The organism is Agromyces larvae, from assembly GCF_022811705.1.
GTDB classification, from domain to species: Bacteria; Actinomycetota; Actinomycetes; order Actinomycetales; family Microbacteriaceae; genus Agromyces; species Agromyces larvae.
This window is the reverse complement of record NZ_CP094528.1, coordinates 3,510,461-3,968,921: the sequence shown is the minus strand read 5'-3', so window position 1 is coordinate 3,968,921 and position 458,461 is coordinate 3,510,461. Positions and strand designations below refer to the sequence as shown.

Sequence of the window (458,461 nt, the reverse complement as noted above, 5' to 3'; positions counted from 1 at the left end):
CTTCACTTCTTCGTGCGGTGCGTGGTGCATGGGTGGGTGGTGCGCGTCACTGCTTGACGCTTCCGGCGCTGAGCCCCGACTGCCAGAACCGCTGCAGGCCGAGGAACGCGACGACGATGGGGATGATGGTGAGGAGCGACCCGGTGATCACCAGGTTGTAGATGGGCTGGGCGCTCACCCCGGTGGCCTGGGCGCTCCACTGGTTGAGGCCGACGGTCAGCGGGTACCAGTTCGGGTCGCTCAGCATGATGAGCGGCAGGAAGTAGTTGTTCCAGGTGGCGACGACGGTGAACAGCAGCACGGTCACGATGCCGGGCGCGAGCAGGCGGATCGAGATCGTGAAGAAGGTGCGGAACTCGCCGGCGCCGTCCATGCGGGCGGCCTCGAGCAGTTCGGTCGGCACCGAGTCGACGGCGTAGACCCAGATCAGGTAGAGCCCGAACGGGCTGATCAGCGACGGGATGATGATCGCCCACGGGGTGTTCGTGAGCCCGAGCTGGCTGAACATGAGGAAGGTCGGCACGGCGAGCGCGGTGCCGGGGACGGCGATCGCCCCGAGCACGACGGCGAAGATCGCGCGCCGCCCGGCGAACCGGAACTTCGCGAGCCCGTACCCGGCGAGGGTCGCGAGCAGCGTCGCGCCGCCGGCGCCGACGACCACGTAGAGCAGCGTGTTCCCGAGCCAGCGCAGGAAGATGCCGTCGCGGTAGGTGAGGGTCTCCCAGATGTTCTGGAACAGCACGAAGTCGTCGTCGAACCAGAGGCCGAAGCTGGAGAACAGCCCGGCCTGGGTCTTCGTGGAGTTGATCAGGAGCCACAGGATCGGCACCAGCGCGTAGAGGGCCAGCAGCGCCATCAGGATCGTGAACGCGACCGATTTGCGGGGCTTCAGCGGTGAGACCAGCGGGCGGGTCATCGCACCTCCTTGCGGGAGCCGCGGAGCTGCACGACGTAGGCGATCACCGCGGTGATCACGCCCATCACGATCGCGACCGTGGCCGAGTAGTTGTACTGCTGGCCCGCGAACGACAGGTTGTAGGCGTACATGTTCGGGGTGAAGAACGTGGTGATGATGTTCGGCGCGAGCGTGCGCAGGATGTTCGGCTCGTTGAACAGCTGGAAGCTGCCGATGATGGAGAAGATCGTGGCGATGACGATGGCTCCGCGCAGTGCCGGGATCTTGATGGCGGTGACGACCCGGGTCGGCCCGGCGCCGTCGATCGCGGCGGCCTCGTAGAGCTCGGTCGGGATCACCTTCAGCGCGGAGTAGAAGATCAGCATGTTGTAGCCGACGAACTCCCAGGTCACGATGTTGCCGATCGAGAGCAGGATCCAGTCGCGTGCGAAGGGCGCGAAGACGGATGCTCCGAGCCAGTCGTTCACGTTGCCGACGAGCCCGAACTTGTCGCCGTAGATGAAGCCCCACATGAGCACGGCCACCACGGCGGGCACGGCGTACGGCAGGAAGACGGCGATGCGGAAGAAGCCCGAGGCGTGCAGGCGCGCGCTGTCGATGGCGAGCGCGGCGACGAGTGCGATCGCGAGCATGATCGGCACCTGGACGACGAGGAACAGAAGGACCCGCAGGAACCCGTCCCAGAACTGCGGGTCGGCCATGAGCTGCGCGTAGTTCTCGAGGCCGACGAAGGCGTTGCCGCCGACGAGCTGCTCGCGGAAGAGGCTGAGCCAGATCGAGTACGCGACGGGCGCGATGAACACAAGCAGGAACACCACGAGGAACGGCGCGGTGAAGGCCAGGCCCTTCCACTCGCTGCGGTTGCCGCGGCGTCGGAGTATCGGCGGGGACGTCGTCGTCATCTGAGTCCAATCGGGCATGTTCACGTCAACATGCTTCGCCGAGACCGTAGCATGTTCACGTCAACATCCGCCAGTCTCGAAATGTGACCGCCGACGAAGGAGCCCGATGACCGCCACCGCCCGCCGCCGCGGCCCGTCGATGGCCGATGTCGCCCGACAGGCCGGCGTCTCCGGCCAGACCGTGTCGCGCGTGGCGAACGGCCGCGCGAACGTCGATGCCGAGACCCGTGAACGCGTGCTCGACGCGATGCGCACGCTCGGCTACCGCCCGAACAGCGCGGCGCGGGCGCTGCGCAGCGGCCGGTTCCACTCGATCGGCGTCATCATGTTCACCCTCTCGAGCTTCGGCAACATGCGCACCCTCGACGCGATCGCCGCGGCGGCAGCCGACGCGGGGTACTCGATCACGCTCATCCCCGTCCCCCACCCCACGAGAGGCGAGGTCTCGGTCGCGGTCGACCGACTCGCCGAGGAGGCGGTCGACGGCGTGATCATCATCGTCGAGGCGCACCTGCTCGACGAGAGCGACATCGAACTGCCGCCCGAGCTGCCCGTCGTGGTCGTCGACTCGACCGCCGGCGACCGGTACACGGTGGTCGACACCGACCAGGCCCACGGCGCTCGTCTCGCGACCGAGCACCTGCTCGGCCTCGGGCATCGCACCGTGCACCACCTCGCCGGCCCCGACCGTTCGTACTCCGCGACCCACCGGCGCGAGGCGTGGGAGGCCACGCTGCGCGCCCACGGCGCCGAGGTGCCCCAGGTGCTGGTCGGCGATTGGTCGAGCGAGTCGGGCCACGCGCACGGACTCGCCCTGGCATCCGACCCCGAGGTCACCGCGATCTTCGCCGCGAACGACCAGATGGCCCTCGGCGTGCTGCGCGCCCTGCACCAGTCGGGTCGGCGCGTGCCCGACGACGTCAGCGTGGTCGGCTTCGACGACATGGAGGAGGCGCGCAGCTACTGGCCGCCGCTCACGACGGTGCGCCAGTTCTTCGGCGAGGTCGGCCGGCGCTCGGTCGAAGCGCTGCTGCACGAGGTCGAGACGGGCGAGCGGCGCGCCAGTGCTCTCGTGCCCACCGAACTCGTCGTTCGCGAAAGCTCGGGGCCGCGGCACGCGGCATCGACCGGTGCGGGCTCGGCTGCCGCGTCGTAGGCTCGACGCAGCGCACGACGACCGGGGGGACGCGATGGGCGAACAGCGCGAGACCGACCACCACCTCGTCTCGCACGATCGCTACGAGGAACTCAAGGAGGCGTACAACCGCCGGGCGCGCCGACGGGCCGCCGCGATGGTCGACTACGCGCCCGACGGGCGGCCCATCCCGCGCAGCACGCGCATCCACGGGGACGACGACAGCGACTGAGCGCGCTCGGCCCGCTGCGCGGCCTCACGGGTACAGCGGCAGCAGCCACGGCACCATCGTGATCGCGACGATGAGCACCACGACCGTGAACGGTGCGCCGATCTTCAGGAAGTCGGCGAACCGGTAGCGCCCCGGACCGAGCACGAGCGTGTTCACGGGCGACGAAACCGGCGTCATGAACGCCGCCGATGCGGCGAGCACGACGACCATCGCGAACGGATACGGCGAGGCGCCCAGGTGGTCGGCGGTCGCGATCGCGACCGGGCCCATCAGCACCGCCGTCGCGGTGTTCGAGACGAACAGCCCGATGACCGCGGTCGTGATGAACAGGCCGGCCAGCAGCAGCGTCGGGCTGCCCTGCCCGAGCGTCGAGGTCAGCGCCGTGACCGCGATGTCGATGCCCCCGGTGCGCTCGAGCGCGAGCGCGAACGGCAGCATGCCGACGATGAGCAGCAGCGTCGGCCAGTGGATCGACCGGTACGCGCTCGGCATGTCGATGCAGCCGAACAGCCCCATCAGCAGGCACGCGATGAGCGCGGCGATGACGTTCGGCACGATGCCGGTGACCATCAGCACGACCATCACCACCACGCTGAGAAGCGCGAACGGCGCCCGATTCGCGGCGGGCGACTGCTCGCGCACCTCGGCGGGCAGGGCGAGCGAGAGGAAGTCGGCGCTGCGGGAGGTCAGCCGCTGCACGTCCTCCCAGGCGCCCACGACGAGCAGCGTGTCGCCGAGCTGCAGCCGCTCGGCGTTCAGCGCACCCGGGATCGCCTCGGTGCCGCGCCGCAGGCCGATCACGTCGACCCGGTAGGTGTCGCGGGTGCGCAGCTCGCCGACGGTGCGGCCGAGCGCGGCCGAGTTCGGCGGCAGGATCATCTCGCCGAGCCCGACCTCGCGGGAGCGTTCGGTGAGGAACCCCGGCGCCGTCCGCAGCGGGCGCAGCCGGAGTCGTTGCAGCGTCGGCACCAGGTCGTCGCGACGTTCGAAGAGGTCGACGAGCAGCACGTCGCCGCGCGCGATCCGGGTGGCCGGGGCCGACGCGGTCACCTCGAGGGTGCGTCGCAGCCACCGCCGCCGCTCGACGCCGATGACGTGCATCCCGTGCGCACGCAGGCCGAGCTCGCCGAGCTCGCGCCCGATCAGCGGCGACCCGCGGTCGACGCGCACCCGCCGTTCGCGGTCGGCGAGCCGGTAGTCGCCGATGAGCTGGTCGTACGTGCGCGCCCGGCGGCTCGACTCGTCGGCCGGGTCGGAGCCGAGGAACCGACGGGCGACCAGCAGATAGCCGATGCCGAGCGCGAGGATCACGAGACCGAACGGGGTGACCGAGAAGAACCCGAACCCGTCGGCGCCCGCACGCCGGAGTTCGGCGTCGATCACCAGGTTCGGTGCGGTCGCGATGAGGGTGAGCATGCCGCTGATCAGCGCGGCGAAGCTGAGCGGCATCATGAGCTGCCGCGGCGAGACGCCGAGCCGTGCGGCGATGCTGAGCACCACCGGGATGAAGATCGCGACCACCCCGGTCGAGCTCATGAACGCGCCGAGCAGCGCGACGCTGAGCATGAGCAGCACGATGAGCCGGGTGCTGCTGGTGCCGGCCGTCGCCGACAGCCAGTCGCCCAACCGGTAGGTCAGGCCGGTGCGCGAGAGCCCCTCGCCGATGACGAAGAGCGCGGCGATGAGCACGACGTTCGGGTCGGCGAAGCCCGAGAGCGTCTCGGGCACGGTCAGCACCCCGGTGAGCGGCAGCGCGACGAGCAGGATGACCGCGACGACGTCCATGCGCGGCCGGTTGATCGCGAACATGGCGATCGCCGCGATCAGCATCGCGAGGACGACCAGCAGCTGCCAGTTCACATGGCCACGGTATCGCTCAGCCGCGCAGCAGCGCGCGAAGGGTCTGGATGGTGTCGGCCTCCTCGGGCCGTTTGTCGTCGCGGTACTGCTTCACCCGCGCGAACCGCAGCGCGACCCCGCCGGGGTAGCGGGTCGAACGCTGCACGCCGTCGATCGCGATCTCGACGACGGTGACCGGTGCGACCCAGACCGTGCCGGCGGTGCGCCGCACCTCGATCTCGGGGAACCGCTCGGTCTGCCAGCGCAGCAGGTCGTCGGTGAGGCCCTTGAACGTCTTGCCGACCATGACGAACCCGCCGGGCTCGCCGAACTCGCCGTCGGGGTCGAGCGCCCCGAGGTGCAGGTTCGACAGCCAGCCGGTGCGCCGGCCCGACCCCCACTCGCAGGCGAGCACGACGAGGTCGTACGTGTGCACGGGTTTGACCTTGACCCAGCTCGACCCGCGGCGACCGGCCGCGTACGGCGACTCGATCGCCTTCACGACCACGCCCTCGTGCCCGGCGCCGAGCGCGTCGCGGGACACCTGCTCGGCGATCGCCGCGTCGGCGGTCACCACCCCGGGGATGCGGTGGTCGGGGGCGATCCGCTCGAGCTCGGCCAGGCGTGCGGCGAGCGGTTCGTCGATCAGGTCGCGCCCGTCGACGTGCAGTACGTCGAAGAACCACGGATGCAGCACCGCTTCGCGGCTCGCGTCGGCGCCGAACCTCGCCATCGTGTCCTGGAACGGCCGGGGCGCGCCGTGCTCGTCGAGCGAGAGGGTCTCGCCGTCGAGGATCGCCGACTCGACCGGCAGCCCGCGCACGACCTCGACCACCTCGGGCAGGCGGTGGGTGATGTCGGCGAGGTTGCGGGTGAACACCCGCACCTCGTCGCCGCGGCGGTGCGCCTGGATGCGCGCGCCGTCGAGCTTGAATTCGACGGATGCCTCGCCGGTCTGCCCGACCGCGTCGGCCACGGTCGGCGCGGTCGCCGCGAGCATCGGCAGCACGGGGCGCCCGACGACGAGGCCGACCGCGTCGAGGTCGGCCGCCGTGCCGGTGAGCGCGAGCCGGGCGGTGTCGCCGAGGTCGCCCGAGAGCATCGCGGCGCGACGCACCGACGCGACGGGGCGGTCGGCGGCACGGGCGATCGCGTCGAGCAGCACGCCCTCGAGCGCGCCCGTGCGCAGCTCGCCCAGGATGATGCGGGCGAGCAGATCCTGCTCGGCGGCGGTGGCTCGGGCGGTGAGCGCGCGCAGCGCCCCCGCGCGCTCGGCGGACGACCCGGTGCCGGCCTCGACCGAGGCCAGCCGGTCGAGCGCGGCGTCGACGTCGAGGACGTCGAGGGTGGGGGCATCCGCCGCATCGCCCATGGCCGCGCCGATGCCGCGCCAGCCGACGCCGATGCGCCCCTGCCGCGGCTTGCCGGTGAGGAACCCGACGGCCGGCGCGATCTCGTCGGGTTCGAGGCGGGCGAGCAGCCCGGCGAGCGCGTCGACCTTCGCGAGGCGCGACCGGGTCGAGGCGACCGTCTCGGCTGTCTGCACCACCTCGTCGAATCGCACGCGGCCAGTCTGGCACCGACCGCCGACACGCGGCCGGGTCGAGCCGGGGTCAGCCGATCGCGCGCGCCACCTCGCCGACCCGGGCCGAGAACCTCTCGAGATCGGGCTCGTTCGAGGTCGGCTGCAGGATGACCGAGGTCGCGCCGGCCGCCGCGTACCGCTGCACCGCGGCCACGACGTCGTCGACGTCGCCGGCGGCGACGAGCGAGTCGTCGGCGTTCGGATGCCACGGGCGCAGATCGGCGATCGCGCGCTCGCGCGCGTCGGCGCCGCCGAACGCCGCCATGACGAACACCACCACGTCGGGCGCCCCGGCGCGGCCGGTCGCCTCCCGCCCCGCTGCGACCGTCGCGACGGATGCGGCGATGCGCTCGGTCGACGCCCCGGCGGGGATGATCGTGCCGTCGGCGACCTCGCCGGTGAGCTGCAGGGTCTTCGGGCCCTCGCCCGCGGCGAGCACCGCGGGCGCCGCGGCGGGCGGCCAGTCGAGCCGCACCCGGTCGAGCCGCACGTACCGCCCGTTCGTCGTGACCTCCTCGCCGGCGAGCAGCGCCCGCAGCGCGGGCACGTACTCGCGCATGAGCGTCAGCGGCGACGCGACCCGGGCCCCGACCTGCCCCATCCAGTCGAGGACGCCGTGCCCGACGCCCGGGATGAGCCGACCCGGGAAGAGCCGCTCGATCGTGGCGATCTCCATCGCGGTGAGCGCGACGTTGCGCAACGGCATGGGCGCGATGCCGATGCCGACCCGCAGCCGGTCGGTCCAGGCGAGTGCGGCGGCCGCCGCGGCGAACGCCGACTCGCGGAAGCAGTCCTCCCACAGCCACAGCTCGGGCACGCCGGCCCGCTCGGCCGATTCGACGACGGCGCGGAAGCGCTCGGGCGGGAACGCCGGCTGGAAGATGACGCCGATGCGCGGAGCCCGCGTCATCGTGCGAACGACCGCCCGTGCACCTCGCTGACGCGGATGCGCACCCAGCGGTCCTTGCGCTCGGGCGCCCACGGCTCGATGCCGAGCAGTTGCGCCGCCTCGACCTCGGGCTCGCTCGAGAACTCCTCCGCCTCGCCCTTCACGACGACGCTCCACGCCTCGGAGTCGCTGTAGCCGTCGACCTCGAACGCGACCCGCGAGTGCACCATGATCTCGAGCAGCTTCGACCCCGGCGCGGTGCGGAACACGATCGTCTCGCCGTCGACCGCGAAGTTCACCGGGTAGATGTCGACCTCGCCCGCCGCGGTCGTCGCGATGCGCCCGAACGGCGACGCCACGATGCGCTGCCAGCACTCCTCTTTGTCGAGGCGTCGGGTGGGTTCGCGGTCTTCGATCTCGTCGTCGGCTGCAGCGGTCATGGCCCAAGTCTGCCGCTCCGGGACATCGCGCGGAAGGGCGGACGCCCAGCGTGGCCGCGTACCCTCGTGGGGTGAACGAGACGGAGTGGCGCGCCCGCGAGGCCGCGCACGCGACGCGAGCCGATGCGCTCACCGCGGCGCGCCGCGAACGGACGTCGCGCGGAGCGACGCATCCGGTCGAGGACTTCCTGTTCACCTACTACGCGTACTCGCCGAGCCTGCTGCGCCGCTGGCATCCGGGCGCGGGCGTCGAACTGGCCGACGCGGCCGGCGAGCCGCGCGCCGGGTGGCGCTGGTACGCACCGGGCGCTGCGCCCGGCTCGCTCACCGTCGACGCCGCGGCGATGCGCGCCGAGAAGGCGCCGCTGCTGCGCTCGATCGAGAAGCTGCTGCGGCTCACGGCCGCACGCCCGGCATCGTTCGGATGCTTCGGGCTGCACGAGTGGGCGATGGTGTACCGCCAGGCCGAGCACCGGCACGCCGTGCCGCTGCGGCTCGGGCAGGCGGGCACCGACGAGGTCGTCGAGGCGCACGACCTGCGCTGCACCCACATCGACGCGTACCGCTTCTTCACCCCCGACGCGGTGCCGCGCAACCGGTTCGCGCCGACCCGCGACACCCAGCCGGAGCTCGAGCAGCCCGGCTGCCTGCACGCCGGCATGGACGTGTACAAGTGGGCGGTGAAGCTCGGGCCGCTCGTGCCGGGCGAGCTGCTGCTCGACGCGTTCGAGCTCGCCCGTGACATCCGCACCCTCGACATGGAGGCCTCGCCCTACGACGCGGCCGCCTGGGGCGGGGTACCGGTGCGCATCGAGACGCCGGAGGGCAAAGCCGAGTACGTGCGCCGGCAGCGCCGGTTCGCCGAGCGGGGCAACGCGCTGCGCGAACGACTGCTCAGCGCGGCGTTCCCGGCTGCCCGGCGAGCCACTCGTCGAACGACTGCGTCGTGAGCTGCGCGCCGGGGCCCGCCAGCACGTCGCCGCGCCGCATCGCCGCCATCTGCTTGCCGGGCACGGTGAGCGGCACGACCGGACCGCGCAGGCCGCGCGCGGCGGCCACCTTGCGCACCATGTCGACGAGCTGCTCCTCGCGGGGCCCCGCGAGGTCGGCGACCCGACCGGCCGGCTCGCCCTCGGCGAGATCGACGAGCCGCGCCGCGACGTCGTCGGCCGCGACCGGCTGGGTGCGCGCCGTGGGCGCGAGGTGCAGGCCGGCGAACGAGAACCGGTCGAGCATCTGCTGCGCGAACTCGTGGAACTGCGTCGCCCGCAGCAGGGTCCAGGGCACCTGGCCCGCCTCGACCTCGCGCTCCTGCGCGAGCTTGCCGGCGTAGTACGCGTACGGCGCCCGATCGACGCCGACGATGGAGAGCGCGACGTGGTGACCGACGCCGGCGGCCTGCTCGGCGGCGAGCAGCGACCGGGTCGCGGCGGTGAAGAAGTCGATCGCGTCGCCGGCCTTCAGGGTGTTGCGGTTGCTCACGTCGATGACGGCATCGACCCCGTCGAGCGCGTCGGCCAGCCCGTCGCCGCTGACGAGATCGACGCCCGCCGAGCGCGACAGCACGACGACCTCGTGCCCGCGCTCGCGCGCGACGGCGACGACCTTCGAGCCCAGGAGGCCGGTGCCTCCGGCGACGGCGATCTTCATGGCTGGTCCTTCCATTCGACGGTCACCAGCTTCGACCGGATGCCACGCCCGGCTGTGACACGGATCCTCAGAGCCGCCAATACCCGCAGAAGTCGATGTTCGGCTTGGCGACGCCGACGGTGTTGACGAGGTGGCGGCGCACGCCCGTCGCGAGCTTCGACTCGCCCGCGGCGAACGCGTCGAGCGAGGCATCCAGTTCGAGCTCGTGCACCCGTGCGAGCGCCGCGGCCCCCGCGTGCGCGGCGTCGCCGCGGTCGACCCAGTGCACCTCGACGCCGTCGGGCGCATCGACCGGCCGACGGTCGTCGAGGTCGGGCACCTCGATCACCGCGTGCCCGCGAGCATCGCGGGGCAGATCGCGCAGGATGCCGGCGATCGCGGGCAGCGCGCTCTCGTCGCCGACGAGCAGCACGCGATCGGCGTCGGCGACCGGGCGGTAGCCGCAGCCCTGGTCGATGAGGGCGACGGTCGCGCCGATCGGCAGGGTCTCGGCCCACGGCCCGGCCACGCCGGTGTCGCCGTGCACGACGAAGTCGATGTCGAGCTCGCGCGTCTCGCGGCGGAACTCGCGCACCGTGTAGTTGCGGATGACCGGCCGGGTCGCCTTCGGCAGCATCAGGTACTTGAGGTACGCCGCGGTGGTGTACGTCTCGGAGAGGTTGTCGAACCGGGTGTGGTCGCTCGTCGGCACCGCGAGCCGGAACCACTGGTCGAATCCGACGTGGCGCCAGTCGGCGAGCGCGTCGCCGCCGATGGTGAGCCGCACGAAGTGGGGTGAGATGCGCTCGGCGCGCACGACGTCGGCGGTGACGAGGCCGGTCTCGGCGTGCGTGATGGCGATGTTGCTCGAGGCCACGGGTTCCTCCGGGTGACAGGGCAGGTGAGGCTTACCTTACCCGGTCGACGCCGCCCGTGCGTAGACCCCCGCCAGTCGCCCGAGATGCGCGCGCAGTTCGACGGGCGACTCGACCGTGAACGGCATGCCCAGCATGCCGATGTACGCCGCGACCGTCTCGAGCGTGTCGGCGCCGGTCACCAGCACGGATGCCTCGTCGGACACCGCTTCGACCACGCCGACCGCGGGGTGGATGCGCGCGAGCACGGCCTCGGCCGGGGCATCCACCCGCAGCCTCGCGTGCACGTTCCAGCCGCTCGCCGCGACCTCCCGCATCGTGAACGCCGTGTAGTCGCCGCCGGGCACGAGCCGCGGGGTGAACCGCCGGCGGGTCGGCATGCGGGGGGCGATCCAGTCGGCGCGGTAGACGTGCCACTCCCCCGACTCGGGCACGCGCCCGACCAGGTACCAGCGGCGCTGCCACGCGAGGAGGCGGTACGGCTCGACCAGGGCGGGGTCGCCGCGGTAGTCGAAGCGGAACCACTCGGCGGCGCGGATGGCGGTCGCGATCGCCTGCAGCACCGCGGGGTCGACCTCGGGGTCGGGGGCATCCGTGCCGGTGTTCTCGGGCGCATGGTCGACGACCTGGGTGACCGCCTCGACGAGCGGGCGAAGGCGCGCGGGCAGCACCTGCTCGAGTTTGGCGAGCGCCCGCGCGCCCGATTCGGCGACGCCCGCGACGCCCTTCACCGCGCGCAACCCGATCGCGACCGCGACCGCCTCCTCGTCGTCGAGGAGCAGGGGCGGCATGCGGCCGCCCGCCCCGAGCCGGTAGCCGCCGGCGGCGCCGCGCACCGCATCGACCGGGTACCCGAGCCCGCGCAGCCGCTCGACGTCGTTGCGGACGGTGCGGGTCGACACGTCGAGGCGCCCCGCGAGTTCGGGCCCGGTCCACGACGGCCGCGATTGCAGCAGCGCGAGCAGTGCGAGCAGGCGGGTGGCGGCTTCGGCCATGGGCGGCTCCTTCCGAGTCCGGCGGAACGGATCTCGCGAATCAGGAATCATCCGTTCCTGTTTGGATCGTACCTTCGGAGACATGAACATCGCAGCCATCCGCCCCTTCACCGTCGCCGTCCCGCAGGCCGACCTCGACGACCTCGCCGACCGCCTCGCCCGCACCCGGCTCCCCCAGCCGGCGCCCGGCGACACCTGGGAGACCGGCACCCCGAACCACTACCTCGCCGACGCCGTCGCCCGCTGGCGCGAGTTCGACTGGCGCGCGGTCGAGGCCCGCATCAACGCGGTGCCGAACTTCATCGCCGAGGTCGACGGGCAGCCGATCCACTTCCTGCACGTGCGCTCGAAGCACGAGCAGGCGACGCCCCTGCTGCTCGCGCACACCTACCCGGGCTCGGCGATCGACTACCTCGACGTCATCGACGCGCTCGTCGACCCGGTCGCCCACGGCGGGCGGGCCGAGGACGCCTTCCACGTCGTCATCCCGGATGCCCCGGGCTTCGGCTTCTCGAACCCGGTGCGCGAGCCGGGGTGGACGACCGCCCGCGTCGCCCGCGCCTACGACGCGCTCATGCGCGCCCTCGGCTACGAGAGCTACGGCGTGCACGGCTCCGACAACGGCGCGATGGTCGCGCGCGAGCTGGGCCTGGCCGAACCCGAGGGATTCCTCGGCCTGCACGTGCTGCAGCTCTTCTCGTTCCCGTCGGGCGACCCGAGCGAGTTCGAGCATCTGACGCCCGCCGACTACGCCGGCCTCGAGCACATGCAGTGGTTCCAGCGCGTCGGCGGGTACAACACGATGAACGCGTCCCGCCCGCAGACGATCGCGGCCGCGCTCAGCGACTCCCCCGTCGGGCTGCTCGCCTACAGCGAGCTGTTCGAGTCGTTCGGCAACGGCACCTCGAAGGTGCCGCTCGACGCGATCCTCGCCGCGGTGAGCGTCGCCTGGTTCACGAACTCCGCGGCCGGCATGGCGCGCGCCTACTACGAGAACGCGCAGGATGCTCCGGAGCCCGCCGTGAACCACTCGCCTACGGGGGTCGCGGTGTTCGCCGACGACTTCCAGACGATCCGGGTGTTCGCCGAGCGCGACAACGACCGCATCGTGCACTGGAGCCGGTTCGACGGCGGCGGGCACTTCGCCGCCCTCGAGGCGCCCGAGGCCGTGGCATCTGACCTTCGCGCCTTCTTCGCCGGGCTGCGCTCGGCCTGACCGGGCTGCGCTCGGCCTAGCCGGCCGCGTCGCGCCACTCCTCCAGTACCCGCCCCACCGCGTCGGCATCGCGCCCGACCGGTGCGGGCGGGTGCGGCGCGTCCGCCGCGGTGCGCGAGAACCGCGGCGCGGGCGCGGCCTGCACGACGCCGCCGACGGGGGCGAGCGTGCCGCGTGCGGCGAGGTGCGGGTCGGCGGCGGCCTCGGCCAGCGTGAGCACGGGTGTGACGCACGCGTCGGTGCCGCCGAACACCTCGGCCCATGCGTCGCGTGGCCGGGTGGCGAACGCCCGGGTGAGCACGTCGCGCAGCGCCGGCCAGTCGTGCGGGTCGTTCCGGTCGGGCAGGTCGGCGAGGTCGGCGACGCCCGCGGCCGCGAGCGCCCCCGTCTCCGCGAGCCCCGCGACGACCTGCGCCCAGAACCGCTCCTCGATCGCGCCGACCGCGACGAATCGGCCGTCGGCGCAGGCGTACGTGTCGTAGAACGGCGCGGCGCCGTCGAGCAGGTTCGCCTCACGGGCATCCGACCACTGCCCGACCGACCGCATCGACCAGGTGAGCTGCATGAGCAGCGACACGCCGTCGACCATCGCCGCGTCGACGACCTGCCCGCGGCCCGATACCGACCGTTCGACGAGGGCGGCCAGCACCCCCGTGACGACGAGCATCGACCCGCCGCCGAAATCGGCCACCAGGTTGAGCGGCGGCACGGGTCGCTCCCCGCGACGCCCGATCGCATGCAGGGCGCCGGTGAGCGCGAGATAGTTCAGGTCGTGCCCCGCGTGGGTCGCGCGCGGGCCGTCCTGCCCCCACCCGGTGACCCGCCCGTAGACGAGGCGCGGGTTGCGGCCCAGACACGTGTCGGGGCCGAGGCCGAGCCGCTCGGCCACTCCCGGCCGGTACCCCTCGATCACGACGTCGGCGCGGTCGACGAGCTCGAGCGCGGCGGCCGCCCCGTCGGCGGTGCCGAGGTCGAGTGCGATCCGCCGCCGGCCGCGCAGGGTGAGGTCGGGTCGTTCGTCGTCGCCCACGCCGAGGGCGCCGTCGCGTTCGATGCGCACCACGTCGGCGCCGAGATCGGCGAGCACCATCGCCGCGTGCGGCGCCGGGCCGATGCCGCCGAGCTCGACCACGCGGATGCCCGCGAGCGGACCGGTCACGCGGCGCACGTCCGCCCGCGGGGCAACCGTTCGCTCACCCGCGGTACCTGGCGGCCTGGGCGCGGCCGATGATCTCCTTCATGATCTCGGTGGTGCCGCCGTAGATGGTCTGGATGCGGGCGTCGCGGTACGCCTTGCCGATCGGGTACTCGAGCATGAATCCGTACCCGCCGAAGAGCTGCTGGCAGCGGTAGACGACCCGCTGCTGCAGCTCCGAGACGTACCACTTGGCCTTCGACGCCTCGACCGTCGACAGCACGCCGGCGTTGTACTTCAGCACCGCCTGCTCGACGAACGCACGCGCGACCTCCACCTCGGTCTCGATCTCGGCGAGCTCGAACCGGGTGTTCTGGAAGTCGCCGATCCGCTGCCCGAACGCGCGCCGTTCGTACACGTAGTCGAGCGTCCACGCGAGCGCGGCCTCGGCGCCGGCCTGCGAGGCGATCGCGATGCCGAGCCGCTCGAGCGGCAGGTTCTGCATCAGGTAGGCCATGCCGCCGCCGACCTCGCCGACGAGGTTCGCGGCGGGCACGCGCACGTCGCGGAAGAACAGTTCGGCGGTGTCCTGCCCGACGATGCCGACCTTGTCGAGCTTGCGTCCGCGCTCGAACCCGGGCATGCCGGTCTCGACGATGAACAGGCTGAAGCCCTTCGACCCGGCGTCGGGATCGGTGCGGGCCACCGCGATCACGAAGTCGGCCTGGATGCCGCTGGAGATGAACGTCTTCTGCCCGTTCAGGATCCAGTCGTCGCCATCGCGCACCGCGGTGGTGCGGATGCCCTGCAGGTCGCTGCCGGTGCCGGGCTCGGTCATGCCGATCGCGCCGATCAGCTCGCCCGACGCGAGCCCGGGCAGGAACCGCTGCCGCTGCTCGTCGTTGCCGACGTGCAGGAAGTAGGGGGTGATGATGTCGTCCTGCAGGCCGATGCCGACGCCGAAGGACGTCGTGTTCGTGCGCGCGACCTCTTCGCAGACGACCATGCGGAACCGGTAGTCGGGCTCGCCGGGCCCGCCGTACTCCTCGGGGATGGCGAGCGAGTAGAGCCCGGCCTCGGCGGCGGCCTTCCACACCGAGCGCGGGATGAGTCGTTCCTCCTCCCAGCGGTCGAAGTTCGGCACCACTTCGCGACGGAGGAACTCGCGAACGGTCTCGCGGTACGCCTCGTGGTCTTCGCCGTAGAACGGCGCAGGCGGCGCGGGCCGGGCGGATGCCTCGGTGCGTGAGTCGGCGAGGGTCATGGTGTTCGTCCTTCCTGTGGGGCGCGTCCCGGTTCGGGATGCACTCGGCAGGTGCGCGGCCGGTCGGGCCGGCACCGGGTGGCGGCGGCGCGGTGGCGCCGCCGGGATCGGGAGCAGCGGGAGGCCGCGCGGCGCAGCACGGTGACGCTTCCGTCGAAACCGGATCGGATCACCACGACATCGGAGTCGCTGCGCATGGCGCTGAGCCTAGTCTCGTGTTGACAGCCTGCCAATAGCCGGAACAGACTGACCGCGTGTCCGAAGCCGTCAGCACGCGCCGGGTGCGACTGCCGCCCGCTGAGCGTCGCGAGCGCATCATCGCGGCCGCCCGCGACCTCTACCGCGAGCGCGACTACGCGTCGGTCTCGATGGAGGAGCTCGCCCAGGCCGCCGGCGTGACCCGCGGCCTGCTGAACCACTACTTCGGCTCGAAGCGCGACCTGTTCCTCGCCGTGCTCGCGATCACGGTGCGCCTGCCGGTCGGCGGCCTGCCCGACCTCGACGGCCGGCCGCGGCGCGAGCGCGCGGCCCGAGTCATCGGCTGGATCCTCGACGGCGCCATCGCCTACGGGCAGGAGTGGGTGACGACCTCGGGCGCCGAGGGCCTGCACGACGGCTCCGACGTGCAGGCCATCGTCGACGCCGCCGACGACCGCGCCGCCCAGCTCGTCATCGACGCGGTCGGCGCCGACGACACGCCCCCCACCCGGGCACGGGTGCGCGCGCTCGCACCGCTCATCAAGGCGCTCTGCCGCGAGTGGCTGCAGCGCGGCACGATCGGGCGCGACGACATCCTCGAGATCGCCGTGCCGGCGCTGCTGGCGGCGGTCGGCGACGCCGCCGACCGATCGGGATGAGCCCGGTTCGAGGGTTCGCCGGTCAGGCCGGCGGCGCGCCCAGCTCGACGTCCTCGATCAGCGGATGCTCGCCGCGGAAGTCGCCGGAGCGCGCCCAGTCGAGCAGCACCCGCAGGACCACGACCGCACCCGCGTCGAACGACGACGCGAACTCGGGGAACGCGGCGAGGTAGGCCGCGGTGCACCGCTCGAGCTCGGCCCCGGTCGGCAGATCGGCGACGCCTTCGCACTGGAGGGTCACGCCGCGGTCGCCGCCCACCACGACCGCGATCCGCGGGTCGCGCCGCAGGTTCGCGACCTTGCGCGAATCGGGCTTGGCGTCGAACACCAGCTCGCCGCGATCGGTGGCCGCGATCGAGAGGTACGCCGCTTGGGGCGCGCCGTCGGCGGCGAGCGTGGCCACGACGCCGGCGCGCTCGAGGCGCACCAGATCGATGAGCTGCTGCACGTCCATCGCGCCAGCGTAGGGGAAACGTCCGGGTCGGCGTTCTAGGCTGAAGCGATGCTGGTGATCAGCTACAACCTCCGCAAGCACCGCGCGATCTCCGAGCTCGCGGCGCTCGATGAGCGCTACCGTCCCGACGTCATCTGCCTGCAGGAGTGCGACACGAGCGCCCTGGCCGAGCAGGTCGGGCGCCTGCGCCTCGCGCACTCGACGAGCGGCAACCGGCTGGGGCTGGCGATGTACTACGACCCCGAGCGGCTCGAGCCCCGCGCGCTGCGCGCGTTCGCGCTGAAGAAGTCGCTGCACGACCGGGTGCTGCGGCCCGCGCACGAGCGGTTGCTCGGCGCCCGCCTGGTCGACCTCGCGCACGCCCGGCGCGAGGTCATCGTCGCGTCGTTCCATGCGGCGCCGCTGACCGCGCTGAACTCGCTGCGCCGCCACCAGATCCGCTCGGCGCTCGGCGAACTGCAGTTCCTCGGGCCCGGCCTGCCGACGCTCATGGTCGGCGACTACAACTACCCGGTCTTCAAGGAGAACCTCGCCGACAAGGTGCAGCAGGTCGGCTACGAGCTGACGCTCAGCGACAGCCGCACCTACACGCGGTACAAGTTCTTCCGCGGGCACTACGACTTCGCGACGTCCGCCGGGCTCGAGATCCGGCGGGTGCAGACGCTGCCGCGCGGGTCATCCGATCACCTGCCCATCCTCGTCGACGCCGAGTACGCCGGGCTGCCGCTGGCCGACGACATCGACGTCGTCATCTGAGTCGCGAGCGCGCGTCAGCCGAGCGCAGCGATCGCGGCCTCGACGAGGGCGACGACCGACGGGTCCTCGTCGTACGCCGGGGTGAAGCCCATGCGCACGACGACGAGGTCCTCCGACGGCACCACGAGCACCTTCTGGCCGTCGTGACCGGCAGCGTAGTAGGTGTCCTCGGGCAGCTCGGGCCAGCGCAGCGTGCCGTCGGGCAGCACGTTGGTGCGCCACGACATGCCGAAGCCGGGGTCGTCGGTCGCGTCGACGGGCAGCACCTCGAGCGAGCGCGCCATCCAGTCCTCGGGTAGCAGCTGCTCGCCGTTCCACTCGCCGTTCTGCAGCGCGAATCGGCCGATCGCGGCCCAGTCGCGCGGGGTCATCCAGAGGTACGACGAGCAGACCGGCGTGCCGGCCGCGTCGGGCTCGAACACCGCCGACGAGAGGCCGAGCGGGCCGAGCAGGGTGTCGCGCGGCAGGTTCGCGCCGAGCCCGGTGCGCTCGACGAGCACCGAGCAGAGCAGCGTCGTCGATCCGCTGGAGTACTCCTGCACCGTGCCGGGCTCGTGCTCGAGCGGCAGGCTCGCGACGAACCCGCCCATGTCGGGCTCGAGGTAGAGCATGCGCGTGATGGGCGTGCCGACGTCGTAGGTCTCGTCCCATTCGAGGCCGCTGGTCATGCGCAGCAGCTGCTCGACGGTGATGTCGGCGCGGCCGTCGGTCCACTCGGGACGCAGGCGGTCGTCGTCGAGCGACACGTCGCCCTGCTTCGCGAGCACGCCGACCATGAGGTCGGTGACGCTCTTGGACATCGACCAGCCGAGCTGCGGGGTGTCGGCGTCGAATCCGTCGGCGTAGCGCTCGGCGACGAGTTCGCCGCCCTTCGCGACGACCACCGCGCGGGTGCCGAGCGCGGCCGCGTCGGCCGCCGACAGGCCGGCGCCGAAGGCGGCGTCGAGGGCCGCTTCGAGGTCGGGGTTCGCCTCGGGTGCGGATGCCTCGGCGAACGGGTTGCCGTCCGCATCGATCGGGGTCGCCTCGCCGAGGTCGGGGCGGTCGCCGGCGAGCGTGCAGCCGAAGCCCTCGGTGAACCACGCCTGCTGCCGGGCGAGCACCCCGAGCAGCGTGCCGTTCGTCGGGTCGCCTGCGCCGTCGACCCGCAGGTAGGGCACGAGCGGGTTCGGCGGCAAGTCGGAGGCGGGGTCGTCACGGCCCGCGACCTCGTTCACCGCGCAGGCGTTGTGGGCCGCGTACCCGGTGCCGGTGAGGAGCATGGGGCGCTGCCACCAGTAGACGCCGACGGCTCCGGCGATGACGACGAGGAGGGTGACGGCGACGACGGCGAGCACCCGACGGAGGATCTTCACCGGTGGATGCTAACAATCGCAGGGCCTTCGACCGAATCGGCCGTGGTCACCGCCCGAGCAGCGCGTTCAGCCAGTTGGGCCCGGCGGCGATCGCGGTGTCGGGCAGGCGCGCTCGCAGGCCCCGGTCGGCGGTGACGACGAGCACGCGGATGCCACGACTCGCGCGCTCGGCGGCCAGTTCGGCGATCGCGGAGTCGCCGTCGGCGGGCGCGCGCAGCACGTCGGCGTCGTCGGGCAGGTCGGCGGCCTTCGCGGCGCCCTCGATGACGGCGGTCGCCCGGGCGATGCGGACGGGGCCGGGAGAGGCATCCGGCCCGTCGACGACCCGACCGACCAGCGCGGGCAGACCCGCGACCACTCGCGACGCCGCGGCCGCCCGGTCGCGCCACCAGCCGTCGGGCCGCGACCCCATCACGTTCGCCGCATCGACGATGACCTCGACGTCGATCGCTCCCCCGTCGCCCACCGGGCGATCATCGCACAGCGCGCGTGAGGCTGGCCGATCGACCGGCGCACTCGGGCCGATCGGCCGATGCGCCGGGGCGCGCCCGGCCGCGAGCATCGAGGCATGTCCGATGCATCCCGCCCGCGACGCATCCCGGAGTGGCTCGTCCCGGCCGGGCTCATCCTCCTCAGCCTGGTGCCGATCGTCGCGGGCGTGTTCCGGGTGGGCTCGCTCGCGACCGGCGCCGCGGTCACCGCCGACAATGCCCGCTTCTTCGACTCGCCCGTGCCGGTGATCGTGCACGTCGTCGGGTCGAGCGTGTACCTGGTGCTCGGCGCCCTGCAGTTCGCCCCGTCGCTGCGGCGTCGGCGCTGGCACCGCCGGGCGGGCCGCATCCTCGTGCCCGCCGGGCTCGCCTCGGCGGGGTCGGCGCTCTGGATGACGCTCATGTACTCCATCCCCGCCCCGGTGGGCTGGGCGCTCTGGACCATGCGGATGGTGCTCGGCACCGCGATGTCCGCCGGGCTCATCGTCGCGTTCGTCGCGATCCGCCGCGGCGACGTGCCCACCCACCGGGCCTGGATGATGCGCGCCTACGCGATCGGGCTGGGCGCGGGCACGCAGGCGTTCACCTTCCTGCCGTGGACGATCGCGGTCGGCACGCCGCCCGACGAGACGATGCACGCCGTGCTCATGGGCGCGGGCTGGGCGATCAACCTGGTCGTCGCCGAGATCGCGATCCGGCGCGGTCGGCCGAGCCGGGCGAACCGCAGGCCGACCGGCACGGGCGGCACGGCCGCGAGCGCTCCTATCATGAGGGCATGAGCGCCGTGCGGTCGCTGTGGAACGCGCCGGCCGCCGTGCCGTCGCCGCCACGGCGGGTCTGGCGCGACTGGGTGCTGGTCGCGGTCGTGCCCGTGCTGGCGCTCGTGGAGGCATCCGCCCGACCCGAGCTGCCGTCGCGCTGGGTGTGGGCCGTCGTGCTCGCCGGGCTCGCGGCGACCCTGCTCTGGCGGCGGCAGCGCCCGTTCACGATGCTCGCGATCGCCTTCGGCACGACCACGGTCGTCGGGCTCGTGCTCGGCGGCGAGCCCGAGTCGTTCGCGGCGGTGTACTTCCTCGTGCTGCTGTACGCGCTGCTGCGGTGGGGGTCGGGGCGCGCGATGCTCGGCGGCGGCGCGCTCGTGATCGCCGGCACCGCGCTGTCGTTCCTGCGCGAACCGACCGAGCTCGGCGACCTGATCGGGGCGATCGCGGTGATCGTCGCGACCAGCTCCATCGCGCTCGCGGTGCGCTGGCGGGCGGCGGCGCGGATGCGCGAGCTCGACCGCGCACGCCTGCTCGAGCGCGAACGCCTCGCCCGCGACCTGCACGACACGGTCGCGCATCACGTGTCGGCGATCGCGATCCAGGCGCAGGCGGGCGGCGCGGTCGCCGCCGCCGATCCGGCACGCGCCGCCGAGGTGCTCGAGGTCATCGAGGGCGAGGCGTCGCGCACGCTCGACGAGATGCGCTCGATGGTGCGGATGCTCCGGCGCGACGACGGGCGGCCGGATGCCCCGGAGCTGACGCCGACCCCTGGCCTCGACGACGTGCGGGCCCTCGACGACCCGACCGGGCAGCCCCCGGTGCGGGTGCGCGTCGACGCGGAGGACGCCGCCGCGCCCCTGCCGCCGGCGGTCGCCGCGACCGCCTTCCGCATCGCGCAGGAGGCCGTGACCAATGCGCGGCGGCATGCCACGGGGGCGACCGCTATCGACGTGCACCTCCGCGTCGACGCCGACGGCGTGCGCCTCGACGTGCGCGACGACGGGCGGGGCGGGCACGGCGACCCGCACCGCCCGGCCGGCTCGCCCGGGTACGGCATCCCCGGCATGCTCGAGCGCGCCGCACTCGTCGGCGGCACCTGCAGCGTCGGCCCCGCCCCGACCGGCGGCTGGGCCGTCACCGCGGTGCTGCCCCGCTCGGGCCGGTCACGAGACGAACGGGAGCGCGGATGAGCGTGCGGGTGCTGATCGCCGACGACCAGGAACTGGTGCGCACCGGCCTGCGCGTCATCCTCGACGCGCAGCCCGACATCGAGGTCGTCGCCGAGGCCGCCGACGGGGCCGAAGCCGTCGCGCTCGCGCGGAGCATCCGGCCCGATGTCTGCCTGCTCGACATCCGCATGCCGGTGCTCGACGGCCTCGCCGCGACCCGCGAACTCGCCGGGCCCGGCGTCGCCGACCCGCCGGCGGTCGTCGTCATCACCACGTTCGACCTCGACGAGTACGTGTACGACGCCCTGCGATCCGGCGCCCGGGGGTTCCTGCTGAAGGGCGTCGGCGCGGCGATGCTGGCCGAGGCCGTGCACGCCGCCGCACGCGGCGACGCGCTCATCGACCCCAACGTGACGGTGCGGCTCATCGAGACGTTCGCGGCCTCGGGAGGCAGCACCCGCTCGGAACCTCCCATCCCTCTCACCGCTCGGGAGGAAGAGGTGCTCGCCGCCGTCGCACGCGGGCTCGGCAACGCCGAGATCGGGCGGGAGCTGCACCTCTCGCTCAGCACCGTGAAGACGCACGTCGCGAGCCTGCTCGCCAAACTCGGCCTGCGCAACCGCGTCGAACTCGCGATCTGGGCGGTCGAGCGCGGCCGCTGAACGGCGTCGGGTCGCGCGAGAACACGAACCATCGTTGTGTCCGGCGCCGCGGCGGAGGATCCTGAACCCATGAGCGACCGTGAAGAATTCCTGGCCTGGGTCGACGGCGACCTCGCGCAAGCCGAACGGGCGATGATGAACGGCGACGACGGTCCGCGTCGCGCCATCTGGTCGACGGGTGAGCGGGTGAGCGCGCTCGGCGCGTGGCGCAACGCCGTCGGCCGGGCCGCACTCGTCGACGCGTTCGAGGTGCTCGCCGCGAGTTTCTCGGACTGCACCGAGTGGAGCTTCGACCTGATCTCGTACGACGTCGCCGGCGACATGGCGTACACCGTCGGGTACGAGCGGATGACGGCGTCCATCGACGGTTCGCCGCGGACCTTCACGCTGCGCGCGACGCAGGTCTATCGTCGCGAAGGCGACGGCTGGAAGGTCGTGCACCGCCACGCCGACGCGGCGTGACGGCGGTCACGCCGCCCGGCTCCTCGCCGCGGGTCGCCGAGAGGGATCTCGCGGTCGGTGCGCACCGGGCGGATGCTACGCGCGACCGCCGGCCCACGGAGCGAGCGCCCGCCCGTCCGCCCGCCGCCGACCCCGGTCGCGGCGCCCGTGCTCGGGCGTCCGCCCGTCGGCCCGGAGGATCTGCACCGGCGCGGTGTCGGAGTTCAGTCGCGGGTGATCAGCCTGACGCGGGCACGCACACGGCAGGATCGACGTCTCGCCGAGCGGCCCGTGCACGATCTCGAAATGCGTCCCCATACCCGAGAGACGCGCGACGGCCCCGATCATGACGCGAGCGGAGACCACGCCTGCGCGTTCGGACCCGGGTCGGCTGGTCACCACGGAACGCCCGGCCCCTGACGGAGCCGGGCGTTCGCCGGTGGGTGGTGCGCTACGCCGCGATCGGCTGGTCGAGCACGGCGCGCGGCACGGATGCCACGGTGAGCGCGCCGTCCGAGGCATCCACCTTCACCGCCTCGCCGTCGCCCAGGTCGCCCGAGACGAACAGGTCGGCGATGCGGTCGTCGACCTCGCGCTGGATCAGGCGGCGCAGCGGCCGGGCACCGAACTCGGGCTCGTAGCCGTGGGCGCCGAGCCACTCGACCGCGGCATCCGTGACCTCGATCGCGACCTCGCGGGCTGCGAGGCGCCGCTCGGTGTCGCCGAGCATGAGGCGCACGATCTGCGCGATCTCGTGCTGCGTGAGCTTCTGGAACAGCACGATCTCGTCGATGCGGTTCAGGAACTCGGGGCGCATCGCCTCGCGCACCTTGCCCATGACGCGAGCCCTGACCTCGTCGGCCGAGGAGAAGCCCGAGGCATCCGTACCGGCGACGAAGCCGAGCGCGCCCGACCGGCTGGCCAGGAACTCGGACCCGAGGTTGCTGGTCATGACCACGACCGTGTTGCGGAAGTCGACCGTGCGGCCCTGGCCGTCGGTGAGGCGTCCGTCGTCGAGCACCTGCAGCAGCAGGTTGAAGACGTCGGGGTGGGCCTTCTCGATCTCGTCGAACAGCACGATCGAGTACGGGTTGCGCCGCACGCGCTCGGTGAGCTGGCCGGCCTCGTCGTACCCGACGTACCCGGGAGGGGCGCCGACCAGGCGCGACACCGTGTGGCGCTCGCCGAACTCGCTCATGTCGAAGCGGATGATGTGGTCGGTCCCTGAGCCGGTCGAAGGGAACAGTCGGTCGGCGAGCGCCCTCGCGAGCTCGGTCTTGCCGACCCCGGTCGGGCCGAGGAACAGGAACGAGCCCACTGGGCGCTTGGCGTCGCCCATGCCGGTGCGGTTGCGGCGCACGGCCTTGGCGACCGCGGTCACCGCGTCGTCCTGCCCGATCACGCGGGCGTGGAGCTCCTGTTCGAGCGAACCCAGGCGCTCGCGCTCGGTCTCGGTGAGGCGGTTCACCGGGATGCCGGTGGCGCGCGAGATCACCGCGGCGATCTCGGGCTCGTCGATGACGGCCTCCTGGGCCGCCGCGGTCGCGCGACCGGTGGCGGATGCCTCGTCGAGCCGATCCTGCACCTTCGAGATCTCATCGCGAATCCGCGACGCCTCCTCGTAGTGCTCGGCCGTGACGGCGGCGTTCTTGTCGGCCTCGAGCGTCGCGAGCCGCTCGATGAGCTCACTCACGTCGACCTTCACGCCCAGCTTGAGGCGCAGTCGCGCGCCGGCCTGGTCGATCAGGTCGATCGCCTTGTCGGGCAGCACGCGGTCGCTGAGGTAGCGGTCGCTGAGCTCGACCGCGGCGCGGATCGCGGCATCCGTGTACTCGACGCCGTGGTGCTGCTCGTAGGCGGGCTTGAGCCCCTGCAGGATCAGCACCGCGTCCTCGATGCTGGGCTCGCCGACGCGCACCGGCTGGAAGCGGCGCTCGAGGGCCGGGTCCTTCTCGATCTTGCGGTACTCGTTGAGGGTCGTCGCGCCGACGAGGTGCAGGTCGCCGCGCGCGAGGCGCGGCTTCAGGATGTTGCCCGCGTCGGTGCCGCCGTCGCCCGAGCCGCCCGCACCGACGACCGTGTGGATCTCGTCGATGAAGACGATGAACTCGCCCTTGTTCGCGGCGATCTCCTCCATGGTCTTCGTGAGCCGCTCTTCGAAGTCGCCGCGGTACCGGGTTCCGGCGAGCATGCCGGGCAGGTCGAGCGAGATGACCCGCTTGCCCAGCAGCGCTTCGGGCACGGATGCCTCGACGATCGCGCGCGCCAAACCCTCGACGATCGCCGTCTTGCCGACGCCCGCCTCGCCGACCAGCACCGGGTTGTTCTTGGTGCGGCGGGAAAGGATCTCGATGGTCTGCTCGATCTCGTCGACGCGGCCGATCACCGGGTCGAGTTCGCCGTTCTCGGCGAGTTCGGTCAGGTCGGTGCCGAACTTATCGAGCATCGGAGTGCTCGATTCGGCTCCCTGAGCCGGGCGAAGGGCCTCGTCACCGTACTCGTCGCCGTTCGCTCCCTGAGCCTGTCGAAGGGAGTCGCCCGCGAGTCCCTGCGTCAGCGCCTCGGCCGTCACGCCCGCGCGTGCGAGCACCTGGCCGGCCGGGGCATCCTGACCGAGCACGAGCGCGAAGAACAGGTGCTCGGGATCGATGTAGGTCGAGCCGGATGAGCGCGCGACCTGGTAGCTGTGGAACAGCGCGCGGGATGCGCTCGGCGTGATGGTCGCCGCTCGCTGCGCCTGTCGAAGCGAGTCCTCCTCGAGATCGAGGGCAGCGGGCAACCGCTGCTCGGTCGCCGTGATGATGCGCTCGGGGCTCGCCCCGATGCGCTGGATCGCCTGCTTGACCGCGTCGTCCTCGACGATCACGCGCAGGATGTGCAGTGCGTCGAGGTCGGTCTGGCCGCGTTCGAGTGCGAAGCGTCCGGCACGCTGCAGGATGCTCTGCGTGCGCGCAGTCAGGAACCGGCTGAGGTCGATCGACCGCGCCTGCCTGGCCTGCTCACCCGCAAGGTACCGGGCAAGAAACTCGTCGAACGAGCTCGAGCCGGCCTCGTTGAAGTCTTCGGGCACCTGGTTCTCCTTGGGAACTTGAGTTGGGTACGCTCAAGTTCAACGCGGAGGGGGTGCGGGTATTCCCGTTGCGTCGAACCATGATCGACTCGCTCGGCGCCCCCAGAACAGGTCACTCCGCCCCCTTCGACTCGGTCGATGTCGGCGCCCAGAGATAGCGTCGGTCGCGCTGTCAGGAATGCCAACCCCCGGAAGACCGATCGCACACGGAGAAGAAATGACTCGACGTCTCACCCCCGGAATCGCCCAGATCGCGCTGATCGCCCTGCTCGGCACAGGACTCGCGGGGTGCGCGGCGACCGCCGCCGGCACCGATGGGCCGAGCACGGGAGCCACCGAGAACGAGGCTCCCGCACAGCCCGCCGACCTGGTCGGCGAGTGGGTGCAGTCGAACAAGAAATCCGAGGAGAGCTTCCAATCGGCGACGATCACCGCCGACACGATCGAGGTCTTCTGGGTGAGCGACGGCGGGAACACGAAGGCGCTCTACTGGTCGGGCACGTTCGAGACTCCGACCGTATCCGGACCGTTCTCGTGGGACTCGCAGAACGACACCGAGAAGACCTCGGGCGCGCTGCTCGCCTCGGGCGACCCGACGAAGACCTTTTCGTTCGACAACGACACCATCAGCTACGAGGTGACCGCGCTCGGAGTCACGACAACGGTCGAGCTCAAGCGTCAGTAGCACCGCGGCCAGCGGCCCGGCTCCCGTCGAGAACCGGGCCGCACTACGCTGCTTCAAGCACCCCTCCGAAAGGCACCACATCTTGGTCACCGGCGAACTCCGCAGCAAAGTCGATCGCGTCTGGGACGCCTTCTGGTCGGGCGGCATCGCCAACCCGGTCGAGGTCATCGAGCAGATCACGTATCTGCTCTTCATCCGCCGGCTCGATGAGTTGCACACGCGCGAAGAGCGCCGCGCGAACCGCACGGGCGAGCCGATGCAGCGCCGCATCTTCCCCGAGGGCATCGACGACACGGGCCGGGTCGCCCGCCCGTTCGACGACCTGCGCTGGTCAGACTTCACCAACCGCTCGCCGCAAGAGATGTTCGAGATCGTCGACGAGCACGTCTTCCCGTTCCTCCGCCGCCTCGGCGGCGACGGGTCGAGCTACGCGCGCAACATGAAGGACGCGCGCTTCACGATCCCCACGCCCGCGCTGCTCGCGAAGGTCGTCGACCTGCTCCGAGACATCCCGATGGACGACCGCGACACCAAAGGCGACATCTACGAGTACATGCTCGCGAAGCTCTCGCAGAGCGGGCAGAACGGCCAGTTCCGCACGAGCCGGCACATCATCAAACTCATGGTCGACATGGCGGCGCCGACGCCCGAAGACCGCATCATCGACCCGGCGGTGGGCACCGCGGGTTTCTTGATCTCGGCCGTCGAGTACTTGCGCGAGCATCACCCCGAGGTCGAGACGGATGCCTCGGTGCGCGCGTTCTTCAACACCAAGGCGTTCACGGGCTTCGATTCGGATGCCTCGATGGCCCGCATCGCGAGCATGAACATGCTGCTCCACGGCGTCGAAGAGCCCGTGATCGAGCGCGGCGACTCGCTCGCCGAGGGGCATCCGGCGAGCGCCGACTACTCGCTCGTGCTCGCGAATCCGCCGTTCGCCGGAAGCCTCGACTACGAGACCGTCGCGAAAGATCTGCTGCAGGTCGTGAAGACGAAGAAGACCGAACTGCTCTTCCTCGCGCTCATGATCAAGTTGCTGAAGAACGGTGGGCGCGCCGCAGTCATCGCGCCCGACGGCGTGCTCTTCGGATCGTCGAACGCGCACAAGTCGCTGCGCAAGATGCTCGTCGAGGACCACAAGCTCGATGCCGTCGTGAAGCTCCCCAGCGGAACGTTCAAGCCCTACACCGGTGTCTCGACGGCGATCCTCTTCTTCACGAAGACCTCGTCGGGCGGAACCGACCAGGTCTGGTTCTACGACGTGCGCGCCGACGGCTTCACCCTCGACGACAAGCGCACCCCGATCGAGGCGAACGATCTCCCCGACGTGCTGAATCGCTGGCGTTCGCTCGCTGAGCCCGCCAAGCTCGCTGAGCCTGTCGAAGCGGGCCCCTCCCCCGAGCACGCCCGCCCCCGCACCGCCCAATCCTTCCTCGTGCCGAAAGACGAGATCGTCGCGAACGGCTACGACCTCTCGATCAACCGCTACAAAGAGATCGAGCACGAAGAGGTCGAGCACCGCTCCCCCGAAGAGATCCTCGATGAGTTGGACGCGCTCGAGGTCGAGATCGCGGAGGGGCTCCGGAATCTGCGAGCGATACTTACGACGCCGACAACCGAAGAGCGCGCGTCATGAACGTCGCTCTATCCGAGGTCGCAGCGATCAACCCACGGCTCAGAGCGACGCTGCGCGACGAGGACACTGTCCACTTCCTCGGAATGGCCGACGTCTCGGAGTTCGGCAGCACTTCGGAAGGCGATGCGCGCCCTTACGGAAAGGTCCGTAAGGGCTACACGCCCTTTGAGGATGGCGACCTACTAGTAGCCAAGATCACTCCATGCTTCGAGAACGGCAAGATCGCGCAAGCTCGGCTCGGGTCGCATATCGGATTCGGATCCACAGAGTTCCATGTCGTGCGGGTGGACGATCGGGTCGCCGACGCCCGCTATATTCTCCACCTGTTGCGGTCGCCGGAGGTCCGTCTTGCCGGAGAATCGCAGATGACGGGAAGCGCTGGCCAGAAGCGCGTGCCGAAGACGTTCCTCGAGCAACTGAAGATCCCCCTCCCACCCCTCCCCGAACAACGCCGCATCGCCGCCATCCTCGACCAGGCCGATACCCTGCGCGTCCTGCGCAGAGCTGCCCTGGGCGAGCTCGAGACGCTCGCAACTTCCGCCTACCGCGCAACATTCGCAACCGCGTCGACTGTGACCAAACCGCTCTCAGAGATCGCTGACGTCACCTCCGGGATCACTAAGGGCCGACGGCTCAACGGAAGTCCGGTTCGCGATGTCCCTTATATGGCGGTCGTGAATGTCCAGGATCGCCGCCTCGATCTGGGAACCGTCAAGACGATCCAAGCGACTGATGCCGAGATCGCGAAGTACGCACTCAATATGGATGATCTGCTGCTGACCGAAGGTGGCGACCCCGACAAGCTCGGCCGCGGAGTTCTGTGGAAGGCCGAACTGGCGGAGTCCATTCACCAGAATCACGTCTTCCGCGTTCGCCTCAACACCGATGAAGTTCTCCCTCTCTATCTGAACTGGCACATCGGCAGCGAATACGGCAAGTCCTACTTTCTCCGAATGGCGAAACAAACCACGGGGATCGCATCGATCAATTCGACTCAGTTGAAAGCGTTTCCTGTGCAGATCCCGGCGAAGTCGTTGCAGACGGAATTCCGCGAACGTATGGAAGAACTCGATGCATCGACGGCGGCGATGCGGCGCGGGCTGACCGAGCTCGACACCCTCTTCGCCTCCCTCCAGCACCGAGCCTTCCGAGGGGAGCTCTGATGTTCGGCTTCGGCAAGTCCTCGGGCAACTCCGACGCGGCGATCATCCGCGCGATCAACACGGGCTCGGTCAGCTCCGAAGACCTCGTAAGCCGCGAGGCGTGGCAGCACATCTGCCGCGTGCGGGGTCGCAACTCCAACCGCGTGAACGAGAAGGCTTGGGTCGACCTCTGCGCTCGCCGCGGCTACCTCCTGCAACGCCGCAACCCGAGAGGATTCTGATGATCGAAGCTGAGCGCGAGCGCGGCCTGCCCGGTTTCGCCGATTTCGTCCCCTTCGCCGACCTCCCCGAGGTCGCTGTGCCCACCGGCCCGGGCGTCTACGTCGTCGTCCGAGAGAGCACCGCTTCCCCGACCTTCTTGCCCACAAACCCCGCCGGTCATTTCAAGGGCAAAGACCCGTCTCTCCCGATCGACGTGCTCGCGGCGCAGTGGGTGGCTGACGCATCCGTCGTCTACATCGGCAAGGCCGCGGGAGGAGCATCCGGCCGTCGTGGTCTGCGAAAGCGCCTCGACGAGTACCGCCGCCACGGCGCTGGCCAGCCGGTCGGACACTGGGGCGGCCGAATGATCTGGCAACTTTGCCGACAGCGGTCGCCTGCTCGTGGCCTGGCGTGAGACACCCGACCAAGACCCCGAAATGGTCGAGTCGCACCTCATCGATGCCTTCGTGGGGCGCCACGGCACGTTGCCGTTCGCGAACCGCAAGCGCGGGATCGTGCGCGCGACCCACATAAGCGAAGACATCTCGGTCGAGGCGTCCCGGGTGAGTCTCGGGCTACGAGATCCCGAACTCTAGATCACCGCCCGATCGGCTGCACGAGACGCAGCCCGAGGCGCTGATACGTCTCGAACGGCGAGGCCCACTTCACCCCGTGCGCGTCGCACACGTCTGGAATCAGAATTCGGTTCTTCGACGCCGGCGAGGGCTGCTCGCGCGTGACGACCGTGTGTCCTCCAGCCAACGCGGCCGCGATCAGTCGAAAGTCCGCCACGTTGAGGAACTCGCTCCGCGCCGCAGGGAGATACTGCCGCGACGTGCTCATCGCCCAAGTCGCGACCTGGCGTAGCGCATCGAGGGTTTCGGTCGATTCCTCGATCCAGAAGCTGTTCGGGAGGTCTTTCGCCCACTCCGAGAGTTCGTCGTCTTGACGGAGCAGTTCCTCGCGGACCGCAGAGATCGAAGCGATATGTCCGGCTTCGTGCTCGCTTCTGAGCCATTCCCAGTAGCCGGGCGCGACGGCAAACGGATAGTAGGTGTTCTTCGCTTCGATGAACGGGTTCGTGTCGAAGAGATGCATCAACTCATCCCGAGAGACTTGGCGTACTTCTCGAGCTGAGTCGCGGAACGCATGCCGAGCAGCCGGAAAGCCTCGACGTAGCTCACCGCTCCACGCCGAGTCTCTCGAATCACCGCGCGAGAGAAGTTCTCGCCAAGGCGAAACGGCTGATTGAGGTAGTGATTGCCACCGCTCGCCTCAGCACGCTTCGCCAATGTGTCGGCGACATGCCGCTGCTCCGCCTGGAACACCCGATCGAAGCCTTCTCGCTGGATGAGCCCGACATCTCGGAGCTTGATCAGAACGGTGAGCGTGCTGGCGTGATAACGGGCTGCCAGCCGATCGAGCTCCCCGCGAAGCGGTGCCGCCGGTCTGAACTCGGCGCGCAAATCGGCGGCCGGGACCAGCACTTCGGCAGCGACCGCGTTACACCATTGTTCGATCCCATCAGCCGGCACAGTTCCTCTGTCGAGCTGGTCTTCGTCGCTTACGCCGGACTGGCCGCGCGCTGCGTGTGCGTACTCGTGCAAGAAGGTGAAGAGCTGACCGGAGAGTGTGTCATCGGACGTGTTGACGAAGACCAGGGGCGCGACGTCGTCGGCGAGCGTGAATCCCCGGAACTCTTCCCGCTTCAACGGCCGGGAATTGTCGTTTCCGACCATGCTCGTAAAGACTGCAATGCCGCCAAGATCCTCGAATGCGTGCCGCAGGTGATTGCGAGCCTCAGTCCGAGTGATTCGTTTTCGAGCGTCGACCCCGAACTGCAGGTCATCTGCGATCGCGAGGGCGGCTTCTGTGACATCGAGCTCGGGGCCGAGACGGGTCACGCGCGCTGGCCCGAACTCGTTGGCGAGCGCGAAGTCGCGGTACCAAGCCTGCCGGAGCTGGCAGGCCTCGATGACATCGAGCAGTTCTTGGCTCGGGAGAGCGGCCTTCCCGTGAATGCCGAGACGGAAGTCGGGGATGGGCAACTCAACGGTGGGCGGCTCAGTGAGGAAGAACACGCCGAATGGCACATGAGAGTAGCGCGCAACCTGTTCTACCTGTTTGATCGTCGGGGCTTTCTCGCCGACGAGCCATTGGTGCCAGGCCGGAAACTTGCGTTCGAACTCAGAATCGTCGCGGCCCGACCGTCGGGCGGCCCAATGGAGGACATCAGGAGCGACCGGCACGCCGACGGACATACCAACGCACCTCCTCAACGTTCCTGACAACTGGTACGAGCGTAGCGATCGGGACCGACGTCGACCCCGAAGGCGCCACAAGTTGCGAGCGAGCCGTCACTGAATACCGTGATTGATTGCTGTATTCAGCAAGCTGAGCGCGGTCGAGCAGGGCAGACGCCGCAGTCAGCGACCATGTCTTGATTCAACCGTCCCGTACTCTGCAAATCCGACACATCACTCGGGAGAGGAAGTTCCCCGGATTCATGCCGATCGTGACCTGCTTGCCCTAAAGTACGGAGCACGATGGAATCAAATACCGATGCGACTTCCAGCAACGAAGAGTTCGTCTTTCCGCGGTTCGACTTCGACTCCGAACTCGCCTCGTCGGTCGTGGAGCTCGAGCGCCTCCGAGGCGAGATCGGGGTCGGCACGACTCCGCCTCACGTGTTCTCCGAGCTGCACGGCCTGTTCCAGTTCCTCTCGAGCATGATCTCCGCACGCATCGAGGGCAACCGCACGACCATCCTCGACGCGATCGCCGGCGCGCAAGCCGCAGAGTCCCAACCCGATCGGGTAGACGAGACCGTCCGCGAAATTCTGAACCTCAACGAAGTCATGGAGTTCATCGACGAAAGTGACCCAACGCGGCCGATCACCCATTCACTGATCCGCGAGTTTCACCGGCGTGCGGTCGACGGACTCGTCCGCGAAGGAGATTCGAGGCCCGGCGCCTACCGCGTTCGCGACGTCGCCATTCAGGGCGCCACCCACCAGCCTCCCCTGTTCGCTTCCGTTCAGGCCGAGATGGATCGTCTGCTCGAGTTCGTCAACCGACAGGTGCCGACTCACCAACAGCTCTTGCACGTCGCGATCGCCCACCACCGGTTCCTCTGGGTCCACCCGTTCCAGAACGGCAACGGCCGCGTCTCCCGTCTGCTCAGCTACGCCATGCTCGGCCGCCACGGGTTCGTGAGCCCGGTCGGCCTTCGAGCAGTCAACCCGACCTCCGTGTTCGGGGTGTCCCGATCCGAGTACTACGACGCCCTCGCCAAGGCCGACGATCTGAGTGACGCAGGCACCATCGCGTGGTGCGAGTTCTTCATCAGCGGCCTGCTCGCCGACTTGCGACGCCTCCACCGTCTGCAAGACGCCGCGTTCGTACGCGATGAGCTCGTCGCACCCGCCCTCGAGAGGTTCACCCGCGCGGCCGGGATCACGGCCCGGGAGCGCGACATCCTCTTGCTTGCCTTCGACACCGGATTCCTCAAGGCCGGACAGATCGAGCACCTCGTGCCCGGCAGCCCCTCACTCAGGAGCCACGCACTCCGCCCGCTCCTCGACCGCGGACTCCTGAAACCCGAACATGTCGGTGGTCGCTCGTACCTTGTTTCGTTCGGCCCCAACGAGCTGAGCCCCTTCCTGATCCGCGAACTCGACCGGGCAGGGTTCCTGCCGCCGCTTCTCAAGGACCCCGCATGACCAACTTCGCCTTCATCCGGCACGAATGGCCCGAGATCGCCGCCGAGGCCTCCCGCGCTGAGTTCTACGTCAACGGCGACCCGCGCTCCTCGCTCTTCTACGCGCGACGCGCGGTCGAACTCACGGCGCTCTGGCTGTATCGGGCGGATGCTTCGCTGAAGCCGCCGTACAAAGACGAGCTCGCCGCCCTCATCCACGAGCCGACGTTCAAGCGACTCGTCGGGCAGGCGGTGTTCGCGAAGATGAACCTCATCCGTATGCGCGGCAACGACGCCGTGCACAAGACGTTCAAGATCACGCCGGCCGACAGCCTGCCGATCGTGCGCGAACTCTTCCACGTCATGATCTGGCTCGCGTCGCACTACGCGACCGACCCCGCGAACCGACCTGCACCGGGGCAGTCGTTCGACGTGGCATCCCTGCCGAAACCGCAGCCCGGGCTCATCCAGAAGACGAAGGCCGAACTGGCCGCCGCCCTCGCAGCCAACGAGCAGAAGGATGCCGCGCTCGCGGCCAAGGTCGCCGAGAGCGACGAGCTCAGGGCAGAGCTCGAAGCGCTTCGGGCCGAGATCGCCGAGGCCAAGGCGCAGAACGCAGTCGTCCCCGACACGCACGACTACGACGAGGCATCCACTCGCGATCGCTTCATCGACCTGCTGCTGCGCGAAGCCGGCTGGGACCCGACCGCTCCGCACGTCGTCGAGGTGCCCGTGACCGGGCTCGACGGCAGTCCGAGCGGCACGGGCCGCGTCGACTACGTGCTGTGGGGCGATGACGGCAAGCCGCTCGGACTCGTCGAGGCGAAGCGCACCCGGCGCGACGCGCGCGTCGGGCAGCAGCAGGCGAAGCTCTACGCCGACGCGCTCGAGGCGCAGTACGGGCAGCGCCCGGTGATCTTCACGTCCAACGGCTATGAGCACTGGATGTGGGATGACTCGCCCGCCGGATATCCTCCGCGCGCCGTGCAGGGCTTCTACACGAAAGACGAACTCGCCTTGCTCGTGCAGCGGCGCGGCTCTCGCAAGCCGCTCGACTCGCTCGCCATCAACGAGGAGGTTGCGAGTCGCGCCTATCAGCACCAGGCGATCCGGGCGGTGGCCGAGGCGTTCGAACGTGATCGCGAACGACGGGCGCTGCTCGTCATGGCGACCGGCAGCGGCAAGACGCGTACGGTCATCGCGCTCGTCGACCTGCTCTCGCGCGCGAACTGGGTGAAGCGCGTGCTCTTCCTCGCCGACCGCCGTGCACTCGTCGGGCAGGCCGTGAGCGCGTTCAAGGCGCACGCGCCCGATACGCCCCCGGTGAACCTGCTCGACGAGCGCGACCTCGAAGGCCGGGTCTACGTGTCGACCTACCCGACGATGATGGGCCTCATCGACCAGGGCGGCGGAGACGACGGTGGCGCACGCCGGTTCGGCCCCGGCTACTTCGACCTCATCGTGATCGACGAGGCCCACCGGTCGGTGTACCAGAAGTACGGCGCGATCTTCGAGTACTTCGACGCGCACGTCGTCGGTCTCACCGCGACCCCGAAAGACGAAGTCGACCACAACACCTATCGCCTCTTCCACCTCGAAGACGGGATCCCGACCTTCGAGTACGAGCTCTCGCGAGCGATCGAAGACGGCTACCTCGTGCCGCCTGTTGCCCGTTCGATCACGTCGAAGTTCCTCCGGCGAGGCATCCGCTACGACGAACTCACCGACGATCAGAAGGAGCAGTGGGACCTGCTCGACTGGGAAGACGGCGAGATCCCCGACCAGGTCGACGCCGACGCGATCAACGCGTGGCTCTTCAACGAAGACACCGTCGACAAGGTGCTCGAAGTGCTCATGACCGAGGGCCGTCGCGTCGCAGGCGGCGACCGACTCGGCAAGACGATCGTGTTCGCGAAGAACAACGCCCACGCGCAGTTCATCGCCGACCGGTTCGACGCGAACTACCCCGAGTACGCGGGGAAGTTCGCGCGCGTCATCACCTACCGGGTCGAGCGTGCCGAGACGCTCATCGACGACTTCGCGCAGGCCGACAAGTCGCCGCACATCGCGATCTCGGTCGACATGCTCGATACGGGCATCGACGTGCCCGAGGTCGTGAACCTCGTGTTCTTCAAACCCGTGTTCTCGAAGTCGAAGTATTGGCAGATGCTCGGGCGCGGCACGCGACTGCGTCCGGGGCTGTACGGCGACGCCGACGACGGCAGCGACGACAAGCGTGACTTCATCGTCTTCGATGTCGGCGGCAACATCGAGTTCTTCAATCAGCAACTGCCCGAGCTCCAGTCCTCGGGCGCTCGTTCGCTGCACTCGCGCCTGTTCTCGGCCCGCCTCGAACTGCTCCAGGCACTCGATCGAGCGGATGTCTCGGGCGCCGCGTCCGACGACGATCGCGACCTCCGCACGGGGCTCGCCGAGGGACTGCAAGCGATCGTCGCGGGGATGAACGAGCAGAACTTCCTCGTGCGTCCGCATCGCCGGCTCGTCGAACGGTTCGCGTCAGGCGACGCGTGGGCGGCGGAGGTCTCGGACGCCGTTGCGCTCGCCGACCTTCCGTCGGCCGCACTCGCGACCGACACCGACGAGCGTGCGAAGCGGTTCGATCTGCTCGTGCTTCGGGCCCAGCTCGGCGTGCTCGCCGCCGACCCCGGGTTCGCGACCGCACGCGACCGGATCCGGGCGATCGCCACGGCGCTCGGCGAGCAGCGCGGCATCCCCGTGATCGCCGCGCAGCTCGAGCTCATCGACGCCGTCGCCGGCACGGACTGGTGGCAGGACGTCACCGCGCCGATGCTCGAGGCGATGCGCGTGCGACTCCGCCCGCTCGTGCGGCTCATCGAAGCGAAGTCGCGATCGATCATGTTCACCGACTTCGAAGACACCCTCGACCTCGACGAAGGTCCGACCGAGATCGTCATCGACAGCCCCGGCGTGAACCGGGTTCGATTCCGGCAGAAGCTGTTTGCCTATCTGCGCACACACGAGAACCACGTCGTGCTGCGCAAGCTCCGCACGGGGAAACAACTCACCGAGACCGACCTCGACGAGCTGCAGCGCATGCTCGTCGAGAGCGGCGAGTTCGAAGCATCCGATCTCGATGCCCTCGCGACCGCCGCTGCCGAGGCCGACGGGCTGGGGCTCTTCGTCCGCTCGCTGCTCGGGCTCGAACGTTCGGCCGCACAAGAGGCGCTCTCCCAGTTCGTCGCCGATCGGAACCTCAGCGCACGCCAGATCTCGTTCGTCGACCTCATCGTCGATCAGCTCAGTCGCACGGGGCAGGTGCCGATCAAAGTGCTCTACGACCCGCCGTTCGACGCGATCGCGCCGCGCGGGCCTGAGGACGTGTTCAGCGAGTCAGAGATCGACGCCCTCGAGCACGTGCTCGACCAGGTCGCCGCGACTGCTCGGCCGACTCGGATCGCCTGACGATGCGCGACTTCGAGCTCTGGGTCGTGCTCGCGATCACGCTCGCGATCCTGTTCCCCATCCTCGTTGCGTTCGGAGGCGGGGCTGCACTGCTGCGTCATCCCGAATGGGACTACGCGTTCCGTTCGCTCGCCGAAACCGTGATCCAGGACCGCGCACCCGATGCCGGAGATCTGACGTCCGCGGACATCTCCATCGCCGACGACATCCTCGGTTCCCGGGTGAAACCGGCAACACTGAGCGCTGAGGCATCGGTACGCAGCATCCTCCGGCTCGTCGGTTCGAACGACGTCCAGCTCATACAGGCGTTCGCCGCGGATTCGGAAGCCCGCCTCGCGAACGCCCTCAACCAGCAACGGTCGGCGGTGGCCGACCAGCCACTCAGCTCCCAACTCAGACGGACTTGGCGGCGATCGCAACGTCGACTCGAACGCTCAGTCACCCTCGCCGGTCTTCGATGGTTCACCCCTCGATGGCTCAGGAGAACGATCGTCGTCGGAGGTCTCTGGGTCGGCGGCGGCGCGCTCATCGGCCTCGTCGGCGGGCTCATCGTTGGGAGCCTCCTTGGACTCGTCGGAGGCGAGCACCCGTTCGATTCCACAACGACGATCGCGTCCAATGCCGGCTTGATCGTTTCCGCGGTCGCGCTGCTGTCGTATTTCGCGACTGAGCTCTTCGCGACGATCCGCCTGCAGGCGCCTGCAGGCGACCGAACCGAACTGGTCCACATCCTCAAAGTCGCAGCATTGCTGACCACGCTCGTGGCACTCATCGCGACCACGCTCGTCATGTATGCCAACGGGACCTTTCGCGCCTGGCAGGAATCGATCAATGGGGCGATGACCTCCGAGGTCACCCCTGGTGAGTTCACGACGACGACACGAATCGTCGGAGTCGTCTTCGCACTCGGAATGCTCGTCGGTGCATACTTTTCGAGTCGATCCGGATTCGATCGGCGCTTCAGGAGGAGCGAACGTCTGTTCAACCTGGGAAGCGCTCTGGCACTCGTCTCCTTCGCAGTCCTCTCCGGCGGTGCTTCCCTCTCCTTCGGTCTCACTTCGACCGCGTTCGCAGTGGTGATCGGCGGCTTCGCCATGTTCACCCTCGCGTGCCTGCTCCTTCTCGTGGGTGGAGTCTTCACGGTGGTCGAACACATCCGCCGCTACCTCACTTTGAAGCGGGCCGGTATCAGTGTGCCGCGACGCGGCTTCTCGATCTGGGCACTCTACGGATGGGGCCTGGGTGCTGCCATTCAGCTGGCCCTCTACTTCACGCTGGGCCTCCTGCCGATTCGAGCGTTCGACAATGTCGTGCTCGGCCCGCTTGCACTGTGGGCCTTCGGATGGCTGCCTTTCGTGCTCTTCTCGAGCGCTCTGCCCGGTGCGATCGTGACGTTCCTCTTCATCCGGCGGACCGACCGGTCGTTCCGTCGGTGGAGCTACGAGCAGGCGGTCACACCTTGGGAGAGCTGAGATTCAATGCTCACGGCCTCTCGCCCCGCCATGACCGTCGCCCCATTCCGAATCTGACCCGGGCCACACACTGACCGCATATATCATTCGGCACAGCCGTCCAGACCGGCCTCTGGGGCATCGCGGTCCTGCTTCCGAGCCTCGCGGTGCTCGTCCGCTGGCTGCGCGACGCGCGAGCTCGAGGTGATTCTCGAACTCCGTCGACTCGTGCACGATGCGCGGCGCGTTGGCGCGCTCACCCCTCCACGAGCGGCGCCCCGATCGCCGCGGCGAGCGCGTTCGCGACGTACACGGCCGGGTCTTCGCACGGACCGGTGGTGCGCCCGCCGGACGTGGTCGCGCATCCGCCGGGCACTCCCCCGACTTGATGTCGCTGTTCACCATGACGATGAGGGTGGTGCCGGTTTCGGGGTGGTGCTGCACGACGGTGTTGTAGCCGGGCAGCTCGCCGGTGTGGCCGTACCAGCCGAGCGCGAGGCCGAGTCCCAGCCCGTACGCCCGCGCCTCCGACTGCGGGGCATCCTGGCCCTCGCCCACGTACACGGGGATGGAGAAGTCGAACGAGTCGAGCCGCGTCTGCTGCCACTCGGGCGAGAGCAGGCCCTCGCCCGTGACCAGCGCCTCGCCCCAGACGAGCAGGTCGTCGAGGTCGGAGATCATGGCGCCGGCCGTCCAGCCCCACGACGGGTTCCAGTCGGTCGCGTCGACGGGCAGCCCGTCGTCCGTGCCCTGCGTCGTGTAGCCGTTCGCGTGCGGCTCGGGGAACGAGGCATCCGTCGGGAAGACCGTGCCCGACAGGCCGAGCGGGCCGATGATCTGCTCCTGCATGACGTCCTGGATCGGCCGACCCGCGACCTGCTCGATCACCATGCCGAGCAGCACCGTGTTCGTGTTCGAGTAGAAGGTTCTCGTACCGGGCGCGAACATCGGCGCGTCGCCCTTCACGAGGTCGACGAGCTCCTGCGGCGCCCAGGCGTGGTTCGGGTCGGCGAACACCGTCTGCTGGAACTCCTCGTCGAACGTGTACGACGGGATGCCGCTGCGCATCGCCGCGAGGTCGTACAGGGTCGCGTCGCCGTTCGGCATGCCGGGCACGTACCGGTCGATCGGGTCGTCGAGCGAGAGGTCGCCGCGCTCGGCGAGTTGCAGCAACGCCGTGACAGTGAAGGTCTTGGTGACGCTGCCGACCCGCTGGTGCACGTCGGCGGTGATCGGCGTCGTCTCGTCCCAGTCGAGGAAGCCGATCGTCGCCGCCCAGGTGCCCTCGGGCGTGCGGATCGCCATCACCGCGCCGGGCGCGCTGACGCCGGCGAACGATTCGGTCGCCGCTGCGTTCAGCGACGCGGTGCTGCCGGCGTCGAGCCCGTCTTCGACGAGGGTGAGGCTGCCATCGGATGCCACGGGGTCACCGGGCGTCGGAGACGCGGATGCCTCGTCGGCGCTGCTGCTGCACCCGCCGAGCCCCGCCACCGCCGCGACCGCGGCGAGCGGGAGTGCGAACCACCTGAAGTGAAGCGCTTTCGTCGGCATGCGAACCCCCATCGATCGACCTGCGCTCTCGCCAGCCTAGGAGACCGAGGGGCCGTGCCGCGGGATGGAGGGTGAGTCTGGAAGATCGGGGGTCGTTCGCAGACCCCGCGGGAGGGCGGGTGTAGCGTCATGGCGTGCCGAAACGCATCCGAGTGAAGCCGGGTATGGCGATCTACTACGCGGCAGAACTCTTGTTGTTCGCGTTCGTCTTCTACGGCGTCACGGTATGGATCTACTACGTCGTCGCCGATCGCGACCCACTGCAGGACGTATCTGTGGAACATCGGCGTGATCGCCTTGGTCCTTCTGCTCGAACAGATCTTGACCGCAAGGGCCTACACCCGAACGTCGATCGAACGTTCCGGCCGGAGCCGGTGGGGAAAGATCCGCCTCGGATTCCTGATCGTCTTCGGGCTGATGTCGACGAAGCCGGCCCTGTACCTGTTCTACCTCGTTGCACTGGTGCTCTCGCGCATCTCGGCGTTGGAGCCTACTGCGTTCAGCTTCAACCCCTCGACGTACCTCGGCTCCATCGAGGGCAGCCTCCTCCTCCTCGTCGTCTTCGACAAGCTCGTCCAGGTCGTGAGGAAGGACTACGCCATCACCGCACGGCTGACATCCCTTGCCACGCGCGCATTTCGCAGCCGACCCGATTCACCGCCCACGCCCCACGAAACAACCGACCGGCCGAGTTGACTCGAGCGTGTTTCCCAGGTGGCGCAGCCAGGTGAGTATCGCGCTGATCGCGACGGCCGCGCGGTAGGTGATCGCGGCGCGCCCGAGTCCGCGCCCGTGCCTCAACCCACGGCGCGACCCACCGCCACGGCACGAATCGCATCCAGCACCGCCTGCAATGCCGGCGCCCCTGCTTGACTCCGTCGGTGCACTGCCGACACATCCCGCGTCGACACGGGCCGCACCGTCGGGATGGCCACGAGGTCGTCATGCAGCGGTGGCCGCCCCATCCGCGGCACCAGCGCCACCCCGAGGCCGGCCCGCACGAGCTCGAGGTGGTTCTCGAACTCCATCGACTCGTGCACGATGCGCGGGGCGTTCGAGACGCCGTCGAAGAGTCGACGCAGCCACTGCCGGCAGATCGTCGAGTCGAAGGTCGCGATCCACTCCTCGTCGGCGAGGTCGGCCGGCGACAGCTCGGTTCGGCCGGCCAGGGCGTGGTCGCGGCGCAGCACGACGTCCGCGACATCCGTGAACAGGGGCGTCTCGACGAGGTGGTCGGGCATGGCGAGCGCAACGCCTCCCCAGCGATGCACGATGCCGAGGTCGCGCTGCCCCGATGCGACGAGCGCGATCGTCTCCCACGGCTCGCTCTCGCGCAGCGGCACCCGCAGCTCGGGATGCTCCGCGCGCAGGCGCGGCAGCACATCGATCAGGATGCCTCGCACCGCCGTCGAGAACGCGCCGATGCGCACCTCGCCGGTGATCCGACGGCCGGTGTCAGCGGCGCCGGCGCTGCCGGTCAGGTGCAGGTCGGCCTCGATGCGTTCCAGGTCGGCGAGCACCGTCGCCGATGACGTCACCAGGTGCCGCCCGGCATCCGTCAGCACCACTCCGCGACCGGCGCGCTCGAGCAGCGCGACGCGGGTGCCGCGCTCGAGCCGCTTGATCTGCTGCGAGACCGCCGACGGGGTGAAGCCGAGCGCGTCGGCCGCGGCCGCGACGCTTCCGTTCGTGGCCACCGCCCGCAGCGCGACCACGGCTTCGAGATCGATCATGTAGTGATGCTACCGATTCAGATACAGAAATGGTCGCTGGTATTTCCGGATGCTTCGCGGTGAAGTGAGACCATGACGAGACGCGACATGCTGCTGGCCGCCCTGGTGGCGACGATGTGGGGCTTCAACTTCGTCGTCATCGACTGGGGGATGACCGGCATCCCGCCGCTGTTCTTCGTGGCCGTGCGTTTCGCCGTCGTCGCCCTCGCCGCCCTGGTCGTGCCGCGCCCCCTCGCGAGCTGGAAGACCGTCGTGGGCGTCGGCCTGTTCATGTGCCTCGGCCAGTTCGGCCTGCTCTACACCTCGATCGCGCTGGGGTTGCAGCCCGGCATCGCGGCGCTGCTGCTGCAGGCGCAGGTCGTGCTGACGATCCTGGTCGCCGCACTCGCGCTGCGCGAGCGGCCGAGCCGGCTGCAGACCATCGGCGTGCTGGTCGGCACCGTCGGGCTCGGCGTCGTCGCCCTCGGTCGCGGCGGCGACGCGCCGGCCCTCGCGGTCGTGCTGAGCCTGCTCGCCGCGCTGTCGTGGGCGATCGGCAACGTGATCTCGCGGAACGCCGGCCCGGTCGCACCCGCGAAGCGCCTCGGCGCGCTCTCGCTGACGGTCTGGTCGTCGCTCGTCGTGCCGCTGCCGGCGCTCGGCCTCTCGGCGATCATCGAGGGCCCCGACGCCATCGCCGCCGGCATCGCGGCGTTCGGCTGGCGGCCGATCGTCTCGACGCTGTACACCGCGGGCCTGTGCACCCTCGTCGGCTACGCGATCTTCAACGGGCTGCTCGCCCGCAACCGCTCGGCATCGGTGGTGCCGTGGGTGCTGCTCGCGCCGGTCGTGGCGATGGCGTCGGCGGCGCTGCTGCTCGGCCAGATCCCGAACCTGTGGGAGACCGTCGGCGGGCTCGTGCTCGTCGCGGGTGTGTTCATCGCGAACGCGCAGGTGCGTCGGCGCGCGCGCCCCGCAGCATCCGTCATGGTCGCCGAACCTCCGACAGCGGGCCGTGCCGTTCTCAACCGATCAGAAAGATGAGGCCCTCGACACGATCAGCGAGCGACCTCGTGAAGTCCCTCGTCGGCGGAGCTAGGCCCAACCGAGTTCTCGCAGCCGCGTGTCATCCAGCCCGAAGTAGTGCCCGATCTCGTGCACGAGCGTGACCCGCACCCGTGAGCGCAGGTCGTCGAGGTCGGCGCTGTGGGCCTGCAGGTTGTTCTTGAACAGCGTGATGCGGTCGGGGAGTTCGCCGTAGCCGTAGACGCCGCGGGTCTTCAGCGGGCGCCCGCTGTACAGGCCGAAGAGGCGCGGCCGCTCCCCCAGCGGCTGGTTCGCGATGAGGATGGCGACGTTCTCGAGTCCGCGCACCATGTCGGGCGGCAGCGCGTCGTACTCCTCGCCGACCATGCGATCGAAGTCGTCGTCCGAGATCTCGACCATGCCACCATCCTCGTGGCTGCGCAGGAGGTCGCGACCGGTGTCCGCCAGCAGCGAAGCGCGCGGCCCACGAACCCGGTCAGGCCGCGACGGCCTGTTCGTCGGCGCGCACCGGCATGAACGGACGCTGCGGGTGGGTGCGGAGGACATGGCCGGCCGGTGAGGTCCAACGGATGACGCCGCCTGGCTCCTGCGTCATCCGCCACCGGGATCGGTGCTTCAGTCGGTGGTGCTTGCGGCACAGGCAGGCGAGGTTCGCGTGCGAGGTCTCGCCGCCGTGCGCCCAGTCGCGGGTGTGGTCGATGTCGCTCTCGCGGGCCCGCCGCCCGCACCCCGGGAACCGGCACCCGCCGTCACGCACCTGCACGTAGCCCGCGAGGTCGACGGGCACCCGGTACGTCGTGCGCCCGTAGGAGAGGAACGCCCCGGTTTCGGGGTGGGTGAGGATGCGCTGGAAGCTCGGCGCGTGCGCCGCGAGCCGCCGCGCCGTCTCGGCGTCGATGGGGCCGTACCCGTCGAGCTCGGCCGGCTCGTCGCCGATGCCGAGCAGCGACAGCACCGGCACGGTGACGAGGATGCGCGGCGTCACCGCGCCGGTCGCGGTGAGCGCGGCGGACTCGCCGCCCGACAGGGTGCCGGCCAGCAGCAGGTCGGCCGCGAGATCGGCGCGCCGCTGGTCGCGGGTGCGCGGATCGGGCGCGGATGCCTCGGATGCTTCGCTCTCGGCCCGCGCGATGACCGCGTCGAGCCGCGCTTTCACCGCGAACGCCCGCTCGGCGGTGAGCAGCACGCTGAACCACGCCATGCCGTCGGGCGCGGGGTCGACGCACACCCGGCGCTCGCGCTCGGCGGCCGCGCGTCGCTCGGCGAGCGGAACGGGTTCGAGCCGCTCGCGCAGGCGGCGGAGGCTTCGCCGCAGGGCGGCGTTCGTCTGCCGTGGCGCCCGCTCGACCGCCGCGCGCTCGAGCCGCCGGACGATCTCGGGCGACGCGCCCGCGGTCACCTCCATGATCGTGTGCACCTGCGCGAGCCCGAGGCCGCCCGCGGCGAACGCCGCGGCCGCGACCGGCAGTTCGGCCAACCGGGCGGCGTCGCCGACCATCTCGGACGCACGTACCTCGTGCACGACGAGCGTCGTCGCGAGCTCGGCGATGAACGCGCGGGTCGCGAGCTCGCGGTCGCTCGACGTGCTGCCGTCGTGCACGCCCTCGAGCAGCTCGGCCCGCTCGCGAGCGCTGGCCACGAACCGCAACTGCTCGGCCTGGGCGATGCGGATGTCGCGCTCGAGTGCCGCGATCGCGTCGAGGTCGGCCGCCAGTTCGGCCTCGAGCGACGCCCCGACCGATGACGGCCGCAGCGAGGTCGCATCCGCGACCTCGATCGCACGTCCATCCCGGGTCATGCTTCGATCCAACCAGCACCCACCGACATCGATCGCGGCCGTCTTTCACTGGCTGATCAGCGACTTTCCCTGTGGAAACCTGGCTCACCCACCCCACCTGGGGAGGAGGAGTCGGCGACGCTCACTCCTCGAGCAGCGAGAGGTCCCGTGCGCGATCGAAGCCGATGACGTCGTCGAGGTGCCGCTCGACCCAGACGCGAAGGCCGCGCAGCGGCTCCGCCACGCTACGGCCGAGGTCGGTGAGCTCGTACTCGACGTGGGCGGGCACCGCCGGGTACACGGTTCGGGTCACGAGGTCGGAGTCCTCGAGCCGCCGCAGGGTCTGCGCGAGCATCTTCGGACTCACGCCGGAGAGCAGGTTCTTGAGGGCGCCGAACCGCATCGGGCCCGCCTCGAGGGCGCCGATGGCGAGCGCCGTCCACTTGTTCGCGAGGAGTTCGAGCAGCGATCGACACGGGCACTCCGCCTCGTAGACGTTGTGCGAGTGGTGCTGACCGGTCGGGCACGCTTCCAACGGTTCTCCTGACTCTGCTCGGCGACCGGCCACGTGATCGACGACCGGTCGGTATCTTTCGGTAACTGAGCGCCCTTGCGGGTAACCACTTCCCGAAGCATACGGTCCTCGTGTCGGACGGAGACGCCGTCCGGAAGGAGAACCGATGACCGATCACACGACCATGCGAGCGATTCGACAGGAGCGGTTCGGGGACTCCTCGGTGCTGCGGCTTACCGAGGTGCCCGTGCCCGAGTCGCTCCCGACCGAGATCCGCGTTCGCGTGCACGCCGCCGGGGTGAATCCCGTCGACTGGAAGACCCGAGAGGGCCGCGGCATGGCCGCCGTCCTCGGCGCACCGCCCTTCGGCCTCGGCTGGGACGTGTCGGGCGTGGTCGACGCGGTGGGCTTCGGCGTCACGACCGTCGTGCCGGGCGACGAGGTCTACGGCATGCCGTGGTTTCCCCGCGCGGCCGACGCGTACGCCGAGTACGTGACGGCGCCGTCGCGCCATTTCGCCCGCAAGCCGACGACGATCGGACACGTCGAGGCCGCAGCCGTGCCGCTGGCCGCCCTCACCGCGTGGCAGGCGCTCGTCGACACCGCCGATGTGCAGCCCGGCCAGCGCGTCCTCATCCACGCCGCCGCCGGCGGAGTCGGCCACCTCGCCGTGCAGATCGCGGTGGCCCGCGGCGCCTACGTGATCGGCACCGGCAGCGCCGGCCGTGCGGAGTTCCTCCACTCGCTCGGCGCCGACGAGTTCGTCGACTACCGAGCCGTGCGGTTCGAGGAGGCGGTGGACGAGGTCGACGTCGTCCTCGACCTCGTCGGCGAGCAGGACCTCACGGATCTGCGGTCCATCCAGGTCCTGAAGCCGGGCGGCATCCACATCGGCGTGCCGTCGGGTGTTCGGCCGGAGGTCGCGGCCGCCGCCGCTGCGCGCGGTGTCCGCACGACCGGCATCCTCGTCGAGCCCGACCGCGCCGCCCTCGCCTCGATCGCCGATCTGATCGACGCGGGCGGGCTCCGCGTGGTCGTGCAGCAGACCTTCCCCCTCGAGCAGGCTGCAGCCGCGCACGACGCGGGGGCGACCGCACGCACGCAGGGCAAGATCGTGCTCGAGGTCGCGGCATGACCGGCACGATCGTCGAGATCCGCCGCTACATCGCGAACCCCGGCAAGCGGGCCGAACTCGCCGCGTACATGGACCGGGTCGTGATCCCGTTCGTCCGCGCCCGCGGCATGGAGGTCACCGCGTCTCTCCTGGACCGGAACGACCCGGACGCGTACATCTGGATCCGCTCGTTCCGGGACGAGCCCCATCGCGAGCGCACGTACGATGCGGTCTACCAGGACCCCGAGTGGATCGAGACCGTCAAACCGGTCGTCGCCGACCTGATGGCCCTCGACCGCGCGGTCATCACGACCGCGACGCCGACACTCGAAGCCGGCTGACGAACCCCGCCCCGCGGGCGCACGGACCATGCGTGCGCCCGCGGGCGCGCTCAGAGCGGATCGACCGGGTCGACTCGGTCGACCCGCCTAGACTCGCCGGATGACCCGCCCGACCACGCGTCGCATCGAACTCCGGATGCGCAAACCCTGGTTCGCCCTCTACTGGGGGGTGAAGCCGACGGTCGTGATCGACGGGCGAGGCCAGCCGACCCAATGGGGTGTCGGCACGTGGCAGGTTCCGGCCGACGAGACCGTGACGATCGGCGCCTACCTCTTCAACCGGGTCTGGCGATTCGGTGCCGCCGAGTTCGCGCTCGCAGCGGAGCATCCGGCATCGCTCGAATACGCAGCCCCCGCCCTGCCCTTCCTGCCCGGCCGCATCGAACCGGCCCGCGCGGTGGACTCCCCGTCGACCGGGTCGTCGAGGCGTCCCCGGCCCGCACCGCGGAGCTGAACTCCGCATCGTCGCCGACCACGGTTCGACCGGTCTCGGCGGGCGCGGCTGAGACGCGGGGCTCGAGGTTCCGCGCGCTGGCGCCCGAAACGCTCCCGTCGATAGGCTGCCGCCATGGCGCAGGCATCGGTTCCTGACATCCGTCGCATCCGTCGCGTCGCCGACCGAGCCGCGAGGCTCGACCGATGACCGGCCCGGCGGCCCGGCCGCGCGCGACCGGTTGGGCGGCGTTCTGGAACCGCGGCGGCTGGTGGAAGGCGATCGTACTCGCCATCGTCTACCTCGCCCTGTACGAACTGCTGCAGCTCGCGTTCGCCCCGTTCACCGAGGCCCTCGTCGACGAGCAGAACCTGTTCGCGACACCCGGCAGCGTGTTCGCCGGCCTCGTGCTGCGGGTGCTGACCGGTTCGATCCTGCTGGTCGCGTTCGCCTGGTCGATCGGATGGCTCCCCCGCCCGCTCTTCGCCCGGCAGCCCGTGCGCGGGAGCTGGTGGATGTGGTTCGCGCCGGTGCTCGTGGCCATCCCGATCGTGCTCCGCGTGCTGGGCACCGACTACAGCGCCTACTCGGGCGGCGTCATCGTGCTGACCTTCGTCGCCGGGGCGCTCATCGGCTTCTCCGAGGAACTGCTGACCCGCGGGTTCGTGGTGGGCCTGCTGCGCCGCCGCGGCTACCGGGAATGGCCGGTGGCGCTGCTCTCATCGCTCGTGTTCGCGCTGCTGCACAGCGTCAACCTGTTCAGCGGCCAGCCGATCGCCACCGTCGGACTCACGATCGCCTACACCTTCTGCTTCGGCATCCTGATGTACCTCACGATGCGCGTGACCGGCAGCCTGATCTGGCCGATGGTGCTGCACGGTCTGACCGACCCGATCACGATGCTCGCCAGCGGAGGCATCGACCAGGCGCCCGAGCGCGTGCTCGACAACCCGATGCTCGCGCTCGCGGCGCCCGCGACGCTGCTGCTCGCCGTGGGCGCCGTGGTGCTGCTCGTGTTCATCCGCGGCGACGCGCGGGGGCGGGCCGCCGACGGCGAACCGCCGCGAACCGACGGCGGCGTCGACGTCACACCATCCGGCGTACGAACCGATCCCGATCGACGACCTGGTGCTTGAGGACGAATCCCACGTGCAGCGCGATCGCGACGAGCAGCAGGATCTGCGACGTCACATGCACGCCGACGAGCAGATCGTCGTCGACGACGTCGAGCGGTGACCTCCATTCGACGTCGTCGCCGACCTCCCAGTCCTCGCCCGAGAGCAGCACGAGCGCGAGCCCGCTCGCGGGCGTGACGACGAGCAGCGCGTACAGGGCGCGCTCGGTGATCGACGCGAATCGCCGACCGGCCCGCGAGACCGTCGCCGGCCACGGCGGCAGCGTCACGATGCGCCGCCACGCGAATCGCACGACGGTGAGCGCGAGGATGCTGCATCCGATCGCGACGTGCACGGGCAGGAGCAGGTCTTCGTCGCCGTCGTAGGCGGCCTCGATCCACGGTTCGAGCACGCCTTCGGCGCCGGTCATCGCGTAGCCGACCAGGTACTGCGCGAGCAGGGCGGCGACGGTCAGCCAGTGCAGCACGCGCGCGACCGCGCCGTGCCGGGGCGGCAGGTCGCGAGCCATGCGGCCAGCGTAGCGATGGGACTCAGGTCACGGCATCGGATGCCACGCCGGCGACACGCTCACAACCAGCCCTGCTCGCGCGCGGTGACGAGCGCCTCGATGCGGTTGCGGGCGCCGAGCTTGCCGATCGCGCTCGACAGGTAGTTGCGCACCGTGCTCGACGAGAGCGAGAGCGCCGCGGCGATGTCGAGCACCGTCGCCCCGTCGGTCGACGCGCGCAGCACGTCGGCCTCGCGATCGGTGAGCGGGCTGTCGCTCGCGCCGAGCGCCTCGGCCGCGAGCGTCGGGTCGACGACCCGTTCGCCCGCGCGCACCCGGCGGATGGCGGCGGCGAGCCGGTCGACCGGGTCGTCCTTCACGAGGAACGCCCGCGCGCCCGCGGCGAGCGCCCGCGCGAGGTATCCGGGCCTGCCGAACGTCGTCACCACCACCACGTCGCACGCCGGCACCGCCTCGCGGAGCGGGCCGATGAGGTCGAGCCCGCTGCGCCCCGGCAGCTCGATGTCGAGCAGCACCACGTCGGGTCGCAGCGCCTCGGCCGCGGCGACGACCTCGTCGCCGCGCTCCACCCCGCCGACGACGGTGAGGTCGGGTTCGAGATCGAGCAAGGTCGTGAGGGCCGAGCGCATCATGCGCTGGTCCTCGGCGATGAGGATGGTGGTCGGCGCGCTCATCGGCCGGCCTCGCTCGGCAGCGGAAGCACGGCCGTCACCCGGAATCCCGACGGCGACGACCCGACCGTGAACTCGCCGCCTGCGGCCTCGACGCGTTCGCGCAGCCCCGCGAGCCCGCTGCCCGGCGCGCCCGCGCCGACCCCTGACGAGCCCGCTGCCGCCGCGGTGGCCCGCCCGTCGTCGCTCACCTCGACGCGCGCCTCGTCGTCGTTCGCCGCGACGGCGATCGTGCAGTGCCGGGCCGATGAGTGACGCACCACGTTCGTCGCGGCCTCGCGCACCACCCAGCCCAGCGTGGCATCCACCGTGATCGGAAGTGGCCGATCGGTCGTGGTGACCGCGGTCGCGATGCCCGCGTCCCCCAGCACCCGGCGCGCGTTCGCGAGCTGGTCGGCGAGCCGCATCGACCGCGACCCGGCGACGACCGACCGCACCTCGCCCAGCGCGTCGCGGGCGATCTCCTCGACCTCGGCGACGTGCGTCGACGCGGCCGCCACGTCGGACGGCATGAGTCGGCGCGCCACCTCGGACTTCACCGCGATGATCGAGAGCGAATGCCCGAGCAGGTCGTGCAGGTCGCGCGAGAACCGGAGCCGCTCGTCGGCGACCGCCGCGACCGCCAGGCGCTCGCGCGTGCGGTCGAGCTCGCGGGTCAGCGCGACGTAGTACTGCACCAGGTAGTTGCCCGCGCCGCCCGCGAACGCGGCGAAGCCGACCAGCACCGCCGCCGCGAGCGAACCGGCCTCGAACCCGACGGCGAATGCGGCCGTGACCGCGATGGACCCGACCACGCCCATCGCCCACCGCCGCCGGATCGCGAGCGACGCGGCGACGGCGAGCAGCGGGAACAGCAGCGCCTGATCGGTGCGCCAGATCGCGAAGTAGCCCGCGCAGAGCAGCAGCAGTGCGACGAACGCCAGTTCGGTCGCCGGGCCGGGTCGGCGACGTGCGCCGAACGGCCACGCCACCGCCGCAGCGAAGGCGGCACCCACAAGCACCACGTAGCCCGCCCGCGCCCACTCCGCCGCGACGAACGCGCCCAGCAGCGGCGCGACGAGCAGCAGCGGCGCCGCGATCAGCGCGAGCCACGACCCGGGGCGGTACGCGAGCCACGCGAGGCTCGGGGGTGCGTCGGTGAAGGTCAGCGGACTGCTCATCGTCATCGTCTCTCTCATCCCCGGTCGGCGCCCCGCGCGGGGCGCACGACGCTCGTCAATCTACTCGCGCCCCGCCGAGGCGCCGCGTGCGCGCCGAGCCGCGAACGGCAGCCCGATCACCAGCGTCGCGCCCGTCACGACGTGCATCGCGAGCAGCGCGACGAGCACGGCCCCGCCGGCTCCGGTCAGCACCGGACCCGCCAGCGATACGGCAAGCACCGCCCAGCCGACGATCGCGAACACGCGGTGCGGGTGTCGGGCGAACCGCTCGAGCAGCGCCAGCACGACCCATGCGGCGAAGCCGGGCACGAGCACCGCGAACACCACCGCCGCCGGGCCCACGGTCTGCGCGGTCGCACCCGCCCCGACGGTCAGCGCGATGCCGGCGACCGGCACCGCGATCGCCCACACGACGAGCGCGAGCGCCGCGGCGATGCCGATCGTCGCCAGCCGGCCGAGCCGGCGGCGGCGTGGGCTCGAGGCATCCGTCTCGGTCCGAAGGGCCTGGGAAATCGTCGTCTCATCCATGCCTTCGACGCTATGCAGGGCGCGGAGCGCCCGGCAGAGCCGGATGTCACCGATCGAGCAGTACGGATGTCCCGATCGGATGCCCCCTGTCGGATGCCCCTGCCAGACTGGCCCGATGGAGAACGCCCCCGTCGACCGGGCCGCCGCCGACGAGCTGTGGCAGGTGTATCGCGCCGCGCACCCCGACCGCGCGGTCGACACCGAGCCGCCCTCGGTCGAACGCTTCGGCGACCACCCCGCCCTCACCGATGAACTGCTCGGGCTCGTACTCGACGGCCGCAAGACCGCAACGGCGACGCTCGTCGCCGAGTTCGCCGCCGAGGGCCAGCCGCTGCCCCGCATCGGCAGCCACTGGATCGCGTGCGACTCGACCGGCCGGCCGCGGGTGATCCTGCGCAGCATCGAGTTCCGCATCGCCACGTTCGACGAGGTCGACGCCGTCTTCGCCCGCGAGGAGGGCGAGGGCGATCTGAGCCTCGCGTACTGGCGCGACGGGCACCGCGGCTACTGGATTCGGGTCTGCGCCGGCCTCGGATTCGACTGGACCCCTGAGCACGAGATCGTGCTCGAACGATTCGAGGTCGCCTGGACGGCCGGGGCCTGAACGCACAGACCGAGCATCCATGCAGCGCCGCACCCTCGCCGTCGTCGCCTCCATCGGCGGTCTCGCCGGCGTCGCCGTCTGGTGGCGGTGGCTCGCACGCCGCCAACGGCGCTGGACGACCGCGCTCGCCGAGACCATCCCGGTGAACTCCGCGTATTGGCGCGAGCAGCGCGCCGAAACCGACGCAACACCGGGCGCCCTGCTGTACGTCGCGATCGGCGACTCGGCCGCGCAGGGCATCGGCGCGAGCCGCCCGGGTCACAGCTACGTCGGCTTCATCGCGCGCGGGATCGCCGAGGCATCCGGCCGCCCCGTCCGCGCCGTCAACCTCGGCATCTCGGGTGCGACCGTGCGGATGGCGATCGAGAAGGAACTGCCCCTCCTCGACCCGCTCGAGCCCGACGTGCTCACCGTCTCGATCGGGGCGAACGACATCGCGGAGTTCGATCCGCAGCGATTCGACCGCGACATCCGAGAGCTCATCAGCCGCCTACCCGCCCATGCGATCGTGGCCGATCTGCCGAGCTTCTACTTCCTCGCCGCTCAGCGGAAGGTGCGCCTGGCGAACCGGATGCTCCGTGCCGCCGCGGCCGAGCGCGGCCTCGAGGTCGTGCCGTTGCACGCGCGAACCGACCGGCAGGGCCTCTGGGGCGTGACCACGCAGTTCGCCGGCGACCTGTTCCATCCGAACGATCGCGGCTACCGGGTGTGGGCGGCGGCCTTCCTGCCCGCGGTCGAGCGGCGGCTGGGCGTGGTGGCGGAACAGGTCGGGTGAGGGCACTTCCACTATCGCGGCGCGTACCGCGCCTGGATGATGCCCGTTTCGCTCGGCGTCGCGTCGAGCAGCCGCAGCCCGACCGGATGCGGCGAACGCAACCGGATCTCGGCGTCGCCGACGATGAACGGGTGGATGCCGACGTGCACCTCGTCGACGAGCCCGGCATCCATGAGAGTGGCGGCCAACTCGCCGTAGCCGTGCGAGATGAGCGCGCCGTACCGGTCGCGCAGATCGCGCACCGCGTCAGCGACATCACCCTCGATGAGGGTCGCGTTCCAGTCGAGCGGCCCGGTGAGGGTGCGGGATGCCACGTACTTCGGCAGCGCGTTGTAGTGCGCCGCGAAGCCGCGATCATCGCTCTGCTTCGGCCAGTACTCACGGAAGAACTCGTAGCTCTCACGGCCGAGCAGCACCGCGTCGGCCCCGAACACGAGCGCGTCGGAGGAGCGCTCGAGCGCCGGGTCGTGCTCGTCGAACCACACGTCCATCTGGTCGAACACGCCGTCGAGGGTCATCTCGAAGGAGATCGTCACGGTTCCCATGCGTTCCAGCGTGCGCTGTTCGGCGCCGGATGTCACGGGGTCGCCGGTGGCATCAGTCCACCCCGTCGCCGTCGAGCTCCTGGAAGAGCGTGACCTGCAACCCGGCGGGCGCGGATAGCCGCGAGTTCACCGACCGCCACGGCGTCTCGCGCGGCTCGGCGATGAGTTCAGCGCCGCCGGCGACCGCGTCCGAGGTGGCAGCGGACGAGTCATCCACCTCGAGCGCCAACCGCAGCGTCGCGCTCGGCCGACCCTCCGCCTCGACGCGATCGATGAAGCGCACCTGCGCCGCGTTCGAGAGCTCGAGCGTCGCACGCCCGGCATCGAGGATGACCACGCGCGCACCCTCGTCACCGTCGTACGCCTCCTGCTGCGGCATCCCGAGCACGTCGCGATAGAAGGCGAGCGCGGCCTCGTAGTCCTCGCCCTCGGGCACGGAGACGACGAGTCGGAGCTGGCGGATACGGCGGGCGGATGCTTCGGTCATGCGCCCATTCTGGCCCGGCCACCGCGGCTCACCGCGAGAGCACCGCCTCCTCGTCGAGCCGGCCGAGCTTGTCGGGGTTCGCGATCGAGTAGATCCGGGTGATCTTCCCGCCCTCGACGTCGACGCTGACCACGCCCACCAGCTCGCCCTCGACCTCCATCCGTAGGCCCGGCGCGCCGTTGACCCATTCGACCGAGGCCAGGTACGGCCGGCCGAGCTTCGCGAGCCCGCCCACGAGGTACCGCGCGATGCGGTCGGCGCCCACGATCGGGTGGCGGGCAGCGCCCCGCACCTTGCCGCCGCCGTCGGCGACCGAGACGACATCGGGCGCGAGCACGTCCATCAGCCCCTGCAGGTCGCCGGTGTTGACGGCACGCACCAGCCGGTCGACGGCCTGCGCGTGCTCGGACCGTGAGACCGAAACGCCCGGTCGCGGGCGCCGGGCCGCGACATGCGACTTCGCGCGGTGTGCGATCTGCCGAACGGCCGCGGGCGACTTGCCGACCGCCTCGGCGATCTCGTCGTACGGCACGTCGAACACCTCGCGCAGCACGAAGACCGCGCGTTCGGCCGGCCCGAGCGTCTCGAGCACGGTGAGCATCGCGATCGACAGACTGTCGGCGAGCTCGACGTCGTCGGCCACATCGGGGCTCGTGAGCACCGGCTCGGGCAGCCACTCGCCCACGTAGTCCTCGCGACGGCGGGAAACGGTGCGCAGATAGTTGAGCGCCTGCCGGGTGACGACTCGAACCAGGTAAGCCCGTGGTTCGCGCACCTCCGACTGATCGACCGCCGCCCACCGCAGCCAGGACTCCTGCAGCACGTCCTCGGCGTCGGCCGCCGAGCCGAGCAGCTCGTACGCGACGGTGAAGAGCAGGCCGCGGTGGGTGACGAACGGGTCCGGCGTCATGCGCGTGAGCCTACGGCCAGCGGCGCGAGCCCGCAGGCATCCGCGAACTCCTCCGAGCGGATGCCGAGCGCCACGTTCATGCGGGCGCTCATGTTCATGAACGCGACGCGGGCGGCGAGCTCGACGAGCGCGGCCGGGCCGAGCGCGTCGAGCAGTTCGGCCGACAGTTCGTCGGTGACGGCGGGCGGGGTCTGGCTCGCGGCCTCGGCATACGCCATCACGCGGCGCTCCAGCGGGGAGAAGACGGATGCCTCGCGCCACCGCGGCACCTCGCGCACCTTCGCCTCGTCGAGCCCGTGGTTGTGCGCCATGAAGTGGTTGAAGTCGAGGCAGAAACTGCACCCGATCGTCGCCGCCGACGCCATGGCCGCGTACGACGCGAGCGTGGGGTCGAGCTCGCCCCAGGCCTCGACCTTGCGACCGATGCCCATCGAGTCCTTCATCACGGCCGGATGGTTCCACAGCACCCCGACCGAGTCGGGCACCTTGCCCATCATCCTGCGGGCGAACGTCTTCACCATCGCCCCGTACAGGCCGGTGACCTCGGCGGGCGGGATGCGGGTGTCGGTGGTCATGTCTCCTCCTCGTTCGGTCAATGTGCTCGGTCGACGGATGCTCCGTCGGCATGGAGACACCGGCCGGCGCGAGGCTGTGACATCCACACCCCTTACCGCGGTGGGTCGGCCAGCTCCACCTGCGCCTCCAGCCCGAGGAACGCCCCGTAGCGCGCGGCCGCCCGCTCGATCGCGCGCCGCTCGGCCGCGCGGAGCGCACGGTGGGGCAGGATCTGGAAGACCACCGCCTTCGACTTCAGCGTGCGCTTCATGCCGGCGACGAGCTGCGCGTCGACGATCGCCATACCGACGGATGCCTCGCGGCCGCGCGGTACGACGCCGTCGGCGTCGAGCACCCAGCGCGAGTCCTGGTAGCCGCGGTACATCTCGTCGAGCATCTGGAGCAGATGGCCGGCCGGCTCGGCCGCGGGCGGCGGGTCGCCCGGCACGTGCCAGAAGGTGCGCCCGTCGTGCTCGAACGAGGCGAGCCGCCCGGCGACGGCCGCGAGCCCGCGGCGGACGTCGGTCAGGGTGAGGGTCGCCCAGTACGCGAGGTCGCGCTCGGTCGCCGGCCCGTGCGAGGTGAAGTAGCGCAGGGCCAGTTGCGCGAGCGCCTCGTCGCGATCGAACGGATGCCCCGCCGGCACACGCTCGTCCATGAGGGCGTAGGTGTGCTCGCCATCGCGCGGCGGCCCGCTGCACACGAGCCGGGTGAGTTCGAGCCGGGCGAGCAGGGTCATCAGGTCGTGCCCGGTGAGCTCGAAGCCCCGCGCTGCGAGCGCATCCGCGAGTTCGGCGCGGGTGAGGTGCGCGGGGCCGGATGCTCCGCCGAGGAGCCGCTCGACCGCATCGGTCAGCCGGGTCAGGTCGTCGGCGTGGTGGGTGAGCTGCTGATCGGCGACGGGAAGCACGCGCGGCGCGGTGAGCTCGAGCAGCCACCGGGCGTCGTCGGCGTGCACGTAGTGCCAGGTCGGGCGCAGCACGTGGGTACGTAGCACCCGGCCGCTCGCGAGCGCCGTCTCGAGGTCGGCCCGGTCGGGCGAGACCGTGCGCGTCGCGACCGCCCACGCCGATTGCGACGCGTTCTCGGCCTGCACGGCGCCGAGCGTGCGCACCACCTGCTCGGCCTCGTCGGCGGGGGCGGCGAGCAGTTGCGAGTGCAGGCGCCAGCGGGCGAGATCGCGATCGGTCGTCACCTCTGCAGGCTAGGAGACACCGGCGACATCACGGGAAGACCCGCGCCCGGACGGGCGTTGGCCCCGGCATGAGAGCGATCGCATACACGCAGACCGGTCCGTCGTCGGTGCTCGGACTCGAAGAGCGCGACCTGCCCGAGCCGGGCCCCGGCGAGGTGCGGGTGCGCGTCGTCGTGTCGGGCGTGAACCCGACCGACTGGAAGGCGCGCGCGGGCGGGCCCCCCGGCGCGCCGACGCCGTTCCCCGAAGTGGTGCCGAACCAGGACGGCGCCGGGGTGGTCGACGCGGTTGGCGACGGGGTGACGACGGCGTCGGCCGGCGACCGGGTGTGGGTGTTCCTCGCCGTGCACGAGCGGCCGACCGGCACGGCGCAGGAGTACACGGTGCTGCCGGCCGAGCGGGTCGTGCGGCTTCCCGATGCTGCGAGCTTCGAGGTCGGGGCATCCCTCGGGGTTCCGGCAATGACCGCGCACCGCGCGCTGACCGTGCACGAGGGCGGGCCGTCGCGACTGGCGCCCGGCGCGCTCGACGGTCGCACCGTGCTCGTCGCCGGCGGCGCGGGTGCGGTCGGACACGCCGCGATCCAGCTCGCCCGCTGGGCCGGCGCCACCGTTGTCACGACGGTGAGCTCACCCGAGAAGGCGGCACTCGCGACCGCCGCGGGGGCGCACCATGTCGTGGACTACCGGCAGGATGACGCGGCTCGCGCGATCCGCGCCGTCGCGCCCGACGGGGTCGACCTCGTGGTCGAGGTCTCCCCCGCCCGCAACGCCGAACTGAACTCCCGGGTCGTCGCCAACCACGCCTCGATCGCGGTGTACGCCACCGACGGGGGCGGCGAGATGACGCTCGACGTGCGCCACCACTTCAGCCTCAACGTGCGGTACCAGTTCCTGCTGCTCTACACGGTCGGCGCCGAGGCGCTCGCGGCCGCCGCCGAGGACGTCTCGCGCGCGGTCGCCGACGGTGCGCTCGAGGTGGGTGAGGCGGCGGGCCTGCCGCTGACCCGGTTCCCGCTCGATCGCACCGCCGACGCGCACGACGCGGTCGAGGCGGGCACGGTCGGCAAGGTGCTGATCGACGTCGCGCCGGCTTGAGCCGGGCGGCGCAGAGCGCGGATCACTCCGCGAGCAGGTCGGTGTACTGCAGGTTCGAGCGCATGAACGCAGCCACCACCGGGCACCGCACGATGATGCGCTGGCCGCGTTCGCGCAGGTCGTCGAGGGCGGTCGCGATCATGGCGATCGCAATGCCGCGGCCGCGGAACTCGGGCTCGACGACCGTCGTGACCACCACCAGCCGGTCGCCCTCGTCGAGGTACTCGAGGTGCGCGAGCTCACGCCCCTCGAGCGTGGCGACGTACGCCGATCGATCGACATCTCGTCGCACCGCGATCTCGCCGTCGGACTCCGCCGAGGGGGTGTCGACCTCGCGCACCCCGTCGACCGCGACCTCGGCGACGAGCGCCGCCGTGCCCTCGTCGAGCAGTCCGGTGCCGTCGGGATACCCTGAGGCATCCGGGTACTCCATCGTGAATCCGTCCGCAGCGCCCATCGTGTCCTCCCTCGTTCGTCGGCGGCTGAGGCCGCCGACTCCGTCGTCAGCTTCGACCGGGCAGGGGCCGGCGGTGTGACGTCACACGACCGGTCGCGACCCGGTCGGAGCTGCCGAGGACACCGCTGAGGAGGGCCGCCATGCGCATCGTCGTCGTCGGAGCCACGGGCACCATCGGGCGGGGTATCGTGCCGGCACTCGTCGATGCCGGGCACGAGGTCGTCGCAGCGTCCCGCGCGACGGGGGTCGACGCGTTCACCGGCGCCGGGCTGGCCGAGGCGGTCGCCGGTGCGGACGCGGTCGTCGACGTGCTGCGACCGGCGTCCGATCAGGCATCGGGCGATGAGGTGCGCGCGTTCTTCGAGACCACGACCGCGAACCTCCTGGCCGCCGAGCGAGCGGCCGGGGTCGCGCACCACGTCGCCCTCTCGGTCGTCGGCTGCGACCGGGTGCCCGAGAGCGGGTTCCTGCACGCGAAGGCCGTGCAGGAGCAGGTGATCCGCACGGCGGGCAGTCCGTTCACGATCGTGCGTGCGACGCAGTTCTTCGAGTTCGTGGCGCACATCGCCGACACGCTCGCGGTCGACGGCGTGGTGCGGGTGCCGCCCGGCAGGCAGCAGCCGATGGCCGCGTCGGATGTCTCGACCGCCCTCGCCCGCATCGCCGTCGCCGATCCACAGAACGGCATCCTCGAGATCGCGGGCCCCGAACCGTTCGCGATGGTCGACCTGGTGCGCCGTGTGCAGGCGTGGCGGGGAGACATCCGACCCGTCGTCGTCGACCCCGACGCGCGCTACTTCGGCACCCGACTCACCGGAGACGAACTGCTTCCCGGACCCGACGCGGAGCTCGCGACCACGACCTTCGAGGAGTGGCTCAGCGGTCGGCGTCGGTGAGGTGGCGAGCGCCGTGGCTCAGCACCTTCACCACGATGCCGCGCGCGCGGAGCGCGGTGAGGGTGCGGGTCTCCTCCTCGGTGGTGCGGCCGAGCGCGTGCCGGTTCGCGACGACGAGCACGTCGCCCGACTTCAGCGTGGCCACGAGTCGCTCCAGCCGCTGCCCCCACGTCTCGAGGGCCTCGGGCGCCGGGTGCCGGAAGTCGAGGATCGCCACGCCGAACCGTGCCAGATCGTCGCGCTGCTCGACCACCGACGGCATGTCGTCGCGGGCGACCACGAGCCCCACGAACCGCGAACCCACCGGGCGTGCCTTCCACCACTCGCCGTCGCGCTGCAGTTCGACGAAGCACTCGGGGCAGTCGCCTGCCGCGTGCGGCGCGTGCTGCGAGGCATCCATCGTCTCTGTCACATCGCTATTCTCGCCGATTCCGCCGCATCCGTCACACCTCGCACTCACGCAGAGCAACTAGGGTCGGATGCACCGCCACCGTCGCCTCTCGAGAGGAGTCCGTCTGCCATGAGCAGCGAAACCGCCGCCGCCACCGCGAGCGCCACCAGCCTCGACGTCTTCAACCGTCGCGAGTCCGAGGTGCGCGGGTACGTCCGCGCCTTCCCGACCGTGTTCGACCGCGCCACCGGGTCGACCCTCGTCGACGCCGACGGGCGCGAGTACCTCGACTTCTTCGCCGGGGCGGGCGTGCTCAACTACGGACACAACAACCCGGCGTTCACGGCCGCGCTCGTCGAGTACCTCGAGCGGGGCGGCATCATCCACGGGCTCGACATGGCCACCTCGGCCAAGAAGGCGTTCATCGAGGCCTTCGAGCGGTTCATCCTCGAACCCCGCGGCCTCGATCACAAGCTGCAGTTCACCGGCCCGACCGGCGCGAACGCGGTCGAGGCGGCGCTGAAGATCGCGCGCACCGCGACCGGCCGTGCGACCGTCGTCGCGTTCACCAACGCGTTCCACGGCCTCAGCCTCGGCTCGCTCGCCGCGACCGGCAACAGCCACTACCGGGGCGCGGCCGGCGTCGGCCTCGACGACGTCGCCCGGCTGCCGTACGACGGCTACCTCGGCCCCGACGTCGACACCCTCGACCTGTTCGAGAAGATGCTCGACGACGCCGGCTCGGGCCTCGACCTGCCCGCGGCCGTCATCGTCGAGGCGGTGCAGGGCGAGGGCGGCATCAACGTCGCGAGCGCGTCGTGGCTGCAGCGCCTGCGTCGCATCACCGAGGAGCGGGGCATCCTGCTCATCCTCGACGAGATCCAGGCCGGCGTCGGCCGCACGGGCGCGTTCTTCGCGTTCGAGGAGTCGGGCATCGTGCCCGACCTCGTCACCGTCTCGAAGTCGATCTCGGGTTCGGGCCTGCCGATGTCGCTGCTGCTGCTGCGCCCCGAGGTCGACGTGTGGAAGCCGGGCCAGCACACCGGCACCTTCCGCGGCAACAACCTCGCGTTCGTGTCGGCGCGCGTCGCACTCGAGACCTACTGGGCCGACGACGCGTTCATGCGGCAGGTGGCCGCGAAGTCGGCGCTGCTGCGCGGCGAGCTCGAGCAGATCGCCGCCGAGCACCCCGAGCAGGGCTTCACGGTGCGCGGCCGCGGGCTGTTCCAGGGGCTCGTCTGCGACGGCGACCGCACGCTCGCGGGCCGCGTCTCGAAGGAGGCGTTCACGCGCGGGCTCGTCATCGAGACCTCGGGCGCGTTCGACGAGGTGCTGAAGTTCCTGCCGGCCCTCACCATCACCGACGACGAGCTGCGCCGGGGCCTCGCGATCGTGCGCGAGAGCCTCGCGGCGGTGCTCGCCGGGTAGAACGGTCGAGCGGATGCCCCGTGCCGACGTGTTCGACGCCGACGTCGCCGTGATCGGGCTCGGCGCGGTCGGGTCGAGCGCCGCGTGGCGGCTCGCCGCGCGCGGGCTCGACGTGATCGGGTTCGAGCAGTTCGAGCCGGGGCACCCGTGGGGCGGGTCGACCGGGCAGACCCGGTTGTTCCGCGTCGCGTGCCTCGAGCACCCGGGCCTCACCCCGATCGCGCGGCGGGCGCGCGACCTGTGGCGCGAGCTCGAGGCATCCGCTCGGGTTCCGCTGTTCCTCGAGACCGGCGGCATCATGATCGGCCCGCCCGACTCGCACCTGATCACCGGCACCCTCGCCGCCGCCGCGGCGCACGACCTGCCCGTCGAGCGGCTCGACGCCGAGGGCATCGCGCGCCGGTCGCCCGCGAACGCGCGGATCGACGACGGCGACGTCGGCGTGTGGGATCCCGAGGCCGGCATCCTGCGCCCCGAGGCGGCGATCGTCGCCGCCGTCGATGCCGCCCGCGCGGCGGGCGCGCGCATCCGCACGGGCACGCGGGTGGTCGCGATCGAGCCCGACGACGAGGGCGTGACGGTCACGGTCGACGATCCGGATGCCGCGCCCGTGCGCGTGCGGCAGGTCGCCGTCACGGCGGGGCCGTGGATCGGCCGGTTCGTGCCCGACGTGCCGCTGACGCCGCACCGGGTCGTCATGACGTGGTTCCGCGCTCGAGAAGGGCACCGCGCGGATCTCGGAGTGCTGCCGGTGTTCATCCGCAGCGTGCCCGGGCGCGACACGTGGATCTGGGGGCACGGGGCATCCGACGCATCCGGCTCGTCGGAGTTCGCGAGCTTCGACGCGAAAGCAGGCCCCGAGTTCGACGGGCCGTTCCCGAGCGACGACCCCGACGCGATCGACCGGGTCGTGCACCCGGGCGAGACCGATGAGATCGCTGCGCTCGTCGCCGCGACCTTCCCCGACCTCCAGCCCGAGCCGTCGGGCGTGACGACCTGCATCATGACGCACACGCCCGACGGGCAGTTCGTCGTCGGGCCGACCGCGCATCCGCGCGTGTTCGTCGGCGGAGGGTGCTCGGGGCACTCGTTCAAGCACGCGTCGGCGCTCGGCGAGCTCGTGGCGCAAGCGGTGGCCGGCGAGGAGCCGTTCACCGAGGCGGGGTTCCTCGACCCGCGGCGCTTCGCGGGCTGAACCGCGCTTCGCGGGCTGAACCGCGCTTCGCGGCCTACTCGACCAGTGGGGCGGGCTGCACCCGCAGCGCGCGCAGTGCGAACTGCCGCACCCGCACGAGCCGGGTCGCGGCGCACGTCGACAGCAGCGGGGGCGACGGCTCGTCGACGAGGTCGACCACGACGGCACCCCCGTTGCCGAGCCCGAGCCGCACCCGCCAGCCGTCGTCGGTGACCGCCTCGTCGAGCGGCGGGTACGCCGCGATGCGGTCGTCGCCGAACTCCCGGCGTGCGTAGTGCTGCGCGGCCTGCACGGCATGGGTCAGCGAGCTGCGTCCGCGCAGGTGCTCGGGCACGACCCGACCTTCCTCGAACGCGTCGGCGATGCGCAGCGGCGTCGGCTCGCCGTCGTCGGGCGAGTCGTCGGCGTACCCGTAGTACAGCCCGTGCGGGAACACGACCATGGTGCCGGCGAACCGATCGCCGCCGAGGTGCGAGCACTCCCAGGTCTGCTCGGGTCGGGCGGCGGCGAGTGCGGTCGCGACCCTGCGGCCCCGCACCGCGCAGCAGCGGTCGTGCCGGCCGTGCGCGCAGACCGCGTAGATCGGCTCATCAGAGGGTGTGCCCGTCGACCCGTCGAGCGGCACGTCGAGCAGCCCCGAGGCATCCGCCGTCTCGCCCCAGACGATCGACTCGAGTCCGGGGCGGGAGTCGACGATCGCCCATCGCTGCACGGGCGGCGGCGCGCGCCGCCCGGTGCGGCGGATCGCGAGGATCCGCATCCCGGCCGCCTCGACGCGGCGCACCAGGGCGCGCCCGATCGCACGGTCGAACGGCGCGTCGAGCAGCGCGTTCGGGCCCCAGCTCGTCGCTACCTCGAGCAGGAACCACCGGATGCCCCGCGGCGCGGTGCCCGCGAGCGGGTCGCCGCGCTCACGGGCCCGGTCGCTGCAGGGCGCCCAGTGCTCGGCGTCGAGGGTCACGGCCTACTCGGACGTCTCGATCACCGCGATGCGCTCGCGCACGAGACGACGGGCCACGACCACCGCGCTCTCGGCGTCGAGGCCGGGCAGCTCGCCGACCCGCACCGGCTCGCCCGCGACGATGCGACGCACCGCAGGCTCGGCCTCGATGGGCAGCGAGAGCGTCGTCCCGCGCGTGACCACTCGCACGCGATCGTCGTCGAGATCGACCCGCACGCGCAGGGCCTCGCGGCGCCGCACCACGCTCGATCCGTCGATCGCCGCGAGCGCGGCGAGCGTCGCGAGCGGGGCGACGGGCTCGGGGCGGATGTCGCGGTCGAACCGCTGCGCGAGTGCCGACGCCGTGGCCGAGGCATCCGGTCGCTGCACGAGTTCGACGAGCGCGTCGACGGTGTCGCGCACGATGCCGGCCATCTGCTCGGCGTCGTCGAAGTCGACGCCGAGCGGCAGCGACGCGCGCAACCGCTCGCTGTCGCCGACCCGCGCCACGAGCGCCTGCACCACGTCGGCGTGCGTGTACGCCGACACCCCGATCGTGAGGTGCACGCTCGTCTCGTCGCCGCCGGCGACCGCCGAGTGGATCCAGCCGCGCGGCAGGTACAGCGCGTCGCCCGGCCGGAACACGGCGTCGATCGCCGGCTCCTCGAGCGCCGCACGGGCGACCGCCTCGCGATGCCCGCTCCACGGCTGCGAGGCGAGCGGGTCGACGTGCACCGGCCGGTGGATCCGCCAGTGCTTCTCGCCCGCGATCTGCAGCACGAACACGTCATGGGTGTCGTAGTGCGGGTCGAACCCCTGCGAACCCGGCGGCGTGACGTACGCGTTCACCTGCACCGGATGCCCCAGATCGTCGACGAGCTGCCGGGTGAACTCGATGAGCGGAGGCCAGAGCCGGTGCAGGCCCTGCAGCACGATCGTCGCACCATCCGCGAACCGCGCGAACACCCGGTCGCTCGCGACCTGGTCGCCCACCTCGGCCCCGAACCCGCCCGACGCCGTGTACGCCGAGGCCGGCAGCACCTCGCCGTCCTTCGCCATGCGCATGAACGGGGTGCGCACCCCGCGGCGGGAGACGAGTTCGTCGACCGCGTCGGCCGAGAACAGGTCGGCGAATCCGTCGGGCCCGGCGAGTTCGTCGGCCCGTGAGTGCAGCGCGTCGCGCGACCAGAACTCGGTCGCGAACCGGTCGGATGCCACGCTGATGCAGCGCGAGAGCGCGGGCCGGTCGCCCGACCCGCGCAGCTCATCCGCCATCAGGCCGAGCCGTCGGCGCCGCCGTCGTGACCGCCGGGGTTCGCTCCCCCGTCGGCGGTTCCCTCACCGGCTCCTGCGGAGCCGTCGGCGCCGCCGTCGTGACCACCCGGGTTCGCACCGCCGTCGGCCGTGCCCTCACCCGCTGCCGCCGAGCCGTCGGCACCGCCGTCGTGGCCCTGCGGGTTCGCCCCGCCGTCGGCCACGCCCTCGCCGCCGTCGCCCGGCTCGTTCGTGATGTCGTCATCGCTGATCGACATGGCACCCCCTCCATCCCGGCCGCGACCCCCGCGGCACGTCGTCGTTGTCAGCGTAACGACGGCGCACCGCGTGCGGAACGGGTTGACAGGGTTCGGCCGCGCGGCGCCGCTCAGCTTCCGAGCTGCGTCGCGAGCCAGCGCTGCGCGCCCGCCACATAGCTGCGGGCGACCGCGGTGTCGCCGGCCATCGACTCGAACCCGTGCGGGGCGCCCGGCACGACCGCCCACTCGACCTCGACCCCGGCCGCCGCGAGCCGCTCCGCGTAGTCGCGATCCTCGGCGAAGAACAGCTCGATGTCGCCCGCGCCGATCCACGCCGGGGGCAGGCCGGTCAGGTCGATGCGCCGCGCCGGTGCGGCCTCGGCGGGGACGTCCGCCCCGCCCATCGCGGAGCCGAGGTACGCGCCCCAGCCGGCCCGGTTCGACCGGTTGTTCCAGATGACGTGCCCGACCGCATCGAGCGAGCGGTCGGCGGCGGTGCGGTCGTCGAGCATCGGGCAGAACAGCCACTGCGCCACGGGCTGCACGCCGCCGCGGTCGTGGATGCGCTGCACGAGTGCGGCCGCGAGCCCGCCGCCTGCGCTCTGCCCGCCGATCGCGACGCGCGCCGGGTCGATGCGCCGCGCTGCGGCGACCGACTGCAGCCACGCCCACGCCGCATCGCAGTCGTCGAGCGGAGCCGGGTAGGGATGCTCGGGTGCGAGCCGGTACTCCACCGACACCACGACGATGCCGAGTTCGGCGGCGACGTCGAGGCAGCGCGCGTCGTCCTGCGCCATCGAGCCGATCACGAGCCCGCCGCCGTGGATCCAGAGCAGCGCCGGCCCCGGAGCATCCGCACCGAAGCCCGACGGGGTGAAGACATTGGCGACCTGCCCGCCGGGGACCGACACCCGCTCGACCGTCACGCCGCGCGCGGGTTTCGCGCCGGGCATCAGGCGCATGCCGCTGCGCAGCAGCGCACGCTGCCAGGCGTGCACGACGGGCGGGTTGTTCGACCGCGCGAACTTCGTGCGCAGTTCGGGATGCAGCAGCGAGCTGTCGAATCGGGCCGCCATGTCAGCCGAGCATGCCCGAGGCGCGCACGCCCGCGACGGCGCCGCCGTCGACGAGGAGGTCGGTGCCGGTGATGAAGCTCGCCTGCTGCGGGTCGAGCAGGAACGCGGCGGCCGCCGCGATGTCGTCGGGGGTGCCGAGTCGCTTCGTCGCCGACGCCTGGATCATGCCGCGCATCTGCGCGCCCGACTCGCCCGCGAGCTCCTCCTGGCCCATCGGCGTCGAGATCACGCCGGGGCTGATCGAGTTGACGCGGGCCCCCGCTGCGGCCCATGCGCCTGCGGCGGCTGCACGCACCCGCAGATGGTTGGCGCGTTTGGCGATGCTGTACGCGGCGCCGGGGTTCGGCAGCTGGGCGAGGAACGGCAGGCCGAGCAGTTCGTCGGTCGGCGTCGCGGCGAGCGCCTGCTCGGCCTCGGCCGGCAGGGTGCCGATCGCGAAGTGGCCGGCCATGCTGGCGATCACCACGCCGGCACCGCCCGGCGCGATGACCCGGGCGAACTCGTCGAGCGCGTGCGCGACCCCGAGCAGGTCGACGTGCAGGATCGCGTCGGTCGGCGCCTGCACGGGCGACAGCCCGGCCGTGTGCGCGACGTGCGTGACCCGCCCGGCGGCTGCGGCGGCGTCGGCGAGCGCGGCGACCGACGCGCGGTCGCTCACGTCGACGCGCTGGGTGAGCACGTCGTGGCCCTCGCCGCGGAGCTGGCTCGCTGCCGCCTCGAGCGTGGCCTCGTTGAAGTCGGCGAGCACCACGCGGCGCCCGCTTCCCGTGCGGCGGGCGATCGCGAGCCCATGCCGCCCACGCCGATGATGACGACCACGTCCTGTGCCATGTTCCGACCTCCAGGTCATTTGCGAGACACTCTGTATCGTAATTCATCGCGACCGCGCCTACAATCGACGCGTGGAGCAGGAGCACCCGAAACGCGGCCGGCCGCGCAGCGCCCAGGCCGACCGGGCCATCCTCGAAGCGGCCCGCGACCTGCTCATCGCCGACGGGTACGAACAGCTCACGATGCAGGCGATCGCCGAACGCGCGGGCGTCGGCCGGCAGACCGTCTACCGACGCTGGCCCTCGAAGGCGACGATCATCGCCGAGGCGGTCATGGCCGGGTTGCTCTCCCCCGTTCCGGCCGGCATGACCGGCGGGCCGGATGCCCCGGAGCCCGCCGACCTGCGCGCCTGGCTGCACGCCGCCGCGGTCGGGCTCTCGGATGCCACGAACCTCACGATCGTGCGCGCCCTCGCCGCCGCGGCCGCCGAGACCGAGGCCGGGGCGATCCGCCTCTACCGGGCGTTCACCGAGCAGGGACGCACCGACCTCATCGACCTGTTGCGACGGGCGGTCGCGCACGGCGAGGTGCGCGCCGACGCCGACCTCGAGGCCGCGGCCGACGCGATCCAGGGTGCGGTGCTCTACACCGCGCTCGCCGAGCGACCGCCCCGGGTCGAGCACCTCGACTCGCTCGCCGACCTGCTGCTGACCGGCCTCGCGCCGCGCTGAGCGCCGGCCGCGCCGCGCCGGCGAGTCGCGCTGAGCCGCCGGCCGCGCAGCGCAGCGCCGCGGGGCTACGCCTTCTCGTCGGGCTGGCCGCCCTCGGGCTCGACCGCCCACTCGGGCGGCTCGTCCCGACCGGACTCCTCGTCGTGCTCGGCCTCGTCGGCGGTCTGCTGCACCTGGCCGGCCGCGTGATGCACGGGCGCGTACACGACGTAGAGGCGCAGCGGCTCGTCGCCCGTGTTCACGACGTCGTGCCACGTGCCGGCGGGCACCTGCACGCTCCAGCCGTCCGAGACATCCTGCTGCAGCGTCAGCTCGTCCTTCGACGGACCCAGCTTCGCCCGCCCCTGCCCCTGCTCGATGCGCACGAACTGGTCGGTCTCGGGGTGGGCCTCGAGCCCGATCGACTCGCCCACCGGAATCGACATCAGCGTGACCTGCAGGTACTTGCCGCTCCACGCGACGGTGCGGTACGTGTCGTTCTGCTCGGTCGCCGTCTCGATGTCGAAGACGTTCGGCTCGGGTCCGTTGTCGGTGATCTGCATGTGCTCGCCCCTCCCGCGTCGCGCGGCCGACGGGATCCGCGCCGTTCGCGCCGTCGGTCGTCGCGGTCAGGCTAGCGCTGCGCGCCGACCCGCCGACAGGGCTTGCGCGGAGTCACCGCACGGGCTCACTCGGCCAGTCATGCCCGAGGATCCTGCCCAGCACCAGCTCGGCGACCTGGGCATCCGTCGACATCACGGCGCCCGCGCGCCCGGCCGAGCCGTCGTCCTCGAGCTCGATCACCCGCCCGTGCTCGGGGCCGTCGTCGCGCACGACGTCGAACACGCCGCGACGCACCTCGGCCGTGCCGATATCGCCCGAGGCCACCGCCGCGGCGAGCGGATCGTGCAGCGCGCAGCGACGATCGCCGTACACCTCGACGTAGAAGCCGAGGTAGGTGTCGAGCATCCCGCCGAGCAGTCGCGGCACGGTGCCGTCGTGGTGCAGCAGCGCCTGCCGCCCGGCCTCGTCCAACGTGTGCGACATCGTGACGTCCAGCGGCACGAGCGTCACCGGCCAGTCGGCGACGAGCGCCTCCGCCGCAGCAGCCGGATCGTTGCGGAAGTTCGCCTCGGCGACGAGCGACACGTTGCCCGGGGCATCCACCGCACCGCCCATCACCGTGACCGAGTGCACCCGGCCCGGCAGCCCCGCGTCCGCGCGCAGCGCGAGCACGAGGTTCGTGAGCGGGCCGACCGCGAGCACCCGCAGCTCGCCGGCGTACTCGCGGCTGAGCCGCAGCAGCAGGTCGACGGCGCCGCCCGGCTCGACCTCGCGCCGCGGCGCCGGCAGCGAATCGGCGACCCCGCCGACCCCGTCGCCGCCGTGCACGTCGGCCGCGACGCTGCCGAACGGCCGCTGCAGGAAGTCGTGCGCGCCCACCGCGACCGGCACGTCGTCGACACCCGCGGCCGCCAGCAGGCCGAGCGTGTTGCGCGCCGCCTGCTCAGCCGTCGTATTGCCCGAGACCGTGCCGATGCCCACCAGCCGCACGCCCGGGTGCGCGATCAGGTAGGCGAGCGCGACGGCATCGTCGATGCCCGTATCGCAGTCGAGGTAGACGGGGATCGGAGCGGTCGCGTGAGGCACGCACGGCAGCCTAACGGCACGATCGGATGTCACATCCCGGCCGTGCGCACGGTCGAAGCTGACGACACCGCCTCCGAGCGACCGCCCGGGGGGGAACGTCCGGGAAGGGAATCCGACATGTCGAATCAGCAACCCCACGTCGTGCTCGTGCACGGCGCGTTCGCCGAGTCCGCCAGCTGGAACGGCGTCATCGAACGCCTCTACGCCGAGGGCATCACCTCGACCGCGGCGGCGAACCCGCTGCGCACCCTCGCCGGCGACGCGCAGTACGTGCGCGACGTCATCGCCTCGGTCGAGGGGCCCGTCGTGCTCGTCGGCCACTCCTACGGCGGACTCGTGATCAGCGAGGCGTCGGCCGGCAACGAGCAGGTCGCCGCCCTCGTCTACGTCGGCGCGTTCACCCCGCAGACCGGCGACACCGCGTTCAGCCTGAGCGCGAGCGAGCCCGGCTCCACCCTCGGCGACGCGATCGAGCCGCACCCGCTCGCCGACGGCGGTGTCGAACTCACCATCGCGCGCGCGAAGTTCCACGAGCAGTTCGCCGCCGACGTCGACCCGAAGACCGCGGGCCTCATGGGCGCCACCCAGCGCCCCGTGACGCAGGCCGCCCTCACCGACCCGGTGCAGGCGACCTCGCCCGGGTGGACGACCATCCCGTCGTGGCACATCTGGGGCGGCGAGGACCGCAACATCCCGCCGGCCGCGATGCGCAAGGGCGCCGAGCGGGCGAACGCGCGCACCGCGCAGGAGGTCGAGGGCGCCTCGCACGCCGTCGGGGTGTCCCGCCCCGACCTGGTCGCGGCGGTCATCGCGGAGGCCGTGCGGGCCGTCGCGGCGGAGCGCGCGGCGGCGTAGCCCGCCCCGCACCCGCCGTCCCGCCCCGCGGTTCGCGGGACCACAGCCGGAATGCAGGACGTGAGCGCGCGCTCACGTCCTGCATCGGCGGGAATGTCCTGCAAACGAATCGCGGGGCGACGTCACATTCGGGCGGAGCATCCGGTCACAGCAGGTATGGATGCGAATCTCGACGACGCGCTCGCCGTCTTCACCGCCGTCCGCCGGCGCCTGTTCGGCATCGCGTACCGCATGCTCGGCACCGCGACCGAGGCCGAGGACCTGGTGCAGGAGACCTGGCTGCGCTGGCAGGGCACCGACCGCACGGTCGTCGACGATCCGCCCGCGTTCCTCGCGACGACGACGACCCGGCTCGCGATCAACCAGCTGCAGTCGGCGAGAGTGCGCCGCGAGACGTACATCGGCCCCTGGCTGCCCGAACCCGTCGACACGAGCGCGGACCCGACGCTCGGCGCCGAGCGCACCGAGGCGCTCGGGTTCGCGGTGCTCGTGATGCTCGAGAAGCTCACCCCCACCGAGCGCGCGGCGTACGTGCTGCGCGAAGCGTTCGCCTACGAGTACCCGCAGATCTGCGACATCATCCAGGTGTCCGAGGCGTCGGCCCGGCAGCTCGTGAGCCGCGCACGCAAGCACCTCGCGGGCGAGCGGCGCCGCGAGGCATCCAAGGACGAGCAGCGACGTCTGCTGACCGCGTTCGTCGCCGCCGCGAAGACCGGCGACCTCGCCGCGCTCGAGCGCCTGTTCGCCGAGGACGTCGTGTCGTATTCCGACGGCGGCGGCGTGGTGCGCGCGTCGAAGTTCCCGGTGCGCGGGCGCGTCACCGTTGCGAAGTTCGTGCGCGCGTTCCACACCCACTTCTGGAACGGCGTCGACGTGATCCAGGCCGAGTCGAACGGGCAGCCGTCGGTGCTGCTCGCGAAGGAGGGGGCGGTGTTCGCGGTGCTCACCGTCGTCGCCTCGACCGACGAGGGGGGTGGGCCGGGCATCGACCAGGTGCTCTGGATGATGAACCCCGGCAAGCTCGGCGCCGCGTACGCGCATGTCTCCTGACGGCGTGGCAGGGCGTCTGCTGCGTGCCCTGACCGGCCGCGATCAGTTCGTGGTCGCGTCGATGTTCGACCCCGATGCGCACCTGGTGATCGACTCCGGCGACGAGACCGCCGGTCGATGGGAGGGTCGTGCGCGCATCGCCGGCATCCTGCTCGGTCGGCTCGCGAAGCAACCGGATGCCTCGCTGATGGTGGTGCACGTCAACGGCGGGCCGGGGCTGGCGCTGCGCCGACCCGACGGCGCGGTGCTCGGCGTGCTGGTGATCGGCGGGCGGCCGCGGCACGGCGAGGGCTCCGAGACATCCGTGCCGATCAGGGAGCTCTACCTGACGACCGCACCGCACAAGCTGCTGTCGTGGAACCGCGAACCGCTGGGCTGAGCCGTCACTCGCCGACAGCGTCCACGACCGCGCCGATCTTCTCGGCGTTCACCATCCAGAACACCCGGTCGATGCCGTCGGACGTCACGTTCACCGCGATCACCGCGAAGGGCGCACCGAACGCCGAGAGCAGCATCGCGGGCTGGCCGTTGGCCTGCACGGGTGTGAGGTCGACGTCGTTCCAGAACCACTCCGAGACGGCGTGCACGAACTTGGCGACGCGCTCGCGCCCGACGAGCGGGAACCGCGCGGCCTGGGCGTGCCCGCCCCCGTCGGAGAGCGACACGACGTCCTCGGTGAGCAGCGACTCGAGCGCGGCGAGGTCGCCCGAGCGAGCCGCGTCGAGGAATGCGTCGAGCAAGAGGCGCTGCCGGCCGGCCGGCACGGGGGCGTGCCGTTCATCGTCGAGGTGCGCGGTCGCCCGGCTGACCAGCTTGCGCACGCTCGTCTCGTTCGAGTCGAGGATCTCGGCGATGCGCGCGTACGGATAGTCGAACGCGATGCGCAGGACGTACGCGGCGCGCTCGCGCGGCGAGAGCCGTTCGAGCAGCAGCAGGAACGCGAAGCCCAGGTCGTCGCCGCGCTCGCTCAGCACCTCGGGGTTGGCGTCGGTGTCGATCGGCTCGGGCAGCCACGGGCCGACGTACGCCTCGCGGCGGGCGCGGGCCGACTGCAGCGCGTTGATCGCGAGCCGGGTCGCGGTGGTCGCGAGGAACGCGGCGGGCTCGCGCACGGCGTCGCGGTCGGTGCGCTGCCAGCGGATCCAGACCTCCTGTACGAGGTCTTCGGCGTCGATGACGCTGCCGAGCATGCGGTACGCGATGCCGAAGATGCGCGGCCGGTGCTCGGCGAACACGGCGATCGCCTCGTCGAGCCCGGGCGGCCTCGTCGTCGGCCGCCACGCGCGCTGGGGCATCCGGATCTCAGGTCTCGCGGTCTTCAACTGCTCGTGCGTGCGCATGGCGCTTCCCCTCGTTCCCCTGGCGCGGTGTTCCCGACGCGACACACCGTACTCTTCCTCGTGTACAAGTCAATAGCACACGAGACAATTTGCTACGATGCGGTCATGGATGATCGCGAAGCATCGGTGCCGCTCGACGACATGGTGTGCTGGAATCTCTACTCGGCCGCGCGCGCGGTGACCGCCGCGTACCGGCCGCTGCTCGAGCCGCTCGGCGTGACCTACCCGCAGTACCTGGTGCTGGCGAACCTGTGGACGCACGGCGACCAGACCGTCGGTTCGCTCGTCGAGCGCATCCAATCCGACTACGGCACGATGACCCCGCTGCTGCAGCGGCTGGAGAAGCGCGGGCTGGTGCGCCGCACGCGCAGCGCGACCGACGAGCGCACGGTGCACGTCTCGCTCACGGAGGAGGGCGAGGCGCTGAAGCAGCGCGCGGCCGGCATCTACCCGGCGATCAGTGAGCTGTTCGGCTTCGGCACGGAGCAGGGCGCCGTCGCACTCGAGGCGCTGCGCGGCATCATCCGCGCGGCCGAGGAGCGCGCCGCCGGCGCCTGACGGTCGCAGGCAGGTCACACCTGCGGATGCCTCCCGGTCATGTCTGGTGAACCCGAACCGCTCACCACACCGATCGGAAGGAACCATCATGACCGAGCACGTGCTCGAACCCGCCGCCCAGGCGATCGCGGACGCCACCGCGACCCCGCCGTTCTTCGCCCAGCTGACCCCCGCCGAGGCCCGCAAGGTGCTCGACGACGTGCAGGCCGCGCCCGTCGCGAAAGCCGACGTCGACGAGCGCTGGGTCACCGTGCCCGCCGAGGTGGGCGACGTGCGGGTGCGCATCGTCACCCCGCCCGGAGCATCCGCTCGTACCGAGCCGCTCCCGACGATCCTGTACATCCACGGCGGCGGCTGGGTGCTCGGCAACGCCGGCACCCACGATCGGCTCGTGCGCGACCTCGCGACCGGGGTCGGCGCCGCCGTCGTGTTCGTCGAGTACGACCGCTCGCCCGAGGCGCGCTACCCCGTCGCGATCGAGCAGGCGTACGCCACGGCGCGCTGGATCCTCGCCCACGGCGAGGAGTACGGGCTGGATGCCTCGCGGCTCGCGGTCGCCGGCGACTCCGTCGGCGGCAACATGTCGGCCGCGGTCGCGATCCTCGCGAAGCAGCGCGGGGATGTCACGTTCGTGCACCAGTCGCTGTACTACCCGGTGACGGATGCCGCGCAGGACACGGCCAGCTACCGCGAGTTCGCCGAGGGGCCGTTCCTGCGCGCCGACAGCATGGCGTGGTTCTGGGACAACTACCTGCCGGATGTCGCGACCCGCGCCGAGATCACCGCGTCGCCGCTGCGCGCAACCCTCGAAGAGCTGTCGGGCCTGCCCGAGACGCTCGTGATCGTCGATGAGAACGACGTGCTGCGCGACGAGGGCGAGGCGTACGCGCGCAAGCTCACCGAGGCGGGTGTGCGCACCACGGCCGTGCGCGTGAACGGCACCGTGCACGACTTCATGATGCTGAACCCGCTGCGTGAGACGGCGGCCTCGACCGCCGCGATCGAGCTGGCGGTGCACGTGCTGCGGAAGGCGTTCGCTCCGTCACAGATCCCGGCTCTCTCCGGTCGGAGTCAGTGAGGCCGAACTCGCGGCCCACCGTTGGGAGGAGCACCACTCATGAAGGTCATCGTCATCGGAGGCACCGGCCTCATCGGGTCCAAGGTCGTCGAACTGCTCGCCGAGCACGGCCACGAGGCCGTGGCCGCTTCGCCCAACACGGGCGTGAACACGGTCACGGGCGAGGGCGTCGCCGAGGCGCTGCAGGGCGCCGACGTCGTCGTGGATGTCTCGAACTCGCCGTCGTTCGCCGACGACGACGTGCTGGCGTTCTTCACCGCGTCGACCCGCAACCTCATCGAGGCCGAGCGGGCGAACGGTGTGGCGCACCACGTCGCGCTGTCGATCGTGGGCGCCGACCTGCTGCCCGACAGCGGCTACCTGCGGGCGAAGGTCGCGCAGGAGCGGCTCATCACCGAGTCGGGGGTGCCGTTCACGATCGTGCGCGCGACGCAGTTCTACGAGTTCGTGCGCCGCATCGCCGACTCGACGACCGGCCCCGACGGGGTCGCCCGGGTCTCGACCGGCATCATGCAGCCGATCGCGGCCGCGGATGTCTCGACCGCCGTCGCGCGCGCCGCCGCCCATGAGCCGGTGAACGGCGTCATCGAGATCGGCGGACCCGAGCGGATCGCGATGGACGAGCTGATCCGACGAGGACTCGCCGCCGCCGGCGACACCCGCGAGGTCGTCTCCGACCCCGAGGCGCCGTACTTCGGCACGGTGCTGCGCGGTGCCGAGCTGGCCCCGGCGAGCGCCGACGCGCAGCTGTCGACCCTCACGTACGACGAGTGGCTGGCCGCGCAGGCGGCCGCTTCGACCGCGGCTCCGACTGCGGCTCGGACCGCGAAGTAGCCGGGGGCCGATCGTCATGCGCATCGCGGTCATCGGCGGCACCGGCCTGATCGGCACCCGGATCGTCGACCGGCTCCGGTCGACGAGCCATGACGTCGTCGTCGCGTCGCGCGCGACCGGCGTCGACTCGTACACCGGCGAGGGTCTCGCAGAGGCCCTCGCCGGTGCGGAGGCGCTCATCGACGTCACGAACTCGGGGTACCTCGACGAGGCGGGCGCGAACGAGTTCTTCTACGCCTCGACCCTCAACCTGCTCACCTTCGGCGAGGCGGCCGGCGTGTCGCATCACGTCGCGCTGTCGGTGGTCGGCACCGACCGGCTGGCGCGCAACGAGGGCGGGTACTTCGCGGCGAAGCTCACGCAGGAGCGGCTGATCCGGCAGTCGGGTCGACCGTTCACGATCGTGCACGCGACCCAGTTCTTCGAGTTCATCCAGTCCATCGCGGACGCGGCGGCGGTGCAGCACATCGTGCGGCTGTCGAGCGCGTTGATCCAGCCGATGGCCGCCGACGACGTCGCCGCAGCGGTCGCGGGCGCCGTGCTGCGAGCGCCGGCGCGCGACGTCGTGGAGTTCGGGGGACCCGAGCGGTTCCGTCTGCACGAGATCGTGCAGCAGGGGCTGCGGATCCGTCAGGACCCTCGCCAGGTCGTGGCCGATCCGCTGGCGCAGTACTTCGGCACGGCGCTCGACGAGCGCGATCTGCTGCCGGGGCCCGACGCCACCCTCGCCGAGACCCGCTTCGCCGACTGGATCGCCGCGGGCGGCGACCTGGCCGCGGCCGGCGAGGCGGGTCGCACGTACGCGCCCGAGGGGGTGTCGTGATGTCCGCGACTCTCCCCCGGCTCGGGCCGCTGCGCCGCATCGAAGCGGGTGTGCTCGACGTCGCGTACGTCGACCTCGGCCCCGCCGACGGCACGCCCGTGGTGCTGCTGCACGGGTTCCCGTACGACCGGCACAGTTATGCGGATGTCGCACCGCTGCTGGCCGAGTCGGGGTTCCGGGTGATCGTGCCCGAGCTGCGCGGGCACGGCGGCACCCGGTTCCGCGATCGCACCGCGCCACGCACGGGCGAGCAGGCCGCGCTCGGGCAGGACGTGATCGACCTGCTCGACGCGCTCGGCATCGAGCGGGCGGTGCTCGCCGGATACGACTGGGGCGGGCGCGCCGCGTGCGTGGCCGCCGCGCTGCATCCCGAACGGGTCGCGGCTCTCGTGAGCGTGAACGGCTACCTGATCCAGGACATCCGCTCTTCGATGCATCCGCTGGACCCTGCGCTCGAGGCGGGCTTCTGGTACCTCTTCTACTTCCTGACCGAGCGCGGTCGCGCCGGGCTGACCGCGAACCGGCGCGGCATCGCCGAGGTGATCTGGCGTCGCAACTCGCCCGAGTGGGCGTTCGACGACGCGACCCTCGACCGCGCGGCGGAGGCGTTCGAGAACCCCGACTGGGTCGACGTGGTGCTGCACTCGTACCGGCACCGGCTCAACCACGTCCCGGGCGCGCACGAGTACCTGCGCGACGAGGGCGCGCTCGCGAAGCTGCCCGCGATCACGGTTCCGGCGGTCACGCTCGACGGCGAGGCGGACGGCAACTTCCCGGTGACGGATGCCTCGGCCCAGGCCGCGCACTTCACCGGGCCGCGCGTGCACCGGCACGTGCCCCACGCCGGCCACAACCTGCCGCAGGAGCAGCCCGGGGCCTTCGCCGACGCGGTGCGGGAGGCGGCGTCGCTCGCCGAGGAGGCGTCGGCGGCTGCCTAGACTCGCTCGCATGGCGACCTCCGACGACCTCGTGCTGTGCTGTCTGCTCTGGGCTCATCCCGGCGAAGAGGCGGCCCTGGTCTCCTACGAGGACGCGGTGCTCGCCCTCGTGCCCGACCACGGCGGTGAAGTGGTGGAGCGGGTGCGGGGCGACGGATCGTCGGGGCATCCGCTCGAGGTGCAGGTCTTCCGCTTCCCGAACCAGGCCGCGGTCGACGCCTACCTCGCCGACCCGCGCCGCACCGCGCTCTCAGCCGAGCGCGATCGCACCGTGGCCCGCACCGAACTCTTCCCGGTGGTGCGCGCGTAGCCTCGAGCGCCCCGATCCGTCCGCCCGCGCCCGTCGGCCCGCGCCCGTCGGCCCGCGCCCGTCGGCCCGCGCCCGTCGGCCCCGCCGACTCCGGCACTGATGCGCCTGTGGCATCACCCCACCCGTCTCCCGCGTCTCCCGCGTCTCCCGCGCTCCCGCGCCCACTGGTGCCGCCGACTCCGGCACTGATGCGCCTGTGGCATCGCCGCCACCCGTCTCCCGCCCCGCGGCTCCGGCACTGATGCGCCTGTGGCATAGCGCCCTCCCCCGATCGCCCCACACCTCCGGCACTGATGCGCCTGTGGCATCACCCGCCACCCCGATATGCCACACACGCATCAGTGCCGGAGGCGACCGAAGATGGCCCCTCCCCGGTATGCCACCGGCGCATCAGTGCCGGAGGCGACCGAAGATGGCCCCCTCCCCGGTATGCCACCGGCGCATCAGTGCCGGAGGCGGCGCGCGCGTCACCCATCCCGATATGCCACCGGCGCATCAGTGCCGGAGGCGGCGAGGCGGAAGGGTGTCGGGGGCGGGTGGCAGGGTGGGGTGCATGGGGATCGAGGTGCGGGCGGCGACGGACTTCGCCGACGTGGCGACGATGGTGGGGCCGAAGAAGCCCGAATCGAACGTGTGCTGGTGCCTGAGCTACCGGTTGCCGTCGAAAGAGAACCTGGCGCTGCGCGGCCCCGAACGCGGCGAGCGCGTGCGGCAGCTCATGGCCGAGCCGATCCCGCCCGGGGTCCTCGCGTACGACGGAGACGAGGTCGTCGGCTGGGCGGGCGTGCACCCCCGCGCCGAGACCGCGTTCGCGACGAGCCGCAAGATCCCGCACGTCGACGACCTCGACGTCTGGAGCGTGTGGTGCCTGCGCGTGCGCCCCGGCCACCGCGGGCAGGGCATCGCGCACCACCTGCTCGACGGTGCGATCGCGTTCGCACGCGAGCACGGCGCGCCCGCGATCGAGGGGTACCCGGTCGACAATCGCGGCGCGAAGGTCGACCTCACGATGGCGTACGTCGGCACCCGGTCGCTGTTCGAGCGCGCCGGGTTCACCGAGGCCGCAGTGAGCGGTTCGGTGATCAACGGGTTCCCGCGGTTGGTGATGCGGCTGATGCTCGGCTGAGCCGCATGACGAACCGGCTCAGGCCTCCGCCGGCCGTCACGCGTGCCGTTGAGGGCGCCGGCCGCCGATTCCGGCCGATCGCGACGAGCGCGACGAGCGCGACGAGTGCGACGCGACGCGGATCAGTCGATGAACGCGACGGCCCGAACCGGCGCGCCGTCGGCGTCGATCGGCAGCGGGAAGAACCCCGCGCGCACCCGCTCGGGCAGGCCGTCGAGACCCGTCAGGTTCTCGACGATGAGCGCGTCGCCGCCGAGCACGACCTCGTGCACCGGGAACGACGTGCCGCCGGCGACCGTCGGATCAGGGCTCAGCGTGTCGACGGCGAGCAGGCGAAGGCCTCGGCGCATCAGTTCGGCCGCAGCATCCGCGTCGAGGGCGGGGTGGTCCAGCGCGGCCGGTGAGCCGAACCGCGCCGCCCAGCCCGTGTCGACGATCACGATCGGAGGCACCCGCTCGGGCAGCCCGCCGGCGAGCGCGGACTCGAACGCATCGAGCCCGTACGTCGACCGCGGCGCGAGCCCGGCGAGATGCACGACCAGCGCATCGCCGACGAGTTCGTCGAGCGCGATGCGCCCGGTCGTGCGTCCGCCGGCCACGCTGTGCGAGGGCGCGTCGAGGTGGGTGCCCGTGTGCGAGCCGAGGTGCAGGCGGGCCACATCGACGCCGTCGCGCGCGAGCTCGAGGGCGGGCTCGAGACGCACATCGGGATCGCCCGGGTAGACCTGCATCCCGGTCGAGATCGGATGACTCAGCTCGCGCATCACGTCAGCTCACGCCGTGGCATCCGTCGCGACATCCGTCTCGCTCGTGGCATCCGTCTGACCCGACCCGCCCGATCCGGCGAGGTGCACGCTCTGCTCGCGCGCATGCCGCGCGCGATCGGGCAGCATCGCCACGAGGTAGAGCACGAACGTCAACGCGAACGCCGGGATCGTCGCGCCGACCGGCAGCGGCCACACGTACGTCCACAGGTACGACACGACCGCGCCCACGACCCACACGCCGACCGCGATCCAGTTCACGCCCGCGGTGTACCAGTAGCGGCCACCGCGGCGCTGCAGGATGTCACGGCTGTACGCCGACCGCTTGATCAGGTAGTAATCGACGATCATGATCGCGAACACCGGCACGAAGAACGCGCCGATCATCACCAGGAAGTCGGTGAACTGGTTCAGCAGGCCGAGCCAGGTCGACCCGATGATCGAGATCAGGCCGAGCACGAGCGCGGTCGGCAGGAACCGCAGGCGGCTGCCGATGCGCGCGTTCACGACCGAGGTGACCATGCCGTAGACGACCATCGTGTTCGTCGCCATCACCGACAGGAAGATGACGATCGCGAGCGGCGCACCGAACGCGCCGACGATCGTGCCCGGGTCGAACGCCACCGCGTCGCCGCCCGAGAGGATGACGTAGCCGAGCGCGACCGCGCCGAGCGTCATCGAGATGACCGTCGACAGCGTGTAGCCGATGCCCGACCCGATGATGCCGGCACGGCTCGACGCGGCCAGCCGGTTGAAGTCGGCCGACAGCACCGTCCACGAGATCGCCGTCGCGATCACGATGTCGAGCACCACGACCGGCGTGAGGCCGAGCGACTCGTCGGCCGGGATGGCCTGGAACTCGGCGGGGCTGAACGTCGTGAACGCGGTGATGAAGATCCACGCGATGATCGCGAGCATCGCCACCGCGAGCCACGGCTCCACGCGCGCGATGCCCTCGTGCCCGAAGATGGCGAGCACGACGACCAGGGTCTGCGCGAGCACCGAGAACAGGATCGGATTCGAGAACCCGGTCAGGCTGTGCACCAGGTAGTCGACGGTGACGCCGGCGAGCATCGCCTGCACCCAGCTCCAGCCCATCAGGATGACGACGTTCGCGGTCACCGGCAGCAGGCTGCCGTTCGTGCCGAACGCGCCACGGGTGAGCGCCATCGTGGGCAGACCCGTGCGGGTGCCGATGTTGCCGACGAGGGTCAGCACGATCGCCCCGCCCACCGTGCCGAGCACGATCATCGCGAACGCGATGCCGAAGTCGACGGCCGGGATGAAGAGGGTGCCGGTGAGCAGCGTGGTGACCACGAGGTTCGCAGCGAGCCAGATCATGCCGATGCGGCGCAGCGAGAGCGTGCCGCGGATGGGGCCGGCGTTGTCGGCCTGCTGTTCGAGGTGGCGGTCGAGGCGGGTGTAGAGCGACATTGCTCCTCCTGGGGTGGGGTTCTCGGGGGAAGGGTCAGGCGGGGGCCGGGGACAGGTGCTCGTGCACGGCGGTGAGGGCGTGGCCGGCCGCCGCGTCGTCGGGGTCGGTATCGGTGTCGGTGTCGGCATCGGCGACACGGAAGACGATGGTCTCGCGCTCGCGATACGACTCGACGGCGCCGTCGCCCGTGTCGACGCTCGTGGCGACGTCATGCGTGAACACAGCGCCGCCGGGGAAGGTCTGCACGCGCGAGCCCGACGACTCGCACGACCGCACGCGCCACCCGCTCTCCACCCACTCGCGCCACAGGCGTTCGTACGCGGCCCGGTCGTCGAGGCGGGTCGGCTCGGTGTGGAACAGGAACGTCGCGTCGGGCGAGAACGCCGCGAAATAGCGGTCGCCGTCGGTCGCGGCGAACGCGTCGACGATCTCGGCCGCGGCGCGGCGCACCTCGGCGGCGTGGGGTTCTCGAGCGGTCATGCGGGGACTCCTTCAGGGGCGGGGCGCCATCGCGCTGATCAGTTCGTAGGCGACGTGGGATGCCGCGACCGCCGTGAGCTGGGCGTGGTCGTAGGCCGGGGCGACCTCGACGACATCGGCGCCCACGATGCGCCGGTCGGCCAGCGCGCGCACCATGCGCAGCAGTTCACGGCTCGTGAGGCCGCCGGCCTCGGGGGTGCCGGTGCCGGGTGCGTGGGCCGGGTCGAGCACGTCGATGTCGATCGAGATGTACAGCGGCGCGTCGCCGATGCGGGCGCGGATGCGCTCGATCGCCGCCGGCACGCCGTGCTCCTCGACGTCTTCGCTCGTCACGATCGCGAATCCGAGCCGCTCGTCGTCGGCGAGGTCGTCGACCCCGTAGAGCGGGCCGCGGGTGCCGACGTGCATGCTCGCGGTGAGGTCGATGAGCCCCTCCTCCGACGCGCGCCGGAACGGCGTGCCGTGCGTGATCGGCGCACCGAAGTACGTGTCCCAGGTGTCCAGGTGCGCGTCGAAGTGCAACACCGCGACGGGTCCGTGCTTCGCGTGCACGGCCCGCAGCAGCGGCAGGGCGATGGTGTGGTCGCCGCCGATGACGACCAGGCGGTCGGCGCGATCGGCGAGCGCGAGGGCGCCCTGCTCGATCTCGGCGACGGCCTCGTCGATCGAGAACGGATTGACGGCGAGGTCGCCCGCGTCGGCGACCTGCTGCGTCTCGAACGGCGACACCCGCTGCGCCGGGTTGAAGGGACGAAGCAGCCGGGATGCTTCGCGCACATGCGCGGGGCCGAACCGGGCGCCGGGGCGGTAGCTGACCCCGCTGTCGAACGGCACGCCCACGATCGCGATGTCGGCGTGCTCGACCTCGTCGAGCCGAGGAAGCCGCGCGAAGGTGGCGATGCCCGCGAACCGGGGGACGCGGCTGGCGTCGACCGGGCCGACCGGCGTGCCCGGTGTGCCGTCATCGGAAGCAGGTTGCATAGCAGTAAACTTTCGATATTCTGAGGTAAACCTTGCGGTCACGGTACGCCCGCGCGCCGACGCTGTCAATGAGGAGTCCGCCGTGCGTCCAGTCCATCCCGGCCCGAGCAGCGCACCCGTCGCGATCGGGGCGCGCATCCGCAACGCCCGCAAGGCCCAGGGCCTCACCCTGGCCCAGGTCGCCGATGCGAGCGGACTCACCAAGGGGTTCCTCTCGCGACTCGAGCGCGACGACACCTCGCCGAGCGTCGCGACGCTCGTGCAGCTCTGCCAGGTGCTCTCGCTCCCGGTCGGCGCACTGTTCGCCGAGCCCGAGATCCAACGGGTCGCCCTCGACGAGGCGCCGCTCATCAACCTCGGCGGAACGGGGGTGGTCGAACGGCTCGTCTCCCCTCGCAGCGAGTCGCGCGTGCAGATCATCCGGTCGAGCATGCAGCCCGGAGCATCCGGTGGCACCGAGCTCTACACGATCTCGAGCGAGGTCGAGGTGCTGCACGTGATCTCGGGCTCGCTCGTGGTGCACTTCGTCGACCGCACCGAGCGCCTCGCAGCGGGCGACTCGCTCACCTTCCCGGGGCGCGAACCGCACAACTGGGCGGCCGACCCCGACGAGGGAGCCGAGGTCGCGTGGGTGCTCGTGCCCGCGGCGTGGAGCGGCACCTCCTGACCTGATGCGGATGTCGGCGCTGCGCGCTAGCGTGCCCCCGTGGACGGAAGGACGACCATGACCGCGCTCGACGAGCTCCGCACCTCCATCACCGGCACCGTGGTCCTCCCCGGCGACGCCGACTACGACACCGCCAGGCAGCCGTGGAACCTCGCGGTCGACCAACGGCCGGCCGCGATCGCGACCCCCGCCGACGTACGCGAACTGCAGACCGTCGTGCGCACCGCGGCCGCCGCAGGCCTCAAGGTCACCGCCCAGCCGAACGGCCACGGCGCCGACGGCTCGCTCGACGGGGTCGTGCTCGTGCGCACGAGCCGGTTCGACCGGCTGGTCGTCGACGAGCCGGCGCGGGTGCTGCGCGCCGGCGCCGGAGTCAACTGGGGGCGGGCGCTGCAGGAGCTCGACGGCACCGGGCTGGTCGCCCTCGCCGGCTCCAACCCCGAGGTGAACATCGTGGGGCTCGCGCTGAACGGCGGGCACTCGATGTTCAGCCGCCGCTACGGCCTCACGGCCCGTTCGATCATCACCGCGCGACTCGTCGACGCGGCCGGCGACGAGCTCGAGCTCTCCGACGCCGACGACCCCGATCTGATCTGGGCGCTGCGCGGCGGCGGCGGCCACTTCGGCATCGTCACCGAGATCGAGCTCGCCCTGCACGCGGGCGACGCACTGTTCGGCGGCAGCCTGATGTTCGCACCCGAGCACGCGGTCGCGGCGATCACGGCGGCGTTCGACCTGTCGCGCGAAGCGCTCGACCTCGGCCTCGAGGTGGGCATGATGCGGTTCCCCGACGTGCCGCTCGTGCCCGAGCCGATGCGCGGCCAGACGGTCGCCACCGTGGCGATGGTGCACGTCGGCGACGAGGCCGAGGGGCGGGCGTTCGCCGATCGGCTGCTCGCCGTCGCCGAACCGGTGGCGAACACCCTCACCGCGTTCACGATCGGCTCGCTCGCGGCCGTCGCCGCCGAACCGGTCGACCCCATGCCGACCGCCGACCTCGGCGGTGTGCTCAGCGGATTCGACGAGACGTTCGCCCGCGACTTCGTGGCGGCGTTCCTCGCGGGTGCCGACCTCGGGCTCACCCGGTGCGGGCTCCGCGTGCTCGGCGGCGCGATCGCCGACGAACTCGGCGCCGAGCGATCGGCGATCGGTGCGTTGCACGCACCGCTGCTCATGAACGCGGGGGTGGTGCTGATGGGCCCCGGCATCGACCCCGCCCGGGCGCTGCAGCCGCTGCGCGAGCTCGCGGCGAGGTATCCCGCGACGGGCGGGGTGCCGAGCTTCCTCGGCACGGGCACCACGCTCGCCGACGCCTATCCCGCCGAGGTGGTCGAGCGGCTCGCCGAGATCAAGCGCCGGTTCGACCCGACCGGGCTGTTCGTCGGCAACCGGCCGATCGCCCGGGCCTGACGCGTCAAGGGGTTCCGCGATGTCCGAGGCATCCGCCAGCATGGCCCGCATGGATGCAATCGACTGGCTGCTCGACGCCGACCCCGCGATCCGCTGGCAGGTCGCGCGCGACCTGCTCGACGCACCCGACGACGAGGTGGCCGCCGAACGCGCGCGTGCGGCGACCGAGGGCTGGGGGGCCGAACTGCTCGCCCGACAGGCCGACGACGGCTACTGGGGCGGGCACGAGTACGGCGAAGAGGGCGCGCGCAACAGCGTGATGTGGACGTTGCAGATCCTGCGCAACTTCGGCATCGATCCCGCCGACCCGCGGGTCGCGGGGGCGATCGATCGCGTGCGCGACGGCGTGACGTGGCGCGAGTTCGACGACCGGCCCTACTTCTCCGGCGAGGAGGAGGCCTGCGTGAACGGCGGTGTGCTCGCGAACGCGGCGTACTTCGGCCAGCTCGGTGCCGGCAGCAGCGAGATCGTGCGGCGGCTGTTCGACGAGCAGCGCGCCGACGGCGGGTGGAACTGCGAGCCCGACTCCGACCGTTCGTCGATCGACACCACGATGTGCGTGCTCGAGGGGCTGCTCGCGTACGAACGTGCGATCGAGGCCGGTGACGACGGTGCCGATCCCGCACTGCTCGACACGGTGCGCGACGCCCGACGACGCGGCGAGGAGTACCTGCTCGCGCGGCAGCTCTACCGTCGCCGCTCCACCGGAGAAGTCGTGAAGCAGCGCTATCTCGAGCTCTCGTTCCCCACCTACTGGTGGTACGACGTGCTGCGGGCGCTCGACTACTTCCGCGCCACGGGCGCGTCGGCCGACCCCCGCCTCGCCGACCCGCTCGACCTGCTGCGCTCGCAGCGTCTCGACGACGGGCGGTGGCCCGCGGGCCGTCCAAAGCGCGGGCACGACGCCTACGAGATCGACGTCCCCGAGGGCGAACCGAGCCCGTGGAACACCCTGCGCGCCCTGCGTGTGCTGCGGTGGGCCGAGACCGAGCACCCCGAGTGAGGAGCATGCCATGACCGATTTCGTCGATCCGTTGGAGGAGCCGCTGGGCTTCGACCGCGACCCGCGCGGCGCGCTCGATCCGAACGCCGAAGAGGCGTACGCCGCCGAGCTCGAGGCCGAGCGCCGCGAAGCCGAGGACACTGAGGACGCCGCGGCCGAGGGCACCGGCGCCGAGGACGGCTCCGTGGTCACAAGTGCCAGCGAGGGCGACCCGCTCGACCCCGAGACTCCGGTCGACAACCTCGAGTAGGTCGCAGGTCCGCCGGGGGCGCATCGCCGGGGGCGGGAGGGGGTCGGCCGGCCCCGGTCGGCCGGCCCCGGTCGGCCGGCCCCGGTCGGCCGGCCCCGGTCGGCCGGCCCCGTTCGGCCGGCGCCGTTCAGCCGGCCCCGTTCAGCCGGCGCCGCCGATCAGCGCCTCGCCGAGCGGCGTGCGCTCGTGCAGCACTCGGGCTCCGTCGCGCGTGGCGGCGATCAGGCCGCTGTCGCGGAGGATGGCGAGGTGGTGCGACGCGGTCGAGATCGCGAGCCCGGCATCGGCGGCGACCTGCGAGGTGGTGCGTGCGGCGTGCGCCGTGACCAGGATGCGCGCCCTGGTCTCGCCGACGAGCGCCCCGAGCGCGTCGGCGACGGCGACGGGGTCGCGCGCCCACCGTTCCGTGACTCCCTGTGCCGGGTAGAACAGCGTCGGCTGCACGCCCTGCTCGGTGAGCACCGTGCACCCCTGCCCGCCGAACACCGAGGGCACGAGCACGAGGCCGCTGCCGCGGCAGTCGATGGTGTCCGAGAACCGGCGCAGCTGCACGCGCACGGCATCGCCGCTCCAGCTCACCGACGTGTGCAGCGCGCCCACCATGCCGGCGATGCCCTCGGCCGCGATCCTGCGCGCCCGCACCGCGATGTCGGCGCGGAGGATGCGCTCGAGCTGCGGCCACACGGGTTCGAGCGCCGCCCGCCAGAGCAACTGCCCGGCGTCGGCGATGCGTTCGCGGGTGCGTTCGGGCTCGTCGATCAGGTCGCGGATGCGCCGCTGCCTGGCGCCGCTCGACCGCAGCACCATCTTGTGCAGGTCGAACCGGATCTGTTCGAGCGGCACCTCGCGCAGCCGGGCCGCCTCGCGGTCGGGCGTGGTGTCCCATGCGGGGGTCGAGGTGAGGAAGTCGGGGAAGTACCCGTCGATGCCGATGACGTCGGCGAACAGGTCGAACGCGTCGCGCGGCAGACGTCCGCGCACACCGCGCAGCCAGCCCCACTGCATCGGATGCCCGTCCGGCCGCTGGAGCACGCGCATCGCGTGGCAGAGTTCGTGGCCCGGCGAGATGCCGAACCGGATGGCTCGCAGGTCGTCGGGGGCGAGCCGGAAGTCGACGAAGTTTCGATCCATATCGAAACACTAACGGTGCCGGATGCCACGGCGAGAGCCTGTCCGCATGAACGCCGCAGAGATCACCATGACCCCGACCATGACCCCGCCCTCCCCCGCCGAACTCGTGCCCGGCGACTCGCTCGTCATCGGCACGGGGCGGACCCGCCGGTTCGTCGGCCAGGAGCACGGCGCGGGCGTGTCGTACTTCTTCGTCGACAACGAGCCGGGCGAGGGCCCCGGGCTGCACTGGCATCCCTACGCCGAGACGTGGGTCGTGCTCGACGGCACCGCGCGCATCCGCATCGGCGAGCAGACGCTCGTCGCCCAGGCCGGCGACACCGCGACCGTCCCGGCCGGGGTCTGGCACGGCTTCACCAACGTCGGCGAGGGTCGCCTGCGGGTGCTCTGCATCCACGCGTCCGCCGTCATCGTCCAGACCTGGGCGGAGTGAGCGGGATGTCGTTCCAGGCGTACCTCGACACCATCGAGCGCAAGACCGGCCTCACCCCGCGTCAGCTCATCGAGCTCGCACACGAGCAGGGGTTCGACGAGACCACCAAGGCGACGCCGATCGTGGATTGGCTGAAGGCCGACTACGACCTCGGCCGGGGGCACGCGATGGCCCTCGTGCACGTCATCACGAAGGGCCCGAAGATCTCGTCGAAGCACGTGGGATCGAACGGCGCGCACGCCGATGCATCCGACACCCTCTGGCTCGACGGCGCCGCCACCAACCCCGACCGCTGACCGCCCGCCCGCCGCGGCCCAGGCCCGCGGCGGGCCGCCGCGCGGGCGCCGTGCGGCGGCGTGCGGGCGGCGTGCGGGCGCCGTGCGGGCGCCGCGCGGGCGGCGTGTGGCGCCGTGTTGCAGTCTCTTACCCCACGCGTCGGTGCCGCTCGCGGCGAGCGCGGAGGGCTCCTACGGTCGGTGCCATGGCTGGAACCGTTTCGATCGTGGCCGTGTCAGGCAGCCTGCACGCGCCTTCGAAGACCACTGTGCTCGCTCGCGAGATCCTGGAGGCATTCGCCGATGCGCTGCGCGACGGCGGCATCGACGTCGAGACCCGACTGATCGAGCTGAGCGAGATCGGCCGCGAGTTCTCGGGGGCGCTGAACCGCTCCGAGTTGAGCCCGACCGCCGAGGAGACGATCCGCGACATCGAGGCAGCGACCCTGCTCATCGTCGCGAGCCCGGTGTACCGGGCCAGCTTCACCGGGCTCTTCAAGCACGTCTTCGATTTCGTGGGGCAGTACTCGCTCATCGACAAGCCGGTGCTGCTCGCCGCGACGGGCGGCAGCGACCGGCACGCCCTCATCATCGAGCACCAGTTCCGGCCGCTGTTCTCGTTCTTCCAGGCGCTGACGCTGCCGATCGGCGTGTACGCGAGCGACCCCGACTTCGTCGACTACCGCATCGAGTCCGAGTCGCTGCGCGAGCGCATCGAGCAGGCGGTGCAGCGCGGCATCCCGGTCGTGCGCGGCACGCTGGCCGACTCGGTGTCGGAGTACGTCTCGACCTGGTGAGCCCAGGGCCGGATGCTCCGCCTCGCGCCGGCGCGCGAGGCGGAGCATCCGCACGGAGCATCCGCACGGGGCATCCGATCAGAATTCGTGCAGATTGCCTTGGATGCCGCCGCCGCCGAACTCGCGGCGCAGGATGCCGCGCCGGCGCAGCACCGGAACGAGTTCGTCGAGGTACCGGTGCACGGTCACGGGGTGCAGGTCGCCCGAGAAGATGAAGCCGTCGTTGTCGGCCTCCTCGCCGAACTCCTCGATGAAGTCGGCGACCTGCTCGGCGGTGCCGACGAACCCGGCATGCTCGTCGATGCGGCCTTTGCGTGCCTTCGCGACGATGAGCTCCCGCAGCGTCGCCGAGGAGAAGTCGTCGAAGGTGCCGAGGAGCCCCTTGATGCTGCCCTGGGACACGTGCTCGCCGAAGATCGACGGGTCGACGGGTCGGTCGAGCGGCAGGCTCGTGAGGTCGGTTTCGAGGTCGCTCGACTGCCCGGCGAGGATCGCGGCGACGACGTCGTCGGTCGGATCGAACGATGCACGCACCACGCGCTCGACCTCCTCGTCGCTCGCGACGATCTCGGGCTTGAACACGAACAGCGTCTTCACCGCGCCCGCAGGCCGGCCGGCGGCGACCGCCGCGTCGATGACGCGCTGACGGTACGTCCGCACCCGTTCGAGCTGCAGGGGCGCGAGCGCGAGCTGCACATCGGAGTGGGCGCCGGCGAACGCGATGCCCTTCGGCGACCCGCCGGGCGACACGACGGCGGGGTCTCCGTCGGTGAACGGGATGGCGTTCAACGGCCCCTCGACGTCGAAGTACTCCCCCTCGAACCGAGTGCGACGCAGCTTCGAGCCGTCGGCGTAGTGCCAGGTCGACGGATCCGCGACGAGCGCACCGTCGTCCCAGCTGTGCCAGAGTTCGCGCACCGCTCGCAGCCATTCGTCGGCCCGATCGTAGGCCTGGTCGTGGGTGACCCGCGGCACGCCGTAGTGGCGGGTGCTCGGCACATCGGTCACGACGTTCACGCCGACCCGGTGCCCGCTCAGGTGGTGCAGCGAGGCGAAGTGGCGGGCCGCGAGATACGGACCCCAGGCGCCTGCGTTCACCGTCGGCGCGACGCCGAGGTGGGACGTCGCGGCGAGCAGGAACGACGTCAGCGCGACGGGATCGTGCTTGGGTCCGCCGTACGCCTCGCGGACGCGCAGGTCGAGGGTCTCGGGCGAGCCGAGCGACGGGCCGTCCTCGATGATGACGAGGTCGAGTCCGGCCTGCTCGAGTTCGCGGGCCGACTGCTGGTAGAGCGCGGGCTCGGTCCACCGGTAGCCCCAGTCGAAGTACGGATGCCCCCACCCCTGCGGCCCGAACCCGCGGGAGAAGAACCATCCGAAATGCTGCAGTCGGCTCATCGGGTGCTCCCCTCGGTGACGCGCACATCGGTGTCGATCGCGTCGACGTCATGCGCGACCCGCACGGCCGCGAAGCCGCGCTCGAGGTCTCGGATCAGGTCGTCGGGCTCCTCGAGCCCGATCGCCAGGCGCAGCAGCCCGCCCGTGATGCGGCCCCGTTCCCGGGTCGCGCGGTCGAGGTGGGCGTGCGTCGTGGTCGCGGGGTGGAGGATCAGCGACCGCACGTCGCCGATGTGGCTCATGCGGCTGAACAGGGCGACGGCGTCGTGGAAGACCGCGGCGGATGCCTCGCCGCCCTCGATCTCGAACGCGAGCACTGCGCCGGCCCCGCGCGGAAGGTAGCGCGCGACGAGGTCGTGCGACGGGTGCGAGGGCAGGCCCGCGTAGTCGACCCGACGCACCTCGGGCTGCCGTTCGAGCCACGCGGCGATCTCGAGCGCCGTCGCGGACTGCCGCTGCACGCGCAGCGACAGGGTCTCGATGCCCTGCTGGATGAGGAACGCGTTCACCGGCGAGAGCACCGGCCCGAACAGGGCGCCGGTGACTTCGCGCACATACGCGGTGAGGGCGTGGCCGCCGTGCGCCTCGACGTAGCTGCGCCCGCGCAGCGCCTCGTCGGACGCGGTGAGGTGCGGGTACGCATCGGGCCGTGCGGCCCAGTCGAAGACGCCCGCGTCCACGATCACGCCGCCGAGCGCCGCACCGTGCCCCGAGAGGAACTTGCTCGCCGAGTGCACGACGAGGTCGGCGCCGTGCTCGATCGGCCGCACCAGGTAGGGCGTCGCGAGCGTGTTGTCGACGATGAGCGGCACCCCCGCTTCGTGGGCGACCGCGGCGATGCCCGCGAGGTCGGCGACCTCGTTCGTCGGGTTCGCGATCGACTCGGTGTAGAACGCGCGCGTGGTCGGCCTCAGCCGGCGGCGCCACTCGCCGACGTCGCGGGGGTCGTCGATGAACTCGACCTCGATGCCGAGCCGGCCGAACGCCTGCGCGAAGAGGCTGCGGGTGCCCGAGTAGATGCTCTGGGCCGAGAGCACGTGGTCGCCGGCGCCCACGACCGACAGCACCGACACCGTGAGCGCGGCCTGACCGCTCGCGACCACGACCGCGTCGCGACCGCCCTCGAGCCCCGCGATGCGGCGTTCGAGCGCCGCGTTCGTCGGGTTGCCCGATCGCGTGTACAGGTAGCCTTCGGCCCGGCCGGCGAACCGGTCGCGCGCCTCGGCGAAGTCGTCGAACCGGAACCCCGCGCTCAGGTAGATCGGTGTGATGCGCGCACCGAATGCCGGATCGTCGGATTCGCCGGCGTGCACCTGTCGGGTGGCGAACGCGGCGTCGTCGTGGGCTGATGGGTATCCCATCAGCCCATGCTGGGCGGTGCGGCGCTCGCCCGCGACTCCGACGCGTCTCCCGAGGTCACCGGCCGTCACGGTCGGTAATGCAGCCCGTCGCCGACCGGCGCACGGACGCCCTGTCGTCCACCCCTTCCCACCGCGACCCTGCCGGGATAGCGTCGAGCACAGGCACGCTTCAGGAGGGGAACCCACATGGCACGCATGCCCGTCGGCATCGAGAACTCCACCGAGGTCTCACTGCACTACATCGATCAGGGGGCGGGGCGGCCGGTGGTGCTGATCCACGGGTTCCCGTTGAGCGCGGCCTCGTGGACGAAGCAGCAGTACGCCCTGCTCGACGCCGGGTACCGGGTGATCGCCTACGATCGCCGCGGGTTCGGGGCATCCTCGAAAACCGGGTCGGGGTTCGACTATGACACGTTCGCGGCCGACCTCGACGTGATGATCGAAGAGCTCGAACTCCATGACGCGGTGCTCGTCGGGTTCTCGATGGGCACTGGCGAGGTGGCCCGCTACCTCGCGAACTACGGCAGCGCCCGGGTGAGCAAGGCGGTGTTCATCGGCTCGCTCGAACCGTTCCTGCTGCTCACCGACGACAATCCCGGCGGCGCCGGCCCGCAGGAGTTCTTCGACGGCATCGCCGCGTCGGTGCGGGCCGACCGGCACGCGTTCCTCACGGGGTTCTTCGACGATTTCTACAACACCGACACGTTCCTCGGCGACCGGCTGTCGCCCGAGGCGCTGGCGGCGAGCGTGGAGATCGCCAACCACGCCGGCAACGTGGCGATCGCGGCCGCACCGCTCACCTGGCCGACCGACTTCCGCGACGACATCCCGAAGATCGACGTGCCGTCGCTCATCGTGCACGGCACGGCCGACCGCATCCTGCCGATCGACGTCACCGCGCGCCGGTTCCGCGAACTCCTGCCCGACGCGACCTACGTCGAGATCGAGGGGGCCCCGCACGGCCTGCTGTGGACCCACGGCGACGAGGTCAACGAGGCGCTGCTCGCATTCCTCGAGGAGTGACGCCGAGCGGAGGGAGCCGACACCATGGGCATCATCGCGGCGAGCATGTTCCTCACCCTCGACGGGGTGTACCAGGCTCCCGGCGGCCGTGAGGAGGACCCGAGCGGCGCGTTCCCGTACGGCGGCTGGCAGGCCGAGTTCCTCGACGACGAGTCGGGTGCCGACATCGGCGCCGACATCGACCGCATGGACGCGCTGCTGCTCGGTCGGCGCACGTACGACATCTTCGCGGGCTATTGGCCGCGAGTGCCGGCCGACAACCCGATCGCGGCCAAGTTCGCGCAGGTGCCCAAGTTCGTCGTGTCGCGCACCCTCGCCGATCCCGACTGGCAGGGCACGACCGTGCTGCCCGACGCGGCGACCGCCGCGCGTCTGCGCGATCGGTTCGACGAGGTGCAGGTGATCGGTTCGGGCAGCCTGCTGCAGTCGCTGTTCACCGCGGACGCGGTCGATCGGCTGCAGCTCTGGACGTATCCGGTGACGCTCGGCGAGGGCAAGCGACTGTTCGGGCCGGGCACGATCCCGGCGGCGTTCCGCCTGGTGCGCGCGCGGGCATATCCCGGTGGCGCGGTCGGCGCAGTGTACGAACGCTCGGGCGACCTCGTGCTGCGCGACATGGACGACGGGATCGAACCCGCCGGCTGATCCGCGCCGGCGCCCCCTCGACGGGCGGTGGCGCTCAGCCCTGGAAGTCCTCGGGGTCGACCTCGTCGAGGAACCGCTTGAACTCGTCGAGCTTGGCTTCGTCGGCCGCCTCGTCGTGTCCCTCGGCGGTGGCGGCGGGGATGCCGGCGTCCTCGAAGACCGCTTCGGCGACGAAGATCGGCGCGCCCGCTCGCACCCCGAGCGCGATCGCGTCCGAGGGGCGGGCGTCGACGGTGCGCCTTCCGGCGGCGGTGTCGAGCGAGATCTCGGCGTAGAACGTCCCCTCGTCGATGCGGGTGACGTCGACCCGGTCCACCTCGGCGCCCACGGTGTCGAGCAGGGTCTTCATGAGGTCGTGCGACAGCGGTCGCGGCGCATGCTCGTCGGAGATGGCGATGAGGATCGAGGTCGCCTCCTGCACGCCGATCCAGATCGGCAGCACGAGCCCCTCGCCCGGCTCTTCGAGCACCGGCTTCAGGAGCACGATGTGCTGGCGCGCCGGGTCGAGCGCGATGCCGAGCACGCGCACCTGGATCATGGCGCCTCCCGTCACTCGATCGGACGCGACCCTCCCAGGGTAGATCCGATCGCCTGCCGGCGGGCGGGCGCGGCGGACGACCCGGTCAGGAGGGGCGGTGCCGCGGCTTGCGTGCAGGGCGGTCGGCGCCGCCCCGGTCGTCGCGGTCGAAACCGCCGCGGCGGTCATCGCGACCGTATCCGCCGCCGCGCCGGGCGGGGGCGCCCGTGTCGGGCCGCAGTTCGATGAGCCGGCCGCTCACGCGGGTGCGCTCCAACCGGTCGAACACGTCGCGCGGCAGGTCGGCGGGAAGCTCGACGAGCGAGAAGTCGGGTCGGATGTCGATGTGCCCGAAGTCCTCGCGGCGCAGGCCGCCCTCGTTCGCGAGGGCGCCGACGATCTGCCGCGGCTCGACGCGGTGGCGACGGCCGACGGCGATGCGGTAGGTGGCCATCGGGCCGGATGCCTCGCGCCGCCGGCGTTCGGGGCGGTCGCCTCGGTCGCCGCGGTCGTCGCGCCGAGGGCGGTCGTCGTCGAAGCGCGAGCCGCGACCGCGGTCGCCTCGGTCGTCGCGGCCGCGGTCGTCGCGGGTGCGCCCGCGCCGGTCGTCCAGCGCACGGATCTCCTCTTCGGGGCTGAGCAGCAGCGGGGTGTCGCCCTGCGCCAGCACGGCGAGCGCCGCCGCGACATCGGTCTCGGGCACGTCGTGGTGCTCGACGTAGTGCGCGATGATGTCGCGGAACCCGGCGATGCGCTCGGCCTGTTCGAGGGCGGCGGTGATGCCGTCGTCGAACCGCGAGAGGCGCGTGGCGTTGACCTCGTCGACGTTCGGCAGCTGCATGCGGGTGAGCGGCTGCCGGGTCGCGCGTTCGATCGAGGTGAGCAGTCGCTGCTCGCGCGGCGTGACGAAGCTGATCGCGTCGCCCGTGCGGCCGGCCCGGCCGGTGCGCCCGATGCGGTGCACGTACGACTCGGTGTCGGTCGGGATGTCGAAGTTGACGACGTGGCTGATGCGGTCGACGTCGAGGCCTCTGGCCGCGACATCCGTGGCGACCAGGATGTCGAGCTTGCCCGACTTCAGCTGCTCGACCGTGCGCTCGCGCTGCTGCTGGCTGAGGTCGCCGTTGATCGCGGCGGCCGAGAACCCGCGGGCGCGCAGCTTCTCGGCGAGGGTCTCGGTCTCGGTCTTGGTGCGCACGAACACGATCGCGCCCTCGAACGCCTCGACCTCGAGGATGCGGGTGAGCGCGTCGACCTTCTGCGCGTACGAGACGACGAGGTAGCGCTGGGTGATGTTCGCGGCGGTCGTGGTCTTCGTCTTGACGTTGATCTCGACGGGGTCGCTCAGGTACTGCCCCGAGATGCGGCGGATGGGCGCCGGCATCGTCGCGGAGAACAGTGCGACCTGCTTGTCGTCGGGGGTGTCGGAGAGGATCGATTCGACGTCCTCGGCGAAGCCCATCTTCAGCATCTCGTCGGCCTCGTCGAGCACGAGGTACTTGAGCTCCGAGAGGTCGAGGGTGCCCTTGTCGAGGTGGTCCATGATGCGGCCCGGGGTGCCGACGACGATGTGCACGCCGCGGCGCAGCGCCGACAGCTGCACGCCGTACCCCTGCCCGCCGTAGACGGGCAGCACGTGCACGCCGCGCAGGTGCGCGGCGTACCGCTCGAACGCCTCGCAGACCTGCAGTGCGAGCTCGCGCGTGGGGGCGAGCACGAGCGCCTGCGGCGTCTTCTGCGAGACATCCAGTCGCGAGAGGATCGGCAGCGCGAACGCGGCGGTCTTGCCGGTGCCGGTCTGCGCGGTGCCGAGCACGTCGTGCCCCTCGAGCAGCGGCGGGATCGTCGCCGCCTGGATCGCCGAGGGGGTCTCGTAGCCGACGTCTTTCAATGCTTTCAGCACCCGGTCGTCGAGGCCGAGGTCGGCGAAGGTCGGGGTCGCCGGCGCTTCCGTCTCGGCGGTGGGCGCGGCATCCGATTCGCTCATGACACCAACGGTATCCCTCAGGGCTGGGAGGAACCCGCCCGAAGGTACGCGACGCCCGCCTGGCGGAAGACCCGCGAGCCGGGCGCGTTGAAGTGGTGGCGGCCCGGGATCTCGGCGAACTCCCCCGCGGGGGTGAGGTCGGCGAGCGCGCGCGACTGCTCGATGATGGCGTCGTCGGCGCCCGTGGCGAACAGCACGGGCTGGCGCGGCGGGTTCAGGGGGTCGGGGTCGGCATCGCCGCCGAGCCGCATGCCCTCGGCGAGCGCGACGAGCGCGCGCAGGTCGTTGCCCGGCACGCGTTCGGCAAGGGCGACGTAGGTGCGGGTGACGGGGTCGGTCACGGGCGTGCCCTCGGTGGCGTACGCGCGCGCCTGCTCGATCTGGAGTCGGGCGAGCGGGCGCCCGTCGGGGATGCCGCCGAGCACGGCCCGCTCGACCCGGTCGGGTGCCGCGACCGCGAGCTGCCAGCCGACGCGCGCGCCGAGCGAGTAGCCGAGGTAGCCGACGGCGTCGATGAGGTAGGTGTCGAGCACCGCGACGAGGTCGGCGACGAGCGCGTCCATCGCGTACGCGACCGGGTCGGTCGCCCGGTCGCTCGCGCCGTGGCCGAGTTGGTCGACGCCGAGCACGCGGAACCCGGCGCGGGTGAGGTCGCGCACCCAGCCCGTGGTCACCCAGTTGTCGCGGCAGCTCGAGGCGAATCCGTGCACCGCGAGCACGGTCGGCGCGTCCTCGTCGCCCCAGGTGTACGTCGCGATGCGGCGTGCGTCGCCCGAGATCACGAACTGGGGGTCCGGCATCTCGGTGAGCGGGGGCAGCGAGGGCATGCGGCCATTCTGCCTCGATCGGATGCACGGCTCCGCCCCGATCGAATGCACGGCGCGCCGTCAGCCAAGGCTGGCCTAACCCGACGATCGCTCGGTATCGTCCGAGATATGACGCCCTCGATCGGAGTGGATGGTCCGGCGTCCGACGCGTTGCTCGCGGTCGGGCGTTTCTTCACGCGATGGGACGAGACGTCCGACCATCGCGCGGTGTTCCGCGAGGGGGGTCGCCAGGGCGACGCGTTCTACCGTGAGCGATGGAGCCACGACAAGGTGGTGCGCTCGACGCACGGCGTGAACTGCACGGGGTCGTGCTCGTGGAAGGTGTACGTCAAGGACGGCATCATCACGTGGGAGGCGCAGCAGACCGACTACCCGAGCGTCGGCCCCGATCGCCCCGAATACGAGCCCCGCGGTTGCCCCCGCGGGGCTGCGTTCTCGTGGTACACCTATTCGCCGACCCGGGTGCGGTACCCGTACGTGCGGGGCGTGCTGCTCGAGGCGTACCGGGAGGCGAAGGCGCGGCACGGCGGCGACCCGGTGCTCGCGATCCACGATGTCACGACGAACCCCGAGACGCGCCGCCGCTACCAGCAGGCGCGCGGCAAGGGCGGGCTGGTGCGGGCGAGCTGGGCCGAGGCGGTCGAGCTGGTCGCCGCGGGCTACGTGCACACGATCAAGGAGTACGGCCCCGACCGGGTCGCGGGCTTCAGCCCGATCCCGGCGATGTCGATGGTGTCGCACTGCATCGGCACGCGCTTCACCCAGTTGGTCGGCGGCGTGATGACGAGCTTCTACGACTGGTACGCCGACCTGCCGGTCGCGAGCCCGCAGGTCTTCGGCGATCAGACGGATGTCCCCGAGTCGGGCGACTGGTGGGATGCCACGTACCTGGTGATGTGGGGATCCAACGTGCCCGTCACCCGCACGCCGGATGCGCACTGGATGGCCGAGGTGCGCTACCGCGGCACAAAGGTGGTGACCGTCAGCCCCGACTACGCCGACAACACGAAGTTCGCCGACGAGTGGCTGCCGTGCCAGGCCGGCACGGACGCGGCGCTGGCGATGGCGATGGGGCACGTGCTGCTGAAGGAGCACTACGTCGACCGCCGCGAGCCGTTCTTCGTCGACTATTCGCGCAAGTACACCGACCTGCCGCACCTCATCACGCTGGTGGAGCACGCCGACGGCGGGCTGATCCCGGGGCGGTTCCTGACAAGCGCAGACCTCGGCGGCGAGGCATCCGCCCCCGAGGACGCGTGGAAGACCGTCGTGCTGGAGGCGGCGACCGGCGAGCCGGTCGTGCCGAACGGCTCGATGGGCTTCCGCTATGCGGAGTCGGGCGAGGGCCGCTGGAACCTCGACCTGGGCGAGGTGCAGCCGGCGCTCTCGATCCGCGACGCGAAGGTCGAAGCCTCGGCGACCGAGGTGCTGCTCCCCCGGTTCGACGCACCCGACGGATCGGGCGCGGTGCTGCGTCGCGGGGTGCCCGCGACCCGCATCGCCAAACCCGACGGCACGACCGCCCTCGTGACGACCGTGTTCGACCTGCTGCTCGCCCAGTACGGCGTCGGCCGCGAGGGCCTGCCGGGCGAGTGGCCGACCGGGTACGACGACCGCGAGACCCCGTACACGCCGGCCTGGCAGGAGGACATCACCGGGGTGCCGGCCGAGGCGTGCATCCGCGTCTCCCGCGAACTGTCGCAGAACTCCCTCGACTCGGGCGGCCGGTCGATGATCATCATGGGCGCGGGCATCTGCCAGTGGTTCCACGGGGATGCCACGTACCGCTCGATCCTCGCGCTGCTGATCCTCACCGGGGCGATGGGCCGCAACGGCGGCGGCTGGGCGCACTACGTCGGGCAGGAGAAGTGCCGCCCGATCACCGGCTGGCTGTCGCTGGCGAACGCCCTCGACTGGTCGCGCCCGCCGCGCACCATGACCGGCACGTCGTACTGGTACATGCACACCGACCAGTGGCGGTTCGACGGCTATTCGGCGGACGCGCTCGCGTCGCCGCTCGCCGAGGGCAACCTGACGGGCATGCACACGGCCGACACGATCGCGCAGTCGGCGCGGCTCGGCTGGATGCCGTTCTACCCGCAGTTCGACCGGAACCCGCTCGACGTCGCCGATGCGGCCGCGGCGGCGGTCGAGGCGGGTACGGCGGTGGATGCCGCGTCCTACGTCGCCGGGTCGCTGGCCGACGGCTCGCTGAAGTCGGCGATCAGCGACGTCGACGCCCCCGAGAACTGGCCGCGGCTGCTCACGCTGTGGCGGTCCAACCTGATGGGGTCGAGCGCCAAGGGCAACGAGTACTTCCTGAAGTACCTGCTCGGCACGCACTCGAACGTGATGGCCACCGACGAGGCATCCGTGCGTCCCAACGACGTGCGCTGGCGCGACGAGATCCCCGAGGGCAAGCTCGATCTGCTCGTCTCGGCCGACTTCCGCATGACGTCGACGACGCTGCTGAGCGACGTCGTGTTCCCGGCGGCGACCTGGTACGAGAAGCACGACCTGTCGTCGACCGACATGCACCCGTTCGTGCACGCGTTCACGCCCGCGATCGACCCGCCGTGGGAGGCGAAGAGCGACTTCGACCTGTTCCACGCGATCGCGCGCGATCTGTCGCGGATGGCGGCGACGCACCTCGGCACCCGCAAGGATCTGGTCGCCGTGCCGATGCAGCACGACACCCCCGGCGAGACGACGCAGCCGGGCGGCGTGGTGCGCGACTGGGCGCGCGGCGACGTGGCGCCCATCCCCGGCAAGACGATGCCGGTGTTCGCGGTCGTCGAGCGCGACTACACCGCGATCGCCGACAAGCTCGCGACCGTCGGGCCGCTCGCCGACAAGCTGGGCTTCACGATCAAGAACGTCACCTACGACGTCGCGCACGAGGTCGACCGGCTGGCGCAGAAGAACGGCGTCATGCTCGGCGGCGCCGCCGAGGGGCGGCCCGCGATCGACACCGACGTGAAGCTCGCCGAGGCGATCCTGTCGTTCTCGGGCACGACGAACGGCGAGCTCGCGGTGCAGGGCTTCCGCAGCCTCGAGAAGCGGGTCGGCAAGCCGCTCGCCGACCTCGCCGAGGGCAGCGAGGAGAAGCGCATCACGTTCGCAATGACGCAGGCCGCGCCCGTGCCGGTGATCACGAGCCCCGAATGGTCGGGATCCGAGACGGGCGGCCGGCGCTACGCGCCGTTCACGGTGAACATCGAGCGGCTGAAGCCGTTCCACACCCTCACCGGGCGGATGCACTTCTACCTCGACCACGACTGGATGCGCGACCTCGGCGAGGCGATGCCGACGTACCGGCCGCCGCTGGACATGCACCGTCTGTTCGGTGAGCCGCGCCTCGGGCCCGACGGCGGGCAGCAGGTGGTCGTGCGCTACCTCACGCCGCACTCGAAGTGGTCGATCCACTCGGAGTACCAGGACAACCTGTTCATGCTCTCGCTCTCGCGCGGCGGGCCGACGGTGTGGATGAGCCCGGCGGATGCCTCGGCGATCGGCGCGGCCGACAACGACTGGGTCGAGTGTGTGAACTCGAACGGCGTGCTGGTGGGCCGGGCGATCGTGTCGCACCGGATGCCCGAGGGCGTCGTCTACGTGCACCACGCGCAGGAGCGCACGATCGACGTGCCGAAGTCGGAGGCGACCGGCAAGCGCGGCGGCATCCACAACTCGGTGACCCGGCTGCTGGTGAAGCCGACGCACCTCATCGGCGGGTACGCGCAACTGTCGTACACGTTCAACTACCTCGGCCCGACGGGCAACCAGCGCGACCTGGTGGCGACCATCCGCCGGCGATCGCAAGACGTGCAGTACTGAGACCGGAACTGAGAAGGGGGGCGAGCGAATCGTGCGAGTCATGGCCCAGATGGGCATGGTGATGAACCTCGACAAGTGCATCGGATGCCACACCTGCTCGGTCACGTGCAAGCAGGCGTGGACGAACCGGGCGGGCACCGAGTACGTGTGGTTCAACAACGTCGAGACCCGGCCCGGGCAGGGCTACCCGCGTCGCTACGAAGACCAGGAGCAGTGGCGCGGCGGCTGGGAGCTGAACTCGCGCGGCCGCCTGAAGCTGCGCACCGGCAGCCGGCTGAAGCGTCTGCTCACGATCTTCTCGTCGCCCGTGCAGCCCAAGCTCGAGGACTACTACGAGCCGTGGACGTACGACTACCAGACCCTCATCGACGCGCCGCTGGGCGACGACTTCCCGGTGGCGCGGCCCAAGTCGCTCATCACGGGGGAGGACACCAAGATCACCTGGTCGGCGAACTGGGACGACGACCTCGGCGGCGCGACCGAGCACGGCCACCTCGACCCGATCGTGCAGAAGGTGCGCCGCGAGAGCGAAGAGGCGATCAAGTTCCAGTTCGAGCAGACGTTCATGTTCTACCTGCCGCGGATCTGCGAGCACTGCCTCAACCCGTCATGCATGGCCTCGTGCCCGTCGGGCGCGATCTACAAGCGGGAGGAGGACGGCATCGTCCTCGTCGACCAGGACCGGTGCCGGGGCTGGCGGCAGTGCATCACCGGATGCCCCTACAAGAAGATCTACTTCAACCACAAGACCGGCAAGGCCGAGAAGTGCACGCTCTGCTACCCGCGGCTCGAGGTCGGCATCCCGACGGTGTGCAGCGAGACCTGTGTGGGGCGCCTGCGCTACCTCGGGCTGTTCCTGTACGACGCGGACCGGGTGACCGAGGCGGCGTCGACGCCGAACGAGCAGGACCTCTACGAGGCTCAGCTCGACCTGATGCTCGACCCCGACGACCCCGAGGTGATCCGCGCGGCGCGCGAGCAGGGCATCCCCGACGACTGGATGGACGCGGCCCGCCGCTCGCCGGTGTACGCGCTCGCGAAGAAGTACCGGGTCGCGCTGCCGCTGCACCCCGAGTACCGCACGATGCCGATGGTCTGGTACATCCCGCCGCTGTCGCCGATCGTCGACCTGCTGCGCGACCAGGGCCACGACGCCGAGGCGGCCGGCACCCTGTTCGGCGCGATCGAGGCGCTGCGCATCCCCGTCGAGTACCTCGCCGAGCTGTTCACCGCGGGCGACACCGATCTGGTCACGGGCGTGCTGCGCAAGCTGGCCGCGATGCGCGCGTTCATGCGGGATGTCACGCTCGACCGCGCGCGCGACGACTCGATCCCGGCGTCGGTCGGGATGACCGAGTCGACCGTGATGGAGATGTACCGGCTGCTCGCGATCGCGAAGTACGAGGAGCGGTACGTCATCCCGACCGCGCACTACGAGCAGGCGCACGAGCTCGAGGAGCTCGGCTGCTCGCTCGACTTCGACGGCGGGCCGTACGAGATGGGCGGCGAGTCGGGTCCGTTCGGCGAGGCGAGCGGGCGCCCGGCACCCGTCGCGGTCGAGACGTTCCAGGCGCTGCGCGACCGGCAGACCTCCGACGGCGCCGCGAGCGGCGCCTCGCTGCGCGGCCGGGTGAACCTGCTCAACTGGGACGGCAACGGCGCCCCGCCCGGACTCTTCCCCAAGCGCGGCGAGGGCGAGGACTCCTGATGGCCACGGCGCGGATTTCTCGCCCGGTCGTGTACCAGGCGGCGTCGGTGTGCCTCGGCTATCCCGACGAGGACGTGCTCGGCCTCGCCGGCGTCATCCGCCGCGCTCTGGCCGAGTCGGCGCCGGCGGCCGAGGCGTCCTTCGCCCCGCTGCTCGACTGGTGGGCGACCACCCCGGCCGCCGAGGTGCAGCGCGCGTACGTCGACGTCTTCGATCTGTCGAAGCGGCACGCGCTGTACCTCTCGTACTGGACCGACGGCGACACCCGCCGGCGCGGCATGGTGCTCGCCGAGTTCAAGCAGCGCTACCGCGAGGCCGGGCTCGTGCTCGGCGACACCGGGGAACTGCCCGATCACCTGCCGCTCGTGCTCGAGTACGCCAGGCACCGGCCCGACGACGGCGCCGACCTGCTGCAGTCGTACCGGGCGAGCCTCGAACTCATCCGCATCGCCCTCGCCGAACGCGGCTCGCCGTACGCCGGCGTCGTCGCCGCGGTCTGCGCCACGCTGCCCGGCCGCTCGCCCGAGGACCGCCAGCAGGCGATGGCGATGGCGGCCGCCGGGCCGCCGAGCGAAACCGTCGGGCTGGATGCGACCGACCCCAGGCTCATTCCGCTCGAGCCGACGGCGCCCGTGCCGACGGGTGTGATGGCGACAGGAGGCCGGCGATGACCGTGTGGGACCTGCTGCTCTGGGGCATCCTGCCCTATGTCATGGTCGCCGTGCTCGTGGGCGGGCTGATCTGGCGCTACCGGTACGACCAGTTCGGGTGGACCACCCGGTCGTCGCAGCTCTACGAGTCGCGGCTGCTGCGCATCGGGTCGCCGCTGTTCCACTTCGGCATCCTGGTCGTGATCGTCGGCCACGTCGTCGGACTGTTCATCCCGAAGGAGTGGACCGAGGCGGTCGGCGTCACCGAGGACGTGTACCACGTGATGGCGCTCGGGCTCGGATCGGTCGCCGGCTTCGCGACCATCGCCGGCGTCGCCATCCTGATCTGGCGGCGCCGCACCACCGGGCCGGTGTTCATGGCGACGACGAAGAACGACAAGACCATGTACGTGGTGCTCGTCGCGGCCATCGTCGCCGGTCTCGCGACCACCGTGATCAGCGTCTTCGGGCCGCACGAGGACACCACCTACCGCGAGACGGTGTCGCCGTGGTTCCGGTCGCTGTTCGTCTTCCAGCCCGACATCGCCGCGATGTCCGAGGCGTCGTTCGCGTTCCAGCTGCACACCGTCATCGGCATGCTGCTGTTCATGATCTGGCCGTTCACCCGGCTGGTGCACGCCTTCACCGCGCCGGTGCACTACCTGTTCCGGCCGTACATCGTGTACCGGTCGCGTGACGGCCGGCCGAGCGCCTCGGGCGGCATCCGCCGCGGCTGGGCGCCCGTGGGCACCCTCGATCGCGACCGCGATCGGGTCCGCAGCGGAAGGGGACCGCGTTGACCGAGGCATCCGCCACCGTCGTACCGAAAGCCGAGGCGCTGCCCGGCCGCGGGCTCAACCTCGGGCTCGCCCTGCTGTCGTTCGCGATCACGTTCTGGGCCTGGAACATGATCGCTCCGCTCGCGGTGCACTACGCCGAGGAACTCGGTCTCGACCCGACGCAGCAGGCGATGCTCATCGCGACCCCCGTGATCGTCGGATCGCTGGGGCGGATCCTCACCGGCGCGCTCACCGACCGCTTCGGCGGCCGGGTCATGTTCACGACGCTCACCGCCGTGTCGGCCGTGCCCGTGCTGCTCGTGATGTGGGCCGGCGATCTCGGGTCGTACTGGCTGCTCATCGTGTTCGGGTTCCTCCTCGGCATCGCGGGCACCACGTTCGCCGTCGGCATCCCGTTCGTGAACGCCTGGTACGAACCCTCGCGGCGCGGCTTCGCGACCGGGCTGTTCGGCGCCGGCATGGGCGGCACCGCACTGTCGTCGTTCTTCACACCGCGCTTCGTGCAGTGGTTCGGCTACGAGGCGACCCACGTGATCATCGCGGTCGTGCTGCTGGTGGTCGCCGCACTGGTGTGGTTCATGATGCGCGACTCCCCCGCATGGAAGCCGAACCGCGACAAGGTCTGGCCGAAGCTCGCCGCCGCCGGCAAGCTCGCCGTCACCTGGCAGATGGCGTTCCTCTACGCAGTGACCTTCGGCGGGTTCGTGGCGTTCTCGACCTACCTGCCCACCTACCTCAAGGCGATCTACGAGTACGACCTCGCCGACGCCGGCGCGCGCACCGCGGGGTTCGCGATCGCGGCGGTCGTCGCGCGGCCGATCGGCGGCTGGCTGAGCGACAAGATCGGGCCCGCCAAGGTGCTCGGCGTCTCGCTCGCGGGCGCCGCGGTGATGGCGATCGTGATCGCGCTGCAGCCGCCGCCCGAGTTCCTCGCCGGCCTGTCGTTCGTGCTCATGGCGCTGTTCCTCGGGCTCGGCACGGGCGCGGTGTTCACCTGGGTCGCCCAGCGGGCGCCCGCCGAACGCGTGGGCACGGTGACCGGCATCGTGGGCGCGGCCGGCGGCCTCGGCGGGTACTTCCCGCCGCTGGTCATGGGGGCGACGTACAACGCCGAGGCGAACAGCTACACGATCGGGCTCGTGCTGCTGTGCGCGACCGCGATCGTGGCGCTGGCGTTCACGTGGTTCCTGGCGCGGCGCAAGCAGGCGGAGGCGTAGCTTCTCCCCCAGCGGACGGTTGCGTGGCGTTCTATAATCGAACGCATGACCACGGATGCTCCGCTGCCCGCCGCACCGCCGCTGCAGACGCTGTCACGCGGCATCCGAATGCTCGAACTGCTCGCCGACACGGGCGAACCGATGCCGATCCCCGCGATCGCGACCGGCCTGGGCCTGCACCGCTCGATCACGTACCGGATCCTGCGCACCCTCGAGGAGCACGGACTGGTGGTGCGCGATGCGTCCGGCTCGGTGCAGCTCGGCCCCCGCATGGCGACCCTCGCCCGTTCGGTCTCGCGCGACCTCCAGTCGGCGGCACTCCCCCAGCTCACCGCGGTCGCGAACGAGCTCGGCATGACCGCGTTCCTCGTCGTGCTCGACCGCCACGACGTCGTCACCCTCGTCACGGTCGAGCCGACGCACGCGCACGGCACGGTCGCGCAACGACCCGGCACGAGGCATCCGCTCGCGACCGGTGCGCCGGGCATCGCGATCCAGTCCGTGCTGACCGAGGCGCAGTGGCGCGCGCTGCCCGACGAGCACCCGCGCGACGAGGCCGCCGAGGCGCTCGCACGCGGGTACGCGACCAGTCACGACGAGGTGATCCCCGGGCTCGCCGCGGTCGCGTCGCCGGTGTCCGCGCCCGGGCACCCGGTCGCGGCCATCGCGGTGGTCTACGTCGCCAGCGACCGCGACCCCGCCCCGATCGGAGCGCGACTCCGGCAGGCCGCCGCCGAGATCACCGCCGACCTGCGCTGACGGCGGCCGGCTCCGTCCGCACGATCGGCGCGAAGAACGCACCGAGCTCGTCGGTGGCGGTGAGCGGCAGCACGTGCGCCACGTACTGGTCGGGCCGCACGACGACGACGGCGCCGCCGCGATCGATGCCCCGCGCCGCGAAGACGTCGTCGGCGGGATCGACGGCGTAGACGTGCTCGTAGTCGGTGAGCCCGAACGGCCCGGTCGCCGGCAGGAACACCCGCGGCACCGCGCCCAGGTCGACCTCGCCGTGCGGCTGCCGGTACACGACCTTGACGTCGAACCAGTCGTTCGGCGCGACGCCGTCGGGCACCGCGGCGAGCGGCGAGTCGGGCGAGGCCGTCAGCCACTCGGCGAAGGCCGGGAGCGCCGGGCCGGAGGTCTCACCGGCGCCGGCCGCGTCGGCGAACGCGTAGATGCGCCAGCGACCGTCGGCGCGGGCGTGGTGCCCGAGCTGCACGGGGTTGCCGTCGCAGACCCGCGCGACCGGGGCCGACTTGAACCGCTTGCCGATCGGGTACCCGGTCGCGAGCGACTGATGATCGGCGGGCCCGACGATGAGCGACGGCGCGTACTCGGTCATGAATCCGGCGGGGAACTCGGCGGTGCGCACGTAGAAGTCCTCGAGCTCGGTGGGGCTGTCGAATTCCTCGGGCTTGCGCGCCATCATGCTCGACCAGGTGCGGTCGAAGTCGATCAGGTTCGCAGCGACCACCTGCCGCTCGGCCGAGTAGGTCTCGAGCAGCGCGGCGGGCGCCCGGCCCTCGAGCACGTGGCCGAGCTTCCAGGCGATGTTCCAGCCGTCCTGCATCGAGACGTTCATGCCCTGCCCTGCCTTCGCGCTGTGCGTGTGGCAGGCGTCGCCGGTGATGAACACGCGCGGGTGGCGCCGGCCGACCGCGTCGGCGGGCACGTCGTCGAACCGGTCGGTGAGCCGGTGCCCGACCTCGTACACGCTGTGCCAGGCGACGTGCCGCACGTCGAGCGTGTACGGGTGCATGATCGCGTTCGCCTTCGCGATGATCTGCTCGATCGTGGTCGCGCGCACCGCGCCGGCGTCGTCGGGCGCGACCTCGCCGAGGTCGACGTACATGCGGAAGAGGTGCCCGCCCTCGCGCGGGATGAGCAGGATGTTGCCTGCCTCCGACTGGATCGAGCACTTCGTGCGGATGTCGGGGAAGTCGGTGACGACGAGCACGTCCATCACGCCCCACGCGTGGTTGGACCGGTCGCCGGCCATGCGGCATCCGATCGCGTCCCGCACCCGGCTGCGCGCGCCGTCGGCGCCGATGACGTACTTGGCGCGGATGGTGCGCTCCTGCCCGGCGTCGTCGCCGGCCGTGCGCCGCACGCGCACGGCGACGGGGTGGACGGATGCCTCGCCGGCGACGGTCTCGGCGGCGGTCTGGTCGGCGGTCTCGGCGGTCTGGTCGACCTCGAGCCCGAGGAACTCCCAGCCGTAGTCGGGCGTGATGCGGCCCGGCGAGTTGGCGGCGAACTCGGCGAAGTGGTCGAGCACGCGCGCCTGGTTCACGATGAGGTGCGGGAACTCGCTGATGCCGGCGGGGTCGTCGGGCGCGACCGCGGTGCGCACGATGCGCGACGGGTCGGCGGGGTCGGGCTTCCAGAAGGCCATCTCGGTGATGCGATAGGCCTCGGCGATGATGCGCTCGGCGAAGCCGAACGCCTGGAACGTCTCGACGCTGCGCGCCTGGATGCCGTCGGCCTGGCCGATGACCAGCCGGCCGTCGCGGCGCTCGATGAGCCGGGTCGACACGTCGGGGAACTGCGCGAGCTGCGCCGCCGCGATCATGCCCGCGGGGCCCGACCCGACGATCAGCACGTCGACCTCGTCGGGGAGCTCGGTCGGCCGGTCGAGCCCGATGCCCGCGGCGGGTTCGACCCGCGGGTCGCCCGACACGTAGCCGTGGTGGTGGAACTGCACGGAATCTCCTCACTCCATCGTGATCTCGTTCGATAATCGAACGCAGCATTCGCATATCGCGCATTCGGATCATAGGCGGTGCCGTTCTCGACGGCAACCGAGCGGGAGCGGATGCCGCGGGCTACCGTGGGGCACATGGCCGCGACCATGTCCCGCGACCAGCGACTCGTGCTCGCGATCGCCGTGCTCGCGTCGTTCGTCGCGTTCCTCGACGGCACCGTCGTGACCGTCGCGCTGCCCGCCATCACCCGCGAGCTCGGCGGCGGGCTCACCACCCAGCAGTGGACCGTCGACGCGTACCTCATCACGCTCGGCTCGCTGATCCTGGTCGCCGGGTCGGCGAGCGACGTGTACGGGCGCTGGCTGATCATGCGCGTCGGCCTCATCGGCTTCGGCCTCACCTCGATCGCGGTGGCGGCCGCGCCCTCGCCCGAGTTCCTCATCGTCGCGCGGGCCCTGCAGGGCATCGCGGGTGCGCTGCTCGTGCCGAGCTCGCTCGCGATCATCACGGCGAACTTCCGCGACGAGGCGCAGGCGCGCGCCATCGGCATCTGGACCGCGCTCACCACCGCCGCGATGGTGGCGGGGCCCCTCATCGGTGGGCTGTTCGTGGACTTCGCCACGTGGCGGCTGGTGTTCCTCATCAACGTCCTGCCGATCGCGGTGACGCTCTGGTTGCTCGTGCGGCTCGGGCACCGCGACGAGCGGCGCGCCGGCGCCCGCATCGACTGGCTCGGCGCCGCGCTCTGCACGGTGGGGCTCGGCGGCATCGTGTTCGCCCTCATCGAGCAGCCGAACCTCGGCTGGGGCTCGCCCGCGATCTTCCTACCGCTCGCGATCGGGGTCGCCGCGTTCGCGGGGTTCATCGTGCGCCAGCGCTTCGCGCCGCAGCCGCTGATGCCGCTGGCGCTGTTCAAGATCCGCAACTTCTGGAGCGGCAACATCGCGACGCTGTTCGTCTACGCCGCGCTCTCGCTGAACGGATTCGTGCTCGGGGTCTACCTGCAGCAGGGCGCCGGGCTCACGGCGACCCTCGCCGGGCTCGCGACGCTGCCGTCGACGCTCATCATGATCGGCTTCAGCTCGCGGGTCGGCAGCTGGTCGGGCAAGCTCGGGCCGCGGCGGTTCATGACGATCGGGCCGATCATCATGGCGGTCGGCGCCCTGCTGCTGCTCACCGTGTCCGAGGACTTCTCGTACTGGTGGCAGGTGCTGCCGAGCGTCGTCGTGTTCGGCAGCGGCCTGACCCTCACCGTCACGCCGCTGACCAGCGCCATCCTCGGCGCGATCGACCCTGCCCGGTCGGGCATCGCGTCGGCCGTGAACAACGCCGTCGCCCGCGTCGCCGGCCTCATCGTGATCGCGATGCTCGCCGCGATCGTCGGCGGGCAGCTCGACCTGAACGGGTTCCACCGCGCCGCGATCGTGACGGCGGCGCTGATGGCCGCCGGCGGCATCGTCTCGTGGATCTGGATCCGCCGCCCCGAGGAGCAGGCCGGCAGCGCCGCCGCCCTCGAGGCGCAGAACGCCGACCGCCCCTCCTGAGCTGCTCGAACAGCCCGAGTGCGTGGCGTACGAGCCCGCGTTCGTCGTCGACCGACCCCGCCGCACGCGAGCGGCGCCGTCGGCAGGTGGTCGCGCGCGCCGAGCCCGCGCCCGCGGGCCGCTCGCTGCGCCAGTTCGGCGTCCGGCGCGCCAGTCCGGGTGGCGCGGAAGCCGCCGAAGTGGCGCGGCGGCGGCAGTCAGGGCGCGGCGGCGGCCGCAGTCAGGGCGCGGCGATCCACTCGGTCGCCGTCGTCAGCTCGTCGAGCAGTTCGGGAATCGGCTCGACCCCGAGGCCCGGACCCGTCGGCACGTCGATGCGGCCGTCGACCATCACGAACGGCGGCGTCAGGTCGGTGCGGTAGAACCGGTCGCTGGCCGAGATGTCGCCCGGCAGCGTGAACCCCGGCAGCGACGCCAGCGCGACGTTCGCCGCCCGGCCGATGCCCGACTCGATCATGCCGCCGCACCAGACCGGCACGCCGTTGGCCGCGGCGAGGTCGTGGATGCGCCGCGCCTCGAGGTACCCGCCGACGCGGCCGGGCTTGACGTTGATCACGCTCGTGGCACCGAGCCGGATCGCCGCGGCCGCCGACTGCGCCGAGGTGATCGACTCGTCGAGGCAGATCGGCGTCTGCACGAGTTTCGCCAGTTCGGCGTGGCCGAGCACGTCCTCCTCCTCGAGCGGCTGCTCGATGAGCAGCAGGTCGAACGCGTCGAGCCGGGCCAGATGCCGGGCATCCCGCAGGGTGTACGCGGTGTTCGCGTCGACCTGCAGCGGCACATCGTCGCCGAACCGCTCGCGCACGGCGCGCACCGGCTCGAGGTCCCACCCGGGTTCGATCTTCAGCTTGATGCGCACATACCCGGCGTCGAGGTATCCGCCGACCGTGTCGAGCAGCTGCGGAATCGAGTCCATGATGCCGACCGACACCCCAGCCGGCACCGACGCGTGCACGCCGCCCAGCTCGCGCGCGAACGAGCGGCCCTCGGCGCGCAACTCGGCGTCCAGCACCGCCATCTCGAGCGCGGCCTTGGCCATGCGATGGCCCTTGAACGGATGCAGCGCCTCACCGACGGCGTACGCGTCGGCGATGCCCGCCGCGAAGAGGGTCGGAATCAGGAACCGCCGCATCACGTCCTGCGCGCCGTCGATGTACTCGGGCGAGTAGGCGGGGTCGGGCAGCGCGACGCACTCGCCCCAGCCCGAGCCCTCGTCGGTGACCGCGCGCACCAGCAGGATGTCACGTTCGGTCTGCGTGCCGAACGAGGTGCGGAACGGGCCCACCAGCGGCATGCCCACCCGTCGCAGTTCGAAGCCCTCAAGCCTCATCGGCGTGCTCCTCCGTCGTCGGCGCCGTCGGCGCGATCTGCACGATCGGCGCGCACGACGCAGTCGCGCTCCCGATCGAAGCCGACGATACGGCACCGCGCCGGTTCAGGCGGGATCGGGTGCACCGCCCGAGGCGGTGTCGGCCTCGACGGTCTCGCCGTCGACCTGCTGCTCCTCGGGCAGTTCGATGTCCTCGCCGCGCGGCCGCTCGCCGTCGTCGTGGTCTCGTCTGTCGTTCATGCGGATGACGGTACGACGAGCACCGCCGCTCCGGCAGGGGCTTGCGGCATCCGGCGCCGTCTGCACGACCGCGGGGCCGAGCGCCATCGGACGCTCGACCCCGCGGGACGTGGCCGCTCAGTCGGCGTCGGCGGGCGACCCGAGCAGTTCGCGCACCCGGCTCGAGACCCGGTGGAACTCGTCGGTCTCGAGCACCTCGGCGTAGCCGCGCTCGGCGGGCAGGTCGACGCGGTGCTCCTCGAGGATGCGGCCGGGGCGCGGGCTCATCACGACCACCCGGCTCGCGAGGTACACCGCCTCGGCCACCGAGTGCGTGACCAGCAGCACAGTCGTGCCGGTGTGCGCCCAGATGCGGTTGAGCTCGACGTTCATCCGTTCGCGGGTCAGCGCGTCGAGGGCGCCGAACGGCTCGTCCATGAGCAGCACGCGCGGTTCGTGCAGCAGCGCGCGGCACAGCGCGACGCGCTGCTGCATGCCGCCCGAGAGCTCGTGCGGCAGCGCCTTCTCGAACCCGGTGAGCCCCGTCATCTCGATGAGCTCATCGGCCCGGATGCGGGCCGCCTTCATGTCCATACCGCGCATCTCGGCCTGCAGCAGGATGTTGCCCCGCACGTTGCGCCACTCCAGCAGCGCCGCGCGCTGGAACACGAAGCCGATGTCCTGGCGCGGCCCGCGCACCTCCTCGCCGTGCAGGCGGATCGACCCGCCGCTCGGCGTGGTGAGCCCGGCGACCGCCTTCAGGAGCGTCGACTTGCCGCAGCCCGACGGGCCGGCGATGGTGATGAACTCGCCGCGCTCGACCTCGAGGTCGGCGCCCTCGAGCGCCGTGACGCGACCGCGCTTCGACTCGAACGTGATCGACACGTCGCGGATCGACAGGATGGTGTCGGCGTCGGCCCGAGGCATCCGCTCGGCCGTCGTCTGCGTGTCCTGCTGCATGTCGGTGCTCCTACTCGGTCGGGGCGAACGAGGCGTCGAAGTACGTGTCGACGGTGCCGTCGCCCGAGATCAGACCGGCCTCGGCGAGCACCTCGAGGGTCGCCTCCCAGTCCTCGGTGGCGTTGACGCCGGGCGCGGAACCCTCGGTGGCGTCGGTGCTCAGCAGCTTGATGGTCTCCTGCCACTGGTCGAGCAGCACGGCGGACTCGGGCATCTGCGGGTCCTTGCCGTCCATCGCCTTCACGGCGTCCTCGGGATGCTCGGCTGCCGCGGCGAACGCCTCGGAGGTCGCGGCGACCAGCGCCTTCACGAGCTCGGGGTCGTCCGCGATCGTCGAGTCGGAGGCCACGAGCCCGTTGCTGAAGAAGCTGAGGCCGGCGTCGGAGTAGCGCAGGTAGCGCACCTCCTTGCCGCTCTTGGCCGCGATGGTCGGCCCCTGGTCGTGCGCGAAGCCGATCAGACCGTCGACCTGCCCCGAGAGCATCGCGGCGATCTTGCCGGCGGCGTCGAGGTTCTGCTGGGTGACGTCGTCGGGGCTCAGCCCGACCGCGTCGAGGAACATCGGGAACGTCGTGGTGGGCGCGTCGCCCGCCGAGACGGCGATCGTCTTGCCCTTCAGGTCGGCCGGCTCCTCGATGCCCGAGTCGGCGAAGACCTGCACCGCCGACGGGGTGGTCTGCAGGAACACGCCGACGCTCTTGATCGCGACGCCCTTGTCGATGTTGGCGAGCACCGCGGGCGTGTCGGCCCAGCCGAAGTCGACCTGGCCCTGACCCACGGCCTGAGCGGTCTTCGTCGACCCCTGGCCGGCCTGGATGGTCAGGTCGATGCCGTGGTCGGCGAAGATGCCCTCCTCGACGCCGTAGTAGAACGGGGCGTGCTCGCCGTACGGGTACCAGTTGAGCATCAGCGTCACGGGCGTGAGGCCGCCCTCATCTCCGGAGCCGCCGGAGGCGTCGGATCCGGTCGCGCCGGCGCACCCGGTGAGGGCGAGCGCTGCGACGCCGACGGCCGCGATCGAACCGAGGAGTGCACGAGACTTCTTCATCGAATGTCTTCTTTCTCTGCTGTGGTTTCGGAAGGTCAGGCCTGCACCGTCACGGCGCGCACATCGCGCCGCGACGCATGCCACGGGATGAGGAACCGCTCGGCGATCTGGATGATCGCGAACAGCACGACGCCGAGCAGCGACATGATGATCAGCGCCGCGAACAGCATCGCGGTGTCGAGGTTGCCGTTCGCCTGGAGGATCACGTAGCCGAGGCCCTCGTTCGCCCCGACGAACTCGCCGACGACCGCACCGGTGACGGCGAGCGTCGCGGCGACCTTCAGCCCGGAGAGCAGTTCGGGCAGGGCGGCGGGCAGCCGCACCTTGAGGAACGTCTTGAGCTTGCCGGCGCCCATCGTCGAGGTGAGCTGGAGGATCTCGGGATCGACCGACCGCAGACCCGAGAGCCCGGCGATCGCGACGGGGAAGAACGCCATCAGCACGGCGACCAGGATCTTCGGCGCCATGCCGAAACCGAGCCACACCACGAACAACGGCGCGATCGCGATCTTCGGGATGACCTGCGCGAACAGGATGACCGGATAGAGCGTCTGCTCGACGCCCTTCGAGTAGACCATGACGACGGCCACCGCGATGCCGATCACGATCGCGATCAGGAAGCCGATGACCGTCTCGTACGTGGTCACCCAGGTCTGCTGCGCGAGGTACGCGGCGTTGTCGGTGAACGCGGCCCAGGTCGCCGCGGGCGACGGGATGATGTACGGCGCGACCCAGTTGAGCGCCGTGGCCACCCACCAGACCAGCAGGACGGCGAGCGCGAACACGATCGGATGCCAATTGCGCACCCACCACGCCCGCAGGCGGCGCGGCTCCGGACCGCGTGCCTCGTGGACCGCCACCGAAACCGTGGCCGACTCTTGCACTGACATGATGGTCACCTCGACGTCGTTGTGAAGGTGGGAAAGCGTATTCCCGCAGGCTGCGAGTATAGGCACGTCGAGGGACGAGAGTCAAAACACTGCGGCCCCGGGCCCGTGTCGAGCCCGGGACCGCGGCAGCGGACCGAGGTCAGCCCACCGCCTTGCGCACCAGGTCGGTGACGGTCTGCTCGACCGCGGGCGTCCAGGCGCGGATCGCGAACCCGATCGGCCACAGGTCGCCGTCGTCGAGGGCCGCGCGGTCTTCGAACCCGATCGTCGCGTAGCGGGCCTTGAACTTGCTCGCGGGCTGGATGAAGACGACGATCTTGCCCGCATCGTTCGCGTAGCCCGGCATGCCGTAGTAGGTCTTCGGCACGAGGTCGGGAGCCACCTCGGCGACGACCCGGTGGAGCCCCTCGGCGAGCTCGCGATCGCCGGGCTCGAGCGCGGCGATCGCCTCGAGCACGGCCTTCTCGCCGGCGGCCCGGTTCTTGCCCGCCTTCTCCTGTTCGCGCAGTTCCTTCGCGCGCTGCTTGACCGCGTCGCGCTCTTCCTTGGTGAGTCCGGATGCTTCGGTGCCGGCCATCGTCGTGCTCCCTCTGTCGCTCGTGTCCCCCACATCGGGGCCGTCGACTTCAGCGTACGGAGCCCGCCCGCGGCGGACTTCTCGAATCCTGATCGATGCGTGCTCGGTGTTCCCGCCGCTGCGCCACCTCGACGTCGTCTGCGCCGGCCCGTCTGGCGCGCCGGCCGCCGAACCGGCGCAGCGCGCGGAGGCCCGTGCACGGCGGCGCGCGTATGCTCCACCACGATCCGGAACCGGCGCAGCGCGCGGGGCCCGTGGCAGACTGCCGGGATGCCCGACCTCGAGATGGCGCACCTGCCCGCGGGCGCGGTGACGCTGCACGACGCCCGCCGCGAGGAGCGGCGCACGGTCGAGCTCGAACCGTTCGAGATCGGGGTGTTCGCCGTCACCGAGGAACAGCTCGCCGAAGCGATCGGCGTGCCGGCGAGGCATCCGCTGCGCCCTGCGACCGACGTGACCTGGCTGCGCGCCGTGCGGTGCTGCAATGCGATGTCGGAGTGGGAGGGCCTCGACCCCGCCTACACGTTCGACGGCCTCGACGTGCGGTGGGACGTGTCGGCCGACGGGTACCGGCTGCCCACCGAGGCCGAGTGGGAGTACGCCTGCCGAGCGGGCTCGACCGGGCCGCACTACGGCCTGCTCGCCGAGGTCGCGTGGACCGCGGCCGACGGCGTGACCGCGCCGCAGCGGGTCGGCCTCAAGCTGCCCAACCTGAACGGCCTGTTCGACACCCTCGGCAACGTGTGGGAGTGGTGCTGGGACCTGCTCGACCCGGCCCGCTACGACGACTACCGGGTGTTCCGGGGCGGCGGATTCGCCGACAACGCCTGGAGCGTGCGCGCGTCGACCCGCCGCGGCGGCGCGCCCGGCATGCACCACGAGGACGTCGGCTTCCGCGTCGCCCGCGGCGGCTTCGACGGCGAGGATGCTGCGCAGGGCTGGTCGCTCGCCGCCGACCGCGAGCGCGCGACCCTCGACGGGCCGCTGCCGCCCGGCTGGACGCCGAGGCGGTAGCGGCGCCGCCGCCCGCCCTCGCCCCGCCCCTGCCCCCGCTCCTGCCCCCGTCCCCGTTCCGCCCCCGCTCCTGCCCCCGCCCCGTCCCCGTTCGGCCCCTGGTCCCGCTCCTGGCCCGCCCCCGTTCCCCGCTGCGCCACCTCGGCACCCGCTGCGCCAGCTCGTCGGGCGCAGAGGCCGTCGAAGTGGCGCAACGGCGATCGGCGAGTGCGCTTTCGGCCTGATGGGGGTATCTTTGCCGACACGCGTTATATCGCGTTTGACGCGCCGGCGGGGGCATGGCGCAGACGGGGGTGGGGCTCGTGACCGGCATCGAAGTCGTGCTGACCGCGCTCGGCGTCATCGTGCTGCTCGGCATCGCGTCGATCGTCACGGTCGTGCTGCTGCTGCGCGCGCTGTTCCGCCGCATCCGCCGGAGCGCGCGGGTCGAGCGCACTGCGCTGCGCGCCCGGGCGCGCGTGAGCCGCGGGCCGCAGCGCTCCGTGCTCGCACTGCGGGTGCGCCTCGACGACACGCTGCGCAGCGGCGCCTCGGCGATCGCGCTGACGGTGCGGCCCGAGACCCCCGGCCCGCGCGGCGAGCTGCCGCGGCTCTTCGATCGCATCCGCGACGAAGGCCGCGTGCTCGACCTGCAACTGCGCCTCATGGAGTCGGAGACGGATGCCTCGCGGCTCGCGTCCGAACTGCCGACGGCCCGCCGACGCGTCGAGCAGGTCGAACGGCTCGTGCGCCACGTGCGTTCGGCCGTGGCATCCGGCCTGTCGGGCGCGACCGACGACACCCTCGCCGCGCTCGACTCCGATGTCGAGCGCGAAGTCGCGGCCCTGCACGTCGGCATCGACGAGCTGAGAGTCCTCAACCGCCGCGACACCGCCTCCCGACCGACCGCCACCGACAAGGGGTACCGACCATGAGCAGCAACAGCCAGCGGGTGCGCACGATGTTCCGCGCGAAGACCTCGAAGGCGCTCGACCAGTTCGAAGACCCGCGCGACACCCTCGATGACAGTTACGACCAGCAGGTGAAACTGCTTCAGCAGGTTCGCCGGGCCGTGGCCGAGGTCGCGACCGCGAAGAAGCGCATCGAACTGCAGGGGCAGGAGATGGGCGCCCGCTACGCGCGGCTCGACGCGCAGGCCTCCGAGGCGCTGGCGCAGGGGCGCGAAGACCTGGCCCGCGCCGCGATCGAACGCCGCATGATGCTCGAAGGCCAGGTCGGCGCGCTGCAGCGCCAGCGCGCGTCGCTCGTGCAGCAGACCGCGCATCTGCAGGAACGCGAGCGCCGCCTCACCGATCAGGTCGCCGCCTTCCGCATCGAGAAGGAGACGATCAAGGCGACCTACACGGCGTCCGAGGCGCAGGTCCGCGCGAACGAGGCGGTCTCGGGGCTGAGTTCGTCGATCCAGGACGTCGGGTCGAGCCTCGACCGGGCCCGCGACCGCGTCAAGCAGATGCAGGCCCGCGCCGCCGCGACCGACGAGCTGCTCGCGAACGGCGCCCTCACTGACCTCACGGCCGCGCCCGATGCCGATATCGAGCGGCAGCTCGCGGCGGTCGTCGCCGACGCCGAGATCGACCGGCGGATGCGGGCGCTGCGGTCGGGCACGACCACGACGGATGCCTCGCCGGCTCGCCGCGGCGACGAGCCCGAGGCGTGGCTCGGCATCGGCCGGCCCGAGGCGTAGCGCCCCGCGCGGGTCGCCCGGGCGTTCCATTCCTCCGCGCGCAACCTCCGCGCGCCACTTCGGCGCGGTCTGCGCCACCTGGAGTGGCGCAGACCGCGTCGAACTGGCGCAGCCGTGCGGTGAGCGGCCCCACAGGGCGCCGCCCCGCACGGCCGCACCGCGCGCCGCGCCGCCCCGCGCGTCAGGCGAGCAGGTCGCCCATCTGCTTGGCGATCATCTCGGTGGCACGTTTGGGGCTGAGGCGCGAGATCTTGTCGATCATCGAGGCATCCGACCCGATCGTGGCGCGGAACCTGCCCTTCTCGATCGCCTCGACGATCACCCGGCCCGCATCGGGTGCGCTCGTCATCTTCCGCGTGCTCGACGCGGCCGCCTCCTCCGCGGTCTGCCCGCCGCCGATGGCGACGCCCGAGTTCGAGGCGATGTCGGTCGCGATGGCGCCCGGGTAGATCGCGGTGACCTGCACGTTCGAGCCGAGCAGTTCGGCGTACAGCGCTTCGGTGAGCAGCATCACCGCGGCCTTGGATGCCCCGTACACCGCCTGCCCGGGCACGGGCGCGAGGGCGCCCATGCTCGACACGTTCACGATCGCGGCCGAGGGTCGTTCGACCAGCCCCGGCAGGAACGCCTTCACCATGTGCACGACGCCCCAGAAGTTCACGTTCATGACCTTCTCGATCTCGTCGTACGGCAGGTCGATCACCTTCACGAACTTCTGGATGACCCCGGCGACGTTCACGATGCCGTCGGGCGCGCCGTGTTCGGCCGTGACGGCGGCCGGCAGCGCTTCGATCGCGGCCCGGTCGGTGATGTTCGCGGTGTGCGTCGTGAAGCGCGGGCCGGCCCCGGCCCGGCGACTCGTCTCGGCGAGCCCGGCCTCGCTCAGGTCGACGCCGGCGACGGATGCTCCGCCGGCGAGGAGTTGCAGCGCGACCTCGCGCCCGATGCCGTTGCCGGCCCCCGTGACCACGAAGACCTTGCCCCTGATGTCCATGCGAACCCCCGCTTCCGCTCACGACCGACTCTGCCTGTCACGGTAGCGAGCAGGGCGCCCCGCCGTCGAGGGGCGCAGTGGGGCGCGTGCCTGCCGGCCTAGGGGCGGCAGGATGGCCTGGTGCCCGACTTCACCTGGACCGGCTGGCTGCTGCTCGCCCTCGCCGCGTTCGCCGTCGGCGCGTCGAAGAGCGGCATGCCCGCCTTCGGCACCATTCCCGCTGCGCTCTTCGCGACCGTGCTGCCTGCGAAGGCCTCGACCGGGGCGGTGCTCGGCCTGCTGCTGGTCGGAGACCTCATCGCGGTGCGGATGTATCACGCGAGTGCCGACTGGGCGATCCTCAGGCGGCTCTTCCCACCGGTCGTTGTCGGGGTGCTGGTCGGGGTCGTCGCGCTGCGGTTCGCCGACGACTCGGCGGTGCGGCGCGGCATCGGGGCGATCCTCGTCGCGCTCGTGGCGGTGCGTCTGCTGCTCATGCTGCGGGGGCGGGCCTCCGGCGGCGCGGTCGCTGCCGCGCCGCCGGGTCGCCGGCGGCTGGCGTGGCTGTTCGGGCCGCTCGGCGGGTTCACCACGATGGTCGCCAATGCCGCCGGCCCGGTGATGACGCTCTACTTCACGGCGTCGCGGCTGCCGGTGTCGGCGATCCTCGGGACCGCGGCGTGGTACTTCCTGCTCGTGAACGCCTTCAAGGTGCCGTTCTCGGTCGGGCTCGGCCTGATGACGCCGCAGTCGCTGCTGCTCGACCTGGTGCTGGTTCCGGCGTTGCTCGTCGGCGCGTTCGCCGGCCGGGCGCTGGCCCGCCGGCTCTCTCCGGTGCGGTTCGAGCGGATCGTGCTCGTGCTCACGCTCGCGGCGGGGCTGTACCTGCTCATTCGGGGCTGACGCCCGCCCCGGCACCCACGATCGCCTCCGTCGTGGTCACGCGGCCGATGCGGGGGAAGATGACCGACAGCGCACGCTCGTGGGCGGACGCCACGAGGTCGCTCATCGCGTCGCGCACGAAGACCTGCGCGTAGCCGAGTTCGCGACCGTGGCGCGCCGTGGACTCGACGCCGACCGAGGTGGAGATGCCCGCGTAGACGATCGTGTCGATGCCGCGGCGCCGCAGTTGCAGGTCGAGCTCGGTGCCGTGGAAGGCGTCCCAGCCGTGCTTGGTGATGTGCAGGTCGGTCGGGCCGTCGCCGATCTCGTCGCAGAGGGTGGCGAAGTCGGGGCCGGGGGCGACCGCGGGCGGCGGCGCGTCGACCGGGGCGGTGAGGGCGTCGCCGCCGTCGGGCGAGAACGCGACGCGGACGCGGACGACGGGGGCCGCCGCATCGCGGAACACCCGCGCCAGGCGGGCGGACGCGGCGAGCACGTCCGCGGCCGGGTGGGCGAGCGGGAGTGCGGCGATGCCGCGCTGGAGGTCGATCAGGACGAGCGCGGGGCGAGTGCCCGGGAGGTGTGCAGACATGCTGAGAAATGTACACCCTAGGTGTAGGATTTCCGGCATGGAGCCTGATGCGGGGCGGACCGCGGCCGACCTCCGATTGGCCGTCGGCCGCCTGGTGCGCCGCGCGCGACGCGAGACCGCGACCCTGCCCCCGTCGCAGATGGCCGTGCTCGGCCGCCTCGACCGCGACGGTCCGCAGACGGTCGCCGCACTCGCCGCCGCCGAACGCGTGAGCCATCAGTCGATGACACGCCTCGTGGGCGGGCTGATCGACGACGGTCTCGCCACGCCGCTCAGCCCGCCCCCCGGCGCCGATCGTCGGCGCAAGCCGCTCGGCCTCACCGAGGCGGGGTCGGCCGCGCTGCGCGAGCAGCGCAGCGTACGATCCAGCCACCTCGCCCGGGCCATCGAGGCCCGCCTCTCCCCCGCCGAGCACCGTGCGCTCGCCGCCGCGATCCCCCTGCTGGAGCGGCTCGCGGAGGAGTGACGCCGGCGCCGCGGCGCGGTCGGTCGTCTGCCGCGGCGCGGTCGGTCGTCTGCCGCGGCGCGGTCGGTCGTCTGCCGCGGCTCAGGCGGCCGGCAGCGTGGCGACCTCGAGCGGCCCGCCCGCGTGACCGATCTTCCAGACCGTCTCCGCGAGTTCGTCGGGGTCGATGCTCGGCAGCCGCCCCGCCTCGACGTCGTCGAAGCGGCCAGCGGCGAACAGCTCGGCCGCGGCGCTGCGCTCGATCAGCTGACCGATCTGCAGGCTCGCGATGTGCACGCCTCGTTCGCCGGCCTCGACGGCGATCGCCGCCAGGTAGTTGAGCAGCGCCGCCTGCGGCACGCTCGAGCTCGCGAGCGCGGGCGCCGGCGTCCGCACCGCGGAACCCTGGGCGACGACGATGGTTCCCGAACCCCGCTGGGTCATGCCCGGCAGCACGGCGTGCACGAGTTCGACGGGCGACAGCAGGTTCAGCGGCAGCCAGCTGCGCAGCGTCGCCGCCGTCAGGTCGGGGGCTGCCACCGGCAGTCGGCTCACGTCCCCCGGGCTGTAGAGCACGAGGTCGGGAACCGCCCCGCGGCGGCGGACGAGGCGGTCGACGACGTCGGCGACCTGCCCGGGCTCGGCGAGGTCGGCGACCTCGAGGCTCGCATCCAGCCCGTCGGCGCGCAGCGCGTCGCGAAGACGCTCCAGGGTCGCGTCGGTGCGGCCCACGAGATCGAGGTCGTACCCGGCGCGGCCGAACCTGCGGGCGGTCGAGAGGCCGAGCGCGCGCCCGGCTCCGAAGATGGCGATCGATGGCATGGATGCTCCGTCCGAACTTGAGTGTTGCCTCAAGATAGATCACATCGAGGCATCCCTCAAGTTCTTCCGCGCTCATGGGCTCGTCGCGTCGGCGCCCAGCCCGTCGAGCCCGACCGCGAGGTGCCCATGCCCCTCGCACGTCTCGCCGCGGCGAGCTGCTCGGTCACCCCGCCGGCTGCGCCGCCGCCCGTTCGCGCGCTCCGCGCCGCGCCCGCGCGACACCCCAGGCGACGAGCGCACCGGCGAGCGCGGTGAGCGCGAGGCCGGCCACGGTGACGCCGGTGCGGAACTGCGCGGTCTGCGCGGCGCTCCATCCCGTCTCCGTGAGCGATCCCGAGAACAGCGCGGCGAGGATGCTGCCGCTGATCGCGATGCCGACCGCGGTCGCGACCTCGCTCGCCGTGTCCACCATGGCCGCGCCGATCGTCGTCCGCGACGCCGGCAGGCCGCGCATCACGTTGGTGCCCGCGACCACGCCGACCACGCGCATCCCGGCCGCGACCAGCATGAGCGCGACCGCGACCCAGGCGTACCCGAACCGGCCGAGCACGCTGTAGACGGCGAGCCCGCACACGACCGCCGCGGCGCTCAGCCAGGCGGCCCGCTCAAGCCCGACGCGGGCCATGAGCGGCCTGATCAGGGCGCCTCCCGCAAGCAGCACGATCACTTGGGGCAGCATCCCGAGGGCGGCCTGCGCGGGGGTCCACCCCCAGTCGAGTTGCAGCTGCAGCGTCACGAGGAAGCTCAGCCCGGCGGTCGCCAGGCCCGCGGCGCTCTTGAACGCGAGCCCGCTCGCCACCAGCGGGCGGGCGATCAGCCGCAGGTCGAGCAGCGGATGCCTCGCCCGACGCTCGCGCGCGACGAACCCGGCGGCCGCCGCCACGGCGAGCGCGACCGTCGCCCACGGCAGCCACCCCGTGGCATCCGGTTCGATGCCGATCGTCGGCGCGACGAGCGCGGCCGTGATCGCGACGGTGCCGAGCAGCGCGCCCGGCCAGTCGATCGGGTCGCGGTGCAGCTCCTCGGGACGATCGGCGCGGATGCCGCGGCGGATGCCGAGGAACGCCAGCGCCGCGATCGGCACGTTGACGAGCAGCAGCACCTGCCACGGGGCGACCGCGAGCACGAACCCGCCGACGGTGGGGCCGATCGCGAGCCCGACCAGGCCGACGGTGGAGATCACCGTGGTGGCGCGGACCCGCAGCGTGTCGTCGTCGAACAGCCGGAACGCGAGCGCCAGCGATCCGGGCGTCGTCATGGCGGCGGCGACGCCCATCGCCGCCCGCACCGCGATGAGCTGCCCGGCGGTGGCGACGAAGGCGGTCCCGAGGCTCGCGAGCCCGAGCAGGACGAGCCCGATCAGCATGATCCTGCGCCGGCCGACCCGGTCGGCGAGCGCGCCGAACGCGAGCATCAGACCGCCGAAGACCACGGCGTACGCACCGGTCGCCCACTGCAGCGCCGTCGTCGAGGCGTGCAGGTCGCGGCCGATCGTCGGCAGCGCGACGTTCAGGATCGAGTTGTCGAGCATCTCGACGAGGAAGACCGCCGACAGGCCGGTCAGGGCGATCCAGGCTTCGCGGAGGCCGGCGGGCGGCGCGTCGGCGTGCGCGGCGGCGTGCGTGCGGGATGGTTCGGTCATCGGTCACTCCTTCATGGGAAGAAGTGGCGGATCGGTCGAACCGCGTGTGCTCGCGCGTCGCGACTCCGGAACGGGGTCGGAGCGATCGCGCGTTTCTACTTCGGTGGCTCCATGGTACGCGCGCCTCGCTGACTCCGCGCTGAGCGTCACCGGCCGGGACGCAGCGGGAGTCGCGTCAGGTCGCGAGCCCCGCGATCGCGCCCGAGAGCCAGCGGTGCTCGCTCTGCCAGATGTCGCGTGCCATCGCGTTCATGCCCCGACGGAACGGCGAGGCCTGCGCACCCGGGGTGCCCTCGGCGAAGAATCCGCGCGACGGCTCCTCCAGGAACGCGAGGCGTCGCTCGAGCACCGCTCGCTGCTCGGCCGGATCGCCGAGGTGGTGCAGGAACGCGAGCACGGTGAACCAGCGGTTGCGGTCGGACACGTCCGACCCGTCGGCGTCGCGAAGCCGGTGCAGCAGTTCGTCGTCGCCGGCGGCCGTGAGGCCGAAGACGATCCTCGGCGGGCCGCCGGATTCGGTGGACTCGGATCGTTCGAGCAGTCCGCGTCGTTCGAGCCGGCGCAGCGCGGGTGTGAGCGCCCCGTCGCTGACGGGTCGGACGTGTCCGGTGAGCGCGGAGATGCGACGCCGCAGTTCGTAGGCGTGCATGGGCGACTCGGCGAGGAAGCCGAGGATCGAGAGTTCGAGCACGATGCGATCCTTCCGGAGCGGCTCCGCCCGGCGGCGGGCGGGTGAGACGAAGAGCGCGATGGATGCCACGAGCAGCGCCGTCCCGGCTGCGACCCGTGCGGTGAGCGGCTCGGCGAGCACGACGACGCCGAGTGCGATCGACACGACGACCGACGTGTACGAGGTGACCGAGGCGGCGGCGGCCCCCACCCGCTGCATGAGTGCGGTGTTCGCGAGCCAGCCCGCGCCCGTGCATCCGATGCCGGCGACCGCGACGGCCGCCCAGGCGGCGGCATCCCAGCGCACCTGACCGCCCGCGACCACGGCGACCGGCATGAGCACGACGGCCGCGACGAGCATCTCGGCCGCCACCACGGGCAATGCCGACTCGCGGTGCAGCCACCGCCGCAGCACGAGCGCGGAGGCCGCGTAGCTGAACGACGCGGCGAGCGCGAGCGCGCACCACGGCCAGGACTCGGGCGGCGCGGCGGCGCCGGCGGCGAGCGCGACGCCGAGGATCGCGAACGGCAGGGCGACCCACTGACGAGCACGGAGGCGGTCGGCGCCGAGCGCGCCGGAGCCGAGCTTCGATGCGCCGACGGCGGTCGCGCCGAGTGCGATCCACATCGGCGTCGTCGCGAGGATGACGGCGATCGTCCCGGTCGGCACGTGCCGCTCGGCCGCGCCGATGAGCAGGTTCGGTGCGACCGCGGAGCCGATCGCGACCACGGTGACGGCGAGCGGGTGCCGGCGCAGCAGACCGCCGAGCTCGCGGGCCGCCGCCGCGGGCGATCGCGCGACCGCGAGCACGGCGACGAGCATCGCGGCGGCGAGCACGACGCGCGCCGCGGCCATCGTCGCCGTGGGCATGGCCTGCTGGGCGATCGAGATGAGCACGAACGGCGCGCCGAGGCCGAGCGTCGCGACGGCGCCGAGGCCGAGATCGGTCGCGCGGTTTCGCATGCTCACGACACTAGCTCTATTCGAGGTAGCGCGCCAGGAGGTCACTCCGCGCCCGCGGGTCGATAGGGTCGATGCCGACGATGTCTACCGCCCGGTTCTCAGCAGTACGTCGCCACTGGGACGTCGCGCTCGCAGTGGCGCTGGTCGCGTTGGCCTTCGTGCCCGGCGTCGAGCATCAGGGGGTCGACCTGGCCGAACTCCCCGACCGGCCGATGGACGCCCTGGGATGGACGCTGCTGGTGGCGCAGGGCGCGGCCGTCGCGTTCGTGCGGCGCCGGCCTGTGGCATCCCTGGCCGTCGTGGGCACGGCATTCGGCGCGTACCAGCTGCTGGGCTACCCGACGACGTTCGCCGCGCTGGGGCTGCTCGTCGCGGTGGTCGCGGCCGGGGCGCTGGCGCGCCGCCCGTGGGTCGCGGCCGCATCCGCCGCGGTCGGATACGTGCTGCTGGCGGTGGCGCTGACGTGGGCCGCGTCGCCGACCACGCCCCGCGACCACATCGTCTTCGGCATGCTGCTCGCCGCGCTCTGGGCGGCGGGGGCGTGGCTGCGCGCACGGTCGCAGGCCCAGGAGCTTCGCCGCCACGAGTCGGAGCGCCGGGCCGTCGACCTCGAACGCAGCCGCATCGCGCGAGAGCTGCACGATGTCATCACGCATCACGTCACCGCCATGGTGATCCAAGCCGATGCCGCGCAGGTCCGCGCCGACGATCGCGAGCACACCACGGCGGTGCTCTCGGCGATCGGCGAGGCGGGGCGTGCCGCGCTCACCGACCTCCGCGGTCTGCTCGGTGCGCTGGACGAGGCGGAGGATGCGCCGACCACGGCTCCGGCGGTGGCCGACCTCGGCGACGTGATCGCGCGGGCTCGCGCCGCCGGCCAACCGGTCGAGTATCTTCGGGAGGGGCCGCTCCGGCCGCTCGCGACCGCCCCTGCACTCGCGGTGACGCGGGTGGTGCAGGAGGCTCTGACGAACGCGATGAAGCACGCCCGCGGCGCTGCGACCGTGGTGCGCGTGCGCTACGAGGAGGACGGGGTCGATGTGACGGTGACCACGCGATCGGCGACCGAGCCCGGGCCGGGCCGGGGCGGCGGACGCGGACTGATCGGCCTGCGGGAGCGGGTCGCGCTCGTCGGCGGCCGGCTGGAGGCGGCGCCCGTCGATGGCGGGTTCGTCGTGCACGCCCGGGTTCCGGCGTGAGCGCACCGGCCGCCGCGGCGCCGATCCGCGTGCTGGTGTGCGACGACCAGGACCTCGTGCGCACCGGACTGGTCACGATCATCGACGCCCAGCCCGACCTCCGGGTCGTCGGCGAGGCCGCCGACGGCCAGGCTGCGATCCGGCTCGTCGCGCAGGAGCATCCCGACGTGGTGGTCATGGACATCCGGATGCCCCGCCTCGACGGCATCGAAGCGACCCGTCGGATCGCGGGTCCCGCGGTGAGCGATCCGGCGAAGGTCCTGATCCTGACGACCTTCAACCTCGACGCGCTCGTCTTCGACGCGCTGCGCGCCGGCGCCGGCGGGTTCCTGCTGAAGGATGCGCGGCCCGCGGAACTGGTCGAGGCGATCCGCACGATCGCCGCCGGGGAGTCGCTGCTGTCCCCCTCGGTCACGCGCCGGCTGATCGGTCGATTCGCCGAACGGGTGCGCCCGACCGCGGCCGAGCACAGCGCGCTCGACGTGCTCACCGCCCGGGAACGGGAGGTGCTCGTGCTCATCTCCGACGGCCTGTCGAACGCCGAGATCGCCCACGCGCTCGTGATCAGCCACGAGACGGTGAAGACGTACGTGTCCCGCATCCTCGCCAAGCTCGGCCTCCGCGACCGGGTCCAGGCGGTCGTGCTCGCCCACCGACTCGGCGTGGCGAACCCCGCCTGATCCGGTGCCGGCCGCCCCGCGGCATCCCTCTCGAGAGCTACCGCGATCGCCCTCGGTCGCGCGATGCCGCACCCCGGCCGCCGCCCATAGCGTGCTCGTGAATCCCCGAGAAACGGAGCATCGACCATGAGCACGAACCCCGAAACCACTCGCACGGCATCCACGCCCGGCCCTGCCCGGCGCGACCGCGACCCGGCCGTCGTCGGCGTTCCGAACCCGGCCGCATCCCGCTCGCGGACCTGGCCGCGGGTCGCGGCGATGGTCGCCGGATTCGCCGTGGTGATGATCGTGTCCAACTCGATCGCCTCCGCGCTCGCCCATCCGGTCGCGGCGCTCGCGGTCGGTCCCGTCCTGGCCGCCCTCATGCTGTGGCTCTATCGATTCGCCGTGCAGCGCATCGAACGCCGCCCCGCCGTCGAGCTCGCCCCGACGAACGCGAGCCGTCGCGTGCTGGCCGGCTTCGCCGGCGGCTTCCTCCTGGCCGCGGCGACGATCGGCGTGCTCGCGGCGGTCGGCAGCTACCGGATCGTCGGGTGGGGCTCGGTCCCCGGCGCGCTCACCGTCGTCGGCATGATGGCGGCGGTCGCGGTCGCCGAAGAGGTGCTGTTCCGCGGCGTGATCTTCCGGCTGGTTCAGGGGCGATGGGGGACGTGGATCGCCCTCGGGGTCTCGGGCGTGCTCTTCGGGGCGGTGCACCTGCTCAACCCGGGCGCGACGCTCTGGGGCGCCGCGGCGATCGCGACGGAAGCCGGCCTGCTGCTCGGCGCCGCGTACGTGGCCACCGGATCGCTGTGGCTGCCGATCGGCCTGCACCTGGGGTGGAACATCACGATCGCGGCGATCTTCGGAACCGTCACCTCCGGCAGCGGTGCGCGCGACGCCCTCGTCACCGCGATTACGCCCGGCCCCGCGTGGCTGACCGGCGGGGACTTCGGCCCCGAGGCCGGCATCGTCGCCATCGCGGTGTGCGCGGCCGCCGCCGCGGTGCTGCTCGTCATCGCGCACCGCCGGGGACGTCTCGTGGGTCGCCGGGGACGTCTCGTGGGTCGCCGTCCCTCGGCGACCCAGCCGTCCGAGGGCTGAACCCGCCCCGTGCTAGTGCACGCGGAACTGCGCGACCATCGGGCAGTCGAACGGGTCGCGGGCCGACAAGCCGACCTGGTTGAGGTAGCGCACGACGATGGCGTACGAGTCCACCAGGGAGGTCTCGGTGTACACGATGCCGTGGTTCTGGCAGTACTCGCGCACGATCTCGGCGGCCTTGCGCAGGTTGGGTCGGGGCATGTTCGGGAACAGGTGGTGCTCGGCCTGGTAGTTCAGGCCGCCCATGAAGACGAGCATGCCCCACCCGCCCCGGATGTTGCGCGACGTGAGCACCTGGCGGCGCAGGAAGTCGACCTTGCTGTCGTGCGGGAGCTGCGGCATCCCCTTGTGGTTGGGAGCGAAGGATGCGCCCATGTAGAGCCCGAAGACGGCCAGCTGCACCCCGACGAACGCGAACGCCATCCCGAGCGGCAGGAACGCGAAGACCGCACCGAGGTAGAGCGCGAGGCGCAGCACGATCATCGTGAGCTCCTGCCAGCGGCGGTCGACCTTGCGGGGGCCCATCACGGTGCGCAGCCCGTGCACGTGCAGGTTGAGGCCCTCGAGCAGCAGCAGCGGGAAGAACCACCAGCCCTGCTTGCGCACGATCAGCGCGTGCAGCCACGGCACCTTCGCCGCTTCGGCCTCCTGGAAGACGATGACGTCGTTGGCGATGTCGGGGTCCTTGCCGATCACGTTCGGGTTCGCGTGGTGGCGCGAGTGCTTGTGCATCCACCACGAGTAGCTGATGCCGACCACGCCGTTGGCGAGGATGCGCCCGGCGCGGTCGTTCGCGGGGCCCGACTGGAAGACCTGCCGATGCGAGGCCTCGTGCGCGAGGAACGCGAACTGGGTGAACAGGATGCCGAGCGCGCCGGCGATGAGCAGCTGGAACCAGCTGTCGCCGAGCAGCACGAATCCCGCGATCGCGCCGCCGAGGCAGGCGACGAGCACGCCGAAGACCGCCCAGTAGAACCCGGTGCGCCGGCGCAGCAGGCCGAGGTTCTTCACCGTCTGCAACAGGGCCGAGTACTCGGAGGTCGCGCTGCCGCCCCGGCTGCGAGGAGTGGTCTTGACCACGCGAACGGTCGAAACGGTGGGGGAATCGGTCACGGGCTCGCCTTCGATCGCGGTGACTTCCCAGCCGGAGAAGGGCGGATGCCCACACCATGCGGCGGACCGCGCGATCGGATGTCTCGAACCCTAGCGCCTGAGGCTGGGAAACGGCCCGCAATCAGCGAGAACGTATGCCGTGGCGGGCATAGATCGCGTGCGAGCGCGGTCCTGCGGATCGGCGCGGCCGGCGGCCTCGACCGCATCGACCTCGCCGGCCGCCGGGCGGCTCGCGCTCGCGAGCCGGTGATCGGTTCCTAGACTGAGCGGGTGCTCGCCGTTTCCGTCATCTGCCTGCTGATCGGCCTCGTCGTCGTCGCGTTCGCGATCGGCTCGCGCGTGCGCGCCGGGCACCTTCCCCGATCGCTCGTCGTCGAGTACGCCCCGCGCCGCGGCGCGCACCTGCTCGGCGACGCGGTGCTCGCCGAGCGCGACCGCCGGGCCGCCGCCGCCGGCCTCGTCGATCTGGCCGTGCGGCGCAAGGTGCGCCTGCTCGCCGACACCTCCGGCGGCAAGCGGGCGACCGTCGCGGTCGAACTGGTCGACGGGGCATCCTTCGGTGCGCGCGAACTCGCCCTGCTCGAGGCGCTGTTCGGCCGGGAGCATCCCGGTCATCGCGTCCGCCGCTTCTCGAAGGACCGCCGCGCGGTCGGCCGCACCCTGCGCACGCTCGTCGATCTCGAGGTCGACGAGCTCACCCGGGCGGGCCTCGTCGCGGGCGCGAGTTCGGGCCGCGGCGCGCTGCGCGTGCTCGGCGTGCTCGGACTCTTCGCAACGGTTCCGGGCACGGTCATCGCCCTCGCGGGCACCTCGGACCCGATCACGACCGGGTGCATGATCGCCGCGCTGGCGGCGGCGATCGCGACCCTCGTCGTGACGCCGAACGGTCGTGCCCGCAGGTTCACGCCCGCGGCCGCGCCCTGGCGCGAGCACCTCGACGGGCTGCGCCGGTACCTGACCGTCGCCGAGGCCGACCGCGTCCGCACGCTGCAGTCGCCGCGCAGCGCCGAACTGCTCGATCTGCCCGACGACCTGCGCGCCGAGCTCGGCACCGAGGTGGGCCGGTTCCGGCTGCACGAGCGGCTGCTCCCCTACGCGATCCTCTTCGGCATCGAGCGCGAATGGATGTCGCACCTGAGGCTCGCGTACGACGAACTCGGCGCGACCTCGCCCGCTGCGCTCGGCGACGCGCTCGAGGTGACCGCCGACCTGCTCACGCTCGTCGACGCGGTCGGCAGCCTCGTCGAACTCGGCTTCGCGGTCGGCGACCTGATCGACGCCGGCGGCGGCGTGGTCGACGCGGCCGGCGGGGTGCTCGAGTTCATCGGCGATCTGACGCCCTGATCATGCACCGACGCCGCCGGCGGGTGGCTTCCCGGATGTCCGGAGGCCGCTGGTCGACCGCCTCGGCCGCACCCGCCACGACGCCGACGACGACGGCACCCGCGTCGAGTTCATGCTCAACCCGCCGCGGGGAGACCGCGGCGGGTTGAGTCGCACGAGGAGCGCGCTCCGGGGCATCCGTCTCATCCGGCGACCGGCGCCGCCTCCTCCGCGAGCGCCGCTCCTGCGGCCGCCTCATCCGCCAGTGCCGCCGCTGCGGCGGCGACCGCGTCGGCCGACGGCTCCGCGCTGAGGGCGCGCCGCGAACCCAGGAACAGCACGAGCCCGAGTGCGAACACGAGCAGCTCGGTCGCCGTCATCGCCCAGATCACGCCGTCGAGCCCGAGCACCGCGTTGAAGACGAAGATGACGGGGATGAACAGGACGCCCTGGGCGATCGACATGATCGTCGCGTTCCGCATCTGCTCGGTGGCCTGGAAGACGGCGATCATGAGGCCCGTGAACCCGTTGAACGCGGTCGCGACGAGCATCGCGGTGAGGATCCGCGTGCCGTCGTCCAGCACCGTCGGGTCGGCGGAGAACAGCGCGAACACCTGGTCGCGGAAGAGGAACACGATCGTCGAGAACACCGCGACGAAGCCCGCGATCGCGATCACGGCACCGCGGATGCCCGCCGTGAGCCGGTCCCGGTTCCGCGCGCCGAACGCGTACGCGAACAGCGGGATCGCCCCCATCGACACGCCCATCACGATCATCTCGGGCAGCTGCGAGATGCGCAGCGCCACGCCCATCGCGGCGATCAGTTCCTCGCCGTAGCCGATCGCGATCCAGTTCATGACGAGCGTCGTGACGATGAGGAACGACGACTGCAGCAGCTCGGAGACGCCGACGCCGAACACCGTGGTGACGATCTCGCGATCGGCTCGGAACCAGCGCGGCGCGATCGACACCGCCGACGAGCGCTTCGTGAGCCACCACGCGTAGTACCCGATCGTGACCAGGTTGGAGAGGCCGAGCGCGAGGCCCGCGCCGAGCACGCCCCACCCGAGCACGAGGATGAACAGCACGTCGAGCACGAGGTTGGCGATCGTCGACGCGATGAGTCCCGTCATCGACGCGACGGCCGCACCCTCGGCGCGCACGAGCTGCTCGAGCGCGAACACGGCGACGTAGACCGGCGCGAACGCGAACATCGCCCCGATGTACAGCGCGGTCGGCGCCAGCGAGGCGCCGCTCGCACCGACCGCGGCGGCGATCGGCGTCGCGAACGCGACGCCGAGGATGCCGACGACCACGCCCGCGGCGATCGAGCCCCACATCGTGAACGAGGAGACCTGGCGGATGCGCCGGCCCGCCGCCGTGGCATCCGTCGCGGGGTCCTCGAGCGAGCCGAGCAGCCGCGTGACGAACGTGCCGCCGCCGACCCCGAAGACGCCGCCGAGCGCCATGACGAGTGCGAAGACCGGCATCGAGAAGGTGAGCGCCGCCAGCAGCGGCGTCTCGTGGAGGGAGCCGACGAAGGCCCCGTTGATGATGTTGTAGACCGCGCCGACCGAGAAGCCGGCGATCATCGGGATGCAGAGATGCACGAGCGAGCGCCAGATGGGCGCCTGGGCGAGGAAGTGTCGGTTGGACGTGGACATGGCTGAGCCTCCGTTGCGGTGAACGGCTCGGGCGCGCGGGCCCGGGTCTGGGTGGGGTGGATCGCGGGATGTCGCGGGATGTCGCGGGCGCGACGGAATCGCGGCTGATCGCGGGCGCGACGGAATCGCGGGATGTCGCGGGCCCGCTGGTCGAGGAGCGCGCCGACCTCGAGCCGGCGAGGACGCTTAGAAGGGCGAGCGCCCGTCGGGCGGGCCGCCGCGCTCCACCGGTTCGACCGGGGCCGCGACGCGCTCGAGCAGGGCGATGAGGGCGAGCTGCTCGTCGTCGTCGAGCACCGAGAACAGTCGTTCGCGGGCGGCGGCCACCGCCTCGTCGAAGCCGGCGATGAGGGCGGCGCCCTGGTCGGTGACGCTCACGAGCTTGACGCGCGAGTCGTCGGGCGACGGGGTGCGGACGATGAGTCCGCGCGTCTCGAGCCCCTGCAGCAGGCTCGTGACGCTTGCGGGCGTGGTACGGGAGACCTCGGCGAGCTCGCGGGCGATGACGCCGCGCGCCTGGTGCTCCTGGATGTAGCCGAGCGCCATGGATTGCTGGAGCGTGAGGCCGCTGCCCTGCACCCACTCCATGGCCGCCGCGCGATCTGCGAAGGCGACCGTGAAGATGAGGGAGGTCAACCGCTCCACGTTCGAGGTCATGATTAGAACTCTAACTGTTAGAACTCTAACTGTCAACCGAGGTGCGCCGGACGCGCCGCCCGCTCGATGAGCGCGCGCACCTCCGGCACCAGCTCGTCGACCGGTCCGTCGACCGCGAGCCCGGGCGCGACGGCTGTGATCGGCAGCACCGCGACCGCCCCCGGCGCGGCGCCGACCTCGCGCCGCCAGCCGGCGATCTGCTCCGACGACGCGACGTACACGATGCGCCCCAGACCGACCCAGGCATGCGCCGCCGAGCACATCGCGCAGTGCTCCCCCGACGTGTAGACCGTCGCCGCCGCACGCTCGACGGCAGTCAGGTTCGTCGCCGCCCAGCGTGCGATCTCGAACTCGGGATGCTTCGTCGCATCCCCCGTGCTCTCTTCGCGGTTGCGATCGGCGAACCGCTCCCGCCCGCCGCCGTCGACCAGCACCGACCCGAACGGGCCGTCGCCGGCCGCGGAGGCTTCGCGTGCGAGCTCGACCGCGCGCCGCAGGTGGATGAGGTCATCGTCGGAGATCGCCATGCGACCAGCATGGCGTGGATTCGGGTGATCGCGGCCCGGCGCGCCTCACGCGTCGCGGGCTCAGTCGCCGAAGCGGGCGACGAGACGGCCGGTGACCTGGTTGCGCTTGAGTCGCTCGAGGCCCTCGCCGATGCCCTCGAAGGGGATCTCCTCGTAGACGGGGGTGATCTCCCCCTGCGCCATCAGCGCGAAGACCTCTTCGATGTCTTCGACGGTGCCGCCGAGCGAGCCCTTGAGGTTCTTGCCGAGGATCGTCGGGGTGATGACGGTGAAGGTGGGCTTGCCGAGGCCGACCTGCACGACGGTGCCACCGCGCTTGATCGCGTTGATGGCCTTCTGCGTGGTGTCGAACCCGGCGTAGTCGACGATGAGGTCGAAGCCTTCGTCGCTGTGCAGGTTGCCGGTCAGGCCCTTCGTGGCCCATTCGTCGGCATCCTTCACGCAGGAGACCACGCCGGCCTCCTTCGCGACGGGCCAGACCTCTTCCTTCAGCTCGGCGACGTGCACCTCGGCACCGACGAGCACCGCGGCACGCGCGCCGATCTGGCCGAGGCCGCCGAATCCGATGACGCCGACCTTCATGCCGGCCTTCGCCCCGCCGGTCTTGATCATCGCGTGGTACGACGTCATGCCGGCGTCGGTCGCGAGGGCGGCGAGCGAGAGATCGAGCCCTGCGGGCACGCGGGCCAGGTCGCGGTAGTCGGCGGCGAGCTGGTCGGCGAAGCCGCCGGGTGTGAACATGCCGAGGGGCGGTTGCACGCCGGCCGAGTTGACGCCGACGACGTCGCCGATCTCGAAGCCGACGACGTCGGACCCGATCGCCGAGATGACTCCCGCGTTCTCGTGTCCCTGGGTCATCGGCAGGAACGGCATCGTCCCGTCGCCGACCTCCATGTACATGATGTCGGAGTGGCAGAGCCCCGCCGCCTTGACGTCGATGACGACCTGGGTCGGCCCGGGGGTCGGCGGCTCGACCTCGTTCAGCTGGATGGGGGCGCGCTCGCCCGGGTACTGCCAAGCCTTCATGGTGTCTCTCCTTGCACTGGGATACTCGATCTCCACGCTAGCTACTTAAACGGTTAAGTGGTAGTGTTCCCTCGTGAATGGCAGGCGATACCCAGACACCGGGGCGCGCACCCGCAAGCCCACGATCCGCGACGTCGCCCGCGTCGCCGGGGTCTCCACGGCCACCGTCAGCTACGTGCTGAACGACACCCCGGGCCAGACGATCACCGAGGCGACCAAGCAGCGCGTCACCGCGGCCGCCGAGTCGCTCGGCTACGTGCCGCACGCCGTCGCCCGGACCCTTCGCGCCGGCGCGTCGCGCATCGTGCTGCTCAACGTCGGCGGCATGCTCGGCGGGCACAGCCTCGACAGCTTCATCAACGGGATGAGCGACGAGCTCCGGCGACACGAGCACGCGCTGCTCGTCGTCACCGCCGGAGCGACCGGCGGCCCGCTGCCGCCCGAGGTCGTCACCTCGATCGCGCCACGCGCGACACTGGATCTCGCGAGCATCCTCTCCGAGCAGGCCGGCGATTCCGAGGTGCTCGGCATCGCCGACGGCTACCGCGCCGGGCTCGCCTTCCACACCAGGACGCAACTGCGCCACCTGGTCGAGCACGGGCACCGCGAGATCGCCGTCGCCCTCCCCCTCGACCCCACGGCCCTCTTCGCCGAAGCCCGCCTGCAGCACCTCGCTCGGTTCGCCGGCGAATTCGGCATCCCGCCCGTGCGCATCCTCCGGCTCGATCCGAGCGGAGACCGCGCGCAGCGGCTCGAAGCCGTGCGCCACCTCGCCGAACGGACCCCGGTCACCGCCGTCGTCGCCTACGACGACGACGTCGCCTTCGGCGTGCTCTCGACGATGTCGCAACTCGGTCTTCGCGCCCCGAGCGATCTCGCGGTGATCGGATTCGACGCGAGCGAACGGGCCCGATTCTGGGAGCCGGCCCTGACGACGGTGCGCATCGACGCCGAGTCCTTCGGTCGTCGTGCCGCGCGCGTGGTGCTCGGCGTCGATCCCGGCGAGTGGACGGAGGCGCCCTCGAGCGTGATCGCCGGCGAAACGGTGTGACGGTGCGACGGACGTCTTCGGGCTGCCCGCTCGGCGACCCGATCAGCATGCCGTGCGCCGTCCGCCGCCACGGCTCCCGCACGTGCACCCGGCCCGACCGCTGTCTAGGGTGGACGAAGTGGACGACTTGGACGACTTGGACGACTTGGACGACGACGACGAGGTGCTCGAGCTGCCGGGCGAGCACTGCGCGTGCGGGTACCTCCACACGGGGGTCGTGCCGCCGCAGCTGTGCTTGGACTGCGGCGACCGCGCGATCGCGCGCTGGCGCGACGAGGAGAAGCGTGCGCTGAACCTCCTGCCCGCCTACGCCGCGGACGTGGAGCGCGTGCTGCGCGAGACCCGCGATGCGCAGCGCAAGGCCCTGCGCTCGCGCAGAGGCGAGCCGTTCAGCGATGCCGACTGGGAGCTGGACAAGGGCGGGCGCCGGCTCGCACGATTGCGCCGAGCCCACCGCGACGAGCTCACGCGGGTCGGTCTCGACCGGTGGAACGAGCTCGCCGGCCTCGTCGCCCACGACCGCCGCGAGGTGACCCGGAAGACGGCCAAGCGCATGGCCAAACGGGGGCTCGGGGCGGCGGCGATGGTCGAGTTGCTGCACGACGGCTCCGTGTACTACTTCCAACAGCCCGGCCGGGGCTGATCACGGCTCAGGCGTCCGCAGCGGTCCGGCGGCTCGGGGGTTCCGTCTACGCTGGCCGGATGCCGCTCTTCGATCACCTCGGCCTCTCCGTCGAAGATCTGTCCCGATCGATCGCCCAGTTCGATCCCGTCATGCAAGCGCTCGGGTGCACGCGCGCCGATGCCGACGGCTCGGTGGCCTGGTACAAGGGCGAGGAGGAGCTCATCCTCTTCCCGGCCCGCGAGTCGGGCAGCGGCCCTCACCGGCACGGCCGGGTGGGCTGGCAGCACCTCGCGTTCCCGGTCGAGTCGCGCGCCGAGGTCGACCGCCTGCACGCGATCGCGGTCGATGCCGGCTGGACGGCCGTGCGCGAACCGAAGCTCTACCCGCGGTTCAACGAGCGCTACTACGCGTCCTTCGTCGAAGACGACAACGGCATCCGCTTCGAGTTCATGCACAACCCGCCTCGCGAGGCATCCGCCGACTGAATCCCAGATCAATTCGAGGCATCCCTCAAGTTGTTCTGCAACCATGGTCGGATGCCTCCTGCACCGACCCGACCGCTGAGAAGCGACGCCGCCCGCAATCGCGACAAGCTCCTCGCCGCCGCCCGCGGGGAGTTCGCCGAGTCAGGGCTCCACGCGTCGCTCGAGGCGATCGCACGCCGCGCGGGGGTCAGCGTCGGCACCCTCTATCACCACTTCGCCGATCGCGCCGGCCTGATCGACGCCGCGCTCCTGCCCGTGGTCGAGCGCTCGGTGGCGCACGCGCGCGCCGCCCTCGACGATCCCGACCCCTGGAACGCGCTCGTCTCGCACCTCGTCGCGATCGCCGACTGGCAGGCGCGCGACCACGGCTTCACCGACGTCTGCGTGCTCTCGCTCGACGACGACCTGCCCATCGAGCGCGCGAAACGCGAGGGCCATGGCTACTTCGAAGCCCTGATCGCACGCGCCCAGGCCTCGGGCGACGTACGGGCCGATGTCACGCCCTCCGATGTGGGGCTGCTGGTCTGGTCGATCGTGCAGTCGACGGCGGCGATCCGCGCCGAGCGCCCCACCGCCTGGAAGCGGCACCTCGCGATCATGCTCGACGGGCTGCGCGCCGGTGCGGCCCACCCGCTCGCCGAACCTCCGCTCGACCCCGCTCAGCTCGCCGAGGCGATGGCGTTCCCGGGCGCACGGCCGGCACCGAGGTAGCCGCGGTACCCGAGCCGAATGGCGCGCCGAGCATCGCCGCACCGGGTTCCCGGTCGGGGCGTCGATGCCCGGCCGCGCCCTACCGGGCCAGGTGCGCCAGCGCGTCGCCGATGAGCGCGGCGACCGCGTCGGGCTGCGACACCATGACCGAGTGGGATGCCCCGGGCACCTCCCTGATCTCGAGGCCGCCGGCGCGCTGCGCCATGAAGCGAAGCACCTCGACGGGGATGTTCTTGTCGGCGTCTCCGAAGATGAACCACGAGGGCAGCGACTTCCAGGCGGGCACGTCAGCCGGCTGGGGCTCGCCGAGCGCGAAGTCGCGGATCGGCCGCTGCGTACGTGCCTGGATCGCCGCCTCCGCGGGGTCGACGTCTGCGGCGAACTGGCCCGGGAAGAGGCCCCGGTCGACGACCAGGTCGTTCGTGCCGTCGCCGAGAGGGTACGCCCGAATCGTGTCGCCGAGCGTGCTGCCCGGGAACTGCCCGGTCAGTTGCAGCGCGTTCTCGCCGTGATCGGGGGCGAACGCGGCGACGTAGACGAGCCCGACGACCGCGGGGTCGTCGACGGCCGCTTCGGTGATGACGGCGCCGCCGTACGAGTGGCCGACGAGCAGCACCGGCCCGTCGATGCCCGCCACCGCCCGCCTGACGTTCTCGGCGTCGGTGGTGACACTGCGCAGCGGGTTGGGGGTCGCGACGGCGGGGATGCCCCGGTCGCTCAGTCGGGCGATGACCCCCGACCAGCTGGCGGACTCGGCGAATGCCCCGTGGACGAGGACGACGGTGATTGCATCTGACATGTTCGGTTCTCCTGAGCGGGTGGCGGGTTTACGAGAAGGCGACGATGAGCTCGACTTCGACGGGCGAGTCGAGCGGCAGAACGGCGACGCCGACCGCACTGCGTGCGTGCACGCCGGCGTCGCCGAAAACGGAGCCGAGCACTTCGGACGCCCCGTTCAGCACCGCGGGTTGCGCGGTGAAGGTCGGATCGGAGGCGACGAACCCCACGACCTTGACGATTCGGGTCACCCGATCCAAGCTTCCGAGCACCTCCGCGATCGCCGAGAGTGCGTTGAGCGCCGCGATCCTCGCGGCGGCGTGGGCCTCGTCCGCGGACACCGCCGCGCCGACCTTGCCCGAGACGGGGAGCTTCCCGTCGACGAGCGGCAGTTGGCCCGCGGTGAAGACGAGGTCGCCGGAGACGACCGCGGGCGCATACGTGCCCGCTGGAGCCGGTGAGCGATGCGGGAGCGCGATGCCCAGCTCTGCCAGGCGGGCTTCGATCTGCGCCATCAGCGGGCGATGAAGTCGAGGATGTCGGCGACGAGCGCTGCTCGGAAGTCACCGTGGATGCCGTGCGGCGCTCCGGGGTAGACCTTCAGCGTGCCGTCTCGGACGAGCTCGATCGACCTGAGCGCGGCCGCCCCGATGGGCACGATCTGGTCGTCATCGCCGTGCGCGATGAGGATCGGGACCTCCAGCGCCGTGAGATCTTCGGTGAAGTCGGTCTCCGAGAACGCCGCGATGCAGTCGTAGGCGGCCGCGAGGTTCACCAGCATCCCCTGGCGCCAGAAGTCGTCCTTCGCGCCCTGCGACACCGTGGCGCCCGCCCGGTTCGCACCGAAGAACGGCTCGGCGAGGTCCTGTCGCGCAGGTCCAGCGCCTCGACGAGCTCCGCGAGATCGCGGGCGTAGGTGTCCATGTCGTTGCCCGTGTACGTCTTCGACGACCTGCCGTGGCCGCGACGGTCGTGGGCGATCGCCTGGTATCCGGCGTCGGCGATGAGCTTCAGTTCGACCTGCCAGGCGTCCGAGCTGAGCGGCCAGCCGTGGCTGAACAGCACCGGCCGGCCGGTGCCCTGCGTCGTGTAGAAGATCTCGGTTCCGTCGGACGTGGTGAGGTACGGCATATGCGATTCCTGATTCTGGTGTGTCGCCGATCGCGGCGTGACGTGCGGGTGCTGCTCGAGTCGGCTCGACACTATGAACGCCCGGGATGCCCCATCGGCCCCCGGCAGAGGTATCTTCCCGGAGTCGTGTACCTCGCAAGGATGAGGCGATGCCCTCATCCGCGAGGCGTACGGGCCCGCGCACAGATACCCCCGCCGGGGGCCGACACGCGGCGCCTCGCGTTCCTACCGTTGAGACCTACCCAGACGAAGGGAACACCCCATGATCGAGGCACGAGGCCTCACCAAGAGGTACGGCGATCGACTCGCCGTCGACGACCTCACGTTCACCGTGCGGCCAGGCGCCGTCACGGGGTTCCTCGGACCGAACGGGGCCGGCAAGTCCACGACGATGCGCATGATCCTCGGCCTGACCCGGCCCACGTCGGGCACCGTGACGATCGACGGCCGCCGATTCGGCGGCGCGGCACCGCTCGCGCAGGTCGGCGCCCTCCTGGATGCGAAAGCGGTCCACCCCGGGCGCACCGCCTACCATCACCTGCTGGCGCTCGCGGCGACGCACGGCATCCCGAAGCGCCGGGTGCTCGAGGTCATCGAGCTCACGGGCCTCGAGCGAGTCGCGGCGAAGCGCGTCGGCGGATTCTCGCTCGGCATGGGGCAGCGGCTCGGCATCGCGGCCGCGCTGCTCGGCGATCCCCGGGTGCTGATCCTCGACGAGCCCGTCAACGGGCTCGACCCGGAGGGCGTGCGCTGGGTTCGCCGACTCGCCCGGCGCTACGCGGCCGAAGGGCGCACGGTCTTCCTCTCGAGCCACCTCATGAGCGAGGTCGCCGTGACCGCCGATCAGGTGATCGTCATCGGCAGGGGACGCATCCTCGCCGACGCCTCCGTCGCCGAGATCGTCGGCAACGCGACGGCGACGGTGCGGGTACGGACGCCTCGGGCCGCCGAACTCATGCCCCTGCTGACCCGCGCGGGCGTCACGATCGCGAGCGAGACCTCCGATACGCTCGAGGTCACCGGAATCGAGCCCGAGACGATCGCGGCGGCTGCAGCAGGGGCCGGCATCGTCCTCACCGAACTGACGCCACTCGCCTCGACGCTGGAGGATGCCTACATGGCCCTCACCGAGAACGCCGTCGAGTACCGCAGTCATGTCCGCAACGGACAGGAGGTTCCCCGATGAGCGCCCTCGACGTTCCCGCCGCCGAGCCCAGGATCCGTCTCACCTTCCCGGGCATCGCCCGTTCGGAGTGGATCAAGCTGCGCACGGTGCGCTCGACGGTGTGGATCGCCGCCGTGACGTTCGGCGTCATGGTCGGCCTCGCGACGTTCCTGTCATGGGGCATCAACGGCATCGCCGACACCAGCGAACAGCCCATCCCGTCGGCCACCATCCTCACCGCAGGCGTCACCCTCGCCCAGCTCACCCTGGGGGTGCTGGGGGTGCTGCTGGTGACCGGCGAGTATGCGAACGGGTCGATCCGCGCGACGCTCTCGGCGGTGCCGCGGCGCCCGTCCGTGCTCGCCGCCAAGACGATCGTCGCCGGGCTCACGACCCTGGTGCTGGCCGCCGTCTCGGTCGGAGCCGCATTCCTCGCCTCGCAACCGATCCTCGCGACCGGGGGCACCGCGATCGACCTCGCGGACGGCGAGCAGGTCCGCGCGATCGTCGGCGGGGTGCTCTACCTGACGCTGGTGACGCTGTTCTCGGTGGGCATCGGTGCGATCGTGACGCACACCGCGGGCGCCATCTGCGTCGTGGTCGGCGTGTTCTTCGCGCTGCCGATCCTCGTGCAGGTCGTGCAGGCGATCGTGGGCCTCGACTGGCTCGGGCAGATCCACGGGTATCTTCCGAGCGTCGCGGGTCAGCAGATCATGACGGTCGGCGGCAGCGGCGGGTTCGGCAGTTCGCTCGACCCCTGGGCCGGTCTCGCCGTGCTCGCGGGCTACGCGGCACTGTCGCTCGTGACCGCGTTCTGGGTCTTCAATCGGCGGGACGACTGATCGACGACCTCCGCGCCTCGGCCTCGCCGGAATCCGTTCGGGTTCCGGCGGGGCCGTCGCGTGCGCGGATGCGGGCGTTCCGGCGCCCTCCGGCCGAGGCGAGCGCGGCCGGACCGTTCACCGAGTTCGATGCCCGCAGGCTCGATCCGATCCGCACCTACCTCGTCCGGCATCCGGCCGTCATGGACGTCGTGGTCGCAACGCTCTTCCTCATCCCGTCGTCGGTCAACGCGGTGCTCATCGCCCTCGGGCACGCGGAAGCGCCCGAGTGGAGCGGGTGGGTGCTGGTCGGCATCGCGCTGGCCGCGTTCGCCGTGCTGCTTCGGCGGCGTCGGGAGCCGGTGCTGATCGCCGGCGCGATCACGGTGCTCGGCGTCGTCGCGATCGCGATCACGGGCGACTCGGGCAGCCTCGAACTCGCGGCCGCGTTCACCATGTACGCCGTTGCGTCCTCGCGCCGGCCCTCGGTCGCCTGGGTGACGCTCGGCGTGCAGGCGCTCACCCTGATCAGTGCGGCGGCCCTGTTCCTCGACAAGACTCCCGGCGGGTCGTCGCGCCCGGTCGAGCTGGATGCCTCCACCTCCCCCGCCCCGTTCAGCACCGTGCTCGTGCTCGGTCAGCTGATCGCGCTCGGCATCGGCACCGGCGTTCGCAGCCGACGCGAGCACATCGCCAACCTCATCGACCGCGCCAACGCGCTCGCCCGCGACCGCGAACGTCAGTCGCAGCTCGCGGCAGCGGCGGAACGGGCGCGGATCGCACGCGAGATGCACGACGTGGTCGCCCATTCGCTGACCGTCATGGTGGCGCTGGCCGAGGGCGTCCGCGCGGCGGCGAACGACCCGCCCCTGGCCGAGGTCGCGCTCGACGCCCTCACCGAGACCGGCCGGTCGGCGCTCGACGACATGAGACGGGTGCTCGGCGTGCTCCGCGATCCGGACGCCGAGGTTCCGTTCGCCCCCGAGCGCGCCGTCGGCCTCGACGACCTGATGGCCCGGTTCCGCGCCGCGGGGCTGCCCGTGCGACTCGTCCTGCGCGGCGACGTGCCGGCCGGAGCCGTGCCCGCACGCGACGCGGCCGATCGCATCGTGCAGGAGGCGCTGACCAACGCGCTCCGCTACGCGCCCGACACCTCGGCGATCATGGTCGAGGTGAGCCGGCGTGACGAGCGTCGGCGCGGCGGCGGCGACTGGCTCGATGTGAACGTCATCGACGCAGGCCCGCCGGCCGGCGCCACCCGTCCCGCGGGGGTCGGCACCGGACGCGGCATCATCGGCATGCGGGAGCGTGCCGCGGTGCACGGCGGCAGCGTCACCGCCGGCCCCGAAGGCAGCGGCTGGCGCGTGCACGCCACCCTGCGTCTCGACCTCGATCCGAAGGAGATCCCGTGACCGATGCGGCCATCAGGGTGCTGCTCGTCGACGACCAGGTGATGCTGCGACTCGGCTTCCGCATCGTGCTCGACGCCGAGGACGACATCGAGGTGGTCGGCGAGGCCGGTGACGGTGCCGCCGGCGTGGCGATGGCGAAGCGCCTCCGACCCGACGTCGTGCTCATGGACGTGCGGATGCCCGGGGCATCCGGTATCGAAGCGACCCGCCGAATCGTCGAGGAGGCCCCGGCGTCGCGCGTCATCATCCTCACCACCTTCGATCTCGACGAGTACGCGTTCGCGGCGTTGCGGTCGGGAGCGAGCGGGTTCCTGCTGAAGGATGCGAAGCCGGCCGAGCTCATCGGAGCCGTGCGCGCGGTCGCGGCGGGCGATGCGGCGATCGCGCCCCGTGTGACGCGGCGGATGCTGGAACTGTTCGCGGAACGGCTGCCCGACGCGAGCGCGGCCGCGCACGCCGATGACCGCCTCGCCGCACTCACGCAGCGCGAGTCCGAGATCTTCGCCGCGCTCGGCAAGGGCCTCAGCAACGCCGAGATCGCGCAGCACTTCGTGCTCTCGGAGGCGACCGTGAAGACGCACGTCGCGAGGGTGCTCGGCAAGCTCGGGCTGCGCGACCGCGTGCAGGCCGTCGTGCTCGCCTACGAGACGGGCGTCGCCGGCACCTGACGCGTGCTCGGGCGCGGACGCCGGTGCCGTCCCTGCTCAGCAGGCGGCGCGGCGGGCTCGGCCTACACGACCAGGAAGACGTTCATGCTCCAGGTGGCGAAGTACCCGGCGACACCGACCCCGCCCGCGATGACGGCGCCGACCAGCACGCCCCACCAACCTCGCCGGCCCAGGAAGAACGCGGCCGCGACGGCACCGGCGAGCAGCACCGTCCACACGGCCGCCGGCGCGAGTCGCGCGTCGCCCGCGCATCCTGCCGTGGGCGGGTGGATCGCCGCGCACACCGTGCCGGGGGGTGTGACCGGCAGGGCCATGCCCCAGATCCACACGAGCGCGACCGCCGCGATCCCGAGTGCGATCGCGGCTCCGACCCATCCGGAAACCTGTGCGCTCGGATTCTTCGATGCCGTGGCGACCATGCCCTGCACCCTAGCCGCACCGAAGCGATCGAAGCGAGGAGGAAGCCCGGCGAGGCGACAGCCACGAGCCTCTGGACGAGCAACCTGGCGCGCACCTTCTTCCGTCGGGGCGCGCACTGACGCCGAAACATGGATTGGGTCGTCGGCCGACGTGAGCTATCATCCCTTTCAACCGTCAGGACCAGAGTCGCAACGCGGCCTTGCCGAAGGCATCTCCCCCGATGTTCGACTGACGGCTATTAGGCGAGACCGCTGCATCGCTCCCGAAGTGCCGATCACTCCACGGTCACGGGTCATCGCCGGGAGGGACATATGGCCGAGCCGTCGAGCGGACCCGCCGCTCAACGCACCTGGTGGAGGGGAATCCGACCGCGCCTGATCGGCGTGCTCCTCATCCCCATGGTCGCCGCCCTCGCGTTGGGCGCACTTCGTGTGGAGGCCGCCGTCGCCGAGAGCCAAGCAGCGTCGCGCGCCGAGAGTCTCGCGAACATCCTCCCCGACAGCTTCCGCCTCGCGATTCGTCTCACCGTGGAGCGGGATTCCGCGAACACCGGGATCTCGGGTTCGGCTCGCGAGGGCATCAGGGTCGCCACCGATCGAGCGATCGAGAGTTGGCGCGACAGCGCCGCCGCGGTCGACGACTCCCAGGATCAAGCCCTCCACGACGACCTGGATTGGGTGGGCGGCCTGCTGACTCACCTCGACGCCGTCCGGACCGACATCGACGAGCCGAGGACCCGGAATGGTGCGGCCGGGACGTACACGGAGATGATCAACACGTTGCTCGGCCTCGGCGCGCGGCTTCCGGCGCTCGACGATCCGTCGATCTATCGGCAGGCCGACGCGCTCGCCGAGGTCCGGACGGCCTCCGAGGTGCTGGGATCGCTGCGCGTGGTGGTCGCCGAGGCGCTCACGACCGGTCAACTCGACGCGCAAGGGCTGATCCAGCTCGCCGCCGACCAGGGCGTGTGGGATCGCGCGAGCGAAGAGTTCATCGCGGGGAGCTCCCCGGTGGCGGCCGAGCAGTTCGAGACCCTCACCGACCGCGGCCGCGGGTCCCAGATGACTCCGCTGCACGTGATGGATCAGATGCTCCAGGCCGGCGGATTGGAGGGTGTCGATGTCACCATCGAAGAGTGGCTGAAGCTGTACTCCGACTTCGTCGGCGAGATGGAGGCGGTGATCGTCCAGGCCGCCGATGACCTCGCGGCCGATGTCAGCGACCTCAGGCAGTCGGCCCAGCTGACCGCGTACCTGACCGCGGGGGTCGTCCTGCTGGTGCTGCTCGTCGCGTTCGCGCTCACGGTGCTCGCGTCCCGGTCGATCCTGACGCCGCTGGTCGCCCTCCGTCAGGCTGCGCTGAAGATCGCCCACGAGACACTGCCGGAACGCGTCCGGCGGATCGAGAGCGGCGACGGCGAGGTCGACACCTCGGTCGAGCCGATCCCCGTCGGTCGGCACGATGAGATCGGCGAAGTGGCCGAAGCCTTCGACGAGATCCACGCCGAGGCGGTGCGCCTGGCCGGTGAGCAGGCCCTGATGCGCGCGAACGTCAACCGGATGTTCGTCAACCTCTCACGCCGCAGCCAGAACCTGGTGGAGCGGCAGTTGCGGCTGATCGACGACCTCGAGGCGAGCGAACAGGATCCGGAGCAGCTCGCGAACCTGTTCCAGCTCGACAATCTGGCCACCCGCATGCGGCGCAACGACGAGAGCCTGCTGGTCCTGGCCGGCGGTGACACCGGTCAGTCGGCACGCGGCAACGTGCGGGTGCTCGACGTCCTGCGTGCCGCTTCGTCCGAGATCGAGCAGTTCGCCCGCGTCGAGATCGACTCGTCCGAGCTGGCCGAGCTGCGCGGCGCCGTCGCCGGCGACCTGGTCCACCTGCTCGCCGAGCTGATCGAGAACGCGGCGAACTTCTCGCCGCCCGACTCTCCGGTCGTGGTCCGCACGCTGCCGCGCACGGTGGACGCGCCGCTGATCATCGAGATCCAGGACCTCGGCATCGGGATGACCCCCGACGAGCTGTTCGCGGCCAACACCAAGCTGCAGACCACCGGAGGGCTCGACGCGGACGTCGCACGCATGATGGGCCTGGTCGTGACCGCCCGCCTCGCGGATCGCCACCGCATGTCGGTCGCGCTGCGGACCGGCCTGCCGAACGGAGTCGTCGCTCGCGTCGAGGTTCCGCTGACCGCTCTGGCGGTGCACGGCACGAAGCCGATTCCGATCGTCTCGTCGGCGACCGCGGAGGCCGCGGACGCCCCCGCCCCCGCGTTCGCCGCGCCCGATCCGGCTCCGCCCGAGATCGCGTCCGCACAGCCTGGTTCCACCTTCGAGGAGTTCGAGGAGACGCCGATCTTCGCCGCACTGCAGTCCGAGTGGTTCAACCGTCGGATGCCGCTGGTCACCTCCGGCCAAGAGGCGAGCAGCCAGCACGACCCGTCCACTGCCGTGCCCGCCCCCTCGTCGAGCTGGTCCTCGCCGGGCGACGACGGCTGGAAGCGCGCGGCAGAGGTGGCTCAGCGCCCACGGGAGCCCGAACTCGTGACCGCCGGCGGGCTTCCCAAGCGCGTGCCCGGGCAGAACCTCGTGCCGGGCGCGGCCCCGGTGGCCCGGCAGCCGAGTCCGCAACCCCCGACCATCACGGTCGACGAGCGCCGCAGCGGCGCTCTGTCGAGCTTCCAGCGCGGGGTGAGCCGCGCGCGGGGCGGCGCGGCGACCGATGCGTTCCGATTCGAGAGATGGGAAGACGAGTGACGACCGCTCCGGCGAACCTCGATTGGCTGGTCGACAGCCTGACTCAGCGCACACCCGACGTCGCCCACGCCATCCTGGTGTCGGCCGACGGACTCCCGATGGCCCGTTCCGCCGGCTTCCCCCCCGACCGGGCCGACCAGCTCGCCGCGATCACCTCGGGGCTGACCAGTCTCACGCAGGGCGCCGCGCGCGCGCTCGGCGCCGGCCAGGTCCATCAGATGGTCGTCGAGATGGACGGCGGATACCTCGTGGTGATGTCGGTCGGCGAGGGGTCGAGCCTTGCGGCGTTGGCCGCCCCGCAGTGCGATCTGGGCCAGGTGGGCTACCAGATGCAGCTGCTGATCGCCCGCGTCGCGACCGCGCTGACGCCCGAGATCCGGACCGCGGCCCGGTCCGCCTTCTGACCGGCACCGTTGTCTGAGGAACCATCGTGAGTACCCCCGACCCCGGTCCATCGCAACTGGTCAGACCCTACGCGCTGACCCGCGGACGCACCGCGCCCACGCGTGACTACCCGCTGGAAGCGCTCGTCCGCACGCACCTCCCGGTGCTCGATGACTCAGGTCTCTCGCCCGAGGAGCGGTCGATCATCGATCTGTGCCGCCAGAGCCGCTCGGTCGCCGAAGTCGCCGCGCTCGTACGCATCCCGCTCGGCGTCGCGCGGATCCTCATCGGCGACCTCGTCGATCGTGGCGTCGTGAGCGTGCACGTGCAGACAGAATCCGATTCCGCCCCTGACGCGACGCTCCTGGAGCGGGTGCTCAGCGGGCTGCGCAAACTGTGAGGAGAAAGCAGAGCTCGTGAGCACCGACACCAGCCAGGCGACCATTTCGGCGAAGATCGTCATCGCCGGAGGATTCGGCGTGGGCAAGACGACCCTCGTCGGCTCGGTTTCCGAGATCGACCCGCTCACCACCGAAGCGGTGATGACGTCGGCGAGCCTCGGCGTCGACGACCTCTCCGCGGTGCCCGACAAGACCACGACCACGGTCGCGATGGACTTCGGTCGCATCTCGCTGGACTCGGACCTGATCCTCTACCTGTTCGGCACTCCCGGTCAGGACCGCTTCTGGTTCATGTGGGACGACCTGACGCAGGGTGCGATCGGCGCCGTGGTGCTGATCGACACGCGCCGCCTGGCCGACTCGTTCGCCGCGATCGACTACTTCGAGTCTCGCAATACGCCGTTCATCGTCGCCCACAACGTGTTCGGAGCCGACCAGAACTACACGGCCGATCAGATTCGCGAGGCGCTTTCGCTGCGGCCCGAGGTGCCCATCGTCGCGTGCGACGCCCGCGATCGGGAATCGACCAAGGCGACCCTGATCAGCCTCGTCGAGCACGTCCTGTCGCACATCGGCACCGTGGCACCTGGGAGGGCGTAGCGCGAACGGGTGGAGCGGTGCCTCGGGAGACCGGATGGCACCCCGGCGACGCTTGCCGTCGATCGCGCGATTCCGACGGCGATCCGCGAGCTCAGGATGTCGGAGTCGAGTCTCGGCAGGGGATGCAGATTCCGTTGGCCCAGATGGAATCCACTCCACTCGGCCCGAATCTGCGGGCCAGTTCCCCTCCACAATCGGAGGACCGTTTGCGTTGCCCCCCAACTCCTCGGATGCCGCGATCAGAACTCCATCTGGGCCGAGATACTCGCCGAATGGGAATCCGCTACTACGCATACGCCTTCGACCCGAGTCTCACGAAGCAGGCTCACTGCAGCCGGAACGGCCTACCGCATGTTCGAGGGGAACGTCACGATGCACGAGCTGGGTTGGGACTCGTGGGTGAGGACGATCCGCCCGGAGGAAGTGCCGGTCATCCGTGATGCTCTGTGCGCGATCGACGAATCCCGTGTGCGCGCCTGGGCGGTCGACTGGCGCCGCCCGCACGGAGCGGACGGTGACGACGACCTCCGCTACGTGCTCGACTATCTGAGGCAGGCACAGGAGTTCGTCGAATCGCTCGCACGCGACGGCCGTGGAATGGTCTACCTCATCGGATGACTCCGCGGTTGCGCGCGTGCGGCAATATGCACTTTCCGCATATTGCTCTCGGCCTCGACCTCTTCATCGCGGAAGACGTTGCGGATGTGCCGCGAGACGCCGGATCGGTCGATGCCGAAGAGTCCCTCGATCTGCGCCCGCGAGGCCCACACCGTCTCGCCCTCTGCGCGCAGTTCGAGCGAGACCAGCCCATCACCATCCGGGCGATCTCGGCGTTCAGTTCGACGATGTCGATCGTCTCGCGGGTGTCCTCCTGCTCGACGTACGACGAGACGGCGATGTTGTAGCCGTTCGCCGCAAGGTCCTCGTTCGACACCAACTTCGCGAAGTGGTCGGCATCTTCCCGAGCGGCGAAGGCGTCGAGGATCGTCTGCTGCGAAGCATCCGTCAGCTTCTTCTTGTTGCCGAACCTCTGGAACTGAGCGGATGCGTCGATGAACAACCCCGCATCGTCGGCCTTCGACTTCTCCAGCACGATGATGCAGTTCGCGATCGTCGCGCCGAAGAACAGGTCGGGCGGCAACTGGATGACCGCGTCGACGTAGTTGTTGTCGTGTCGTGGTTGGCCGATTCCCAGCCCTACACCGGTCTCGCCAGCCGACCGGGCACGGCAGAATGGGCGGATGCGAGTCGGCGTCTACATCGACGGGTTCAACCTCTACTACGGCGCTCGCGGGTTGTGCGGGCGATCGACTCCCGGATGGCGCTGGCTGGATCTTCGCCTACTCGCCAGAGGACTCATCGCCCGGCAATCGAGTTGGACTGACGCCGAAGTCGACCGAGTCGTGTACTGCACGGCCCGCATCAGCGGCGCCTCGAATCAGAGCGGCCAGCGCGACCAGGACGTCTACATTCGGGCGCTGCGAGCCGCGGGGAGCGTGGACGAGGTCGCACTCGGCAACTACGTGACCAGGGTAGGGACGGCGCCGCTCGCAACAGCCGACGCGAAGTCGCGACCGGTGCTGGCCCATCCGGCCTGGCCGTTGATGGTGCAGAACGACGACGGCACCTCCAACTCCGGCGCGGTGTTCATGGCCTCGGTCGCCCGCCGGGAGGAGAAGGGTTCCGACGTGAACGTCGCCTCCCATCTGCTGCTCGACGTGCTCGAAGGACGCGTCGATGCAGCGATCGTCATCAGCAACGACAGCGACCTCGCATTCCCGGTCGCCGAAGCGCGAAAGCGAGTGCCGGTCGGACTCGTGAACCCGACGAAGGGCTACCGGGCCGGCAAGCTCGGCGGAAGCGTCGCCGACGGCGTCGGATCGCACTGGTGGTACCAACTCACCGCGGACGACCTCAAGTCGGCGCAGCTCCCCGCAGCGATCGACCGGATCACTCGGCCCGTAGGCTGGTAATCCGCCCTTCGGCGTCTGCTAGCCTTGAGACATACCACTCGGCCCCTCTGGGGCCGAGTTTTTTCTTTGCCCCGGGCCTGTGAACCGACGTGCCGAGCCCCTCACTCACTGGGCAAATCGACGATCGGCGCACGCTCGCTTCGAACCCCGAATCCCTCCTTGCCGAGCACGCGTCTGCGTCGGCTGTGCATCCGTCCGAGCAAAGGCACGTTCAGGTCGCGGAAGTCGTGTACGACAGCAGGCATCCCACCCTCGTCGCCGCGCGTGACGCGACCGACCTGTTGGATCACCCGTCCCTTGAACGACACCGGAACGGCGAGGAACAGCGTGTCGAGCACGGGGAGATCGATGCCTTCGCCGGCGATCTTGTCGATGGCGATCAGGATGAACGGTTCGCCGGATGCCTCGAGTTCTGCGAGGCACGACCGAGCCGCCTTCCGTTCCGCGGGGGCGAGTCTGCCGTGGAGTCGCAGCACCGCGACATCCGTCCGCGCGGCGATCCCCGCGGCGAGCAGACGACGAATCCCGTGTGCGCGCCTGGGCGGTCGACTGGCGCCGCCCGCACGGAGCGGACGGTGACGACGACCTCCGCTACGTACTCGACTATCTGAGGCAGGCACAGGAGTTCGTCGAATCGCTCGCACGCGACGGCCGTGGAATGGTCTACCTCATCGGATGACTCCGCGGTCGCGCGCGTTCGCGCGTTGGGGAGATGCCGCAGGGTGCGTGGATGAAGTCACACCCGGCAACTACGTGACCCGGGTGGGGACTCAGCCCTGTCGGGCGAGGACCGTCAGTGGACTCCTAGAAGTCCCAGTCCTCGTCCTCGGTGTTGACCGCCTTGCCGATCACGTACGACGAGCCCGACCCCGAGAAGAAGTCGTGGTTCTCGTCGGCATTCGGCGAGAGCGCCGAGAGGATCGCGGGGTTCACGTCGGTGACGGTCTTCGGGAACATCGGCTCGTAGCCGAGGTTCATGAGGGCCTTGTTCGCGTTGTAGTGCAGGAACTTCTTGACGTCCTCGGTGAGGCCGACGCCGTCGTAGAGGTCCTGCGTGTACTGCACCTCGTTGTCGTAGAGCTCGTACAGCAGCGAGAAGGTGTAGTCCTTCAGCTCGTCGCGCTTGGCCTGGTCGACGAGCTCGAGACCCTTCTGGAACTTGTAGCCGATGTAGTACCCGTGCACGGCCTCGTCGCGGATGATGAGGCGGATAAGGTCGGCCGTGTTGGTCAGCTTGGCTCGCGACGACCAGTACATGGGCAGGTAGAAGCCCGAGTAGAACAGGAACGACTCGAGCAGCGTCGAGGCGACCTTGCGCTTCAGGGGCTCGTCGCCGCGGTAGTACTCCATGACGATCTCGGCCTTGCGCTGCAGGTTCTCGTTCTCGACGCTCCAGCGGAACGCGTCGTCGATCTCCTTCGTCGAGCACAGCGTCGAGAAGATCGACGAGTAGCTCTTCGCGTGCACCGACTCCATGAACGCGATGTTCGTGTACACCGCCTCTTCGTGCGGGGTGAGCGAGTCGGGGATGAGCGAGACCGCGCCGACCGTGCCCTGGATGGTGTCCAGCAGCGTGAGCCCGGTGAACACCCGCATGGTGAGCGTCTGCTCGTCAGGGGTCAGCGTGTTCCACGACTGCACGTCGTTCGACAGCGGCACCTTCTCGGGCAGCCAGAAGTTGCCGACCAGGCGGTTCCAGACCTCGAGGTCCTTGTCGTCCTGGATACGGTTCCAGTTGATGGCGTTGACGTGGTCGACCAGCTTCAGCTTGCCGCCCGTGTGCGCGGGGTCGTTCGTGGCCGAGTTGACCGGATCGGTGAGAGTCATGTCAGTTCCTTCTACGGATGTCTCGTGGATTCGCTTCGACGAGCTCAGCGAGCGGTCGGGGTCACAGCGTGCAGCTGACGCAGAGATCCAGCTCGGTGCCCTCGAGCGCCATCTGCCGCAGGCGGATGTAGTAGATGGTCTTGATGCCCTTCTTCCACGCGTAGATCTGGGCCTTGTTGATGTCGCGCGTCGTCGCCGTGTCCTTGAAGAAGAGCGTGAGCGAGAGGCCCTGGTCGACGTGCTGCGTCGCCGCCGCGTAGGTGTCGATGACCTTCTCGTAGCCGATCTCGTACGCGTCCTGGTAGTACTCCAGGTTGTCGTTCGTCATGAACGCCGCCGGGTAGTAGACGCGGCCGAGCTTGCCTTCCTTGCGGATCTCGATCTTCGAGGCGATCGGGTGGATCGACGCGGTCGAGTTGTTGATGTACGAGATCGATCCGGTGGGCGGCACGGCCTGCAGGTTCTGGTTGTAGATGCCGTGCTCCTTGACGGATGCCTCGAGCTCGCGCCAGTCCTCCTGCGTCGGGATGTGCACGCCGGATGCCTCGAACAGCTGCGCCACGCGCTCGGTCGCCGGCACCCACTCCTGGTCGGTGTACTTGCGGAAGAACTCGCCCGACGCGTACTTCGAGTCCTCGAAGCCTTCGAAGGTCTCGCCGCGCTCGATCGCGATCTTGTTCGACGCGCGCAGCGCGTGGAACAGCACCGTGTAGAAGTAGATGTTCGTGAAGTCGACGCCCTCGTCGCTGCCGTAGAAGATGCGCTCGCGGGCGAGGTAACCGTGCAGGTTCATCTGGCCGAGGCCGATGGCGTGCGACTTGTCGTTGCCGTCTTCGATCGACCGCACCGATGCGATGTGCGACATGTTCGACACCGCGGTGAGGCCGCGGATCGCGGTCTCGACGGTCTGGCCGAAGTCGGGGCCGTCCATCGTGAGCGCGATGTTCAGCGAGCCCAGGTTGCAGCTGATGTCCTTGCCGATCTGCTGGTAGCTGAGGTCTTCGTTGTAGGTCGTCGGGGTGTTGACCTGCAGGATCTCGCTGCACAGGTTCGACATGTTGATGCGGCCCTTGATCGGGTTCGCCTTGTTCACCGTGTCCTCGAACACGATGTACGGGTATCCGCTCTCGAACTGGATCTCGGCGAGGGTCTGGAAGAACTCGCGCGCGTTGATCTTCGTCTTCTTGATGCGCGCGTCGTTCACCATGTCGCGGTAGTGCTCGGTGATCGGCACGTCGCCGAACGGCTTGCCGTAGACGCGCTCGACGTCGTACGGGCTGAAGAGGTACATGTCCTCGTTGTTCTTCGCGAGCTCGAACGTGATGTCGGGCACGACGACGCCGAGCGAGAGCGTCTTGATGCGGATCTTCTCGTCGGCGTTCTCGCGCTTGGTGTCGAGGAACCGCATGATGTCGGGGTGGTGCGCCGACAGGTACACGGCGCCGGCGCCCTGACGCGCGCCGAGCTGGTTGGCGTAGCTGAACGAGTCCTCCAGCAGCTTCATCACGGGGATGATGCCGCTCGACTGGTTCTCGATCTGCTTGATCGGCGCGCCCGACTCGCGGATGTTCGACAGCAGCAGCGCCACGCCGCCGCCGCGCTTGGAGAGCTGCAGCGCCGAGTTGATGCCGCGCGCGATCGACTCCATGTTGTCTTCGATGCGCAGCAGGAAGCACGAGACGAGTTCGCCACGCTGCGCCTTGCCCGTGTTGAGGAACGTCGGGGTCGCGGGCTGGAAGCGCCCGGCGATGATCTCTTCCACCAGGGCGGTCGCGAGCTGCTCATCGCCCTGCGCGAGCCCGAGCGCGGTCATCACGACCCGGTCTTCGAACCGCTCGAGGTACCGCTTGCCGTCGAACGTCTTCAGCGTGTAGCTCGTGTAGTACTTGAACGCGCCGAGGAACGTCTCGAAGCGGAACTTCTTCGAGTACGCGAGATCGTTGAGCTGCTGGATGAAGTCGAACGAGTACTGCTCGAGCACCTGGGGCTCGTAGTACTCCTTCTCGACGAGGTAGTCGAGGCGCTCCTTCAGCGAGTGGAAGAAGACCGTGTTCTGGTTGACGTGCTGGAGGAAGTACTCGCGCGCAGCCTCTTTGTCTTTGTCGAACTGGATCTTGCCGTCGGCGTCGTAGAGGTTCAGCATCGCGTTCAGCGAGTGGTAGTCCATGCCACTCGAGATGCGCGGTGCGTCGATCACCGCGAGGCCGTCGGTTGCGCGTGTCGAGACCGCTGTGCCTGTCGTAGCCAAAATGCGTCCAATCCCTCATCGACGGCGCGAACGTCGTCTGGTGTTCCGAAGAGTTCGAATCTGTACAGGTGGGGAACGCCGGTCTTGGCGGCGACGATGTCGCCGGCCAGGCCGTAGGCGCTGCCGAAGTTGGTGTTGCCCGCGCTGATCACGCCGCGGATGAGCTTGCGGTTGTCTGGGTCGTTGAGGAACCGGATGACCTGCTTCGGCACCGCACCCTTGCCGTCGCCCCCGCCGTAGGTCGGCAGCAGCAGCACGTAGGGCTCGTGCACGACGAGCGGCTCATCCTTCGCGTAGAGCGGGATGCGCAGCGCAGGCCGACCGAGCTTCTCGATGAACCGCTGCGTGTTCTCCGAGACGCTCGAGAAGTAGACGAGATCCGTCATGATGACTCCCGGTCGCTGAGCCTGTCGAAGCCCGCTGAGCCTGTCGAAGCCCGCTGAGCCTGTCGAAGCCCGCTGAGCCTGTCGAAGCCCGCTGAGCCTGTCGAAGCCCGCTGAGCCTGTCGAAGCGAGACCCCTTCGACGAGCTCAGGGAGCTCAGTTCGACGAGCTCGGGGACCCTACGCCAAGCGCGAGGCCAGCTCGGCGATCTTGTCGGGGCGGAAGCCCGACCAGTGGTCTTCGTCGGTGATGACCACCGGAGCCTGCTGATACCCGAGCTCTTTCACCTGCGCGAGCGCGGTCTCTTCGACCGTGAGGTCGACCACCTCGTACTCGATGCCCTTGCTGTCGAGGGCCCGGTAGGTGGCATTGCACTGCACGCAGGAAGGCTTGGTGTAGACCGTGACCGTCATGGTTCCCCTCGTCGTTCTCATGGCTCCTGGAGGAGCCGAAATCCCCCGGTGGTGCTGCGGCGTTTGCCGCTCTTCAATACTACATCTTGTGTTCGGCGGATGGAACGACCCCAAGATGCTGTAGTTACATTCCTGTAGTTTTCCACCGCGTTCTCCACCGTTCATCCCCAGACGGATGCCCCGGTGATCCGCGGATTCGTGCGCCCGGCCCCTGGGTTATCCACAGTGGGATGATTCGTGGAATCGATCTGCTGTGGACGGATGCCTCGGCGTGTCGCGTGCACGACATCTGGGGAACCCCGCGGGCCCGAACCCTACATATGGTGTTGTGCCGCCAATGCTGCCACCACCCGCCGACATCGCCCGGGCGGGCGTCGCGTGTCGCCGCGAGGGCTGCCGCGGAGCATCCGATCGCCCTACGCTGGAACCCGGGCGGGCACGATCGGGGGCGACGATGGCCGAGGCAGCGACGACGAACTTCGCGACCAGTGCCGACGGCACGCGCATCGCGTTCGATCGCGAGGGCGCCGGCCCTCCGGTGGTGCTCATCGGCGGCGCGATGCAGTACCGCGCGCCCGGTTCGCCGACGGCCGAACTCGCCCGGCACCTCGCCTCGCACGGCTTCGAGGTCGTCGAGTACGACCGCCGGGGTCGCGGCGACAGCCCCGCCGACCCACCCATCACGCTCGCGCAGACGCTCGACGATCTGGCCGCGGTCATCGGCGAGCTCACCGAGGGCGCCGACGACGCGGTCGCGCTCTTCGGCAACTCGTCGGGTGGGGCGATCGCGATCGCGGCCGCCGCCGCGGGTCTGCCGATCTCGCGGATCGTGGTGTTCGAGGTCCCGCTCGGCGAGGAGCTCGGTACGAACGCCGCCGAGGAGCTCGCCGCGCTGCGCACGGCACTCGACGAGGGCGGCAGCGAGGCCGGCATCGCGCAGTTCATGTCGGGCATGCCGCCCGAGTGGCTCGAGCACCTGCGGAACAGCCCCGAGTGGGAGCGCGCCCGCTCGATCGGCCCGAGCCTCGTGCCCGACCTCGAAGCGCTCGCCTGGACCCAATCGACCGCGCGCAGCGCGCTCTGGGCCGGCATCGCGCAGCCGGTGCTCGCGCTCGTCGGATCCGAGGCGTTCCCGATCATGCGCGACGCGGCCGACTCGATGGTCGCGAACCTCTCGCACGCCGAGCAGCGCGTGATCGAGGCATCCGATCACCGCTGGGAACCGAGGGTGCTCGCGCTCGCGATCGCCGGATTCCTCGTCGACGGCGCGCGGTAGCGCGACCGCGCCGCGAGCCGGCATCGCGACGCGCACTCGCGTCGGGCAACGCCAATACACTCGACGGATGCCCCGCGAACGCCGCAACCCGCCGAAGCCGGTCGGCGGCGGACAGGTCGCCGCCTGGATCGTCGCGATGTCGGTCACCGCGCTGATCTCGCTGCTCACCGTGGTGGGCGGGCTCGCCATGGCGTTCGGCTACACCGAACGCACCACCGCGACCATCGTCGCGCAGTACGTCGGCGGCGGCTCGCGCGCGATCGACACGTGCGTGCTCACCCTGGACTACACGACCGGCGGGATCGCGCACCGCGAGAACGCCGGCGTCGCCTGGCTCGCCTGCCCCGAACAGTACGTCACGGGCGGAACCGTCGAAGTGCGGATCGATCCGACCCGACCGGATGCGCCCCTCGTGGCCGGCGCAGAGGTCCACGTGTTCGTCCGCGATACGTCGATGGCGGTGCTGCTGGGCATCGTGCCGACCCTCGTCGTGTGGATGTTCGGCATCGGCGCGATCCGCCGACGCAAGGCGGAGCGCGCCGCGCTCAGCCGGGCGGGCTGAGCAGGTACCAGAAACGGATCGCCTCGTCGCCCCCCGGCCCCGGCTCGAGGCTGACCTGCACCGAGGTCGTCACCTCGCCGGATGCGCCGTTGAACCCGGTGCGGTCGCGCACCCCGCCGGCGCGTTCGGGCGCCAGGGCCGCGGGCAGCTCGTCCTCCGCCCACGTCTCGATGCGAGCCTCGTCGAGACCGAGCACCGGCGCATCGGCGAGCAGCCGGGCCTCGGATGCCTCGCCGCCCGACTCGGTCGCGAACAGGTTCAGGCGGGTGAGCCGGCCGGCCGCCACCTCGATCGTCATCTCGTCGGCGGTCGAGTGCCAGACCCCGGCCGGCAGGGTGATCGCCACGTCGATCGACCGATCGAGCGGCACCACCGTCATGCCCTCCTCCGCGCCGATCGCAGCGGCCAGAACCGGCGCCGTCAGATCCCAGTCCAGCTCGGCTCCCGCCTGGAGGGCGGTGAGCGTGGCCGGCGCGCCGGGATCGGGCGGGGCATCCGTCGACGTCGTCGCGGTGGGAGGATCGCCGCCGAACCCGACGACGCATCCGGCGAGCGCGGGCGCGACGACGGCGACCACGGCGGCGGCGGTCACGAACCGCGCTCGACGCGAACGGGCGGCGCCGACCGGCGGGGCCGGCCGCCGACGGGAGCCAGGGCGCATCCGTCCATGATGGCAGTCCCCGGCCGACCCGCCCGCTCCGCGGATCCGACGAGGGCGACGCCGAGCAGACCGAGGGCGGCGATCGCCGGCGCCGGCGCGAACCCGACGACGAGCGCCATCCCGACTCCCAGGATGCCGGCGACCACCGCCGCCCCGGCGGGCAGGTGAGGCATCCATGACGGGCGCCGCACCCTGCTTCCCCGCTCGAATCGCGCGAACACGCGCACGAGGCCGGCCGTCACGACTGCCGCGGTGACCAGCCAGAGGGGCCGGGTCTGCCACCACGCCGCAGTCAGCGGCTCGGGCAGGCCGAACCCGACCACGCCGTGCAGCACGAGCAGGATCGCGGCGAGACCCACGAACGCCGGCAGATGCCACAGGTAGAGGGTCATCCCCCACTCCCCGAACCGGGCGACGAGCCGCGAGAGCACGGGCCGGGCCGCCCAGCGCCGCAACGCCGCGCGCGCCAGCGAGAACAGCATGAGCTGCACGACGCCGAGCACCACGAGGACGAGCGTCGGCGGATTCAGGTTCGCGAACAGGTCGGGCGAGTACGGCCCGGCGAGGGTCAGCAGGGCCAGGGCCCCGAGCGCCGACGCCGCGATCCACCGCCGCGACCGCGCCGCGACCCGGTCGACGGATCCGTCGGCGAGGTGGAAGCCGAGCTGCTGCATGAGCAGCCACACGAAGAGCAGGTTCGCGAAGCCGACCGCTTCCACGCCCGTCGACGCGCGAAGCACGTCGACGGCGACGACCGCGACCGCGAGGCCGGCGAGCGCAACGCGGGGCATCCGTTCGTGCAGCCGCACCATCGCCGGCACGAGCGCCGTGCAGGCGAGGTAGACCGCCAGGAACCAGAGGGGCTGCCCGATCCGGAAGGATGCCGTCGCGACGACGTCGGGCGCGACGCCCGCGAGCGCGAGGGCGGCGAGGGCCGCGCCGACCACCGCGATGAGCGCGATCGCCGGGCGCACCAGCCGTGCGATCCGGCCGCGCACGAACTCGGTCGCCGTGCCGCCGCGAGCGCGGGTGCGCTGCCACGACGTCCATCCGGCGTAGCCGCCGACCACGAAGAAGAGCGGCATGATCTGCACCACCCAGGTCGCGGGCGCGAACCACGCCCACCCCTCGAGCGCGTTCTCCAGCACCGGGCCGTCGGGCCCCATGCTCACGCCGACCATGAGGGCGTGCAGCACGAACACGACGACGAGGCACGCTGCGCGCACCAGGTCGATCGCCCCGTCGCGCGTCGGGGCGGGCGTTGGAGCGGGCGCCGCCGGAGCGGGCGCCGGGGCGGGACCCGCCGCCGCGGCGGGTCGGTCAGCGGTCAGGGTCATGTCGCGCTCCTCCCGGGCGGCGTCTCCGCCCGCTCGGGCAGGTTAGGAACGCGGTTCCGGGCGGCGCATCACGCCCGGGAGCGGTCGTCGCCCCCTACCGCGGTACGGTCGCGGACGCGTCGGCACGCACCCTCCCGCCTCCCGCCCGCGCGCTCATCCACCGTTCGGACGGGTTTCGGCCCGTTTCGGCGGGAAGACCCGCCGAAACGCGTCCGAACGAGGGCAGGGTCGACCGCGCGCTCAGCGCGCGGGGCGCACGAGGCCCGTGTCGTAGGCGAACACCACGGCGTGCACCCGATCGCGCAGGCCCAGCTTCTGCAGGATCTTCGACACATGCGTCTTCACCGTCTGCTCGGCGATGAACAGCTCGGCCGCGATCTCCTGGTTCGACCGACCGCGGGCGACGAGCTCCAGCACCTCGCGTTCGCGCGCCGTGAGCTGCGCGAGCAGGTGCTCGTCGACGACCGGAGCCGGCGCGCGCCGGGCGACGTCCTCGATGAGCCGTCGCGTGACGCTCGGCGCGAGCAGCGCGTCGCCCTCGGCGACCACCCGCACGGCGCGCGCCACCTCATCGGGCAGCGCGTCCTTCAGCAGGAACCCGCTCGCGCCCGCGCGCAGCGCCGCGTGCACGTACTCGTCGATGTCGAACGTGGTGAGCATGAGCACCTTCGGCACGTAGTCGCTCGAGCGCGGCGGCGTCTGCAGCGCCGCCGTCGCCTCGATGCCGTTCATGCCCGGCATCCGCACGTCCATCACCACGACGTCGGGCCGCAGCTCGCGCGCGAGGCGCACCGCCTCGGTGCCGTCGACGGCCTGGCCGACGACCTCGATGCCGTCCTGGGCGTCGAGCACCGCGGCGAAACCGGCGCGCACCATCGCCTGATCGTCGGCGACGAGCACGGTGATCGTCACGGGGTCTCTCCTGCCTCCGCGGTCGGCTCGGCGGTCGGCTCGGCGGGCGACTCGACCGGTGCGTCGGCCGCGCCGATCGAGTGCACCGCCGGCAGCACCGCGTACACCCGGAAGCCGCCCGCGTCCGTCGGGCCGGCCTCGAGCGCGCCGGCGACGAGACGCGCCCGCTCGCGCATGCCCCGCAGGCCGTGACCTCGGTCGGCGTCGCCGCCGTCGCCCGGGCGCGAGCTCGAGGCATCCGGCGGGGTGTTCTCGACGTCCACGATCACCGCGCCCCGCTCGCGGTGCACGTCGACCGTCGCGGTCGCGCCGGGCGCGTGCCGCAGCACGTTGCTGAGCGCCTCCTGCACGATGCGATACGCGATCTGGCCGACCAGCTCGCCCCGCAGACGGTCCTCGAGGTGCGCCGTGACCGGCAGCCCGGCGCGTTCGACACTCGCGATGAGGGTCGGCAGCTCGGCGAAGCCCGGCTGCGGCGAGGTCTCGGCCTCGGCATCGGACGTGCGCAGCACGGTCAGCAGTTCGCGCATCTCCGCCATCGCCGCGCGAGCCGTCGCCGCGAGCTCCTCGAACTCGGCGGCGGCGGCGGGATCGAGATCGGGCAGCCGGTACGGCGCGCTGGTCGCCTGCACCTGGATGATCGACATCCGGTGCGCGACCACATCATGCAGCTCTCGAGCGATGCGGGTGCGCTCCTCGGCGACGAGCCGACGCTCGTGCTCGGCGGCACCGACCCGACGCTCCTCGTCGATCGCCGCGGCGAACCGCCGCCGGGTGACCGCGACCGCGCGACCGAGGCCGAGCACGACCGCGGTCACCGACGCGCTCGTGACCAGGTTCGCCACCACCCCGTCGGGCGTCGCCCCGCGATCGGGCAGGAACGAGGCGCCCAGCGGCACCACGATCGCGCCTGCCCAGAGCACGATCGCCGCGAGATCCCGCGCCTGCCAGGCGATGAGCCCCACGAGCATCGACGCCGTCACCATCTGCGGCACGGCCACCGGCCACGGCGCGCCCGCGCTCGCGCCGCCGAGCAGGCCGAACAGCACCTGACCCGCGAGGAACGCGACCACCGCCGCCCACGGCCAGCGCAACGACAGCGGCAGGCTGCCCGCCTGCAGCAGTGCGACCCCGAACGCCGCCGCCACGGGGACCCCGTAGACCGTCGCGTCGATCGGCACGCCGACCGCGAACAGCGTCACCGCGGCCGCCACGGTGACGAACCACAGCAGGATGGCACCGGGCCACGCGTCGCTCTCGATGAGGCGGCGGCGCGGTGACCGGGCGGCGCGCTTCGACTGCGGCGACGGTTCGGCGCGCCCCGGCGAGCGCGACGGTTCGGCCGCGGGCGCGGGTTGTGCCGCGGGCGGCAGCGGCGGCTCTCCGGCGGCCCCGGGCGCCGGCGCCGGCCCCCCGGCGGCGGCGGGCGGCAGCGGCGGCTCGGGGGCGTCGGACGGCTCGGGCGCAACGGTGGCGATCATGTCCCCCACTCTCTCCGCCCGGTCACGGCGGTGCATCCCCCTGCGGAGCCATCCTCGACCCCTACCGTCGTATCGCCTGCGCCGGTCGCCGCGAGCGCACGGCACGCCGGCGAGGCATCCGTCTAGCCCTTCGCGGCCTTGGCCGCCTGCTTCGCCGCCTGCTTGGTGGCGCGCACCTTCGCGAGCGACTCGGGGCTCGTGATGTCGGCGACCGAGCGGAACGACCCCTCCTCGCCGTAGGCGCCCGCCGCTTCGCGCCAGCCCGGGGCATCCAGTCCGCACTGCTTGCCGAGCAGGGCGAGGAAGATGCGCGCTTTCTGGTCGCCGAAGCCCGGCAGCGACTTCAGCCGCTTCAGCACCTCGGCTCCGCTCGGGTCGCCCTGCGTCCAGATCGCGGATGCCTCGCCGCCCCAGTCGTCGCGCACGGCTGCGGCGAGCGCCTGCACGCGCTCGGCCATCGAGCCGGGGTACCGGTGCACCGCCGGCGTCTGCCGGAACACCTCGACGAGCCGATCGGGATCGGTCGCCGCGATGGTCGCGGCGTCGATGGCGCCGAGCCGCTCGCGGATCTTCGCCGGGCCGGCGAACGCGGTCTCCATCGCGACCTGCTGGTCGAGCAGCATGCCCACGAGCAGCGCGAACGCGTCGTCGCTCAGCAGCTCGTCGGCAGCGGTATCACCGGTGATATGCAGTCCCATGCCCCCATCCTCCCACCGGGGCCCGGCGACCCACCCGGGTGGCGTGATGGTGGTGTTCGGCCACATCAGTCGGGCGGCTGCGTTCTCGACTCAGGTACGTCGTTTGGAGGTCACCGCACGCTGCAGCAGCACGAACACGAGCAGGATGCCGCCCGTGATGATCGTCGTCATCTCGGGCGGGATTCCACCGTCGCGGGTGATCAGCACGTTCATCAGGCCGAGCACGAGCGCGCCGACCACCGACCCGAGCACGTAGCCGTACCCGCCGGTCAGCAGCGTGCCCCCGATGACGGTCGCGGCGATCGCGTCGAGCTCCCAGCCGATGCCGGTGATGTTCTGTGCGATGCCCAGACGCGAGGTGTAGACCACGGCGGCGACACCCGACAGGGTGCCACTGATGACGTAGACGAGCACCTTGGTGCGCGGCACGGTGAGGCCCATCAGCGCCGCCGAGTTCTCGGAGCCGCCGATCGCGTACACCGTGCGGCCGGTGCGTGTGCGGTGCAGCACGAAGAACGCGATCAGCACGACGAGGACGGCGATGATCACGCCCGGTGTGACGACCACGTCGTTGACCTTCTCACCGTCGATCACCTTGAACTGCTCGCCGAGCCAGAGGATCGGCGAGTCGTCGGCGAGCCGCTCGGGTTGCGTGCTGAGCAGCGATGCGAGTCCACGGCCGAGGAACATCATGGCGAGCGTCGCGATGAAGGGCTGCACATTGAAGTACTGGATCAGGATGCCGCTGGCGAGGCCGAACGCCGCGCCGATCAGCACCATCAGGAGGATCACGACCCAGGGGTTCCAGCCCGCATTGGCGAGCATGACGCCGGCGACGCTCGAAATCGCGATGACCGATCCGACCGAGAGATCGATGCCGCCGGTGAGGATCACGAACGTCATCGCCACGGCGAGGATGATCAGGTGTGCGTTGTTGATCAGGAGGTTCGACAGCGTGTTGTACTGCACGATGCGGCCGTACGCCACCTCGCCGTAGATCACCATGGCGACGAAGATCACGATCGCCGCGAGCGTGGGCAGCACCGACGGGTTGGACGAAACGACCCGCTTCCCACGGTCGATGAGCTTCGACGCAGCGGATGCCTCGGCCGGCGCGTCGGCGCGAGGGGTCTGTACGGCGGTCATGCCGTCACCTCCTGCTTCTCCTGCTGTGACGGAACGGACTCGGGATCGGGCCGCAGCCGTGGGGGCCTGCGCCGTTGAACGAACCAGCTCCGCAGCCGCTGCGACTGCAGCAGGCACAGCAGGACGATCACGATCGCCTTGAACGCGGGGGTCGCCGACGACGAGATGCCGAGGAACACGATGGTCTTGTCGAGGGTGGCGATGAGCAGTGCGCCGACCGCGGCACCGCCGATCGAGAACTTGCCGCCCGCGAGCGAAGTGCCGCCGATGACGACCGCGAGAATCGCGTCGAGCTCCATCTGGTAGCCGGTGCGAGAGACATCGACCGTCATGACGGTGCCGACCGACATGATGCCGGCAATGCCGGCGAGCACCGCGCTCAGAACATAGACGGTGAGCAACAGGCCACTCGGCTTGATGCCCGCCATGCGACTCGCCTTCGGATTGATGCCGATCGCCTCGATCATGAGACCGAGAGCGCTGCGCCGCACCACGAGTCCGACGATGACGACGATCGCGATCGCGAGGAGGAAGACGACCGGAAGCCCGAGCACGAAGCCGTTCGCGATCCATCGGAACGGCTCGTTGCTCGCCGACGTGTTCTGGCCTTCAGTGATGACCTTTGCGATGCCGCGGCCCGCGAGCATCATGATGAGCGTGCTGATGAACGGTTGCAGGCCGACGTAGGCGACTAGCACGCCGTTGAGCGCGCCGAGCACGGCGCTGACGAGCAGCGCGAGCCCGATGGCTCCCAGCGCCACGCCCACGGAACCCGACTGGCCCGCCTCCTTCATGAAGACCATCGCCACAGCACCTGAGACGGCCATCAACGAGCCGACCGAGAGATCGATACCACCGGTCGCGATGACGAGCGACATGCCGACCGCGATCATGAGGATCGGTGCCGACGCCCGGATGATGTCGATCACGTTGCCGACGAGGTTGCCGTTCGCGGGGTTCACCGTGATGGAGAGATAATTCGGGTCTTTGAGAACGTTGAGGGCGAGGAGCGCGAGGATCGCGATCACGCCCCAGAAGAACGGCTTGCGGATCAGTTCTCGCAGCCAGGCGATTCGAGCTGCTCGGCTCATGATTCCTCCTCCGCCGGGGCGGGAGTATGCGGGGTCGGGTGCAGATCCCCGGTCGGGTGGAGTCCCTCCTCGGCATCGATGATGCCACCCTCGACCGAGGCCTCGACACCGTGCGCCGCGATGACGTCGACGACCTGTTGCGCGGTGACACCGGGACCGTTCACGATCTCCCCGATCTTCTGGTGGTCTTTGAGTACGACGATGCGCTCGCTCAAACGCACGACCTCTTCCAACTCGGACGAGATGAAGACGACCGAGACGCCGTCTTCGGCGAGCTGAGCGACGGCCTCCTGAATCTCGGCCTTGGCTCCGACATCGATGCCGCGCGTTGGTTCGTCGAGGATGAGCAATTCGGGCTTCGTCGCGAGCCAACGACCGAGCAGGACCTTCTGCTGATTGCCGCCCGAGAGGTTTCGGATCAGGCGGTTCGGTTCAGTCGGCCGCACATTCAGCGCGGTGATGTACCGCTGCACGATTTCGTCCTGCTCTTTGCGCGGGATCGGACGGGCCCAACCGCGCTCCGCCTGCACCGCGAGAATCAGGTTCTCGCGCACCGTGAGATCCGCGATGATGCCCTCGTCGCGACGGTTCTCGGTCGAGAAGGCGATGTGCTTGGCGAGTCCATCTGATGGGGACTTGATGTCGATGAGCTTGCCGTGCAGGGTGAGTTCTCCCTGTTCCGCCCGGTCGGCGCCGTAGAGGAGGCGGGCGAGTTCCGTTCGGCCCGAGCCCAGGAGGCCGGCGAAACCGACGACCTCGCCGCGATGGAGGTCGAGGTCGGTGGGCTCGATCGAACCACGACGGCCCACCCCCTTCGCGGTGAGAAGTGGCGCCTCGGTGGCGTAGTCGCGCTCCTCGACACGTCGGTTGCCGCCGAGCGAGGAGAGCGCACCGAGGTCCTTGCCGATCATCGTCGAGATGAGAGCGTGCCGATCGAGGTCGCGCGTGAGGTGTTCGCCCTCGTACCGCCCGTTGCGCAGAATCGTGAGGCGATCGCTGATGGCGTAGATCTGATCGAGGAAGTGCGACACGAAGAGGATCGCGACGCCCTGGTCGCGGAGCGAGCGCATGACCCGGAACAGGCCCTCGACCTCGGCCGCGTCGAGGCTCGACGTGGGTTCGTCGAGGATCAGCACCTTCGCCTTGATCGCCATCGCCCGGCTGATCGCGACGAGTTGCTGCATCGCGATCGACAGGGACGACAACGGCCGGTGCGTGTCGAGATGCTCGAGCCCGAGTCGGGCGAGCGCTTCGGTCGCGGCCGCATGCGTCGCCCGCCAGTTGACGCCGAACACCCCGCGCACCTCGTGGCCGAGCATCACGTTCTCGCCGATCGAGAGATTCGCGACCAGGTTCACCTCTTGGTACACGGTCGAGATGCCGGCGTTCTGCGCATCGCCCGTGCCGTGGAACTGACGTTCCTGACCGGAAACCACGATGGAGCCGCTGTCGATCTTGTAGACCCCGGTGAGGGCCTTGATCAGCGTCGATTTCCCGGCGCCGTTCTCGCCCATCAGCGCGTGGACCTCGCCTTGGAACAGACGGAAATCCACGCCGTCCAGCGCTTTCACGCCCGGGAACTCGATGGAGATGCCGCGCATCTCCACGATGGGTAGAGCTTCACTCATGACAGTCGCATTCTGTGCTCCGACCGCAACGGGGCGACCGGCCGATCAAGATGACGGTGCGGGGTCCCTCGAGTAGCAGACCCCGCACCGAAGGTGCCGTGCGCCGCAGCGTGCTGCGGCGACCCGACCGTCAGTACTCAGTACTTGCGGTCGGCGAGCACTGCCTGGGCAGCCTCGGGCGAATCGAATGCTTCGCTCGGCACGATGATGTAGGACTCGACCGACTCGCCGGCGAGCGTCTTCTTCACGACTTCGAGCGCGGTCTCCCCGAACAGCGGGTTGTACTCGTGCACGAAGCTGAGCTGCCCGTCGGCGAGCGCCTGGATGGCGGCCTTGGTGCCGTCGATCGTGGCGATCTTGACGTCGGTTCCCGGCTTGAGCCCCGCCTCTTCGACCGCCTGGGCTGCACCGAGGCCCATCTCGTCGTTCTGCGCGAAGATCAGCTGGACGTTGTTGTTGTTCGCCTTGAGCAGCGTCTCGGTGACGCTCTTGCCCTCTTCAGCCGACCAGTTCGCGGTCTGCGCCGCAACCTGGACGAGCTTCGACCCCTCGACCGACTGGTTCCAGCCGTCGTTGCGCTCGTTCACGACGCTGACACCGGCCGGGCCCTCGAGCGTGATGTAGTTGCCCCCGTCGGGGAACTGCTCCACCGCCCAGGCACCGACCGCCTTCGCGACCTCGACGTTGTCGGGGGCGATGCGGGTGACGTAGAGGCTCGTGTCGTCGGGCTCGATGCCGCGGTCGAGCAGGATGACGGGGATCTCCGCCTCCTGCGCACGCTCGAGCGAGTCCTCCCAGCCGGATGCCTCGGTGGCCGACAGGAGGATGACGTCGACGCCCTCGTCGACGAACGACGTGAAGGCGTCGATCTGCGACTTCTGGTCGAGGTTGGTCGCCGGTGCGTACTTGAGGTCGAAGCCGGCCTCTTCGGTGAAGGTGTCCTGGATGTTCGTCTCGTTCGCCTCGCGCCAGGCGCCCTCGGGGCCGACCGCCACGAAGCCGATGGTGGTGAGTTCGCCCTCACCACCGCCGGATCCGTTGTCGCTGTCGCCGCCCCCGGTCGCGCATGCGGCCAGGCCGATGGTGAGGGCGCCGACGGCCGCCAGGCCGAGGACCTTCGTGAACCGCCTCTGAACTGACATGTGATCTCCTCCTTGAGATCCGGCACGGGTGCGCCGGCTACGGAAGTCCGCCGTGCGGACGTTCGAGTGATTGCGGGATGCCCGGTGCATCCGCTGGCAAGATGTTACCGGGAACAAAATCCGGAACGCAAGCCGCGTTGTTCCCGGAAACATAACATTCCGGTACAGGTTGCGGAAGAACGGATGCTATGCGTCGTCTTCGTCGTCGGCCGCGATCATCTCGATGATCGTGTCGACGCTCAGTCCCGGTCCGTTGCTCACCTCGCCGATCTTCCGGCGGTCCTTGAGGATCGCGATGCGATCGCTGAGCCGAACGACCTCATCGAGCTCGGAGGAGATGAAGACGACCGCCACGCCCGCGCGCGCCATTTCGGCCACGCGGGCCTGGATCTCGACCTTCGCGGCGATGTCGACGCCGCGCGTCGGCTCGTCGAGCACGAGAACGTGCGGGTTCGTGGCAAGCCAGCGCGCAAGCAATACCTTCTGCTGGTTCCCGCCCGAGAGCTGCTTGGCGGGCACCCCGGGGCCGGGAGCGACGATGAACAGCGACTCCATGAACCGATCGACGAGTGCATCGCGCTCGGCGCGCGAGATGGGCCGCGCCCAACCTCGGATTCCCTGCAGCGCGAGGATGATGTTGTCGCGCACGCTCAGCTCTTCGATGATGCCGCCGTCGCGACGATCCTCGCTCGCGAAGGCGATACGACGTCGCAGCGCCGCCGCCGGATTCGAGAGGGCGACCCGGACGCCGTCGATCTGAATCGTGCCCGTGTCGTGCCGCACCACTCCGGCGAGGAGTTGCCCGAACTCACTCCGCCCGGAGCCGCGCAATCCTCCGAGACCGACGACCTCGCCACGGTGCAGTTCGAAATCGGTCGGCTGGAACTCACCGCGCCGACCGACGTCGATCGCTTTGAAGACCGGCTCGCCCGTGGGATCGGCGCGGTGCGCGCGGCGCTCCGAACCGATACGGCGCAGCTCGGTCAGATCTTTGCCGATCATCTTCGATATGAGTACTGCCCGGTCGAGTTCCCGGGTCGGATACTCGCCCTGCCCCACGCCGTCGCGCAGCACGGTGATGCGGTCGCTGATCGCGTAGACCTGCTCGAGAAAGTGCGAGACGAAGAGGATCGCCACGCCGTGGTCGCGAAGCCTCCGCAGCGCCCGGAACAGGGTCGCCACCTCCTCGGCGTCGAGGCTCGACGTGGGTTCATCGAGGACGAGCACCTTCGGATGCGTGACCATCGCACGCGCGATGGCGACGAGCTGCTGTATCGCGGGCGACAGCGTCGACACTGCACGCCGGGGATCGAGATCGCCGAGCCCGAGTTCATCGAGCACCGCGACCGCTCGGCGCCGCGTCCGGCCCCAGGAGATGCCGTACCACCGGCGTTCCTCATGACCGATCATCACGTTCTCGGCGATCGAGAGGTTGCCGCACAGATCGACATCCTGGAATGCGGCCGCGATGCCGGCCGCCCCAGCCTCGGCCGGACCGGAGAGGACGACCTGCTCCCCCGAGATGTACAGGTCGCCGGCGCTAATGCGGTACGCACCTGTGAGCGCCTTGACGAGCGAGGACTTGCCCGCGCCGTTACCGCCCATGAGCGCGTGGATCTCGCCCGGGTGCAGGCTCAGATCGACGTCGCGCAGCACAGCCGTACCATCGATCTCGACGGTGATCCCCGTCATCTCGACGACCGGCCGCCGGGAGGCATCCGAAGTGGTCATCGGACCCTCGGCGATGCCGTCGACGAGCGTATGACCAGCTCACTCGGAATCTTCGATCGCTGCGGGATCTCGCGCCCCTCGAGTGCGGCACGCAACACCTCCATCGCTTTGATCCCGAGCGCGTGGAAGTCCTGTCTGACCGTCGTGAGGGGCGGGATGAAGTGCCGCGAAAGCGGCAGATCATCGAACCCGACGACGCTGACGTCCTCGGGCACGCGAATGCCCCGGTCGTGGAAGCCGTGCACGACCCCGAATGCCATCTCGTCGTTCGCGACGAACATGGCTGTGTACTCGGGGATCCCCTTGAGGTTCACCGCGTAGTCGTAGCCGAAGTCCGCGGTCCAGTCGCCGACGACGATCGGCCGCGCCTTCACCCCCCACTGCTCGATGCGCGTGTGGAAGGCGCGCTCGCGGCCGCGGGCGTCCAGCCAGTCGAGGGGCCCGGCGAGGTGCAGGATGTCGCGGTGCCCCAGAGACACGAGATGGTCGACGGCGAGCGTCGTGCCGAGCTGCTGGTCGACACTTACGGTGAGGAAGTTCGGGTCCTTCGCAGCCTTGACGACGAGCACGGGCACGTCGATCGAGATGCGACGCAGGGCGGATACCGAAGACGAGCGCGGGGCGACGATGCAGAGTGCGTCGACGCCTTCGGCGATCAGATGACTCACGGCTCCCTCCGGCGTCAGGTTCTCGTCGTCCTGCACGGCCACCGAGGCCACGGAGTAGCCGCCCGATCGCGCGGCCAGCTCGATGCCGCGCAGCGTGCTGGTGGGCCCGAACTCCACGGAACTGTCTACGATCACGCCGATGCGCTGCGTGCGCTGGGTTGCCAGCGCACGCGCCGCGCTGTTCGGCTTGAAGTCCAGCTGCTGGATGACGTCGAGGACGCGCTGCCGGGTGGCGGGGCGGATGTTGGGATGCCCGTTCAGCACCCGCGAGACGGTCATGTGCGACACGCCGGCGAGCGCGGCGACCTCGCGGATGCCGAGCTTCTCGGGGCGCATCCCCGTCTCGAGGTCACTCACGCGCACCAGCCTATGGGTTCGGCGTGATCAGCGAGCCACGTTCACGACGCCCCTCTTCGCGTGCCGCCGACACCATCGCGTCGACCCGGCGCTTCGAGCGGCCCCGTCGCCAGACGAGCGCGAGCACGAGGAGCGCCAGCCCCGCGAGCACCAGCAATTGAGGCCACGGCATCGCCCATACGAACAGCGATGCCGAACTCGGCGCCACCGTCGTCATCGCGCCGTCTGCGGTGGTCACGGTCGGCGAGACGGTGACTTCTCCGGGAAACATGAACAGCGGCCATACCCTGTCGATCTCGACCGTGAAGACATGCCCCTCGCCCGGCAGAACGTCCTGGGCGCGGTCGGTCGATGCGGGGAATGCGGTCTCGTGCCCGGCGATCGCGACCATCCCTCCGAGCGAGAGCCGGGTGTTGCCCTCGTTCACCACCTCGAACGAGACGGTGATGTCGCCGGGCCGGAGGGGGTTCCACGAGGTGCGGTAGTCGGCGATCACGTGCCCGACCGAGAGTGCCGGCGCGAGTTCGCCCGCGACCCTGGTCATCACGCGGAACCCGACCCGGCTTTCGATGCCGACCGAGGCACCGTCACCCGAACTGGTCGACATCACCGAGGCGGCGATGCCGGCGGCATGGTCTCCCGGCTCCGCGTTCCCGGGAACCGAGATCGTGAACGGCACGACGACTGTGTCTCCCGCGGCGACGGTGACCGAGTCCGGCAGGGCGATCCAGGTGCCCGAATCGACCGATTCCCGGTCCGACGACAGCATGTCGAAACGGCCGTTGTCGTTGTAGAAACCGTCCGCGGCCGACAGCGCGAACGTTGCCGCTTCGCCGCCGAGGTTGCGCACTGCGAAGAAGTCGTCGATGCTCCGGCCCGCCTCGATCTCGTGCTCGACCGAGAAACGGCCGTCCGGCCCGTCGGCGCCGGCGGGCGCCACCGACCACGAGACGGGCGGCTCGTCCGCCGCTGCGGCCGACGAGGTGCCGGCGAGCACGCCGCCGGCACCGACCGAGAGAAGGACGGCGATGGCGGCGATCACCCGGGAACAGAGTGGCGCGACCACGTGCTCAGGGTGCGTCTTCATCGGAATAGTCAGCGAACGCAGCACCCTTGCTCATCATCTCTCCAGTTCCTCGGCCGGGACCAGCCGAACCTCTCCGTGCCAGCCCCGGGCTGGTACGCCTGACAACACGGCTCAGATCACGACCGAGGTCGGCATCCTCGCCGAACATGTACGACCCGACCACAGGCCAGGAACTCCCTTCCGAAATGTTACCGGAAACACCCGACGCATGGGGCAACCGATCCGTTCCGGCCGCTGGTGTGGACACACCTCACCGGCAGCTGGCGGCGGCGAACAACGACGACGACTGGTTCCCTTCGGAGGCGGGCCCCACGACGGCGCTGACACTGCCAGGCGAGATCTCCGCCTGACGGGTGACGAACACCTGACTCGCGTTCGTGCTCGCGGCGATCGTCACCGCCGTCTTGTCGCCGTAGGGGGTGAGCACGTCGACCGAGACCTCCGTCTCCGTCGTGTTCTTCACGGTGGTGGCCAGCACGACACGACCCGCGACGCACCGCGTCGTCGCCGTGATCTGCACGGATGGGTCCGCGACGGTGACGAAGACGTCGAACGTCGCCGTCTCGGTCACCCCGGCGACCGTGAACGACGCGGTCACTTGCTGCGCCCCCGTGGTGTTCGGGTCGTACCCCGACACGGTGTACCCGCCGAAGCCCTCCGTGATCTCGATGCCGGGCTGGCCGTCCGAGTAGGCGGCCTCGAGCTCCAGCCCGGTGAGGTCGAGCGCCTCGCCGGCGACGTACGTCGTCTTCGCGGGCGCCGTCTTCACGGACAGTCCCTCCAGCTCGGCGCCGCGGAAGGCGGCGTGCTCGGCCGCCGTGGCGGCGAACACATGGCCGTGGGCGGCGCGCGGCGCGCGCTGGCCGGTGAACTGCGGCGGGTTCCACTTCAGCGACGCGGCGAAGTCGCCGCTGGCGATGTCGGTCGCGAAGTACGGCTGCAGCCCCTGATGCCGGGTGCCGTCCGTGCCCGTCCAGCCGCCGTCGGCCATCAGGTAGAAGCCCTGGCCGTTCACGTCGCCCGCGTTCGCCTTGACCATGTTCGGACCCTCGTTGTACGAGGCGGTCCCGAGGCCGGCCCCGTTGATGGCGTCGATCGTGAGGCATCCGCCGAGCAGCTCCCAGTCCTCGGCCGGCGCCAGGATCGACGTGGATCGCTCGATGTACAGGTCGGTGGTCGTCTGCGCGCAGTCGGGGTAGAGGCGATCGAAGATCTTGTCCCACCGATCCTGCACGGCGCGGTAGTAGTAGCCGTCGTCGGGGTTGAACACGATCATCGGGTCGAGGTTCCCGAAGCCCTTGTCCCACGCGCAGCCGTCCGTGCCGCACCGGTCGTACATCCGCTTCGAGTCCGAGAAGTGCACGAAGTCGCGGGTCGTCACGTAGTAGGTGACGTTGCGGCCCCACTTCAGCGAGTCCGTCTCGCGGCGGTTGGGGTCGTTCGGATCCGTCGTGTAGTACGTGCCGTCGGCGTAGATCGCCGACGACCAGTACACGACGTACTGCTGGATCTCGGGGTCCCAGATCGCCTCGGGCGCGAACGTCATGCCGGTCTCGGGCGACGTGTTCACGTTGATGTGGCGCTGGTTCGACCAGGTCTTCAGGTCGTCGGACTCCCACACCTCGATGGCCCGGCTGCCGCCCGTCTGCGCCCAGCCCCATCCGCCCTTGGCGTTGAACTGCGGGTCCTGCGTCCACAGGTCGGTGGCGACCATGTAGTACTTGTCGCCCTCGGGCGAACGCACGATCGACGGGTCGCGCAGGCCCGTCGACCCCAGCCCGGACGTGAACATCGGGTCGCCGCCGTTCGTGGCCTCCCACGTCAGGGCGTCGTTGCCGACGCTGGTCGCGCCGTAGATCTTCTCCGACGCCGAATTCTGGAACGTCACCATCCCGTACCCCTTCGGGTCGGCGAGCTCGCCGACGGCGGGGCGCACGGTCAGCTGGATGTCACGACAGCCGTGGATGTAGACGACGGTCGTGCACGCCGTCATCGTCACCACCGCCGGCTGCCCGTCGGTCGGTCGCGTGACGACCCCGGCGGCGATCTCGCCCTCGGCCTCGTCGGTGACGACGGCCGGGTCGGAGGACTGCCAGTCCACCGCGAATCCGCCGACCTCCGGCGGCAGGTAGACGCTCCCCCGCACGTCGCCCACGTTCGGGATCTCGATCTGCGCCAGGAGCTCCGCCGCCTCGTTGCCTGCGGCGGCACCCGCCGCACCCGCCCCCGCCGACACCAGCACCGACGCCAGCAGCGCGGCCGCCGCCGCACCGCCGACGATGCGGCCGGATCGAGCAGCCCCGCCACGCCTGCTGCGCTGCAGGCTCAAGAACGCACTCATGCTCTCCTCATCTCATTCGTCCCCCTTCATGGGCGGAAGCGGCTGCGGGCGGTGGAACACTCCACCGCCCGCATCCGCTCCCTAGCCGCAGCTCGCGGCTGCGTACTGCACCGTCACCGCCTCGCCCGCGTCGGGCGTCACGGTCACCTCCCCCGCCGGGATGCTCGCCCGGCGCGTCGTGAACGACTGCGACGCGGCGGCGCCGGCCGCGATCGACATGTTCGCCTTCGCGCCGTAGGACGTCTCGACCGTCGCGATCACCGGCTCGTCCGACACGTTCCGGACCGTCGTGACGAGCACCTCCTTGCCGGCCACGCAGCGGGTCGTCACGGTCGCCTCCAGGGTCGGCGCGGACGCCTCCCCCTCGCGGATCGTCACGGTGTAGCTCGTCTTCGACGTGTGGTCCTGCGCGAACGAGTCGATCGTCAGCACGGTGTCCTCGCCACCGGCGAGCGGCACCTCGCGGGGTTTCGTGTCGTCGATGAGGATGTCGCCGACCTTGACGAGTCCGCTCGCCTTGACCGGGTCGGCGTCGAAGCTCACCGCCTCCGTGCCCTCGGGCACCGTCAGGACGTACTCGGTGCGCGAGGGCTCGAACGCGTGATCGAGCGTGCCGCCGGTGAAGGTGAGCGCCTTCAGGGTCGACGTCGTGTCGTACTCCTGCGGTCGGCTGGTGGCGATGCCGAACACGCCGCCGGCGAAGCCGCCGGTGGCCTGGAAGCGGACCGTCACGACGGGGATAGGGTCGCCGTGCTCGTCGCGAACCTCGTTGCCGAGGGCGTCGACCTTGTGTCGCACGTTCGGGCCCGTGATGTGCTCGTCGGGGATCCGGTCGACCTGCTGGTAGAACCGGCCGGCGCCCGCCGCGTTCGTGATGCGCTCCGTCTTCAGCTTGACGTCGTTGACGTACAGGTCGAACGTGCGCCCGTTGTCGCCCGAGTAGTAGGTGACCGCCAGGTGGTTCGGCAGCGCCTCGGGGTCGACCTCGAGGTCCCAGCTGAACCATCCGGTGTCGCTCGCGTCGCGGTACTGGCGCCCGTTGAAGGTGCCCACCGTCGAGTTGCCCGACGACTTCTTGTTCTTCTCCGCTTCGAAGTTGTTGTTGTCGAAGGTCGTCAGCGAGTCGATGTACATCTCGGAGACGCGGGTCTCGAGCTTGGCGTCGAGGATGCGCTGCTGCGCCGCCGGCGAATCGGGCGACTCGACCGTCACGTAGAGCGCATACCGCTCGTCGTGGCGCAGGTAGTGCGGGGTGAACAGCGTGCCGTCGGCATTCGAGGTGCCGTGCACCTCGAACTGCACCTGCCCGTCGGCCGAGTCCTCGATCCGCTGGAGGTGGGTCTCGACGGCGCCGATCCAGTCTGCGGAGGTGCCCCTCGCGACGACCAAGGTCGAGAGCGCGTCCGGGTCCAGCCGCGGCACGCGCACCCCGATGCCGACCGGGGTGTAGGCCGAGAGGTTCTTCGTGCCGACACCGGCGCTGAGCAGCATCGGTCCGTACTTGAACGCCACGAAGTCGGGGTTGTCGGGGGTGGCGATCGCGACGACCCTCATCGGCATCCGGTAGGTGACGCGATCCCCGGCCTCCAGCCCGGTGAGCATGACGTAGCCCTCGACGATCTCTGGGTCGATCTCCGAGCCGTTGACCGTGACGGTGGGGGCTCCGCCGATCCACTCGGGCACCCGCAGCCGCAATTCGGCATCGGATGCCACGGAGCCGCCGTCGGCGGCCGCGATGTCGAACGTCACCGTGTCGCTGTTCGGCATGTCGGCCGACTGTGTCACCTTCAGGTTCGCCCTCCCGTACGAGAACGACGAACTGAAGAACATGTTCACCCACACCGATCTGGAACCGGTGAAGTAGATCGAATCGCCGAGCTTCGAGAAGTTCTCCATGCCCGAGCCGGTGCAGCACCAGAAATCGGTGAACGGCATCGAGTACAGCTTCGTGTAGCCGGGTGCCATCGCCTGGAAGTAGGTCGTCATCCCGGTGTCGGGGTTCTGCGACGAGAGGATGTCGTTGATGTACGCGGTCTCGTAGAAGTCCGCGTACTTCACGTCCCGGGTCAGCTTGAACAGCTCGCGCGAGAGCTTGAGCATGTTGTACACGTTGCAGGTCTCGGCGGTCTGCGGGTTGCCGACCTCGCCCATCTGGGTGGCGTACTGGTACAGCGTGTCCGGCCCGTGGAAGTGCTCCGACTGGCTGTTCGCACCCGTCGCGTAGCTGTGGTGCTCCGTCACGATCCGCCAGAAGTTCTGCGCAGCCGTCAGGTACATGCCGAGCTCCTGCTGCTCGGTCGCCGTCAGCATGGCGGCGTGGTCGGGGTTCTGCGTGAACACCGTGTACCGCTTCAACGCGCCGATGATCTTCGGGATCATCGTGTTCGCATGATTCCCGCTGAGGAAGTCCTCGCCCGCGGCGAGCCGCTGGAAGAGGCGGATGTCGTCGAATGCCTCCGCCGCGACCTTGACGTGCGGGTTGCCGGTCAGATCGAACAGCTCGTACAGCGCCTCGTTCATGCCGCCGTACTCGGTGCCGCGCATCTGCGCCTTGTGCTGCAGGGTCGACATGCGGCCGTAGAGGTACTCGCCCCAGCTCTCCGCCACGGTCAGCGCGCGTTCGCCGAGCGCCTCCGGGGCGTAGCGCACGACGTCGAGCAGGCCTGCGAGCACCTTGTGCAGGTTGTAGTACGGCACGATCACGGGGTCGTCGGAGGTTCCCCGACCTTCGACCGCATCGAGGGCCGACGGCCGGAACGGCGCGAGGTAGCCCTCCTGCGCGGTGCCGTCGTAGGAGGCCTGCACCTCTTCGAGCCCCGAGACGGCGGCGTCGATCTGCGCGAGGAGGTCCTGCTTGGTCTGCGGATCCGTCGCCGCCGCATACGACATCGACAGCGCCGAAATGTAGTGGCCGAACGCGTGACCGCGGAAGTTCTGGTTGCTGCTCCCGTTCTCCCAGCCGCCGTAGCCGCTCGTCGTGGGCGGAGTGAGGCCGGCGGTCCGGTAGAACCAGTACAGGAACTTGTCGGAGCTCAGCGAGAGCAGGTACTCGTGCTCCTTCGCCATGCCGTTCGCGAGGTAGTCGTCCGAGAGCAGCACCTCGAGGCCGGAGTCGGAGAGGGTCTCGGTGGGCGCGTTCACCACGACCGCGAAGTCCCTCGTGGTGGCCGGACCGCCCGCGTATCGGACGGTGGCCGTCAACGTCACCGTCACATCGTCGGCTCCCTCTTCGGGGAGGTGCACGGTGCCGTCCGCCTCGATCACCGACGGGTCCGACGACGACCAGGTGATGTCCGAGCCGCGGCTGCCCGTGGTCTGCAGGGCGAGGCTGACGAGCGTCGACTCGGGCACGTTCAGGTCTCCGGCGTCGTCCCGGGCGATCTGCTCCTTGTCGATCGTGCCGCCTCCTGCCTCGTAGAGCGCGGCGACGTCGTGCACGTCGGCGGCCCCGGCGTAGAGCGCGTACTCGTCGAGGGTGGTGTGCAGGAAGGCGCCGTTGTAGTTCGGGCCGTTGTACCCGATGGTCTTCGGGACCGCCGCTCCGGCGTCGATGACGCCCGACGCGGTTTCGCCGACCGGGTACGCGACGTTGGTCTGCACCCGCACGCCGTTGCGGTAGATGAGCACCGCCTTGGAGGTCGCGTCGAAGGTGATGACCACGTGCGTCCACTGGCCGACGGGGAAGAATTGCGACCTGGTCAGGCCCTGGGCCGCCACTTTGTACGGCTGCCCGGTGGACGGTCCGATCGAGACCGCCAGCGGCGAGGTGTCGCTCTCGGAGGAGACGTAGAAGCCGTCGCTGTTGTAGGCGGTCTTGTTCCAGGTGATGATCTCCTCGCCGCTCATCGCCGTGTCGGGGTGCAACCAGAACGACAGGCTGAGGCTCTGCGGCAGCAGCGTCTCGCTGCTGCCCAGGTCGAGGTAGGTGGACCCGCTCAGCTTGATCGCCGAACTGCCGTCGACGACGCCGTCGACGAAGGCGGCGCTCGGCACACCGCCGTTCGGGGACTTCAGCTGCACCGGGTGGGCGAACTCGCTCGAGTCGGTGACGTCGCCCTCGAATCCGAGGTCGAGTACGGGCGGGCCGACCGACAGGGCGCTCTCCGCGTATGCGATCGTCGCCGCGGCCGTGGCCAGGAACAGCCCGACCGTGACCGACGAGATCGCGCGGATCGCGCGCGTCCGAGGCGACGCGGATGTCGTCGGGTTCATGTGATGCGCTCCTGCTTCCTCGTTGAAGGGATCGACGTGCTCCTGGTCGGCGGGGCGCGATCCCGGACCATCCGGGATCGCGCCCCGCCGGCGGTCAGCCGCAGTTGGCGGCTGGGTACTCCACGGTCACCGCGTCGCCCCCCTCGGGCGTCACGGTCACCTCCCCCTCGGGCATGCTCGCCCGACGGGTGGAGAAGGACTGCGACACGGGCTCGCCGGGCTCGAGCGCCACGTTCGCCTTCGACCCGTACGCGGTCTCGACGGTCGCGGTCAGCGGGCCGTCGGTCTCGTTCGTGACCGTCGCCACCAGCACCTCCTTGCCCGCCACGCAGCGCGTGGTGGTCGCGACGCTCACGTCGGGGGCGCCGCCGGTTCCGTCGGCGAGCACCGCCAGGCGCGCGAGCTGCAGGCTCAGCGCCCGCTCGGGCGCGTCGATCTGGTTCTGCGTGCCGAGGGTGCCCGACCGCGCGGACGTGGCCGCCGTCAGGACATTCTGCAGCTCCTCCCACTCGGCCGCCGGGTAGTCCGCCGGGTCGAGGGTCGCCGCGTGGGCGATCGCCGCATCGAGGTCGGTGGTGTCGAGCGGAAGGCCCTGGGAGGTCAGGGTGTCGCTCAACAGGAAGTGGTCGAAGTCCACGTGGCCGCCGGCCTCGAGGGTCGCGTAGTCGAACAGGCCGACCCGGTGGCCCATGAAGTGCGAGAGCGTTCCGTCGAGCGTCTGGGGGCCGACGCGATCGCCCAGCTTCGTCCACGTGAGGCCGTCGAGGCTGTAGAAGAAGGTCGTCCACAGCTGCCCGGTCGGCGAGGCGAAGTCGAGGTCGGCCTTCAGGTGCACCTCGGACGCCGAGCCCAGGGTTGCCATCGTGCCGGGGAGGAACGCCTCGATCGCGTCCTGGTCGATCGTGGCCGCGAAGGGCTGCACACGGTTCACCACCCCGACGGTGTTCACCCCGTCGACGCGCTTGACGGCGACGTAGGAGAACCCGCGGTTGTACGCGGCGAGCCCCGCGACATCCCCGTCCTTCATGCCCGAGATGTCGAGCTTGGTCTCCACCGACTGCCGCGGCCCGAAGGTGCGCTGCGAGAGGGTGTTCCGCGCCTCCTCGAGGTAGGTGAGCTCGTCGTCGTTCGCGAGCTTCCAGTGCTTGAAGTCGCCCGTAACGGTCTTGCCGGTGGTGAGTCGGAGCCAGCCCTCGCGATCGGTCAGCGACCAGTACCGGTTGTCGGGCGCGTGGTTCCACTCCCACTGGAGGGCCAGGCGCGATCCGTTTGGCGCGATCTCGCCCGCGTTGGGGAGTTCGACCTCGCTCGCACGCCCCCGCAATGACAGGTCGTCCACCGTGAAGTCCATGAGGTGGGTGTCGGGCGCGGCCTGCGCGTTCGCGTTGCTCGTCCACGGCGTCTCGACGAAGATCCGCATCGACGAGAGCGACTGGCTGGCCGGCACGTTGAAGCTGCCCGAGATGGTCGCCCACGCTCCGCGGGTCGCCGTCACTGTGGCGAGGTTCGTGAACGTGCTGCTGCCGTACCGCGCCGTGATGAAGAATTGCTTCGTCGCCGGGCTGAGCGGGTTGTCGTACTTGATCTTCGCCGAGATGTCGTACGTGACGTCGTGCTGCACCTTCCCGGACACGTCCTGGGCCGGACCGGAGCCCGTGGTGGTGCGCCCCGTCACCCGCAGCGCTCCCGCCCCCGACGTGGCATCCGTCGTCGGAGTGATCGTCGCCGTGTCGTTGACGGTCCACCCTTCGGCGCCGTTCTCGAACCCGGGGTTCTGGAAGAGCTCGACGCCGATGAGCGACTCGTCGACGTCGGGACCCTCTGGGATGGTCCAGTCCTCGTGCATGTAGGCACGGTCGGGAGCGTCGTTGGTGAAGTCGTCGGAGACGACGAGGCTCTTCTGTCGCTCGTACCGCTCCTCCTCGGGGCTGAGGCGGATGTGCTTCGCGAACGTGCCGTTGACCGGGACGCTGCCGTTGTCGCCGAACACGGGCCAGCCGTCCTCGCCCCACGTCGCGGGGATGAGCGCCGGGATGCGCCCGATCGGGAAGTTGTCGCGGAAGAAGAAGCCGTCCCAGTTGACGTTGCCGTCCTCGTCCTCGACCGGCACGAGGCTCCCCTGTGCGAAGCCGCTGGAGTTCAGCACGCCCTTCGCCTCGTACGGGTTGCTGCCGTCCTCGGTCGAGTACCGGCCGAGCAACTGGTCGGAGCGGAACAGGACGACCTGGCGGCTCTGGCCCGACGGCCAGGTGATGATGACGATGTAGTACTTGCCGTCGATGTACTGCACCTGCGCGCCTTCGAAGAGCCCGCCGACCGGCGCGCCGGGGTAGTCCGCCGGCCTGATGATCTGCGAGTAGGTCTCGAGAACCTGGGTGAAGTCGTCGCTCAGCCGCACGGCGCTCGTCGAACCGGACCCGTAGAAGATGTACGGGGTGCCGTCGAGATCGAAGAACAGCGACGGGTCGTGGTAGGTGCCAGGCAGTTTCACGCGGTCCCAGCTGCCCGCGTCAATGTCGTCGGTGGTGTAGAGGTACGACCCGCCGAGGTTGTTCGTGTTGAACGCGACGTACCATCTGCCGTCGTGATAGCGCAGCGACGAGGCCCACTGGCCTTGGCCGTACGAGGTCTGACCGTTGCGCAGCGATGACGAGTCGCTGATGTCGGCACGGTCGAAGACGTAGTTGACGATCTCCCAGTTCACGAGATCGTAGGACTTCATGATCGGCGCCCCGGGGCTGAGGTGCATCGTGGTGCTGATCATGTAGTAGATATCGCGACCCTCGTCGTTCTCAGCGGCGGGAAGACGCTCGACCGAGACGTCGGGGACGTCGGCGTTGAACAGGGGCACGCTGTAGGTGCCGTCGCCTTTGTCGGTCGAGGTATACGAGGAATCGGGGTTCCACCCCTCGGGTGCCGCCTGGGCGGGCTCGCTCATCAGCAGGCCGGCACCGACCACGGCGGCGGCGACGATGGCGGTGGAGCGCATGACGACGCCGCTTCGGGCGTCGAGCGCGCGGTGTCCGCGCGCGGTCGTGCCCGATGCGAGTCGAGCGAACGGGTGCAGTGCCTTCGACAACGTTGTCTCCTCAATCCATGCGGATGGCGAGTGTCACTGTTGCGGGGCGCGGGCGGCGGAGTCCATCCGCCGCCCGCGCTCCTGTTGCTCAGCCGCAGCTGGCTGCCTCGTACTGGGCGGTCACCGCATCACCCTCGGCGGGTGTCGCCGTGACCTCGCCCGCGGCGATGCTGACCTTGCGAGTCATGAACGACTGCGACGAGTGCTCACCGACCGCGAGCGACACGTTCGCCTTCGTTCCGTACGGCGTCTCGACCGTCGCGACGACGGGGGCGTCGGAGAGGTTCGTGACGGTGGTCACGAGCACTTCCTTGCCTGCCGCGCAGCGGGTCGACGTGGTGATCTCGAGCGTCGCCGGAGTCGACGCGCCCTGCTCGAACGACCAGTTGTCGACCTGCAGGAGCCGCTCGCCTTCAGCACCGTGGAACACGAAGAACAGGTCGTGCACGCCGGTCGCCCCGGTGACCTCGGCGCTGACCTCGCCCCACTCGCCGACGGGCGTGTCCACAGCGATCGTGGACACGACGGGGCCGGTCTCGGAATCGAGACGCACTTCGATCGAGCCGCCCGCGACGAGCGGCTTGACCCGGGCGGTCACCGTGGCGGCGCCGTCGGCGAAGTCGGCCTGCGAGATGCCGGTGAAGTCGCCGTCGTCGATGTTCGTCAGCACGGTGTTGCCGTCGCCGTTGTGCTTCGGGAACTCCACCGCGGGGGTGTCGATTCCCTCGGTACGAACCCCGAGCTGCCAGGCCAGGGTCTCGGCTTCGAACGTACGGTACGGGTCGAAGTCCTTGATCTGGTCGACTCCCGCGTTGGTGCCCACGACCTCCTTGATCGTGCCGTCGTCGTTGAACTCCAACTCGTCGAGGTGCACGCTGCGATAGTTCACCACTTGCCCGTTGTTGAGCGCCTTGCCCCACGCGAGTCCGGCGACCTGGGTGTGGTAGGTGAAGTACGTCTTGCCCTGGTACTCGAACATGTCGGAGTGGTTGTTGCCGCCCGAGCCCGGGAACCACTTGCCGTGCGACGCGAACGCCGTGCCGGCGAACTTGTCACGCGTGAGGTTCATCGGGTCGTCGGTCATCATGTACGCGATCTCACCGTTGCCCGGGTAGGCCTGGCCCGCGAGCTTCTTGTCGGCGTACTGCGAGTTGCCGAGCGAGAAGTTCGAGGAGTACGAGTAGTAGTACTTACCGTCGTGCTTGAACATCGAGGATGCCTCGAACATGCCGGGTCCATCGATGACCTGGATTCCGGCGCCGGTCGGGTCCGCGAGCTTCGTCGGGTCGTTCTTGTCGAGCTTCACCACACGCGTCGACTTCGGGTGGTACGGGTCCTTCGCGAAGTCCCAGTTGCCGCCGAAGTACAGGTAGGGCTGGTCATCGTCATCGACGAAGATCTCGGGATCGAACAGCCACATGCCCGACGGGAACTGGATCGGGTTGCCCTGCGAGATCAGCATCTTGCCGTTCGGGTCTTCCCAGCCGCTCACCGGCGAGTCGCCGACGATGACGCCGGTGCCGGCGCCGCCGTTGCAGAAGTAGAGGTAGACCTCTTCCTCTCCGTCGCCGTCGAAGTCGGCCGAGACGGCAGCCGGAGCCCAGGAGTTGCCGGCCCACTTCGCGACGCCGTCGAGACCCGCCACCGGAACCTCGCCGTGGTCGACCCAGTTGACCATGTCGTCCGTCGAGATGACGTTCAGGTGGTTGATGCGGTCGTACCCGCCGTCGCGCACCGGAAGCCCGTTCTCCTGTTTCTCCGCCGTGCGGTACTGCTGGTCGTCGCTCGTGGAGTAGATGTACAGACGGTCGTTGAAGATCACGTGGTGCGGGTCCGCCCCGAACTTGTGCCCCATCAGCGGGTTGTGGTCGCCGACCGGCTTGGTCTGGATGTTCTCGACATCCGTCTGCACCGCGTCATCCGGAGCGTCTTTCACCTTGATCAGCGAGACGTTGTCGATCTCGAAGTCGACCAGGTCGGCTGCTTCGGGCGTCTCCTTCCACGCCGTCTCGAAGAACGCATTCTTCCACTGCGGCGCCGCCTGCGGGTTCGCGACGAACTCGCCCGAGAAGTCGGTCCACTCGCCCTGGTTCACCGTCTTGGTCACGGCGTTCTGGCACACGCCGTACGTGAACCCGTCGTCGCACAGCGTGAACGCGAACTGCTGCGTGGCGTTGCCGCCGGTGTACTTGAGGTCGGCGGCCAGTCGGTAGGTCGCACCGGGCTCCAGCTTGCCCTCGACGTCGGCGGCCGGGCCGGTGTTGGTCTGCCCGCGTCCGGTCACCTTCAGCGCGTGCTCGGAGTCGACGCCCGGCGCGCTCAGTGCGAGCTCACCGGTGCGACCGTCGTCGACGAGGTACCAGCCGTCGAAGCTCCCGTCCTCGAAGGCGCCGTCCGGCAGCACACCCGAGGGCGAGTCCAGCCGCTCAACCGTCACGTCGTCGATCAGGAACGGAACCGTTGACGACCATGGCGTCTCGAACTGGAAGTGGTCGAAGACGACCGAGGCGCTCGCTTCGGTGTAGTACGAGGATTCCTTCGGCACGAAGTCGACGGTGTAGGTCTGCCACCCGTCTTTCGGCAGGCTCTTGATCGCATTGGGCGCAGCCACACAGCCCCCGGAGGCCGGACAGAATGCGAAGCCGAACGGCTCGGTGGCGTTGCCCTCGGTGTGCTTCACCTGCGCCGTGACGCGGTATTCGCCGTCATGCGCGAGAGGCTCCAGGAGGGTACCGCGGAGTCCCTCCCAGAAGTTCGCACGGTTCGACAGCGAGCCGCTCGACTCGCCCGAGGCCGCGTCGTCGCTCAGCGCGAACGTTCCGCCGCTGGCCGACCAACCGGTGGCACCGTCTTCGAAGCCGGGGTTCGCCACGATGTTGGCTCCTGCGGCTGCTCCCGACAGTGCGGGGAGGGCGACGAGCGCAGACAGGGTCAGCGCCCCGCCGGCGGCCACTGCCACCGCTCTGCTCCGTTGCCGTGCGCGCTCACGCACGCTCTGTGTTGCCATGATGATCTCCTTTGCTCATATGGGGTACGGATGTCCTCGACGGGACCGCGATTCCGATTGCCGGAACCGCCGAGCGCAGAGGGCTCAGAGTGCGTCTTCGAACAGCGACAGGGTGAGGGTGGAGCTGTAGCTGCCGGGAGCGACGTCGACCGGGGTCTTCAGCACCAGCTCGGCGTTCGCCGTCCACTGCCCCACGACCGCGGCGCTCTGCGAGTCCGTCAGGTTCAGCTGCAGGAGCTCTTCGCCGCCGATGCCCACGTTGTTCGGACCCACCGGGTCGAGCGAGGTGTCCACCTGCGGGCCCTCGATCACGTCATCCCCGTTCGCGGCGCCCACCATGGCGGGCGTCCAGCCCAGGTGGTCGGCCGTGATGCCCGGCTGCCCGTTCGCACCGACGAAGTCGCCCGCCTGACCGGTGACGTACCAGTACACCCCGGCAGGCACATTCGAACGGGTGTCGGTGACCGTGACGTTCGGCAGCGTTCCGGTGAACTGACGGTGCTCGGCAGTCGAGTCCGTCTCCGACAGCGACGTCGCGCCGGCATCGACCGTGAGGCTCAGCGCACCGTTCTCGACCGCCGCGATGTCGACGTTCACCTCGACACTCGAACCGCTCTCAGGGTCGGGATAGTCGGCGAACGCCGCCCCCCCGACCCCGACGAGCAACAACCCGCCGACCACACCCGTCGCCACCCGAAATGCAGCGCCCTTGCTCATCATCATCTCTCCAGTCCTCGGTCGACACTCGTGCCGAACCGTTCCACACGAACCAGCACACGCTGGCACGCTCGACATCACGGCTCAGATTCACGACCGAGGTCGGCACCCTTGCCGAATTCACGACCCCACCACGGGCCGCGGAGTTGCTGTTTGTTACCGGTAACGCCAGAAGCTAGCACAGCGCCGACCGAACACGCCAGACCCTCCAGAGGCACGGCGCACATCAAAGAAAACGTTGGATTTCCGCTGTTGTTTCCGGTAACATCCGGCCGCACGATGACTGATCGGTGCGGTCGCGGGGTCGCCGAACGGCACCGTGCCGGTCGAGCTCTCGGCTGCTGCGGCCCGCCCAACCGCCCGGCTGGACCGACCGCAGCCGCCGCGTCAGCAGGTCTTCGCGGGGTAGGCGACGTCCTGTTCGACCGTGACCGTTCGACCGTCGACCTCACCACTGAGCAGGGCGAGCACACTGCCGGCCGGAACGGCGGCCCTCCGCGTCGAGAACACCTGGGATGCCGACATCCCGGGCGCGATGGCCGCGATCGACTTCGCCCCGTACTCGCCAGTGATCATGCCACCGACCGGGACCTCGCTCTCGTTCTCGACGCGCACCGCGAGAACGCCCTTCCCCGCAACGCAGCGAAGTTCGACCGACACCGTCGTCCCCAGCTCGGGCACCTCGGCTTCGGCGCACGAGAGGCTCATCGTGAGCCAGTCCGCATGGTCGTAGGCGTTCGAGTCGCCGCCGATATCCGCCGTGAGCCTGAGCCGATCGACCCCGGTGACGTCGATGGTGAACGACTCCTTCTGCTGGTAACGGATCACGCTGGAGTTGTTCCAGAGCGCCCTGCCGTCCCCGGTGACCGAGCCGCTGATCGACGGTTTCAGCGTCGCGTTGCCGTTGTTCGTCTCATCGTCCACGCCGAGGGCGCCCGACAACACCGTGCAATTGCCGCCGAGCCAGACGTCCACAGTCGAGACTGCGTTCGACCCGATGCCCTTGGGGTAGACCGTTCCGTTCACGGTGAGCGGTCTGTCGTCCTGGCTGAGGTCGCGCCGTGGATTCCCGTTCCATCCGTTGGTCGTCGCAAGCCACGGCAGATCGCTGAGGTAGGTCTCGCCGACCGGTGCCGCCGGCGTCACCTTGACGAGCACCGACGCCGGTTCGGAGCCGCCTTGCCAGACGACCTGAGCCGGCAGGGAGACATCGCCGATCGAGGCGGTCGCATCGGCGTCGACCCGCACCGTGACCGCGCCGGAGCCGCCTGCGGCGATCGTCGGGATGGCGACCGGCGACTGCGGCGTCACCCCGCCCGCTGCGTCGAGTCGGAGCTCCGCTCCGAGGAGGGGCTGGTCGAGGAGGTTATGCACCGCGACGGACACCTCGGCACCGGCTCCCTGTTCGACCCTGCCGGACCCCGCCGCCCCGACCACGCCCGGCAGTTCCTCGTCCATTCCGGGAGAGAGACGGTAGACGGCAGTCTCATAGGCCGGCACCGTTGCCGAGATCGCGGCGGCCGTGTTGTACAGGTCAGTGCGCGACCACACGTCGCGCACCACGTAGAGGTCCTCCTGAGCCCCCAGCGCGGGCAGCGAGGTCGAGATTGTCGCGCTCGAGCCCGTCGTGTTGAGAAGTGCAACCGCGAGGTCGCCGTCCGCGAGTTCGCGCGTCCAGACCTGAAGGCCCTCGCCGTTGCTGACGCGGCGCGCCTGCTCGCCCAGCGGATCCTGGTCGATGTCCACCAGTTCCTGATTCGTGAGGAGCGCGACCTCGGCGTCGCTCAGGGCTCCGACGTCGGTGCCGAGGAAGAGCGGTGCAGCCAGCATCGACCACATCGCCAGGTGGCTCTTGTTCTGCGCGAACGTCAGCGATCCGTTGCTGAACTGCAGCATGTCGGGGTCGTTCCAGTGTCCTGGCCCGGCGTAGGGGTGGAGTTCTGCCTGCCGATCGATGATGCTCGTGATCGACGACCAATTCGGAGCGATGTCGCCGGTCGTGCGCCAGAGGTTGGCGACCGGCTCCGCCCACGTCCACGGGGCGCTGTCGCCGTACTCCGAGATCGCGTAGACGATGTCGCGATCCACTTTCGCGAGTTCGTCGCGCATCTTCGAGAACGCTTGCATTTTGGTGAGGTTGAGGCTGCTGTCGGGGTAGCACCAGTCGTACTTCAAGTAGTCCACGCCCCAAGCCGCGAACGTCTCGGCGTCGATCTGCTCGTGCCCGTACGAGCCTGCGTTGGGCGTGTAACCGTTGTACAGATTCGCGCACGTCTTCGTCCCCGGAACGCTGTAGATTCCGAACTTCAGGCCCTTCGAGTGCACATAGTCTGCGACGGGCTTGATTCCGTTCGGGAAGCGGATGGGATCCACCTGGAGCACGCCGTTCGCGTCTCGACCGTTCTGGAAGCAGTCGTCGAGGACGACATACTCGTACCCGACTTCGTCCAGCCCCTTTTCGACAATCTGGTCGGCGACTCCCATGAGCGCTGCCGCGGTCAGGCCGTTCCCGCCGTTGCAGTAGAACTGGTTCCAGCTGTTCCAGCCCATCGGCGGGGTTTCGGCCAGACCGTTCTCGAGCGCCTCAACCGGTGGCTGCGGCGAGACGGCGAGCAATGATCCGACTGCGACAGCGGCAGCGGCGGCCATTCCCAGCAGCCGGGAACGCCGGCGCGAGCTTCGTGCGGATGGTTCCTGCATTGGACTCCTCCTCGGACGAGATGACCCCGGATCGCCCACCGCGTGCCACCACCCGCCGAAAGGATCCATTCGGGTCGCCATCGACGGGGAGCGGCAGATCCCGAACAGGCACGGCGGGGTCGGATCCCCGTGACCGCTCGGGCGCTGTGCCGCTCGTGGACGGGCGCCCGGGTCATCGACATCGGACGCCTTGCATCGATCGAGGAGGCATCGACATCGTGATGCGGCCCGGGAACAGGGCCGGTGAACGGTCCGGGCGTACGCGACACTGATCCTCCTCGATCAAGCCGATGCACCCAGCCGACACGACAGCGTGTGGCGAGGAGATCGACCGAACTGCTCAGCTTCGGTCGATGTTACCGGGAACATTCTCTCGCGTGCAAGACATTCCTGAGGACGATCGTCCTCAACGACCGGCGGACACCGCCGTGCTGTCGCGCTCCACGAGCACCGGCACCCGCCTGGTGCGCTCCGCGGGCACCGACCGCGACGTTGACTCGTCGCGCAGCCCGTCGAGCACGGTCGCCAGCACGTCGCGGCCGAGGGTGTCGAAGTCCTGCCGCATCGTGGTGAGCGGCGGGGTGAAGTACGCCGCCTCGGGCACGTCGTCGAACCCGACCACGCTCACGTCCTCGGGCACCCGCACCCCCGCGGACCGGTAGGCGTGCAGCAGCCCGAGCGCCATCTGGTCGTTGCCGGCGAAGACGGCGGTCGCCGCGGCATCACGGGCGAGCACGCGCCCGGCCGCGGCGCCCGAGGCCGAGGTCCAGTCGCCGACGAGCGGGTCGCGCGGCTCGAGTCCGTGCGCGCGCAGGGTGTCGGCCCACGCGCGGCGCCGCTCCGCGGCATCCATCGAGTCGTCCGGCCCGGCGATGTGCCGGATCTCGCGATGCCCGAGCGCGACCAGGTGCTCGACCGCGAGCACCGCGCCCGCGTACTGGTCGAGCGAGACGCGATGCACGCCGGGCTCGTCGGCCGACGCCACCGCGACGACCGGCACCCGCGGCCGCAGGTGCCGGAGCATCTCGACGCCGGCGCGCTCGCCCGAGATGAGCACGATCGCCTCGGCGCGCTGCTGCTCGAGCCGGCGCACCGCGTCGGCGAGCGTCGTCTCGCCGACCTCGCGCATGCTCACCTGGCTGACGGTGTAGCCCGCCTCGAGCGCCGCCTCGGTGAACCCGAGGGCGGCGCTCGACGGACCGAAGTCGGGTCGGCCGGCGAGGATGAGCCCGAGTGCGCCGCTGCGGCTGCCCGCCATGATCCGCGCGCTCGACGACGGGTGGTACCGCAACTGCGCGATCGCGGCTTCGACTCGGGCCCGGGTCGCCTCGGCGACCCCGGGCCGGTCGTTCACCACCCGCGACACGGTCATGTGCGAGACGCCGGCGAGGCGCGCGACGTCGAACATGGTGGGCAGCGCGGCGGATGCCTCGCCGCCCGCGCTGTTCGCGGCATCCGTCCCGGTCATCCGCACCTCCTCACCGAGCCGCAGCCCGCGACCTCCTCGCTCAGAGCCCCTGCGCCAGCCGGTAGTACGCCTGGTTCCAGCGCACCTCGCGCTCGAAACCGCGCTGGGTGGTGTCGTCGTCGATGACGAGCAGCTCGACCTTCGCCATCTCGGCGAAGTCGCGGAACACGTCGACGCTGACCGCCGTGGTCATCACCGTGTGGTGCGCGGCGCCCGCGGTGAGCCACGCGGCGGCGCTGGTCTGGAAGTCGGGCGCGGGCTTCCAGATCGCACGGCCCACCGGCAGCTTCGGCAGCGGATGCCGCGGCGCCACGTTCTCGACCACGTTCGCGGTGAGACGGAACCGGTCGCGCAGGTCGCTCATCGCCACCACGACCGCGGGGCCGGGGTCGGCGGTGAAGACGAGGCGCACCGGGTCCTCCTTGCCGCCGATGCCGAGCGGGTGGATCTCGAGGCTCGGCTTCGCGGTCGTCAGCGACGGCGCCACCTCGAGCATGTGCGCACCGAGGATGACCTCGTCGCCGGGCGTGAGGTCGTAGGTGTAGTCCTCCATGAGGGATGCCCCGCCGGGCAGCCCGGCGCCCATCACGTTCGCGATGCGCACGAGGATCGCGGTCTTCCAGTCGCCCTCGGCGCCGAAGCCGTAGCCCTCGGCCTGCAGGCGCTGCACCGCGAGGCCGGGCAACTGCCGGAGCGCGCCGAGGTCTTCGAAGCTCGTCGTGAACGCGCCGAAACCGCCCTCCTCGAGGAACGAGCGCAGGCCGAGCTCGATCGCCGCGCCGTAGCGCAGCGAGTCGTGCCGCGCGCCGCCCCGGCGCAGCTCGGGCGCCACGTCGTACTCGTCCTCGTAGAGCGCGACGAGCTCGTCGATCTCGGCGTCGGATGCGGCGTGCACCGCGTCGGCGAGCTCGTTCACGCCCCACGTGTTGACCTGCACGCCGAACCGCAGCTCGGCCTCGGTCTTGTCGCCCTCGGTGACGGCGACGAAGCGCATGTTGTCGCCGAAGCGGGCGAGCTTCAGGTCGCGGGATGCCGCGAGGCCCGCGGCCGCACGCTGCCATGTGGCCAGCTCGCGCTGCACGCGCGGGTCGGTGGCATGGCCGACGATCGTCTTGCGCGGCACGCCGAGCCGGGTCTGGATGTACCCGAACTCGCGGTCGCCGTGCGCGGCCTGGTTGAGGTTCATGAAGTCGAAGTCGATGTCGGCGTACGGCAGCTCGACGTTGGCCTGCGTGTGCAGGTGCGCGAGCGGCTTCTGCAGGGCGTCGAGCCCGGCGATCCACATCTTGGCGGGGCTGAACGTGTGCATCCAGGCGATCAAGCCGATGACGTTCGGCGCCGCGTTCGCCTCGAGCACGACCCGCTTGATCGCGGCCGAGTCGGTGAGCACCGGCAGCCAGACGACCTTCACGGGCACGCCGTCGGCCCGATCAAGGGTCTCGGCGATGGTGCGCGACTGCTCGGCGACCTGGGCGAGCGTCTCGGGGCCGTAGAGGTGCTGGCTGCCGGTGAGGAACCAGACCTCGTACTGCTCGAGGCTCGTCGTGAGTGGGGTGCGGGTCATGGGTGGTGCCTTTCTCGTGTGAAGTTCGCTGAGCTGAAGCTCGCCGAGCCCGTCGCTCGCTGAGCCCGTCGAAGCGACCTGAACCTGTCGCTCGCTGAGCCCGTCGAAGCGCCCCGCCTACATCGCGGCCACCGCCGCGGCCTCGGCGGCGAGGCCGGCTCGGTAACGGTCGAGGTAGGCGGCGAAGCCGGCGACATCCGCCGCATCGGGCTCGGCGACCTCGACCGCCGCGCCCGCGAAGACGCGCTCGTCGAGGTATCCGCCGAGGTCGAGCACATCGCCCGCCGACCGCGCGCGCAGGAACGCCGCGAGCACCGCGATGCCCCACGCGCCGCCTTCCGAGGCGGTCTCGCCGACCGCGACGGGTGCGTCGAGCGCGCCCGCGAGGAACCGTTGCGCGACGCCCGCGGTGCGGAAGATGCCGCCGTGCGCGAACATCCGGTCGATCGCGACGCCCTCGTCGGCGAGCACGCGCATGCCGAGCGCGAGCGTGCCGTACACGCCGTAGAGCTGCGCCCGCATGAAGTTCGCGAGCGTGAGCCGGCTGTCGGGGGTGCGCACGACGAGCGGGCGGCCCTCGTCGAGCCCGGCGATCGGCTCGCCGGCGAGGTGGTTGTAGGCGACGAGGCCGCCCGCGTCGGGCTCGCCGCCGAGCGCTTCGGCGAACAGCGCGCCGAAGACGGCGTCGGCGTCGCCCGCGACGGGCGAACCGGTGACGGCCGCGAACCGCTCGAAGAGGCCCACCCAGGCGGCGAGCTCGGATGCCCCGTTGTTGCAGTGCACCATCGCCACCGGGTCGCCCGCGGGGGTAGTGACCAGGTCGACCTCCTCGTGGGCGGCGGTGAGGGCGCGCTCGAGCACGACCATCGCGAAGATGCTCGTGCCGGCGCTCACGTTGCCGGTGCGCGGCGCGACCGCGTTCGTCGCGACCATGCCCGTGCCGGCGTCGCCCTCGGGCGGGCAGAACGGGATGCCGGGCTGCAGCGCGCCGGTCGGGTCGAGCAGGGCGGCACCCTCGGCGGTCAGCTCGCCCGCCGGCGCGCCCGCGGGCAGCACCTCGGGCAGCAGGTCGGCGACCCGCAGCGCGGGCGCGTGCGCCTGCCGGCTCGGGAGGCCGTCGTAGACGCCGAGGAGGCGTTCGTCGTACGTGCCGGTCGCCGAGTCGATCGGGAACATGCCCGACGCGTCGCCCACGCCGAGCACGTCGCGGCCGGTGAGCAGGCGGTGCACGTACCCGGCGAGGGTCGTGAACGAGGCGAGGTGCGGCACGTGCGGCTCGGCGTCGAGCACCGCCTGGTGCAGGTGCGCGATCGACCAGCGCAGCGGGATGTTCAGCCCGAACGCCTCGCTGAGCTCGGCCGCGGCGGCGCCCGTGGAGGTGTTGCGCCAGGTGCGGAACGGCACGAGCAGCTCACCGGATGCATCGAATGCGAGATACCCGTGCATCATCGCCGAGACGCCGATCGCGCCGAAGGTCGTCGGGCTCACGCCGTGGCGTCGAGCGACGTCGGCGACGAGGTCGGCGTACGCGGCCTGGAGCCCGGTGCGGACGTCGTCGAGCGAGTACGTCCAGACGCGGTCCTCGTAGCGGTTCTCCCACTCGTGGCCGCCGACCGCGAGCACCCGGGCCGGATCGTCGGCATCGACCAGACACGCCTTGATGCGGGTCGACCCGAGTTCGATGCCGAGTGCCGTGCGGCCCTCGCGGATCGCCTCGGCGGCGGCGGTGTCGGTCACGGTAGGACTCCCTCGGCTCTGTTAGCGCGAACAGCACCTGATGTTAGCGCTAACGAACCCCGCCCGCCACCCGCCCCTCTCGCCCCGCCTGTTCGCAATTCAGGAGCGCACCGGCGTGTCGTGGCATCCGCCCGGCGTGTCAGCGCGACACGCCGACTCCCGACCTGAATTGCGTACAGGTGGGGTGCGCAGTGCCGGGGGGGGCGCAGTGCCGGTGGGGTGCAGAGACGACGGGGCCCCGCCGGGTGGCGGAGCCCCGTCGGGTGGAACCTCGGGTCAGTGGGTGCCGGAGCGGCGCTTGTTGTAGACGTCGAACGCCACCGCCAGCAGCAGCACGAGGCCCTTCACGGCCTGCTGCCACTCGATGCCGATGCCCATGATCGACATGCCGTTGTTCAGGACGCCGATGATGAGACCGCCGATGATCGCGCCGCCGATCGTGCCGACGCCGCCCTGCACGGCCGCGCCGCCGATGAACGCCGCCGAGATCGCCTCGAGCTCGAACCCGTCGCCCGCCTTCGGACCGGCCAGGTTCAGTCGGGCGGTGAAGATCAGGCCGGCGAGCGCCGCCAGCAGGCCCATGTTCACGAACAGCAGGAAGTCGACCCGGCGGGTCTTGATGCCGCTGAGCTCGGCCGCGTGCCGGTTGCCGCCGATCGCGTAGATGTGACGGCCGAACACGGTGCGGTTCATCACGACGCTGTAGATCAGCACGAGCAGGCCGAGCACGATGAGCGTCACGGGGATGCCCTTGTACTGGGCGAGCGCGTACGCGAACCAGCCGATCGCCGCCGAGACGAGCACGAGCTTGGTGATGAACCACACCATCGGCTCGACCTCCTGGCCGTACTTCTGCCGGCCGCGGCGCGTGCGGAGCTGCTGCACGACGAGCAGGACGATCGCGATCGCGCCGACCCCGAGGGTCAGCGGGTCGACCTCGAACTCGCCGAACACGTTCGAGAGGAAGCCGTTGCCGAGCGCGCGGTACTCCGTCGGGAACGACCCGATGTTCGCGTTGCCGAGGACGACGAGCGCGAGGCCGCGGAAGATGAGCATGCCCGCGAGGGTGACGATGAACGCCGGGATGCCGACGAACGCGACCCAGAAGCCCTGCCACATGCCGACGAGCGCGCCGATGGCGAGGGAGAGGATGATCGCGAGCCACCAGGGCAGCCCCCAGTGCACCGCGAACACGCCCGAGCACGCGCCGACGAATGCGGCGACCGAGCCGACCGACAGGTCGATGTGCCCGGCGATGATCACCATCACCATGCCGATCGCGAGCACGAGCACGTAGCCGTTCTGCACGATCAGGTTCGAGATGTTCTGCGGGCGCAGCAGGATGCCGTCGGTCAGCACCGCGAACAGCACGACCACCGCGACGAGCGCGATGAAGATGCCGTTCTTGCCGAGGTCGCTGAGCACGTGCGTCAGCCAGTTGGTGAACTTGTTGTCGGCGGGATTGACGTTGCCGCCGACGGCCTGCGACTCGCCGGCCGGGCCGGTCGGGGTCTGCGTGGGGGTGTTGGTCATCGGATTCTCCTGATGGGTCCGCCGGTCAGCGGGGCTTTTCCATGGTCATGAGCTTGAGCATCGACTCGGGGGTCGCCTCTTCGATCGGCAGCTCACCGGTGATGCGCCCTTCGGAGAGGGCGTAGAGGCGGTCGCAGATGCCGAGCAGTTCGGGCAGCTCGCTCGAGATGACGATGATGCCCTTGCCCTCGGCGGCGAGGCGGTTGATGATCGTGTAGATCTCGTACTTGGCGCCCACGTCGATGCCGCGGGTCGGCTCGTCGAGGATCAGCACGTCGGGGTCGGAGTAGATCCACTTCGACAGCACGACTTTCTGCTGGTTGCCGCCCGAGAGCTTGCCGGTGGGCACCAGCACGTTCGGCGCCTTGATGTTCATGGACTTCCGGAACTCGTTGGCGACCTGGTACTCCTCGTTGTCGTTTACGAGGCCGGCCTTCTCGAGCTTCTTCAGCGACGCCATCGAGATGTTCCGCTTGATGTCCTCGATGAGGTTGAGGCCGTAGGTCTTGCGGTCCTCGGTCGCGTACGCGATGCCGTGCTCGATCGCTTCGGCGACGGTGCGGGTCTTGATCTCGGCGCCGCGGAGGAACACCTTGCCCGAGATCCTCGAGCCGTACGAGTGGCCGAACAGGCTCATCGCGAACTCGGTCCGGCCGGCGCCCATGAGGCCCGCGATGCCGACGATCTCGCCTGCGCGCACGTGCAGGTTCACGTTGTCGACGACGACGCGAGACGGGTCCTGCGGGTGGTGGGCGGTCCAGTCCTCGACGCGCAGCAGTTCCTCGCCGATCTCGGGGGTGTGGTCGGGGTACCGGTGCTCGAGGTCGCGGCCGACCATGTCCTTGATGATGCGGTCTTCGGTGACGTCCCGCTTGGCGATCGTCTCGATCGTCTTGCCGTCGCGGATGACCGTGACGGTGTCGGCCACCTTGCGGATCTCGTTGAGCTTGTGGCTGATGATGATCGACGTGATGCCCTCATCCTTCAGCGAGAGGATCAGGTCGAGCAGGTGGTCCGAGTCCTCGTCGTTGAGGGCTGCGGTCGGCTCGTCGAGGATGAGCAGCTTCACCTTCTTCGAGAGCGCCTTCGCGATCTCGACGAGCTGCTGCTTGCCGACGCCGATGTCCATGATGCGGGTGGTGGGGTTCTCGCGCAGGCCCACCCGCTTCAGGAGCTTCGACGCCTCGAAGTTCGTGTGGTTCCAGTCGATCAGGCCGTTGCGGCCCTTCTGCTCGTTGTTGAGGAAGATGTTCTCGGCGATCGACAGGTAGGGGCTGAGCGCGAGCTCCTGGTGGATGATGACGATGCCCACGGCTTCGGAGTCCGAGAGCCCCTTGAACTCGACCGTCTCGCCCTCGAACACGATGTCGCCGTCGTACGTGCCGTGCGGGTAGACGCCCGACAGCACCTTCATGAGGGTCGACTTCCCGGCGCCGTTCTCGCCGCAGATCGCGTGCACTTCGCCGCGGGCGACCCCGAGGTTCACGTTCGACAGCGCCTTGACCCCGGGGAAGGTCTTGGTGATGCCGTGCATCTCGAGAATGTTGTCAGTCATCCTTGCTCCTGCTTCGTTGCCGAGTGAAGGACCGTCCGGTGGGGGAAGCCTAGTGGCTCCCCCCACCGGGCGGTCACGGGTTCAGCGGGTTCAGCCGCCGATCTCCGCTTCGGTCCAGTAGCCGCTGTCGACCAGGACCTCGGTGATGTTGTCCTTGACGACGATCTGCGACTCGAGCAGGTACGAGGGGACGATCTTCACGCCGTTGTCGTAGTCGGTCGTGTTGTTGACCTCGGGCTCCTCGCCGTTCAGCAGCGCGGTCGCCATGTTCACGGCCACCTCGGCGAGCTTGCGGGTGTCCTTGAAGATGGTCGAGAACTGCTCGCCCGCCTTGATCGCCTTGACCGAGTCGAGCTCGGCGTCCTGGCCCGAGATGATCGGCCAGCCGTCGCCGACCGTGTAGCCGGCGTCGGTGAGGGCCGAGATGATGCCGCGCGACAGGCCGTCGTAGGGCGAGAGCACCGCGTTGACCTGCGAGCCGTCGGAGTACGTCGAGGTGAGCAGGTTCTCCATGCGCTCCTGCGCGACTTCGCCGTCCCAGCGGAGGATGGCGGCCTGCTCGAAGTCGGTCTGGCCCGACTTCACGACGAGGGTGCCCTCGTCGATGTACGGCTGCAGGGTGTCGATCGCGCCGTTCCAGAAGAACGTGGCGTTGTTGTCGTCGGGCGAACCGGCGAACAGCTCGATGTTGAAGGGCCCGGACGACGCGTCGGCGGCGGGCTCGCCCTCGAGGTCGGTGAGGCCGAGGCCGTAGAGCAGCGAGGTCGCCTGCTGCACGCCGACGATGTAGTTGTCGAACGACGCGTAGAAGTCGACGTTCTCGGAGTCGCGGATGAGGCGGTCGTACGCGATGACGGGGATGTCGTTGTCGGCCGCCTGCTGCAGCACCTCGCTGAGCGTGGTGCCGTCGATCGAGGCGATGATCAGCGCCTCGGCGCCCTTGGTGATCATGTTCTCGATCTGCGAGACCTGCGTGGGGATGTCGTCCTCGGCGAACTGGAGGTCGACCTTGAAGCCCTGCGCCTCGAGCTGCTCCTTGACGGCGTCGCCGTCCTGGATCCAACGCTCCGACGACTTGGTGGGCATGGCGACGCCGATGAGGCCGCCGTCGCCCTCGCCCTCGCCGCCGCCGTTGCTGCCCGAGCAGGCGGCAAGTGCGAGCATCGAGCCCGCGGCGATCGTGGCGAGGAGCACCTTCTTCGTGATCTTCACGATGTGTCCTTTCACTGTGTCAGTCATGGACGTCGTTGTCTTGGTGACAGGTCGGATGCGGCCGCGTCCATGCCGATCGCATCCCTCGCGTCCCCCGGCGGGGTCGGCAAGTCTCAGGTGGTCTCCCGGCGAGCGTCGCTCGCCTGGCCGTACACGTTCTGGTAGCGCGCATAGAGTCGGTCGATCGACTCCTGCGGGATGGGGATGAGCTCGCCCTGCGAGCGGGCGAGGTGCACCGTGCGGGCGACGTCCTCGACCATGACCGCGGCCTTGACCGCGTCCTTCGCGCTGACGCCGATGGTGAAGGGGCCGTGGTTCTGCATCAGCACAGCGCGCGAGCGGTGCCCGCGCAGGGTCTCGACGATGCCCCGGCCGATCGAGTCGTCGCCGATGATCGCGAACGGCCCGATGGGGATCGGCCCGCCGAACTCGTCGGCCATGGCCGTGATCACGCAGGGGATCTCCTCGCCGCGTGCGGCCCAGGCGGTCGCGTAGGTCGAGTGGGTGTGCACGACCCCGCCGACCTCGGGCATGTTGCGGTAGACGTAGGCGTGGGCGGCGGTGTCGCTCGACGGCGAGCGCTCGGCGCCGGGCGTGCCCGGCACGACGGTGCCGTCGAGGTCGCAGAGGATCATGTTGTCGGGTGCGAGCTCGTCGTACGAGACACCCGACGGCTTGATCACGAACAGGTCGGCGCCCGGCACCCGGCCCGACACGTTGCCGCCCGTCCACACGACCAGCCCGTACCGCACCAGCTCGGCGTGGAGCTTCGCGACATCGGCGCGGGTGCGCGCGATCGCGACCTCGAGGCGGGCGGCATCTGAGGCGGCAGGCACTGGGACTCCTTCGTCGCGGGATATCAGCGGTGAATGTGACCGGTCACATTCACGACCGCCATCGTAACCGCACGATCGCCTGGTCTGTCAATCCGAGCGGGTCACGGGTTGATAACGCGCGGATGCCTCGCGGCACGTCGGCCGACTCGGCCGGCCTCGCTCAGAACGCGGGGAACGACGTGCTCTGGCGCACCACGAGCTCGGGCGTGATCGTCGCCGCCGTTCCCTCGAGGTACGGGTCGAGGTCGCCCAGCAGCACCGCCACACAGCGCCGGCCGAGCTCGGCGAAATCCTGTCGCACGGTCGTCAGCGGCGGCCAGAAGTGCGCCGCGTCGGGGATGTCGTCGAAGCCGACGATCGACAGGTCGCGGGGCACGTCGAGCCCGGCCTCGCGCGCGGCGTGCATGAGGCCGAGCGCCATCTGGTCGTTCGACGCGAACACGGCGGTGAAGTCGCGGACCGTGAGCAGTTCGCGCCCCGCGTGGTAGCCGAAGGCCGCCGACCAGTCGCCGAGGATGGGCGCCGTCATCGGCACGTCGTGCGCGCCCATCTCGTCGAGGAAGCCCCGCATCCGAGCCTCGGCCTCCATCCAATCCTGGGGCCCGGCGAGGTGGTAGATGTGCCGGTGCCCCAGCTCGATCAAGTGCCTGGTCGCAAGGCGCGCACCCTCGATCTGGTCCACCGAGATGGCCCGGTCGGGGTCACCGGTCGTCTGCAGCGCGACGTACGGCACATCGATCTGCATGCGCTCGAGCGTGCGGAACACTCGGGCCTGCGGGGCGATCACCACGAGCCCCTCGACCCCCTGCGCGGCGAGGTGCGCGAGCGCGGCCGAGATCGAGTCGGAATCGGGCGACTCGATGCTCGCGGTGCTCACCCAGTACCCCGCGCGACGGGCGGCCGCATCGATCGCGGTGATCGCCGAAGCGGGCCCGTACTGCGTCGTCGCCGACGAGAGGATGCCGATCGTGCGCGACCTGCTGGTCGACAGCGCACGCGCCGCCCGGTTGGGCGTGTACTGGAGCTCGGCCATCACGTCGAGCACCCGCTGCTTCGTCGCCGGCCGGATGCTCGGATGGTGGTTGAGCACCCGGCTCACGGTCTGGTGCGAGACGCCCGCGAGGCGCGCGACATCGCGGATGCTCGGGGCGCGGCCCCGCGTGGCTTCCTCGGACACCGTTCCTCGCTCCGGATGTGCTCGGTCACATCGTCTGCACCAGTATGCCCCGAATGTGACGGGTCACATTCACGGACAGGTCACATCCATAATGGGTGGATGAGCGACTTCATGCGCTATCTGCCGCTCTCCGGGCGGGAGCGGGTCGACGAGTCCGGCGTCCACTCCGACCGTCGCATCGAGTACGCCGAGGTGCTCGAGCAGGCCGCGCTCATCGCCGACGGACTCCCCGAGCCCGGCATCGCGGCGGGCGACCTCGACCGGTTGCGCCCCCGAGGCGCCCCCGAGGCATCCGGCGACGCGCTGCCCGACCGGTTGCGTGCGCTCGCCGCCGACGCGCGGAACGGGCGCAAGGTGCCCGTGCGACTCCTGGCCCGAGCCGTGCTGGTCTACCTCGACCTCGCTCGCCGAGCCGGCGGGACGCCGACGCTCGCCCCGATCACCAGCGGCGCCGTCGCCCTCTATCTGGCCACGGCGGCGCCGACCGAGATTCGCGCGGTCATCCGCCAGCACGCGTTGCGCGCCACGGACGCCGGCTGGGAGTTCGGGCGCGGCAGCGTGCTCGAGTCGACGGCGATCGAGATGATCGAGTTCCTCGGCGGGCGCAGCCTCACTCCCCCGCGGCGAGCCGCGAACTGACGCCGTGGCATCCGTCCGGAGCATCCGCGCGCAGCGAAGCGGCCCCCGCTCCGGAACCGGAGCGAGGGCCGCGCGTCACCCTGCGTGAGGGTTACTGAGCCTGCTTGACGATGTCGAGGAGGTTCGGGTTGTTCGCGTACGCCTCTTCCGCGTTCGCCTTGGTCACGATGACCGGGTCGAGCAGGTAGGCCGGCACGACCTTCACACCGTTGTCGTACTGCTCGGTGTCGTTGACGTCGGCCTCCTCACCCCGCTGGAGCTGCTGGATCATCTTGATCGTCTGCTCCACGAGAAGCGCGGTGTCCTTGTTGATCGTCGAGTACTGCTCGCCCGCCATGATCGACTTCACCGACTCGACCTCGGAGTCCTGACCGGTCACCGTGATCGTCGCGATGTCCTTGCCGGCCTGCTTCGCCGAGGTGAGGATCGCGCGAGCGAGGTTGTCGTTCGGCGAGAGCACGCCGTCGATGTTCGCCGAGGCGTAGTTCGCGGCGAGCAGCGAGTCCATGCGGCTCTGCGCGTTCTCGGCCTCCCAGCCCTGGGTCGCGGTCTGCGCGATCTCGGTCTGGCCCGACACCACGACGAGCGTGCCGTCGTCGATCTTCGGCTGCAGCACCTCCATGGCGCCGTCGAAGAACACCGCCGAGTTCGCGTCGTCGGGCGAGCCCGAGAAGAGCTCGATGTTCCACGGAGCGTCGTGGCCCGAGCGCTCGGCGAGGCCGTCGAGCAGCGCCTGGCCCTGCAGCTGGCCGACCTTGTAGTTGTCGAACGCGACGTAGTAGTCGACGTTCGGCGTGTTCTCGATGAGCCGGTCGTACGCGATGATCTTCACGCCGGCGTCGGCGGCCTGCTGGAGCTGCGTGCCCAGCTGCTTGCCGTCCTTCGCGCCGATGACGATGACCTTGGCGCCGTTGGTGACCATGGCCGAGATCTGGTTCTGCTGCTCGGCGACCGTGTTCGAGGCGGGCGCGTACTGCACGTCGCCCTTGAACCCGGCGGCCTTCAGGCCGTCCTCGAACAGCCCGCCGGCCAGGACCCAGTTCTCCGAGGTCTTGTCGGGCAGGGCGATGCCGATCGTGGCGTCCGCGGCGAAGCCGGCCGCGGCGGGCTCAGCGCCCGTCTCGCCGCCTCGGTCCGAGGAGCAGCCGGTCAGCGCGAGCGCTGCGACCGCAGCGACCGCGGTGGCCGCCAGAGTGATTTTCTTCATTGACCATTCACTTTCTTGGGTTGGGATCGAAGGATTTCTTGGTTGGGGTTTCTCGGTTGGTGACGCTCGATCGGATGCCGCGGCAGCCGTCTCAGCGTCGGGTCAGGTCCTCAGGCTGCGAGGACACGTTCGACTGGCTCGTGGGCGCGACCGCCGGAGCCTCTTCAGGGGCCTGCGCTTCGAGACGCGCCTTGCGGCGACTCGTCCACACTCCGATGATCGACGGCCTACCTTGGCGCTTGCTCCACACGTCGACGCCGACCGCGATGAGCAGCACGAGGCCCTTGATGATCTGCACGACATCGGCGCCGGCGCCGATGAGCTGGAGTCCGTTGTTGAGGAAGGCCATCACGAGACCGCCGACGATGGAGCCGATGACGGTGCCGATGCCGCCCGAGACCGCCGCGCCGCCGATGAACACGGCCGCGATCGCGTCGAGCTCCCAGCCGTTGCCGTCCTGCGGGCCGGAGGCCGTGGCACGTGCGACGTAGATCATGCCGGCGACCGCGGCGAGCACCGACATGTTCATCATCACGAAGAAGTCCACCCGGCGGTCCTTGACGCCGGAGAGGGTCGACGCGAGGCGGTTGCCGCCGACCGCGTAGATGTGCCGACCGAAGATCGTGTTGCGGGTGACGAACGAGTACACGATCACGAGGACGACGAGGATGATGCCCGAGATCGGGAAGCTGGTGCCGGGGCGGCCCGTGGCGAACAGCCATGCGGCCCAGAGGATGACGCCGGCCAGGACGACGACCTTGATGATGCTCACCCACACGGGCGCCGAGTCGGAGCCCATCTTCTTCTGCTGGCTCCGCAGGCGGATCTCGTTCCAGACGATCCAGCCCGCGCCCAGCAAGCCGAGCACCATCGTCAGCACGTTGAACGGCAGCGGCAGGGCGAGCTCGGGCAGGTAGCCGGCGCCGATGACGCTGAACTCCTGCGGCACCGGGGTCGTGGTCGACTGGCCGATGAACTGGTTGCCGCCTCGGAAGATCAGCATGCCGGCGAGCGTCACGATGAACGCGGGCACCCCGACGACGGCGACCCAGAAGCCCTGCCAGGCCCCGATCGCCACGCCGACGGCGATGCCGAGCAGGATCGCGAGCGGCCAAGGCAGGTTCCAGTCGGCCATCGACTTCGCCACGATGATGCCCGTGAAGGCCGCCACCGAGCCGACCGACAGGTCGATGTGCCCCATGATGATGACCATCACCATGCCGATCGCGAGGATCAGGATGTACGAGTACTGATTGACGACGTTGATCAGGTTCGTCGGCGAGAGCGTCAGACCGTTCGTCCAGATCTGGAAGATCACGATGATGACGATGAGGCTGCCGAGGATGCCGAACTGTCGGAGGCTGGACTGACCTCCTCCGAAGATCTTGCGGATGTCGGAGAGCCCGCCCTTCTTCGGGGCGGCCGGGTCGTTCGCCGTCGTGCTCATGCGTTCGCCTTCTTCTTTGCGGAGGTCATGCTGCGCATGAGGTTCTCCGGGGTCGCTTGGGATGCGGGGATGTCGTCGGTGATCTGGCCTTCGAAGACCGTGTAGATCCGGTCGGCGATGCCGAGCAGTTCGGGCAGTTCGCTCGAGATGAGGATCACGCCCTTGCCCTGCGCCGCGAGGTTCTGGATGATCGTGTAGATCTCGTACTTGGCCCCGACGTCGATGCCACGGGTGGGTTCGTCCAGGATCAGCAGGTCGGGGTCGGTGAACATCCACTTCGCCAGCACGACCTTCTGCTGGTTGCCGCCCGAGAGCTTCGAGACGCCGGCCTCGACGCTGGGGGTCTTGATGCGCAGTCGCTTGCGGTAGTCCTCGGCGATGCCGTGTTCGCGTGAGTTGTCGATGACGCCGCGCCGTGCGATCTTCCTCAGCTTCGCCGAGACGATCGAGCGCTTGATCGTGTCGAGCAGGTTCAGGCCGAGCTGCTTGCGGTCCTCGCTGACGTAGGCCAGGCCGTGCTCGATGGCGGACTCGACGTCCTTCAGGACGATCTCCTCGCCGTCCTTGATGATCCTGCCCGAGAGGTAGGTGCCGTAGGAGCGTCCGAAGATGCTCATCGCGAGTTCGGTGCGGCCGGCGCCCATGAGGCCGGCGATGCCGACGATCTCGCCGCGGCGGACTTCGAGGCTCGAACCCTTCACGACGAGCCGCTCGGGCACCTGCGGGTGCTGGATCGTCCAGTCCTCGACCCGGAAGAACACCTCGCCGATCTTCGGAGTGCGATCGGGGTAGCGGCTCTCGAGCGAACGGCCGACCATGCCGCGGATGATGCGATCCTCGTCGACCCCGCCGGCGGCGACGTCGAGGGTTTCGATGGTCTGGCCGTCGCGGATGATCGTGATCGAGTCGGCGATCTGCTCGATCTCGTTGAGCTTGTGGCTGATCATGATCGAGGCGATGCCCTTGGCTTTCAGCCCTCGGATCAGGTCGAGCAGGTGCTGCGAGTCGTCCTCGTTGAGGGCGGCCGTCGGCTCGTCGAGGATGAGGAGCTTGACGTCCTTCACGAGCGCCTTGGCGATCTCGACGAGCTGCTGCTTGCCGACGCCGAGGTGCTTGATCTGCGTGTCGGGGTCCTCGTCCAGTCCGACCCGGGCGAGCAGATCCATGGCGCGCAGCTTCGCCGCACGCCAGTCGATGCGCCCGCCGTGCTCGATCTCGTTGCCCAGGAAGATGTTCTCGGTGATCGACAGCTCGGGGATGAGCGCGAGCTCCTGGTGGATGATCGCGATGCCAGCGCGCTCGGACGCGCGGATGTCCTTGAACTCGACGATCTCGCCCTGATACCAGATGTCGCCGGTGTAGGTGCCGAAGGGGTAGACGCCCGAGAGCACCTTCATGAGCGTCGACTTGCCGGCGCCGTTCTCACCGCAGATCGCGTGGATCTCGCCGGCGCGCACGGTGATGGAGACGTCGGAGAGCGCCTTTACCCCGGGGAACTCCTTCGTGATGGAGCGCATCTCGAGGATCGGGGGCGTGTGGTTCACGGTGACCTCGCTGTCGATGATCGTGCAGGCGGTGGTGATCGCGATGAGCCGTGTGAACGTTCACATCGCGCGTGCCATCTTGCATCCCGATGCGGCACGTGTCAAGTCCGCCTGGCGACGCCCTCGACACCGAGCGGCGGCGCAGCCGACGCCCGCACGACCAGCCGGTGCTCGACCTCGAACTCCGACGCCGTCGAGGTGCCGTGCATCTCGTCGAGCAGCAGCGCGACCGCGCGACGGCCGAGCGCCTGGAAGTCCTGGTGCACCGTGGTCAGGGGCGGCCAGACGTGCGGAGCGAGCGGGATGTCGTCGAACCCGACGACGCTGACCGCGCGCGGCACGTCGAGCCCGGCGTCGCGGAACCCGTGCAGGAGCCCGATCGCCATCACATCGTTCGCGGCGAACACCGCCGTGAAGTCACGTCGACGAGCGAGTTCACGGCCCGCGAAGTAGCCGAAGTCGGCGGTCCAGTCGCCGAGCACCGGCGGATGCGTGCGCAGATCGGCGTCGGAGATCGCCTCGAGGAACCCCCGCATCCGGCTGTCGGCTTCGATCCAGTCCTGCGCGCCCGCGATGTGCACGATCTCGCGGTGCCCGAGCGCGATCAGGTGCTCGGTCGCGAGCCGGGCGCCGTGCATCTGGTGAGCCGAGGACTCGGTGCGGAGTTCGCCCGGCTCGGACTGGAGGCTGACGAACGGCACGCCGACGCGGAGGTCGGTCAGCACGTCGAACACGCGCACCTGGGGCGCGATGACGACGAGGCCCTCGACCGCCTGCTCGAGCAAGTGGTCGACCGCTTCGGACAGCGCCTCGGTCGAGCCATCGGCCAGGTTCGCGGTGTTCACGAGGTAGCCGGCCTCGCGCGCCGCGTCCTCGATCGCCGCGACCGATGACGATGGGCCGTACTCGCCGCGGGTGCCGAGCAGCACGCCGATGGTGCGCGAGCGGCTCGTCACGAGGGCGCGCGCCGCCCGATTCGGCCGGTATTGCAGGGTCTCCATGGCCTCGAGGACGCGCTGGCGGGTCTCGGGCCGGATGCTCGGGTGCTCGTTGATGACGCGCGAGACCGTCTGGTGCGACACATTGGCGAGTCGCGCCACATCCCGCATGCTCGGCATGCGCCCTCCGTCCGTGTCCGGCATCGCGACCCGCTCCTGCATGTTCACGTTCACATGCACAGGCACTCCATTATGCACACAACGGACGAGGCACTCCGACGAGGTCCGATCGCGACCGCTCGGCCTCGGGCCGGCAGGCCATGTGACGAGTCACATACCGGGCAGCGGGCGCGTCGGCGATCTACCGACCCGCCGGCCCGCCGCCGGCCGGCCGCACCCGCGGCGCGAGCGCGACGGCCACGAGCGCGATCGCGAGGGTGACCGCGAAGTCGGCCTCGAACACCCCCTGACCCACGGCGCTCGTCACGAGCGCGGTCACTGCGAGCGCCGTCGCGGCGCCGATGGACTCGGCGATCGTCAGCGCCGCCGAGTTGAACCCCTGCTCGCTGCGTTTGGACAGCGACAGCACCTCGACGTTGAACCTGGGGTACATGAACCCCATCGCGGCGCCCGCGAGCGTCCACCCGGCGAACGCGATCGCGGGATGCATCGTGAACAGGGCCACCGCGAACACCGTCGCCAGCGCGACCGCCAGGGCGACCGCCGCGATCACGATCGCCTGCGTGTTCGACACCCGCTCGCCGAGCCGCCCCTGCAGCCACGACGCGGCCGCCCAGGAGATGCCCGCCCCGGTGAGCACCGCGCCGGCGAGGCTCGGACTGAAGTCGTACCGCTCCATGAACAGGTACGGCAGGTAGATCTCGGCGCCGAAGAACGCACCGGCGACCACGAGCTTCTGCAGCACCGTCGCCGGCATGCCGCGCGCCGCGCGCAACGTGCCGCGCGGCATGAGCGGGCGGATCGCCACCGCCGCCACCGCGATCGCGGCCGCGGCCAGCGCCCACTGCCACGGCGGCCCGAACTCCTTCGCGACCGAGACGCCGAGCGCGGCCGCCGCGGCGAGCACCGACCAGCCCACCCGGCCGATGCTCCACGGCACGGACCGGTCGCCCTGCACCTGATCGCGCACGCGCAGCAGCGGCGGCAGCACCATCGCCGCGGCCGGCAGCACGAGCACGATCACCCCGAGGAACACCCAGTGCCACGTGAACGCCTCGACCACGAGCCCCGCCAGCGCCGGCCCCACGATCGACGGGATCACCCACGCCGCCGCGAACCCGGCGAACACCCGCGCACGCAGTCGCTCGGGGTACACCCGCGCCACGATCACGTACAGCGGCACGATGACCGCGGCCCCGCTCAGCCCGTGCACGAAGCGACCCGCGATGAACACGCCCATGTCGGTCGCGGTGCCGGCGATCACGAGCCCCACCACGAACAGCGCCGCGGCCGTCACGAGCGAGGGCAGCGGGCCCGCGCGGTCCGTCCAGTTGCCGGCGATGACCATGCCGACGATGCCGGCGGCCAGCGGCACGGCGAACGCGAGCGCGAACAGCTGCTCGCCGTCGAGGTCGCGCGCGACGATCGGCATGATCGTCGTCACCGCCATCGCCTCGAACGCGGCGATGAAGATGAGCGCGAACATGCCGATCGACAGCCAGGTGAACGGCGGCGAGAGCGGCCCGCGGGCGCGCTCGGCTGCGCCCTGCCGTGCGCGCTCGGCCACGCGCTCGGCTGCGCCTCGGCCTGCACGCTCGGTCACGGGGTGCGTGGCGTCGAGCCCGGCGGGGCGGTCGGATGTCTCGGGCCCCGCGGCATCCGTCGCCTGCTCGTCGTGCGAGGTCACAACTCCTCGTGCATGTTCGGGTCGCCGCCCCACAGGCGGCCGCGCTCGAGCGCGGAGATCGCCTCGACCTCTTCGGGGGCGAGCGTGAACCCGAACACGTCGAGGTTCGCCCGTCGGCGGGCGGCGTCGGCCGACTTCGGAATGGGGATGGTCTCGAGCTCGACGTGCCAGCGCAGCACCAGCTGGGCGGGCGTGACGCCGTGGCGGGCGGCGAGCTCGGTGATCACCGGCTCGTCGAGCAGGGCGCTGCGCTTGCCCAGCGGGCTCCAGCTCTCGGTGCGGATGCCGTGCTCGTCGTGGAAGGCGCGCAGCGCCGCCTGCGGGAAGTACGGGTGCAGTTCGACCTGATTGACGACGGGCAGCAGGCCGGTCTCGTCGCCGAGCCGGGTGAGCATCTGCTCGGTGAAGTTCGAGACGCCGATGGAGCGGGCGAGCCCCTTCTCGCGCAGCGAGATCATCGCCCGCCACGTGTCGACGTACTTGTCGACGCTCGGGTTCGGCCAGTGGATGAGGTACAGATCGATCCACTCGACCCCGAGGCGGCGGCGCGACTCCTCGAAGCTCTGCAGCGTCTCGTCGTACCCGTGGTGGCGGCCGGGCAGCTTGGTGGTGATGATGAGGTCGCTGCGGTCGACATCGGTGCGGGCGACCGCGTCGCCGACGACCTGTTCGTTGCCGTAGTTGTACGCCGTGTCGAGCAGGCGGTAGCCGTCATCGATCGCGGTGAGCACCGCGTCGACGCCGGCCTCGTCGTTCAAGCCGTAGGTGCCGAGCCCGAGAGCCGGGATCCGGTTGCCGTCGCGCAGGGCGTACTCGGGAGCGATCATTCCTCCATCCTCACCCAGACCGGTCCCGCTCGCCACCGCGCCGCACCTGCCGTCGCCGGTCGAAGCCGCCGGCGCGCAGTGGGGACACGTCTCGAGACCCCGCGACCGGGCGCGTCTCGACCGGCGGGCGGGCGGTCAGACCTCGGCGAAGGCGCGCACCGGGAAGGTGCCGAACCCCTCGACGCGCGGCGGCACCGCGTTGAACCGGGCGCCGCGCGGCGGGACGCCGGCGAGCCCCGTGAGGTGCTCGACCACGTGCACGCCCGCCGCGAGCAGGATCGAGTGCGCCGGCCGTTCGCCGCCCGACTCGGTGTCGTCGATGTTCAGCGCGTCGATGCCCACGAGCACCGCACCGGCGTCGACCAGGAACCGCGCGCCCTCGCCGGTGAGGAACGGCGAACCCACCCCGTACTCGGGCCGGCCGAAGTGCGCGTCCCACCCGGTGTGCAGCAGCACGGCCGCGCCGCGCAGGTCGTCGACCCGGTCGGCGAACACCTCGGCCGGGATGCCGCGCTCCGTCGCATCCGTCAACCGGAAGACCTCGGCGCGCAACCCGACGAGCGTGTCGAGCCGCAGCGAGGCGAGGTCGCCGCCGTCGGCGTAGCGGTGGAAGGGGCTGTCGAGGTAGGTGCCCGTGTTGCCCGCCATCGTGATGAGGTCGATCCCGAACTCGGTGCCCGGCGCGTACACCGCACGCGACGCCTCGCGGGTGAGGTGCGGCGCGAAGGTCGGCGCCGGGATGCCCGGATACGTCACCAGCCCCTCGCGGATCGGGTGGCTGAGGTCGACGAGCCGGCGGGCGGACGCGGCATCCGTTCGGTGCTCGCTCGTCGGAGCGATGCCGCGCGAGCCCTTGTGCGCCTCTTCGACCACCTCGAGGTTCGCCAGGTCGACCCGCCCGACCATCGCGAGCCCCAGATGCTGCACGAGCAGCCGCCCGATCTCGTCGGCGTCGAGGTCGGGCGCGGGCAGATCCAGGCGGAACCCCTCGGCGCGCAGGCCCCCGCCGTTCAGGAAGGCGACGTCGGCGTCGAAGACGGCACGGTACTCGGTCATTCGGTCTCCAGATTCGGGGAAGGGCGACGGATGCGACGGACGACGGTGACGACCACGGATGCCACGGCCAGCACGGCCGGCACGAGCAGATTGCCGCCCGCGAGCACGAGGAGCCCCGCGGTGAGCACGGTCGCGACGACCGCGAGCCACCAGCCGACGCTGAACCGTCGCAGCAGCAGGGTCGCGGCGAGCATGCCGACGAAGTAGATCGCCACCATGTTGCTCGTGTGGATGAGGATGAACGTCGACAGCTCGCCGCCGTTGGCGACCACGAGTGCGAAGTACACCGCGCTGACGAGCCCCGAGAGCGCGAGCGCGCGGCGCGGCACCTCGCCGCCCGCGGCGCCCTTCGCGAAGAAGCGCGGCAGGTCGCCGTCGCGGCCGAGCGCGGCGCCGAGGTTGCCGAACGCCGGCAGGTAGGCGTTCATCACACCGGTGGTGACGATGACCGCGATGGCGGCGACGATCGCGGGGCCGACACCCGGCAGCACGACGTCGACGAGGTCGATGAGCGGCACCACCCCTGCGCCCGCGCGGTCGCCGAGCACGCCGACCGTCACGACCTGCAGGGCGAGGTAGCCGAGCCCGACGACGACGATGGCGATCGCCGTCGCGATGGGGATGATGCGCTGCGGGTTCTTGAACTCGCCGGCGATGTGGGTGCCGACCTCCCACCCGGCGAACGCCCACACGAACAGGCTGATCGCCGTGCCGACGCCCGCCCAGCCGTGCGGCAGGAACGGCGTGAACGACTCGGCCTCGACGTGGGGGAACGTGACCGCGACGACCCCGACCACCACCGCGAGCAGCAGCCCCGTCAGCACGAGTTGCACCCAGCCCGCGACGCGCACGCCGAACCAGCTGATCACGTAGGGCGGCACGAAGATCGCCGCGGCGATGAACGGCACGGCCGAGCGGTCGACGCCGAGCGCGGCGACCACGTACTCGCCGCAGAGCAGCGTCACCACCGGGGCGCCGACGCAGACGCCGAAGAAGAACCAGTACCCCGTCATGCGGGCGACCGTGTCGCCGAACACGCGGCGGGCGTAGCTCGCGACACCGCCCGGGTCGGGGAATCGCGACGCGAGGGCGGCGAAGGTGCCCGCGAGCGGGATCGAGAGCACGAGCACGGCCGCGACCGCCACGATGGAGGCCGGCCCGGCGGCCGCCGCGGCGAGGCCCGGCAGCGCCAGGATGCCGGTGCCCAGCACGCTCGCGACGTAGAGCGCGGTGCCCTGGCCGAGCCCGAGCGAACCGCCGTGCGCGGTCGGCGCGGTGGCCGGGGCATCCGTCGTCGTGGTCACCCGATCAGTCTGGGGCATCCCGCCGACACCGGACGATGGCAGTCCTGCCCGCCTTCGGCGAGATCCTGCCACACTCGCGCGCCGCGCCCGGCCTCGCCGCCACACCTCGCCGCTGCGCCAGTTCGGCGTCCTCCGCGCCAGCCGAGGTGGTGCAGAGGGCGCCGAAGTGGCGCAGGCGGTGGTGGAGAACGTGGCGGCAGCGCGCAGGCGGCGATGGGCGCGACGGCGCAGGCACCGCCGGCGCGCCGCGCGCTACAGCGCGCCGAGCGCGGCGTCGATGTCGGCGAGCAGGTCTTCGACGTCCTCGATGCCGACGGAGAGCCGCACGATCGACTCGGGCACCTCCGCCTCGGTGCCGCGCACCGACGCGTGCGTCATCGACCAGGGGTGGTTCACGAGCGATTCGATGCCGCCGAGCGACTCGGCGAGCTGGAACACGTGCGTCGACTCGGCGAACCGCCGAGCGGCGACGCCGCCGCCCGCGAGCTCGATCGAGAGCATGCCGCCGAACCCCGACATCTGCCGCGCCGCCAGTTCGTGCCCCGGGTGCGTGGGCAGCCCGGGGTACAGCACCCGCGCGACGCCCGGGTGCCCCACGAGCCGCTCGGCCAGGGCCTGGGCGTTCGACGAGTGCCGCTGCATCCGGATACCGAGGGTCTTGATCCCGCGCGAGGTGAGGAACGCGTCGAACGGCCCCGAGACCGCGCCCGCGGCGAACTGCGTGAACGCGACCCGCTCGGCCAGCTCCTCCTGCCCGGCGGCGAACACGAGCGCACCGCCGATCACGTCGGAGTGACCGCCCAGGTACTTCGTGGTCGAGTGCACGACGACGTCGGCGCCGAGCGCGATCGGCTGCTGCAGCGCGGGGCTCGCGAACGTGTTGTCGACGACCGTGATCAGCCCGGCCTCCTGGCCGATCTCGGCGAGCGCCGCGACGTCGCTGATCTTCATGAGCGGGTTCGAGGGCGTCTCGACCCAGAGCACCTTGGTCGTGCCGAGTTCGATCGCCGCCTCGACCGCGGCGAGGTCGCTCGTGTCGACGGTCGAGTGCGTCACGCCCCATTCGCCGAAGATGCGGCGGATGAGCCGGTGCGTGCCGCCGTACACGTCGTTGCCGATGACGACGTGGTCGCCCGGGCGCAGCACGGTGCGCAGCAGCGCGTCCTCGGCGGCGAGGCCCGATGCGAAGGACAGGCCGCGGATGCCTCCCTCGAGTGCCGCGAGCTGCGTCTCGAGTGCGGTGCGCGTGGGGTTGCCGCCGCGCGAGTACTCGTACCCGTTGCGCAGGCCTCCGATGCCGTCCTGCACGTACGTCGAGGTGAGGTAGACGGGCGGGATGACCGCACCGGTCGTCGGGTCGAACTCCTGGCCGGCGTGGATGGCGCGGGTGTCGAACCCGCTCTGGTCGGGAATGCTCATGTCTGGGTCCGTCCTAGTGGGAGAGGTAGGTGAGCAGGTCGGATCGGGTGACGACGCCGAGCGCCTTGCCGCCGTCGGCGACGAGCAGCGCGGGCCGGTCGCCGAGGGCCTGGCGCGCGGCCGCGACGGGCTCGTTCACGCCGATGAGCGGCAGCGGTTCGCCGATCACCGCGGTGACCGGGTCGGTGAGCTTCACCTTGCCCGAGAACACGAGCTCGAGCAGTTCGTTCTCGTGCACCGCTCCGCGCACCTCGCCGAGCACGACGGGCGGCTCCGCCGAGAGCACCAGCAGCTGCGAGACGCCCGTGTCGGTCATGCGGTCGATCGCCTCGCGCACCGATTCGGCCGGGTGCGCGTAGACGAGCGGGGCGGTGCGGTCGGCCTTCGCCGCGAGCAGGTCGGCGACGCTGTGACCGGATGGCGCGTTGCCGAAGCCGTACGCGCGCATCCACTTGTCGTTGAAGATCTTGCCCAGGTAGCCGCGGCCGCCGTCGGGCAGCAGCACCACGAAGACGTCGTCGGGCGAGGCGCCCTTCGCGGCCTGCAGCGCGGCGGCCACCGCCATGCCGCTCGAGCCGCCCACGAGCAGCCCCTCTTCGCGGGCGAGGCGACGGGTCATCCGGAACGAGTCGGCGTCGCTGATCGCGAGCACCTCGTTCGGCACGGCCGGGTCGTACGTGTCGGGCCACATGTCCTCGCCGACGCCCTCGACGAAGTACGGCCGCCCGGTGCCGCCCGAGTACACCGACCCTTCGGGGTCGGCGCCGATGACCCGCACCCGATCGTCCGACACCTCGCGCAGGTAGCGGCCCGTGCCGGTGATGGTGCCGCCGGTGCCGATGCCGGCGACGAAGTGCGTCACGCGCCCCTCGGTGTCCGCCCAGATCTCGGGGCCGGTCGTCTCGTAGTGCGCGCGCGGCCCGTTGGGGTTCGCGAACTGGTTCGGTTTGTAGGCGCCCGGGATCTCGCGGGCGAGCCGGTCGGAGACGCCGTAGTACGACTCGGGGCTCTCGGGCGCGACCGACGTCGGCGTCACGACCACCTCGGCGCCGTAGGCGGCCAGCACGTTGCGCTTCTCCTCGCCGAACTTGTCGGGCACGACGAAGATGCAGCGGTAGCCGCGCTGCTGTGCGACGAGCGCGAGGCCCACACCGGTGTTGCCGCTGGTCGGCTCGACGATCGTGCCGCCGGGCTTCAGCAGGCCCTCGCGTTCGGCGGCGTCGATCATGCGCGACGCGATGCGGTCCTTCACCGAACCGCCCGGGTTCAGGTACTCGACCTTGGCGAGCACGGTGGCCTCGGTGACGCCCGCGGTGACGCGGTTCAGCTTGACGAGGGGGGTGCGGCCGACGAGGTCGGCGATGTTCTCTGCATAGCGCATGTGGTCAGTCCTTTTGGGTTCGCGCGCGCCGTTGCGCCGCTCATGTCGGGGGTCGCGGGTGGGGTGGTCAGCGACAGCAACACGAGAGACGGATCACCCGTTCACTCTATCCATAGCGAGCGGGTGGGATGCCACCGCGAGCCGGTCGGATGCCGCGCAGCAGCGTATTCCGTTCGCGGCATCCGTCGTCGCATCCGGGGAACGCGCGGTCGAGGCATCCGCCGTCTCACCGCAGCAGGCTGCCGCTCGCGACGCCCGCCGTCGCGACCGCCTGCTCGACCAGGCGCCGCTTCTTCTCCACCACCCGGCCGATGCTGCGCGCGATCTCGGGGTGCGTGCGCACCAGCGCGTCGAGCGTCGCCCGCGGGATGACGAGCACGGTCGTGACGGCGAGCGCCGTCGCGCCCACGAACGCGGCCTCCCGGGTGAGGGACGTGTGCCCGACGTACTCCCCCGCATCGGCCGCGGCGATGTCGATCCGCTGGTCGCCCGCCATCGCCCAGAGCTGCATGCGCCCCTCGATCACGACCCGCAGGTGCCGGGGCACGACACCCACCCGCTGCACGGTCTCGCCGACGCCGTACTGCTCGAGGTGCGAGTCGGCGAGCACCGCCTCGATCGCCGGGCCGTCGAGGTGCAGCAGCGGCGCCACCTGCTCGACCGCCGCCCGCAGGCGCGCGGGATCGGCGACCGGGTCGGTCGCGTCGCCGTCGAGTGCGAGCCCGCGGCGGCGGGCGGCGTACCAGAGCCATGCGAGGAGCATCCCCTTCGCCTCGGCCGCCACCGCCGGGCTGCGCAACGGCAGATCGACGGTGTACGCGCTCTGCCCGTTGTACCGCGCGACCGGCCGCCCGCCGGGCGCGAGCATCGGCAGCGAACCGGCCACCTCGGCCAGCATCGCCATCACGTCGAACGGCGCGTCATCGGTGCCGAACGTCGCGTCGACCGACACGTGATACCCGTTCGCCGGCCGGCTGAGGTTCGTGAACGAACCGCCCGCGAGCGAGGCGTTCGGCACGATGCGCGTGCCCGACGGCGTCTCGATGTGCACCGCGCGCCAGTTCACGTCGATCACCCGCCCGCGCACATCGCCGGTGTCGAGCCAGTCGCCGATCTTGAACGGCTGCTCGAACAGCAGCAGCAGCCCCGAGATGACGCTGCCCACCGCGTTCTGCAGCGCCAGGCCGATCACGATCGAGGTCACGCCGAGCGCGGTGAAGAACCCGCCGACGTCGGCGCCCCACACCCACGAGAAGATCAGCGCGAGGCCGACGAGGATGAGCAGCACCCGCACGATCGACACGAAGATGTTCGGGATGCGATCGCGCCACGTGCCGGCTCGCGCATTCTGGAACAGCGCGACGTTGAACGCGGCGAGCACGAGCAGGATCAGCAGGAACCCGAACAGCGTCGCGACCAGCCGCACGCCGACCTGCTCGGTCGGCTGCTGCACCGCGAACAGCAGGAACACGAGCACCGCGGCGACGGGCACCACCCAGTTCCGCAGGAACCGCACGGGCCCCGCGGCCGGATTGCCGCGCCGCGTCAGCGCCGCGAGCACCTCGGTGAGCACCACGAGCACGAGCGGGATCCCGACCGCGATCGCGATCGCCCAGATCACCCAGCCCGTGTCCATGCCCGCGTCCATGCTCAGGTCTCCCGCACGACCTTCCAGACCGCCTGCTGCCCGTCCTTCGCATCGACCGTGCCGACCTGCTCGAACCGCATCGCATCCCCGACGCCGTCGCGCACGCCCTGGCTCACGAAGATGCCCGGCTCCCCGGTGACCGCCTGCACCCGGTGCGCGAGGTTCACCGCGGCACCCCACAGGTCGTAGGCGAGGCTGGTCCGCCCGACGAGGCCCGCCGTCACCGTGCCCGTCGCGATCCCGGTGCGCATCGCGAGCTTCGCGTCGTTCTGCGCGTCGAACCGCTCGACGACGTCGTGCAATTCGACCGCGAAGTCGACGGCCCGGCGCACGTTGTCGATGCGCGGCACCATGAGTCCCGAGCTCGCGAGGTACCCCTCCCGCAGCGGGCGGACCTTCTCGACGCCGATGCGCTCGGCCGCCTCGTCGAAGCTGCGCACCAGTTCGTCGAGTCGCGACACGCCGGCCTCGCCGCCCAGGGCGTCGGCGAAGTCGTCCCAGCCGACGAGCTCCGCGTACACCACCGAGACATCCTGGTGCTCTTCGGCGATCGCATCCTCGCCCTTGCGATACCGCTGCGCGACCGACGCGGGCATGAGCGTGAGCAGCAGCTTGTCGTAGTCGGCCTTCTGCTGCTCGATGAGCTCCTGCTTCACGCGCAGGCTCTTCGCCATGTCGTTGAACGCCGAACCGAGGTCGCCGAACTCGTCGCGCGTGTTCGACTGCACCCGCACGTCCAGATCTCCCGCGGCGACGCGGTGCACGGCGTCGCCGAGCCGGCGGATGGGCCGGGTGAACGCCTGCGCGAGCAGCAGCGCGAGCAGGCTCACGACGAGCATGATGCCGAGCGTGGTGAGCACCAGGGTGCGGGTGAAGTCGTCGACCGGCGCGAAGGCCTCGCTCGCCTCCATGCGCGCCACCATCACCCACTCGACGTCGGCCGCGTCGAACGGCGCGTACGCGACGAGGCTCGTGCCGCCGATGTACTCCTGGCTCGACATGACGCCGGTGCCGCCGGCCAGCGCCGCAGCGACCGCGGGCGACGACGCCGGCTGCAGCAGCACGGTGCTGCCCGCCGCGACGACCCGCTCGGCGACGCGCGGCGGCGTACCGCGGTCGATGACCCGTTCGGCGTACGTGCCGGGATCCTCGATGAGCGGCCGCGAGTTCGAGCGCATCAACCCGTCCGCGCCGACGAGGTACACCTCCCCGGTCTCGCCGAGCCCCTGCTGCTGCCAGCCCTCGTCGCCGGTCATGACGTCGTCGATCGTCGCGATCGGCACCTGCACGGCGAGCGCCCCCGTGATGTCCCCCGCGTCGCCCACCGGGGACACCGCCCACGCGGTGGGCACGTCGAGCGACGGCACATAGGGTTCGAAGTCGGTCGTCGCGACCGTCGTAGTGCTGCCCGACCGCAGCGCGTCGCGATACGCGTCGGCGAGCGCGGTGCGCTCGAACGGCCCGCTCTGCAGGTCGGTGCCGAGGTCGATGCCCTTGTCGACCGTGTACACCACCCGGCCGCGATCGTCGATGAGCAGCACGTCGACGTACCCGAAGTTGTCGACGAGCCGCGTGAAGTAGTCGTGGAACCGAGCGTGCACCGCCGACCAGGCGCTGCCGTCGCCCGCGTCCTCGACGGCGGTGGCGACCGTCTGGTCTTCGTACGGATCGGTCGGGACGGTGTACCGCAACTGCAGGTACTGCCCCGCGGGGCTCGACGGGATCAGGGTGCGCGCGTCGAACGTGTCGTCCGATCGCTCCTCGAGCTTCGGCACGAACGAGGTCTGGTACCAGTCGAGCAGCCGCTGCGCGTCGGCCTCCGAGATCTCGGTCTGCTCGAGGTCGGCGAACGCGCCGTTGAACTCGACCGACGCGATCTCGGCGCTGGCGTTCGCCGCGGCCACCCGGACGCCCGCCTCGAAGTCGCGCAGGGTGCGCCGCAGTTCCGCGCTGCGGAACTCGCGGATCGTGGTCAGCTCGTCGTACGCGGCGGCCCGCAACGAGTCGCGGCCGCTGATCCAGCCGATGACGCCGACGACGAGCGCCGACAGCAGGCTGGTCGCCAACAGGATGACGAGCAGCTTCGACTGGATGCTGATGCCCCGACGGCGCCGGCGAGCAGACGTCGCCGCAGGCGGAGCGGATGCCTCGACCGCCGGTGCGGCACCCGTGGCGGGCGCGAGCTGGTCTTCCATGGCGGGCGTCCCCCTCCGACCGCGATGTTCCTCACGATAGCGAGACATCCGCGGCGGGGCCACCGGAAGCGGAAGCCCGCCTCAGTTCGCGGGCACCTCGGGCCGGTCGGCCTGCTCGCGGTACAGCGACGCGTAGACGCCGCCCGCGGCGAGGAGCTCGGCATGGCTGCCCCGTTCGACGATGCGCCCGGCGACCACGACGAAGATGACATCGGCGGATGCCACGGTCGAGAGCCGGTGCGCGATCGCGATCGTCGTGCGGCCCTTCGAGGCGTCGTCGAGCGCGGCCTGCACCACGCGTTCGCTGATGGTGTCGAGCGCGCTGGTCGCCTCGTCGAGCAGCAGCACGGCCGGATCCTTCAGCAGCACCCGCGCGATGGCGATGCGCTGCTTCTCGCCGCCCGACAGCCGGTAGCCGCGCTCGCCGACCACCGTCTCGTAGCCGTCGGGGAACGACGCGATCGTCTCGTGGATGTTCGCCGCCCGGGCGGCGGCCTCGAGTTCGGCGTCGGTCGCGTCGGGCTTCGCGTACCGCAGGTTGTCGGCGATGGTGGCGTGGAAGAGGTAGGTCTCCTGGCTCACGATGCCGATGTTCGACACGAGCGAGGTCTGCCGCAGGTCGCGCACGTCGACCCCGGCGAAGCGCACCGAACCCCCGGATGCCTCGTACAGCCGCGGCACGAGGTAGGACACGGTGGTCTTGCCCGCGCCCGACGGCCCGACGAACGCCGCGTACTGCCCGGGTTCGATCGTGAACGACACATCGTCGAGCGTCGGCCGCTCCTCGGCCCCCTGAGCTTGTCGAACGGCGGCATCGGGATACCGGAACGAGACGTGCTCGAACTCCACTCGCCCCAGCGCAGGACCGATCGGGACATCCGTCGCCTGCGGAGCATCCGTGATCGAAGGCCGCAGATCGAGGTACTCGAAGATGCGCGCGAAGAGCGCGCTCGAGGTCTGCAGATCCAGCGCGACCCGCATGAGCCCCATCAGCGGGAACAGCAGCCGGGCCTGCACCGTCGTGAACGCGACGATCGTGCCCGCCGTGATGTCGGCGATGCCGCCCGTGATGAGCCAGCCCGCGATCAGGTACACGATCGCCGGGATCGCCGACATGAAGATGTTCACCATCGCGAAGAACCACTGGCCGGTCATCTGCTGGCGCACCTGCAACCGGATCTGGTTGCCGTTCTCGTCGGCGTAGCGGTCGATCTCGCTCTGCTGGCGGGTGAAGCTCTTGGCCAGCAGGATGCCCGACACGCTCAGCGTCTCCTGCGTGATCGCGGTCATCTCCGACAGCGACTCCTGCGTCTTCGCCGCGATCCGCGCCCGCACCTGCCCGACCCGGCGCTGCGCGATCACCATCACCGGCAGCAGCACCAGCGCGATGAGCGTGAGCTGCCAGTTCAGCAGCAGCATCGCCACGAACGCGCTGATCACGGTGACCGTGTTGCCGAGCACGCTCGACACCGTGTTGGTGAGCACGGATGCCACGCCGCCGACGTCGTTCTGCAACCGCGACTGGATGACGCCCGTCTTCGTGCGGGTGAAGAAGCTGAGCTCCATCGCCTGCAGATGGCTGAAGAGGCGCACCCGCAGGGCGCCCATCACCTTGTTGCCGACGTTCGCGGTGAGCCAGGTCTGCCATACGCCGATGAGGGCGGACACGACGAAGACGGCGATCATGGCGACGACGATGCCCGCGAGCACCGGCAGGTTCGGCCCGGATGCCTCGCCGCCCGCGTCGACCGGGAACAGCCCGTCGTCGAACGCCCGCTGGGTGAGCAGCGGCGGCACGACGCTGAGCGCCGCTCCCGCGAACACCAGCACGACGGTCGTGATGAGCGCCGCCCGGTGCGCCGCGAACAACCCGGCGATGCGGCGGACCAGGTGCGGGATCCTCGGCGCGCCGGCGTTCATCGCGCGCTGCGCCTCCTCGTCGGCCGTGCCGATGCGGCGGCCTCCGGCGCCCCCGCCGCCCATCGCGCGCGCAGCGCTCCCGCGCCCGCCGCCGCCGTGCATGCTCATGCCCTCGACCCTACGCCGCACCCCCCACCCACCCGCCTGCCCACCCGCCCGCCCGCCCGCGTGCGTGCGTGCGTGCGTGCGTGAACGCAATTCAGGAGCGGAGGCGTGTCGCGGCATCGACACGCCGAGCCGCCACGCGACACGCCGAGTGCGAACCTGAATTGCGTACGGGGAATTGCGTACGGGGCATTGCGTACGGGGAATTGCGCGCGGGGGGTTGCGTGCGGGGAACGGTGTGCAGGGGGTGGGAGTTCTCCTCCCCAGGCGCATCGGCTCCGCCGTCGTTCCACAGAATGCGCGACGCGCCCCCTCCAGGCCGACCGACCGATGAGCCTCGACACGTGGCATCCGGATTCCTCCCCCTGATCAGGCACCTCGCGTCGCTCGATGGCGTCGCGACCACCGCCGAGCTCCGCGCACGGGGCATCCCCGGTCGCACCCTGAGCGCCGCCGTGCACCACGGCGTCGCGCTGCGGGTCCGGCGCGGCTGGTACGCCCTCCCCGATACGGATGCCTCGCTGCGCGATGCCGTTCGTGTCGGGGGCCGGCTCGCGTGCGTGTCGGCCGCGGCGTACCACGGCTGGGCCACACCCGAACGGCACGGGTTGCACGTGGTCGTCCACGAGAACGCCGCCCGGCTGCGCCGCGACGCGCCCCGCGATCTGATCGTGCACTGGGCCTCGCCGGTCGATCGCCCGTCGCGCACGCGACTCGTCACCGACGAGTTCGAGACGGCGGTGCAGGTCGCCCACTGCGTGGCCCCCGAGTTCGCGGTCGCGGCGCTCGACTCGTTCCTGGCCGCCGACCCTCGCCGGGTCGATCAGGTCGAAGCGTGGGTCGCCGCACTTCCGCCGTATGTGGCCGAGGCGCTGCCCCGACGGGAGCCGCTGTGCCACAGCTTCCTCGAGAGCATCGGGCGAGTCCGGCTCGAGCGGGCCGGCATCCGGGGCGAGCATCAGGTCGAGATCGCCGGCATCGGTCGGGTCGATCTCGTCCTCGACGGGCGCGTGGTGATCGAATGGGACGGTCGCACCCACCTCGACCCCGAACAGTACGACGTCGACCGCCGTCGCGACGCCCTGCTCACCTCGATGGGGTATCAGGTGCTCCGGTTCAACTACCGGCTCGTGATGGAGGAGTGGCACGTGGTCATCGCCGCCGTTCGCACGGCACTCGCCCACTGACCCGGCGCCTCCCGGCTCCGTGCCGCGCGCTGCGCCCCACGCGCCCCGTGCTCCGCGCCGCGCGCTGCGCGCTGCGCGTGTACGCAATTCAGGTTCGCGCTCGGCGTGTCGCGGTCACGTACGGCGTGTCGGCCCGGCGACACACCTCCGCACCTGAATTGCGTACCGAGGCAGGAGGGAAAGGCAGGAGGGAAAGGCGGGGGCAGGGGAGACGGATGCCGCGGGCCCCCACCCGCGGCATCCACCTCCCCCTGCCTGGAGCGGCAGTTCGGGTCCGCTACCCCTTCGTCGAGCCTGCGAGCAGGCCGCGGACGAAGTAGCGCTGGAGGCTGAAGAAGACGATCAACGGGATGATCATCGAGATGAACGCGCCGGCCGTCAGGCGTTCCCATTCCTGACCGCGCGAACCGACGAGCTCCGCCAATCGCTGGGTGAGCGGGGCGACGTCCTGTGTGCCGCCCGAGAAGATCAGGGCCACGAGCAGGTCGTTCCACACCCAGATGAACTGGAAGATCGCGAACGACGCGATCGCGGGCGTGGCGAGCGGCAGCACGATGCGGAAGAAGATCTGCCCGTGCGTGGCGCCGTCGACGCGAGCCGCTTCGATCACGTCGTTCGGGATCTCGGAGATGAAGTTGTGCAGCAGGAAGATCGCCAGCGGCAGCGCGAACATCGAGTGCGCCAACCAGACCGGCGCATAGTTCTGCTCGGGGATGATCGGGATCACGTCGTGCAGCCAGGCCTGCATCGGCCGCAGCCAGGTCGAGAAGATCTGCAGCAGCGGCACGAGGGCCATCTGGAGCGGCACGATCTGCAGGGCGAACACGAGGATGAAGATCACGTTCGCGCCCTTGAACTTGATCCAGGCGAACGCGTAGGCCGCCATGGTCGCCAGCACGAGCGGGATGAGCGTGCCGAGCAGCGAGATCGCGATCGAGTTGACGATGTACGCGCCGAGCTGCGGCGACGACTGCGACGGCGAGATCAGCACATCGGCGTAGTTGTCGAGCGTGAACCCGGGGTTCTGGAAGACGGTCCACCAGCCGGTGGTGCGCACCAGGTCGCCCGGGCGGAACGACGAGACGAGCAGCCCGAACGTCGGGATGGTCCAGAGCACCGCGATGATCAGGGAGATGATCGTCGCGGTTCGCGAGGTGAGCCGCTTCTTGACCCGCGCGGTCTTGGTGGGGCCGTACTCGGCCTGCTCGGCGGCCTCGATCGAGCCGAGGTCCTTGCCGACGGGAAGATCGGCTGGGGCGACGCTGCTCATCGGATCTCCCTCTGCTTGCGGAGGATGTTGATGTTGTAGATGACGATCGGCAGCACCAGCACGAAGAGGATCAGCGCCAGCGCCGAGCCCCGCCCGACCTCGCTGGCGCGGAACGCCTGCGTGTACATCTCGTTGGCGATGACCGACGTGTTGAAGTTTCCGGCGGTCATCGTGCGCACGATGTCGAAGACCTTCAGCGTGGCGATCGAGATCGTCGTGAGCACGACCACGAGCGAGCCGCGGATGCCCGGGACGGTGACGTTCCAGAAGCGCTGCCAGGCGTTGGTGCCGTCGAGCTGGGCCGCCTCGATCTGCTCGGTCGGCACGCCCTTGATCGCCGCGCTCAGCAGCACCATCGCGAAGCCGGTCTGGATCCAGATCATCACGACGATGAGCAGGAACGTGTTGAGCGGGTCGGTCTGCAACCACTGCACGGGCTCGCCGCCGAACGCGACCACGATCGCGTTCAGCAGGCCGATCTGCTCGCGGCCGGCCGACTTGTACTCGTACACGAACCGCCAGATGATGCCGGCGCCGACGAACGAGATCGCGATCGGCATGAACAGCACGACCTTGAAGTACTTCTCACCGCGGGACCGGTCGATGAACACGGCGTATGCGAGCCCGATCGCGGTCGACACGGTCGGCACGATGAGCACCCAGATGATGGTGTTCAGCAGCGTGCGCAGCGCGACGGGCTGGGTGAAGGTCCAGACGAAGTTGTCGAGCGTCCAATCGCCGCCGCTGGTCTGGAACGCGAGGATGCTGGTGCGGATCGCCGGGTAGACGAGTCCGATGATGAGGAACAGCAGCGCCGGGGTGAGGAATCCGGCGAGCTGCCAGTAGTCGCGCCCGCGCTTGGGCGCCTTGTCGATGAAGAAGATGAGGAGGCCGATGATCGCGGCGAAGATCGCGAGCCCCATCACCACCTGCAGGATCTTGCCGAGCAGGTCTTCCGTGGTCATCGTGCCTCCCGGGGTCGTCGTCGAGCTCTGGGGGTGACGAGGGGCGGGAACGTCGTCCCCGCCCCTCGATCATGCCGCCCGGCCGACGGATCGGCCGGGCGGCGCGCTGATCAACTCGCGGGCCAGCTGGCCTCGATCGTGTCGATGGTGTCCTGCGTGCTCTGCCCCGTGATCCACGCGACCATGCCCTTCCAGAAGGAGTCGGCGCCGACGGCACCGGGCATGAGGTCGGATCCGTCGAAACGGAACGTGGTCTCGTCGTCCTGCAGGATCTCGATCGACTGCACGAGCAGCTCGCTCGAGGCGACCTCGGGGTCGAGCCCCTTGTTCGCGCTGATGACGCCGCCGAGGCCCACGCGGATGTTCGCCCACGTGTCGCTCGAGAGGTACGCGCGCACGGCCTCGACCTCTTCCGCGTCACGGAACGCGACGGGGAACTCGCCGCCGCCGGTGACCGACAGCGGGTCGTCGGCGTTCACCGGAGGCATCAGGAACGCGAACACGGTGCCGTCGCTGGCCACGGTGTTCTCGTCGCCGCCCTCGGGGTTCCAGAAGGTCTCGTAGAACGAGGCCTGGTGGTGCAGCGAGCACTCGCCGTCGAGGATGGGCAGACCCGCGGTCTGGAACGCCTCGCTGACGATCGTGGAGACATCGCCGATGCCGCCGTTGACCATCTCGTCGTTCCGCAGGATCTCGCCGGCGGCGTCGAACGCCTCGGCCACCTTCGGGTCGTTGAACGGGATGCCGTGCGTGACCCACTGGTCGTACACGTCGGCGCCGTGCAGGCGCAGCATGTAGTCCTCGATCCAGTCGGTGCCCGGCCAGCCGGTCGCGTCGCCGGATTCGAAGCCGGCGCACCACGGCTTGTGGTCGCCCTCGGCGGCGATCTGCTCGCTGAGCGCGGTGAGCTCGTCGAGGGTCTTCGGGATCTCGTAGCCCTTCTCCTCGAACTCGCTCGGCGAGTACCAGATGTAGCCCTTGATGCTCGCCATCAGCGGCGCGGCGTAGAAGGTGCCGTCGACGGTGCCGTACTGCTTCCAGTCTTCGCTCCAGAACTCGTCGACGTTGTCCTCGACGGCCTGCGAAGCGGGGATCAGCCAGCCGCCGGCGGCGAGCCGCTGCAGCAGGCCGGGCTGGGGGACGATGCCGATGTCGGGTGCGTTGCCGCCCTCGGCGAGCACCGCGATCTGGGCCTCGAACTCGCTCGAGCCCTGGTAGTCGATCTCGATGCCGGTGCAGGTCTCGAAGTCGCTCCACGACTCGACGAGGCGGTCGGCCTCGAGGTCGAGGATGGTGCCCGAGATGGTGACGTTCTTGCCCTCGAACGTGCCGTACTGCTCGTAGGGGCCGCAGTCGACGTCGGCGGCGTCCTCGTCTGCGATGTCGCCCGTGCAGGCGGTGAGCGTCAGTCCGACCGCGGCGGCCGCCACGACGGGGACCAGCCATCGGCGATGCCGTGTGAGTCTCATGTCTTCTCCTCGTTGAGTGCAGGACGGGAACCGGAATCGGTTCCAGTTGCCCACGCTAGGACAGGTCGGAGCACCGCTGCAAGGTATGGCGGGTCACGTTTCGGACACTCCTCGCTCGTTCGGCGGATGCAGGGGGAGAGCGCTCTCTGCCCGGATGCATCGGGCAGCCGGGAGACCGCGACGAACGACTGGAACCGGTTCCATGACGAGCCCTTTCGGGGCTATGCTCGCCTTCGAGCGACCCCGACGGAGGGAGACGCGATGGCTGCGATCGGCGACGTCGCGCGCCTGGCCGGCGTGTCGAAGGCGACCGCGTCGAGGGCGCTGTCGGGCAAGGGGCACGTCGCCGACAGCACGCGTCGGCGGGTCGAGCGCGCGGCCGCCGAGATCGGCTACATCGCGTCGCCCGACGCGGCGAGCCTCGTGACGGGGCGCACGAAGAACGTCGGCGTCGTGATCCCGTTCGTGAACGCGTGGTTCTTCGGCGAGGTGCTCGAGGGCATCGAGCGCGCCCTGATCGGGGCGGGCTACGACCTCACGCTGTACAACGTGCCGCCCGGCGGCGACGCGCGGGCGAAGGTGTTCGACTTCTTCCTGGCGCGCAAGCGCGTCGACGCGGTGATCGCCGTCGGCGTCGACCTGGCCGAGCACGAGGTGGCGGTGCTCGATCGGCGCGACAAGCCGGTGCTGTGCCTCGGCGGCCGCGCCCCCGGTGCGGCGCGGCTCGCGATCGACGACCGCGCCGCCGCGCAGCTGGCCACCGAGCATCTGCTGCACCTCGGCCATACCCGCATCGCGCACGTCGCGGGTTCGGGCGCGGCGGCGTCGCCGCACAGCGTGCCCGGCGAGCGCCGGCACGGGTTCCTCGATGCGATGGCCGCCGCGGGGCTCGCGCCCGGCGGGCGGTCGAACATCGTGGAGTCCGCGATGACGATGCCCGGCGGGTACGCGGCTGCGCTGCAGTTGCTGGGCCAGCCGGGGGTGCGCCCGACGGCCGTGGTCGCGTGTTCCGACGAGGTGGCGTTCGGCACCTTGCGCGCCGCCGAGCGGCTCGGCATCGACGTGCCCGGCGAACTCTCGGTGATCGGCATCGACGGCCACGAGTACGCCGAGATGTTCGGCCTCACGACGGTGGAGCAGTACCCCGAGGAGCAGGGCCGGCTGGCGGTGGAGGTGGTGCTCCGGCTGATCGCCCGCGGCGACGACCCCGACCCGCTGCCCGATTCGGGCGCCCCGTTGCCGACCCGGCTGGTCGTGCGGTCCAGCACGAGCCGACCGCGCCGATGATCGCGCGATCACCAGAAACCCCTTTCTGAGCAAACACCCCCATTCTGACCAGCTATTTTGCAGCTAGGGGTTGTGGAATGCGGTTTCCCGCTGCTAGAAAACCAGTCACGTCGAGATAGCGCTTTCTGGCTCGACGCTTCGAGACATCGACGACGATCGACTGGAGGACGCACGTGGCACCCTCGCCCGCGCCATCCGTACCGCCCCCCGCTGCGCACCCGACCACGGGAACCGCCCGATGAGCGCGCTCGGCGAGCTCCGCAGCCTGAAAGGCGCGGGAGGCTCCCGCCAGAAGAAGCAGAACCGCGCCGCCTTCGTGTTCCTCACGCCGTGGTTCCTGGGCCTCGCGATCGTCACCGTCGGCCCGATGATCGCGTCGCTGGTGCTGGCGTTCACGAAGTACAACCTGCTGAGTCCGCCGCGGTTCACCGGGCTGGCGAACATCGAGAAGATGTTCGAGGACGAGCGGCTGCACACCTCCCTCGGGGTGACCTTCCAGTACGTGTTCGTCTCGGTGCCGTTGCAGCTCGCCCTCGCGCTGCTGCTCGCGGTCGTGCTCGACCGCGGGCTGCGCGGGCTCGCGTTCTACCGGTCGGCGTTCTATCTGCCGTCACTGCTCGGGGCATCCGTGGCGATCGCGATGCTCTGGCGGCAGATCTTCGGCGTCGACGGCCTCGTGAACGTCGTCCTCGGCTGGTTCGGCATCGAGGGGCAGGGCTGGATCTCCAGCCCCGACACGGCGCTCGGCACACTGGTCCTCCTGAACGTGTGGACCTTCGGCTCGCCGATGGTGATCTTCCTCGCCGGCCTGCGGCAGATCCCGGCGATGTACTACGAGGCCGCCGCCGTCGACGGCGCCAACCGTCGCCAGCAGTTCTGGCGCATCACGCTGCCGATGCTGACGCCGATCATCTTCTTCAACCTGGTGCTGCAGATCATCCACGCGTTCCAGTCGTTCACCCAGGCGTTCATCGTCTCGGGCGGCACCGGCGGACCGGTCGACTCGACCCTCTTCTACACGCTGTACCTCTACCAGAAGGGGTTCACGAACCTCGACATGGGCTACGCATCGGCGATGGCGTGGCTGCTCCTGCTCATCATCGCCGCATTCACGGCCATCAACTTCTGGGCCTCCAAGTATTGGGTTTTCTACGATGACCAGGACTGACACCATGACCGACCCCGCTCCGCTCACCGAGTCGGTCGTCACCGGGCTCCCCACCGGCGCGGTCCGCGAGCAGCGCCGCCGCCGCAACCCGCTGCGCACGCCCGCCACCAGGATGATCCGCCACGTCTTCCTCATCGTCGCGGCCCTCATCATGCTGTACCCGGTGATCTGGATGGTCGCCAGCTCGCTGCGGCCCAACGACGAGATCTTCCGCGAGCCGGGCATCATCCTCGACAGCTTCGAGATCTCGAACTACACCGACGGCTGGAACGCGCTGACCTACCCGTTCAACGTGTACCTGCTGAACTCGGGGCTCGTCGTCATCGGCAGCATCGTCGGCAACCTGGTGTCATGCTCGCTCGCCGCCTACGCGTTCGCGCGGCTCGAGTTCACCGGCAAGAAGTTCTGGTTCGCCATCATGCTGCTGAGCATCATGCTGCCGATCCACGTGATCATCGTGCCGCAGTACGTGATGTTCTCCCAGCTCGGCTGGGTCAACACCTTCCTGCCGCTGATCGTGCCGAAGCTGCTCGCCACCGACGCGTTCTTCATCTTCCTGATGGTGCAGTTCATCCGCGGCATCCCGCGCGAACTCGACGAGGCTGCGCGCATCGACGGGGCGGGGCATCCGCGCATCTTCCTGCAGATCATCCTGCCGCTGATGGTGCCCGCCCTCGCGACCACCACGATCTTCACCTTCATCTGGACCTGGAACGACTTCTTCAGTCAGCTCATCTTCCTCACCAAGCCGAGCCTCTACACCGTCCCCCTCGCGCTCAATGCGTTCCAGGACGCGCAGAGCTCCACCGACTTCGGCGAGATGTTCGCGATGAGCGTCGTGTCGCTCATCCCGATCTTCCTGATCTTCCTCTTCGGCCAGCGGTTCCTGATCAAGGGCATCGCGACGACGGGGATCAAGTGACCGGCTCCCCCGGTCCGCATCACCACCCATGCACCACGACCACACGCAACCGAAAGGAATGACCATGCGAGGCATCTCTCGCCGCCGGGTCGGCATCGCCGCCGCCATCGGCGCGGTGTCCGTGCTCGCGCTCACGTCGTGCGCCGGCAGCGACCCCGGCGGATCGACCGAGTCCGAGCTGACCCTCTCCGACGAACCCGTGACGCTCTCGTTCACGTGGTGGGGCAACGACACCCGCCACGCGATCACCGAGGAGCTCATCGCGACGTTCGAGGAGGAGTACCCGAACATCACGATCGAACCGCAGTACACCGACTGGGCGGGCTACTGGGACAAGCTGTCGACCTCGGTCGCCGCAGGCGACACCCCCGACATCATCCAGATGGACGAGAAGCAGCTCTCGACGTACGCCGCCAACGGCGTGCTCGCCGACCTCGGCGGCTACTCGTCGATCCTCGGCACCGAGGACTTCCCCGCGGCGGTGCTCGGTACCGGCGCCCTCGACGGCACCCAGTACGGCATCCCGATCGGCATCAACTCGTACACGATCATGGCCAACAAGACGATCCTCGAGCAGAACGGCATCGATCTGCCCGACGACGAGACCTGGACGTGGGACGACTTCATCGACACCGCGCTCGCGGTGTCGGAGGCGACCGGCGGCTCGGTCGTCGGCACCCAGTCGTGGGGCTTCGAGGACGGCGGCCTGAACAACTGGCTGCGTCAGCGCGGCAGCGCGCTCTACACCACGGACGGCGGCGTGGCCGCCACCGAGGAGGACCTCGCGTCCTGGTGGCAGTTCCTGCTGGATGCCACGGAGGCCGGCGCCACGCCCGACCCGGCGGCGACCATCGAACGGGAGACGGGCGGCCTCGCCGAGTCGTTCACCGCGACCAACGCGTCGGCGTTCGGCCCGTGGTGGTCGAACCAGGTGCAGGCGCTGCGCGACGCGAGCGGCAAGGACCTGGTGGCCCTGCGCGTGCCCGCGCTCGACGACGCGCCCGACGGATGGGCCTACTACAAGCCCTCGATGTTCTGGTCGGCGTCGGCCAAGACCGAGCACCCGGCCGAGGTCGCGACGTTCCTCGACTGGCTGTCGAACAGCGAGGAGGCGGCCGACCTGCTGCTCGCCGAGCGCGGTGTGCCGGCGAACGAGAAGATCCGCGAGTACATCACGCCGAAGCTCGACGAGGTGAACCAGGCCGTGGTGACCTTCCTCGACGACCTCGCCCCGCTCGTCGGCGATGCACCGCCCGCCACGCCCCCGGGCGGCGGTGCGATCGAGACGATCATCGACCAGCACACCCAGCGCGTGCTGTTCGGCGAGCTCACCCCCGAGGAGGCGGCGAAGAGCTTCATCGACGAGTTGCAGACCGCGCTCGACGACGCAGCGATCTAGCCGGTCCGGCGTCCCCACTCCCCTCCCCACCCGAGCGGCTGCCGCGTCCGCGGACGCGGCAGCCGCTCCCCCACTTCGTGTGGCATCCGGGCGCGTTCCGCTGCGGTCGCCCGCCCATCCGCGTACGTTCGTACCCGATCACCGAGAGCCGGAGGTCCCCGTGCCCAAGTCGCCCCGTCAGGTCACCATCGCGCAGGTGGCCGAATACGCCGGCGTCTCGCAGGCATCCGTGTCCCGGGTCCTGAACCGCAACCAGACCGTCGACCCGACGATCGCCGCCAAGGTGCGCGACGCGGTCGAGAAGCTGAACTACTCGCCGAGCCAGACCGCCCGCAACCTCGTGAGCGGGCGCAGCAACACCGTCGCACTCGTCGTGCCCGACCTCGAGAACCCGATGTTCCAGGGCGTGCTGAAGGGTCTCAGCCGCGAAGCGGCGCTCGACGGGTACCGCGTGCTCGTCGCCGATACCGCCGAACGGGTCGCCGACGAGGAGGAGATCGCGATCGAGGCGCGCTCGCGGTGCGACGCGCTCGTCCTGGTCTCGCCGCGCATGCCGGGCGACCGGCTCGAGGCCCTGATCGCCCGGTCGGGGCCGGCCGTCGTGGTGAACCGACCGGTGGCGGGCGACCCCGCGGCCGAGCTCTCGGTCGACTACGAGCACGCCGCCCGCACCCTCGCCGAGCATCTCGCGTCGTTCGGGCACACCCGCATCGCGTATCTCGCCGGGCCGCCGCAGGCGTTCGCCGACCGGATGCGCCGTCGCGGACTCGCCGAGGTCGCCGGCCGCTACCCGGGCCTGGAGATCCTCGACCTCGCCGCAGGCTCGCAGGTCGAGGACGGCTACCACACGGCCGATGCGCTGCTCGCCTCGGGTGCGACGGCCGCGATCGCGTTCAACGACCTCGTCGCGCTGGGCCTGCTCGCCCGTCTGCGCGAGGTCGGCGTCGACGTGCCGGGCGAGATCTCGGTCGCCGGTGTCGACGACATCCCGCTGGCGCGGTTCTCGGCGCCCGCGCTCACCACCATGTCGGTGCCCCGCGTCGAGATCGGCGCCCAGGCCTGGCGGCGCCTGCGCGACGCGATGGCGGGGGCGCCGGCGACGCATCCGCTCTCGTACCGGCCGATCCTCGAGGTGCGCCAGAGCACCGGCCCCGCGCCCGAGGCGTCGGGCTGGCTCAGCCCCGGACGCCCCGTGCTGCGCATCGGCGACGGCATCGTCGCCCGGTACGACGAGGGCACCACGATCGATTCGGTGCTCTCGCCCCGCCCGTTCCTGCACCCGGTCACCACGCTCGCGGGCGTGCGCGTGACCGACAGCCACCCCACCGACCACCTGCACCACTTCGGCATCGGCCTGGCACTGCCGGACGTGAACGGCACCTCGTACTGGGGCGGCCGCACCTACGTGCAGGGCATCGGCTCGATCATGCTCGAGAACCAGGGCCGCCAGCGCCGCGACGAGATCGCGATCGACGGCGAGGCGCTCACCGAGCGGCTGACCTGGCTGGACGAGCGCGGCGAGGCGCAGCTGAGCGAAGTCCGCACGCTGCACGGCCGGCCGCTCCGTGCGGCCGGGACCGACGCGTGGGCGCTCGGCTGGCGGAGCCGGCTCACCGCCAACTTCGGCGCGCTCGCGTTCGGATCGCCGGCCACGAACGGTCGCGAGGGCGCCGGGTACGGCGGCGTCTTCTGGCGGTTCCCCCGGTGGGATGCCACGGTGCTGACCCGCGACGGCGAGGGCGAGGATGCTGCGCACGGCTCGCGGTCCCCGTGGCTCGCGGTGGTCGACGCCGGCCGTGAGGTCACCGTGCTGCTCGTCCAGCCCGCCGACGGGGAGGTCCTGCCGTGGTTCGCACGGGTCGCCGAGTACCTCGGGGTCGGACCGGCGGTCGCCTGGGATGCGGTGCGCACGCTCCCCGAGGGCGGCCGGCTCGCGCTCGGGCTCGACGCCGTGCTCGTCGACCGTGCGATCGCCGACGCCGCCGTGCTGGAAGCGCTCGCGGCGGCGGCCGCGCCGCCGGCATCCGCCGCGTCCGACGCCGCGACCTCGGCTCCCTCGGCATGAGCGGCGCCCTCCCCCGGATCGGCGTCGCGGGCATCCACGGGCACGGCGCCACGCATGTGGCCGCGGCGCGCGGGCTCGAGGCATCCGGTCGCGCCCGCCTCGCCGCGGTCGCCGATCACCGCCCGCCCGAGGCCGACCTCGGCGACGTGGCCGTCTTCACCGACGCAACCGACATGATCGCGCGAGCCGACCTCGACGTCGTAGTGCTGTCGACGCCGATGCACACCCACCTGCCGCTCGCGCGCGCCGCCCTCGAGGCCGGGGCGCACGTGCTGCTCGAGAAGCCGCCGACGCCGACCCGCGCCGACTTCCACGCGCTCGTCGGGGCGTCCGAGCGCACCGGACGCGCCGTGCAGGTGGGGTTCCAGAGCCTCGGCTCGCAGGCGGTGCCCTTCGTGCGCGGGCTCCTCGCCGATGGCGCGATCGGCGAGTTCACGGGCTTCGGGGCGCTCGGCACGTGGCTGCGCACCGAGTCGTACTGGACCCGCGCGCCCTGGGCCGGGCGTCGCGTGCTCGACGGCTCCTCCGTGGTCGACGGCGCCGTGACGAACCCGCTCGCCCACGCCACCGCGACCGCCCTCGCGGTCGCCGGCGCGACCGCGGAGGACGCGGTCTCCGGCCTGCGGCTCGACCTGCACCGCGCGAACGCCATCGAGGCCGACGACACGTCGTCGTTCGTCGCCGGGCTGCCGGGCGGGCGCACCCTGGCGGGGGCGCTCGTGCTCACCGCCCCCCGGCGCAGCGAGCCGTGCGTGATCGTGCACGGCTCGGCGGGGCGCATCGTGCTCTGGTACACGCTCGACCTCGTGCAGGTGTCGACGCCCGGATCGAACCTGGCATGGACCACGTCGCACGCCCGCACGAACCTGCTCGCGAACCTGGTCGAGCACGCGGTGGCCGGCGAGGCACTCCTGGCGCCGCTGGCCGCCACGGGCGCGTTCATGCGCGTGCTCGAGGCCGTGCGCACCGCCGACGAGCCGCGTCGGATCGACCCGTCCTACGTGACCCGCGCCGCCTCGCCCGACGGCGACCACCTCGTGGTGGCCGACGTCGAGGCGTGGAGCGAGCGCGTCGTCACCGAGGGGCGGACCTTCGCCGAGCTCGGCGCGCCCTGGGCCGTCGGTCCCTGAGCACGGCGACGCCGGCCGGGCGCGCGTGCCCGACGGCGAGCCCTCAGTCGGCGTCGCCCAGTGCGATCGCCTCGGCGCTCTCGAGCTCTTCGATCTCGACGCCGTCGGCGCGGCGGAGCGCCTTCGACCCGAACACGACGATCGCGGCCGAGATGAGCACCACGATCGCGGCGAAGGCGAACGGCGTGGCGAGCCCGAACCACCCGGCGACGAGCGCGGCCAGCGGCGGCGCCACGGCGCCGCCGATGAACCGCACGCCCGAGTAGGCCGACGACGCGACCGGTCGCGGAAGGTCGGTCGCCTCCATCGAGCACTCGGTGAGGACGGTGTTCAGGATGCCCAGCAGGAGGCCGCCGACGATGATCAGCGCGATCAGCGCGGGAACGGATTCGGCGAACGCCCACGCCAGCAGCATGACGACCGCCAGCGCCGGCAGCGTCGCCTTCAGCACGGTGGTGCGACGCATCCGCGCGGTCAGGAAGGGCGCGACCCAGACCGAGGTGATCGCGAGCGCGACGCCCCAGCCGCAGAAGATGAGTCCGAGCGTGATCGCCGATCCCATGCCGTGCGCCTCGAGCACGAACGGACTCCACGCCAGCAGCACGAAGAAGCCCATGTTGTAGAACACCGCCGCTGCGGCCATCACGCCGAGGCCGGGCGTCGCGAGGGCGCGGAACGGCGCGGTGAGCTTGGTCGGCGCCGGCCGCTCGGGCTCGGTGCGGAGCATGACGACGATCACGATGAACGCGATCGCCATCAGCACGGCGGTGCCGAAGAACGGTGCGCGCCACGACGTGCTGCCGAGCAGCCCGCCGAGCAGCGGACCGATCGCGATGCCGAGGCCGAGCGCCGCCTCGTAGAGCACGATCGCGGCGGCCGCACCCCCCGACGCCGCGCCCACGATCGTCGCGAGCGCGGTCGAGATGAACAGCGCGTTGCCGAGCCCCCACCCGGCACGGAACCCGATGATCTGGTCGACCGAGCCCGAGGCGCCCGCGAGCGCGGCGAACACGACGATGACGGCGAGGCCGATGAGCAGCGTCTTCTTCGCGCCGATGCGCGTCGACACCCAGCTCGTGAAGAACATCGCGAGACCCGTGATCGCCAGGTAGGTCGTGAACAGGAGCTCGGTCTCGACCTGCGTCGCGTGCAGGTCGTTCGCGATCGCCGGCAGGATCGGGTCGACCAGGCCGATGCCCATGAACGACACGACCGCGGCGAACGCCACCGCCCACACCGCCATCGGCTGCTTCATGATCGACTGCGTCGACCCGTGGCCGTGGGCCGCGTGCGCTGACCCGCCTGCGTGCGCTGACCCGCCTGCGTGCGGCGTTGCGGCCGGCACCGCCGGAGTCGAGCTCGTGTCGGGCCTGGGTTGGGTGGTCGTCACGCGACGGACCCCTTTCTGTCGTCTCGGTCGTCGGCGCGCTCGAGCCGTTCGCGGAGGATGGCGGTCGCGCGCGCGAGCGCGTCGATCTCGTTCGGGTCGAGATCGGCGAACTGCGGTGCGACGACGGCGATGATCTCCTGGCGCCACGCGTCGAGGGCGGCGAGCCCGCGCGGGTCGACGCTGATGAGCCAGGCCCGCGCATCGGATGCGTCGGCGATGCGCCGCACCCAGTTGCGTTCGTCGAGCGCGTGCACGAGCTTCGTCATCGTCGGCTGGCTGACGCGGCTCGCCTTGGCGAGCTCGCCGAGCCGCATCGGCCCGTGGTCGCGCAGCACGGCGATGGTGCGCCAGATCGCCGGCGACTCGGTGCTGCCGGTCGCCGTGGCGGCCAGGCGCGTGAGGCGGTTGCTGAGGGAGATCAGGTCTCCGAGCAGCTGCGGGAGGTGCTCAGGTGTCGTCACCAGAGGATTATATAGCCAAACTATCTATATATCCTCCCCCAGTGCGCCGCGGGGGACGCTCGTGGTCGCTTCCGGCGCCCGCAGGCGGCGACCGGCGACCCCGAACAGGGTGCGGAGACGACGGATGCTCCGTGCCGAACGTGTCGGCACGGAGCATCCGTGTGTTCAGGTGACGCAGGTCACCTCAAGTGAGCGCCCTCCTCGAGGGCGCGCATTACTTGAGGGTGACGGTTGCGCCGGCCTCCTCGAGGGCGGCCTTCGCCTTGTCGGCGGTCTCCTTGTTCGCGCCCTCGAGCACGGCCTTGGGAGCACCGTCGACGACGGCCTTGGCCTCGCCGAGGCCGAGCGAGGTGAGCTCGCGGACGACCTTGATGACCTGGATCTTCTTGTCGCCGGCGGCCTCGAGGACGACGTCGAACGAGTCCTTCTCCTCGACCTCTTCGGCAGCGGCACCGGCGCCACCGGCGGCCGGGGCGGCAACGGCGACGGGGGCGGCCGCGGTGACCTCGAAGGTCTCCTCGAACGCCTTCACGAACTCCGAGAGCTCGATGAGGGTGAGGCCCTTGAACTGCTCGAGCAGCTCCTCAGTGGACAGCTTCGCCATGATGTTTCTCCTTAGATTTCCTGGTTACTCACCGCTTGCCCTTCGACAGGCTCAGGGACCGACGGCCCCGGGCCTGCTCAGGCAGCGGACTCCTGCTTCTCACGCAGCGCGTCGACCGTGCGAACGGCCTTCGAGAGCGGTGCGTTGAACAGATATGCGGCTCCGAACAGCGAGGCCTTGAAGGCACCGGCGAGCTTCGCCAGCAGCACTTCGCGGGACTCGAGGTCGGCGAGCTTGCCTACCTCTTCGGCGGTCAGGGGCTTGCCATCGAAATAGCCGCCCTTGACCACGAGGAGAGGGTTCGCCTTGGCGAAGTCGCGCAGACTCTTCGCGACGGCGACCGGGTCGCCGTGCACGAATGCGATGGCCGACGGCCCAGCGAGCTGGTCGTCGAACGCGGTGATCCCGGCGTTGTTCGCCGCGATCTTGGTCAGCGTGTTCTTCACCACGGCGTAGCTCGCGTCCCCACTGATGGACTTGCGCAGCTCCTTGAGCTTCGCAACAGTGAGGCCGCGGTATTCGGTCAGCAGAACGGCGGTCGAGCTCTGGAACTTCTCCTGGAGCTCGGCAACCGCGGCTTCCTTGTTCGCCATGGCCACTCCTTGTGTACTCAACATGCATCGCGGTGGCGATGCACGGCCTCGGAGCGCTGGAAGCAAAGAAAAGAGCTCCGGCGCAGTTGCGCGGAGCTCGGCCGGAAATCCGGAAGTCTTCGTCACACCTGCGCGGGCCCCTGCGTTCACAGGACTTCGATCGGTTTCGCATGCGAAATCGACGACCAGCGGTCTTCGGCTCGGATCAGCTTACCGGATGCCACGGGGCCGGCCAAATCGCATGGATGTCGAGATGCGACACCTCACGGGAATAGTTGACTGTTGTCCAAAGTTGACACGATGCAACCATCTGTCTATAGTTGACCGGTATCAACTTATCCACATCGGAGGATCCTCTTTGTCTGCTGTCTCCGACACGCACTCGCCGGCTGAGGCCGAGCGCACCCCCCGCGAGGTGTTCATCGCGCTTTCGGGCCTCATCGTCACCATGTTCGTCGCCGTGCTCTCCGGCACGGTCGTCTCGACCTCGATGCCCCGCATCATCGCCGACCTCGGCGGCGACCAGTCGGCCTACACCTGGGTGATCACGGCCAGCCTGCTCGCCACCGCCGTCTCGACCCCGATCTGGGGCAAGCTCGCCGACCTCGTGAACCGAAAGGTGCTGCTGCAGCTGTCGATCGGACTGTTCGTCGTCGGCACCGCGATCGCGGGCTTCGCACAGGACACCACGACCCTCATCGCGGTCCGCGTCGTGCAGGGCCTCGGCGCCGGCGGCCTGATGTCGCTCGTCATGATCATCGTGGCGCTCATCATCTCGCCGCGCGAGCGCGGCAAGTACATGGGCTTCGTCGGCGGCATCATGGCCGTCGCGACCATCGGCGGCCCGCTGCTGGGCGGCGTCATCACCGACGCCTGGGGCTGGCGCGCGAACTTCTTCCTGCCGCTGCCGCTCGCGATCGTCGCGCTGCTGCTGCTGCAGTTCACGCTGCACCTGCCGAAGCTGCCCAAGCGCCCGGTGAAGATCGACTTCGTCGGTGCGATCCTCATGGCCGTCGGCGTCTCGCTCGCGCTCGTCTGGGTCACCCTCGGCGACAAGGAGTTCGCCTGGGACTCGAAGACCAGCCTCGTCATGATCGGCGTGGCCGCGGCCGCGCTCATCGCCTTCGTCATCGTCGAGTTCTTCGTCGCCGAGCCGATCGTGCCGATGAAGCTGTTCAAGAACCGCACCTTCACGCTCGCGGTGATCGCCTCGATCGCCATCGGCGTGGCGATGTTCGCGACCAGCGTGTTCCTCGCCCAGTACTTCCAGCTGGCGCGCGGTGCCACGCCGACCGAGTCGGGCCTCATGACGATCCCGATGATCGTCGGCCAGATGGGCGCCTCGATCATCGTCGGCGCGCTGATCAGCCGGTTCGGCAAGTGGAAGGGCTTCATGGTCGCAGGCGCACTGCTCGTGATCGCGGGCACGTTCCTCATGACCACCCTGCGCTACGACACCGACTACCTCGTCGTGAGCGTCGCGATGGTCGTCCTCGGCGCCGGCCTCGGCATGGTCATGCAGAACCTCACGCTCGTCGTGCAGAACGACACCCCGGTGTCGCAGCTCGGCGCGGCCTCGTCGAACGTGAACTTCTTCCGCTCGATCGCCGGCACCGTCGGCGTGACCGTCATGGGGTCGCTGCTGGCTACCCAGGTCTCCACGCACATCGCCGACGGGTTCGAGGGCTTCGTGCCGTCGTCCCCCGAGGAGATCGAGGCGCTGAAGGGCCTGCAGAGCGGCGCGTTGCCGAACGTGCACGAGCTGCCCGATGCCATCCGCGTGGTCATCGAGGGCGCGTACGGCCAGGGCATCTCCGAGGTCTTCTGGATCGCGGTGCCGCTCGCCGTGCTGTCGCTGATCGCGATCGCGTTCCTGCCGAACAGGAAGCTGTCGACCAAGTCGGCGGCGCAGGAGCTCGCCGAGGAGCTGGCGGAGGACGCCGAGAACGCCGCCGTCGAGCTGGCCGAGGCCGAGATCGGCGCGCCCGTCGCGTCGGTGGCCGAGCAGTTCGACGAGACGGATGCTTCGCGCGAGCCGGTCGGCGCCGTCACCGGGTCGATGGGCGCCGTCGACGGGCGGGGCACCTCGGAGGCCCGGCGATAACATGTCCCTCATGACCGCCGAAGCTGCCCTCGACCACGCGATCGCGTCGGTCGAGGAGCAGTTCGGCCTCGTGTTCAATCGGGCGAGGACGCTCTGGTTCGAGTCGGCGAAGCAGGTGCACCCCGAGTTGCAGCCCGCCGGCTACAAGCTGCTCTCGAGCATCGTGCGCGCCGGGTCGACCAACGCGCACGTGCTCGCCGAGCTGCTCGACATGGACAAGAGCGCGGTGAGCCGCCAGGTGCGCCAGCTCGAAGAGATGGGGCTCGTCGAGAGCCACGCCGACGAGCGCGACGGTCGGGCCAGAGTGCTCGTCGCCACCCCGCTCGCCGAGGAGCGCGTCGCCGAGGTGCGCTTGGCCAACCAGGCCCGGCTCCGCAGCACCCTCGAGGGCCGCTCGGTCGACGAGCTGCTGGTGCTCGCCGACGTGCTGCGCGCGCTCGGCCAAGCCTGAGCTGACGACCGGGGGCGGGGTTGCCTCTCCGCCCCCGGTCGCGTGCGCCGATGTCGGGGGTCGCCGGTAGACCGGTGACATGAAGATCGAGCATGTGAATCCGCCGACCCTGCACACCAATCCCGCGTTCAGCCAGGGGGTGCTCGTGCGCGGCGACCACGACACGCTCTACGTGGGCGGTCAGAACGGCACGGATGCTTCGGGGCAGATCGTTCCCGGCGGGCTGGCCGCCCAGTCGGCGCAGGCGATCCGCAACGTGCTCGCCGTGCTCGAGGCCGCGGGTGCCGATCAGACGAACGTGGTGCACCTGACCATCACGCTGCTGGCGGGCGAGTCGTTCCAAGAGGGGTACACCGCGATCATCCCCATCTGGGGCATGCACCCCACCGCGATCACGGGCGCACAGGTCTCCGCGCTGGCACGGCCCGACGTGCTCGTCGAGATCGAGGCGATCGCGGCGATCCCGCGAGGCGAGTAGCTCCGCGGCCGGTCGAGGGGCGTCCGCCGGGCGCCCCTCGACCGGCGGGTCTCACGCCGCGGGCAGGGTGACGGTGAACGCGGTGCGGCCGGGTTCGCTCTCGATGTCGACCGTGCCGTCGTGGGCCTCGACCACCGCCTTCACGATGGCGAGCCCGAGCCCCGTGCTGCCGGCTCGACGCGACCGCGACGAGTCCCCGCGGGTGAACCGTTCGAACAGGCGGCCCTGCAACTCGGGGTCGATGCCCGGTCCGTCGTCGACCACGGTCAGGCGGGCACCGGTGTCGTCGACGTCGAGGCGTGCCGCGACCTCGGTGCCCGCCGGGGTGTGCACCCGCGCGTTCGCCAACAGGTTCGCGAGCACCTGACGCAGTCTGGCCTCATCGCCCCGCACGGTGACCGGTTCGTCGGGCAGCTCGGCCGACCAGTCGTGATCGGGTCCGGCGGCCTGCGCGTCGGCGACCGAGTCGGCCACGAGCGCCCGCAGGTCGACGGGCCGATGCTCGAGCTCGCGGCCCTCGTCGAGGCGGGCGAGCAGCAGCAGGTCCTCGACGAGCTCGGTCATGCGCAGCGACTCCGACTCGATGCGGCCGATCGCGTGCGTCACGTCGTCGGGCAGTGCGCCGCCGTGCAAGCGGGTGAGCTCCGCATACCCGCGGATCGACGCGAGCGGCGTGCGCAGCTCGTGCGAGGCATCCGCGACGAAGCGGCGCACCTTGCGCTCCGACTGCTCACGGGCGGACAGCGCGGAGGCCACGTGCCCGAGCATGCGGTTGAACGCGGTGCCGAGCCGGCCGACCTCGGTGCGGGGGTCGTCGACCGGCACCCGCTCGTCGAGGTCGACGTCGCCCCGGTCGAGGGGTCGCTCCGACACGGCCTGCGCGGTCGCGGTCACCTGCTCGAGCGGCGCCAGCGACCGGCGCACGACGTAGGAGCCCACCCCGAGGGCGATCACGAGCCCGCCGAGGGCGACGACGGCGACGCTCACGGCGAGCTGGGTGGTCTGCGCGGTCACCTCGGCGAGCGGCAGGGCGAGCACGATCCGCACCTCGGGAGCGGTGTCGATCGCGAGCGAACGGTACTCCCCCAGGCCGCCGACGGCCACGGTGTGCACGCGCCGATCGGCCGGCACCTCGGCGAGCGCGGCCGTGGCCGCCTGGCCGGCGGAGATGAGCTGCCCGTCCGAGATGTAGGCCGAGTCGGATTCGGGGCCGACGAAGATCGCGCCGACCGTGCCGTCGGGCTGCCCCGGGACGCTCAGGAACGTGATCACGGTCGCTCGGGGGTCGTTCGGCACCCCGGGCCCGGTCGCCTCGTCGGCGCGGGACGCGGCCGCCCGCAGGCTCGCGTCGAGCCGTTCGACGCTGGTGGCGTGGAACAGCACGACCGTGGCGACGCCGACGACGGCGCTCATCGCGATGAGGAGTCCGGCGACGAGGGTCAGCAGGCGGCGGCGGAGGGTCCACGGTGCGCGGCCGTTCGGCACGACCGGCTCGGCTTCGGCGGTCGGGACCGCGCCCGTCGTCGCTTTCGCGCGCGCCGACGCCGCGTGTCCGGGATCGCCGGGGCGGGTCATCCGGTCGCCGCTTTCAGCATGTAGCCCGCACCGCGCACGGTGTGGATCATGGGCGCGCGCCCGGCGTCGATCTTCTTGCGCAGGTACGAGATGTAGAGCTCGACGACCGTCTCGCGGCCGCCGAAGTCGTACGACCAGACCCGGTCGAGGATCTGCGCCTTCGACAGCACACGCCGCGGGTTGCGCATGAGGAACCGCAGCAGTTCGAACTCGGTCGCGGTCAGCTCGATCGGCGTGCCGGCGCGCTCGACCTCGTACGAGTCCTCGTCGAGGCTGAGGTCGCCGACGCGCAGCACGGGGTCGCGTTCCTGCGCGAGGGTGAGGGTCGAGCGGCGGATCAGTCCGCGCACGCGCGCCACGACCTCCTCGAGGCTGAACGGCTTGGTGACGTAGTCGTCGCCGCCCGCGGTGAGGCCGGCGATGCGATCGTCGAGCGAGTCCTTCGCGGTGAGGAAGAGCACCGGCACCTCGCTGCCGTCGGCGCGCACGCGCTGCAGCACCTCGAGCCCGTCGATGTCGGGCAGCATGATGTCGAGCACGATCGCGTCGGGGCGGAACTCGCGCGCCAGCTTCACGGCCGAGAGCCCGTCGGCGGCGGTGCGCACATCCCAGCCCTCGTAGCGCAGCGCCATCTTCAGCAGGTCGGTGAGGGATGCCTCGTCGTCGACGACGAGCACGCGCACCATCGAGCCGTCGGGCTTCTGGAGCTGGGGCGCGTGGGCGTGGTCGTTCGTCATGCGTCCCAGTATCGGTGAGCGCCCTATGCGTCGCCTATGCCTCGCCTGTGCCTTCGTCGAGGCGCGTCCGACCCCGGGGACGCCACCTCATGGCCCGTTCATAGGAACGCGATAGGGGCGGCATAGCGCCTCGGCCTATCGTCGCCGCCATGTTCTTCACCTACCTCCGGCGCGAGCTCGCCGGGCGCCGCAGGCAGACCGCGATCATCGCGGTCGGCATGGCGCTCGCCATCGCGCTCGTCATGATCGTGAACGCCGTCTCGGTCGGAGTGCGCGACGCGCAGACGTCCGTGCTCCAGTCCGTCTACGGGGTCGGCACCGACCTCACCGTCAGCCGCACGCCGACCCCGCCCGGGGAGGGCGACGAGGGTCAGGGCGGCGGCGGACCCCAGCGCTTCGAGTTCGGCGCGGACGACGGCCAGACCGCCGACGGGTCGACCGCCATCAGCCAGTCGCGGCTCACCGCCGGGTTCGGGTCGTCGACGTTCGACGCCTCGGCGCTCGAGACCGTGCAGGGCATCGACGGCGTCGCCGCGGCGTCCGCGACGCTCTCGCTGAACAACGTCTCGTTCTCGGGCGAGCTGCCCGACTTCCAGCAGCGCACCGACGGCGGCGACACCGCCCAGCAGGGCCCGACCGACCAGGCGCAGCCGCAGCAGCCCCCGCAGGGCGGCTTCGACGGCGCCGGAGGCAGCGCGTTCGACGTCGACAACTTCACCGTGCTCGGCATCGACCCGTCGGGTGACGCGGTCGGTCCGCTGTCGGCGGTCGAACTCGCCGACGGGCGCGGGCTCGAGGCATCCGATGCCGGCGAAGCCGTCGTCGTGCTCGACGCCGACTACGCGACCAGCGCCGAACTCGCCGTCGGCGACACCCTGAACATCGGCGGCACCGACTTCGAGATCGTCGGCACCGTCACCTCGACCTCGGCCGACGCGGCCACCGCGTCGAACGCGTACATCCCGCTCGACCTCGCCCAGTCGCTCTCGGGCGAAGACGGCATGGTCTCGAGCGTCTACGTGCAGGCCACCTCCTCCGACCGGATCGACGCCGTGCAGGCCGACATCGAGGCGGCCCTGCCCGACGCGACGGTGAGCTCGCAGTCCGACCTCGCCTCGACGGTCTCGGGCTCGCTCTCGAGCGCGTCGAGCCTCGTCTCGAACCTGGGCCTCTGGCTGTCGATCGCCGTGCTCGCCGCGGCGTTCCTCATCGCGATCCTGTTCACCATCCAGGGCGTCACCCGCCGCACCCGCGAGTTCGGCACGCTGAAGGCGATCGGCTGGTCGAACGGCCGCATCGTCGGCCAGGTCGCGGGCGAGTCGCTCGTGCAGGGTCTGATCGGCGGGGCCGTGGGCCTGGTCGTCGGGCTCGCGGGCATCTGGATCATCAACCTGATCGGCCCGACCCTCGGCGGCAGCGCCGCCTCCGGCTCGTTCGCCGCAGGCGGCGCCGGCGCGACGGGCGGCGGCGCCGGCGGTCCCGGCGGCGGGCAGTTGGGCGGAGGCGGAGGCGGCGGACCGTTCGGCCGCATCGCCGAGGCGGCGACCTCGACCACCGAGGTCGTGCTCAACGCCCCCGTGACCGTGAGCGTCATCCTCATCGCCATCGGCCTCGCGGTGCTCGGCGGCCTCGTCGCCGGATCCATCGGCGGCTGGCGGGCATCCCGGCTGCGGCCGGCCGAGGCGCTGCGGAGCGTCGCATGAGCGCCGTCGACACCGCCGCGACCGAGGCGGTTCGGCCCGAGGCATCCAGCGGAGCATCCGCCGGGGCATCCGCCGGAGCATCCGGCGCGCCCGAAGCACCCACCCGACCCGAGAGAGGCAGCGCCATGTACCGGCTGGAGAACGTCGGCAAGCAGTACACCGGCAAGCGCACGGTGACCGCGCTGAAGAACGTGACGCTCGAGATCCCCGCAGGCCAGCTCGTCGCGATCCAGGGCCCGACCGGCGGCGGCAAGTCCACGCTGCTGCAGATGCTCGGCGCCCTCGACCGCCCGACGTCGGGCACCATCACGCTCGGCTCCGACGAGCTCAGCCACCTGCCCGACCGCAAGCTCGGCAGGATCCGGGCGAAGGAGATCGGGTTCGTGTTCCAGGGCTTCAACCTGATCCCGACCCTGACCGCACAGGAGAACGTCGAGACCGCGCTCGAACCGCTCGGGATCCCGGCCGCCGAGCGCACCCGACGCGCGACCGAGGCGCTGGCCTCGGTCGGCCTCGCCGAACGCGCCTCGCACGTGCCCGGCGAGCTCAGCGGCGGTCAGCAGCAGCGCGTCGCGATCGCCCGCGCGCTCGTGAAGGAGCCGGTCGTGCTCCTCGCCGACGAGCCGACCGGCGCGCTCGACGAGGAGACCCGCGACGAGATCCTGAACCTCCTCGAGGGGCTCTGGCGCGATCGCGGGCTCACCCTCGTCATCGTCACCCACGACAGCGCGGTGGCGAAGCGGGCGGAACGCCGCCTGCACATCAAGAACGGCGTCGTCACCGAACGCTGAAGACGTCCCGCCGGTTCAGCTCCGGGCGGGTGCGCGAAGACGGCGGATGCCGCGGCGGGACTCCCTCCCCAGCCGGGGCATCCGCCGTCGGCGTGCGCCGCGGACGGGTCCGATCCGTAGCCGATCGAAAGCCGGAACAGATGATTCGCACAGGCTCGCCGCCTACCGTCGGTCGGGATGTCTCAGCACCGCCGCTCCCCCGAATCCACGTCCGCTCCGGCATCCCGCCGCCCCCGCGCCCTCATGATCGCCGCGTCGGCGCTCGCGGTCGCCGGTCTCGCCGTCGGCGCGGTCGCGCTCGGCTCCGCGATGGGCGGGACGGATGCTCCGCGCGCTGCGCGCGACTCCGTGACCGGCGGTGCCGACGACGCCGACACGACCTCCGAAGGCGCGACCGAGGCCGCCGGCGGCGAGGTGCTGCCCGCCGCCGTCGCGGCGCAACTCGCCTACGTCGAGGCGCACTGGCGCGACACCGAGAACGACGAGTTCGGCTACCTCGACGAGAGCGACTGCGTGAACTTCGCGAGCCAGTCGCTGCTCGCCCGCGGGTGGCAGGTCGACGACGAGTGGTGGCACACCGCCGACGGCGACCCGTACGCGAGCTCCGACGCGTGGATCAGCTCCACCGCCTTCCGCGACTACCTGGACGCGCATCCCGAGCGTGCGACCGCGCTCACCGACGACCAGCGCGACCAGGTGAAGGTCGGCGACATCGTGCAGTTCGACTGGGACGATTCGGGCGACCGCGACCACACCGGCATCGTCACCGGCGTGACCACGCTCGCCGACGGCACGATCTCCATCGAGTACGCCGGGCACACCGACGCGACCTTCGACCGCACGGTCGACGAGGCGATCCACGAGATCCACCCCGGCGGCGTCGCGTACTACTGGAGCATCCCCGAGTAGCCGGCTGCGCCCCCTTCCCCGACATTCGTCGAATGCCGGAGGGGCCGGGTGGGGGCTACTGGTTCGAGAACGCCGCGTCGAACGACGCGGTCGGCCGCGGGAACAGCTTCGACCGGATGAACCCGACCGCCTCGGCGGCGCCGTGCAGGCGGTCCATGCCGGCGTCCTCCCACTCGACCGAGATCGGGCCCGTGTACCCGATCGCGTCGAGCGCACGGAACGCGTCCTCCCAGGGCACGTCCCCGTGCCCGGTCGAGACGAAGTCCCAGCCGCGCCGCGGGTCGCCCCACGGCAGGTGGGACCCCAGCACACCGGCGCGGCCGTTCGCGGGCCGCAGCCGCGTGTCCTTGCAGTCGACGTGGTAGATGCGGTCGGCGAACTCGACGATGAACCCGACCGGGTCGATGCCCTGCCACATCATGTGCGACGGGTCCCAGTTGAACCCGAACGCCTCGCGCCGGTCGATCGCCTCGAGCGTGCGCACGCTCGTCCAGTAGTCGTACGCGATCTCGGACGGGTGCACCTCGTGCGCGAAGCGCACGCCCTCGGCGTCGAACACGTCGAGGATCGGGTTCCACCGGTCGGCGAAGTCCTGGTAGCCCGCGTCGAGCACGCTGGCGGGCACCGGCGGGAACCCCGCCACGTACGGCCAGATGCTCGACCCCGTGAACCCGACGACCACGTCGACCCCGAGCGCCCGCGCCACCCGCGCCGACCGCTTCATGTCCTCGGCCGCGCGCTGCCGCACCCCCTCGGGGCCGCCGTCGCCCCACGTGTACGGCCGCACGATCGCCCGGTGCCGGAAGTCGATGGGGTCGTCGCACACCGCCTGCCCGGTGAGGTGGTTCGAGATCGCGTACACCTCGAGCCCGTGCCGCTGCAGGATCTCGCGGCGCTCGTCGAGGTATCCGGGCTCCTCCTCGGCGAGCTTCAGGTCGAGGTGATCGCCCGAGCAGGCGATCTCGAGCCCGTCGTAGCCCCACTCGGCCGCGAGGCGCGCGACCTCGGCGAACGGCAGGTCGGCCCACTGGCCGGTGAACAGGGTGACGGGGTGCCCGCTGCTCGCTGAGTTCGGGCTCGGGCTCGGGCTCGGGCTCGCTGAGCTTGTCGAAGCGAGTGGGCTCCCTTCGACAGGCTCAGGGAGCGAGGCGGGCTCAGGGAGCGAGGCGGGCTCGGGGGACTCTGCGTTCATCGTGCTTCCCTTTCGTCCTGGAGGGCGGTCAGGTAGCGGATGCTCCGTGCCGCCAGTTCGTCCTGCGACGGCGCGAGCGGGCGCCACACCGAGGCGGCCACCGCGATCGTCGCGTTCTCGCCCGTGAAGCTCTCGAGCCCGAGCGGGCCGGTGTAGCCGACGTCGTCGAGCGCGTCGAGGAACGCGGGCCAGTCGGTGTGGTCGTCGCCGACCGGGCCGCGGTCGTTGCCGCACACCTGCACGTGCGCGAGGTGGTCGCCCGCCGCGCGGATCGCGTCGCCGATCCGCTGTTCCTCGATGTTCAGGTGGTAGCTGTCGAGCGCGAGCCCGAGGCCGGGCCCGAGCAGCGGCCCGAGCGCCTCGAGCGCCTGCTCGACGGTGTTCACGAGGCTCGTCTCGTACCGGTTGAGCGGTTCGATCGCGAGCCGGATGCCGCGCTCCTCCGCCTGCCGCACCACGGGTGCGAGCGCGGTGCGCAGTTCGCGATAGCGCTCGGCGCGCTCCGTGGCATCCATCCGCCAGGTGCGACCGGTGGCGGCCGTGAACGGGCCGGCGACGACGCGCGAACCGAGCCGCTCGGCGATCTTGACGCACTGCACCAGGTAGTTCTGGGTCGCCACGACCTCGGATCCGGGCGCCGCGACGAGGTTGCGCCCCGGCCCCATCGCCCCGACGACCACGGCCGACAGCCCGTGTTCGGCCAGGGTGTCGCTCGCGACATCCGTGGACCAATCGCCCGGCTGCTCGACCGGCAGCTCGAGCGCACCGAACCCCATGCCGGCCGCCTTCGCCGCGATTTCGCGGAGCGAGTCGTCGGTGAGCGGCGACACCCACACCCACGTGTTGACGCCGATCGTGCGGCGCATGCTTGCCTCCTGAACCTCGGCACGACCCCCTGAACGCAATTCAGGTTCGCACCGGCGTGTCGCGGGCGGCAACCGGGTGCTCCCGCCCGCGACACACCTCCGCACCTGAATTGCGTACCGGGTACTCGGTGGTTGTGGTGGTGGTGGTGGTGGTTGTGGTGGTTACGGGATGATGCGGTCCTCCCAGACCTGCGGGTACCCGGGCAGGTCCTCGCCGCCGAACTTCGCGTAGTGCCCGTCGGGCATGTTCTCGTTCAGCGCGAGGTACTGGTCGAGCTCGCCCGCCTCGATCGGCACCTGCGGCAGCACCCACTCCTTCGGCACCTGCTGGCCCGCGAAGATCATCTGCGCGGCCAGCAGCGGCGTGCGCCACTGGAAGTTGGAGTAGACGGGGGCCAGGCCGTCGAGCCCGGTCTCCTTCCACTTGCGCAGGAAGCTCATCTCGTCCTCACCCGTCATCACGGGGTAGTCGACGCCGGCGTCCTCGAACGCCTCGATGGCCGCGACGGCGCCGTCACCGGCATCCATCCAGACCCCCGCGACGTCGCCCTTGGCGAGCTCGTCGGAGATGATCTTCTTGATCTCCGCCGGGTCGGCCCCGGTGAAGTAGTCGACTGCGTCGATGCCGGCCTCGTCGAACAGCTTCTCGGCCGCGGCCCAGCGCTGTTCGAGCACGTCGACGCCGGGCAGGATGCGCAGCGCCACGACCTTGTCGCCCTCGTCGAGCCGGTCGATCAGGAACTCGGCCGTGTCGATGCCCCACGCGAAGCCGCCGATCGGGTGGATGAACGTGACCGGGCAGTCGGTCTGCACGCCGCGGTCGAACACGATCACCGGCTTGCCGGTGTCGCACGCACGCTGCACCGCCGGCGTCATCGCCGCCGTCGAGTTCGGCGAGATGATGAAGACGTCGCAGTCGCCCTCGTTGATGAAGTAGTCGATGTCGGCGATCTGCGTGTCATCCGAGTCCTGCGCGTCGCGGGTCTCCATCTCGCTGATCGCGCCCGCCTCCTGCAGCACTTTCAGCTGTTCGTTCATCGTGATCCAGCCGGTCTGCCGCCACGGGTTCGAGATCGAGGCGTTCGCGAAGCACGCCTTCTTCGCCCCCTCGGACGCGTACTGCGCCGTGTCGACGAACTCGGCGTTGATGTACTGGAGCCATGGCTGGCCGTCGGGCCCCTCCGGCACGACGTCGCGCTCGGCGTCCTGCTTGTCGAAGAGCGCCTGGTCGAACCAGTCGATCGCCTCCTCCGTGGGTTCCGCCGCTTCCTCGGACGGGGCCACGGAGGGGTCGGTGGTGCATCCGGCCAGTGCCGCCATCAGCGCGAACGCGCCGACGATGGCAGTGGCCGTGGTGTGCCTGCGTCGCATCACGAACCTCCCTTGGTTTCGTTGTCTGCCCTCGGCGTCGAGGGAATGGGTGCAGGACGAGCCGGCGCGGTTGCGTCCGGCCCCTCCGCAGACGCATCGGATGCTCCGGATGCCTGCGAAGTCGGGGTGGCGCGGCCTCGGCGGCGCGCGCGGAACACCGTCGCCGAGTAGGCGACGGCGAGGATGATGATGGCGCCCTGGACGGCGTCTCGGTAGGTCGACGGCACGCCGGCGAAGTTGAGCAGGGTGAACAGCGCCTCGAGCGAGAACGCGCCGGCTGCGGCGGCGACGACCCAGCCGCGCCCGCCGCCGAGCACCACGCCGCCGAGCACGACCGCGGTGATCGCGGTGAACTCGTAGCCGCGGCCGACCGACGGGTGCACGCCCGCGTATCCGACCAGCAGCACGCCGGCGATCGTCGCCGACAGCGACGAGATGATGAACGTCGCGGTCTTCACCCACCAGCTGCGGGTGCCCGAGTAGCGCGCGGTGACGGGGTTGTCGCCGAGGGCGATGACGGTGCGGCCGAACGGCCGCTTCGTGAACCAGATCGCGGCGGCCAGCACCACGGCGAGCACGACGACCGACCAGGGCAGGATCTCGAGCACCGGGATGCCGCGGATGCCGCCGCGCCCGATCTCGCGGAACCCGTCGGCCGGGTTGCCGGTGGCCGCGCCGCCCGTCCAGTAGAGCACGCCGCCGAGCAGTGCGAGCATCATGCCGAGGGTCGCGATGAAGCTCGGCACCCGCAGGAACGAGACGATGAGCCCGTTCACCAGGCCGACGAGCGCACCGAAGGCGAGCATGAGGGCGAGTACGGGCAGCGACCGCGATTCGTCCTGGCCGATCAGGTTGCCCGCGATGACGACCTGCGCGGTGACGACGGAGCCCATCGAGAGGTCGAACTCGCCGCCGACGATCACGAAGTACTGCCCGATCGCCACGATCGCGACGGGTGCGACGCGCTGGACGAATCGGATGAACTGCCCGGGTTCGGCGAACGACGGGTTGAGCACGACGATCGCGACGAGCAGCACGGCGAGCAGCAGGAACACGGCGCCGCGGGGGCTGACCAGCACGCGGCCGAGTTCGGCGAGGCGCTGCCCCGCGGAGCGTGTCTCGGTGGCTGCGACGGTCATCGCGCGCCTCCCTTCGAGTCGGTCGCCGCGCCGACGCCGGTCGCGGGGCCGGGCTCGGTCGCTGAGCCGGGCTCGGTCGCTGAGCTTGTCGAAGCGGCCCTGCTCCCTTCGACAAGCTCAGGGAGCCTCCCTTCGACAGGCTCAGGGAGCCTCCCTTCGACAGGCTCAGGGAGCGCGGCAGGCGCAGGGAGCGCGGCCGCCGGCGCTCCGACGCCGAACCGCGGCCGGCGACGGTCCAGCCGTCGGCTCGTGTACACCGCGACGGCCGCGACGATCACGACGCCGCGCACCACGTCCTTCAGGAACGGGTTCACCTGCATGACGCTCATCACGTTGTCGACGACCGCGAAGATCGCGACGCCGCCGATGGTGCCCCAGATCGACCCGCGACCGCCCATCAGCAGGGTGCCGCCGAGCACGACCGCGGCGATCGACAGCAGGTCGTAGCCGCCCTGGGTGCCGACCGTGGGACTGCCGACGCCGAGCCGGCTCGCGAGCAGGAGCCCGGCGAACGCCGCGGTGATCGAGCAGAGCATGTGCGCGATGATGAGCGGCCGCGCGGTGCGGATGCCGCTGAACCGGGCGACCTGCTCATTGCCGCCGACCGCGTAGAGGTGGTGGCCGGTGCGGGTGCGCGCGAGGAACAGGGCGGCGAGCAGCGCCACGCCGAACATGATGAGCGTCGAGACGGGCACCGGCCCGAGCCCGGTGGCCCCGATGAGCTGGAAGTCCCACGGCACGTTGCCGCTGGTGCCCTTGTAGTTCGTGTCGAGGTAGCCCTTGATGATGAGCCCGACGCCCAGCGTCGCGATGAAGCCGTTGACGTGCAGCTTCGTGACGATGAGCCCGTTGGCGAGGCCGATGAGCGCGGCGACGCCGAGGGCGGCGAGCACCGCGACCGGGATGTTCGCCGGGTTGCCGCGCATCAGGTCGGCTGCGATCAGGCTGGACAGGCTGACCACGTACGGCACGGACAGGTCGAGCGAGGCGCCCAGGATGACGAAGGTCTGACCGATCGCGACGAACCCGAGCACGCTCATGCCGGTGAGGATGTCGCGGATGTTGCCGGGGCTGAAGAAGTTGCGGCCCACGGTCGCGACGAGGATCGCGCCGATCACGATCACCCCGACGAGCGCGATGCCCACGATCAGGGTCGCGTCGAGCCGGCGGCGCCGGCGGGCGGGGCGGCGGGCGGAAGGGGCGGATGCCACGGGCGCGGCGCTCATCGCGCTCCCCCCGCATCCGTGGCATCCGTTCCCCCGGCGCCCCCCAGCCGGAGCGTGCCGGTCGCGGCGGCGAGGATGGTGGCCTCGTCGCTTCTGGCCGGCAGCTCCGACGACGCGCGACCGTCGTGCATCACGACGATGCGGTCGCTCATGCCGATCACCTCGGGCAGTTCGGAACTGATCATGAGGATCGCGACGCCCTCCTTCGCGAGTCGGCGCATGAGGCGGTAGACGGCGACCTTCGCGCCGACGTCGATGCCGCGGGTGGGTTCGTCGAACAGCACGACGCGGGGCCCGGCGGCGAGCCATTTCGCGAGCACGACCTTCTGCTGGTTGCCGCCCGAGAGGAACTGCACCTCCTGGTCGAGTCCGCGCGAGACCACCTCGAGCGAGCTCAGCACGCCGGGCAGCTCCCGGCGGACCTCGCGGGTGCGGCGGGCGAACACCGAGCGGATGACGAGCAGCGCGTTGTCGGCGATCGACTGGTTGACGGCCAGGCCCTGCGCCTTGCGGTCCTCGGCGACGAGCGCGATCCCCGCCTTCACCGCCTGCCGCGCGGTGCCGATGCGCAGCTCGCGGCCGTCGATGCGCATGGACCCGCGGGTGAACGGCGTGATGCCGAAGACGCCCTCGACGAGCTCTGTGCGGCCCGACCCCTGGAGCCCGGCGACGCCGACGATCTCGCCCGACCGGACCTCGAGGTCGACGCCCTCGACGTAGGCGTTGCCCGCGCCGCGGAGTTCGAGCCGCGGTTCGCCGAGCTCGGTGCCCGGCTCGGGGTCGGGGTAGTACGTCTCGATGGAGCGGCCCACCATGCGCCGCACGAGCTCGTCGGTGTCGAGGTCGGCGGCCGGGCTCGTCGAGACGAGCGCGCCGTCCTTCAGCACGGTGATGGTGTCGCAGAGGTCGAAGATCTCCTTCAGCCGGTGCGACACGTAGAGGATCGCGACCCCGCGCTCCTGCAGCCTGCGGATGATCGCGGCGAGCAGCTCGACCTCGTGGTCGGCGAGCGCCGCGGTGGGCTCGTCCATCTGGATCACCCGGGCCCCGGTCGACAGCGCCTTCACGATCTCGACGATCTGCTGCTCGGCGACGGTGAGGCTGCGCACCGGGGCATCCGCATCGATCGCATCGATGCCGAGCTCGGCGAGCAGCTCGCGCGTCCGGCGCAGCATGCCGCGCCGGTCGACGACGCCGCGCCGGCGCGGCTCGCGACCGAGGAACACGTTCTCGGCGACGGTGCGCTCGGGCAGCAGGTTGAACTCCTGGAACACCGTCGCGAGGCCGGCGTGCGCCGCCTCGACGGGGTGGTGGAAGTCGACCGGCCGGCCGCCGAGCTCGACCGTGCCCGCGTCGCGTTCGTACACGCCCGCGAGGATCTTCATGAACGTCGACTTGCCGGCGCCGTTCTCGCCGACGAGGCCGTGCACTTCGCCGGCCCGCAGTTCGAGGCCGACCCCGTGCAGCACGGGCACGCCGAAGAACGATTTCTCGAGGCCGCTGGCGACCAGCACGGGGGCCGTCTCGGCGGTCGCATCGCCGGTCGGCGGTGCGGTCGTGGCATCCGTCATGCGCGCACCTCCGCCCAGTCGCCGCTCGCCGCCGAGGCGAGCACCGCCTCGGTCACCCGCACGGCCCGCAGCCCGTCGGCGAAGGTGGGCAGGCCGTCGGGCGCGACGCCCCCGGCGTCGCTCGCCCCGACGCCCCCGACGTCGCTCGCGGCCGCGATCGCCGCGTAGGCGTCGGCGACGAACGCGTTGAAGGCGTCCTGGTAGCCCATCGGATGCCCCGCGGGCACGATCGACAGCCGGGCCGCGTCGGCACTCAGCCGGGCGGGGTCGCGCTCGACGATGCTCGAGACGTCGGTGCGCCCGATCCACAGCGTCTCGGGGTGCTCCTGTTCGAAGCGCACGCTCGCCTCGGTGCCGGACAGTTCGAGCACGAGCCCGTTCTTGTGGCCGGGCGCCACCTGCGACACGAGCAGGGTGCCGATCGCGCCGCTCGCGAGCTCGACGACGACGGCGACCAGGTCCTCGGTGGCGATGTCGGTGTTCGTCGCACGCGACCGGTAGGCGGTGCGGGTGGCGGCGTTCAGGCGCACGATGCGGTCGCCCGAGACGAACTCGAGCAGGTCGACCAGGTGCGAGCCGATGTCGGCGAACGCGCGGCTGGGGCCGCCCTGGGCGCTGTCGACCCGCCAGTCGTCGTCGTCGGGCGCGGCCAGCCAGTCCTGCAGGTAGGCGCCCTGCACGCCGAGCAGGCGACCGGTCTCGCCGGCGGCGACCCGCGCCCGCGCCTCGCGGGCCATCGGGTGGAAGCGGTAGACGAACGGCACCGCCGCGACCACGCCGCGGTCGGCGGCGAGCGCGGCGAGCGCCTCGGCGCCCGCGGCGTCGGTGGCGAGGGGCTTCTCGCAGATCACGTGGCGGCCGGCCTCGAGCGCGCGGGTGGCGATCTCGACGTGGGTCGCGTTGGGGGTGCAGACGTGCACGACGTCGACGTCGGCGATGAGGTCGTCGAGCGAGGCGTAGCCCTGCGCCAGACCGAGTCGCTCGGCGGCCGTGGCGGATGCCGCGGGGCTGGACGAGGCCGCCCCCTCGAGGGCCGCGCCGGCCGCCCGGGCCGCCCGGGAGTGCACGGCGGCCATGAAGCCGCCTCCGACGAATCCGGCACGCAGGGTGCGGGCTCGGGCGGTGACATCCGTTGTCATGGGCACATGCTGACACACGCTGCACAACTTCTGCCAGTCAGTCGGCAAAAGTCGTCGGTTTCGTGACATTGCTGTGATCAATGCCCCGTCGAAGTACGTGTGCTTTACTCGGTGCCATGGTCGACATCAGCCGCGGATCGGCGCTCGGCAGCTCGGGAGCGAGCGAGCTCTTCCAACTGCTGCGCGACGGCGTGCCCCGCACCCGGGCGTCGCTCGCCCAGGCGACCGGGCTCGCGCGATCGACCATCGCGGCCCGCGTGGACGAGCTGATGAACCTCGGCCTCATCTCGCCCGTGGCCGACGCCGCCTCCACCGGCGGCCGGCCGCCGTCGCAGTTCGCCCTCAACCCCGCGTCGCGGCTGGTGCTGGCCGCCGACCTCGGCGCCTCGCACGCGATCATCGCGGTCACCGACCTCACCGGCACCGTGCTCGCCCAGCACGGCGAGCCGATGGACATCGCCGACGGCCCCGAACGCGTGCTCGGCTGGATGGTCGAGCAGGGCCTCGCCCTCGTCGACGGCCTCGGCCGCGACCGGCACGACCTCGTCGCGGTCGGCATCGGCGTGCCCGGCCCCGTCGAGCACTCCACGGGCCGCCCCGTGAACCCGCCGATCATGCCCGGATGGGACCGCTTCGACGTGCCCGGCTGGGTGCAGCAGCACCTCGAGGTGCCCGTGCTCGTCGACAACGACGTGAACATCATGGCGCTCGGCGAACGCGCACTCGCCTGGCCCGCGGTCGAGCATCTGGTGTTCGTCAAGGTCGCCACCGGCATCGGCTCGGGCATCATCTCGGGCGGCCTGCTGCAGCGCGGCGCGCAGGGCATCGCGGGCGACATCGGGCACATCCAGGTCGCGCGCGGTGCGGACGTGCCCTGCCACTGCGGCAATCGCGGATGCCTCGAAGCCCTCGCGTCGGGCCCCGCCATCGCCCGGGCGCTGCGCGAACGCGGCGTCGAGGCATCCGGCGGCAACGACGTCGTCGACCTGGTCAAGCGCGGCGACCTCGAGGCCATCCAAGCGGTGCGCCAGGCGGGCCGCGACATCGGCGAGGTGCTGACCGCGTGCGTCAGCCTCGTGAACCCGTCGGTCATCGCGATCGGCGGCTCGATGGCCCGCGCGGGCGAACACCTCATCGCCGGCGTGCGCGAGGCCGTGTACTCGCGGTCGATGCCGCTCGCGACCGAGCACCTCGCGATCGTGCAGTCGGCCGCGGCCGGCAACGCGGCGGTGCTCGGCGCGAGCATGCTCGCGATCCACCACGCGCTCAGCCCCGAGGGCATCGACGCGCTCGCGGCACGCTGACGTCGGGCGTGGCAGGGGCGTCGGGCGTGGGGCAGGGGCCGGCGGCGAGTACCCTCGGAGGGTGACCGACCAGCCGTTCGCCCTCTTCGACCTCGACGAGCGTGCACCGGCGGTCGCGGCCGCGATCCGCGGGCCGCACCCGCACGAGCGGCGCATCGTGGCCGACTCGGGCGACCGGGTCGCCTGGCTGCGCGCACGGTCGCGCGGGGTCACCGCGACGGATGCCGCGAAGCTCGCCGGCCGCAACTCGGTGCGCACCGCCGCATGGGAGAAACTGCACGGCACCGGCGGGCGCGGGTTCGGCGGCAGCCGATTCACCGACCACGGCCGCGAACGCGAACCCGTCATCGCCGGGTGGGTGCGCGAGCAGTACGGCATCGATCCGTCGACGCTGCTGTTCCACGCCGACGGCGAGCAGCGCCACCTCGCGACGCCCGACGGGCTGCGCGTCACCGAGCGCGGCGCCGTCGAGCTGTGCGAGATCAAGACCACCTCCAAGCCGTGGCGGGGCATCCCGCGCGGCTATCTGCGTCAGGTGTGGTGGCAGCAGTACGTGCTCGGCGCCGAGCGCACCCTGGTCGTGTGGGAACAGCACGACGCCTTCGTCCCCGTCGGCGAACCGCAGTGCCGCTGGGTCGACCGCGACGAGGACCAGATCGCGATCCTCATCGGCCTGGCGAACGAGCTGCTCGCGACCATCGCCCCCGACGCGGCATCCGTCACGGCGCCCGCCGGGCGCGACCGCTCCTACTACCGGCCCGGGCCGCTCGCGTGACGGTGCTGCTCCTGCACGGCCTCGGTTCCGACCGACGCCAGCCGCTCGACCTGCTCGCGCCCGTGCTCGCCGCCTCCCCCGGGCGCAGCGAACGCGTGCTCGCGCTCGACGTGCGCGCGCACGGCGCGCACCCCGAGATCGGCGCCCCCGCCGATTTCGGGCTCGACCGGCTCGCCGACGACGTGGCCCGGCGCGCCCTGCCCGAACTCGAGGGCGACGACAGCCCGCTCACCGTCATCGGCATCTCGATGGGGGCGGCGATCGGTCTGCGGCTCGCGCTCGACGGGCTCCTGCGCATCCGCCGAGCGGTGTACCTGCGCCCGTCGTTCGACGACCGGTCGCTGCCCGACCATCTGCGCCCGTTCCCCGTCATCGGCGGGATGCTCGCCGAGGCCGGGCCCGACGGCGCCGAACTGTTCCGCTCGACCGAGCTGTACGAGCGGGTCGCGCACGCCTCGCCGGCCGGGGGTCGGGCGCTGCTCGCCCAGTTCACGGCGCCCGACGCGGCGCCCCGCGCCATCCGACTCGTCGAGATCCCCCGCAACCGCGCCTTCGCCGACGACGCCGAACTGGCCGCATCCGCCCGAGCCGGCATCCGCACGCTGGTCGTCGGCGCCGAACGCGATCCGGTGCATCCGTTGCCGATCGCCCAGCGCTGGGCCGCCGGGCTCGACGCCCCGCTCGCCACCGTGCCGGCCCGCGACGCCGGCCTGCCCGCGCAGACCCGCGCCATCCACGCCGTCGTCGGCCGCTTCCTCGCCGCCGAGTGAACGCGGCCGCACCCTCGACCTCGAACGCACCCACCGGGAGGATCCATGACCGACACGATGCGAGCCCTCGTCCTCGACCGCACCGGCGGACCCGATGAACTGCGCCTCGCCGATGCGCCGCGCCCGCAGCGCGTGCTCGACGAGGTGCTGGTGCGGGTGATCGCCGCCGGCGTCAATCCGATCGATGCGAAGACGCGCGCGGGCCGCGGCGTGTCCGGGGCGCTCGCCGCCTGGCCCGCCGTGCTCGGCTTCGACTTCGCGGGCATCGTCGAACAGGCGCCCTACGCCGCGCACCCGCTGCGACCCGGCGACCGGGTGTACGGCATGGGCCGGGTGCCGCGGGTGCCGGGCAGCTACGCCGAGTACCTCGCCGTCACCTCGCTCAGCGTCGCGCCCATGCCCGAATCGCTCGGCTTCGTCGAGGCCGCGGCGATCCCGCTCGCCGCGCTCACCGCCTGGGGCGCCGTGTTCGACACCGCGAAGGTGCGCGCCGGCACGCGCGTGCTGGTGCACGCCGGGGCCGGCGGCGTCGGGCACTTCGCCGTGCAGTTCGCCGCGCACGCGGGCGCCGAGGTCACCGCGACCGGCTCGGCGCGCAACACGGAATTCCTGCGCTCGCTCGGCGCGAGTCGGGTCATCGACTACACGAGCGAGCGGTTCGAGCAGGTCGCCGGCGAGCAGGATGCGGTGATCGACCTGATCGGCAACGTCGCCGACGACACCGGCACCCGCTCGCTCGAGGTGCTGCATCCCGACGGCGTGCTGGTGAACGTGCCGACCGGGTCCTGGCCGACGATGGCCGAGGAGGCCGCCGCTCGCGGGCTGCGCGCCACCGGGTACGTCGTCGCGCCCGACGCGCGCGTGCTCGCCGAGATCACCCGCCTCATCGACGACGGCGCCGTGCGCGTGCACGTCGACCGCGAGTTCCCGCTGGCCGAGGGGGCCGAGGCGCACCGGCGGCTCGAGGCGGGGCACGTGCGCGGCAAGCTGGTGCTTCGGGTGGCGCCCGACCCCAGCTAGCGGCCGGGGAACACCAGCGCGCGAGGTCAGCCGGTGGCGCCCTCGAGCAGCGCCGTCCCGAGGTCGCTGCGCAGATAGAGCACGCTGCGGCCGTACCGCGACGAGGTGAGCAGCCCGGCCGCGCGCAGCACCCGCAGGTGCTGATTGACCGCGCTCGGGGTGACGTCGAGACGCACGGCGAGCTCGGTCGAGGATGCCGGGTCGCCGAGCATGGTGAGGAGGCTGGCCCGCGCATCGCCGAGGATCGCGGCGACCGCGGCGGGGTTGGCGACCCGCTCGGACTCCCAGAGCGTGCCCTGGCCGCGCGCCGAGTACATGATCATCGGCGGGCCGTCGCCGATCGGCGCCGACGCCCGCCGGGTGAACATCGTGGGCACGAGCGTGAGCCCCTCGCCGCCGACCGGGCGAGCGCGCTCGGTCGGGTCGCGCAGCATCACGCTCAGCAACCCGTGCTCGTAGACGATCCGCGACGAGAGGCCGTTCAGCATCGTCGCGACGCCCGACTGGGCGACCTGGCGGCCGCGGTAGGCGATGTCCGCCTCGAGCACGGCGCGCATCCGCGGCCAGTACGGCTCGAAGCAGGTCTCCCACAGGCGGGTGAGCTCGCGGACGATGCGGGCGAGCGCGCGCCGGCTCGACCCCTCGAACACCTCGGGCACCCGCCCGTGCACGCCGACCAGGTCGGCGCGGAACACCTCGCGCGGCGTCGCCGCGAGCGCCGCGAGTTCGTCTTCGAGGCGGGTCAGCGGCGAGGTCGGCCGCGGGTTCAGGAAGTCGGGGGTCCAGAGCCGTTCGTCGATGAGCGCGCCGAGCACGCGCATGTCGAGCCGCTCGCGCGCCGACTCGGTGCGACGCAGCCAGCCCACCTGCAGCGGGAACCGGGACGGGTCGCGGATGGCGCGCAGGCTCAACCCGAGCTCGCACAGCGGCGACAGCCCGAACCGCACCGCGCCCAGGTCGTCCTCGGTGAGGAGATACCGCAACATGAAGCACTACGCTACATCGGTTTCGCGAGGCATCCGGTCGATGGCAGAACTGAGCAGTGAGCCGATCCCCCCGAACCCCCGAAGATCCCGCCACCGCCTCGCTGTTCGCCCGCATCACCGCATCGCTCTCCGACCCGGTGCTGCGCATCCTCGTCACCGCCACCATGATCAGCCGGATCGGCCGGGGCGTGTTCCTCACCGTGACGGTGCTGTACTTCACGCTCATCGTGCACCTGCCGGCACACGAGGTCGCGATCGTGCTGGCCGTCTCGAGCGGCATCGGCGTGCTCGCGTCGCTCGCGGGCGGATGGCTCGCCGACCGTCTGCCGCCGCGGCGGCTCATCCTCGCGTTCACCACGCTGGAAGGGCTCGGACTGGCCGGGTACGCGTTCGTGGGCGACTTCGCCTCGGCGCTCGCGGTGGCCGCGTTCGTCGGCGGCTTCGGTCAGGCGGCGAACTCGACCCGCATGGCGATCATCGCCCGGGCCTTCGTCGGCGAGGCCAGGGTGCACGCCCGCGCGGTGCTGCGCACCGTCACGAACCTCGCGATCGCGGTGGGCTCGGGGTTCGGGGCGATCGCCCTCACCCTCGGCACCGCGGAGGCGTACCGCGGGCTGCTGCTGTTCGCCGCGGCCGCCTTCCTGCTCGGGCTGCTGGCCCTCGTGCGGCTGCCCGCGACGGTCGACGAGCCCGTGACCGTGGCATCCGACCCGGTGCTCACCGCGACCGGCTCGACCGACACCGTCGCGACGAAGCGCGCCGCCCGGCGGGCGCGTGCCGCCCACTCGCCGTGGCGCGACCCGCGCTACCTCGCCCTCACCGCCCTCTGCGCCGTGTTCGCGATGCAGTTCGGCGTCGGCGAGCTCGCCGTACCGCTGTGGATCGCCCACGCCACCGAGGCCCCCGAGGTGCTCATGTCGGCGGTGCTCATCCTCAACACGATCGTCGTGATCCTGTTCCAGGTGCCGCTCGCGAACGGCACCCACGACCTGCGCCGGGCCGGCCGGGTGTCGGCGATCGCCGCCTGGCTGATGGCCGCGGCCTGCCTCGTCTACGCGGCGGCGACCGGGCAGCCCGCCTGGGTCGCGGTGGTCGTGATCGTGACGGCCGCGCTCGCGCACGCGTTCGCGGAGGTGCTCTCGCAGGCCGGCGGGTGGGGGCTCAGCTTCGAACTCGCCGACCCGGTGCGCGCCGGCACCTACCAGGGCGTGTTCGGCATGGGCTTCTCGATCGGCGCGATGCTGGCGCCGTTGCTGGTCGCCGCGACCGTCGACCGGCACGGCGTGCTCGGCTGGGGCGTGCTGGCCGCGGTCTTCCTGGTCTCGGGGCTCGGCGTGTGGGTCATCGCGCGAGCCGCGGCGGGCGCGCAGGAGCGGGCCGGCGAGGCGTCGGCCGCGTCGGCGGGCGCCGGTGCGGCGGTCGCGGTGGCGGAGTGACCGCCCGGGTCAGAGCAACGGGACGATCAGGGCGAGCGCGATCAGACCGCTCACCGAGAGGACGACGGATGCTCCGACCGCGACCAGTCCGGCCACGGCGTCGCGACGGGCACGACGGGCCACCGACGGCTTCGCGCCGACGTCGCGGGTCGGCGGGGTCTCGTCCATGACGACCGGCATCGGCGTGATGCGGGTGGGCACCGGTCGCGCAGGGTAGGCCTCGACGGCACCCGCACCGCGGCCCGGCACCGACGGGCGCAGCGTCGCGGGGTCGAGGGGTGCGGGGGTGAGCGTGCGCCGACGACGACGCGGCCCGACCGGCGCGCGCCCCCGGCCCGTCTGCACGGTCGCGTCCGCGCCGTGCGCCGCGGCGCCGGGCACGATGGTGCGTTCCTCGTCGAGCGCGTCGGCCGCGACCGCGATCCCGGCACGACCCACCACGACCGTGCGATCGAACTCGTCGGCCCCGGCGCCTGCATCGGCGCCGGTCCCGCCGCCGGTTCGACCGCCGGTTCCGGCACCGCCCCGGTCGCCGGCCGGGCCGTCGGCCGGGCCGACCACGATCGTGCGGTCGAACGCGGCGTCGTCGTCGACATCGACCGGGTCGCGCCCGACGACGATCGTGCGCTCCTCGAAGTCGGCGTACGGCTCGACCGACGGACGCGGTCGCTCGATCACGAACGTGCGCTCCTCGACCTCACCGGGCGCAGGATCCACGGGGTTGCGGGTCTCGGACATCAGCCCCGCACCTCGCGCACCGGGATGGTGGTCGCATCGAGCGTCGACTCCGCCGGGGCGGAGGTCGAGGTCGGCTCGCCGGCGAACGCCTGGGTCAGCCCGCCGGCGACCACGTCGACCACCACGACGGTGATGTTGTCGCGCCCGCCCGCCTCGTTGGCGCGGGCGACAAGCGCCTCGGCCGCCGACTCGGGGCGACCCGACATCGTCAGCGTCGCGCGGATCGCCTCGTCGGAGACCTCGCTCGTCAGGCCGTCGGAGCACAGCAGCAGCCGCTCGCCGTTGGTCACCGGCAGCAGCCAGCTGTCCGCCGTGCTGTCGGGTGCGCCGATCGCCCGGGTGATGACGTTGCGCTGCGCGTACGAGCGCATGTCCTCGGGTGCGAGCGATCCGTCGTCGACGAGCTCCTGGGCGAGCGAGTGGTCGACGGTCAGCTGCTGCAGTTCGGTGCCGAAATGCCGGTAGACCCGCGAATCGCCCACGTTGAACACGAGCCAGCTCGGCGTGCCGTCTGAGTCGACGAGCGCGATGCCGGTGACGGTGCTGCCGGCCCCGCGGGTCGTGTCGGCGGCGATCGAGGCGACCGCCTCGTCGGCGCCGGTGAGCGCATCGCGCACCGCTTCGATCGTCGTGCGGTCGCCGTCGGCGACCGTCTCGTCGAACGCCTCCACGACCGCGCGACTCGCCCGGTCACCGGCCTCGTAGCCGCCCATGCCGTCGGCGACGAGGAACACCGGGGCGCGCGCGAGGAACGAGTCCTCGTTCACCTCGCGACGCCGCCCGGGATGGGTCGCCGAGCCGACGCTGAGGATGACTGCGCCGGTCATGGGGTGCCCGCCACGATCTGCATGCCCAGCTTGCCGAGCACGAACCGGCCCGGAACCGGCGTCGCCACGCCGGCGTCGATGAGCTGCTCCTCGCCGCCGACGTCGATGAGCACGCCGTTCGTCGAGCCCAGGTCGGTGATGACCCACTGCCCGGCCACGAGTTCGAGCCGGGCGTGCGTCTTCGACAGGGTCCGGGTGGAGTCCGGCACCGCGAGCCGCTGCTCGCCGGTCGCGGCATCAGCCGGGTTGCGCCCGAGCAGCACCCGGTCACCGGTGAGCGCGAGCTCGCTGCCGTCGTCGAGCCGGAGCCGCCAGGCGACCTTCGGCCGGCGATCGACCACGACCGTCGCCTCGTAGTCGTCGTCGGCGTACGGCTCGGGGTCGGCCGGCGCCTGCCGGCGCGCCTCGTCGAGGGCGGCGTCGTCGAGGCGCAGCACCGTGGCGCCGTCGACCTCGTCGACCGGCACGGCCGGGGCCGACCACGCTGCGGCCGGGGCGCTGCCCGCGTCGGTCTGCGGTGTCGACCACGCGGGCTGCGCCGGCGCGGCGGGCGGATGCCCCGTGCCGCCTGCGTCGGCGCCGATGATGCCGGCCGGCGGCACGATCATGCCCGACCCCGGCAGCGACCCCGACCCCGGCAGCGGCTCGGCCGGTGCGGGGGCGGGGGCGGGGGCGGTCTGCGGGTACGGTTCGGTGTGCTGGGCGGGCGCGGGGTACGCGGCCGGCGCGGCCGGGGCCGCATACGCGGTCGGGTCGGCCGGGGCGGGCGCGGCGTACGCCGCCGGGTCGGCCGGTGCGGCCTGCCCGTAGGGGTCGGCCGGTGCGGCCGGGGCCGCGTACCCGTACGGGTCGGCCGGCGCGGGCGCACCGTACGCGGCCGGGTCGGCCGGCGCGGGCGCGCCGTACCCGGCCGGCTCCACCGGCGCGCCGTACGCGGCCGGCGAGTACGGTGCCGACGGCGGCACGACGTGCTGCGCGTCCACGGGCGCCCAGGGGTTCGGCGCAGCCTGGTCCACCACGCTCGCGGGCGGGGGTCCGGGGGCGACGGACGGCTCGGGGAGGGCCGGCGCGACCGGCTCGTACGACGCGGCCGGGCTCGGCACCCCGTACTGCGCCGGCGCCGCGGGTGCGCCGTACTGGCCCGGCGCCGCGGGTGCGCCGAACGGCGTGTACGGATCGGCGGGCCACGCGGCCGGCGCGCCGCCGATCGGCGCGCCGGGCTGGGCGACGGTCGCGAGCGGGCCGGTCGCGGTCGAGACTCTGGCCGGCGCCGGCGCCGAGGGGAACCGCCCGTGCTCGAGGTCGGGTGCGACCTTGCCCCAGCCGAGCAGCGTCGCCCACAGCGGCGGCACGAGCACGGCGAGCACGGTCATCCCGGCGCCCTTGCCGAACAGCCGGCCGACGCGATTCGCCGCGACGATGTACAGGAACAGGGCGTAGAGGTTCGCGATCGGCACCGCGAACAGCAGCACCCACCAGCGCGACACACCGCCGAGCGCGAGCACCTCGGCGGTGTTCAGCACCGGCACCCATCCTCGCCAGGGCTCGGCCGACATCCGTCGGAACAGGCGCGAGAACGAGAGGCCGGTCCACACGTACCAGGCCGCGACGAACAGCAGTTCGACCAGGATCAGCGCCAGCAGCAGCAGTGCCGCGCCGGCAGCGGCTTCGGGATCGGTCACGAGGTGATCTCCTTCGGATGGGTCAGGCGGTTCGCGCTCGTGCGCGGTGCGGCGGTCGGGCGCACCCGCTGCAGGAGCGAACGCAGGGTCAGGGCGGCGCGCAGTCCGGCGAGCCGGCGGCGCTCGGCGGCGAGTTCTCGGCGTTCGGCGTCGACGAGTCGCCACGCCTCGTCGGCCAGCGCGGGATCGGCGGCGTCGGCGGCGAACACGGCGCGGTCGACGACCTCGGCGAGCGCTGCGGCACGAGGTCGGCCGATCGCCGCTGCGCCGCGCGCCCGCCCGCCGCGGTCGTCGAGCACGATGCCCTCGTCGGCGTACCGGTCGCGCAGCTCCTCCCACGCCGACACCGCTGAGAGCTCGGGGTCGCCGAGGGACCTGCGGGCACGCGCCCGAGCGGTCTTGGCGATCACCACGGCCGCGAACGGCAGCACGATCAGCAGCGCGGCGAGCACGCCCGCGCCGACGTACCCGGCGGTGCGCACCCAGACGGCGCCCGCCTCGGCCGGGTCGTCGGCCGGCGGCGGCACGGTATCGGCCGCGTCGTTCTCGGCGGGCGGCGGGTCGAGCGGCTCGCTGCGGGCGTCGTCGGGGACGGTCGGATGCTTCGGCAGCTGCTCCCCCTCGGCGAGCCGGTTCGGGTGCACCGCGAACTGCGGCGAGGCGTCCACGCTCACCCAGGCCCCAGAGCCGGCGCGAACCTCGGCCCACGCGGTGAGCGAGGCGCCCGTGCAGGTGCCGTCGCAGACCGGGGCGGCCGTGGTCGACTCACCGGAACCCGGCAGCCGGACCCCGAGCACCACCCGCGATTCGAAGCCGAACTGGCGTGCGAGCAGAGCGGCCGCAGCGGCGAACTGCTCGTCGTCGCCGACGCCGGCGACGAGCAGCTCGTCGGCGGGTTCGGCGCCGGCCCGGCGCTGCTGATCGACGAGCTCGGCGAACAGCTCCTCGATGCGGGCCCGCGAATGCCCGGCGTAGCTCGGCAGGAAGGAGTAGCCAGTCTCGGCGGCGAGCCGCGAGATCCACGGTTCGGCCTCGTCGTCGGCGAGGACGGAGTGGCTCAGGTACCCGCGGGCGCGCAGCTGTTCGACCAGCTCGAGATAGCCGGCGCCGGTGCGCGGCACCTCCTGCAGATCGACCCACTCGGTGAGCGACGGGTACGCCTCGGCGTCGAGCGCGGATTCGCCGCCGGCCGACGATGCGAACGCCGAACGCGCCTCGCCGGCGTCGGCGGTGGGCTCGGCGACGAGCCGGTACCGGTCACCCGCGCGCAGGCCGGTGACGCCGTCGGCGTCGGCGACCTCGACCGCACCGCCGTCGGCGGTGACGTGGAACCCGTCGGCCAGCACCTCGGCGCGGTCGCCCTCGAATACCGGCGCCGCTGCGAGCGTCGGCGGCGCGGGCACCCAGACCCCCGAGTAGGCGCCGCCGACGACCACCTCCAGCTCGGCCAGGCCCGCACCGGAGTCGGCGCTGCGCGGCAGCCGCGTGTACCGGGCCTCGGGGTCGACGTGGAAGACCTCGCCGTCGAACTCCTCGAGCGCGGCGAACGGCAGCCGGTCGAACGCGTCGAGATCCCCCGACACGGTGAGCACGGTCTCGTCGAGCAGGTCGGCCGTGAACCAGGAGCGGTAGGCGGCGAGCGGGCTGGCCTGCTGCTGCATCACGACCGCCGGTTCGACCTCGTCGCGCAGCGCCGTGCGCGGGCCGAGCGACGCGACCGCGGGCGCGGCGGCGACGCCGCCGACCAGGGCGACGACGACGAGCGAGGCGGCGAGCAGGTTGCGACGCACCGCCGGGCCGGCCGACGCGGCGCCCTGACGCACCGTCGTGGCGCGGGCACGAGCGAGCGAGCGCCGGCGGAGCATCCGGGATCGTGCGACGAGCCAGGCGCCCGCCGCAGCCAGCCCGGCGACGCCGATCGCGATCTCGCGCGCGGCCGCCAGCTCGACGCCCGCGAGCCGAAGCGGTTCGCTGACCGCGCTGGTGCCGAACGCGATGCCGTAGACGCTCATCGCGAGCACCGGCAGCACCGCGAACGGCGCCGCGCGCCCGCCGCGGTCGATGAGGAACGCCGCGATCGTCGTGGCGACCACGGTGACGACGAGGAACGGGACGAGCACGGCCTGGTAGTCGCCGAGCGGGGGCTCGAGCGTGAGCACCTGCTTCCAGCCGAGCACGATGCCGGTCGCGCCGTCGCGGATGCCCCGGGCCCACGTCTCGAGCGAGCCCATGGCGTGCGGCACCGCGACCGGCACCACGACGAGCACGTAGCCGAGCGCGGCGAGCGCGGTCGTCACGAGGGCGCCGAGCACCCGGCCGCCGCCGAGCCGGCGCCCGAGGAGCGCCGCACCGATGCCGAGGCCGAGGCCGGTGGCTGCGACGAGCCAGACCCGGCCGACCTCGTGGATCGGCCATGCGGCCCATCCGGCGAGCGCCGCACCGACGAGGAGGTAGCCGAAGCCGAGCCACCGCACCGCGGCGCCCTCGGCGGGCGCACTGCGGCGGGCGCGCGAACGGACCGCTTCGCCGCGGGTCATCCGAGCACCCCCTTGGCGAGCATGCGGGTGAGGTCGCCGAGCGCGCCGACCGTGAGCACCTGCACCTCGCGCGTGCGCCGCAGCGACGGCTCGGCGCCGAGCTCGCAGCGCACCGCGATCACGCCGACGCCCGGGGGCAGGGTGATGCCGGCCTGCCGCAGCCGCTGCAGCGGCAGGAGCGAGCCCGTGACGAGGAACACGACCGACAGGTGCTCGTACGTCTGCGCGGCCAGCGTCGCGACCTGCTCCACCCTGGTCACCCGATCGCCGGACTCGACGCCCGACATCGCGTCGAGGAACGCCCGCGGCGTGAGCGTGGGCAGCGTGCGCAGCGACAGCACGTCGCCGCCGAAGTCAGGCAGCGGGCCGCCGACACCCGCCGACACCTCGCGGCCCTCGCGCACCGCTTGGACGCCGATCGATGCGGCCGCGCTCACGGCGGTCTCGAACTCGTCGTCGTCGGCGTACTCGGCACGGTCGACGTCGAGCAGCACGGCGATGCGCGCGTGGCGCGACTCCTCGTACTGGCGGACCATGAGCTTGCCGGTGCGCGCGGTCGCCTTCCAGTGCACGTGCCGCTGCGAGTCGCCCGGCACGTACTCGCGCACGGCGTGGAACGAGAGGTCGGCGTCGACGAGGGTGCCGGTGGGCGTGCCCTCGAGGTCGCGCACGAGCCCGGCGCTCAGCGACGGGATCCGCACCGTCACGGGGTGCACGTGCACCCGTTGCACGTCGGGCCAGCGCTGCTCGCGCCGCAGGATGCCGATCGGGTCGCCCCGCGAGACCGTCATCGGGCCGACGTCGATGATGCCGCGCCGCTCGGCGGCGATCGCGAGCTCGTGCGCGTGGTGCGCGCCGCCGCGCAGCAGCGGCACATGCACCTCGACGAGCCCGCCCCCGACGGGGATGTCGACCACGCCGGGCAGCGCGGTGCGGCGCCCGGCGTTCACCAGGTCGAGCCGCCCGTGCACCTCGGAGCCCGCGACCACCCGGTCGCGGTCGAGCTCGAGCTGCAGCCGGTACTCGTGCGCGCCGAGCAGGAACGGCACGCACAGGACGAGCAGGATCGCCGCCACCGCCGCGGCCGCCCACGCCTCGACCCACCCGTACGCGGCGCCGCCGATGACCCCGGCGACCGCGACGAACGCGAGCACGGCACCCGCCGGCGACACCGTGTCGCGCAGCCACCCGGCCGCGGTGCGCACCGCGACCCGGGTGCGCAGCCACCACACCCGGAGCCGCCAGACCGCGTTCGCCACCGGGCCGCGGCGCACGCGGGAGACGCGCGTCACCGTACCGGCACGGGTCACGGTGCCCGTGGCGGCGGCGGTGCGCGTCAACCGCGACTCGGTGTGGAAGGTCACAGGGTGCCGTTCTCCCGGGGCGGAGCGACGTCGAGCAGGATCTGGCCGACGACCGCGACCGCGGTGACGCCGTCGAACTCGGCCTCGGGCTCGAGCACGAGGCGGTGGGCGAGGGCGGGCACCGCGAGTTCGCGCACGTCGTCGGGGGTGACGAAGCTGCGGCCGCGTGCGGCGGCCCAGGTCATGACGAGCTTCGACAGCGCGATCGCGCCGCGCACGCTGACGCCGAGGCGCACCTCGCTCGCGCGGCGGGTCGCGTCGACGATCCGCATGATGTAGTCGGAGATGAGCGGGTTCACGTACACGCCGCGCGAGAGGTCGCTCATCGCGACGAGCGTGTCGGTGGTGGCGACCGCGTCGAGGTCGCCGCGCGGCTCGGCCACGCCCTGCAGGATCCGCAGCGTCGCGGCTTCGTCGGGGTAGCCCACCGAGGTCTTGATCATGAACCGGTCGAGCTGCGCCTCGGGCAGGCGGTAGGTGCCGCCCTGCTCGATCGGGTTCTGCGTCGCGATCACGAGGAACGGGTCGCCGACGGGGCGGGTCACGCCGTCGATGGTGACGTTGCCCTCCTCCATCACCTCGAGCAGCGCCGACTGGGTCTTCGGGCTGGCGCGGTTGATCTCGTCGGCGAGCACGATGTTCGCGAACACCGGCCCGGCGTGGAACTCGAACTCGCCGCGCTTCTGGTCGAACACGGTGATGCCGGTGACGTCGCCGGGCAGCAGGTCGGGCGTGAACTGGATGCGCGCGTTCGTGCCGTGCACGGTCTGCGCGATCGACCGGGCGAGCGCCGTCTTGCCGGTGCCCGGGTAGTCCTCGAGCAGCACGTGGCCCTTGCTGATCGCGGTGGCGAGCACGAGCTCGATGACGTGCCGCTTGCCGAGGATCGCCTGCTCGACGTTGTCGGCCAGCAGGGCGAACGTCTCGGCGAACCAGGTCGTCTGGACTGGGGCGATCGTCATGGGGTCGGGTCCTCTCGGGTGGGACGTTCAGGTCTGGTGCGGGTTCGGATGCCTCGGGCGGATGCCGGGCGGATGCCTCGGGCGGATGCCTCGGCGCGCGGTGCTCAGCCGCCGGTGCCGGTTCCGGGGTCGGTCGGGTCGGTGGTCGGCGGATCCGGGTCGGTCGGGTCGGTCGTCGGCGGATCGGGGTCGGGTTCGGGTTCGGGTTCGGGCGGGCACAGGTTCACCGTCCGCTCGATCGGCTGCAGCGACGCGTACGCGCCGGTGAAGGTCACCGTGTACACCGCCGACTTCGCGTCCTCGGCCGTTACCCAGGTGACGGTGGCCGAACCGCGGGCCGCCGACGAGATGGTCACCAGGTCCGCGGCGGGCTCGGCGCGGCACTGGTCGGCGAACGTGACGATGACCGTGGTCGGCGCGGTCGCGGGGGTCGCGGTCGCCGATTCGGTGCAGATGCCCAAGATCCAGCACCCGCGCACCTGCACCTCGCTCGGCGCCCACTCGGGGTCGAGCGTGAACGTGTCGCTCCAGTCGCCGCCAGAGAGCTTGTACTGCCGCTGCTTGTAGTTGTTCGGCACCGAGATCTCGGGCGCGCTCTTCAGGCGGTAGTAGTACTGCGACCCGTTCTGCTCGGGGGTCGTGTTCACGGTGTAGGTCGTGGTGCCGCCGGGCTTCGGGGGCGTGACGACCACGTTGACGGACACGGTGTTCGATTCGACGAGGCCGAAACCGTTCGACGCGCACGCCTTGACCCGGTACGTCTCGTACGACTCGACCCCGGAGATGACCGGGGTGTCGGACACGATCGCGTCCGACCCGCCCGAGACGGTCAGCCCGCCCCCGCTGGAGGTGACCGAGCACTGGGGCTGCCCGCCGTTGCGCCACGCGACGTACCGCGTCTCGATCGCGGCGCTCGAGCCGTTCGCGTCGACCTCGCCGCCCGTGACCTCGATGGACGTGTCGGACTTCGCTCCGGCGCCGATCTCGCTGCGGAACCTCGGCGCGCCGGCCGCCTCGACCGAGATCGAGCGGGCGCTGCCGTCGATGGAACCGGTGATCGGCGGCTGGAACCGGCTCGACGGCACGATGGTGAGCACCTGGCCGCCCGGCGTCAGCTCGAGCCGGTAGGTGGACACGTCGCCCTGCCGCTCGAGCGACCGGTTCAGCTCCACGACGCGCAGACCCTGGGTGTCCGCCGAGGAGCGCACGGTGAGCTCGACGATCGCGCGATCCGTGCGGGTGCCGTTGTCGTAGACCGGCCGGGACGTCGCGTCGATGATCTCGGGTGCGCGGTACGCCCAGCTCTCGACCGCGCTGGTCTCGACGGATTCGCCGACCGAGTTGACCGCCCGTGCCGTGTAGCGCGACCGCTGACCGTTCTCGAGGCCGTCGACGGTGCACCGCCAGACGCCCGACAGGGCGGCCGAGCACGAGGCATCCTGGGCGCGTCCGTCGCGCTGGATGGTGACGCCCGTGACCGGCGGGTGCGCCTTCGCGGCCTCGCCGAGCGGGATCTCGAGCGTCACGCTCGTGCCGGTGTACGCGACGGTCGAGATGCTCTGCGGCGCCTGCGGGTAGCCCAGCACGTCGATGGTGAGCGTGCCCTGCCCGGTGCGGTTCTGCGCGTCGCGCACCGTGTACGGCACGGTGCAGGTTCCGCCGTAGGCGGCCTTGCCCGAGGGGAAGGTCGCGACGACGGCGTCGCCCGCGGTCGAGACGGATGCCGCGTCGCAGCGCACACCGCCCCCGCTCGCGCCGATCGACACGAGGTGCAACCCCGCGCCCTGCTTGCCGGCGAACGGATCGTACTCGCCGCCGATGCCGGTCACCGGGATCGAGCAGCTGCCGGTGCTGACCGTGCACTCCGTCGTGAAGGAGGCGCCGCGGGGCGCGTCGGGCGGAGCCACCCCGACGACGAGCGTGATCGTCGCGCTCAGTCCGCCGAACGCGGACACCGACACCGTCGCGGTCTCGCGCGTGCCGGGCACCGCATCCGCGCGCGCCTCGAAGCTGACCTGGTCGCCGGAGCCGTGCTGCAGGAACGCCGACCCGCCGTACGAGACGCTGTACGCCAGGGCGGCACGATCGCCGACGCGGCCGCCCTCCCAGCTGGTCATCGCGTCGTAGAGCGCCACCGTCTCGGTCGCGCCGGGCGCGACGGTGCGCGAGATCGCCGACAGCTGGGCCTGCGGGTTCTTCGGTTCGATCTCGATCGGCACCGCGATCGACGACCACCGCTGCTGGCCCTCGAGCCGCACCCGGATCAGACAGGTGTCGCTCCAGGGTGCTTCGCGGCCCGCCTGGTACTGGGCCCGGTCGGCACCGGCGGCGGTGCACGACGAGTTCGCGCGCTGCACCGTGAAAGGCCCTTCGCCCAGCTGCACCTGGTCGGCGGCCGGCAGGTCGAGCAGGTCGCGCACGTCGAACGCGGCGGTCTTCTCTTCGCCCACGTCGACCGGGTCGAGGTCGGAACGCAGCTGCACCGGCAGGTCGTCGAAGGCGGGGATCCGCAGGATGCCGTAGGCCTCGACCGCGTCGTCGTCGCGCGAGGTGACGCGGAACGCCACCACGTCGCCGTTCTTCGGCAGCTTGCCCGACACCCGCCAGCCGTCGACGTCGTACCGCGACGCCGCGGCGCCCCACAGCTCGACCTCGAGGCTCTGGAGGTCGCCGTTCGACCAGGAGACCTTGCCGGTGACCACGTCGAGCCCGCGGCCCTCGAAGTCGGTGCGGTTGCGCGCCGTCACCACCGTGTCGGTGATGACCGGGTGGTCGACCGCCGCGGACTCCCCGACGCCGAGCACGATCAGCCCCTGCGCGGTCGACGAGGTGGTCGAGGACCGGGCGGTGTACAGGTAGGAGTTCGTTCCGGCGACGTCGCCCGCCCGCAGCACCACCTGGCCGTGGTCGAGGGCCGTCGCGTCGTCGATGAGCGCGGCGAGACGCTCGTACTCGGAGCTGCCGTTGGGCGCGTTCGGCACGACCTCGACGAGCTCGAGCGACCCGAGCGCCGGATCGCGGTCGTTGCCGAGCGGCTGCACCGTGATCGGCGTCGCCGACCCGCGGGTGGTGCGCACGTAGTCGCTGAAGGTGACGGGCGCCGCATCCGAGAGCTCGGCGTCGAGCACGCCGACGCGAACGGTCGAGGTCTGCTCGGCGCCGGCGCCGTCGCGCACGGTGTACGTGAATTCGAGCTGACCGCCGGCCACGCCCGCCGCGGGCGCCCGGTACACGATGGTGTCGCCCTCGGCGCCGATGGAGGCGGTGCCCGCGCCGGCGGGCGGCTGGCTGATGCCCGAGAGCGCCACGCGGTCGCCATCGGGGTCGATGCCCGTCAGCGCCACCGGGATCTCGACGCTCTGGCCGCTCAGGACGCGCGCCGACAGGACCGGCGGGCGGGGCGGGCGGTTGGCGCCGGCCGGCAGCACCGTCACGGTGACCCCCGCGTGGTCGGTGCGTGCGGGGTCGCTCTCGAGCGCGACCGAGTAGGCGAGGCGATAGGTTCCCGGCACGTCGGGGGCGACGTACCGCAGCTGGTCGCCGGCGGCGAACGCGAGCTCGCCCTCGGTTCCGGAGCCGACGACGTCGTGCCCGACGAGCAGGCGGGCGCCGCGCGGGCTGACGTCGTTGGCCAGCACGGGGATGTCGGCGAGTTCGCCGGCGCGCACGGTGACGCTGTCGGGCAGGGCGATCGGCGCCTCGTCGCCCGCGTCGGCGGCGAGGAACACGTTGACGACGCCGACGACCGAGGCGCCCGTGCCGTCGGTGACCGTCACCCGGGCGCGGCCGAGCAGCGCGTTCGCACCGGCCGGCGCCGTTCCGCCCGCGATCGCGACCCGCAGCTGCGACGCGCCGACGATGCCGACGCTGAGGTCGCCGGTGGAGCTCGACGCGCCCGACACCAGCAGCACGCGCCCGCTCGAGTTCTGCACCGCGCGCAGCACGTCGACGGTGGTGTCTTCGCCGGGCCGCACGAACGCCGTGATCGGCGCGATGCCGAGCGGGGCGTCGAGGTCGACCACGGTCAGTCGGATCGTCGCCGACTGCTCGGCCTGGGACACGGAATCGACGACGGTGTACGTCACGACGTGTTCGCCCGGCTCGGGTGCGCCCAGCTCGATCTCGCCGGCCGCGGGGTTCGGCGTGACGATGAGACCGGATGCCCCGGCCTTGGCGTCGACCGCGTCCAGCAGGCGGAACGAGCCGGAGCCGCCCGAGACGTGGTCGGCGACCTTCACCACGACCGTCTCGCCGGCACCGGCCGTGACCGCGACCGCGTCGGCCTCGAGCGGCGACGCCGCCGACACCACGAGCTCGAGCGTCTTCTCGGTGGCCGCGCCGTGCGCGTCGGTGACGGTCAGCGTGATCGGGACGGAGGCGTCGGCGTTGGGGTCGGTGTGCCGGATCGCGACGCGACCGTCGGCCCGGGGAACCACCGTGACGGGGGCGTCGGCGTCGACGGCGCGCGCATCGGTGAGCACGACCGGGTCGCCGTCGGGGTCGACCCACGCTTCGAGCACGGGCACGATGGCGGTGCCGCCGGCCAGCACGTGCGGCGACGGCCAGACCTGCCGGCACTCCTCGACGCCGCACCACTCGGGCGCCGAGTTCTGGTCGTCGGGCACCACGGTGAGGGTCACGGCGACCGGGGCGGACACCGCCTGCCCGTCGGAGACGGCGTACTGGAACGTCGCCGTGCCCGACGTCGCCTGCACGTCGACGACGAGCGTCTGGCTGTTGGCGACGAGCGACACGGTGCCGAACCCGTCGGGCTGGGTGAGCGAGCCGCGGTCGATCGTGAGCACGTCGGAGCGGTTGGGGTCGTGGTCGTTGAGCAGCACGGGCAGCCGGACGAGCTGCCCGGCGCGCACGCCGAACGCATCGGGGACGGCGACGGGCGGCTTCTGCTCGGCGACGTCGTCGACGACGAGCGACCCCTCCTGCTTGGTGTCGTCGTCGGCCTCCCACTGGCCGAGCGGCACCGCCCGGCCGTCGGGTGCGGTCCACACGAGGCCGCTCGTGGCCTCGTTCAGCACGACCCGGTCGCCGTTCGAGCGCAGTTCGGGCACGATCGCCGACACGGAGTCGAGCGCGTCGTCGGGCACGGTGAGCGGAACCTCGCCGAGCGACGCCGACCAGAGCAGGCCGCCGCGCTCGGAGATCCACGCCGCGACGGCTTCGTCGCCGAGGCGCACCGGCGCGGCGGGAACGCCCGCCGCCTGGACGGTGCGGGTCGCTGCGCCGGTCGACAGGTCGACCTCGACGAGCCCGTCGCTGTCGGCGATCAGCGCCGACTCGCCATCGGCCGAGCCCTGCTGCAGCCGGGCGTCGCCGGCGATGTCGAGTTCGATCGGTTCGTCGAGGCCCTCGATCCAGGCCCGGCCCTCGGCCGCCTCGACGAGGATCCAGCGCCCGCCCGCCATCGCGAGCTGCAGCACCGCATCCGCACCGGGCGCGTCGACGAGCTCGACCGGGCCGCCGACGAACTCGAGCGCGTCGACGTCGAACCGGCGCACCGCGCCCTCGGCCGCCGAGTACGCCGCGAGCCGGCCGTCGTCGTCGATGCCGACGGCGTTCGCCGAATAGACGACGGATGCCTCGCCGCCCGCTTCGCGCGCCTCCGCCGCGAACGGGTCGACCGGCGACACGTCGGGCGAGTCGAGCGATCCGACGGCGACTCGGCCGGCGTCGCTGCGGTAGACGAGGTGGCGGCCGGCGACCACGACCTCGCGGGTGCCCTCGGGCGTGGGGTCGGCCACCGCTGCGGCGGCCTGGGACTCGCCGTCGACCGGCTCGGCGGCGGCCTGCGCGTCGACGAGATCGGTCGGCGCCGCGGCGTCGACCGACCAGCGCTCGCGGAACCCTCCGCTGAACACCACCGCGTCGGCGCCCGACTGCGCCACCCCGCTCGGATCGTCGACCGTGCGCACCGTGTCGAGCTCGGCGAGGTCGGTGTTGACCCGGGCGTACTTGCCGTCGTCGCGGGTCACCCACACCGAGGATTCGAGCCGGGGCACCTCCTGGGCCTGGTACCCGGCCGACGTGATCGCGAACCCGGCGACGGTGCCCACGACGGCGATCGCGGCGATCAGCGCGGCGATCGCTGCGCGCCGCGGCCCGCGGCGCTCGGTTCGGGCGGCCATCAGATGAGCCCGGTGAGTTCGAGGACGACCACTGCGGCCGCGACCACGCCCACGCCGATGCCGGCGCCGACGAGCCCGGCGGTCATCGACCGCTTCGGTGCGGCCGCGGCCACGGGCAGGCCGTCGCGATCGACGCCGGTCGCGAGTCGCTTCGCGGCGCGCTGCGCCCGGCGCGAGTTCGGGGCGACGGTGGTGATGACCGGCCCCCGCACCGACGCGTCGGAGAACCGCACCGGTGCGGCGCCGGCCCACTCGGGCGCGGCGACCTCGAACGCGGTGACGGGCAGACCGAGCCGGTACTGCGCGTCGCGCAGCAGATCGGCGAACGCGGCCATCGACGCCGGCCGCCGTGCCGGCTCGCGCACCATCGCCGCCGCGAGCACCCGGTCGAGTTCGGCGGGCGTGCCGGGCACCGGAATGCGCGGGTACACCGCACGCGAGATGCGCTTCATGAGCTGTTCGCTGGTGTTGCGGGCGCGGTCGTCGAGCTCGAACGGGCTGCGTCCGGCGGCGAGGGTGTACAGGGTGGCCGCGAGGCTCCAGATCTCGCTCGCGACGGTGCCGGACACCTCTTCGCGCAGCACCTCGGGCGCGCTCCACGGCACCGACATCGCGAAGACCTCGCTCTCGTCGTCGCCGTGCGCGGCCGCGGCGATGCCGAAGTCGGCCAGCACGGGCGCACCGTAGGCGTTGATGAGCACGTTCGACGGTTTGATGTCGCGGTGCAGCAGACCCGCCCGGTGCGCGGTCTCGAGCGCGCCGGCGAGGCGCACGCCCACGTCGAGCACCTCGGCGATCGGCAGCGGCGCGCGCTTGTAGCGGGCCGCCATCGTCTCGGGACAGAACTCCATCGCGAGATAGGGGCGGCCGTCGGACGAGATCGACGCCTGGTGGATGGTGACGATGGCCGGATGCGTCGACAGCCGCGCCATGACGTCGGCCTCGGCGTTGAAGCTGCGTCTGACCTCGGGGTCGATCGCATCGGCGCGCAGCACCTTGACCGCCGTGACGCGGCGCGGCATGTCCTGTTCGTAGAGGAACACGTCGGCGAACCCGCCCGAACCGAGCGGCCGGACGTAGGTGTAGCCGGCGATCACCGGAGGGGTCGCCGTGCGCCGTGGTGCCACCTTCGAGTCCTCCCGTGTCAGCCCGGGCTGACCGACCCGAATTCCGCCTCCGTGCGCGCCGCCCCCGCTTCCCCCACGGTCACGAGGTACGACTCGCCGAGGTCGAGGATATCACCCGGCGAAAGCGCAACCTGAGCGTTGTGGATGAGCAGATGAGGAGCCCGGCCGGGAGCGCGCACCAGAGTCCCGTTGGTCGAGGCGAGATCGATGGCGACCGGGACGCCGTCGACCACGAGCACCTGCAGATGACGCCCCGAGATCTCGCGCTGCGGCGACGGGGTCACCACATGCACGCCGCTCTCGCCCTGCACCGGCGTCGGGCGGCGGCCGAACACGACCGGCGGACGCACCTCGCCGCCGTCGGGGAGGTGCACGATCCAGTCGGCCGACGCCGGGCCCGAGGCATCCGGAACGATCGTCGCCTCGACCGCCTCGATCACGTCGATCGCGGCCGTGACCGGGGGGAGCTCGATCGGCATGGTCGCCGGATCCCGGCGCGTCGGCGCCGGTCGGCGCACCTGCGCCATCGCGATCTCGGACGTGCGCACGACGCCGCGATGCATCGGCAGCCGCGCACCCGATCGCGTCGGCGCGCCGATCGCGAGCCGCAGCGCATCGATCCCGGACGCCTCGCCGAGCACCCACGCCCCGCCCTCGGGACCCGAGAACCGGGTCGACGCCACGCCGTCCATCGACACGTCGACCGTGCCGCGCACCGCGACATGCACCCGACGGGCCGCCTGGTCGGCCACCTCGACGATGCCGCAGTCGGGCGGGCCCCCGTCCAGGGCGAGCAGATCGAGCACGTCGGCGAGCTCCGCGTCCTCGCCCTCCAGGAGCGAGTACAGCTCGCCCGCGAACTCGGCGCCGCTGTCATGCCCGAGCAGGGTGACGAAGCGCTCGGTCACGATCGCGAATCCCGGCGCGGAGCCGTCGGGAGCGGGGGCGTACTCGAACACAGAACGACTGTACCCGAGCGACGTCAGCCGGCCGCGACGGCGACCTGGCCGAGGCCCCGCTCGTAGACGAAATCGTCCTCCCAACGGTCGCCGACGAGGAACCGCTTCACGCCGACCCGCTCGAATCCGTGCTTGCGGTAGAACCGCTGCGCGCGCTCGTTCTGCTGATTGACGCCGAGCCACACGCCGACGGGACGGTCGGCGAGCTCGGCGAGCGCGGTCAGCGACGCGGTCATGAGCCGGGATGCCGCGCCCGACCCGTGCGCACGGGGCAGCGTGTAGCACTTGGAGAGCTCGACGGTGGGGCGCAGACTGATCGCCGCGCCCACATCGGGGTCGCCCGGCTCTCCGAACACGAGCATCGTGTACCCGAGAGCACCCTCGCCGTCCTCGGCGAGGAACAGTAGGCGCGCCGGATCGGCGAGGTACTCGGCGAACCGCTCGGCCGTCAGATGCGCGGCGATGAACGCCTGCTTCGCGGCATCCGTCGTCGTCGGCGGGCAGGCCAGCGGAAAGGTGACGGCCGCGACCTCGGCGAGCGCCGTCGCATCGTCGGCCGTCGCGCGCCGCACGTGGAACCCGGTCATCCCGTCAGCCTACGCGAGCACCCGGCGACACGACGTCGGCGGCGTGCTTCGACGGCACCCAGGCGAGCTGGGCCGCGACCACCCCGCGCTCGCGGCTCACGATCCTGGCCCGGCCCGGCACCGCGGGCTGCGCCTTGACCTTGCCGATGAGCTGGCCCTCCTCGGGGTTGCCGCTCAGCAGAATGCCCGTCACCCCGAGGTCGGTGAACCGCTGGATGATCGGGTCGTAGGCGGCTCGACTCGCGCCGCCCGCCCGTCGGGTCAGGATCACGTGCAGGCCGAGGTCGGCCGCCTGCGCCAGCAGCGGGGCGAGCGGAGCGAGCGGGTTGCCCTGCGAGGTCGCGACGAGATCGTAGTCGTCGATCAGCAGATACCCCTCGGCACCGGTCCACCACGAGCGGGCGCGCAACTGCTCGGGGGTCACGTCGACGCCGGGCATGCGCGACTTGAAGAAGTCGGCGAGTTCCGCGACTCCGCTCGTCGCGAGCTCGTGGCCGGTGAGGTAGGCGCCGAGGTACTCGTCGGGGATCTCGCCGAGCAGCGACCGCCGGTAGTCGACGACGAAGATCTTCGCCTGCTTCGGCTCGTGCAGGCGCATGATCTCGTGGGCGACGGCGCGCAGCATCGACGATTTGCCCGATCCCGTATCGCCGTAGAGGTAGAGGTGCGGCTCCTCGCGGGGGTCGAGCAGATACGGGGCGAGCGCGTCCTCGTCGATGCCGAGCAGGAGGCGACCCGACGCGTCGGGGGCGAGCGCGCGCAACCGCTCGAGCTCGATGCGCTCGGGCAGCAGGCGCAGCTTCGGGCCGGCCGGCCCCCGCCAGGCCGCGTTGACTCGCGCCACGAGGTCGTCGACCCCGTCGGCGAGCGTCTGCGACGAGGCATCCCCGTCGATGCGAGGCAGCGCCGTGAGCATCTGCAGCCGGTTGGGCGCGAGTCCGCGGCCGGCGCGCACCGTGACGTTGGCAGCGGCTCTGCGGTCGATCTCGGAGTCTGAGGGGTCGCCGAGGCGCAGCTCGATACGCGAGCCGATGAGGTCTTTGAGGTTCGCCCGCACTTCCATCCAGCGTGCGGCCGTGATGACCACGTGCACACCGAAGGTGAGCCCTCGGGCGGCGAGCTGCTGCACCGCCTGCTCGAGCGGTTCGAAGTCGGTGCGCAGCACACCCCACCCGTCGATCACGAGGAACAGGTCGCCGTAGCCGTCGTCGACCAGCCCCTCGGCCCTTCGGCGCCGGTACGTGTCGATCGAATCGATGCCGTGCTCGCGGAAGAACCGCTCGCGAGCGTTCAGCACGCCGGTGATCTCGGCGATGGTGCGGCGCACGACGTCGGGCTCGGAGCGACTCGCGACGCCCGCGACGTGCGGGAGCCCGGCCAGCCCCGCGAACGTGCCGCCGCCGAAATCGAGCACGAAGAACTGCACCTCCTGCGGCGTGTGCACGAGCGAGAGCGCGGTGACGAGCGTGCGCGCCAGGGTCGATTTGCCCGAGAGCGGCGCACCGACGATCGCGAGGTGCCCGCCCGCGCCGGCGAGCGACACGACCAGGCCCTCGCGGCGCTGCTCGAGCGGCACGTCGACGACCCCGAGCGGCACGGTGAGCGGCCCTGCAGCGCGCCACTTCGGCGACACCGCGCCGAGCGCGGGATCGACGACGAGGTCGCCGAACAGCTGGTCGAGCGTCGACGGGGTCTCCAGCGGCGGCAGCCAGACGCGGTGCGCCTCGGGCCCGCGTCCGCGCATCCGCTCGACCGCGAGGTCGAAGGTGCTGCGCTGCTCGACCGGTTCGATGGGCGCCGAGACCGGGTCCGGCGCGGGATCGGCGACGACCTCGCGGTGCCGGGGCGCCGCGGTGAACAGTTCGACGGATGCCTCGACGCCGCCGCCGGCGGCGGTCGCCGTCGCCCGTCGTCGCGGAGGGGGACCCGAGACGTACGCCGCTCGGAACTGGGTCATGGTCTCGGTGTCGCTCTTCAGGAATCCGACGCCCGGCTGCTGGGGCAGCGTGTACGCATCGGGCACGCCCAGGATCGAGCGCGACTCGGCAGCCGAGAACGTGCGCAATCCGATGCGGTACGACAGGTAGGTGTCGAGCCCGCGCAGCTTGCCCTCCTCGAGCCGCTGCGACGCGAGCAGCAGGTGCATCTGCAGCGAGCGACCCACTCGGCCGATGTTGACGAAGCTCTCGATGAACTCGGGCTTGGCCGCGAGCAGCTCCGAGAACTCGTCGGCGACGATGAGCAGCGCGGGCAGCGGCGCGAGGTCGCTGCGACCGCCGCGACGGGCCTTCTCGTAGTCGGAGACGTTGGCGAAGTTGCCCGATGCGCGCAGCAGCTCCTGACGCCGGGTGACCTCGCCCTGCAGCGCATCCTGGAAGCGGTCGACGAGGGTGAGCTCCTCGCCGAGGTTCGTGATGATGGCCGACACGTGCGGCATGCCCGCCATGCCGGCGAAGGTCGCACCGCCCTTGAAGTCGACGAGCACGAAGTTGAGCTGTTCGGGCGAGTGGGTCATCGCGAGGCCGAGCACGAGCGTGCGCAGCACCTCGGACTTGCCGGAACCGGTCGCGCCGATCATGACACCGTGCGGGCCCATACCCTGGTGCGCCGCCTCCTTCAGGTCGAGGATGACCGGCGCGCCCTGCAGATCCTGACCGATGGGGATCCGCAGGCGGTTGCGGTCGAGACGGGGCGTCCACGCGGCATCCAGATCGAGGTCCCGCACGTCGGGCAGCCCCAGGAGTTCGACGAGTTCGGCCTGCTTGCCGAGCGACGCGCCGTCGACGGGGCCGGCGACGGTCGCGGTGTACCGAGGCGTGAGGCGGCGTGCGGTCGCCTCGGCCGTGACGATGTCGACCACGTCGGGAGTGAACGGCCTCGCGGCGGTCTGCATGGTGATGAGTTCGGCGGGGCCCGCCGCGCTGAACGAGATGCGCAGGCCGTGCTGATCGTCGAACTCGTCCCACCGGCTCGGCAGCTCGAGCACCGTGACGCCCTGCGTGCCCTCGCTCGACACCACGAGGCTCGAGCTCGGCACCTGGGCGCCGTCGACGAGCACGACCAGGTGCGGCAGTTTCGGCAGCGAGCCGTCTCGGGCGAAGCGCGGGCGCTCGCGCACCTCGGGCGGCAGCATCGACTCCAGCGCCTCGAACGACGAGCCGATCATGCGCGCCGGGCCGAGCCCGTCGGTCACGGTGGCCGAGTGGGTGTGCGGCAGCCACTTCGCCCACTCCCACTGCGGCAGGGCCTCGTCGGCGGCGAGCACCACGATCTGCAGCAGATCGGGGCCGTGCATCGCGGCGGCGCCGAGCAGCATGGCCCGGGCGAGTGCCCGGGTCTCGTGCTCGCCGCCGGTGAGCTCGATGCGGGCGTAGTCGCGCAGGGTCACGCCGACGGGCAGGTTCGCCTGGGTCTCGTGGGTGAGCATGAAGCGATGCGCGGCGGAGGCGGCGACGGGGTCGAGCTGCGCGAGCGGAGGCAGTTCGGGGGCCTCGAGCGCGATGCAGAGCGGCTGCGCCGCGACGCCGACCCGCACGGCGAGGAAATCGGGATCGCCGGCCGAGCGCTCCCAGACGCGGGTGCCCTCCTCGGCGAGGAACGGCAGCGTCTCGGGGGCGGGGAGCTGCCAGTTGCCCGCGCGCCGCTGCTGCCGGGCCGCGGTGCGCACGGTCTTGCGCAGTTCGGTCAGGTAGGCGAGGTACTCGCGCCGGGCGCCGATGACGGCCGACTGCCGTTGCGCGCGCTGCCGCCAGCCGTTGACGGCGACGAACCCGAGGGCCGAGAGCAGGAACATGCCGCCGGTGATGAACCCGGTCGGGCCCGCGTTCGAGATCGAGACCATGATGATCGCGCCGACGCTGCCGAGCATCGGCACGAGCGACGCGAGCATGCCGCCGCCGCCGTCGCCGGGGGCGAGCTCGGGGGGCGCCTGCACCGTGATCTTGCCCGAGGGCACGCGGGGAGGGGCGAGGCGTGGTGCGGTCATCAGCGGATCTCTCCATCGGAGGCGAGCAGCAGGCTCAGCGTGAACGTGCGGTTGCCGATGCGCACCCGGTCGCCGTCTTCGAGCAGGGTGCGCACACCCGGCGCGAGCCGCTGCAGTGCGCCGTCGTCGCCGAGGATCTCGGTGCCGTTCGTCGAGCCGCCGTCGGTCACCCAGACCTGCCCTCGCGAGTGCTCGAGCCGGAGGTGGGTCTTCGACACCGTGCCCTCGGGGTCGTGCACCGTGAGCAAGCGGTCGCCGGACTGGCTCTGCGCGGGGTTGCGCCCGAGGTTGGCGATCACGGGCAACGGCAGGTGCGCGCGCTGCCCGGTGTCGAAGATGAGCAGCAGGCCGCCTTCGACGCCGGTCTGCGGCGCGTCGGGCGCGGCGGGCGCGTCAGGCGGGAGCTGGGCGGCAGCGACCGGATGCGCCGGCGCCGGCGCGGTGGCGGTCCGCGCCGCGCCCGGGGCCGCCGTCTGAGCCGGAGCCGCGTAGGGTGCGCGCGGCGCGGCCGGCACGGCGGGTGCCGAGTACGGCGCGGGCGGCGGAGCCGCAGGTGCGGAGTCGATCCGAGCGGGCAGGGCGTCGATCATCCCCGGCGGCGCCCCCACCGGGAGCGGCGGCACGCCTGCGGCTCGCCCGGACGCCGCGGGGCCGCCGTGCCCCGCCACAGAGCCGTGCAGGGCTGCGTCTGCGTGCACGACCCCGGGACGGTGCACCCCGGGTGCGCCGGTCATCGCGTGCGTCGGGCCGGCGGCGCCCACCGCGGATCGGCGGCGCGGAGGCACGGCGAGCACGACGGTCTGCGCGGCTCGATCCGTCCAGCTGCGTCGGCGCCCGCTCGGGTCCCAGACGCCCGACGCCACCACGATCCAGGCGCCGACCACGCCGACCGCGAACCCGATCCCCGTGATGCAGAGGCGCACGAATCCGCGACCCGCGCCGGGCGAATAGGGTCGATCGTCGCGGGTCGTGCGCAACCGCAGCAGCAGTTTGCCGACGGTCGCCCCGATGCGCGCCTCGAGCCCCCACTGCGCGAGCACGCACTGCAGCGCCGCCACCTGACCGAGCACGGCGCTCGCGGTCGCGAGCCCGACGATGAGGCCGACGACCGCGACGACGACGACGTCGACGGTGAAGGCCGCGAGGCGTCGCCCCGTGCTCGCCGCGGCGGCGCGGGTTCCGGTCACCGCGGTCATGCGGCCATCATTCCGCGCAGCAGTTCGACGGTGTCGGCGGCGAGCAGCCCGGCGGGCAGGGCGAGGGCGACGGCGAGCCATTCGACGACGTCGCCGACGCGCGACCACGCCAGCGATCTCGCACCGCGTGCGATCGGCAGGCTCGCGATGGCGGCGAGCACGGCGGCCGCGAACACCGCGACTCCGCCGAGCACGCCGACGAGACCGCCCGAGACCGCCCCGATGCCCGACCCTGCCACGGCGGCGAGCAGCACGGCGATCGCCGCGGCTCGCGGCATCCATCGCGCGGCGTGGCCGGTCGTGTGGCGCGGGGTGAGCAGCAGCGCCAGCACCGCGCAGCCGAACACCGCGAAGGATCCGATGGTCGGCATGGGCTCGCCCGCGCCGATCCGGGTCGCGCCGAGCGCCGCGGCCGCCACCGCCACGAGCGAGAGCACCAGGCTGCCCGCGGTGAGGCGCCCGGTCGAAGCCTGCACGACCCGCTCCGCCTCGCTCGCGGCGATGGTGGCCGGGGAGTCGGGGATCGCCCCGCGCACGCTCCACCGGGTGCTCATGAAGTGGCGGTAGTCGATGAACAGTCCTTCGGGCACGTTCACGAGCGTGGTCGGCAGGGCGCGCAGCGCGAGGGGCACGATGCCGAGCGAGACGATCGCGGCGGCGTCGAGCGGCATCCGCAGCAGCAGCGCGACGCCCTGGACGGCGGCGAAGCCGAGCAGCAGCGTGGCGACGGCGCCCCACGCCGCGCGCTGCGCCGACGCGGTGACGCCGACGGCCAGCAGCAGTGCGAGCACGGCCGCGGCCAGCAGCGCGATCGCGATGCGCAGCTGCACGGCGGCGACGAGGTCGCCCGGCACCAGCACGGCGGCCGCGACCGCGGCGAGCCCGACCGGCGCGGCCATCGCGATCGGGGGCGCCGCACCGGGCCGACCCGCACGCGCGGCCCACACGAGCGCCGTGGCGACGGCGGCCGTGCCGAACACGGCGCCGGTGGCCACGCGCGCGGCGGAGGTGGAGTCGACGAGCGCGATGAGCACGACGCCGAGTACGGGGGCGATTCCGAGCAGGATCCAGCGGGCACCGTGCTCGGCTCGATGCGCCGCGGTGCGTGGCGCGCGAGCCGGCGTCGGCCGCGCGGCATCGGACTCGACGACCGCGTAGAGCCCGCCATCGTCGAGCTCTCCGCCCGGAGTGGCCGGATCGATCGTCGCCCCGCGGCGGTCCACGATGCGCGCCGAGCGCACGTTCGTGTGCAGCCCCACGCGTTGCAGGGCGTCGCCCAGCCGATCGTCGACGGGGATGACGAGGTCGACGCCGCCCGCCTCACCGAGCAGGGTGATGCGGCGACGTTCGACGGTCGGGGCGGTCATGCGCGGGGGATCCCCAGCCCTCCGGCGAAGTCGAGCGAGATGGCCCGTGCGCGATCGATCGTGCGGGCGAGCTCGGCCTGGGCCTCGCCGATGCCGCGCACCGCGTCGGCCTGCTGCTCGTCGGCGGCCAGATCGGCGAACTGCTGCCTGGCCTCCGGCAGTCCGCGCTGCATCACGCGACGCACCTGCCGGGCTTCGTCCGAGTCATCCACGCCGTTGACGATGTCAGCGAGCGTCGTGCGCGACAGATCGATGCGCTGCTGCAGCACCTGCCAGTCGCGGCCGTGCTCGCCGTTGCGTCGCGCCGCGGCCGCGGCGTCGTCGCGTTCGCGATCGGCGTCGCGCTGCGCCCGGAACGCGTCTCGCTGCGCCCGGGTCTCGCGCTCGATCTCGGCGGTCGCCTCGGCCAGTTCGGCGAGGAGCGACTCGAACTCGCTGCTCGTCAGCTCGTCGCCGTTCATGCCGTGGCTCCGGCGAACGCGTCGGCCCCGGTGCGCATGATGCCGTACACCTTGACCAGCTTGTCGACCACCTTCTGCACCGTCTGCACGACGCCGATGATGCGGTTCACGATGTGCCAGATGCGGCTCAGGAAACTCACGAAGCGGTTGATCATGCCGGTGAGCTTGGGCACCCACCTGGCGATCTTCGCCATCAGCTCGCTGATCCAGATCGGCAGCGTCACCTGGCCGCCGGGGATCGCGGTGCCCGCGAGCATCTTCAGCGCCCAGTCCTGCAGCTCATGCATGATCTGGGCGACGAACTCGGCGATGGCCCGCGCCATCGTGGCCAGGGCGGTGCACATCGCCGAGAGCTGCGCGCACGAGTCGGGCAGCGGTTCGACGAGCGCGACGACCTTGTGCTGCAGTTCGTCGAAGCTGTCGGCGGTCGCCCCGGTCCACGCGTCGCCGATCTGGCCGGGCACGGCCTGCACGTTCGCGGCGATCGCGGTGGCCGCCTTGCCGGCGTTGGTCCAGGCGGAAGCGCCGCGGTCGAGCGCCTCCCAGTCGCCGCCAAGGGGTTTGAACACCCATTCCTCGAGCGGGCTGAAGCCGGTGATCGCCGAGATCACCGCGTCGACGCCGCCGATGATCACGCCGCACTGCAGGCGCAGCTGCCAGATGTAGAGCCCCTCGCCCGCACGTCCCGTCGGCGGCTGCAGCGTCGAGGTGACGCTCTGCGTCTCGGTGATGGTCATCGCACGCCTCCAGTGGGGTGGGTGAACGGCCACTGCGGGTCGCGGTGGCCGGTGGCGGGTTCGGGCAGCACCGGCAGGGTGGAGCCGATTCCGGCGGGCGCCGCGGCGAGACCGGATGCCTCGGAGCCGTAGCCGATCGCCGGAGCGAGGTCGTCGGAGTCGATGCCCTCGATGCCGTGGCGCTGCTCCCAGGCGAGCGCGAGCTCCTCGGCACTGCGGCCGAGCGGGTCCTGCTGCGCCTGCTCCTCCCAGAACAGCCGGTAGAGCTCGGCGTGTCTCGCGTCCGCTTCCGCTTTGGCGCGGTCGGCCGCCTCCTGCGCTTCGACCGAGTCGTCGGCAGCCGGCTCGTCGGTCGTCGCGTCCGCCTCGTCCGGGGCTGCGGGGTCGTCGGTCGCCGCGGCATCCTCGGCCGTCGCGGCATCCTCGGTCGCCGAAGCATCCTCGCCGGCCGTGGCCTCCTCTGCAGCGTGATCGGGCGATGCTTCGACGGTGACGGTGTTTCCGTCGCCGATCGTGATGACGTTGTCGTCGCCGTTCACCTCGATCTCGATCGTGACCGGCGCAGCGCCGGTTGCGATCGGCGCCGACCCACCCGTCGCGGACCCGCCCGCGGAGCCACCGGACCCGCCGCCGCTGTAGCCCCCGCCACCGCCGCCCGAGCCGCCACCGCTGTACCCGCCACCGCCGCCTCCGGTGCCGCCGCCTGAGGTGCCGCCCGCGCCGCTCGACTGCGGCGCGTCGAACTCGGCGCGCAGGGCATCGAGTTCGGCCTCGAGCCGGCGAATGGTCTCGAGCATCTCGTCTTCTTGAACGCGAGCGTCGTCGAGCGCGCCGTCGACCTGATCGGCCACCCCGTCGAGTGCGGCGGCGATCTGATCGAACGCGTCGAACGCCTGGTCGCGACTGCGCTCGTAGGGCGACTTGAGCAGTGAGAGCAGCAGCCCGAAGGCGTCGTCGAGCGTGCAGTGCTCGCGCACGTACGCGGCGGCGTCCTGGGTCTGCCGGGCCTGACCGCGGTAGAAGCCCGAGACCTCGTTCAGAAGCTCGGGGTCCACCCTGATCGTTCCGCTCATTGCGTGCGTCCTCCCGCCCCGGCGCCGCGGGAGCGCGGTGCCGCTTCGTCGTCTTCGAGTTTCGGTGCGATCGGCCCGCCGAGCCCGGCCCGCTGGTCTCGTTTCGCGCTGCCGGTCGAGCCACCCGGCTGTCCGCCGACCATGCTCATGCCCCGGCCACCCGCGGCGCCGCTGCCGGTCGTCGCCGTCGTGCTCGAGGCGTTGCGCGCCGCGCCCCCTTCGAGCCCGCCCGACCGCCCGTTCAGGCCGCCGCCGGCACCCCCGACACCGCTCGCGCCGCCCGCACCACCCGCACCACCAGCACCGGCCGCACCGCGACCGATCGCGCCGGCACCCGCACCACCGCCGGCACCGCCGAACAACGAGCCTCCGGCGGCGGCCTTCGCTCCGACCGCGAGTGCAGCCGCGCCGATGGCGGCCCCGCCGACTCCGGCGAGCAGCCCCGGACCCGACCCGGTCCCGGTCCCGGTACCGAGCGTGCCGTTGGACCCCGAGCCTCCGCCCGGACCACGGTCGCCCCCGATTCCACCGTCGCCGCCCGTTCCGTCGCCGTCATCGATGCCGATCCGGCCGCCGCCTGCGCTCCCGGAATCGCCGGGCGCCCCGGTCTCGATCGTGCCGATCGATCCGATCGGCGCCACCCCGACGACCGAGCCGTCGACCGAGAGTGACGAGCTGCCGCTCGTGCCGCCGCCGCCCGAGCGCGGGCGATTCCACTCGGGGATATCGACCGGGTCGATGTCAGTCGGATCTGGTTCGAGGATCGAGATCGGCGTAGGTGCGGGTAGGTTCCAGACTCCGTCCCGCGCCTGCCTCGTTGCGACGTCCAGCCGCTTCGCCTGTTCGTCGGCCACGCGCGCCAGTTCGTCGCGGGCAGCCCTCGCCGCGTCTTCGCGCTGACCGCCGAGCCACGACTCGATCGTGCCGATCGCGACATCCGAGGCGAGCGTGCCGAGCGGCGGGAACACGACCGTCGCTCCGACCTGCGCCGCGCGCTTCCACATGGGGTCCACCTCGGCCGCGGGCAACTCGCCGCTCGCCTCGACCGCGCGCCTTCGCGCCTCGTTCGCGGCAGTGATCGCGGTGTTCGCCGTGTCGAGGCCGGTGCGCACCTGTGAGACGACCTGGGTGAACGTGTTCAGCGTGCCCGCCGCGGCGGTGGCGGCGTCGCCTCTCCACGCCTCGGTGCCCGAGAGGTCGGCGAGGCTCTGCACGGCCCGACCGATCGACTCGAGCGCGGTGTCGAGCCGCGCGAGGTGTCTCGCGTCCCACTCCCCCGCCTGTGCGATTCGTGTCAGCTCGTCTTCGTACTGCCCCATGGTCACCCCTTCTCGATCTGCCGCGATGCCGCACCCCGTGTGGCCAGCACCACGACCAGCACGATCACGCCGGCCAGCAGCAGCACACCCAGCACCGCCGAGATCACGACCGGCACGACCCACCCCGGCAACCCTGCCGCGGGCCGGCCCGTCGCGGGCTGGTCGCCGGCCTGCTGGCCGGGGAAGATCTCCTCGTACCTCGGCTCGACCAGCCACGCCTCGTCCTCGTCGAGGGTCCGCTCGTCCACGACCAACGGATTCACATCGTCGTACTGCGTCGGATCCACCGCCAACATGTGCCGCAACGACACGATCCCGTACCCGAACCCGTCATCACGCGACAACGCATGATCCTCCGTGCCCGTGTTGCGCACCAACGACTGCAGCAACTGATTGCCCGTCGCCTCGGGATACTTCGACCACACCGCCGCCAGCACCCCAGCCGTGAACGGCGTCGCGTTCGACGTGCCCGACTGCACCGTCTGCACCTCCCACGACACCTCACCCGGGCCGCCCTGCGCCGTCAACCCCACCCCCGGCGCCGCGACATCCACACTCGTGTCCGTGGAATCCGGACCGTTCTGCAGATTCCCGAACGCATCGATCGCCTGCACCCCCACCACACCATTCATCCCCGCAAGCCCGGCCCCGGTGCGTTCGACCACCTGTTCATTCGAAAGCCCTTGCAGCACGATCACGCCCTCACGCACCGCCCGCGCCACCAACGCCGAATCCACCGGGCTGGAACCGACCTGGATGGTGATGATGTCCGCCCCGTCATCCAACGCCTGCTCGAACAGCACATCGTATGAAGCGGGCTCGAGTGATTCGTCATCGCACTCGACGAAACCCAGGCGGCCCGCGGTGTCGCGTCCGCCGCTGTAGAACAGCACCTTCGCGCCCGGCGCCGCGCCGCGCACCCCGATCTGACCCGGATACCCCGCACCCGTGCCCGCGACCAACGACACCGAGTTCGTCCCATGCGCCGCGTCCGACACCACGGTCGATACCGCAGGAATCACCGCACCCGACTCGTCCCGGCAGAACGGGTCGGCCACCGTCAGATCCACCCCCTGCAACGTGGGCACCTCGGGATTGACCTGCAGATCGATCACCGCGACCGTCACGCCCGACCCGTCGAACCCGGCATCCAACGACTCCTGCACCCCGTACACCTCGAAATACCAATCCCCCGGCACCGACTCCGCACCAGACGCCGACACCCCCGCACCGAACACCACCCCACCCGCGACCAGCCCCCCGACCACACCACGCAGCACCCGCTGCATCACGAATGCCACCTCAGCGAGCCTCGAGGGTGAGCCCCGAGCTCGTCGTCACCGGCGTCGTCGATGCTGCGGTCGATGACGTGCCCGCCGGAGACGCGGCGGCCGCCGCCGCTGCGACGGCCGTGGACGCCGCAGATGCCGCCGCTGCCGCGGCCGCGGCCGCGTACTCGGGGTACGCCCGCTCCAGCCCGTCGAGGAGCGCCGTGATCGTGTCCGCCTCGTCGGAGAACGTGGCATCCAGTTCGACCTGATGGCGCACCGCTTCGCGGATCTGCCCGCCGATGGCGATCATCGACTTCGCGATGCCGTCGACCGTGGTGCTGAGTTGCTCACCGAGCCTGTTCAGCGCGAGCGCGAACTTCGCGACCGCGTCGCTGTCGGCGCCCGTCGCCCCCGTCGTCTGCGTGAGTGCCTCAGCCGGCGGCAGGTGACTCAGCCGGTTGAACACGACACCCAACGCCGCGAACACCTGCTCGGGTTCGACCGAGATCTCCTCAGCCATCTTCGGCCCCTCCGTTCTCTCGCTCCACGTGCGAATGCGGTACCGCTCACCGAAGTGCGGCGGCCCGGGGGCCGCCGCACAGCGATGGGGTGCCACGGTCCGCCGCGCACCCCATCGCTCGAAGCCTGATCAGACCGAGAAGCGCTTCGCCGACTGGTTGTCGCCCGAGGTGTAGCCACCCGACATCTGCTCGGTCTTGGTCGCGATCTGCTCGAGCAGCTGCTGCAGTTCTTCGAGCGAACGGTTCCACTTCAGCTGGGCCTGGTCGTAGGCGGCCTGCGCCTCACCGCCCCACGCCGAGCGGAGCTTGCCGACCTCGGACTCGAGGCGGTCGAGATCCGTACGGATCCCCCTCGCGCCGCCGCGGATCTTGCCGCCCAGACCGATGACCTGCTCGGGCTTGACTGAGAACCCCTGCATATCCGTCTCCTTCTCTCGTGTCTCGACTCGGCGCCTACGCGCCCGACATCATCGAGCCGAGGCCCGCGATCGTCTGCTGGTGCTCCTCTTCGAGCGCAGCCTGGTCGCGCTCGGTGCCCGACAGCGCCTCTTCGAGGGTGACCAGCACCTCGTTGAGCTTGGTCGTCTCGGCGTCCCAACGGTTCAGCAGACCCGTGAACGAGTTCGCAGCGGCACCGCTCCAGTAGCCGTTCAGCTCGCTGATCTCGGCACGCACGGCGCGGACCTTCTGATCGATGGCTCCCTTGGCCTCGTTCACGGCCTGCGCACCACGGCGCAGCGCCCCTTCTTCGGCGGAGATCACATCTGCCATCTCGCCCTCCTTTTCACCCCAAGTTGCAACGTGGACGGTGGAGAGCGTACCCCGTTAGGGGGGATCGGCGACGTCTGTTGCAGTAATGTGAAGCACGCTTTTCCGATCGCCCCCATGCCCCCGGGAGAATGCGAATCCACGTCGCCGACGGCAGCGCTCCATCGCGTGATGCGATGGAACCTGCCCGCCATCGAGAGGAGAGACTCATGGCACCGCACACCGTCGCCGCCGGCGTGCTCAAGATCTCGATCGTGAGCGACGATCGGCGCATCGACGTCGGCGTGCCCGCTCACGTGCCCCTCGTCGAGCTGATCCCGGGGTTCGCCCGCAGCACCGGCGTGCTCGACCCCACGCTGACGCACACCGGCTATCGACTGCACCGCGCCGACGGCTCCGCTCTCGACTCCTCCCGCGCGGCCGCTCCGCAGGGCGTCCGCGACGGCGAACTGCTCACCCTCGTGCGCGGTGAACTGGTGGCCGAGCCGAAGGTCTACGACGACATCGTCGAGGCCGTGATCGATGCGACCTCCACCCGGCACGGGGCCTGGACCGCGCGCGACAGCTCGCGCACGTCGCTTGCGATCAGCCTCGCCTTCCTCGCCCTGTGCGCGCTGCTGCTCGTCACCTCGGGCGCCGACGCCATGCTCGCGGCGATCATCGCCGGCGCCGCCGCCGTCGTGCTGCTGACGACCGGTGCGGTGCTCGGCCGTCTCGACCAGTCCGAGGCGAGTCACGCGCTCTCACTGGCCGCTGCCGCCTTCGGGGGACTCGCCGGGCTGATCGCCGTGCCCGCCGCGACCCCGTGGGAGTGGCCGCTCGCCGCCGCCGGACTCGGACTCTGCCTCGTGGGCGGCATCGCTCTGGCCCTCGCACCCGATCGGCCCCAGCTGCGCTACGCGCCGATCGCGCTCGGCGGCGCACTCGGCTTCACGGGTCTCTCGGCGGGGTTGCTCGGCGGCGATCCGCTCGTCCCGTGGGCCCTCATGGTCGCGCTCACCGCCAGCATCTCCAACGGCCTGCCCTGGCTCGCGATGAGCTCGACGCGCATTCGCGTGATCTCTCCGCAGAGCGACACCGAGATCTTCGCCGAGCAACCGCCGATCGACGCCGACGAGATCACCCGGCGTGCCGAGTCGGGGGCGCGCACACTCACATCGCTGCGCATCGCGCTCGCCCTCGCGCTGCTCATCGCGACCCCGTTCGTCGCCGCCTCCGGCGCGATCGGGGCGCTGCTCTGCGCGCTGGCGTTCGCGGGGTTGATGTTCCAGTCCCGTCAGATGCACGCGCGCAGCGGCGTGCTCGCCCTCATGGCATTCGGAGCCGTCGGCTTGGCGGTCACCGGGCTCACGGTGGTGCTCACCCAACCCGAGCTGCGCATCGCGCTGCTCGTCGTGCTGCTCACGACGACCGCGCTGCTGGTCGGACTCACCCTGCTCAGCCCGCGAGCCCGCCTTCGACTGCTGCGCCTGGCCGACACCGCCGAACTCATCGCCCTGGCCCTGCTGCTGCCGCTCGGCATCGTGACCGCCGGGCTCGCATAGACGCATGGCGACGAAGAAGGACCTCATCGAGGCGCAGACGTTCAGCCGACGACGGCTGCTCACCGCCTTCACCGGCGGCGCGCCCGGCGGCAGAGAACTCGAGCCCGCGAAGCCGCTCGTCGCCGTCATCGCCGGCATCGCCCTGAGCATCATGCTCGTGCTCGGCGGCGTCTTCATCGGGATGATCCGCCCGGGCCTGCCGAGCGGTTGGGAGCACGGCCACCTCATCATCGCGAGCGACACCGGTTCGCGGTACCTCGCGATCGACGGCGTGCTGCACCCTGTCGTCAACACGGCGAGCGCCCGGTTGCTGGTGCCCTCGGGCGAGTTCGAGGTGATCACCACCGATCAGGCGACCCTCGCGGGCATCGAGGTCGGCCGCTCGATCGGCATCGTCGGAGCCCCCGACGAACTGCCCGCACGGGCCGCACTCGTCGACGATGCCTGGGCGGCGTGCCTGGCAGAGGACGGATCCTCCGTGATGGCGCTCTCGTCGCTGCCGGTGGCGGCCGCTACGCCCGAACACGGAATCACGGTCGCCCTCGACGAACAGGTCTTCATCGTCGCCGGCGCCCGGCGCCATGTCGTCGCGGGGGCGCAGACGAGCGCCGTGCTGCGTGCGGCAGGCCTCGGCTCGCTCGCCCCGCGCGACGTCGAGGGCCGCTGGCTCGAGCTCTTCGCCGAGGGCGATCCGCTCGAACCCATCGTCGTCGCGGGAGCCGGCACCGAGGTGCCCGGCACCGCCCTCCGGGTCGGCGAGGCGGTGCATCCGACCGGCAGCCCAGACGACGATCGCTACCTCGTCACGGCCGAGGGCGAACTCGCGCCGCTCAGCCCGCTCGCCTATCAGCTCTACCTGCTCGGCACCGGAGCCGAATTCGGCGCGGCCCGCGAGGTCGGGCCCGGCGAACTCGCCACGCTCACCACCGCGACCACCCCGGCCGGCGGCGCCGACTGGCCCCGCGATGTGCTCACCGAATTCACGACCGGGGACAGCCCCTGCGCGGTGCTCGACACCTCGGGCGAGGCGCCCACGACCCGGATCGGCCTCGCGAAGCGCGAACTGCCCGAGGTCGGCGCCGCCGGCGGAGTGGCGATGCAGCGCGGTGCAGGCGCCGTCGTCGCGGCGGGCGGATCGGGTTCGGCCCGCGCCGAGACGGTCTTCGTCATCGACGAGACCGGCACGGCGTTCCCGGTTCCGGGCGCCGACCCCGACGTGCTCCACCGGCTCGGATACGACGACGACGATGTCACGGCCGTGACGAATGCCTGGATCGACTGGTTCCCCACCGGCCCGGCCCTCACTCCCGAGGCGGCAGCGCACACGGCCGAGCCCGCGTCAGCGAGCGGCGGATGACGCATCGACGCGTTCGCGGCGGCGCACTGCTCGGCGCGCTCCTGTGCGGCGCCGCCCTCACGACCCCGCTGCTCGCACCGTCGCCCGCATCCGCGGCCGAGGCATGCGAGCCCGGCAACGTGCAGTACACCCCGCAGACGCCTCCGGCCCTGGCGATGCTGCAGACCGAACTCGCCTGGAGCCGGGCGACCGGCGCCGACGTGCTCGTCGCGGTCGTCGACTCCGGCATCGACGCCGGCAACGCCCACCTCGCCTCTCGGGTGGTCGGGGGCATCGACCTCGTCGGCGACGGCGAGCGCAGCGACGGGCTCACCGACCTCGACGGCCACGGCACCGCGATCGCGGGCATCATCGCCGCCGCCGAGGTGACCGGATCAGGCGTTCGCGGACTCGCCCCCGAGGCCGGCCTGCTCTCGGTGCGGGTGTTCCGCGGCCGCGACGACGCGTCGATCGAGGCAGGTTTCGGCCCCAGCGCCGAGCGGCTCGCGGCCGGTATCCGGTTCGCCAGCGACCGCGGCGCCGACATCGTGAACGTCTCGCTGAGCGACGTGCCCGACTCCGACGTGCTGCGCGACGCTGTCGAGTACGCACACGCGAACGGCAGCCTCGTGGTCGCCAGCGCCGGCAACCGCACCACCTCCGCCTCGGACGCCGACGGACCGCGGTATCCGGCCGCCTACCCCGGCGCACTCGCGGTCGCCGCGAGCGATGCCCTTGGTCAGCCGACCGAGGCGTCCGTTCATGGCCCGCACGTCGAACTCGCGGCTCCCGGCCAGGATGTGCTCACCACCGCGACCGGCGCCGGCGACTGCCTGTACGCGACCGATACGCCGTCATCGAGCTTCGCCACCGCCTACGCGAGCGGAGCCGCAGCACTCGTCGCCGGAGCGCACCCCGCCGAGGGACCCGACGGGTGGAAGTACCGGCTGCTCGCGAGTGCGACCCGCAGCGACCCCGACCAGCGCACCGACGAGCTCGGCTGGGGGCTCGTGCAGCCGTACGACGCGCTCACGATGATTCCCGCATCCGACACCCGCGGGCCGACCCACCCGGTCACGGGTGTCGGAGCCGATCCCCTCCGTCCCGCACCGGTCACCGTGGACGCCGAGCACGGCCCGACGCCGTTCGGCGCGACCCGCGAAACCCTGCTGATCACCGGCGTCATCGCGGCCGGCGTGCTCGGCACGCTCGGGGCGCTGCTGGTGCTGCGCCGGCGTCGAACACACGCCGGCCCGACCCTCGCCACCCTGCGCGGCGGGCTGCTCGACCGTCAGACCGACGCAGCACGTTGATCAGCGCGCGCGATCGCTTCAGATGAGTTCGTACGCGAGGCGCACGCCGACTTCGCCGACGATGAACCCGACCCCGACGACGACCGGTTCTCCGGGGCGCAACGGGGTCGCGACGCCGGCCCGGTCGAGCACCCTCGAACCGTTCGTCGAGTTCAGGTCGGTGAGCCGCCACGCTCCGTCGTCGTAGCTGAGTCGGGCATGGGTCTTCGAGAGCGTGCGGCCGACGTCGGGCAGCGCGATGCGCTGCTCACCGGGGGTCGAAGAATCGGGATTGCGCCCGATGACCGCCAGCGGGCTGGTCAGCTCGATCGCCGTTCCGTCGGCGAGCTCGACGCGCCACTTGGCCTGCTTCGCCGCCACGGGTGCGGCAGGAGCGGCCACGGCCGCCACGGGTGCCGCCGGAGTCGCCGGCACCGCCACGGGCGCCGCCGGAGTCGCCGGAGTCGCCGGCACCGCCACGGCCGCCGCCGCCACCGGTGCCACCGCCACGGGCGCCGCCGGAGCTGCCGGCGCCGCCGCCACCGCGGGCGCCGCCGCCACCGGCGAGACCACCACCGGCACCTCCGCGGCCGGGATCGCGTAGCCCGACGCATCCCTCGGCGCGAACGCCACCCTCGGATCGATCGCGTCGTCGAGTTCCTCCGACCGCTCCACCTGCGGTTCGGGCGCCGGTTCCGGCCCCCAGGCGAGCACCGACATCCACACCGGCGGCAGCAGGATGCCGAGCACCGTCGCGCCGCTGCCGCGCCCGTACCGTGCGTTGATGCGATGCACCGCGGCCACGCGCACCACGAGTCCGTACACCGCGACCAGTGGAATGAAGCAGTACACGAGCGAGTGCGCCGGCCGACCGCCGCGCACGAACACCTCGGCCTCGTTCACGAACGGAACCCAGGCCTTCCACGGCTCGCCCCCGGTGCGCGCGAAGAGCCGCGAGAGCGCGAGTCCCGTCCAGAGGTACAGGCCGATCGCGACCGCCCCGATGCCGGACACGAGCACCAGCACAGACGTCACAGCCGCAGGATCGGTCACCACAGGATTCTGTCACAGCGCCCGGCATCGCTCGCGAACGCAGACGGATGCCTCGCCGGGAGCGTCCCGTGCGAAGCATCCGTCTGGTCTCGAACGGTGTCAGAGGAATCTGGCGTACGCGCCCAGCGTGAGGAACGTCGGGAACTCGGGCTCCAGCGCGACCGAGCGGAACACCTGGATCGCGTCGTCGAACCGGTCGCCCTCGAACCGCGGCAGGCCGCGCACCGCGTCGCCCATGGCGGCGACGATGAACGTCTGGTCGATGCGGGTGCCCTCGGCCGTGACCGTGTTCTCGTGCAGCCACTGCCAGATCTGCGAGCGCGAGATCTCGGCGGTCGCGGCATCCTCCATCAGGTTGTCGATGGCGGCGGCCCCCACGCCGCGCAGCCACGACTCGAGGTAGCGGATCGCGATCGAGATGTTGTCGATCACGCCCGCCTCGGTGACCTGGCCGCCCGCCGACGGGATGTCGAGCAGGTCCGCCGCGGTCACCGCGACGTCGTCGCGCAGGCGGTCGACCTGGTTGGGCCGGTCGCCGAGCACGGCGTCGAACTCCGCCCGCGCGGTCGGGATGAGGTCGGGGTGCGCGACCCACGTGCCGTCGAACCCGTCGGATGCCTCGCGGCGCTTGTCGGCCGAGACGGCCTGCAGGGCGCGCTCGGTGACCTCGGGGTCGCGGCGATTCGGGATGAACGCGCTCATGCCGCCGATCGCGTGCGCGCCCCGCTTGTGGCAGGTCTGCACCAGGAGCTCGGTGTAAGCGCGCATGAAGGGCACCGTCATCGTGATCTGCCGCCGGTCGGGCAGCGTCCAACGGCGGCCCCGGCAGCGGAACGTCTTCACGATCGAGAAGATGTAGTCCCAGCGGCCGGCGTTCAGGCCCGCGCAGTGATCGCGCAGCTCGTAGAGGATCTCCTCCATCTCGAACGCGGCCTGGATCGTCTCGATGAGCACCGTCGCGCGGATCGTGCCCTGCGGGATGCCGAGCCGGTCCTGCGCGTAGACGAAGATGTCGTTCCACAGCTTCGCCTCGCGGTGCGACTCGAGCTTCGGCAGGTAGAAGTACGGGCCGCGACCGAGCTCGATGAGCTTCGCCGCGTTGTGGAAGAAGTACAGCCCGAAGTCGACCAGCGACCCCGACGCCTGCATGTCGCGGCCGGCGCGGTCGTGGAAGCGGATGTGCTTCTCGGTGAGGTGCCAGCCCCGCGGACGCATGACGATCGTGGGCGTTTCGCGGATGTCGCGGGCCACGCGGTACTGCTTGCCCTCGGGACTCGTGTACTCGAGGTCGCCGCGCAGCGCGTCGAACAGGCTGAGCTGCCCTTCGATCACGTTCCGCCAGGTGGGGCTCGTGGCATCCTCCTGGTCGGCGAGCCAGACCTTCGCGTCGCTGTTCAGCGCGTTGATGGCCATCTTGCGGTCGGTGGGGCCGGTGATCTCGACGCGGCGGTCCTCGAGGCCCGGGGCCGCGCCGGCGACGCGCCACGACGGGTCGCGGCGGATCTGCTCGGTCTCGGGGAGGAACTTCGGGTCGCGGCCGTTCGCGGCGTCCACCCGGTTCTGCAGGCGCGCGGCGAGCAGGTCGTGCCGGGTGTGGGCGAACCGGTCGTGGAGTTCGGCGAGGAACTCCAGTGCGCCGGGCGTGAGGATCTCGTCGTACCGCTCGCCGGCGGCGCCGGTGACCTCGATCCTCGGCGCGACGGTCGCGAAGCTGCCGGTGGTCGGCGCGCCCGTACGCGAGCTGCGCGGCGCCGCCTGCGGCGGAGCATCCGTTCGTTCGATGATGAGCGAATTCATGGTCTCGTCTCCTTGCATCCCGCCGCCCCCGGTACGCAATTCAGGTCGGGAGGCGTGTCGCGGCGGTTTCCGGGTGCCGGAAGCGCGACACGCCGTGCGCGAACCTGAATTGCGTACATCGCGGGCGGGCGGGTCGGTGGGTCAGTGGGTGAACTGGTCTTCCTCGGTCGATCCGACGAGGGCGAGCGTCGCGCTGGTGGGGTTCAGCGCCGTGGCGATCTGGTCGAAGTAGCCGGTGCCGACCTCGCGCTGGTGGCGCGTGGCGGTGTAGCCGGATGCCTCCGAGGCGAATTCCGCCTCCTGGAGCTCGACGTATGCGCTCATGTGCCGCTCGCTGTAGTCCTTCGCGAGCGTGAACATGGAGTGGTTGAGGGCGTGGAAGCCCGCGAGCGTGATGAACTGGAACGCGTAGCCCATGCTCGCGAGCTCGCGCTGGAACTTCGCGATCTGGTCGTCGTCGAGGTGGCGCTTCCAGTTGAACGACGGCGAGCAGTTGTAGCTCAGGCGCTTGCCCGGGAACTTCGCGTGCACCGCCTCGGCGAACCGGCGGGCCAGGTCGAGGTCGGGCTCGGCCGACTCGACCCAGAGCAGGTCGGCGTACTCGGCGTAGGCCAGGCCGCGGGCGATGACCGGCTCGATGCCGTTCTGCACCTCATAGAAGCCCTCGGCGGTGCGCTCGCCGGTCACGAAGGGGCGGTCGCGCTCGTCGTGATCGCTGGTCAGCAGCGTCGCGGCGAGCGCGTCGGTACGGGCGATGATGACGGATGGCACGCCGGCCACGTCGGCCGCCAGGCGCGCCGCGTTGATCGTGCGGATGTGCTGCGACGTCGGGATCAGCACCTTGCCGCCCATGTGGCCGCACTTCTTCTCGCTGGCGAGCTGGTCCTCCCAGTGCACGCCGGCGGCGCCCGCCTCGATCATCTGGTGCATGAGCTCGTACGCGTTCAGCGGGCCGCCGAAGCCGGCCTCGGCGTCGGCGACGATGGGGGCCATCCAGTCCTTCGGAGCTCCCTGAGCCTGTCGAAGGGAGCCGTCACCCCCGTCGCCGGGCTCCGGGAGCGAGACCTCGATCTGCCCGGCGCGCAGCAGCGCGTTGTTGATGCGGCGCACGACGGCCGGGACCGAGTTCGCGGGGTACAGCGACTGGTCGGGGTAGGTCTGGCCGCTGAGGTTCGCGTCGGCGGCGACCTGCCACCCGCTCAGGTAGATCGCCTTCAGGCCCGCACGCACCTGCTGCACGGCCTGGTTGCCGGTGAGCGCGCCGAGCGCGGCCGACCACTGCGGGTCGTCCTGCGGGGCGAACGCGGTGCCGGTGTTGCGCTGGATGTCCTCCCACAGCTTCTCGGCGCCGCGGCGGGCGAGCGTGCGCTCCTCTCGCACCGGGCCGCGCAGGGCGATGACGTCCTCGGCGGTGTAGTCGCGCTTGACGCCCTCCCAGCGCGGGTTCGCGTCCCACTCGAGCTGCAGTTCGGCAGCGGTCTGGGTCTGGTCGCCGGGTCGGGGCTGGCTGGGCTGCTGGGTGCTCATCGTCGTGCTCCTTCGGTGGTGATCGGATGCCTCGTGCCTCGGCCGGCCGTTGCGGGCGGCGTGCGGTGTGGCATCCGGTGGCCTGTGTCCTCCACTGTGCGGGGCGTGCCGGGGGTGCGACCGACGATTCGGGGGGTGAACTTCCGCGGTTCTTCTGCGCCGCGGAAGGAACCCGCTCTCAGCGGGCTCGGGCCCGGTGCCCTGCCGCCGTGCACGGCCGGGGAGCGCCGAGCATCGAGACCGGGGCGACGCTCGAGCCGGGCGACCACGCGTTCGGGTACTGAGCGCCGAACCGCATCGGCGGGGCCGGTCGTCACGCGACGACCGGCCCCGCCGCGCGTCGGCGCGCGCCCGGCTCACCGCCCGGCGTGCTGCCCGGTTCGACTCGATGCTCCTGATCGCGCCGACCGGCTCGACCCGGATGCCGGCCATCCGTCGAGCGCCGCGCGGAACGCCTCAGGCTGCTCGACCCACGGGTAGTGTCCGCAGTCGGCCAGCATCCGCAGGTCGGCGCCGAGCGCGTCCGCGTACGCCCGTACCGGGCCGACGCCGACCAGGATGTCCCCGTCTCCGGCGATCACGAGGGTCGGGCGGCGGGGCGCCGCGAGGATGCGGGCGGCCGCGTCATCCGGAATGCCGGTGAAGTACGCCTCGATCGAGGCGAGGCTCCAGGCTCCGACCGCCGCGTGCGCACGCTCGCGCTCGGTCCATCGTGCGTAGCCCGCGGGCCCCTCGATCGCCCGGACGCGGTCGAACTCCGCCTGATCACGCGGCCCGTCGCCCGCGATCGAGGCGAACGCGGCATCCACCAGCGGGTCGCGACGCGCCCGCACCAGCGCATCGCCGTCGTACCCGGCGCCCGTCAGCCAGGCCGCGGGCGGGGTCACCAGCGCGAGGCTGCGGACGCGCTCGGGCCGCCGCGCCAGCGCGGCGAGCGCGAGCCGGGTGCCGGCCGAGTGCGCGATCACGTCGACGCCGTCCAGTCCGAGGTGGTCGGCGAGCGCGACGAGGTCGTCGGCATCGGCCCACCAGCCGCGCGAGCGCCCGCCGGTCGTCGGGGTGCCGCGCGGGTGCAGCACCGCGATCGGGCGCTCGGATGCCGCGTCGGCGAGCAGCTCGAGGTAGTCGACGCCGCGGCAGGGCCCGCCCGGCACGAGGATGGCGGGCCCGGCGCGGTCGTCGGCGCGGTCGGCGCGGTCGTCGGCGCGGTCGGCGGCGCGGTCGGCGGCGCGGTCGGCGGCGCGGTCGGCGCGGTCATCGGCGCGGGGCGCGCCGATGACGTGGTAGGCGATCCGGGCGCCGTCGGCGGCGGCGAAGGTCTGCACCCGATCGACGGTAGCCGACCGTCACGGGTCGCGCCGGGTGAGTTGTGCACAGCTGCGCGACGCCGTCGCACACGGAGCCCCGCCATCGCATAGCATCGGTCGACGGCCCGGTTCGGCCGTCGCCCCCAACCCCCCTCGAGGAGCCGCAGTGACCGCTGCCCCGCCGCCGATCGGCCTGCCCACGCCACCGCAGCCGTACCCCGCCCAGCCGCCGCGCAAGCCCGGCTTCGGCTGGGCGATGACCCTCGCGATCGCGGTCACGGCGCTGCCGGTGCTCTTCATCCCGGTCTACGTGGCTGCGGTGTTCGGCACCATCGCCTCGATCGCGGCGGCGCAGAGCGAGGTGCGCGAGAGCATCGAGGAGAGCGTCGTCACCGACGACACCGACACCTACACCGATGCCGACACCGGGCTCTCGTTCGGCGCCGGGGCCGATCTGCCGGCCGATCTGCCGTTCGACATCGAGGTGCCCGCGGGCGTCTACGCGAGCGTGAACGACTCGCTCACCGGCCAGGACGCCTGGACGGCGACCACCGAGACCGAGATCGGCTACCTCGGGTACACGAACGCGTCGACCGGGTGCGCGGTCTCGTACGACAACGGGTCGATTCCCGACGAGATCGACCTCTCGCTCGGCGACCAGGCTGCCAGCCACGCGTTCATCGAGTGGATGTTCGGAACCGAACCCGACCCGAACTCGTACACGTCGACCATCACGCACGCCGATCTGCTCGGCGAGCCGATCGGCTCCGCCGAGGCGGTCATCGAGTACTTCACCACGGATGCCACGCAGATCGCCGTGCTCGCGCGCACGTTCTCGCCCGCCGGCGAGGGCGTGATGATCTACGTCGAATGCCCGACGACCGAGGCACTCGACGCGACGCTCTCGGGCGATGTCGCGACCTACCTCGTCCTCTCGCTGATCTGATCGAAGGCACCGTCATGACACACATCGCAGCCGTTGACGCGTTCGCCGTCAGCATGGGCATCTTCGTCTTCGTCTGGGCATTCGTCGGCTTCGTGCTCGTGGCGACCTACGTCGCCACGGGCGTGCTGCTGTCGAAGGTCTTCCGTGCCACGGGTCAGCCGGGCTGGCCCGCCTGGGTGCCGGTCTACGGCACCTGGAAGCTCCTCGAGACCGGCGGCCAGCGCGGTTGGCTCGCGCTGCTGTCGTTCGTGCCCGTGGCGAACGTCGTCAGCGCGGTGTTCCTCATCATCGCCGTGCACAAGATCAACGAGGGCTTCGGCAAGGGCGTGGGCCACACGGTGCTGTACGTGTCCCTGCCCTTCGTGTGGATGGTGCTCATCGGATTCGGCGGGGCGCCGTGGCGCGGCCTGCAGCCCGCGGGCGCAGCCGCGTTCCCGGGTCACCCCGGGCAGGCGTACCCGCAGCCGGCCTCCCCGCAGCCGTTCGGGTACCAGGCGCAGCCGGCGGCCCTGCCGCAGGCGCCGACCGTGCCGCAGGCGCAGCCGGCATACCAGCCGACGACGCCGCAGGCGCAGCCGGCGTACCAGCCGCAGCAGCCGGCGTATCCCCCGTACGCGCAGCCGCAGCACCACGCGGCCGCGCCGCAGCCGCCCGCGTATCCGCCGTACGCGCAGGCGCAGGCACCGCAGCCTCAGCCGCAGCCCGGGTATCCCCCGTACGCCCAGCCGCAGGCACAGCCGCAGCCCGCACCGCAGCCGCCGCAGCCCGCCGCGCAGCCGGAGCAGCTCGCCCCGCAGCCGCCGCAGCCCGCCGCGCAGCCGGAGCAGCTCGCCGCTCAGCCGCAGCAGCCCGGGTATCAGCCTCAGCCGCCGCAGCCCGGTGCCGGGACGCCGGCGTCGTACCCCACGCCTCCCACGCCGACGCCGCCGGCCTGAGCCGAGGCCGCCGCGCGTCGCCGCATCCCGGCCGGATGCCCGGCGCCCCCTCGACGCCGGCCGGCCGACGTGATACCTTGCAGCTCTATGTACCTCGCACTGCGGGGTATCTAGCACCACGAGGCATCCGTCACGTCGCATCCGGAGGCAGCGCATGCGCATCGGCAAAGACCTGGTGGCGGCCGCCGCCACCCCGGTCGTTCTCGGCATCCTGGCCGAGGGCGACTCGTACGGCTACGCGATCCTGCAGCGGATCGCCGAACTCTCCGACGGCGAGCTGCAGTGGAGCGACGGCATGCTCTACCCGCTGCTGCACCGCCTCGAGCGGCTCGGCCACGTCGAGAGCGAGTGGAAGCAGTCCGACGCCGGCCGCCCGCGCAAGCACTATCGCCTGAGCGCCCAGGGCGCCGCGGCCCTCGCCGATCAGCGACGGCAGTGGGCGGTCGTCGACGGGGTGCTCGGCAAGGTCTGGGACGGCCGGCCGGGCGGCCCGGGTGAGCGCTTCGCACTGGGCGGAGCCTGAGCATGTCGACCGATGAGCGGCGCGAACTCGACGACCTCGTCGCCGCCTGGCGCGACTGGATGTCCCGACGCGATGCCCTGAGCGCCGCCGACGTCGACGAGCTCGAGAGCCACCTGCGCGACCGCATCGACGCCCTGCGCGAGGCCGGGCTCGCCGACGACGAGGCCTTCCTGGTCGGCGTCAAGCGCCTCGGCGCAGTCGACGACCTCTCCCGCGAGTACGCCCGCGAGCATTCGCAGCGGTTGTGGAAGCAACTCGTGCTGTCTGACGGAACGGACGGCTGGGACGTAGCCGAGGGTTCGGATGCCGCGGGCGACCCGGGCCGCGCCGCCGACGTCGGCGGCGAGGCATCCGGCCGTCGAACCCGCCGGGCGCGCTCCCTGTGGGTCGCACTCGCGCTCGGCGTGGGTGCCGGGCTCGCGGTCAAAGCTCCCGGGTGGTTCGGCGTCGACCTCGCGCAGGATCCCGGGTTCTTCGTGCGCAACACGGCGCTGCTCGTGCTGCCGTTCCTGGCCGCCTACTTCGCCTGGCGGCGCAGCCTCGCCCTCGCAGCCGGCGCCGTGGTCGCCGGTGCGTTCGTCGCGGTCGCGCTGCTGCTCAACCTGTATCCGTTCGCCGACCGGTCGGGCGTCGAGGCGCTCGGCGGCGCGCTCGCGGCGACCGAACTGCTCGCCGCGGTACACGCGGTCGTGGTGCTGTGGCTCGCGGTCGGCCTCGCGTACACCGGCGGCGACTGGCGCACCGGGCGGGCCCGCATGGACTTCGTACGGTTCAGCGGCGAATGGTTCGTGTACTACGTGCTCATCGCGCTCGGCGGCGGCGTGCTGTCGGGCCTCACGATCACGGTGTTCGCCTCGATCGACGTCGATGTCACGCGCTTCTTCGGCGAATGGGTGCTGCCCTGCGGTGCGGCCGGCGCCGTGCTCGTCGCGGCCTGGCTCGTCGAGGCGAAGCAGCGGGTGATCGAGAACATCGCGCCCGTGCTCACCAAGGTGTTCACGCCGCTGTTCACGCTCATGATGCTCGCGCTCATCGTGGCGGCCGCCGTGCAGTGGAATCTCGTCGACGGCAGCCGCGACCTGCTCATCGCGTTCGACTTCGTGCTCGTGGTGGTGCTCGCCCTGCTCGTGTACTCGTACTCGGCGCGCGACCCGCTGCAACCGGCCGGATGGTTCGAGCGTCTGCAGCTCGTGATGCTCGTCGCCGCGGTGGTGATCGACGCGATCGTGCTCGCGGCCATGCTCGCCCGCACCGGCGAGTTCGGGTTCAGCGCGAACAAGACGGCGTCGCTCGGGCTGAACCTCATCCTGCTCGCGAACCTGGCGTGGGCGGCGTGGCTGCAGTTCGAGTTCGTGCGCGGCCGCCGGCCGTTCGCCGTGCTCGAGCGCTGGCAGACGGCGTACATTCCGGTGTACCCGGGCTGGGCCGCGGTCGTGGTCGTCGTCTTCCCGCCGCTCTTCGGGTTCGCCTGACCCGTCTCCGTTCCCCGGGTTCCGGGGTCGCTCGCTGCCGCGGGCAGCGCTCAGTGCTCGGCGAACTTCTCGATGAACAGGGCCTGCGCGACGATCATGCGCTCGATCTCGGCCGGGTCGACCGATTCGTCGGACGCGTGGATGCGCGCCTTCGCCGTGTCCTCGGCTCCCCAGAGGATGATCGCGGCATCCGGCGACACCTTCTGCAGCGAGGCGACGAGCGGGATGGACGCGCCGCTGCCGATCAGCTCGACGGCCGCACCGTACGCCTCTTCGAGCGCCCGCTCGGCGGCGACGATCGCGGGGTGCGACTCGTCGACCGCGAACGCGTGCCCGACCTTCACCCGTTCGACCTCGACTTCGACGTTCCACGGCCGCTGCGAGCGCAGGTGGGTCATCAGCGCCTCGAGCTGGCCCTCGCCGTCGCTGCCCGGCACGATGCGCATCGACAGCTTCGCGGTGACCTGCGGCAGCAGCACGTTCGAGGCCTCCTGCGTGTTCGGCACGTCCATGCCGAGCACGGTCACGCTGGGTTTGGCCCACAGCCGGTCGCTGAGCGAGCCCGTGCCGAGGAATTCGACGCCGGGCAGGATGGCCGACCCGTCGCGGTAGACCTGCTCGTCCATCTCGGCGCCGGGCCACGCCGCCCCGACCCCGTCGACGCCGGGGAACACGGTGTCGCCGTGCTCGTCGTGCAGGGTGTCGAGGATGCGGATCATGGCGGTGAGCGCGTCGGGCGCCGCACCGCCGAACAGCCCCGAGTGCACGGGGTTCGCGAGCGTGCGCACCGTGACCGTGCACGCGACGTCGCCGCGCAGCGCGGTCGTGAGGCCCGGCTTGCCGACCTCTTGCGGGCCGATGTCGCCGATCACGTACGCGTCGGCGGCGAACCGCTCGGGGTTGGCCTCGACGAACGCCTCGAGGTGCGAGATCGTCTCCTCCTCGCCCTCCACGAGCAGTTTGATGCGGCAGGGTCGGTCGGGTCCGAGCAGCTTCAGCGTGCCGTAGTGCATGACGAGGCCCGACTTGTCGTCGGCCGCGCCGCGACCGTAGATGCGCCCGTCGTCCTTGGTGACGGGTTCGAACGGCTCGCTCGTCCAGCCCTGCTCCTTCGGCGCGGGCTGCACGTCGTAGTGCGCGTAGAGCAGCACGGTCGGCGACCCCTCGGGCCCGGGCAGGTCGGCGTAGACGCACGGGTAGCCGTCGGGCACGTCGAGCAGCGCGACGTCGGTCGCTCCGGCCGCGGTGAACAGGTCGACGACGGCCTGCCCCATCTCGTGCACGGGCGCGGGGTCGAACCCCGGGAACGCGACCGACGGGATGCGCACGAGCGCCTCGAGGCGCTCGACCACCTCGGGCATGAGCGCGGCCGCCCGCGCGGCGAGGTCGGAGGTGTCGGTCATTTCGGCTTCCTTCTTCCTGACTTCCTGATCGGATGCGACGGGCCATCGTGCCCGGATGCGACGGGTCCGCGCCGCTCAGACGACGAGCTGGACGAGCAGGCCCACGACCACCACGGTCACCCACGACACCAGCATCGGGATCGTGAACGAGTGCCACACCGGCACCTGGGTGAGCTTCGTGGAGCCGGTGAGGTCCGTCTCGACGGCGGCGATCTGCGACCCGTTCGCGGGGAACAGCCAGACGCCGACGAGCGAGGGCCACATCGCGGTGATGACGCCGGGCGCGAGCCCGGCGGCGAGCGCGATCGGCACGAGCGTGTTCGTCGTGGCCGACTGGCTGGTCGTGAGGCCGGCCACGAGGAACAGGGCGACCGCGAGCAGGATCGGCACCGCATCGATCAGGTCGCCGAGCGGGTCGATGATGGTCTCCTGGTTGGCGCCGATGAAGGTGTCGGCCATCCACGCGATGCCGAAGAGCGCGATCGCCGCGACGAAGCCGGCTTTCAGCAGCGACTGCTCGACGATCGCCGCCGGCTTCACCTTGCGCACGAGGATGATCGCGAGCGCCACGCTGAACATGATCATCTCGATTACGGGCGACATGCCGAGCGGTTCGAGCGCGCCGTCCTCGCCCGTCGGGAACGCCGGCCGCAGGCCCGGGAAGAGCCCGAGCAGGACGACGAGGAACGTGCCGGTGAGGAAGATCCATGCGGCGGTCGCGCCGCCGGGCGGCACCGCGTGCTCGATGTGCTTCGTCGAAGCGGGTGCCGCGTCGCTGCCGCGCTTGCCCGTCCGCGTCGACCCGGAGGCGGCCGCGCCGGAGGCATCCGCACCGTCCGCCGTGCGCCCGTCCGCTGCGAGCCCGCCCGCCGTGCCCCCGCCCGCAATGAGCCCTCGCGCCGCAGCCTGCTCGGCGAGCGCGGCCGGGATCTCGACCCGGCCTTGCCTGACCCGCTCGAGGAACACGGGGTCGTCGAGCAGCTCCTTGCCGATGCGCTGCTGCACGAACGACGTGACGAGGCAGGCGACGATCGCCGCGGGGATGGTGATCGCGAGGATCCGCGGCAGCGCGAACCCCGACCCGTCCATGAGCACGAGGTAGGCCGCCATCGCCGCCGACACCGGGCTCGAGGTGATGCCGAGGGCGCTCGTGACGGTCGACGCGGCGAGCGCGCGCTCGGGCCGCTGGCCGTTGCGGTACGCCGTCTCGTAGATCACGGGGATGAGGGCGAAGAAGATGTTCGACGTGCCCGACAGCAGCGTGAACACGAACGCGACGAGCGGGGCGACGTAGGTGAGCCGCTTCGGGTTCGCCTGGATGACCTTCGACGCGATCGACACGAGGTAGTCGATGCCGCCGGCGGCCTGCATGGCGGCCGAGGCCGTGATCACTGCGATGATGATGAAGAACGCGTCGACGGGCGGGCTGCCCGGCGGCAGCCGGAACACGAAGACGAGGATCAGGGTGCCGACCACACCCCAGAGCCCCAGACCGACTCCCCCGACGCGGACACCGAGCACGATCGCCCCGATGACGACGACGGCCTGCAACACCACGAGCACGATTTCCATGCGAGCTCTCCCCCTGAGCCATGACCGCGGTCGACGAGGTCTGGGGGGAGCGTATCGCCGCAGACCGGTCCGGGGCGAGGATCCGAGGCTCACGAGTCGTCGCGCCCGGGCGGCGAGGAGCTGGAGGGAGGCCGGACCGGCGCAGAATCAGGACGATTCTTCACAGTCGGATGCCACGCGAGCGCCCTGTTGCTCGGAGCAGGGCGCAGCATCCGCGTGAACTTCCCTGATTGTTCTGTTTGCAGTGCTGTTCTCCGCGTGTGACCATGAGGCATGGTCATCGCCGATCGCCCCACCTCAGCCGGTCACGGCTCGCCGGCCGCGGCACTCGCCGCAGCCCTCGCCGAGCCGGTGCTCGAGCGCGACGAGAGCGAGGTCGACGCCCTCACGCTGGGCCGGCGCATCCGCGACCGCCGTCTCGCCCGGGGCATGACGCTCGGCGCCCTGGCCGCGGCGATCGACCGCGCCCCCTCGCAGGTGAGCGCGATCGAGAACGGCAAACGCGAACCGCGGCTGTCGATGCTGCGCACCATCGCGCTCGCGCTCGGCACCACCGCCGACGAATTGCTGCGCCCCGACGCCCCGTCCGAGCGCGCCGCGCTCGAGATCGCCGTCGAACGCGCGATGCGCGGCCCGGTGTTCGACACCCTCGGGCTCGAGCCGTTCCGGGTGGCGAAGTCGATGAGCGACGCGACGCTGCAGACGATCCTCGCCCTGCACGACGAGATCACCCGCCTGCACCGCGAACGCGCCGCGACGCCCGAGGAGGCGCGCCGCGCGAACGCCCAGCTCCGCGCCGAGATGCGCGCCCGCGACAACTACTACGAAGAGCTCGAGCGCGAGGCATCCCAGCTGCTCGAAGCCGTCGGCCACGCCGGCGGCCCGCTCTCGAACCAGCTCGTCGCCGACATGGCCTCGCACCTCGGCTTCTCGCTGCACTACGTCGGCGACCTGCCGCACTCGACCCGGTCCGTCACCGACAAGCGCAACGGACGCATCTACCTCCCCACGTCGCAGTCGCCGTCGCGCGACTCGCGCTCGCCGATCCTGCAGGCGATCTCGTCGCATCTGCTCGGCCACGCCGAACCCGCGAGCTACCGCGAGTTCCTGCGCCAGCGCATCGAGACGAACTACCTGACCGCGGCGATCCTGCTGCCCGAGGCCGACGCGGTGCGGTTCCTCACCGAGGCGAAGAACCTGCGCCGCATCTCGATGGAGGACCTGCGCGACGCGTTCGCCGTGTCATACGAGACCGCCGCGCACCGGTTCACGAACCTCGCGACGGCCCGGCTCGGCATCCCCGTGCACTTCACGAAGGTGCACGAGTCGGGCACCATCATCAAGGCGTACGAGAACGACCGGGTGCGGTTCCCGTCCGACGCGCTCGGCGCGATCGAGGGCACCACGATGTGCCGCAACTGGACGGCCCGCACCGTGTTCGACGTCGAAGACCGGTTCAGCCCCTGGTACCAGTACACCGACACGCCGGCCGGCACGTTCTGGTGCACGTCACGCATCGAGAAGGCGAAAGAGGGCGAGTACTCGGTCTCGGTCGGCGTGCCGTTCGAGCACGTGAAGTGGTTCCGCGGTCGCGAGACACCGCATCGTGCGGTGTCGCGGTGCCCCGACCCGGCCTGCTGCCAGGCCCCGGCGGGCCTGGCCGAGAAATGGGCGGATGCCTCGTGGCCGGCCGCCCGCACGCCCACGAGCCTGCTCGCGGCGCTGCCGACGGGCACGTTCCCCGGCGTCGACCAGACCGAGGTCTTCCAGTTCCTCGAGGCCCACGCCCCGCGCACATAACCTTCCGCCCGTTCGCCTCCCGCCCGATCGCCCCCTCCACGTTCGCCCCCCCGCCACGTTCGCAATTCAGGTTCGCGCACGGCGTGTCGCGCCCCGACCCGGCGTGTCGGCGGCGCGACACACCTCCGCACCTGAATTGCGCACGGGCCGGCGCGAGAGGATGAGGCATGGCAACCACCGTCTACGAACGGCGCCGGCCGCCGGCATCCGTCATCGCCCACGCGCTCGAAGGCTCGCGCCAGTCGGTGTTCTGGCTCGATGACCTGCCCGCCGGTGCGGTCGGCGGCCGACCGAAGCTCACGGGCCGCAGCGTCGCCGAGCTCGCGGTCGTCGGCGGCGGGTACACGGGCCTGTGGACGGCGCTGCTCGCGAAGCGCCGCGAGCCCGACGCCCGGGTCGTCGTGCTCGAGGCGAAGTCGATCGGCTGGGCCGCGTCGGGCCGCAACGGCGGGTTCTGCGAAGCATCCCTCACGCACGGCCGCGAGAACGGCGCGAGCCGCTGGCCCGACGAGATCGACCTGCTCGAGCGGCTCGGTCGTGAGAACCTCGACGCGTTCGAGGCCGACCTCGAGACCTGGGGCATCGACGCCGACTGGGAGCGCACCGGCACGCTCGGGGTCGCCGTCGAGCCCCACCAGGTCGAGTGGCTGCACGAGTGGGCGGCCGAGGCATCCGCCCGCGGCGAAGCCGACGAGGTGACCCTGCTCGACGAGCACGCCGCACGCGACGCGATCGCGTCGCCGATCGTGCTCGGCGCCGTCTGGGAGCGGCGCACGGGAGCGCTCGTGCACCCGGCGAAGCTGGCGGCCGAACTGGCCCGCGCGGCCGAGGCGCTCGGCGTCGAGATCTTCGAGCACTCCCCCGTGCGCGCGATCGAAAGCCCGGGTTCGACCGGTGCCGTCGAGCTCGTCACCGACGACGGACGGCTGCTCGCCAAGCGAGCGGTCCTCGCGACGAACGTCTTCCCGTCGCTGCTGCGCCGCAACCGCCTGATGACCGTTCCGGTGTACGACTACGCGCTGATGACCGAGCCGCTGAGCGCGGCGCAGCTCGCCGAGATCGGCTGGCACGGCCGGCAGGGCGTGAGCGACCTGGCGAACCAGTTCCACTATCTGCGGCGGAGCGGCGACCGCATCCTGTTCGGCGGGTACGACGCCGTGTACCACCGCGGCGGCTTGATCCGCCCCGAGTACGAAGACCGCCCCGAGAGCTTCGAGCGGTTGGCGAGCCACTTCCTCACGATGTTCCCGCAGCTCGAGGGCCTGCGATTCACCCACCGGTGGGCGGGCGCGATCGACACCTGCACGCGGTTCTGCGCGTTCTACGGCACGGCGCGCGAGGGTCGCGTCGCCTACGCGGCCGGCTTCACGGGGCTCGGGGTGGCCGCGACCCGGTTCGCCGCCGACGTCATGCTCGACCTGCTCGAGGGTCGCGAGAACGAGCGCACCTCGTTGCGGATGGTCCGCGAGCGGCCGGTGCCGTTCCCGCCCGAGCCGGCAGCCGGCATCGGCATCGACGCGGTGCGCCGCGCGCTCGACCGCGCCGATCACGCGGGCGGGCGGCGCGGCCCGATGCTGAAACTGCTCGACGCGCTCGGGCTCGGGTTCGACTCGTGAACGGCGCCGGGCCGCTACTCCACGAGGGTGTCCACCGGCGTCGGCTGGCCCACGTTGACCGTCCCCGTGCGGATGACCGGATTCGACATCCAGATCGTCATCCCACCGGTCGGCAGGAACACGCCGCCCCCTGCGACTCCGCCGACGTTCATCGGCTGGGGGTTCGGCTGCGTCGGCTTCGGCGTGTCGGGCTTACGTTGACAGTCGACGCGCTGCGGCGGCTGCATGCCGCCCTCGAACCACACCTCTGCCTGGTAGTAGTTCGGGCCGAACGTCTCGTAGACGACGGTCGAGAGGTGGTAGGTGTTGTAGCGATAGGACGAACGAGTGCCCCGGTAGTTGTTGCTCTGGTCGTACCAGGTGTTGGCCGAGGGCGGGCGGTCGGCGCTGTCGCACCCGCTTCCCGCGGCGTGCGCGGGCGCCGCCCCGATCAGCAGACCCGCCACGAGCGCTCCGGCACTCACCGCCGCATACCCTGCATGCCTCATCCTCATCCTCTTGCTCCTCACCCATCGGGAATCGAAAGTACGCTCCGGATTCTGCCAAGGCTGCGCGCGAAACGGAACCCTATGCGACGGATGCCTCGGCGCCCGCCGCTTCGCTCGACCCGTCGGGCACGACGGGATCGATGCGGAACGTGCGCGTGAACCTCATGAGGAACTCCCGGCGCCCGGCGAGGATCGACACCGCCGACGGGTCGGCCGTGCCCGCGAGCAGGTCGCGGAACCCGGCCGGAGCCACCGCGAGTTCGACCACGTCTTCGGGGGCCGCCACGGCGGTGCGCCGCCGCGGCTGCGGCAGTGCGCCCGGGCCGATCGGCACCACGTCCAGCACCGCCCCGGCGACGACCGCCGACAGGCCGGCGCCGCCGACGTGCAGCACATACTCGGTCGGCGGCAGCGCCGCGGCGAGCTCGGGGCGGAATGCGGCGTGCAGCGAGACCGCGAGCGCGTCGGCGGAGACGACCTCGCCTTCGGCGGGTTCGCCGAGCACGTGCCATCCCCATCGCTCGAGCGCGAGCACGACGGGCTCGAGCGCGCGCCCGGAGTCGGTGAGCTCGTACCCGCCGCGCACCGTCGGCACGCGCCGGACGACGCCCGCCTCCTGCAGCTCTTTCAGCCGGTCGCTCAGGATGTTCGTCGGGATGCGCGGCAGCGATGCCTTGAGGTCGCTGTAGCGGCGCGCGCCGGCGAGCAGGTCGCGGACGATGAGCAGCGCCCACCGCTCCCCGACCCGCTCGACGGCACGGGCCACCCCGCTGTACTGGCCGAAGCCGCGCGCGATGCGCGTTCCCACGCGGTGGCCCGGCTCAGGCGGACGCCTGCGGCGTGCCCGCGCCCTGCTGGGCGAGGTACGCATCGGGCCCCTGCTCGGCGGCGGCCTGGTCCATGTAGAGGAACCCGAGGAGGTTGCCGTCGGGGTCCTCCAGGTCGCGCGAGTACATGAAGCCGTAGTCCTGCGCCTCGCGCGGCTCGGTACCCCCGGCGGCGAGCGCCTTCGCGACGATCTCGTCGACCGCTTCGCGCGAGTCGCGGGTGAGCGAGATCTGCGTCTGCGCGCCGGTCTTCGGGTCGATGATCGGCTTGTCGGTGAAGGTCTGCAGGTAGTCGCGGGTCACGACCATGAAGTAGATCGTGTCGCTCAGCACGATGCACGCCGCGTTGTCGTCGGTGAAGAGCGGGTTGACGGTGAAGCCGAGCGCCTCGTAGAACGCCTTCGAGCGCTCGAGGTCGGTCGTCGGGATGTTGACGAAGATGCTGAGGGTCATGGTGTCCTCCGGTGGGATTCGTGTCGAGTGTCATCCTCGGGTTCGAGGGCTAGCTTGCTCTTTGCAAGTTCACTTGTCAATAGCAAGTAACGATCGGATGCCACGAGCCGCCGCCGCGCGCGAACCGCGGCTAGCCTGAATCCATGGACTCCAGGGGGCGACCGCGCGAGGGGATGCCGCGGCGCACCTTCCTCGCAGCGGCACTCGCCGGGGTCACCACGGTCGCGCTGTCGAGCTGCACCCCCGAGTCCTCCCCCACCGCTTCGCCGAGTCCGTCGCCGTCGCCCGCCTTCACCCCGCGCCCGGGGCCCGACGGCCTGCCCCGCCTCATCGCCATGCGGCGATCGCGCTGGGGCGCCGACCCGTTCGCCCGCGGCGCCATCAGCTACGCCGACGTCGGCGGAACCGAGCGTCTCCGGGTCGCACTGTCCCGCCCGGTGCGCGACCGGCTCTGGTTCGCCGGCGAGGCCTGCTCGACCGATGCGCCCGGCACCATGCAGGGCGCGATCGCCTCGGGCGAGGCGGCCGCCGCGGCCGTCGCGGCTCGCACCGGCGAGGGCGAACGCGTGGTGGTCGTCGGCGCCGGGCTCGCCGGGCTCACCGCCGCGAACGCACTGGTGGGCCGTGGCATCCGGGTCGTCGTCGTCGAAGCGCGCGACCGCGCCGGCGGACGCGTCCACTCGATCGACGACGACGCGTTCGGCGGGTCCGCCCAACTCGGCGCCCTCTTCGTCGGCGCGGACGCCGAGGCGGTCGACGACCTGCTCGACGAGGCGTCCGTCGACACCCGGCTGATCGATGTGCCGGCCACGGCGCTCGCGACCGACGGCGCGTGGGTGCCGATCGACCCGGTCGGCGTCGCGGCCCTCGCCGACGCGCACAACTGGGCGCTCGCCCAGCCCCAGGACGTGTCGGTCGCGACCGCCCTCGTCGACTCGGGCGCGACCGCCGCACTGCCGACCGACCCCGACGAGCACGGCGTGCGCGCGACCGACTGGCTCGCGCACGCGATCTCGAGCGGCGTGGAGGTCGCCACCGGGGCGACCACCACGCGGGTCTCGGCCGCGAGCGTCGACCGCGACCGGCTGGGCCGCACCCTCCGGCTCGTGCAGGGCCGGCTCGGCGACGTCGTCGACGACCTCACCGCCGAGGTCGACATCGCCGTGTCGAGCACCGTCACCCGCATCGCCTACACCGACGAGCGGGTGAGCCTGCGGCTCGACACGGGCGAGTCGATCACGGCCGACCGGGTGATCGTCACCGCCCCGCTCGGCGTGCTGAAGACCTCGACGATCCGGTTCGAGCCGCGGCTGCCGCTCACCCACCAGCGCGCGATCTCGCTGCTCGGCGTGGGGCAGCTCGACACCGTGTGGCTGCGGTTCGAGGAGGCGTTCTGGCGCACCGACGTGCCGAGCGCCGACGAGGCGGCCGCGATGCCCGACGCCGACGCCGCGGCGCCGACGCCCGACGTACTCACCGTCGTCGGCTCGAGCCCGACCGTCGCGGCGTGGCTCGACGTCGGCCGCGGCACCGGCGAGCCCGTCATCGTCGGCGTCATCGCCGCGACGCAGGCGACGCGACTGGAGTCGCTGGACGACGACGAGTTCCAAGACGAGGTGCTCGCCGCGCTCGCGCCCTTCGCCACAGCCACCGGTTGACCGTGACGAGCAGCGCCGTCACGGCGAGGAAGATCACCAGGCACACGAGGCACCAGAACACGACCCCCGGCCAGCCGCCCACCTGCGTCTCGTCGAGGAAGAAGTACGGGTACCAGCCCACGTCCGATCCGCGCCAGAGCGCGAACACCAGCCACGCCGCCGGGAACAGCAGCACCCATCCGACCGTCGTCCACGGCACGGGCGGATTCACCGCGAGGATGCTGTCGACGGTCCACGTGAGGCCGATGAGCGCGGGCACGACGAAGTGCAGCAGCGTGTCCGACCAGGGCACGTCGACCCGGTACGCATACGACGACGCCTGCACGACGATCACCCCGAACACGATGCCCGACACGATCACGTAGACCGTGACGCACGTGCGCACCACCCCGAGCCACGGCGGATCCTTCGGGGCGGTGAGCGCCAACCATCCGGCCACGATGAGCACCACGACCGCGGCGAACGCCGACTGCACGGTGAAGTAGCTGAAGAAGTTCGCGGTCGCGAACAGCCGGAACCCGAGCACGTACTCGAAGTTGCCCACCAGCGCGACGATCTCGACGGCCGCGACGGCGAGTCGGGTTCCGCCGAGGAGCCGGCGCGCGGTGCGCGGGGACATGACTCCACGGTACGCGGCCGCGCGCGGTGGCCCGCGGCTCACGCCCCGCCGAAGGCACCGTGTTCAGTCCGCGGCACCGTCGGCACTCCCTCGGACGGCACACGGTGCCTGCATCGCGAGCGGGCGGGTCCGACCGACGTCAGAACGCGTTCAGCCCCGTCAGCGCCCGGCCGATCACGAGCTGGTGGATCTCGTCGGTGCCCTCGTACGTGCGCACCGACTCGAGGTTCGCCGCGTGCCGCATCACCGGGAACTCCGCCGTGATGCCGTCGCCGCCGAGGATCGTGCGGCACTCGTGCGCGATCCGCAGCGCCTCGCGCACGCTGTTCAGCTTGCCCGTCGAGATCTGCGCGGGCGTGAGCCGGCCGGCCTCCTTCAGCCGCCCGAGGTGCAGCGCGAGCAGCATGCCCTTCTGGTACTCGACGACGAGGTCGGCGAGCTTGGCCTGCGTGAGCTGGTACCCGCCGATCGGCCGGCCGAACACCTCGCGCGACACCGCGCGGTCGAGCGCCGCCTCGAGGCAGGCGCGCGCGGCGCCGAGCGCACCCCACACGATGCCGTAGCGGGCTTCGTTCAGGCACGAGAACGGGCCCGACAGGCCGGATGCCCCGGGCAGCAGTGCATCGTCGGGCAGGCGCACCCCGTCGAGCACGACATCGCACTGCACCGACGCGCGCATCGACAGCTTGCCCGGGATGGGGGTCGCCGTGAACCCCGGCGTCGAGGTCGGCACGATGAACCCGCGCACCGCGCTGCCGCCAGCGGCCGCCGCGTCGGACGTGCCGGGCTCCGACGCATCCGTCTCGCTCCCGTCGACCGCCTTCGCCCACACGATCGCGACGTCGGCGAGCGAGGCGAGCCCGATCCAGCGCTTGCGCCCGTCGAGCACCCAACCGTCGCCGTCCCGCCGCGCGGTGGTGGTCATCGCCGCGGGATCGCTGCCGCCCTGCGGCTCGGTGAGGGCGAAGCATCCGATCGTCTCGCCCGCGGCCATGCTGGGCAGCCACTTCCAGCGCTGCTCGTCGGAGCCGTGCTTGCGGATCGCGCTCATCGCGAGCGACCCCTGCACCGACGCGAACGTGCGCAGCCCCGAGTCGCCGAACTCGAGTTCGTGGCACACCAGCCCGTAGGCGACGGCGCCAGCCCCGGCGCAGCCGAAGCCGCTCAGGTGCATGCCGAGGAATCCGCCGTCGCCCAGTTCGTGCGCGAGCTCGACGCGGAACCGCGCCTGCTCGTAGTCGTCGGCGATGGTCGGCAGCACGTGCTCGCGCACGAAGGCGCGCGCCTTGTCGCGCCAGCCGCGCTCCTCGTCGGTGAGCAGCGCGTCGATGGCGAGCAGTTCGTCGATGCGGGCGGCCGCGGTCATGGTCGTTCCTTCCGGTGGGCGGGCGGGGCGGATGCCTCGTGCCAGGCGGGCGACGGCCCGTCGGCGTCGAGGCGGGGCGGGGCGCTGCGGTACTCGGCCGGGGTCGCCGACAGCTCGATCGGGTTCGCGATGCCCGCCGCGCCCGCCGCGCGGCCGAACCGCACCACCGGGTCGAGCCCGAGCCGTTCGGCGTACCCGATCGCCTCGACCACGTCGTGCACGAGGCCGGCCGGCACCCCGGCGTCGCCGAGCACCCCGACCCATTCGGCCGCGGGTGCGGCGGCGAGCGCATCGGTCAGCGCCGCGCTCAGCTCGTCGCGGTGCGCGACCCGGTCGGGGTTGGTCGCGAAGCGCGCATCGTCGGCCAGCCCGGGGCGACCGATCAGCCGGGCGAGGGTGCGGAACTGCCGATCGGTGCCGACCGCGATGACGAGGTCGCGGTCGGCCGCGCGGAACACCGCGTACGGCGCGATGCTCGGGTGCGCGTTGCCGAGCCGGCCGGGCGCCTCCCCGGTCGCGAGCGCCGCACCGGCCTGGTTGACGAGGGCCGAGAGCAGCGAGCCGAGCAGGGTGACCTCGACGTGCTGGCCCGCGCCGGTGCGGTCGCGCTCGCGCAGCGCGAGCAGGATGCCCGCGAGCGCGTTCTGCCCCGTCAGCACGTCGACGAGCGCCACGCCCGCCTTCGTCGGCGGCCCGTCGGCCTCGCCGGTGATGCTCATCAGCCCGCCGACCGCCTGCACGAGCAGGTCGTAGCCGGCCAGCGCCGCCCCGACCCCGCCGCCGAACCCGGTGATCGAGCACGTGACGACCCGCGGGTTCACCGCGGCGAGCGCGGCACGGTCCAGCCCGAACCGCGCCATCACCCCCGGCCGGAAGTTGTCGATCACGACGTCGGCCGTCGCGGCCAGCCGCTGCGCCTCGGCGCGCTGCGCGGCATCCGTCAGGTCGAGCGCGACCGACCGCTTGCCGCGGTTGACGCTGCCGAAGTAGGTCGACGCCCCGGTCGCATCGACCGGGGGCCGCCACCGGCGCGTCTCGTCGCCGTCGGGCGGTTCGATCTTCACCACGTCGGCGCCGAAGTCGGCCAGCAGCATGGTCGCGTACGGGCCGGCGAGCACGCGTGAGAAGTCGGCGACGCGCACGTCGTCGAGCACCCTGCGACCCGTCATCGCGTCCTCCTCGGCCGGCGCTCGCCACGATACCGGCGGGCGGGGTGCGGCCGGGTGTACCGCGCGTCGAACGGATGCCTCGGATGCGCCGTTCCGGCGAGTTCCCGCGGCGCCCGCGTCGGCATAGGCTGGTGGCCCCGAGTGTGCATCGACGCCCGTTCCGGCCCGGTCGTGCACCGTCTGAGAAGGAGCACCATGAGCTACGCCGTGGTCAATCCGGCTACCGGAGAGACGATCAAGACCTACCCGACGATCACCGACGCCGAGCTGGCCGACGCGATCGCCGCCGCGCACGCCGCGTCTCGCGAGTGGGTGCCGACGACGACGGTCGACGAGCGCGCGGCCCTCATCCGCCGCGTCGGCGAACTGCACGTCGAACGCCGTCAGCAGCTCGCCGAGATCATCGTGCGCGAGATGGGCAAGCCCATCGAGCAGGCGCTCGGCGAGGTCGACTTCGCCGGCGCGATCTACGAGTACTACGCCGATCACGCCGCCGACTTCACGAAGGACGAGCCGATCGAGCTGCTCGCCGGCGACGGCACCGCGGTCGTGCGCCGCTCGCCGCTCGGCGTGCTGCTCGGCATCATGCCGTGGAACTTCCCGTACTACCAGGTCGCCCGCTTCGCCGGCCCGAACCTGGTGATCGGCAACACGATCCTGCTGAAGCACGCCGAGCAGTGCCCCGAGTCGGCTGCGGCGATCGCCGAGATCTTCCACGACGCCGGGTTCCCCGCGGGCGCGTACGTCAACATCTACGCCTCGCACGACCAGATCGAGCAGGTCATCGCCGACCCGCGCGTGCAGGGCGTGTCGCTGACCGGCTCCGAGCGGGCCGGGGCCGCGGTCGCCGAGATCGCGGGCCGGCACCTGAAGAAGGTCGTCCTGGAGCTCGGCGGCAGCGACCCGTTCATCCTGCTGTCGACCGACGACCTCGACGAGGCGGTGCAGCACGCCGTCGACGCGCGCCTCGACAACAGCGGGCAGTCGTGCAACGCGGCCAAGCGCTTCATCGTGGTCGACGACCTGTACGAGCCGTTCCTCGAGAAGTTCACGGCGAAGCTCGCCGAGGTCGAGACCGGCGACCCGACGTCGGCCGACACCGCGCTCGGGCCGCTGTCGTCGCTGAAGGCGGCCGAGAACCTCGACGAGCAGGTCAAGCGCGCCGTCGAGCACGGTGCGAAGCTGGTGCGCGGCGGCAGCCGCGACGGCGCGTTCTTCGAGACGACGGTGCTGACGGATGTCACGCCCGAGAACCCGGCGTCGAAGGAGGAGTTCTTCGGCCCGGTCGCCCAGGTGTACCGCGCGGCCGACGAGGCCGACGCCGTGCGCATCGCGAACGACACCCCGTTCGGCCTCGGCTCGTACGTCTACACGACCGACCCCGAGCAGGCGCAGCGGGTCGCCGACCGCATCGAGGCCGGCATGGTGTTCGTGAATGTCGTGCTCGCCGACGGCGCCGAGCTGCCGTTCGGCGGCGTGAAGCGCAGCGGCACCGGCCGCGAGATGGGCCGCCTCGGCGCCGATGAGTTCGTGAACAAGAAGCTCATCCGCATCGGGTGAGCGTGCCCCGCGAGTCCGAGCCCACCCCGCCCGTGCGCCGACACGTCGTCGTGCACGGGCGGGTGCAGGGCGTCGGCTACCGGTACCTCGCGCGCAAGCACGCCCGGCGGCTCGGCGTCGCCGGCTGGGTGCGCAATCTGCCCGACGGCACGGTGGCGGCCGAGATCGAGGGCGACGAGGCATCCGTGGCGACCATGCTGCGCCGCCTCGAGGCCGGGCCGCCCGGCTCCGAGGTCACCCGCATCGAGGTCGCGCCGGTCGAGGCGACCGGCGAGCACGAGTTCCGCATCGTCAGCTGAGCGGATGCCTCGCGCGAACGCCGTCGGCGCGCTCCCTCGACCGCGGCGCCGTCAGCCGGTCGCGGCGTCGAGCGTCTGCTGCAGGCGCGCGAGGTCGGTGCCGTCCGCCCGGATATCGAACCGGGTGCCGTCGATCAGCAGCGTCGGCACGCCCGAGAGCGTCTCGCCGGTGTCGCCGATCGGCTGCCCGACCGCGCGGTCGTTGACGGCCTGCACCCAGGCGGCCCAGACGCCGTCGGCGATCTCGTCGCGCATCTCGTCGTCGACCTCGAGCCCGGCGCCCTGGGCGAGGTCGACGAGCTCGTCGTCGTCGGGCATCGGGTCGTCGAGGGTCGGCGCCTGCGCCGCGACCAGCGCCGAGTACACCGCCGGAATCGCGTCGGCCTGCCCGTGGTCGCTGGCGACGGCGAGCAGGTTCATGACACGCGTCGAGAAGTCGGTGTCGTCAGCGCGCTTCGCGCTCACGTAGTTCATCGGATGCAGGCGGTAGGTGACCTCGCCGGCGTCGATCCGGGCCTGCAGCTCCTCGGCCGCGGTCGCGTCGAAGTCGCGGCAGTGCGGGCACGACGCGTCGCTGTACAGGTCGACCACGACCGCACCCTCGCCCGTCTGGAACGCGTCGTCGACGACGCCGCGCGGAGCATCCGCGGTGACCTGCCCCTCCGTCGCACCCCCGCCGTTCGTGCCGCCCGACGGCGGTGCGCAGGCCGACAGGCCGAGCGCGACCGCGGCGGTGACCGCGATCATCGATCCGAGTACACGCGTCCTGCCCTGCAACCGGTGCATACCCGCACCCTATGCCCACGCCCGCGAGGACGCCACGCGTCGGGGTCAGCGCGACTTCGCCGCGTCGATCTCGTCACGACGCGCGAGCACGATGCGTTCGACGAGCGACGCGGGCAGCGGCTGCTCCGCCGTGAACCGGATCGTGCCCTTCGAACGCGAGACGCCGGCGAGCTCGGCCGCGAACGCCTCGATCACCGCCGGACTGAACGGGTACAGGCCGATGTGGCCCTTCGCGCGCATCACGCTGAGCAGCGGCGAATCGCGGTAGCGCAGCGCCGGCATGCCGTAGCTGCGCCCTTCGGTCGCCTCGGGCACGAGTTCGGCGGCCCGGGTGAGGATGCCGCCGATCACCGCCCGGTCGCCGGCGTCGAGCTCGGCCAGGTAGTCGCTCACGTCCCCCATGGCGGCATGCTACCCGCGGGGCTATCCTCGCTGCATGGTGCGAGTCCACGTCGTCGTGCACGGAATGGTGCAGGGCGTGGGATTCCGCTTCAGCGCCCGGGTCGAGGCGCAGCGGCACGGCGTCACCGGGTGGGTGCGCAACCGCTCGGACGGCGCGGTCGAAGCCGAGCTGGAGGGCGAACCCGCCGCGATCGACCGCATGCTCGCCTGGTTCGACGAGGGCCCGCCCGGGGCATCCGTCACCTCGATGACCAGCAGCGACCTCGAGCCGACCGGCGAGCCCGGCTTCCGCGTCCTCTCCTGACCCGCCACCGCCGCTCCTCCGGCGGCCGTGCGCGTCGCCGGGCGGTGCGCAGACGACGAAGGCCCCGCCGGGAGGCGGGGCCTTCGGGGACGCAGGGGGCGTCAGATGGCGTTGACGTCCAGCGGGATGCCGGGGCCGAACGTGGTCGACACGGCGCCCTTCTGGATGTAGCGGCCCTTCGCGCTCGACGGCTTGAGGCGCACGACCTCTTCGAGCGCGGCCTTCAGGTTGTCGTCCAGCTGCTCCTGCGAGAACGAGGCCTTGCCGACGACGAAGTGCACGTTGGCGTGCTTGTCGACGCGGAACTCGATCTTGCCGCCCTTGATCTCCTCCACGGCCTTGGCCGGGTTGGGGGTCACGGTGCCGGTCTTGGGGTTCGGCATGAGGCCGCGGGGGCCGAGCACCTTGCCGAGGCGGCCGACCTGGCCCATGAGCTCGGGGGTCGAGACGGCCGCGTCGAACGCGGTGTAGCCGCCGGCGACCTTCTCGATGAGCTCGGCGCCGCCGACCTCGTCGGCGCCCGCCGCGATCGCGGCCTCGGCCGCGGGGCCGGTCGCGAACACGATGACGCGGGCGGTCTTGCCGGTGCCGTGCGGGAGGATGACGGTGCCGCGCACCATCTGGTCGGCCTTGCGCGGGTCGACGCCGAGCTTCAGCGCGACCTCGACGGTCGAGTCGAACTTGCCCGAACCGGTCTGCTTCGCGAGCGCGACGGCGTCGGTCGGGGTGTAGTACTTGCCGGCCTCGATCTTCTCGGCCGCGGCCCGGTAGGCCTTGGACTTCTGTGCCATGTGGATTCTCCTAGCGAGAGTGTGGTCATCGCGCCTGGCCGGCGCTGCCACGAATGAGAGTTCTGTGTGCCCGTTCGGCCCCTGCTTGTCGAGGGGCGAGGCGAGCGGGCGTTCCCTTCGACAGGCTCAGGGAACGAGCCGGTTATTCGACCGTGATGCCCATCGAACGGGCGGTGCCCGCGATGATCTTCGACGCGGCGTCGAGGTCGTTCGCGTTCAGGTCGACCATCTTCTGCTCGGCGATCGCGCGCACCTGGTCCTGAGTCAGCTTGCCGACCTTGGTGGTGTGCGGGACGCCCGAGCCCTTGGCGACGCCGGCGGCCTTCTTGATGAGCTCGGCGGCGGGCGGGGTCTTCAGGACGAAGGTGAAGCTGCGGTCTTCGTAGACGGTGATCTCGACGGGGATCACGTTGCCGCGCTGCGACTCGGTCGCCGCGTTGTAGGCCTTGCAGAACTCCATGATGTTCACGCCGTGCTGACCCAGCGCCGGACCGATCGGCGGGGCGGGGTTGGCGGCGCCGGCGTTGATCTGAAGCTTGATCAGACCAGTGACCTTCTTCTTCGGTGCCATGATGTCTCTCTTTCTGTTCGAACGCCCGGGTGGCCCGGGCACTCTCCCGCGGACCCGGCGGTTCCGGATCGCGGTGGCATGGGGTGGTGCGCCCTTCGACGGGCTCAGGGAGCTTCGACGGGCTCAGGGAGCTTCGACGGGCTCAGGGAGCCGCGGCGCGCAACCTGTCAATGATAGCGGAGGATTCCTTAGAGCTTCGTGACCTGGTCGAACGAGAGCTCGACCGGGGTCTCGCGCTCGAACAGCGAGACGAGCACGGTGAGCTTGCCGCTCTCGGGCTTGATCTCGTTGATCGTGCCGGGCAGGCCCGCGAACGAGCCGTCCTTGATGGTGATCGTCTCGCCGATCTCGAAGTCGACCTCGGCCGGGATCTGGCGTGCGGTCGTCGCGGCGGCGGCGCCCTTGGCGCCCTTGGCGGGCACGACCTCCTTCGGCTCGACGAGGCTCTTCAGCATGTTGAAGGCCTCTTCGAACCGCAGCGGCGTCGGGTTGTGGGCGTTGCCCACGAAGCCGGTGACGCCGGGGGTGTGGCGGATGACCGACCAGCTCTCCTCGTTCAGCTCCATGCGCACGAGCACGTAGCCCGGGATGCGCACGCGCGTGACCATCTTGCGCTGGCCGTTCTTGATCTCGACGACGTCCTCCATCGGCACCTCGACCTGGTGGATGAAGTCGGCCATCGCCATGGTCTCGCGGCGCTGCTCGATGTTCGCCTTCACGCGGCGCTCGAAGCCGGCGTACGAGTGGACGACGTACCACTTGCCCGGGAGGAACCGCAGTTCGGCGCGGAACTCCTCGTACGGGTCGAACGCGTCCTCGGCCTCCTCCTCGGTGGCCTCGACCGCGGCCTGGGCCTCCTCGGCGGAGTCGATGTCGAGCGCGTCGTCGACCACCGCGTCCGCCTCGGGGTCGGCGGCCTCGGCCATCGCGTCGAGCACGGCGTCGAGGTCGATGTCGTTGCCCTCGTCGTCCACGACGTGCACGGCGATGTGCTCGGCCGATTCGACCGTCGCCTCGTCGTGCTCGAGCGACGCGCCCTCCTGGGCTTCGTCGTCCTCGGACGACTGCTCGGCTGCGGTCGCCCAGTCGACGTCGTCGCGCTCGTACTTCGTCACTTGTTCAATCCCTCTCTCTGCCCGGACCGCAGACCCGATCCGGGGTTCCGCTTCGGAGTCGAGGTCTCGATCAGACGCCCGGCTGCCCGAAGACGTACAGCACCAGCAGGCCCGACAGCTGGTCGAGCCCCCACACGATGGCCATCATGATGATGACGAACACGAGCACGACGACGGTGAAGCTCAAGAGCTCCTTGCGCGTCGGAGTGACGACCTTCTTCAGTTCGGCGAAGACCTGTCGGATGAACAGGGCGATCCTGGAGAACGGGTTCCGCCGTGCCGAGCGCTCGCGCTTGGCGTTGGCGACGACGTCCTCGCTGGGTTCGTCGATGACTTTCCGGGCCACTCGTATTCCCTTTCGTGGGCCGGCGATACTGCCGGCTCGCAGGGCGGACAGGACTCGAACCTGCAACTTGCGGTTTTGGAGACCGCTGCTCTACCAATTGAACTACCGCCCTTCAGGGGCCGAAACCCCTGAATCGAATCGCCTCGCCCACCCGCCGCTTCTGCCCGATGGGCAGGAAGAAGCTTGGTCGGCTTGGCAACCTCAGCAAGTCTAGGCGACGGATGCCCCGCGGCCAAACCGCGCCCGGTCGCCCGGGTCAGGCGCTGTCGCGAACCACCAGCGAGGCGGGAAGCGTGACGTCGTCGTGCGGAAGGCCGTTGATCGCGTCGACGAGCAGCGACACCATCTCGACGCTGATGCGATCCCAGGGCTGGCGCATGGTCGTGAGCGGCGGGGAGTGCTGGGCGGCGAGGCCCGAGTCGTCGAATCCGGCGACGGCGATGTCCTCGGGCACGCGGAGGCCCGCGCGGCGCAGGGTCGCGATGGCTCCGGCGGCCATGCTGTCGGATGCCGCGAACACCGCGTCGAGGTCGGGGGCGCGTTCGAGCAGCGCCGCCATCGCGGCCGCCCCCGAGTCGAATCCGTAGTCGCCGGGTTCGACGAGGGCCGGGTCGAACGCGTCGCCGAGTTCGTCGCGGAACCCCTCGAGCCGGTACAGGCCTCCGGGCGTGTCCTGCGGGCCGGCGATCATCGCGATGCGCCGGTGGCCGCGGTCGATCAGGTGCCGGGTCATCGTGCGCGCCGAGCCCGCCTCGTCGATCGACACCGCGGGCACCATGCCGACGTGGCCGAGCGGGAGCCCGCAGCACACCGTGGGCACCTTCGCCTCGAGCAGGGAGTCGATGAGCGGGTCGTCCTCGTGCGAGGAGATGAGCAGCACCCCGTCGACGTGGCCGGCGCGCACGAACTTCGCGACGTTGGCGCGTTCGGCGGGCGTGCCCGCCACGAGCAGCACGAGGGTCATCGAGCGCTGGGCGAGCGCTTCGGCGGCGCCGCGCAGCAGCAACGCGAACGTGGGGTCGGTGAACAGCAGGTGCTGCGGTTCGGTGAGCAGGAACGCGATCGAGTCGCTGCGGCCGGTGGCGAGGCTGCGCGCGGCGTGGCTGACGGTGTAGCCCGTGGCGCGGATTGCCGCCTCGACCGCGCTGCGCGCGTCGTCGGAGACCCAGTGCCCGCCGTTGATCACGCGCGAGACGGTGCCGTACGACACGCCGGCGGCCGCGGCGACGTCGCGGATCGTCGGCTTGCGCTTCGGCTTCGAGGGCTCCACGATTCCGGACTCTATCGCGACGCGCGGCGTTCGCCGCGATCGCACGCCGGATCACCTGTGACCGGTCACAGTTGCGTAACGAGATCGGGCCGGATGTCGCATCCGACCGCCGATCCGGAACAGACTGTGACCGGTCACAGTCAGTCTCGACCCGATGGAGCGTCATGTCATCCCAGCCCACCTGGCCCGCGATCCGGGGCATCGCCTTCGGCGGCGATTACACCCCCGAGCAGTGGTCGCGTGAGACCTGGCACGAGGACGTGCGGCTGATGCGCGAGGCCGGCGTCGACCTGGTGAGCGTGGGCATCTTCGCGTGGGCGCTCATCGAGACCGACGAGGGCGTGTTCGACTTCGCCTGGCTCGACGAACTGCTCGACCTGCTGCACGCCAACGGCATCCGCGTCGACCTGGGCACCCCGACCGCGTCGCCGCCCGCCTGGTTCTTCGCGAAGCATCCCGACGCCCGCGTCATCACCCGCGACGGCACCGTCCTGGGCTTCGGCGCCCGCGGCATGGCCTCCCACTCGTCGCCCGCGTACCGCGACGCGATCGTGCGCATCGCCACCGCGCTGGCCGAGCGCTACGGCGACCACCCCGCGGTCGTGCTCTGGCACGTGCACAACGAGTACGGGGTGCCGGTCGGCGAGGACTACTCCGAGCAGTCGGTCGTCGCGTTCCGCGCCTGGCTCCGCGAGCGGTACCAGACCCTCGACGCGCTGAACACGGCCTGGGGCACCGCCTTCTGGGGCCAGCACTACGCGTCGTGGGAGCACATCGGCGCCCCCGCCGTGGCCCCCTCGGTCGTGAACCCCGCGCAGCGGCTCGACTTCGCCCGGTTCACCGACCACCGGCTCCGCGAGTGCTTCCGCGCCGAGCGCGACGCCATCCGCGCCCACTCCGACCGGCCGATCACCACGAACTTCATGGCGAACCAGGCCTGGGTCGCCGACCTGTGGGCGTGGGGGCGCGAGGTCGACGTGGTGAGCGACGACCACTACCTGTGGGCGGCCGACCCCGAGGGCGAGATCGGGCTCGCGATCGCCGCCGACCTGTCGCGATCCGTCGGCGGCGGCAAGCCGTGGATCCTCATGGAGCACTCGACGTCGGCCGTGAACTGGCAGCCCCGCAACGTCGCCAAGCGCCCGGGCGAGATGGCGCGCAACTCGCTCGCGCACCTCGCGCGCGGCGCCGACGCGATCCTGTACTTCCAGTGGCGGGCGTCGCGCTCGGGCGCCGAGAAGTTCCACTCGGCGATGCTGCCCCACGCCGGCACCTCGTCGCGCATCTGGCGCGAGGTGGTCGACCTGGGCGGCGCGCTCGACCGGCTCGACGAACTGCAGGGCAGCGTCGTCGAGGCCGAGGTCGCGATGCTCTGGGACTTCGAGTCGTTCTGGGCGCAGGACCTCGAGTGGCGCCCCTCGGAGGACCTCTCCTACGCCGAGCGCGTGCGCGCCTACTACGAGCGGCTCTGGCGCGACGGGATCACCGTCGACTTCGCGCTGCCCGGACACGACCTGTCGAAGTACCGGCTGGTCGTCGCCCCGGCGCAGTACCTGCTGAGCGCGGCCGACGCGGCCAACCTCACCCGGTACGTCGAGCAGGGCGGCACGCTGCTCGTCTCGTACTTCTCGGCCATCGTCGACGAGCACGACGCGGTGCACCCGGGCGGGTACGTCGCGCCGCTGGCCGACGCGCTCGGGCTCACCGTCGAGGAGTTCCTGCCGCTGCGCGAGGGGGTGCGCACGCGGGTCGCCTGGCGCGGCGACGCACAGGCACCGCTCGGTGCGGATGTCTGGCACGAGGCGATCTCGCTCGCCGGCGCCGAGGCGGTCGCCACCCACCTGGACGGGCCCGGCGCGGGGCTGCCCGCGGTCACCCGCCACGAGTTCGGCGCGGGCGTCGGATGGTACGCGGGCACGCGGCTGGACCCGGACGGCCTGCGCACCCTCCTGCACGAGGTGTACGCCGATGCCGGCATCGCGCCCGCGGGGCATCCCGACGGCCTCGAGGTCGTCACCCGCCGCGGCGACGCGGCCGACTACGTCGTCGCCATCAACCACCGCGACGAGCCGGCGCGGCTCGAGGCGTCGGGCACCGAACCGCTCACCGGCACCGAACTGCTCACCGGCACCGCGGTCGACGGCGCACACGTGGTGCCCGCCGGCGGCGTGGCCGTCGTGCGGGTCGCTCGCGAGGGAGGTGATCGCTGAGCCGCCGCCACCGCGTCGCCCCAGAGTCATCCGATCTGAGAACCCACCACCCAACCCACGCGTCCGAGGCATCCGCTTCGACGCCCCCGGTCGCAACGGCGCGATCTCGACCGCCGCCCCGCGACCCGAATCCGGAAGGAACATCATGCGCAAGCAGATGGCAATCGGCGCGATCGCACTCGCATCCGCCATGGTCCTCGCGGGGTGCAGCAGCTCCGCGCCCGAGGAGACCGACGCCGCCGACGGCCCCGAGATCGTCGTCTGGAGCGACGAGGAGCGCGAGCAGGCGATCACCGACGCCGCCGCGGCGTTCGAGGAGGAGACCGGCGCGACCGTCACGGTCGTGCAGAAGAACTTCGAGGACCTGCGCAACGACTTCATCGCCCAGGTGCCCACCGGTGAAGGCCCCGACATCACGGTCGGCGCGCACGACTGGCTCGGCGCGCTCGTCGCCGCGGGCGTGGTCGACACGATCGACCTCGGCGACAAGACCGGCGAATTCGAGCAGGTCGCGCTCGACGCGATGACCTACGACGGGCAGCTCTACGCGCTGCCGTACTCGCTCGAGACCATCGCGCTCATCCAGAACGTCGACCTCGTGGGCGCCGAGGCCCCCGCCACGTGGGACGAGCTGATCGCCAAGGGCACCGCCGCCGGCACCGAGCGCCCCTTCGTGATCAACACCGCGGGCGAGACCGGTGACGCGTACACGATGTACGGCTTCCAGACCTCGTTCGGCGCCCCGGTGTTCGTGCAGGACGACTCGGGCTCGTACACCAGCGAGGTCGGCATGGGCGGCGCGAACGGCGAGGCCTTCGCGCAGTGGCTCGGCGCGAACGGCGCGGCCGGCACCGGGATCCTGTCGACGACCGTCGACTACGACATCAACAACGAACTGTTCAACACGGGCAAGGCGCCGTACACGATCCAGGGTCCGTGGGCGATCTCGGCGTTCCCCGACGTGAACGTCGCGGTGAACCCGATCCCGTCCGCCGGCGGCCAGCCCGCCGCGCCGTTCGTCGGCGTGCAGGGCTTCTACCTGTCGTCGCAGTCGAAGAACGCGCTGCTCGCGCAGGACTTCCTGGTGAACTACCTGGCCACCGAGGACGCCCAGCGCGCGCTGTACGAGGCCGACCCGCGCATCCCCGCGTGGACCGCCATCGCCGACGAGGTCGCCAGCGACCCGATCATCGCGGGCTTCCTCGCATCCTCGAAGAACGGCGTGCCGATGCCCTCGATCCCCGAGATGGGGTCGGTCTGGGACTTCTGGAACGCCGCCCAGTCGCAGATCATCAACGGCGCCGACCCCGTGTCGACGTGGAACACCATGATCGCCGACCTCACGGCCGCGCTCGACGGCTGATCCGACCGGCCGGCCGGCTCCGCCCCTCCCCCAGCGAGCCGGCCGGCCATCCCTTCCCCCTTATCCCCTCGAGGCACCCAGGAGCAGACAGATGACGGTCCAGGAGGACACGGCGCGACCGGATGCCCCGGCGCCCGATCCGGGCGCGCGCCCACGCGAGTCGCACGCCCGCGCATGGCGCGGCCCCGGGTGGGGCTTCCTCGTGAAGCTCGCGATCATGGCCGTGATCAACGCGCTCGGCGTGATGACGGTGCTCGCCGCGTACCGCGCCGAGTCCTGGATCGTGCTCGGCATCGCGGCCGCGCTCGTCGTCATCGCCGACGTCGTCTACTTCACCAAGCGCGCGCTGCCGCTGAAGTACCTGCTGCCCGGGCTGGTCTTCCTCTTCGTGTTCCAGGTGTTCGTGTTCGGCTACACCGCGTACATCGCGTTCACCAACTACGGCACCGGGCACGCCGGCTCGATGGAGCAGGCCGTCGACGCGGCCCTCATCCAGGGTGAGCGGCGCGTCGACGACTCGCCGACGTACCCGCTGTCGGTCGTCGAGCGCCTGGGCGAGTTCGGCTTCGCGATCGTCGACGACGACGGCGACGTGCGGGTCGGCACCGCGACCGAACCGCTCGCCGAGGTCGACGGCGCACAGCTCGGCAGCTCGGGCGCCCCGACCGACGTGCCCGGCTGGCAGGTCGTGCCGCGCGCCGAACTGCTCAGCGACCCCGCCCTGCAGGAGCAGGCGATCTCGCTGCGGGTGCCGGTGTCGGACGACCCGAACGACGGCTCGGTGCGCACCCGCGACGGCACGACCGGAGCGATCTACCTGTCGACGCTCGTGTGGGACCCCGACGCGCAGACCATCACCGACACCGCGACGGGCACGGTGTACGCCGCCACCGACCGCGGTTCGTTCGTCGCCGACGACGGCACCCGGCTGCCGGCCGGCTGGTACGTGAACGTCGGCTTCGACAATTTCGTGAAGCTCTTCACCGACGCCGACCTGGTGCAGCCGCTGCTGATGGTGAGCCTCTGGACGTTCGCGTTCGCCGCGGTGTCGGTCGGCGCGAGCTTCGGCCTCGGCCTGCTGTTCGCGCTGATCTACAACGACCCGCGGGTGCGAGCGCGGCGGGTGCTGCGAACGCTGTTCATCCTGCCGTACGCGTTCCCGGCGTTCATGTCGGCACTGCTGTTCCGGGGCATGTTCAACAGCGAGTTCGGCGTCGTGAACGACCTGTTCTTCTTCGGCGCCGACATCAACTGGCTCGGCGACCCGTGGCTGGCCCGGTTCGCGGTGCTGTGGGTGAACATCTGGCTCACCTACCCCTACTGGTTCCTGGTGTGCACCGGAGCGCTCCAGGCGGTGCCCGGCGACACCCTCGAGGCCGCCGAGATCGACGGCGCCGGCCGGTGGCGCAGGTTCCGGGCGATCATCCTGCCGCTGCTGCTCGTGTCGACCGGGCCGTTGGCGATCGCCTCGTTCGCGTTCAACTTCAACAACTTCACGATCATCTACATGTTCAACAACGGCGGCCCCGCGATCCCGGGTGCGCCGTACGCGCTCGGCGCGACCGACATCCTGATCTCGGCGATCTACGACATCTCCGGGGTCTCGGGCGGCGCCGCCGACTACGGCCTCGCGAGCGCCCTCGCGATCATCGTCTTCGTCGTGATCGGCGCCATCTCGGCACTCGCCTTCCGACAGACCCGCAAGCTCGAGGAGTACCAGTGATGTCCACCATCGGATCGTCCCCGCGCACCGCCTCGACGCCCACGCCGGCGCCCTCGCGGGGCGCGGATGCCTCGAATCGCACGCCGGCCCGGCGCCGCCGCTGGTGGGCGGAGGTCGGGTGGAAGTACCCCGTCGCCGCGGTCATCGTCTTCTACGCCGTGTTCCCGCTGCTGTACGTGGCATCCGCCTCGCTCAACCCCCGCGGCACCCTGTCGACCTCGAGCGCGCTGTTCAGCGCGTTCGACCTGTCGAACTACGCGGCCCTCGCGGAGACCCGCTACTGGACCTGGGTGGGCAACACGCTCATCGTGGGCAGCGTCGCGGCGGTCGGCGCCGTGCTGATGGGCGCCGCCGGGGCGTACGCGTTCTCGCGGTTCCGGTTCTCGGGTCGGCGGGCGAGCCTCACGGGGCTGCTCATCATCCAGATGTTCCCGCAGGCGCTCGCGTTCGTCGCGATCTTCCTGATGCTGCTCACGCTCGGCGAGGTCGTGCCGGCGCTCGGGCTGAACTCGAAGATCGCGCTCATCTGCGTGTACCTGGCCGGCGCCCTCGGGGCGAACACGTTCCTCATGTACGGGTTCTTCAACACGGTGCCGGTCGAGATCGACGAATCGGCGAAGATCGACGGTGCCACGCACGCGCAGATCTTCTGGAGGCTGATCATGCCGCTGGTCACGCCGATCCTCGCGGTGGTGGGGCTGCTCGCGTTCCTCACCGCGTTCGGCGACTACATCCTCGCGAAGATCGTGCTCGTCTCGGAGGACAACTGGACGCTCGCGGTCGGCATGTACCAGTGGGTGTCGAACCAGCTCGCGAGCCGCTGGGGGCTGTTCGCCGCCGGTGCGGTGATCGCGGCGGTACCGGTGCTCGTGCTGTTCCTCGCGCTGCAGCGGTACATCGTGGGCGGGCTCACCGCCGGGTCGGTCAAGGGATAGGTCGGAGAGGACACCATGCAGACGACGAGGTCTGGACGGAGGGGCGCGCTCGCGGCCCTCATCGCGGCGGGGCTGGCGGGCGCCGGCTTGGCGGCACCGGCGGCGAGCGCCGCCGAACCCGACGACGGGCCGGTCGAAGCCGGGATCGTCGTACAGAAGGTGGACGGGCTGCGCGACGACTTCGTCAACGGCGTGGATGTCTCGTCGGTGCTGTCGCTCGAGGAGTCGGGGGTGGTGTTCCGCGACGACTCGGGCGCGCCGGCCGACCTCTTCGAGGTGCTCGCCGACCACGGCATCACCGACGTGCGCGTCCGGGTCTGGAACGACCCGTTCGACGCCGACGGCAACGGCTACGGCGGCGGCAACGTCGACGCCGATCGGGCGATCGAGATCGGCGAGCGGGCGACCGCCGCGGGACTCGGCGTGCTCGTCGACTTCCACTACTCCGACTTCTGGGCCGACCCGGCGAAGCAGCAGTCGCCGAAGGCGTGGCGCGATCTGGCGATCGACGAGCGCGCCGACGCCGTGCACGACTTCACCGCCGACACGCTCGCGCGCATGGTCGCCGCGGGCGTCGACGTCGAACTGGTGCAGGTCGGCAACGAGACGAACAACGGGGTCGCGGGCGTCAGCGGATGGCCCGAGATGGCGCGCATCTTCAGCGCCGGGTCGGCGGCGGTGCGCGAGACCGTGCCCGACGCGCTCGTCGCGGTGCACTTCACCAACCCCGAGACATCCGGCCGGTACGCGGGCTATGCCGCGAACCTCGACCGGTACGGGGTCGACTACGACGTGTTCGCGTCGTCGTACTACCCGTACTGGCACGGCACGCTCGGCAACCTCACCTCGGTGCTGCGGCAGGTCGCGGACACGTACGGCAAGCAGGTGATGGTCGCCGAGACCTCGTGGGCGACCACGCTCGACGACGCCGACGGCCACGGCAACGTCATCGACCTGCCGAGCGAGGCGACGCAGTACCCGGTCAGCGTGCAGGGGCAGGCGACCGCGGTGCGCGACGTCATCCAGGCGGTCACCGACGTGGGCGACGCCGGTCTCGGCGTCTTCTACTGGGAGCCCGCCTGGCTGCCGGTCGGTCCGCCCTCGGCGCTCGAGCAGAACAAGCTGCTCTGGGAGGCGCACGGCTCGGGCTGGGCGTCGAGCTACGCCGGCGAGTACGACCCCGACGACGCCGGGCTCTGGTTCGGCGGTTCGGCGTGGGACAACCAGGCGATGTTCGCCGCCGACGGCACGCCGCTCGAGTCGCTGCGGGTGTTCGAGTACGCGCGCACCGGGGCGGTCGCGCCCCGCGAGGTCGTCTCGGTCGAGGCGGTCTCGATCACGGTCTCCGACGGCGACCCGGTCGTGCTGCCGGCGAGCGTCGCCGTGACCTACAACGACGGTTCGGTCGAGCAGGAGCCGGTCGCCTGGTCCGATGCGGCCGACTGGATCGACGGCGTCGGCACCTACCAGGTGCCCGGCCGCACCGCGGCCGGCCGCGACGTCTCGGCGACGGTTGCGGTGCAGCCCGTCAATCACCTCGCGAACCCCGGTTTCGAAGACGCGGATGCCTCGATGTGGCAACTCTCGGGCACGGGCGCGACGCTGCGCGCGACGGATGACCCGCGCACGGGCGAGCGGTCGACGCACTTCTACTCGGACTCGGCGTTCGCGTTCACGCTGCACCAGCAGGTGACCGGGCTCGCGCCGGGACTCTACGAGGCATCCGCGTCGCTGCAGGGCGACGGCGAGGGCGACACCGGCACCGTCTCGATCACGCTGTCGACCGAGCCCGGCGGCAAGGCGGCCGCCGCGCCGTTCGCGCTGGACGGCTGGCGGAACTGGTCGACGCCGACGACCGGCGCCGTCGCGGTCGCCTCGGGCGACACCGTGACGGTCGCCATCACCGCGACCCTGCCGGCCGGCGCGTGGGGCACGATCGACGACGTCGTGCTCGCCCCGGTCGCCGAAGCCGGGGCCGACACCGCGGCGCTGCGCGCCGCCGTCGCCCGCGCCGACGCGATCGACCGCAGCGTCTACACCGAGGCATCCGTCGCGGTGCTGGACGAGGCGCGCGCGATCGCCGCCGTCGTCCTGGCCGCGTCCGCTCCGACCGCCGAGCGCGTCGCCAGCGCGACCGCCCGGCTCACCGACGCGATCGCGGCGCTCGAGCTCGCCGGCGAGGCTCCGCCGCCGACCGTCGCCCCGGCGACGCTGACGGTGCCGGACGGCGACCCGGTGCGACTGCCCGCGACCGTGCGCGTGACCGCCTACGACGGCACCGCGACCGACGAGGCCGTCGCGTGGACGGGCGAAGCGCCCGCGATCTCGGGGCCGGGCGAGTACGAGCTGACCGGCACGACCGCGTCGGGGCTGGCCGCGCTCGCGCGCATCACGGTCGTCGAACGCGATGTGGTGCGCAACGGCGGCTTCGAAGACGCGGACACGTCGATGTGGCAGGTCACCGGCACCGGGGCGTCGATCGGCGCGAGCGCCGACGCCGCGGCCGGCTCGCGTGCGGTCTCGTTCTGGGCCGCGGAGCCGTATGCGTTCTCGGTGTCGCAGCGCCTCACGGGCCTGCTGCCCGGTCAGTACGTGCTGTCGGCGGTGACCCAGGGCGGCGACGCCGGCGAGGGCGCGCAGCTCGCGCTCGACGCATCCGGATCGACCGCGACGGTGTCCGCGCCGCTCGAACTGGCGGGCTGGCAGACCTTCCGCACGGCCTCCACCGCACCGGTCGCGGTCGGCGCCGACGGCGTGCTCACCGTCGCCGCGCGCTTCTCGCTCGGCGCGGGCGCGTGGGGCACGCTCGACCAGGTGCGGGTCGTGCGGGTCGCCGGCCCCGCCGACACCTCGACGCGCCCGCCCGCCCTCGGTGTGCTGAGCCACGACAACGGCTGGGACACCGGCCTCCTCGACGGCGATTACACCGTGTCGATGCACCTCTGGTGGGGCGAGAACGCGACCGCGTTCCGGCTCTTCGAGGGCGGGTCGCTCATCGCGATCGTGCCGCTCGCGTACGGCGGTGTCGCGGCGCAGTCGGTCTCGGTGCCGATCACGGGCAAGCCGAACGGCGCGTACACGTACACGGGCGAGCTCGTGAATGCCTCGGGCACGACGGCGCTCGCTCCGCTGAACGTCACGGTCACGCAGGCGACCCCCGGCGTGCCCGTGCTGAGCCACGACGACTGGGACGGCGACGGCGCGTTCACCCTCACCGCGAACCTCTGGTGGGGCACGAACGCGACCTCGTACCGGTTCTTCGAGAACGGGGTGGAGATCGCCGCGGGCACGCTCGTCGCGGCCACGCCGAACGCGCAGCGCGCGACGTTCGCGGTGCCCGACCGGCCGAGCGGGCTGTACTCCTACCGGGTCGAGTTCGAGAACGCGGCGGGGGTGACGCAGAGCGCGGTGCTGCCGCTCGTGGTGCTGCGGTAGGCCGGCTCCTCGACCGGCGTGGGCCGGGTGGCGGGGTCGAGCCGTAGGCTCGCAGCATGACCGAGTCGAGCCCGCAGCCCACCGAGCGCGCCAGGCGTGCGGTCGCCGAGCCGCGCGCCAGCGTCGAGGTGACCGGCGAGCACTCGCAGTTCCGTCTCGACCTGGAGCGCATCCGGTTCTCGCCCTACTTCTCGCGCCTGTCGGCGGTGACGCAGGTCATCGCGCAGCCCGGCGCGGGTCCGCTCATCCACAACCGGCTCACCCATTCGATCAAGGTCACCGCGGTCGCGCGCGCGATCGCGGTCGGCTTCGCGGATGCCTCGTCGCCGGCGCATGCCCTCGCGGTCGAGCACGGCTGCGACGCGGTCGTGGTGCAGGCCGCGGCGAGCGCGCACGACCTCGGGCATCCGCCGTTCGGGCACCTCGGCGAGCGGGTGCTCGACCGGCTCGCGCGCGAGACGCTGGGCCTGGCCGACGGGTTCGAGGGCAACGCGCAGACGTACCGCATCCTCGCGACGCTCGACGTCACCGAGAACGCCCCGCACGGGCTCAACCTGACCGCCGCGGTGCGGGCGGCGACCGCGAAGTACCCGTGGACCAGGTTCGTCGACGCCCGCTCGCTGCCGGCGGGGCCGCTGCCGCGCGGCATGCGTCGCGTCGGCGGCGGCGTCGAGATCGCGAAGTTCTCGGCGTACGACCTCGACGCCGTCGACCTCGAGGCCGCCCGCCGCGGGCTGCCGCCGCTCACCCAGTCGCTCGAGTGCTCGGTGATGGACATCGCCGACGACATCGCGTACTCCATCCACGACGTCGACGACTTCTATCGGGCGGGCCTGCTCAGCCAGGGTGCGGTCGCGCGCGAGTTCCGCGGGTTCATCGAGGATGCCGCGGGCCTGCGTGCGCTCGACGAGGCCGCCTTGGGTGCCCGCAGCGCCCCGCCCGGCGCCGCACTGGAGGCGCTGCGCCGCAAGCTCCACCGCAGCGACGCCTGGGTCGCGTCCGACGATGCGTTCGCCGACGCGGTCGACGTGGTCGCCGACGACCTCGTCGACGGGCTGCTCGCGTCGCCGTTCGACGGGTCGATCGCCGCCGAGCGCGCCCTGTCGTCGTTCACGAACCGGTGGATCGCGCATCTGCAGACCTCGGTGGTGCCGGCCCCCGAGGGCGTCGTGCGCTCGGGACTCGTGACCCTCGATCGCGGCGCATGGCACGAGGTCGAGATCCTGAAGTTCGTGCACCGGCACTTCATCCTCGACCGCGCCGACATCGCGATGTACCAGCGCGGACTCAGCCGGGTGCTCACCCGGGCGGTGAAGGGTCTCACCGCCTGGATCACCGACGACGTCGACCGGCACCGGGTGCCGCACCGGCTGCGCGAACTCGTCGACCTCGCCACCGAAGGGTACGCGCGCCTGCGGGCGACGCGGCCCGACGGGCTGCCCGTGCCCGAGGCATCCGAAGTGCATCGCCTGGGCATCGGGCGCGGCGTCATCGACTACGTCGCCTCGCTGTCGGACGACCAGGCCCTCGCCGTGTCGGAGGCCATCGACGGCCGCCCCGACCGGCTCTGGGACATCGGGCAGAACCTCTAGGCTCGCGGCGGCCCTGGGCGCGGAGGGGAACCGACCCGGGACGGTTGAGTCTGCGGGCGGGCGGGTGTTGGCTGGGCGCATGGCAGGGCTCGAGCACGGCACGCGCTTCGCGATCGACGCGGTCACGGCGCGCCGCCTCGTGCGCGACGACCCCGGCATCGGGGCACGGCAGCGACTCGTCGGGCCATCCATGCTGCGCAGCGACGTGCTGTCGATGCTGTATCGCGAGGCGCTCGATGGGCAGTTGGACGAGGCGACGGCGCGCATCGCGCTCGAGCGCGTCGCGACGCTCAAGATCCGTCTGCTGGGCGACCGGGTCTCTCGCGCGACCGCATGGAGGATCGCCCGACAGCTCGATCACCGCGACATCCGATCGGCCGAGTACCTCGCCGTCGCCACGTTGCAGGCCGATGTGCTCGTCGCCGGCGACGAACAGATCGCGGCCGCAGCCTCGGGGATCATCCCGCTCGGCACGTACGAGGACCTCGTCGGCTGAGACGACCTCAGCGGGCGAGCAGGGCGCGAACGGATGCCTCGGGGTCGGGCGACTGCAGCACGCTGAGGCCCATCCGCAGCATGACCACCTGCGGGATCGTGACGTCGGAGCCCCAGATCATGCGCGCCGCGATGCCCGCCCGCTCCCAGAGCAGCACGTACTCCAGGGTGAGCCGGGTGAGCGTCGCGCCGGGCTCGCCGCCCGGGGTGCGGAACATGCCGAGGCGCACGCCGCACAGCGCGCCGAGGTCGTCGGGCAGCAGGTCGCTGCGCCGCGCGGGGAACGACCCGGCCGCGAGCGGTGCGAACACCTGCCGGAACAGCACCGTGGCGACCGTGACCGGATCGGCGTTCCAGACCCCCTCGACCCCGGCGAAGATCGGCTGCGGAGCATCCATGACCGCACGCTACCGCCGATGCGCGAACCCGCGCGAGATCGCGTCACCGCGCTGTCACGCGGCATCCGACCGTTCTAGGCTGTGAGGGTGACCGAAAAGCCCCGCCTGTCCGCCCGAATCGCCGCCATCGCCGAGTCCGCGACCCTGAAGGTCGATGCCAAGGCGAAGGCCCTCCAGGCCGAGGGTCGGCCGGTCATCTCGTACGCGGCGGGCGAGCCCGACTTCGCGACGCCCGAGCACATCGTCGAAGCCGCACTCGCCGCGGTGCACGACCCGAAGAACTACCGGTACACGCCGGCCGCGGGCCTGCCCGAGCTTCGCGAGGCGATCGCGGCGAAGACCGCGCGCGACTCGGGGCTCGAGGCATCCGCATCGCAGGTGATCGTGACCAACGGCGGCAAGCAGGCCGTCTACCAGGCGTTCCAGGTGCTGCTCGACGACGGCGACGAGGTGCTCGTGCCGACCCCCTACTGGACGACGTACCCCGAGGCGATCAAGCTCGCGGGCGGCGTGCAGGTCGACGTGTTCGCCGGCGCCGACCAGGGCTACCTCGTCACCGTCGAGCAGCTCGAGGCCGCGCGCACCGAGCGCACGAAGGTGCTGCTGTTCGTCTCGCCGTCGAACCCGACCGGTGCGGTCTACCCGCCCGAGCAGGTGCAGGCGATCGGCGAGTGGGCGCTCGAGCACGGCATCTGGGTGATCTCCGACGAGATCTACCAGAACCTCACGTACGGTCCGATCGAGGGCGACGCGGATGCCCCCGCTCCGCGAGCCCTGTCGATCGTCGAGGCGGTGCCGGCGCTCGCCGAGCAGACCATCCTCGTGAACGGGGTCGCGAAGACCTACGCGATGACGGGTTGGCGGCTCGGCTGGATGGTCGGCCCCGCCGATGTCATCAAGGGCGCCGCGAACCTGCAATCCCACCTCACCTCGAACGTGTCGAACATCTCGCAGCGCGCCGCGATCGCCGCGCTCACCGGCCCGCAGGAGCCGGTCGAGCAGATGCGCCGCGCGTTCGACCGCCGCCGCCGCACCATCGTCGCCGAGCTCTCGAAGATCGACGGCCTCACGGTGCCGGTGCCCGAGGGCGCGTTCTACGTGTACCCCGACGTGACCGGGCTGCTCGGGCGGTCGTGGGGCGGCGTCACGCCGACGACCTCGCTCGAGCTCGCCGACCTCATCCTCGAGCAGGCCGAGGTCGCCGCGGTGCCGGGTGAGGCGTTCGGGCCGAGCGGGTACCTGCGGTTCAGCTACGCGCTCGGCGACGACGCGCTGCTGGAGGGCGTGCAGCGGTTGCAGAAGCTCTTCGGGTGAGCCCCGACGCGGCGCACCCAGCTCCGCTCGCGGTGATCGCCGCGAACGACAACGCCCGATGGTGCGCCGCCGTCGCCCGTGCGCACGGCATCGCCGCGGCGTCCACCCCGTGGGGCTGGCGGGCGCGCGCAGCGATGCCCGACGGGTACCCCGAGGCCGTGACGCTCGGGCCCGGCGCCGCGGCGGCCGAGGTCGCAGCAGCCGTGCCGCCGGGGCCCGCGAGCGTGAAGGACTCCTTCGCCGATCTCGACCTGCGCGACGCCGGATTCGAGGTGCTGCTCGAGGGCGGGTGGATCGCGCTCGAGAGCGGGGGCGGGGGCGGCGGCGAGCTGTCCGGGGCATCCGGGGCATCCGGGGCATCCGGGGCATCCCTCGCCGGTGCCGGAGCGCCGCCGCTCGAGCCCGTGCGCACCGCCCGCGCGCTCGCCGACTGGGCGCGCGCGTCGGGAGCGGTGGCGGCGGGTCATCCGGCCCTCCTGGATGATCCCGCGGTCGTGGTGCTCGCCGCCTCCGACGAGTCGGGCACCGTCGTCGCCGGAGGCATCCTCTCCCTCGGCGACGACGCCGTCGGCGTCTCGAACGTGTTCGGCCGGCCGGGCACCTACGCGGCGATCGCGGCGGCCGCCGCCGTGCGCGCCGAGGGCCGAGCGGTGGTCGGGTGGGAATCCGCCGACCTGCTCGCGACGGCCGCTGCGGCCGGATTCGTCGTCGTCGGCCCGATGCGGGTCTGGATCCGTTGACCGCGAGCCGTCTGCTCGACGCGGCGGCTCTGTTCGCCCGGGCCGTGAGGCGGTAGCGTCGTCACCGGGCTCGCGCCGCTGCGGCCGGGCACGGATCACTCTCGGGGGGAGAGACGATGAAGGCACTCGTGTACCACGGTCCCGGCCAGAAGGCGTGGGAGGAGGTGCCAGACCCGACCATCCAGCATCCTCGTGACGCGATCGTGCGGGTCGAGACCACCACCATCTGCGGCACCGACCTGCACATCCTGAAGGGCGACGTGCCCGCGGTGACGCCCGGGCGCATCCTCGGGCACGAGGCGGTCGGCGTGGTCGAAGAGCTCGGCTCGGGCATCGACAACCTGCAGGTCGGCGACCGGGTGCTCGTGCCCGCGATCACGACGTGCGCGCTCTGCGAACCGTGCCGCAACGGGCTCCCCTCGCACTGCGAGACGGTCGGCGGCATCGGCTGGATCTTCGGCCACCTCATCGACGGCACCCAGGCCGAGAAGGTGCGCGTGCCGTTCGCCGACACGTCGACCCACAAGCTCGCCGAGGGCGTCACCGACGAAGACGTGATCTTCCTCGCCGACATCCTGCCGACCGGGTTCGAGATCGGCGTGCTCTACGGCAACGTGCAGGTCGGCGACACGGTGGTCGTCGTCGGGGCCGGCCCCGTCGGGCTGGCGGCGATCGCGACCGCGGCCCTCAAGGGAGCGGCGCGGATCATCGCGGTCGACCTCGCCGACTCGCGGCTGCAGGCCGCGACCGAGTTCGGCGCGGACGTCACGATCAACAGCGGCAGCGAGGACGTGGTCGCCAAGGTGCGCGAGCTCACGGGCGGCAGACTCGCGGATGTCGCGATCGAGGCCGTGGGCATCCCGGCCACGTTCACGCTCGCGTCGCAGGTCGTACGGCCCGGCGGCACGGTCGCGAACGTCGGCGTGCACGGCGCCCCGGTCGAGTTCCCGATCAACGACCTGTGGATCTCGAACATCAACTTCACCACCGGCCTGGTGAACGGCAATACGGTGCCGGCACTGCTGAAGCTCATCCAGTCGGGTCGGCTCGACGTGAAGAAGTTCGCGACCCACCACTTCACGTTCGACCAGGTGCTCGACGCCTACGACACCTTCGCGAACGCGGGCGAGACGAACGCGTTGAAGGTCGTCATCGCGCGCTGAGTGCTCGCGCTGAATGCTCGCGCTGAGTGCTCGCGCTGAGTGCTCGCGCTGAGTGCTCGCGCCGAGTGCTCGCGCGCAGCGCGAAGCATCCGATCGCCGTGCGCTCGTCGCATCCGACTGCACGCACACGACCGGGCCGGTGGGATCCCCTGATCCCCACCGGCCCGCGTGCGCCTGAGCCGCCCCCCGGCTCAGGGCTTCCCCCTGGTCAGTGCTTGAAGGCGTCCTTGACGTCCTCGACGGCGTTCTTCAGGTCGGACTTCGCTTGGTCGACCTTGCCCTCCGCCTCGAGGCGCTCGTCGTCGGTCACCTTGCCCCAGGCCTCCTTGGCCTTGCCCTTGAGGTCATCGCCGGTGGCTTCGGCGCGTTCTTCGGCACCCATGTCGAACTCCTTCCCGGGCGGGATCACCGCCACGACCCTCAGTCAACGCGACGGGCGGGGCAGGCGATAGGGGTTGCATCCGGGGCTCCACACGGCTACGCGGCAGCGTGGCTTCGCGGTGTGCGAGCGTGGCTTCGCGGTGTGTGCAGGACGCCGCGTGCTGAGGCGTGCCGGCGTGCCCTACCGGGCGCGGGGTGCGGGGTGCTGCAGAAGGTGCGACTGCGCTTCGGCGACGATCTCGTCGGCGATCGCGTCGAGCAGCGGCGAGCGCAGGTTCCACTGCTGCCAGTGGTGCGGCACGTCGATCGGCGGGCCGCCGAGCAGCACGAGCTCGCCGCGGTCGAGCTCGGCCTGCGACTGCGACGCCGGAAGCAGCCCCCACCCGAGTCCGAGCTTGACCGCCGTCGCGAAGTCGTTCGACGCGGGCACGTAGTGCCGGGGCGGCGCCGCCGGGTCGGCCCCCACCTGCTCGAGGTAGTCGCTCTGCAGGTCGTCGCGCCGGTCGAAGTAGACCACGGGCGCGGTGGCGAACGCCTCGGGCGCGGGGCCGTCGGGCAGCCGGCGCGCGACGTACTCGGGCGTGGCCACGGCCCGATACCGCAGCACGCCGAGCGGGCGCACGACGCATCCGGCCACCGGTTCGGCCTGCGACGTGACCGCCGCCATCACCGTGCCCGACTCGAGCAGGCCGGCGGTGAAGGCCTGGTCGTCGCGGTGCAGATCGAAGACGATCGGATGCTCCGCGGCGAGCCGCGCGAGCGGCGGCAGGATCCACGTGGCGAGGGAGTCGGCGTTGACCGCGAGGGGGATGCGGACGCGGCGGCCGGCGTCCGACGCGTCGAGGTCGAGGGCGGCGAGCGCGTCGTGCTCGAGCAGCGCGAGCTGGCGGGCGAGCCGCACGACCGCGGCACCCGCCTCGGTCGGCTGGACGGGGCGCGACCGCACGACGAGCACGCGGCCGAGCCGCGTCTCGAGGGCCTTCAGCCGTTGCGACACCGCCGACGGGGTGATCGCGAGTTCGCGCGCGGCGGCGTCGAAGGTGCCGGCGTCGATCACCGTGGCGAGCGTCCGAGCGAGATCGAGCGGGATGTCCATGAAGCGATGCTAATGGAACTCCAGAAACCTGAACTGGACTGCACTCCGGCTCGGATCTACCGTCGAAGACGTGCCCGCCTCCCTCCCGCTGTCCTCGCTGTTCGCCGGCCTCGGCCTCGGCCTGTCGCTCATCGTCGCGATCGGCGCCCAGAACGTGTTCGTGCTGCGGCAGGGCATCCGGCGCGAGCACGTGTTCGCCGTCGCGGCGATCTGTGCGCTCAGCGACCTCGTGCTCATCGTGGTCGGCGTCTCGGGCATCGGCGCGGTGCTCACGGCGGTGCCGTGGCTCGTCGACGCGATCCGGTGGGCCGGTGCCGCCTTCCTCGTCGGGTACGGGGTGCTCGCGGCGCGACGCGCCTGGCATCCGAGCGGCGAGGGGCTCGTGGCATCCGACCGGGCTGAGGCATCCGAGGCACCCGAGACCTCCGCACCGAGCCTCCCTGTCGCAATTCAGGAAGAACTCAGCGGCGCACGGCGTGTCGCGCGCGACACGCCGACCGCGACCGCCGAAGTTCCTGAATCGCGAAACGGCGCGCCCGGGCTGCTCGGGGTCGCGCTGACCTGCCTCGCGCTGACGTGGCTGAATCCACACGTGTATCTCGACACCGTGTTCCTGCTCGGGTCGGTGGCGAACACGCACGGCGACCCGGGCCGGTGGGCGTTCGCGGTCGGCGCGGGGGCGGCCAGCATCCTGTGGTTCTTCGGGCTCGCCTACGGCGCCCGGTGGCTCGGGCGCTGGCTCGCGACCCCGCGAGCGTGGCGCGTCCTCGACGCGGTGATCGCGGTCGTCATGATCGCGCTGGGCGTCTCGCTGGTCGTTCCGCACTGAGCCGGCGTGCTAGCGTGGCCGTCATCGTGAGTACTGACACCTGTCGCTGCTGTCGCCGCTAGGCGGTCGTCTCCCCGACGACCCCAGGGCGCGAATCCTCCGCGCCGCCGCCCGCAGCCCCGTGCTCACGCCGCATCCGACGCGTCCGCGTCGGCTTCGTGGCATCCGGCCATCGATCGCTTCAGATCGCACGGTGGGATGCTCCGCAGCCGACGTCCCGGATGCCGGGGCCGCATCGTCGGCGCACCATCCGGCATCCATGAAAGGACCATCCCATGACCGGCATCCCCGTGCTCGACCTCTCGCTGCTGAACGGCACCCCCGAGCAGCGGGCCCAGTTCCGCGTCGACCTTCGCCGCGCCACCCACGAGGTCGGCTTCTTCTCGCTCATCGGGCACGGTGTTCCCGCGAGCGTGATCGAGCGGGCGTACGACGTCGCGCGGGCCTTCTTCGCCCTGCCCGAGTCGCAGAAGCTCGCGATCGAGAACGTGAAGAGCCCGCACTTCCGCGGCTACACGCGCATGGGCGGCGAACGCACGCTCGGGCGCGTCGACATCCGCGAGCAGATCGACATCGGCGCCGAGCGGCCGGCCGTGCCGCTCGATCCCGACACCCCCGACTACTGGATCCTCCAGGGCCCGAACCTGTGGCCCGAGTCGCTGCCCGAACTGCGCGAGGTCGCAGCCGACTGGATCGCCCGGCTCGACGCCGTCGCGTCCCGGCTGCTCACCGCCTGGGCCGAGGCGCTCGGCGCACCCGCCGACACCTTCGACCACGCGTTCGAGCGCCCCTCGCCGTACCTGAAGATCGTGCGCTACCCCGGCGTCGACGCCGAACAGCCCGCGCAGGGCGTCGGCGCGCACAAGGACCTCGGCGTGCTCACGCTGCTGTCGGTCGAGGACGGCAAGGCGGGCCTCCAGGTCGAGAAGGACGGCGAGTGGATCGACGTCGTCGCACCTCCCGGGGCGTTCATCGTCAACATCGGGGAGCTGCTCGAGATCGCGACCGACGGATACCTCAAGGCCACGCTGCACCGAGTCGTCTCGCCGGCGCCGGGCACCGAGCGGATCTCGATCCCGTACTTCCACGGCCCCGCGCTCGACGCGCGCGTGCCCTCGATCGAGCTGCCCGCGGCCTTCGCCGCAGAGGCTCCGGGCGCGACGGATGACCCGACGAACCCGCTGCACGCGGTGTTCGGCGAGAACTGGCTGAAGAGCCGACTGCGCGCGCACCCGAACGTCGTCGAGGCGCAGCATCCGCAGCTGCTCGTCGGCGCCTGAGCCGCTCGCCGCGGCTCGACGGCTGAGGGTTCGCCGGCGGTTCACGGCTCGCCTCGGTGAACGCAATTCAGGAACCCGCACGGCGTGTCGCGCTCGCAGTCGGCGTGTCGCGGCCGCGACACACCTCCGAACCTGAATTGCGTTCCAAAGTCGCGGGCGGTGTCGAATCGGGGTTTCCCCGTTCGTCGTACCTGCGTAGCGTGACCGAGAGAGAGGATCCCCCAATGGAATACGCACTGTTCTACGCCGGTGGTGCCGACCCGCAGCCGTACGACCCCGCCGAGGACGACATCGCCGACTGGGTCGCCGACCTCGAGGCCCGCGGGGTCGTCGAGTACGGAGTGCGGCTTCGGCCCGAGCAGGATGCCACGACGGTGCGCGTGCGCCGCGGCGAGCTGCTCGTGACCGACGGACCCTTCACCGAGTCGAAGGAATCCGTCGGCGGGTTCGACATCATCGATGTGGCCGACCTCGACGAAGCGATCGAGATCGCGTCGCGGCATCCGGCGGCGAAGTTCGGGCAGGTCGAGGTGCGGCCGTTCGTGCAGTGGCCCGACGCCGTCCCGGGTCAGCGCATCGTTCCGGCCGGCCTCGAGGAGCGGCCGGTCCGCGGCCAGCGGTACTTCCTCGCAGTGTTCTCCGATCCGGCGGCGCGCGAGGAGGCCACGGACGTGACCGGCGACGCCGGCGACGACGACTACCCCGAGGCGTGGGTGCAGGAGATGCGGGCGCGCGGCGCGCGGCTGTTCGGCGAGGTGCTCCGCCCGCCCGCCGACACCACCGGGGTGCGCCGTCGCGACGGGCGCGTCATCGTCACCGACGGGCCGTTCAGCGAGGCGAAGGAGTGGATCGCCGGCTTCGACCTGCTCGAGGCGCGCGACCTGGCCGACGCGGTCGAGATCGCGGCGAAGCATCCGATGGCCCGCGGCGGCACGCTCGAGCTGCGCCCGCTCTGGGACTTCGACGTGAACGCCGACCACGTCGCGCGCACCGCCGACGAGGAGGCCGACCGCGACCGGCGGCTCGAACCGAGCGCCGATGAGGTGCTCGCGACGCTCGCCGGCGCGACGCGCTGAGCCTGGACAGGGCAGGGCAGGGCAGGGCATCGATGATCGGGAACGCATTCGACGATCGGGAGGAGCCTCCGGGCGCATCGCGTTCCGCATCGTCGAATGTGTTCCCGACCGGCGGCCGCCAAGCCGCGGCCCCGGAGGTCGACGCGGCCCTGCGCACCGCGTTCGAGGGCGAGTGGGCGCGGGTCGTCGCGACGCTGATCCGGGTGACCGGCGACTGGGATGTCGCGGAGGAGGCGGCTGCCGGCGCGTTCGAACGGGCGGCCGCCGCCTGGCCTCGCGACGGCGTGCCGCGCACCCCGGGCGCGTGGCTGACCACCACCGCTCGGAACCTCGCGCTCGACCGGTTGCGTCGACGCGGCGTCGAGGTCGAGAAGGTGAAGGAGTGGATGGTGGAGCGGGAGTTCGACGGCGGGATGGGCGGGCCGCCCGACCCGGCGGACGTCGTCGCCGACGGCGACGCGCCCGATTGGGACGACCGGCTGCGGCTGGTCTTCACGTGCGCCCATCCCGCGCTGCCGATGGAGGCGCGCGTCGCGCTCACCCTGCGCACCGTCGGCGGGCTCGAGACGCCCGAGATCGCGCGGGCGTTCCTGGTGCCCGAGGCGACGATGGCGCAGCGACTCGTGCGGGCGAAGCGCAAGATCCGCAACGCGGGCATCCCCTACCGGGTGCCGCCGCCCGACGCACTGCCCGAACGGCTCGGCGGGGTGCTCGCCGTGCTCTACCTCATCGCGAACGAGGGGTACCTCGCGTCGTCGGGCGACCGGCTGCAGCGGGTGGACCTCGCGGCCGAGGCGATCCGGTTGACGCGGTTGGTGGTCGGGCTGATGCCGGACGCCCCCGAGGCCGGGGCCCTGCTCGCGCTGCTGCTGTTGCAGCACTCGCGTTCGGCGACGCGCACGGATGTTTCGGGCGAGCTCGTCCCCCTCGACGAACAGGATCGATCCGGGTGGGATGCCGCGGAGATCGCCGAGGGACTGCGGCTGCTCGGGACATCCGATTCGACCGTCGCATCCGATCCCGGGCCCTACCGGCTGCAGGCCGAGATCCAGGCGGCGCACGCGCGGGCTGCGACCCCCGAGTCGACCGACTGGGCGGCGATCGCGGCCCGGTACGACGTGCTCGCGTCGCTCGGGGATTCGCCCGTCGTCGAGCTCAATCGGGCGATCGCGCACGGCTTCGCGGAAGGGCCGCATGCGGCGCTGAGCGCGCTCGCGGCGCTCGAGGCATCCGGTTCGCTGGATGGTTACCATCTGCTGCCGGCCGCGCAGGCCGACTTCCTGCGACGGGCGGGCGAGGCGGATGCCGCGGCCGCCCGCTACCGCGAGGCCATCGCGCTGGCCCGCACCGCGCCCGAGCGCCGCTACCTCGAGCGCCGCCTCGCCGACCTGCGCTGACCTGGGCTGCCCGCCCCGCCGTGCGCACCCCCGATGTACGCAACCCCGATGTACGCAACCCCGATGTACGCAATTCAGGATGCGCCTCGGCGTGTCGCCCGCGCGCTCGGCGTGTCGCCGCCCCGACACACCTCCCGACCTGAATTGCGTTCCGGTGCCGGTTCCGGTTCCGGTTGCGGTTGCGGTTTGGGGTGGGGGTGGTGGGGTCAGCCGGTCGGGGGATGGCGGAACCAGCCGGATGGCGGCTGCCGCGGCGTCGGGGCGGATGCCACGCTGGAGCCATGACCGAGAACGAACCCGCCATCCGCGTGCGCGGACTGCGCAAGACCTACGGGGCCCTCGCCGCCGTGGACGGCATCGACCTCGACGTGCACCGCGGCGAGACGTTCGCGCTGCTCGGGCCGAACGGCGCCGGCAAGTCGACCACGATCGAGATCCTCGAGGGGTACCGCACCCGCACCTCGGGCGAGGTCGCGGTGCTCGGAGTCGACCCGGCGCGCGGCGATCTCGACTGGAAGGCGCGGCTCGGCATCGTGCTGCAGTCCACCGCCGAGGCGGCGCAGATGACGGTGCGCGAGCAGCTCGCGCATTTCGCGCACTTCTACCCCGACCCGCGCTCCGTCGACGAGGTCATCGAGGCCGTCGGGCTGACCGCGAAGGCGAAGACGCGCATCGGCAAGCTCTCGGGCGGGCAGCGTCGCCGGGTGGATGTCGCGCTCGGCATCATCGGCCGCCCCGAACTCGTGTTCCTCGACGAACCGACGACCGGATTCGACCCCGAGGCGCGGCGCGAGTTCTGGCAGCTGATCGAGCGGCTGAAGCGCGAGGGCACCACGATCCTGCTCACCACGCACTACCTCGACGAGGCGGCGCGGCTCGGCGATCGAGCCGGCGTCATCCTCGGCGGGCGGCTCGTCGCGCTCGGAGCGATCGACGAACTCGGCGGGCCGCAGGCCCGGGTGCCGATCGTACGGTGGCGCGGTCGCGACGGGCTCGTGCGCGAGCAGCGCACCGGCCGGCCGGCCGAGCTGGTGGCGTCCATCGTCGCCGAGACCGGCGGCGAGCCCGCCGAGCTCGAGGTGATCCGCCCGAGCCTCGAAGACGTCTACCTCGAGCTGGTCGGTGCGGCCGCAGCCGCCGACGGCGAGGCATCCGGCCCGCCCGCGGCATCCGCCACCGAGGCATCCGCGCCATCCGGCGCCACCGAGGCATCCGCGCCATCCGACGCCACCGAGGCATCCGACATCGAAGGAGTCCGCGCATGACCGCCGCGACCGCATCCGCCGACCCGCGCCGCGCCGGCCGCGCCGGCCGCGCCGCACCCGCCCGGCCGGGCATCGTCGCGCTCGGCGTGACCCGCGTCGGCTACGAGGTCAAGGGGTACTTCCGCTCGCCCGACGCGGTGTTCTTCACCTTCCTGTTCCCGCTCGTGATGCTCGGCATCTTCACCGCCGCGTTCAGCGAGGCCGGCGAGATCGTGCCGGCACCGGGCGCCGAGGGCATCACGATCGGCGCGTACTATCTGCCGGGCATGCTCGCCGCGGGCGTGCTGCTGTCGGGCGTGCAGAACCTCGCGGTCGACATCGCGACCGAGAAGGGCGACGGCACGCTGAAGCGCTTGGGCGGCACGCCGCTGTCGCCGGTGTCGTACTTCCTCGGCAAGATCGGCCAGGTGTTCGTCACCGGCGTGCTGCAGGCCGCGTTGCTGCTGGTCGCCGCGGCGACCGTGTTCGGCATCGCGCTGCCGACCGACGCCGAGTCGTGGATGACGTTCGCGTGGGTGTTCGTGCTCGGTCTGACCGCGTCGGCGCTGCTCGGCATCGCGCTGTCGGCGCTGCCGCGCACGGGCAAGAGCGCGACCGCCGTCGTGATCCCGATCGTGCTGGTGCTGCAGTTCATCTCGGGCGTGTACCTGCAGTTCAACATGCTGCCCGAGTGGATGCAGAACATCGCGAGCGCGTTCCCGCTCAAGTGGATGGCGCAGGGCATGCGGGCGGCGTTCCTGCCCGACGACTTCGCGGTGCTCGAGCAGCACGGCACGTGGGATCTGGGCTGGGTCGCGATCTGGCTGGCGGTGTGGCTGGTCGTCGGGCTGGTGATCAGCCGGGTGACGTTCCGGTGGATCCGTCGCGACGCGTGATCGTCGGCTTCCCAGCGGTCGGATGCCGCGGGGCCGGGCGCTCCGGGGTCGGATGCTCCGGGTCGGATGCCGCGGGGATCGGATGCCGCGGGGCCGCGTGAGACGATGACGACATGCTGAATCGGCGATGGTGGGACGCTGCGGCAGTCGCCGTCGCGCTCGTCGTCACGGTGATCAACGCGCTCGACACGCCGTACGGCCCGCACACGTGGGGCACGTGGGCGGTCGCGGCGGCGTTCCTGCTCTCGTACGCGGTCTACCTGCGCGGACGCATCGGCTCGACCTCGTCCGGGCACCACATCGCGGTCACGCTCGTGCTGAGCGCGCTGATCTTCGCCGGCACGGCGATCGAGCCGTCGTTCGCCGTGCTGCAGGCGATCGCGTACCCGTTCGTGTGGATCACCGCACCGTCGACCCGGCGTGCGGTTGAGGCGAGCGTCGCCCTGTCGTGCGCCGTCGCCCTCGGGTACCCGGTGCATTCGGGGGTCGACGGCATCCTGCCCGGCATCGGCATCGCCGTGCTGTCGCTCGCGTTCAGCATCGCGCTGGGCCTCTGGATCTCGCACATCGCCGAGGTCGGTGAAGAGCACGCCCGTCTGCTCGAGGAGTTCCAGGCCGCTCAGGGCGAGCTCGCGGCACTGCACCGCGACGCCGGCGTCACGCAGGAACGCGCGCGCCTCGCCCGCGAGATCCACGACACGATCGCGCAGAGCCTCACCGGTTTGGTCATGGTCGCGCAGCGCACCGGGAACCGGCTCGGCGGCGTCCCCGGCGAATCCGCCGAGCTCGCCCGCCGCGACGTCGCGCTCATCGAGGAGATGGCGCGCGACGCGCTCACCGAGGCGCGCGGCCTGGTCGCCTCGCTCGCCCCCGTCGAGGTCGACACCACCCTCGCGGACGCGCTCGGGCGACTCGCGTCGGGCTTCGAGCGCGAGACCGGCGTGCACGTCACGGTGCGAGCGGATGCTCCGGGGCTCGGGCGGGAGCTCGAGGTCGTGCTGCTGCGGGCCGCGCAGGAGGGACTCGCGAACGTGCGCAAGCACGCCGGCGCCGCGAACGCGTGGATCGAGCTCAGGGCCGCACCGGATGCCGCGCGCCTCAGCGTGCGCGACGACGGCGTCGGCCCGGGCCCCTCGGAGGGGCACGCGCTCGGCGAACTCGGGTTCGGGCTCGCCGGGCTGCGCGACCGGGTCGGGCTCGCCGGCGGACGCATCGCGTTCGGTGCGGCGCCCGGCGGCGGGGCGCTGCTGTCGGTCGAGGTGCCGCGGGGCGGGAAGGGTTCGGACGGCCCGGCGGGCGGGACAGGAGCGACCGGCGCGACGAGCACGACCGGTGCGGCCGACGCGACGGGCGCGACCGGGGCGGCCAACGCGACCGGCCCGACAGGTGCCGACGCCGCGGAGCGTGCGGAGCGCCCGACCGGCTCCCAGCCGTCTCCGGTCGCGAACGCACCGACGGATGCCTCGGCGCCGCAGCCGTCCCCGTCGGCCACGCCGGCCCGTGACGCAGCGGCCTGCGCCCGGCCCGAGACATCCGGGACGCCCACGACCGCGCTCGATCGCGACCCCGCGGAACGCGACCGGCCCGAGGCATCCGCCCCCGTTCGCGGCGAGGCGACCGCATGACCGGGCCGATCCGCATCGTCGTGGCCGACGACCACCCGATCGTGCGCGCCGGCATCGTCGGGCTGCTCGAGTCCGCGGGCGACCTCGAGGTGGTCGGCGAGGCCTCCGACGGCGAGGAGGCGGTCGCGCTCGCCGAATCGACCCGGCCCGATCTGGTGCTGATGGATCTGCGGATGCCCCGGCTCGACGGCGCCGAGGCGACCGCGCGGATCCGGGCATCCGCGGGCGACGCCCCGCGGGTGCTGGTGCTGACGACCTACGACACCGACGAGCACATCGTCGCCGCGATCGAGGCCGGCGCGAGCGGATACCTGCTGAAGGCGGCGCCGCAGGACGAGATCCTCGCGGGCATCCGCGCGGTCGTCGCGGGCGAGACGGTGCTGGCGCCGTCGGTCGCGGCGCAACTCGTGCGGCGGGTGCGCGCCGAGGCGGCGGCCGGGGCGGGCTCGTCGGCTCCCCCGCCGCCCGCGCTGTCGCCGCGCGAGCTCGAGGTGCTGCGGCTCGTCGCCGCGGGCGCGTCGAACCCCGAGATCGCCCGAACACTGTTCCTCGGCGAGGCGACCGTGAAGACGCATCTCGCGCACGCGTTCGAGAAGCTCGGCGTGAGCGACCGCACCCGCGCCGTGACCCGAGCGATGGAGCTCGGCCTGCTCTGACCTGCACGTGCGGCACGCTGCACGGCGCCCGGCACGGCGCCCGGTACAGGTACCGTGTTCAGTCCGAGGCACCGCACGGCTGACCTCGGACTGAAGACGGTACCTGCAATGAGTGGGCGAGCGGCGGGCGGCCGGCGGGCGGCGGGGCGCCGCCCGCGGGCGCGCCCGGGGTCAGCCCGTGTTCTGCAGGCCCGCGGCGATGCCGTTCACGGTGAGCAGCAGCAGACGTCGATCGGCGTCGACCGGGTCCACCCGGCCGTCGGCCCGCACCGAGCGCAGTGCGCGCAGTTGCAGCAACGACAGCGCGTCCACGTACGGGCTGCGCAGTCGCACCGCGCGTCGCAGCACGGGGCGCCTGGCGAGCAGTTCGGCGTGGCCTGCGGTGCGCAGCACCTGCTCGCGGGTGAGCGCGAGCTCGTCGAGCACGAGCGACGCCAGCTCGGGGCGGTCGCCGAGGGCGAGGTACCGCTCGGCGAGCCGCACATCGGTCTTGGCCAACGACATCTCGACGTTGTCGATCATCGACGCGAACAGCGGCCATTCGGCGTAGGCCTCGCGCAGCAGCGCGTCGTCCTCGATCGCGGCGAGCGCCGACCCGAGCCCGAACCATCCGGTGAGGTTGATGCGCGCCTGCGTCCACGCGAACACCCACGGGATCGCCCGCAGGTCCTCGAGCGACTCGACCGAGAGGCCGCGGCGGGCGGGCCGCGACCCGAGCGCGAGCAGACCCACCTCCTCCATCGGCGTGACCTGGGCGAACCAGGGCGCGAAGCCGTCGGCCTTCACGAGTTCGAAGAACCGCGCCCGCGACACCTCGTCGAGGCGGCTGCCCAGCTCGGCGAAGCGGTCGGCGGCCTCGCGGGTGCGCGCCTCGTTCGACGGCGCCGACGCGAGCAGGGTCGCCGCGGCCATCTGCTCGACGTGCCGCACCGCGATCGCCTGGTCGCCGTAGTGCGCGAAGATCACCTCGCCCTGCTCGGTGACCTTGAACCGGCCGTCGACCGAGCCGGGCGGCTGGGCGAGCACGGCCTCGTTCGCGGGCCCGCCGCCGCGCCCGAGCGCCCCGCCGCGCCCGTGGAACAGGGTGAGTTCGATGTCGTTGCGCGCCGCCCACCGGGCGATGCGCGCCTGCGCGGCGTGCAGCGCGAGGGTCGCCGAGACGGGCCCGACGTCTTTCGAGGAGTCGGAGTACCCGAGCATCACCTCGAGCTTGCGACCGGATGCTTCGAGCCGCGCCTGCACCTGGGGCAGCGTGATGAGGCCGTCGAGGATCCCGGTCGCCGCGTCGAGGTCGGCGAACGTCTCGAACAGCGGGATGACGTCGAGCACCGGGGCGTCTTCGGCGGACCCGAGCGCCGCGGCGGCGAGTTCGTACACGTTCGCGAGATCGTCGGTCGACTGGGTGAACGAGACGATGTACCGGCGGGCGGCGCGCACGCCGTACCGCTGCTGCAGCCGCGTGATCGTGCGGAACACGTCGAGCACCTCGCGGGTCTGATCGCTCTGCTCGCCGCCGGCGCGCACCTCGTCGAGCGCCTGGCGGTGCACCTTCGAGTGCTGGCGCACCTCGAGCTCGGCGAGGTGGAAGCCGAACGTCTCGACCTGCCAGATCAGGTGCTGCAGCTCGCCGTTCGCGCTGCGGGCGGCGCCGCTCGAGCGCAGCGAGCCCTGCACGGTGCGCAGGTCGGCGAGCAGGTCCTCGGGGCTCGCGTACGCGAGGGCGGAGCCGTGCGCGGCACCGCCCGCGCTGTGCTCGCGGGTCGCGGCGATGCGCGCGGCGATCACCAGCAGCGCGCGGCGGTGCGGTTCGTGCGGCGCGCGCACGCCGATCTGCGACGCGACGTCGGGTGCGAGTGCGGTCTGGCGTGCGGCGAGGTCGACGAGCTCGGTCGACGGCGGCGTGTCGGCCGAGTCGAGGGTCAGCGTGCGGCCGATGCGGGTGGCGGCGCGCTCGAGGCCGAGCAGCACGTGCTCGGCCTGCACGGCGGCGGCCTGCTCGGTGACCTCGGCCGTGACGAACGGGTTGCCGTCGCGGTCGGCGCCGATCCACGAGCCGAACCGCACGAACGCGGGCGCCTGCGGTGCGTCGAGCCCGGCCCGGTCGCCGAGCAGCCAGTCGTCGAGCAGTCGGTACACGCGCGGCACGATCTCGAAGACGGTCTGGTCGAAGATGCTCATCGCCGTGCGCACCTCGTCGAGCGGGGTGGGCCGGGTGGTGCGGATCGGCGACGTGCGCCACAGCACGTCGATCTCTTCGAGCAGGCGGCGGTCGAGGTCGGCGGTGGTGAGCGCGCCGGGCGCGGCGCCGTCGCGTCGGGCGAGCAGGTCGGCGATGCGCCGGATACCGGATGCCACCGCGCGGCGGCGGGCCTCGGTCGGATGCGCGGTGAACACCGGGTGGAACCGCAGTGCGTCGAGGCGTCGGCGCGCCTCGTCGGCGCCGACCTCCTGCTCGAGACGGGCGACCGCGTCGGCCAGCCCGTCGGCCTCGGGGGCGCCTGCTGCGTCGCGCTCGCGCAGCACCCGCACCCGGTGGTGCTCCTCGGCGAGGTTCGCCAGGTGGAAGTACACGGTGAACGCGCGCGCGACCTGTTCGGCGCGGTCGGGCGTGAAGCCTTCGACCAGGCCCTCGGCGATGCCGAACGCCTCGGAGTCGCCCTCGTACCCGGCGATCGCGAGCCCGCGCAGGCGTTCGACGTCGTCGAGCAGTTCCGCGCCGCCGGCCTCGACGAGCACGCGGCCGAGCAGCCCGCCGAGGAGGCTCACATCGGCGCGCAGCGCCGCGTCGACCTCGACGCGGATGCGCTCGCGGTCGTGCTCTGCGGGGGGTTCGGAACGGGAATGGGCGGATGCCGCGGATGGGGCTGCGGGAAAGCTCACCCGATCGACCGTACCCGTTCGATGTCACGACCGGATGACGCGTACGTCACACAGTGTCGGCAGGGGTGGCGCGAACAGGGGCGATCAGGAGAGAGTAGTCCGCAGTGGTGCGGTGCAGGCGTCACCCGGCTCGACCTTCGTCACGATCCAGCCGACCAGAGAGGATCGCCATGCACCGCGGCGTCCCGGGGCCCCTGCGCCGACTCGCGCGCGACCGACTGCGCCTGGGCGCGCTCGCGCTCATCGCCGCCGCGACCGCCGCGATCGCGGGCGTGCAGGCCGGCGCGGCGGCGACCCTGCAGCAGACCCTCGACCAGCACTGGCGGGGCGCGTACGACCTGATCGTCACCGCCGATCCGGGCGACGGAGGCGGCACGGTCGCGTTCGCGGCGGGCGCGGCGGGCGCGGCGGGCGCCTCGGACCTGACGGATGCCCCGGTCGCGGGCGGGCCCGCATCCGCCCCGCTGCTCGCGCCCAACGCGTTGGCCGCCGATCCCGAAGCGGGCGTGACCTCCGATCAGCTCGAGGCGATCCGCGCGATCGCGGGCGTCGACGTGGCCGCGCCGCTCGCCCGGGTGCTGCTGCCCCGCATCGGCGGCGGCACGCTGCGCTTCTCGGTGCCGATCGACGCGGGGCGCACGACGCCCGACCCGCGCGCCTGGCGGGCGACGGTGCGGGTGCTCACCGACGACGGGCTGGGGCCGCGACTGGTGACCGAGCAGTCGGTCGCGCTCGTCGTCGACGACGCCGATGCCGACCGGGTCGTGCACCTGCGCCCCGACCAGGTGCGGCCTGATGATCTCTGCGTCCTCGACGGGGTGTCGTACCCGATGGACTCGCCCGAGGCCGATCCGTGCCGGTGGCGCGACGTGCACACGGTGGCGGTGCGGACCGGGTCGCAGGTCACGGCGGGCGGCGAGGTCGTCGACGGGCGCCTCGTGTTCGACGTGATCGACACGCCGCGCGCGAACCCCGTGCTCACCCTCGTCGACGCGGCGGCCGAGCGCGAACTGCTGGGCGAGGCGGGGGCGTTCCTCGATCCGCTGGTCGCGGCCCGATCGGCGGGCACGGATGCCTCGCGGCTGCGGTCGTGGCTCGAGCAGCAGCCGGGCGAGGTCGCCGCACACAGCGTCGGCACGTACACCGCGATGCAGCAGCGCGCCGACGACCTCGCGACGACCTGGGCTGCGCGCGGCCTGCCGCTCGACGCACTGCCCTCCGGACTGCCCGACGGGCTGCCGGTGCTCGTCGGCCCGACGGCCGATCAGACGCTGCGGCTCGAGGTCGAGCTCGAGGACTTCGGGCCGACCGCCGTCTCGGATCGGGTCGCGGGCGGCTACGCGTTCCCCGACGCGCTGATCGACGGGTTGCCGGGCGAACCCGCGGGCCGCATCGAAGCCGATGCCGGTGCGCTGCTCGACCCGCTCTCGGACGCCAGGATCGTGCTGCCCTGGCCCGGCACCGAGGCGCCGGCGCTCGATCCGCTGCATCCGGACTTCCCGGCCTTCGACGGCGGCGTGCCGCTCGCCGCACCCCACTACCGCCCGACCGAGGCAGGCCCCCGCCTGGACGCCGAGCGCTACTCCCCCGGATACCGCAGTCTGCTGTTCGGCTACGAGGTCGGCAGCCCGGTGCTCGAAACGAGCCCCGGCGGCGGCGCGGTCGGCTCGGAATCCGTCTACGGCACGCTCGGCGACATCCCGACCCTCGACCAGGGCGAACCGGTCGCGCAACAGCTCGTGCCGGTCGGCGAGCTCGACCTCGACGGGGTGTCGGCCCTCGCCGACCCGCTCGCGGCCGCGCCGCTCGGCGCGTACGAGTCGGCGGGTGCGACCCTCGTGGCCGACGGCGACGGCGAACCCGTCGACCCGACCGAGCTGCGGCCGAACCTCAGCGGAACGGGGCTCGTGAACGCCGCGACCACGCTCGTCGCCGATCTGGCCTCCGTCGACCCCGACGCCGCGGACGTACCGATCCAGGCGGTGCGGGTCCGGGTCGCGGGCATCGACGAGTTCGACGCCGACGCGCTGGCGCGCATCGACGGGGTCGCGCAGCGGATCCGCGCGCTCGGACTCGACGTCGTGCACGCCGCGGGCTCGAGCCCGATCGACGTCGACGTGGCCGTCGGCGGGTACGCGTTCGGCACCCTCGACGCCGCCGAGACCCAGCGGGTCGGCGACCTCGGCCTGGTGCGCCAGCGGTGGACCGAGCTCGAGGCGGCGTCGCGCGTCGGCAGTGCGATCAGCACCGCCACCACCATCGCGCTCGGTGCGGGCCTCGGCGCGGCCGCCCTGCTCGTCGGCGCGTCGACCCTCGTGGCGATCCCGGGCCGGCGCCGGGTCGCGAGCACGCTTCGGATGATCGGCTGGCGCCGACGACGCATCGTGCAGTGGTTCGGGCTCGAAGAACTGATCGCCGTCGCCGTGATCGCCGCGACCGGCACCGCCGCTGTGCTCGTCGCACAGGACCGGGGGCTCACGCTCATCGGCGCCGCCGCGGCGGTGACCATCGTCGCGGCATTCGGCGCGGCATCCGTCATCGCCGGATCGCGCGGCGAGACCCGCCCGCGCGGCGACGCCCGCCCGCGCAGCCGGCGGAGGACCACCGCTCGTGTGGGGCGACGCGGGCGCACCGCGCTGCGCCCGCTCACCGCGGCACGGTTCGGCGTGCGGCAGGTGCGCATCCACCCGCTGTTCGCCGCGAGCGTCGCACTCACCATGCTGACCGCCGCCGGAGCCGCCGTCTCGATCGCCGCGATCGTGCTCGCCGAGCGCGACGCGGCCGGCGCGAGCCTGCTCGCCGGGTTCGCACTCGGGCAGGCGCTCGCCGCCCGGCTGCTGCTCGCGGGCGTCGCGCTCGCGGCCGCCGCGGTGCTCGGCGTGCTCAGCCGGCGGCTGGAGATCCGGCGGCGTGCGGCTCAAGACGGCGTGCTGCGCGCCATCGGCTGGACCGGGGCCGAGCGTCACCGGGCCTGGCGGGCCGAATCGCTCGCCATCCTCCTCCCCGCCGCCGCGATCATCACGGCCGTCGCCGCTGCGATCGCGGCCGCCGTGCGACCCGGCGATGCCGTGCTGCTCGCCGGCATCGCCGCGGCCTCGGCGACGCTCGCCGGCGCCGCGACCCTCGCCACCCGCCGTCGCATCCGCGACGGGGCATCCCCTCGAACCGAACGGACCGGACGATGACCGCGCGACTCGAACTCGACTCCGTCACGATCCGCCACCCGCGCGACGGCGACACCGACCTCGAGGTGGTCGCCGACTGGTCGCTCGGCGTGCCGGCCGGCACCATGCACTGCCTCGCCGGGCGCAGCGGATCGGGCAAGACCAGCATCCTGCGGGTCGCCGCCGGTCTCACCCGCCCCGCGGCCGGCGAGGTGCGATGGTCGGGCGACGGACTGGCCGACCTGCCCGACGACCGCATCACCGCCCGACGACGCTCGGAGGTCGGCTACCTCGACCAGGGCGGTGCGCTCGTCGACGGCATGACCGCGCTCGAGAACGTGCTGCTGCCCGCCGTGCCCGACCGCCGGGTCGCCGAGCTGCGGCCGCGCGCCGAGGCCCTGCTCGACGAGCTCGGGGTCGGAGGCCGGCTCGCGCACACGCCCGACCGGCTCTCGGGCGGCGAGCGCCAGCGCGTCGCCCTCGCACGCGCGCTGCTGCTCGAGCCCGGCATCGTGATGGCCGACGAGCCGACGGCGAGCCTCGACCGTGCCACCGCCGACGGCGTGATCGCCCTGCTGACCGGCCTCGCCGCCGCGGGCATCTCGGTGCTCGTCGCATCGCACGACGCCCGCCTCATCGGCGCCGCCGACACCCGCACCGAGCTCGCCTGACCCGGCACGCCGTGCTCAGCACTCCGCCCGAGTCCGGCGCGGTGACCGCGCCGTGCGCGACGCGGAACTACAGCTCGACGCCGACGAGCATCGGCTCGGGACGCAGCAGCAGGCCGAACTCGGACTGCACGCGACCCTGCACGAACCGCGCGAGCTGGGCGAGCTCCTCAGCCGTCGCCCCGCCGCGATTCGTGAGCGCGAGCGTGTGCTTCGACGAGATCGCGGCCCGCGAGCCCGGCAGCGCGAACCCGCGGCGGATCCCGGCGTGCTCGATCAGCCAGGCGGCCGACAGTTTCACGAGGGTTTCGGCCGGCGCGGCGTCCGGCTCGGATACGGCGGATGCCTCGAGCGAGGCCTGGTGCGCGAGGAACGCGTCGAGCGGGGATCCGCTGGCGAGCTCGGACAACGGGGTCACCTCGTCGGGCTCGTCGGGCTCGAGGTACCAGCGCGGCGCGTCGGCGGGCAGCGTGCGCGCGAACCGCTCGGTGACGATCGGGTTCGTGAAGAACGAGCCGGCGCTCACCGAGTCGGGGTCGTCGGGGTCGAGCACCATGCCCTTCGAGGCGCGCAGCGCGAGCACCGCCTCGCGCACCCGGGCGAGCGGCACCCGGTCGCCCAGCTGCACCCCGAGCGCGCCCGCGAGCTGCGCGTACGCGACGGGTGCGCCGATCGCCTCGCCGAGCACCGCGCGCTCGGCCGCGGTGTCGTGCAGGTCGAGCTCGACCGACACCACGACGCCCGCGAGGCCCTGCTTCAGCACCGAGGTGCGGTAGCCGAGCTCGAGCTCGTCGGCGGTCATCCGCCGAGGCGTCGACGCGCCCTCGTCGAGGAACTCGATCGCCACGAGCGTCGACGACAGCTCCTGCCCGTACGCGCCGATGTTCTGCACCGGCGCGGCGCCGACCGACCCCGGGATGCCGCTCAGCGCCTCGATGCCCGAGTACCCCTGCTCGACCGTCCACGCGACGAGGTCGTCCCACGTCTCGCCCGCCTGCACCCGGATGCGCACGCGGTGCACCGAGTCATCCGTCGCGGCGAGCCCGCCGGGCGAGGCATCCGGAAGCACTTCGATGCCGCGCGTCGCGACCCGGATCACCGTACCCTCGAAGCCCTCGTCGCCGACGAGCAGGTTCGACCCGCCGCCGAGCGCCATCCACGGCTCGCCCGACTCCCACGCGTCGACCGCGAGGTCGACGAGGTCGCGCTGGGTGGTCGCCGTCGAGAGCCGCGCGATCGGGCCGCCGATCCGCAGCGTCGTGAGCTCGCTGAAGCGTGGGGCGTCGCTCATGTCAGCCGAGGCCCACCACGACCTGGGCCTTGCCGAGCACCGTCTCCTCGCCGACCTTCACGGTGAGGTCGATGCGCGCAGTGCGGACGTCGGCGTCGAGCCGGCCGACCTTCGCGACGACGGCCACGACCGCACCGACCTCGGGGTCGACGACCACCGGCCGGGTGAACCGGGTCTGGTAGTCGCGGATCCGGCCCGGGTCGCCTACCCAGTCGACGACCGGCTGCACCGCGAAGCCCATGGTGAGCATGCCGTGCGCGAGCACGCCCGGCAGGCCGACGGCCTTCGCGATGTCGTCGCGGTAGTGGATGGGGTTGAAGTCGCCGGACGCCCCCGCATACCGCACGAGCGAGTCGCGGGTCAGCGGGAAGGACTCCTCGGCGACGATGTCGCCGACGGCGAGGGCGTCGAAGTCGGGGATCTGCGGGGTCGGCATCAGTCGTCTCCTCGCACGACGAGGGTGGAGATCGCGGTGACGACGTGCTCGCCGGCCGCATCGGCGATCGCGGTCGCGGCCGACACCATCGAGTGGGCGCCGAGCGTCTTCACGCTCGTGACCGTGAGCTGTGCGGTGAGCTCGTCGCCCGCGACGATCGGCCGGGTGGACGTGAATCGCTGGTCGCCGTGCACGACGCGCGAGAAGTCGATGCCGGTGTCGGGCTGGGCCAGCAGTTCGTCGAGCGCGAGCGCCTGCAGCACGACGGCGAACGTCGTCGGCGCGACCACGTCGGCGTAGCCCGCGGCCTGCGCAGCGGCGACGTCGAGGTGGATCGGGTTCGTCGCGAACACGGCCCGCGCGAACTCGCGCACCTTCTCGCGGCCGACGAGGTACGGCTCGCTCGGGGGCAGGGCGCGCCCCTGCAGCTCGGGGTTCACTGGCATGCGGGCAAGTCTACGGAACGGCCGGATGCCCCGCCCGCTCGCCCGTGGTCGGGCCGGCCTCGATTCCCGAGTCCGCGACGACGCCCGCCCCGAACTGTCGGGCGCGCGCCGCTACAGCAGCCGCCGCGCGGTCGCCCACGCGGTGAGCTCGTGCCGGCTCGAGAGCTGCAGCTTGCGCAGCACGGATGACACGTGCGACTCCACCGTCTTCGCCGAGATGAACAGCGTCGCCGCGACCTCCTTGTAGGCGTACCCGCGGGCGATGAGCCGCATCACCTCCTGCTCGCGTGCCGAGAGCCGGTCGAGCTCGTCGTCGGCCGCGGCGATCTCGCCGACGGCCGCACCGAACGCGTCGAGCACGAATCCGGCCAACCGCGGCGAGAACACCGCGTCGCCGCCCGCGACGGCGTGCACCGCGCGGCTCACCTCGTCGGCCGATGCGCCCTTGGTGAGGTAGCCGCGCGCACCGGCGCGGATCACGCCGACGACGTCCTCGGCCGAGTCCGACACGCTGAGCGCCAGGAACCTCGTGTCGGGCACCGCCGCCGCGACCCGGTGCAGCACCTCCGCACCGCCCGACGCGGTCGCGTCGGTGCCGCCGGGCAGGTGCACGTCGAGCAGCACGACATCGGGCCGGGTTTCGGCGACCACGGCGACCGCAGAGGGCACATCGGATGCCTCGCCGACGACGCTGATCGTCGGGTCGAGGTCGGCGCGCAGACCCGACCGGAAGATGGAGTGGTCGTCGACGACCACGACGCGCAGGGGTTCGGGGGTCGGCTCAGGCACGGGTGGACTCCGTCTCGAATCGCAGGTGCACCTCGGTGCCCACGCCCCCGGCCCCGGGCTTCACGACCGCGCGACCGCCGGCACGGCGCATCCGCCCGATGATCGACTCGCGCACGCCGAGCCGGTCGTCGGGCACCGCGCCGGCATCGAAGCCGGGCCCGCGGTCGCGCACGTACACGTCGACCGCGGCGGGCGTTCCCTCGAGATACACCGACACGTCGCCGCCCGCGTGACGGGCGGCGTTCAGCATCGCCTCGCGCGCGGCCGCGGCGAGCTCGCCGCTCGCGCGCTCGTCGCTCATGCCGACGGCGACCACCTCGATGCGCACGGGGTAGTCGAGCTCGAGCGCGGCGGCGTAGTCGCGCAGGTCGGTGGCGAGGTCGCTGTCGGCGGGCGCCTCCCCTTCGAACAGCCAGCTGCGCAGCTCGCGCTCCTGCGCGCGGGCGAGCCGCCCGGCCTCGCTCGACGCGCCCGCCCGGTTCTGGATGAGCGCGAGGGTCTGCAGCACCGAGTCGTGCAGGTGCGCGGCCATCGCGCTGCGCTGTTCGTCGCGGATGCGGCGCACGCGCTCGTCGTTCAAGTCGCGCCACACGCGCACGAGCCCCGGCGCGTAGACGAGGCCGATGCCGATGAGCACGCCGAGTGCCGCAGGCACCGCGATGTACGGCCACCAGCGCAGCGCCTGTCCGAGCAGCAGTGCGACCGCGAGCGCGCCGAGCGCGACCGTGAGCACCACGCGCACGATCGTCTCGGTGCGACGGCCGCGTTCGGGGTCGGGGCGGTCGATGAAGCCGACCCAGGCGGCGGCGGCGAGCGCGAGCAGTACCGCGAGCACGACGGGCGCGAGCCAGGGCGGCGCGCCGGGCACCGACCACGGCGAGTACGGCTGCTGGCTCAGCACGATCGCGACGAGGGCGGCCAGCACCGCCCCGACGGTGAGCAGCACCGCCACGGGCGCGCGGCGGCGCACGGGATCGTCGGGCCCCGAGGCATCCGCCCAGGGTGTGAACGCCCACAGCCACGCGTACAGCAGCGCGCCCGCGCCGCCCAGCAGCGCGGTCGCGACGAAGACGGCGCGCACCAGCATCACGGGCCAGCCGAGATGGTCGGCGAGGCCGCCGGCCACGCCCGAGACCAGGCACGCGCGGCGGCGCACGAGCGCCGGAGCACGCCGGGCGGGCGGAGCTTGGGTCATGCTCCGATCCAAGCAGACGGCCGGGTCGGCGGCACCGATCGGGGTCGGGTTTCAGGGTCGGGTCAGGGAGGTTCCGGATGGCCCGACGGATGCCGCGTGCGCGACGATCGGAGCATGGCATCGACCTCGACCCCTCCCGAGACCGACGGACCCGCGGCGGGTACCCCGGGCGCGACCGGCTCGCCCGACGCGGCGCCGACGGCTCCCGGCTTCTTCGGCTGGCTGCGCTCGCTGGGCGTCCCGCGCACTCCGGGCTGGATCGGCGGCGTCTGCGCCGGCATCGGCGCGCGGCTCGGCATCGACCCCATCCTGGTGCGCGGCGTGCTCGTGGTGTTCGCGCTGTTCGCCCCCCTCGCGTTCCTCGCCTACGGCGCGGCGTGGCTGCTGCTGCCCGACCTGCAGGGGCGCATCCACCTCGAGCGGCTGCTGCGCGGAGCGTTCGACGGCGCGATCGTGGGCATCGCGCTGTTCCTCCTGGTGGGGCTCGCCCCGTTCGCGTTCGGGGTGCCGTCGTTCGTGCAGGGCGTGTTCGGCGCGGTGTGGGCCGGCGACTTCTGGACGGGCCCGTGGTTCAACCCGCTCGGCATCAACCTGCTGCCCGTGCTGTGGACGCTGCTGCTCGTCGGCGGCATCGTCGCGCTCGTGGTCTGGCTGGTGCGACGCGCGGCCGCCGGCCCCGAGGGCGAGACCGGCCCCCAGGCCGCGTTCGCGGCGTACGAGGCGACCGGGCGGGCGGGCGGGCCGGCGGCGGCTGCGGCTGCGCCGGGTTCGGATGCCACGGATGCTCCGTCCGCGGCGGATGCCACGGATGCTCCGTCTGCGGCGGACGCCGCGGATGCCACGGATGCCACGGATCCCGCCACGACCGCACCGGCCGCCGCCGCGCTCGCCGACGCCGCCGTGCCGGCTCCGGGCGGAGCATCCGCACCGGGCTCGCCGACCGGCGAGCCTCCGACACCCGGCGAAGCTCCGGCACCCGGCGAAGCTCCGGCACCCGGCGAACCCCGGGCGCCCGCGCGCCCGGCCGGCGCCGACGACTACGACGCGTGGCGCGCGCAATACGACGCGTGGCGCGTCGAGCACGACCGCTGGAAGCAGGACCAGGCCGCCGCGAACCGGGCCGCCCGCGCCCAGGTCGCCGCCGAGAACCGAGCGAGGGCCGCCGCGTTCCAGGCGCAGGCCGAAGAGGCGCGGCGCATCCGCCGGCTGACCCGCCCCCGCACGAGTTTCGCGTACGTGATCACGACCCTCGGGGCCGCGCTCGTGGCCGGCGGCATCGCCTCGGCGTACGCCCTCGGCGGAGGATCGCAGTCGGCATACGCCGCACCCGTCGGGCTCGCCGTGGCGACCATCGTGTGCGCACTCTCGATGGTGCTCGCCGGGGCGCTGCGCCGGCGCAGCGGGTTCCTCGCGTTCGTGACGATCGTGCTGCTCATCGGCACGCTCGGGTCGGCGGCTGTGCCGCGCACGAGCCAACTCGCCTTCGGCAGCGTCGGGGGCCGGCTCGAGCCCACGACCCTTCTGCAGCCCGTCGGCAACGTGCGCGTCGCCCTCGACGAACGCGTCGCCGCGGGGCCGGGCACCCCGACCATGCGCGTGCTGCAGGGGGCCGGTTCGGTGTACGTCGAGGTGCGCGACGGCACTCGGTTGCAGCTCGAGGTCGAGTGCGGGTCGTGTTCGATCTCGCTCATGCGCGCCGACGGGATCGCCTGGGAGCCGGTGGGCGGAATCCAGCTCACCGCCGGCGTCGGCAGCATGTCGAACTGGAGCCGCGGAATCGGAAGGGGACTCGAACGGGGTGTTCCCGACGCGACGCTCGAGATCCGCGCGGGTGCGACCCGCATCGAGGTGATCGAGTTCCCGGCCGATACCGCCCTCGGCGAGGGAGCCACGCAGAACGGCGAGGAGAACTGAGATGACCGACGACACGCGACCCACGACCCCGCTCGACCCCGTGCTCGACGGCACTTGGGAGCCCGGGACATCCGGCGCAGACAGCCGGGCGGAGACCCCCGTCACCGAGCTCATCCCACCCGCCGCGCCCCTGCCCCGACCGCGCGTGCGCTGGGGCGCGATCATCTGGGGTCTCGTGCTCGCCGGCATCGCCGCCGGCACGCTCTGGATCGTCCTCGACCCCGCGCTGCGCGACGACGTGTCGGAATGGTGGTTCGCGCTGACGCCCGCCGGCATGCTGCTCGCCGCGCTCGTCGCGGTCGGCGGGCTGCTGCTCATCGCCGGGATCGCGGGCCTCGCCCGCCGCGCCTCCCGCTCGCGCTGACCGCGCCGGGCGGTTCGGCCGGGGCCGCCCGTCAGGCGCGACTCAGGATGAGGAACGTCAGGTAGGCCACGTACGCCGCGACCATGAACACGCCCTCGCCGCGCGAGACCCGACGGCCCGACAGCATGAGCGGCGCCAACGCGAACGACACCGCCACCATGATCGGCAGGTCGATGAGCACGAGTTCGGGCTCGATCGGCACGGCGCCGGGCGCCACGAGGAGCGTGATGCCGAGGATGATGGTCAGGTTGTAGATGCTCGACCCGATCAGGTTGCCGATGGCGATGTCGCGTTCGCCGCGGATCGTCGAGATGATCGTCGTCGCCAGTTCGGGCGCGCTCGTGCCGATCGCGACGATCGTGAGCCCGATGAGCGCATCGGACACGCCGAGCGCGCTCGCCACCTCGACCGCGCCGTCGACGAGCCAGTCGGCGCCGAGGATGGTCACGCCGATGCCCGCGAGCAGCACGATCGCCTGCATGATCGTCGAGCGCACGGTGTGCACGGTACGGGTCGTCGCGGCCTCGGGCGCCCCGGCCTCGGCCTCGGCCTCGGCCGGATACTCCTCGGCGAACTCGGCGACGACGAAGGCGCTCTCGCGGCGGGTCCAGCGCATGAGCAGCAACGTGTAGACGATCGCGAAGAGCACGAGCGGCGCGCCCTCCCACACCTCGAGCACCCCGTCGGCCGCGAAGAAGTACAGCAGCAGGGCGGCGCCGCCCATCATCGGCAGGTCGAGCCGCAGCGTCTGCAACCCCACCGACAGCGACCGGATCGCCGCCGAGAGCCCCAGGATGAGCAGGATGTTCACCACGTTGGTACCGGCGATGTTGCCGATGGCGAGGGATCCGGCGCCGACTCGCACCGAGTCGATGCCGACCGCCAGCTCGGGCAGGCTCGTGCCGATCGACACGACGGTGAGCCCCACCACGATGGGCGGGATCCCGAGCCGTCGCGCGAGCCGCGCGCCCGCGCGGACCACCAACTCGGCCCCGAACACCAGGGCGACGAGGCCGAGGATGAGCCAGACGACGGCGGGCATGCGCCCAGACTATGGGGCGGAAGCCGCTCGATTCACCCCCACCCCCACCCGCCCCGCCGCGCCCGACCAGCCCCGGCTGCACGCAATTCAGGTCGGGAGGGCGTGTCGCGTGCGAAATGCGGGCTGGATGCGCCGCGACACACCTCCGAACCTGAATTGCGTACAGCCGGGGCGCGGCGGGCCGCGGCGGGCGGCGGGCGGCGGGCGGCGGGCGGGGGGGTCAGTCGACCGGGATCAGGGTGTACTTCGTGTCGAGGAACTCGTGGATGCCCTCGAACCCGCCCTCGCGGCCGAGGCCCGACTGCTTCACCCCGCCGAACGGCGCCGCCGCGTTCGACAGCACCCCGACGTTGAGGCCCATCATGCCGGTGTCGAGCCGGTCGATCATGCGGTGGCCGCGCGCGAGGTCCTGCGTGAACACGTACGACACCAGCCCGAACTCGGTGTCGTTCGCGATGCGCACCGCGTCGTCCTCGTCGGCGAACGTGGTGATCGCGAGCACGGGGCCGAAGATCTCCTGACGCAGGATCTCGCTGCCGGGCACGACGCCGGTGACGACGGTCGGCTGGTAGAACGAGCCCTCGCTTTCGACGCGGTTGCCTCCGACGGCGACGGATGCTCCGCGCGAGACCGCGTCGGCGACGAGCTCCTCGGCCTTGGCCACCGCGTCGTCGTCGATGAGCGGCCCGATCTGCACCCCCTCCTCGGTGCCGCGCCCGACCTTCATCGACCGCACCCGCTCGGCGACCCGGCGCGCGAACTCGTCCGCGACCGACTCGTGCACGATGAACCGGTTGGCGGCGGTGCACGCCTGCCCGATGTTGCGGAACTTCGCGACCATCGCGCCCTCGACGGCCTTGTCGAGGTCGGCGTCCTCGAAGACGACGAACGGCGCGTTGCCGCCGAGCTCCATGCTGGTGCGCAGAATCCCCTGCGCCGCCTGCTGCATGAGCGTGCGGCCGACCTCGGTCGACCCGGTGAAGCTGAGCTTGCGCAGGCGCGGGTCGGCGATGATCGGGCCCGACAGGGCGCCCGACTTCGACGTCGTCACCACGTTGACGACGCCCTTGGGCAGCCCGACCTCCTCGAGCAGCTGCACGAACGCGATCGTGGTGAGCGGGGTGAGGGCTGCGGGCTTGACGACGACGGTGCATCCGGCGGCGAGCGCGGGCGCGATCTTGCGCGTCGCCATCGCGAGCGGGAAGTTCCACGGCGTGATGAAGTAGCACGGCCCGACCGGTCGCTGCGAGACGATCATGCGCCCGGTGCCCTCGGGGTTGAGCCCGTACCTCCCGTGGATGCGCACCGCTTCCTCGCCGAACCAGCGCAGGAACTCGCCGCCGTAGGCGACCTCGCCGCGCGCCTCGGCGAGCGGCTTGCCCATTTCGAGCGTCATGAGCAGCGCGAACTCCTCTTTGCGCGCCATGAGGGTGTCGAACGCGCGGCGCAGCAGTTCGCCGCGCTCGCGGGGCGGGGTCGCGGCCCACGACGCCTGCGCGGCGACGGCGGCGTCGAGGGCGCGGATGCCGTCGGCGGGCGTGGCATCCGCGATCTGCTTGATGATGCGGCCGGTGGAGGGGTCGCGCACCTCGAGGGTGCCCCCGCCCTCGGCGTCGACCCACTCGCCGTCGATGAAGAGGCCGGAGGCGACTCGGTCGAGGACGTCGGTTTCGGTGGCTTCGTTGCTCATGCTGTTCCGTTCTGTGGGGTCGGACACGCCCAGTCTGCTCCGGGCGGTGGTCGGATGCCACGGGCTTGCGCCCGCGACGCGGTGGTCGGATGCTGCGGGCTCGCGCCCGCGAGGTGTGCGGTCGGCGCTCAGGCCGCAGCGAGCCCGTCGGCGACGACGCCGAGGCCGTCGAGCAGCAGCTCGTCGGGGATCGTGAGCGGCGGCAGGAACCGGATCACGTTGCCATACGTGCCGCAGTTCAGCAGTACGACGCCGTTCGCGTGCGCGTGGGCCACGACCTTCGCGGTGAGCGCGGCGTCGGGCGCGCCGGTCTCGGGGTCGACGAGTTCGATCGCGACCATCGCGCCGCGCCCGCGCACCTCGCCGATGCGCGGGTCGTCGGCGGCGAGCCGGCCGAGCCGGTCGTGCAGCAGGTCGCCGATGCGCTGCGCGCGCTCGATGAGCCCGTCGTGCTCGTAGGCGTCGAGGGTCGCGAGCGCTGCGGCGCACGCGAGCGGGTTGCCGCCGTACGTGCCGCCGAGACCGCCGGGCATCGCGGCGTCCATGATGTCGGCGCGGCCGGTGACCGCGGACAGCGGCAGGCCGCCGGCGATGCCCTTCGCGGTGACGACGAGGTCGGGGACGAGCCCGTCGTGCTCGCTCGCGAACCAGGCGCCGGTGCGGGCGAACCCGGTCTGCACCTCGTCGGCGATGAAGACGACGTCGTTCGCGCGCGCCCAGTCGGCGAGCGCGGGCAGGAACCCGGGCGCCGGCACGATGAACCCGCCTTCGCCCTGGATGGGCTCGATCAGGATCGCCGCGAGGTTCTCGGCGCCGACCTGCTTCTCGATCTGCGTGATGGCGCGGGCTGCGGCCTCGGGGCCGGTGAGCCCGCCGTCGCGCAGCGGGTAGGACATCGGCGCGCGGTACACCTCGGGGGCGAACGGGCCGAAGCCGCTCTTGTACGGGATGTTCTTCGCGGTGAGGCCCATGGTGAGGTTGGTGCGGCCGTGGTACGCGTGGTCGAACGCGACGACGGCCTGGCGGCCGGTGAACCGGCGCGCGATCTTCACCGCGTTCTCGACCGCCTCGGCGCCCGAGTTGAACAGCGCCGACCGCTTCGCGTGGTCGCCCGGGGTGAGCGCGTTCAGCCGTTCGGCGACGGCGACGTACCCCTCGTAGGGCGCGACGGTGAAGCAGGTGTGCGTGAACGCGGCGAGCTGGGCGGCGACCGCTTCGACGATGCGCGGGTGCGCGTTGCCGACGCCGGTGACCGCGATGCCCGATCCCAGGTCGATGAGCGAGTTGCCGTCGGCGTCGACGACCACGCCGCCGCCCGCGGCGACCACGGCGACGGGAATGGTGGTGCCGACGCCGGCGGCGACCGCGTCGGCCTTGCGGGCGAGCAGCTCCTGCGAGCGCGGCCCCGGGATGGCGGTGACGAGCCGGCGCTCCTGCGGCAGCGCGGGGCCTCCGGTCTCGACTCTGGCGATGACGGATGCTTCGACGAGGGTCATGGCGGCTCCAACTCGGTGGCGGATCGGGCACTGACCGGATCCGGCGCGACGCGCCCCGCGAACGCTGCGGGACGCGGGCCATGCTAGGTCGGGCGACACCGGATGCCTCAGCGCCCGCGTGTACACTCGGGCCCACATCACTCGCCACCGCGTACAGCATCGTGCGCGCGCACCGCCGGAGGCCGACGATCCTTCCCACCGTGCAGACCCTGCTGAACCGCCGCGAGCTCGCACTCGACGTCCTCGTCCCCGGCGACCCCGACCGGCTCGAGGCCCCCGTCCGCTGGGCGCACTCGTCCGACCTGCCCGACCCCACGCCCTTCCTCGGCGCCGGACAGGTGCTGCTCACCACCGGCACCCAGTTCGACGGCGCATCCGATGCGTTCGCGACCGAGTACGTCGCCCGGCTCGTCGCAGCGGGGGTGGTGGGCCTCGGCTTCGGCACCGAGGTCATCCGGGCGGGCACGCCCGAACCGCTCGTGGCGGCATGCGGCGCGCACGGGTTGCCGCTGTTCGAGGTGCCGTACCGCACCCCGTTCATCGCCATCGCCCGGCTCGTCGCCGACCTCGTCGCCGAGGACACGTACGCACGTCAAGCCTGGGCGCTCGCCGCGCAGCGGGCGATCTCGCTCGCCGCGCTGCGCCCCGACGGGCTGAGCGCCATCCTCGCCGAACTGTCGCAGCAACTGGGCGCGTGGGTGGGGCTCATCGACGCGGGCGGCGCGCTGGACCGGGAGTTCCCGCCCGGCGGGCTGGGTGCGAGCGTCGCCGGCAGCGGAGCATCCGGTTCCGTGCCCTTCTCGCGAGACGCCCCGCCGGAACCCGCGCCCGATGCCGCGCCGGGCGCCGCGGCCGATCCGCTCGACGCCGTGCTCGCCGCCGCCCGCGACCTGCTGCGCCGCGGCCGCCGCGCCAGTCGCTCGGTCGACGCGGGCGAACCCGTCACCCTGCAGACCCTCGGCAGCGGCGGGTCGCTGCGCGGCGTGCTCGCGATCGGCGACTCCCCCGAGCTCGACGACGCCGGCCGCGAGGTCGTCACCGCAGTGCTCGCCCTCGCAGGACTCGCGCTCGAACAGCACCGCGATCTCGACCGGGCCAGGGGGCACCTGCGATCGGGCCTGGTGCGGAGCATCCTCGCCGGCGATCTCGACCTCGCCGCGCAGGTCGCCGCGGAGATGTGGGGGCCGCTGCCCGCCGCGCCCGTGCGCGTCGCCGTCGTGGAGGCCGCCGCCGAGCACGCCGACCGCCTCGCCGAACGCCTCGAGCTGCGCGCCGACGCCCGCGGCGGCCGGCTGTTCTTCGGCCGCATCGCCGACGGGTTCACCGTGCTCGTCGAGGACGCCGACGCGACGGACCTCGCCGCCGACCTCGCCGCCGAGTTCGACGCCGCGATCGGGCTCTCCGATCCGGTCGGCTACGACCGCATCGCACCCGCGCACGAGCAGGCGCTGCGCGCGCACGAGCGGGCCGTCGAGGCCGGCCCCGGCACGATCGTGCGCTTCGAGGAGGTGAGCCGGCAGGGCGTGCTCGCGTTCCTCGCGCGGACCGACGCGCGCGCGGTGGCCCTCGCGACCCTCGACCCGCTCGTCGCCCACGACGCCGCGAACGGCACCGCGCTCGTTCCGACCGTACGCACCTGGCTCGCCTGCGGCGGTCAGTTCGACCGCGCCGCGCAGGAGCTCGGCGTGCACCGCCACACGGTGCGCGCCCGCATCGCGCTCGCCGAACGTCTTCTCGGACGCGACCTCTCGGGCTTCCACGCGAAGGCCGACCTCTGGGCCGCCCTGCTCGCCGTCGACTGAGCGGATCTTCGCCGGCATCGTCTCGACCGGTCGCGACGAGATCCGCGAGACCCACGTGCCGGTCTTCGAGAAGTGGCAGCGCCAAGGGCGCTCGCATCCGGCACGACAAGGTGCAGACCTTCGTCATGGTGCGCGACGGCGACACGTGGTCGTGCACGTCGTTCCAGAACACGAAGAAGAACCGTCTGTTCATCGCCGTGAACCGCCGCTCGCTCGACGCCGCGCGCTGACCGCGCACCGGCTCGATTCCCAGTTCGTGCGTGCGCGCCGGTGCCGCTCCGCCGTACGCTGGGAGGAGCGGAAGGGGGATCCGATGCACGCGACGATCGGCGACCGAATCGTCATCCACGGCAAGCAGGTCGGCCAGGCCGACCGGCACGGCGAGGTGCTCGAGGTGCGGGGCGAAGACGGCGGCCCGCCCTACTTCGTGCGGTTCGACGACGGCCACGAGACCCTGCTCTACCCCGGCACGGACTGCGAGCTCGAGCACGCGACGGGCGCCTGAGGCATCCGACCTCGTCCTGCGCGGCGCTAGCGTGGAACCCATGTTCCACTCCTACGCGGCCATCGGCGACAGCTTCACCGAGGGCGTCGGCGACGAGCTGCCCGACGGCAGCGTGCGCGGCTGGGCCGACCTCGTCGCGATCGGGCTCGCGCGCGCCGCGCACGAGCCGATCCGGTACGCGAACCTCGCGATCCGCGGCCGCAAGCTCGGCCCCATCGTCGAGGAGCAGCTCGAGGCGGCGATCGCCCTGCGGCCCGAGGTGATCAGCTTCAACGGCGGCGGCAACGACATGCTGCGCCCACGGATGCCCGAGGAGCGGGTCGCCGAGCGGTTCCGCTCCGCCGTGCACCGCATCCGCGACGAGGGCATCCACGTGCTCATGCTGAGCGGCGCCAACCCGACCGAGCACCTGCCGCTCGGCACCGTGTTCGACGCCCGCGGCGCCCGCCTCACCGCGAAGCTCGTCGACCTCGCCTCACTCGACGGCGTCACGTTCGTCGACAACTTCAACGATCGCGGGCTGCGAGACATCCGGTACTGGTCGCCCGACAAGCTGCACCTGAACTCGCTCGGCCACGCGCGCGTCGCGAGCAACGTGCTCACCGCGATCGGCGTGCCGGTGCCGCCCGAGTGGGGCGTCGAGGAGGTTGCGGCCGCACCGCCCGGCCCGCGCAGCCGCAACACGGCCGCGTACTACCGCGAGTTCGTGCTGCCGTGGATCGGGCGCCGCCTCACCGGCCGCTCGTCGGGCGACGGGCGTTCGGCCAAGCGCGCGACCCTCGAACCGGTCGAACCGTAGGGGCGGCGGGCGGGGCGCACGTCGGCGGGGCGGCGCTCACGCGCCCACGCGGTCGCGCGGCGCGGCCGCGACGGGTTCGGGCGCCGGCGCCATCACGACGATGAAGAACGTCGCGAGCGGCCCGATGAGCAGCGAGCCGAGGAACCATCCGAAGCGGGTGCGGTTCTTCTGCTCGGCGAGGCCGGCGTTCACGAGGGCGAGCGTCAGCCAGCCGCCACCGCCGGCGAGCCACGATTGATCCATTCGGGCACGCTATCAGCGGCCCGGCCCGACGAACGGATGCCTCGCTACGCCGGCTGCAGCACCCCCTCGACGAACGCCAGCGTGCGCCGGCGCAGCCCGGCCACCCGCATGTCCTCGGTGACCTTGCGCACCTCGGCGGGCGCGAGCGGCGGGTGCAGGCGCACATTCTCCTGGCAGGACAGGTCGGCGCACAGGTAGGTGCCGACCGTGTCGCCGCGCTCCCCCGCCTCGCCGACGCGTCGCGCCGAGAACATCGTCACCTGGTCGGCGGGCTGCTGCGTGTGGCAGAGGTTGCAGATCGCCGCACGGAACCGCGACCCGCCGCCGTTGGCTGCCCGCAGCACCAGCCCGACGGCGCGTTCGTCGATCAGGGTCACGAGGTATCCGCGGTGCCGGAACCGCCGGTCGCGCCACGCGAGCGCGTCGACGCGATCCCAGTCGAGCACGAGGCGTTCGATCGGCAGTTCGAGCTGTTCGAGCTCGAGGTCGGTCGCGTTCACGAACGACTCCCTGATCTCGTCTTCTCCCAGCGGTCGCATGCCTCCCCTTCCGACGATCCGTCCAGTGTAGGCACGCGTGTCAGTGGGCGTGCGGGGGCGCGGGCGGCGGGGCCGGGGGGTCAGCCGTGCAGCAGTGAGGGTCGCGGGCGATCGTCGGCGACGGGGCGCCAGCCGCCGGGCGTGCGGAGGTACTCGGCGCGCGGGCCCTCGGCGACGATCCGGGCGAGTGCATCGACGAACCGGTCGACGTCGCCGGAGGACGAGCCGACCCCGATCGAGGCCCGCAGCCCGTTCGCGCGCGTCGCGATGCGGTCGAAGAACGGATGGGCGCAGAACCTCCCGGCGCGCACCGAGATGCCGTGCTCGGCCGCGAGGGCCGCGGCCACCAGGCCCACCGACCCGCGTTCGAGCTCGACGGTGACGATGCCGACGTGCTCCGCGGCATCCGCGAAGCCGCGCACCGCGCGCACGCCCGCGACCTCGGCGATGCCGTCCGCGAGCCGGGCGGTCAGAGCGGCCTCGTGCGCGTCGCGCACGCCGGGTGCGGATGCCTCGATCTCGGCGAGCGCGTCGAGGGCGAGCGCCAGCGCGGCGATGCCGAGCACGTTCGGCGTTCCGGCCTCGTGGCGGTCGGGCGACGGATGCCACGCCACCGCGCCGGCCGCGACGTGCGACACCGCCCCGCCGCCGGCCAGGTACGCGGGGGCGACGTCGAGCCAGTCGCGACGGCCGACGAGCACCCCGGCCCCGTACGGCGCGTACGCTTTGTGCCCCGAACACGCGAGGTAGTCGGCGCCCGATGCGGCCAGGTCGATCGCCCGGTGCGGCACGAGCTGCGCGGCGTCGACCGCGAGGCGTGCGCCGTGCGCGTGGGCGAGCTCGGCGATGCGGTCGATCGGCAGCACCTCGCCGGTCACGTTCGATGCCCCGGTCACGCTGACGAGTGCCGCCGCCCGGCTGCCGAGTTCGCGGTCGAGGGCCTCGAGTGTCTCGGCGATGGTGGGCGCGCCGACCACGAGCCGGCGCTGCCGCCACGGCAGCAGGTTGGCGTGGTGCTCGATGTCGAGCACGACGACGTCGCCCGGCACGGCGCTCGCGAGCAGGTTGAGCGCGTCGGTGGTGTTGCGGGTGAACACGACGACGTCGTCGTCGCGGGCGCCGAGCCGAGCGGCGACGGTGCGCCGCGCCTCTTCGACGAGCTCGGTCGCGAGCTCGGACGGGTAGCCGGTTCCGCGATGCACGCTGGAGTACCAGGGCCCCAGCGCCTCGACGCGCGCCGCGACGTCGGCGAGCGCGGGCGCCGACGCGGCGAGGTCGAGGTTCGCGTGCCGCACCTGCCCGCCTCCGAGCACGGGCACCTCGAGGCCGGCGTCGACGAGTGCAGCGAGCGGGTCGACCCGCGTCGGCGCGACGGGTCGCCCGGCGGATCGGCCGGCGAGGGCGGTGGTCATGGCGAAACGGTACGGATGCCCCGCATCCGCCTCAATCCCCTCGCGACCGACGCCGTCACGGCGCGACACACTCCGCAACACGCGCTCCGCGGCATCCGTCGCTACGACTGAGGAACCCCCGTGAGGAAGCCGCGGTCGCGCGCGGCGGCGTGGACGTTCTCGGGTCGGGCGAGGCCGAGTCGCTCGCGCAGTGTGATCGGGCGGGCATCGGATGCCTCGTCGGCGGGTTCGGGGAACACCCCGAGCCGGCGCAGCTCGGGCACGACCCCGGTGGCGAACGCCTCGAACTGGGCGGGCTGCGTGGCGCTCAGCACGTTGAACCCGTCGACCGCCTCGGCCTCGGCCCACCCGGCGAACTCGGCGGCGATCTCGGCCGCGCTGCCCACCACCATGGACGCGTTCACGGATGCTGCGGCGACCAGGTGCCGCAGCGTCGGGGGGCGCTCCCCGCCGACGAGCCGGCCGGTGCGCTCCGCGACGATCTCGACGAGCTCCTCGCCGACCGGGGTGAAGGCGGCGACGAGGTCGGCGGTCACCGCGCGGTCGGGGGTGAGCCCCGCGAGGTCGACGCCGACCACGCCGGCGAGGTGCGCGAGCGACCGGTTCGCGGGGAACACCGGCGGCGGGGCATCCGGCCAGTCCTCGGCGACCTGGATGAGCTCGCTCAGCCGGTCGGCGATCTGCTGGGCGTGCTCGCGCGTCTCGCCGACGATCGGCAGCACGGGTGCGATGACCTTCAGCGTGCGGTCGTCGCGGCCGGCCTCGAAGGCGAGCGCGCGCAGGTCCTCGCGGACCGCGGACGCCTGCTCGCGCCCCGACACCGCCACGAGCGCGAGGTCGGCGTACTGGGCCGCGAACAGACGCGCGCGCGGCGAGGCGCCGGCGTGCACGATCGGCAGGTGGCCCTGCACGGGCCGCACCGCGTTCAGCGGACCGGTGACGCTCAGGTGCTCGCCGTGGAAGTCGGTCGGGTGGAGCTTGTCGGGGTCGAGGTAGACCCCGCGTTCGGCGTCGGCGACGATCGCGTCGTCCTCGAACGAATCCCACAGTCGGCGCAGCACCTGGTCGAATTCGACGGCCCGGTCGTACCGCGCGTCGTTCGCGGCGTGGAAGTCGAGACCGAAGTTGCCGGCGGCGCGCGGCTCGGCGCCCGTGACGAGGTTGAGGCCGGCGCGCCCGTCGCTCAGCACGTCGATCGAGGCGGTCGCGCGGGCGAGCGCGTACGGGTCGGAGTACGTCGTGTCCGCTGTGGCGATCAGCCCGATGCGCCGGGTGATGCCCGCCAGGAACGTGATCGCCGAGAGCGGGTCGATGCGGGCGACGAGGTACGGGTCGCGGTACTCGAGGTCGTGCCCCGTCGCGAGCCAGTCGCCGAAGAACAGGTAGTCGAGGCCGGCCTGCTCGGCGACCTCGGCGGTGCGCCGCAGCACCGCGGCGTCGCCGCGCGGATCGCGATGCGCCCCCGGGTACCGCCACCCCGACGGGTAGGCGCCGATCGTGCGGACCATCGCACCGATGATGAGTCGTGGCATGGCTGACCTCCTCTGCTGAAGGTAGGAAGCGGCATCCGCTCGCGCGACCCCCGGCTGTCACACACGGGAACCAGACGCCATACGACGTGACACGGCGTCATCCGACGCCATACCCGCGCGGGGTGCGACGATGCGCGGGTGGGGCGGTGACCCCTTGCAGAAATTCATCAAGCGGTGAATAATCATGGCCATGCGCGCCGTGATGCTCAAGGAATTCCAGGAACTCCGCCGCGATCACCGCACCCTCGCGATGCTGATCGTGCTGCCGATCCTGCTGCTGGTGATCTTCGGCTACGCCGCGAACTTCACCGTCGACACGCTGAAGGTGGTCGTCGTCGGCAGCGAGGCATCCGACGCCGAAGACCTGATCGGCGACAGCGACGACCTGAGCGACCACCTCGAGATCATCGACACCGCCGCCGACGGCACCGCCGACGACGCCGAGGAGGCGCTGCGCGACGACCGCGCCGATGTCGCGATCGTCGCCGACGGCGGCGAATGGCAGGTGCTCGTCGACGGCTCCAACCTGTTCGCCGCGCAGTCGGCGCTCACCCTGTTCGCCCAGGCGAAGGGGGCGTTCGCCCAGCAGGCCGCGCAGGCCCAGGCGCAGGGGCAGCAGGCGGCCGTGCCGACCGTGGAGACCGAGGTGCTGTTCAACCCCGACCTCACCACCTCGTGGGTGATGATCCCGGCGATCATCGGCCTCATCCTGACCTTCATCGGCACGGTCATCACGAGCATCGGCCTGGTCCGCGAGCGCGAAGCTGGCACCCTCGAACAGCTCGCGGTGATGCCGCTGAAGGCGAGCGGAGTCATCCTCGGCAAGATCACGCCGTACTTCCTGCTCGCGAGCTTCGACATGGCGCTCATCACCGTGCTCGGCATCCTGCTGTTCGACGTGCCGTTCAACGGCTCGGTGCTCATCTTCATCGTCGGCGCCGCACTGTTCCTGTTCGTCGTGCTCGGCATCGGCGTGCTCATCTCGTCGGTGTCGCAGACCACCGGCCAGGCGATCCAGCTCGCGCTCATGACGCTGCTGCCGCAGATCCTGCTGTCGGGCATGATCTTCCCGCTCGACGCGATGGCGGCCGGTGTCCGGTGGATCGGGTACCTGCTGCCGCTCACGTACTTCACGATGGTGTCGCAGGGGGTCATGATCCGCGGCGCCGAGTGGGATGCGCTGTGGCTGCCGCTCACCGTGCTCGCCGTGATGGCGGTGGTGGTCTTCGGGCTCGCGGTGGTGCGGCTGCGGCGCAGCATCTCGCCGGTCGCGCCGCGCGCGAAGCGCGGCACGGACGTCGGCCACGGGCAGCACGCGAAGGCGGGTGCGTGATGCAGCGGCGGATGCCACGGGGCGGCGCCGGGGCGGCAGGCATCGCGGTCGAGGCCGTCACGGTCGACTTCGGCGCGACGCGCGCGCTCGACGGGGTCTCGCTGGACGTGCCGCGGGGCGAGGTGACCGCCGTGGTGGGCGGCGACGGCGCGGGCAAGTCGACGCTGCTGCGGGTGTTCGCGAACCGGGTGCGCCCCGGCACCGGATCGGTGTCGACCCTGCCTCGCGAGCACATCGGGTACCAGCCTGCGACCTCGGGCGTGTGGGCGAACCTCAGCGTCCGGCAGAACCTCGAGTTCGTGGGCCGGTCGTACGGCATGTCGGCACGGGACATCCGTTCGCGTGGCGACGAACTCCTCGAACGCGCCGCCCTCGCCGACGCACGCGACCGCCTCGGCCGGGCACTGTCGGGCGGTATGCGGCAGAAGCTCGGGTTCGTGCTCGCGATGCTGCACTCCCCCGAGCTGGTGCTGCTCGACGAACCGTCGACCGGCGTCGACCCGGTCAGCCGGGTCGAGCTGTGGCGGCTCATCTCGGGCATCGCGACCGACGGCACCGCGGTGCTGATGGCCACCACCTACCTCGACGAGGCGCAGCGCGCGGCGTCGGTGCTCGCGCTCGACGGCGGGCGGGCCATCGCCGACGGCACGCCCGACGAGATCATCGCCGGCGTGCCGGGCACGATCGTGGAGCTGCCCGACGAGGCTCCCGCGGGGCCCACGTCGTGGCGGCGGGGCATCCGTCGTCATGCCTGGGCGGCGGCCGGAGCGGCCGAGCCAGCCGGTGCGACCGCCATCGCGACGCCCGACCTCGAGGACGCGCTCATCGCGCTGACGCTCGCCGCCGCCCCGCCATCGCCCGCCGAGCCCGTCGAAGCGAGACCGGCCCCGCCAAAGCTCGCTGAGCCCGTCGAAGCGAGACCGGCCCCGCCAAAGCTCGCTGAGCCCGTCGAAGCGAGACCGGCCCCGCCTACGCTCGCTGAGCCCGTCGAAGCGAGACCGGCCCCTTCCCTTCGACAAGCTCAGGGAGCTTCCCTTCGACAAGCTCAGGGAGCTTCCCTTCGACAGGCTCAGGGAGCGATCGCCGAGGCCCGCCATGTCACCCGGCGGTTCGGCGGCGACGTCGCGGTCGACGACGTGTCGCTCGATGTGCGGCCCGGCGAGATCCTCGGCCTGATCGGGGCGAACGGCGCCGGGAAGACGACGTTCCTGCGCATGCTCATCGGACTCGAACGCCCCGACGAGGGCGAGGTCGAGCTGTTCGGCACGCCGCCCGACGACGCTGCGCGCCGCCGCATGGGGTACGTGCCGCAGGGGCTCGGGCTGTTCCGCACCATCACGGTCGCGCAGAACGCCGAGTTCGCGGCGCGGGTCTACGGCACCGGCCGCATCGGCCTGCCGCCGTCGCTCGCCGACGTGTCGGGTGCCGTCGTGAACGACATCGGGTTGGGCCGGCAGCGTCAGCTCGCATTCGCCCTCGCGCTCGGCCACGAGCCCGAGCTGCTCGTGCTCGACGAGCCGACGTCGGGCGTCGACCCGCTCGCGCGCGCCCGGCTCTGGGATGTCATCCACGAGCAGGCGTCCGCCGGGCGCGGTGTCATCGTCACCACGCACTACCTGCAGGAGGCCGAGCAGTGCACCCGGCTCGCGCTGATGGCGCACGGCCGGCTGCTCGGCGTCGGCTCGGTCGCCGATCTCACGTCGGGCACCTCCGCGGTGCTGGTGCGATCGGATGCCTGGCAGCAGGCGTTCACCGCACTCGGCGACGCCGGGCTGCCGACGATGCTGAGCGGTCGCGACATCCGGGTCGCCGGCGTCCCAGGCGAGCGGGTGCGCGAGGTGCTCGCTGCGGCGGATGTCGCGGCATCCGTCGACCCGGTCGAGCCCACCCTGGAGGAGACCATGGTGCTGCTCGACCGCGACGCCGCGGGCGCCTCGGCCGCGGCCGGGGGCACCGGGCGGTCCGGGGAGCACGCGGCATGATCGGCCGCCGGCGCGGCGCGTCGACGACCCGCGAAGACCTCATCGCCGCCGCGCGTGTGGAGTTCGCCGAGCACGGCGTCGACGGCGCGACGACCCGGCGCATCGCCGCACGCGCGGGCGTCGACCCGGCGATGATCGCCCACCATTTCGGCTCGAAGGACGGCCTGTGGCAGGCGGTGCTCGACTTGCCCCTCGACCCGGTGAAGGTGCTCGAACCGTTGCGCGAGGTCGCCCCCGAGGACGCCGGACGTGCGCTCGTGGCGACGCTCATCAGCACCTGGGACTCGCCGATGGGCGGCGCGCTGATGGCGGTCTTCCGCAGCGCCCTGCGCAATCCGGGATTCGCCGCGCAGGCACGCGACTTCGTCGTCGGCCGGGCCATCCTTCCGTTCACCCGGCGGGTCGCGCCCGAGCCCGACGGCGCCCGCGCCGCCGAGCGCGCCTCGCTGGTCGCGAGCCAGGTGGGCGGGCTCATGATGGCCAGGTACGTCCTGCGCATCGAACCCCTCGCCTCCGCCGACCACGAGTGGGTGATCGACCGGATCGGGCCGGCCGTGCAGCACTACCTGACCGGGCCGCTGCCCGACTGACCCCCGCGACGCGGTGGCGGTCGCGCGGTGATGCGCTGCCGCTGGGCGGGCGGTGCGCTCAGGTCCAGTCGCGCGCGCTGCGGGCAGCCCAGTAGTCGTCGGGCTGCTCGGCGGGCGCCGCTGGGCCGGCGAGCGCGCGCTGCGCGCGTTCGCCGGGCGCCCGCGACGCGAGATTCGAGTCGAGTTGGGCCGGCGTGACCGCTCCGCTCAGCACGACGTCGGCCCACGGCTCGGACCGCGCGGCCCCGATCGCGAACGCGTCGAGGGTCTGCCCGTCGGCGTCCGCGAGCGAGGCGAGCTGCGCCCGTGCGGACGGCGCCGACGCCTGAATCGCCGCGGCCGACTCCGGCACTGATGCGCCCCTGGCATCACTCCCCGACATCTCCCCCACCGACTCCGGCACTGATGCGCCCCTGGCATCACTCCCCGACATCTCCCCCACCGACTCCGGCACTGATGCGTCCCTGGCATCACCCCCCGACATCTCCCCCACCGACTCCGGCACTGATGCGCCCCTGGCATCAGCCGGTGATGCCACACGCGCATCAGTGCCGGAGTCAATCGGATCGATGACGCCCGACCCGCCCGCCGGGGCGAGCCGACCGTTCGCGACCGCCTCCTTCACGACCACCAGCCAGCCCGCGTCGCGCGCCCGCGACAGCGCGGGGCCGGCTGACGGTTCGAGCAGATTCCAGGTCGCCTGCACCGCGCTGAACGGCGAGTCGGCGAGCTCGCGGGCCGCGTCGAGCGCGTCGCCCTGTCGCGGCCCGCTCGTCGAGATCCCCACGCGCACTCCGGATGCCGCGAGCTCGCGAAGCCGGTCGAGCAGCGCCGCGTCGCCGAGCGCCGGGCTGTCGGGCGTGAGCGAGTGGATGAGGTACACGTCGGGCGCACCGCCCAGCGCGGCGAGCGTGGCCGGCCACTGCCGCTCGAACATCGGCAGCGAGTGCTCCTTGCGCTCGTGCACCGGGGCGTCCATGCGCCACTCGCCGACGTACTCGTAGCCCCACTTCGACTCGATCGTGAGCGCGGTGCGGCGATCCGGGTGCGCCGCGAGCCACGACCCGAGGAATTCCTCGGCGAGGCCGTACGACCGCGCGGCGTCGATGAACCGGATGCCCCGCTCCCACGCCGCATCGAGCATCCGGTGGGCGCGCTCGCGCATCGCCGCGACGCTGCGGTCGGCGCCGAGATCGGCGGAGCGGTGCGTCGTGATGTACGCCGGTCGGCCGAGGGCGGCCAGTCCGAGTCCGAGCGGGGCGAGCGCGGGTCGATCCATGGTCGGGATGCTACGCCCGAGCGCCGAACGCGCGGTCGCGCGGTCGCGCCCCGACGGTGCGTGCCGTTAGCGTGAGGCATGGTCTCGGGCTTCGTCGGATGGCACTTCCTCAGCATCGTGTTCGTGATGTTGCTGCTGGCGGGGGCCGGGGCCGGGGTCGCCGCGCTCCTGGTGACGCTCAGCCGACGGTCCGCTCCCCCGCAGCTGCCGACGGGGTCCGACCCGAACGCCGGCCCCGTCGCATCCGCCGCCCTGCCCCTGACGACCTCGGCGCGACTCGACGAACTCGACCGCCGGCTGCCTGCACAGGACGCGAGCACGGGGGTACGCGCTCGGCATGTGCTCGGCCCGGTGCTGACGGTGATGCTGACCTGCATCGCCTTACCGCTCAACCTCGCCGCGATGTACTGGCTCTCGATCAGCTTGCACGATTACGACAGCAGCGGCGCGGGCGGTCCGTTCCGGAGCTGCACCGGGGCGTCCACGGAATGCACGGGTATGAACCCGGTGGGCATCGTGCTCGCCAGCGCGGTGCTGATCGGCGTCGCGGTCGCCATCGGGCTGGCGGGTCAGGCGATCGCGGCGTATCCCGCGAAGAGACTCGGGCGCATCATCCTGGCTGCGGTGAGTGCCACGGTGACGCTGGCCGGCGCAGCCCTCGTCTGGCACCTGCTCACGCAGCCCCGATGATCGGGACATCCGGGTCCGTGTAGACCGCCCAGACCAGCCACGCGACCGGACCGATCCCACGCGCCTGGGCGATGGACTCGGGGGCTCCCCCCGACTGCTGGATCCGCCGCAGCGCACGATTCCACTCCTGTTCGAGCCGCGGTGCATCCGCCTCGTTCGGAATCAGTGCGGCCATCTGCGCCGCGGACTCCCGGATCTCTCGCTCGCGGGTGCGCAGTTCGGGCTCCGTGCGCGGCCGCCACCGGCGGAACCCACGCGCCGCCTCCCGCCGGCGCACACGATCGAGCTGCCAAGTGAGCACCACCAGCAGCACGAGGAGGACGCCCGCACCGATGAGCCAGGCGCCGAGCTGAGCCACGGTGAAACCTCGGTCGGCACCCCCGGCGATCAGGCGGAACAGGAATACACCGGCGAGAGCGACGGTCGTGATCGCCGAAAGGGCGGTCCGGTCGGCGGCGTGACCGCGTGCCGGCCTCAGCAGCAGCACGCCCAGGGCGGTCGCCGCGGCGATGCCGAGCGCGGGAAGCGCGATCAGCACCGCCGTCTGCGGGTCCATCCATCGTGTGCGCGGCCCGTACGGCCCCATCGGTGCGATGGCCACCACGGTAGAGAGCAGGCATACCGCGAACAGGATGCTCCAGAGCACCCGCCGCACGCGGTCCGGCGTGGCATCCGGTCCCGACGGGGTCGCGGCGCGCTCGTCCGCGAACCGCCGCCGGGCTGAACGGAGGGCACCGAGCCGGGGCAGCAGCTCGCGCCGCAGTTCGTCGTGCGATTCGATCGCCCGCCGCGCCGCGCCCGCAATGGCGAGGACCTCGTCGGGCGAACCCTTCAGGCGTACCGGCTCGGTGAGCGCACCCGCATCACGTCGCCTCATCACGCCAGACTACGGCCGCGGCCGTCGTGCAAGGCGTCCTCGAATCGGCGCCGGCCCGGGCCGGGCGCGCTATCTTCACGGCATGTGCCGGAACATCCATGTCCTTCACAACTTCGAGCCCGCCGCGACCGACGACGAGGTCTACACCGCCGCTCTGCAGTTCGTGCGCAAGGTGAGCGGATCGACCAAGCCGTCGAAGGCGAACGCCGAGGCGTTCGATCGCGCGGTCGCCGAGATCGCCCACATCACGCGCCACCTGCTCGACGACCTGGTCACGAACGCCCCGCCGAAGAACCGCGAGATCGAGGCGATCAAGGGGCGCGAGCGTTTCGAGAAGCGCATGGAACGCGAGGTCGCGGTGCGCACCGCGTCGTGAGGCCCTGGCGAAGCTCGAACGCATAATTCGTTGAATACACGTGCGCGCATCGAGTCTCGAGGGGCGCGGTACCCGACCGCTACTTGGTCTGGTTGGGATGGTGCCAGCACCGTCGCGCGCAGGTCGGTCCAGCCACGCTGTGCGGACGTCGAGGCGAACCTGATCTCGTACTCGCTCTTCTTCGTCGGACGTTCGACTCGTTCTGCTCTCGCCATGGGCTACGGGCGTTCCACCAACTCTGCCTCGTCCAGCCATTCGACTGGCGCGGCGTGGAGACCAGCCGCGATCGCGCTCGCAGTCTCCTGCCAGGCGATGAGTTCGGATGCCGCCAGGTGCGCCTGGCGCGTTGCGAACGATGCGCAGCAATTGCTCCCTGGCATCGGCCTCGCGCTTCGACATCAACACCAGGTCTTCACCATCGCGGCGCGTCACATCGACCGGATGATCCTCAGCCGCCGCGAACACCCGCGGAGCATTCCGGCTGAGGTCGGACGAATTGAAAGATCTCGACGGAAGGACGGCGGCAGACATGCGTTCATGTTTAGTTCAGAAGTACCTCTGAAGTACATCACGGGACGCGGAGTTCTCGGATGGGTTCGCGGCGTGCGGCGGCCAGGGCGGGGATGAGGGCCGCTGCAACCCCCACCGCGGTGGCGAGGGTGGCGACGCCGAGGGTGTACTCCCACCCGGGTTGCGGGTCGCCGGTTGCGGCGAGGGTTGCGTGTGCGACGGCTGATCCGATGATCGCGCCGGTTGCGGCCAGGAGCGCGGTCTGGGTGAGGAGGAGACCGACGATGAGGGCCCGGCTGGCGCCCAGGGCGCGGCGGCGGCCGAAGTCTTTGCGGCGGAGCATGACGATGCCGTAGAGGATCGCGCCGACCAGGATCGCGGTCAGCGCAAGGATCCCGAGGGTCAGGGTGTGCCCGTAGCCGCCGATCACGCAGGATGTTTACATGGCGCGCAACACGGGCGGGAAGCGGGCAGCAGCTGCCCTCGGTGAGCTGGTTGCGTAACCAATCTTCGGAGTAAGTTCGGAGTCCGCCGAAACAACACACCCGGTCAAGCCTCGAAAATGGCAGCTGACCGGGTGTTTCAGTAGCGAGGGCGGGACTCGAACCCGCGACACCACGATTCTTGGCAGCGCGATATCGGTGGTTTCTGCGGGGTATCAGGGTGTTTGCATCACCCGTGAAACACTGCTCAGCGCGTATCACGCACACTTACCGCCGCTCACCGATTCTGCGGGGTAAGTGCGGGGTAGGTTCGCTCAGCTTCCCGACGTGCTGGCCGCCGATGCCTCGTGCCAAATCAGCTTCGGAAGGTACTCCGTGAACTCGACTCGACACTTGGAAGTCGCCATCGGAAAGGGAAGCCCGAAGGGAACGCCGGCGACCTGCACGATTGCTTCGGCCTGGTCTTCCGTGCCCCACGAGGACAGGTAGTTCGGGGTCTGCGTGATCACAACCTGCTCGACATCGTCGAGCCGACGCGAGGTGACGGTGACATTGGACGTCGGGTCATAGCGAACATCGAAGATCAGGTCGCCAGCGAACGCGAGCACGAGGAGTTCCCCGTTGTGATCGTCGGGCACGAGAGCATCCAAGTAGTCGATCTCGCGGCCGTCGAGCACGTACGCGAGGGCAGACACTACTGCGCCGGCGACTCCGCGCTCGAAATACTGACCCTGATTCCAGTTGTGATTGGCGGCCGTGAGGCGGGTGTTGAGCGCCTTCGCGGCTTCGAAGCTCGTCATAGCCCAGATTCTCGCACCGGCCACCGACACCGATCGCCCAGTGCCGGTCGGAGACAGTACGGTGCTCTTCGTGAACGTTGAGAACTGGTTCAGCGCGGGTGCGCTCGTGATCGCTGTCGTCGCCGCCGCGGTCGCATGGTGGCAGGCGAGCGAAGCTCGGAAGAGTCGACAGGGGGCAGAGCGTGCCCTTGAGACCGCGGAGCTCTCTGCCGCAGCCACTCTGCGACAAGCTGAAGCAGCCGAGCGTTCGCTCGCACTCCAGGAGGGCGAGCTATCGACTCGGCATCGTGGCGAAGTGGACCGAGTGGTCGCTGAACTGATCCGCGCTATCCAGGTCTACGCACGCGCAAATACCCGCTTCATGCAGGCGATTCGGACTGGGGGATTCTCGGGTTCTCGAGATCGACCGGCCGAGCCGGATCGAACCGACCTTGATTCTGCGATCGAGACGTTCCTCGTGATCGCGAATCAGCAGGAACGCCCTATTGCGGAGCGCGCTCGACAGGTCCTGTACGAGTTGAACTTCTTAAAGGACGACCACGCCGCATGGATCGAGTACTCAGCTGTGAGGCGCGTCCTCATCGCGTGGCGCGCCGGGAAGCGGTCGGACCTTGAGACGATCGCGAACCTCGATTTGATCGACATACGACGTCGGATTCAGGAGAAGCAGACGGGCGAGCCGTTGCCGGCTGAGCCCGAACCCTACGTGCGCGCGGAAGTGTCGGCCGATTAGTAGGTCGCGACCCCGGCTCCGCAGGTGTGTCATGTGACACACCCGATTGCCCAATGCTGGGTCTCAGAGGTGTACCCCCAAACACTTTGAACCCGTCCGAGGTTAGAGAGAGCTCTCCGGCGGTTCCCCGGGCAGTAGGGCGCTTCCACCAACAGACGATCTACAAGATCGAGCGCCGAACTCCACCGATCCGGAAGGTGACGATCGGCGAAGCGCTCGCGCTCGCGACGGCGCTCGGATACACGCTCGAGACGCTGCTCGGCGGCGGCCGCGACGAGTTCCGAAATGCAATGACGCGGTGGAGTGCACGGCAGGATGCATTCTTGATCGCCTCGCGCAGCTATACCGAAGCGCTGGCAGACATGGCGGTGGCCGGCGACCAGGCCGATGGTCTGCGCGATCTCGAGCGAACCTTTCTCGAAACCGTGTTGGTCAACCAGACCCCAGCACAACTCACCCTCGACGCCGAGATGTTCACTCGAGCCGCCATCTCGCGCAATGGCCTCGATGAGAGCGGAGCGAATCTGAAGAGGCTGGCCGATGCCGTCGCGCAGAACACAGCAGCACTAGCGGAACATGTGTCGGGTGATGCGGAAATGTGCCGAAACGCCCATGGGCTGACCCCATTTCTTAGGTCCGGTGGTTCTGAGAGTCGTCCTGTTGCCCGTGGTTGCGGGCAGGGAGACTGGTCAGATCATGTCGAACAGCAGGAAGCGTCATACCCCGGAGCAGGTCGTTCGCAAGCTCGGTCAGGCCGACCGGATGCTCGCCGACGGCGCGGATGTCGCGGCGGTGTGCCGGGAGCTCGGGATCTCCGAGCAGACGTACTACCGGTGGCGTAACCAGTACGGCGGTCTGAAGGCCGACGACGCGAAGCGTCTGAAGGAGCTTGAGAAGCAGAACGCGACGCTCAAGCGGCTGCTCGCGGAGGCGGAGCTGGAGAAGGCCGCGCTCAAGGAGCTGGCTGAGGGAAACTTCTAAGCCCGGGCAGGCGCCGCGCCGCCGTCGCTCACCTGATCAGGACACTGCGGGTGAGCGAACGGATGGCGTGCCGCCTGGCCGGGCTCTCACGCTCCGCATACCGGCGCCCGCTCAAGGCCGACACGGTCGCGGACCCGGACCGGGCGTTGCGTGACTGGCTGCGCGCCTGGGCGAAGAAGCACCCGCGTTGCGGGTACCGGCGGGCGTATCACGACGCCCGCGCCGAGGGCTGGGTCGTGAACCACAAGAAGGTCCAACGCCTGTGGCGTGTCGAGGGCCTGCGGGTGCCGCAGCGGCGTCGACGCAAACGCGTCGGGTCCTCGACTGTCGAGGCACCTGCCGCGGATGCGCCGAACGTGGTGTGGGCGGTGGATTTCCAGTTCGATGCCGACGAGCAGGGCCGCCCGATCAAGATCTGCTCCATCGTCGATGAGCACACCCGGGAGTGCATCGGCGGCCTCACCGAACGGTCGATCACCGCCGACCGGCTCACCGCTCACCTCGAGGACCTCGTCGCCGTCCGCGGCGCCCCGGCCGTGCTCAGGTCGGACAACGGCCCGGAGTTCATCAGCGACGCAATGGCCGACTGGGCCGGCACCCGCACCGGCCTGTCCTACATCCCGCCGGGATCGCCGTGGCGCAACGGGTACGTCGAGTCGTTCAACAGCCGGCTCCGCGACGAGTGCCTGAACATCAACAGCTTCTACTCGCTGCTGCACGCGCAGGTCGTGATCGGCGACTGGAAGGACGAGTACAACCACCACCGCCGGCACTCCTCGCTCGGCTACCTACCGCCCGCCGAGTACGCTCGGCAGTGCACCCATCAAATCGAAACCGACGACTCACAGACCATCCGGACCGAATGAAGGGGGCGGCCCACCCATGTTGTGTGCCAAACGACCCATGTTTGAGAATGTCAACCGAACGTGGGCCCACCGGGGCAATCTAAGCGAGACCCACCTCCGGGTGCCGCGCCGCGGTGACCGCGGTCACCGCGGCGCACGAGGCGCGTCCGAGTGGGACAACCCCGCTACGCACCTGGCGCTGGTCGCGCGCCTGGAAAGCCGGCCGTCGCGTCGTAGAATGATGCGTACACGCGCAAATGGAGGCCCGGGCACCTGAAGCCACTCGACGCATGACTGACGCCGCGGGGGAGTGAAACGAGGGGACCGTGCGAACTGGGGATACAGTTGCGTTTACCTGTGTGCTCACTACGATTGTGCTGCTGGGTGGTTGCAGCACCGTCGGAACCGCGGAGGTCGGGTCAGCGCAACTCTCGACCCAATCGCCTACCGAGACCGCAAGCATTGTGATCGAGCCCACATCGAGCGAGTTACTGGCTTGTGCAGACGAGTCGATGGTTGGCCGTGTGTCGGCGGCACGCTCGACCGAAACTGAATCGCCTGAGAACCATCCGCTCGCGGTTCCCCAAGCACTTGCCGCGTTAGGGATGAACGAAGACGCAGTTCAGACGCAGTTTGAACGATGGAACGCGTTGACTCCCGATGAGCGGGCCTTCCAGATCTGCCTCAACCTCGCAGAGGGCGAATTTACTACAGACTAAGAAAATAGATGAGGGCAACATCCCGCTCCCGGGATGTTGCCCTCCGTGCGCCAAATGGCTTCGCTACTTCAGCTGCACTTCGTAGACGTTGGGTGTGCCGTAGACCTCTTGGAAGTAGTAAGTGTTGAAGTCACTCGGCCCGCGCCAGACCGAGTAGTAGTAGTAGGCGCTCGTGTCGTACTTGTAGAGAACCCGGCCCGTCTCGTTTCCGGCCCTGAGAGTGTAGACATGCTGGGTCGGGTACGTGCTCCGATCGTACGAACCCGAGCCGTGGTAGCAGTTGTAGCTTTGCGGCCCGCTCGCGTCCGCCCCAAGATATCCGACCTTGTAGTCGTTCGGACCGTCGAGACACGACTGAATCCAGACTGTCAGCGGCTGAACGCCATCATCCGATGGCGGAAGAATCTCGTACTTTGGCAGCCATTCTGGGTGCGGCACGATCGCTTCTTGCTCAGCGCGAAGGCGGTCCTGACGCTTCCGCTCAGCTTCATCCAGCTTCAGGAAGCCACGGCGCTGCTTCTCGACCTCGTCGGCTGAGAAGCCGAGGCGCTCGAGATCCTCAGGACTCGCCATCAGGCTGTTCTCTGGCGAGATGACGCCCGCGGCGTCTTCTGGCACATCCTGTGCCGGGGCCGCCATCGCCATCGGCGCGGCCACGAAAGCCATCGCGACCGCCAAGATAGCGGCACCGAATACGCCCCGTTTTCTCATGTTTCCTCCTACATTTCGACCTACATCGGAGGCTATGGCCCATCCGAGGATCGGCGCTTGTAGCGAAGGGCACAGATCATGAGGGCAATCCGCATCTCCTCGCTTCCAGCGGGGAGCAGCCCAAGGCGTCCCGGTTCGGGAAGATGCCCACGCTGTCGGTGCGGCGGCGGATCTCACGGTTCAGGCGCTCGTTCGGGTTGTTCGATCAGATCTGCGACCAGAGCGCTTCGGGGAATCCGGTGAACGCGAGGATGTCCGCGCGGGCGGCATCGAGGTGCTCGAACGCGTCGGGCAGCTTCCCGTCGACGTAGTCGAGCAATCGATCGAACTGGGCGTGGACGGCGTCGGCGTCGGCGTCGGGTTGGTCGTAGACCGAGTGCAGCATCGCTTTCACGGCCGGCCACATCGCCTTCGGGGTGACGGACATCAGGTTCGCGGCGTAGTGGGTGCGGCAGCGTTGCCAGGCCGCGCCGGGCAGGTTCGCCGCGATCGCTTCAACCAGCCCGGCGTGCGCGTCGGAGGTGACCAGACGCACGCCGGTCAGGCCGCGGGCGACGAGGTCGGCGAAGAAGCTGTTCCACGCCGGACCGGTCTCACTGGTCGCGACTCGCAGGCCGAGGACTTCGCGGCGCCCGTCGGCGTTGACGCCGGGCGCGATCAGCACGACCGCGTTGATCACCCGGCCGCCTTCGCGGACCTTCATCGTGAGCGCGTCGGCGGCGACGAACGTGAACGGTCCGGCCGCATCGAGCGGCCGGTGCCGGAACTGCTCGACGTGCTCGTCGAGCTCGGCCGCCATCCTGGATACCTGTGACTTGGACAGCGAGTTGATCCCGAGGGTCTTGACGAGCTTGTCCATCCGCCGGGTGCCTGACGCCTGCGAGGTAGCAGTCCGCGACGACCGTGATCAGCGCGGACTCGGCGCGTTTGCGTCGCTCGAGGAGCCATTCCGGGAAGTACGTGCCCGAACGGAGCTTCGGGGCGGCGACGTCGATCGTGCCGACCCGGGTGTCCAGGTCCCGGTGCCGGTACCCGTTGCGCTGCGCGGTGCGGGTCGGACTCGGCTTGCCCCACTCAGCGCCGACGACGGCATCCGCGTCGGCGGACAGGAGTGCGTTGATCATGGTCTTCAGCAAGCTGCGCATCAGATCCGGGGAGGCATCCGCGAGAGCTTCGCCGAGCAGGCCGGCAGGGTCGACAATATCAATATGAGGTGCGGTCATCGTGATGACTCCGTTCGAGTGAGAAGTAGAGAGCTTTCTCGAAGGGCCACACGGTAACCGCGCTCACGTCAGTAGCGACGAGCTCGATCACCGCGCGCTGCACTACTACGCGGGACTCAACTCAGCCACCGGTTGGTCATCGCGCCGGTGGGCCGCCCCCTTCATTCGGTCCGGATGGTCTGTGAGTCGTCGGTTTCGATTTGATGGGTGCACTGCCGAGCGTACTCGGCGGGCGGTAGGTAGCCGAGCGAGGAGTGCCGGCGGTGATGGTTGTACTCGTCCTTCCAGTCGCCGATCACGACCTGCGCGTGCAGCAGCGAGTAGAAGCTGTTGATGTTCAGGCACTCGTCGCGGAGCCGGCTGTTGAACGACTCGACGTACCCGTTGCGCCACGGCGATCCCGGCGGGATGTAGGACAGGCCGGTGCGGGTGCCGGCCCAGTCGGCCATTGCGTCGCTGATGAACTCCGGGCCGTTGTCCGACCTGAGCACGGCCGGGGCGCCGCGGACGGCGACGAGGTCCTCGAGGTGAGCGGTGAGCCGGTCGGCGGTGATCGACCGTTCGGTGAGGCCGCCGATGCACTCCCGGGTGTGCTCATCGACGATGGAGCAGATCTTGATCGGGCGGCCCTGCTCGTCGGCATCGAACTGGAAATCCACCGCCCACACCACGTTCGGCGCATCCGCGGCAGGTGCCTCGACAGTCGAGGACCCGACGCGTTTGCGTCGACGCCGCTGCGGCACCCGCAGGCCCTCGACACGCCACAGGCGTTGGACCTTCTTGTGGTTCACGACCCAGCCCTCGGCGCGGGCGTCGTGATACGCCCGCCGGTACCCGCAACGCGGGTGCTTCTTCGCCCAGGCGCGCAGCCAGTCACGCAACGCCCGGTCCGGGTCCGCGACCGTGTCGGCCTTGAGCGGGCGCCGGTATGCGGAGCGTGAGAGCCCGGCCAGGCGGCACGCCATCCGTTCGCTCACCCGCAGTGTCCTGATCAGGTGAGCGACGGCGGCGCGGCGCCTGCCCGGGCTTAGAAGTTTCCCTCAGCCAGCTCCTTGAGCGCGGCCTTCTCCAGCTCCGCCTCCGCGAGCAGCCGCTTGAGCGTCGCGTTCTGCTTCTCAAGCTCCTTCAGACGCTTCGCGTCGTCGGCCTTCAGACCGCCGTACTGGTTACGCCACCGGTAGTACGTCTGCTCGGAGATCCCGAGCTCCCGGCACACCGCCGCGACATCCGCGCCGTCGGCGAGCATCCGGTCGGCCTGACCGAGCTTGCGAACGACCTGCTCCGGGGTATGACGCTTCCTGCTGTTCGACATGATCTGACCAGTCTCCCTGCCCGCAACCACGGGCAACAGGACGACTCTCAGAACCACCGGACCTACGAAAAGGGGTCAGCCCACCGGGCACAGTCAAATGTCACTTGAATGACACCTTCACGTTGCTTAACGCACGCTCGCGACTCGATGCCGTCAACAGGGTTCGGTCGCTGGGCCGAATTCAACCAGTTTCCTGGGAGCTTGGCGGTACGGCGTTCGTGGTGGGCGACAAGCGGCCGCCCCCTCGCGATCGCGAACGAGCAGGTGGCGTCCCCGGGTGTGGTGGGGTTTCCGGCAGGGCTCGCGGCGTCGTAGACGCTGGTGAGCCATCGTGCGATGGTCAGTGAGTACCGATCAAAGTCACTCACAGGAAGACACAAACGCACGATGGCTCTAGACCAGTCTGCCCTCCTCGAGCTCCTCGGGGAACTGCAGTCCACCGATGTCAGCGACCGGATCCGGCTCGCGACGCAGAAGCTCTACCAGGAGCTGATCGACGCGGAAGCGACTGCGTTCATCGGCGCCGCGTCCTACGAGCGCTCGGAGGGGCGTGTCGCGGTCCGTAACGGGTCGCGTCCGCGGACGCTGACCACCACGGCCGGGGATCTGGATCTGCGGATCCCGAAGCTGCGACAGGGGTCGTTCTTCCCGTCGCTGCTGGAGCGGCGCCGCCGGGTCGATCAGGCGCTGTTCGCGGTCGTGATGGAGGCTTACGTCCACGGTGTCTCGACCCGGAAGGTCGACGACCTCGTCAAGGCGCTCGGCGCCGATTCGGGGATCTCCAAGTCCGAGGTGTCTCGCATCTGCCAGGACCTCGACGAGGACGTCGCCGCGTTCCGCGAACGGCCGCTGGACGCCCAGGACTACCCGTATGTGTTCGTCGATGCGACCTACTGCAAGGCCCGTGTCGGTCGTCAGGTTGTCTCGCAGGCGATCGTCGTGGCGATCGGCGTCGCCTCCGACGGCACCCGGCAAGTCCTCGGCTTCGACGTCGGCGATACGGAGTCCGAGCCGTTCTGGACGGCGTTCTTCCGGTCGTTGAAGGCCCGCGGTCTCGGCGGAGTGCGCCTGGTGATCTCCGACGCCCACTCCGGGCTGATCAAAGCCATCCAGGTCGCGTTCCAAGGCGTCTCGTGGCAGCGCTGCCGGGTTCACTTCATGCGCAACGTCCTGGCGAAGGTCCCCAAGGTCGCCGGCCCGATGGTCGCCTCCATCATCCGCACCGTGTTCGTCCCGCGCGGCAAGGCCAGCCTCGTCAAAGCACAGTTCGGGGAGGTCGTTCGCATGCTCGAACGCTCCCATCCGGCCATCGCCGAGATGCTCGAGGATGCCCGCGATGAGCTCCTCGCGTTCACCGGGTTCCCGGCCGCGCACTGGCAGCAGATCTGGTCCACGAACCCGCTGGAACGGCTGAACAAGGAGATCAAGCGCCGCACCGACGTCGTCGGCACCTTCCCCAACCCTGCCGCGCTGCTGCGCCTCGCCGGGCACGTCCTGATCGAGCAGCACGACGAATGGGACAGCGCCGACCGCCGCTACTTCAGCGACGCCTCCATGGCCCTGCTGAACACCACCGGAGAGGAGGACAGCATCCCCGAACTCATCGCGGCATAATCAGAAGCAGCTGACCTCGCCGGTGTTGAGAAACTCCACCACTCAGAGGGACGCCACCAACGAGCAACGTCGCGCCGTCGAGTGCGCACGGTCCCTGGCCCTCTGCGAGCTGGACCGGCACGAATCGCTGCCGCGTAGCGCTCTGACAGTACTGCTATCGATCTCGGCCCTTATGGGCCGCCCCCTTCATTCGGTCCGGATGGTCTGTGAGTCGTCGGTTTCGATTTGATGGGTGCACTGCCGAGCGTACTCGGCGGGCGGTAGGTAGCCGAGCGAGGAGTGCCGGCGGTGATGGTTGTACTCGTCCTTCCAGTCGCCGATCACGACCTGCGCGTGCAGCAGCGAGTAGAAGCTGTTGATGTTCAGGCACTCGTCGCGGAGCCGGCTGTTGAACGACTCGACGTACCCGTTGCGCCACGGCGATCCCGGCGGGATGTAGGACAGGCCGGTGCGGGTGCCGGCCCAGTCGGCCATTGCGTCGCTGATGAACTCCGGGCCGTTGTCCGACCTGAGCACGGCCGGGGCGCCGCGGACGGCGACGAGGTCCTCGAGGTGAGCGGTGAGCCGGTCGGCGGTGATCGACCGTTCGGTGAGGCCGCCGATGCACTCCCGGGTGTGCTCATCGACGATGGAGCAGATCTTGATCGGGCGGCCCTGCTCGTCGGCATCGAACTGGAAATCCACCGCCCACACCACGTTCGGCGCATCCGCGGCAGGTGCCTCGACAGTCGAGGACCCGACGCGTTTGCGTCGACGCCGCTGCGGCACCCGCAGGCCCTCGACACGCCACAGGCGTTGGACCTTCTTGTGGTTCACGACCCAGCCCTCGGCGCGGGCGTCGTGATACGCCCGCCGGTACCCGCAACGCGGGTGCTTCTTCGCCCAGGCGCGCAGCCAGTCACGCAACGCCCGGTCCGGGTCCGCGACCGTGTCGGCCTTGAGCGGGCGCCGGTATGCGGAGCGTGAGAGCCCGGCCAGGCGGCACGCCATCCGTTCGCTCACCCGCAGTGTCCTGATCAGGTGAGCGACGGCGGCGCGGCGCCTGCCCGGGCTTAGAAGTTTCCCTCAGCCAGCTCCTTGAGCGCGGCCTTCTCCAGCTCCGCCTCCGCGAGCAGCCGCTTGAGCGTCGCGTTCTGCTTCTCAAGCTCCTTCAGACGCTTCGCGTCGTCGGCCTTCAGACCGCCGTACTGGTTACGCCACCGGTAGTACGTCTGCTCGGAGATCCCGAGCTCCCGGCACACCGCCGCGACATCCGCGCCGTCGGCGAGCATCCGGTCGGCCTGACCGAGCTTGCGAACGACCTGCTCCGGGGTATGACGCTTCCTGCTGTTCGACATGATCTGACCAGTCTCCCTGCCCGCAACCACGGGCAACAGGACGACTCTCAGAACCACCGGACCTACGAAAAGGGGTCAGCCCACTTAGGTCGAGGGCACCGGTGCGCGCCGGTGGCCGGGTTCGCATCGCCGATCGGCACTCTTGTGCCGAAAGTTGTATGGACCCGCCAACGGAGCACACGTAGTTTCGTCTCATTCGACCGCTAATGATTCGTGAAGACAGATGCAGAGAGCCTGCCGCGCGCATGCGGCGGCACTTTTGGCTCGCACCACGGCATGCCTGACGCATATCAGCTCCGAGTCTAATGCGGATCATCCGATTGGATTCAGGAGGCGGAAGTATGGATGCTCTAGGACGGATGGTCGTGTCGCGAAGAGCGCTTCTCACAGGGGCGGCCGCCGCGTCCGGCTATCTCCTTACCCTTGATATCCCGACGTCTCCACCCCGCGCGGCTCTAGGCACGCCTGAAGCACCGATCGCTCGTGATCGGCTGACAATGGCCACTACGAAGTTCTTCAGCCCTGACTGGAAGCAAGCGCGTATCGCATCTTTTCCTGTTCGCTACACGTTCTCGCCGAGTAGCGGCGACTCATCGATCGGGATCGAAGGTGGCGTCCCCGGGTGTGGTGGGGTTTCCGGCAGGGCTCGCGGCGTCGTAGACGCTGGTGAGCCATCGTGCGATGGTCAGTGAGTACCGATCAAAGTCACTCACAGGAAGACACAAACGCACGATGGCTCTAGACCAGTCTGCCCTCCTCGAGCTCCTCGGGGAACTGCAGTCCACCGATGTCAGCGACCGGATCCGGCTCGCGACGCAGAAGCTCTACCAGGAGCTGATCGACGCGGAAGCGACTGCGTTCATCGGCGCCGCGTCCTACGAACGCTCGGAGGGGCGTGTCGCGGTCCGTAACGGGTCGCGTCCGCGGACGCTGACCACCACGGCCGGGGATCTGGATCTGCGGATCCCGAAGCTGCGACAGGGGTCGTTCTTCCCGTCGCTGCTGGAGCGGCGCCGCCGGGTCGATCAGGCGCTGTTCGCGGTCGTGATGGAGGCTTACGTCCACGGTGTCTCGACCCGGAAGGTCGACGACCTCGTCAAGGCGCTCGGCGCCGATTCGGGGATCTCCAAGTCCGAGGTGTCTCGCATCTGCCAGGACCTCGACGAGGACGTCGCCGCGTTCCGCGAACGGCCGCTGGACGCCCAGGACTACCCGTATGTGTTCGTCGATGCGACCTACTGCAAGGCCCGTGTCGGTCGTCAGGTTGTCTCGCAGGCGATCGTCGTGGCGATCGGCGTCGCCTCCGACGGCACCCGGCAAGTCCTCGGCTTCGACGTCGGCGATACGGAGTCCGAGCCGTTCTGGACGGCGTTCTTCCGGTCGTTGAAGGCCCGCGGTCTCGGCGGAGTGCGCCTGGTGATCTCCGACGCCCACTCCGGGCTGATCAAAGCCATCCAGGTCGCGTTCCAAGGCGTCTCGTGGCAGCGCTGCCGGGTTCACTTCATGCGCAACGTCCTGGCGAAGGTCCCCAAGGTCGCCGGCCCGATGGTCGCCTCCATCATCCGCACCGTGTTCGTCCCGCGCGGCAAGGCCAGCCTCGTCAAAGCACAGTTCGGGGAGGTCGTTCGCATGCTCGAACGCTCCCATCCGGCCATCGCCGAGATGCTCGAGGATGCCCGCGATGAGCTCCTCGCGTTCACCGGGTTCCCGGCCGCGCACTGGCAGCAGATCTGGTCCACGAACCCGCTGGAACGGCTGAACAAGGAGATCAAGCGCCGCACCGACGTCGTCGGCACCTTCCCCAACCCTGCCGCGCTGCTGCGCCTCGCCGGGCACGTCCTGATCGAGCAGCACGACGAATGGGACAGCGCCGACCGCCGCTACTTCAGCGACGCCTCCATGGCCCTGCTGAACACCACCGGAGAGGAGGACAGCATCCCCGAACTCATCGCGGCATAATCAGAAGCAGCTGACCTCGCCGGTGTTGAGAAACTCCACCACTCAGAGGGACGCCACCGGATCGAATGGGACGAGCGGCTGTTCACACTACGCGAACCGGCGCTAGGAATCATCGGCGGATCATCACGCGAACTCGCCATCACCCGACCAAATTCGGGTACCGCACTCATAGCTGTTCCACCGGAGCTGACCGATCTCGCGCTCCGTGTCGAATCGCTCAACGCCTACCCAGCAGAAAACCTGGAAGGCGTGAGACCTGTCTCGCTGTGGCGAGACGATTTCGATGGAAGCCGGATCGAGGATTGGACCGACTCGGCGGATTCCGACGACTGTGCTGCGTGGAGCATCGAGGCCACTGTCAACTGGATCTGCCATGAAGGCGACATCGTGCCGGCGCGCGCATTGATAAGCAGCGTCGGGCCGTTTAGCGCGCCAGTCGGCACGGCAATCCGTCTCAGCTACACAGGCGGGTTTGACGCCGCGTCCACCCTGATGGACTCCGCGACCGCCGAAAGCGACGATGCTCCCCTGCCGGCGGAGGTCGAATCACAGGCGTACGAAGGCATCACCGAACTCGTCCTGACCACGACCGAGCCTCTCGATCCGGGTCGTGAGCTTCAGCTGGTTTTCGAGGTGGGTGCGTCAAATTCCACGCCTCGACCATTCACAACTCACGTTCCTCGACTCGTCCTTGTTCCTCCCGTCGACACGACAGGAATGCGGTTCTCCGGAAAGCACACCTCATTCCCGGTGTCACCTTCCGGATCTCAATTGAGTACCTACCTACCCGCCCCGGTGGCATGACCGGGCTACTGCGCAAGTCGATCCCGAATACGAGAGTGGAGAACTGATGTCAGACCCATGGGTGGTGAAGACCCAGTTTTGGTACAACACAACCTACGGAACTCGCGAGGGCTTCACCGAGATCTCTACCGACGGGCAAACCGGCTGGGAGATCATGTACGCGCTCACCCGGGCCCTCCAGTTCGAGCTGGGCATCACCTCGCTCTCTGACAACTTCGGAGACGGAACGCTGGCCGCTCTAACCGCGTTCGGCACAATCACTGCGACCAGCTCAGATACGAGCGAAGCGCGTTCAAATATCATCAGGATCGCGCAGGGGGCCCTGTACTGCAAGGGCTACAACGCCGGCAGCGGAGCCCTGACAGGCGTGTGGGACGACATGACACAGGCCGCGATGAAGGACCTGCGCAACGATCTCGGCCTCGGACTCTCCTCCAGCGACCTCACGCCAAAGCTGTTCAAATTCCTCCTCACGATGGGCGCCGCTACCCTCCTCTCAGGCGGAGACGCCGTCATCCGCGACGGCCAACGGACGATGAACGCCCGATACCTCTCGAGAGACGACTTCTATGTCGTGCCAGCGGACGGCTTCTTCCTGCGCGACACGCACCTTGCCCTCTTGTTCGCTTTGCAGTACGAGATCGGCATGGTCGACGGGCAAGCCAACGGTAACTTCGGTCCGGGCACGAAAACGGGGCTCCAGACCCAGGCGAACCTGACTGTCGGATCGACCGACACCACGAAACTCTTCGTCCACTTCTTCCACCTCGCCTTGCGGGTGAACGGCTACGCAACGACCTTCTCCGGAACTTTCACCAGCGCGACGGCCGCCGCCGTGATCAGCTTCCAGAACTTCGTCGGTCTCAGTCCGACCGGCACCGCGAATCTGGAGACGTGGGCCGGGCTGCTCGTAAGCACCGGAGACCCTGACCGACCGGGGACAGGCGCGGACTGCGTCACCACACTGACGTCGGCGCGTCTCATGACGCTCAGAAACGCGGGCTACCTGTATTTCGGCCGATACCTCACGAACACGATCGATCATGATCCGGACAAAGATCTCAAGTTCGGCGAGGCAACTGCCATCCTTGCCTCAGGCGGAAAGATCTTCCCGATCTTTCAGACTGGCGGAGGCACGCCCTCTCATTTCACCTACGCGAGGGGTGCCGAGGTCGCAGAGGAAGCTGCCGTGGCCGCCTGGGCCTACAGAATCCCCTCAAACGCAGTGATCTACTTCGGCGTCGACTACGACGCATACGACTGGGAGGTGGCCGAAAGCATCATCCCTTACTTCCAAGCTGTCAACGACAAGATCAACGAGTTCGGTCGCACCTTTCGCGTCGGCATCTACGGACCGCGCAACGTATGCAAACGGGTGAGCGCCGCGGGGCTAGCGACGTATAGCTTTGTCTCCGACATGTCGACCGGTTACAGCGGCAACTTGGGGCAAACGCTGCCCACAAACTGGGCCTTCGACCAGATCCAAACGCTCACGTTGGGAAGCGGTACCGGCGAGGTCGAAATCGACAAGAACGTCGTCTCGAGCCGCGACACGGCAGTGGCCGCGCTCGCACCGGCAACGAACATGGGCAACGACCCCCTCGTCCCGGCTTCCCAGCTAGCGGCCTTCAACGCCGAGTGGTTCACCCACTGCCAGCGATATGCGGATAGTCCCGCTCACGCTGTCATTCAAGCAGGGAACCAACTACTCGTCAGCAATTGGGTGAGCACACACGATGCTCTCATCACAGACCTCGCGTCGCAGTACCAGGTGTACAAGGCCCTCATACTTACCCCACTCATATGGGAGGGCTTGGCGATCCACGCGGGAGACGTCGTCGCCGACCAACTCGTCCGCGACTTCTATGCATGGCGGGTTGCCGGATCGGTCGGCGCTCCCCCCAACCCCAGCGCGGATGACTCATCGACCGGACCCTGTCAGGTTTTCGCCAGGACTGCGATCACAGCCCGGAACTGGGCCGTACGTCAGGGATTGCTAACGGACAGGATCTACGACACCGACGTCTGGCAGGACATGTGGGAGATGTGGCAGAAGCTCGCCAACGACGAGGCGTTCAACATCCGAACAGCGATGTTCGTGATGATGTACTACGCGACGACCCGCACAGGAGTGCCCGCAACTGAACTTCGCAACCTAACACCAAGTCAAGTGATGAACGCACTCACCGGGTACAACAATGATGGGGTATACGGAAGGAAGCGTATGGTGCTCTACTACCTGATCCAACGCTGGCACGAAACGTTCCGCTGATGGGCAATGCTCGGGCAGGGCACACGCGTGGTGCAAGAAGTCTCGGACTGACCGGCGCCGGCGGACTCGTTTCAGCCGCGACATTCTTCCTCTTCTGGGGATTCGCCTACGTCAGTCTGCTGTCGTCCGCCCATCACGACCAGGACGATGCCATTGCTGTTTTCGTCGGGGTAATCGCGATTGCCGGTGGCCTCGGCTTATCGGCATGGGCATCATGGACGCTCATCGCCTACGGGGTGCTCCCACGAGCATGGGCGATTCTGCTCCCAGTTGCCACGAGCATCGGATGGGCCGCAACCGCGTTGGCCGCACCGCGCAGCACTGACTTCCTCCTTGCGTTGGGAGATCTCTTTCCACTCCTGCCGTTCGTCGCCATCACAGGCATGACCGTACCAATCACGATCATGCTCGCCCTCGCGTACTTCGTACTCAAGATCAGCTACGCGGTCCGCTCGCGGAAGGTACTGTCCGCCGCAGATCGGAGCTAGGGCGTGTCTGACAATTATTTCGGTGTCGGGCTGGGAGTCTGGGATGCGTGTCGCGTTTCCAGGTGCTCTCGGATGCTCAGTGGTCGCTGATCGAAGGGATGCTGCCGTCTCCGACGGGCCGGAAGGGGCGACCGTTCTCGGACGCGCGGACGATGCTGGAAGGCATCATCTACCGGTATCGGTGCGGGATCGCCTGGCGGGACCTGCCCGAGTCGTTCGGCCCGTGGCAGACGGTGTGGACCTGGCACCATCGGATGGCGGCAGACGGCACCTGGGACAAGGTGCTCGCCAAGCTCACCGCCGCCGCGGACGCTGCCGGGCTCGTGGACTGGTCGCTGTCGGTGGACTCCACGATCGCCCGCGCGCACCAGCACGCGACGAACACGACCCGCACCACAGGGGGCTGGATCGAATTACACGAATCCGCGGGAAGAGCCGCCTGACCACGGCATCGGCCGCTCCCGCGGTGGGCTGTCGACGAAGATCCACCAGCTCGTCGATGGGAACGGGTTGCCGTTGGCGACGCTGATCACGCCGGGGCAAGCGGGCGACTCGCCCATGTTCCTCCCGCTGATGGCGCAGCTGCGTGTCGGCCGCGACGTGGGTCGGCCGCGCACGAGACCGGACGCGATCCGTGGCGACAAGGCGAACTCGTCCCGCGCGATCCGCAGCCACCTGCGCGCCCGCGGGATCAAGGCCGTGATCCCCGAGCCCGACGACCAGAAAGGCCACCGCAGACGGCGCGGTTCACGCGGCGGCAGGCCCGTCGGGCTCGACACCGCCGACTACAAGAACCGCAACGTGATCGAACGACGCTTCTGCGACGTCAAGCAGTGGCGCGGCCTCGCCACCCGATACGACAAGCACGCCATCGTCTACCGCGCCGCGATCCTCATCCAAGCAGCCATCGCCTGGACCCAGCAATTATCAGACACGCCCTAACTCCGGATCACACGCCGGAAAGCGATCGTCAGTTGGCGTCGTCCATTCCTGTTACGTGGACTGCGTATCCCTGACACCCCGCGTCTTCCCAGCGGTATGCATCACCAGCGCCAGTTTCGCCGGTGAGCGCGAACCAGGCCGGGGACCCGACCGGGACTGGACTCACAAGGTTGCTCGTCGCCTGACGCTGCCAGTATGGAGTGAAGAAGTACTCGAATCCCTGCTCCGCCATGCATTGCGCGATGATGACAGACTGCTGCAGCCAGATCCGGGCGTTCGCCGCCTGAGCATCAGTCAGGCCTTCCGGGAGCGGGATGGTGGCTGGGTCGGTCTGCGCTCCATAAACAGGGTCGGGAGTCGTTGCGGGGGAAGCGGGAAGGGTCGGGCTCGAACCGCTGTTCGGTTTGACCGGCGCAGAGTGCCGCACGTAGCTGACGGGAGGTGTCGTCATCGCCACAGTGCTTCCGACGCCGACGATCAAGACGGTTGACGCCATTACGACCGCGCTTAACCCGATCGCGACCAGCAGCAAGATGTAGCGCCGCGGCGTGGTTGCCGTTCGTTCCGTGGCGGATACAGCCGCCTTGTCGAACGCTTCATCGAAGTCAAACATGCTTCCTCCTCGACCCTCGTCGGCGCGTCTTCCACCACAGGAGGACGGATGTGAACACCAGGCTCAGCCCGACACTCGCACCAGCAATGACCAGGCTCAATCCGGGGATGTGGTTGTACGCCGCGGTACCTGTGGCACTGACTACGTACAGCAGCTTCATCGAGAGCCAAGGCAACGCGGATGCTGCGGCGACCATCAGCACTATTCCGACGCTCCGGTACCGCGGCTGCGTGAAACACAGGAAGCCCAAGGTTGCTGAGGCGGTCAATGTCAGAACAGCTGCAACTGAACTGACGGAGAGTTCCGACCCGTTGCTCCAGATTGACGACACAACTCGAACACAGACGTACACGCCTGCGACTGCCAGAAAGAAGCCGAGTACTCCGACCGAGCCAAGGAGGAAGTCCGCCGTCCGATGGGCCCTGAGTGCGCGGCGCTCAACCTCTCCCCGGCGGATTCGCTCATGGCGCCAGAGCAAATCATCTGCCGCCCCCAACATCGCTCGGGCGACAAGCGATGCCCGGAGGCCTCCGCTGTCGGCATGCGCAGTCTGTTCGTAGAGATCCGAAAGGACCTCACGTCGACGGTCGTCTGCCACGTCCGTTCGCAGCCCACGCGTGTAGTACGCACTCCATCCCAGGACCCCGCGGATGAGGAGGGCCGTCCCGCGCGCTTGATGGATCGTGCTCATGTCGTCCGAAGGCCCTGCCCCTGCCATGCACGCGCTAGGACCAGGCGCCGTATCTCGGCGGAGAGCGCAAGTTCGCCCTGGCCTGTCACTCGATACAGCTTCCGTCTCGGCCTGCCTTCCGCCTCGGCGATCGCGGGGTCTTCCCATTGCGCGGAAAGCAACCCCCCCTCAGTCATCCGGCCGAGCGCCTTGTACAGGGTTCCGTGTGCAGTCAGGGAACCGTTGTCAGCTTGTGACAGCTCCCGGGCAAGTGCAAAACCGTAGAAGCTTCCCGCGTCGCCCTGAAGGCGCAGCCCAGCCTCAAGGATTGCCACTTCCAATGGAATCAGCTGACCAGCTCTTCGTCTCCCCACTCGACCATTATCAGAAGATATGGGTGAATTCACAAGAGCGGGACTACCCGCTCACTAGTCCGAGGTGGCGGGATTGCTTCTGGTCTTCGGCAAGCTGACCGAGCATCCGTGCGGAGTTGATCGCTTCGATTCTGGAGCGCGCACCCAAAGTGAGGAATGCGTCTGAGAGATGACGCTTCACGGTGCCAGAGGAAATGAAGAGTTCGGACGCGATCTCGGCGTTCGAAAGCCCCCTCGACGCGAGGGAGAGAACCTCCACCTGCCGGGCGGTCAGTCGCTGCATGGTTCGACGTGCTCGGGGTGGCGTCCCTCTGAGTGGTGGAGTTTCTCAACACCGGCGAGGTCAGCTGCTTCTGATTATGCCGCGATGAGTTCGGGGATGCTGTCCTCCTCTCCGGTGGTGTTCAGCAGGGCCATGGAGGCGTCGCTGAAGTAGCGGCGGTCGGCGCTGTCCCATTCGTCGTGCTGCTCGATCAGGACGTGCCCGGCGAGGCGCAGCAGCGCGGCAGGGTTGGGGAAGGTGCCGACGACGTCGGTGCGGCGCTTGATCTCCTTGTTCAGCCGTTCCAACGGGTTCGTGGACCAGATCTGCTGCCAGTGCGCGGCCGGGAACCCGGTGAACGCGAGGAGCTCATCGCGGGCATCCTCGAGCATCTCGGCGATGGCCGGATGGGAGCGTTCGAGCATGCGAACGACCTCCCCGAACTGTGCTTTGACGAGGCTGGCCTTGCCGCGCGGGACGAACACGGTGCGGATGATGGAGGCGACCATCGGGCCGGCGACCTTGGGGACCTTCGCCAGGACGTTGCGCATGAAGTGAACCCGGCAGCGCTGCCACGAGACGCCTTGGAACGCGACCTGGATGGCTTTGATCAGCCCGGAGTGGGCGTCGGAGATCACCAGGCGCACTCCGCCGAGACCGCGGGCCTTCAACGACCGGAAGAACGCCGTCCAGAACGGCTCGGACTCCGTATCGCCGACGTCGAAGCCGAGGACTTGCCGGGTGCCGTCGGAGGCGACGCCGATCGCCACGACGATCGCCTGCGAGACAACCTGACGACCGACACGGGCCTTGCAGTAGGTCGCATCGACGAACACATACGGGTAGTCCTGGGCGTCCAGCGGCCGTTCGCGGAACGCGGCGACGTCCTCGTCGAGGTCCTGGCAGATGCGAGACACCTCGGACTTGGAGATCCCCGAATCGGCGCCGAGCGCCTTGACGAGGTCGTCGACCTTCCGGGTCGAGACACCGTGGACGTAAGCCTCCATCACGACCGCGAACAGCGCCTGATCGACCCGGCGGCGCCGCTCCAGCAGCGACGGGAAGAACGACCCCTGTCGCAGCTTCGGGATCCGCAGATCCAGATCCCCGGCCGTGGTGGTCAGCGTCCGCGGACGCGACCCGTTACGGACCGCGACACGCCCCTCCGAGCGCTCGTAGGACGCGGCGCCGATGAACGCAGTCGCTTCCGCGTCGATCAGCTCCTGGTAGAGCTTCTGCGTCGCGAGCCGGATCCGGTCGCTGACATCGGTGGACTGCAGTTCCCCGAGGAGCTCGAGGAGGGCAGACTGGTCTAGAGCCATCGTGCGTTTGTGTCTTCCTGTGAGTGACTTTGATCGGTACTCACTGACCATCGCACGATGGCTCACCAGCGTCTACGACGCCGCGAGCCCTGCCGGAAACCCCACCACACCCGGGGACGCCACCCGTGCTCGGCGCGACGATGGATTGGTCCGGCTTGCGGTTGGCTCGGTGAGATCGAGCAGAGCCCGATGAATGACCTCCGCGCCCTGTTCCCGGTAAACGACCGCGGCACGATCGAGAGCCCGAACGGTCCTGCCGGCGATGGAGCCCCGTGCGCAATTGAACCCCAGCACGCCGGCGTCGACAGGCATAGATCGGCAGATCTCGCCGAGATCCACCACTTGATGCGAAGCCATGTCCAGATCGATTAGGAGCAGGTCAGGCGCCACCGCCGTTGTGAGTCGATGAGCATCCGCGAGCTCCGATGCCTGAGCGGTCACGACGATTTCGGTGCGAGTCGACACCACCATCATCACTGCCGTCCGGAGCAGTGCACGCGGTGATACGAGTACAGCCCGAGTTAGCGGACTCGTGGGGTCAGCTCCGACGGAATCCATGGATCTCCTCTGTGCGGTTGGTCTCCGAGTACAGACACGGGCTCGGTTGAAGGGACTATATCTTCCGATTATGCGTATGCATAGCCTCACTCTGTACCTGATGTAACAGTTCCCCCTACTTCCTGTTGGTGTGCCGTCGGCGGTCGATCCGCGGCGCAATCTCGCGGGACAGCGTTCTGCTACGCCACTAGTTGTCTCCCACCCGGACGCAAGGGACTGTTACCGCTGGCCCATCTTCGGCACCTCCACGAGCACTCAGGATGTGCCCAACTCGCCACATGCTGGCCGCCTAGTCCGCCTCCGAACCTGGCTGTGTCGCGCCGTTCATGCGACGGCGATGCACGTCACACATCTAGGAAACGGAAACAAGCAGATGAATCGAAGAATCGGTGGGCTGACCCCATTTCTTAGGTCCGGTGGTTCTGAGAGTCGTCCTGTTGCCCGTGGTTGCGGGCAGGGAGACTGGTCAGATCATGTCGAACAGCAGGAAGCGTCATACCCCGGAGCAGGTCGTTCGCAAGCTCGGTCAGGCCGACCGGATGCTCGCCGACGGCGCGGATGTCGCGGCGGTGTGCCGGGAGCTCGGGATCTCCGAGCAGACGTACTACCGGTGGCGTAACCAGTACGGCGGTCTGAAGGCCGACGACGCGAAGCGTCTGAAGGAGCTTGAGAAGCAGAACGCGACGCTCAAGCGGCTGCTCGCGGAGGCGGAGCTGGAGAAGGCCGCGCTCAAGGAGCTGGCTGAGGGAAACTTCTAAGCCCGGGCAGGCGCCGCGCCGCCGTCGCTCACCTGATCAGGACACTGCGGGTGAGCGAACGGATGGCGTGCCGCCTGGCCGGGCTCTCACGCTCCGCATACCGGCGCCCGCTCAAGGCCGACACGGTCGCGGACCCGGACCGGGCGTTGCGTGACTGGCTGCGCGCCTGGGCGAAGAAGCACCCGCGTTGCGGGTACCGGCGGGCGTATCACGACGCCCGCGCCGAGGGCTGGGTCGTGAACCACAAGAAGGTCCAACGCCTGTGGCGTGTCGAGGGCCTGCGGGTGCCGCAGCGGCGTCGACGCAAACGCGTCGGGTCCTCGACTGTCGAGGCACCTGCCGCGGATGCGCCGAACGTGGTGTGGGCGGTGGATTTCCAGTTCGATGCCGACGAGCAGGGCCGCCCGATCAAGATCTGCTCCATCGTCGATGAGCACACCCGGGAGTGCATCGGCGGCCTCACCGAACGGTCGATCACCGCCGACCGGCTCACCGCTCACCTCGAGGACCTCGTCGCCGTCCGCGGCGCCCCGGCCGTGCTCAGGTCGGACAACGGCCCGGAGTTCATCAGCGACGCAATGGCCGACTGGGCCGGCACCCGCACCGGCCTGTCCTACATCCCGCCGGGATCGCCGTGGCGCAACGGGTACGTCGAGTCGTTCAACAGCCGGCTCCGCGACGAGTGCCTGAACATCAACAGCTTCTACTCGCTGCTGCACGCGCAGGTCGTGATCGGCGACTGGAAGGACGAGTACAACCACCACCGCCGGCACTCCTCGCTCGGCTACCTACCGCCCGCCGAGTACGCTCGGCAGTGCACCCATCAAATCGAAACCGACGACTCACAGACCATCCGGACCGAATGAAGGGGGCGGCCCATCGGTCTGAGGGCGGCGGTTGCGGGAATCCTCGTCGTTGGATTCGGCCTGATGGGCGCCCAGTCAGCCTCGGCCGCAACCACCCAGGTCACGGCGCAGAGCTGGACCAGCTATTGCCAATCCGCAGTCTGGGGCGACACGTCAATCGAGAGCGCGCCGAGCACGGCGATGTGGTGCCGGATCCAGGGTGGCCCAGCGGCAGCGGGTGGGTACACGGGGCCGGTTGACGGTGTGATGGGGATCAACAGCTGGATGGGCATGCAGCAGTACCTCAAGCTGCACTGGCAGTACGAGGGTCCGGTCGACGGCGAGCCCGGCCCCTACACCTACGCGGCGATGCAGCGGATGGCACGCGCAACGAGTGGCAACCCTGCCGTGGACAACGGAGACATGGGCTCGCAGAACAGCTGGAACTACTTCAACTACGCAGTCAAGATCCAGTTCTTCGGCCTGTGAGTCGCGAAGGGTGCCCGCTGCCCGCGCAGCTGGCACCCTTCGGGCGTGACGAGTCGACTTCGCCGCCGCAGTCACTTGACGAAACAGCTTTCCAAAAGGAAGATATGGAGTCTAATCGGAATCTATCTTCCTAGAACGGGGCGATCTTACGTGAGCGAAAGTACAGCGTCGAGGGTACCCGGGATCACTCGTCGACAGGAGGTGCCCAGAACAGCCCGTTCGGTCTCGGTCTCGGTCTCCGTCCGGAGTGCGTTGGCAGGACTCGGCGGTCTCATCGGCTTCAGTGCGATCGCCGGCGTCCTCATCAGTGTTGCCGTAACCCCGGCGATTGCCGTCGGCGGAATGGCCTCCAACAGCGCGATCAGCATGTTCGAAAATCTGCCCGCCTACCTTGAGATTCCCGAACTGGCAGAGAAGACGAACATCTACGCGACCGGAAGTGACGGTTCAACTGTTCTTCTCGCTTCCTTCTTCGAGCAGGATCGGGAGCAGGTGTCTTGGGAGGATGTCTCGCAGTTCGCGAAGGACGCGGCAATCGCCGGAGAGGATCCGCGGTTCTACGAGCACGGCGGAGTCGACCTGCGTGGAACTGTGCGGGCTGCCCTACGAACATCGACGGGCGGGGACGTTCAGGGGGGTTCGTCGATATCGCAGCAGTACGTGAAGAATGTCCTTGTGCAGCGTGCTGTGTTGACAGCAGCATCTGATGCTGATCGGACAGCCGCGGTCGAAGCAGCGACCGAGACAACGCCCGCGCGAAAGCTGAAGGAAATGCGGCTCGCGATCGGGTTGGAGAAGCGATACTCGAAGGATCAGATCCTGCTCGGATATCTCAATATCGCCTTGTTCGGGGGACGGGTCTACGGAATCCAATCTGCAGCCAGGTACTACTTCAGCACCGACGCAAACGCCTTGACCCTTGAACAATCCGCGGCCCTACTGGCTATAGTCAACAACCCCGAGAAGTTCCGCCTCGATCGGCCCGACAGCGAGAGCAACGGCGCCGCGAACGGATACGCCGCCACCAAAGAACGGCGCGACTACATCCTCAGGGCAATGCTCGATGAACAGAAGATCTCAGTCGAGCAGTTTGATGCAGCAGTCGCGGCACCCATCGTCCCGGTCATCTCGCCGCCGAGCACGGGTTGCTCCACTGCTGGAGATTCCGCCTACTTCTGCGACTTCGTGTATTGGACGCTTCGGAACGACCCCGCGCTCGGCGCGACCGAAGAGGAGCGAGTCCGCCTCCTCGAGCGCGGCGGACTCGACGTGTACACCACCCTCGACCTCGATCTCCAAGCGGCGGCGGTACAGGCGCTTGAGGAGTACGTACCGAAGAGTGATCCTCGACTTGACCTCGGCGCAGTATCCGTTTCGGTGGAAGTCGGGACAGGTCGCGTTCTGCAGATGGCGCAGAACAAGGTGTTCTCGAACGACCCGGAAGTCCTCGAATCAGATCCGAAGTTCAGCGCCATCAACTACAACACGGACTCCGGTTACGGAGGCTCGAGCGGGTTTCAGCCAGGGTCAACGTACAAGGTCTTCACCCTTGGAGAGTGGCTCAACGAGGGACACTCGCTGAATGAGAACGTCGATGCTCGCCGGCGAGCGGACTGGGGTTCCTTCACAGATAGCTGCAACGGCCCCCAGTCCTATGGCACCAGCTTTACACCGAGGAACGATGAAGGTGGAAACGGCGGAATCTGGTCCGCGTACTTCAACACAGTGAACTCCGAGAACACCGGATTCATCGCAATGGCCAAGAAGCTGGACCTCTGCGGAGTGCGCCGAATGGCCGAGTCCTTCGGGGTGCATCGTGCCGATGGTGACCCGCTGGTGCAAAGCGCAGCGACGGTCCTCGGTACCAACGAAATCGCACCCCTCACCATGGCCAACGCGTTCGCCGGCATCGCGGCCGGTGGACTTGTCTGCGTCCCTGTCGTGATCGATCGCATTGTCGCTCACGACGGAATCGAGCTTCAACCGCCGTCGGCCCAGTGTCGGCAGAACGTCGACCCGACAATCACCTCCGGCATGGCTTACGCAATGCAAGGTGTGATGACCGAGGGAACTGGAGGCACATCCAACCGTCGCACGGATCCGCGTGTGCCAATGATCGGCAAGACCGGCACGACTGATAATGCTGAGGCGACCTGGATGAGCGGTGCGAGCACGCGCGTCGCAACAACCGTCGGAGTGTTCAACGCAAGCGGACATGTCAATCTTCGAGAAACCGCGCTCGGCGAGTACGCCGCGTCGGATATTCGACATCTCATCTGGCCGAGGATCATGTCGACCGCGAACCTGAAATACGGTGGCGGAGACTTTCCGCAGCCCGATCCTCGGCGATTGGAAGCTAGCAGAATCGCCGTGCCCGACGTACGCGGCGCGAGCATGGCGCAAGCGCTTACGGCGATTGAAGCAGCAGGGTTCTTCCCGTATGACGCGGGCGTTGAAGATTCGGATCTACCGGTTGGTCAGGTATCTCGTACCGACCCTGCCGGACAAGCACCGCTAGGCTCGCAGGTCGCCGTCTTTGCTTCGAGTGGAAATCTCACCGTTGTGCCGTCTGTCTCACGCGATCCCGAACGCGCGAAGGCAGAGACCGTGGCGGCAGGGCTCGTGCCCGAGTTCGCGAAGACGACCGTCACCGAGAGCGATGAGGTTGACCAAGTCGTGAGCACGGAACCCGCGGCGGGCACCGCAATTCGCCGCGGCGAGCGCGTGCGAATCTTCGTCGGAGAAGCCGAGGCGAAAGGGAACTGAAGCATCAATTACTCGATGAAGGCGCCCTACCTGAAATGGACTGCTCGTCCGATTGTTCCAACAAGCATTTGCCATTTTCTGTCAGTGAGTACACGCGCCGCCGCGGTCGACTGTCGGGCATGGATCCAGGGAGGCTCTCCCATCTCGACGACACGTAACCCGCAGCTTCATGTCTCGCGAGCGACTTGTAGATGCTGCCAGTCAAGGCGGCGACGGCAGAATCGCCCGCGATACGCTTCGCAAGTTGGTAGCCGTACGCTGGCCAGCCCTCCTGTTCCGTCGCCGCGATCGCAGCAAGCACGTCGATCTCGAGCCGAGTGAGTTCCCCTCTTCTCCTGCGCACGCGATTACCGCACTCGCCTAGGCGGAGACGCGAGGACCCACCAATCGAACAAATCCACAGAGGTATCCACGTTGCGACGGTACGGGTCAGTCTTCGTAGATCGCATGTGCCGGAGGTATCAGAGATGTCCTCACGAAGCCGAGTCGGCTCGCGCGCCTGTCATCCTCACGGGAATGTCGTCAGCCGTCAACATGGCGATTGCTTGAGGGTTGGGCGGGAGCTGGGTCGCACTACGGCCCTCTCAGTAACCGGAGGGCTGGGAGGACGATCGGTGGCGTCCCTCTGAGTGGTGGAGTTTCTCAACACCGGCGAGGTCAGCTGCTTCTGATTATGCCGCGATGAGTTCGGGGATGCTGTCCTCCTCTCCGGTGGTGTTCAGCAGGGCCATGGAGGCGTCGCTGAAGTAGCGGCGGTCGGCGCTGTCCCATTCGTCGTGCTGCTCGATCAGGACGTGCCCGGCGAGGCGCAGCAGCGCGGCAGGGTTGGGGAAGGTGCCGACGACGTCGGTGCGGCGCTTGATCTCCTTGTTCAGCCGTTCCAACGGGTTCGTGGACCAGATCTGCTGCCAGTGCGCGGCCGGGAACCCGGTGAACGCGAGGAGCTCATCGCGGGCATCCTCGAGCATCTCGGCGATGGCCGGATGGGAGCGTTCGAGCATGCGAACGACCTCCCCGAACTGTGCTTTGACGAGGCTGGCCTTGCCGCGCGGGACGAACACGGTGCGGATGATGGAGGCGACCATCGGGCCGGCGACCTTGGGGACCTTCGCCAGGACGTTGCGCATGAAGTGAACCCGGCAGCGCTGCCACGAGACGCCTTGGAACGCGACCTGGATGGCTTTGATCAGCCCGGAGTGGGCGTCGGAGATCACCAGGCGCACTCCGCCGAGACCGCGGGCCTTCAACGACCGGAAGAACGCCGTCCAGAACGGCTCGGACTCCGTATCGCCGACGTCGAAGCCGAGGACTTGCCGGGTGCCGTCTGCGGCGACGCCGATCGCCACGACGATCGCCTGCGAGACAACCTGACGACCGACACGGGCCTTGCAGTAGGTCGCATCGACGAACACATACGGGTAGTCCTGGGCGTCCAGCGGCCGTTCGCGGAACGCGGCGACGTCCTCGTCGAGGTCCTGGCAGATGCGAGACACCTCGGACTTGGAGATCCCCGAATCGGCGCCGAGCGCCTTGACGAGGTCGTCGACCTTCCGGGTCGAGACACCGTGGACGTAAGCCTCCATCACGACCGCGAACAGCGCCTGATCGACCCGGCGGCGCCGCTCCAGCAGCGACGGGAAGAACGACCCCTGTCGCAGCTTCGGGATCCGCAGATCCAGATCCCCGGCCGTGGTGGTCAGCGTCCGCGGACGCGACCCGTTACGGACCGCGACACGCCCCTCCGAGCGCTCGTAGGACGCGGCGCCGATGAACGCAGTCGCTTCCGCGTCGATCAGCTCCTGGTAGAGCTTCTGCGTCGCGAGCCGGATCCGGTCGCTGACATCGGTGGACTGCAGTTCCCCGAGGAGCTCGAGGAGGGCAGACTGGTCTAGAGCCATCGTGCGTTTGTGTCTTCCTGTGAGTGACTTTGATCGGTACTCACTGACCATCGCACGATGGCTCACCAGCGTCTACGACGCCGCGAGCCCTGCCGGAAACCCCACCACACCCGGGGACGCCACCGGACGATCGGCCTCGATGGCTCGGGGGCGTGGTCATATTCAGCCAGTCGTCTCGCCGCCTCAAGCGCAGCTCGTGCTCGGCTGGCGTCCAACTGTTGCGCGGTGCTCTGCGGCAACCCGCCCAAGGCGCGCTCGCCCGAGATGCCGTACCGGTCGCGGTAGGCCGTCACGGTCCGTGCACCGCGACGTCATGCTGCGCGGGCGGCCAAGCTCGGCGGTCCAGATCTCTTCTGCCGCGAGCGCTCGGTCAAGAACGGCTGCCGCTCGCGATTCCATCAGTTGGGCGCGCTCGGCGAGGGCTCGCCGGCTCGCCGCGTCCATCGATCCGCTCGCCTCGGGCAGCAATCCGGCGATGAGACGCGGCGCCGAGCGCGCGCGACCGGCTGCACTCCCCCGCACCACTGTCGACGTGACCCTCGCGCGCAGTACCGCCGCGACATCGTGTGCATCCTCGAATCCTCGCTGCGCCGCCACCCGGCCGAGGAGTCCCTCGACATCGAAGTGATGCGCCTCGGCTCGCCGAAGTTCAGCGGTCAGAGGACCGAAGGCGTCTGACGCGACGGCGTCGTCGGCTTGCGCCGGCGGGAGACCGCATGCGTGCACGGCGGCGACCCATCGATCGTGTTGTGCGGCTGCGGCGATGGTTTCGTACTCTGCGGCGAGTTGCGCGATCGACCCCGAGGCGTCCTGCTCGGCGGCGATCATCTCGTGCGCCGACAGCTCGGCGCCGACGTGCTGCAGGACTCCGAACAGGATGCTCTGCGCATCGGTCTCGACATCGCCCGGCTTCGGCCCGACGTGCGAGGGGTCGGGCCGGTCGACCGCGACGTACGCGGCATTCGAGTCCCCACCGCGGGTCATCGCGACGTAGAGGTTCTCACGAGTCATGCCCGGTGCGACCACGACGTGAGCAGTGTCGGTCGTGATCCCTTGCGCGCGATGCGAGGTCACGGCGTACCCGAGTTCGACGTGCTGTTGGACGTACTCGGGCGGGAGCAGGACGCTCCTCCCCCGTCTGTGGTCGGCGCGGCGGACCTCGAGCGCACCATTGCGGTGCACCCCATGGACGCGCCAGCGATCGCCGTTGCGCACCCACCCGTGCGCGGTCCGCAGTGTGCGCTCGTTGCGACGCGTGAGGATGGCGTCGCCGACCGCGGCGCGTGAGCCGTCATGGAGCTCGACCTCTCGGCCCGCATCGACGCGACCCTCGAGAATCAGGTCGGTGCGAGCGCGCAAGTTCAGCGCGGTAACGGCCTCGTTCGAGTCGCTGATCAGTACCGTGGCACGCCCTGCGAGCGCGTCCGCGCGCCATGCCAGATATGCGGCGTCCGCCATCGCATCGGTGGTCCCGCCCTCGATCCTGCCGTGCGCGACGTAGGTGTCGATCGCCTCCAGCGCGCCCCGACGCAGGTCGAGCGAGGCCGACTTCTCCCAGTCATGCGTGAAGCGGTGCACGTCGACGAGCTCCGCAGCATCCGCTCGATCGCGAACCAGCAGCGCGAAACCACCGCCCGCGTCGACCGACTGGAGCTGTGCGTGGTCGCCCACGAGCACGACTCTCGCGCCGGCTTCGGCGGCGAGCGCGGTCACGCGATCGAGTAACCGGGTGCTTGCCAGGGATGCCTCGTCGATGATCACGAGCTGGCCAGTGCGGAAGGTGTCGCCGTGAACGAGGTGGTTCTTCCACCACTTCGCGAGGTTCTCGGTAGCGATGCCGAGGTCATCGGCGAGCACCCGGGCGGCAGCAGCGGAGGGTGCGAGGCCGACGACTGAGCTCAGGCCGTGGGAGGTTTCCCAGGCCAGGCGGAGGGCGTTCATCGCGGTGGTCTTGCCCGTGCCCGCCGGGCCGATGAGCACGTCGAGGACTCGGCCTGACTCGAGAATGCCGGCGAGCGCAGTCCGCTGCCCGTCGGCGAGTGCGCTCGTGACCGGGCCGCGGCGCCCTCGGGCTGGCCCGTCGAGTGCGACCGCCGGGACGCGCGGACCGCTCCGGTCTGCTCCACGGGTGAGGAGGCGGGTTTCGGCGTCAAGGAGTTCGGTCGACGTGAACACGGCCGAGTACTTCGGACGGAACACCGACGTGCCGTCCACTCAGCGGAACGGGATCGGGATGGAGGCGAGTTCGGGTGGCGTGATCTGGAGTGACGCACGCTCGGCCGCGTCGACGACGAGGCCGACGACCGCCTCACGGTCCTCAGCCGACGCGAATCGCAGGTGCATGGTCTGACGGGATGCCTCGGCGGCGAGGTTCCAGTGCCGCCAGGTTGCACGCTTCTCATTCACAGCGTGCATCACCCGCTCGCCCAGCCGGTCGATCTCCTCGAGCGGGAGGTCCTCCGCATGCAACACGGGCGATGCGCTGCGAGACGTTGCGGCACGCACCCTGCCCGAGGCATCCGTACCGAGCACGCGCGTGGCTCGCGTCCGCCACTCCGCGGTGAGGTGAGCGAGCGAGCGCACCTCCTTTGCCGGCCGGGTCGAGAGCGTCGCTTGCGCGCGCAACTTCATGATGGTGACTCGGCCGGGACGCCGCCCGTGTGCGCCCGTGTACGCACCGTTCAGGCGGTCGGTCTCGACATCGATGTGGCACGACGATCTCCTGCCGCACCGCGAACGCCATGACCAGGCTGAGGATGGTGCGCGAGTGCTTCGCCCGTGCGTATGACTTGGCCCGTTGCAGCTTCAGGTATCGCTCGACCCGGCCAACGGTCACCTCACGGACGGTGAAGTTCTCGAAGACCGGCAGCACGAGACTGCGCAGCTCCCGCTCGTAGACCTCCTTCGTGCCGTCCGATCGATCGACATCGAGCCTGAGATCCTCGAGCCATGCTCCCGCAAGTTCGCTGAACGACGAGTCAGCCGTCAACGCGCCGGAGTAGCCCACCCCGCATGCGCGCCGCGAGATCGACCTTCAGCGCCGTCCGGGCGGCGTGAGCGCTCGAACCCGTCGCGGTGACCCGACGTGTCTGGCCGTCCCAGTCGCGGAATCGGCTCCACGCACGGAACCGGCCGGGCGCGACTTCCTTCGTCTTGATCTCTCCGAACGTTCCGATCGGCAGGCGTGGCCGCCCCGCCATCAGCGGTCACCGCCGACGACGGCCAGACTCAGCTCGGGTTCGTGAAGCCGCTCCAGCCAACGGAGGATGTCGGACACCCGGTACCGGATCTCCCGGCCGACATGGATACCGGCGGGGCCCCTACCGGCGGCGCGCAGGTCGTAGATCGCCTGCACGTGCACGCCGAGGTACTCGGCGAGCTCGCGGGTCGTGAGCACGGGCTCGAGGCCGAGCCCGGCGAGGCGTTCCGTGTCCATGACACTGAGGTGTCCCAGGTCATCCCAGAGGAACGGAACCGACCCGAGCACCTGCCTACCGAGAGGCCTCGAAACAGGGCCACGCACGAATAAGCGTTGAATAAACGTTGAACTCATCGAGTTCCCGCCCTTTCAAGAGGACAAGAAACCCTGGTCAACCGAGATTCTGCGGTAGCGAGGGCGGGACTCGAACCCGCGACACCACGATTATGAGCCGTGTGCTCTAACCACCTGAGCTACCCCGCCGCGTGACCCTCGCCAGCCGATCGTGAGACCGAGTCGTACGAGAACCAGAGCCCCGAGTCAGGATTGAACTGACGACCCCTTCCTTACCATGGAAGTGCTCTGCCACTGAGCTATCGGGGCGCGCTGCCGCTGACGGCAACCGTACGAGAATAACACCTCCGCGCGCGTGTTCCGAATCGAGCAATGCACGTGACGAGGGCGTCCGGCAGGTCGCCGCACCGGGCGCATCTCAGTGCTGGCACCGCACCCCCAATCCGGGGGATCCCTCGGGTGGGGGGCCGATTCGCGGCGTAACGTGGCCCGCGTTCCAGTCCATTCGCGCGGTCATTGGGGGATGACGCGTGAGCGCCGCAACTGTTGTCGTGCATGCCGGGCCATCGACGTCCGTGGGGGCGTCGAGTGCGCCGGAAAGCGACGTGCGGCGAGCGGACGCGGCATCCGCAACCGAACCGGATGCTTCGCCGACTCCCCGACCGCTGCGCCTCACCGAGGTGGCGGCGGAGTTCCGGATGCTGCGTGGCCGGCGCATCGACCTCGAGTCGGCGTCCCTCGTCGCCGAGGAGACCGCCGGTTGGCCCGACCTCGTGCACGTGGTCGCCACGTCGATCGACGCGGCCGACGACGAGTCGCTCGACGCCGAACTGCCGGACGCCCTCGCAGGCGATGTCGCCGCGCCGTGGTTCGAGGCGATGCTCGGCGAACTCGACGACGGCACCGTCCGCGCACTCGGCCGGTGCGCCGCGCTTCCGGCGGTCGACACCGGCCTCGCGACCGCGCTCGCGGGCCGACCGGATGCCTCGAGCCTCGCCTCGGCACTCGAAGCCGGCGCGGTGCCGCACCGGCAGACGACCGACGGCCGGCGCACGCTCGCGCCCATGCTGCGCCGCCACCTCCTGCGCCGGATGGGCGTCCCCGAGCGCGAGGAGATCGCGCGCGCGGCGGGCCGACGCCTGCTCGCCGAGGGCGCGGCCGACGACGCGGCGTGCGCACTCGCCGCCGGCGGCTGCTGGCACGACCTCGCCGACCTGCTCGCAACGGTCCCCGAATCGCGGACTCGTCCGGGCCGGTGGGTGTACGCCGCGCCGCCCCAGGTGGTGCGCACGATGCCGCCGATCGCGGCCGCGGCGGAGCAGGCGGAGGCCGACGGGCGGGCCGTGGCCGAGTCGAACGCAAGGGAGCCGACCGCGGCGGCGCCGATCGGGCATCGCGATGCGCCGCTGGCCGCCGCACTGCGTCGCCTGCGTCGCGGCGACGTCGTCGGCGCGGTGCCGTCGCTGCGACGCGCGGTGCGCTCGAGCCTCGCCGCTCGCGAACGCCTCACCGCGCGGCTCGCGCTGCTCGTCATCCGCGCACCGCTCGCTCGCCGCGAGGACCTGCTCGACGCGTGCTGCGTGCTCGAACGGGACGCCCTGGCCGACGGGCTGGGCGGGCTCGCGCGACTCGCGCGCGGCGCGATCGCGGCGCTGTGCGGTCCCGACGGGCAACGGCGGACGGCGACGCGCGACGTGATCGACCGGTTCGAACAGCACGGCGACGCGACCGGCGCAGCGATCGTCGAAGGGTTGGCCGTGCTGTCCGCGCTGCGCGCGGGCCGCGCCGAGGTCGGGCAGACGCTCGCCTTCGCCGAACAGTGCGAGCGGTCGATGCAGCGGGAACTCGCCGCATGGGCACGCGCCGCCTCGGCGATGGTCGGCGCGGCCAACGGCGACGACGGCCTCGATCGCCTGATGCACTCGGCCGAATCGGCGGCGATCGAGGCCGGCATCTCGGGGCCGCGGGCGTTCCTCGAGGCGGCGCTCGCGCTCTCGGGGGCTGCGGGATCGGCCGGGCACGTGGCATCCGCTCGTCGCATCGCCCTCGAGACCGGCCTGCCGCGGCTGCCGCTGCCCTCCGGCCTGCCGGCGTCCGCACGGCCCGAGCGCGTGAGCGCTCGGCCGGTCGGCACCGGGCTCGTGCACGTGCGCGATCGCACCCACGACATGGAGCATCCTCCCCTGCACCGCGTCACCGTGAGCTGCTTCGGCGGGTTCCGGTTGCGGATCGACGGAGCCGACGCCGACCTGCACTCGGTGCGCCCGCAGGCGCGCACCGTGCTGCGGATGCTCGCCCTGAACGCCGGCACTCCCGTGCACCGCGAGCTCATCGCCGATCTGCTCTGGGCCGATCTCGGGCGCGAGTCAGCGCTGCATGCGCTGCACGTGAGCGTTTCGAGCCTGCGCCGGCTCCTGTCGGGTGATCCGGGCGCGCCGGCCGGCGTCGTCGAACGCGAGGGCGAGGCGTACCGGCTCGGCCTCATCGACCGCGAGGCGTGCGACCTCTCGAGCTTCGACGACCACCTCACGCGCGCTGCCGACGCGAAGCGACGCGGCGACCTCGCTGCCGCGCGCGACGGGCTGATCGGCGCCCTCGACCTGTACCGCGGCGAGGTGCTTCCCGAGGACGGACCGGCCGAATGGGCGCTCGGCGCGCGCGAGCGGTACCGCCTCCGAGCTGCCGAAGCGGCCACCTCGCTCGCGCACCTGCACGCCCGGCTCGGCGACGGGCGGGCGGCGATCGCGATCGCGCGCCGGTCGGTCGAGATCGACCCCTGGATGGACGAGTCGTGGCGCACGCTCGTCGAGATGCACCACCGCGCCGGCGACGTCATCGCCGCCCGCCGCGCCGAGCAGGGCTACCGCCGGATGCGCACCGAACTCGGCGTCGAATAGCCGCACCGCGGCCCACCCGCGCACCCGATGAATGGAGTCACGTTGCGCGACCGAGCGCCGCCCGGGTGCGGCTCCATCACGCAGAGCTGCCTCAGCGGCCGTAGAACTCGACCTCGGCGAGCGCGACGTGCGTGGCATCCGTCGCGCCGTGCGCACCCTCGATCGTGAGGCGCACGGCGACGACATCGTCGATGCCCACCTCGAACCGTTGCGCGCCCGGCTCGTCGGCGACGGCGAGCACCTGCTCGTGCACCTGCCCGGCGGAGTCGGTGGCGCTCAGGCGCAGCGTCGCGGGTCGCGCCTCGGCGAGGAACGGCGCCTGCTCGCTCGACGCCCCGGGGAACACCTGCACCGCGACCAGGCGGAACGGCTCGGCGAACTGCGCGTCGAGGAACTCCCCCACGGCGGGCCCCGTCGGAGCGGGCGACCACGCCACGTCGCTGAACCCGTCGTGCGCCTGCGCGGCCGGCCGACCCTCGGCCTCGCTCGACGCGACGAGCGAGACGGGGTTCCGCGCCGTCGATTCGACGACGCGATCGGCGACGGTCTCCACGAATCCGGCGATCGGCCCGCGGGCGAACCACGCGCCGAGGCCGATGGCGGCGATGATGAGCAGGGCCACGATCCAGCCGATCCGGATGCGTCGCCGCTGCCGCGGCCGGGTGCCGGCAGCGGCCTGTCGCGATGCCGGCAGCGACCGGTCGGTCTCGGGTGCGAGCGGTGCCGCGCAGCGGCGGCAGAAGTGCCGGGTGGGCGCGTTGCCCGTCCCGCAACGCGGGCAGACCAGGTCGCCGGGCTTGGGGGCGTCGGCCGGGCGATGCGTCGTGGGGCGGTTCTTGAGCCGGCCGGGCACGGCGGTCGGCTTGCGCGGAGCCGGTGCGACCGGGCCCGGGCCGGCCGACTCGGGGGCGACGGGCTTCGACGTCGTCGGCATCTGCGGCGCCGGTCGTTGCGGTCGCTGCGCGGTCGGCTGCGGGGCGACGGGCTTCGTCGCCGCGATCGAAGGGGCGGCCGAGGCAGCTGTCGTCGGAGCCGGGATCGTCGGCGCCGCGGGCGGGCGGGCGGTCATCGACGAGGCGGATGTCGCGGCCGACGCCGCGACCGAGGCGCCTGTCGCGGCGGTCGCGGCGGTCGCGGCGGTCGCGGCGGCGCGCTTCGCGCGTCGCGGGTGCAGCCACGCGGATGCCTGCGCGGCCTCAGATGCGGCCTCGACGCCGACGCCGTGCGCGGGTTCGACCTCGGGGACCGGCGCGAGCCCGGCGATCGGATTCACCTCAGGCGCGCGCTCAGCAGTCGACTCGGGTGCGGGCCGAGCGGTCGACTCGGGTGCGGGCCGAGCGGTCGACTCGGGTGCGGGCTGCGAATCGGCCACCGGTTCGGGTTCGGGTTCGGGTTCTGGTTCTGGTTCTGGTTCTGGTTCTGGTTCTGGTTCTGGTTCGGGTTCTGGTTCGGGCTCAGGCTCAGGCTCAGGCTCAGGCTCAGGCTCAGGCTCAGGCTCAGGCTCAGGCTCAGGCTCAGGCTCAGGCTCGGGCTCAGGCTCAGGCTCGGGCTCGGGCTCGGGCTCGGGTTCGGGCTCGGGCTCGGGCTCGGGTTCGGGTTGGGGTTCAGGTTCGGGCTCGATCGCCGCGGGCACCGGCCCCGGCTCCGGGACATCCGGCTCCGGCTCCGGCTCCGGCTCCAGGACCGGCTCCGAGACATCCGGCTCCGAAACATCCGCCTCGTCGACGCCCGCCGCGCCGCGTTCCCACGCAAGGTAGGCGCCGCACTGCCCGCAGAAGTCGTCGCCGGGCTCGTTCTCGGCGCCGCACTCATCGCAGATCGGCTTGACCGTGCTCATGCCGCGCCTCCCGCCTCGACGACCTCGATCTCGCACCGCACGTGCGCAGGCATCACGCGCCGCGCGGCGCGTTCGAGTTTCTGGTGCAGCACCTGGGCGGGGTCGCGTTTCGCGGCCCCGCGCGAGTCGGCTCGACTCGCGGCGCCCTTGGGCATCCGCACGCGCACGCGCACCACCGCGCCGGGCGTACCGGGCAGCTCGCCGTGCGCCGTCGACGACCACGACGTGCCGCCCGTCTCGGTGAGTTCGACGGTCGCGTCGGGCCCGGCGATGAGCTGCATCGTCTCGAGCACGCCGCGCACGGTGCCGGCCATCCGGTGGAGGCCCGCGACCTCGGCGACGACGCGCCGCCGGTGCTCGACCGTCCACTCCTCGTCGAGCTCGACGTCGACCCACGACCCGAGCCAGTCGAGGAAATCGGCCGGCGTCGTGCCGGGCCGCACGTACCACTCCAGGTTGTCGAGCGTCGAGAACACCGGCGCGATCGCGGCGTCGAAGCCGAGCAGGAACCGCTGCAGGAACTCGTCGTCCTGCAGCACTGCCGGCAGCCGCGACCCGTACGGCGCCGGGTTCGCGAGATCCTTCACCAGTCCGCGCACGTCACACCCCCGCCGTCACGCGCACCCGGTGCTCGAACCCGAATACGAGGGCGTCGGGTTCGAGATCGATGCGTTGCACGGGTTCACCACGCTTGCCCGTGACGGGGTCGGCGGCGAACAGCAGCACCTCGTCGACGAGTTCGGTGCCGGGCAGCGACTGCAGCACCGCGTACACCTCGCCCGCGAGCACCGGCCGGCCGAACGGCCATCCGGTGCCGTCGGCGCCGCCGTGCGCGGCGTCGAAGTAGCGGTACAGCGCCTGCACCGCCTGCTGCCGCAGCGGTTCGACGGCGACGCGCGGGCGGGCGACGAGCTTCGCCACGATCGTGATGCCCTGGTACAGCGGCGGCTCGATCGCGACGCGAGCGCCGACCGTGCGGCGGGTCTCGAGGTCGTCGGCGATGAGGCGCAGCACCTCCTCCGACGGGATGAGGTCAGCGAACTCGACCCGACCGTCGTCGCCGAGCGCGGCCGACGGCACGACGAGCACGCGCACGCCCTGATCCGAACCGGAACCGGTCGCGGCGACCGCCCGAACCCGCGCGACGCCGGGCGCGGCGCGCTTGGCGAGCTGCTCGTAGTCCTCGAGGGTCACCGCCCGGTCGAGGGTGCGCAGCGACAGGGGCCCGCGGGCCTTCGCCTCCTCGACGGTCTCGCCGTCGACGCCGTCGTGGGCGGCCACCCGGTTCTCGGCGCCGCGCACGAACGGCACGGTGGTGCGCAGCACCGACAGGGCGCCGGGCGCCACGTTGCCGCGGGCGCCGCCGCCGACGCGGTACCGGCGAACGCGCAGCGGGGCGCCCTTCGCGGGCACCGCCCCGAATCCGCGCAGCGAGCCGTCGGCCTCGCGCACCGCCGGCGGGAACGTCACCATGCCCCGGGTGCGGTCGACCCGCACGACCCTCGCGTCGGGCGCCTGGTCGGCGAAGTCGTCGACCTCGATCCACTCCTCCCACCCAGGGCCGGCGCCGACCTCGACGGTGAACGGCGAGCCGTCGTCGATGACGGGTCGCACGGCGAGTGCGAACTCCTGCCCGGGCACCCCCTCGGACAGGCCGAGGATCTCGTCGTCCACCGTCTCCGCGTGGATCGCGGTGGTCACGCCGCCGACGGTCGCGGCTTCGGCGGCGCGCACGAGCGGCGAGGCGCTGTAGGTCGGCACATCGGCCTCTCGCTCCACCAGCCGGGTGCGCAGCCATCCGGCGCGCTCGTTCGCGAGGCTGGATGCCACGTGCCCGCGCGGCACGATGACCACGACGTCACCCGCCTTGTTGAGCCCGCCGGTCTCGTCGCTCACCACGTCGCAGGGGCTCCATCCGTCGCCCGTCCACGCCTCCCACACGATCGGCGGGTCGAGCGGGTCGACGCCGACGCCGCGCACCGCGCAGTCGAGCCGCAGCGAGATCGCGAGGCCGGGCGCGGGCTGGTCGAGGCCGAACAGCAGGGCGTCGCCGATCACGGGCGTCTTCTGGAATGCGTCGATCGTCTCGCCGCCGAGGCGGGGGTCGCGCACCCACGGGTCGCCGCCCTCGGGCTGGGTGCCGATGAGGGCGAGCGATCGCGGCGGGATCTCGAGGTCGGCGACGGTGGTGAACACGATCGGCTCGACCCGCTCGGTGCGCGGGGTGCCGACCTCGGCACGGGCGGGCACGGTCACCGACTCCTCGCGCGGCGCGGCGAGCCAGAACACGACGTCGACCGAGGCATCCGTCGGTGGGAACAGCGACACCCCGAGCAGGTCGAGGAACGCGAGGTAGAGCCGATCGGGCACCCGATTCAGGCGGTACAGCAGTTCGTCGGTCATGAACGCGAACGCCTCGATGAGGGTGACGCCCGGGTCGGACACGTTGTGGTCGCTCCACTCGGGGCAGCGCAGCGCGATGAGCCGCTTCGCGTCGTCGACGAGGTCCTGGAAGCGGCGGTCGTCGAGGTTCGGTGCGGGCAGGGTCATGATGCTCCTCCTGGCTGGTCGCCGAGCGCGCCCGGCGAGGACGACGGCGAGGATGACCCGGCCGACGAGTCCGCGGCCTCCTGCGGGATGACGTAGAACGGGAAGACGAGGTTGCGCGGGTCGTTCGTGCCGAGGATGGTGTAGCCCACGTCGATCAGCAGCACCCCGTCGTGCGCGGCCTCGAGCGACACCGAGACCCGGTCGAGTTCGATGCGCGGCTCCCAGAACCGCAGGGCGGCCCGCACCGCGGCGCCGATCGCCCCCGCGGTCGACGCGTCCGCCGGGGCGAACACGTAGTCGTGCACCGCGCAGCCGAACTCGGGCCGCATCGGCCGCTCGCCGGGCGCGGTCGCCAGGATGAGCCGGATGCTCTCCTCGATCTCGCGCTCGTCGCTGGTCAGCGCGATGCCGCCCGTCGCGTCGGCGTGCACCGGGAACGCCCAACCGCGCCCCACGAACTCACGTGCCATCCGTCGCCCTCCCGACTCAGTTGATGTTCACGATCGCGCCGCGCACGGTCGTGGGGCCCGACGCCGACAGCTCGGCCGACGCCTGCCCCTTCACGGCCACGCTCGCGCCCTGCAGTTCGGCGGTGCCGTTGCTCTTCATCGAGAGCGTCGCGCCCTCGATGGTGACGCCGCCCGTCGCCTTCACCTCGATCGACGAGGCGGACAGCTTCAGCGCGCCCTGGTCGGCCTTCACCGTCGCATCCTGCTTGGCGGTGACCGTGACCGGCCCCTCCGAGACGATCTCGATGCCCTTGTCCGACTGCAGCAGCGTCACGCGCTGCGCCCGCGAGTTCGTGGACACCTCGAGCTTCTCCTTGCCCGACTCCTCGCTGAAGACCACCTCCATGCCGGTGCGCGAGGTGAACGAGCGGCGGATGACCTCGCCGTTCTTCTGCACCGCCCCCCAGCCGTCGATGGGCGTGTCCTTGCCGTTGAACAGCCCGCCGACCACGTAGGGCCGATCGAAGCGGCCGCCCTCGAAGGCGACGAGCACCTCGTCGCCGACCTCGGGCAGCACGATCGCCCCACGGTCGCGGGCGGCGCCGACCTGCACCGTGCGCGCCCACCCGCTGACGTACTCGGCGGACAGGTAGGGGAAGGTGAGCTTCACCCGGCCCTGCGCGTCGGGATCGCGGATGTCGCTCACGAGCGCCGACACCACGCCCGGCATGCGGGCGCTCTCGCCCGCCGCCCAGCCGCCGTTCGCGACGCCGTACAGCGAACGGTCGCTGGCGTTGCTGACGACGAGCGTGGTCGTGTAGCCGACCTCGGGCGAGAACTCGTGCACCGCCTCGGTCGTCGTGTACCGGCCGTCGAACGGTGCGCCGAACCCCTTCAACGCCACCGCGGTGCCGCTGCGCAGTTTGGCGCTGCCGCGCACGGTCGCCTCGATCTCGGCGAAGCCGCCCGCGATCCGGTCGGCGACCGCCTTGGCGAGACGATCCTGGTTGGCGGCCTGCCCGTCGCCGTCGGGCGCCAGGTAGGTCGGCCCGCGGAACGTGCCGGCCACCTTCTCGGGGGTGACCGTGGGCAGCTCGACCACCGTCGTCTTCGCGGGCGCCGTCGACACGACGGCTTCCTTGCGCACCGGGTCCCACCCCCGCACCTCGACCTGCGGCACCTGACTCGCCGAGGTCACGGTCGCGCGCAGTGCGAGCGTGTTCATGCCGTGCTCGATCACCACGGGGTCGTCGCGCGCCGACTCGGCGCCCGCCGGCGCGTCGCCCGCCCGGGTCGGCGGCGCGAACACGAGACCCTGCTCGCCCACGGTGAACGTGCAGCCCGTGGCATCCGCGATGCGCTTCAGGAACACCCAATCGCTGATGTTGTCCTGCGTGACGTGCTTCAGCACGGCCGCGGGCGCCTCGATGCGCGAGACCGGCACCTGGGCGCGCTGCGCGACCTCGCGCACGATGTCGCCCGCCGACTTGTCGAGGTACGCCGCGACCCGGCGCCCTCGGAACAGTCGGTGCGACCGATCGAGGCCCCGCACCCGGGTGCGCAGCACGCCCGCGAGGTCTTCGCGATCGAGGGCGGTCACCTCGCCGTCGAGCAGCTTCGCAGGCGGCTGCGGCCCGTTCTCTGACACGGTGAGCACGACGGATGACCCGATCTTCACGCCGGCATCGGTGAGCACCGTGCCCGCCGGATCGGTGAACTCGAGCTCGAACGAGTCGGGCAGGTTCGCCGCGTCGGTGATGCGGCTCATGATGAGCGATGTCGCCACCGTGGCGGGCAGCGGCCGCCCGTCGATCGAGACGAGCAGCAGGCTGGTGTAGGTGTCAACGGACGACACGGGCCACCTCCGCCCTCGCTGTCGCGCGCCCGGCCGGGCCGGCGAGCTCGTCGCCCGACGGCAGGAACACGCTGCGCCCCGGTGCCAGTCGGATCGGATCGTCGATGCCGTTCACCTCGGCGACCTGCCGCCACAGGGCCGCGTTGCCGTACTCGCGGTAGGCGATGCCGGCGAGCGTGTCGCCCTCGCGCACCACGTGCAGCCGGCGCGGCTTGAGGCCGCCCGAGGTGGGGTTCTGCTTGCCGGCCTCCTCGGCGATCTCCTCCAGCGCGACCGTGCACACCGCGCGCAGCGGCGTGCCGGTCGGCGAGAACACGGTGTACTTCGCCGACACCGACTTGATGTATCCGACGAATCCGGCGAGCACGCCCCAGCTGAATCGCACCCAGGGCGGCGAGGGAGTGTCGCCGCGCTGCGAATCCTTCGTCGGCGCGCACGCCTGGAACAGCTTCTCGACGCGGGTGACGACGCTGTCGCCGCTGCCGCCCCGGGTGTCGTCGAGGAACAGCTCGACCGACAGCTTCTGCGGGTCGGGCCCCTGGTAGGTGGCGGGCGGCGCCGAGGACGCCTTCTTCTGCTTCTCGACCTTCCAGCTCGCCGACTTCGACATCGTGAGCTCTTTCGGGTTCATCTGGAACTTGATCTCGCCGATCTTCGGCCCGGGCACACCGGGCGTCTTGCCGGGTTCGAGCAGTTCGAGCGACGCGTGGGTGAGGCTCGCGCTCGAGGTGTCGGTCTTGGTGACGGGCATGGCTCGCTCCTCCCCTATTCGCCGCTGATGCCGTGGTGGGCGAGTTCGAGGGTCTCGGTGAGCACCTTCGGCTGGTCGGGGGTGAGCGAGGGGCCGCTCCATCGCACGGGGACGACCTCCGACAGCTTCCACGCGGCGATCTTGTCGCCGAACGTGTTCTTCGCCTCGATCACGGCTGTGCTCGGCGTGATGCCGGGCGCGTTCGAGATCCACGCGAGGATCGGCTGCGAGGTGCCGGCTCCGACCGGTCGCGACAGCTTCACGTTCGGGAACTTCAGCCGGGTGGGCAGCTGCCAGACGAAGCTGTTGTTGCCGCCCTCTTCGCGGGTCTCCATGACGACCTCGACGCCGAGGCCGTCGCAGCTGGAGAACTCGCCGAGCTGCTCGCCGTCGATCTTCACGACGTACCTGACGCCGACGGCGATCTTCGTGTCCTCGATCATCGCGCCTCCCCTCCTAGATTCCGTCGATGCGGATGCCGCGTCGTTCCCGATCGAGCAGCAGCTCGGCCTTCAGGCGTCGCACGAGCGGGCCGTACAGCCGGGCGGCGAGGGTCTCGATCGCGGCCGGGTCGGATGCGGCCGGCAGCCCGGGCGCGGCGGTGGTCTCGCCGGCGGCGTCTTCGGATGCTTCGGCGGTCGGTGGGGTCGCCTGCGCGCGCTGCACGACGGGCGACGAGACGGATGCCTCGAGCTCGCCCTGCACGGACGCCGACGCGTCGACGACGAGTGCGGAGTCCGCGGTCGTGGTCGCCGAGGCGGCCGGGGCCGCCGCGACGGGCATGGGCCGGGCCGGTCCCGGGCGGGGGGCGGGGATGATCAGGCGCTGCACGCTCTCGGGTCGGCCCAGCGCTCGGGTGCCGGATCGGCCGGGGGTGGTCGATGCACCGGGGCCGGTCGATGCGCCCGCGGTGGTCGATGCGCCGGGGCCGGAGGGCGCGGCCGGTCCGGCGGCGGCGAACCCGGCAGGGGCGGTCGTCCGCTGAGCGACGGCGCGCGGTGCGGCGTAGGCCCCCGGCGACGTGCCGCCGGTCCGGGATGCGATGCTCATCGCGCTCGCGCCGAGGTCGGCGCCGGCCCCGGTGCCGACGCCCGTCCACGCCTCGGAGGCGGGCGGAGCATCCGTCGGCACCGACGGCACCGACGGCACCGCGGTGGCGACCTCGTCGTTCGGGGCGTCGTCCGCGCCGATCGCCGTCGCGGTGCGGGCGAATTGCGGCGCACGGTCGTCGCCGTGCGAGGCCGAGCCGGGGCGGAACACCCGCTGCACCCACGCCGAGAAGCCACCGCGCACCCCGCCACCTTCCGTCGGGGTCGCTCGGTGCCGCTCGCCGCCGCCGGGAGCGGCACCGAGCGACCCCGACGGGAGGGGGGCGTGCGGGGTCGACGTGCTGCCGGGCGTCGTCCGCTGGAGCGGAGCCGAAGGTGCAGGGATCCCGGCCTCGGCGGACGACGAACCTGTCTGGGTCGCCTGTCGCCGCTCGGTGCCGCGACGAGCGGAAACGAGCGACCCCGACAGGAGGGGTGCGCTCGCGCCGGGCGCGAGCACGACCGCCGGAACCACTCGCTGCACGGCGGCAGGGCCGGGGCCGGCGACGAGCGCGGGCTCGATCCGTCGCTGCGAGAGCAGCGGTGCCGAAGCGGTCACGGGCGGCGGGAATTCGGCGCCGGGGGTCTCGGCGCCGGGGGTCTCGGCGAGCGCGGGCTCGATGCCGTGCGCCTCCACGGCGGCGGACTCGACCGATCGCTGCACGAGCGGCAGCTCCCCGTGCGACGGGGTGGACGCGGCTGCCTCCGACACCGCCCGCGGGTCGGCGGCGTCGTCGTGCTCGGCGGACACCGCGGGCATCGCCGGCTCCGCGGGGGCGGTCGGTTCCGAACCCGGCGGTGCGGGGGTCTCGTGCTCCGCACCAGCAGGCGATGCACTCGGCGGCATCGCCGCGGCGGCGGCCCGCTGCACCGGCACGACCGGCTGCGGTCGCCGCGTGCCCGGCGGCAGCGGGGCTCCGAGCCCGAGCCGGCGCGGCTCGGCCGACGGCGGCACGCTGCGCTGCAGCGGCGACGGTGCACCCGGGCCCGGGCTCGGGGACGAGGCCGGCGCCGAGGACGCCAAGGTCGGGGCGTCGGTCGTCGGGGCGTCGATCCTCGGGGCGTCGATCCTCGGCGTGATCGACGGTGCCGACGGGGGCTCCGCGATCTCGGAGGAGGGGTCGGCCTCGAACGCGTCCGCCGACACCGCGTCGTCCGTCTGTCCCGCGCGCGTGTTCGCGACGACCGGCATCGAGGGCGGCGGGTGGCCGCCCGCCGCCGAGGCCGCCGGAACGGCAGGCGCATCCGGGGCGGCGGGCGGATCAGGAGCAGCGGGTGCCTCCGGAACGGCCGGAGCGGCCGAAGCGGCCGGCACCGCATCGGCGACCGGCGGCGCATCGGGCGTGGGCTCCTCGCCGGCGAACGGCTCGGAAGCTGCGGACGACGCCGGCTCCGAGGCATCCGCCGCCTGCCGTTGCACCGCCGGCCGCCGGGCCGGAACGCGCGGATACGGCGCGCGCAGCGTGAGGTCCGCCGCGATCGCCCGCTGCACCGGCGCACCGAGCGCCGCCGGCGTCTCGGCGACGGTGCCCGCCGGGGCCGAGGCATCCACCAGGTGCGTGAGCTCGGCCACGCTGCCCGACAGCGAGCGGGTCGGCAGCCGATCGATCCATCCCGAGCGCAGCGTCGCCGGCGGGGCATCCGATATCCGACGCTGCAGCGGCGGCAGGAACGCCCACCCGGCCGGAGAGTACCCGCCCGGCGCGGGCGCCGGCGCCGCAGCGGAGGCGGGCGTCGACGGCGAATCGGCCGTCGGCGCCCGACGCTCCCAAGGCCAGCGCATCAGCGCTCCTCGGAGAGCCTGGTGTTGATCGCGGCGATCTCGTGCACGTACCGCAGACGCTGCGCGTGCTCCATGTCGAGGATCTCGTCCAGCGACCAGTGGAAGTGGTAGGCGACGTACGCGACCTCCTCATGGATGCGGTCGGCCGGGTACGTCATGATTCCCCCAGGCGCCCACCCGCGAGGTCGGCGGTGAACCGGTGCGAGCACTCGGGGCACGTCACCGCGATGCGGGTGTGCCCCTCGGCGTTCACCCGCCGGTAGAAGTCCTGCAGGAACGCCACGTCGCTCGCGAACATGTTCTCGATCACCGAGGCATCCACCGAGCCGAGCGTGCCGAGCGAGGTGATGACCCGCCCGAGCAGCACGACCGTGGTGTACGCGGGATTCTCCTGCACGCGCGCGTCGTAGAGCGGCAGCAGCTCGTCGCGAGCCGTCGCGAGACGCATCACGCCGCGCCGGTGCACGGTGCCGTCGGCGCCGACGAATCCCCGGGGCAGCTCGAAGGCGAACTCGGTGCGCATCACCCCGTCGTCGACCGAGGAGGACGAGGACGACGGGGTGGACGCGCCCGACGCGTCCGCGGCTTCCGTCGCCTCGACACTCGGCCTGGTCGCGATGACGCGTTGCACGTCACACCACCTTCGACTCGTCGTAGCAGACCACGAACTTCTCGGTCGCCTGCTCGGTCGCGCCCGCCTTCAGCGAGTTGACCTCGACGCTGCGCACCCAGCAGTTCGCGAACTCGTACTTCTTCAGCGGCGACCCCTCGTAGTCGAGCAGTTCGACCGCCGCGGTCTTGCGCGCGCCGGCGACGTCGCCCTTCATGACCACGCCCAGCCAGTCCGAGATCGTCTTCGAGTCGGTGAGGCCGCGGGTCACCGTGAACTCACCCGCCTTCGGGCGGCCCATCAGCTGGATCACGACGTACTTGCCGTCGGCGAGCTGCTGCTTCAGCTCGATCTTGTCGACCTCGTTCTTCAGGCCCGACACCTCGGTCACCTTCGGCACCTCGATGCCGTCGATGGTGACCTTGAAGGCGTAGGCCGGTGACGAATCCATCGCATCTGCGAGTGCCATGGTGTGCTCCTATCCGATTTCGCTGAGATGGTCGTTGGTCGGTCGTGGTCATTCGTTGACGAGGCTGGTGCCGCCCGAGAACTGCGACAGCTCGAAGATCACGAACTCCGCGGGCTTCACGGGCGCGACGCCGATCTGGCAGACGACCTGGCCGGCGTCGATGACCTCCGCCGGGTTGGTCTCCTCATCGCACTTGACGAAGAACGCCTGATCGGCGGTCGCGCCGAAGAGGGCGCCCTTGCGCCACTCGTTCACGAGGAACGCCGAGATCGACCGGCGCAGCTTGCCCCAGAGCGCCTGATCGTTCGGCTCGAACACGGCGAACTGGGTCGCCCCGAGGATGGACTTCTCGAGGTAGTTGAACAGGCGCCGGATGTTGACGTACCGCCAGGCGGGGTCGCTCGACAGGGTGCGGGCACCCCAGACCCGGATGCCCCGGCCCGGGAACGCCCGCAGCGCGTTCACGCCGATCGGGTTGAGCAGCTCCTGCTCGGTGCGGGTGAGCTGGGTCTGCAGTTCGACGGCGCCGCGCACGATCTCGTTCGCGGGCGCCTTGTGCACCCCGCGCTCGGCGTCGTTGCGAGCCCAGACCCCGGCCATGTGGCCCGACGGGGGCATGAACCGGTTCGCGCCGCTGACCGGGTCGAGCACCTTGATCCACGGGTAGTAGAGGGTCGCGAACTTCGAGTCGTACCCCGCGCCCGTGCGGCGCCACTCGCGCACCTCCTGCGCCGACAGGTCGGGCGGCGGGTCGAGGATCGCCATCCGGTCGCCCATCAGCTCGCAGTGCGCGATGACCGCGAGCTGCACGGCCTTGACCGTCTCGAGGGTGATCGCCTTCTGCTCGTACGCGGCCATCAGGTCGGGCACGGCCACCATGGTGACCTCCTCGACCTCCTCGAGGCCGCCGAAGCCGGTGCGGTCGGCGGGGCTGCCGATGTAGTTCGCGGCCGACACGCCCTCGAGCACGATCGGCTGCTCATCGGGCTCGGGGATCGCGAGGTCGAACGTGCCGGTACGCGGCGTGACGCCGGCCGACGCCGGGTCGAGCTCCTCGACGGTGACGAGCTTCGACTCGCCGGTCACCTTCGTCACCACGTACGCGGCGCTGTCGGGCTTCGGCGAGACCTGCTCGTACACCTCGGGCGAGCGGCCCTCGGCCGTGACGACGAGCTTGAACGCGCCCTCCTCGACCTCTTCGCCGCCCGGGTCGGCGATCTCGACCGAGATCGGCTTCGCGTTCGGCGAGGCGTTCTTCGCGGTGAAGACGTAGTTGCCGATCGTGGCGGTCTGCGGCCCCGCGGCGAGCTGTTTCGGCTCGGCGCGCTTGCCGCTGCTCTTGCCGCCGCCGGCGCCCGCGCCGTCGGTCGCGACGCGCACGACGTAGCAGTTGCCGCCGCCGTTCAGGAAGTACCCGTAGACCGAGTACGCGAGATACGCACCCGGGTACAGGCCGCCGAACGTGTCGACGAACTGGGTCCAGTTGCTGACCAGGGTCGGGGTGTTCTCGGGGCCCTTCGGCGCCATGCCGACGAAGGCGGCCACCGCGGTGCCCACGCCCTCGATCGGCCGGGTGGCGGCTTCGATCTCGTTCACGTAGACGCCGGGAGAGAGGTAGGTGGGCATCGGATGCTCCTTCGCGGATCGCTGCGGTACGCAGGCTTGCGGCAAGCATCGAACGGATGCCGCGGGGCGGCGTGGTCCGCGGGGACGTGCGTGCGGGTACCCGTCGGTGCGCGATCGGGCAGGGCACCACCCGCGCCGTCCCGACCGCGCCGTCCCGGCACCATCCCGGCGCCATCCCCGCGAGTGTTTCCGTTCGCGCCGAGCGTGACCGTTCGGGCGGAAACGGGCGGCGCGAACGGAAACACCCGGCGGGGAGCGAGGGCGCGCGGGAAGCGGGCGGGAAGGGGACGGGACGGGCGGAACGGGGACCGGTGGCTCAGCCGGCCGCTTCCTCTTCTTCCTCCGGCGCTTCCTCGCGCTGCACGAAGAGGCCCTGCACGGGCTCCTCCTCTTCGGGAGCCTCCTCACGCTGCACCGCTGGCGCCGAGCCCGAGGCATCCGTCGCGGCTCGCTGCACCGGAGCCGGCTCGCTCATCACCCGCGAGGCGTTCTCGGCCGCCGCGCGCTCGAACCGGTCGCCCGGATCGCTCACGCTGATCCCTCCGCCGGCGGATGTGCCCTCGACGGGGCCCGACCGCTGCTGCACGACGTGCGTCAGCTCGTGCGCGATGGTGGTGCGCCCGGCCGTCGACGAGGGGTCGTACGCGTCGCGCTGGAAGACGATGTGCGGCCCGACCGTGTAGGCGTGCGCGTTGACCGACTTCGCCGACTCGTGCGCCGCGGCATCCGTGTGGACGCGCACGTCGCCGAAGTCGGCGCCGATGCGCTGCTCCATGTCGGCCCGCACGTCGGGCTCGAGCGACGAGCCGCCGGAGCCGATGACGTCGTGCACGGGCGAACGCTGCTCCTCGACGAGGTCGCTCACGGCGCCGTTGCCCGCCTCGCGCTGCAGGCGCAGCATCGCGTCACGCCCGAGCACGTCGGGGCGCCGGTCGGCGAGGCCGGTGAGCGTCGGCGCGTCGTCGCGCGCCGGCTTCGGCTGGAGCGCCGGGTCGAGCCCGTGCTCCTCGTCGTGGATCCGCATGGTGCACCTCCGCGGTCGTCATCTCCATTGCACGCCCGCGACGGCCCGACGCGGCGGGGTTCGTCCCGAACGTCCGTGGACGCTGCCCCATCGGGCAGTGCGCGCGCCCGGGCCGGCCGCACCGCTCAGGCGCCCGCGACCTCCGACCAGTACCTGCCGAATTCGCGCTCGATGACGAGGCGGCCGAGCTTGCGGTACTCGCCGTGCACGGCGGTCACCAGGTGCTTCATGCGCACGACGCCGTGATCGGCGGCCGCCAGGTAGGCGGCCGTCACGGCTGCGGACCGGATGGCGCCGCCGGCGAGCTCGAACGCCTCCCCGAGGAAGACGAGGTCGATGTCGTCGTCGCGCTGCACCCGGGTGCCGAGGCTGCGGTCCCACAGCCGGGTGCGGTGCTCGGCGTCGGGCATGGGGAAGTCGACGATCACGTCGAGACGCCGGGTGAACGCCTCGTCGATGTTCGCGCGCAGGTTGGTCGCGAGGATCGCGAGCCCGTCGAACGTCTCCATGCGCTGCAGCAGGTAGGCGCTTTCGACGTTCGCGTACCGGTCGTGCGCGTCCTTCACCTCGCTGCGCTTGCCGAACACCGCGTCGGCCTCGTCGAAGAGCAGCACCGCGTTGGTGCCCGCCGCCGCGCGGAAGATGCGCTCGAGGTTCTTCTCGGTCTCGCCGATGTACTTGTCGACGACGGTCGACAGGTCGATGACGTACAGGTCGAGGCCGAGGCCGCCGGCGACGACCTCGGCCGACATCGTCTTGCCCGTGCCCGAGTCGCCGGCGAACAGGGCGACCACGCCGTGCCCGCGCCCGCCGCCGGGGCGCATCTCCCAGTCGCCGAGCACGCGTTCGCGGTGCCGGGCGCGCAGTTCGATCTCGCGCAGGGCGGTCATCGGCGCGGTCGGCAGCACGAGGTCGCCCCAGCCGACGTTCGGCACGACCCGGCGGGCGAGCCGGTCGAGCGCCGACCCGTTCTCGGCGCGGGCGCCGGCGGCGAGGTCGGCGGGCGTGATCGTGCCGCTCGGCGAGAGGGCGGCCTGGGTGCGTGCGGTCTGCGCGGCGCGCTGCACCTGTTCGGGCCGGAGCCGGAACTGCGCGGTCGCGGATGCCACGTCGAGCCCGTCGGCGGCGGGGCCGAGTGCCGTCCGCCAGATCGCGGAGCGCTCCTGCGTGGTCGTGGGCTCGACGTCGGCGGTCGCCGGCAGCTCGCGGAACCACGCGGGGTCCCACCCCGACTCCCCCACGAACACCGTCGGCTGGGGCGAGTCGGCGAGCAGCGCGACGAGGTCGGCGTCGATGTCGGTCGTGATCGGCGCGGCCACCAGGACCGCGCCCCGCAGTCGCGCCTCGCGCACCGCGAGCCGCGCGAGCGTCAGCCGGTCGGGTTCGCGGACGAGCCGGTCGAGGTCGACCTGCACGGCGTCCAGGCCCAGGGCGCGGATGGCGCGCAGCGCGACCGCCGCACCGGACCCGGTGGCGGGCTCGCGCAGGTGCAGCAGCCGGATGCCGGCGTCGAGCGCGCGACGCACGCGGGCGTCGTCCCCCCAGGCGAGGTCGCTCGCCCGGCGCAGCACGCCGTCCAGCGCGCGGTCGGGTGTGTCGTCGCCGAGCAGGTGCCCGACGACCCGGTCCGCGACGCGCACCGCGCGACCCGGCAGCGGCCGATCGTCGTCGTCGAGGGACACGAGGCCGGCCGTGACGAGCGGACCCGACAGCAGCCGGGCCCGATCGTCGGCGTGCGTCAGCGGCGCGCCGCACAGTTCGAGCGCGACCGACACCGAGGGCCGGCGCCGGCCCACGTCGTCGTTCAGGTAGCCGAAGAACCGCTCGAACCGGGGGTCGAGGTCGGCGGCGAGCGCGATCACGAGCAGGTCGACGTCGAGCGACGTGAGCCGGAACGCCTCGGCGAGCCGGCGCAGCCGTACCGGATGCCCTGCGGCTTCGGCGAGGTCGGCGGCGCGCTCGCACGCCTCGAGCCGTTCGGAGGAGTCGGACCAGTCGGGGATGCGCGGTCCGCCGGCGAGCAGCCGGTCGATCAGCTCGTCGCTGAGGTACAGGCCCCGGAACGGGTCGTCGGGCTGGGGATCGGCGGTGCGCCGCGCGGCGACGAGCCGGCGGATCCGGTCTTCGATGGCGCCGAGCCGGCCGAGCAGGTGCACGACGCTCGGGTCCTCGACCACGTCAGTCTCCTGAGGGTGCGGCGCGGAACGCGGCATCCTGGCTCCCGAAGCCGAGGGCGTCGAACTGCGCGCCCACCCCGGCGGTGACGGGCGGGCCGACCGGGTAGCTGACCGCGCGAGACAGCGGCGCGGTGACGACGACGTCGAGCGACGGCTTCAGCTCGCCGCCGAGCGACGACCAGACGTCGGCGAACGCGCGATCCTCCGGCGGCGGCATGGCGAGCGACAGCGAGCAGCGCAGGCCGGTCTCGGCGAGGGTCTCGACCAGGAACGCGTCGGGGATGGCGTCGTACTTGAGGAAGCACCGCAGCAGGGCGTCGAGCAGCCGGTGCTCGTCGTCGGGCCGCTGCGTCCACGCCGTGACCAGGTACGAGAGTTTGTAGAAGCGCGGCGCCGGCACCCGCGCGGTGACGATGCCGCGCTCGTCGCGCTGCTCGCTCCAGCCGTACTCGCGCCGGCGCACGTCCTCGCGGATGTCGTAGAGGAACAGGTCGACGGTCGGGGCGTTGCGCCTGGCCGCCCAGTCCTTGGTCGGCGCGTCGAGCGCGACGTCGATGTCGGCGGCGATGCCGTCGGATTCCTTGACGAGCTTGCGCAGCGCCTCGTCGATCTCGCCGATCATGTGCGTCTCCCGGGTGTCATCCGCCGCGGCCGACCAGGTCGGGCGCCATCGCCGAGCGCGGGGCGATGAGCAGCTGATTGGATGCCTCGATGTCGCCGAACAGCCCGTCGACGCTGTGCATCACGAGCGTGCGCACCCCGTCGACCTGCCACCGTCGCACGAAGACGGGCAGTCGCGCGCTGGTCTGGGCTGCGTCGAGCACGCGCACGACGCCCGGCAGATCGGCCGATCCGCCGCCCTTCCAGAGCAGGGTGATGCGGGCGCCCGGGGGCAGCGAACTCGCGAACGCGCCGACCGCCTCGCCGGGCGTCGAGACGGAGGGCGCGACGAACACGGCCGGCTGCAGCAGGGTGAACGGTTCGCGGTCGCCGGCGATCCAACCGGTCGGCAGGGTGCCGTCGACGGGCTCGGGGTCGGGCTGCGGCGCCGGATCCGGGTCGGGCGGCGCCGGCGGCTCGCCGCACTCCTCGTACGGGTTGTCGCAGACGCACAGGCCGGAGTCGTCGATGTAGCAGCCGTCGGGCGGCCAGTCGGGGTCGGCGCCCGGCTCGGGGTCGGGCAGCGGGGTCGGCGGCGGCGCATCGAACTCGAGCCGCAGGCCCGCGACCACGACGTCTCCGGTGCGCGGAGCGACCGCCGGAACGGGCGGCGACGGCGGCGGCATCGAGAACACGAGCTTGACCTGGGCGGTGCTGCCCGGAGCATCCAGGCCGGTGATGGTGCACGTGTCGGGGGCGGTCCACGGGGCGCAGCCCGTGTCGATGGTCTTCGTGATGAAGCCGGGCCACGTGAAGCGCAGGTCGGCCTGCAGACCGGGCAGCACGCCGCCGGCGGCGCCGCGGGTGATCGTGGCCGTGGCCGTCAGCGGCTGGCCGCCCGTATACCCCGTGCCGCGGTCGAGCACGAGGTCGACCGTGATCGCGGTTTCGATCCGCGACACCGGCACCTCGGCGGTCACCACCCATTCGACCGGGAGGTCCTCGCCCTGCAGGGCGAACGGGGTGACGGCGGCGGGGGTGGCGACGGGGGTGGCGACGGCGACGGCCGAGCTCGCGAAGCCGCACCCATCGCTGCACCCGCCCCCGCCCGCGCCGACGAGGTACGCCGCCGAGGCGGCCACGACGCCGGTGAGCGCGCCGGTGCCCACCGTGAACTCGACGTCGACCGACACGGGCTGGTTCGGTCGCTCCAGCACGACCTCGCAGATCGTGCCGTTCCAGTCGTCGCACCCGTCCGGCGGGCCGGTGGGGGTGAGGAAGTCGGGATGCTCCACCACGATGCCGACCGCGATCAGTCCGTAGGAGTCGTACCCGTCGCCGCGACGCTCGGCACGGGTCGCCGTGATGCGCGCGGTGAGGTTCGGCCCGTCCTGCCAGACGGGGTCGCGGTCGAGTGCGACCTCGAGGCTGACGAGTTCCTCGTCGATGTGCGCCGAATCGCTCGAATACCCGATCCACCACATCGGCAGGGTGTCGCCCGGCGCGTCGGGCGTCCCGGTCGTGAGCGACGAGCCGCTCGCCAGCAGGTAGCCGTCCCCGCTGCGGTCGGGCGAGTCGGCGGGCGGCCCGCGGAAGTCGAGTTCGATCGTGCGGGTCTCGCCGGCCAGCAGCGCGGCGAGCGTGCAGCGTCGCGTGGTGTCGAGCTCGGCGCCCGATTCGAGGCATCCGGTCGCCGTGTCGGTCCGGAGCTCGAACAGGTAGGACCATTGCAGGCCGAGCACCGCGGTGACCGGCACGTCCTCGAATCCGATGTTCTCGACCCGCGTCGCGGTGATGGTGGCGTGGAGGTCGGGGCCGCCCGGCCAGCTGTAGCGGGGCGCGAACTCGACGTGCGTCCGGATCTCGAACTCGCCGGACACCACGGCCTCCGAGTCCGAGCCGATCCGGTCGAGCGGGAAGTCTTCGTACGACAGGCACCCGAGCGGCCCGGTCGGGCCCGACGGCTGCAGCCGCGGCGCGACGGCCGCCGGCAGCACCGCCGCGGGCCGCACCGCCGCGGCGCGCGGGCCGCCGAAGCCGCCACCGGCCGGTCCACGGCCGATGATGACCGGGCAGTCCGAGGATCCCCCGTCGACGCCGACGGCCGACACGACGCCCTCGCCGATGGTGTTGGCGGTGAGGGTCGCGGTGATCGTGGCCTGTTCGCCGGCCGTCTCGATGCGCGTGATGATGCAGTCGCCGGTCCCGGGATCGATCGAGTCGCAGCCCGACGGTCCCGCCCGGGACGCGAACACCGGCCATCCCAGCCGGATCGGCACCGACAGCGACTCGAAGTCCGCGATGAAGTTCGTCACCGTGATCGACACCAGGTAGTCCGGCCCGCCGTACCAGCTCAGCTCTCGATCGACCTGCACGTCGACGCCGATGCGACCCGCGATCGCGACCGTCACCTCGGCCGGGAAGTCCCACACCGGGTCGGGGTCGAGATCGATCCAGTCGCCGTCGGGGGCGCCGCCCGCCTTGCCCACCCCGCCGATCTCGCCGACGACGTCGCCGAAGAACTGCCCCGGCTCGTCGCCGAGGTCGTGCACGAGGAAGTCCATCGAGAACATCACCGTCGACCCCGGCTCCTCCAGCCCGTCGAGCAGGCACGCGTCGCCGAGCTCGGGCGCCACCGCGACCAGCGGCGCGTCCGTCGGTTCCGCCGCACGCGTCGTCGCGGAACCGGGCGGTCGCCACTCGACGCACGACCCCTCGGGCGGGCCCGTGCCGGGGTCGTACTCGACGGGCAGTGCTTCGAGCATCGCGGGCCACGTCACCGTGAGCCCGACCCGGAAATCCTCGGGCTGGGTGACCTCGGCGTAGTAGTCGTGCCACACGGTGAACACGACCTCGATCGTGTTGCCGTCGCGCACCAGCCCCAGATCGGGCAGCGCGGCGATGTCCACGAAGAAGTCGCTCGGTTCCTCGAGCACGAGGCTCGGCACCGCGACGGACGCCGCGGGCGCTGCAGCGGGCTCCGCGACGAGCGCACTCGCTCGATCGGATGCCACGCGTTCGCCGGCTGCGCGATCGGCCACGACGCTCGGCCGAGTCTCCGCGACGTCGGCGGCGGCGCCCGCCGCGAACCCGGCCGGTGCCGCGAGGGCGACGGTCGTGCCGGCGCTCGCCAGCACCGCGGTCGTCACCACGACGACCGCGCGGGCGATCCTGCCTCGGCGCTCCACGCTCCCCCTCCGACTTCTCAACTGTGGGACCGGCCCGCGCGGCGCCCGCAGCAATCCGGGCAGCCATCCGGGCATCGCGGTCCTCCCGCTCGGGCATCGGCTCGAGGCATCCGGTCGCGCCCTGCCCGTGGCATCCGGGCGTCGCCTCCGACGAACCCCGCCGCCGACCGCGGCCGGATCAGATCAGGCCCTCGCGCACCGCGTACGCGACCGCGTGCGACCGGTTGCGCAGTTGCAGCCGGGTGGTCACGTCGTGCAGCACGTTCTTCACGGTGCGCTCCGAGTAGCAGAGCTCCTTCGCGATCTGCGCGGTGTCCCAGCCCTCGGCGACGAGGCGCAGCACGTCGACCTCGCGCGCCGCGAGCCCGCGGAACGTGATGCCGCGCGGGTCGAGCACGGTGCGCTGCAGCCGGCCGACCTGCTCGAGCAGGCGACCGAGCAGATCGGGCGGCACCGTGCCCTCGCCCGCCGCCGCCGACGCGATCGACGACAGCAGCCGGTCGGTGGTCGCCTCCGAGCGGCGCAGCAACCCGACCACGCCGCACTCGACGGCATCGACGAGCACCTGGTCGTCGAGATGCGAGGCGACGAGGATGACCCGTGCTTCGCCGTTGCGGCGCAGGAAGCGCAGCCGGTTCAGCGTCTCGTCGTCGACGTCGTCGACCACGACGACCACGACCGCGGCGGGTTCGTCATCGGGTCCGACGACCCGCACCTCGGGTCGAGGGCGAAGGGCGCTGACGACGCCCGCCTCCGAGATCGGATCGTGCGCGTAGACACGGACGGTGGTGCGTGTGGCGGTTCCGGTGATCGTGGTCATGATGTCCTCCCTGGCTGGAACGCCCTCGGGCAGGTGCGTCGATCGGCTCACCGAACAGGCTGCCCCCGTGTCCTCTTCGCGCACTCAACATCCGCTCAACGGGCAGATTCGCTGCACGGCCGGTTGACCGGGTGCACTCCGTCCCCGCCGATCCGCGCCCGTACGTTGGCGCCATGGCGACCACCGCGACGATGGCGCCGGCGAACGCGTCCGTCACGCCGGGCACGCCGACGACCCTGACCCTGACCGTGCTCAACGACACCCTGCTCGTGGAGTCGTTCGAGCTGACCCCGGTCGGCCCCGTCGCCGGCTGGGCGCGCATCGAACCGGCGGTGCTCACCATCTACCCGGGCAAGAGCGAGACGGCCACCGTCACGGTGCTCGCCCCGCGGGCGCCGGAATCGATCGTCGGCGAGGTCGCCCTCGGCGTCCGCGCCCGAGCCGTCGAGCAGCCCGACATCGAAGCCACCGGCGAGACGCTGCTGAGCGTGCTGCCCTTCGTGGAGACCGACGCCGAACTGCTGCCGCGCATCGCGCACGGTCGCGGGCGCAAGCGTGTGCGCATCGCGGTCGACAACCGCGGCAACCAACCGCTCGTCGCCGCGATCACCGGCACCGCCGACGATCGGCTGGGGCTCTCGACGCCGACCCCCGACATCCAGGTCGATCCGGGGCACACCGAGTTCGTCGACGTCGACCTGCGCCCCCGGGGCCATGTCTGGCGCGGCGAGGCGGTCAGCCACCAGTACACCGTGTCGGTCGCGCCCGAGGCGCCGCGCGGCCCGATGCCCGGCGTGCCCGCCCCGGCCGCACCCCCGGTCGAGCAGGTGCCGATCGTGCTGCCGGGCACCTACCTGCAGGAGCGGGTGTTCCCGAAGTGGCTGTGGAAGCTGCTGCTCGCGCTGCTGCTGCTGCTGCTCCTCCTCCTCCTGCTCTGGTTCACCGTGCTGAAGCCGGCCATCGAGTCGGCCGCTCGCGACGCGGTGGCCGAGCCCCTGGCGCAGGCCAGCGAGCAGGCCGAGTCCGCCGCGCAGCAGGCCGACCAGGCGGCGCAGTCGGCGAACGAGGCGCTCGAGGCCGTCGGCAAGACCCCCGAGCCGGTGCAGCCGGTCGCGACGACGAAGACCGACCCCGTCGACATCCGGTTCGAGCTCACCGACGCACCCGGCGGCGGAACCACCGAGAGCTCGCGATGGCTGGTGCCGCCGAATGCGGTGCTGCAGGTGACCGATGTCGTCATCAGCAATCCGCGCGGCGACTTCGGCACCCTCACGATCGAGAACGCCGACGTGCTCGCCCCGATCTTCACCTCGGGGCTCGAGAACTTCCGCGACATCGACTTCCACTTCGTCACGCCCGTTCGGCTCGCCACCGGCGACGAACTGTTCTCGACGCTCACCTGCACCCAGCTCGCACCGCCTGTCGGTGGGCAACCCGTCACCACCGCGTGCAGCGTGTCGATCCTCATCACCGCCGAGCTCGTCACCACGACCGGCTGACCCGACCGAACCGAGGCCGCCATGCCCAAGGGACCAGCGCTCCGCGCGGGTGACACCGCGCTGTGCAGCCTGAGCGACGGACCCAAGCCGCACGTCGGCGGCCCGATCACGCCCGTCGCCGCCGTGCCGACGGTGCTCATCGCGGGCATGCCGGCCGCGGTCGCGAACGGGCTGCCCGGCGGCATCGTGTGCGTCTCGCCCGCCCCGAACGGCATCGCCCAGGGCAGCGCGACGGTGATGATCGGCAAGTTCCCCGCCGCCCGCCTCGGCGACCTGACGATGCACGGCACCCCGATCGCGCCCGGCCCGGGCGCCCCCACGGTGATCATCGGCGGCTGAGGGCGCCCGGTCAGGATCGGGCTGCGAGCGCGCCTGCGGAACGTCGTGGACGACCCCGGGCGGGCGCCCGCGTTCAGGCTGCGGGTGCGGCCGCGCCGGGCAGCGCCCACGCCGCGAAAGCGGGGCCGTCGGATTCGAGCGACAGACGGTCGGATGCTCCGCCCGAGACCTGCCCGGATGCCGCGACGCGCGCCGACCCGAACGCGACGAGCGGGGCCGCCGGCGGGGCATCCGACCCGATCGATCCGCCCGGCTGCGGCAGCGCGCCCGCCGGCACCTCCAGCCGTGCGGCGCTGCGCGCCGCGAACACCAGCACCGAGGCATCCGCCGCTTCGCGCACGAACGCGACCGCCTCGTCGCCGACCGCGACCCACCGGATGCCGCCCGTCGCGAGCACCGGGTGTTCGCGACGCAGCCGGGCGAGCGTGCGATACGTGTCGAGCGTCGACGCCATCGCCGGGTCGTCGCCGGCGTCGATCGCCGCCCACGGCATCGGGGTGCGGCTCGCTTCGCCGTCGACCGCGGTGAGCCCGAGCTCGTCGCCCGCCCAGATCACGGGGATGCCGGGCATCGTCACCGCGAGACCGAACGCGACCGGCACAGTTCCGGGCCGCGCGTTCGTCGCGAACCGCGGGGTGTCGTGCGTGTCGAGCGCGTTCATGGTCGCGAGCCGCACCCGCCACGGGAACCCGGCCGCGAACCGCAGGTGCGCGTCGACGAACTGCCGACCCGTGAACGACGGCACCCGCCCGAGCGCGAACCCGATGCCGCCGCCCGCCGGGCTGCCCGGCCGCTGCAGCCAGCTCCAGAGCGGGCGGGTGAACGGGGCGTACGTCATCGCACCGTGCCAGGCGTCGCCCTGGAAGTCGGCGGCCGCGTCGTTCGTCGACTCCGCCAGCAGGATGGTGTCGGGGTTCACCTCGAGCATGGTGCGGCGGATCGCCCGGCGCACCTCGCCGTTCAGGTCGACGTCGCCGAGCCGGCCCGTCATGTTCGCGACGTCGATGCGCCAGCCGTCGAGATGGAACGGCGCGCGCAGATACTTCGCGACCACCGAGTCCGGCCCCTCGACGAACCGGCGCCGCAGCTCGGCCGACGACCAGTCGAACTTCGGCAGGCTCGGCACCCCCAGCCACGACTCGTACGAGCCGTCGGGGCGGAAGAAGTAGAACCCGCGCTCGGCCGCGTCGGTGCCCGAACGCACCGCGTCCTGCGCCGCCCGGAACCACTCGTGCGCGTCGCCCGAGTGATTGCTGGTCAGGTCGCCGATGACCCGGATGCCCCGGGCATGCGCCGCCTCGACGAGCCGCACCAGCGCGTCGTCGCCGCCGAGCAGGTCGTCGACGCGGTCGAACGTGGAGGCGTCGTAGCGGTGGTTGGACCGCGCCGGGAACACCGGCGTCAGGTAGAGCAGGTCGACGCCGAGCGAGGCGAGGTGGTCGAGCCGTTCGCGCACGCCGTCGAGGTCGCCGCCGAACACCTGGTGCGATCGGCCCGGCGGCTCTGGGTCGACGGCATCGTCCCAGTCGGCCGGGATGAGCCACTCGGGCAGGTCGCCCGCTGCGCGCCGCGCGTCGTAGAGCGAGGCATCCGACTTCGCGAACCGGTCGGGGAACACCTGGTACAGGATGCTGCCGGCCGCCCAGGCGGGCGCGGCCGGGTGCGCGACGAGCCGGAAGTCGTCGTGGTCGCGGGTCTCGACCGCGCTCAGCCCCGCCTGGCTCAGCCAGTGCTGGCGGCCGTCGGCGCCGACCAGCAGCCAGCGGTACCCGTGGACGGGGTTCTCGACCTCGACGGATGCCTCGTACCAGTCCCAGCCGTCGCGGAAGCTCCCTGAGCCTGTCGAAGGGAGACCCCCGCCGCCGAAGCTCCCTGAGCCCGTCGAAGGGAGACCCCAGCCGCCGAAGCTCCCTGAGCCCGTCGAAGGGAGACCCCCGCCGCCGAAGCTCCCTGAGCCCGTCGAAGGGAGACCCCCGCCGCCGAAGCTCCCTGAGCCTGTCGAAGGGAGACCCCCGCCGCCGAGCCGCCGCGCCTGATCGAACCGCGGCTCCCGGTTCGGGTTGGATCGGGTGCCCACCCAGGCGAGCGGCCCGAACGAGCGCGGCACCCGCAGCCGAACCTGTACCACCTCGCCGAGCGTCGGCGCGAGCGTCGACACGTGCAGGGCCGACCCGTCATGGTGCGGTGCGAGCATCGCGTCTCCTTCCGAGGCGAACGACCCTACTTCACCGCACCCGCTGTCAGCCCGCCGACGATGTACTTCTGCAGGAACAGGAACAGCGCGACCACCGGCAGCGCCGACATGACCGCACCCGCCGAGAACGCACTCCAGTCGGCGTAGCGCGGGTTCGACACGAGCTTCGTGAGCCCGACGGCCAGCGTCTGCTTGTCGGTGTCGATGAGCAGCACGGATGCCACGACGAACTCGTTCACGCTCGTGATGAAGCTGAGCAGCGCGACCACCGCGAGGATCGGCGCGACCAGCCGCAGGATGATCGTGAAGAAGATACGGGCGTGGCCCGCGCCGTCGATCTTCGCGGCCTCGTCGATCGACGACGGCACCGTGTTGAAGAACCCGTACATGAGGTACGTGTTCACGCCGAGCGCGCCGCCGAGGTACACCATGATGAGCCCGATGTGCGTGTTCAGCCCGATCGCGGGGAACAGGTCGCCGATCGCGCTCATCAGCAGGAAGATCGCGACGACGGCCAGCAGCTGCGGGAACATCTGCACGACCACGATCGAGATCAGTCCGACCCGGCGCCCGGCGAACCGCATGCGCGAGAACGAGTACGCGGCGAGCGCGCCGAGGAACGTGGTCAGCACGGCCGTGATGCCGGCGATCATCAGCGTGTTGCCGAACCACTGCGCGAACGGCACCTGCGGGTCGGTGAGGATCCGCACGTAGCTGTCCAGCCCGATCGTCGAGAACAGCGCGTTCGACCCGGTCAGCGTGCCCTTCGGGTTGAGCGACGACGACAGCACGAACATCACCGGGAACAGCGAGAACACGACCATGACGACGCCGACGATGTGCCGCCAGCCGGTCGCGCGGAACCAGCGGTCGAACCGGAACGGCCGCCGGGCGATCGAGACGGATGCGTCGGCCATCAGTTCAGCTCCTCGAGGCTCTTGGTGCGGCGGAAGGCGATGATCGAGATCACCGCGACGATGATGAAGATGATGATCGAGTAGGCGCTGGCGAGCCCGTAATCGCGCATCTGCCCGGTGAACGCGACCTTGTAGACCATCGTGATGAGGATGTCGGTGAAGCCGACCGGGATCGGCGCGTTCGAGTCGCGCGGCCCGCCGTCGGTCAGCATGTAGATCACGTTGAAGTTGTTGAAGTTGAACGCGAACGATGCGATGAGCAGCGGCGCGACCGATACCAGCAGCAGCGGCAGCTTGATGAGCCGGAAGATCGCCCACGGCTTCGCGCCGTCGACGGTCGCCGCCTCCTGCAGCTCGTCGGGGATCGACTGCAGCGCACCCGTGCACACCAGGAACATGTACGGGAACCCGAGCCACAGGTTCACGAGCAGGATCGAGAACTTCGCGAGCGTCGGATCGGTGAGCCACGGGATGGACGCCCCGCCGAACAGCACCTGGTTGATGAAGCCGAAGCTCTGGTTCATCATGCCCGCCCAGATCAGCGCCGACAGGAACGACGGGATCGCATACGGGATGATCATCAGCACTCGGTAGAACTTGCGCCCGCGCATCCGCATGTCGTTGAAGACGATGGCGAGGAACAGACCGAGGAAGAAGGTGGATGCCACGCTCACGAGCGCGAACACGAACGTCCAGATCGTGACGTAGACGAGCGGGCCGGCGAGGCGGGTGTCGGTGACGGCGCGCACGAAGTTGTCGAAGCCGATCGTGATCTGCCAGCCGGGCAGCAGCTGCGAACCGTCCTCGGCGGTGAAGGCGCCCACGCCCGTGTCGGCGTAGACGGTGCCGGTGGTGAGGTCGGTCATGGTGCCGGCCGCCTCGTCGTACTCGAGGGTCGAGATGTACCGGTACCCGCTCGTGCCGTCGGGCGTGCGGATGGCGCCGTCGTTCGGGTCGTCCGAGTAGCGCACGGCGAGCGCGCTGACCTCGTCGGTGCGGGCCAGCACGTCGGCGAACTGCAGCGAGGTCCATCCGTCGGCGGTGACCGCCCGGTCGCCGTCGAACTCGGCGTCGACCTCGGTCAGCGGTTCGTCGTTGGTGCCGACGAACGCGTCACCCGACTCGGGGTCGGTGACCAGCAGCCCGAGGGTGCCCAGCCGGTCGACGACCGTGACGGGGTAGGTCGGCGAGTCCTCGACCCGCTCGAGCGACGACGCCATGAGCGACGACACGGCCTGCTCGCGGCTGCCGTTGTGGCCGGTGCCGTAGTTGGTGAAGGCGACGTAGCCCGTGTAGACGAGCACGAACACCTGGAACACCACGAGGAAGATGACCCCGGGCGTGAGGTACTTCGCGGGAAGCTTGCGCCTCGAGAAGTAGATCCAGTTGACGATCGCGGTGACCGCGACCACGATGGCGGCGACGACCCACTGCCCGGCGCCGGCGAGCACCAGGAGCGCGAACAGGGCGATGGCGTCGACGATCGCGAGCAGCAGCAGCTTGAGGACGAGCACCTTCCAGCCCCCGGATGCCGCGTCGGCGATGGCGGCAGCGCGTCGCTGCCGTTTCGTGGGGGGCGGGGCGGCAGCCTCGACCGCTGGATCGTTCTCGGTGATCATCGACATCCTGTGTTCCTCACAGCCATCCGCAGGTCGAGCAGCGCCCGAGCGAAGCGAGGACGCGTATCGAGACCCGGGACGGGCCTCGATACGCGGCCTCCTTCGTCGGTCGCTCCTCGACCGGCGATTCGGACTACCCTGCGATGGCCGCCTGCACGTCGGCGGTCAGCTTCTGCCAGGTCGACACGGGGTCGGCGCCGTTGATGATCTCGGCCTGCGCGATGCCCCAGTACTGCCAGACCGCACCCATGGCGGGGATGGCCGGCATCGGCACGGCGTCCGCGCCGACGGCGGCGAAGCCCGCGACGATCGGGTCGCTCGACGCGGTCTCGGCGGCGGCGCTCAGCGCCGGGAGGACGTTGCCGGCCTCGAACAGCTCGAGCTGCACGTCCTCGGTGCCGAGGTAGTTCACCAGGAAGTCGTTCGCGGCGACCTTGTTCTTCGACTCGGCCGAGACGAAGAAGCCCTTCACGCCGGCGAACGGCGAGGCGACCTGGTCGGTCGGGCTGGGGACGGGGTCGATCGCGACGTTGATGCCGGCGTCGACGGCCGCGCCGACGTTCCACGGGCCGGTGAGCCAGAACGCCGACTTGCCGGTGAGGAACGAGTCCTTGGCGATGTCGCCGTCGATGTCGGTGTTGAACACACCGGTGCCGTTCTTGCCCTGGCTGCCCAGCCACGTCGCGAACTGCTCGCCGCCGGCGTTGCCGATCTGCAGGTCGTCGGGGTTGTAGCCGTTCTCGTCGGAGCCGAACACGGGCGCACCGAACGCGGTCTGGAACGGGTAGAGGTGGTACGGGTTGCCCTCGGCGCCCTGCTCGACGACGAACGGCTGGGTGAGGCCGGCGGCCTGGCCCTTGGCGATCATGTCGTCGAAGTTCGCGGCGGGCTCGGGAACGAGGTCGGCGTTGCGCAGCACGGCGATGTTCTCGACCGCGTACGGCAGCATGTAGACGGTGCCCTCGTAGGTCGACGCGTCGATCGCGACCTGGAGGTAGTCGGCGGCCGAGTCGCCGAGCTCGAGCGGGGCGACGACGCCGTTGGTCGAGAGCTCGCCCAGCCAGTCGTGCGCGCCCATGACCACGTCGGGGCCCTTGCCGGTGGGCGCCTGCTGGATGAAGTCGTCCTTGATGTCGGCGTTGTCCTTGCCGACCAGGTCGACCTTCACGCCGGTCTTCTCAGTGTAGGCGTCGGCTGCGCCCTGCAGTGCGTCCACGCGCTCGGCGTCGACCCAGACGGTCAGCGTGCTCGAAGCGGACTCGTTCGCGTTCGACGAACCGTCGTCGCCGCCGGCGCAGCCCGCGAGACCGAGCGTCGCGACGACCGCGACAGCCCCGGCAGCGAGCAGGCTCTTCGTGTTCACCCTCATTGGTGTGCCCTTCGTTCGTGGGTGCAAGCTTGGTGCAAGCGATTACAGGTATAGCCTGCCGAGCGCTCGGATCCAAACCCGGAAGTCCCCATCGATACCGGTTTGTAACGTGTGCGCGACGCGACAGACCTGCAAGCGTTTCCAGTCAGCCGGATGGTGCCGTACAGTTTTCGGCATGACTTCCGACTGGTGGCGTACCGCCGCGATCTACCAGATCTATCCCCGCTCCTTCGCCGACGCGAACGGCGACGGCATGGGGGATCTGGCCGGCATCACCTCGCGCCTCGGGTCGCTGCAGGAGCTCGGCATCGACGCGATCTGGCTCTCGCCGTTCTACACCTCGCCCCAGAAGGACGCCGGCTACGACGTCGCCGACTACTGCGACATCGACCCGCTGTTCGGCACCCTCGCCGACTTCGACGCCATGCTCGCCGAGGCGCACGCCCGAGGCATCCGGGTCATCGTCGACCTCGTCCCGAACCACTCGTCCGACCGCCACGAGTGGTTCCAGGCCGCGCTCGCCGCCGCGCCCGGCAGCGCCGAGCGCGCCCGCTACCTCTTCCGCGACGGCCGCGGCGCCGACGGCGAACTGCCGCCCAACAACTGGGAGTCGGTCTTCGGCGGCCGCGCCTGGACCCGCGTCACCGAGCCCGACGGCACGCCCGGCCAGTGGTACCTGCACCTGTTCGACTCGTCGCAGCCCGACTTCGACTGGCAGAACGAGGAGGTGCGCGAGGAGTTCCGCCGCATCCTGCGCTTCTGGCTCGACCGCGGCGTCGACGGCTTCCGCGTCGACGTCGCCCACGGACTCATCAAGGCCGACGGCCTGCCCGACTGGACCCCGGCCGAGGGCGCCGGATCCATGGGCGGCGCCGGCGGCGTCTCGGACACGCTCGGCGACGAGGCATCCGGAGTCGCCCTCGAACCCGAGATCAGCGAAGAAGAAGGCGACGGCGCCCCGTACTGGGCGCAGGAGGGCGTGCACGAGGTCTACCGCGACTGGCGGAAGCTGCTCGACGAGTACCCCGGCGAGCGCATCCTCGCCGCTGAGGCCTGGGTCGACCCGCTGTCGAAGGTCGCCAAGTGGGTGCGGCCCGACGAGATGCACCAGTCGTTCAACTTCGCCTACCTCGAGACGCCGTGGAAGGCCGCCGCGCTGCGCAAGGTCATCGACGAGTCGCTCGCCGCGTTCGGCTCGGTCGGCGCACCGTCGACCTGGGTGCTCTCGAACCACGACGTCGTGCGGCATGCGACCCGGCTCTCGGTGACCGCCGACAACCCGCAGGGCCACGGCCTCGGGCCGCGCTCGCAGGGCATCCCCGAGTACGCTCCCGGTCTGCGCCGCGCCCGCGCCGCGACCGCGCTCATGCTCGCGCTGCCCGGCTCGGTCTACCTCTACCAGGGCGAGGAGCTCGGCCTGCCCGAGGTCATCGACCTGCCCGACGAGGCCCGGCAGGACCCGACCTGGTTCCGTACGAACGGCGAGCGCTACGGTCGCGACGGATGCCGCGTGCCGCTGCCCTGGGAGGCCGCCGCGCCGTCCTACGGCTTCGGACCGTCGGATGCCGCGTGGCTGCCGCAGCCCGCGCAGTGGGCCGAGCTCGCGCGCGACCGGCAGACCGGCGACCCGCGCTCGACGCTCTCGCTCTACCGCGACGCCCTGGCGCTGCGCCGCTCGCTCGACCTCGGTGCGGGTGCGCTCGCCTGGGCGACCGACCTCGGCCTGCCGTCCGACGTGGTGGCGTTCCGCAACGCCGGCGTGCTCGTGGTGGCGAACACCGGCACGAGCCCGGTCGCGCTGCCGGCGGGCGAGGTCCTGCTCGCCTCCGAGCCCCTCGCCGACGGCACCCTGCCGGCCGACACCACCGCCTGGCTCCGCGCGTAGCGCCGGCGGCGCGCCGCCGCGGCCGGCCGGCCCGCGCCCGCGCGCCCGCGCGCCCGGCGTTCCAGGCACCGTCTTCAGTCCGAGGCAACGAATCCGTCGCCGCCGACTGAAGACGGTGCCTCGAACGGTTCGGCGCTTAGTTCGTGTTCTCGTAGAGCCACTCGAGCGGGTCGACCCACTCGCCGTTGATGCCGCCGATGCGGATCTCGAAGTGCAGGTGGGGGCCGGTCGACATGCCGGTCGATCCGGTGTTGCCGACGACGTCGCCGACCTTCACCGGGTCGCCGATCTCGAAGCGCCGCGAGCCGTACTGCATGTGCGCGTAGACGCTGGTGATGACCTGGCCGTCGATCACGTGGTCGATCATCGTGACCACGCCGAGCGAGCCGCCCGAGTCGGTCGACTCCGACACCACGCCGTCGGCGATCGCCTGGATCTCGGCCCCGTAACCGGGGTTGAAGTCCTGCCCGTGGTGGTCTTCCGAGCAGCCGGCGCAGTCGCGGTAGCCGAACCGGTCGCCGATGTGCACGCCGACCTTGAACGGCCACTGGATGGTGCCGAGCGGGTTGTTCGTGAACGTCGCCTCGGGGCGGATGCCGGCCGCAGCCGCATACTCCTCGATCGACTGGTGCTGGTATCCGTCGCGATCGATCGTCGGTGTGGCGAGTTCGTCGCCGTCGAGGGCGAGGCTCTGCCGACCCTGCTTGGTGCTCGTGGCGCTCAGCGCGAGCGCCTGCACGTCTTCGGGGGTGAGCAGCGAGAGCGCCGGCACCGAGGTGGCGAGTGCGAGGCCCGCGGCCAGGCCCATCGAGGCGATCGCGCGCACCGCGCGAGCCCGCCGGCGACCGACCGGAGCAGCGGGGCGCGGGGCGGGTGCGGCCGCACGGGCCGCACGGGCTCGCTCGGAACGGTTCGGCTCGGACGGTTCGGATGCCTCGACCCGCCTGGGCCGCGTCGCAGCATCGGGACGACCCGATTCGGCCCGCCCGTGCTCGGGGCGCGCGACCTCGCCGAACAGGGCGTCGAGTCCCGACACCGCGGGGGATTCGGTGATCGCCGCCGCCGAGATCGCCAGGTCGACCTCGCGCACGGCATCGGATGCTTCACTGTCGCGTCGCCGCACGCGACGCTCGATCGACGGTGCGGATGCTCCGGGGCCGCCGTCGAGCCCGAACAACGCGTCGAACGTGAGGGCGGGGCGCACCTCGGGTGCGGCGGGGAGGGCGGCACCGGCGGGAGCGGGGGCGGCTGCAGTCGCGGGAGCGGCCGCAGAAGCGGGAGCGGATGCAGTCGCGGGAGTGGAAGCGGCCGCCCGACGACCCGCGGGCGCGGAACTGGCGGCCGAGGCCCGGGAATCGGCAGACGCAGCGCCCGGGGCCGAAGGACCGGCGGAACCGGAAGCAGCGGTCGGGGCCGAACGACCGGCGGGACCGGCAGCAGCCGGCGCCTGAGGTCCGGCGGGAGCGGAAGCGGCCGCCGGGGCCGAAGAACCGGCGGGACCGGAAGCAGCGCCCGGCGACGAAGGACCGGCGGGGCCGACCGCAGGACGACCCGCGGGCGCGGAACCGGCGGCCGAGGAGCCGGCAGGCGCGGCGGCAGGCGCAGCAGACGGGGCGGCGGAAGCTGCCGCAGGCGCAGCAGACGGGCCACCGGCCGGAGGACCGGAACGAGCCGGCGGCTGAGGCGCTACGCGCGGCACGGGTGCGTGCAACGGCGCGGAGGGCCGTTCCCCGGACGACGCCGCCTGCTGGGGCGCCGTGGGTTCGGCCGACGGGTTCGCCGCTCGGCGCGAGACGGCGGGCGGCGGCGAGACCGGCGGGCGCGATGCGGCAGGGCCGGAGAGCGACCCCGCCGACGCGTACTGCGGCGGTTGCGCCTGCGGCGCCGACGGCTGGACGACCGGTTGCTGCGGAGCCGGCTGGGGTGCGGCCTGCGGCTGCACGCCGGCCGACCCGTGCGACGGCATCGCGGGCGGGGCGGCGAACGAGCCGTGCGGCGCCGACATCTGCGGTGCCGACATCTGCGGTGCCGAGGCGTGAGGCGCAGACGCCTGCGGCGCGTTCGACGACGGCTGCGACACCGGCAGCGCAGCCGCGGCACCCGATGCCTGGCCGTTGGCGCGCTCGGCCGCGAGCCGTGCTTCGCGTCGTGACACCGGCCGTACGACGGGCGCCGACGGCGCGACCGGCTCGGGCGACCAGGTCGGGCCTCCCACCCCGGTTTCTCCAGGTGACGGCGGCAGCACCCCGGCGGCGACCATCGCCGCGGCGCCGGCCCGGGCCGCCTCGCGCTCACGCAGTTCTCGACGCGTCAACGGTCGACCCGGCCCTGAGGGTGCGGCGTTCGCATCCGCACCGGGGGGCGTGAAGCCGTGCATGCGGTGCTCAGGCACGAGGGGGGACTCGGGCACGAGGTGGAACCTTCGGCGTAGGGGGCGGTCGGAGCTGGGAGGTGAGCATCCCGACACTGCGCCGAGATAACGGATCGGTAAAGCGTACCCCGAAGGCCTCCCCCACGCCATGCGGAGAACTCGCTTCGGCATCCGCCCGAAGCATCCGCCTGAAGCATCCGCCGGAGCATCCGCCCGAAGCATCCGCCGGTCGGTGCGCTTCGCGCCCGACTCAGCCGATCTCGACCAACGCAGCAGTGAGCTCGTCGAAGAGGCCCGGGGCGGCCGCGACGAGCAGTTCCGCGCTCTCGCGTGCGCCGTCGAGCCCGCCGACGGTCGCGCCCGCCTCGCGCGCGATGAGCGCACCCGCCGCATGATCCCACGGGTTGAGTCCGCGCTCGTAGAACGCGTCGAGCCGGCCGGCGGCGAGCGCGCAGAGGTCGAGTGCGGCCGAGCCGATCCGGCGGATGTCCCGAACCTGCGGCAGCAGACCCGACACGACCCGCGCCTGCTCGCGACGGCGCTCCGCCGCGTAGCCGAATCCCGTGCCGACGAGCGCCTGGTCGAGCGGCACCCCCGTGTTCACCGCGAGCGGTTCGCCCGCGAGGCGCGCACCGCCGCCGAGGCTCGCTTCGAACGCCTCCCCGGTGACGGGGTTGACCACGATGCCGGCCAGCGCCGTCCACACACCGGGATCGGGCGCGCCCTCGACGACCGCGATGCTGATCGCCCACGCCGGGATTCCGTAGAGGAAGTTCACCGTGCCGTCGATCGGATCGACGACCCAGTTCAGACCGGTCGTGCCCTCACGGGTCGCGTCCTCTTCGCCGAGCACGCCGTCGTCGGGCCGCGCCTCGAGGATGAGCGTGCGGATCATCGCCTCGGTCGCCCGATCGACGGCGGTCACGATGTCGGTCGGGGTCGACTTCGTCGCCTCGACGCTCACCCCGCCTCGACGGGACTCGAGCGCGAAGCCGGCGGCCCGTACGGCGATATCGCGCGTCAGGTCGAGCAGGTCGGCGGGAGACGGGCGGTCGGATGCTGCGGAGCTGGTCACCTCTCCACGGTAGCCGTGGCCCCGGTGGAACTCGATCGAAGCCGTACGAACCCCCTTGGCAGCGGGCTTCACCGCCTGCGACACTTCTCGTACGAGCTATCTGGGGGGATGCGCGTGAGAGCGACGGCGCCGGACGCGGGGGGCACACCCTCCCCCCGGCGTCGCGCGCTCGTCGCAGGGCTCGCCGTCGCCGCGACCGTGGTCGCCGTGGGCGGCGCCGTCGCCACCACCGCGGCATGGAACGACCAGGTCTCGTTCGGCGCGACCGCGGTCGCCTCCGACGCCGGGTTCGACATCCGGGCCCGGACCCTCGTGCCGAGCGACGACGGGACGGGGGACTTGGTGCTCGGCGATTGGGTCGACATCGGACTGCCCGGCAACCCCGACACCGACACCTTCGGCGAGGAGCTGGTGACGGCGCCCGTCGAGGGCGTGCAGCCCGACTCGAACTACGCCGTCCCGATCTACCTCTGCAACGCCGGCGATGTCGATGCGACCATCGTCGACGCCGAGCTCGTCACCGCGGACGTGCTCGTAGAGCAGGACAGCGTCAACGTCGACACGATCAGCATCGGCACGGTGATCCCCCGGAACTCGTGCAATGACGACGACGACCAGGTGGTCGGGCACATCCAGTTCACGACGACCGAGATGGATGCCACGGGCAACTGGTCTTGGGACGCCAGCGAGGAGATCCACATCCGCATCTTCTGTCGGGCGAGCGCGCCGTGAGCCGACAGCGGAACGACTCGGTGCGCCGCACGGTTCGTGCGACGATCGGCACGCTCGGTGCGTTCGCCGTCGTCGCCGCGGCCACACTCGCGCTGCCGACGATCGCGGCCTGGGAGGACCGCGGGCGCACGCATGTCCCCGTCTTCTCCGCCGAGAACCCGCCGCCGCCGATCGACGACGACCTGCCGATCACGGCGGGCGCGGACACCGAGCTCGCGAGCGAAGACCCGACCGAGTGGGTGTGGACGACTACCGAGGGTGCGCAAGGACCTGGACCGAAGAACTTCTGCGTTGCTCTCGGGGTGACGACCACGACGGACGAGCCTTCGCCATGGGAACTCGTGCTGCATCTGAGCGAGCCTCCCTGGGACTGGACTGCGCCGTTCACCGACGGCATGCTCACGATCTGGTTCAGCCCGCCCTTCCTTCTTGAAAAGGACCAGAACTTCGCGGAGAACGGGCTCGTGTACCTGCGGGCGGGCAACGCATCAGCCCACTGGGCGTCGAAGACCTCGCAGTACACGGTGCGCCTGTGCGCGAACACGGGTACGCCCGCCTGGCAGCCACCCGGCACCGACACGTACGAGATCACCGAGACCACGCTCAAGGTGACGGCCGACAATCGCCCAGAGGTGTCGCTGAGGATCACGGGGCGCACCTGGTACTTCATCGGGTACACCGCGACGTTCAACTGGAGAGACCTGCTCGACCGAGAGCTCGATCTCACGAATATCACCCAAGAGCAGTACGACGCATGGCTGCCCATCGTGAACTGGTACGGCACAGCCTCGGGACAGACCGGCGCCAACTACAACGTCACCGTAACGCCGTACAACGAGTTCGACACCTTCATCAGCGACCAAGCTGACGTCGCGCTCACCGTCGTCGGGAATCCGAACTGACTCGAGCCGATACGCACCCGACCACCACGAACCGGAGCCATCCGGCCATAACAAGGGGGAACGAGAAATGAACACGCAGAACCAGACGTCGCGGCGCACCCGCGTCCTGAAGATCGCGCTCGCCGGCATCGCCGTCGCCGGCATCGGCGCCGCCCTCACCACGGCCGCCTGGACCGACGACGTCCTCTTCAGCGCCGACGCGACCGCGTCGAGCTTCGACCTGCAGGGCGCGGCGAACCCCAGCGGTGGCCCCTGCGACGACAGCCTCACCTACGGCGACGAGGGTCTGTCGACCCCCGACGTCGCGATCGACATCACCACCGAGGGCGAGCTCGGCGCGCTCGCGCCGGGCGAGGTGTATGAGGTGCCGTTCTGCCTCTACAACGACGGGTCGCTCGCCGGAACGCTGACCGGCCCCGAGACGATCACGGTCGAGGGCACGCTCGTCGAGGGGAACTACCTGTCTGCGGACGACCTGGAAGTGACGCTCGACGCAACCACCATCGCCGCAGGCGGCTACGTCGGCGGCACGCTGACGGTCACGACGCCCGCCGAATGGGACGACGACGCCTTCGAAGACGAGGCGCACATCTCGTTCACCGTGACCGGCGAGTCCACCACCACCCCGTGAGCACGCCCCGCACCGACCCGAAGCGGTGACGCGCGTGACCGTCCTGCGCCGCATCGGCGGCATCCTGAGTTGGGTGCTCGCCGCCGTCGGCGTGCTCGCGGGCGCCCTGTGGATCGCCACGAGCGCGGGTCTCGTGCAACCGCTCATCGTGGTGTCGGGTTCGATGGAGCCGGGCATCCGCGTCGGCGATCTGCTGATCGCCGTGCCCGAGGCGGCCGACGACGTCGAGCCGGGCAGCATCGCGACCCTGCCGAATCCGCAGACGGGCACGCTCGTGACGCACCGCGTGCTCGAGGTCGCCCCCGTCGACGACGGCTACGAGATCACGATGCAGGGCGATGCGAACGGGGTCGCCGATCCGGTTCCGTATCGCGTCGCGGCCGACGCGAGCGTGTGGCATCCGGCCCTCGTCCTGCCGGGCGTGGGCACGGTCTTCGACCGCATCGCGCGACCGGGGGTGGCGGTGCCGCTGCTGGTGACGGTCGGCGCGCTCATGCTGCTCGCCGCGCTGCCCGGCGGGCGCGCTCGTGGCCGCCACGCGTTCGGCACTGACGCCGACACCGCCGAAGCCACCGAGCCCGCCACCGAGCCCGCCCCGCCCGGCACTCCGCCCGAGCCCGCGATCATGCCGAAGGAGGAGATCCGCCGATGAGGATGCCCCGTGCCCGAGGTCGATCCGGCCGGACGCGCGCCGGCGTGGCCGCGACGCTCATCGGCGTCGCGCTCGCCACGGGCACGGCGATGCCGGCGTCGGCCGCCGCCGCCGCGCCACTCGTGTTCGAACTGCATTTCGCCGATCTCGTTCCCGGCGAATCGCAGACCGAGTCGGCGTCGTTCACCCTGCCACGGGCGGGCGACCTCGTCGGCTTCGAGTGGCTCGATCGCGAGGGCGTGATGGTCGTCGTCGACCTCGACGCGGCGGCGTGCGACCCGTCGGGCGCGTGCACCGACCTCGATCCGCTGGCGTCGCCCGTGCCATTCGCCGCGGGCACGGTCGAGATTCGGGTCACGGCGACCATGACGCGCGCGAACCCCGCCTCGACGGGCAGCGTCGTGGGCCGGCTGACCTTCACCGGTCAGGACCCGGCACCGGGCCCGCTCGGGCCGACGGGTGTCGACGCCCTGATGCTCGCGCTGTGGGCGGCCGCGGCCGCGTCGGTCGGCGCGGTCGTGTTCCGCCTGCGCCGCCCCGAAGCGGCTCCGGCGCGGAGCGGCGAACGTCGGAACGACGAACGCCAGAACGACGAACACCGGAACAGCGAACGTCGGAACGACGAACGCCGGAACGACGAAGGCCCGGTCGAAGACCGGGCCCGTGGTGGCGAGTGAGGGATTCGAACCCCCGAAGTCGATGACAGCTGATTTACAGTCAGATCCCTTTGGCCGCTTGGGTAACTCGCCATTCGCACCCGACCGCGTTCTGCACACAACCGGGGGCCAGACAAGAATACCCGCCGACTCGTGCAGGGCGAAATCAGCCCGATCCCAGCCGGCCCCCGGCCGATGCTCAGCCTCGGGGCGGCGGCGTCGGTGCTGCGGCGACCGACTCCCGCACCTCGAGACGCACGGGCAGTTCGACCTCGCCGGCGGCCTCGGTGCCGTCGATCTCGCCGAGCAGCATGCGCGCCGCGACCGCGACCTTCTCGCCCAGGTCCTGCGCGACGGTGGTGAGCCGGGGTCGCACGTAGAGCCCGAGGTCGAGGTTGTCGAAGCCGACGACCGAGACATCCTCGGGCACGGATGCCCCGCCGTCGCGCAGTCCGGCCATGATGCCGACGGCGAGCACGTCGGCGGTGGCGAACGCCCCGGTCACGTCGGGGAACCGTGAGCGCAGGGAACGCCCGAGTTCCAGGCCGTCCTCGTACGTCGTGTTGACGGCGACGGTCTCGGCCGTGGCATCCGGGACCTCGGCGACGGCGGCGGTGAACCCGTCGTGGCGGCGGCGCACGACGCCGCTCGCGCCGAAGGCGGGCCCGGCGAACAGCAGCCGACGGTGGCCGTGTTCGAGCAGGTGCTGCGCGGCGAGCCGCCCGCCGCCGACGTCGTCGCTGCGCACGCCGGTGGCGCGGGGGTTGAGCGAGTAGCTGTCGACGGCGAGCAGCGGCACGCCGTGCGCGGGCAGCGCGTCGATCTCGGCGTCGAGGAACCCGAGCAGCACCGCGCCGTCGAGGCCCCACTCCTGCACGGCCTGGCCGACCTCGGCGGGTTCGGTGATGCCGCGCAGCAGCACGTGGTAGCCGGCTTGGCGCAGCTGCCGTTCGATGCCGCCGATGACGGCGACGTGGTGCGGGCTCATGGTGAGCATGTCGCCCTCGGCGACGGGCACGAGCACGCCGACGGTGCGCGAGCGGCTGGCGGCGAGGCTGCGGGCCGACGCGTTCGCGACGTAGCCGCGGGCGGCGACGATGCCCTGCACTCGATCGATGGTGGCCTGCGAGACGCGGGCGGTCTTGCCGTTGACGACGTTCGACACGGTCATGACGCTGACGCCCGCCTCTTCGGCGATGTCCTTCAGCGTGACGGCCATCCCGTTCCCCTCTCGTCGGATCAGTGTAGGGGTCGCGCTTGACATCGCGACAATGCGCCGCGTACGCTCGCCCATCAGATTGGTGTAGCGCTAAACCTAGCGCACCGGAAAGGACCACGTGAGCTCGCTGTCGAGCCCCGAGACGCGCGTCGCCGACGCGCTCACCACCGCGACCAGGGCGGATGCCCCGTGGTGGGCCGACGCGGTCGTCTACCAGGTGTACGTGCGCAGCTTCGCCGACGCGAACGGCGACGGCACGGGCGACCTCGAGGGCGTGCTCGCCCACCTCGACCACCTCGAGTCCCTCGGCGTCGACGCGATCTGGTTCACCCCCTGGTACGCCTCCCCCATGGCCGACGGCGGCTACGACGTCGCCGACTACCGCGCGATCGACCCCGCCTTCGGCGACCTCGCCACCGCCGAGCGGCTCATCGCCGAGGCATCCGCCCGTGGCATCCGCACCATCGTCGACATCGTGCCGAACCACGTGAGCGACCGGCATCCCTGGTTCCAGGCCGCGCTCGCGGCCGAGCCGGGCAGCGACGAGCGCGCCCGGTTCTGGTTCCGCCCCGGCCGCGGCGCCTGCGGCGAACTTCCGCCCACCGAGTGGGTCTCGAGCTTCGGCGGCCCGACCTGGACGCGCACCACCGACCCCGACGGCCGGCCCGGCGAGTGGTACCTGCACGTGTTCAGCCCCGCCCAGCCCGACCTGAACTGGAACCACCCCGCCGTGCGCGCCGAGCACGAGGAAGTGCTGCGGTTCTGGTTCGACCGCGGAGCGGCGGGCATCCGGGTGGACTCCGCCGCGATGCTGGTGAAGGATGCCTCGCTGCCGGTCGCTCCCGCGGCCGCCGGCGACCCCGACCACCCGCACCTCGACCGCGACGGCGTGCACGAGATCTACCGCGCCTGGCGCGCCGTCGCCGACGAGTACGACGACCCGCGCCTGCTCGTCGGCGAGGTGTGGCTCGCCGACCCCGCGCGCTTCGCGCGCTACCTGCGCGACGACGAGCTGCACGGCGCGTTCAACTTCGAGTTCATGACCAAGCCGTGGGATGCCGCCGCGCTGCGCGCGACCATCGCCGAGACGCTCGACTGGCACGAAGGGCTGAGCGCGACGCCGACCTGGGCGCTGTCGAACCACGACCTCACCCGCCCGGCCACCCGCTACGGCCGCGCCGACTCGTCGTTCTCGTTCGAGCAGAAGCGCTTCGGCACGCCGACCGACCACGCCCGCGGCCTCGCGCGCGCTCGCGCGGCCGCCATGCTGGCCGCGTTCCTGCCCGGTTCGCTCTACATCTATCAGGGCGACGAGCTCGGCCTGCCCGAGGTCGAGGACCTGCCCGACGAGCTGCGCGAAGACCCGATGTTCGCGCGCAGCGGCGGCGTCGACCCCGGGCGAGACGGATGCCGCGTGCCGCTGCCGTGGACGCCGGCCGGCGCCTCGCTCGGCTTCTCGCCGACGGGCGCCGCCTGGCTGCCGCAACCCGCGGAGTGGGCCGGGCTCTCGGTCGAGGCGCAGGCGCGCGACGAGGCATCCACCCTGTCGCTCTATCGACGGATGCTCCGGCTGCGCCGCGACCTCGTCCGCGAAGGGCGCGAGGCGGGCGCGGGTCTGGCGGACTTCGCCTGGGCGGAGCATCCCGACCCCGACGTCATCGCGCTGCGGCGCGGAGACATCCTGCACCTCACCAACCTCGGCAGCCGGCCCACCGCGCTGCCGCCGCACCGCGACCTGCTGCTCGCGAGCACCCCCGACGCCCGGAACCACCTCGAGAGGAAGGAGCTGCCCGCCGACACCTCGGTCTGGCTCCGCACCTGACGAGCCGCACACACCATCCACGCAGCCGCCGGCTGCGACACTCTCACAGCACCCGAAGACAAGAGGAAGACGATGACGTCATCACTGAAGTTCGCGGGCGCGATCACCGCGCTCGCCCTGGCCGTGCCGCTCGCCGGCTGCGCCACCTCCGACGAACCCGCCGACGACGGGGTGACCCTGCAGGTCGCCATCGACGCCGGCCTCGACGACGGCGCGATCGCCGCGTTCGAAGAGCGCGCCGCGCAGTTCGAGTCCGAACACCCCGACATCACCATCGAATCCGTCGAGTACACCTGGGACGGCACCACCTTCGCCGCGGCCCTCGCCGGCGGCACCCTGCCCGACGTGTTCACCATCCCGTTCACCGACGGTCGAGGGCTCATCGCCAACCAGCAGATCGCCGACATCTCGAAGCTCGTCGCCGACCTCCCCTACGCCGGCGACTTCAACCCGAACGTCGCCGTCGCCGGCCAGGCCGCCGACGGCAGCCAGTGGGCCGTGCCGATCGCCGCCTACGGCCAGGGGCTGCACTACAACCGCACGCTCTTCGAGCAGGCGGGCCTCGACCCCGACCAGCCGCCCACCACCTGGGACGAGGTGCGCGCCGACGCCAAACAGATCGCGGATGCCACGGGCGTCGCCGGGTACGCGCAGATGACCTCGTCCAACACCGGCGGGTGGATCCTCACCACACTCGACTACGCCCTCGGCGGTCGGCTCGAGCAGGTCGACGGCGACGAGGTCACCTCGACCATCGACACCCCCGAGATGAAGCAGGTGCTCGACATGGTCAAGACCATGCGGTGGCAGGACGACTCCATGGGCGCCAACTTCCTCTACGACTGGGGCAGCATCAACCAGGCGTTCGCCTCGGGCCAGATCGGCATGTACGTGTCGGGCGGCGGCAACTACGGCAACCTCTTCACGCAGAACCAGATGAACCCCGACGACTACGGGCTCACCGTGCTGCCGCTCGCCGACGACGGCGACGCCGGCGTGCTCGGCGGCGGCACCCTCGCCGTCGTCTCGGCCAACGCGACCGAGGCCGAGCAGGCCGCCGGCGTGAAGTGGATCGACTTCTACTACATGCAGAAGCTCGCCGACGAAGACGCCGCGGTCACCGCCGCGAAGACCACCGCCGAGTCGGGCGCCCCCGTCGGAGCCCCCGAGATGCCGATCTTCGACGAAGCCACCTACGCCGAGTCGCAGCAGTGGATCGCCGACTACGTCAACGTGCCGCTCGACCAGATGACCCCGTTCACCGACCACATCTTCGAGCAGCCGCTACTGCCCGAGCCCAGCCACAAGACGCAGGAGATCTACGCGCTCCTCGACCCCGTCGTCCAGGCCGTGCTCACCGATCAGAACGCCGACATCGCCAAGCTCCTCGCGGACGCGGAGCAGCAGGCGCAGCAGATCCTCGCGGGCTGAACCGCGCGGGGTGCAACGGGGGCGGTGCCGGGGTTGAGGCCGGCACCGCCCCTCATTCGTGCGCGGGGTTCGTGCGCGGGGTTCGTGCGCGGGCTTCGTGCGCGAGGGTGTGCCGCGTTCGTGCGCGGCGAGTCGCGGCGGGGGCTTCGGCCGCTCAGCCCCAGTTCGGCGGGAACGGCTGCGTCTCGGCGTCGCCCGCGTCGCTACGCGCCGACTGGCGAACCGGCCCCCGCAGACCCGAACGCTGGATCACCTTCTGGATCGTCGCCCCGCGCTCGTTCGGCGCACCGACGAACCTGATCTCGCGCAGCCCCTGCGCCTGCGCCGCCGACTCGAACACGAAGTGCCCGTACCCGAGAATGCGACCGACGAACGGCTTGTGCACCGTGATGTCGAGGATTCGGGTGAGCGGCATCGTCGCGATGTTCTGCGCGAACACCCCGTGCACGCGGAACACCCGCATGTTCGTGATCACGAACCGATCCATCCGCACCGTCAGGATGCGCCAGAATGCGCGACCCGCGATGAGCAGCGCGACCGCCAGCGGCAGCCAGGCGGCCTGCGCGGGAAACCAGAACATGAGCATCGCGATGACGAACGCGAGCACGACCTGCAGCACCGGCCCGACGATCGCCGCCCAGTGCTTGTGCACCTCGTCGATGATCACCTCGCCGTCGTCGGCGATCAGGTAGCGCTCGACGTGCGGGTCGAGGGTGAACAGGCTCATTCGGTCGGGCCCGGATGCCGCGGAGTCACGGATGCCTCGGGCTCACGCCGCGAGCGACGAGAAGAACTTGCCGAACGACGCCGCGGCCGACCACACCGCTCCGACGGCGTTCTGCACGGCGTTCGCGGCGTCCTCGGGTCGGGTGACCAGGTAGAACAGGGCGAAGACGACGATGAGCGGCACGATGATGCGCTTGATCCACTTCACGGGGTGCGATCCCTTCGGCACGGCGGCGGAGGGCGATCCGCCCCCCGCGAACACACCCCGAACACGTGTTTCTACCGCACCCCCGGCTCGGGGGCAACGCGACACGCAGGCGTTCGCCGAGCGGCCGATAGGATGCCACTACTCGCGACCCGCGCGAAACGCCTCGGCGAGGCTGAGAACGAGGAGCCATGGCCGGCATCGATGACGTCGCCCGACTCGCGGGCGTGTCCACCGCGACCGTGTCGCGCGCCCTCAGCGGCCGCGGGCACGTGTCGCCCGCATCGAAGGCGAAGGTCGAAGAGGCCGCCGCACGGCTCGGCTACGTCGTCTCGTCGAGCGCGTCGAGCCTCGCATCGGGTCGCACGCGCAACGTCGGCGTCGTGGTGCCGTTCCTCAACCGCTGGTTCTTCTCGTCGGTGCTCGAGGGCGTGCAGCAGGCGCTGCTGCGCACCGGATACGACCTGACGCTCTACAATCTCGCGGGCGACGGCGACGAGCGCGCGACCGTGTTCGAGCAGTTCCTGCTGCGTCGTCGGGTCGACGCGGTCATCGCGATCTCGCTCGAACTGACCGAGGCCGAGGTGAACCGGCTGCACGAGCTCGGCAAGCCGCTCGTCGGCGTCGGCGGCCCGATCCCCGGGGTGCGCACGCTCATCATCGACGACGTCGCGGTGGCCCGGCTCGCCACCGAGCACCTGCTCGGCCTCGGGCACCGGCGCATCGCGCACATCGGCGGCGACCTCGAGTTCGACCTCGACTTCCACCTGCCGACGAATCGGCGCCTCGGCTACGAGGCGGCGCTGCGCGATGCGGGCATCGAACCCGACCCAGCGCGGTTCGCCCCGGCCGACTTCACGATCCGGGGCGGATACCACGCCGCCAAGCAGCTGCTCGGGGCTCCGCATGACCGACCCACGGCGATCTTCGCGGCGAGCGACGAGATGGCGATCGGCTCCATCCTCGCCGCGCGCGATCTCGGCATGGTCGTGCCGCGCGACGTGTCGATCATCGGCGTCGACGACCACGACCTGTCCGACTTCTTCGGCCTCACGACCGTGGCGCAGTTCCCCCGGGTGCAGGGTGAGCAGGCCGTCGAACTGCTGATGGACGAACTCGAGCCCGGGCACGCCGACGCCGAACCGTCGGCGACCCCGCTGCCGTTCGAACTGCGGGTGCGGTCGTCGACCGCGCGGCCGGCCGAGTAGCGCGCGCCCGAGGCATCCGCCCCTGACCTGGCGACGGCCCGTCGCTAGACTTGCCCGCATGGCAGATTCGACGTTCGACATCGTGAGCAAGGTCGACAAGATGGAGGCCGACAACGCGGTCAACCAGGCCCGCAAAGAGATCGAGCAGCGCTACGACTTCAAGGGCGTCGGCGCCTCAGTCGAGTGGAGCGGCGAGAAGATCCTGCTGAAGGCCTCGAGCGAAGAGCGCGTGAAGGCCGTGCTCGACGTGGTGCAGTCGAAGTTCATCAAGCGCGGCATCTCGCTGAAGTCGCTCGACGCGGGCGAGCCGTACCCATCGGGCAAGGAGTTCCGCATCGAGGTGGGCCTGAAGAACGGCATCGACCAGGAGCACGCGAAGAAGATCGGCAAGCTCATCCGCGACGAGGCGCCGAAGAGCGTGAAGTCGCAGATCCAGGGCGACGAGCTGCGGGTGTCGTCGAAGAGCCGCGACGACCTGCAGGAGACGATCCGCCTGCTGAAGGCCGCCGACCTCGACGTCGACCTGCAGTTCGTCAACTTCCGCTGAGCGCCGGCGCCGCCGCCGCGCCGCGCCTCCGCACTACAGGCACGTTCTTCAGACCAAGGCACTGTCGACACTGCCGCGTACTGAACACGGTGCCGTCTTCGTGCCTGCTCAACCCCGACGCACGGCCGACTCGTGCCGCGAAGGGATGAGCCGCTTCGGCCGACGCGTGCGCCGCGCTGCCCGCCGCGCCGCCGCACTACAGGCACGTTCTTCAGACCAAGGCACCTCCGACAGTGCCACGTACTGAACACGGTGCCGTCTCCGTGCCTGCTCAACCCCGACGCACGGCCGACTCGTGCCGCGGAGGGATGAGCCGCCTCGGCCGACGCGTGCGCTGGACGCCCATCGCGTGCAGGCGGACGGCGAGCGGCTGGATCGCCAGCGTCTCTGCCCAGTCCCAGCGGTCGAACGCTCGAACCCGACGGCGGATCGCGTTCTCGCGATCCTTCTCACGGATGACGGCCTCGGCGGCATCGCGTCCGCTGCCGCGGTACTTTCCCCGCCCGTCGGCTTCAGCGGCGGCATCGACCGATCGCCAGAAGAAGTCGACATACGCCCGCTGGCCGAGTTCCGACAACCAGAACTCGCGCTGCAGTTCGGGAGCTTCGAACCCCAGCTGCTCGAACGCAAGGCGGCTGATGGTCTCGAGCGGTGTGTCCGCGAGCTCGGTCGCCCGGCTGAGCACCGCCTCGACCGAGCGGCTTCCGTGATACGGCAGCATCGACTGGTGCAGCTCGACCAGTCGTTGGAGCGTGGTCATCGGCGCGGCCGTACCGAATCGCGGCACTCTGAGCGCCGCGTCGACCGCGACGAGCGCCGCAGCGAGCGTGGCCTGCCGACAGAGCTGGATAAGCGTGAACTCGATGGACGTGGTCCGCACGCCGTCGCACAGGTCGAGCTCGACATCGCCCCTGCGGGCGACCGTGACCACCCCTCGGCGACGGCTCGAACTGCCGTCTCGGGAGAGGACGTACACCTCCTCGGGCCAGCGACCGAAGACGGGCAGCCCCGCGAGCGCGACCGCCGAGAAGCTCGTGAAGGTCGCCCCCTGCATCGTCTCGGCGGCCGCGAGCACGCGGGTGCGGTACTCCAGCGCTTCGCGCTCCCATCTGGAGCCCGTTCCCGGCGGGGTCGGTGCGTAGATTCCACGACGAACCCGCTGCACGTCGCCGCGGTCGACGGCCGAGTACAGCTCAGTGCGGAGGCCGAGTTCGGCGACATCTCCGTACCGGATGAGCCCCTGCGGTGTCACTGGAAGTGCGTCCATCGGCACAGCGTGACGGCCGGCGCGCCGCCGTCGAGCCGATGCGCACCAGGCTGTGCACAACCCTTCGCGTCGAACCGGTGTGGAGGAGCAGACCGTTGCCCTCCCCCAGCTGCGCCCAACCCAGGCACCGTGTGCAGACGACGGCACCGCCGACACTGCCGTCGTCTGAACACAGTGCCTGCGTTGGGGGCGGGGCGGGCGGCGCGCAGGCCGCGGCGCGCAGGCGGCGCCCGCGCGCCGCGTCAGCGGCCGCGCACCCGGGGGGCGTAGCCGCGCAGCCAGTGCGTGATGGCGGCGTACGCCGCGGCGCGGGCCGGCTCGCGCGAGAGCAGCACGTCGTGCAGGGCGCCGTCGATGCGGGCAATGCCCACCGACGGCCCAAGGCGGGTCGCGCGCGCGGCGATCTCGTCGACGACGAGCACGATGTCGCTCGTGCGCATGCCCTCGTCCCATCGGGGCTGGATCATCGATCGTGCCGACAGCAGCGTGAGCACGGGGGCTCCGACGTCGATGCCGGCGGCGATCGTCGCGTGTCCGGCGAGGATCGCGGTCAGCCAGGCGGGGTGCACTTTGAATCCGCGGTCGGGCCGCCAGGCGTGGTCGTACTCCCACTCGCCGCCCTGCGCGCGGTCGACGGAACGCGTGTAGAAGCCGAGGTCGACGTTCGGCATCGGCCCCATCGGGTTGATGCGCGCCCCGAACACGATGGCGGGTGCGATCGCCTCGCGTCCGATCCGGCTGAGCTGGAATTCCAGCCACGGGCTGTTCAGCACGAGCGCCGACGCCCGCCCGGGGTGGCGCGCGGCCCAGAGCGACAGCACGAGGCCGCCGGTCGAGTGCCCCATCAGCACCAGCGGTCGACCGGATGCTCCGCCCTGCCCCATGGCTGCCAGCGCCGCCTCGATGTCGGCGTCGTACGTCGCGAGATCGGTGACGTATCCGGGTGTCTGCCACTCGCGCAGACTGCGGCCGTACTTGCGCAGGTCGAGCGCGAAGAACCGTGCCCCCGCGGACGACCAGTACTGCGCGAGCTCGGGGTTGAAGAAGTAGTCGCTCCATCCGTGCACGTAGAGCACGTCGGCTCCGGCTGCGGCACCGCGGCCGAGGAGTCCGCCGATCCGATCGGCCCACCCGCGTCGGTGTCGCACGAGGGTGGCGACGACCGCGCCTTCGTCGTCGTCGCCGAGCGGCAGCTCGAGCCGCTCGAACCCCGACCCGAGGACATCGGGTTCCCACTTCGGCAGCGCCGACCCCGCCATCGCCGACGGCGGCAGCGCCGACGGCGGCAGCGCCGACCGCGACGCCGGTCCGGTCGACTCAGTCGGTGCGGTCACATCCCCTCCCCCGCTCCCCACCCTAGGGCGAGGCGGCCGGATGCTCCGTCAGCCCGCCGTGACGAGCAGGCTCACGAGCGCACCGGCGAGCATCGCCGGCCCGAACGGGATGGACCCGCGCCACGACACGCGCCGCAGCGCGAGCGCGGCGATCGCGATCACGCCGCCGACGAGGAACGCCGCGACCAGCCCGACGACCCACGTCGTGAGCCCGAACCATCCGAGCAGCATGCCGATCGGGGCGGCGAGCTTCATATCGCCCATGCCCATCGCGTTCGGCACGAGCAGACCGAGCAGCAGGTACACGCCGAACATCGCCCCGAGCCCCGCGGCCGCCCAGGCGAGCGACAGCCAGCGCCCCGACACGGCCGCCGCGAGCACGAGCAGCCCGCCGACGATCGCGAGCGTCGCGCCGACCACGGGATTCGGCAGCCGGTGCTCGACGAGGTCGACGATCGACAGCACGGTCGACGCGGCCGTGAACGCGAGGATCGCCGGCAGCACCGCCAGCCCGGCCGCGTCGGCGAATCGCCACGCCACGACGCCCCAGACGATGGCGGTGGTGAGCGAGGCGACGACCCGGATCGTGCGTCGCTGCATCCGGTCGTCGCGCAGTTGCCGTTCGATCCACGCGGAGAGCGGCCACCAGCCGACGACGCCGCCGAGCACGCCCGCGATGAGCACCGAGGCGGATGTGGTGAGCGGCATGACGAGACTGTAGCGCCTGCGCCGCTCGCGGCCGGTCGCCGATGCACAGACCCGCCGATGCACAGACCCGCCGATGCACAGACCCGCGGATGCTCCGACGCGCGCGAGCGGTCGGTGCCGGGAACCCTAGGCTTCGTCGCGCGAGATGTCGACCATCTCGTCACGCGGGACGACCTTGACGCGAAGGCGCCCGTCGGCCGCGCCGAGGGCGAGCTCGTGCTCGTCGAGGCGGTGCCAGCCGTCGAGGTCGGTCCAGCGGATGCCCCGCTCGTCGAGCAGTTCGACGATCGACTCCTCGTCGGGCGACTCGGGGTTCCACCAGTTGCCGAGGTCGTTGATGAGGTGGCGCACGGTCTCCATCGCGTCGGACTTCGTGTGCCCGATGAGCCCCACCGGGCCGCGCTTGATCCACCCCGTGCAGTACACGCCGTAGACCTGGCGGGCGTCGCCCGTCTCGGGGTCGTGCACCATCACCTGGCCCTCGTGGTTCGGGATGACGCCGAACTTCTCGTCGAACGGCACCCCCGGCAGCGGCGACCCGAAGTACCCGACCGCACGGTACACCGCCTGCACGGGCAGCTCGCGGATCTCGCCCGTGCCGACGACGCCGCCTTCGCCGTCGGGCGCGGTGCGCTCGTACCGGATGGCGCCGACCCGACCGGTGCCGTCGTCGACGATCTCGAGCGGCTTGGCGAAGAAGTGCAGGTGCAGCCGGCGCGACGCCTCGCCCACCGATCGCTGCCGCCACTGCTGCAGCACCTTGTCGATGACGAAGACCTGCTTGTTGCCCGACACGGCCGCGCGTGCGGCGTCGTCGTAGTCGAAGTCCTCGTCGGAGACGATCATGTCGACGTCGCGCAGTTCGCCGAGCTCGCGCAGTTCGAGCGGTGTGAACTTCACCGACGTGGGTCCGCGACGGCCGAACACGTGCACGTCGGTCACGGGCGACGCCTTCAGGATCTCGGCGACGTTGTCGGGGATCTCGGTGACCATCAGGTCTTCGGCGTGCTTGGCGAGAATGCGCGACACGTCGAGCGCGACGTTGCCGTTGCCGATGACCGCCACCTCTTTCGCGTCGAGCGGCCAGGTGCGCGGCACGTCGGGGTGCCCGTCGAACCAGCTCACGAACTCGGCCGCGCCGTACGAGCCCTCGAGCTCGACGCCGGGGATGTGCAGGTCGGCGTCGCGTACGGCGCCGGTCGCGAAGATGACGGCGTTGTAGTGGCGCTTCAGATCGTCGAGCGTGAGGTCGGTGCCGAACCGCACGTTGCCGAAGATGCGGATGTCGCCCCGGTCGAGCACCTCGCGCAACGCCGAGATGATGCCCTTGATGCGCGGATGGTCGGGCGCGACGCCGTACCGGACCAGACCGTACGGCGCCGGCAGGTGGTCGAACAGGTCGATCGACACGTCGAAGTTGCGCTCCGCCTTCAGCAGGAGGTCGGCGGCGTAGATGCCGGCGGGGCCCGCGCCCACGATGGCCAGTCGGAGCTTGTTCCTCGTCACTAGTTCGATCTCTCCACGATGGTGTCGGCGAAGCGCGTGAGCGCCTTCTTCACGGAGCCGTCGGGCAGCGGCGCGAGCGCATCGACCGCGTCCCGGGCCCAGCGGTGCGCCTCGGCGAGCGTGGCACGGGTCGCTTCGTGGTCGCGCAGTTCGGCGACGACCGCGTCGATCGTCTCCTTCGACGGCACCACGCGCGACGCGAGGGTGTTCGTGTCCAACGGGTCGACGGCGGTGAGCGGATCGGCCGGCAGCACGTCGCGTTCGATGCGCGCCAGCAGGTCGGCGGCCGAGGCATCCGTCTTCGCGAGCTCGCGCAACCGCAGCAGCGGCAGGGTGACGACCCCCGCGCGCAGGTCGGTGCCGGGCACCTTGCCGGTCTGCTCGGGCTGCGGCGACAGGTCGATGACGTCGTCGATGAGCTGGAACGCGATGCCGATGCGCTCCCCGAAGTCGACGATCGGCTGCTCGTACGCGCGATCGGCGCCCGAGAAGATGATGCCGGCCTGGGCGGCGGCGGCGATCAGCGACCCGGTCTTGTCGGCGAGCACGCCGAGGTAGTGCGCGATGGGGTCGTCGCCCGGCTGCGGCCCGATCGTCTCGTGCAGCTGGCCGAGCACGAGTCGTTCGAAGGTGCCGGCCTGCAACCGGATGGCCCCCTCGCCGAGTCGGGCCATGAGCTGGCTCGCGCGCGCGAACAGCAGGTCGCCGGTGAGGATCGCGACCGAGTTGCCCCACACCGTCTGCGCGCTCGGCACCCCGCGACGACGATCGGAATCGTCCATGACGTCGTCGTGGTAGAGGCTGCCGAGGTGCGTGATCTCGATCGCCTGGGCGGCGGTCACGACCTCGTCGGTGACGCCGTCGCCGAGCTGCGCGGTGAGCAGCGTCAGCATCGGGCGCACCCGCTTGCCACCCGCTTCGAGCAGGTAACGGGCGGATGCCCCGGCGATCGGATCGGCGAACGCGACCTCGTCGACGAGACCGGCCTCGACACGGTCGAGTCCGTCGTCGATGGCCCTGGCCATCGCGCGGTCTGCCGCCGAGGCGAAGACCCGCTCGCTGAGGCCCAGGTTGGCCGCGAGCGAGGAGCCGCGGCGCACCGCGGGGACGCTCGGTTTCACCCTGCCAGCCTATCGGCAGGATTCCTGCACGGATGCTCCGCGGGTGTGCGAGGTCGCCCCGCTGGTCGGGGGGCGCGCGCCGGCGAGCGTCTCGCACGCCGGTGCGGTCCCTTCGGGGGCCGGCGCGTCGCGCTACTCGACCGGCGGCGGGCCGGGCTTGCGCCCGCGGTGGAGCGCGACGATGCCGCCGGTCAGGTTGCGGTAGGCCACCTC

General features: G+C 71.1%; 412 protein-coding genes, 4 tRNA genes and 1 pseudogene (1 of these 417 only partly in view). 170 read left to right on the top strand and 247 right to left on the bottom strand.

The window, feature by feature from the left end; genetic code table 11:
* Window positions 1-46: 46 nt before the first annotated feature.
* Entirely contained in the window at window positions 47-916 is an 870-nt protein-coding gene (locus tag MTO99_RS18845) for a carbohydrate ABC transporter permease (RefSeq protein WP_243555765.1), read from the bottom strand.
* The gene (locus tag MTO99_RS18840) at window positions 913-1,818 is read right to left on the bottom strand and encodes a carbohydrate ABC transporter permease (protein ID WP_243559192.1); all 906 of its coding nucleotides are present in this window, start codon (window positions 1,816-1,818) and stop codon (window positions 913-915) included. The genes MTO99_RS18845 and MTO99_RS18840 overlap by 4 nt, the downstream gene beginning before the upstream one ends.
* A gap of 106 nt (window positions 1,819-1,924) precedes the next feature.
* Between MTO99_RS18840 and MTO99_RS18835 the strand changes: the two genes are divergently transcribed.
* Complete coding sequence (locus MTO99_RS18835; protein WP_243555764.1) at window positions 1,925-2,974, top strand: LacI family DNA-binding transcriptional regulator; 1,050 nt, start codon at window positions 1,925-1,927, stop codon at window positions 2,972-2,974.
* Window positions 2,975-3,008: 34 nt separating this feature from the next.
* The gene (locus MTO99_RS18830) at window positions 3,009-3,185 is read left to right on the top strand and encodes a hypothetical protein (RefSeq protein ID WP_243555762.1); all 177 of its coding nucleotides are present in this window, start codon (window positions 3,009-3,011) and stop codon (window positions 3,183-3,185) included.
* 24 nt (window positions 3,186-3,209) lie between these two features.
* Here MTO99_RS18830 and MTO99_RS18825 read toward each other — a convergent pair whose 3' ends face one another.
* From MTO99_RS18825 to MTO99_RS18810, 4 genes are read right to left on the bottom strand one after another with little or no spacing between them, the layout of a single operon-like run.
* Complete coding sequence (locus MTO99_RS18825; RefSeq protein WP_243555760.1) at window positions 3,210-5,045, bottom strand: SLC13 family permease; 1,836 nt, start codon at window positions 5,043-5,045, stop codon at window positions 3,210-3,212.
* A gap of 16 nt (window positions 5,046-5,061) precedes the next feature.
* Complete coding sequence (locus tag MTO99_RS18820; protein WP_243555758.1) at window positions 5,062-6,588, bottom strand: ATP-dependent DNA ligase; 1,527 nt, start codon at window positions 6,586-6,588, stop codon at window positions 5,062-5,064.
* A 49-nt stretch (window positions 6,589-6,637) separates the two neighbouring features.
* A complete protein-coding gene (locus MTO99_RS18815; RefSeq protein ID WP_243555756.1) occupies window positions 6,638-7,519 on the bottom strand; it encodes an LLM class flavin-dependent oxidoreductase in 882 nt (293 codons plus the stop codon).
* Window positions 7,516-7,938, bottom strand: coding sequence for a pyridoxamine 5'-phosphate oxidase family protein (locus MTO99_RS18810; RefSeq protein ID WP_243555754.1), 423 nt, complete (start codon window positions 7,936-7,938; stop codon window positions 7,516-7,518). Before MTO99_RS18810 ends, MTO99_RS18815 begins: the two co-directional genes overlap by 4 nt.
* 71 nt (window positions 7,939-8,009) lie before the next feature.
* Here MTO99_RS18810 and MTO99_RS18805 point away from each other — a divergent pair, with 71 nt between their 5' ends.
* A complete protein-coding gene (locus MTO99_RS18805; RefSeq protein WP_243555752.1) occupies window positions 8,010-8,888 on the top strand; it encodes a 3-methyladenine DNA glycosylase in 879 nt (292 codons plus the stop codon).
* Here MTO99_RS18805 and MTO99_RS18800 read toward each other — a convergent pair.
* The 3 genes from MTO99_RS18800 to MTO99_RS18790 all read right to left on the bottom strand — a co-directional run bounded on the left by MTO99_RS18800 (window position 8,833) and on the right by MTO99_RS18790 (window position 11,437).
* The gene (locus MTO99_RS18800; RefSeq protein ID WP_243555749.1) at window positions 8,833-9,588 is read right to left on the bottom strand and encodes an SDR family oxidoreductase; all 756 of its coding nucleotides are present in this window, start codon (window positions 9,586-9,588) and stop codon (window positions 8,833-8,835) included. The two genes, MTO99_RS18805 and MTO99_RS18800, sit on opposite strands and share 56 nt — an antisense overlap.
* 67 nt (window positions 9,589-9,655) lie before the next feature.
* Entirely contained in the window at window positions 9,656-10,444 is a 789-nt protein-coding gene (locus MTO99_RS18795) for a siderophore-interacting protein (protein ID WP_243555748.1), read from the bottom strand.
* Between the two features lie 36 nt (window positions 10,445-10,480).
* Entirely contained in the window at window positions 10,481-11,437 is a 957-nt protein-coding gene (locus MTO99_RS18790) for a helix-turn-helix transcriptional regulator (RefSeq protein ID WP_243555746.1), read from the bottom strand.
* Between the two features lie 82 nt (window positions 11,438-11,519).
* On the opposite strand from MTO99_RS18790, the gene MTO99_RS18785 reads away from it, so the two are divergent.
* Window positions 11,520-12,653 (top strand): epoxide hydrolase family protein, encoded by a 1,134-nt coding sequence (locus tag MTO99_RS18785; protein ID WP_243555738.1) that lies wholly within the window; start codon window positions 11,520-11,522, stop codon window positions 12,651-12,653.
* A 16-nt stretch (window positions 12,654-12,669) separates the two neighbouring features.
* Here MTO99_RS18785 and MTO99_RS18780 read toward each other — a convergent pair whose 3' ends face one another.
* Entirely contained in the window at window positions 12,670-13,812 is a 1,143-nt protein-coding gene (locus tag MTO99_RS18780; protein WP_243555730.1) for a CaiB/BaiF CoA transferase family protein, read from the bottom strand.
* A 34-nt stretch (window positions 13,813-13,846) separates the two neighbouring features.
* Window positions 13,847-15,052 (bottom strand): acyl-CoA dehydrogenase family protein, encoded by a 1,206-nt coding sequence (locus tag MTO99_RS18775; RefSeq protein WP_243555728.1) that lies wholly within the window; start codon window positions 15,050-15,052, stop codon window positions 13,847-13,849.
* Between the two features lie 254 nt (window positions 15,053-15,306).
* Here MTO99_RS18775 and MTO99_RS18770 point away from each other — a divergent pair, with 254 nt between their 5' ends.
* Window positions 15,307-15,909, top strand: a complete 603-nt coding sequence (locus MTO99_RS18770) for a TetR/AcrR family transcriptional regulator (protein ID WP_243555719.1) — start codon at window positions 15,307-15,309, stop codon at window positions 15,907-15,909.
* 22 nt (window positions 15,910-15,931) lie between these two features.
* Here MTO99_RS18770 and MTO99_RS18765 read toward each other — a convergent pair whose 3' ends face one another.
* A complete protein-coding gene (locus tag MTO99_RS18765; protein ID WP_243555717.1) occupies window positions 15,932-16,363 on the bottom strand; it encodes a pyridoxamine 5'-phosphate oxidase family protein in 432 nt (143 codons plus the stop codon).
* Between the two features lie 48 nt (window positions 16,364-16,411).
* Here MTO99_RS18765 and MTO99_RS18760 point away from each other — a divergent pair, with 48 nt between their 5' ends.
* On the top strand, window positions 16,412-17,119 hold the full coding sequence (locus MTO99_RS18760; protein WP_243555715.1) for an endonuclease/exonuclease/phosphatase family protein: 708 nt from the start codon (window positions 16,412-16,414) through the stop codon (window positions 17,117-17,119).
* 14 nt (window positions 17,120-17,133) lie between these two features.
* Here MTO99_RS18760 and MTO99_RS18755 read toward each other — a convergent pair whose 3' ends face one another.
* On the bottom strand, window positions 17,134-18,474 hold the full coding sequence (locus tag MTO99_RS18755) for a serine hydrolase domain-containing protein (RefSeq protein ID WP_243555713.1): 1,341 nt from the start codon (window positions 18,472-18,474) through the stop codon (window positions 17,134-17,136).
* 46 nt (window positions 18,475-18,520) lie between these two features.
* Entirely contained in the window at window positions 18,521-18,940 is a 420-nt protein-coding gene (locus tag MTO99_RS18750; protein WP_243555712.1) for a hypothetical protein, read from the bottom strand.
* Window positions 18,941-19,042: 102 nt separating this feature from the next.
* Here MTO99_RS18750 and MTO99_RS18745 point away from each other — a divergent pair, with 102 nt between their 5' ends.
* From MTO99_RS18745 to MTO99_RS18730, 4 genes are all read left to right on the top strand, one after another.
* Window positions 19,043-19,744 carry a DUF2306 domain-containing protein gene (locus MTO99_RS18745; protein ID WP_243555711.1) on the top strand — a complete coding sequence of 234 codons (702 nt, stop codon included), beginning with the start codon at window positions 19,043-19,045 and terminating at the stop codon, window positions 19,742-19,744.
* Window positions 19,741-20,919: a sensor histidine kinase gene (locus tag MTO99_RS18740; protein ID WP_243555710.1), complete on the top strand. Its 1,179-nt coding sequence runs from the start codon at window positions 19,741-19,743 to the stop codon at window positions 20,917-20,919. Before MTO99_RS18745 ends, MTO99_RS18740 begins: the two co-directional genes overlap by 4 nt.
* Window positions 20,916-21,560: a response regulator gene (locus MTO99_RS18735; protein WP_243555709.1), complete on the top strand. Its 645-nt coding sequence runs from the start codon at window positions 20,916-20,918 to the stop codon at window positions 21,558-21,560. Before MTO99_RS18740 ends, MTO99_RS18735 begins: the two co-directional genes overlap by 4 nt.
* 69 nt (window positions 21,561-21,629) lie before the next feature.
* On the top strand, window positions 21,630-22,022 hold the full coding sequence (locus MTO99_RS18730) for a nuclear transport factor 2 family protein (protein ID WP_243555708.1): 393 nt from the start codon (window positions 21,630-21,632) through the stop codon (window positions 22,020-22,022).
* A gap of 75 nt (window positions 22,023-22,097) precedes the next feature.
* Here MTO99_RS18730 and MTO99_RS18725 read toward each other — a convergent pair whose 3' ends face one another.
* The gene (locus MTO99_RS18725) at window positions 22,098-22,349 is read right to left on the bottom strand and encodes a hypothetical protein (RefSeq protein ID WP_243555707.1); all 252 of its coding nucleotides are present in this window, start codon (window positions 22,347-22,349) and stop codon (window positions 22,098-22,100) included.
* Window positions 22,350-22,452: 103 nt separating this feature from the next.
* Window positions 22,453-25,071: an ATP-dependent Clp protease ATP-binding subunit gene (locus tag MTO99_RS18720; protein WP_243555705.1), complete on the bottom strand. Its 2,619-nt coding sequence runs from the start codon at window positions 25,069-25,071 to the stop codon at window positions 22,453-22,455.
* Between the two features lie 217 nt (window positions 25,072-25,288).
* On the opposite strand from MTO99_RS18720, the gene MTO99_RS18715 reads away from it, so the two are divergent.
* The 6 genes from MTO99_RS18715 to MTO99_RS18690 all read left to right on the top strand — a co-directional run bounded on the left by MTO99_RS18715 (window position 25,289) and on the right by MTO99_RS18690 (window position 29,352).
* Window positions 25,289-25,756, top strand: a complete 468-nt coding sequence (locus MTO99_RS18715) for a hypothetical protein (RefSeq protein WP_243555703.1) — start codon at window positions 25,289-25,291, stop codon at window positions 25,754-25,756.
* An 82-nt stretch (window positions 25,757-25,838) separates the two neighbouring features.
* Window positions 25,839-27,392 carry a type I restriction-modification system subunit M gene (locus MTO99_RS18710; protein WP_243555702.1) on the top strand — a complete coding sequence of 518 codons (1,554 nt, stop codon included), beginning with the start codon at window positions 25,839-25,841 and terminating at the stop codon, window positions 27,390-27,392.
* Window positions 27,389-28,555 (top strand): restriction endonuclease subunit S, encoded by a 1,167-nt coding sequence (locus tag MTO99_RS18705; protein ID WP_243555700.1) that lies wholly within the window; start codon window positions 27,389-27,391, stop codon window positions 28,553-28,555. The genes MTO99_RS18710 and MTO99_RS18705 overlap by 4 nt, the downstream gene beginning before the upstream one ends.
* Window positions 28,555-28,776, top strand: a complete 222-nt coding sequence (locus MTO99_RS18700) for a hypothetical protein (protein ID WP_243555698.1) — start codon at window positions 28,555-28,557, stop codon at window positions 28,774-28,776. The genes MTO99_RS18705 and MTO99_RS18700 overlap by 1 nt, the downstream gene beginning before the upstream one ends.
* On the top strand, window positions 28,776-29,171 hold the full coding sequence (locus MTO99_RS18695) for a hypothetical protein (RefSeq protein ID WP_243555697.1): 396 nt from the start codon (window positions 28,776-28,778) through the stop codon (window positions 29,169-29,171). Before MTO99_RS18700 ends, MTO99_RS18695 begins: the two co-directional genes overlap by 1 nt.
* Window positions 29,172-29,193: 22 nt before the next feature.
* On the top strand, window positions 29,194-29,352 hold the full coding sequence (locus MTO99_RS18690) for a hypothetical protein (RefSeq protein WP_243555695.1): 159 nt from the start codon (window positions 29,194-29,196) through the stop codon (window positions 29,350-29,352).
* 1 nt (window position 29,353) lies between these two features.
* Here MTO99_RS18690 and MTO99_RS18685 read toward each other — a convergent pair whose 3' ends face one another.
* Both MTO99_RS18685 and MTO99_RS18680 read right to left on the bottom strand, forming a co-directional pair.
* Entirely contained in the window at window positions 29,354-29,854 is a 501-nt protein-coding gene (locus MTO99_RS18685) for a DUF4411 family protein (RefSeq protein ID WP_243555694.1), read from the bottom strand.
* On the bottom strand, window positions 29,854-31,017 hold the full coding sequence (locus tag MTO99_RS18680) for an ImmA/IrrE family metallo-endopeptidase (protein WP_243555693.1): 1,164 nt from the start codon (window positions 31,015-31,017) through the stop codon (window positions 29,854-29,856). The genes MTO99_RS18685 and MTO99_RS18680 overlap by 1 nt, the downstream gene beginning before the upstream one ends.
* Before the next feature lie 285 nt (window positions 31,018-31,302).
* Between MTO99_RS18680 and MTO99_RS18675 the strand changes: the two genes are divergently transcribed.
* Genes MTO99_RS18675 through MTO99_RS18665 form a run of 3 tightly spaced genes read left to right on the top strand, consistent with a single transcriptional unit; the run spans window position 31,303 to window position 37,372 of the window.
* Entirely contained in the window at window positions 31,303-32,478 is a 1,176-nt protein-coding gene (locus tag MTO99_RS18675) for a Fic family protein (RefSeq protein ID WP_243555692.1), read from the top strand.
* Entirely contained in the window at window positions 32,475-35,900 is a 3,426-nt protein-coding gene (locus MTO99_RS18670) for a DEAD/DEAH box helicase family protein (RefSeq protein ID WP_243555691.1), read from the top strand. The genes MTO99_RS18675 and MTO99_RS18670 overlap by 4 nt, the downstream gene beginning before the upstream one ends.
* Before the next feature lie 2 nt (window positions 35,901-35,902).
* Window positions 35,903-37,372 (top strand): hypothetical protein, encoded by a 1,470-nt coding sequence (locus MTO99_RS18665; RefSeq protein ID WP_243555690.1) that lies wholly within the window; start codon window positions 35,903-35,905, stop codon window positions 37,370-37,372.
* A 3-nt stretch (window positions 37,373-37,375) separates the two neighbouring features.
* Here the strand turns inward: MTO99_RS18665 and MTO99_RS18660 are convergent, their stop codons facing one another.
* Window positions 37,376-38,902 (bottom strand): serine hydrolase domain-containing protein, encoded by a 1,527-nt coding sequence (locus MTO99_RS18660; protein ID WP_243555689.1) that lies wholly within the window; start codon window positions 38,900-38,902, stop codon window positions 37,376-37,378.
* A gap of 288 nt (window positions 38,903-39,190) precedes the next feature.
* On the opposite strand from MTO99_RS18660, the gene MTO99_RS18655 reads away from it, so the two are divergent.
* Window positions 39,191-39,598, top strand: a complete 408-nt coding sequence (locus tag MTO99_RS18655) for a hypothetical protein (RefSeq protein ID WP_243555687.1) — start codon at window positions 39,191-39,193, stop codon at window positions 39,596-39,598.
* A 101-nt stretch (window positions 39,599-39,699) separates the two neighbouring features.
* On the opposite strand, the gene MTO99_RS18650 is transcribed toward MTO99_RS18655, so the two are convergent.
* Window positions 39,700-40,635: a LysR family transcriptional regulator gene (locus MTO99_RS18650; protein WP_243555685.1), complete on the bottom strand. Its 936-nt coding sequence runs from the start codon at window positions 40,633-40,635 to the stop codon at window positions 39,700-39,702.
* A gap of 72 nt (window positions 40,636-40,707) precedes the next feature.
* Between MTO99_RS18650 and MTO99_RS18645 the strand changes: the two genes are divergently transcribed.
* A complete protein-coding gene (locus MTO99_RS18645; protein ID WP_243555683.1) occupies window positions 40,708-41,658 on the top strand; it encodes an EamA family transporter in 951 nt (316 codons plus the stop codon).
* 51 nt (window positions 41,659-41,709) lie between these two features.
* On the opposite strand, the gene MTO99_RS18640 is transcribed toward MTO99_RS18645, so the two are convergent.
* From MTO99_RS18640 to MTO99_RS18630, 3 genes are all read right to left on the bottom strand, one after another.
* Window positions 41,710-42,060 carry a metallopeptidase family protein gene (locus MTO99_RS18640; RefSeq protein WP_243555675.1) on the bottom strand — a complete coding sequence of 117 codons (351 nt, stop codon included), beginning with the start codon at window positions 42,058-42,060 and terminating at the stop codon, window positions 41,710-41,712.
* A 76-nt stretch (window positions 42,061-42,136) separates the two neighbouring features.
* The gene (locus tag MTO99_RS18635) at window positions 42,137-43,459 is read right to left on the bottom strand and encodes an HNH endonuclease signature motif containing protein (RefSeq protein WP_243555673.1); all 1,323 of its coding nucleotides are present in this window, start codon (window positions 43,457-43,459) and stop codon (window positions 42,137-42,139) included.
* 121 nt (window positions 43,460-43,580) lie between these two features.
* Window positions 43,581-43,973, bottom strand: a complete 393-nt coding sequence (locus MTO99_RS18630; protein WP_243555672.1) for a winged helix-turn-helix transcriptional regulator — start codon at window positions 43,971-43,973, stop codon at window positions 43,581-43,583.
* A 145-nt stretch (window positions 43,974-44,118) separates the two neighbouring features.
* Here MTO99_RS18630 and MTO99_RS18625 point away from each other — a divergent pair, with 145 nt between their 5' ends.
* The 4 genes from MTO99_RS18625 to MTO99_RS18610 all read left to right on the top strand — a co-directional run bounded on the left by MTO99_RS18625 (window position 44,119) and on the right by MTO99_RS18610 (window position 46,976).
* A complete protein-coding gene (locus tag MTO99_RS18625; protein WP_243555671.1) occupies window positions 44,119-45,087 on the top strand; it encodes an NADP-dependent oxidoreductase in 969 nt (322 codons plus the stop codon).
* Window positions 45,084-45,407, top strand: a complete 324-nt coding sequence (locus MTO99_RS18620; protein WP_243555670.1) for an NIPSNAP family protein — start codon at window positions 45,084-45,086, stop codon at window positions 45,405-45,407. Before MTO99_RS18625 ends, MTO99_RS18620 begins: the two co-directional genes overlap by 4 nt.
* A 100-nt stretch (window positions 45,408-45,507) precedes the next feature.
* Entirely contained in the window at window positions 45,508-45,861 is a 354-nt protein-coding gene (locus tag MTO99_RS18615; RefSeq protein WP_243555669.1) for a hypothetical protein, read from the top strand.
* A gap of 185 nt (window positions 45,862-46,046) precedes the next feature.
* A complete protein-coding gene (locus tag MTO99_RS18610) occupies window positions 46,047-46,976 on the top strand; it encodes a CPBP family intramembrane glutamic endopeptidase (protein ID WP_243555668.1) in 930 nt (309 codons plus the stop codon).
* Here the strand turns inward: MTO99_RS18610 and MTO99_RS18605 are convergent.
* The 4 genes from MTO99_RS18605 to MTO99_RS18590 are packed head-to-tail and all read right to left on the bottom strand — an operon-like array spanning window position 46,927 to window position 49,843.
* Window positions 46,927-47,484, bottom strand: a complete 558-nt coding sequence (locus tag MTO99_RS18605) for a cytochrome b (protein ID WP_243555667.1) — start codon at window positions 47,482-47,484, stop codon at window positions 46,927-46,929. The two genes, MTO99_RS18610 and MTO99_RS18605, sit on opposite strands and share 50 nt — an antisense overlap.
* A gap of 59 nt (window positions 47,485-47,543) precedes the next feature.
* Window positions 47,544-48,158 carry a response regulator transcription factor gene (locus MTO99_RS18600; RefSeq protein WP_243555666.1) on the bottom strand — a complete coding sequence of 205 codons (615 nt, stop codon included), beginning with the start codon at window positions 48,156-48,158 and terminating at the stop codon, window positions 47,544-47,546.
* Window positions 48,155-49,315, bottom strand: coding sequence for a sensor histidine kinase (locus MTO99_RS18595; protein WP_243555665.1), 1,161 nt, complete (start codon window positions 49,313-49,315; stop codon window positions 48,155-48,157). Before MTO99_RS18595 ends, MTO99_RS18600 begins: the two co-directional genes overlap by 4 nt.
* 60 nt (window positions 49,316-49,375) lie before the next feature.
* Window positions 49,376-49,843, bottom strand: coding sequence for a DUF6069 family protein (locus tag MTO99_RS18590; RefSeq protein WP_243555664.1), 468 nt, complete (start codon window positions 49,841-49,843; stop codon window positions 49,376-49,378).
* 115 nt (window positions 49,844-49,958) lie between these two features.
* Here MTO99_RS18590 and MTO99_RS18585 point away from each other — a divergent pair, with 115 nt between their 5' ends.
* Window positions 49,959-50,447: an ASCH domain-containing protein gene (locus tag MTO99_RS18585; RefSeq protein ID WP_243555663.1), complete on the top strand. Its 489-nt coding sequence runs from the start codon at window positions 49,959-49,961 to the stop codon at window positions 50,445-50,447.
* Between the two features lie 19 nt (window positions 50,448-50,466).
* On the top strand, window positions 50,467-51,222 hold the full coding sequence (locus tag MTO99_RS18580) for an SGNH/GDSL hydrolase family protein (protein ID WP_243555662.1): 756 nt from the start codon (window positions 50,467-50,469) through the stop codon (window positions 51,220-51,222).
* 11 nt (window positions 51,223-51,233) lie between these two features.
* Here the strand turns inward: MTO99_RS18580 and MTO99_RS18575 are convergent, their stop codons facing one another.
* The 5 genes from MTO99_RS18575 to MTO99_RS18555 form a co-directional block, all read right to left on the bottom strand.
* Window positions 51,234-51,767, bottom strand: coding sequence for a dihydrofolate reductase family protein (locus MTO99_RS18575; RefSeq protein ID WP_243555661.1), 534 nt, complete (start codon window positions 51,765-51,767; stop codon window positions 51,234-51,236).
* A gap of 52 nt (window positions 51,768-51,819) precedes the next feature.
* Window positions 51,820-52,254 carry a VOC family protein gene (locus MTO99_RS18570; RefSeq protein WP_243555660.1) on the bottom strand — a complete coding sequence of 145 codons (435 nt, stop codon included), beginning with the start codon at window positions 52,252-52,254 and terminating at the stop codon, window positions 51,820-51,822.
* Window positions 52,255-52,282: 28 nt separating this feature from the next.
* Window positions 52,283-53,164, bottom strand: a complete 882-nt coding sequence (locus MTO99_RS18565) for an RNA polymerase sigma-70 factor (RefSeq protein ID WP_243555659.1) — start codon at window positions 53,162-53,164, stop codon at window positions 52,283-52,285.
* Window positions 53,161-53,739 (bottom strand): carboxymuconolactone decarboxylase family protein, encoded by a 579-nt coding sequence (locus MTO99_RS18560; RefSeq protein WP_243555658.1) that lies wholly within the window; start codon window positions 53,737-53,739, stop codon window positions 53,161-53,163. Before MTO99_RS18560 ends, MTO99_RS18565 begins: the two co-directional genes overlap by 4 nt.
* A gap of 92 nt (window positions 53,740-53,831) precedes the next feature.
* The gene (locus MTO99_RS18555; protein ID WP_243555657.1) at window positions 53,832-54,914 is read right to left on the bottom strand and encodes a winged helix DNA-binding domain-containing protein; all 1,083 of its coding nucleotides are present in this window, start codon (window positions 54,912-54,914) and stop codon (window positions 53,832-53,834) included.
* A gap of 68 nt (window positions 54,915-54,982) precedes the next feature.
* Between MTO99_RS18555 and MTO99_RS18550 the strand changes: the two genes are divergently transcribed.
* Window positions 54,983-56,011: an NADPH:quinone reductase gene (locus tag MTO99_RS18550; RefSeq protein WP_243555656.1), complete on the top strand. Its 1,029-nt coding sequence runs from the start codon at window positions 54,983-54,985 to the stop codon at window positions 56,009-56,011.
* A gap of 22 nt (window positions 56,012-56,033) precedes the next feature.
* On the opposite strand, the gene MTO99_RS18545 is transcribed toward MTO99_RS18550, so the two are convergent.
* Complete coding sequence (locus MTO99_RS18545) at window positions 56,034-56,468, bottom strand: GNAT family N-acetyltransferase (RefSeq protein ID WP_243555655.1); 435 nt, start codon at window positions 56,466-56,468, stop codon at window positions 56,034-56,036.
* A 140-nt stretch (window positions 56,469-56,608) separates the two neighbouring features.
* On the opposite strand from MTO99_RS18545, the gene MTO99_RS18540 reads away from it, so the two are divergent.
* Entirely contained in the window at window positions 56,609-57,364 is a 756-nt protein-coding gene (locus MTO99_RS18540) for an SDR family oxidoreductase (protein ID WP_243555654.1), read from the top strand.
* Here MTO99_RS18540 and MTO99_RS18535 read toward each other — a convergent pair.
* Complete coding sequence (locus tag MTO99_RS18535; RefSeq protein ID WP_435520775.1) at window positions 57,345-57,776, bottom strand: recombinase family protein; 432 nt, start codon at window positions 57,774-57,776, stop codon at window positions 57,345-57,347. The two genes, MTO99_RS18540 and MTO99_RS18535, sit on opposite strands and share 20 nt — an antisense overlap.
* Window positions 57,777-57,884: 108 nt before the next feature.
* Between MTO99_RS18535 and ectB the strand changes: the two genes are divergently transcribed.
* Together ectB and solA are read left to right on the top strand one after the other, a co-directional pair.
* On the top strand, window positions 57,885-59,183 hold the full coding sequence (gene ectB / locus MTO99_RS18530; RefSeq protein WP_243555653.1) for a diaminobutyrate--2-oxoglutarate transaminase: 1,299 nt from the start codon (window positions 57,885-57,887) through the stop codon (window positions 59,181-59,183).
* A 13-nt stretch (window positions 59,184-59,196) separates the two neighbouring features.
* The gene (solA, locus tag MTO99_RS18525; protein WP_243555652.1) at window positions 59,197-60,378 is read left to right on the top strand and encodes an N-methyl-L-tryptophan oxidase; all 1,182 of its coding nucleotides are present in this window, start codon (window positions 59,197-59,199) and stop codon (window positions 60,376-60,378) included.
* A gap of 34 nt (window positions 60,379-60,412) precedes the next feature.
* Here solA and MTO99_RS18520 read toward each other — a convergent pair whose 3' ends face one another.
* From MTO99_RS18520 to MTO99_RS18500, 5 genes are all read right to left on the bottom strand, one after another.
* Complete coding sequence (locus tag MTO99_RS18520; RefSeq protein ID WP_243555651.1) at window positions 60,413-61,339, bottom strand: ferredoxin family protein; 927 nt, start codon at window positions 61,337-61,339, stop codon at window positions 60,413-60,415.
* A gap of 3 nt (window positions 61,340-61,342) precedes the next feature.
* Window positions 61,343-62,593 carry a cupin domain-containing protein gene (locus MTO99_RS18515; protein ID WP_243555650.1) on the bottom strand — a complete coding sequence of 417 codons (1,251 nt, stop codon included), beginning with the start codon at window positions 62,591-62,593 and terminating at the stop codon, window positions 61,343-61,345.
* Window positions 62,593-62,850: a BatC protein gene (locus MTO99_RS18510; protein ID WP_149159864.1), complete on the bottom strand. Its 258-nt coding sequence runs from the start codon at window positions 62,848-62,850 to the stop codon at window positions 62,593-62,595. Before MTO99_RS18510 ends, MTO99_RS18515 begins: the two co-directional genes overlap by 1 nt.
* A 110-nt stretch (window positions 62,851-62,960) precedes the next feature.
* On the bottom strand, window positions 62,961-63,908 hold the full coding sequence (locus MTO99_RS18505; protein ID WP_243555649.1) for an alpha/beta hydrolase: 948 nt from the start codon (window positions 63,906-63,908) through the stop codon (window positions 62,961-62,963).
* Between the two features lies 1 nt (window position 63,909).
* Window positions 63,910-64,659: an SDR family oxidoreductase gene (locus MTO99_RS18500; protein ID WP_243555648.1), complete on the bottom strand. Its 750-nt coding sequence runs from the start codon at window positions 64,657-64,659 to the stop codon at window positions 63,910-63,912.
* A gap of 151 nt (window positions 64,660-64,810) precedes the next feature.
* On the opposite strand from MTO99_RS18500, the gene MTO99_RS18495 reads away from it, so the two are divergent.
* Window positions 64,811-65,410: a TetR/AcrR family transcriptional regulator gene (locus MTO99_RS18495; RefSeq protein WP_243555647.1), complete on the top strand. Its 600-nt coding sequence runs from the start codon at window positions 64,811-64,813 to the stop codon at window positions 65,408-65,410.
* Between the two features lie 65 nt (window positions 65,411-65,475).
* On the opposite strand, the gene MTO99_RS18490 is transcribed toward MTO99_RS18495, so the two are convergent.
* Both MTO99_RS18490 and MTO99_RS18485 read right to left on the bottom strand, forming a co-directional pair.
* A complete protein-coding gene (locus MTO99_RS18490; protein WP_243555646.1) occupies window positions 65,476-65,952 on the bottom strand; it encodes a cupin domain-containing protein in 477 nt (158 codons plus the stop codon).
* Between the two features lie 112 nt (window positions 65,953-66,064).
* On the bottom strand, window positions 66,065-67,039 hold the full coding sequence (locus tag MTO99_RS18485) for a nucleoside hydrolase (protein WP_243555645.1): 975 nt from the start codon (window positions 67,037-67,039) through the stop codon (window positions 66,065-66,067).
* A 117-nt stretch (window positions 67,040-67,156) separates the two neighbouring features.
* Here MTO99_RS18485 and MTO99_RS18480 point away from each other — a divergent pair, with 117 nt between their 5' ends.
* The 3 genes from MTO99_RS18480 to MTO99_RS18470 all read left to right on the top strand — a co-directional run bounded on the left by MTO99_RS18480 (window position 67,157) and on the right by MTO99_RS18470 (window position 69,323).
* Window positions 67,157-67,894: an alpha/beta fold hydrolase gene (locus MTO99_RS18480; RefSeq protein WP_243555644.1), complete on the top strand. Its 738-nt coding sequence runs from the start codon at window positions 67,157-67,159 to the stop codon at window positions 67,892-67,894.
* A 156-nt stretch (window positions 67,895-68,050) separates the two neighbouring features.
* The gene (locus tag MTO99_RS18475) at window positions 68,051-68,944 is read left to right on the top strand and encodes an RNA polymerase sigma-70 factor (protein ID WP_243555643.1); all 894 of its coding nucleotides are present in this window, start codon (window positions 68,051-68,053) and stop codon (window positions 68,942-68,944) included.
* A gap of 4 nt (window positions 68,945-68,948) precedes the next feature.
* A complete protein-coding gene (locus tag MTO99_RS18470; protein WP_243555642.1) occupies window positions 68,949-69,323 on the top strand; it encodes a sigma-70 family RNA polymerase sigma factor family protein in 375 nt (124 codons plus the stop codon).
* 4 nt (window positions 69,324-69,327) lie between these two features.
* On the opposite strand, the gene MTO99_RS18465 is transcribed toward MTO99_RS18470, so the two are convergent.
* A complete protein-coding gene (locus MTO99_RS18465; protein ID WP_243555641.1) occupies window positions 69,328-70,284 on the bottom strand; it encodes an RNA polymerase sigma-70 factor in 957 nt (318 codons plus the stop codon).
* 105 nt (window positions 70,285-70,389) lie between these two features.
* Here MTO99_RS18465 and MTO99_RS18460 point away from each other — a divergent pair, with 105 nt between their 5' ends.
* From MTO99_RS18460 to MTO99_RS18430, 7 genes are all read left to right on the top strand, one after another.
* A complete protein-coding gene (locus tag MTO99_RS18460) occupies window positions 70,390-70,842 on the top strand; it encodes a MarR family winged helix-turn-helix transcriptional regulator (protein ID WP_243555640.1) in 453 nt (150 codons plus the stop codon).
* 88 nt (window positions 70,843-70,930) lie between these two features.
* Window positions 70,931-71,920 carry an alpha/beta hydrolase gene (locus tag MTO99_RS18455; protein ID WP_243555639.1) on the top strand — a complete coding sequence of 330 codons (990 nt, stop codon included), beginning with the start codon at window positions 70,931-70,933 and terminating at the stop codon, window positions 71,918-71,920.
* Window positions 71,921-71,959: 39 nt separating this feature from the next.
* Window positions 71,960-72,754: an SDR family oxidoreductase gene (locus tag MTO99_RS18450; protein WP_243555638.1), complete on the top strand. Its 795-nt coding sequence runs from the start codon at window positions 71,960-71,962 to the stop codon at window positions 72,752-72,754.
* 16 nt (window positions 72,755-72,770) lie between these two features.
* The gene (locus MTO99_RS18445; RefSeq protein WP_243555637.1) at window positions 72,771-73,577 is read left to right on the top strand and encodes an SDR family oxidoreductase; all 807 of its coding nucleotides are present in this window, start codon (window positions 72,771-72,773) and stop codon (window positions 73,575-73,577) included.
* A complete protein-coding gene (locus tag MTO99_RS18440; RefSeq protein WP_243555636.1) occupies window positions 73,577-74,515 on the top strand; it encodes an alpha/beta fold hydrolase in 939 nt (312 codons plus the stop codon). The genes MTO99_RS18445 and MTO99_RS18440 overlap by 1 nt, the downstream gene beginning before the upstream one ends.
* 10 nt (window positions 74,516-74,525) lie before the next feature.
* The gene (locus MTO99_RS18435; protein ID WP_243555635.1) at window positions 74,526-74,825 is read left to right on the top strand and encodes a hypothetical protein; all 300 of its coding nucleotides are present in this window, start codon (window positions 74,526-74,528) and stop codon (window positions 74,823-74,825) included.
* A gap of 553 nt (window positions 74,826-75,378) precedes the next feature.
* Window positions 75,379-75,951, top strand: a complete 573-nt coding sequence (locus tag MTO99_RS18430) for a GNAT family N-acetyltransferase (RefSeq protein WP_243555634.1) — start codon at window positions 75,379-75,381, stop codon at window positions 75,949-75,951.
* A gap of 122 nt (window positions 75,952-76,073) precedes the next feature.
* Here the strand turns inward: MTO99_RS18430 and MTO99_RS18425 are convergent, their stop codons facing one another.
* Genes MTO99_RS18425 through speB form a run of 4 tightly spaced genes read right to left on the bottom strand, consistent with a single transcriptional unit; the run spans window position 76,074 to window position 79,611 of the window.
* The gene (locus MTO99_RS18425; protein WP_243555633.1) at window positions 76,074-76,715 is read right to left on the bottom strand and encodes a cyclase family protein; all 642 of its coding nucleotides are present in this window, start codon (window positions 76,713-76,715) and stop codon (window positions 76,074-76,076) included.
* Window positions 76,716-76,724: 9 nt separating this feature from the next.
* Window positions 76,725-78,149 (bottom strand): purine-cytosine permease family protein, encoded by a 1,425-nt coding sequence (locus tag MTO99_RS18420; RefSeq protein WP_243555632.1) that lies wholly within the window; start codon window positions 78,147-78,149, stop codon window positions 76,725-76,727.
* A 34-nt stretch (window positions 78,150-78,183) separates the two neighbouring features.
* Window positions 78,184-78,630, bottom strand: a complete 447-nt coding sequence (locus tag MTO99_RS18415) for a YybH family protein (RefSeq protein WP_243555631.1) — start codon at window positions 78,628-78,630, stop codon at window positions 78,184-78,186.
* Between the two features lie 12 nt (window positions 78,631-78,642).
* Complete coding sequence (gene speB, locus MTO99_RS18410) at window positions 78,643-79,611, bottom strand: agmatinase (protein WP_243555630.1); 969 nt, start codon at window positions 79,609-79,611, stop codon at window positions 78,643-78,645.
* A gap of 82 nt (window positions 79,612-79,693) precedes the next feature.
* Here speB and MTO99_RS18405 point away from each other — a divergent pair, with 82 nt between their 5' ends.
* Genes MTO99_RS18405 through MTO99_RS18390 form a run of 4 tightly spaced genes read left to right on the top strand, consistent with a single transcriptional unit; the run spans window position 79,694 to window position 82,941 of the window.
* A complete protein-coding gene (locus MTO99_RS18405) occupies window positions 79,694-80,278 on the top strand; it encodes a helix-turn-helix domain-containing protein (protein ID WP_243555629.1) in 585 nt (194 codons plus the stop codon).
* A 57-nt stretch (window positions 80,279-80,335) separates the two neighbouring features.
* Window positions 80,336-81,688, top strand: a complete 1,353-nt coding sequence (locus MTO99_RS18400; RefSeq protein ID WP_243555628.1) for an FAD-binding oxidoreductase — start codon at window positions 80,336-80,338, stop codon at window positions 81,686-81,688.
* A gap of 19 nt (window positions 81,689-81,707) precedes the next feature.
* Window positions 81,708-82,691 (top strand): hypothetical protein, encoded by a 984-nt coding sequence (locus MTO99_RS18395; RefSeq protein WP_243555627.1) that lies wholly within the window; start codon window positions 81,708-81,710, stop codon window positions 82,689-82,691.
* 10 nt (window positions 82,692-82,701) lie between these two features.
* Window positions 82,702-82,941, top strand: a complete 240-nt coding sequence (locus tag MTO99_RS18390; RefSeq protein WP_243555626.1) for a hypothetical protein — start codon at window positions 82,702-82,704, stop codon at window positions 82,939-82,941.
* 141 nt (window positions 82,942-83,082) lie between these two features.
* On the opposite strand, the gene MTO99_RS18385 is transcribed toward MTO99_RS18390, so the two are convergent.
* Window positions 83,083-84,072: an ArsR/SmtB family transcription factor gene (locus MTO99_RS18385; RefSeq protein WP_243555625.1), complete on the bottom strand. Its 990-nt coding sequence runs from the start codon at window positions 84,070-84,072 to the stop codon at window positions 83,083-83,085.
* A gap of 46 nt (window positions 84,073-84,118) precedes the next feature.
* Here MTO99_RS18385 and MTO99_RS18380 point away from each other — a divergent pair, with 46 nt between their 5' ends.
* The 3 genes from MTO99_RS18380 to msuE all read left to right on the top strand — a co-directional run bounded on the left by MTO99_RS18380 (window position 84,119) and on the right by msuE (window position 85,577).
* Window positions 84,119-84,505 (top strand): cupin domain-containing protein, encoded by a 387-nt coding sequence (locus MTO99_RS18380; RefSeq protein WP_243555624.1) that lies wholly within the window; start codon window positions 84,119-84,121, stop codon window positions 84,503-84,505.
* Window positions 84,506-84,510: 5 nt separating this feature from the next.
* The gene (locus tag MTO99_RS18375; RefSeq protein ID WP_243555623.1) at window positions 84,511-84,801 is read left to right on the top strand and encodes a DUF4287 domain-containing protein; all 291 of its coding nucleotides are present in this window, start codon (window positions 84,511-84,513) and stop codon (window positions 84,799-84,801) included.
* Window positions 84,802-84,986: 185 nt separating this feature from the next.
* Window positions 84,987-85,577: an FMN reductase gene (msuE, locus tag MTO99_RS18370; protein ID WP_243555622.1), complete on the top strand. Its 591-nt coding sequence runs from the start codon at window positions 84,987-84,989 to the stop codon at window positions 85,575-85,577.
* 78 nt (window positions 85,578-85,655) lie between these two features.
* Here msuE and MTO99_RS18365 read toward each other — a convergent pair whose 3' ends face one another.
* Both MTO99_RS18365 and MTO99_RS18360 read right to left on the bottom strand, forming a co-directional pair.
* The gene (locus tag MTO99_RS18365; RefSeq protein WP_243555621.1) at window positions 85,656-86,975 is read right to left on the bottom strand and encodes an LLM class flavin-dependent oxidoreductase; all 1,320 of its coding nucleotides are present in this window, start codon (window positions 86,973-86,975) and stop codon (window positions 85,656-85,658) included.
* Window positions 86,972-88,336, bottom strand: coding sequence for an O-acetylhomoserine aminocarboxypropyltransferase/cysteine synthase family protein (locus MTO99_RS18360; RefSeq protein ID WP_243555620.1), 1,365 nt, complete (start codon window positions 88,334-88,336; stop codon window positions 86,972-86,974). The genes MTO99_RS18365 and MTO99_RS18360 overlap by 4 nt, the downstream gene beginning before the upstream one ends.
* Window positions 88,337-88,522: 186 nt before the next feature.
* On the opposite strand from MTO99_RS18360, the gene MTO99_RS18355 reads away from it, so the two are divergent.
* Complete coding sequence (locus tag MTO99_RS18355) at window positions 88,523-89,359, top strand: alpha/beta fold hydrolase (RefSeq protein ID WP_243555619.1); 837 nt, start codon at window positions 88,523-88,525, stop codon at window positions 89,357-89,359.
* 24 nt (window positions 89,360-89,383) lie between these two features.
* Complete coding sequence (locus tag MTO99_RS18350; protein ID WP_243555618.1) at window positions 89,384-90,004, top strand: dihydrofolate reductase family protein; 621 nt, start codon at window positions 89,384-89,386, stop codon at window positions 90,002-90,004.
* Window positions 90,005-90,038: 34 nt separating this feature from the next.
* Here MTO99_RS18350 and MTO99_RS18345 read toward each other — a convergent pair whose 3' ends face one another.
* From MTO99_RS18345 to MTO99_RS18335, 3 genes are all read right to left on the bottom strand, one after another.
* Complete coding sequence (locus MTO99_RS18345) at window positions 90,039-90,542, bottom strand: bifunctional nuclease family protein (RefSeq protein ID WP_243555617.1); 504 nt, start codon at window positions 90,540-90,542, stop codon at window positions 90,039-90,041.
* An 85-nt stretch (window positions 90,543-90,627) separates the two neighbouring features.
* Window positions 90,628-92,508, bottom strand: coding sequence for a DEAD/DEAH box helicase (locus MTO99_RS18340; RefSeq protein WP_243555616.1), 1,881 nt, complete (start codon window positions 92,506-92,508; stop codon window positions 90,628-90,630).
* A 17-nt stretch (window positions 92,509-92,525) separates the two neighbouring features.
* Entirely contained in the window at window positions 92,526-93,335 is an 810-nt protein-coding gene (locus MTO99_RS18335) for an alpha/beta fold hydrolase (RefSeq protein WP_243555615.1), read from the bottom strand.
* Between the two features lie 108 nt (window positions 93,336-93,443).
* Between MTO99_RS18335 and MTO99_RS18330 the strand changes: the two genes are divergently transcribed.
* The 6 genes from MTO99_RS18330 to MTO99_RS18305 are packed head-to-tail and all read left to right on the top strand — an operon-like array spanning window position 93,444 to window position 102,303.
* On the top strand, window positions 93,444-97,169 hold the full coding sequence (locus MTO99_RS18330; RefSeq protein WP_243555614.1) for a nitrate reductase subunit alpha: 3,726 nt from the start codon (window positions 93,444-93,446) through the stop codon (window positions 97,167-97,169).
* A 31-nt stretch (window positions 97,170-97,200) separates the two neighbouring features.
* Window positions 97,201-98,877, top strand: a complete 1,677-nt coding sequence (gene narH, locus MTO99_RS18325) for a nitrate reductase subunit beta (RefSeq protein WP_243555613.1) — start codon at window positions 97,201-97,203, stop codon at window positions 98,875-98,877.
* The gene (narJ, locus tag MTO99_RS18320) at window positions 98,877-99,548 is read left to right on the top strand and encodes a nitrate reductase molybdenum cofactor assembly chaperone (protein WP_243555612.1); all 672 of its coding nucleotides are present in this window, start codon (window positions 98,877-98,879) and stop codon (window positions 99,546-99,548) included. Before narH ends, narJ begins: the two co-directional genes overlap by 1 nt.
* On the top strand, window positions 99,545-100,327 hold the full coding sequence (gene narI, locus MTO99_RS18315; RefSeq protein ID WP_243555611.1) for a respiratory nitrate reductase subunit gamma: 783 nt from the start codon (window positions 99,545-99,547) through the stop codon (window positions 100,325-100,327). Before narJ ends, narI begins: the two co-directional genes overlap by 4 nt.
* Window positions 100,324-101,544 (top strand): nitrate/nitrite transporter, encoded by a 1,221-nt coding sequence (locus MTO99_RS18310; RefSeq protein ID WP_290428393.1) that lies wholly within the window; start codon window positions 100,324-100,326, stop codon window positions 101,542-101,544. Before narI ends, MTO99_RS18310 begins: the two co-directional genes overlap by 4 nt.
* 45 nt (window positions 101,545-101,589) lie before the next feature.
* Window positions 101,590-102,303 carry an IclR family transcriptional regulator gene (locus MTO99_RS18305; protein ID WP_256461022.1) on the top strand — a complete coding sequence of 238 codons (714 nt, stop codon included), beginning with the start codon at window positions 101,590-101,592 and terminating at the stop codon, window positions 102,301-102,303.
* Here the strand turns inward: MTO99_RS18305 and MTO99_RS18300 are convergent.
* A complete protein-coding gene (locus MTO99_RS18300) occupies window positions 102,284-104,248 on the bottom strand; it encodes an FAD-binding monooxygenase (protein ID WP_243555610.1) in 1,965 nt (654 codons plus the stop codon). The two genes, MTO99_RS18305 and MTO99_RS18300, sit on opposite strands and share 20 nt — an antisense overlap.
* 135 nt (window positions 104,249-104,383) lie before the next feature.
* On the opposite strand from MTO99_RS18300, the gene MTO99_RS18295 reads away from it, so the two are divergent.
* A complete protein-coding gene (locus MTO99_RS18295) occupies window positions 104,384-105,793 on the top strand; it encodes an MFS transporter (RefSeq protein WP_243555609.1) in 1,410 nt (469 codons plus the stop codon).
* A gap of 220 nt (window positions 105,794-106,013) precedes the next feature.
* On the opposite strand, the gene menC is transcribed toward MTO99_RS18295, so the two are convergent.
* The 6 genes from menC to MTO99_RS18270 form a co-directional block, all read right to left on the bottom strand.
* Window positions 106,014-107,123, bottom strand: a complete 1,110-nt coding sequence (gene menC / locus MTO99_RS18290; RefSeq protein ID WP_243555608.1) for an o-succinylbenzoate synthase — start codon at window positions 107,121-107,123, stop codon at window positions 106,014-106,016.
* 105 nt (window positions 107,124-107,228) lie between these two features.
* Window positions 107,229-107,363: a hypothetical protein gene (locus MTO99_RS19065; RefSeq protein ID WP_256461021.1), complete on the bottom strand. Its 135-nt coding sequence runs from the start codon at window positions 107,361-107,363 to the stop codon at window positions 107,229-107,231.
* A gap of 117 nt (window positions 107,364-107,480) precedes the next feature.
* Window positions 107,481-108,302: an ABC transporter ATP-binding protein gene (locus tag MTO99_RS18285; protein WP_243555607.1), complete on the bottom strand. Its 822-nt coding sequence runs from the start codon at window positions 108,300-108,302 to the stop codon at window positions 107,481-107,483.
* A gap of 10 nt (window positions 108,303-108,312) precedes the next feature.
* Window positions 108,313-109,350, bottom strand: a complete 1,038-nt coding sequence (locus MTO99_RS18280) for an ABC transporter substrate-binding protein (RefSeq protein ID WP_243555606.1) — start codon at window positions 109,348-109,350, stop codon at window positions 108,313-108,315.
* Between the two features lie 35 nt (window positions 109,351-109,385).
* Window positions 109,386-110,240: an ABC transporter permease gene (locus MTO99_RS18275; protein ID WP_243555605.1), complete on the bottom strand. Its 855-nt coding sequence runs from the start codon at window positions 110,238-110,240 to the stop codon at window positions 109,386-109,388.
* A 139-nt stretch (window positions 110,241-110,379) separates the two neighbouring features.
* Complete coding sequence (locus tag MTO99_RS18270; RefSeq protein ID WP_243555604.1) at window positions 110,380-110,817, bottom strand: iron chaperone; 438 nt, start codon at window positions 110,815-110,817, stop codon at window positions 110,380-110,382.
* A 270-nt stretch (window positions 110,818-111,087) separates the two neighbouring features.
* On the opposite strand from MTO99_RS18270, the gene MTO99_RS18265 reads away from it, so the two are divergent.
* The 3 genes from MTO99_RS18265 (at window position 111,088) to MTO99_RS18255 (ending at window position 113,515) form a co-directional block, all read left to right on the top strand.
* Complete coding sequence (locus MTO99_RS18265; protein WP_243555603.1) at window positions 111,088-111,831, top strand: formylglycine-generating enzyme family protein; 744 nt, start codon at window positions 111,088-111,090, stop codon at window positions 111,829-111,831.
* Window positions 111,832-112,109: 278 nt separating this feature from the next.
* Window positions 112,110-112,745, top strand: coding sequence for a hypothetical protein (locus MTO99_RS18260; RefSeq protein WP_243555602.1), 636 nt, complete (start codon window positions 112,110-112,112; stop codon window positions 112,743-112,745).
* Window positions 112,742-113,515, top strand: coding sequence for a PspA/IM30 family protein (locus MTO99_RS18255; protein WP_243555601.1), 774 nt, complete (start codon window positions 112,742-112,744; stop codon window positions 113,513-113,515). The genes MTO99_RS18260 and MTO99_RS18255 overlap by 4 nt, the downstream gene beginning before the upstream one ends.
* Window positions 113,516-113,696: 181 nt before the next feature.
* Here the strand turns inward: MTO99_RS18255 and MTO99_RS18250 are convergent, their stop codons facing one another.
* Window positions 113,697-114,509 (bottom strand): SDR family NAD(P)-dependent oxidoreductase, encoded by an 813-nt coding sequence (locus MTO99_RS18250; RefSeq protein WP_243555600.1) that lies wholly within the window; start codon window positions 114,507-114,509, stop codon window positions 113,697-113,699.
* Window positions 114,510-114,629: 120 nt separating this feature from the next.
* Here MTO99_RS18250 and MTO99_RS18245 point away from each other — a divergent pair, with 120 nt between their 5' ends.
* Window positions 114,630-115,391 (top strand): sulfite exporter TauE/SafE family protein, encoded by a 762-nt coding sequence (locus MTO99_RS18245; protein WP_243555599.1) that lies wholly within the window; start codon window positions 114,630-114,632, stop codon window positions 115,389-115,391.
* On the opposite strand, the gene MTO99_RS18240 is transcribed toward MTO99_RS18245, so the two are convergent.
* Entirely contained in the window at window positions 115,378-115,962 is a 585-nt protein-coding gene (locus MTO99_RS18240; RefSeq protein WP_243555598.1) for an isochorismatase family protein, read from the bottom strand. The two genes, MTO99_RS18245 and MTO99_RS18240, sit on opposite strands and share 14 nt — an antisense overlap.
* A 37-nt stretch (window positions 115,963-115,999) precedes the next feature.
* Here MTO99_RS18240 and MTO99_RS18235 point away from each other — a divergent pair, with 37 nt between their 5' ends.
* Window positions 116,000-116,428 carry a MarR family winged helix-turn-helix transcriptional regulator gene (locus tag MTO99_RS18235; protein ID WP_243555597.1) on the top strand — a complete coding sequence of 143 codons (429 nt, stop codon included), beginning with the start codon at window positions 116,000-116,002 and terminating at the stop codon, window positions 116,426-116,428.
* 81 nt (window positions 116,429-116,509) lie between these two features.
* Here MTO99_RS18235 and MTO99_RS18230 read toward each other — a convergent pair whose 3' ends face one another.
* The 3 genes from MTO99_RS18230 to MTO99_RS18220 form a co-directional block, all read right to left on the bottom strand.
* Window positions 116,510-117,229, bottom strand: coding sequence for an SDR family NAD(P)-dependent oxidoreductase (locus MTO99_RS18230; protein WP_243555596.1), 720 nt, complete (start codon window positions 117,227-117,229; stop codon window positions 116,510-116,512).
* A gap of 163 nt (window positions 117,230-117,392) precedes the next feature.
* Window positions 117,393-118,871 (bottom strand): MFS transporter, encoded by a 1,479-nt coding sequence (locus MTO99_RS18225; RefSeq protein ID WP_243555595.1) that lies wholly within the window; start codon window positions 118,869-118,871, stop codon window positions 117,393-117,395.
* Window positions 118,872-119,046: 175 nt separating this feature from the next.
* On the bottom strand, window positions 119,047-120,504 hold the full coding sequence (locus MTO99_RS18220) for an EamA family transporter (RefSeq protein WP_243559185.1): 1,458 nt from the start codon (window positions 120,502-120,504) through the stop codon (window positions 119,047-119,049).
* 80 nt (window positions 120,505-120,584) lie between these two features.
* On the opposite strand from MTO99_RS18220, the gene MTO99_RS18215 reads away from it, so the two are divergent.
* The 3 genes from MTO99_RS18215 (at window position 120,585) to MTO99_RS18205 (ending at window position 123,466) form a co-directional block, all read left to right on the top strand.
* On the top strand, window positions 120,585-121,703 hold the full coding sequence (locus tag MTO99_RS18215; RefSeq protein ID WP_243555594.1) for a sensor histidine kinase: 1,119 nt from the start codon (window positions 120,585-120,587) through the stop codon (window positions 121,701-121,703).
* The gene (locus tag MTO99_RS18210) at window positions 121,700-122,383 is read left to right on the top strand and encodes a response regulator (protein ID WP_243555593.1); all 684 of its coding nucleotides are present in this window, start codon (window positions 121,700-121,702) and stop codon (window positions 122,381-122,383) included. The genes MTO99_RS18215 and MTO99_RS18210 overlap by 4 nt, the downstream gene beginning before the upstream one ends.
* 126 nt (window positions 122,384-122,509) lie before the next feature.
* Window positions 122,510-123,466: a CPBP family intramembrane glutamic endopeptidase gene (locus tag MTO99_RS18205; protein ID WP_243555592.1), complete on the top strand. Its 957-nt coding sequence runs from the start codon at window positions 122,510-122,512 to the stop codon at window positions 123,464-123,466.
* Between the two features lie 12 nt (window positions 123,467-123,478).
* Here the strand turns inward: MTO99_RS18205 and MTO99_RS18200 are convergent, their stop codons facing one another.
* Entirely contained in the window at window positions 123,479-124,579 is a 1,101-nt protein-coding gene (locus MTO99_RS18200) for a fatty acid desaturase family protein (protein WP_243555591.1), read from the bottom strand.
* 270 nt (window positions 124,580-124,849) lie between these two features.
* Between MTO99_RS18200 and MTO99_RS18195 the strand changes: the two genes are divergently transcribed.
* Window positions 124,850-125,923 carry a DUF2207 family protein gene (locus tag MTO99_RS18195; protein ID WP_243555590.1) on the top strand — a complete coding sequence of 358 codons (1,074 nt, stop codon included), beginning with the start codon at window positions 124,850-124,852 and terminating at the stop codon, window positions 125,921-125,923.
* Window positions 125,924-126,105: 182 nt separating this feature from the next.
* Here MTO99_RS18195 and MTO99_RS18190 read toward each other — a convergent pair whose 3' ends face one another.
* The 4 genes from MTO99_RS18190 to MTO99_RS18175 all read right to left on the bottom strand — a co-directional run bounded on the left by MTO99_RS18190 (window position 126,106) and on the right by MTO99_RS18175 (window position 129,776).
* Window positions 126,106-127,566 (bottom strand): MATE family efflux transporter, encoded by a 1,461-nt coding sequence (locus MTO99_RS18190; RefSeq protein WP_243555589.1) that lies wholly within the window; start codon window positions 127,564-127,566, stop codon window positions 126,106-126,108.
* Window positions 127,567-127,752: 186 nt separating this feature from the next.
* On the bottom strand, window positions 127,753-128,223 hold the full coding sequence (locus tag MTO99_RS18185; RefSeq protein WP_243555588.1) for a MarR family winged helix-turn-helix transcriptional regulator: 471 nt from the start codon (window positions 128,221-128,223) through the stop codon (window positions 127,753-127,755).
* 32 nt (window positions 128,224-128,255) lie between these two features.
* Window positions 128,256-128,750 (bottom strand): nucleoside deaminase, encoded by a 495-nt coding sequence (locus MTO99_RS18180; protein ID WP_243555587.1) that lies wholly within the window; start codon window positions 128,748-128,750, stop codon window positions 128,256-128,258.
* 60 nt (window positions 128,751-128,810) lie between these two features.
* Window positions 128,811-129,776, bottom strand: coding sequence for a zinc-binding dehydrogenase (locus MTO99_RS18175; RefSeq protein WP_243555586.1), 966 nt, complete (start codon window positions 129,774-129,776; stop codon window positions 128,811-128,813).
* Window positions 129,777-129,849: 73 nt separating this feature from the next.
* Here MTO99_RS18175 and MTO99_RS18170 point away from each other — a divergent pair, with 73 nt between their 5' ends.
* The 4 genes from MTO99_RS18170 to MTO99_RS18155 all read left to right on the top strand — a co-directional run bounded on the left by MTO99_RS18170 (window position 129,850) and on the right by MTO99_RS18155 (window position 132,648).
* A complete protein-coding gene (locus MTO99_RS18170) occupies window positions 129,850-130,827 on the top strand; it encodes a LacI family DNA-binding transcriptional regulator (protein WP_243555585.1) in 978 nt (325 codons plus the stop codon).
* A gap of 118 nt (window positions 130,828-130,945) precedes the next feature.
* Window positions 130,946-131,470, top strand: a complete 525-nt coding sequence (locus MTO99_RS18165) for a hypothetical protein (protein WP_243555584.1) — start codon at window positions 130,946-130,948, stop codon at window positions 131,468-131,470.
* Between the two features lie 59 nt (window positions 131,471-131,529).
* Entirely contained in the window at window positions 131,530-131,937 is a 408-nt protein-coding gene (locus MTO99_RS18160) for a VOC family protein (protein WP_243555583.1), read from the top strand.
* A gap of 51 nt (window positions 131,938-131,988) precedes the next feature.
* Window positions 131,989-132,648, top strand: coding sequence for a TetR/AcrR family transcriptional regulator (locus MTO99_RS18155; protein WP_243555582.1), 660 nt, complete (start codon window positions 131,989-131,991; stop codon window positions 132,646-132,648).
* A 79-nt stretch (window positions 132,649-132,727) separates the two neighbouring features.
* On the opposite strand, the gene MTO99_RS18150 is transcribed toward MTO99_RS18155, so the two are convergent.
* Genes MTO99_RS18150 through MTO99_RS19225 form a run of 4 tightly spaced genes read right to left on the bottom strand, consistent with a single transcriptional unit; the run spans window position 132,728 to window position 134,556 of the window.
* Window positions 132,728-133,447, bottom strand: a complete 720-nt coding sequence (locus MTO99_RS18150; RefSeq protein ID WP_243555581.1) for an alpha/beta fold hydrolase — start codon at window positions 133,445-133,447, stop codon at window positions 132,728-132,730.
* A gap of 28 nt (window positions 133,448-133,475) precedes the next feature.
* Window positions 133,476-133,940 carry a RidA family protein gene (locus MTO99_RS18145; RefSeq protein ID WP_243555580.1) on the bottom strand — a complete coding sequence of 155 codons (465 nt, stop codon included), beginning with the start codon at window positions 133,938-133,940 and terminating at the stop codon, window positions 133,476-133,478.
* Complete coding sequence (locus MTO99_RS19230) at window positions 133,940-134,200, bottom strand: alpha/beta fold hydrolase (RefSeq protein ID WP_354002498.1); 261 nt, start codon at window positions 134,198-134,200, stop codon at window positions 133,940-133,942. The genes MTO99_RS18145 and MTO99_RS19230 overlap by 1 nt, the downstream gene beginning before the upstream one ends.
* Entirely contained in the window at window positions 134,197-134,556 is a 360-nt protein-coding gene (locus MTO99_RS19225; protein WP_354002497.1) for an alpha/beta fold hydrolase, read from the bottom strand. The genes MTO99_RS19230 and MTO99_RS19225 overlap by 4 nt, the downstream gene beginning before the upstream one ends.
* Before the next feature lie 262 nt (window positions 134,557-134,818).
* Between MTO99_RS19225 and MTO99_RS18135 the strand changes: the two genes are divergently transcribed.
* From MTO99_RS18135 to MTO99_RS18120, 4 genes are all read left to right on the top strand, one after another.
* Window positions 134,819-135,742, top strand: coding sequence for an ABC transporter ATP-binding protein (locus MTO99_RS18135; protein WP_243555579.1), 924 nt, complete (start codon window positions 134,819-134,821; stop codon window positions 135,740-135,742).
* A complete protein-coding gene (locus MTO99_RS18130) occupies window positions 135,739-136,563 on the top strand; it encodes an ABC transporter permease subunit (RefSeq protein ID WP_243555578.1) in 825 nt (274 codons plus the stop codon). Before MTO99_RS18135 ends, MTO99_RS18130 begins: the two co-directional genes overlap by 4 nt.
* A 68-nt stretch (window positions 136,564-136,631) precedes the next feature.
* A complete protein-coding gene (locus tag MTO99_RS18125; protein WP_243555577.1) occupies window positions 136,632-137,954 on the top strand; it encodes a sensor histidine kinase in 1,323 nt (440 codons plus the stop codon).
* Window positions 137,951-138,622: a response regulator gene (locus MTO99_RS18120; RefSeq protein WP_243555576.1), complete on the top strand. Its 672-nt coding sequence runs from the start codon at window positions 137,951-137,953 to the stop codon at window positions 138,620-138,622. The genes MTO99_RS18125 and MTO99_RS18120 overlap by 4 nt, the downstream gene beginning before the upstream one ends.
* 62 nt (window positions 138,623-138,684) lie before the next feature.
* Here MTO99_RS18120 and MTO99_RS18115 read toward each other — a convergent pair whose 3' ends face one another.
* Window positions 138,685-139,041, bottom strand: a complete 357-nt coding sequence (locus MTO99_RS18115; protein WP_243555575.1) for a hypothetical protein — start codon at window positions 139,039-139,041, stop codon at window positions 138,685-138,687.
* 384 nt (window positions 139,042-139,425) lie between these two features.
* Here MTO99_RS18115 and MTO99_RS18110 point away from each other — a divergent pair, with 384 nt between their 5' ends.
* The 5 genes from MTO99_RS18110 (at window position 139,426) to MTO99_RS18090 (ending at window position 143,804) form a co-directional block, all read left to right on the top strand.
* The gene (locus tag MTO99_RS18110) at window positions 139,426-141,801 is read left to right on the top strand and encodes a sensor histidine kinase (RefSeq protein ID WP_243555574.1); all 2,376 of its coding nucleotides are present in this window, start codon (window positions 139,426-139,428) and stop codon (window positions 141,799-141,801) included.
* Entirely contained in the window at window positions 141,786-142,205 is a 420-nt protein-coding gene (locus tag MTO99_RS18105) for a roadblock/LC7 domain-containing protein (RefSeq protein WP_243555573.1), read from the top strand. The genes MTO99_RS18110 and MTO99_RS18105 overlap by 16 nt, the downstream gene beginning before the upstream one ends.
* Window positions 142,206-142,231: 26 nt before the next feature.
* Window positions 142,232-142,585, top strand: coding sequence for a DUF742 domain-containing protein (locus MTO99_RS18100; protein WP_243555572.1), 354 nt, complete (start codon window positions 142,232-142,234; stop codon window positions 142,583-142,585).
* A gap of 16 nt (window positions 142,586-142,601) precedes the next feature.
* Window positions 142,602-143,186, top strand: coding sequence for a GTP-binding protein (locus tag MTO99_RS18095; protein ID WP_243555571.1), 585 nt, complete (start codon window positions 142,602-142,604; stop codon window positions 143,184-143,186).
* Between the two features lie 372 nt (window positions 143,187-143,558).
* The gene (locus tag MTO99_RS18090) at window positions 143,559-143,804 is read left to right on the top strand and encodes a YfbM family protein (protein WP_243555570.1); all 246 of its coding nucleotides are present in this window, start codon (window positions 143,559-143,561) and stop codon (window positions 143,802-143,804) included.
* Here MTO99_RS18090 and MTO99_RS18085 read toward each other — a convergent pair.
* On the bottom strand, window positions 143,794-144,375 hold the full coding sequence (locus MTO99_RS18085; RefSeq protein WP_256461055.1) for an N-6 DNA methylase: 582 nt from the start codon (window positions 144,373-144,375) through the stop codon (window positions 143,794-143,796). The genes MTO99_RS18090 and MTO99_RS18085 overlap by 11 nt on opposite strands.
* Window positions 144,376-144,427: 52 nt before the next feature.
* Between MTO99_RS18085 and MTO99_RS18080 the strand changes: the two genes are divergently transcribed.
* The gene (locus MTO99_RS18080) at window positions 144,428-145,159 is read left to right on the top strand and encodes an NYN domain-containing protein (RefSeq protein ID WP_243555568.1); all 732 of its coding nucleotides are present in this window, start codon (window positions 144,428-144,430) and stop codon (window positions 145,157-145,159) included.
* Between the two features lie 101 nt (window positions 145,160-145,260).
* Here MTO99_RS18080 and MTO99_RS18075 read toward each other — a convergent pair whose 3' ends face one another.
* From MTO99_RS18075 to nrdH, 5 genes are all read right to left on the bottom strand, one after another.
* Complete coding sequence (locus tag MTO99_RS18075; protein WP_243555567.1) at window positions 145,261-145,779, bottom strand: helicase-related protein; 519 nt, start codon at window positions 145,777-145,779, stop codon at window positions 145,261-145,263.
* A gap of 184 nt (window positions 145,780-145,963) precedes the next feature.
* Window positions 145,964-146,986 (bottom strand): class 1b ribonucleoside-diphosphate reductase subunit beta, encoded by a 1,023-nt coding sequence (gene nrdF, locus MTO99_RS18070; RefSeq protein ID WP_243555566.1) that lies wholly within the window; start codon window positions 146,984-146,986, stop codon window positions 145,964-145,966.
* 61 nt (window positions 146,987-147,047) lie between these two features.
* A complete protein-coding gene (gene nrdE / locus MTO99_RS18065) occupies window positions 147,048-149,153 on the bottom strand; it encodes a class 1b ribonucleoside-diphosphate reductase subunit alpha (protein ID WP_243559183.1) in 2,106 nt (701 codons plus the stop codon).
* A gap of 26 nt (window positions 149,154-149,179) precedes the next feature.
* Window positions 149,180-149,620, bottom strand: a complete 441-nt coding sequence (gene nrdI, locus MTO99_RS18060) for a class Ib ribonucleoside-diphosphate reductase assembly flavoprotein NrdI (RefSeq protein ID WP_243555565.1) — start codon at window positions 149,618-149,620, stop codon at window positions 149,180-149,182.
* Window positions 149,621-149,796: 176 nt separating this feature from the next.
* Window positions 149,797-150,030 carry a glutaredoxin-like protein NrdH gene (gene nrdH / locus MTO99_RS18055; RefSeq protein WP_243555564.1) on the bottom strand — a complete coding sequence of 78 codons (234 nt, stop codon included), beginning with the start codon at window positions 150,028-150,030 and terminating at the stop codon, window positions 149,797-149,799.
* Between the two features lie 454 nt (window positions 150,031-150,484).
* Between nrdH and MTO99_RS18050 the strand changes: the two genes are divergently transcribed.
* Together MTO99_RS18050 and MTO99_RS18045 are read left to right on the top strand one after the other, a co-directional pair.
* On the top strand, window positions 150,485-151,306 hold the full coding sequence (locus MTO99_RS18050) for an alpha/beta fold hydrolase (RefSeq protein WP_243555563.1): 822 nt from the start codon (window positions 150,485-150,487) through the stop codon (window positions 151,304-151,306).
* Window positions 151,307-151,373: 67 nt separating this feature from the next.
* Window positions 151,374-151,868 carry a hypothetical protein gene (locus MTO99_RS18045; protein WP_243555562.1) on the top strand — a complete coding sequence of 165 codons (495 nt, stop codon included), beginning with the start codon at window positions 151,374-151,376 and terminating at the stop codon, window positions 151,866-151,868.
* Here MTO99_RS18045 and MTO99_RS18040 read toward each other — a convergent pair.
* The 26 genes from MTO99_RS18040 to MTO99_RS17915 all read right to left on the bottom strand — a co-directional run bounded on the left by MTO99_RS18040 (window position 151,852) and on the right by MTO99_RS17915 (window position 192,945).
* Window positions 151,852-152,460, bottom strand: a complete 609-nt coding sequence (locus tag MTO99_RS18040; protein ID WP_243555561.1) for a hypothetical protein — start codon at window positions 152,458-152,460, stop codon at window positions 151,852-151,854. The two genes, MTO99_RS18045 and MTO99_RS18040, sit on opposite strands and share 17 nt — an antisense overlap.
* Window positions 152,457-153,866, bottom strand: a complete 1,410-nt coding sequence (locus MTO99_RS18035; RefSeq protein ID WP_243555560.1) for an acyltransferase family protein — start codon at window positions 153,864-153,866, stop codon at window positions 152,457-152,459. The genes MTO99_RS18040 and MTO99_RS18035 overlap by 4 nt, the downstream gene beginning before the upstream one ends.
* A 240-nt stretch (window positions 153,867-154,106) precedes the next feature.
* On the bottom strand, window positions 154,107-154,778 hold the full coding sequence (locus MTO99_RS18030; RefSeq protein WP_243555559.1) for a response regulator: 672 nt from the start codon (window positions 154,776-154,778) through the stop codon (window positions 154,107-154,109).
* Window positions 154,775-156,259: a sensor histidine kinase gene (locus tag MTO99_RS18025; protein WP_243555558.1), complete on the bottom strand. Its 1,485-nt coding sequence runs from the start codon at window positions 156,257-156,259 to the stop codon at window positions 154,775-154,777. Before MTO99_RS18025 ends, MTO99_RS18030 begins: the two co-directional genes overlap by 4 nt.
* Window positions 156,260-156,381: 122 nt before the next feature.
* Window positions 156,382-156,957 carry an HhH-GPD-type base excision DNA repair protein gene (locus MTO99_RS18020; RefSeq protein WP_243555557.1) on the bottom strand — a complete coding sequence of 192 codons (576 nt, stop codon included), beginning with the start codon at window positions 156,955-156,957 and terminating at the stop codon, window positions 156,382-156,384.
* Window positions 156,958-157,047: 90 nt separating this feature from the next.
* On the bottom strand, window positions 157,048-158,103 hold the full coding sequence (locus tag MTO99_RS18015; protein ID WP_243555556.1) for an ABC transporter permease: 1,056 nt from the start codon (window positions 158,101-158,103) through the stop codon (window positions 157,048-157,050).
* Window positions 158,100-159,194, bottom strand: a complete 1,095-nt coding sequence (locus MTO99_RS18010; RefSeq protein WP_243555555.1) for an ABC transporter permease — start codon at window positions 159,192-159,194, stop codon at window positions 158,100-158,102. The genes MTO99_RS18015 and MTO99_RS18010 overlap by 4 nt, the downstream gene beginning before the upstream one ends.
* A complete protein-coding gene (locus MTO99_RS18005; RefSeq protein ID WP_243555554.1) occupies window positions 159,191-160,822 on the bottom strand; it encodes a sugar ABC transporter ATP-binding protein in 1,632 nt (543 codons plus the stop codon). The genes MTO99_RS18010 and MTO99_RS18005 overlap by 4 nt, the downstream gene beginning before the upstream one ends.
* A gap of 137 nt (window positions 160,823-160,959) precedes the next feature.
* Window positions 160,960-161,964 (bottom strand): ABC transporter substrate-binding protein, encoded by a 1,005-nt coding sequence (locus MTO99_RS18000; protein ID WP_243555553.1) that lies wholly within the window; start codon window positions 161,962-161,964, stop codon window positions 160,960-160,962.
* A gap of 186 nt (window positions 161,965-162,150) precedes the next feature.
* A complete protein-coding gene (locus MTO99_RS17995) occupies window positions 162,151-163,695 on the bottom strand; it encodes a sugar ABC transporter ATP-binding protein (protein WP_243555552.1) in 1,545 nt (514 codons plus the stop codon).
* Window positions 163,692-164,699 carry a LacI family DNA-binding transcriptional regulator gene (locus MTO99_RS17990; RefSeq protein WP_256461054.1) on the bottom strand — a complete coding sequence of 336 codons (1,008 nt, stop codon included), beginning with the start codon at window positions 164,697-164,699 and terminating at the stop codon, window positions 163,692-163,694. The genes MTO99_RS17995 and MTO99_RS17990 overlap by 4 nt, the downstream gene beginning before the upstream one ends.
* Before the next feature lie 31 nt (window positions 164,700-164,730).
* Entirely contained in the window at window positions 164,731-165,807 is a 1,077-nt protein-coding gene (locus MTO99_RS17985; protein ID WP_243555550.1) for a DUF916 domain-containing protein, read from the bottom strand.
* Between the two features lie 250 nt (window positions 165,808-166,057).
* Window positions 166,058-168,148, bottom strand: a complete 2,091-nt coding sequence (locus tag MTO99_RS17980; RefSeq protein WP_243555549.1) for a bacterial Ig-like domain-containing protein — start codon at window positions 168,146-168,148, stop codon at window positions 166,058-166,060.
* An 81-nt stretch (window positions 168,149-168,229) separates the two neighbouring features.
* Window positions 168,230-172,360 (bottom strand): beta-L-arabinofuranosidase domain-containing protein, encoded by a 4,131-nt coding sequence (locus MTO99_RS17975; RefSeq protein WP_243555548.1) that lies wholly within the window; start codon window positions 172,358-172,360, stop codon window positions 168,230-168,232.
* A 94-nt stretch (window positions 172,361-172,454) separates the two neighbouring features.
* Window positions 172,455-175,439: a family 43 glycosylhydrolase gene (locus MTO99_RS17970; protein ID WP_243555546.1), complete on the bottom strand. Its 2,985-nt coding sequence runs from the start codon at window positions 175,437-175,439 to the stop codon at window positions 172,455-172,457.
* A gap of 88 nt (window positions 175,440-175,527) precedes the next feature.
* Window positions 175,528-178,398 carry a carbohydrate binding domain-containing protein gene (locus tag MTO99_RS17965; RefSeq protein WP_243555544.1) on the bottom strand — a complete coding sequence of 957 codons (2,871 nt, stop codon included), beginning with the start codon at window positions 178,396-178,398 and terminating at the stop codon, window positions 175,528-175,530.
* A gap of 132 nt (window positions 178,399-178,530) precedes the next feature.
* Window positions 178,531-179,169 carry a hypothetical protein gene (locus MTO99_RS17960; protein WP_243555542.1) on the bottom strand — a complete coding sequence of 213 codons (639 nt, stop codon included), beginning with the start codon at window positions 179,167-179,169 and terminating at the stop codon, window positions 178,531-178,533.
* A gap of 381 nt (window positions 179,170-179,550) precedes the next feature.
* A complete protein-coding gene (locus MTO99_RS17955) occupies window positions 179,551-181,863 on the bottom strand; it encodes an NPCBM/NEW2 domain-containing protein (protein WP_243555541.1) in 2,313 nt (770 codons plus the stop codon).
* A gap of 406 nt (window positions 181,864-182,269) precedes the next feature.
* Window positions 182,270-183,331 carry a LacI family DNA-binding transcriptional regulator gene (locus MTO99_RS17950; RefSeq protein WP_243555539.1) on the bottom strand — a complete coding sequence of 354 codons (1,062 nt, stop codon included), beginning with the start codon at window positions 183,329-183,331 and terminating at the stop codon, window positions 182,270-182,272.
* Window positions 183,332-183,371: 40 nt separating this feature from the next.
* Window positions 183,372-184,895, bottom strand: a complete 1,524-nt coding sequence (gene araA, locus MTO99_RS17945) for an L-arabinose isomerase (protein ID WP_243555537.1) — start codon at window positions 184,893-184,895, stop codon at window positions 183,372-183,374.
* A 117-nt stretch (window positions 184,896-185,012) separates the two neighbouring features.
* Window positions 185,013-186,632 carry a xylulokinase gene (locus tag MTO99_RS17940; RefSeq protein ID WP_243555535.1) on the bottom strand — a complete coding sequence of 540 codons (1,620 nt, stop codon included), beginning with the start codon at window positions 186,630-186,632 and terminating at the stop codon, window positions 185,013-185,015.
* Between the two features lie 276 nt (window positions 186,633-186,908).
* Complete coding sequence (mmsB, locus tag MTO99_RS17935; RefSeq protein WP_243555533.1) at window positions 186,909-188,165, bottom strand: multiple monosaccharide ABC transporter permease; 1,257 nt, start codon at window positions 188,163-188,165, stop codon at window positions 186,909-186,911.
* Window positions 188,166-188,190: 25 nt separating this feature from the next.
* Entirely contained in the window at window positions 188,191-189,720 is a 1,530-nt protein-coding gene (mmsA, locus tag MTO99_RS17930) for a multiple monosaccharide ABC transporter ATP-binding protein (RefSeq protein ID WP_243555531.1), read from the bottom strand.
* A 90-nt stretch (window positions 189,721-189,810) separates the two neighbouring features.
* Complete coding sequence (gene chvE / locus MTO99_RS17925; RefSeq protein ID WP_435520774.1) at window positions 189,811-190,959, bottom strand: multiple monosaccharide ABC transporter substrate-binding protein; 1,149 nt, start codon at window positions 190,957-190,959, stop codon at window positions 189,811-189,813.
* Between the two features lie 86 nt (window positions 190,960-191,045).
* Entirely contained in the window at window positions 191,046-191,768 is a 723-nt protein-coding gene (locus MTO99_RS17920) for an L-ribulose-5-phosphate 4-epimerase (RefSeq protein ID WP_243555529.1), read from the bottom strand.
* Window positions 191,769-191,928: 160 nt separating this feature from the next.
* A complete protein-coding gene (locus tag MTO99_RS17915) occupies window positions 191,929-192,945 on the bottom strand; it encodes a LacI family DNA-binding transcriptional regulator (protein ID WP_243555527.1) in 1,017 nt (338 codons plus the stop codon).
* A gap of 99 nt (window positions 192,946-193,044) precedes the next feature.
* Between MTO99_RS17915 and MTO99_RS17910 the strand changes: the two genes are divergently transcribed.
* A complete protein-coding gene (locus MTO99_RS17910) occupies window positions 193,045-193,584 on the top strand; it encodes a hypothetical protein (RefSeq protein ID WP_243555525.1) in 540 nt (179 codons plus the stop codon).
* Between the two features lie 91 nt (window positions 193,585-193,675).
* Here MTO99_RS17910 and MTO99_RS17905 read toward each other — a convergent pair whose 3' ends face one another.
* The 13 genes from MTO99_RS17905 to MTO99_RS17845 form a co-directional block, all read right to left on the bottom strand.
* Window positions 193,676-194,791 (bottom strand): substrate-binding domain-containing protein, encoded by a 1,116-nt coding sequence (locus MTO99_RS17905; protein WP_243555523.1) that lies wholly within the window; start codon window positions 194,789-194,791, stop codon window positions 193,676-193,678.
* Window positions 194,792-194,882: 91 nt separating this feature from the next.
* Window positions 194,883-196,238: a multiple monosaccharide ABC transporter permease gene (mmsB, locus tag MTO99_RS17900; protein WP_243555521.1), complete on the bottom strand. Its 1,356-nt coding sequence runs from the start codon at window positions 196,236-196,238 to the stop codon at window positions 194,883-194,885.
* Window positions 196,235-197,755 (bottom strand): multiple monosaccharide ABC transporter ATP-binding protein, encoded by a 1,521-nt coding sequence (mmsA, locus tag MTO99_RS17895; RefSeq protein ID WP_243559179.1) that lies wholly within the window; start codon window positions 197,753-197,755, stop codon window positions 196,235-196,237. The genes mmsB (MTO99_RS17900) and mmsA (MTO99_RS17895) overlap by 4 nt, the downstream gene beginning before the upstream one ends.
* 128 nt (window positions 197,756-197,883) lie before the next feature.
* The gene (locus tag MTO99_RS17890) at window positions 197,884-198,924 is read right to left on the bottom strand and encodes a LacI family DNA-binding transcriptional regulator (protein ID WP_435520773.1); all 1,041 of its coding nucleotides are present in this window, start codon (window positions 198,922-198,924) and stop codon (window positions 197,884-197,886) included.
* A gap of 157 nt (window positions 198,925-199,081) precedes the next feature.
* Window positions 199,082-200,587, bottom strand: coding sequence for an MFS transporter (locus MTO99_RS17885; RefSeq protein WP_243555519.1), 1,506 nt, complete (start codon window positions 200,585-200,587; stop codon window positions 199,082-199,084).
* Complete coding sequence (locus tag MTO99_RS17880) at window positions 200,584-201,414, bottom strand: aldo/keto reductase (RefSeq protein WP_243555517.1); 831 nt, start codon at window positions 201,412-201,414, stop codon at window positions 200,584-200,586. Before MTO99_RS17880 ends, MTO99_RS17885 begins: the two co-directional genes overlap by 4 nt.
* A gap of 135 nt (window positions 201,415-201,549) precedes the next feature.
* Entirely contained in the window at window positions 201,550-202,470 is a 921-nt protein-coding gene (locus MTO99_RS17875; protein WP_243555515.1) for a cyclase family protein, read from the bottom strand.
* A complete protein-coding gene (locus tag MTO99_RS17870) occupies window positions 202,467-203,774 on the bottom strand; it encodes an APC family permease (RefSeq protein ID WP_243555513.1) in 1,308 nt (435 codons plus the stop codon). Before MTO99_RS17870 ends, MTO99_RS17875 begins: the two co-directional genes overlap by 4 nt.
* Window positions 203,775-204,026: 252 nt before the next feature.
* Window positions 204,027-205,193 carry a cystathionine gamma-synthase gene (locus MTO99_RS17865; protein ID WP_243555511.1) on the bottom strand — a complete coding sequence of 389 codons (1,167 nt, stop codon included), beginning with the start codon at window positions 205,191-205,193 and terminating at the stop codon, window positions 204,027-204,029.
* 13 nt (window positions 205,194-205,206) lie between these two features.
* Window positions 205,207-206,574, bottom strand: a complete 1,368-nt coding sequence (locus tag MTO99_RS17860; protein ID WP_243555509.1) for a cystathionine beta-synthase — start codon at window positions 206,572-206,574, stop codon at window positions 205,207-205,209.
* A 226-nt stretch (window positions 206,575-206,800) separates the two neighbouring features.
* Entirely contained in the window at window positions 206,801-208,222 is a 1,422-nt protein-coding gene (locus MTO99_RS17855; protein WP_243555507.1) for a mechanosensitive ion channel domain-containing protein, read from the bottom strand.
* Between the two features lie 2 nt (window positions 208,223-208,224).
* On the bottom strand, window positions 208,225-210,417 hold the full coding sequence (locus MTO99_RS17850) for an adenylate/guanylate cyclase domain-containing protein (RefSeq protein WP_243555506.1): 2,193 nt from the start codon (window positions 210,415-210,417) through the stop codon (window positions 208,225-208,227).
* 81 nt (window positions 210,418-210,498) lie between these two features.
* The gene (locus MTO99_RS17845) at window positions 210,499-212,400 is read right to left on the bottom strand and encodes an ABC transporter ATP-binding protein (RefSeq protein WP_243559175.1); all 1,902 of its coding nucleotides are present in this window, start codon (window positions 212,398-212,400) and stop codon (window positions 210,499-210,501) included.
* Between the two features lie 386 nt (window positions 212,401-212,786).
* Here MTO99_RS17845 and MTO99_RS17840 point away from each other — a divergent pair, with 386 nt between their 5' ends.
* Entirely contained in the window at window positions 212,787-213,629 is an 843-nt protein-coding gene (locus tag MTO99_RS17840; RefSeq protein WP_243555504.1) for a DUF559 domain-containing protein, read from the top strand.
* 277 nt (window positions 213,630-213,906) lie between these two features.
* Here MTO99_RS17840 and MTO99_RS17835 read toward each other — a convergent pair whose 3' ends face one another.
* The 3 genes from MTO99_RS17835 to MTO99_RS17825 form a co-directional block, all read right to left on the bottom strand.
* Window positions 213,907-214,899 (bottom strand): carbohydrate ABC transporter permease, encoded by a 993-nt coding sequence (locus MTO99_RS17835; RefSeq protein WP_243555502.1) that lies wholly within the window; start codon window positions 214,897-214,899, stop codon window positions 213,907-213,909.
* Window positions 214,896-215,864 (bottom strand): carbohydrate ABC transporter permease, encoded by a 969-nt coding sequence (locus tag MTO99_RS17830; RefSeq protein ID WP_243555501.1) that lies wholly within the window; start codon window positions 215,862-215,864, stop codon window positions 214,896-214,898. The genes MTO99_RS17835 and MTO99_RS17830 overlap by 4 nt, the downstream gene beginning before the upstream one ends.
* A 110-nt stretch (window positions 215,865-215,974) precedes the next feature.
* Window positions 215,975-217,333 (bottom strand): ABC transporter substrate-binding protein, encoded by a 1,359-nt coding sequence (locus MTO99_RS17825; RefSeq protein ID WP_243555499.1) that lies wholly within the window; start codon window positions 217,331-217,333, stop codon window positions 215,975-215,977.
* Window positions 217,334-217,594: 261 nt separating this feature from the next.
* On the opposite strand from MTO99_RS17825, the gene MTO99_RS17820 reads away from it, so the two are divergent.
* The 6 genes from MTO99_RS17820 (at window position 217,595) to MTO99_RS17795 (ending at window position 225,304) form a co-directional block, all read left to right on the top strand.
* The gene (locus tag MTO99_RS17820) at window positions 217,595-218,620 is read left to right on the top strand and encodes a LacI family DNA-binding transcriptional regulator (protein WP_243555497.1); all 1,026 of its coding nucleotides are present in this window, start codon (window positions 217,595-217,597) and stop codon (window positions 218,618-218,620) included.
* 238 nt (window positions 218,621-218,858) lie between these two features.
* Window positions 218,859-219,788, top strand: a complete 930-nt coding sequence (locus MTO99_RS17815) for a carbohydrate ABC transporter permease (RefSeq protein ID WP_243555495.1) — start codon at window positions 218,859-218,861, stop codon at window positions 219,786-219,788.
* Window positions 219,775-220,710 (top strand): carbohydrate ABC transporter permease, encoded by a 936-nt coding sequence (locus MTO99_RS17810; protein WP_243555493.1) that lies wholly within the window; start codon window positions 219,775-219,777, stop codon window positions 220,708-220,710. Before MTO99_RS17815 ends, MTO99_RS17810 begins: the two co-directional genes overlap by 14 nt.
* 64 nt (window positions 220,711-220,774) lie before the next feature.
* The gene (locus MTO99_RS17805) at window positions 220,775-222,109 is read left to right on the top strand and encodes an ABC transporter substrate-binding protein (RefSeq protein WP_243555491.1); all 1,335 of its coding nucleotides are present in this window, start codon (window positions 220,775-220,777) and stop codon (window positions 222,107-222,109) included.
* A gap of 160 nt (window positions 222,110-222,269) precedes the next feature.
* Window positions 222,270-224,174, top strand: a complete 1,905-nt coding sequence (locus tag MTO99_RS17800; protein ID WP_243555489.1) for a DUF6807 family protein — start codon at window positions 222,270-222,272, stop codon at window positions 224,172-224,174.
* Window positions 224,171-225,304, top strand: a complete 1,134-nt coding sequence (locus MTO99_RS17795; RefSeq protein WP_243555488.1) for a Gfo/Idh/MocA family protein — start codon at window positions 224,171-224,173, stop codon at window positions 225,302-225,304. Before MTO99_RS17800 ends, MTO99_RS17795 begins: the two co-directional genes overlap by 4 nt.
* 43 nt (window positions 225,305-225,347) lie before the next feature.
* Here MTO99_RS17795 and MTO99_RS17790 read toward each other — a convergent pair whose 3' ends face one another.
* From MTO99_RS17790 to rplJ, 4 genes are all read right to left on the bottom strand, one after another.
* On the bottom strand, window positions 225,348-226,559 hold the full coding sequence (locus MTO99_RS17790; protein ID WP_243559173.1) for an MFS transporter: 1,212 nt from the start codon (window positions 226,557-226,559) through the stop codon (window positions 225,348-225,350).
* A 131-nt stretch (window positions 226,560-226,690) separates the two neighbouring features.
* Complete coding sequence (locus tag MTO99_RS17785) at window positions 226,691-227,155, bottom strand: MarR family winged helix-turn-helix transcriptional regulator (protein WP_243555487.1); 465 nt, start codon at window positions 227,153-227,155, stop codon at window positions 226,691-226,693.
* A 214-nt stretch (window positions 227,156-227,369) separates the two neighbouring features.
* Window positions 227,370-227,759 (bottom strand): 50S ribosomal protein L7/L12, encoded by a 390-nt coding sequence (gene rplL, locus MTO99_RS17780; RefSeq protein WP_092672623.1) that lies wholly within the window; start codon window positions 227,757-227,759, stop codon window positions 227,370-227,372.
* Window positions 227,760-227,836: 77 nt separating this feature from the next.
* On the bottom strand, window positions 227,837-228,352 hold the full coding sequence (gene rplJ, locus MTO99_RS17775) for a 50S ribosomal protein L10 (RefSeq protein ID WP_243555486.1): 516 nt from the start codon (window positions 228,350-228,352) through the stop codon (window positions 227,837-227,839).
* 358 nt (window positions 228,353-228,710) lie between these two features.
* Between rplJ and MTO99_RS17770 the strand changes: the two genes are divergently transcribed.
* The 3 genes from MTO99_RS17770 (at window position 228,711) to MTO99_RS17760 (ending at window position 231,385) form a co-directional block, all read left to right on the top strand.
* Window positions 228,711-230,456: an MDR family MFS transporter gene (locus MTO99_RS17770; protein WP_243555485.1), complete on the top strand. Its 1,746-nt coding sequence runs from the start codon at window positions 228,711-228,713 to the stop codon at window positions 230,454-230,456.
* 10 nt (window positions 230,457-230,466) lie between these two features.
* The gene (locus tag MTO99_RS17765; protein WP_243555484.1) at window positions 230,467-230,907 is read left to right on the top strand and encodes a MarR family winged helix-turn-helix transcriptional regulator; all 441 of its coding nucleotides are present in this window, start codon (window positions 230,467-230,469) and stop codon (window positions 230,905-230,907) included.
* Between the two features lie 79 nt (window positions 230,908-230,986).
* Window positions 230,987-231,385, top strand: coding sequence for a RidA family protein (locus MTO99_RS17760; protein WP_243555483.1), 399 nt, complete (start codon window positions 230,987-230,989; stop codon window positions 231,383-231,385).
* 51 nt (window positions 231,386-231,436) lie between these two features.
* On the opposite strand, the gene MTO99_RS17755 is transcribed toward MTO99_RS17760, so the two are convergent.
* Together MTO99_RS17755 and MTO99_RS17750 are read right to left on the bottom strand one after the other, a co-directional pair.
* Window positions 231,437-232,960, bottom strand: coding sequence for a sensor histidine kinase (locus MTO99_RS17755; protein WP_243555482.1), 1,524 nt, complete (start codon window positions 232,958-232,960; stop codon window positions 231,437-231,439).
* A complete protein-coding gene (locus MTO99_RS17750) occupies window positions 232,957-233,697 on the bottom strand; it encodes a response regulator transcription factor (protein ID WP_243555480.1) in 741 nt (246 codons plus the stop codon). The genes MTO99_RS17755 and MTO99_RS17750 overlap by 4 nt, the downstream gene beginning before the upstream one ends.
* Window positions 233,698-233,846: 149 nt before the next feature.
* Between MTO99_RS17750 and MTO99_RS17745 the strand changes: the two genes are divergently transcribed.
* From MTO99_RS17745 to MTO99_RS17735, 3 genes are all read left to right on the top strand, one after another.
* Window positions 233,847-235,400, top strand: a complete 1,554-nt coding sequence (locus MTO99_RS17745; protein WP_243555478.1) for an ABC transporter permease — start codon at window positions 233,847-233,849, stop codon at window positions 235,398-235,400.
* Window positions 235,401-235,525: 125 nt separating this feature from the next.
* Window positions 235,526-236,191, top strand: coding sequence for an ABC transporter ATP-binding protein (locus MTO99_RS17740; protein WP_243559171.1), 666 nt, complete (start codon window positions 235,526-235,528; stop codon window positions 236,189-236,191).
* 177 nt (window positions 236,192-236,368) lie between these two features.
* Window positions 236,369-237,100, top strand: coding sequence for an amidase domain-containing protein (locus MTO99_RS17735; protein WP_243555476.1), 732 nt, complete (start codon window positions 236,369-236,371; stop codon window positions 237,098-237,100).
* Window positions 237,101-237,155: 55 nt separating this feature from the next.
* On the opposite strand, the gene MTO99_RS17730 is transcribed toward MTO99_RS17735, so the two are convergent.
* The 7 genes from MTO99_RS17730 to MTO99_RS17700 form a co-directional block, all read right to left on the bottom strand.
* Window positions 237,156-238,292, bottom strand: coding sequence for a sugar phosphate isomerase/epimerase family protein (locus MTO99_RS17730; RefSeq protein ID WP_243555475.1), 1,137 nt, complete (start codon window positions 238,290-238,292; stop codon window positions 237,156-237,158).
* The gene (locus MTO99_RS17725) at window positions 238,289-239,158 is read right to left on the bottom strand and encodes a sugar phosphate isomerase/epimerase family protein (protein WP_243555473.1); all 870 of its coding nucleotides are present in this window, start codon (window positions 239,156-239,158) and stop codon (window positions 238,289-238,291) included. The genes MTO99_RS17730 and MTO99_RS17725 overlap by 4 nt, the downstream gene beginning before the upstream one ends.
* A 162-nt stretch (window positions 239,159-239,320) precedes the next feature.
* Window positions 239,321-240,529, bottom strand: a complete 1,209-nt coding sequence (locus MTO99_RS17720) for a substrate-binding domain-containing protein (protein ID WP_243555471.1) — start codon at window positions 240,527-240,529, stop codon at window positions 239,321-239,323.
* Entirely contained in the window at window positions 240,529-241,668 is a 1,140-nt protein-coding gene (locus MTO99_RS17715; protein ID WP_243555469.1) for an ABC transporter permease, read from the bottom strand. The genes MTO99_RS17720 and MTO99_RS17715 overlap by 1 nt, the downstream gene beginning before the upstream one ends.
* Entirely contained in the window at window positions 241,665-242,894 is a 1,230-nt protein-coding gene (locus MTO99_RS17710; RefSeq protein ID WP_243555467.1) for an ABC transporter permease, read from the bottom strand. Before MTO99_RS17710 ends, MTO99_RS17715 begins: the two co-directional genes overlap by 4 nt.
* Window positions 242,891-244,465, bottom strand: a complete 1,575-nt coding sequence (locus tag MTO99_RS17705) for a sugar ABC transporter ATP-binding protein (RefSeq protein WP_243555461.1) — start codon at window positions 244,463-244,465, stop codon at window positions 242,891-242,893. Before MTO99_RS17705 ends, MTO99_RS17710 begins: the two co-directional genes overlap by 4 nt.
* Entirely contained in the window at window positions 244,462-245,604 is a 1,143-nt protein-coding gene (locus tag MTO99_RS17700; protein ID WP_243555460.1) for a Gfo/Idh/MocA family protein, read from the bottom strand. The genes MTO99_RS17705 and MTO99_RS17700 overlap by 4 nt, the downstream gene beginning before the upstream one ends.
* Window positions 245,605-245,720: 116 nt before the next feature.
* Between MTO99_RS17700 and MTO99_RS17695 the strand changes: the two genes are divergently transcribed.
* The 4 genes from MTO99_RS17695 (at window position 245,721) to MTO99_RS17680 (ending at window position 249,473) form a co-directional block, all read left to right on the top strand.
* A complete protein-coding gene (locus MTO99_RS17695) occupies window positions 245,721-246,908 on the top strand; it encodes an ROK family transcriptional regulator (RefSeq protein ID WP_243555459.1) in 1,188 nt (395 codons plus the stop codon).
* A gap of 61 nt (window positions 246,909-246,969) precedes the next feature.
* Window positions 246,970-247,683 (top strand): YqaJ viral recombinase family protein, encoded by a 714-nt coding sequence (locus MTO99_RS17690; RefSeq protein ID WP_435520772.1) that lies wholly within the window; start codon window positions 246,970-246,972, stop codon window positions 247,681-247,683.
* The gene (locus tag MTO99_RS17685) at window positions 247,680-248,453 is read left to right on the top strand and encodes an alpha/beta fold hydrolase (protein WP_243555458.1); all 774 of its coding nucleotides are present in this window, start codon (window positions 247,680-247,682) and stop codon (window positions 248,451-248,453) included. The genes MTO99_RS17690 and MTO99_RS17685 overlap by 4 nt, the downstream gene beginning before the upstream one ends.
* 45 nt (window positions 248,454-248,498) lie before the next feature.
* Window positions 248,499-249,473, top strand: coding sequence for an NADP-dependent oxidoreductase (locus MTO99_RS17680; RefSeq protein ID WP_243555457.1), 975 nt, complete (start codon window positions 248,499-248,501; stop codon window positions 249,471-249,473).
* 26 nt (window positions 249,474-249,499) lie between these two features.
* Here MTO99_RS17680 and MTO99_RS17675 read toward each other — a convergent pair whose 3' ends face one another.
* On the bottom strand, window positions 249,500-250,459 hold the full coding sequence (locus MTO99_RS17675) for an ArsR/SmtB family transcription factor (RefSeq protein ID WP_243555456.1): 960 nt from the start codon (window positions 250,457-250,459) through the stop codon (window positions 249,500-249,502).
* A 56-nt stretch (window positions 250,460-250,515) separates the two neighbouring features.
* Here MTO99_RS17675 and MTO99_RS17670 point away from each other — a divergent pair, with 56 nt between their 5' ends.
* Window positions 250,516-251,895 carry an MFS transporter gene (locus MTO99_RS17670; RefSeq protein ID WP_243555455.1) on the top strand — a complete coding sequence of 460 codons (1,380 nt, stop codon included), beginning with the start codon at window positions 250,516-250,518 and terminating at the stop codon, window positions 251,893-251,895.
* A gap of 9 nt (window positions 251,896-251,904) precedes the next feature.
* Here the strand turns inward: MTO99_RS17670 and MTO99_RS17665 are convergent, their stop codons facing one another.
* The 21 genes from MTO99_RS17665 to MTO99_RS17565 form a co-directional block, all read right to left on the bottom strand.
* Window positions 251,905-252,633, bottom strand: a complete 729-nt coding sequence (locus MTO99_RS17665; RefSeq protein ID WP_243555454.1) for a hypothetical protein — start codon at window positions 252,631-252,633, stop codon at window positions 251,905-251,907.
* Window positions 252,633-253,460, bottom strand: a complete 828-nt coding sequence (locus MTO99_RS17660; protein WP_243555453.1) for a PP2C family protein-serine/threonine phosphatase — start codon at window positions 253,458-253,460, stop codon at window positions 252,633-252,635. Before MTO99_RS17660 ends, MTO99_RS17665 begins: the two co-directional genes overlap by 1 nt.
* Window positions 253,457-255,142: a DUF5684 domain-containing protein gene (locus tag MTO99_RS17655; RefSeq protein ID WP_243555452.1), complete on the bottom strand. Its 1,686-nt coding sequence runs from the start codon at window positions 255,140-255,142 to the stop codon at window positions 253,457-253,459. Before MTO99_RS17655 ends, MTO99_RS17660 begins: the two co-directional genes overlap by 4 nt.
* Entirely contained in the window at window positions 255,139-257,679 is a 2,541-nt protein-coding gene (locus tag MTO99_RS17650; protein ID WP_243555451.1) for a transglutaminase domain-containing protein, read from the bottom strand. Before MTO99_RS17650 ends, MTO99_RS17655 begins: the two co-directional genes overlap by 4 nt.
* Window positions 257,676-259,043 carry a DUF58 domain-containing protein gene (locus MTO99_RS17645; RefSeq protein ID WP_243555450.1) on the bottom strand — a complete coding sequence of 456 codons (1,368 nt, stop codon included), beginning with the start codon at window positions 259,041-259,043 and terminating at the stop codon, window positions 257,676-257,678. Before MTO99_RS17645 ends, MTO99_RS17650 begins: the two co-directional genes overlap by 4 nt.
* Window positions 259,040-260,005 carry an AAA family ATPase gene (locus MTO99_RS17640; RefSeq protein ID WP_243555449.1) on the bottom strand — a complete coding sequence of 322 codons (966 nt, stop codon included), beginning with the start codon at window positions 260,003-260,005 and terminating at the stop codon, window positions 259,040-259,042. Before MTO99_RS17640 ends, MTO99_RS17645 begins: the two co-directional genes overlap by 4 nt.
* A gap of 104 nt (window positions 260,006-260,109) precedes the next feature.
* The gene (locus MTO99_RS17635) at window positions 260,110-266,148 is read right to left on the bottom strand and encodes an Ig-like domain-containing protein (RefSeq protein WP_243555447.1); all 6,039 of its coding nucleotides are present in this window, start codon (window positions 266,146-266,148) and stop codon (window positions 260,110-260,112) included.
* Window positions 266,148-267,275, bottom strand: a complete 1,128-nt coding sequence (locus tag MTO99_RS17630) for a serine/threonine-protein kinase (protein WP_243555440.1) — start codon at window positions 267,273-267,275, stop codon at window positions 266,148-266,150. The genes MTO99_RS17635 and MTO99_RS17630 overlap by 1 nt, the downstream gene beginning before the upstream one ends.
* 17 nt (window positions 267,276-267,292) lie before the next feature.
* The gene (locus tag MTO99_RS17625) at window positions 267,293-268,234 is read right to left on the bottom strand and encodes an FHA domain-containing protein (protein WP_243555437.1); all 942 of its coding nucleotides are present in this window, start codon (window positions 268,232-268,234) and stop codon (window positions 267,293-267,295) included.
* A 23-nt stretch (window positions 268,235-268,257) separates the two neighbouring features.
* Window positions 268,258-268,821, bottom strand: a complete 564-nt coding sequence (locus MTO99_RS17620) for a GNAT family N-acetyltransferase (protein WP_243555434.1) — start codon at window positions 268,819-268,821, stop codon at window positions 268,258-268,260.
* Between the two features lie 4 nt (window positions 268,822-268,825).
* Complete coding sequence (gene eccCa, locus MTO99_RS17615) at window positions 268,826-272,806, bottom strand: type VII secretion protein EccCa (RefSeq protein ID WP_243555431.1); 3,981 nt, start codon at window positions 272,804-272,806, stop codon at window positions 268,826-268,828.
* On the bottom strand, window positions 272,806-274,002 hold the full coding sequence (locus MTO99_RS17610) for an RDD family protein (protein WP_243555425.1): 1,197 nt from the start codon (window positions 274,000-274,002) through the stop codon (window positions 272,806-272,808). The genes eccCa and MTO99_RS17610 overlap by 1 nt, the downstream gene beginning before the upstream one ends.
* Window positions 273,999-275,369 (bottom strand): hypothetical protein, encoded by a 1,371-nt coding sequence (locus tag MTO99_RS17605; RefSeq protein ID WP_243555415.1) that lies wholly within the window; start codon window positions 275,367-275,369, stop codon window positions 273,999-274,001. The genes MTO99_RS17610 and MTO99_RS17605 overlap by 4 nt, the downstream gene beginning before the upstream one ends.
* Window positions 275,366-275,830, bottom strand: coding sequence for a hypothetical protein (locus MTO99_RS17600; protein WP_243555414.1), 465 nt, complete (start codon window positions 275,828-275,830; stop codon window positions 275,366-275,368). The genes MTO99_RS17605 and MTO99_RS17600 overlap by 4 nt, the downstream gene beginning before the upstream one ends.
* On the bottom strand, window positions 275,827-276,567 hold the full coding sequence (locus tag MTO99_RS17595) for a WXG100-like domain-containing protein (RefSeq protein WP_243555413.1): 741 nt from the start codon (window positions 276,565-276,567) through the stop codon (window positions 275,827-275,829). The genes MTO99_RS17600 and MTO99_RS17595 overlap by 4 nt, the downstream gene beginning before the upstream one ends.
* Window positions 276,564-277,640, bottom strand: a complete 1,077-nt coding sequence (locus tag MTO99_RS17590; protein WP_243555411.1) for a hypothetical protein — start codon at window positions 277,638-277,640, stop codon at window positions 276,564-276,566. Before MTO99_RS17590 ends, MTO99_RS17595 begins: the two co-directional genes overlap by 4 nt.
* A complete protein-coding gene (locus MTO99_RS17585; protein ID WP_243555409.1) occupies window positions 277,637-278,959 on the bottom strand; it encodes a hypothetical protein in 1,323 nt (440 codons plus the stop codon). The genes MTO99_RS17590 and MTO99_RS17585 overlap by 4 nt, the downstream gene beginning before the upstream one ends.
* A 2-nt stretch (window positions 278,960-278,961) precedes the next feature.
* On the bottom strand, window positions 278,962-280,260 hold the full coding sequence (locus MTO99_RS17580; protein WP_243555406.1) for a S8 family peptidase: 1,299 nt from the start codon (window positions 280,258-280,260) through the stop codon (window positions 278,962-278,964).
* Window position 280,261: 1 nt separating this feature from the next.
* Window positions 280,262-280,750 carry a hypothetical protein gene (locus tag MTO99_RS17575; RefSeq protein ID WP_243555404.1) on the bottom strand — a complete coding sequence of 163 codons (489 nt, stop codon included), beginning with the start codon at window positions 280,748-280,750 and terminating at the stop codon, window positions 280,262-280,264.
* 129 nt (window positions 280,751-280,879) lie between these two features.
* Window positions 280,880-281,170: a WXG100 family type VII secretion target gene (locus MTO99_RS17570; RefSeq protein WP_243555401.1), complete on the bottom strand. Its 291-nt coding sequence runs from the start codon at window positions 281,168-281,170 to the stop codon at window positions 280,880-280,882.
* Window positions 281,171-281,204: 34 nt separating this feature from the next.
* Window positions 281,205-281,522, bottom strand: a complete 318-nt coding sequence (locus MTO99_RS17565) for a WXG100 family type VII secretion target (RefSeq protein WP_243555398.1) — start codon at window positions 281,520-281,522, stop codon at window positions 281,205-281,207.
* A 206-nt stretch (window positions 281,523-281,728) separates the two neighbouring features.
* On the opposite strand from MTO99_RS17565, the gene eccD reads away from it, so the two are divergent.
* The 3 genes from eccD to MTO99_RS17550 are packed head-to-tail and all read left to right on the top strand — an operon-like array spanning window position 281,729 to window position 285,712.
* Window positions 281,729-283,063: a type VII secretion integral membrane protein EccD gene (eccD, locus tag MTO99_RS17560; RefSeq protein WP_243555395.1), complete on the top strand. Its 1,335-nt coding sequence runs from the start codon at window positions 281,729-281,731 to the stop codon at window positions 283,061-283,063.
* A gap of 4 nt (window positions 283,064-283,067) precedes the next feature.
* Entirely contained in the window at window positions 283,068-284,420 is a 1,353-nt protein-coding gene (eccB, locus tag MTO99_RS17555; protein ID WP_243555384.1) for a type VII secretion protein EccB, read from the top strand.
* Window positions 284,417-285,712 carry a S8 family serine peptidase gene (locus MTO99_RS17550; RefSeq protein ID WP_243555380.1) on the top strand — a complete coding sequence of 432 codons (1,296 nt, stop codon included), beginning with the start codon at window positions 284,417-284,419 and terminating at the stop codon, window positions 285,710-285,712. Before eccB ends, MTO99_RS17550 begins: the two co-directional genes overlap by 4 nt.
* A gap of 18 nt (window positions 285,713-285,730) precedes the next feature.
* On the opposite strand, the gene MTO99_RS19060 is transcribed toward MTO99_RS17550, so the two are convergent.
* From MTO99_RS19060 to MTO99_RS17520, 4 genes are all read right to left on the bottom strand, one after another.
* On the bottom strand, window positions 285,731-286,744 hold the full coding sequence (locus MTO99_RS19060) for a DUF5684 domain-containing protein (protein ID WP_256461020.1): 1,014 nt from the start codon (window positions 286,742-286,744) through the stop codon (window positions 285,731-285,733).
* Between the two features lie 99 nt (window positions 286,745-286,843).
* Window positions 286,844-288,541 (bottom strand): malate synthase A, encoded by a 1,698-nt coding sequence (gene aceB, locus MTO99_RS17530; RefSeq protein WP_243555378.1) that lies wholly within the window; start codon window positions 288,539-288,541, stop codon window positions 286,844-286,846.
* Window positions 288,542-288,682: 141 nt separating this feature from the next.
* Window positions 288,683-290,068 (bottom strand): isocitrate lyase, encoded by a 1,386-nt coding sequence (aceA, locus tag MTO99_RS17525; protein WP_243555376.1) that lies wholly within the window; start codon window positions 290,066-290,068, stop codon window positions 288,683-288,685.
* A 356-nt stretch (window positions 290,069-290,424) separates the two neighbouring features.
* Complete coding sequence (locus tag MTO99_RS17520; RefSeq protein WP_243555374.1) at window positions 290,425-291,393, bottom strand: alpha/beta fold hydrolase; 969 nt, start codon at window positions 291,391-291,393, stop codon at window positions 290,425-290,427.
* 148 nt (window positions 291,394-291,541) lie between these two features.
* On the opposite strand from MTO99_RS17520, the gene MTO99_RS17515 reads away from it, so the two are divergent.
* The 4 genes from MTO99_RS17515 (at window position 291,542) to MTO99_RS17500 (ending at window position 295,251) form a co-directional block, all read left to right on the top strand.
* Window positions 291,542-292,321: a hypothetical protein gene (locus MTO99_RS17515; protein WP_243555372.1), complete on the top strand. Its 780-nt coding sequence runs from the start codon at window positions 291,542-291,544 to the stop codon at window positions 292,319-292,321.
* Window positions 292,322-292,335: 14 nt separating this feature from the next.
* A complete protein-coding gene (locus MTO99_RS17510) occupies window positions 292,336-293,256 on the top strand; it encodes a DUF5684 domain-containing protein (protein WP_243555369.1) in 921 nt (306 codons plus the stop codon).
* A gap of 154 nt (window positions 293,257-293,410) precedes the next feature.
* A complete protein-coding gene (locus MTO99_RS17505) occupies window positions 293,411-293,779 on the top strand; it encodes a PadR family transcriptional regulator (RefSeq protein WP_243555367.1) in 369 nt (122 codons plus the stop codon).
* 2 nt (window positions 293,780-293,781) lie between these two features.
* A complete protein-coding gene (locus MTO99_RS17500; protein ID WP_243555365.1) occupies window positions 293,782-295,251 on the top strand; it encodes a permease prefix domain 1-containing protein in 1,470 nt (489 codons plus the stop codon).
* 50 nt (window positions 295,252-295,301) lie between these two features.
* Here MTO99_RS17500 and MTO99_RS17495 read toward each other — a convergent pair whose 3' ends face one another.
* Both MTO99_RS17495 and MTO99_RS17490 read right to left on the bottom strand, forming a co-directional pair.
* Window positions 295,302-296,654 carry a M20/M25/M40 family metallo-hydrolase gene (locus MTO99_RS17495; RefSeq protein WP_243555363.1) on the bottom strand — a complete coding sequence of 451 codons (1,353 nt, stop codon included), beginning with the start codon at window positions 296,652-296,654 and terminating at the stop codon, window positions 295,302-295,304.
* A gap of 75 nt (window positions 296,655-296,729) precedes the next feature.
* Entirely contained in the window at window positions 296,730-298,226 is a 1,497-nt protein-coding gene (locus MTO99_RS17490) for an anaerobic C4-dicarboxylate transporter family protein (protein WP_243555361.1), read from the bottom strand.
* Window positions 298,227-298,499: 273 nt separating this feature from the next.
* On the opposite strand from MTO99_RS17490, the gene MTO99_RS17485 reads away from it, so the two are divergent.
* Entirely contained in the window at window positions 298,500-300,026 is a 1,527-nt protein-coding gene (locus MTO99_RS17485; protein ID WP_243555358.1) for a helix-turn-helix transcriptional regulator, read from the top strand.
* A 167-nt stretch (window positions 300,027-300,193) separates the two neighbouring features.
* Window positions 300,194-301,642, top strand: coding sequence for an NAD(P)/FAD-dependent oxidoreductase (locus MTO99_RS17480; RefSeq protein WP_243555356.1), 1,449 nt, complete (start codon window positions 300,194-300,196; stop codon window positions 301,640-301,642).
* Between the two features lie 14 nt (window positions 301,643-301,656).
* Here MTO99_RS17480 and MTO99_RS17475 read toward each other — a convergent pair whose 3' ends face one another.
* From MTO99_RS17475 to MTO99_RS17465, 3 genes are all read right to left on the bottom strand, one after another.
* Complete coding sequence (locus MTO99_RS17475) at window positions 301,657-302,136, bottom strand: hypothetical protein (protein WP_243555354.1); 480 nt, start codon at window positions 302,134-302,136, stop codon at window positions 301,657-301,659.
* Between the two features lie 73 nt (window positions 302,137-302,209).
* Window positions 302,210-302,938, bottom strand: coding sequence for a winged helix-turn-helix transcriptional regulator (locus MTO99_RS17470; protein ID WP_243555352.1), 729 nt, complete (start codon window positions 302,936-302,938; stop codon window positions 302,210-302,212).
* Window positions 302,939-302,951: 13 nt separating this feature from the next.
* Window positions 302,952-303,410 carry a VOC family protein gene (locus tag MTO99_RS17465; protein WP_243555349.1) on the bottom strand — a complete coding sequence of 153 codons (459 nt, stop codon included), beginning with the start codon at window positions 303,408-303,410 and terminating at the stop codon, window positions 302,952-302,954.
* Window positions 303,411-303,553: 143 nt separating this feature from the next.
* Between MTO99_RS17465 and MTO99_RS17460 the strand changes: the two genes are divergently transcribed.
* Window positions 303,554-305,068 (top strand): flavin monoamine oxidase family protein, encoded by a 1,515-nt coding sequence (locus MTO99_RS17460; RefSeq protein WP_243555348.1) that lies wholly within the window; start codon window positions 303,554-303,556, stop codon window positions 305,066-305,068.
* Here MTO99_RS17460 and MTO99_RS17455 read toward each other — a convergent pair.
* The 3 genes from MTO99_RS17455 to MTO99_RS17445 all read right to left on the bottom strand — a co-directional run bounded on the left by MTO99_RS17455 (window position 304,965) and on the right by MTO99_RS17445 (window position 308,222).
* Window positions 304,965-305,687: a Pr6Pr family membrane protein gene (locus tag MTO99_RS17455; protein ID WP_243555335.1), complete on the bottom strand. Its 723-nt coding sequence runs from the start codon at window positions 305,685-305,687 to the stop codon at window positions 304,965-304,967. The two genes, MTO99_RS17460 and MTO99_RS17455, sit on opposite strands and share 104 nt — an antisense overlap.
* A 139-nt stretch (window positions 305,688-305,826) precedes the next feature.
* Entirely contained in the window at window positions 305,827-307,053 is a 1,227-nt protein-coding gene (locus MTO99_RS17450) for an acyl-CoA dehydrogenase family protein (RefSeq protein ID WP_243555333.1), read from the bottom strand.
* Window positions 307,050-308,222 (bottom strand): CaiB/BaiF CoA transferase family protein, encoded by a 1,173-nt coding sequence (locus tag MTO99_RS17445; protein WP_243555332.1) that lies wholly within the window; start codon window positions 308,220-308,222, stop codon window positions 307,050-307,052. The genes MTO99_RS17450 and MTO99_RS17445 overlap by 4 nt, the downstream gene beginning before the upstream one ends.
* 195 nt (window positions 308,223-308,417) lie before the next feature.
* On the opposite strand from MTO99_RS17445, the gene MTO99_RS17440 reads away from it, so the two are divergent.
* Window positions 308,418-309,782, top strand: coding sequence for an NAD-dependent succinate-semialdehyde dehydrogenase (locus MTO99_RS17440; RefSeq protein ID WP_243555331.1), 1,365 nt, complete (start codon window positions 308,418-308,420; stop codon window positions 309,780-309,782).
* On the top strand, window positions 309,779-310,081 hold the full coding sequence (locus tag MTO99_RS17435; protein ID WP_243555329.1) for an acylphosphatase: 303 nt from the start codon (window positions 309,779-309,781) through the stop codon (window positions 310,079-310,081). Before MTO99_RS17440 ends, MTO99_RS17435 begins: the two co-directional genes overlap by 4 nt.
* A 51-nt stretch (window positions 310,082-310,132) precedes the next feature.
* Here MTO99_RS17435 and MTO99_RS17430 read toward each other — a convergent pair whose 3' ends face one another.
* Window positions 310,133-310,828, bottom strand: coding sequence for a DsbA family protein (locus tag MTO99_RS17430; RefSeq protein ID WP_243555326.1), 696 nt, complete (start codon window positions 310,826-310,828; stop codon window positions 310,133-310,135).
* Window positions 310,829-310,912: 84 nt separating this feature from the next.
* Window positions 310,913-311,269, bottom strand: a complete 357-nt coding sequence (locus MTO99_RS17425; protein ID WP_243555323.1) for an iron chaperone — start codon at window positions 311,267-311,269, stop codon at window positions 310,913-310,915.
* Between the two features lie 34 nt (window positions 311,270-311,303).
* Here MTO99_RS17425 and MTO99_RS17420 point away from each other — a divergent pair, with 34 nt between their 5' ends.
* Complete coding sequence (locus tag MTO99_RS17420) at window positions 311,304-311,573, top strand: acylphosphatase (RefSeq protein ID WP_243555321.1); 270 nt, start codon at window positions 311,304-311,306, stop codon at window positions 311,571-311,573.
* Between the two features lie 101 nt (window positions 311,574-311,674).
* Here MTO99_RS17420 and rplA read toward each other — a convergent pair whose 3' ends face one another.
* From rplA to MTO99_RS17390, 6 genes are all read right to left on the bottom strand, one after another.
* Window positions 311,675-312,364, bottom strand: a complete 690-nt coding sequence (gene rplA / locus MTO99_RS17415; RefSeq protein WP_243555318.1) for a 50S ribosomal protein L1 — start codon at window positions 312,362-312,364, stop codon at window positions 311,675-311,677.
* Between the two features lie 142 nt (window positions 312,365-312,506).
* On the bottom strand, window positions 312,507-312,935 hold the full coding sequence (gene rplK, locus MTO99_RS17410) for a 50S ribosomal protein L11 (protein WP_149160049.1): 429 nt from the start codon (window positions 312,933-312,935) through the stop codon (window positions 312,507-312,509).
* A gap of 188 nt (window positions 312,936-313,123) precedes the next feature.
* Complete coding sequence (nusG, locus tag MTO99_RS17405; RefSeq protein WP_243555316.1) at window positions 313,124-314,050, bottom strand: transcription termination/antitermination protein NusG; 927 nt, start codon at window positions 314,048-314,050, stop codon at window positions 313,124-313,126.
* Window positions 314,051-314,120: 70 nt separating this feature from the next.
* Entirely contained in the window at window positions 314,121-314,396 is a 276-nt protein-coding gene (secE, locus tag MTO99_RS17400; protein ID WP_243555314.1) for a preprotein translocase subunit SecE, read from the bottom strand.
* Between the two features lie 39 nt (window positions 314,397-314,435).
* Window positions 314,436-314,508 (bottom strand) — tRNA-Trp (locus MTO99_RS17395).
* 144 nt (window positions 314,509-314,652) lie between these two features.
* Window positions 314,653-315,666: a LacI family DNA-binding transcriptional regulator gene (locus tag MTO99_RS17390; RefSeq protein WP_243555311.1), complete on the bottom strand. Its 1,014-nt coding sequence runs from the start codon at window positions 315,664-315,666 to the stop codon at window positions 314,653-314,655.
* Between the two features lie 164 nt (window positions 315,667-315,830).
* Here MTO99_RS17390 and MTO99_RS17385 point away from each other — a divergent pair, with 164 nt between their 5' ends.
* From MTO99_RS17385 to MTO99_RS17355, 7 genes are all read left to right on the top strand, one after another.
* Window positions 315,831-317,876 (top strand): beta-galactosidase, encoded by a 2,046-nt coding sequence (locus tag MTO99_RS17385; RefSeq protein WP_243555307.1) that lies wholly within the window; start codon window positions 315,831-315,833, stop codon window positions 317,874-317,876.
* Between the two features lie 145 nt (window positions 317,877-318,021).
* Window positions 318,022-319,239 carry a sugar ABC transporter substrate-binding protein gene (locus MTO99_RS17380; RefSeq protein WP_243555305.1) on the top strand — a complete coding sequence of 406 codons (1,218 nt, stop codon included), beginning with the start codon at window positions 318,022-318,024 and terminating at the stop codon, window positions 319,237-319,239.
* 91 nt (window positions 319,240-319,330) lie between these two features.
* Window positions 319,331-320,962 (top strand): ABC transporter permease subunit, encoded by a 1,632-nt coding sequence (locus tag MTO99_RS17375; RefSeq protein WP_243555303.1) that lies wholly within the window; start codon window positions 319,331-319,333, stop codon window positions 320,960-320,962.
* On the top strand, window positions 320,962-321,897 hold the full coding sequence (locus MTO99_RS17370) for a sugar ABC transporter permease (protein ID WP_243555298.1): 936 nt from the start codon (window positions 320,962-320,964) through the stop codon (window positions 321,895-321,897). Before MTO99_RS17375 ends, MTO99_RS17370 begins: the two co-directional genes overlap by 1 nt.
* A 15-nt stretch (window positions 321,898-321,912) precedes the next feature.
* Window positions 321,913-325,332, top strand: coding sequence for a glycosyl hydrolase 53 family protein (locus tag MTO99_RS17365; RefSeq protein ID WP_243555296.1), 3,420 nt, complete (start codon window positions 321,913-321,915; stop codon window positions 325,330-325,332).
* Window positions 325,333-325,388: 56 nt separating this feature from the next.
* A complete protein-coding gene (dgt, locus tag MTO99_RS17360; protein WP_243555294.1) occupies window positions 325,389-326,924 on the top strand; it encodes a dGTP triphosphohydrolase in 1,536 nt (511 codons plus the stop codon).
* Between the two features lie 79 nt (window positions 326,925-327,003).
* Window positions 327,004-327,420 carry a type II toxin-antitoxin system VapC family toxin gene (locus MTO99_RS17355; RefSeq protein WP_243555292.1) on the top strand — a complete coding sequence of 139 codons (417 nt, stop codon included), beginning with the start codon at window positions 327,004-327,006 and terminating at the stop codon, window positions 327,418-327,420.
* A gap of 7 nt (window positions 327,421-327,427) precedes the next feature.
* Here the strand turns inward: MTO99_RS17355 and MTO99_RS17350 are convergent, their stop codons facing one another.
* Window positions 327,428-327,817 carry a hypothetical protein gene (locus MTO99_RS17350; protein WP_243555289.1) on the bottom strand — a complete coding sequence of 130 codons (390 nt, stop codon included), beginning with the start codon at window positions 327,815-327,817 and terminating at the stop codon, window positions 327,428-327,430.
* Window positions 327,818-327,904: 87 nt separating this feature from the next.
* Between MTO99_RS17350 and MTO99_RS17345 the strand changes: the two genes are divergently transcribed.
* From MTO99_RS17345 to MTO99_RS17335, 3 genes are all read left to right on the top strand, one after another.
* Window positions 327,905-329,131 carry a pyridoxal phosphate-dependent aminotransferase gene (locus MTO99_RS17345; RefSeq protein ID WP_243555286.1) on the top strand — a complete coding sequence of 409 codons (1,227 nt, stop codon included), beginning with the start codon at window positions 327,905-327,907 and terminating at the stop codon, window positions 329,129-329,131.
* Entirely contained in the window at window positions 329,128-329,871 is a 744-nt protein-coding gene (locus tag MTO99_RS17340; protein WP_243555283.1) for a hypothetical protein, read from the top strand. Before MTO99_RS17345 ends, MTO99_RS17340 begins: the two co-directional genes overlap by 4 nt.
* A gap of 116 nt (window positions 329,872-329,987) precedes the next feature.
* Window positions 329,988-331,034 (top strand): zinc-binding dehydrogenase, encoded by a 1,047-nt coding sequence (locus MTO99_RS17335; RefSeq protein WP_243555280.1) that lies wholly within the window; start codon window positions 329,988-329,990, stop codon window positions 331,032-331,034.
* A 208-nt stretch (window positions 331,035-331,242) separates the two neighbouring features.
* On the opposite strand, the gene MTO99_RS17330 is transcribed toward MTO99_RS17335, so the two are convergent.
* Both MTO99_RS17330 and MTO99_RS17325 read right to left on the bottom strand, forming a co-directional pair.
* The gene (locus MTO99_RS17330) at window positions 331,243-331,449 is read right to left on the bottom strand and encodes a CsbD family protein (RefSeq protein ID WP_354002495.1); all 207 of its coding nucleotides are present in this window, start codon (window positions 331,447-331,449) and stop codon (window positions 331,243-331,245) included.
* A gap of 147 nt (window positions 331,450-331,596) precedes the next feature.
* Entirely contained in the window at window positions 331,597-332,511 is a 915-nt protein-coding gene (locus MTO99_RS17325) for a LysR family transcriptional regulator ArgP (RefSeq protein ID WP_243555277.1), read from the bottom strand.
* 70 nt (window positions 332,512-332,581) lie between these two features.
* Here MTO99_RS17325 and MTO99_RS17320 point away from each other — a divergent pair, with 70 nt between their 5' ends.
* The 8 genes from MTO99_RS17320 (at window position 332,582) to MTO99_RS17280 (ending at window position 341,514) form a co-directional block, all read left to right on the top strand.
* Window positions 332,582-333,340 (top strand): LysE/ArgO family amino acid transporter, encoded by a 759-nt coding sequence (locus tag MTO99_RS17320; protein WP_243555274.1) that lies wholly within the window; start codon window positions 332,582-332,584, stop codon window positions 333,338-333,340.
* A 275-nt stretch (window positions 333,341-333,615) separates the two neighbouring features.
* Complete coding sequence (locus MTO99_RS17315; RefSeq protein ID WP_243555272.1) at window positions 333,616-334,620, top strand: isopenicillin N synthase family dioxygenase; 1,005 nt, start codon at window positions 333,616-333,618, stop codon at window positions 334,618-334,620.
* A gap of 224 nt (window positions 334,621-334,844) precedes the next feature.
* On the top strand, window positions 334,845-335,696 hold the full coding sequence (locus MTO99_RS19220; RefSeq protein ID WP_354002494.1) for a YciI family protein: 852 nt from the start codon (window positions 334,845-334,847) through the stop codon (window positions 335,694-335,696).
* Window positions 335,697-335,794: 98 nt separating this feature from the next.
* Window positions 335,795-337,093: an RNA polymerase sigma factor gene (locus MTO99_RS17300; protein ID WP_243555270.1), complete on the top strand. Its 1,299-nt coding sequence runs from the start codon at window positions 335,795-335,797 to the stop codon at window positions 337,091-337,093.
* A 281-nt stretch (window positions 337,094-337,374) separates the two neighbouring features.
* Complete coding sequence (locus MTO99_RS17295) at window positions 337,375-338,358, top strand: ABC transporter ATP-binding protein (protein ID WP_243555266.1); 984 nt, start codon at window positions 337,375-337,377, stop codon at window positions 338,356-338,358.
* Window positions 338,355-339,233 carry an ABC transporter permease gene (locus MTO99_RS17290; protein ID WP_243555263.1) on the top strand — a complete coding sequence of 293 codons (879 nt, stop codon included), beginning with the start codon at window positions 338,355-338,357 and terminating at the stop codon, window positions 339,231-339,233. Before MTO99_RS17295 ends, MTO99_RS17290 begins: the two co-directional genes overlap by 4 nt.
* Window positions 339,234-339,346: 113 nt before the next feature.
* Entirely contained in the window at window positions 339,347-340,858 is a 1,512-nt protein-coding gene (locus MTO99_RS17285) for a sensor histidine kinase (RefSeq protein ID WP_243555261.1), read from the top strand.
* Window positions 340,855-341,514, top strand: a complete 660-nt coding sequence (locus tag MTO99_RS17280) for a response regulator (protein ID WP_149160070.1) — start codon at window positions 340,855-340,857, stop codon at window positions 341,512-341,514. The genes MTO99_RS17285 and MTO99_RS17280 overlap by 4 nt, the downstream gene beginning before the upstream one ends.
* Before the next feature lie 171 nt (window positions 341,515-341,685).
* Here the strand turns inward: MTO99_RS17280 and MTO99_RS17275 are convergent, their stop codons facing one another.
* Window positions 341,686-344,394, bottom strand: a complete 2,709-nt coding sequence (locus tag MTO99_RS17275) for a phosphoenolpyruvate carboxylase (RefSeq protein WP_435520771.1) — start codon at window positions 344,392-344,394, stop codon at window positions 341,686-341,688.
* Between the two features lie 170 nt (window positions 344,395-344,564).
* Here MTO99_RS17275 and MTO99_RS17270 point away from each other — a divergent pair, with 170 nt between their 5' ends.
* Together MTO99_RS17270 and MTO99_RS17265 are read left to right on the top strand one after the other, a co-directional pair.
* On the top strand, window positions 344,565-347,579 hold the full coding sequence (locus MTO99_RS17270; RefSeq protein WP_243555258.1) for a hypothetical protein: 3,015 nt from the start codon (window positions 344,565-344,567) through the stop codon (window positions 347,577-347,579).
* Entirely contained in the window at window positions 347,576-348,229 is a 654-nt protein-coding gene (locus tag MTO99_RS17265) for an ABC transporter ATP-binding protein (protein WP_243555255.1), read from the top strand. Before MTO99_RS17270 ends, MTO99_RS17265 begins: the two co-directional genes overlap by 4 nt.
* Before the next feature lie 67 nt (window positions 348,230-348,296).
* Here the strand turns inward: MTO99_RS17265 and MTO99_RS17260 are convergent, their stop codons facing one another.
* The 5 genes from MTO99_RS17260 to MTO99_RS17240 form a co-directional block, all read right to left on the bottom strand.
* Window positions 348,297-349,517, bottom strand: coding sequence for a UDP-N-acetylmuramate dehydrogenase (locus MTO99_RS17260; RefSeq protein WP_243555252.1), 1,221 nt, complete (start codon window positions 349,515-349,517; stop codon window positions 348,297-348,299).
* Window position 349,518: 1 nt separating this feature from the next.
* The gene (locus tag MTO99_RS17255) at window positions 349,519-349,953 is read right to left on the bottom strand and encodes a MaoC family dehydratase (protein ID WP_243555250.1); all 435 of its coding nucleotides are present in this window, start codon (window positions 349,951-349,953) and stop codon (window positions 349,519-349,521) included.
* Complete coding sequence (locus MTO99_RS17250; RefSeq protein WP_243555247.1) at window positions 349,953-350,399, bottom strand: FAS1-like dehydratase domain-containing protein; 447 nt, start codon at window positions 350,397-350,399, stop codon at window positions 349,953-349,955. Before MTO99_RS17250 ends, MTO99_RS17255 begins: the two co-directional genes overlap by 1 nt.
* Before the next feature lie 111 nt (window positions 350,400-350,510).
* Window positions 350,511-351,188 carry a LuxR C-terminal-related transcriptional regulator gene (locus tag MTO99_RS17245; RefSeq protein ID WP_243555244.1) on the bottom strand — a complete coding sequence of 226 codons (678 nt, stop codon included), beginning with the start codon at window positions 351,186-351,188 and terminating at the stop codon, window positions 350,511-350,513.
* On the bottom strand, window positions 351,181-352,383 hold the full coding sequence (locus MTO99_RS17240; protein ID WP_243555242.1) for an ATP-binding protein: 1,203 nt from the start codon (window positions 352,381-352,383) through the stop codon (window positions 351,181-351,183). Before MTO99_RS17240 ends, MTO99_RS17245 begins: the two co-directional genes overlap by 8 nt.
* A 114-nt stretch (window positions 352,384-352,497) precedes the next feature.
* Here MTO99_RS17240 and MTO99_RS19100 point away from each other — a divergent pair, with 114 nt between their 5' ends.
* Both MTO99_RS19100 and MTO99_RS17230 read left to right on the top strand, forming a co-directional pair.
* Window positions 352,498-354,297, top strand: coding sequence for a PspC domain-containing protein (locus tag MTO99_RS19100; protein ID WP_290428391.1), 1,800 nt, complete (start codon window positions 352,498-352,500; stop codon window positions 354,295-354,297).
* Between the two features lies 1 nt (window position 354,298).
* Window positions 354,299-354,661, top strand: coding sequence for a hypothetical protein (locus MTO99_RS17230; protein ID WP_243555241.1), 363 nt, complete (start codon window positions 354,299-354,301; stop codon window positions 354,659-354,661).
* A gap of 31 nt (window positions 354,662-354,692) precedes the next feature.
* Here the strand turns inward: MTO99_RS17230 and MTO99_RS17225 are convergent, their stop codons facing one another.
* From MTO99_RS17225 to gabT, 3 genes are all read right to left on the bottom strand, one after another.
* The gene (locus MTO99_RS17225) at window positions 354,693-355,703 is read right to left on the bottom strand and encodes a calcium/sodium antiporter (protein ID WP_243555239.1); all 1,011 of its coding nucleotides are present in this window, start codon (window positions 355,701-355,703) and stop codon (window positions 354,693-354,695) included.
* A gap of 220 nt (window positions 355,704-355,923) precedes the next feature.
* Entirely contained in the window at window positions 355,924-357,393 is a 1,470-nt protein-coding gene (locus MTO99_RS17220) for an NAD-dependent succinate-semialdehyde dehydrogenase (protein ID WP_243555237.1), read from the bottom strand.
* A 128-nt stretch (window positions 357,394-357,521) separates the two neighbouring features.
* On the bottom strand, window positions 357,522-358,889 hold the full coding sequence (gene gabT, locus MTO99_RS17215) for a 4-aminobutyrate--2-oxoglutarate transaminase (RefSeq protein WP_243555224.1): 1,368 nt from the start codon (window positions 358,887-358,889) through the stop codon (window positions 357,522-357,524).
* A gap of 200 nt (window positions 358,890-359,089) precedes the next feature.
* Between gabT and MTO99_RS17210 the strand changes: the two genes are divergently transcribed.
* The 3 genes from MTO99_RS17210 to MTO99_RS17200 all read left to right on the top strand — a co-directional run bounded on the left by MTO99_RS17210 (window position 359,090) and on the right by MTO99_RS17200 (window position 361,995).
* Window positions 359,090-360,691: a PucR family transcriptional regulator gene (locus MTO99_RS17210; RefSeq protein WP_243555208.1), complete on the top strand. Its 1,602-nt coding sequence runs from the start codon at window positions 359,090-359,092 to the stop codon at window positions 360,689-360,691.
* Between the two features lie 313 nt (window positions 360,692-361,004).
* Window positions 361,005-361,196, top strand: coding sequence for a DUF1918 domain-containing protein (locus MTO99_RS17205; protein WP_243555206.1), 192 nt, complete (start codon window positions 361,005-361,007; stop codon window positions 361,194-361,196).
* A 40-nt stretch (window positions 361,197-361,236) separates the two neighbouring features.
* Window positions 361,237-361,995 (top strand): SGNH/GDSL hydrolase family protein, encoded by a 759-nt coding sequence (locus MTO99_RS17200; RefSeq protein ID WP_243555204.1) that lies wholly within the window; start codon window positions 361,237-361,239, stop codon window positions 361,993-361,995.
* Between the two features lie 36 nt (window positions 361,996-362,031).
* On the opposite strand, the gene MTO99_RS17195 is transcribed toward MTO99_RS17200, so the two are convergent.
* The 4 genes from MTO99_RS17195 to MTO99_RS17180 all read right to left on the bottom strand — a co-directional run bounded on the left by MTO99_RS17195 (window position 362,032) and on the right by MTO99_RS17180 (window position 365,721).
* Complete coding sequence (locus MTO99_RS17195) at window positions 362,032-362,238, bottom strand: hypothetical protein (protein ID WP_243555201.1); 207 nt, start codon at window positions 362,236-362,238, stop codon at window positions 362,032-362,034.
* 44 nt (window positions 362,239-362,282) lie between these two features.
* Window positions 362,283-362,777, bottom strand: coding sequence for an FBP domain-containing protein (locus MTO99_RS17190; protein ID WP_243555198.1), 495 nt, complete (start codon window positions 362,775-362,777; stop codon window positions 362,283-362,285).
* 80 nt (window positions 362,778-362,857) lie between these two features.
* Window positions 362,858-364,189, bottom strand: a complete 1,332-nt coding sequence (locus MTO99_RS17185; RefSeq protein WP_243555195.1) for an aminotransferase class V-fold PLP-dependent enzyme — start codon at window positions 364,187-364,189, stop codon at window positions 362,858-362,860.
* A gap of 101 nt (window positions 364,190-364,290) precedes the next feature.
* Window positions 364,291-365,721 (bottom strand): NtaA/DmoA family FMN-dependent monooxygenase, encoded by a 1,431-nt coding sequence (locus MTO99_RS17180; protein ID WP_243555192.1) that lies wholly within the window; start codon window positions 365,719-365,721, stop codon window positions 364,291-364,293.
* 190 nt (window positions 365,722-365,911) lie between these two features.
* Here MTO99_RS17180 and MTO99_RS17175 point away from each other — a divergent pair, with 190 nt between their 5' ends.
* The 3 genes from MTO99_RS17175 to MTO99_RS17165 are packed head-to-tail and all read left to right on the top strand — an operon-like array spanning window position 365,912 to window position 369,626.
* Window positions 365,912-367,054, top strand: a complete 1,143-nt coding sequence (locus tag MTO99_RS17175; protein WP_243555190.1) for an ABC transporter permease — start codon at window positions 365,912-365,914, stop codon at window positions 367,052-367,054.
* 11 nt (window positions 367,055-367,065) lie between these two features.
* Window positions 367,066-369,036: an ATP-binding cassette domain-containing protein gene (locus tag MTO99_RS17170; protein WP_243555188.1), complete on the top strand. Its 1,971-nt coding sequence runs from the start codon at window positions 367,066-367,068 to the stop codon at window positions 369,034-369,036.
* Window positions 369,033-369,626, top strand: coding sequence for a TetR/AcrR family transcriptional regulator (locus tag MTO99_RS17165; RefSeq protein ID WP_243555186.1), 594 nt, complete (start codon window positions 369,033-369,035; stop codon window positions 369,624-369,626). The genes MTO99_RS17170 and MTO99_RS17165 overlap by 4 nt, the downstream gene beginning before the upstream one ends.
* Window positions 369,627-369,684: 58 nt before the next feature.
* Here MTO99_RS17165 and MTO99_RS17160 read toward each other — a convergent pair whose 3' ends face one another.
* The gene (locus MTO99_RS17160) at window positions 369,685-370,905 is read right to left on the bottom strand and encodes an aldo/keto reductase (RefSeq protein WP_243555182.1); all 1,221 of its coding nucleotides are present in this window, start codon (window positions 370,903-370,905) and stop codon (window positions 369,685-369,687) included.
* Between the two features lie 78 nt (window positions 370,906-370,983).
* On the opposite strand from MTO99_RS17160, the gene MTO99_RS17155 reads away from it, so the two are divergent.
* The gene (locus MTO99_RS17155; protein ID WP_243555179.1) at window positions 370,984-371,595 is read left to right on the top strand and encodes a hypothetical protein; all 612 of its coding nucleotides are present in this window, start codon (window positions 370,984-370,986) and stop codon (window positions 371,593-371,595) included.
* Here the strand turns inward: MTO99_RS17155 and MTO99_RS17150 are convergent.
* Entirely contained in the window at window positions 371,579-372,472 is an 894-nt protein-coding gene (locus MTO99_RS17150; protein ID WP_243555176.1) for a hypothetical protein, read from the bottom strand. The genes MTO99_RS17155 and MTO99_RS17150 overlap by 17 nt on opposite strands.
* 82 nt (window positions 372,473-372,554) lie before the next feature.
* Between MTO99_RS17150 and MTO99_RS17145 the strand changes: the two genes are divergently transcribed.
* The gene (locus MTO99_RS17145; protein ID WP_243555173.1) at window positions 372,555-372,848 is read left to right on the top strand and encodes a DUF2277 domain-containing protein; all 294 of its coding nucleotides are present in this window, start codon (window positions 372,555-372,557) and stop codon (window positions 372,846-372,848) included.
* Between the two features lie 568 nt (window positions 372,849-373,416).
* Here MTO99_RS17145 and MTO99_RS17135 read toward each other — a convergent pair.
* Together MTO99_RS17135 and MTO99_RS17130 are read right to left on the bottom strand one after the other, a co-directional pair.
* Window positions 373,417-373,788 (bottom strand): FtsX-like permease family protein, encoded by a 372-nt coding sequence (locus tag MTO99_RS17135; protein WP_243555170.1) that lies wholly within the window; start codon window positions 373,786-373,788, stop codon window positions 373,417-373,419.
* A 327-nt stretch (window positions 373,789-374,115) separates the two neighbouring features.
* Window positions 374,116-374,601, bottom strand: coding sequence for a hypothetical protein (locus tag MTO99_RS17130; RefSeq protein WP_243555167.1), 486 nt, complete (start codon window positions 374,599-374,601; stop codon window positions 374,116-374,118).
* A gap of 70 nt (window positions 374,602-374,671) precedes the next feature.
* Between MTO99_RS17130 and MTO99_RS17125 the strand changes: the two genes are divergently transcribed.
* Window positions 374,672-375,334 carry a hypothetical protein gene (locus tag MTO99_RS17125; RefSeq protein WP_243555165.1) on the top strand — a complete coding sequence of 221 codons (663 nt, stop codon included), beginning with the start codon at window positions 374,672-374,674 and terminating at the stop codon, window positions 375,332-375,334.
* Between the two features lie 696 nt (window positions 375,335-376,030).
* Window positions 376,031-377,181, top strand: a protein-coding gene (locus MTO99_RS17120) for an IS3 family transposase (protein WP_243555132.1) whose coding sequence is annotated in 2 segments (ribosomal slippage) — window positions 376,031-376,301 and window positions 376,301-377,181 — 1,152 coding nt in all. Because the reading frame shifts where the segments join, the coding sequence is not laid out codon by codon here.
* 761 nt (window positions 377,182-377,942) lie between these two features.
* On the opposite strand, the gene MTO99_RS17115 is transcribed toward MTO99_RS17120, so the two are convergent.
* The 3 genes and pseudogenes from MTO99_RS17115 to MTO99_RS17105 form a co-directional block, all read right to left on the bottom strand.
* Window positions 377,943-378,590 carry a hypothetical protein gene (locus MTO99_RS17115; protein ID WP_243555162.1) on the bottom strand — a complete coding sequence of 216 codons (648 nt, stop codon included), beginning with the start codon at window positions 378,588-378,590 and terminating at the stop codon, window positions 377,943-377,945.
* A gap of 121 nt (window positions 378,591-378,711) precedes the next feature.
* A pseudogene (locus tag MTO99_RS17110) lies at window positions 378,712-379,813 on the bottom strand (IS256 family transposase); the annotation flags it as partial.
* Between the two features lie 161 nt (window positions 379,814-379,974).
* Window positions 379,975-381,125 (bottom strand): IS3 family transposase gene (locus MTO99_RS17105; RefSeq protein ID WP_243555132.1). Its coding sequence is split into 2 segments (ribosomal slippage): window positions 379,975-380,855 and window positions 380,855-381,125, totalling 1,152 coding nucleotides; the frame shifts between segments, so codons are not numbered across the junction.
* Window positions 381,126-381,512: 387 nt separating this feature from the next.
* Between MTO99_RS17105 and MTO99_RS17100 the strand changes: the two genes are divergently transcribed.
* On the top strand, window positions 381,513-382,739 hold the full coding sequence (locus MTO99_RS17100; RefSeq protein WP_243553753.1) for an IS256 family transposase: 1,227 nt from the start codon (window positions 381,513-381,515) through the stop codon (window positions 382,737-382,739).
* Window positions 382,740-382,925: 186 nt separating this feature from the next.
* Here the strand turns inward: MTO99_RS17100 and MTO99_RS17095 are convergent.
* Window positions 382,926-384,076, bottom strand: a protein-coding gene (locus MTO99_RS17095; protein WP_243555132.1) for an IS3 family transposase whose coding sequence is annotated in 2 segments (ribosomal slippage) — window positions 382,926-383,806 and window positions 383,806-384,076 — 1,152 coding nt in all. Because the reading frame shifts where the segments join, the coding sequence is not laid out codon by codon here.
* A gap of 732 nt (window positions 384,077-384,808) precedes the next feature.
* Here MTO99_RS17095 and MTO99_RS17090 point away from each other — a divergent pair.
* The 5 genes from MTO99_RS17090 to MTO99_RS17070 all read left to right on the top strand — a co-directional run bounded on the left by MTO99_RS17090 (window position 384,809) and on the right by MTO99_RS17070 (window position 390,541).
* Entirely contained in the window at window positions 384,809-386,035 is a 1,227-nt protein-coding gene (locus MTO99_RS17090; RefSeq protein WP_243553753.1) for an IS256 family transposase, read from the top strand.
* Window positions 386,036-386,284: 249 nt separating this feature from the next.
* On the top strand, window positions 386,285-386,839 hold the full coding sequence (locus MTO99_RS17085) for a hypothetical protein (protein WP_243555158.1): 555 nt from the start codon (window positions 386,285-386,287) through the stop codon (window positions 386,837-386,839).
* A gap of 46 nt (window positions 386,840-386,885) precedes the next feature.
* Entirely contained in the window at window positions 386,886-389,111 is a 2,226-nt protein-coding gene (locus MTO99_RS17080) for a glycoside hydrolase domain-containing protein (RefSeq protein ID WP_243555154.1), read from the top strand.
* On the top strand, window positions 389,111-389,599 hold the full coding sequence (locus MTO99_RS17075; RefSeq protein ID WP_243555151.1) for a hypothetical protein: 489 nt from the start codon (window positions 389,111-389,113) through the stop codon (window positions 389,597-389,599). Before MTO99_RS17080 ends, MTO99_RS17075 begins: the two co-directional genes overlap by 1 nt.
* A 47-nt stretch (window positions 389,600-389,646) precedes the next feature.
* Window positions 389,647-390,541 (top strand): IS5 family transposase gene (locus tag MTO99_RS17070; protein ID WP_243555149.1). Its coding sequence is split into 2 segments (ribosomal slippage): window positions 389,647-389,997 and window positions 389,999-390,541, totalling 894 coding nucleotides; the frame shifts between segments, so codons are not numbered across the junction.
* Window positions 390,542-390,569: 28 nt separating this feature from the next.
* Here the strand turns inward: MTO99_RS17070 and MTO99_RS17065 are convergent.
* The 6 genes from MTO99_RS17065 to MTO99_RS17045 form a co-directional block, all read right to left on the bottom strand.
* Window positions 390,570-391,154, bottom strand: a complete 585-nt coding sequence (locus MTO99_RS17065) for a hypothetical protein (RefSeq protein WP_243555146.1) — start codon at window positions 391,152-391,154, stop codon at window positions 390,570-390,572.
* Entirely contained in the window at window positions 391,147-391,845 is a 699-nt protein-coding gene (locus MTO99_RS17060) for a hypothetical protein (RefSeq protein WP_243555143.1), read from the bottom strand. The genes MTO99_RS17065 and MTO99_RS17060 overlap by 8 nt, the downstream gene beginning before the upstream one ends.
* Window positions 391,842-392,159 carry a PadR family transcriptional regulator gene (locus MTO99_RS19215; RefSeq protein ID WP_354002493.1) on the bottom strand — a complete coding sequence of 106 codons (318 nt, stop codon included), beginning with the start codon at window positions 392,157-392,159 and terminating at the stop codon, window positions 391,842-391,844. The genes MTO99_RS17060 and MTO99_RS19215 overlap by 4 nt, the downstream gene beginning before the upstream one ends.
* Before the next feature lie 82 nt (window positions 392,160-392,241).
* The gene (locus MTO99_RS17055) at window positions 392,242-392,481 is read right to left on the bottom strand and encodes a helix-turn-helix domain-containing protein (protein WP_243555136.1); all 240 of its coding nucleotides are present in this window, start codon (window positions 392,479-392,481) and stop codon (window positions 392,242-392,244) included.
* 74 nt (window positions 392,482-392,555) lie between these two features.
* The gene (locus tag MTO99_RS17050) at window positions 392,556-393,782 is read right to left on the bottom strand and encodes an IS256 family transposase (RefSeq protein ID WP_243553753.1); all 1,227 of its coding nucleotides are present in this window, start codon (window positions 393,780-393,782) and stop codon (window positions 392,556-392,558) included.
* A gap of 72 nt (window positions 393,783-393,854) precedes the next feature.
* A complete protein-coding gene (locus tag MTO99_RS17045) occupies window positions 393,855-394,247 on the bottom strand; it encodes a hypothetical protein (protein ID WP_243555134.1) in 393 nt (130 codons plus the stop codon).
* A 566-nt stretch (window positions 394,248-394,813) separates the two neighbouring features.
* Here MTO99_RS17045 and MTO99_RS17040 point away from each other — a divergent pair.
* The 3 genes from MTO99_RS17040 (at window position 394,814) to MTO99_RS17030 (ending at window position 399,198) form a co-directional block, all read left to right on the top strand.
* Window positions 394,814-395,964 (top strand): IS3 family transposase gene (locus tag MTO99_RS17040; protein WP_243555132.1). Its coding sequence is split into 2 segments (ribosomal slippage): window positions 394,814-395,084 and window positions 395,084-395,964, totalling 1,152 coding nucleotides; the frame shifts between segments, so codons are not numbered across the junction.
* A 63-nt stretch (window positions 395,965-396,027) separates the two neighbouring features.
* On the top strand, window positions 396,028-396,432 hold the full coding sequence (locus MTO99_RS17035) for a hypothetical protein (protein ID WP_243555129.1): 405 nt from the start codon (window positions 396,028-396,030) through the stop codon (window positions 396,430-396,432).
* A 252-nt stretch (window positions 396,433-396,684) separates the two neighbouring features.
* Window positions 396,685-399,198, top strand: a complete 2,514-nt coding sequence (locus MTO99_RS17030; protein ID WP_243555126.1) for a transglycosylase domain-containing protein — start codon at window positions 396,685-396,687, stop codon at window positions 399,196-399,198.
* A gap of 4 nt (window positions 399,199-399,202) precedes the next feature.
* Here MTO99_RS17030 and MTO99_RS19210 read toward each other — a convergent pair whose 3' ends face one another.
* The 7 genes from MTO99_RS19210 to MTO99_RS17005 all read right to left on the bottom strand — a co-directional run bounded on the left by MTO99_RS19210 (window position 399,203) and on the right by MTO99_RS17005 (window position 404,898).
* A complete protein-coding gene (locus MTO99_RS19210; RefSeq protein WP_354002492.1) occupies window positions 399,203-399,499 on the bottom strand; it encodes a PadR family transcriptional regulator in 297 nt (98 codons plus the stop codon).
* 370 nt (window positions 399,500-399,869) lie between these two features.
* Window positions 399,870-401,096 carry an IS256 family transposase gene (locus tag MTO99_RS17025; RefSeq protein ID WP_243553941.1) on the bottom strand — a complete coding sequence of 409 codons (1,227 nt, stop codon included), beginning with the start codon at window positions 401,094-401,096 and terminating at the stop codon, window positions 399,870-399,872.
* A 183-nt stretch (window positions 401,097-401,279) separates the two neighbouring features.
* Window positions 401,280-403,076, bottom strand: a complete 1,797-nt coding sequence (locus MTO99_RS17020) for an AAA family ATPase (protein WP_354002538.1) — start codon at window positions 403,074-403,076, stop codon at window positions 401,280-401,282.
* Between the two features lie 234 nt (window positions 403,077-403,310).
* On the bottom strand, window positions 403,311-403,568 hold the full coding sequence (locus MTO99_RS19205) for a hypothetical protein (protein WP_354002491.1): 258 nt from the start codon (window positions 403,566-403,568) through the stop codon (window positions 403,311-403,313).
* A gap of 727 nt (window positions 403,569-404,295) precedes the next feature.
* Window positions 404,296-404,532, bottom strand: coding sequence for a helix-turn-helix transcriptional regulator (locus MTO99_RS17015; RefSeq protein WP_243555123.1), 237 nt, complete (start codon window positions 404,530-404,532; stop codon window positions 404,296-404,298).
* A gap of 172 nt (window positions 404,533-404,704) precedes the next feature.
* Window positions 404,705-404,778: transfer RNA gene (locus MTO99_RS17010), tRNA-Met, on the bottom strand.
* Window positions 404,779-404,826: 48 nt separating this feature from the next.
* Window positions 404,827-404,898: transfer RNA gene (locus MTO99_RS17005), tRNA-Thr, on the bottom strand.
* Between the two features lie 296 nt (window positions 404,899-405,194).
* On the opposite strand from MTO99_RS17005, the gene MTO99_RS17000 reads away from it, so the two are divergent.
* The gene (locus tag MTO99_RS17000; protein WP_243555119.1) at window positions 405,195-407,486 is read left to right on the top strand and encodes a BTAD domain-containing putative transcriptional regulator; all 2,292 of its coding nucleotides are present in this window, start codon (window positions 405,195-405,197) and stop codon (window positions 407,484-407,486) included.
* A 91-nt stretch (window positions 407,487-407,577) separates the two neighbouring features.
* Here the strand turns inward: MTO99_RS17000 and MTO99_RS16995 are convergent, their stop codons facing one another.
* The 17 genes from MTO99_RS16995 to MTO99_RS16915 all read right to left on the bottom strand — a co-directional run bounded on the left by MTO99_RS16995 (window position 407,578) and on the right by MTO99_RS16915 (window position 428,313).
* Entirely contained in the window at window positions 407,578-409,323 is a 1,746-nt protein-coding gene (locus MTO99_RS16995; RefSeq protein ID WP_243555117.1) for a zinc ribbon domain-containing protein, read from the bottom strand.
* Complete coding sequence (locus MTO99_RS16990; RefSeq protein WP_243555115.1) at window positions 409,320-409,922, bottom strand: phage tail protein; 603 nt, start codon at window positions 409,920-409,922, stop codon at window positions 409,320-409,322. Before MTO99_RS16990 ends, MTO99_RS16995 begins: the two co-directional genes overlap by 4 nt.
* A 1-nt stretch (window position 409,923) precedes the next feature.
* Complete coding sequence (locus MTO99_RS16985) at window positions 409,924-411,873, bottom strand: putative baseplate assembly protein (protein ID WP_243555112.1); 1,950 nt, start codon at window positions 411,871-411,873, stop codon at window positions 409,924-409,926.
* Window positions 411,870-412,343: a GPW/gp25 family protein gene (locus tag MTO99_RS16980; protein WP_243555110.1), complete on the bottom strand. Its 474-nt coding sequence runs from the start codon at window positions 412,341-412,343 to the stop codon at window positions 411,870-411,872. Before MTO99_RS16980 ends, MTO99_RS16985 begins: the two co-directional genes overlap by 4 nt.
* Window positions 412,344-412,359: 16 nt before the next feature.
* Entirely contained in the window at window positions 412,360-414,177 is a 1,818-nt protein-coding gene (locus MTO99_RS16975) for a VgrG-related protein (RefSeq protein ID WP_243555107.1), read from the bottom strand.
* Complete coding sequence (locus tag MTO99_RS16970) at window positions 414,164-414,928, bottom strand: CIS tube protein (protein WP_243555106.1); 765 nt, start codon at window positions 414,926-414,928, stop codon at window positions 414,164-414,166. The genes MTO99_RS16975 and MTO99_RS16970 overlap by 14 nt, the downstream gene beginning before the upstream one ends.
* A 14-nt stretch (window positions 414,929-414,942) precedes the next feature.
* The gene (locus MTO99_RS16965; RefSeq protein ID WP_243555104.1) at window positions 414,943-415,371 is read right to left on the bottom strand and encodes a phage tail protein; all 429 of its coding nucleotides are present in this window, start codon (window positions 415,369-415,371) and stop codon (window positions 414,943-414,945) included.
* 13 nt (window positions 415,372-415,384) lie between these two features.
* Entirely contained in the window at window positions 415,385-417,799 is a 2,415-nt protein-coding gene (locus MTO99_RS16960) for a hypothetical protein (protein ID WP_243555102.1), read from the bottom strand.
* The gene (locus MTO99_RS16955; protein ID WP_243555100.1) at window positions 417,799-417,957 is read right to left on the bottom strand and encodes a DUF6760 family protein; all 159 of its coding nucleotides are present in this window, start codon (window positions 417,955-417,957) and stop codon (window positions 417,799-417,801) included. Before MTO99_RS16955 ends, MTO99_RS16960 begins: the two co-directional genes overlap by 1 nt.
* Entirely contained in the window at window positions 417,954-418,430 is a 477-nt protein-coding gene (locus MTO99_RS16950) for a hypothetical protein (RefSeq protein WP_243555098.1), read from the bottom strand. The genes MTO99_RS16955 and MTO99_RS16950 overlap by 4 nt, the downstream gene beginning before the upstream one ends.
* Window position 418,431: 1 nt before the next feature.
* Window positions 418,432-418,878, bottom strand: coding sequence for a phage tail protein (locus MTO99_RS16945; RefSeq protein WP_149160121.1), 447 nt, complete (start codon window positions 418,876-418,878; stop codon window positions 418,432-418,434).
* Window positions 418,879-418,926: 48 nt separating this feature from the next.
* The gene (locus tag MTO99_RS16940) at window positions 418,927-420,504 is read right to left on the bottom strand and encodes a phage tail sheath family protein (RefSeq protein ID WP_243555096.1); all 1,578 of its coding nucleotides are present in this window, start codon (window positions 420,502-420,504) and stop codon (window positions 418,927-418,929) included.
* Between the two features lie 316 nt (window positions 420,505-420,820).
* Window positions 420,821-421,528 (bottom strand): eCIS core domain-containing protein, encoded by a 708-nt coding sequence (locus MTO99_RS16935; RefSeq protein ID WP_243555088.1) that lies wholly within the window; start codon window positions 421,526-421,528, stop codon window positions 420,821-420,823.
* Window positions 421,529-421,653: 125 nt separating this feature from the next.
* Window positions 421,654-423,705, bottom strand: coding sequence for an ATP-binding protein (locus tag MTO99_RS16930; RefSeq protein ID WP_243555086.1), 2,052 nt, complete (start codon window positions 423,703-423,705; stop codon window positions 421,654-421,656).
* Window position 423,706: 1 nt separating this feature from the next.
* Window positions 423,707-424,327: a Pvc16 family protein gene (locus tag MTO99_RS16925; protein ID WP_243555084.1), complete on the bottom strand. Its 621-nt coding sequence runs from the start codon at window positions 424,325-424,327 to the stop codon at window positions 423,707-423,709.
* 16 nt (window positions 424,328-424,343) lie between these two features.
* The gene (locus tag MTO99_RS16920) at window positions 424,344-427,493 is read right to left on the bottom strand and encodes a hypothetical protein (protein ID WP_243555082.1); all 3,150 of its coding nucleotides are present in this window, start codon (window positions 427,491-427,493) and stop codon (window positions 424,344-424,346) included.
* Window positions 427,494-427,671: 178 nt separating this feature from the next.
* Window positions 427,672-428,313, bottom strand: a complete 642-nt coding sequence (locus tag MTO99_RS16915; RefSeq protein WP_243555081.1) for a response regulator transcription factor — start codon at window positions 428,311-428,313, stop codon at window positions 427,672-427,674.
* A 173-nt stretch (window positions 428,314-428,486) separates the two neighbouring features.
* Here MTO99_RS16915 and MTO99_RS16910 point away from each other — a divergent pair, with 173 nt between their 5' ends.
* Both MTO99_RS16910 and MTO99_RS16905 read left to right on the top strand, forming a co-directional pair.
* Window positions 428,487-429,812: a hypothetical protein gene (locus MTO99_RS16910; protein WP_243555079.1), complete on the top strand. Its 1,326-nt coding sequence runs from the start codon at window positions 428,487-428,489 to the stop codon at window positions 429,810-429,812.
* Between the two features lie 21 nt (window positions 429,813-429,833).
* Entirely contained in the window at window positions 429,834-430,151 is a 318-nt protein-coding gene (locus tag MTO99_RS16905; protein WP_243555077.1) for a PAAR domain-containing protein, read from the top strand.
* A 73-nt stretch (window positions 430,152-430,224) separates the two neighbouring features.
* On the opposite strand, the gene MTO99_RS16900 is transcribed toward MTO99_RS16905, so the two are convergent.
* From MTO99_RS16900 to MTO99_RS16885, 4 genes are all read right to left on the bottom strand, one after another.
* Complete coding sequence (locus MTO99_RS16900; protein WP_243555076.1) at window positions 430,225-432,345, bottom strand: glycoside hydrolase family 13 protein; 2,121 nt, start codon at window positions 432,343-432,345, stop codon at window positions 430,225-430,227.
* A 26-nt stretch (window positions 432,346-432,371) separates the two neighbouring features.
* Window positions 432,372-433,262 carry a sugar ABC transporter permease gene (locus MTO99_RS16895; RefSeq protein ID WP_243555074.1) on the bottom strand — a complete coding sequence of 297 codons (891 nt, stop codon included), beginning with the start codon at window positions 433,260-433,262 and terminating at the stop codon, window positions 432,372-432,374.
* Entirely contained in the window at window positions 433,262-434,887 is a 1,626-nt protein-coding gene (locus MTO99_RS16890; RefSeq protein ID WP_243555072.1) for an ABC transporter permease subunit, read from the bottom strand. Before MTO99_RS16890 ends, MTO99_RS16895 begins: the two co-directional genes overlap by 1 nt.
* Before the next feature lie 127 nt (window positions 434,888-435,014).
* Window positions 435,015-436,250 carry a sugar ABC transporter substrate-binding protein gene (locus tag MTO99_RS16885; protein ID WP_243555070.1) on the bottom strand — a complete coding sequence of 412 codons (1,236 nt, stop codon included), beginning with the start codon at window positions 436,248-436,250 and terminating at the stop codon, window positions 435,015-435,017.
* Between the two features lie 175 nt (window positions 436,251-436,425).
* Here MTO99_RS16885 and MTO99_RS16880 point away from each other — a divergent pair, with 175 nt between their 5' ends.
* A complete protein-coding gene (locus MTO99_RS16880; protein WP_243555068.1) occupies window positions 436,426-438,135 on the top strand; it encodes a glycoside hydrolase family 13 protein in 1,710 nt (569 codons plus the stop codon).
* A 136-nt stretch (window positions 438,136-438,271) separates the two neighbouring features.
* Here MTO99_RS16880 and MTO99_RS16875 read toward each other — a convergent pair whose 3' ends face one another.
* Entirely contained in the window at window positions 438,272-439,339 is a 1,068-nt protein-coding gene (locus MTO99_RS16875; RefSeq protein ID WP_243555066.1) for a M23 family metallopeptidase, read from the bottom strand.
* A gap of 553 nt (window positions 439,340-439,892) precedes the next feature.
* Here MTO99_RS16875 and MTO99_RS16870 point away from each other — a divergent pair.
* Window positions 439,893-440,174, top strand: coding sequence for a hypothetical protein (locus MTO99_RS16870; RefSeq protein WP_243555065.1), 282 nt, complete (start codon window positions 439,893-439,895; stop codon window positions 440,172-440,174).
* 582 nt (window positions 440,175-440,756) lie between these two features.
* On the opposite strand, the gene MTO99_RS16865 is transcribed toward MTO99_RS16870, so the two are convergent.
* On the bottom strand, window positions 440,757-441,581 hold the full coding sequence (locus MTO99_RS16865; RefSeq protein WP_243555063.1) for an inositol monophosphatase family protein: 825 nt from the start codon (window positions 441,579-441,581) through the stop codon (window positions 440,757-440,759).
* Between the two features lie 108 nt (window positions 441,582-441,689).
* Here MTO99_RS16865 and MTO99_RS16860 point away from each other — a divergent pair, with 108 nt between their 5' ends.
* From MTO99_RS16860 to MTO99_RS16840, 5 genes are all read left to right on the top strand, one after another.
* Entirely contained in the window at window positions 441,690-442,313 is a 624-nt protein-coding gene (locus MTO99_RS16860) for a hypothetical protein (RefSeq protein ID WP_243555061.1), read from the top strand.
* Entirely contained in the window at window positions 442,310-443,215 is a 906-nt protein-coding gene (locus MTO99_RS16855) for a hypothetical protein (RefSeq protein ID WP_243555059.1), read from the top strand. The genes MTO99_RS16860 and MTO99_RS16855 overlap by 4 nt, the downstream gene beginning before the upstream one ends.
* A gap of 67 nt (window positions 443,216-443,282) precedes the next feature.
* Window positions 443,283-443,846, top strand: a complete 564-nt coding sequence (locus tag MTO99_RS16850) for a hypothetical protein (RefSeq protein WP_243555057.1) — start codon at window positions 443,283-443,285, stop codon at window positions 443,844-443,846.
* A 34-nt stretch (window positions 443,847-443,880) separates the two neighbouring features.
* The gene (locus MTO99_RS16845) at window positions 443,881-444,498 is read left to right on the top strand and encodes a signal peptidase I (protein ID WP_243555055.1); all 618 of its coding nucleotides are present in this window, start codon (window positions 443,881-443,883) and stop codon (window positions 444,496-444,498) included.
* A 44-nt stretch (window positions 444,499-444,542) separates the two neighbouring features.
* The gene (locus MTO99_RS16840) at window positions 444,543-445,175 is read left to right on the top strand and encodes a hypothetical protein (protein ID WP_243555053.1); all 633 of its coding nucleotides are present in this window, start codon (window positions 444,543-444,545) and stop codon (window positions 445,173-445,175) included.
* On the opposite strand, the gene MTO99_RS16835 is transcribed toward MTO99_RS16840, so the two are convergent.
* Together MTO99_RS16835 and MTO99_RS16830 are read right to left on the bottom strand one after the other, a co-directional pair.
* Window positions 445,163-445,247: transfer RNA gene (locus MTO99_RS16835), tRNA-Tyr, on the bottom strand. The two genes, MTO99_RS16840 and MTO99_RS16835, sit on opposite strands and share 13 nt — an antisense overlap.
* A 106-nt stretch (window positions 445,248-445,353) precedes the next feature.
* Window positions 445,354-446,373: a LacI family DNA-binding transcriptional regulator gene (locus tag MTO99_RS16830; RefSeq protein ID WP_243555051.1), complete on the bottom strand. Its 1,020-nt coding sequence runs from the start codon at window positions 446,371-446,373 to the stop codon at window positions 445,354-445,356.
* Window positions 446,374-446,500: 127 nt separating this feature from the next.
* Here MTO99_RS16830 and MTO99_RS16825 point away from each other — a divergent pair, with 127 nt between their 5' ends.
* Together MTO99_RS16825 and MTO99_RS16820 are read left to right on the top strand one after the other, a co-directional pair.
* Entirely contained in the window at window positions 446,501-448,195 is a 1,695-nt protein-coding gene (locus MTO99_RS16825; protein WP_435520829.1) for a glycoside hydrolase family 13 protein, read from the top strand.
* A 72-nt stretch (window positions 448,196-448,267) separates the two neighbouring features.
* Window positions 448,268-449,626, top strand: coding sequence for an ABC transporter substrate-binding protein (locus MTO99_RS16820; protein WP_243555049.1), 1,359 nt, complete (start codon window positions 448,268-448,270; stop codon window positions 449,624-449,626).
* Between the two features lie 154 nt (window positions 449,627-449,780).
* On the opposite strand, the gene MTO99_RS16815 is transcribed toward MTO99_RS16820, so the two are convergent.
* Entirely contained in the window at window positions 449,781-450,353 is a 573-nt protein-coding gene (locus MTO99_RS16815; protein WP_243555047.1) for a PH domain-containing protein, read from the bottom strand.
* Between the two features lie 42 nt (window positions 450,354-450,395).
* Window positions 450,396-450,560 (bottom strand): hypothetical protein, encoded by a 165-nt coding sequence (locus MTO99_RS16810; protein WP_243555045.1) that lies wholly within the window; start codon window positions 450,558-450,560, stop codon window positions 450,396-450,398.
* A 188-nt stretch (window positions 450,561-450,748) separates the two neighbouring features.
* On the opposite strand from MTO99_RS16810, the gene MTO99_RS16805 reads away from it, so the two are divergent.
* Entirely contained in the window at window positions 450,749-451,765 is a 1,017-nt protein-coding gene (locus MTO99_RS16805) for a LacI family DNA-binding transcriptional regulator (protein ID WP_243555044.1), read from the top strand.
* 58 nt (window positions 451,766-451,823) lie between these two features.
* Window positions 451,824-452,312: a YajQ family cyclic di-GMP-binding protein gene (locus MTO99_RS16800; protein WP_243555042.1), complete on the top strand. Its 489-nt coding sequence runs from the start codon at window positions 451,824-451,826 to the stop codon at window positions 452,310-452,312.
* Window positions 452,313-452,583: 271 nt separating this feature from the next.
* Here the strand turns inward: MTO99_RS16800 and MTO99_RS16795 are convergent, their stop codons facing one another.
* The 6 genes from MTO99_RS16795 to MTO99_RS16770 form a co-directional block, all read right to left on the bottom strand.
* Complete coding sequence (locus tag MTO99_RS16795) at window positions 452,584-453,579, bottom strand: type IV toxin-antitoxin system AbiEi family antitoxin domain-containing protein (RefSeq protein WP_243555040.1); 996 nt, start codon at window positions 453,577-453,579, stop codon at window positions 452,584-452,586.
* A 242-nt stretch (window positions 453,580-453,821) separates the two neighbouring features.
* Window positions 453,822-454,838 carry an alpha/beta hydrolase gene (locus tag MTO99_RS16790; protein ID WP_243559162.1) on the bottom strand — a complete coding sequence of 339 codons (1,017 nt, stop codon included), beginning with the start codon at window positions 454,836-454,838 and terminating at the stop codon, window positions 453,822-453,824.
* Between the two features lie 123 nt (window positions 454,839-454,961).
* Entirely contained in the window at window positions 454,962-455,621 is a 660-nt protein-coding gene (locus MTO99_RS16785; RefSeq protein WP_243555039.1) for a prepilin peptidase, read from the bottom strand.
* Between the two features lie 126 nt (window positions 455,622-455,747).
* Complete coding sequence (locus MTO99_RS16780) at window positions 455,748-457,127, bottom strand: FAD-dependent oxidoreductase (RefSeq protein WP_243555037.1); 1,380 nt, start codon at window positions 457,125-457,127, stop codon at window positions 455,748-455,750.
* On the bottom strand, window positions 457,127-458,248 hold the full coding sequence (locus MTO99_RS16775; RefSeq protein WP_243555035.1) for a polyprenyl synthetase family protein: 1,122 nt from the start codon (window positions 458,246-458,248) through the stop codon (window positions 457,127-457,129). Before MTO99_RS16775 ends, MTO99_RS16780 begins: the two co-directional genes overlap by 1 nt.
* A 132-nt stretch (window positions 458,249-458,380) precedes the next feature.
* Window positions 458,381-458,461: the 3' end of a demethylmenaquinone methyltransferase gene (locus MTO99_RS16770; RefSeq protein ID WP_243555033.1), read on the bottom strand. 636 nt of this gene lie beyond the right edge of the window; 81 of the gene's 717 nt are visible here — the last part of the coding sequence; its start codon lies off the right edge, out of view; the stop codon is at window positions 458,381-458,383.

Coding starts and splice junctions, on each gene's coding strand:
- MTO99_RS18845 (WP_243555765.1), bottom strand. CDS start 916: ATGACCCGCCCGCTGGTCTCACCGCTGAAGCCCCGCAAATCGGTCGCG.
- MTO99_RS18840 (WP_243559192.1), bottom strand. CDS start 1,818: ATGACGACGACGTCCCCGCCGATACTCCGACGCCGCGGCAACCGCAGC.
- MTO99_RS18835 (WP_243555764.1), top strand. CDS start 1,925: ATGACCGCCACCGCCCGCCGCCGCGGCCCGTCGATGGCCGATGTCGCC.
- MTO99_RS18830 (WP_243555762.1), top strand. CDS start 3,009: ATGGGCGAACAGCGCGAGACCGACCACCACCTCGTCTCGCACGATCGC.
- MTO99_RS18815 (WP_243555756.1), bottom strand. CDS start 7,519: ATGACGCGGGCTCCGCGCATCGGCGTCATCTTCCAGCCGGCGTTCCCG.
- MTO99_RS18810 (WP_243555754.1), bottom strand. CDS start 7,938: ATGACCGCTGCAGCCGACGACGAGATCGAAGACCGCGAACCCACCCGA.
- MTO99_RS18800 (WP_243555749.1), bottom strand. CDS start 9,588: ATGAAGATCGCCGTCGCCGGAGGCACCGGCCTCCTGGGCTCGAAGGTC.
- MTO99_RS18790 (WP_243555746.1), bottom strand. CDS start 11,437: ATGGCCGAAGCCGCCACCCGCCTGCTCGCACTGCTCGCGCTGCTGCAA.
- MTO99_RS18785 (WP_243555738.1), top strand. CDS start 11,520: ATGAACATCGCAGCCATCCGCCCCTTCACCGTCGCCGTCCCGCAGGCC.
- MTO99_RS18775 (WP_243555728.1), bottom strand. CDS start 15,052: ATGACCCTCGCCGACTCACGCACCGAGGCATCCGCCCGGCCCGCGCCG.
- MTO99_RS18765 (WP_243555717.1), bottom strand. CDS start 16,363: ATGGACGTGCAGCAGCTCATCGATCTGGTGCGCCTCGAGCGCGCCGGC.
- MTO99_RS18760 (WP_243555715.1), top strand. CDS start 16,412: ATGCTGGTGATCAGCTACAACCTCCGCAAGCACCGCGCGATCTCCGAG.
- MTO99_RS18745 (WP_243555711.1), top strand. CDS start 19,043: ATGTCCGATGCATCCCGCCCGCGACGCATCCCGGAGTGGCTCGTCCCG.
- MTO99_RS18740 (WP_243555710.1), top strand. CDS start 19,741: ATGAGCGCCGTGCGGTCGCTGTGGAACGCGCCGGCCGCCGTGCCGTCG.
- MTO99_RS18735 (WP_243555709.1), top strand. CDS start 20,916: ATGAGCGTGCGGGTGCTGATCGCCGACGACCAGGAACTGGTGCGCACC.
- MTO99_RS18730 (WP_243555708.1), top strand. CDS start 21,630: ATGAGCGACCGTGAAGAATTCCTGGCCTGGGTCGACGGCGACCTCGCG.
- MTO99_RS18725 (WP_243555707.1), bottom strand. CDS start 22,349: ATGATCGGGGCCGTCGCGCGTCTCTCGGGTATGGGGACGCATTTCGAG.
- MTO99_RS18715 (WP_243555703.1), top strand. CDS start 25,289: ATGACTCGACGTCTCACCCCCGGAATCGCCCAGATCGCGCTGATCGCC.
- MTO99_RS18705 (WP_243555700.1), top strand. CDS start 27,389: ATGAACGTCGCTCTATCCGAGGTCGCAGCGATCAACCCACGGCTCAGA.
- MTO99_RS18700 (WP_243555698.1), top strand. CDS start 28,555: ATGTTCGGCTTCGGCAAGTCCTCGGGCAACTCCGACGCGGCGATCATC.
- MTO99_RS18695 (WP_243555697.1), top strand. CDS start 28,776: ATGATCGAAGCTGAGCGCGAGCGCGGCCTGCCCGGTTTCGCCGATTTC.
- MTO99_RS18690 (WP_243555695.1), top strand. CDS start 29,194: ATGGTCGAGTCGCACCTCATCGATGCCTTCGTGGGGCGCCACGGCACG.
- MTO99_RS18685 (WP_243555694.1), bottom strand. CDS start 29,854: ATGCATCTCTTCGACACGAACCCGTTCATCGAAGCGAAGAACACCTAC.
- MTO99_RS18680 (WP_243555693.1), bottom strand. CDS start 31,017: ATGTCCGTCGGCGTGCCGGTCGCTCCTGATGTCCTCCATTGGGCCGCC.
- MTO99_RS18675 (WP_243555692.1), top strand. CDS start 31,303: ATGGAATCAAATACCGATGCGACTTCCAGCAACGAAGAGTTCGTCTTT.
- MTO99_RS18670 (WP_243555691.1), top strand. CDS start 32,475: ATGACCAACTTCGCCTTCATCCGGCACGAATGGCCCGAGATCGCCGCC.
- MTO99_RS18665 (WP_243555690.1), top strand. CDS start 35,903: ATGCGCGACTTCGAGCTCTGGGTCGTGCTCGCGATCACGCTCGCGATC.
- MTO99_RS18660 (WP_243555689.1), bottom strand. CDS start 38,902: ATGCCGACGAAAGCGCTTCACTTCAGGTGGTTCGCACTCCCGCTCGCC.
- MTO99_RS18650 (WP_243555685.1), bottom strand. CDS start 40,635: ATGATCGATCTCGAAGCCGTGGTCGCGCTGCGGGCGGTGGCCACGAAC.
- MTO99_RS18645 (WP_243555683.1), top strand. CDS start 40,708: ATGACGAGACGCGACATGCTGCTGGCCGCCCTGGTGGCGACGATGTGG.
- MTO99_RS18640 (WP_243555675.1), bottom strand. CDS start 42,060: ATGGTCGAGATCTCGGACGACGACTTCGATCGCATGGTCGGCGAGGAG.
- MTO99_RS18635 (WP_243555673.1), bottom strand. CDS start 43,459: ATGACCCGGGATGGACGTGCGATCGAGGTCGCGGATGCGACCTCGCTG.
- MTO99_RS18625 (WP_243555671.1), top strand. CDS start 44,119: ATGACCGATCACACGACCATGCGAGCGATTCGACAGGAGCGGTTCGGG.
- MTO99_RS18620 (WP_243555670.1), top strand. CDS start 45,084: ATGACCGGCACGATCGTCGAGATCCGCCGCTACATCGCGAACCCCGGC.
- MTO99_RS18615 (WP_243555669.1), top strand. CDS start 45,508: ATGACCCGCCCGACCACGCGTCGCATCGAACTCCGGATGCGCAAACCC.
- MTO99_RS18610 (WP_243555668.1), top strand. CDS start 46,047: ATGACCGGCCCGGCGGCCCGGCCGCGCGCGACCGGTTGGGCGGCGTTC.
- MTO99_RS18605 (WP_243555667.1), bottom strand. CDS start 47,484: ATGGCTCGCGACCTGCCGCCCCGGCACGGCGCGGTCGCGCGCGTGCTG.
- MTO99_RS18600 (WP_243555666.1), bottom strand. CDS start 48,158: ATGAGCGCGCCGACCACCATCCTCATCGCCGAGGACCAGCGCATGATG.
- MTO99_RS18595 (WP_243555665.1), bottom strand. CDS start 49,315: ATGAGCAGTCCGCTGACCTTCACCGACGCACCCCCGAGCCTCGCGTGG.
- MTO99_RS18590 (WP_243555664.1), bottom strand. CDS start 49,843: ATGGATGAGACGACGATTTCCCAGGCCCTTCGGACCGAGACGGATGCC.
- MTO99_RS18585 (WP_243555663.1), top strand. CDS start 49,959: ATGGAGAACGCCCCCGTCGACCGGGCCGCCGCCGACGAGCTGTGGCAG.
- MTO99_RS18580 (WP_243555662.1), top strand. CDS start 50,467: ATGCAGCGCCGCACCCTCGCCGTCGTCGCCTCCATCGGCGGTCTCGCC.
- MTO99_RS18575 (WP_243555661.1), bottom strand. CDS start 51,767: ATGGGAACCGTGACGATCTCCTTCGAGATGACCCTCGACGGCGTGTTC.
- MTO99_RS18570 (WP_243555660.1), bottom strand. CDS start 52,254: ATGACCGAAGCATCCGCCCGCCGTATCCGCCAGCTCCGACTCGTCGTC.
- MTO99_RS18565 (WP_243555659.1), bottom strand. CDS start 53,164: ATGACGCCGGACCCGTTCGTCACCCACCGCGGCCTGCTCTTCACCGTC.
- MTO99_RS18560 (WP_243555658.1), bottom strand. CDS start 53,739: ATGACCACCGACACCCGCATCCCGCCCGCCGAGGTCACCGGCCTGTAC.
- MTO99_RS18550 (WP_243555656.1), top strand. CDS start 54,983: ATGAGAGCGATCGCATACACGCAGACCGGTCCGTCGTCGGTGCTCGGA.
- MTO99_RS18545 (WP_243555655.1), bottom strand. CDS start 56,468: ATGGGCGCTGCGGACGGATTCACGATGGAGTACCCGGATGCCTCAGGG.
- MTO99_RS18540 (WP_243555654.1), top strand. CDS start 56,609: ATGCGCATCGTCGTCGTCGGAGCCACGGGCACCATCGGGCGGGGTATC.
- ectB (WP_243555653.1), top strand. CDS start 57,885: ATGAGCAGCGAAACCGCCGCCGCCACCGCGAGCGCCACCAGCCTCGAC.
- solA (WP_243555652.1), top strand. CDS start 59,197: ATGCCCCGTGCCGACGTGTTCGACGCCGACGTCGCCGTGATCGGGCTC.
- MTO99_RS18515 (WP_243555650.1), bottom strand. CDS start 62,593: ATGGCGGATGAGCTGCGCGGGTCGGGCGACCGGCCCGCGCTCTCGCGC.
- MTO99_RS18510 (WP_149159864.1), bottom strand. CDS start 62,850: ATGTCGATCAGCGATGACGACATCACGAACGAGCCGGGCGACGGCGGC.
- MTO99_RS18505 (WP_243555649.1), bottom strand. CDS start 63,908: ATGGCGGCCCGATTCGACAGCTCGCTGCTGCATCCCGAACTGCGCACG.
- MTO99_RS18490 (WP_243555646.1), bottom strand. CDS start 65,952: ATGCAGATCACCGACAACGGACCCGAGCCGAACGTCTTCGACATCGAG.
- MTO99_RS18480 (WP_243555644.1), top strand. CDS start 67,157: ATGTCGAATCAGCAACCCCACGTCGTGCTCGTGCACGGCGCGTTCGCC.
- MTO99_RS18475 (WP_243555643.1), top strand. CDS start 68,051: ATGGATGCGAATCTCGACGACGCGCTCGCCGTCTTCACCGCCGTCCGC.
- MTO99_RS18465 (WP_243555641.1), bottom strand. CDS start 70,284: ATGCGCACGCACGAGCAGTTGAAGACCGCGAGACCTGAGATCCGGATG.
- MTO99_RS18460 (WP_243555640.1), top strand. CDS start 70,390: ATGGATGATCGCGAAGCATCGGTGCCGCTCGACGACATGGTGTGCTGG.
- MTO99_RS18455 (WP_243555639.1), top strand. CDS start 70,931: ATGACCGAGCACGTGCTCGAACCCGCCGCCCAGGCGATCGCGGACGCC.
- MTO99_RS18450 (WP_243555638.1), top strand. CDS start 71,960: ATGAAGGTCATCGTCATCGGAGGCACCGGCCTCATCGGGTCCAAGGTC.
- MTO99_RS18445 (WP_243555637.1), top strand. CDS start 72,771: ATGCGCATCGCGGTCATCGGCGGCACCGGCCTGATCGGCACCCGGATC.
- MTO99_RS18440 (WP_243555636.1), top strand. CDS start 73,577: ATGTCCGCGACTCTCCCCCGGCTCGGGCCGCTGCGCCGCATCGAAGCG.
- MTO99_RS18435 (WP_243555635.1), top strand. CDS start 74,526: ATGGCGACCTCCGACGACCTCGTGCTGTGCTGTCTGCTCTGGGCTCAT.
- MTO99_RS18430 (WP_243555634.1), top strand. CDS start 75,379: ATGGGGATCGAGGTGCGGGCGGCGACGGACTTCGCCGACGTGGCGACG.
- MTO99_RS18425 (WP_243555633.1), bottom strand. CDS start 76,715: ATGCGCGAGCTGAGTCATCCGATCTCGACCGGGATGCAGGTCTACCCG.
- MTO99_RS18420 (WP_243555632.1), bottom strand. CDS start 78,149: ATGTCGCTCTACACCCGCCTCGACCGCCACCTCGAACAGCAGGCCGAC.
- MTO99_RS18415 (WP_243555631.1), bottom strand. CDS start 78,630: ATGACCGCTCGAGAACCCCACGCCGCCGAGGTGCGCCGCGCCGCGGCC.
- speB (WP_243555630.1), bottom strand. CDS start 79,611: ATGCAACCTGCTTCCGATGACGGCACACCGGGCACGCCGGTCGGCCCG.
- MTO99_RS18400 (WP_243555628.1), top strand. CDS start 80,336: ATGACCGCGCTCGACGAGCTCCGCACCTCCATCACCGGCACCGTGGTC.
- MTO99_RS18395 (WP_243555627.1), top strand. CDS start 81,708: ATGTCCGAGGCATCCGCCAGCATGGCCCGCATGGATGCAATCGACTGG.
- MTO99_RS18390 (WP_243555626.1), top strand. CDS start 82,702: ATGACCGATTTCGTCGATCCGTTGGAGGAGCCGCTGGGCTTCGACCGC.
- MTO99_RS18385 (WP_243555625.1), bottom strand. CDS start 84,072: ATGGATCGAAACTTCGTCGACTTCCGGCTCGCCCCCGACGACCTGCGA.
- MTO99_RS18380 (WP_243555624.1), top strand. CDS start 84,119: ATGAACGCCGCAGAGATCACCATGACCCCGACCATGACCCCGCCCTCC.
- MTO99_RS18375 (WP_243555623.1), top strand. CDS start 84,511: ATGTCGTTCCAGGCGTACCTCGACACCATCGAGCGCAAGACCGGCCTC.
- msuE (WP_243555622.1), top strand. CDS start 84,987: ATGGCTGGAACCGTTTCGATCGTGGCCGTGTCAGGCAGCCTGCACGCG.
- MTO99_RS18365 (WP_243555621.1), bottom strand. CDS start 86,975: ATGAGCCGACTGCAGCATTTCGGATGGTTCTTCTCCCGCGGGTTCGGG.
- MTO99_RS18360 (WP_243555620.1), bottom strand. CDS start 88,336: ATGGGATACCCATCAGCCCACGACGACGCCGCGTTCGCCACCCGACAG.
- MTO99_RS18355 (WP_243555619.1), top strand. CDS start 88,523: ATGGCACGCATGCCCGTCGGCATCGAGAACTCCACCGAGGTCTCACTG.
- MTO99_RS18350 (WP_243555618.1), top strand. CDS start 89,384: ATGGGCATCATCGCGGCGAGCATGTTCCTCACCCTCGACGGGGTGTAC.
- MTO99_RS18345 (WP_243555617.1), bottom strand. CDS start 90,542: ATGATCCAGGTGCGCGTGCTCGGCATCGCGCTCGACCCGGCGCGCCAG.
- MTO99_RS18340 (WP_243555616.1), bottom strand. CDS start 92,508: ATGAGCGAATCGGATGCCGCGCCCACCGCCGAGACGGAAGCGCCGGCG.
- MTO99_RS18335 (WP_243555615.1), bottom strand. CDS start 93,335: ATGCCCTCGCTGCCCCCGCTCACCGAGATGCCGGACCCCCAGTTCGTG.
- MTO99_RS18330 (WP_243555614.1), top strand. CDS start 93,444: ATGACGCCCTCGATCGGAGTGGATGGTCCGGCGTCCGACGCGTTGCTC.
- narJ (WP_243555612.1), top strand. CDS start 98,877: ATGGCCACGGCGCGGATTTCTCGCCCGGTCGTGTACCAGGCGGCGTCG.
- narI (WP_243555611.1), top strand. CDS start 99,545: ATGACCGTGTGGGACCTGCTGCTCTGGGGCATCCTGCCCTATGTCATG.
- MTO99_RS18305 (WP_256461022.1), top strand. CDS start 101,590: ATGACCACGGATGCTCCGCTGCCCGCCGCACCGCCGCTGCAGACGCTG.
- MTO99_RS18295 (WP_243555609.1), top strand. CDS start 104,384: ATGGCCGCGACCATGTCCCGCGACCAGCGACTCGTGCTCGCGATCGCC.
- menC (WP_243555608.1), bottom strand. CDS start 107,123: ATGAGGCTTGAGGGCTTCGAACTGCGACGGGTGGGCATGCCGCTGGTG.
- MTO99_RS19065 (WP_256461021.1), bottom strand. CDS start 107,363: ATGAACGACAGACGAGACCACGACGACGGCGAGCGGCCGCGCGGCGAG.
- MTO99_RS18285 (WP_243555607.1), bottom strand. CDS start 108,302: ATGCAGCAGGACACGCAGACGACGGCCGAGCGGATGCCTCGGGCCGAC.
- MTO99_RS18280 (WP_243555606.1), bottom strand. CDS start 109,350: ATGAAGAAGTCTCGTGCACTCCTCGGTTCGATCGCGGCCGTCGGCGTC.
- MTO99_RS18275 (WP_243555605.1), bottom strand. CDS start 110,240: ATGTCAGTGCAAGAGTCGGCCACGGTTTCGGTGGCGGTCCACGAGGCA.
- MTO99_RS18270 (WP_243555604.1), bottom strand. CDS start 110,817: ATGGCCGGCACCGAAGCATCCGGACTCACCAAGGAAGAGCGCGACGCG.
- MTO99_RS18265 (WP_243555603.1), top strand. CDS start 111,088: ATGCCCGACCTCGAGATGGCGCACCTGCCCGCGGGCGCGGTGACGCTG.
- MTO99_RS18260 (WP_243555602.1), top strand. CDS start 112,110: ATGGCGCAGACGGGGGTGGGGCTCGTGACCGGCATCGAAGTCGTGCTG.
- MTO99_RS18255 (WP_243555601.1), top strand. CDS start 112,742: ATGAGCAGCAACAGCCAGCGGGTGCGCACGATGTTCCGCGCGAAGACC.
- MTO99_RS18250 (WP_243555600.1), bottom strand. CDS start 114,509: ATGGACATCAGGGGCAAGGTCTTCGTGGTCACGGGGGCCGGCAACGGC.
- MTO99_RS18240 (WP_243555598.1), bottom strand. CDS start 115,962: ATGTCTGCACACCTCCCGGGCACTCGCCCCGCGCTCGTCCTGATCGAC.
- MTO99_RS18235 (WP_243555597.1), top strand. CDS start 116,000: ATGGAGCCTGATGCGGGGCGGACCGCGGCCGACCTCCGATTGGCCGTC.
- MTO99_RS18230 (WP_243555596.1), bottom strand. CDS start 117,229: ATGCCATCGATCGCCATCTTCGGAGCCGGGCGCGCGCTCGGCCTCTCG.
- MTO99_RS18225 (WP_243555595.1), bottom strand. CDS start 118,871: ATGACCGAACCATCCCGCACGCACGCCGCCGCGCACGCCGACGCGCCG.
- MTO99_RS18220 (WP_243559185.1), bottom strand. CDS start 120,504: ATGCGAAACCGCGCGACCGATCTCGGCCTCGGCGCCGTCGCGACGCTC.
- MTO99_RS18215 (WP_243555594.1), top strand. CDS start 120,585: ATGTCTACCGCCCGGTTCTCAGCAGTACGTCGCCACTGGGACGTCGCG.
- MTO99_RS18205 (WP_243555592.1), top strand. CDS start 122,510: ATGAGCACGAACCCCGAAACCACTCGCACGGCATCCACGCCCGGCCCT.
- MTO99_RS18190 (WP_243555589.1), bottom strand. CDS start 127,566: ATGTCCACGTCCAACCGACACTTCCTCGCCCAGGCGCCCATCTGGCGC.
- MTO99_RS18185 (WP_243555588.1), bottom strand. CDS start 128,223: ATGACCTCGAACGTGGAGCGGTTGACCTCCCTCATCTTCACGGTCGCC.
- MTO99_RS18180 (WP_243555587.1), bottom strand. CDS start 128,750: ATGGCGATCTCCGACGATGACCTCATCCACCTGCGGCGCGCGGTCGAG.
- MTO99_RS18175 (WP_243555586.1), bottom strand. CDS start 129,776: ATGAAGGCTTGGCAGTACCCGGGCGAGCGCGCCCCCATCCAGCTGAAC.
- MTO99_RS18160 (WP_243555583.1), top strand. CDS start 131,530: ATGCCGCTCTTCGATCACCTCGGCCTCTCCGTCGAAGATCTGTCCCGA.
- MTO99_RS18155 (WP_243555582.1), top strand. CDS start 131,989: ATGCCTCCTGCACCGACCCGACCGCTGAGAAGCGACGCCGCCCGCAAT.
- MTO99_RS18150 (WP_243555581.1), bottom strand. CDS start 133,447: ATGTCAGATGCAATCACCGTCGTCCTCGTCCACGGGGCATTCGCCGAG.
- MTO99_RS18145 (WP_243555580.1), bottom strand. CDS start 133,940: ATGGCGCAGATCGAAGCCCGCCTGGCAGAGCTGGGCATCGCGCTCCCG.
- MTO99_RS19225 (WP_354002497.1), bottom strand. CDS start 134,556: ATGCCGTACCTCACCACGTCCGACGGAACCGAGATCTTCTACACGACG.
- MTO99_RS18135 (WP_243555579.1), top strand. CDS start 134,819: ATGATCGAGGCACGAGGCCTCACCAAGAGGTACGGCGATCGACTCGCC.
- MTO99_RS18130 (WP_243555578.1), top strand. CDS start 135,739: ATGAGCGCCCTCGACGTTCCCGCCGCCGAGCCCAGGATCCGTCTCACC.
- MTO99_RS18125 (WP_243555577.1), top strand. CDS start 136,632: ATGCGGGCGTTCCGGCGCCCTCCGGCCGAGGCGAGCGCGGCCGGACCG.
- MTO99_RS18115 (WP_243555575.1), bottom strand. CDS start 139,041: ATGGTCGCCACGGCATCGAAGAATCCGAGCGCACAGGTTTCCGGATGG.
- MTO99_RS18105 (WP_243555573.1), top strand. CDS start 141,786: ATGGGAAGACGAGTGACGACCGCTCCGGCGAACCTCGATTGGCTGGTC.
- MTO99_RS18090 (WP_243555570.1), top strand. CDS start 143,559: ATGCACGAGCTGGGTTGGGACTCGTGGGTGAGGACGATCCGCCCGGAG.
- MTO99_RS18080 (WP_243555568.1), top strand. CDS start 144,428: ATGCGAGTCGGCGTCTACATCGACGGGTTCAACCTCTACTACGGCGCT.
- nrdF (WP_243555566.1), bottom strand. CDS start 146,986: ATGACTCTCACCGATCCGGTCAACTCGGCCACGAACGACCCCGCGCAC.
- nrdE (WP_243559183.1), bottom strand. CDS start 149,153: ATGGACTACCACTCGCTGAACGCGATGCTGAACCTCTACGACGCCGAC.
- nrdI (WP_243555565.1), bottom strand. CDS start 149,620: ATGACGGATCTCGTCTACTTCTCGAGCGTCTCGGAGAACACGCAGCGG.
- nrdH (WP_243555564.1), bottom strand. CDS start 150,030: ATGACGGTCACGGTCTACACCAAGCCTTCCTGCGTGCAGTGCAATGCC.
- MTO99_RS18050 (WP_243555563.1), top strand. CDS start 150,485: ATGGCCGAGGCAGCGACGACGAACTTCGCGACCAGTGCCGACGGCACG.
- MTO99_RS18045 (WP_243555562.1), top strand. CDS start 151,374: ATGCCCCGCGAACGCCGCAACCCGCCGAAGCCGGTCGGCGGCGGACAG.
- MTO99_RS18035 (WP_243555560.1), bottom strand. CDS start 153,866: ATGACCCTGACCGCTGACCGACCCGCCGCGGCGGCGGGTCCCGCCCCG.
- MTO99_RS18025 (WP_243555558.1), bottom strand. CDS start 156,259: ATGATCGCCACCGTTGCGCCCGAGCCGTCCGACGCCCCCGAGCCGCCG.
- MTO99_RS18020 (WP_243555557.1), bottom strand. CDS start 156,957: ATGGGACTGCATATCACCGGTGATACCGCTGCCGACGAGCTGCTGAGC.
- MTO99_RS18015 (WP_243555556.1), bottom strand. CDS start 158,103: ATGACCGCCGTACAGACCCCTCGCGCCGACGCGCCGGCCGAGGCATCC.
- MTO99_RS18010 (WP_243555555.1), bottom strand. CDS start 159,194: ATGAGCCGAGCAGCTCGAATCGCCTGGCTGCGAGAACTGATCCGCAAG.
- MTO99_RS18005 (WP_243555554.1), bottom strand. CDS start 160,822: ATGAGTGAAGCTCTACCCATCGTGGAGATGCGCGGCATCTCCATCGAG.
- MTO99_RS18000 (WP_243555553.1), bottom strand. CDS start 161,964: ATGTCAGTTCAGAGGCGGTTCACGAAGGTCCTCGGCCTGGCGGCCGTC.
- MTO99_RS17995 (WP_243555552.1), bottom strand. CDS start 163,695: ATGACCACTTCGGATGCCTCCCGGCGGCCGGTCGTCGAGATGACGGGG.
- MTO99_RS17990 (WP_256461054.1), bottom strand. CDS start 164,699: ATGCGCCCCGAGAAGCTCGGCATCCGCGAGGTCGCCGCGCTCGCCGGC.
- MTO99_RS17985 (WP_243555550.1), bottom strand. CDS start 165,807: ATGAAGACGCACCCTGAGCACGTGGTCGCGCCACTCTGTTCCCGGGTG.
- MTO99_RS17980 (WP_243555549.1), bottom strand. CDS start 168,148: ATGAGTGCGTTCTTGAGCCTGCAGCGCAGCAGGCGTGGCGGGGCTGCT.
- MTO99_RS17975 (WP_243555548.1), bottom strand. CDS start 172,360: ATGAACCCGACGACATCCGCGTCGCCTCGGACGCGCGCGATCCGCGCG.
- MTO99_RS17960 (WP_243555542.1), bottom strand. CDS start 179,169: ATGATGATGAGCAAGGGCGCTGCATTTCGGGTGGCGACGGGTGTGGTC.
- MTO99_RS17955 (WP_243555541.1), bottom strand. CDS start 181,863: ATGCAGGAACCATCCGCACGAAGCTCGCGCCGGCGTTCCCGGCTGCTG.
- MTO99_RS17950 (WP_243555539.1), bottom strand. CDS start 183,331: ATGACCGGGACGGATGCCGCGAACAGCGCGGGCGGCGAGGCATCCGCC.
- araA (WP_243555537.1), bottom strand. CDS start 184,895: ATGACCCGCACCCCACTCACGACGAGCCTCGAGCAGTACGAGGTCTGG.
- mmsB (WP_243555533.1), bottom strand. CDS start 188,165: ATGACCAACACCCCCACGCAGACCCCGACCGGCCCGGCCGGCGAGTCG.
- mmsA (WP_243555531.1), bottom strand. CDS start 189,720: ATGACTGACAACATTCTCGAGATGCACGGCATCACCAAGACCTTCCCC.
- chvE (WP_435520774.1), bottom strand. CDS start 190,959: ATGACTGACACAGTGAAAGGACACATCGTGAAGATCACGAAGAAGGTG.
- MTO99_RS17910 (WP_243555525.1), top strand. CDS start 193,045: ATGAGCGACTTCATGCGCTATCTGCCGCTCTCCGGGCGGGAGCGGGTC.
- MTO99_RS17905 (WP_243555523.1), bottom strand. CDS start 194,791: ATGAAGAAAATCACTCTGGCGGCCACCGCGGTCGCTGCGGTCGCAGCG.
- mmsB (WP_243555521.1), bottom strand. CDS start 196,238: ATGAGCACGACGGCGAACGACCCGGCCGCCCCGAAGAAGGGCGGGCTC.
- mmsA (WP_243559179.1), bottom strand. CDS start 197,755: ATGCGCTCCATCACGAAGGAGTTCCCCGGGGTAAAGGCGCTCTCCGAC.
- MTO99_RS17890 (WP_435520773.1), bottom strand. CDS start 198,924: ATGCCGGACACGGACGGAGGGCGCATGCCGAGCATGCGGGATGTGGCG.
- MTO99_RS17880 (WP_243555517.1), bottom strand. CDS start 201,414: ATGATCGCTCCCGAGTACGCCCTGCGCGACGGCAACCGGATCCCGGCT.
- MTO99_RS17875 (WP_243555515.1), bottom strand. CDS start 202,470: ATGACCGAGTACCGTGCCGTCTTCGACGCCGACGTCGCCTTCCTGAAC.
- MTO99_RS17865 (WP_243555511.1), bottom strand. CDS start 205,193: ATGAGCATTCCCGACCAGAGCGGGTTCGACACCCGCGCCATCCACGCC.
- MTO99_RS17860 (WP_243555509.1), bottom strand. CDS start 206,574: ATGCGCTATGCAGAGAACATCGCCGACCTCGTCGGCCGCACCCCCCTC.
- MTO99_RS17855 (WP_243555507.1), bottom strand. CDS start 208,222: ATGGACGCGGGCATGGACACGGGCTGGGTGATCTGGGCGATCGCGATC.
- MTO99_RS17850 (WP_243555506.1), bottom strand. CDS start 210,417: ATGGAAGACCAGCTCGCGCCCGCCACGGGTGCCGCACCGGCGGTCGAG.
- MTO99_RS17845 (WP_243559175.1), bottom strand. CDS start 212,400: ATGGGCGGCGGGGGCGCCGGAGGCCGCCGCATCGGCACGGCCGACGAG.
- MTO99_RS17835 (WP_243555502.1), bottom strand. CDS start 214,899: ATGAGCAGCGTCGCCCCAGCCGATCTTCCCGTCGGCAAGGACCTCGGC.
- MTO99_RS17830 (WP_243555501.1), bottom strand. CDS start 215,864: ATGACCACGGAAGACCTGCTCGGCAAGATCCTGCAGGTGGTGATGGGG.
- MTO99_RS17825 (WP_243555499.1), bottom strand. CDS start 217,333: ATGAGACTCACACGGCATCGCCGATGGCTGGTCCCCGTCGTGGCGGCC.
- MTO99_RS17820 (WP_243555497.1), top strand. CDS start 217,595: ATGGCTGCGATCGGCGACGTCGCGCGCCTGGCCGGCGTGTCGAAGGCG.
- MTO99_RS17815 (WP_243555495.1), top strand. CDS start 218,859: ATGAGCGCGCTCGGCGAGCTCCGCAGCCTGAAAGGCGCGGGAGGCTCC.
- MTO99_RS17810 (WP_243555493.1), top strand. CDS start 219,775: ATGACCAGGACTGACACCATGACCGACCCCGCTCCGCTCACCGAGTCG.
- MTO99_RS17805 (WP_243555491.1), top strand. CDS start 220,775: ATGCGAGGCATCTCTCGCCGCCGGGTCGGCATCGCCGCCGCCATCGGC.
- MTO99_RS17795 (WP_243555488.1), top strand. CDS start 224,171: ATGAGCGGCGCCCTCCCCCGGATCGGCGTCGCGGGCATCCACGGGCAC.
- MTO99_RS17790 (WP_243559173.1), bottom strand. CDS start 226,559: ATGAAGCAGCCGATGGCGGTGTGGGCGGTGGCGTTCGCCGCGGTCGTG.
- rplL (WP_092672623.1), bottom strand. CDS start 227,759: ATGGCGAAGCTGTCCACTGAGGAGCTGCTCGAGCAGTTCAAGGGCCTC.
- rplJ (WP_243555486.1), bottom strand. CDS start 228,352: ATGGCGAACAAGGAAGCCGCGGTTGCCGAGCTCCAGGAGAAGTTCCAG.
- MTO99_RS17765 (WP_243555484.1), top strand. CDS start 230,467: ATGACCGCCGAAGCTGCCCTCGACCACGCGATCGCGTCGGTCGAGGAG.
- MTO99_RS17760 (WP_243555483.1), top strand. CDS start 230,987: ATGAAGATCGAGCATGTGAATCCGCCGACCCTGCACACCAATCCCGCG.
- MTO99_RS17755 (WP_243555482.1), bottom strand. CDS start 232,960: ATGACCCGCCCCGGCGATCCCGGACACGCGGCGTCGGCGCGCGCGAAA.
- MTO99_RS17750 (WP_243555480.1), bottom strand. CDS start 233,697: ATGACGAACGACCACGCCCACGCGCCCCAGCTCCAGAAGCCCGACGGC.
- MTO99_RS17745 (WP_243555478.1), top strand. CDS start 233,847: ATGTTCTTCACCTACCTCCGGCGCGAGCTCGCCGGGCGCCGCAGGCAG.
- MTO99_RS17740 (WP_243559171.1), top strand. CDS start 235,526: ATGTACCGGCTGGAGAACGTCGGCAAGCAGTACACCGGCAAGCGCACG.
- MTO99_RS17735 (WP_243555476.1), top strand. CDS start 236,369: ATGTCTCAGCACCGCCGCTCCCCCGAATCCACGTCCGCTCCGGCATCC.
- MTO99_RS17730 (WP_243555475.1), bottom strand. CDS start 238,292: ATGAACGCAGAGTCCCCCGAGCCCGCCTCGCTCCCTGAGCCCGCCTCG.
- MTO99_RS17725 (WP_243555473.1), bottom strand. CDS start 239,158: ATGCGCCGCACGATCGGCGTCAACACGTGGGTGTGGGTGTCGCCGCTC.
- MTO99_RS17720 (WP_243555471.1), bottom strand. CDS start 240,529: ATGCGACGCAGGCACACCACGGCCACTGCCATCGTCGGCGCGTTCGCG.
- MTO99_RS17715 (WP_243555469.1), bottom strand. CDS start 241,668: ATGACCGTCGCAGCCACCGAGACACGCTCCGCGGGGCAGCGCCTCGCC.
- MTO99_RS17710 (WP_243555467.1), bottom strand. CDS start 242,894: ATGAGCGCCGCGCCCGTGGCATCCGCCCCTTCCGCCCGCCGCCCCGCC.
- MTO99_RS17705 (WP_243555461.1), bottom strand. CDS start 244,465: ATGACGGATGCCACGACCGCACCGCCGACCGGCGATGCGACCGCCGAG.
- MTO99_RS17700 (WP_243555460.1), bottom strand. CDS start 245,604: ATGACAACGGATGTCACCGCCCGAGCCCGCACCCTGCGTGCCGGATTC.
- MTO99_RS17695 (WP_243555459.1), top strand. CDS start 245,721: ATGGTCGACATCAGCCGCGGATCGGCGCTCGGCAGCTCGGGAGCGAGC.
- MTO99_RS17680 (WP_243555457.1), top strand. CDS start 248,499: ATGACCGACACGATGCGAGCCCTCGTCCTCGACCGCACCGGCGGACCC.
- MTO99_RS17675 (WP_243555456.1), bottom strand. CDS start 250,459: ATGTTGCGGTATCTCCTCACCGAGGACGACCTGGGCGCGGTGCGGTTC.
- MTO99_RS17665 (WP_243555454.1), bottom strand. CDS start 252,633: ATGTCCGAGACCCGCAACCCCGTGGATCCTGCGCCCGGTGAGGTCGAG.
- MTO99_RS17660 (WP_243555453.1), bottom strand. CDS start 253,460: ATGACCGGCGCAGTCATCCTCAGCGTCGGCTCGGCGACCCATCCCGGG.
- MTO99_RS17650 (WP_243555451.1), bottom strand. CDS start 257,679: ATGACCCGCGGCGAAGCGGTCCGTTCGCGCGCCCGCCGCAGTGCGCCC.
- MTO99_RS17640 (WP_243555449.1), bottom strand. CDS start 260,005: ATGACGATCGCCCCAGTCCAGACGACCTGGTTCGCCGAGACGTTCGCC.
- MTO99_RS17635 (WP_243555447.1), bottom strand. CDS start 266,148: ATGGCCGCCCGAACCGAGCGCCGCGGGCCGCGGCGCGCAGCGATCGCC.
- MTO99_RS17620 (WP_243555434.1), bottom strand. CDS start 268,821: ATGACCGGGTTCCACGTGCGGCGCGCGACGGCCGACGATGCGACGGCG.
- eccCa (WP_243555431.1), bottom strand. CDS start 272,806: ATGACCGCACCACGCCTCGCCCCTCCCCGCGTGCCCTCGGGCAAGATC.
- MTO99_RS17610 (WP_243555425.1), bottom strand. CDS start 274,002: ATGACCGCGGTGACCGGAACCCGCGCCGCCGCGGCGAGCACGGGGCGA.
- MTO99_RS17605 (WP_243555415.1), bottom strand. CDS start 275,369: ATGACCGCCCCGACCGTCGAACGTCGCCGCATCACCCTGCTCGGTGAG.
- MTO99_RS17600 (WP_243555414.1), bottom strand. CDS start 275,830: ATGAACGGCGACGAGCTGACGAGCAGCGAGTTCGAGTCGCTCCTCGCC.
- MTO99_RS17595 (WP_243555413.1), bottom strand. CDS start 276,567: ATGACCATCACCGAGACGCAGAGCGTCACCTCGACGCTGCAGCCGCCG.
- MTO99_RS17590 (WP_243555411.1), bottom strand. CDS start 277,640: ATGAGCGGAACGATCAGGGTGGACCCCGAGCTTCTGAACGAGGTCTCG.
- MTO99_RS17585 (WP_243555409.1), bottom strand. CDS start 278,959: ATGGGGCAGTACGAAGACGAGCTGACACGAATCGCACAGGCGGGGGAG.
- MTO99_RS17575 (WP_243555404.1), bottom strand. CDS start 280,750: ATGGCTGAGGAGATCTCGGTCGAACCCGAGCAGGTGTTCGCGGCGTTG.
- MTO99_RS17570 (WP_243555401.1), bottom strand. CDS start 281,170: ATGCAGGGGTTCTCAGTCAAGCCCGAGCAGGTCATCGGTCTGGGCGGC.
- MTO99_RS17565 (WP_243555398.1), bottom strand. CDS start 281,522: ATGGCAGATGTGATCTCCGCCGAAGAAGGGGCGCTGCGCCGTGGTGCG.
- eccD (WP_243555395.1), top strand. CDS start 281,729: ATGGCACCGCACACCGTCGCCGCCGGCGTGCTCAAGATCTCGATCGTG.
- eccB (WP_243555384.1), top strand. CDS start 283,068: ATGGCGACGAAGAAGGACCTCATCGAGGCGCAGACGTTCAGCCGACGA.
- MTO99_RS17550 (WP_243555380.1), top strand. CDS start 284,417: ATGACGCATCGACGCGTTCGCGGCGGCGCACTGCTCGGCGCGCTCCTG.
- aceB (WP_243555378.1), bottom strand. CDS start 288,541: ATGAATTCGCTCATCATCGAACGAACGGATGCTCCGCCGCAGGCGGCG.
- aceA (WP_243555376.1), bottom strand. CDS start 290,068: ATGAGCACCCAGCAGCCCAGCCAGCCCCGACCCGGCGACCAGACCCAG.
- MTO99_RS17510 (WP_243555369.1), top strand. CDS start 292,336: ATGACACACATCGCAGCCGTTGACGCGTTCGCCGTCAGCATGGGCATC.
- MTO99_RS17505 (WP_243555367.1), top strand. CDS start 293,411: ATGCGCATCGGCAAAGACCTGGTGGCGGCCGCCGCCACCCCGGTCGTT.
- MTO99_RS17500 (WP_243555365.1), top strand. CDS start 293,782: ATGTCGACCGATGAGCGGCGCGAACTCGACGACCTCGTCGCCGCCTGG.
- MTO99_RS17495 (WP_243555363.1), bottom strand. CDS start 296,654: ATGACCGACACCTCCGACCTCGCCGCGCGGGCGGCCGCGCTCATGCCC.
- MTO99_RS17490 (WP_243555361.1), bottom strand. CDS start 298,226: ATGGAAATCGTGCTCGTGGTGTTGCAGGCCGTCGTCGTCATCGGGGCG.
- MTO99_RS17485 (WP_243555358.1), top strand. CDS start 298,500: ATGGTCATCGCCGATCGCCCCACCTCAGCCGGTCACGGCTCGCCGGCC.
- MTO99_RS17480 (WP_243555356.1), top strand. CDS start 300,194: ATGGCAACCACCGTCTACGAACGGCGCCGGCCGCCGGCATCCGTCATC.
- MTO99_RS17475 (WP_243555354.1), bottom strand. CDS start 302,136: ATGAGGATGAGGCATGCAGGGTATGCGGCGGTGAGTGCCGGAGCGCTC.
- MTO99_RS17465 (WP_243555349.1), bottom strand. CDS start 303,410: ATGACCCTCAGCATCTTCGTCAACATCCCGACGACCGACCTCGAGCGC.
- MTO99_RS17460 (WP_243555348.1), top strand. CDS start 303,554: ATGGACTCCAGGGGGCGACCGCGCGAGGGGATGCCGCGGCGCACCTTC.
- MTO99_RS17455 (WP_243555335.1), bottom strand. CDS start 305,687: ATGTCCCCGCGCACCGCGCGCCGGCTCCTCGGCGGAACCCGACTCGCC.
- MTO99_RS17450 (WP_243555333.1), bottom strand. CDS start 307,053: ATGACCGCGGCCGCCCGCATCGACGAACTGCTCGCCATCGACGCGCTG.
- MTO99_RS17445 (WP_243555332.1), bottom strand. CDS start 308,222: ATGACGGGTCGCAGGGTGCTCGACGACGTGCGCGTCGCCGACTTCTCA.
- MTO99_RS17440 (WP_243555331.1), top strand. CDS start 308,418: ATGAGCTACGCCGTGGTCAATCCGGCTACCGGAGAGACGATCAAGACC.
- MTO99_RS17430 (WP_243555326.1), bottom strand. CDS start 310,828: ATGATCGCGGTCACCGCCGCGGTCGCGCTCGGCCTGTCGGCCTGCGCA.
- MTO99_RS17425 (WP_243555323.1), bottom strand. CDS start 311,269: ATGGGGGACGTGAGCGACTACCTGGCCGAGCTCGACGCCGGCGACCGG.
- MTO99_RS17420 (WP_243555321.1), top strand. CDS start 311,304: ATGGTGCGAGTCCACGTCGTCGTGCACGGAATGGTGCAGGGCGTGGGA.
- rplA (WP_243555318.1), bottom strand. CDS start 312,364: ATGGCACAGAAGTCCAAGGCCTACCGGGCCGCGGCCGAGAAGATCGAG.
- rplK (WP_149160049.1), bottom strand. CDS start 312,935: ATGGCACCGAAGAAGAAGGTCACTGGTCTGATCAAGCTTCAGATCAAC.
- MTO99_RS17385 (WP_243555307.1), top strand. CDS start 315,831: ATGTCATCCCAGCCCACCTGGCCCGCGATCCGGGGCATCGCCTTCGGC.
- MTO99_RS17380 (WP_243555305.1), top strand. CDS start 318,022: ATGCGCAAGCAGATGGCAATCGGCGCGATCGCACTCGCATCCGCCATG.
- MTO99_RS17375 (WP_243555303.1), top strand. CDS start 319,331: ATGACGGTCCAGGAGGACACGGCGCGACCGGATGCCCCGGCGCCCGAT.
- MTO99_RS17370 (WP_243555298.1), top strand. CDS start 320,962: ATGTCCACCATCGGATCGTCCCCGCGCACCGCCTCGACGCCCACGCCG.
- MTO99_RS17365 (WP_243555296.1), top strand. CDS start 321,913: ATGCAGACGACGAGGTCTGGACGGAGGGGCGCGCTCGCGGCCCTCATC.
- dgt (WP_243555294.1), top strand. CDS start 325,389: ATGACCGAGTCGAGCCCGCAGCCCACCGAGCGCGCCAGGCGTGCGGTC.
- MTO99_RS17355 (WP_243555292.1), top strand. CDS start 327,004: ATGGCAGGGCTCGAGCACGGCACGCGCTTCGCGATCGACGCGGTCACG.
- MTO99_RS17350 (WP_243555289.1), bottom strand. CDS start 327,817: ATGGATGCTCCGCAGCCGATCTTCGCCGGGGTCGAGGGGGTCTGGAAC.
- MTO99_RS17335 (WP_243555280.1), top strand. CDS start 329,988: ATGAAGGCACTCGTGTACCACGGTCCCGGCCAGAAGGCGTGGGAGGAG.
- MTO99_RS17325 (WP_243555277.1), bottom strand. CDS start 332,511: ATGGACATCCCGCTCGATCTCGCTCGGACGCTCGCCACGGTGATCGAC.
- MTO99_RS17315 (WP_243555272.1), top strand. CDS start 333,616: ATGACCGGCATCCCCGTGCTCGACCTCTCGCTGCTGAACGGCACCCCC.
- MTO99_RS19220 (WP_354002494.1), top strand. CDS start 334,845: ATGGAATACGCACTGTTCTACGCCGGTGGTGCCGACCCGCAGCCGTAC.
- MTO99_RS17295 (WP_243555266.1), top strand. CDS start 337,375: ATGACCGAGAACGAACCCGCCATCCGCGTGCGCGGACTGCGCAAGACC.
- MTO99_RS17290 (WP_243555263.1), top strand. CDS start 338,355: ATGACCGCCGCGACCGCATCCGCCGACCCGCGCCGCGCCGGCCGCGCC.
- MTO99_RS17285 (WP_243555261.1), top strand. CDS start 339,347: ATGCTGAATCGGCGATGGTGGGACGCTGCGGCAGTCGCCGTCGCGCTC.
- MTO99_RS17280 (WP_149160070.1), top strand. CDS start 340,855: ATGACCGGGCCGATCCGCATCGTCGTGGCCGACGACCACCCGATCGTG.
- MTO99_RS17270 (WP_243555258.1), top strand. CDS start 344,565: ATGCACCGCGGCGTCCCGGGGCCCCTGCGCCGACTCGCGCGCGACCGA.
- MTO99_RS17265 (WP_243555255.1), top strand. CDS start 347,576: ATGACCGCGCGACTCGAACTCGACTCCGTCACGATCCGCCACCCGCGC.
- MTO99_RS17260 (WP_243555252.1), bottom strand. CDS start 349,517: ATGAGCGACGCCCCACGCTTCAGCGAGCTCACGACGCTGCGGATCGGC.
- MTO99_RS17255 (WP_243555250.1), bottom strand. CDS start 349,953: ATGCCGACCCCGCAGATCCCCGACTTCGACGCCCTCGCCGTCGGCGAC.
- MTO99_RS17250 (WP_243555247.1), bottom strand. CDS start 350,399: ATGCCAGTGAACCCCGAGCTGCAGGGGCGCGCCCTGCCCCCGAGCGAG.
- MTO99_RS17240 (WP_243555242.1), bottom strand. CDS start 352,383: ATGACCCAAGCTCCGCCCGCCCGGCGTGCTCCGGCGCTCGTGCGCCGC.
- MTO99_RS19100 (WP_290428391.1), top strand. CDS start 352,498: ATGGCATCGACCTCGACCCCTCCCGAGACCGACGGACCCGCGGCGGGT.
- MTO99_RS17230 (WP_243555241.1), top strand. CDS start 354,299: ATGACCGACGACACGCGACCCACGACCCCGCTCGACCCCGTGCTCGAC.
- MTO99_RS17225 (WP_243555239.1), bottom strand. CDS start 355,703: ATGCCCGCCGTCGTCTGGCTCATCCTCGGCCTCGTCGCCCTGGTGTTC.
- MTO99_RS17220 (WP_243555237.1), bottom strand. CDS start 357,393: ATGAGCAACGAAGCCACCGAAACCGACGTCCTCGACCGAGTCGCCTCC.
- gabT (WP_243555224.1), bottom strand. CDS start 358,889: ATGACCCTCGTCGAAGCATCCGTCATCGCCAGAGTCGAGACCGGAGGC.
- MTO99_RS17205 (WP_243555206.1), top strand. CDS start 361,005: ATGCACGCGACGATCGGCGACCGAATCGTCATCCACGGCAAGCAGGTC.
- MTO99_RS17200 (WP_243555204.1), top strand. CDS start 361,237: ATGTTCCACTCCTACGCGGCCATCGGCGACAGCTTCACCGAGGGCGTC.
- MTO99_RS17195 (WP_243555201.1), bottom strand. CDS start 362,238: ATGGATCAATCGTGGCTCGCCGGCGGTGGCGGCTGGCTGACGCTCGCC.
- MTO99_RS17190 (WP_243555198.1), bottom strand. CDS start 362,777: ATGCGACCGCTGGGAGAAGACGAGATCAGGGAGTCGTTCGTGAACGCG.
- MTO99_RS17185 (WP_243555195.1), bottom strand. CDS start 364,189: ATGACCACCGCCCTCGCCGGCCGATCCGCCGGGCGACCCGTCGCGCCG.
- MTO99_RS17180 (WP_243555192.1), bottom strand. CDS start 365,721: ATGCCACGACTCATCATCGGTGCGATGGTCCGCACGATCGGCGCCTAC.
- MTO99_RS17175 (WP_243555190.1), top strand. CDS start 365,912: ATGCGCGCCGTGATGCTCAAGGAATTCCAGGAACTCCGCCGCGATCAC.
- MTO99_RS17170 (WP_243555188.1), top strand. CDS start 367,066: ATGCCACGGGGCGGCGCCGGGGCGGCAGGCATCGCGGTCGAGGCCGTC.
- MTO99_RS17165 (WP_243555186.1), top strand. CDS start 369,033: ATGATCGGCCGCCGGCGCGGCGCGTCGACGACCCGCGAAGACCTCATC.
- MTO99_RS17160 (WP_243555182.1), bottom strand. CDS start 370,905: ATGGATCGACCCGCGCTCGCCCCGCTCGGACTCGGACTGGCCGCCCTC.
- MTO99_RS17155 (WP_243555179.1), top strand. CDS start 370,984: ATGGTCTCGGGCTTCGTCGGATGGCACTTCCTCAGCATCGTGTTCGTG.
- MTO99_RS17150 (WP_243555176.1), bottom strand. CDS start 372,472: ATGAGGCGACGTGATGCGGGTGCGCTCACCGAGCCGGTACGCCTGAAG.
- MTO99_RS17145 (WP_243555173.1), top strand. CDS start 372,555: ATGTGCCGGAACATCCATGTCCTTCACAACTTCGAGCCCGCCGCGACC.
- MTO99_RS17130 (WP_243555167.1), bottom strand. CDS start 374,601: ATGACGAGCTTCGAAGCCGCGAAGGCGCTCAACACCCGCCTCACGGCC.
- MTO99_RS17115 (WP_243555162.1), bottom strand. CDS start 378,590: ATGAGAAAACGGGGCGTATTCGGTGCCGCTATCTTGGCGGTCGCGATG.
- MTO99_RS17100 (WP_243553753.1), top strand. CDS start 381,513: ATGGCTCTAGACCAGTCTGCCCTCCTCGAGCTCCTCGGGGAACTGCAG.
- MTO99_RS17090 (WP_243553753.1), top strand. CDS start 384,809: ATGGCTCTAGACCAGTCTGCCCTCCTCGAGCTCCTCGGGGAACTGCAG.
- MTO99_RS17080 (WP_243555154.1), top strand. CDS start 386,886: ATGTCAGACCCATGGGTGGTGAAGACCCAGTTTTGGTACAACACAACC.
- MTO99_RS17075 (WP_243555151.1), top strand. CDS start 389,111: ATGGGCAATGCTCGGGCAGGGCACACGCGTGGTGCAAGAAGTCTCGGA.
- MTO99_RS17065 (WP_243555146.1), bottom strand. CDS start 391,154: ATGTTTGACTTCGATGAAGCGTTCGACAAGGCGGCTGTATCCGCCACG.
- MTO99_RS17060 (WP_243555143.1), bottom strand. CDS start 391,845: ATGAGCACGATCCATCAAGCGCGCGGGACGGCCCTCCTCATCCGCGGG.
- MTO99_RS17055 (WP_243555136.1), bottom strand. CDS start 392,481: ATGCAGCGACTGACCGCCCGGCAGGTGGAGGTTCTCTCCCTCGCGTCG.
- MTO99_RS17050 (WP_243553753.1), bottom strand. CDS start 393,782: ATGGCTCTAGACCAGTCTGCCCTCCTCGAGCTCCTCGGGGAACTGCAG.
- MTO99_RS17035 (WP_243555129.1), top strand. CDS start 396,028: ATGGGCGCCCAGTCAGCCTCGGCCGCAACCACCCAGGTCACGGCGCAG.
- MTO99_RS17025 (WP_243553941.1), bottom strand. CDS start 401,096: ATGGCTCTAGACCAGTCTGCCCTCCTCGAGCTCCTCGGGGAACTGCAG.
- MTO99_RS17015 (WP_243555123.1), bottom strand. CDS start 404,532: ATGGACACGGAACGCCTCGCCGGGCTCGGCCTCGAGCCCGTGCTCACG.
- MTO99_RS16995 (WP_243555117.1), bottom strand. CDS start 409,323: ATGAGCACGGTCAAGCCGATCTGCGATGAGTGCGGCGCCGAGAACGAG.
- MTO99_RS16985 (WP_243555112.1), bottom strand. CDS start 411,873: ATGACCCTGCCCGCACCGAACCTCGACGACCGCCGCTTCCAGGACCTC.
- MTO99_RS16980 (WP_243555110.1), bottom strand. CDS start 412,343: ATGGCACGTGAGTTCGTGGGGCGCGGTTGGGCGTTCCCGGTGCACGCC.
- MTO99_RS16970 (WP_243555106.1), bottom strand. CDS start 414,928: ATGCCCGTCACCAAGACCGACACCTCGAGCGCGAGCCTCACCCACGCG.
- MTO99_RS16965 (WP_243555104.1), bottom strand. CDS start 415,371: ATGATCGAGGACACGAAGATCGCCGTCGGCGTCAGGTACGTCGTGAAG.
- MTO99_RS16960 (WP_243555102.1), bottom strand. CDS start 417,799: ATGCGCTGGCCTTGGGAGCGTCGGGCGCCGACGGCCGATTCGCCGTCG.
- MTO99_RS16955 (WP_243555100.1), bottom strand. CDS start 417,957: ATGACGTACCCGGCCGACCGCATCCATGAGGAGGTCGCGTACGTCGCC.
- MTO99_RS16945 (WP_149160121.1), bottom strand. CDS start 418,878: ATGGCACTCGCAGATGCGATGGATTCGTCACCGGCCTACGCCTTCAAG.
- MTO99_RS16940 (WP_243555096.1), bottom strand. CDS start 420,504: ATGCCCACCTACCTCTCTCCCGGCGTCTACGTGAACGAGATCGAAGCC.
- MTO99_RS16935 (WP_243555088.1), bottom strand. CDS start 421,528: ATGCGGATCCACGACGAGGAGCACGGGCTCGACCCGGCGCTCCAGCCG.
- MTO99_RS16925 (WP_243555084.1), bottom strand. CDS start 424,327: ATGATCGGCGAGATCGACGAGGCGCTGCGCAAGCTCGTCAAGGAATCC.
- MTO99_RS16915 (WP_243555081.1), bottom strand. CDS start 428,313: ATGACCACGATCACCGGAACCGCCACACGCACCACCGTCCGTGTCTAC.
- MTO99_RS16910 (WP_243555079.1), top strand. CDS start 428,487: ATGGCGACCACCGCGACGATGGCGCCGGCGAACGCGTCCGTCACGCCG.
- MTO99_RS16905 (WP_243555077.1), top strand. CDS start 429,834: ATGCCCAAGGGACCAGCGCTCCGCGCGGGTGACACCGCGCTGTGCAGC.
- MTO99_RS16900 (WP_243555076.1), bottom strand. CDS start 432,345: ATGCTCGCACCGCACCATGACGGGTCGGCCCTGCACGTGTCGACGCTC.
- MTO99_RS16895 (WP_243555074.1), bottom strand. CDS start 433,262: ATGGCCGACGCATCCGTCTCGATCGCCCGGCGGCCGTTCCGGTTCGAC.
- MTO99_RS16890 (WP_243555072.1), bottom strand. CDS start 434,887: ATGTCGATGATCACCGAGAACGATCCAGCGGTCGAGGCTGCCGCCCCG.
- MTO99_RS16885 (WP_243555070.1), bottom strand. CDS start 436,250: ATGAGGGTGAACACGAAGAGCCTGCTCGCTGCCGGGGCTGTCGCGGTC.
- MTO99_RS16880 (WP_243555068.1), top strand. CDS start 436,426: ATGACTTCCGACTGGTGGCGTACCGCCGCGATCTACCAGATCTATCCC.
- MTO99_RS16860 (WP_243555061.1), top strand. CDS start 441,690: ATGCGCGTGAGAGCGACGGCGCCGGACGCGGGGGGCACACCCTCCCCC.
- MTO99_RS16850 (WP_243555057.1), top strand. CDS start 443,283: ATGAACACGCAGAACCAGACGTCGCGGCGCACCCGCGTCCTGAAGATC.
- MTO99_RS16830 (WP_243555051.1), bottom strand. CDS start 446,373: ATGGCCGTCACGCTGAAGGACATCGCCGAAGAGGCGGGCGTCAGCGTC.
- MTO99_RS16820 (WP_243555049.1), top strand. CDS start 448,268: ATGACGTCATCACTGAAGTTCGCGGGCGCGATCACCGCGCTCGCCCTG.
- MTO99_RS16815 (WP_243555047.1), bottom strand. CDS start 450,353: ATGAGCCTGTTCACCCTCGACCCGCACGTCGAGCGCTACCTGATCGCC.
- MTO99_RS16805 (WP_243555044.1), top strand. CDS start 450,749: ATGGCCGGCATCGATGACGTCGCCCGACTCGCGGGCGTGTCCACCGCG.
- MTO99_RS16800 (WP_243555042.1), top strand. CDS start 451,824: ATGGCAGATTCGACGTTCGACATCGTGAGCAAGGTCGACAAGATGGAG.
- MTO99_RS16795 (WP_243555040.1), bottom strand. CDS start 453,579: ATGGACGCACTTCCAGTGACACCGCAGGGGCTCATCCGGTACGGAGAT.
- MTO99_RS16790 (WP_243559162.1), bottom strand. CDS start 454,838: ATGGCGGGGTCGGCGCTGCCGAAGTGGGAACCCGATGTCCTCGGGTCG.
- MTO99_RS16785 (WP_243555039.1), bottom strand. CDS start 455,621: ATGCCGCTCACCACATCCGCCTCGGTGCTCATCGCGGGCGTGCTCGGC.